Source organism: Labrys methylaminiphilus subsp. lupini (genome assembly GCF_051161885.1).
Taxonomy (GTDB): domain Bacteria; phylum Pseudomonadota; class Alphaproteobacteria; order Rhizobiales; family Labraceae; genus Labrys.
The window spans coordinates 4,578,464-5,027,225 of the sequence record NZ_JBMDIH010000001.1; the positions used below are offsets into that span (position 1 = coordinate 4,578,464).

The 448,762-nt window shown below is 64.2% G+C and carries 419 protein-coding genes, 2 tRNA genes, 1 pseudogene and 1 riboswitch (1 of these 423 only partly in view); of the genes and pseudogenes, 215 read left to right on the top strand and 207 right to left on the bottom strand.

The window, feature by feature from the left end:
• From ACN6KF_RS21510 to ACN6KF_RS21530, 5 genes are all read left to right on the top strand, one after another.
• Nucleotides 1-761 carry the 3' portion of a paraquat-inducible protein A gene (locus tag ACN6KF_RS21510; RefSeq protein WP_434958807.1) on the top strand. Its footprint begins 511 nt before the window's first position, so the window shows 761 of its 1,272 coding nt (coding positions 512-1,272); the start codon falls outside the window, past its left edge; it ends in the stop codon at nt 759-761.
• Nucleotides 758-2,461 carry a PqiB family protein gene (locus tag ACN6KF_RS21515; protein ID WP_434958808.1) on the top strand — a complete coding sequence of 568 codons (1,704 nt, stop codon included), beginning with the start codon at nt 758-760 and terminating at the stop codon, nt 2,459-2,461. Before ACN6KF_RS21510 ends, ACN6KF_RS21515 begins: the two co-directional genes overlap by 4 nt.
• The gene (locus ACN6KF_RS21520) at nt 2,461-3,051 is read left to right on the top strand and encodes a PqiC family protein (protein ID WP_434958809.1); all 591 of its coding nucleotides are present in this window, start codon (nt 2,461-2,463) and stop codon (nt 3,049-3,051) included. Before ACN6KF_RS21515 ends, ACN6KF_RS21520 begins: the two co-directional genes overlap by 1 nt.
• Nucleotides 3,052-3,406: 355 nt before the next feature.
• Nucleotides 3,407-3,859, top strand: a complete 453-nt coding sequence (locus tag ACN6KF_RS21525) for a carboxymuconolactone decarboxylase family protein (RefSeq protein WP_434958810.1) — start codon at nt 3,407-3,409, stop codon at nt 3,857-3,859.
• The gene (locus ACN6KF_RS21530) at nt 3,859-4,737 is read left to right on the top strand and encodes a sigma-70 family RNA polymerase sigma factor (protein WP_434958811.1); all 879 of its coding nucleotides are present in this window, start codon (nt 3,859-3,861) and stop codon (nt 4,735-4,737) included. Before ACN6KF_RS21525 ends, ACN6KF_RS21530 begins: the two co-directional genes overlap by 1 nt.
• 208 nt (nt 4,738-4,945) lie before the next feature.
• Here the strand turns inward: ACN6KF_RS21530 and ACN6KF_RS21535 are convergent, their stop codons facing one another.
• Complete coding sequence (locus tag ACN6KF_RS21535) at nt 4,946-6,013, bottom strand: aldo/keto reductase (RefSeq protein WP_434958812.1); 1,068 nt, start codon at nt 6,011-6,013, stop codon at nt 4,946-4,948.
• A gap of 101 nt (nt 6,014-6,114) precedes the next feature.
• On the opposite strand from ACN6KF_RS21535, the gene ACN6KF_RS21540 reads away from it, so the two are divergent.
• Complete coding sequence (locus ACN6KF_RS21540; RefSeq protein ID WP_434958813.1) at nt 6,115-7,026, top strand: LysR family transcriptional regulator; 912 nt, start codon at nt 6,115-6,117, stop codon at nt 7,024-7,026.
• Here ACN6KF_RS21540 and ACN6KF_RS21545 read toward each other — a convergent pair.
• The 6 genes from ACN6KF_RS21545 to ACN6KF_RS21570 form a co-directional block, all read right to left on the bottom strand.
• Nucleotides 7,023-7,463 carry an acetyltransferase gene (locus ACN6KF_RS21545; RefSeq protein WP_434958814.1) on the bottom strand — a complete coding sequence of 147 codons (441 nt, stop codon included), beginning with the start codon at nt 7,461-7,463 and terminating at the stop codon, nt 7,023-7,025. The two genes, ACN6KF_RS21540 and ACN6KF_RS21545, sit on opposite strands and share 4 nt — an antisense overlap.
• 31 nt (nt 7,464-7,494) lie before the next feature.
• Nucleotides 7,495-8,103 (bottom strand): HAD family hydrolase, encoded by a 609-nt coding sequence (locus ACN6KF_RS21550; protein WP_434958815.1) that lies wholly within the window; start codon nt 8,101-8,103, stop codon nt 7,495-7,497.
• An 18-nt stretch (nt 8,104-8,121) separates the two neighbouring features.
• Nucleotides 8,122-8,541, bottom strand: coding sequence for an EVE domain-containing protein (locus ACN6KF_RS21555; RefSeq protein ID WP_434958816.1), 420 nt, complete (start codon nt 8,539-8,541; stop codon nt 8,122-8,124).
• Nucleotides 8,542-8,562: 21 nt separating this feature from the next.
• Nucleotides 8,563-8,853: a YciI family protein gene (locus tag ACN6KF_RS21560; RefSeq protein WP_434958817.1), complete on the bottom strand. Its 291-nt coding sequence runs from the start codon at nt 8,851-8,853 to the stop codon at nt 8,563-8,565.
• Between the two features lie 90 nt (nt 8,854-8,943).
• Complete coding sequence (locus ACN6KF_RS21565; protein ID WP_434958818.1) at nt 8,944-9,492, bottom strand: cytochrome b; 549 nt, start codon at nt 9,490-9,492, stop codon at nt 8,944-8,946.
• 13 nt (nt 9,493-9,505) lie between these two features.
• Nucleotides 9,506-10,957, bottom strand: coding sequence for a helix-turn-helix domain-containing protein (locus tag ACN6KF_RS21570; RefSeq protein ID WP_434958819.1), 1,452 nt, complete (start codon nt 10,955-10,957; stop codon nt 9,506-9,508).
• Between the two features lie 88 nt (nt 10,958-11,045).
• Here ACN6KF_RS21570 and ACN6KF_RS21575 point away from each other — a divergent pair, with 88 nt between their 5' ends.
• The 3 genes from ACN6KF_RS21575 to scpA are packed head-to-tail and all read left to right on the top strand — an operon-like array spanning nt 11,046 to nt 16,782.
• Entirely contained in the window at nt 11,046-12,578 is a 1,533-nt protein-coding gene (locus ACN6KF_RS21575; protein WP_434958820.1) for an acyl-CoA carboxylase subunit beta, read from the top strand.
• 26 nt (nt 12,579-12,604) lie between these two features.
• Nucleotides 12,605-14,608, top strand: a complete 2,004-nt coding sequence (locus tag ACN6KF_RS21580; protein WP_434959734.1) for an acetyl-CoA carboxylase biotin carboxylase subunit — start codon at nt 12,605-12,607, stop codon at nt 14,606-14,608.
• Nucleotides 14,609-14,616: 8 nt separating this feature from the next.
• Nucleotides 14,617-16,782 (top strand): methylmalonyl-CoA mutase, encoded by a 2,166-nt coding sequence (gene scpA, locus ACN6KF_RS21585; RefSeq protein ID WP_434958821.1) that lies wholly within the window; start codon nt 14,617-14,619, stop codon nt 16,780-16,782.
• A gap of 202 nt (nt 16,783-16,984) precedes the next feature.
• On the opposite strand, the gene ACN6KF_RS21590 is transcribed toward scpA, so the two are convergent.
• Nucleotides 16,985-17,872: a bifunctional 5,10-methylenetetrahydrofolate dehydrogenase/5,10-methenyltetrahydrofolate cyclohydrolase gene (locus ACN6KF_RS21590; protein ID WP_434958822.1), complete on the bottom strand. Its 888-nt coding sequence runs from the start codon at nt 17,870-17,872 to the stop codon at nt 16,985-16,987.
• Nucleotides 17,873-18,280: 408 nt separating this feature from the next.
• Between ACN6KF_RS21590 and ACN6KF_RS21595 the strand changes: the two genes are divergently transcribed.
• Nucleotides 18,281-21,586, top strand: a complete 3,306-nt coding sequence (locus ACN6KF_RS21595; RefSeq protein WP_434958823.1) for a GH36-type glycosyl hydrolase domain-containing protein — start codon at nt 18,281-18,283, stop codon at nt 21,584-21,586.
• A 70-nt stretch (nt 21,587-21,656) separates the two neighbouring features.
• Here the strand turns inward: ACN6KF_RS21595 and ACN6KF_RS21600 are convergent, their stop codons facing one another.
• Together ACN6KF_RS21600 and ACN6KF_RS21605 are read right to left on the bottom strand one after the other, a co-directional pair.
• A complete protein-coding gene (locus ACN6KF_RS21600; RefSeq protein WP_434958824.1) occupies nt 21,657-21,968 on the bottom strand; it encodes a hypothetical protein in 312 nt (103 codons plus the stop codon).
• 28 nt (nt 21,969-21,996) lie between these two features.
• Nucleotides 21,997-22,218: a SlyX family protein gene (locus tag ACN6KF_RS21605; RefSeq protein WP_322434554.1), complete on the bottom strand. Its 222-nt coding sequence runs from the start codon at nt 22,216-22,218 to the stop codon at nt 21,997-21,999.
• A gap of 95 nt (nt 22,219-22,313) precedes the next feature.
• On the opposite strand from ACN6KF_RS21605, the gene ACN6KF_RS21610 reads away from it, so the two are divergent.
• Nucleotides 22,314-23,108, top strand: coding sequence for a restriction endonuclease (locus ACN6KF_RS21610; protein ID WP_434958825.1), 795 nt, complete (start codon nt 22,314-22,316; stop codon nt 23,106-23,108).
• A gap of 13 nt (nt 23,109-23,121) precedes the next feature.
• Here ACN6KF_RS21610 and ACN6KF_RS21615 read toward each other — a convergent pair whose 3' ends face one another.
• The 3 genes from ACN6KF_RS21615 to ACN6KF_RS21625 all read right to left on the bottom strand — a co-directional run bounded on the left by ACN6KF_RS21615 (nt 23,122) and on the right by ACN6KF_RS21625 (nt 27,012).
• Entirely contained in the window at nt 23,122-24,099 is a 978-nt protein-coding gene (locus tag ACN6KF_RS21615) for a C45 family autoproteolytic acyltransferase/hydrolase (protein WP_434958826.1), read from the bottom strand.
• Between the two features lie 48 nt (nt 24,100-24,147).
• Entirely contained in the window at nt 24,148-25,599 is a 1,452-nt protein-coding gene (locus tag ACN6KF_RS21620) for a biotin carboxylase (protein WP_434958827.1), read from the bottom strand.
• 417 nt (nt 25,600-26,016) lie between these two features.
• On the bottom strand, nt 26,017-27,012 hold the full coding sequence (locus ACN6KF_RS21625) for an AraC family transcriptional regulator (RefSeq protein ID WP_434958828.1): 996 nt from the start codon (nt 27,010-27,012) through the stop codon (nt 26,017-26,019).
• 181 nt (nt 27,013-27,193) lie between these two features.
• Here ACN6KF_RS21625 and ACN6KF_RS21630 point away from each other — a divergent pair, with 181 nt between their 5' ends.
• Nucleotides 27,194-28,471: an MFS transporter gene (locus tag ACN6KF_RS21630; protein ID WP_434958829.1), complete on the top strand. Its 1,278-nt coding sequence runs from the start codon at nt 27,194-27,196 to the stop codon at nt 28,469-28,471.
• A 56-nt stretch (nt 28,472-28,527) separates the two neighbouring features.
• Here ACN6KF_RS21630 and ACN6KF_RS21635 read toward each other — a convergent pair whose 3' ends face one another.
• Nucleotides 28,528-29,619, bottom strand: coding sequence for a citrate synthase/methylcitrate synthase (locus tag ACN6KF_RS21635; protein WP_434958830.1), 1,092 nt, complete (start codon nt 29,617-29,619; stop codon nt 28,528-28,530).
• A gap of 105 nt (nt 29,620-29,724) precedes the next feature.
• On the opposite strand from ACN6KF_RS21635, the gene ACN6KF_RS21640 reads away from it, so the two are divergent.
• Nucleotides 29,725-30,894: a citrate synthase gene (locus tag ACN6KF_RS21640; RefSeq protein WP_434958831.1), complete on the top strand. Its 1,170-nt coding sequence runs from the start codon at nt 29,725-29,727 to the stop codon at nt 30,892-30,894.
• Nucleotides 30,895-31,052: 158 nt separating this feature from the next.
• Nucleotides 31,053-31,922 (top strand): hypothetical protein, encoded by an 870-nt coding sequence (locus tag ACN6KF_RS21645; RefSeq protein WP_434958832.1) that lies wholly within the window; start codon nt 31,053-31,055, stop codon nt 31,920-31,922.
• A 22-nt stretch (nt 31,923-31,944) separates the two neighbouring features.
• Here ACN6KF_RS21645 and ACN6KF_RS21650 read toward each other — a convergent pair whose 3' ends face one another.
• Entirely contained in the window at nt 31,945-32,379 is a 435-nt protein-coding gene (locus ACN6KF_RS21650) for a GNAT family N-acetyltransferase (protein ID WP_434958833.1), read from the bottom strand.
• A gap of 104 nt (nt 32,380-32,483) precedes the next feature.
• On the bottom strand, nt 32,484-32,723 hold the full coding sequence (locus ACN6KF_RS21655; protein ID WP_434958834.1) for a hypothetical protein: 240 nt from the start codon (nt 32,721-32,723) through the stop codon (nt 32,484-32,486).
• Between ACN6KF_RS21655 and ACN6KF_RS21660 the strand changes: the two genes are divergently transcribed.
• Both ACN6KF_RS21660 and ACN6KF_RS21665 read left to right on the top strand, forming a co-directional pair.
• Nucleotides 32,723-32,905, top strand: coding sequence for a hypothetical protein (locus ACN6KF_RS21660; RefSeq protein WP_434958835.1), 183 nt, complete (start codon nt 32,723-32,725; stop codon nt 32,903-32,905). The genes ACN6KF_RS21655 and ACN6KF_RS21660 overlap by 1 nt on opposite strands.
• A gap of 32 nt (nt 32,906-32,937) precedes the next feature.
• Nucleotides 32,938-33,372, top strand: coding sequence for an NUDIX hydrolase (locus ACN6KF_RS21665; protein ID WP_434958836.1), 435 nt, complete (start codon nt 32,938-32,940; stop codon nt 33,370-33,372).
• 231 nt (nt 33,373-33,603) lie between these two features.
• Here ACN6KF_RS21665 and ACN6KF_RS21670 read toward each other — a convergent pair whose 3' ends face one another.
• From ACN6KF_RS21670 to ACN6KF_RS21680, 3 genes are all read right to left on the bottom strand, one after another.
• On the bottom strand, nt 33,604-34,605 hold the full coding sequence (locus tag ACN6KF_RS21670) for a zinc-binding dehydrogenase (protein WP_434958837.1): 1,002 nt from the start codon (nt 34,603-34,605) through the stop codon (nt 33,604-33,606).
• A 71-nt stretch (nt 34,606-34,676) separates the two neighbouring features.
• A complete protein-coding gene (locus ACN6KF_RS21675; RefSeq protein ID WP_434958838.1) occupies nt 34,677-35,432 on the bottom strand; it encodes an SDR family NAD(P)-dependent oxidoreductase in 756 nt (251 codons plus the stop codon).
• A 200-nt stretch (nt 35,433-35,632) separates the two neighbouring features.
• Nucleotides 35,633-36,547, bottom strand: coding sequence for a LysR family transcriptional regulator (locus tag ACN6KF_RS21680; RefSeq protein WP_434958839.1), 915 nt, complete (start codon nt 36,545-36,547; stop codon nt 35,633-35,635).
• 212 nt (nt 36,548-36,759) lie between these two features.
• On the opposite strand from ACN6KF_RS21680, the gene ACN6KF_RS21685 reads away from it, so the two are divergent.
• The 5 genes from ACN6KF_RS21685 to olsB all read left to right on the top strand — a co-directional run bounded on the left by ACN6KF_RS21685 (nt 36,760) and on the right by olsB (nt 41,332).
• Nucleotides 36,760-38,298 (top strand): YifB family Mg chelatase-like AAA ATPase, encoded by a 1,539-nt coding sequence (locus ACN6KF_RS21685; RefSeq protein ID WP_434958840.1) that lies wholly within the window; start codon nt 36,760-36,762, stop codon nt 38,296-38,298.
• A 104-nt stretch (nt 38,299-38,402) separates the two neighbouring features.
• A complete protein-coding gene (locus ACN6KF_RS21690) occupies nt 38,403-38,741 on the top strand; it encodes a hypothetical protein (RefSeq protein WP_434958841.1) in 339 nt (112 codons plus the stop codon).
• Nucleotides 38,742-38,918: 177 nt separating this feature from the next.
• Nucleotides 38,919-39,572, top strand: coding sequence for a Pr6Pr family membrane protein (locus ACN6KF_RS21695; RefSeq protein ID WP_434958842.1), 654 nt, complete (start codon nt 38,919-38,921; stop codon nt 39,570-39,572).
• Nucleotides 39,573-39,639: 67 nt separating this feature from the next.
• On the top strand, nt 39,640-40,284 hold the full coding sequence (locus ACN6KF_RS21700) for a Pr6Pr family membrane protein (RefSeq protein ID WP_434958843.1): 645 nt from the start codon (nt 39,640-39,642) through the stop codon (nt 40,282-40,284).
• Between the two features lie 124 nt (nt 40,285-40,408).
• Nucleotides 40,409-41,332, top strand: a complete 924-nt coding sequence (gene olsB / locus ACN6KF_RS21705) for a l-ornithine N(alpha)-acyltransferase (protein ID WP_434959735.1) — start codon at nt 40,409-40,411, stop codon at nt 41,330-41,332.
• Nucleotides 41,333-41,434: 102 nt separating this feature from the next.
• On the opposite strand, the gene ACN6KF_RS21710 is transcribed toward olsB, so the two are convergent.
• Nucleotides 41,435-43,480, bottom strand: coding sequence for a M3 family metallopeptidase (locus ACN6KF_RS21710; RefSeq protein WP_434958844.1), 2,046 nt, complete (start codon nt 43,478-43,480; stop codon nt 41,435-41,437).
• Between the two features lie 86 nt (nt 43,481-43,566).
• Between ACN6KF_RS21710 and ACN6KF_RS21715 the strand changes: the two genes are divergently transcribed.
• Nucleotides 43,567-44,235: a sulfite oxidase-like oxidoreductase gene (locus tag ACN6KF_RS21715; protein WP_434958845.1), complete on the top strand. Its 669-nt coding sequence runs from the start codon at nt 43,567-43,569 to the stop codon at nt 44,233-44,235.
• A gap of 112 nt (nt 44,236-44,347) precedes the next feature.
• Here the strand turns inward: ACN6KF_RS21715 and lepA are convergent, their stop codons facing one another.
• Together lepA and ACN6KF_RS21725 are read right to left on the bottom strand one after the other, a co-directional pair.
• Nucleotides 44,348-46,156, bottom strand: a complete 1,809-nt coding sequence (lepA, locus tag ACN6KF_RS21720) for a translation elongation factor 4 (protein ID WP_434958846.1) — start codon at nt 46,154-46,156, stop codon at nt 44,348-44,350.
• A gap of 94 nt (nt 46,157-46,250) precedes the next feature.
• Nucleotides 46,251-46,604 carry a lysozyme inhibitor LprI family protein gene (locus ACN6KF_RS21725; protein ID WP_434958847.1) on the bottom strand — a complete coding sequence of 118 codons (354 nt, stop codon included), beginning with the start codon at nt 46,602-46,604 and terminating at the stop codon, nt 46,251-46,253.
• 93 nt (nt 46,605-46,697) lie between these two features.
• On the opposite strand from ACN6KF_RS21725, the gene ACN6KF_RS21730 reads away from it, so the two are divergent.
• A complete protein-coding gene (locus tag ACN6KF_RS21730; protein WP_434958848.1) occupies nt 46,698-47,186 on the top strand; it encodes a GFA family protein in 489 nt (162 codons plus the stop codon).
• A gap of 123 nt (nt 47,187-47,309) precedes the next feature.
• On the top strand, nt 47,310-48,116 hold the full coding sequence (locus ACN6KF_RS21735; RefSeq protein ID WP_434958849.1) for an alpha/beta fold hydrolase: 807 nt from the start codon (nt 47,310-47,312) through the stop codon (nt 48,114-48,116).
• 8 nt (nt 48,117-48,124) lie between these two features.
• Here the strand turns inward: ACN6KF_RS21735 and ACN6KF_RS21740 are convergent, their stop codons facing one another.
• Nucleotides 48,125-48,766 (bottom strand): alpha/beta family hydrolase, encoded by a 642-nt coding sequence (locus ACN6KF_RS21740; RefSeq protein ID WP_434958850.1) that lies wholly within the window; start codon nt 48,764-48,766, stop codon nt 48,125-48,127.
• Between the two features lie 540 nt (nt 48,767-49,306).
• On the opposite strand from ACN6KF_RS21740, the gene ACN6KF_RS21745 reads away from it, so the two are divergent.
• The 5 genes from ACN6KF_RS21745 to ACN6KF_RS21765 all read left to right on the top strand — a co-directional run bounded on the left by ACN6KF_RS21745 (nt 49,307) and on the right by ACN6KF_RS21765 (nt 54,525).
• Nucleotides 49,307-49,672 (top strand): ArsR/SmtB family transcription factor, encoded by a 366-nt coding sequence (locus tag ACN6KF_RS21745; protein WP_434958851.1) that lies wholly within the window; start codon nt 49,307-49,309, stop codon nt 49,670-49,672.
• Entirely contained in the window at nt 49,669-50,145 is a 477-nt protein-coding gene (locus ACN6KF_RS21750; protein WP_434958852.1) for an SRPBCC family protein, read from the top strand. The genes ACN6KF_RS21745 and ACN6KF_RS21750 overlap by 4 nt, the downstream gene beginning before the upstream one ends.
• Nucleotides 50,146-50,425: 280 nt before the next feature.
• Nucleotides 50,426-52,027 (top strand): amidase, encoded by a 1,602-nt coding sequence (locus tag ACN6KF_RS21755; protein ID WP_434958853.1) that lies wholly within the window; start codon nt 50,426-50,428, stop codon nt 52,025-52,027.
• A gap of 106 nt (nt 52,028-52,133) precedes the next feature.
• Nucleotides 52,134-52,799 (top strand): GntR family transcriptional regulator, encoded by a 666-nt coding sequence (locus tag ACN6KF_RS21760; protein ID WP_434958854.1) that lies wholly within the window; start codon nt 52,134-52,136, stop codon nt 52,797-52,799.
• Nucleotides 52,800-52,974: 175 nt separating this feature from the next.
• Nucleotides 52,975-54,525: an ankyrin repeat domain-containing protein gene (locus ACN6KF_RS21765; protein WP_434958855.1), complete on the top strand. Its 1,551-nt coding sequence runs from the start codon at nt 52,975-52,977 to the stop codon at nt 54,523-54,525.
• 6 nt (nt 54,526-54,531) lie between these two features.
• Here ACN6KF_RS21765 and ACN6KF_RS21770 read toward each other — a convergent pair whose 3' ends face one another.
• Nucleotides 54,532-55,095 (bottom strand): SIS domain-containing protein, encoded by a 564-nt coding sequence (locus ACN6KF_RS21770; RefSeq protein WP_434958856.1) that lies wholly within the window; start codon nt 55,093-55,095, stop codon nt 54,532-54,534.
• Nucleotides 55,096-55,208: 113 nt separating this feature from the next.
• On the opposite strand from ACN6KF_RS21770, the gene ACN6KF_RS21775 reads away from it, so the two are divergent.
• From ACN6KF_RS21775 to ACN6KF_RS21785, 3 genes are read left to right on the top strand one after another with little or no spacing between them, the layout of a single operon-like run.
• Nucleotides 55,209-55,790, top strand: coding sequence for a helix-turn-helix domain-containing protein (locus ACN6KF_RS21775; RefSeq protein WP_434958857.1), 582 nt, complete (start codon nt 55,209-55,211; stop codon nt 55,788-55,790).
• Nucleotides 55,787-56,314 (top strand): GNAT family N-acetyltransferase, encoded by a 528-nt coding sequence (locus ACN6KF_RS21780; RefSeq protein WP_434958858.1) that lies wholly within the window; start codon nt 55,787-55,789, stop codon nt 56,312-56,314. Before ACN6KF_RS21775 ends, ACN6KF_RS21780 begins: the two co-directional genes overlap by 4 nt.
• The gene (locus ACN6KF_RS21785; protein ID WP_434958859.1) at nt 56,311-56,805 is read left to right on the top strand and encodes a GNAT family N-acetyltransferase; all 495 of its coding nucleotides are present in this window, start codon (nt 56,311-56,313) and stop codon (nt 56,803-56,805) included. The genes ACN6KF_RS21780 and ACN6KF_RS21785 overlap by 4 nt, the downstream gene beginning before the upstream one ends.
• Nucleotides 56,806-56,808: 3 nt before the next feature.
• Here ACN6KF_RS21785 and ACN6KF_RS21790 read toward each other — a convergent pair whose 3' ends face one another.
• The 4 genes from ACN6KF_RS21790 to ACN6KF_RS21805 all read right to left on the bottom strand — a co-directional run bounded on the left by ACN6KF_RS21790 (nt 56,809) and on the right by ACN6KF_RS21805 (nt 60,752).
• Entirely contained in the window at nt 56,809-58,044 is a 1,236-nt protein-coding gene (locus ACN6KF_RS21790) for a glycosyltransferase family 4 protein (protein WP_434958860.1), read from the bottom strand.
• Nucleotides 58,045-58,104: 60 nt separating this feature from the next.
• The gene (gene aspA / locus ACN6KF_RS21795) at nt 58,105-59,523 is read right to left on the bottom strand and encodes an aspartate ammonia-lyase (protein ID WP_434958861.1); all 1,419 of its coding nucleotides are present in this window, start codon (nt 59,521-59,523) and stop codon (nt 58,105-58,107) included.
• Nucleotides 59,516-59,665, bottom strand: a complete 150-nt coding sequence (locus ACN6KF_RS21800) for a hypothetical protein (protein ID WP_434958862.1) — start codon at nt 59,663-59,665, stop codon at nt 59,516-59,518. The genes aspA and ACN6KF_RS21800 overlap by 8 nt, the downstream gene beginning before the upstream one ends.
• Nucleotides 59,666-59,864: 199 nt before the next feature.
• Entirely contained in the window at nt 59,865-60,752 is an 888-nt protein-coding gene (locus ACN6KF_RS21805) for a LysR substrate-binding domain-containing protein (protein WP_434959736.1), read from the bottom strand.
• 146 nt (nt 60,753-60,898) lie between these two features.
• On the opposite strand from ACN6KF_RS21805, the gene ACN6KF_RS21810 reads away from it, so the two are divergent.
• The gene (locus ACN6KF_RS21810; RefSeq protein ID WP_434958863.1) at nt 60,899-62,383 is read left to right on the top strand and encodes a mechanosensitive ion channel family protein; all 1,485 of its coding nucleotides are present in this window, start codon (nt 60,899-60,901) and stop codon (nt 62,381-62,383) included.
• Nucleotides 62,384-62,530: 147 nt separating this feature from the next.
• On the top strand, nt 62,531-63,787 hold the full coding sequence (locus ACN6KF_RS21815) for an MFS transporter (RefSeq protein WP_434958864.1): 1,257 nt from the start codon (nt 62,531-62,533) through the stop codon (nt 63,785-63,787).
• 5 nt (nt 63,788-63,792) lie between these two features.
• Here the strand turns inward: ACN6KF_RS21815 and dapF (ACN6KF_RS21820) are convergent, their stop codons facing one another.
• Nucleotides 63,793-64,668 (bottom strand): diaminopimelate epimerase, encoded by an 876-nt coding sequence (dapF, locus tag ACN6KF_RS21820; protein ID WP_434958865.1) that lies wholly within the window; start codon nt 64,666-64,668, stop codon nt 63,793-63,795.
• 128 nt (nt 64,669-64,796) lie between these two features.
• Between dapF (ACN6KF_RS21820) and ACN6KF_RS21825 the strand changes: the two genes are divergently transcribed.
• The 10 genes from ACN6KF_RS21825 (at nt 64,797) to ACN6KF_RS21870 (ending at nt 76,379) form a co-directional block, all read left to right on the top strand.
• Nucleotides 64,797-65,678: an ABC transporter permease gene (locus ACN6KF_RS21825; RefSeq protein WP_434959737.1), complete on the top strand. Its 882-nt coding sequence runs from the start codon at nt 64,797-64,799 to the stop codon at nt 65,676-65,678.
• Complete coding sequence (locus tag ACN6KF_RS21830; RefSeq protein WP_434958866.1) at nt 65,675-66,487, top strand: ABC transporter permease; 813 nt, start codon at nt 65,675-65,677, stop codon at nt 66,485-66,487. The genes ACN6KF_RS21825 and ACN6KF_RS21830 overlap by 4 nt, the downstream gene beginning before the upstream one ends.
• Before the next feature lie 84 nt (nt 66,488-66,571).
• Nucleotides 66,572-67,714, top strand: a complete 1,143-nt coding sequence (locus ACN6KF_RS21835; RefSeq protein ID WP_434958867.1) for an extracellular solute-binding protein — start codon at nt 66,572-66,574, stop codon at nt 67,712-67,714.
• Between the two features lie 98 nt (nt 67,715-67,812).
• On the top strand, nt 67,813-68,901 hold the full coding sequence (locus ACN6KF_RS21840; protein ID WP_434958868.1) for an ABC transporter ATP-binding protein: 1,089 nt from the start codon (nt 67,813-67,815) through the stop codon (nt 68,899-68,901).
• A 58-nt stretch (nt 68,902-68,959) separates the two neighbouring features.
• On the top strand, nt 68,960-70,204 hold the full coding sequence (locus ACN6KF_RS21845) for an NAD(P)/FAD-dependent oxidoreductase (RefSeq protein ID WP_434958869.1): 1,245 nt from the start codon (nt 68,960-68,962) through the stop codon (nt 70,202-70,204).
• Nucleotides 70,205-70,327: 123 nt separating this feature from the next.
• Nucleotides 70,328-71,653 carry an NAD(P)H-dependent oxidoreductase gene (locus tag ACN6KF_RS21850; protein ID WP_434958870.1) on the top strand — a complete coding sequence of 442 codons (1,326 nt, stop codon included), beginning with the start codon at nt 70,328-70,330 and terminating at the stop codon, nt 71,651-71,653.
• 113 nt (nt 71,654-71,766) lie between these two features.
• Nucleotides 71,767-72,576 (top strand): YdcF family protein, encoded by an 810-nt coding sequence (locus tag ACN6KF_RS21855; protein WP_434958871.1) that lies wholly within the window; start codon nt 71,767-71,769, stop codon nt 72,574-72,576.
• Between the two features lie 10 nt (nt 72,577-72,586).
• Complete coding sequence (locus tag ACN6KF_RS21860) at nt 72,587-73,966, top strand: leucyl aminopeptidase family protein (protein WP_434958872.1); 1,380 nt, start codon at nt 72,587-72,589, stop codon at nt 73,964-73,966.
• A 107-nt stretch (nt 73,967-74,073) separates the two neighbouring features.
• Entirely contained in the window at nt 74,074-75,534 is a 1,461-nt protein-coding gene (locus ACN6KF_RS21865; RefSeq protein ID WP_434958873.1) for an amidase, read from the top strand.
• Nucleotides 75,535-75,644: 110 nt separating this feature from the next.
• Nucleotides 75,645-76,379, top strand: coding sequence for a class I SAM-dependent methyltransferase (locus tag ACN6KF_RS21870; RefSeq protein ID WP_434958874.1), 735 nt, complete (start codon nt 75,645-75,647; stop codon nt 76,377-76,379).
• Between the two features lie 194 nt (nt 76,380-76,573).
• Here ACN6KF_RS21870 and ACN6KF_RS21875 read toward each other — a convergent pair whose 3' ends face one another.
• Both ACN6KF_RS21875 and ACN6KF_RS21880 read right to left on the bottom strand, forming a co-directional pair.
• Complete coding sequence (locus tag ACN6KF_RS21875) at nt 76,574-77,623, bottom strand: glycosyltransferase family 61 protein (protein ID WP_434958875.1); 1,050 nt, start codon at nt 77,621-77,623, stop codon at nt 76,574-76,576.
• 88 nt (nt 77,624-77,711) lie between these two features.
• A complete protein-coding gene (locus tag ACN6KF_RS21880) occupies nt 77,712-78,518 on the bottom strand; it encodes an ABC transporter permease (protein ID WP_434958876.1) in 807 nt (268 codons plus the stop codon).
• Nucleotides 78,519-79,060: 542 nt separating this feature from the next.
• On the opposite strand from ACN6KF_RS21880, the gene ACN6KF_RS21885 reads away from it, so the two are divergent.
• The 3 genes from ACN6KF_RS21885 (at nt 79,061) to ACN6KF_RS21895 (ending at nt 81,550) form a co-directional block, all read left to right on the top strand.
• Nucleotides 79,061-79,411 carry a MarR family transcriptional regulator gene (locus tag ACN6KF_RS21885; RefSeq protein ID WP_434958877.1) on the top strand — a complete coding sequence of 117 codons (351 nt, stop codon included), beginning with the start codon at nt 79,061-79,063 and terminating at the stop codon, nt 79,409-79,411.
• A 152-nt stretch (nt 79,412-79,563) separates the two neighbouring features.
• Nucleotides 79,564-80,415 carry a C40 family peptidase gene (locus ACN6KF_RS21890; RefSeq protein WP_434958878.1) on the top strand — a complete coding sequence of 284 codons (852 nt, stop codon included), beginning with the start codon at nt 79,564-79,566 and terminating at the stop codon, nt 80,413-80,415.
• 55 nt (nt 80,416-80,470) lie between these two features.
• Nucleotides 80,471-81,550, top strand: coding sequence for a serine hydrolase domain-containing protein (locus tag ACN6KF_RS21895; RefSeq protein ID WP_434958879.1), 1,080 nt, complete (start codon nt 80,471-80,473; stop codon nt 81,548-81,550).
• Nucleotides 81,551-81,565: 15 nt separating this feature from the next.
• Here ACN6KF_RS21895 and ACN6KF_RS21900 read toward each other — a convergent pair whose 3' ends face one another.
• The 5 genes from ACN6KF_RS21900 to accD form a co-directional block, all read right to left on the bottom strand.
• A complete protein-coding gene (locus tag ACN6KF_RS21900; RefSeq protein ID WP_434958880.1) occupies nt 81,566-82,897 on the bottom strand; it encodes a bifunctional folylpolyglutamate synthase/dihydrofolate synthase in 1,332 nt (443 codons plus the stop codon).
• Nucleotides 82,898-83,010: 113 nt separating this feature from the next.
• Nucleotides 83,011-83,445: a hypothetical protein gene (locus ACN6KF_RS21905; protein WP_434958881.1), complete on the bottom strand. Its 435-nt coding sequence runs from the start codon at nt 83,443-83,445 to the stop codon at nt 83,011-83,013.
• Between the two features lie 10 nt (nt 83,446-83,455).
• The gene (locus tag ACN6KF_RS21910) at nt 83,456-83,857 is read right to left on the bottom strand and encodes a hypothetical protein (protein WP_434958882.1); all 402 of its coding nucleotides are present in this window, start codon (nt 83,855-83,857) and stop codon (nt 83,456-83,458) included.
• 89 nt (nt 83,858-83,946) lie between these two features.
• The gene (locus ACN6KF_RS21915; protein WP_434958883.1) at nt 83,947-84,489 is read right to left on the bottom strand and encodes a GbsR/MarR family transcriptional regulator; all 543 of its coding nucleotides are present in this window, start codon (nt 84,487-84,489) and stop codon (nt 83,947-83,949) included.
• Nucleotides 84,490-84,678: 189 nt separating this feature from the next.
• On the bottom strand, nt 84,679-85,557 hold the full coding sequence (accD, locus tag ACN6KF_RS21920) for an acetyl-CoA carboxylase, carboxyltransferase subunit beta (RefSeq protein ID WP_434958884.1): 879 nt from the start codon (nt 85,555-85,557) through the stop codon (nt 84,679-84,681).
• Between the two features lie 202 nt (nt 85,558-85,759).
• Here accD and ACN6KF_RS21925 point away from each other — a divergent pair, with 202 nt between their 5' ends.
• The 8 genes from ACN6KF_RS21925 to ACN6KF_RS21960 all read left to right on the top strand — a co-directional run bounded on the left by ACN6KF_RS21925 (nt 85,760) and on the right by ACN6KF_RS21960 (nt 92,975).
• Entirely contained in the window at nt 85,760-86,521 is a 762-nt protein-coding gene (locus ACN6KF_RS21925) for an SDR family NAD(P)-dependent oxidoreductase (RefSeq protein ID WP_434958885.1), read from the top strand.
• A gap of 152 nt (nt 86,522-86,673) precedes the next feature.
• Nucleotides 86,674-87,546: a 2-dehydro-3-deoxygalactonokinase gene (locus tag ACN6KF_RS21930; RefSeq protein ID WP_434958886.1), complete on the top strand. Its 873-nt coding sequence runs from the start codon at nt 86,674-86,676 to the stop codon at nt 87,544-87,546.
• A 33-nt stretch (nt 87,547-87,579) separates the two neighbouring features.
• The gene (locus ACN6KF_RS21935; RefSeq protein ID WP_434958887.1) at nt 87,580-88,224 is read left to right on the top strand and encodes a 2-dehydro-3-deoxy-6-phosphogalactonate aldolase; all 645 of its coding nucleotides are present in this window, start codon (nt 87,580-87,582) and stop codon (nt 88,222-88,224) included.
• Nucleotides 88,225-88,325: 101 nt separating this feature from the next.
• Nucleotides 88,326-89,228 carry a ribokinase gene (locus tag ACN6KF_RS21940; RefSeq protein WP_434958888.1) on the top strand — a complete coding sequence of 301 codons (903 nt, stop codon included), beginning with the start codon at nt 88,326-88,328 and terminating at the stop codon, nt 89,226-89,228.
• A gap of 289 nt (nt 89,229-89,517) precedes the next feature.
• Entirely contained in the window at nt 89,518-90,000 is a 483-nt protein-coding gene (gene secB / locus ACN6KF_RS21945) for a protein-export chaperone SecB (protein WP_434958889.1), read from the top strand.
• Nucleotides 90,001-90,295: 295 nt separating this feature from the next.
• Nucleotides 90,296-91,297, top strand: coding sequence for a WD40 repeat domain-containing protein (locus ACN6KF_RS21950; protein WP_434958890.1), 1,002 nt, complete (start codon nt 90,296-90,298; stop codon nt 91,295-91,297).
• A gap of 143 nt (nt 91,298-91,440) precedes the next feature.
• Nucleotides 91,441-91,899: a hypothetical protein gene (locus tag ACN6KF_RS21955; RefSeq protein WP_434958891.1), complete on the top strand. Its 459-nt coding sequence runs from the start codon at nt 91,441-91,443 to the stop codon at nt 91,897-91,899.
• 149 nt (nt 91,900-92,048) lie between these two features.
• A complete protein-coding gene (locus tag ACN6KF_RS21960) occupies nt 92,049-92,975 on the top strand; it encodes a DMT family transporter (protein WP_434958892.1) in 927 nt (308 codons plus the stop codon).
• Between the two features lie 45 nt (nt 92,976-93,020).
• On the opposite strand, the gene dnaQ is transcribed toward ACN6KF_RS21960, so the two are convergent.
• The 4 genes from dnaQ to ACN6KF_RS21980 all read right to left on the bottom strand — a co-directional run bounded on the left by dnaQ (nt 93,021) and on the right by ACN6KF_RS21980 (nt 96,133).
• Entirely contained in the window at nt 93,021-93,710 is a 690-nt protein-coding gene (gene dnaQ, locus ACN6KF_RS21965; RefSeq protein WP_434958893.1) for a DNA polymerase III subunit epsilon, read from the bottom strand.
• A 14-nt stretch (nt 93,711-93,724) separates the two neighbouring features.
• Nucleotides 93,725-94,315: a dephospho-CoA kinase gene (gene coaE / locus ACN6KF_RS21970; protein ID WP_434959738.1), complete on the bottom strand. Its 591-nt coding sequence runs from the start codon at nt 94,313-94,315 to the stop codon at nt 93,725-93,727.
• Nucleotides 94,316-94,636: 321 nt separating this feature from the next.
• On the bottom strand, nt 94,637-95,473 hold the full coding sequence (locus tag ACN6KF_RS21975; protein WP_434958894.1) for a shikimate dehydrogenase: 837 nt from the start codon (nt 95,471-95,473) through the stop codon (nt 94,637-94,639).
• 18 nt (nt 95,474-95,491) lie between these two features.
• The gene (locus ACN6KF_RS21980; protein ID WP_434958895.1) at nt 95,492-96,133 is read right to left on the bottom strand and encodes a Maf family protein; all 642 of its coding nucleotides are present in this window, start codon (nt 96,131-96,133) and stop codon (nt 95,492-95,494) included.
• A 230-nt stretch (nt 96,134-96,363) separates the two neighbouring features.
• Between ACN6KF_RS21980 and ACN6KF_RS21985 the strand changes: the two genes are divergently transcribed.
• The 5 genes from ACN6KF_RS21985 (at nt 96,364) to ACN6KF_RS22005 (ending at nt 101,633) form a co-directional block, all read left to right on the top strand.
• A complete protein-coding gene (locus tag ACN6KF_RS21985) occupies nt 96,364-97,491 on the top strand; it encodes an ABC transporter ATP-binding protein (RefSeq protein WP_434958896.1) in 1,128 nt (375 codons plus the stop codon).
• The gene (locus ACN6KF_RS21990) at nt 97,491-98,411 is read left to right on the top strand and encodes an ABC transporter permease (RefSeq protein WP_434958897.1); all 921 of its coding nucleotides are present in this window, start codon (nt 97,491-97,493) and stop codon (nt 98,409-98,411) included. The genes ACN6KF_RS21985 and ACN6KF_RS21990 overlap by 1 nt, the downstream gene beginning before the upstream one ends.
• Nucleotides 98,404-99,204 carry an ABC transporter permease gene (locus ACN6KF_RS21995; RefSeq protein ID WP_434958898.1) on the top strand — a complete coding sequence of 267 codons (801 nt, stop codon included), beginning with the start codon at nt 98,404-98,406 and terminating at the stop codon, nt 99,202-99,204. Before ACN6KF_RS21990 ends, ACN6KF_RS21995 begins: the two co-directional genes overlap by 8 nt.
• Before the next feature lie 109 nt (nt 99,205-99,313).
• Nucleotides 99,314-100,348, top strand: coding sequence for an ABC transporter substrate-binding protein (locus tag ACN6KF_RS22000; RefSeq protein ID WP_434958899.1), 1,035 nt, complete (start codon nt 99,314-99,316; stop codon nt 100,346-100,348).
• 100 nt (nt 100,349-100,448) lie between these two features.
• Nucleotides 100,449-101,633 (top strand): serine hydrolase domain-containing protein, encoded by a 1,185-nt coding sequence (locus tag ACN6KF_RS22005; protein ID WP_434958900.1) that lies wholly within the window; start codon nt 100,449-100,451, stop codon nt 101,631-101,633.
• Nucleotides 101,634-101,660: 27 nt separating this feature from the next.
• On the opposite strand, the gene ACN6KF_RS22010 is transcribed toward ACN6KF_RS22005, so the two are convergent.
• Nucleotides 101,661-101,981 carry a hypothetical protein gene (locus ACN6KF_RS22010; RefSeq protein ID WP_434958901.1) on the bottom strand — a complete coding sequence of 107 codons (321 nt, stop codon included), beginning with the start codon at nt 101,979-101,981 and terminating at the stop codon, nt 101,661-101,663.
• Nucleotides 101,978-102,139, bottom strand: coding sequence for a hypothetical protein (locus tag ACN6KF_RS22015; protein WP_434958902.1), 162 nt, complete (start codon nt 102,137-102,139; stop codon nt 101,978-101,980). The genes ACN6KF_RS22010 and ACN6KF_RS22015 overlap by 4 nt, the downstream gene beginning before the upstream one ends.
• Nucleotides 102,140-102,479: 340 nt before the next feature.
• On the opposite strand from ACN6KF_RS22015, the gene ACN6KF_RS22020 reads away from it, so the two are divergent.
• Nucleotides 102,480-103,259, top strand: a complete 780-nt coding sequence (locus ACN6KF_RS22020) for a transporter substrate-binding domain-containing protein (RefSeq protein WP_434958903.1) — start codon at nt 102,480-102,482, stop codon at nt 103,257-103,259.
• Nucleotides 103,260-103,295: 36 nt separating this feature from the next.
• The gene (locus ACN6KF_RS22025) at nt 103,296-103,958 is read left to right on the top strand and encodes a TetR/AcrR family transcriptional regulator (protein WP_434958904.1); all 663 of its coding nucleotides are present in this window, start codon (nt 103,296-103,298) and stop codon (nt 103,956-103,958) included.
• A 12-nt stretch (nt 103,959-103,970) separates the two neighbouring features.
• Here ACN6KF_RS22025 and ACN6KF_RS22030 read toward each other — a convergent pair whose 3' ends face one another.
• The 5 genes from ACN6KF_RS22030 to ACN6KF_RS22050 form a co-directional block, all read right to left on the bottom strand.
• On the bottom strand, nt 103,971-106,025 hold the full coding sequence (locus ACN6KF_RS22030) for an oxidoreductase (RefSeq protein WP_434958905.1): 2,055 nt from the start codon (nt 106,023-106,025) through the stop codon (nt 103,971-103,973).
• A gap of 128 nt (nt 106,026-106,153) precedes the next feature.
• Nucleotides 106,154-106,624 (bottom strand): hypothetical protein, encoded by a 471-nt coding sequence (locus ACN6KF_RS22035; protein ID WP_434958906.1) that lies wholly within the window; start codon nt 106,622-106,624, stop codon nt 106,154-106,156.
• A gap of 22 nt (nt 106,625-106,646) precedes the next feature.
• Complete coding sequence (locus ACN6KF_RS22040) at nt 106,647-107,267, bottom strand: SRPBCC family protein (protein ID WP_434958907.1); 621 nt, start codon at nt 107,265-107,267, stop codon at nt 106,647-106,649.
• A 10-nt stretch (nt 107,268-107,277) separates the two neighbouring features.
• Nucleotides 107,278-108,117, bottom strand: a complete 840-nt coding sequence (locus tag ACN6KF_RS22045) for a pyruvate, water dikinase regulatory protein (protein WP_434958908.1) — start codon at nt 108,115-108,117, stop codon at nt 107,278-107,280.
• A gap of 285 nt (nt 108,118-108,402) precedes the next feature.
• Nucleotides 108,403-108,678: a hypothetical protein gene (locus ACN6KF_RS22050; protein WP_434958909.1), complete on the bottom strand. Its 276-nt coding sequence runs from the start codon at nt 108,676-108,678 to the stop codon at nt 108,403-108,405.
• A 159-nt stretch (nt 108,679-108,837) separates the two neighbouring features.
• On the opposite strand from ACN6KF_RS22050, the gene hemE reads away from it, so the two are divergent.
• The 3 genes from hemE (at nt 108,838) to rho (ending at nt 111,947) form a co-directional block, all read left to right on the top strand.
• Nucleotides 108,838-109,860: a uroporphyrinogen decarboxylase gene (gene hemE / locus ACN6KF_RS22055; protein WP_434958910.1), complete on the top strand. Its 1,023-nt coding sequence runs from the start codon at nt 108,838-108,840 to the stop codon at nt 109,858-109,860.
• A 118-nt stretch (nt 109,861-109,978) separates the two neighbouring features.
• Nucleotides 109,979-110,419, top strand: a complete 441-nt coding sequence (gene hemJ / locus ACN6KF_RS22060; RefSeq protein ID WP_434958911.1) for a protoporphyrinogen oxidase HemJ — start codon at nt 109,979-109,981, stop codon at nt 110,417-110,419.
• 262 nt (nt 110,420-110,681) lie between these two features.
• The gene (gene rho, locus ACN6KF_RS22065; protein ID WP_434958912.1) at nt 110,682-111,947 is read left to right on the top strand and encodes a transcription termination factor Rho; all 1,266 of its coding nucleotides are present in this window, start codon (nt 110,682-110,684) and stop codon (nt 111,945-111,947) included.
• A 276-nt stretch (nt 111,948-112,223) separates the two neighbouring features.
• Here the strand turns inward: rho and ACN6KF_RS22070 are convergent, their stop codons facing one another.
• Nucleotides 112,224-114,263 carry a thioredoxin domain-containing protein gene (locus ACN6KF_RS22070; protein ID WP_434958913.1) on the bottom strand — a complete coding sequence of 680 codons (2,040 nt, stop codon included), beginning with the start codon at nt 114,261-114,263 and terminating at the stop codon, nt 112,224-112,226.
• Nucleotides 114,264-114,372: 109 nt separating this feature from the next.
• On the opposite strand from ACN6KF_RS22070, the gene mnmE reads away from it, so the two are divergent.
• Nucleotides 114,373-115,698 (top strand): tRNA uridine-5-carboxymethylaminomethyl(34) synthesis GTPase MnmE, encoded by a 1,326-nt coding sequence (gene mnmE / locus ACN6KF_RS22075; protein WP_434958914.1) that lies wholly within the window; start codon nt 114,373-114,375, stop codon nt 115,696-115,698.
• A 3-nt stretch (nt 115,699-115,701) separates the two neighbouring features.
• Here the strand turns inward: mnmE and ACN6KF_RS22080 are convergent, their stop codons facing one another.
• The gene (locus tag ACN6KF_RS22080; protein WP_434958915.1) at nt 115,702-116,460 is read right to left on the bottom strand and encodes a class I SAM-dependent methyltransferase; all 759 of its coding nucleotides are present in this window, start codon (nt 116,458-116,460) and stop codon (nt 115,702-115,704) included.
• Between the two features lie 264 nt (nt 116,461-116,724).
• Here ACN6KF_RS22080 and mnmG point away from each other — a divergent pair, with 264 nt between their 5' ends.
• From mnmG to ACN6KF_RS22110, 6 genes are all read left to right on the top strand, one after another.
• Nucleotides 116,725-118,593, top strand: coding sequence for a tRNA uridine-5-carboxymethylaminomethyl(34) synthesis enzyme MnmG (gene mnmG, locus ACN6KF_RS22085; protein WP_434958916.1), 1,869 nt, complete (start codon nt 116,725-116,727; stop codon nt 118,591-118,593).
• Nucleotides 118,594-118,830: 237 nt separating this feature from the next.
• On the top strand, nt 118,831-119,475 hold the full coding sequence (rsmG, locus tag ACN6KF_RS22090; RefSeq protein WP_434958917.1) for a 16S rRNA (guanine(527)-N(7))-methyltransferase RsmG: 645 nt from the start codon (nt 118,831-118,833) through the stop codon (nt 119,473-119,475).
• Between the two features lie 39 nt (nt 119,476-119,514).
• Nucleotides 119,515-120,321 (top strand): ParA family protein, encoded by an 807-nt coding sequence (locus ACN6KF_RS22095; protein ID WP_434958918.1) that lies wholly within the window; start codon nt 119,515-119,517, stop codon nt 120,319-120,321.
• Nucleotides 120,322-120,330: 9 nt separating this feature from the next.
• Entirely contained in the window at nt 120,331-121,209 is an 879-nt protein-coding gene (locus ACN6KF_RS22100; protein WP_434958919.1) for a ParB/RepB/Spo0J family partition protein, read from the top strand.
• A 282-nt stretch (nt 121,210-121,491) separates the two neighbouring features.
• Nucleotides 121,492-122,313: an exodeoxyribonuclease III gene (gene xth / locus ACN6KF_RS22105; protein WP_434958920.1), complete on the top strand. Its 822-nt coding sequence runs from the start codon at nt 121,492-121,494 to the stop codon at nt 122,311-122,313.
• A 109-nt stretch (nt 122,314-122,422) separates the two neighbouring features.
• Nucleotides 122,423-123,505: a MerR family transcriptional regulator gene (locus ACN6KF_RS22110; protein WP_434958921.1), complete on the top strand. Its 1,083-nt coding sequence runs from the start codon at nt 122,423-122,425 to the stop codon at nt 123,503-123,505.
• Between the two features lie 393 nt (nt 123,506-123,898).
• Here the strand turns inward: ACN6KF_RS22110 and ACN6KF_RS22115 are convergent, their stop codons facing one another.
• The 4 genes from ACN6KF_RS22115 to ACN6KF_RS22130 form a co-directional block, all read right to left on the bottom strand.
• On the bottom strand, nt 123,899-124,714 hold the full coding sequence (locus tag ACN6KF_RS22115; protein ID WP_434958922.1) for a DUF3108 domain-containing protein: 816 nt from the start codon (nt 124,712-124,714) through the stop codon (nt 123,899-123,901).
• A gap of 415 nt (nt 124,715-125,129) precedes the next feature.
• The gene (gene mtaB, locus ACN6KF_RS22120; RefSeq protein ID WP_434958923.1) at nt 125,130-126,368 is read right to left on the bottom strand and encodes a tRNA (N(6)-L-threonylcarbamoyladenosine(37)-C(2))-methylthiotransferase MtaB; all 1,239 of its coding nucleotides are present in this window, start codon (nt 126,366-126,368) and stop codon (nt 125,130-125,132) included.
• A gap of 88 nt (nt 126,369-126,456) precedes the next feature.
• Nucleotides 126,457-127,335 (bottom strand): diaminopimelate epimerase, encoded by an 879-nt coding sequence (dapF, locus tag ACN6KF_RS22125; protein WP_434958924.1) that lies wholly within the window; start codon nt 127,333-127,335, stop codon nt 126,457-126,459.
• Nucleotides 127,336-127,401: 66 nt separating this feature from the next.
• A complete protein-coding gene (locus ACN6KF_RS22130; RefSeq protein ID WP_434958925.1) occupies nt 127,402-127,680 on the bottom strand; it encodes a GNAT family N-acetyltransferase in 279 nt (92 codons plus the stop codon).
• A gap of 231 nt (nt 127,681-127,911) precedes the next feature.
• Here ACN6KF_RS22130 and ACN6KF_RS22135 point away from each other — a divergent pair, with 231 nt between their 5' ends.
• The 4 genes from ACN6KF_RS22135 (at nt 127,912) to ACN6KF_RS22150 (ending at nt 133,044) form a co-directional block, all read left to right on the top strand.
• Nucleotides 127,912-128,730: an APH(3'') family aminoglycoside O-phosphotransferase gene (locus tag ACN6KF_RS22135; RefSeq protein ID WP_434958926.1), complete on the top strand. Its 819-nt coding sequence runs from the start codon at nt 127,912-127,914 to the stop codon at nt 128,728-128,730.
• 402 nt (nt 128,731-129,132) lie between these two features.
• A complete protein-coding gene (locus tag ACN6KF_RS22140; protein WP_434958927.1) occupies nt 129,133-130,623 on the top strand; it encodes an oligosaccharide flippase family protein in 1,491 nt (496 codons plus the stop codon).
• Between the two features lie 13 nt (nt 130,624-130,636).
• Nucleotides 130,637-132,040 (top strand): hypothetical protein, encoded by a 1,404-nt coding sequence (locus ACN6KF_RS22145; RefSeq protein WP_434958928.1) that lies wholly within the window; start codon nt 130,637-130,639, stop codon nt 132,038-132,040.
• A 65-nt stretch (nt 132,041-132,105) separates the two neighbouring features.
• Nucleotides 132,106-133,044, top strand: coding sequence for a glycosyltransferase family 2 protein (locus ACN6KF_RS22150; RefSeq protein ID WP_434958929.1), 939 nt, complete (start codon nt 132,106-132,108; stop codon nt 133,042-133,044).
• Between the two features lie 37 nt (nt 133,045-133,081).
• Here the strand turns inward: ACN6KF_RS22150 and ACN6KF_RS22155 are convergent, their stop codons facing one another.
• Entirely contained in the window at nt 133,082-134,299 is a 1,218-nt protein-coding gene (locus ACN6KF_RS22155; protein ID WP_434958930.1) for a glycosyl hydrolase, read from the bottom strand.
• A 509-nt stretch (nt 134,300-134,808) separates the two neighbouring features.
• On the opposite strand from ACN6KF_RS22155, the gene ACN6KF_RS22160 reads away from it, so the two are divergent.
• Nucleotides 134,809-135,900 (top strand): glycosyltransferase family 4 protein, encoded by a 1,092-nt coding sequence (locus ACN6KF_RS22160; RefSeq protein WP_434958931.1) that lies wholly within the window; start codon nt 134,809-134,811, stop codon nt 135,898-135,900.
• 108 nt (nt 135,901-136,008) lie between these two features.
• Entirely contained in the window at nt 136,009-138,321 is a 2,313-nt protein-coding gene (locus ACN6KF_RS22165; RefSeq protein ID WP_434958932.1) for an NADP-dependent malic enzyme, read from the top strand.
• Nucleotides 138,322-138,508: 187 nt separating this feature from the next.
• Here the strand turns inward: ACN6KF_RS22165 and ACN6KF_RS22170 are convergent, their stop codons facing one another.
• Nucleotides 138,509-139,828 (bottom strand): MFS family transporter, encoded by a 1,320-nt coding sequence (locus tag ACN6KF_RS22170; protein WP_434958933.1) that lies wholly within the window; start codon nt 139,826-139,828, stop codon nt 138,509-138,511.
• Nucleotides 139,829-139,986: 158 nt separating this feature from the next.
• Here ACN6KF_RS22170 and ACN6KF_RS22175 point away from each other — a divergent pair, with 158 nt between their 5' ends.
• A complete protein-coding gene (locus tag ACN6KF_RS22175) occupies nt 139,987-140,253 on the top strand; it encodes a hypothetical protein (protein WP_434958934.1) in 267 nt (88 codons plus the stop codon).
• A 16-nt stretch (nt 140,254-140,269) separates the two neighbouring features.
• On the top strand, nt 140,270-140,812 hold the full coding sequence (locus ACN6KF_RS22180; protein WP_434958935.1) for a hypothetical protein: 543 nt from the start codon (nt 140,270-140,272) through the stop codon (nt 140,810-140,812).
• A gap of 48 nt (nt 140,813-140,860) precedes the next feature.
• Here the strand turns inward: ACN6KF_RS22180 and ACN6KF_RS22185 are convergent.
• Nucleotides 140,861-140,936, bottom strand: a tRNA-Thr gene (locus tag ACN6KF_RS22185).
• A 323-nt stretch (nt 140,937-141,259) separates the two neighbouring features.
• Between ACN6KF_RS22185 and rpmB the strand changes: the two genes are divergently transcribed.
• The 4 genes from rpmB to ACN6KF_RS22205 all read left to right on the top strand — a co-directional run bounded on the left by rpmB (nt 141,260) and on the right by ACN6KF_RS22205 (nt 144,302).
• A complete protein-coding gene (gene rpmB / locus ACN6KF_RS22190) occupies nt 141,260-141,550 on the top strand; it encodes a 50S ribosomal protein L28 (protein WP_434958936.1) in 291 nt (96 codons plus the stop codon).
• Nucleotides 141,551-141,802: 252 nt separating this feature from the next.
• Nucleotides 141,803-142,804: a TerC family protein gene (locus ACN6KF_RS22195; RefSeq protein WP_434958937.1), complete on the top strand. Its 1,002-nt coding sequence runs from the start codon at nt 141,803-141,805 to the stop codon at nt 142,802-142,804.
• A 348-nt stretch (nt 142,805-143,152) separates the two neighbouring features.
• The gene (locus tag ACN6KF_RS22200; protein WP_434958938.1) at nt 143,153-143,428 is read left to right on the top strand and encodes a hypothetical protein; all 276 of its coding nucleotides are present in this window, start codon (nt 143,153-143,155) and stop codon (nt 143,426-143,428) included.
• A gap of 196 nt (nt 143,429-143,624) precedes the next feature.
• Nucleotides 143,625-144,302 (top strand): FecR family protein, encoded by a 678-nt coding sequence (locus tag ACN6KF_RS22205; protein WP_434958939.1) that lies wholly within the window; start codon nt 143,625-143,627, stop codon nt 144,300-144,302.
• Here the strand turns inward: ACN6KF_RS22205 and ACN6KF_RS22210 are convergent.
• The 3 genes from ACN6KF_RS22210 to rplU form a co-directional block, all read right to left on the bottom strand.
• Nucleotides 144,238-144,873 carry a GNAT family N-acetyltransferase gene (locus tag ACN6KF_RS22210; protein WP_434958940.1) on the bottom strand — a complete coding sequence of 212 codons (636 nt, stop codon included), beginning with the start codon at nt 144,871-144,873 and terminating at the stop codon, nt 144,238-144,240. The two genes, ACN6KF_RS22205 and ACN6KF_RS22210, sit on opposite strands and share 65 nt — an antisense overlap.
• Nucleotides 144,874-145,002: 129 nt before the next feature.
• A complete protein-coding gene (rpmA, locus tag ACN6KF_RS22215) occupies nt 145,003-145,272 on the bottom strand; it encodes a 50S ribosomal protein L27 (RefSeq protein WP_149252894.1) in 270 nt (89 codons plus the stop codon).
• A 121-nt stretch (nt 145,273-145,393) separates the two neighbouring features.
• Complete coding sequence (gene rplU / locus ACN6KF_RS22220; RefSeq protein WP_434958941.1) at nt 145,394-146,053, bottom strand: 50S ribosomal protein L21; 660 nt, start codon at nt 146,051-146,053, stop codon at nt 145,394-145,396.
• Between the two features lie 371 nt (nt 146,054-146,424).
• Here rplU and ACN6KF_RS22225 point away from each other — a divergent pair, with 371 nt between their 5' ends.
• Complete coding sequence (locus ACN6KF_RS22225; RefSeq protein WP_434958942.1) at nt 146,425-147,048, top strand: tetratricopeptide repeat protein; 624 nt, start codon at nt 146,425-146,427, stop codon at nt 147,046-147,048.
• 232 nt (nt 147,049-147,280) lie between these two features.
• Nucleotides 147,281-148,972, top strand: a complete 1,692-nt coding sequence (locus tag ACN6KF_RS22230; RefSeq protein WP_434958943.1) for a GMC family oxidoreductase — start codon at nt 147,281-147,283, stop codon at nt 148,970-148,972.
• A gap of 7 nt (nt 148,973-148,979) precedes the next feature.
• Here the strand turns inward: ACN6KF_RS22230 and ACN6KF_RS22235 are convergent, their stop codons facing one another.
• The 7 genes from ACN6KF_RS22235 to ACN6KF_RS22265 all read right to left on the bottom strand — a co-directional run bounded on the left by ACN6KF_RS22235 (nt 148,980) and on the right by ACN6KF_RS22265 (nt 159,879).
• Entirely contained in the window at nt 148,980-151,676 is a 2,697-nt protein-coding gene (locus tag ACN6KF_RS22235; protein WP_434958944.1) for a nitrate reductase, read from the bottom strand.
• Nucleotides 151,677-151,738: 62 nt separating this feature from the next.
• Nucleotides 151,739-153,376, bottom strand: a complete 1,638-nt coding sequence (locus ACN6KF_RS22240) for a sulfite reductase subunit alpha (RefSeq protein ID WP_434958945.1) — start codon at nt 153,374-153,376, stop codon at nt 151,739-151,741.
• On the bottom strand, nt 153,373-155,121 hold the full coding sequence (locus tag ACN6KF_RS22245) for a NirA family protein (protein ID WP_434959739.1): 1,749 nt from the start codon (nt 155,119-155,121) through the stop codon (nt 153,373-153,375). Before ACN6KF_RS22245 ends, ACN6KF_RS22240 begins: the two co-directional genes overlap by 4 nt.
• The gene (locus tag ACN6KF_RS22250; RefSeq protein WP_434958946.1) at nt 155,121-156,356 is read right to left on the bottom strand and encodes an NAD(P)/FAD-dependent oxidoreductase; all 1,236 of its coding nucleotides are present in this window, start codon (nt 156,354-156,356) and stop codon (nt 155,121-155,123) included. Before ACN6KF_RS22250 ends, ACN6KF_RS22245 begins: the two co-directional genes overlap by 1 nt.
• Before the next feature lie 42 nt (nt 156,357-156,398).
• Nucleotides 156,399-157,616: a nitrate/nitrite transporter gene (locus ACN6KF_RS22255; protein WP_434958947.1), complete on the bottom strand. Its 1,218-nt coding sequence runs from the start codon at nt 157,614-157,616 to the stop codon at nt 156,399-156,401.
• A 364-nt stretch (nt 157,617-157,980) separates the two neighbouring features.
• Nucleotides 157,981-159,234 carry a CmpA/NrtA family ABC transporter substrate-binding protein gene (locus ACN6KF_RS22260; RefSeq protein ID WP_434958948.1) on the bottom strand — a complete coding sequence of 418 codons (1,254 nt, stop codon included), beginning with the start codon at nt 159,232-159,234 and terminating at the stop codon, nt 157,981-157,983.
• Between the two features lie 54 nt (nt 159,235-159,288).
• Nucleotides 159,289-159,879 carry an ANTAR domain-containing response regulator gene (locus ACN6KF_RS22265; protein ID WP_434958949.1) on the bottom strand — a complete coding sequence of 197 codons (591 nt, stop codon included), beginning with the start codon at nt 159,877-159,879 and terminating at the stop codon, nt 159,289-159,291.
• 157 nt (nt 159,880-160,036) lie between these two features.
• Between ACN6KF_RS22265 and ACN6KF_RS22270 the strand changes: the two genes are divergently transcribed.
• Complete coding sequence (locus tag ACN6KF_RS22270) at nt 160,037-160,666, top strand: HAD family hydrolase (protein WP_434958950.1); 630 nt, start codon at nt 160,037-160,039, stop codon at nt 160,664-160,666.
• Nucleotides 160,667-160,690: 24 nt separating this feature from the next.
• On the opposite strand, the gene ACN6KF_RS22275 is transcribed toward ACN6KF_RS22270, so the two are convergent.
• From ACN6KF_RS22275 to ACN6KF_RS22285, 3 genes are all read right to left on the bottom strand, one after another.
• Nucleotides 160,691-162,109, bottom strand: a complete 1,419-nt coding sequence (locus ACN6KF_RS22275) for an FGGY family carbohydrate kinase (protein ID WP_434958951.1) — start codon at nt 162,107-162,109, stop codon at nt 160,691-160,693.
• Between the two features lie 121 nt (nt 162,110-162,230).
• The gene (locus ACN6KF_RS22280; RefSeq protein WP_434958952.1) at nt 162,231-163,496 is read right to left on the bottom strand and encodes an NAD(P)/FAD-dependent oxidoreductase; all 1,266 of its coding nucleotides are present in this window, start codon (nt 163,494-163,496) and stop codon (nt 162,231-162,233) included.
• Nucleotides 163,493-164,869 (bottom strand): NAD(P)/FAD-dependent oxidoreductase, encoded by a 1,377-nt coding sequence (locus ACN6KF_RS22285; RefSeq protein WP_434958953.1) that lies wholly within the window; start codon nt 164,867-164,869, stop codon nt 163,493-163,495. The genes ACN6KF_RS22280 and ACN6KF_RS22285 overlap by 4 nt, the downstream gene beginning before the upstream one ends.
• A gap of 431 nt (nt 164,870-165,300) precedes the next feature.
• Here ACN6KF_RS22285 and ACN6KF_RS22290 point away from each other — a divergent pair, with 431 nt between their 5' ends.
• The 8 genes from ACN6KF_RS22290 (at nt 165,301) to ACN6KF_RS22325 (ending at nt 174,859) form a co-directional block, all read left to right on the top strand.
• Nucleotides 165,301-166,365, top strand: a complete 1,065-nt coding sequence (locus tag ACN6KF_RS22290; protein WP_434958954.1) for an MsnO8 family LLM class oxidoreductase — start codon at nt 165,301-165,303, stop codon at nt 166,363-166,365.
• A gap of 55 nt (nt 166,366-166,420) precedes the next feature.
• Nucleotides 166,421-167,737, top strand: coding sequence for an LLM class flavin-dependent oxidoreductase (locus ACN6KF_RS22295; protein WP_434959740.1), 1,317 nt, complete (start codon nt 166,421-166,423; stop codon nt 167,735-167,737).
• Complete coding sequence (locus ACN6KF_RS22300) at nt 167,737-168,951, top strand: M20 aminoacylase family protein (RefSeq protein WP_434958955.1); 1,215 nt, start codon at nt 167,737-167,739, stop codon at nt 168,949-168,951. Before ACN6KF_RS22295 ends, ACN6KF_RS22300 begins: the two co-directional genes overlap by 1 nt.
• Nucleotides 168,948-169,562 (top strand): GNAT family N-acetyltransferase, encoded by a 615-nt coding sequence (locus ACN6KF_RS22305; protein ID WP_434958956.1) that lies wholly within the window; start codon nt 168,948-168,950, stop codon nt 169,560-169,562. The genes ACN6KF_RS22300 and ACN6KF_RS22305 overlap by 4 nt, the downstream gene beginning before the upstream one ends.
• 83 nt (nt 169,563-169,645) lie before the next feature.
• The gene (locus ACN6KF_RS22310; RefSeq protein ID WP_434958957.1) at nt 169,646-171,430 is read left to right on the top strand and encodes an amino acid ABC transporter permease/ATP-binding protein; all 1,785 of its coding nucleotides are present in this window, start codon (nt 169,646-169,648) and stop codon (nt 171,428-171,430) included.
• An 84-nt stretch (nt 171,431-171,514) separates the two neighbouring features.
• On the top strand, nt 171,515-172,450 hold the full coding sequence (locus ACN6KF_RS22315; RefSeq protein ID WP_434958958.1) for an ABC transporter substrate-binding protein: 936 nt from the start codon (nt 171,515-171,517) through the stop codon (nt 172,448-172,450).
• A gap of 226 nt (nt 172,451-172,676) precedes the next feature.
• Nucleotides 172,677-173,738, top strand: coding sequence for an LLM class flavin-dependent oxidoreductase (locus ACN6KF_RS22320; RefSeq protein ID WP_434958959.1), 1,062 nt, complete (start codon nt 172,677-172,679; stop codon nt 173,736-173,738).
• Nucleotides 173,739-173,827: 89 nt separating this feature from the next.
• The gene (locus ACN6KF_RS22325) at nt 173,828-174,859 is read left to right on the top strand and encodes a PLP-dependent cysteine synthase family protein (RefSeq protein ID WP_434958960.1); all 1,032 of its coding nucleotides are present in this window, start codon (nt 173,828-173,830) and stop codon (nt 174,857-174,859) included.
• Nucleotides 174,860-174,874: 15 nt separating this feature from the next.
• Here the strand turns inward: ACN6KF_RS22325 and ACN6KF_RS22330 are convergent, their stop codons facing one another.
• The 4 genes from ACN6KF_RS22330 to epsC form a co-directional block, all read right to left on the bottom strand.
• Nucleotides 174,875-176,209: a tetratricopeptide repeat protein gene (locus ACN6KF_RS22330; RefSeq protein ID WP_434958961.1), complete on the bottom strand. Its 1,335-nt coding sequence runs from the start codon at nt 176,207-176,209 to the stop codon at nt 174,875-174,877.
• Nucleotides 176,202-177,071, bottom strand: coding sequence for an alpha/beta fold hydrolase (locus ACN6KF_RS22335; RefSeq protein WP_434958962.1), 870 nt, complete (start codon nt 177,069-177,071; stop codon nt 176,202-176,204). The genes ACN6KF_RS22330 and ACN6KF_RS22335 overlap by 8 nt, the downstream gene beginning before the upstream one ends.
• On the bottom strand, nt 177,071-178,522 hold the full coding sequence (locus tag ACN6KF_RS22340) for an APC family permease (protein WP_434958963.1): 1,452 nt from the start codon (nt 178,520-178,522) through the stop codon (nt 177,071-177,073). Before ACN6KF_RS22340 ends, ACN6KF_RS22335 begins: the two co-directional genes overlap by 1 nt.
• Nucleotides 178,523-178,683: 161 nt before the next feature.
• A complete protein-coding gene (epsC, locus tag ACN6KF_RS22345; protein ID WP_434958964.1) occupies nt 178,684-179,646 on the bottom strand; it encodes a serine O-acetyltransferase EpsC in 963 nt (320 codons plus the stop codon).
• Between the two features lie 257 nt (nt 179,647-179,903).
• Here epsC and ACN6KF_RS22350 point away from each other — a divergent pair, with 257 nt between their 5' ends.
• From ACN6KF_RS22350 to ACN6KF_RS22360, 3 genes are all read left to right on the top strand, one after another.
• Entirely contained in the window at nt 179,904-180,314 is a 411-nt protein-coding gene (locus tag ACN6KF_RS22350) for a hypothetical protein (protein ID WP_434958965.1), read from the top strand.
• Nucleotides 180,315-180,472: 158 nt separating this feature from the next.
• On the top strand, nt 180,473-181,420 hold the full coding sequence (locus tag ACN6KF_RS22355; protein ID WP_434958966.1) for a family 2A encapsulin nanocompartment shell protein: 948 nt from the start codon (nt 180,473-180,475) through the stop codon (nt 181,418-181,420).
• Between the two features lie 322 nt (nt 181,421-181,742).
• On the top strand, nt 181,743-183,710 hold the full coding sequence (locus ACN6KF_RS22360; RefSeq protein WP_434958967.1) for a family 2A encapsulin nanocompartment cargo protein cysteine desulfurase: 1,968 nt from the start codon (nt 181,743-181,745) through the stop codon (nt 183,708-183,710).
• Nucleotides 183,711-183,748: 38 nt separating this feature from the next.
• Here the strand turns inward: ACN6KF_RS22360 and ACN6KF_RS22365 are convergent, their stop codons facing one another.
• A complete protein-coding gene (locus ACN6KF_RS22365; protein ID WP_434958968.1) occupies nt 183,749-184,615 on the bottom strand; it encodes a sulfurtransferase in 867 nt (288 codons plus the stop codon).
• A 162-nt stretch (nt 184,616-184,777) separates the two neighbouring features.
• On the opposite strand from ACN6KF_RS22365, the gene ACN6KF_RS22370 reads away from it, so the two are divergent.
• The 3 genes from ACN6KF_RS22370 (at nt 184,778) to ACN6KF_RS22380 (ending at nt 187,085) form a co-directional block, all read left to right on the top strand.
• A complete protein-coding gene (locus ACN6KF_RS22370; RefSeq protein ID WP_434958969.1) occupies nt 184,778-186,382 on the top strand; it encodes an ABC transporter substrate-binding protein in 1,605 nt (534 codons plus the stop codon).
• 13 nt (nt 186,383-186,395) lie between these two features.
• Nucleotides 186,396-186,746 carry a DUF3088 domain-containing protein gene (locus tag ACN6KF_RS22375; RefSeq protein ID WP_434958970.1) on the top strand — a complete coding sequence of 117 codons (351 nt, stop codon included), beginning with the start codon at nt 186,396-186,398 and terminating at the stop codon, nt 186,744-186,746.
• 93 nt (nt 186,747-186,839) lie between these two features.
• Nucleotides 186,840-187,085 (top strand): hypothetical protein, encoded by a 246-nt coding sequence (locus ACN6KF_RS22380; RefSeq protein ID WP_434958971.1) that lies wholly within the window; start codon nt 186,840-186,842, stop codon nt 187,083-187,085.
• Between the two features lie 3 nt (nt 187,086-187,088).
• Here the strand turns inward: ACN6KF_RS22380 and ACN6KF_RS22385 are convergent, their stop codons facing one another.
• Nucleotides 187,089-187,676, bottom strand: a complete 588-nt coding sequence (locus tag ACN6KF_RS22385) for an NADPH-dependent FMN reductase (RefSeq protein ID WP_434958972.1) — start codon at nt 187,674-187,676, stop codon at nt 187,089-187,091.
• Nucleotides 187,677-187,861: 185 nt separating this feature from the next.
• Between ACN6KF_RS22385 and soxR the strand changes: the two genes are divergently transcribed.
• The gene (gene soxR / locus ACN6KF_RS22390; protein WP_434958973.1) at nt 187,862-188,308 is read left to right on the top strand and encodes a redox-sensitive transcriptional activator SoxR; all 447 of its coding nucleotides are present in this window, start codon (nt 187,862-187,864) and stop codon (nt 188,306-188,308) included.
• Between the two features lie 238 nt (nt 188,309-188,546).
• On the opposite strand, the gene ACN6KF_RS22395 is transcribed toward soxR, so the two are convergent.
• Together ACN6KF_RS22395 and ACN6KF_RS22400 are read right to left on the bottom strand one after the other, a co-directional pair.
• Nucleotides 188,547-188,792 (bottom strand): DUF2312 domain-containing protein, encoded by a 246-nt coding sequence (locus ACN6KF_RS22395; protein ID WP_149252861.1) that lies wholly within the window; start codon nt 188,790-188,792, stop codon nt 188,547-188,549.
• A gap of 197 nt (nt 188,793-188,989) precedes the next feature.
• Complete coding sequence (locus tag ACN6KF_RS22400; protein ID WP_434958974.1) at nt 188,990-189,811, bottom strand: N-formylglutamate amidohydrolase; 822 nt, start codon at nt 189,809-189,811, stop codon at nt 188,990-188,992.
• A gap of 218 nt (nt 189,812-190,029) precedes the next feature.
• Here ACN6KF_RS22400 and ACN6KF_RS22405 point away from each other — a divergent pair, with 218 nt between their 5' ends.
• The 3 genes and pseudogenes from ACN6KF_RS22405 to pyk all read left to right on the top strand — a co-directional run bounded on the left by ACN6KF_RS22405 (nt 190,030) and on the right by pyk (nt 193,592).
• The gene (locus ACN6KF_RS22405) at nt 190,030-190,944 is read left to right on the top strand and encodes a DMT family transporter (RefSeq protein WP_434958975.1); all 915 of its coding nucleotides are present in this window, start codon (nt 190,030-190,032) and stop codon (nt 190,942-190,944) included.
• Nucleotides 190,945-191,162: 218 nt separating this feature from the next.
• Nucleotides 191,163-191,717 (top strand): annotated as a pseudogene (locus tag ACN6KF_RS22410) (DUF1036 domain-containing protein); the annotation flags it as partial.
• Nucleotides 191,718-192,155: 438 nt separating this feature from the next.
• Nucleotides 192,156-193,592: a pyruvate kinase gene (gene pyk / locus ACN6KF_RS22415; RefSeq protein ID WP_434958976.1), complete on the top strand. Its 1,437-nt coding sequence runs from the start codon at nt 192,156-192,158 to the stop codon at nt 193,590-193,592.
• Between the two features lie 197 nt (nt 193,593-193,789).
• Here the strand turns inward: pyk and ACN6KF_RS22420 are convergent, their stop codons facing one another.
• From ACN6KF_RS22420 to ykgO, 3 genes are all read right to left on the bottom strand, one after another.
• A complete protein-coding gene (locus ACN6KF_RS22420; protein WP_434958977.1) occupies nt 193,790-194,782 on the bottom strand; it encodes an alpha/beta fold hydrolase in 993 nt (330 codons plus the stop codon).
• 243 nt (nt 194,783-195,025) lie between these two features.
• Entirely contained in the window at nt 195,026-195,583 is a 558-nt protein-coding gene (locus ACN6KF_RS22425; protein WP_434958978.1) for a tetratricopeptide repeat protein, read from the bottom strand.
• Between the two features lie 103 nt (nt 195,584-195,686).
• Nucleotides 195,687-195,812, bottom strand: a complete 126-nt coding sequence (gene ykgO, locus ACN6KF_RS22430) for a type B 50S ribosomal protein L36 (protein ID WP_068283257.1) — start codon at nt 195,810-195,812, stop codon at nt 195,687-195,689.
• 200 nt (nt 195,813-196,012) lie between these two features.
• On the opposite strand from ykgO, the gene ACN6KF_RS22435 reads away from it, so the two are divergent.
• The 4 genes from ACN6KF_RS22435 to ACN6KF_RS22450 all read left to right on the top strand — a co-directional run bounded on the left by ACN6KF_RS22435 (nt 196,013) and on the right by ACN6KF_RS22450 (nt 200,607).
• On the top strand, nt 196,013-196,645 hold the full coding sequence (locus ACN6KF_RS22435) for a glutathione S-transferase family protein (RefSeq protein WP_434958979.1): 633 nt from the start codon (nt 196,013-196,015) through the stop codon (nt 196,643-196,645).
• Nucleotides 196,646-196,666: 21 nt separating this feature from the next.
• Complete coding sequence (gene zapE / locus ACN6KF_RS22440) at nt 196,667-197,845, top strand: cell division protein ZapE (RefSeq protein WP_434959741.1); 1,179 nt, start codon at nt 196,667-196,669, stop codon at nt 197,843-197,845.
• 135 nt (nt 197,846-197,980) lie between these two features.
• Nucleotides 197,981-198,583, top strand: coding sequence for a TetR/AcrR family transcriptional regulator (locus ACN6KF_RS22445; protein WP_322432528.1), 603 nt, complete (start codon nt 197,981-197,983; stop codon nt 198,581-198,583).
• Nucleotides 198,584-198,888: 305 nt separating this feature from the next.
• Complete coding sequence (locus tag ACN6KF_RS22450) at nt 198,889-200,607, top strand: bifunctional diguanylate cyclase/phosphodiesterase (RefSeq protein ID WP_434958980.1); 1,719 nt, start codon at nt 198,889-198,891, stop codon at nt 200,605-200,607.
• 45 nt (nt 200,608-200,652) lie between these two features.
• On the opposite strand, the gene phaR is transcribed toward ACN6KF_RS22450, so the two are convergent.
• Nucleotides 200,653-201,264 (bottom strand): polyhydroxyalkanoate synthesis repressor PhaR, encoded by a 612-nt coding sequence (gene phaR / locus ACN6KF_RS22455; RefSeq protein ID WP_434958981.1) that lies wholly within the window; start codon nt 201,262-201,264, stop codon nt 200,653-200,655.
• Between the two features lie 638 nt (nt 201,265-201,902).
• Here phaR and ACN6KF_RS22460 point away from each other — a divergent pair.
• From ACN6KF_RS22460 to ACN6KF_RS22475, 4 genes are all read left to right on the top strand, one after another.
• Nucleotides 201,903-203,075, top strand: coding sequence for an acetyl-CoA C-acetyltransferase (locus ACN6KF_RS22460; RefSeq protein WP_434958982.1), 1,173 nt, complete (start codon nt 201,903-201,905; stop codon nt 203,073-203,075).
• Between the two features lie 244 nt (nt 203,076-203,319).
• Nucleotides 203,320-204,045: an acetoacetyl-CoA reductase gene (phbB, locus tag ACN6KF_RS22465; RefSeq protein WP_434958983.1), complete on the top strand. Its 726-nt coding sequence runs from the start codon at nt 203,320-203,322 to the stop codon at nt 204,043-204,045.
• Nucleotides 204,046-204,326: 281 nt separating this feature from the next.
• The gene (locus ACN6KF_RS22470; protein ID WP_434958984.1) at nt 204,327-205,238 is read left to right on the top strand and encodes a polyprenyl synthetase family protein; all 912 of its coding nucleotides are present in this window, start codon (nt 204,327-204,329) and stop codon (nt 205,236-205,238) included.
• 46 nt (nt 205,239-205,284) lie between these two features.
• On the top strand, nt 205,285-205,944 hold the full coding sequence (locus tag ACN6KF_RS22475) for a DUF1345 domain-containing protein (RefSeq protein WP_434958985.1): 660 nt from the start codon (nt 205,285-205,287) through the stop codon (nt 205,942-205,944).
• Between the two features lie 39 nt (nt 205,945-205,983).
• Here the strand turns inward: ACN6KF_RS22475 and ACN6KF_RS22480 are convergent, their stop codons facing one another.
• Nucleotides 205,984-206,439 (bottom strand): hypothetical protein, encoded by a 456-nt coding sequence (locus ACN6KF_RS22480; RefSeq protein ID WP_434958986.1) that lies wholly within the window; start codon nt 206,437-206,439, stop codon nt 205,984-205,986.
• A gap of 20 nt (nt 206,440-206,459) precedes the next feature.
• Nucleotides 206,460-207,458 (bottom strand): GlxA family transcriptional regulator, encoded by a 999-nt coding sequence (locus ACN6KF_RS22485; RefSeq protein ID WP_434958987.1) that lies wholly within the window; start codon nt 207,456-207,458, stop codon nt 206,460-206,462.
• 405 nt (nt 207,459-207,863) lie between these two features.
• On the opposite strand from ACN6KF_RS22485, the gene ACN6KF_RS22490 reads away from it, so the two are divergent.
• From ACN6KF_RS22490 to ACN6KF_RS22505, 4 genes are read left to right on the top strand one after another with little or no spacing between them, the layout of a single operon-like run.
• Nucleotides 207,864-209,159: a sarcosine oxidase subunit beta gene (locus tag ACN6KF_RS22490; protein WP_149255412.1), complete on the top strand. Its 1,296-nt coding sequence runs from the start codon at nt 207,864-207,866 to the stop codon at nt 209,157-209,159.
• An 8-nt stretch (nt 209,160-209,167) separates the two neighbouring features.
• Complete coding sequence (locus ACN6KF_RS22495; RefSeq protein WP_434958988.1) at nt 209,168-209,503, top strand: sarcosine oxidase subunit delta; 336 nt, start codon at nt 209,168-209,170, stop codon at nt 209,501-209,503.
• Complete coding sequence (locus ACN6KF_RS22500; protein ID WP_434958989.1) at nt 209,500-212,505, top strand: sarcosine oxidase subunit alpha family protein; 3,006 nt, start codon at nt 209,500-209,502, stop codon at nt 212,503-212,505. The genes ACN6KF_RS22495 and ACN6KF_RS22500 overlap by 4 nt, the downstream gene beginning before the upstream one ends.
• A complete protein-coding gene (locus ACN6KF_RS22505) occupies nt 212,498-213,061 on the top strand; it encodes a sarcosine oxidase subunit gamma (protein ID WP_434958990.1) in 564 nt (187 codons plus the stop codon). The genes ACN6KF_RS22500 and ACN6KF_RS22505 overlap by 8 nt, the downstream gene beginning before the upstream one ends.
• 49 nt (nt 213,062-213,110) lie before the next feature.
• Here ACN6KF_RS22505 and ACN6KF_RS22510 read toward each other — a convergent pair whose 3' ends face one another.
• On the bottom strand, nt 213,111-213,914 hold the full coding sequence (locus tag ACN6KF_RS22510; protein ID WP_434958991.1) for a glycosyltransferase family protein: 804 nt from the start codon (nt 213,912-213,914) through the stop codon (nt 213,111-213,113).
• Between the two features lie 92 nt (nt 213,915-214,006).
• On the bottom strand, nt 214,007-214,900 hold the full coding sequence (locus ACN6KF_RS22515) for a sugar-binding transcriptional regulator (RefSeq protein ID WP_434958992.1): 894 nt from the start codon (nt 214,898-214,900) through the stop codon (nt 214,007-214,009).
• Nucleotides 214,901-215,111: 211 nt separating this feature from the next.
• Between ACN6KF_RS22515 and ACN6KF_RS22520 the strand changes: the two genes are divergently transcribed.
• Genes ACN6KF_RS22520 through ACN6KF_RS22530 form a run of 3 tightly spaced genes read left to right on the top strand, consistent with a single transcriptional unit; the run spans nt 215,112 to nt 217,475 of the window.
• Complete coding sequence (locus ACN6KF_RS22520) at nt 215,112-216,023, top strand: tagatose-bisphosphate aldolase (protein WP_434958993.1); 912 nt, start codon at nt 215,112-215,114, stop codon at nt 216,021-216,023.
• Between the two features lie 10 nt (nt 216,024-216,033).
• The gene (locus ACN6KF_RS22525) at nt 216,034-216,927 is read left to right on the top strand and encodes an ROK family protein (protein WP_434958994.1); all 894 of its coding nucleotides are present in this window, start codon (nt 216,034-216,036) and stop codon (nt 216,925-216,927) included.
• Nucleotides 216,924-217,475, top strand: coding sequence for a P-loop nucleotide/nucleoside kinase family protein (locus tag ACN6KF_RS22530; RefSeq protein ID WP_434958995.1), 552 nt, complete (start codon nt 216,924-216,926; stop codon nt 217,473-217,475). Before ACN6KF_RS22525 ends, ACN6KF_RS22530 begins: the two co-directional genes overlap by 4 nt.
• Nucleotides 217,476-217,832: 357 nt before the next feature.
• Here ACN6KF_RS22530 and argC read toward each other — a convergent pair whose 3' ends face one another.
• A complete protein-coding gene (argC, locus tag ACN6KF_RS22535; RefSeq protein WP_434958996.1) occupies nt 217,833-218,792 on the bottom strand; it encodes an N-acetyl-gamma-glutamyl-phosphate reductase in 960 nt (319 codons plus the stop codon).
• A 329-nt stretch (nt 218,793-219,121) separates the two neighbouring features.
• On the opposite strand from argC, the gene ACN6KF_RS22540 reads away from it, so the two are divergent.
• The 4 genes from ACN6KF_RS22540 (at nt 219,122) to ACN6KF_RS22555 (ending at nt 221,608) form a co-directional block, all read left to right on the top strand.
• Entirely contained in the window at nt 219,122-219,403 is a 282-nt protein-coding gene (locus ACN6KF_RS22540; protein ID WP_149252839.1) for a BufA1 family periplasmic bufferin-type metallophore, read from the top strand.
• A 71-nt stretch (nt 219,404-219,474) separates the two neighbouring features.
• The gene (gene bufB, locus ACN6KF_RS22545) at nt 219,475-220,338 is read left to right on the top strand and encodes an MNIO family bufferin maturase (protein WP_434958997.1); all 864 of its coding nucleotides are present in this window, start codon (nt 219,475-219,477) and stop codon (nt 220,336-220,338) included.
• On the top strand, nt 220,338-221,093 hold the full coding sequence (locus ACN6KF_RS22550) for an HvfC/BufC family peptide modification chaperone (RefSeq protein WP_434958998.1): 756 nt from the start codon (nt 220,338-220,340) through the stop codon (nt 221,091-221,093). Before bufB ends, ACN6KF_RS22550 begins: the two co-directional genes overlap by 1 nt.
• A 20-nt stretch (nt 221,094-221,113) precedes the next feature.
• Nucleotides 221,114-221,608 (top strand): DoxX family protein, encoded by a 495-nt coding sequence (locus tag ACN6KF_RS22555; RefSeq protein WP_434958999.1) that lies wholly within the window; start codon nt 221,114-221,116, stop codon nt 221,606-221,608.
• 16 nt (nt 221,609-221,624) lie between these two features.
• On the opposite strand, the gene ACN6KF_RS22560 is transcribed toward ACN6KF_RS22555, so the two are convergent.
• Nucleotides 221,625-222,236 carry a CGNR zinc finger domain-containing protein gene (locus tag ACN6KF_RS22560; protein WP_434959000.1) on the bottom strand — a complete coding sequence of 204 codons (612 nt, stop codon included), beginning with the start codon at nt 222,234-222,236 and terminating at the stop codon, nt 221,625-221,627.
• Nucleotides 222,237-222,380: 144 nt separating this feature from the next.
• Here ACN6KF_RS22560 and ACN6KF_RS22565 point away from each other — a divergent pair, with 144 nt between their 5' ends.
• Entirely contained in the window at nt 222,381-223,664 is a 1,284-nt protein-coding gene (locus ACN6KF_RS22565; protein ID WP_434959001.1) for an MFS transporter, read from the top strand.
• A gap of 67 nt (nt 223,665-223,731) precedes the next feature.
• Nucleotides 223,732-224,793 carry a threonine aldolase family protein gene (locus tag ACN6KF_RS22570; protein WP_434959002.1) on the top strand — a complete coding sequence of 354 codons (1,062 nt, stop codon included), beginning with the start codon at nt 223,732-223,734 and terminating at the stop codon, nt 224,791-224,793.
• Between the two features lie 220 nt (nt 224,794-225,013).
• Here the strand turns inward: ACN6KF_RS22570 and ACN6KF_RS22575 are convergent, their stop codons facing one another.
• A complete protein-coding gene (locus tag ACN6KF_RS22575; protein ID WP_434959742.1) occupies nt 225,014-226,585 on the bottom strand; it encodes an acid phosphatase in 1,572 nt (523 codons plus the stop codon).
• Between the two features lie 185 nt (nt 226,586-226,770).
• Between ACN6KF_RS22575 and ACN6KF_RS22580 the strand changes: the two genes are divergently transcribed.
• Nucleotides 226,771-227,955: a cytochrome-c peroxidase gene (locus ACN6KF_RS22580; protein WP_434959743.1), complete on the top strand. Its 1,185-nt coding sequence runs from the start codon at nt 226,771-226,773 to the stop codon at nt 227,953-227,955.
• 45 nt (nt 227,956-228,000) lie between these two features.
• Here ACN6KF_RS22580 and ACN6KF_RS22585 read toward each other — a convergent pair whose 3' ends face one another.
• Entirely contained in the window at nt 228,001-228,213 is a 213-nt protein-coding gene (locus ACN6KF_RS22585; RefSeq protein WP_434959003.1) for a hypothetical protein, read from the bottom strand.
• 246 nt (nt 228,214-228,459) lie between these two features.
• Here ACN6KF_RS22585 and ACN6KF_RS22590 point away from each other — a divergent pair, with 246 nt between their 5' ends.
• Entirely contained in the window at nt 228,460-228,996 is a 537-nt protein-coding gene (locus tag ACN6KF_RS22590) for an invasion associated locus B family protein (protein ID WP_434959004.1), read from the top strand.
• A 32-nt stretch (nt 228,997-229,028) separates the two neighbouring features.
• Here the strand turns inward: ACN6KF_RS22590 and hemH are convergent, their stop codons facing one another.
• On the bottom strand, nt 229,029-230,072 hold the full coding sequence (hemH, locus tag ACN6KF_RS22595) for a ferrochelatase (protein WP_434959005.1): 1,044 nt from the start codon (nt 230,070-230,072) through the stop codon (nt 229,029-229,031).
• Nucleotides 230,073-230,308: 236 nt separating this feature from the next.
• Between hemH and ACN6KF_RS22600 the strand changes: the two genes are divergently transcribed.
• The 5 genes from ACN6KF_RS22600 (at nt 230,309) to ppa (ending at nt 235,731) form a co-directional block, all read left to right on the top strand.
• Nucleotides 230,309-230,818, top strand: coding sequence for a GNAT family N-acetyltransferase (locus ACN6KF_RS22600; protein WP_434959006.1), 510 nt, complete (start codon nt 230,309-230,311; stop codon nt 230,816-230,818).
• Between the two features lie 436 nt (nt 230,819-231,254).
• Nucleotides 231,255-232,280, top strand: a complete 1,026-nt coding sequence (locus ACN6KF_RS22605) for an iron ABC transporter substrate-binding protein (RefSeq protein WP_434959007.1) — start codon at nt 231,255-231,257, stop codon at nt 232,278-232,280.
• 184 nt (nt 232,281-232,464) lie between these two features.
• The gene (locus ACN6KF_RS22610) at nt 232,465-233,958 is read left to right on the top strand and encodes an ABC transporter permease (protein WP_434959744.1); all 1,494 of its coding nucleotides are present in this window, start codon (nt 232,465-232,467) and stop codon (nt 233,956-233,958) included.
• Nucleotides 233,955-234,995 (top strand): ABC transporter ATP-binding protein, encoded by a 1,041-nt coding sequence (locus ACN6KF_RS22615; RefSeq protein WP_434959008.1) that lies wholly within the window; start codon nt 233,955-233,957, stop codon nt 234,993-234,995. Before ACN6KF_RS22610 ends, ACN6KF_RS22615 begins: the two co-directional genes overlap by 4 nt.
• A gap of 196 nt (nt 234,996-235,191) precedes the next feature.
• Entirely contained in the window at nt 235,192-235,731 is a 540-nt protein-coding gene (ppa, locus tag ACN6KF_RS22620) for an inorganic diphosphatase (protein WP_434959009.1), read from the top strand.
• A gap of 75 nt (nt 235,732-235,806) precedes the next feature.
• On the opposite strand, the gene ACN6KF_RS22625 is transcribed toward ppa, so the two are convergent.
• The 3 genes from ACN6KF_RS22625 to ACN6KF_RS22635 all read right to left on the bottom strand — a co-directional run bounded on the left by ACN6KF_RS22625 (nt 235,807) and on the right by ACN6KF_RS22635 (nt 238,952).
• A complete protein-coding gene (locus ACN6KF_RS22625) occupies nt 235,807-236,637 on the bottom strand; it encodes a carbohydrate ABC transporter permease (protein ID WP_434959010.1) in 831 nt (276 codons plus the stop codon).
• Nucleotides 236,637-237,515 carry a carbohydrate ABC transporter permease gene (locus ACN6KF_RS22630; RefSeq protein ID WP_434959011.1) on the bottom strand — a complete coding sequence of 293 codons (879 nt, stop codon included), beginning with the start codon at nt 237,513-237,515 and terminating at the stop codon, nt 236,637-236,639. Before ACN6KF_RS22630 ends, ACN6KF_RS22625 begins: the two co-directional genes overlap by 1 nt.
• Before the next feature lie 75 nt (nt 237,516-237,590).
• The gene (locus ACN6KF_RS22635) at nt 237,591-238,952 is read right to left on the bottom strand and encodes an ABC transporter substrate-binding protein (protein ID WP_434959012.1); all 1,362 of its coding nucleotides are present in this window, start codon (nt 238,950-238,952) and stop codon (nt 237,591-237,593) included.
• Between the two features lie 162 nt (nt 238,953-239,114).
• Between ACN6KF_RS22635 and ACN6KF_RS22640 the strand changes: the two genes are divergently transcribed.
• Entirely contained in the window at nt 239,115-240,017 is a 903-nt protein-coding gene (locus tag ACN6KF_RS22640) for a LysR family transcriptional regulator (RefSeq protein ID WP_434959013.1), read from the top strand.
• A gap of 156 nt (nt 240,018-240,173) precedes the next feature.
• Nucleotides 240,174-241,553, top strand: a complete 1,380-nt coding sequence (locus tag ACN6KF_RS22645; RefSeq protein ID WP_434959014.1) for a sulfatase family protein — start codon at nt 240,174-240,176, stop codon at nt 241,551-241,553.
• Here ACN6KF_RS22645 and ACN6KF_RS22650 read toward each other — a convergent pair.
• Nucleotides 241,543-242,058, bottom strand: coding sequence for a winged helix-turn-helix transcriptional regulator (locus tag ACN6KF_RS22650; protein ID WP_434959745.1), 516 nt, complete (start codon nt 242,056-242,058; stop codon nt 241,543-241,545). The genes ACN6KF_RS22645 and ACN6KF_RS22650 overlap by 11 nt on opposite strands.
• Before the next feature lie 331 nt (nt 242,059-242,389).
• Between ACN6KF_RS22650 and ACN6KF_RS22655 the strand changes: the two genes are divergently transcribed.
• A complete protein-coding gene (locus ACN6KF_RS22655) occupies nt 242,390-242,965 on the top strand; it encodes a dihydrofolate reductase family protein (protein ID WP_434959015.1) in 576 nt (191 codons plus the stop codon).
• A 10-nt stretch (nt 242,966-242,975) separates the two neighbouring features.
• Here ACN6KF_RS22655 and ACN6KF_RS22660 read toward each other — a convergent pair whose 3' ends face one another.
• Both ACN6KF_RS22660 and ACN6KF_RS22665 read right to left on the bottom strand, forming a co-directional pair.
• Entirely contained in the window at nt 242,976-243,905 is a 930-nt protein-coding gene (locus ACN6KF_RS22660) for a threonine/serine dehydratase (protein ID WP_434959016.1), read from the bottom strand.
• 258 nt (nt 243,906-244,163) lie between these two features.
• Nucleotides 244,164-244,877, bottom strand: coding sequence for a DUF1223 domain-containing protein (locus ACN6KF_RS22665; protein ID WP_434959017.1), 714 nt, complete (start codon nt 244,875-244,877; stop codon nt 244,164-244,166).
• A gap of 446 nt (nt 244,878-245,323) precedes the next feature.
• Here ACN6KF_RS22665 and ACN6KF_RS22670 point away from each other — a divergent pair, with 446 nt between their 5' ends.
• Nucleotides 245,324-246,163: a YihY/virulence factor BrkB family protein gene (locus ACN6KF_RS22670; RefSeq protein WP_434959018.1), complete on the top strand. Its 840-nt coding sequence runs from the start codon at nt 245,324-245,326 to the stop codon at nt 246,161-246,163.
• Here the strand turns inward: ACN6KF_RS22670 and ACN6KF_RS22675 are convergent.
• From ACN6KF_RS22675 to ACN6KF_RS22725, 11 genes are all read right to left on the bottom strand, one after another.
• Nucleotides 246,148-246,507 (bottom strand): cupin domain-containing protein, encoded by a 360-nt coding sequence (locus ACN6KF_RS22675; RefSeq protein WP_322432494.1) that lies wholly within the window; start codon nt 246,505-246,507, stop codon nt 246,148-246,150. The genes ACN6KF_RS22670 and ACN6KF_RS22675 overlap by 16 nt on opposite strands.
• Nucleotides 246,508-246,553: 46 nt before the next feature.
• Complete coding sequence (locus ACN6KF_RS22680) at nt 246,554-247,939, bottom strand: NAD(P)/FAD-dependent oxidoreductase (protein WP_434959019.1); 1,386 nt, start codon at nt 247,937-247,939, stop codon at nt 246,554-246,556.
• Between the two features lie 93 nt (nt 247,940-248,032).
• Nucleotides 248,033-249,181 carry an ABC transporter ATP-binding protein gene (locus ACN6KF_RS22685; protein WP_434959020.1) on the bottom strand — a complete coding sequence of 383 codons (1,149 nt, stop codon included), beginning with the start codon at nt 249,179-249,181 and terminating at the stop codon, nt 248,033-248,035.
• A 1-nt stretch (nt 249,182) separates the two neighbouring features.
• Nucleotides 249,183-249,971, bottom strand: coding sequence for an ABC transporter permease (locus ACN6KF_RS22690; RefSeq protein WP_149255407.1), 789 nt, complete (start codon nt 249,969-249,971; stop codon nt 249,183-249,185).
• Entirely contained in the window at nt 249,968-250,822 is an 855-nt protein-coding gene (locus tag ACN6KF_RS22695) for an ABC transporter permease (protein WP_434959746.1), read from the bottom strand. The genes ACN6KF_RS22690 and ACN6KF_RS22695 overlap by 4 nt, the downstream gene beginning before the upstream one ends.
• Before the next feature lie 290 nt (nt 250,823-251,112).
• Entirely contained in the window at nt 251,113-252,222 is a 1,110-nt protein-coding gene (locus ACN6KF_RS22700) for an extracellular solute-binding protein (protein ID WP_434959021.1), read from the bottom strand.
• A 4-nt stretch (nt 252,223-252,226) separates the two neighbouring features.
• Nucleotides 252,227-252,919: a helix-turn-helix domain-containing protein gene (locus tag ACN6KF_RS22705; RefSeq protein ID WP_434959022.1), complete on the bottom strand. Its 693-nt coding sequence runs from the start codon at nt 252,917-252,919 to the stop codon at nt 252,227-252,229.
• Between the two features lie 318 nt (nt 252,920-253,237).
• Nucleotides 253,238-254,410: an alpha/beta fold hydrolase gene (locus tag ACN6KF_RS22710; RefSeq protein ID WP_434959023.1), complete on the bottom strand. Its 1,173-nt coding sequence runs from the start codon at nt 254,408-254,410 to the stop codon at nt 253,238-253,240.
• Nucleotides 254,411-254,619: 209 nt separating this feature from the next.
• Nucleotides 254,620-255,330, bottom strand: a complete 711-nt coding sequence (locus ACN6KF_RS22715) for an SDR family NAD(P)-dependent oxidoreductase (RefSeq protein ID WP_434959024.1) — start codon at nt 255,328-255,330, stop codon at nt 254,620-254,622.
• 122 nt (nt 255,331-255,452) lie between these two features.
• Nucleotides 255,453-255,537: transfer RNA gene (locus ACN6KF_RS22720), tRNA-Leu, on the bottom strand.
• Nucleotides 255,538-255,682: 145 nt separating this feature from the next.
• The gene (locus tag ACN6KF_RS22725; protein ID WP_434959025.1) at nt 255,683-256,060 is read right to left on the bottom strand and encodes a VOC family protein; all 378 of its coding nucleotides are present in this window, start codon (nt 256,058-256,060) and stop codon (nt 255,683-255,685) included.
• A 420-nt stretch (nt 256,061-256,480) separates the two neighbouring features.
• Between ACN6KF_RS22725 and ACN6KF_RS22730 the strand changes: the two genes are divergently transcribed.
• Nucleotides 256,481-258,421 carry an extracellular solute-binding protein gene (locus ACN6KF_RS22730; RefSeq protein WP_434959026.1) on the top strand — a complete coding sequence of 647 codons (1,941 nt, stop codon included), beginning with the start codon at nt 256,481-256,483 and terminating at the stop codon, nt 258,419-258,421.
• Nucleotides 258,422-258,549: 128 nt separating this feature from the next.
• A complete protein-coding gene (locus tag ACN6KF_RS22735; protein ID WP_434959027.1) occupies nt 258,550-260,385 on the top strand; it encodes an extracellular solute-binding protein in 1,836 nt (611 codons plus the stop codon).
• A 205-nt stretch (nt 260,386-260,590) separates the two neighbouring features.
• Here ACN6KF_RS22735 and rplS read toward each other — a convergent pair whose 3' ends face one another.
• From rplS to ffh, 6 genes are all read right to left on the bottom strand, one after another.
• Nucleotides 260,591-260,959 (bottom strand): 50S ribosomal protein L19, encoded by a 369-nt coding sequence (gene rplS, locus ACN6KF_RS22740; RefSeq protein WP_434959028.1) that lies wholly within the window; start codon nt 260,957-260,959, stop codon nt 260,591-260,593.
• Nucleotides 260,960-261,088: 129 nt separating this feature from the next.
• Nucleotides 261,089-261,799, bottom strand: coding sequence for a tRNA (guanosine(37)-N1)-methyltransferase TrmD (gene trmD, locus ACN6KF_RS22745; RefSeq protein WP_434959029.1), 711 nt, complete (start codon nt 261,797-261,799; stop codon nt 261,089-261,091).
• Nucleotides 261,800-261,810: 11 nt separating this feature from the next.
• Nucleotides 261,811-262,524: an HAD family hydrolase gene (locus ACN6KF_RS22750; protein WP_434959030.1), complete on the bottom strand. Its 714-nt coding sequence runs from the start codon at nt 262,522-262,524 to the stop codon at nt 261,811-261,813.
• A complete protein-coding gene (gene rimM, locus ACN6KF_RS22755) occupies nt 262,514-263,128 on the bottom strand; it encodes a ribosome maturation factor RimM (RefSeq protein WP_434959031.1) in 615 nt (204 codons plus the stop codon). The genes ACN6KF_RS22750 and rimM overlap by 11 nt, the downstream gene beginning before the upstream one ends.
• A gap of 253 nt (nt 263,129-263,381) precedes the next feature.
• Nucleotides 263,382-263,747: a 30S ribosomal protein S16 gene (rpsP, locus tag ACN6KF_RS22760; protein ID WP_434959032.1), complete on the bottom strand. Its 366-nt coding sequence runs from the start codon at nt 263,745-263,747 to the stop codon at nt 263,382-263,384.
• A gap of 60 nt (nt 263,748-263,807) precedes the next feature.
• On the bottom strand, nt 263,808-265,364 hold the full coding sequence (gene ffh, locus ACN6KF_RS22765; protein ID WP_434959033.1) for a signal recognition particle protein: 1,557 nt from the start codon (nt 265,362-265,364) through the stop codon (nt 263,808-263,810).
• Between the two features lie 464 nt (nt 265,365-265,828).
• On the opposite strand from ffh, the gene ACN6KF_RS22770 reads away from it, so the two are divergent.
• The 6 genes from ACN6KF_RS22770 (at nt 265,829) to hisN (ending at nt 273,812) form a co-directional block, all read left to right on the top strand.
• The gene (locus tag ACN6KF_RS22770) at nt 265,829-266,758 is read left to right on the top strand and encodes a glutaminase (RefSeq protein WP_434959034.1); all 930 of its coding nucleotides are present in this window, start codon (nt 265,829-265,831) and stop codon (nt 266,756-266,758) included.
• 178 nt (nt 266,759-266,936) lie between these two features.
• Nucleotides 266,937-267,449: a DUF1993 domain-containing protein gene (locus tag ACN6KF_RS22775; RefSeq protein ID WP_434959035.1), complete on the top strand. Its 513-nt coding sequence runs from the start codon at nt 266,937-266,939 to the stop codon at nt 267,447-267,449.
• 63 nt (nt 267,450-267,512) lie between these two features.
• The gene (locus ACN6KF_RS22780) at nt 267,513-268,769 is read left to right on the top strand and encodes a metallophosphoesterase family protein (RefSeq protein WP_434959036.1); all 1,257 of its coding nucleotides are present in this window, start codon (nt 267,513-267,515) and stop codon (nt 268,767-268,769) included.
• Nucleotides 268,766-272,230: an ATP-binding protein gene (locus tag ACN6KF_RS22785; RefSeq protein WP_434959037.1), complete on the top strand. Its 3,465-nt coding sequence runs from the start codon at nt 268,766-268,768 to the stop codon at nt 272,228-272,230. Before ACN6KF_RS22780 ends, ACN6KF_RS22785 begins: the two co-directional genes overlap by 4 nt.
• 117 nt (nt 272,231-272,347) lie before the next feature.
• Nucleotides 272,348-272,656, top strand: a complete 309-nt coding sequence (locus ACN6KF_RS22790) for a hypothetical protein (protein ID WP_434959038.1) — start codon at nt 272,348-272,350, stop codon at nt 272,654-272,656.
• Between the two features lie 370 nt (nt 272,657-273,026).
• The gene (gene hisN, locus ACN6KF_RS22795; protein ID WP_434959039.1) at nt 273,027-273,812 is read left to right on the top strand and encodes a histidinol-phosphatase; all 786 of its coding nucleotides are present in this window, start codon (nt 273,027-273,029) and stop codon (nt 273,810-273,812) included.
• A gap of 100 nt (nt 273,813-273,912) precedes the next feature.
• Here the strand turns inward: hisN and ACN6KF_RS22800 are convergent, their stop codons facing one another.
• From ACN6KF_RS22800 to ACN6KF_RS22810, 3 genes are all read right to left on the bottom strand, one after another.
• The gene (locus ACN6KF_RS22800) at nt 273,913-274,872 is read right to left on the bottom strand and encodes an alpha/beta fold hydrolase (RefSeq protein ID WP_434959040.1); all 960 of its coding nucleotides are present in this window, start codon (nt 274,870-274,872) and stop codon (nt 273,913-273,915) included.
• Between the two features lie 222 nt (nt 274,873-275,094).
• Nucleotides 275,095-275,556 (bottom strand): hypothetical protein, encoded by a 462-nt coding sequence (locus ACN6KF_RS22805; RefSeq protein WP_434959041.1) that lies wholly within the window; start codon nt 275,554-275,556, stop codon nt 275,095-275,097.
• Nucleotides 275,557-275,802: 246 nt separating this feature from the next.
• The gene (locus tag ACN6KF_RS22810; protein ID WP_434959042.1) at nt 275,803-276,651 is read right to left on the bottom strand and encodes a helix-turn-helix domain-containing protein; all 849 of its coding nucleotides are present in this window, start codon (nt 276,649-276,651) and stop codon (nt 275,803-275,805) included.
• A 247-nt stretch (nt 276,652-276,898) separates the two neighbouring features.
• Between ACN6KF_RS22810 and ACN6KF_RS22815 the strand changes: the two genes are divergently transcribed.
• Entirely contained in the window at nt 276,899-277,735 is an 837-nt protein-coding gene (locus ACN6KF_RS22815; RefSeq protein ID WP_434959043.1) for a fatty acid desaturase, read from the top strand.
• 110 nt (nt 277,736-277,845) lie between these two features.
• Here ACN6KF_RS22815 and ACN6KF_RS22820 read toward each other — a convergent pair whose 3' ends face one another.
• Nucleotides 277,846-278,427, bottom strand: coding sequence for an AprI/Inh family metalloprotease inhibitor (locus tag ACN6KF_RS22820; RefSeq protein ID WP_434959044.1), 582 nt, complete (start codon nt 278,425-278,427; stop codon nt 277,846-277,848).
• Nucleotides 278,428-278,689: 262 nt separating this feature from the next.
• Between ACN6KF_RS22820 and ACN6KF_RS22825 the strand changes: the two genes are divergently transcribed.
• The gene (locus ACN6KF_RS22825; RefSeq protein WP_149252780.1) at nt 278,690-278,908 is read left to right on the top strand and encodes a hypothetical protein; all 219 of its coding nucleotides are present in this window, start codon (nt 278,690-278,692) and stop codon (nt 278,906-278,908) included.
• A gap of 51 nt (nt 278,909-278,959) precedes the next feature.
• Here the strand turns inward: ACN6KF_RS22825 and ACN6KF_RS22830 are convergent, their stop codons facing one another.
• From ACN6KF_RS22830 to sdhC, 5 genes are all read right to left on the bottom strand, one after another.
• Nucleotides 278,960-279,775, bottom strand: a complete 816-nt coding sequence (locus ACN6KF_RS22830; RefSeq protein WP_434959045.1) for a nucleotidyltransferase domain-containing protein — start codon at nt 279,773-279,775, stop codon at nt 278,960-278,962.
• A 2-nt stretch (nt 279,776-279,777) separates the two neighbouring features.
• Nucleotides 279,778-280,557, bottom strand: a complete 780-nt coding sequence (locus ACN6KF_RS22835) for a succinate dehydrogenase iron-sulfur subunit (protein WP_434959046.1) — start codon at nt 280,555-280,557, stop codon at nt 279,778-279,780.
• A 568-nt stretch (nt 280,558-281,125) separates the two neighbouring features.
• Nucleotides 281,126-282,952, bottom strand: a complete 1,827-nt coding sequence (gene sdhA, locus ACN6KF_RS22840; protein ID WP_434959047.1) for a succinate dehydrogenase flavoprotein subunit — start codon at nt 282,950-282,952, stop codon at nt 281,126-281,128.
• Between the two features lie 3 nt (nt 282,953-282,955).
• Nucleotides 282,956-283,342, bottom strand: a complete 387-nt coding sequence (gene sdhD / locus ACN6KF_RS22845) for a succinate dehydrogenase, hydrophobic membrane anchor protein (RefSeq protein WP_434959048.1) — start codon at nt 283,340-283,342, stop codon at nt 282,956-282,958.
• A gap of 9 nt (nt 283,343-283,351) precedes the next feature.
• A complete protein-coding gene (sdhC, locus tag ACN6KF_RS22850) occupies nt 283,352-283,783 on the bottom strand; it encodes a succinate dehydrogenase, cytochrome b556 subunit (RefSeq protein WP_434959049.1) in 432 nt (143 codons plus the stop codon).
• Nucleotides 283,784-284,000: 217 nt separating this feature from the next.
• Between sdhC and ACN6KF_RS22855 the strand changes: the two genes are divergently transcribed.
• Nucleotides 284,001-284,372: a YkvA family protein gene (locus ACN6KF_RS22855; protein ID WP_434959050.1), complete on the top strand. Its 372-nt coding sequence runs from the start codon at nt 284,001-284,003 to the stop codon at nt 284,370-284,372.
• Here ACN6KF_RS22855 and modC read toward each other — a convergent pair.
• Together modC and ACN6KF_RS22865 are read right to left on the bottom strand one after the other, a co-directional pair.
• Nucleotides 284,369-285,466 carry a molybdenum ABC transporter ATP-binding protein gene (gene modC / locus ACN6KF_RS22860; RefSeq protein WP_434959051.1) on the bottom strand — a complete coding sequence of 366 codons (1,098 nt, stop codon included), beginning with the start codon at nt 285,464-285,466 and terminating at the stop codon, nt 284,369-284,371. The genes ACN6KF_RS22855 and modC overlap by 4 nt on opposite strands.
• Entirely contained in the window at nt 285,463-285,918 is a 456-nt protein-coding gene (locus ACN6KF_RS22865) for a thiol-disulfide oxidoreductase DCC family protein (RefSeq protein ID WP_434959052.1), read from the bottom strand. The genes modC and ACN6KF_RS22865 overlap by 4 nt, the downstream gene beginning before the upstream one ends.
• A gap of 221 nt (nt 285,919-286,139) precedes the next feature.
• On the opposite strand from ACN6KF_RS22865, the gene ACN6KF_RS22870 reads away from it, so the two are divergent.
• The gene (locus tag ACN6KF_RS22870; protein ID WP_434959053.1) at nt 286,140-287,318 is read left to right on the top strand and encodes an NAD(P)/FAD-dependent oxidoreductase; all 1,179 of its coding nucleotides are present in this window, start codon (nt 286,140-286,142) and stop codon (nt 287,316-287,318) included.
• A 204-nt stretch (nt 287,319-287,522) separates the two neighbouring features.
• Here ACN6KF_RS22870 and ACN6KF_RS22875 read toward each other — a convergent pair whose 3' ends face one another.
• Together ACN6KF_RS22875 and ACN6KF_RS22880 are read right to left on the bottom strand one after the other, a co-directional pair.
• Nucleotides 287,523-288,029: a disulfide bond formation protein B gene (locus ACN6KF_RS22875; protein WP_434959054.1), complete on the bottom strand. Its 507-nt coding sequence runs from the start codon at nt 288,027-288,029 to the stop codon at nt 287,523-287,525.
• On the bottom strand, nt 288,020-288,628 hold the full coding sequence (locus tag ACN6KF_RS22880; protein WP_434959055.1) for a YqaA family protein: 609 nt from the start codon (nt 288,626-288,628) through the stop codon (nt 288,020-288,022). Before ACN6KF_RS22880 ends, ACN6KF_RS22875 begins: the two co-directional genes overlap by 10 nt.
• 536 nt (nt 288,629-289,164) lie before the next feature.
• Here ACN6KF_RS22880 and ACN6KF_RS22885 point away from each other — a divergent pair.
• The 4 genes from ACN6KF_RS22885 (at nt 289,165) to ACN6KF_RS22900 (ending at nt 293,754) form a co-directional block, all read left to right on the top strand.
• Entirely contained in the window at nt 289,165-290,544 is a 1,380-nt protein-coding gene (locus tag ACN6KF_RS22885) for a murein hydrolase activator EnvC family protein (RefSeq protein WP_434959056.1), read from the top strand.
• Nucleotides 290,544-291,878, top strand: coding sequence for a S41 family peptidase (locus ACN6KF_RS22890; RefSeq protein WP_434959747.1), 1,335 nt, complete (start codon nt 290,544-290,546; stop codon nt 291,876-291,878). The genes ACN6KF_RS22885 and ACN6KF_RS22890 overlap by 1 nt, the downstream gene beginning before the upstream one ends.
• Nucleotides 291,879-292,027: 149 nt before the next feature.
• Entirely contained in the window at nt 292,028-293,020 is a 993-nt protein-coding gene (bmt, locus tag ACN6KF_RS22895) for a betaine--homocysteine S-methyltransferase (protein ID WP_434959057.1), read from the top strand.
• A 239-nt stretch (nt 293,021-293,259) separates the two neighbouring features.
• Nucleotides 293,260-293,754, top strand: a complete 495-nt coding sequence (locus ACN6KF_RS22900; RefSeq protein WP_434959058.1) for a hypothetical protein — start codon at nt 293,260-293,262, stop codon at nt 293,752-293,754.
• Nucleotides 293,755-293,915: 161 nt separating this feature from the next.
• On the opposite strand, the gene ACN6KF_RS22905 is transcribed toward ACN6KF_RS22900, so the two are convergent.
• The 4 genes from ACN6KF_RS22905 to argH all read right to left on the bottom strand — a co-directional run bounded on the left by ACN6KF_RS22905 (nt 293,916) and on the right by argH (nt 297,451).
• Entirely contained in the window at nt 293,916-294,377 is a 462-nt protein-coding gene (locus ACN6KF_RS22905; protein WP_434959059.1) for a hypothetical protein, read from the bottom strand.
• A gap of 105 nt (nt 294,378-294,482) precedes the next feature.
• Nucleotides 294,483-295,748: a diaminopimelate decarboxylase gene (lysA, locus tag ACN6KF_RS22910; protein ID WP_434959060.1), complete on the bottom strand. Its 1,266-nt coding sequence runs from the start codon at nt 295,746-295,748 to the stop codon at nt 294,483-294,485.
• Nucleotides 295,749-295,766: 18 nt separating this feature from the next.
• On the bottom strand, nt 295,767-295,970 hold the full coding sequence (lptM, locus tag ACN6KF_RS22915) for an LPS translocon maturation chaperone LptM (protein ID WP_434959061.1): 204 nt from the start codon (nt 295,968-295,970) through the stop codon (nt 295,767-295,769).
• A gap of 98 nt (nt 295,971-296,068) precedes the next feature.
• On the bottom strand, nt 296,069-297,451 hold the full coding sequence (gene argH, locus ACN6KF_RS22920; RefSeq protein ID WP_434959062.1) for an argininosuccinate lyase: 1,383 nt from the start codon (nt 297,449-297,451) through the stop codon (nt 296,069-296,071).
• Nucleotides 297,452-297,466: 15 nt separating this feature from the next.
• Between argH and tlpA the strand changes: the two genes are divergently transcribed.
• Nucleotides 297,467-298,144 (top strand): thiol:disulfide interchange protein TlpA, encoded by a 678-nt coding sequence (tlpA, locus tag ACN6KF_RS22925; protein WP_434959063.1) that lies wholly within the window; start codon nt 297,467-297,469, stop codon nt 298,142-298,144.
• A gap of 30 nt (nt 298,145-298,174) precedes the next feature.
• Here the strand turns inward: tlpA and ACN6KF_RS22930 are convergent, their stop codons facing one another.
• From ACN6KF_RS22930 to ACN6KF_RS23015, 18 genes are all read right to left on the bottom strand, one after another.
• The gene (locus ACN6KF_RS22930; protein ID WP_434959064.1) at nt 298,175-299,329 is read right to left on the bottom strand and encodes a serine hydrolase domain-containing protein; all 1,155 of its coding nucleotides are present in this window, start codon (nt 299,327-299,329) and stop codon (nt 298,175-298,177) included.
• A 250-nt stretch (nt 299,330-299,579) separates the two neighbouring features.
• On the bottom strand, nt 299,580-300,308 hold the full coding sequence (locus ACN6KF_RS22935) for a GIN domain-containing protein (RefSeq protein ID WP_434959065.1): 729 nt from the start codon (nt 300,306-300,308) through the stop codon (nt 299,580-299,582).
• Nucleotides 300,309-300,344: 36 nt separating this feature from the next.
• Nucleotides 300,345-300,941 (bottom strand): DUF1700 domain-containing protein, encoded by a 597-nt coding sequence (locus ACN6KF_RS22940; RefSeq protein WP_434959066.1) that lies wholly within the window; start codon nt 300,939-300,941, stop codon nt 300,345-300,347.
• Nucleotides 300,938-301,264 (bottom strand): PadR family transcriptional regulator, encoded by a 327-nt coding sequence (locus tag ACN6KF_RS22945; protein WP_434959067.1) that lies wholly within the window; start codon nt 301,262-301,264, stop codon nt 300,938-300,940. Before ACN6KF_RS22945 ends, ACN6KF_RS22940 begins: the two co-directional genes overlap by 4 nt.
• A gap of 262 nt (nt 301,265-301,526) precedes the next feature.
• Nucleotides 301,527-302,006: a 23S rRNA (pseudouridine(1915)-N(3))-methyltransferase RlmH gene (gene rlmH, locus ACN6KF_RS22950; RefSeq protein WP_434959068.1), complete on the bottom strand. Its 480-nt coding sequence runs from the start codon at nt 302,004-302,006 to the stop codon at nt 301,527-301,529.
• A gap of 109 nt (nt 302,007-302,115) precedes the next feature.
• The gene (gene rsfS / locus ACN6KF_RS22955) at nt 302,116-302,499 is read right to left on the bottom strand and encodes a ribosome silencing factor (protein WP_434959069.1); all 384 of its coding nucleotides are present in this window, start codon (nt 302,497-302,499) and stop codon (nt 302,116-302,118) included.
• A 167-nt stretch (nt 302,500-302,666) separates the two neighbouring features.
• Complete coding sequence (locus ACN6KF_RS22960) at nt 302,667-303,299, bottom strand: nicotinate-nucleotide adenylyltransferase (protein WP_434959070.1); 633 nt, start codon at nt 303,297-303,299, stop codon at nt 302,667-302,669.
• Nucleotides 303,300-303,522: 223 nt separating this feature from the next.
• Nucleotides 303,523-304,944, bottom strand: a complete 1,422-nt coding sequence (gene leuC / locus ACN6KF_RS22965; RefSeq protein WP_434959071.1) for a 3-isopropylmalate dehydratase large subunit — start codon at nt 304,942-304,944, stop codon at nt 303,523-303,525.
• Nucleotides 304,945-305,026: 82 nt separating this feature from the next.
• Nucleotides 305,027-305,341 (bottom strand): hypothetical protein, encoded by a 315-nt coding sequence (locus ACN6KF_RS22970; protein ID WP_434959072.1) that lies wholly within the window; start codon nt 305,339-305,341, stop codon nt 305,027-305,029.
• A 127-nt stretch (nt 305,342-305,468) separates the two neighbouring features.
• Nucleotides 305,469-306,221: a phosphodiester glycosidase family protein gene (locus tag ACN6KF_RS22975; protein ID WP_434959073.1), complete on the bottom strand. Its 753-nt coding sequence runs from the start codon at nt 306,219-306,221 to the stop codon at nt 305,469-305,471.
• Between the two features lie 27 nt (nt 306,222-306,248).
• Complete coding sequence (locus ACN6KF_RS22980; protein ID WP_434959074.1) at nt 306,249-306,890, bottom strand: LysE family translocator; 642 nt, start codon at nt 306,888-306,890, stop codon at nt 306,249-306,251.
• A 99-nt stretch (nt 306,891-306,989) separates the two neighbouring features.
• Nucleotides 306,990-309,185: a mechanosensitive ion channel family protein gene (locus ACN6KF_RS22985; protein WP_434959075.1), complete on the bottom strand. Its 2,196-nt coding sequence runs from the start codon at nt 309,183-309,185 to the stop codon at nt 306,990-306,992.
• A gap of 241 nt (nt 309,186-309,426) precedes the next feature.
• Entirely contained in the window at nt 309,427-310,155 is a 729-nt protein-coding gene (locus ACN6KF_RS22990; RefSeq protein WP_434959076.1) for an FkbM family methyltransferase, read from the bottom strand.
• Nucleotides 310,152-311,255: a radical SAM/SPASM domain-containing protein gene (locus ACN6KF_RS22995; protein ID WP_434959077.1), complete on the bottom strand. Its 1,104-nt coding sequence runs from the start codon at nt 311,253-311,255 to the stop codon at nt 310,152-310,154. The genes ACN6KF_RS22990 and ACN6KF_RS22995 overlap by 4 nt, the downstream gene beginning before the upstream one ends.
• Before the next feature lie 298 nt (nt 311,256-311,553).
• Nucleotides 311,554-313,221: an adenylate/guanylate cyclase domain-containing protein gene (locus ACN6KF_RS23000; RefSeq protein ID WP_434959078.1), complete on the bottom strand. Its 1,668-nt coding sequence runs from the start codon at nt 313,219-313,221 to the stop codon at nt 311,554-311,556.
• Between the two features lie 213 nt (nt 313,222-313,434).
• Nucleotides 313,435-314,610 carry an aminotransferase class V-fold PLP-dependent enzyme gene (locus ACN6KF_RS23005; protein ID WP_434959079.1) on the bottom strand — a complete coding sequence of 392 codons (1,176 nt, stop codon included), beginning with the start codon at nt 314,608-314,610 and terminating at the stop codon, nt 313,435-313,437.
• 261 nt (nt 314,611-314,871) lie between these two features.
• Entirely contained in the window at nt 314,872-315,318 is a 447-nt protein-coding gene (locus ACN6KF_RS23010; protein WP_434959080.1) for a cyclic nucleotide-binding domain-containing protein, read from the bottom strand.
• Nucleotides 315,319-315,395: 77 nt separating this feature from the next.
• On the bottom strand, nt 315,396-318,080 hold the full coding sequence (locus tag ACN6KF_RS23015) for an ABC transporter transmembrane domain-containing protein (RefSeq protein WP_434959081.1): 2,685 nt from the start codon (nt 318,078-318,080) through the stop codon (nt 315,396-315,398).
• 359 nt (nt 318,081-318,439) lie between these two features.
• Between ACN6KF_RS23015 and ACN6KF_RS23020 the strand changes: the two genes are divergently transcribed.
• The 5 genes from ACN6KF_RS23020 to ACN6KF_RS23040 all read left to right on the top strand — a co-directional run bounded on the left by ACN6KF_RS23020 (nt 318,440) and on the right by ACN6KF_RS23040 (nt 324,858).
• On the top strand, nt 318,440-319,714 hold the full coding sequence (locus ACN6KF_RS23020) for a glycosyltransferase family protein (protein ID WP_434959082.1): 1,275 nt from the start codon (nt 318,440-318,442) through the stop codon (nt 319,712-319,714).
• 77 nt (nt 319,715-319,791) lie between these two features.
• Complete coding sequence (locus ACN6KF_RS23025) at nt 319,792-321,090, top strand: glycosyltransferase family 4 protein (RefSeq protein WP_434959083.1); 1,299 nt, start codon at nt 319,792-319,794, stop codon at nt 321,088-321,090.
• Entirely contained in the window at nt 321,087-321,569 is a 483-nt protein-coding gene (locus tag ACN6KF_RS23030; protein ID WP_434959084.1) for a class I SAM-dependent methyltransferase, read from the top strand. Before ACN6KF_RS23025 ends, ACN6KF_RS23030 begins: the two co-directional genes overlap by 4 nt.
• Before the next feature lie 104 nt (nt 321,570-321,673).
• Entirely contained in the window at nt 321,674-322,840 is a 1,167-nt protein-coding gene (locus tag ACN6KF_RS23035) for a 2Fe-2S iron-sulfur cluster-binding protein (RefSeq protein WP_434959085.1), read from the top strand.
• Entirely contained in the window at nt 322,837-324,858 is a 2,022-nt protein-coding gene (locus ACN6KF_RS23040; RefSeq protein ID WP_434959086.1) for a mechanosensitive ion channel domain-containing protein, read from the top strand. Before ACN6KF_RS23035 ends, ACN6KF_RS23040 begins: the two co-directional genes overlap by 4 nt.
• Nucleotides 324,859-324,897: 39 nt before the next feature.
• Here the strand turns inward: ACN6KF_RS23040 and ACN6KF_RS23045 are convergent, their stop codons facing one another.
• The 4 genes from ACN6KF_RS23045 to ACN6KF_RS23060 all read right to left on the bottom strand — a co-directional run bounded on the left by ACN6KF_RS23045 (nt 324,898) and on the right by ACN6KF_RS23060 (nt 327,806).
• The gene (locus ACN6KF_RS23045) at nt 324,898-325,515 is read right to left on the bottom strand and encodes a class I SAM-dependent methyltransferase (protein WP_434959087.1); all 618 of its coding nucleotides are present in this window, start codon (nt 325,513-325,515) and stop codon (nt 324,898-324,900) included.
• The gene (locus tag ACN6KF_RS23050; RefSeq protein WP_434959088.1) at nt 325,485-326,453 is read right to left on the bottom strand and encodes an SDR family oxidoreductase; all 969 of its coding nucleotides are present in this window, start codon (nt 326,451-326,453) and stop codon (nt 325,485-325,487) included. The genes ACN6KF_RS23045 and ACN6KF_RS23050 overlap by 31 nt, the downstream gene beginning before the upstream one ends.
• A gap of 13 nt (nt 326,454-326,466) precedes the next feature.
• Nucleotides 326,467-327,156, bottom strand: coding sequence for an SDR family NAD(P)-dependent oxidoreductase (locus ACN6KF_RS23055; RefSeq protein WP_434959089.1), 690 nt, complete (start codon nt 327,154-327,156; stop codon nt 326,467-326,469).
• An 80-nt stretch (nt 327,157-327,236) separates the two neighbouring features.
• Entirely contained in the window at nt 327,237-327,806 is a 570-nt protein-coding gene (locus ACN6KF_RS23060) for a TetR/AcrR family transcriptional regulator (RefSeq protein WP_434959090.1), read from the bottom strand.
• 300 nt (nt 327,807-328,106) lie between these two features.
• Between ACN6KF_RS23060 and ACN6KF_RS23065 the strand changes: the two genes are divergently transcribed.
• Nucleotides 328,107-330,743 (top strand): ATP-binding protein, encoded by a 2,637-nt coding sequence (locus ACN6KF_RS23065; protein WP_434959091.1) that lies wholly within the window; start codon nt 328,107-328,109, stop codon nt 330,741-330,743.
• Entirely contained in the window at nt 330,740-331,948 is a 1,209-nt protein-coding gene (locus tag ACN6KF_RS23070) for a response regulator (RefSeq protein WP_434959092.1), read from the top strand. Before ACN6KF_RS23065 ends, ACN6KF_RS23070 begins: the two co-directional genes overlap by 4 nt.
• A 15-nt stretch (nt 331,949-331,963) precedes the next feature.
• On the opposite strand, the gene ACN6KF_RS23075 is transcribed toward ACN6KF_RS23070, so the two are convergent.
• On the bottom strand, nt 331,964-332,701 hold the full coding sequence (locus ACN6KF_RS23075) for a response regulator (protein WP_434959093.1): 738 nt from the start codon (nt 332,699-332,701) through the stop codon (nt 331,964-331,966).
• A gap of 328 nt (nt 332,702-333,029) precedes the next feature.
• Here ACN6KF_RS23075 and fmdA point away from each other — a divergent pair, with 328 nt between their 5' ends.
• The 3 genes from fmdA (at nt 333,030) to ACN6KF_RS23090 (ending at nt 335,225) form a co-directional block, all read left to right on the top strand.
• Entirely contained in the window at nt 333,030-334,256 is a 1,227-nt protein-coding gene (gene fmdA, locus ACN6KF_RS23080) for a formamidase (protein WP_434959094.1), read from the top strand.
• Nucleotides 334,257-334,341: 85 nt separating this feature from the next.
• On the top strand, nt 334,342-334,854 hold the full coding sequence (locus ACN6KF_RS23085; protein ID WP_434959095.1) for an AmiS/UreI family transporter: 513 nt from the start codon (nt 334,342-334,344) through the stop codon (nt 334,852-334,854).
• 71 nt (nt 334,855-334,925) lie between these two features.
• On the top strand, nt 334,926-335,225 hold the full coding sequence (locus tag ACN6KF_RS23090) for an FmdB family zinc ribbon protein (protein WP_434959096.1): 300 nt from the start codon (nt 334,926-334,928) through the stop codon (nt 335,223-335,225).
• Between the two features lie 160 nt (nt 335,226-335,385).
• Here ACN6KF_RS23090 and ACN6KF_RS23095 read toward each other — a convergent pair whose 3' ends face one another.
• Complete coding sequence (locus ACN6KF_RS23095; protein WP_434959097.1) at nt 335,386-336,732, bottom strand: nucleotide sugar dehydrogenase; 1,347 nt, start codon at nt 336,730-336,732, stop codon at nt 335,386-335,388.
• A 295-nt stretch (nt 336,733-337,027) separates the two neighbouring features.
• Here ACN6KF_RS23095 and zigA point away from each other — a divergent pair, with 295 nt between their 5' ends.
• Nucleotides 337,028-338,242, top strand: coding sequence for a zinc metallochaperone GTPase ZigA (gene zigA / locus ACN6KF_RS23100; protein ID WP_434959098.1), 1,215 nt, complete (start codon nt 337,028-337,030; stop codon nt 338,240-338,242).
• 12 nt (nt 338,243-338,254) lie between these two features.
• Here zigA and ACN6KF_RS23105 read toward each other — a convergent pair whose 3' ends face one another.
• The 8 genes from ACN6KF_RS23105 to ACN6KF_RS23140 form a co-directional block, all read right to left on the bottom strand.
• Nucleotides 338,255-339,334, bottom strand: a complete 1,080-nt coding sequence (locus ACN6KF_RS23105; RefSeq protein ID WP_434959099.1) for a hypothetical protein — start codon at nt 339,332-339,334, stop codon at nt 338,255-338,257.
• Nucleotides 339,335-339,660: 326 nt separating this feature from the next.
• The gene (locus tag ACN6KF_RS23110; RefSeq protein ID WP_434959100.1) at nt 339,661-340,827 is read right to left on the bottom strand and encodes an ABC transporter permease; all 1,167 of its coding nucleotides are present in this window, start codon (nt 340,825-340,827) and stop codon (nt 339,661-339,663) included.
• Nucleotides 340,828-340,834: 7 nt separating this feature from the next.
• A complete protein-coding gene (locus ACN6KF_RS23115) occupies nt 340,835-341,854 on the bottom strand; it encodes an ABC transporter permease (protein ID WP_434959101.1) in 1,020 nt (339 codons plus the stop codon).
• Nucleotides 341,851-343,797, bottom strand: a complete 1,947-nt coding sequence (locus ACN6KF_RS23120; protein WP_434959102.1) for an ABC transporter substrate-binding protein — start codon at nt 343,795-343,797, stop codon at nt 341,851-341,853. The genes ACN6KF_RS23115 and ACN6KF_RS23120 overlap by 4 nt, the downstream gene beginning before the upstream one ends.
• Nucleotides 343,794-345,692 carry an ABC transporter ATP-binding protein gene (locus tag ACN6KF_RS23125; protein WP_434959103.1) on the bottom strand — a complete coding sequence of 633 codons (1,899 nt, stop codon included), beginning with the start codon at nt 345,690-345,692 and terminating at the stop codon, nt 343,794-343,796. Before ACN6KF_RS23125 ends, ACN6KF_RS23120 begins: the two co-directional genes overlap by 4 nt.
• Before the next feature lie 119 nt (nt 345,693-345,811).
• Entirely contained in the window at nt 345,812-347,692 is a 1,881-nt protein-coding gene (locus ACN6KF_RS23130) for a glycosyltransferase (RefSeq protein ID WP_434959104.1), read from the bottom strand.
• Nucleotides 347,689-348,804, bottom strand: coding sequence for a glycosyltransferase family 4 protein (locus ACN6KF_RS23135; RefSeq protein ID WP_434959105.1), 1,116 nt, complete (start codon nt 348,802-348,804; stop codon nt 347,689-347,691). Before ACN6KF_RS23135 ends, ACN6KF_RS23130 begins: the two co-directional genes overlap by 4 nt.
• Before the next feature lie 137 nt (nt 348,805-348,941).
• Complete coding sequence (locus ACN6KF_RS23140; RefSeq protein ID WP_434959106.1) at nt 348,942-351,020, bottom strand: bifunctional rhamnulose-1-phosphate aldolase/short-chain dehydrogenase; 2,079 nt, start codon at nt 351,018-351,020, stop codon at nt 348,942-348,944.
• A gap of 167 nt (nt 351,021-351,187) precedes the next feature.
• Between ACN6KF_RS23140 and ACN6KF_RS23145 the strand changes: the two genes are divergently transcribed.
• The gene (locus ACN6KF_RS23145; RefSeq protein WP_434959107.1) at nt 351,188-351,967 is read left to right on the top strand and encodes a DeoR/GlpR family DNA-binding transcription regulator; all 780 of its coding nucleotides are present in this window, start codon (nt 351,188-351,190) and stop codon (nt 351,965-351,967) included.
• 153 nt (nt 351,968-352,120) lie between these two features.
• On the opposite strand, the gene ACN6KF_RS23150 is transcribed toward ACN6KF_RS23145, so the two are convergent.
• A complete protein-coding gene (locus tag ACN6KF_RS23150; RefSeq protein ID WP_434959108.1) occupies nt 352,121-353,458 on the bottom strand; it encodes an MFS transporter in 1,338 nt (445 codons plus the stop codon).
• A 92-nt stretch (nt 353,459-353,550) separates the two neighbouring features.
• Entirely contained in the window at nt 353,551-354,471 is a 921-nt protein-coding gene (locus ACN6KF_RS23155; RefSeq protein ID WP_434959109.1) for a phytanoyl-CoA dioxygenase family protein, read from the bottom strand.
• A gap of 238 nt (nt 354,472-354,709) precedes the next feature.
• Between ACN6KF_RS23155 and ACN6KF_RS23160 the strand changes: the two genes are divergently transcribed.
• From ACN6KF_RS23160 to ACN6KF_RS23175, 4 genes are all read left to right on the top strand, one after another.
• On the top strand, nt 354,710-355,693 hold the full coding sequence (locus ACN6KF_RS23160) for a LacI family DNA-binding transcriptional regulator (protein ID WP_434959110.1): 984 nt from the start codon (nt 354,710-354,712) through the stop codon (nt 355,691-355,693).
• A gap of 292 nt (nt 355,694-355,985) precedes the next feature.
• A complete protein-coding gene (locus ACN6KF_RS23165) occupies nt 355,986-357,602 on the top strand; it encodes an FGGY-family carbohydrate kinase (protein WP_434959111.1) in 1,617 nt (538 codons plus the stop codon).
• Between the two features lie 178 nt (nt 357,603-357,780).
• Complete coding sequence (locus ACN6KF_RS23170) at nt 357,781-358,848, top strand: substrate-binding domain-containing protein (RefSeq protein ID WP_434959112.1); 1,068 nt, start codon at nt 357,781-357,783, stop codon at nt 358,846-358,848.
• Between the two features lie 90 nt (nt 358,849-358,938).
• A complete protein-coding gene (locus tag ACN6KF_RS23175; protein ID WP_434959113.1) occupies nt 358,939-360,309 on the top strand; it encodes an FGGY-family carbohydrate kinase in 1,371 nt (456 codons plus the stop codon).
• A 25-nt stretch (nt 360,310-360,334) separates the two neighbouring features.
• On the opposite strand, the gene ACN6KF_RS23180 is transcribed toward ACN6KF_RS23175, so the two are convergent.
• Nucleotides 360,335-360,910 carry a tyrosine phosphatase family protein gene (locus ACN6KF_RS23180; RefSeq protein ID WP_434959114.1) on the bottom strand — a complete coding sequence of 192 codons (576 nt, stop codon included), beginning with the start codon at nt 360,908-360,910 and terminating at the stop codon, nt 360,335-360,337.
• Nucleotides 360,911-361,214: 304 nt separating this feature from the next.
• Here ACN6KF_RS23180 and rhaS point away from each other — a divergent pair, with 304 nt between their 5' ends.
• From rhaS to ACN6KF_RS23215, 7 genes are all read left to right on the top strand, one after another.
• Nucleotides 361,215-362,207, top strand: coding sequence for a rhamnose ABC transporter substrate-binding protein (rhaS, locus tag ACN6KF_RS23185; RefSeq protein ID WP_394311249.1), 993 nt, complete (start codon nt 361,215-361,217; stop codon nt 362,205-362,207).
• Between the two features lie 256 nt (nt 362,208-362,463).
• Nucleotides 362,464-363,960: a sugar ABC transporter ATP-binding protein gene (locus ACN6KF_RS23190; protein ID WP_434959115.1), complete on the top strand. Its 1,497-nt coding sequence runs from the start codon at nt 362,464-362,466 to the stop codon at nt 363,958-363,960.
• Nucleotides 363,957-364,982: an ABC transporter permease gene (locus tag ACN6KF_RS23195; protein ID WP_434959116.1), complete on the top strand. Its 1,026-nt coding sequence runs from the start codon at nt 363,957-363,959 to the stop codon at nt 364,980-364,982. Before ACN6KF_RS23190 ends, ACN6KF_RS23195 begins: the two co-directional genes overlap by 4 nt.
• Nucleotides 364,982-365,983 carry an ABC transporter permease gene (locus ACN6KF_RS23200; protein ID WP_434959117.1) on the top strand — a complete coding sequence of 334 codons (1,002 nt, stop codon included), beginning with the start codon at nt 364,982-364,984 and terminating at the stop codon, nt 365,981-365,983. The genes ACN6KF_RS23195 and ACN6KF_RS23200 overlap by 1 nt, the downstream gene beginning before the upstream one ends.
• A gap of 610 nt (nt 365,984-366,593) precedes the next feature.
• Nucleotides 366,594-371,366, top strand: a complete 4,773-nt coding sequence (gltB, locus tag ACN6KF_RS23205) for a glutamate synthase large subunit (protein ID WP_434959118.1) — start codon at nt 366,594-366,596, stop codon at nt 371,364-371,366.
• A 98-nt stretch (nt 371,367-371,464) separates the two neighbouring features.
• Nucleotides 371,465-372,889, top strand: a complete 1,425-nt coding sequence (locus tag ACN6KF_RS23210) for a glutamate synthase subunit beta (protein WP_434959119.1) — start codon at nt 371,465-371,467, stop codon at nt 372,887-372,889.
• A 395-nt stretch (nt 372,890-373,284) separates the two neighbouring features.
• On the top strand, nt 373,285-373,917 hold the full coding sequence (locus ACN6KF_RS23215) for a LysE family translocator (RefSeq protein ID WP_434959120.1): 633 nt from the start codon (nt 373,285-373,287) through the stop codon (nt 373,915-373,917).
• A 55-nt stretch (nt 373,918-373,972) separates the two neighbouring features.
• Here the strand turns inward: ACN6KF_RS23215 and ACN6KF_RS23220 are convergent, their stop codons facing one another.
• Both ACN6KF_RS23220 and ACN6KF_RS23225 read right to left on the bottom strand, forming a co-directional pair.
• Nucleotides 373,973-375,115 (bottom strand): SGNH/GDSL hydrolase family protein, encoded by a 1,143-nt coding sequence (locus ACN6KF_RS23220; protein ID WP_434959121.1) that lies wholly within the window; start codon nt 375,113-375,115, stop codon nt 373,973-373,975.
• A 56-nt stretch (nt 375,116-375,171) separates the two neighbouring features.
• On the bottom strand, nt 375,172-376,422 hold the full coding sequence (locus ACN6KF_RS23225) for a lytic murein transglycosylase (RefSeq protein WP_434959122.1): 1,251 nt from the start codon (nt 376,420-376,422) through the stop codon (nt 375,172-375,174).
• Between the two features lie 97 nt (nt 376,423-376,519).
• Between ACN6KF_RS23225 and ACN6KF_RS23230 the strand changes: the two genes are divergently transcribed.
• From ACN6KF_RS23230 to ccmB, 3 genes are read left to right on the top strand one after another with little or no spacing between them, the layout of a single operon-like run.
• Complete coding sequence (locus ACN6KF_RS23230) at nt 376,520-377,488, top strand: KpsF/GutQ family sugar-phosphate isomerase (protein WP_434959748.1); 969 nt, start codon at nt 376,520-376,522, stop codon at nt 377,486-377,488.
• A gap of 14 nt (nt 377,489-377,502) precedes the next feature.
• Nucleotides 377,503-378,105 carry a heme ABC exporter ATP-binding protein CcmA gene (gene ccmA / locus ACN6KF_RS23235; RefSeq protein WP_434959749.1) on the top strand — a complete coding sequence of 201 codons (603 nt, stop codon included), beginning with the start codon at nt 377,503-377,505 and terminating at the stop codon, nt 378,103-378,105.
• The gene (ccmB, locus tag ACN6KF_RS23240; protein WP_434959123.1) at nt 378,102-378,770 is read left to right on the top strand and encodes a heme exporter protein CcmB; all 669 of its coding nucleotides are present in this window, start codon (nt 378,102-378,104) and stop codon (nt 378,768-378,770) included. Before ccmA ends, ccmB begins: the two co-directional genes overlap by 4 nt.
• A 6-nt stretch (nt 378,771-378,776) precedes the next feature.
• On the opposite strand, the gene ACN6KF_RS23245 is transcribed toward ccmB, so the two are convergent.
• Nucleotides 378,777-379,682 (bottom strand): LysR family transcriptional regulator, encoded by a 906-nt coding sequence (locus ACN6KF_RS23245; RefSeq protein ID WP_434959124.1) that lies wholly within the window; start codon nt 379,680-379,682, stop codon nt 378,777-378,779.
• A 124-nt stretch (nt 379,683-379,806) separates the two neighbouring features.
• On the opposite strand from ACN6KF_RS23245, the gene ACN6KF_RS23250 reads away from it, so the two are divergent.
• From ACN6KF_RS23250 to ACN6KF_RS23280, 7 genes are all read left to right on the top strand, one after another.
• Nucleotides 379,807-380,580 carry an SDR family oxidoreductase gene (locus tag ACN6KF_RS23250; RefSeq protein ID WP_434959125.1) on the top strand — a complete coding sequence of 258 codons (774 nt, stop codon included), beginning with the start codon at nt 379,807-379,809 and terminating at the stop codon, nt 380,578-380,580.
• 222 nt (nt 380,581-380,802) lie between these two features.
• On the top strand, nt 380,803-381,561 hold the full coding sequence (locus ACN6KF_RS23255) for a heme ABC transporter permease (protein WP_434959126.1): 759 nt from the start codon (nt 380,803-380,805) through the stop codon (nt 381,559-381,561).
• 1 nt (nt 381,562) lies between these two features.
• The gene (ccmD, locus tag ACN6KF_RS23260) at nt 381,563-381,766 is read left to right on the top strand and encodes a heme exporter protein CcmD (protein ID WP_434959127.1); all 204 of its coding nucleotides are present in this window, start codon (nt 381,563-381,565) and stop codon (nt 381,764-381,766) included.
• Nucleotides 381,763-382,356 (top strand): DsbE family thiol:disulfide interchange protein, encoded by a 594-nt coding sequence (locus ACN6KF_RS23265; RefSeq protein ID WP_434959128.1) that lies wholly within the window; start codon nt 381,763-381,765, stop codon nt 382,354-382,356. Before ccmD ends, ACN6KF_RS23265 begins: the two co-directional genes overlap by 4 nt.
• A 24-nt stretch (nt 382,357-382,380) precedes the next feature.
• On the top strand, nt 382,381-382,884 hold the full coding sequence (locus tag ACN6KF_RS23270; RefSeq protein WP_434959129.1) for an RNA pyrophosphohydrolase: 504 nt from the start codon (nt 382,381-382,383) through the stop codon (nt 382,882-382,884).
• The gene (locus ACN6KF_RS23275; protein WP_434959130.1) at nt 382,884-383,381 is read left to right on the top strand and encodes an RNA pyrophosphohydrolase; all 498 of its coding nucleotides are present in this window, start codon (nt 382,884-382,886) and stop codon (nt 383,379-383,381) included. Before ACN6KF_RS23270 ends, ACN6KF_RS23275 begins: the two co-directional genes overlap by 1 nt.
• Nucleotides 383,382-383,573: 192 nt before the next feature.
• Entirely contained in the window at nt 383,574-383,969 is a 396-nt protein-coding gene (locus ACN6KF_RS23280) for an acyl-CoA thioesterase (protein ID WP_434959131.1), read from the top strand.
• 72 nt (nt 383,970-384,041) lie between these two features.
• On the opposite strand, the gene yddG is transcribed toward ACN6KF_RS23280, so the two are convergent.
• Both yddG and ACN6KF_RS23290 read right to left on the bottom strand, forming a co-directional pair.
• The gene (yddG, locus tag ACN6KF_RS23285; RefSeq protein WP_434959132.1) at nt 384,042-384,929 is read right to left on the bottom strand and encodes an aromatic amino acid exporter YddG; all 888 of its coding nucleotides are present in this window, start codon (nt 384,927-384,929) and stop codon (nt 384,042-384,044) included.
• 155 nt (nt 384,930-385,084) lie between these two features.
• Nucleotides 385,085-385,519, bottom strand: a complete 435-nt coding sequence (locus ACN6KF_RS23290; protein WP_434959133.1) for a group III truncated hemoglobin — start codon at nt 385,517-385,519, stop codon at nt 385,085-385,087.
• 141 nt (nt 385,520-385,660) lie between these two features.
• On the opposite strand from ACN6KF_RS23290, the gene ACN6KF_RS23295 reads away from it, so the two are divergent.
• On the top strand, nt 385,661-386,971 hold the full coding sequence (locus ACN6KF_RS23295; protein ID WP_434959750.1) for a S41 family peptidase: 1,311 nt from the start codon (nt 385,661-385,663) through the stop codon (nt 386,969-386,971).
• 171 nt (nt 386,972-387,142) lie between these two features.
• Here the strand turns inward: ACN6KF_RS23295 and ACN6KF_RS23300 are convergent, their stop codons facing one another.
• Nucleotides 387,143-387,493, bottom strand: coding sequence for a GFA family protein (locus ACN6KF_RS23300; protein WP_434959134.1), 351 nt, complete (start codon nt 387,491-387,493; stop codon nt 387,143-387,145).
• 209 nt (nt 387,494-387,702) lie between these two features.
• Between ACN6KF_RS23300 and ACN6KF_RS23305 the strand changes: the two genes are divergently transcribed.
• A complete protein-coding gene (locus ACN6KF_RS23305; protein WP_434959135.1) occupies nt 387,703-389,022 on the top strand; it encodes an LLM class flavin-dependent oxidoreductase in 1,320 nt (439 codons plus the stop codon).
• A 109-nt stretch (nt 389,023-389,131) separates the two neighbouring features.
• On the opposite strand, the gene ACN6KF_RS23310 is transcribed toward ACN6KF_RS23305, so the two are convergent.
• From ACN6KF_RS23310 to ACN6KF_RS23355, 10 genes are all read right to left on the bottom strand, one after another.
• The gene (locus tag ACN6KF_RS23310) at nt 389,132-389,959 is read right to left on the bottom strand and encodes an aldo/keto reductase (RefSeq protein ID WP_434959136.1); all 828 of its coding nucleotides are present in this window, start codon (nt 389,957-389,959) and stop codon (nt 389,132-389,134) included.
• Nucleotides 389,960-390,112: 153 nt separating this feature from the next.
• Complete coding sequence (locus ACN6KF_RS23315; protein ID WP_434959137.1) at nt 390,113-391,093, bottom strand: aldo/keto reductase; 981 nt, start codon at nt 391,091-391,093, stop codon at nt 390,113-390,115.
• A gap of 194 nt (nt 391,094-391,287) precedes the next feature.
• Entirely contained in the window at nt 391,288-392,367 is a 1,080-nt protein-coding gene (locus ACN6KF_RS23320) for a ComEC/Rec2 family competence protein (RefSeq protein WP_434959138.1), read from the bottom strand.
• Nucleotides 392,368-392,377: 10 nt separating this feature from the next.
• Nucleotides 392,378-394,828, bottom strand: a complete 2,451-nt coding sequence (locus ACN6KF_RS23325) for a caspase family protein (RefSeq protein ID WP_434959139.1) — start codon at nt 394,826-394,828, stop codon at nt 392,378-392,380.
• A gap of 4 nt (nt 394,829-394,832) precedes the next feature.
• On the bottom strand, nt 394,833-395,951 hold the full coding sequence (locus tag ACN6KF_RS23330) for a patatin-like phospholipase family protein (RefSeq protein ID WP_434959140.1): 1,119 nt from the start codon (nt 395,949-395,951) through the stop codon (nt 394,833-394,835).
• Between the two features lie 201 nt (nt 395,952-396,152).
• Entirely contained in the window at nt 396,153-397,100 is a 948-nt protein-coding gene (locus tag ACN6KF_RS23335; protein WP_434959141.1) for an ROK family protein, read from the bottom strand.
• Between the two features lie 2 nt (nt 397,101-397,102).
• Nucleotides 397,103-397,807 (bottom strand): ribulose-phosphate 3-epimerase, encoded by a 705-nt coding sequence (locus ACN6KF_RS23340; protein WP_434959142.1) that lies wholly within the window; start codon nt 397,805-397,807, stop codon nt 397,103-397,105.
• Nucleotides 397,804-398,607, bottom strand: coding sequence for an alpha/beta fold hydrolase (locus ACN6KF_RS23345; protein ID WP_434959143.1), 804 nt, complete (start codon nt 398,605-398,607; stop codon nt 397,804-397,806). The genes ACN6KF_RS23340 and ACN6KF_RS23345 overlap by 4 nt, the downstream gene beginning before the upstream one ends.
• Nucleotides 398,608-398,805: 198 nt before the next feature.
• Entirely contained in the window at nt 398,806-399,636 is an 831-nt protein-coding gene (locus ACN6KF_RS23350) for a sugar phosphate isomerase/epimerase family protein (RefSeq protein ID WP_434959144.1), read from the bottom strand.
• Nucleotides 399,636-400,712 carry a Gfo/Idh/MocA family protein gene (locus ACN6KF_RS23355; protein WP_434959145.1) on the bottom strand — a complete coding sequence of 359 codons (1,077 nt, stop codon included), beginning with the start codon at nt 400,710-400,712 and terminating at the stop codon, nt 399,636-399,638. The genes ACN6KF_RS23350 and ACN6KF_RS23355 overlap by 1 nt, the downstream gene beginning before the upstream one ends.
• 405 nt (nt 400,713-401,117) lie before the next feature.
• Here ACN6KF_RS23355 and ACN6KF_RS23360 point away from each other — a divergent pair, with 405 nt between their 5' ends.
• Nucleotides 401,118-402,290 (top strand): ROK family protein, encoded by a 1,173-nt coding sequence (locus ACN6KF_RS23360; protein ID WP_434959146.1) that lies wholly within the window; start codon nt 401,118-401,120, stop codon nt 402,288-402,290.
• A 57-nt stretch (nt 402,291-402,347) separates the two neighbouring features.
• On the opposite strand, the gene crcB is transcribed toward ACN6KF_RS23360, so the two are convergent.
• From crcB to ACN6KF_RS23380, 4 genes are all read right to left on the bottom strand, one after another.
• Nucleotides 402,348-402,785 carry a fluoride efflux transporter CrcB gene (crcB, locus tag ACN6KF_RS23365; RefSeq protein WP_434959147.1) on the bottom strand — a complete coding sequence of 146 codons (438 nt, stop codon included), beginning with the start codon at nt 402,783-402,785 and terminating at the stop codon, nt 402,348-402,350.
• A 117-nt stretch (nt 402,786-402,902) separates the two neighbouring features.
• The gene (locus tag ACN6KF_RS23370; protein WP_434959148.1) at nt 402,903-403,025 is read right to left on the bottom strand and encodes a hypothetical protein; all 123 of its coding nucleotides are present in this window, start codon (nt 403,023-403,025) and stop codon (nt 402,903-402,905) included.
• Between the two features lie 75 nt (nt 403,026-403,100).
• Nucleotides 403,101-403,160, bottom strand: a riboswitch (Fluoride riboswitch).
• 30 nt (nt 403,161-403,190) lie between these two features.
• The gene (locus tag ACN6KF_RS23375; protein ID WP_434959149.1) at nt 403,191-404,780 is read right to left on the bottom strand and encodes an ABC-F family ATP-binding cassette domain-containing protein; all 1,590 of its coding nucleotides are present in this window, start codon (nt 404,778-404,780) and stop codon (nt 403,191-403,193) included.
• Nucleotides 404,781-404,875: 95 nt separating this feature from the next.
• Complete coding sequence (locus ACN6KF_RS23380) at nt 404,876-405,799, bottom strand: LysR family transcriptional regulator (RefSeq protein WP_434959150.1); 924 nt, start codon at nt 405,797-405,799, stop codon at nt 404,876-404,878.
• A 124-nt stretch (nt 405,800-405,923) separates the two neighbouring features.
• Between ACN6KF_RS23380 and ACN6KF_RS23385 the strand changes: the two genes are divergently transcribed.
• Both ACN6KF_RS23385 and ACN6KF_RS23390 read left to right on the top strand, forming a co-directional pair.
• Entirely contained in the window at nt 405,924-406,535 is a 612-nt protein-coding gene (locus ACN6KF_RS23385; RefSeq protein WP_434959151.1) for a glutathione S-transferase family protein, read from the top strand.
• A 29-nt stretch (nt 406,536-406,564) separates the two neighbouring features.
• A complete protein-coding gene (locus ACN6KF_RS23390; RefSeq protein WP_434959152.1) occupies nt 406,565-407,593 on the top strand; it encodes a flavin-nucleotide-binding protein in 1,029 nt (342 codons plus the stop codon).
• 68 nt (nt 407,594-407,661) lie between these two features.
• On the opposite strand, the gene ACN6KF_RS23395 is transcribed toward ACN6KF_RS23390, so the two are convergent.
• On the bottom strand, nt 407,662-408,729 hold the full coding sequence (locus ACN6KF_RS23395; protein WP_434959153.1) for a YeiH family protein: 1,068 nt from the start codon (nt 408,727-408,729) through the stop codon (nt 407,662-407,664).
• A 210-nt stretch (nt 408,730-408,939) separates the two neighbouring features.
• Between ACN6KF_RS23395 and ACN6KF_RS23400 the strand changes: the two genes are divergently transcribed.
• Complete coding sequence (locus tag ACN6KF_RS23400; protein ID WP_434959154.1) at nt 408,940-409,827, top strand: LysR family transcriptional regulator; 888 nt, start codon at nt 408,940-408,942, stop codon at nt 409,825-409,827.
• A 9-nt stretch (nt 409,828-409,836) separates the two neighbouring features.
• Here ACN6KF_RS23400 and ACN6KF_RS23405 read toward each other — a convergent pair whose 3' ends face one another.
• Nucleotides 409,837-410,760: a DMT family transporter gene (locus ACN6KF_RS23405; RefSeq protein ID WP_434959155.1), complete on the bottom strand. Its 924-nt coding sequence runs from the start codon at nt 410,758-410,760 to the stop codon at nt 409,837-409,839.
• A gap of 68 nt (nt 410,761-410,828) precedes the next feature.
• On the opposite strand from ACN6KF_RS23405, the gene ACN6KF_RS23410 reads away from it, so the two are divergent.
• Both ACN6KF_RS23410 and ACN6KF_RS23415 read left to right on the top strand, forming a co-directional pair.
• Entirely contained in the window at nt 410,829-411,713 is an 885-nt protein-coding gene (locus tag ACN6KF_RS23410; RefSeq protein WP_434959156.1) for a LysR substrate-binding domain-containing protein, read from the top strand.
• A 114-nt stretch (nt 411,714-411,827) separates the two neighbouring features.
• On the top strand, nt 411,828-412,253 hold the full coding sequence (locus ACN6KF_RS23415; RefSeq protein ID WP_434959157.1) for a cupin domain-containing protein: 426 nt from the start codon (nt 411,828-411,830) through the stop codon (nt 412,251-412,253).
• A gap of 7 nt (nt 412,254-412,260) precedes the next feature.
• Here the strand turns inward: ACN6KF_RS23415 and ACN6KF_RS23420 are convergent, their stop codons facing one another.
• Entirely contained in the window at nt 412,261-413,130 is an 870-nt protein-coding gene (locus ACN6KF_RS23420) for a LysR family transcriptional regulator (protein ID WP_434959158.1), read from the bottom strand.
• Between the two features lie 282 nt (nt 413,131-413,412).
• Here ACN6KF_RS23420 and mtgA point away from each other — a divergent pair, with 282 nt between their 5' ends.
• The 8 genes from mtgA (at nt 413,413) to ACN6KF_RS23460 (ending at nt 420,400) form a co-directional block, all read left to right on the top strand.
• A complete protein-coding gene (mtgA, locus tag ACN6KF_RS23425) occupies nt 413,413-414,144 on the top strand; it encodes a monofunctional biosynthetic peptidoglycan transglycosylase (protein WP_434959159.1) in 732 nt (243 codons plus the stop codon).
• A gap of 161 nt (nt 414,145-414,305) precedes the next feature.
• Nucleotides 414,306-414,491, top strand: coding sequence for a 50S ribosomal protein L32 (rpmF, locus tag ACN6KF_RS23430; RefSeq protein ID WP_068294749.1), 186 nt, complete (start codon nt 414,306-414,308; stop codon nt 414,489-414,491).
• Nucleotides 414,492-414,938: 447 nt separating this feature from the next.
• Nucleotides 414,939-415,499, top strand: coding sequence for a F0F1 ATP synthase subunit delta (locus ACN6KF_RS23435; RefSeq protein WP_434959160.1), 561 nt, complete (start codon nt 414,939-414,941; stop codon nt 415,497-415,499).
• Nucleotides 415,499-417,025 (top strand): F0F1 ATP synthase subunit alpha, encoded by a 1,527-nt coding sequence (gene atpA / locus ACN6KF_RS23440; RefSeq protein ID WP_434959161.1) that lies wholly within the window; start codon nt 415,499-415,501, stop codon nt 417,023-417,025. Before ACN6KF_RS23435 ends, atpA begins: the two co-directional genes overlap by 1 nt.
• A gap of 121 nt (nt 417,026-417,146) precedes the next feature.
• On the top strand, nt 417,147-418,022 hold the full coding sequence (locus tag ACN6KF_RS23445; protein ID WP_434959162.1) for a F0F1 ATP synthase subunit gamma: 876 nt from the start codon (nt 417,147-417,149) through the stop codon (nt 418,020-418,022).
• A 22-nt stretch (nt 418,023-418,044) separates the two neighbouring features.
• Nucleotides 418,045-418,449, top strand: coding sequence for an organic hydroperoxide resistance protein (locus ACN6KF_RS23450; protein WP_434959163.1), 405 nt, complete (start codon nt 418,045-418,047; stop codon nt 418,447-418,449).
• A 58-nt stretch (nt 418,450-418,507) separates the two neighbouring features.
• Nucleotides 418,508-419,941 (top strand): F0F1 ATP synthase subunit beta, encoded by a 1,434-nt coding sequence (atpD, locus tag ACN6KF_RS23455; protein ID WP_434959164.1) that lies wholly within the window; start codon nt 418,508-418,510, stop codon nt 419,939-419,941.
• A gap of 57 nt (nt 419,942-419,998) precedes the next feature.
• Nucleotides 419,999-420,400 carry a F0F1 ATP synthase subunit epsilon gene (locus ACN6KF_RS23460; RefSeq protein ID WP_434959165.1) on the top strand — a complete coding sequence of 134 codons (402 nt, stop codon included), beginning with the start codon at nt 419,999-420,001 and terminating at the stop codon, nt 420,398-420,400.
• Nucleotides 420,401-420,504: 104 nt separating this feature from the next.
• Here the strand turns inward: ACN6KF_RS23460 and ACN6KF_RS23465 are convergent, their stop codons facing one another.
• Nucleotides 420,505-420,717 (bottom strand): hypothetical protein, encoded by a 213-nt coding sequence (locus ACN6KF_RS23465; protein ID WP_311934624.1) that lies wholly within the window; start codon nt 420,715-420,717, stop codon nt 420,505-420,507.
• Between the two features lie 274 nt (nt 420,718-420,991).
• Here ACN6KF_RS23465 and betI point away from each other — a divergent pair, with 274 nt between their 5' ends.
• From betI to betA, 3 genes are all read left to right on the top strand, one after another.
• On the top strand, nt 420,992-421,624 hold the full coding sequence (gene betI, locus ACN6KF_RS23470) for a transcriptional regulator BetI (protein ID WP_434959166.1): 633 nt from the start codon (nt 420,992-420,994) through the stop codon (nt 421,622-421,624).
• A gap of 137 nt (nt 421,625-421,761) precedes the next feature.
• Nucleotides 421,762-423,225, top strand: a complete 1,464-nt coding sequence (betB, locus tag ACN6KF_RS23475) for a betaine-aldehyde dehydrogenase (protein WP_434959167.1) — start codon at nt 421,762-421,764, stop codon at nt 423,223-423,225.
• A gap of 116 nt (nt 423,226-423,341) precedes the next feature.
• The gene (gene betA, locus ACN6KF_RS23480) at nt 423,342-425,000 is read left to right on the top strand and encodes a choline dehydrogenase (RefSeq protein ID WP_434959168.1); all 1,659 of its coding nucleotides are present in this window, start codon (nt 423,342-423,344) and stop codon (nt 424,998-425,000) included.
• 86 nt (nt 425,001-425,086) lie between these two features.
• Here betA and ACN6KF_RS23485 read toward each other — a convergent pair whose 3' ends face one another.
• Nucleotides 425,087-426,088: a Tim44 domain-containing protein gene (locus ACN6KF_RS23485; protein WP_434959751.1), complete on the bottom strand. Its 1,002-nt coding sequence runs from the start codon at nt 426,086-426,088 to the stop codon at nt 425,087-425,089.
• A gap of 426 nt (nt 426,089-426,514) precedes the next feature.
• On the opposite strand from ACN6KF_RS23485, the gene obgE reads away from it, so the two are divergent.
• Nucleotides 426,515-427,564, top strand: a complete 1,050-nt coding sequence (obgE, locus tag ACN6KF_RS23490) for a GTPase ObgE (RefSeq protein WP_434959169.1) — start codon at nt 426,515-426,517, stop codon at nt 427,562-427,564.
• Between the two features lie 77 nt (nt 427,565-427,641).
• Complete coding sequence (locus ACN6KF_RS23495) at nt 427,642-428,118, top strand: hypothetical protein (RefSeq protein ID WP_434959170.1); 477 nt, start codon at nt 427,642-427,644, stop codon at nt 428,116-428,118.
• Between the two features lie 126 nt (nt 428,119-428,244).
• On the opposite strand, the gene ACN6KF_RS23500 is transcribed toward ACN6KF_RS23495, so the two are convergent.
• Nucleotides 428,245-428,706 (bottom strand): Hsp20 family protein, encoded by a 462-nt coding sequence (locus ACN6KF_RS23500; protein WP_434959171.1) that lies wholly within the window; start codon nt 428,704-428,706, stop codon nt 428,245-428,247.
• A gap of 210 nt (nt 428,707-428,916) precedes the next feature.
• Here ACN6KF_RS23500 and ACN6KF_RS23505 point away from each other — a divergent pair, with 210 nt between their 5' ends.
• Nucleotides 428,917-429,174 carry a DUF1272 domain-containing protein gene (locus ACN6KF_RS23505; protein ID WP_434959172.1) on the top strand — a complete coding sequence of 86 codons (258 nt, stop codon included), beginning with the start codon at nt 428,917-428,919 and terminating at the stop codon, nt 429,172-429,174.
• Between the two features lie 74 nt (nt 429,175-429,248).
• Nucleotides 429,249-429,872 carry an urease accessory protein UreE gene (locus ACN6KF_RS23510; RefSeq protein WP_434959173.1) on the top strand — a complete coding sequence of 208 codons (624 nt, stop codon included), beginning with the start codon at nt 429,249-429,251 and terminating at the stop codon, nt 429,870-429,872.
• A gap of 102 nt (nt 429,873-429,974) precedes the next feature.
• Here the strand turns inward: ACN6KF_RS23510 and ACN6KF_RS23515 are convergent, their stop codons facing one another.
• The 12 genes from ACN6KF_RS23515 to ftsE all read right to left on the bottom strand — a co-directional run bounded on the left by ACN6KF_RS23515 (nt 429,975) and on the right by ftsE (nt 437,583).
• A complete protein-coding gene (locus ACN6KF_RS23515) occupies nt 429,975-430,262 on the bottom strand; it encodes a GCG_CRPN prefix-to-repeats domain-containing protein (protein ID WP_434959174.1) in 288 nt (95 codons plus the stop codon).
• A gap of 184 nt (nt 430,263-430,446) precedes the next feature.
• Nucleotides 430,447-430,899: a periplasmic heavy metal sensor gene (locus ACN6KF_RS23520; protein WP_434959175.1), complete on the bottom strand. Its 453-nt coding sequence runs from the start codon at nt 430,897-430,899 to the stop codon at nt 430,447-430,449.
• A 2-nt stretch (nt 430,900-430,901) separates the two neighbouring features.
• Entirely contained in the window at nt 430,902-431,345 is a 444-nt protein-coding gene (locus ACN6KF_RS23525; protein ID WP_434959176.1) for a hypothetical protein, read from the bottom strand.
• The gene (locus tag ACN6KF_RS23530; protein WP_434959177.1) at nt 431,338-431,691 is read right to left on the bottom strand and encodes a hypothetical protein; all 354 of its coding nucleotides are present in this window, start codon (nt 431,689-431,691) and stop codon (nt 431,338-431,340) included. Before ACN6KF_RS23530 ends, ACN6KF_RS23525 begins: the two co-directional genes overlap by 8 nt.
• Nucleotides 431,684-432,229, bottom strand: coding sequence for an RNA polymerase sigma factor (locus ACN6KF_RS23535; RefSeq protein ID WP_434959178.1), 546 nt, complete (start codon nt 432,227-432,229; stop codon nt 431,684-431,686). The genes ACN6KF_RS23530 and ACN6KF_RS23535 overlap by 8 nt, the downstream gene beginning before the upstream one ends.
• Before the next feature lie 44 nt (nt 432,230-432,273).
• Entirely contained in the window at nt 432,274-432,732 is a 459-nt protein-coding gene (locus ACN6KF_RS23540; protein ID WP_434959179.1) for an EF-hand domain-containing protein, read from the bottom strand.
• 160 nt (nt 432,733-432,892) lie between these two features.
• Nucleotides 432,893-433,264 carry a hypothetical protein gene (locus ACN6KF_RS23545; RefSeq protein WP_434959180.1) on the bottom strand — a complete coding sequence of 124 codons (372 nt, stop codon included), beginning with the start codon at nt 433,262-433,264 and terminating at the stop codon, nt 432,893-432,895.
• Between the two features lie 256 nt (nt 433,265-433,520).
• Nucleotides 433,521-434,267, bottom strand: a complete 747-nt coding sequence (locus ACN6KF_RS23550; protein ID WP_434959181.1) for a lysophospholipid acyltransferase family protein — start codon at nt 434,265-434,267, stop codon at nt 433,521-433,523.
• Nucleotides 434,268-434,521: 254 nt separating this feature from the next.
• A complete protein-coding gene (locus tag ACN6KF_RS23555) occupies nt 434,522-435,043 on the bottom strand; it encodes an acylphosphatase (RefSeq protein ID WP_434959182.1) in 522 nt (173 codons plus the stop codon).
• Between the two features lie 84 nt (nt 435,044-435,127).
• Complete coding sequence (locus tag ACN6KF_RS23560) at nt 435,128-435,958, bottom strand: YdcF family protein (RefSeq protein WP_434959183.1); 831 nt, start codon at nt 435,956-435,958, stop codon at nt 435,128-435,130.
• A gap of 9 nt (nt 435,959-435,967) precedes the next feature.
• Nucleotides 435,968-436,918, bottom strand: coding sequence for a cell division protein FtsX (locus tag ACN6KF_RS23565; protein ID WP_434959184.1), 951 nt, complete (start codon nt 436,916-436,918; stop codon nt 435,968-435,970).
• The gene (gene ftsE, locus ACN6KF_RS23570) at nt 436,909-437,583 is read right to left on the bottom strand and encodes a cell division ATP-binding protein FtsE (protein ID WP_434959185.1); all 675 of its coding nucleotides are present in this window, start codon (nt 437,581-437,583) and stop codon (nt 436,909-436,911) included. The genes ACN6KF_RS23565 and ftsE overlap by 10 nt, the downstream gene beginning before the upstream one ends.
• Nucleotides 437,584-437,831: 248 nt before the next feature.
• Between ftsE and hpt the strand changes: the two genes are divergently transcribed.
• The 3 genes from hpt (at nt 437,832) to ACN6KF_RS23585 (ending at nt 439,515) form a co-directional block, all read left to right on the top strand.
• Nucleotides 437,832-438,362 carry a hypoxanthine phosphoribosyltransferase gene (gene hpt, locus ACN6KF_RS23575; protein WP_434959186.1) on the top strand — a complete coding sequence of 177 codons (531 nt, stop codon included), beginning with the start codon at nt 437,832-437,834 and terminating at the stop codon, nt 438,360-438,362.
• Between the two features lie 156 nt (nt 438,363-438,518).
• Nucleotides 438,519-439,022 carry a hypothetical protein gene (locus ACN6KF_RS23580; RefSeq protein WP_434959187.1) on the top strand — a complete coding sequence of 168 codons (504 nt, stop codon included), beginning with the start codon at nt 438,519-438,521 and terminating at the stop codon, nt 439,020-439,022.
• Between the two features lie 202 nt (nt 439,023-439,224).
• Complete coding sequence (locus ACN6KF_RS23585) at nt 439,225-439,515, top strand: hypothetical protein (protein WP_434959188.1); 291 nt, start codon at nt 439,225-439,227, stop codon at nt 439,513-439,515.
• 343 nt (nt 439,516-439,858) lie between these two features.
• Here ACN6KF_RS23585 and ACN6KF_RS23590 read toward each other — a convergent pair whose 3' ends face one another.
• The gene (locus ACN6KF_RS23590; protein ID WP_434959189.1) at nt 439,859-441,565 is read right to left on the bottom strand and encodes a formate--tetrahydrofolate ligase; all 1,707 of its coding nucleotides are present in this window, start codon (nt 441,563-441,565) and stop codon (nt 439,859-439,861) included.
• Nucleotides 441,566-442,093: 528 nt separating this feature from the next.
• On the opposite strand from ACN6KF_RS23590, the gene ACN6KF_RS23595 reads away from it, so the two are divergent.
• Nucleotides 442,094-444,010 carry a potassium transporter Kup gene (locus tag ACN6KF_RS23595; protein ID WP_434959190.1) on the top strand — a complete coding sequence of 639 codons (1,917 nt, stop codon included), beginning with the start codon at nt 442,094-442,096 and terminating at the stop codon, nt 444,008-444,010.
• 260 nt (nt 444,011-444,270) lie between these two features.
• Nucleotides 444,271-446,187: a potassium transporter Kup gene (locus ACN6KF_RS23600; protein WP_434959191.1), complete on the top strand. Its 1,917-nt coding sequence runs from the start codon at nt 444,271-444,273 to the stop codon at nt 446,185-446,187.
• 67 nt (nt 446,188-446,254) lie between these two features.
• Here ACN6KF_RS23600 and sugE read toward each other — a convergent pair whose 3' ends face one another.
• The 3 genes from sugE to ACN6KF_RS23615 all read right to left on the bottom strand — a co-directional run bounded on the left by sugE (nt 446,255) and on the right by ACN6KF_RS23615 (nt 448,560).
• Nucleotides 446,255-446,575 carry a quaternary ammonium compound efflux SMR transporter SugE gene (sugE, locus tag ACN6KF_RS23605; protein ID WP_434959192.1) on the bottom strand — a complete coding sequence of 107 codons (321 nt, stop codon included), beginning with the start codon at nt 446,573-446,575 and terminating at the stop codon, nt 446,255-446,257.
• A gap of 186 nt (nt 446,576-446,761) precedes the next feature.
• A complete protein-coding gene (locus tag ACN6KF_RS23610) occupies nt 446,762-447,781 on the bottom strand; it encodes a patatin-like phospholipase family protein (protein ID WP_434959193.1) in 1,020 nt (339 codons plus the stop codon).
• Nucleotides 447,778-448,560 carry a 3-hydroxybutyrate dehydrogenase gene (locus ACN6KF_RS23615; protein ID WP_434959194.1) on the bottom strand — a complete coding sequence of 261 codons (783 nt, stop codon included), beginning with the start codon at nt 448,558-448,560 and terminating at the stop codon, nt 447,778-447,780. Before ACN6KF_RS23615 ends, ACN6KF_RS23610 begins: the two co-directional genes overlap by 4 nt.
• Nucleotides 448,561-448,762 lie beyond the last annotated feature (202 nt).

Consider the following 448,762-nt stretch of genomic DNA (forward strand, 5'->3'; position numbering starts at 1 on the left):
ACGTCGATCTCGGCCCCGCCGTGTTCGCCGTGGTGGCGCTGATGCTGGTGACGGTGGCGACCGGCTCCCTCCTGGACGACGAAACCATCTGGCGCAGCTTTGCGCGCAAGGGCGTGGCTCCCCATCCTCCCCGGGTGGATCCGAGCCGCCCGACCGCCCTGTGCGAATCCTGCTGGCTCGTGTCGAACCTGCCCGCTTCAGGCCATGACGCGGCCTGTCCACGCTGTTCGGCGCCCCTGCATCAACGCAAGCCCAACAGCCTCACCAGAACCTGGGCCCTGCTGATCAGCGCCGCCATCCTCTACATACCGGCCAATCTCTTCCCGATCATGACGGTGATCTCGCTCGGGCATGGCGAGCCCGATACCATCATCAGCGGTGTCATCGCCCTGGCCGATGCCGGTTTGTGGCCACTGGCCGCCCTGGTCTTCTTCGCCTCGATCCTGGTTCCCGTGCTCAAATTGGCGGGCCTGACGATGCTGCTGATCACCACCCAGCGCGGCTCGACCTGGCGTCTGCAGGACAGGACAGTGCTCTACCGGATCATCGAGTTCGTGGGACGCTGGTCGATGATCGACATCTTCATGATCTCGATCCTGGTTGCCCTGGTGCAGCTGGGCGAGATCGCCACCATCGAGCCCGGCATCGGGGCGATCGCCTTTGCCAGCGTGGTGATCATCACCATGATCGCCTCCGAATCATTCGACCCACGGCTGATGTGGGATGTCTTGCGCCGCGACACAGGAAAGAAGGGCCATTGACCGACTCCGACGCCTCCAAGAACGGCAGTGACACGGCCACGCCGGATATCGATCCGCCGCGCCGCCGCCGCCTGTCCGCGATCTGGCTCATCCCGATCGTGGCGGCCGGGATCGCGCTCTATCTGGGCTGGGTCACGCTGTCGGAGAAGGGGCCGGTGATCACCATCACCATGCGCACGGCGGAAGGGCTGGAGCCGGGCAAGACCCAGATCCGCTACAAGGCCATCGTCTTCGGCACGGTGAAGAGCGTCGCGCTTGCGCCGGACGGCAGCCACGTCATCGTCGCCGCCGATATGACCAAGCAGGCCGAACCGCTGATGCGCGAGGGCACGCTGTTCTGGGTCGTCAGGCCGCGCCTGTCGGCCAGTTCCGGTATTTCCGGCCTGTCGACCATCATTTCCGGCGTCTATATCGAGTTCGATCCCGGCAAGGCCGGCACGACAGCCGACAGCTTCGCCGGCCTCGAGCTGCCTCCCGTCATTCCCACCGACGCGCCCGGAACGGAATTTGCGCTCAAGACCACGCAGATCGGCTCGATCAGCGCGGGGTCGCCGATCTTCCATCGCGGCCTCGAGGTCGGTCAGGTCCTCGGCTACGATTCCTCCAACCTCGCTGACGGCATCACCATCCGCGCCTTCGTCAGGGATCCCTATGACAAGGAAGTGCGCACCAGTACCAATTTCTGGAATGCCTCCGGGGTCTCCCTCACCACCGGTCCCCAGGGCTTTCGGCTCCAGCTCGATTCCATCCAGGCCCTGCTCGCGGGCGGCATCGCCTTCGACACACCGGCCGACGTGCTTTCGAACGAGCGCGCCGCTCCCAAGACGGCTTTCACCCTCTACCGGGACCAGGCCAGTGCCGACGAGGCCAAATATACCGTTCGCCTGCGCTATCTGGTCTATTTCGATTCCTCGGTCGGCGGCCTTGCCGCCGGTTCCAACGTGGAGTGGCATGGCCTCAAGATCGGGCAAGTGGTCAGTATCAACCTGCAATATGACGTCACCAAAAACACGCCGCGTGCGCCCGTCCTGATCGAAATCGAGCCGCAGCGCATCCAGATCGTCGGCGCGGACGGCCCGATCAATCCCGAAACCGTGCTGAAATCGCTGGTCGCCAAGGGCCTGCGCGCCGAGATCAAGACCAGCAATTACCTGACTGGCCAGAGCGTGGTGTCGTTCGACATCGATCCCAAGGCCGGGCCGGCGGAACTGGGAACCGGCGCTATCTATCCGGTGATCCCGACCAGTCCGAACCAGTTCGACTCCGCCCTGCGTTCGGTCAACGACATCCTCGACCGCATCTCGAAACTGCCGCTGGACAAACTGGTGGTCCAGGCCAACGACACCATGAAGTCGTTCCAGGACCTTGCCGCCGGACCGGAGATCAAGGAATCGCTGCGCTCGCTCGCCGGCGCCCTCACCTCGGCGCGGGAGCTGATCGACAAGGCCAAGACCGATCTCGCCCCGGCAATGCAGAGGCTGCAGCCGGTGCTCGACACCGCCCAGCAGTCGATGAAACGCATCAATTCCACCCTGGGCTCTTTCGACCAGGGCTATGGCAGCTCGTCCAGCTTCAAGCGCGACCTCACGCGCCTGATGTCGCAGGTCGACGATGCCGTGCGGTCCATTCGCGTGCTCACCGACTATATGCAGCAGCACCCCGAATCCCTGATCCGGGGCAAGACCAGAGGAAGCAACTGATGCCGTTCTCCTCCTTCCGTCGTTCTGGACGCATCGCGGCCCTCACGGGCCTGGGCCTGGCTCTCTACCTGCTCGCGGCCTGCGCATCGCCCGAGGCCAAGATCTACACCCTGGCCTCCCAGGGCGGACAACGGGTGGCGGGCCGGCCCGTCTCGCTGTCGATCGAAACGGTGGATGTCGCCAAATATCTCGATCGGCCCCAGTTGGTGCGCCGCTCCGGCGACGTCCAGCTCGGCGTCTCCGAGTTCGAACGCTGGGGCGAGCCGATGGGCTCCATGGTGCAGCGCGTGCTCGCCGAGAATTTGCGCCGGCGCCTGCCCGCCGGCTCGCTGGTGACCACCAGCCAGACCGTGTCGGGCAAGGAAGCGGCCAGCCTCGAACTTTCGGTGAGCCGCTTCGATACCAATGCCGAGGGCGTGGTCATGCTGCAGGCGCAATGGCGGCTGCATTACCGCAATGGCGGCCGCAGCGCGGCGGCCCAGGCCAGCATCGCCGTGCCCCCGGCCGATACCGGAGCCCCCGCCCAAGTCGAGGCGATGAGCTCGGCCCTTGACCAGCTCGCCGGACACATCGCCGCCAAGCTGCGCTGAAGGGACGAACGCCGGACCGGCTGAGTCAGGACAACGGCTTGGGCGAGCTGACGGAATTGATGAAGGAGCGCGACATTCGTGCCCCCTCGCCCCGTCCTTACGGGTATCGGCCACTCCACTTGGAGTGGGCTGGGATACAGGTGAGGGGCTTCGCTACGCTCCATTTGGTATCCCTCGCGCAGCTCCTCATCCCTGCCTTCTCCCCGTAAGAACGGGGCGAAGGAGTGGCTGGCGTTGCGCCTTCCCCCAACCATCGTGCAGTTGCCTTCGTCACTTCGAAAAAATTTCGCCGCCATGTCACAGCGGCGGAGGCTGGCTCGTCATGTCTGCGCAAACCGATCAAGAGGACATGATCATGAAAGCCAGACTGAACCCCTTCGCCGCCTCGCCCGCCATCATGAAGCAGTGGCTCGATTTCTCGACCGGGATCGACGGCCTCGAGACCAGCCTGATGGAACTGGTGAAGATGCGCGCCTCCCAGATCAATGGCTGCGGCTTCTGCCTGCATATGCACGCCCTCGACGCCCGCAAGCTTGGCGAGAGCGAGGAGCGGCTCTATCTGCTCGACGCCTGGCGCGAATCGCCGCTCTATAGCGAACGCGAACGCGCGGCCTTGGCCTGGACGGAAGCCCTCACCTTGGTCGCCGACAAGCGCGCGCCCGACGACGTCTACGAAGCGGTGAAGGCGCAGTTCACCGAGGAGGAACAGGTGAAACTCACTTTGCTGATCGTCGCCATCAATGGCTGGAACCGGGTCAATGTCGGCTTCAATGCCGTGCATCCGGTGCGCGCGAAAGCGGCGGCCTGATGCCGGGCGCCCTCCAGAGCGATGCGGCTGCAAGCTTCGATCCCTTGCGGCCGCGCCTGATCCGCATCGCCTATCGCATGCTGGGATCGGTCGCCGACGCCGAGGACGTGGTGCAGGATGCCTTCCTGCGCTGGCTCGACGCGGATCGCCGTGAGGTGCGCGAGCCGATGGCCTTCCTCACCCGCGCCGTCACCCGGCTCTGCCTCGACGTGCTCAAATCGGCCCGACGCCAGCGCGAGACCTATATCGGCCCCTGGCTGCCCGAGCCGATGATCGAGGAGGGCGAGGACGAGGTCGAGGACGTCACCTTGCCGCTGATGCTGGCGCTCGAGCGGCTTTCGCCGCTGGAGCGTGCCGCCTTCCTGCTCCACGACGTCTTCGGCGTTTCCTTCGACGAGATCGCTGAGACCATCGGGCGCGATCCCGCCGCCTGCCGCCAGCTCGCCAGCCGGGCCCGCACCCATGTCCGCGCCTCCAGGCCGCGTTTCGACATGCCGAAGGAGCGTGGACTGGAGATCGCCCACGCCTTCTTCGCGGCCTCGCGCAGCGGCGACATGACGGCGCTGCAGGCCCTGCTGGCCGCCGATGTCGCCGTACATTCCGACGGTGGCGGCAAGAAGCCGGCCGCGATGAAGCCGATCTTCGGCCTCGAGGACGTGATGAAGCTGCAGGCGGGCCTGGCGCATTACTTCGCCGAGACCATGTCGCGGCTGGTCCGCTTCACCTATATCAATGGCCTGCCTGGCTTCATCACCATCGAACGCGACGAAACGCTGCAGACCACGGCCCTCGACATACACGATGGCCGGATCGTCGGCATCTACGTCACCCGCAATCCCGACAAGCTCAAGCATATCGAGGAGGCAACCCTGCATTGAGGGGGAGATGGCAGCAAGCTTGGTTTGAGGTAGCGCTGCCCCTCACCCTTACCCTCCCCGTAAACGGGGCGAGGGAGACTTCCATGTCCCGCCCTATCCAGCAGGCGCCCTGTCTCGCATCGAGGCGCAACGTCTGACACCCCTTGCCCCGTCCTTACGGGGAGAGGGTAAGGGTGAGGGGCGGCACGACTGTAGGAAATCTACACCCCTACCCCCGCGTCGGGATCTTCAGCCCGCCGAACATCACGTTTCGTGTCAGCGGACGATCGAGGAAGTCATGCGGGAAGCCGAGTTCGATGGCACTGGCCGCCTCGAGCCGGTCGCGCTGCTCGTCCGAGAACGTCACCTCGAGCGCGCCGAGATTGTCCTCGAGCTGGGCCAGCGTGCGGGCGCCAATGAGCGGCGAGGCGACCGCCGGATTGGTGAGTGTCCAGGCCAGCGCCACCTGCGAGGGCGTATGCCCGGTCTCGCCCGCGACCGCCTTGACCACTTCCGCAATGTCGAGGCCGCGTTCGGTAAGCGCCCCATTGCCCAGCGCGACATTGCGGCGGGTGCCCGAAGCTTCGGCCGAACCGCCGCTGTCGTCGAGATCCGCCCGGCTATATTTGCCGGCGAGCACGCCGCTGGCCAGCGGCGACCAGGGAATGACGCCGAGACCCAATTCGCGGGCCATCGGCACCAGCTCGCGCTCGATGGTGCGCTCGATCAAATTGTATTCGACCTGCAGGGCGATCAGCGGCGCCCAGCCGCGGAGATCGGCGATGGTCTGCATGCGGGCGATCTGCCAGGCCGGGGCATCCGAGATGCCGGCATAGACGATCTTGCCCGAGCGCACGAGGTCGTCGAGGCCGCGCAGCACTTCCTCCACCGGCGTGGTGAAGTCCCAGGCGTGCAGATAGAGCAGGTCGATATAGTCGGTGCCGAGCCGCTTCAGACTGTCCTCGACCGAACGCACCATGCTCCTGCGGTGATTGCCGCCGGAATTGGGATCGCCGGGGCGGGAGGGCAGCGTGTATTTGGTGGCGATCACCAGCCGGTCGCGGCGGTCGGCGGCGAAAGCGCCGACGAAGCGCTCGGACGTGCCGTTGGTATATTGGTTGGCGGTGTCGATGAAATTGCCGCCGCGGTCGACATAGGCGTCGAAGATACGGCGGGCCTCGGCTTCGTCGGCGCCCCAGCCCCAATCCGTGCCGAAGGTCATCGTCCCCAGCGACAGTGGGGATACCCTGAGGCCCGAGCGGCCGAGAAGGCGGTAGTCATCCAAAGCGAGTGTCATGGCGGTCATCCTCCGTTGCGATGCTGCCGGGAAGATGGTCCCTGGAGACTGCTTCGTTAATGCTATAGAATGCGCATGGCTTATGAAGGAAAGCATATAGAATGCGCGGCAGCGAGCATGTAGAATTGCGGGCTTTCGTCGCCGTGGTCGAACATGGCAGCTTCGCGCGGGCCGCCGCCCATCTCGGCCTGTCGCCTTCGGCCCTGAGCCAGACCATCCGCTCGCTGGAGGAGAGGCTCGGCGTTCGCCTGCTCAACCGTACCACCCGCAGCGTGGCACCGAGCCAGGCTGGCGAGCGCTTCCTCGCCCGGCTGCGCCCGGCGCTGTCCGATCTCGACGCCGCCGTCGCGGATGTACGGAGCCTGCGCGACAGTCCTGCCGGCCTGCTGCGCATCAACGCCACCCGTATCGCCGCCATCCATGTCATCGGGCCGCTGATCGGCCCCTTCCTCGCAGCCTATCCCGACATCACGGTGGACCTCGTCAGCGAGGACAGGCTGATCGACATCGTGGCCAACCGCTTTGATGCCGGGGTGCGGCTCGGCGAGATGGTGGAGAGGGACATGATCGCCGTGCGGCTCGGCGGCGAACTCAGGCTGATGGCCGTCGCCGCCCCGACCTATCTCACCCGTTACGGCACGCCCGTGACGCCGCATGACCTCGCCCGCCATCGCTGCATCAATTTCCGCTGGCCGACCGATCTCAGCCTCTATCACTGGGAATTCGAGCGCGAGGGCCGGCCGCTGGAAGCTGCCGTGGAAGGTCCGCTCATCGTCAACGAACCGGAGGTCGCCTGCCTGGCGGCGCTCGCCGGCGTCGGCATCGCCTATCTGTTCGAGCATCAGGTCCGCCCCGGGCTCGCATCAGGCCAGCTCGTCCACCTTCTGGCGGACTGGTCGCCGCCCTTTCCGGGCTTCCACCTCTATTATCCCAGCCGCCGCCAGATGGCCCAGCCGCTGCGGGCCTTCCTCGACTTCGTTGCGGCGAATCAGGGCAAGGCTCCGAAAAACTAACCCAAGCGCATATGCATCAGCGGATAGGGGCGTCCGTCACCATCGAGCGCGGAGCGACCTGTCTCGACGAAGCCGAGGTGGCGGTAGAAGCCGACAGCCTGCGTGTTCTGCTCGTTGACGTCGACGGTCAACGGTCCCTCGCCCTGTTCTCGGGCATGGCGGACCAGCAGCGTGCCGATGCCCTGGCCGCGCCTTTCGGGATCGATGAACAGCGAATCGATATGGCGCACCGACAAGCCCATGAAGGCCAATGGCCGGCCGTCGCCGTCAGCGGCGACATGCAGGGGCGCTGACGGCAGATAGTCGTTGGCGACCAGCTTCTCGATCGCCTCGAAATCACCGGGGAGCAGGAAATCATGGGTCGCCCTGACGGAGCCGCGCCAGATCTCGAGCAGGGAGGGCACATCCGCCGGGCGGGAGGAGCGAAGGGTAATCATAAATCCGGTGTCCAAATAGATAGAATAACGTTCACACCGGCAAAATGGCGAGCAACTGGCGGAGATCCGTGATGGTGACAGCTCCCCGCCCAGCCTGCGCGACGCTGCGGCGATCGAGATGAAGAGCCTGCAGGCCCGATCTCGTCGCGCCCTCATAATCGCTTCGCCAGCTATCGCCAACCATCAGGATTTCTGCTGGTGTACAGCCAAGCTGGAGGCAGAGGGATCGATAAAATGCGGGAGCAGGCTTTGCCGCTCCGACCTCGAAGGAGAGGCAGGCACAATCCAACAGATCAGCAAACAAAGCCTCCAGCGGAGCCGCGTAGGGCAGCGCAAGATTAGAGGCGAGGGCAATGCGATAGCCCGCCCGACGTAGCGCAACAAGAACCGCACGGCTTTCCGCAAAGGCGCGGATGGATACCAGCTCCGCCTCTAGATCAACATTCCATTCGGGGTTTGGCCGCACGCCGCACATATCGGCGAAAGCGCCGAGGTCGAGCGGCCGCGTGATTGACGCGGCCAGAACGCCAACTGTCGAGGCTCGCGCAATACGAACATAGGGCCGGCGCTCGTCGGTGACCTCGACGAGCGTGCCGAACGCGTCGAAAGCAACGGCCTTGATGGTGCGCGGCTGGTCCATTGGACGGTTCAGCTGGGCTCAGACCTTGTACCCACCCATCGCACAGACGATCTGCCATTCCTCGTCCGTCACGGGCTGCACGGACAGGCGCGACAGCTTCACCAGCGCCATATTGGCCAGCCTCGGCTCGGCCTTGACACCGGCCAAAGTCACCGGCTTGGGGAAGGGGGCTACCGCCTTGAAGTCCACCAGCACCCAGGGTTGGCCTGGTGTGGCCGGGTCCGGATAATGCTCGCGCGCCACCTCAGCGACGCCGACGACGGCCTTGCCCTCGTTGGAATGGTAGAAGAAGGCCTTGTCGCCCTTCTTCATCGCCATCAAATTGAGCTTGGCGGCATGATTGCGCACGCCGTCCCAGGGCGTGCCCTTGGCACCGGCGGCGACCTGCTGGTCCCAGCTCCACACTTCGGGTTCAGACTTGATCAGCCATTGGGCCATGACAACCGCCTCCTTGCCGGATCAGAGGCCAGCCGGGGGCTTGATGCCCCAGCGCCAGCGGCGGATGCTCGTGGAGGCGAACAGGCCGGCCCTGGTATAGGGATCGTTCGCGGCGAAGGTCCGGGCCTCGGCCTCGGTGGGGAAGTCCACGATCAGGAGCGAACCCACCATCTTGTCCGCTTCGTCCAGGAACGGGCCGGCGCCGAGAATGTGGGCGTCCTGCGTCTTCAGATAATCGAGGTGAGCCGGGCGGGTCGCCTGCCTGAGTTCGAGACCATTGGGAATGTCTTCGCATTGGATGACGAATAGCATGGCGGCGCCTTTCCTGATGTCGGTTGTCCTCGCGTAGCGATTTCGCGAGACGATGTCGAGAGGCAAGCCAGGCCCGATTCCGGCTGGCGCCTACGCTTCCCGATCGGCATCGCCACGACCGCGTCCATGCAGCATGCCGCCAAGGACTCCGTCACGCAGCACGACCGCGTGGAACAAGGCCGCCAGCACATGGACGACGACGAGGGCGACGAGCGCCCAGGTCAGCATGGCATGCAGGCTCAGCATCGTGCGCGGCGACAAGCCCTCCAGCCCCGTCAATACAGGCATGGGCAGCAGGCCGAAGGCGAGCGGCGGCGGCATGAACGGCCCCGGGCGATAGCCGAGCCAGCCCGTAAGCGGCACGAGCAGGAGCAAGGCGTAGAGAGCGCTGTGAGCGAGAGCTGCAACGATCGCAGCAAACGGGGAACGGACGCGCCGTGGTGCGCGGTCGAATATCCGGGAACCGAGGCGGAGCGAGGTCAACGCCAGGATGACCAGGCCCAGTGACAGATGGGTGATCAGCCAGACATTGCCCGCCATCGCCATGCCGCCGAGGAGGAAGAGGCCGATGATCCATTGCGCGGTGATCGCGATCGCCGTGATCCAGTGGAACAGCCGGGCCCTCAGGCTCCACCCCATCGCCGCCTCCAGCCTAGACGATACGATAGGGCACGATTTCGCGCCGGTCGTGGTTCACCGACAGATGCGCCTTCAGGGGCGGCACGGCGCGCTGATGGCAGTGCTGGCGCTCGCAGATGCGGCAGGAAATGCCGATCGGATCGAAACCCGCGCGGTTGGAAAGATCAAGGCCGTCGGCATAGACGAAATCCCTGGCGTAGGCGATCTCGCAGCCCAGCGTGATGGCGTAGCGCCGCTGGGCTGCGTTGAAGCCGCCACCGCCCTTGGCGATCTCGGTGGCGACGCTGAGATAGCGCTCGCCGTCCGGCGTTTCGGCGAGCTGGCGGATGATGCGGCCCGGCGCCTCGAAGGCCTGGTGCACGTTCCAGAGCGGGCAGGCGGAACCGAAGCGGGCGAATTGCAGCTTGGCCGCGCTATGGCGTTTGGTGATGTTGCCGGCCCGGTCGATGCGCGCGAAGAACACCGGCACGCCCTTGGAGCCCGGCCGCTGCAGAGTGGAGAGACGATGGGCTACCTGTTCGAGACTGGCGCCGAAACGCGCCGCGAGCAGTTCGAGGTCGTGGCGCAGCTCCCGCGCCGCGGCGAGGAAAGCCCGGTAGGGCAGGGTCAGCGCGCCGGCGATATAATTGGTGAGGCCGATGCGGGCGATCTCCACCGCCTCGGTGCTGCGCCAGTCGGCCCCGGCCAGGATGGCGGCGATCTCGGTTTCCGCCTCCAGCGCGGCAATCTGGAAAGCGAGCTGGAAATGCCGGGTGGCGGCAGGGGAATAGGGGTGCAGGCGCAGCACCCGCGCCTCCTTGTCGAAACCGCGGATGATGCCCTCCTCGGCCGGCGCCTGCATCACCCTGACCCGGTGGCGGCTTTCAAGATAAGCGGTCAGGGCAGCACCGGGCTCGCGGCGGGGCAGGCCCAGGCGCTCGGCCAGGGCTTCGGCGGCGGTGTCGAGTTCATGCACGTAATTGTCGAGGAAGTGGAAGAAATCCCGCACTTCCTCATAGGGCGTCGGCTCCGACAGGCCTCCCGCCAGCCGCCCGTCCAAGCTCGCCAATTGCTCGGAATTGCGCCTGTAGGCCTGGTGCGCGGTGATCAGGGCATGGGCGAAGCCCGGCGCATTCTGCGTGACCAGCTTCAGTTCCTGCAGGCTCGGCGCCAGGGCATCGAAGAGCGGATCGGCCAGGGCCTCGTTCAGGGCCGAGAGCAGGCGGTCACCGTCACTCTGGGCAATGGTGGCGATGTCGACGTCGAAACGCTCGGCCAGCGCCAACAGCACCGCGGCCGAGAGCGGGCGCTGATTGTTCTCCATCTGGTTGAGATAGGAGGTTGAGATACCGAGCCGCTGGGCAAACGCCGCCTGCGTCGCGTGGGCGGCCTCGCGGATGGCCCTGAGGCGGGCGCCGATGAAGAGCTTGCCGGCCAAGTGGAAACCCTTGTTCGCAATTTTGCAATTTGCAACTCCAATTAGCATAAATCATGCATTCGCACTCTTTCAAGCAAGAACAAAGAGCGGAGAAAAGCTAACAGGGCGGGATGTCAGTCCGTGTGGAGCAAGCCCGATGCGCGCCGTCCTCGAACAGTTGGAAAGCCGCCGCGAGGAGGCGAGACTCGGCGGCGGCATCAGACGCATCGAGGCGCAGCACGCCAAGGGCAAGTTGACGGCCAGGGAACGCCTGGAAGTCCTGCTCGACGAGGGCTCCTTCGAGGAGTTCGACATGTATGTCACCCACCGCGCCGTGGATTTCGGCATGGCGGCCCAGAAGGTCGCGGGCGATGGCGTGGTCACCGGCTGGGGCACCATCAACGGCCGCCTCGTCTATGTGTTCAGCCAGGATTTCACCGTGCTCGGCGGCTCGCTGTCCGAGACCCATGCCCAGAAGATTTGCAAGATCATGGACATGGCCCTGCGCAACGGCGCGCCCGTGATCGGCCTCAACGATTCCGGCGGCGCCCGCATCCAGGAAGGCGTCGCCTCGCTGGCCGGCTATGCCGACGTCTTCAAGCGCAATGTCGAGGCCTCCGGCGTGGTGCCGCAGATCTCGGTGATCATGGGTCCCTGCGCCGGCGGCGCCGTCTATTCGCCGGCGATGACCGACTTCATCTTCATGGTGCGCGACACCTCCTACATGTTCGTCACCGGCCCCGACGTGGTCAAGACGGTCACCAACGAGGTCGTCAGCGCCGAGGAACTGGGCGGCGCCCGCACCCACACCCAGAAATCCTCGGTGGCGGATGGTGCCTTCGACAACGATGTCGAAGCGCTCGAAGAAATCCGGCGCCTGTTCGACTTTCTACCGCTCAACAATCGCGACAAGCCGCCGGTGCGGCCCTTCCACGACGATCCGTCGCGGCTGGAGATGCGTCTGGACACCCTGGTGCCCGACAGCTCCACCAAGCCCTATGACATGAAGGAACTGATCCTGGCCGTCGCCGACGAGGGCGACTTCTTCGAAATCGGCGAGGCCTTCGCCCGCAATCTCGTCACCGGTTTCATCCGCATCGAGGGTCAGACCGTCGGCGTGGTCGCCAACCAGCCGCTGGTGCTGGCCGGCTGCCTCGACATCGATTCATCGCGCAAGGGTGCACGCTTCGTGCGCTTCTGCGACGCCTTCTCCATCCCCATCCTGACCCTGGTCGACGTACCCGGCTTCCTGCCGGGCACCGGGCAGGAATATGGCGGGGTGATCAAGCACGGCGCCAAGCTGCTCTTCGCCTATTCGCAGGCCACCGTGCCGATGGTGACGCTGATCACCCGAAAAGCCTATGGCGGCGCCTATGACGTCATGGCCTCCAAGCATATCGGCGCCGACGTCAATTATGCCTGGCCGACTGCCGAGATAGCGGTGATGGGCGCCAAGGGCGCGGCCGAGATCCTGCACCGTGCCGAACTCGGCGATGCCGAGAAGATCGCCGAGCGTGCCCGGGATTACGAGGCCCGCTTCGCCAACCCTTTCATCGCGGCCGAACGCGGCTTCATCGACGAGGTGATCCTGCCGCACACCTCGCGCAAGCGCATCGCCCGCGCCTTCGCGGCGCTGCGCCGCAAGGCGGCCGAGACGCGCTGGCGCAAGCACGACACCATGCCGCTGTGAGGATCGACACCGTGACGAAGCCCACCCTGTTCAAGAAGATCCTCATCGCCAATCGCGGCGAGATCGCCTGCCGGGTCATCCGCACCGCCCGCAAGCTCGGCATCGCCACCGTCGCCGTCTATTCCGACGCCGACCGCGACGCGGTGCATGTGCGCGAGGCCGACGAGGCCGTGCGCATCGGCCCGCCGCCCTCTTCCCAGTCCTATCTCAAGATCGACGCCATCCTCGCCGCTGTCCACGAGGCGGGCGCCGATGCGGTGCATCCAGGCTATGGCTTCCTGTCGGAGAATGCCGCCTTCGCCAAGGCACTCGCCGAGGCGGGCGTCGCCTTCATCGGCCCGCCGCCCAGGGCGATCGAGGCGATGGGCGACAAGATCACCTCCAAGAAGCTGGCGGCCGAAGCCGGCGTGTCGACGGTACCAGGCCATATGGGCCTGATCGAGGATGCGGGCGAAGCCGCCCGTATCGCCGCCGAGATCGGCTATCCCGTGATGATCAAGGCCTCCGCCGGCGGCGGCGGCAAGGGCATGCGCATCGCCTGGAACGACGCCGAGGCCCGCGAGGGCTTCCGTGCCTCGCGCTCGGAGGCCAAGTCCTCCTTCGGCGACGATCGCATCTTCGTCGAGAAATTCGTCACCGAGCCGCGCCATATCGAGATCCAGGTGCTGGGCGACCAGCACGGCAATTTGATCTATCTGGGCGAGCGCGAATGCTCGATCCAGCGCCGCAACCAGAAGGTCATCGAGGAAGCGCCCTCCTCCTTCCTCGACGAGGCGACAAGGCGCGCCATGGGCGAGCAGGCCGTGTCCCTCTCCCGGGCCGTCGGCTACCATTCCGCCGGCACTGTGGAGTTCATCGTCGACAAGGACCGCAATTTCTACTTCCTGGAGATGAACACCCGCCTGCAGGTCGAGCATCCGGTGACGGAGCTGGTCACCGGCCTCGATCTGGTGGAAGCGATGATCCGCGTCGCCGCCGGCGAACGCCTGCCCCTCACCCAGGACGAGGTCCGCCTCACCGGCTGGGCCATGGAAGCGCGCGTCTATGCCGAGGATCCCTACCGCAACTTCCTGCCCTCGATCGGGCGGCTGAGCCGCTATCGTCCGCCGGCCGAGGGGCCGGATGGCGAGGGTGGCCTGGTGCGGTTGGATGCCGGCGTGCAGGAAGGCGGCGAGATCTCGATCCATTACGATCCGATGATCGCCAAGCTATGCACCTATGCGCCGACCCGCCTGGAGGCGATCGACGCCCTCGCCCGCGCCCTCGACCAGTTCGAGCTGGAGGGCATCGGCCACAATCTGCCCTTCCTAGCGGCTCTGGCTGATCACGAGCGTTTCCGCGCCGGAAAGCTGACTACGGCCTTCATCGCCGAGGAATACCAGGGCGGCTTTACCGGTGTGGAGCCTGGAGACACCGACCTGCCGCGCCTGGCGGCCGTGGCCGCGGTGATCAGCCATATCCGCCAGCACCGCGACAGCGCCATCTCCGGCGCCATGGACAATCACCGCCGCGCCATCGGCCGCGACTTCGTCGCCACCCTGGCAGGCCATGCCCTGCCCTTCACCATCGATGCCGTCGACGGCGGCTATCATGTCGTCTTCGCCGACGGCTCGCTGCTCGCCGTCACCAACCGCTGGACGCCCGGCCAGGCCCTCGGCCATTTCAGCGTCGGTGGCGAGGCCATGGCCGTGAAGGTTGGCGTCACCGCCGGCGGACTGCGCCTGCGCTGGCATGGCCGCGACGTCCTGGTGCAGGTGCGCAGCCCCCGCGTTGCCGCGCTCGCCCGCCTGATGCGCGAGAAAATTCCACCCGATACCTCCAAGCTCCTGCTCTGCCCGATGCCCGGCGTGGTCGCCGCCATTACCGTCAGCGAGGGCGAAGCGGTGGAGGCCGGCCAGGCGCTCGCCACCATCGAGGCGATGAAGATGGAGAATGTGCTGCGCGCCGAAAAGGCTGGCACGATCAGCCGCATCGCCGTGGCCGAGGGCGCCAGTCTCGCCGTCGACGAACTCATCCTCGAATTCGAATGAGGTCCGTAATGTCCGTACCTGTCACCGATACGCCCCTCGAAAACTGGCGTGCTTTGGCCAGGAAGGAGGTCAAGGCCGATCCGGACAGCCTGACCTGGCAGACCCCGGAAGGCATCGCGGTCAAGCCGCTTTATACCGAGGCCGATCTCGCCGGCGTCACCCATCTCGGTTCCCTGCCCGGCCAGCAGCCTTTTCTGCGCGGCCCGCGCGCCACCATGTATGCCGGCCGGCCCTGGACCATCCGCCAATATGCCGGCTTCTCCACGGCGGAAGCCTCCAACGCCTTCTACCGCAAGGCGCTCGCCGCCGGACAAAAGGGCCTTTCCGTCGCCTTCGATCTCGCCACCCATCGCGGCTACGATTCCGACCATCCGCGCGTGGAGGGCGATGTCGGCAAGGCCGGCGTCGCCATCGACAGCGTCGAGGACATGAAGATCCTGTTCGACGCCATCCCGCTCGAAGAGATGTCGGTCTCCATGACCATGAACGGGGCAGTGCTACCGGTGCTGGCCTTCTTCATCGTGGCGGGCGAGGAACAAGGCGTATCGCGCGCGAAATTATCGGGCACGATCCAGAACGACATCCTCAAGGAATTCATCACCCGCAACACCTATATCTACCCGCCAGCCGCCTCGATGCGCATCGTCGCCGACATCATCGCCTACACCGCCAGGGAGATGCCGCGCTTCAACTCGATCTCGATCTCCGGCTATCACATGCAGGAGGCGGGGGCGACTTTGGTGCAGGAACTCGCCTTCACGCTGGCGGATGGCCGCGACTATGTGCGGGCGGCGCTGGCCAAGGGGCTCGACGTCGACGCCTTTGCCGGACGGCTCTCCTTCTTCTTCGCTATCGGCATGAACTTCTTCATGGAAGTCGCCAAGCTGCGCGCAGCCCGCCTCCTGTGGTCGCGCATCATGACCGAGTTCGGCCCCAAGGATCCGCAATCGCTGATGCTGCGCACTCATTGCCAGACTTCCGGCGTGTCGCTGGCCGAGCGCGATCCCTACAACAACATCGTGCGCACAGCCTATGAGGCGATGGCGGCGGCCCTCGGCGGCACACAATCGCTGCACACCAACTCCTTCGACGAGGCGATCGCGCTGCCGACGGAATTCTCAGCCCGTATCGCCCGCAATACCCAGTTGATCCTGCAGCACGAGACCGGCGTGACCAAGGTGGTCGATCCCCTGGCCGGTTCCTATTACCTCGAAAGCCTCACCCATGACCTTGCCACCCAGGCCTGGGCGCTGATTGAGGAGGTCGAAGCGATGGGCGGCATGACGGCGGCGGTGGCGGCCGGCCTGCCCAAGCGTTTGATCGAGGAAGCCGCGACGAAGCGGCAGGCGGCGGTGGACCGCGGCGACGAGGTGGTTGTTGGCGTCAACCGCTATCAGCTCGAGGACGAGCCTGCGATCGACAGCCTCGACATCGACAATCATGCCGTGCGCGCGGCGCAGATCCGACGCCTGGCGGATGTCAGGCGCCGGCGCGACCCGCAGGCGGTGGCCAGGGCCCTTGCCGCGCTCACCGAAGTGGCGCGCAGCGGGACAGGCAATCTCCTGGAGGCGGCCGTCCAGGCCGCCCGCCACCGCGCCACGGTGGGCGAGATCTCCGACGCGCTCAGGGTCGAATTCGGGGACCACAGCGCCCGTCCCAAGGTGGTGGCGGACATTTATCGCCCTGCTTTCGGCGAGGGGCCGGAAGTGGAGATTCTCGCCGGCCGCATCGCCGCCTTCACGGCGCAGCGCGGCGCCAAGCCGCGCATCCTCGTGGCCAAGCTCGGTCAGGACGGCCATGACCGCGGCGCCCGGGTCGTCGCCTCGGCCTTCACCGACATGGGTTTCGAGGTGGTCGCCGGCCCGCTGTTCCAGACCCCGGACGAGGCTGTCGACCTAGCCCTCGCCGAAAAGGTTGACGTCGTCGGCGTCTCCTCGCTCGCAGCCGGGCACAAGACACTGCTGCCCCAGTTGATAGAAAAGCTGAAGGCGCGCGGCCGGGCCGATATCGCCGTGGTCTGTGGCGGCGTCATTCCGCGCCAGGACTATGACTTCCTGCGCGAGGCTGGGGTTTCAGCCGTGTTCGGCCCGGGCACACCGGTCCTCGACGCGGCGCGCACCGTGCTCGATCTTCTGGAAGGGCGGTTGAGCAACGAGGCCCGGCGGCAGGGGTGAAGGACACTCACAAGAGCAAGTGAAGGATTGGATGAGAGACAGCGGTTCCCAATATGACACGGCGCTTGTGTCCCCTCGCCCCGCTTGTGGGGAGAGGATAGAGGTGAGGGGCTGTGCAAAGCTCTGTTTGTTACCGCTGCGCTGCCCCTCATCCTTACCTTCTCCCCGTGAGAACGGGGAGAAGGAGCGGCTGGTGTCGCGCCTACCCCTTCACCCGCGCTTCGGCGGCCACGATGGTGTTGTGCAGCAGGCAGGCCACCGTCATCTTGCCGACGCCGCCGGGAACCGGGGTGATGTAGGAAGCCTTGCCCATGGCTTCCTTGGTGGCGACGTCGCCGACGATGCGGCCCTTGCCATCCTCGGTGGGCACGCGGTTGATGCCGACATCGATGACCACGGCGCCATCCTTGATCCAGTCGCCCTTGACCATCTCGGGCCGGCCGACGGCGGCGACCAAGATGTCCGCCTCACGGCAGACGGCGGGCAGGTCCTTGGTGCGCGAATGGGCGATGGTGACGGTGCAGTCATAGGCGAGCAACAACTGCGCCATCGGCTTGCCGACGATGTTGGAGCGGCCGACGACCACCGCCTTCTTGCCGGAAAGCCCTTCCTTGCCCACGGTGTCGAGCAGCATCAGCAGCGAACCGAGCGGGGTGCAGGGGATCAGCATCGCTTCCGGGTCGATTTTGGACGCGGTGAACAGCTTGCCGACATTCATCGGGTGGAAGCCGTCGACATCCTTGGCCGGATGGATGGCATCGATCATCATCTGGCCATCGAGATGGTCGGGCAGCGGCAACTGCACCAGGATGCCGTCGACGCCCGCATCGGCATTGAGGCCCGCGATCACGCCGAGCAGCTCTTCCTTGGAGACGGTTTCGGGTAATTCGATCAGCCGGCCGTCGATCGCCGTCTCATGCGCCATCTTGGCCTTGGTGTTCACATAGGCCCGGCTTGCCGGATTGTTGCCGACGATCACCACGTCGAGGCGCGGCTTGCGGCCATGGGCGGCGGCAAAGGCCTCCGCGCGAACCTTGGTGCGGGCGCGGACATTGGCCGCATGGACGTTGCCGTCGATCAATTCGGTCATGGCGAGCTTTCGATGGTTTACGGACAGTGGAATTTCTTTCTTCAGAATAAATTATAGCGCAGCGGCGCCTTCTGCAACAAGCCCATCTCGTCCTGTTCTGTCTTGTTTTTCCCTCAGATGAACGGGCGATTTGGAAAGGCAGGATGCGGAAGAGACGTCCGCGCTCTCAGCCGTGGCGGTTCATGCTCGAACCCAACCAATGTCGCGTTGGAAGCGGCGCGGCTGAGAGCGCGGACATCTCTTCCGCAACTTGGAACCGCAACATCTACTGGAGAGGTAGACGCTCGCGCGCCTGGAACCGTTGACAGGGCCCGCTTTTGCCTTCCGAGTAGCGTCCTGACAAGGTCGACCAATGCCCCTGCGATTCGCAGGCCTCTGCATCGGTCTGCCAGCTTGAGGAGACAGGCCATGGCGGATGGCAGCACGCGCCAATTTACAATCCCGCGCGAAAAGGATCTCCAGCTCAGGACCATCCGAAACACCGGCGGCCTCAGCGTCTCCTTCCTGGAGAACGGCACGGTCTTCGCCATCGAGCATGACGACGGCAAGGACCGGGTCACGCTCAACCAGGTGCTGGGATCGCCTATCCATGGCGGCATCAGCCGGCTTTATCTGCGCGCCGGCGGCGCAAGCCCCATCGTGCAGGAGCTGGTTGGCCCCGGTGCCAAGGGCCGATTCGCGGCTGGTGGTTCCAGCGCGGTCTGGCAGGGCGAAGCCGGCAGCATCGCCTATCGTGTGAGGCTTGCCCTCCATCCCGGCGAGGCGCTCTGGTTCTGGCAAATCGAGCTGTCGGGCGCAGGTGCAGCGCAGCCCTGCGATCTCGTCCTTATCCAGGATGTCGGCCTGGGCAGCCGCGGCTTCCTGATGAACAGCGAAGCCTATGTCTCGCAATATCTCGATCACCATGTCGAAAAGCACGAGGCTCTCGGCCCGGTGCTGATGAGCCGGCAGAACCTGTCACAAGGCGGCAAGTTCCCCTGGCTGGCGCAAGGCTGCACCAGCGGTGCGGTGGCCTTTGCCACCGACGCGATCCAGGTCCTCGGCCCGGATTATCGCATCACCGGCGTGTTCGACGCGGCTTTCGGCACCGACCTGCCCTCGCAGCGCCGCCAGCACGAGGTCGGCTGCATCGCCCTGCAATCCCGGCCCGTCAGCATCGGGCAAGGCTCGAAAGCTGACATTACCTTCTTCGGATTGTTTACGCCAAACCACCCTGCCGCTTCCGGTCCAGCCGATCTACCGGCGGCCGTCGCCGCTGCCGGCCGGGCCAGCGAAACCGGCACGGACGCGCCGTCTCCGACCGATCCGGCACGCAGCCTGGTGCAGGATGCCGCCCCGCTGCCGGTGCTCCCGCTTGAAGCCGGAGACCTCGCGGCACGCTACCCCGAGCGCCTGGCGGAGGAAGTGCAGAACGGCGCCCTGCTATCCTTCTTCGTGCCGGATGGCGGGCAGAACCGGCATGTCGTGCTCGCAGCCAAGGAAGCACAGGTGCCACGACGCCACGGCGCCCTGCTACGCAGCGGCACCAGCATGCGGCTCGATGATGCGACCCTGTGCTCCACCGCCTGGATGCATGGCGTGTTCGGAGCGCAGCTCACCATCGGCAACACCTCCTTTCACAAGCTGTTCTCGGTCTCGCGCGATCCCTACAACATCACGCGCGGCAGCGGCCTGCGCATCCTGGTGGACGCCGGCGACGGCTGGAAGCTGCTGGGCGTGCCGAGCGCCTTCGACATCGGGCTCAGCGATGCCCGATGGATCTATCGCCTGCCCGGACGCACAGTGACCGTGCATGCCGTTGCCGCCGGCGACGCGCCGGCCATGCAATGGCGCGTCACCGTCGAGGGGGCTCCCTGCCGTTTCCTGGTGTTCGGCCATGTTGTGATGGGCGAGCGCGATTATGAACAGACCGGCACCATCACCATCGATGCCGCCGCCAAGCGCATCAGCCTCACGCCGGGCTCGGACTGGCTGTGGGGGCAGACCTACAAGGAAGCGGCCTATCACCTGGTCACCTCGACTCCTTCCGCCGTCGAGACCGTGGGCGGTGACGAGCTCCTCTATGTCGACGGCAAGGCGCGCGACGGCGCCTATGTCGCCCTGCGCTCGCATGCCACCAACGAACTCGTCTTCGCCGTCACCGGCTCGATGACATCGGCCGCCGAGGGCGAGAAGTTGGCCGACCGCTTTGCCGCCGGTCCGGATGCCGAGAGCCTGCTCGTCCCGGCACGACGGTTCTGGAGCCTTCTCACCCGCGACCTGCGCCTGGAGGGCACCGGCCCGGATGTCGAGGCGCAGGATCTGATGCTGCCCTGGCTCGCCCATGACGCCATGATGCACCTCACCGTGCCGCATGGCCTGGAACAATATACCGGCGCCGCCTGGGGCACCCGCGACGTCTGCCAGGGGCCGATCGAGCTGATGCTGGCCCTCGAGCACGATGCCGAGGTGCGCCACATCCTCCTCACTTTGTTCGGCGAGCAGTCGCAGTCGCGGGGGGACTGGCCGCAATGGTTCATGCTCGATCCCTACCCCTATATAAGGGCGGGCGACAGCCATGGTGACGTCATCGTCTGGCCGCTGAAAGCGTTGTGCGATTATGTGGAAGCCACCGGCGACCTCACCGTGCTCGACGCCGAGACGCCCTGGCGCGACGACAAGAACGCGGCGACCCCAACACGGTCGACGCTCTCGAGCCATGTCGACAAGCTCCTCGAAACCGTCACGGCCAGCTTCATCCCCGGCACGCATCTGGTGCGCTATGGCGAAGGCGACTGGAACGATTCGCTCCAGCCCGCCGATCCGCATCTGCGCGACTGGATGGTGTCGAGCTGGACGGTGGCGCTGCTCTACGAACAGGTCGTGCGCTATTCTTCCATCCTCAAGCGTCGGGGCGAGACGGCCCGCAGTGCCGAACTTTCCGATCTCGCCGCCCGGATGCGCGGCGATTTCAACCAGCATCTGATCCGCGACGGCGTGGTGGCCGGCTATGGCCTGTTCGATCACGCCATCTTCGGCGAGGCGGAAGCAGCGCCCGGTGAGACCGATATTGCGCCGGTCGACGCCAAATCGGGCGGCGTCGAGCTCTTGCTGCATCCCAGCGACACCAGGACGGGCCTGTCCTATTCGTTGATCTCGATGACGCAGCCCATCATCGGCGGCCTGTTCACGCAGACCCAAGCCCGCCACCACCTCAAGCTGATCGAGGAGCATCTGTTACTACCGGACGGTGCCCATCTGATGGATCGGCCCGTCGTCTACAATGGCGGCCCGGAAAAGCTGTTCCGCCGCGCCGAATCGTCGTCCTTCTTCGGGCGAGAGATCGGCCTGATGTATGTGCATGCCCATCTGCGTTATTGCGAGGCTTTGGCAAAGCTCGGCGAGGCGCAGAAGGCCTGGGAAGGCCTTGCCCTGATCAATCCGATCGCCGTGACGCAGCATTTGCCCAATGCCTCGCTGCGCCAGCGCAACACCTATTTCTCTTCTTCCGACGCCGCCTTCCCCGATCGCTACGTCGCTAGTGCCGAATGGGGTCGCGTGCGAACAGGAACGATCGACGTCGATGGTGGCTGGCGCATCTATTCGAGCGGCCCCGGGCTATTCACCCGCGCCATCGTCGAGCAGGTGCTCGGCAAGCGCCGGCATTTCGGGGTGAGGGAAGAAAACCCACCGATGGTGGCAGGACTTGAGGGCAGCCGGTCGAACCTGGCGTAGAAGGTTCTTCCTGGGTGCACGCGCCACGTGTCCAAGAGCGGACGAGACGTCCGTACACCCGGAAGAACCCCTACTCTTCCTTCTTGCCCTGGCGCTTCTTGGTGCGGCGGCGCTGCTTGCGCAGCTCCGTGCTCTCGTGCATGCCGAAGGTGGAGGCAGGCTTTTTCTTGCGCAAGGCCGCTCTCTTCTCGGCTCGCGCCTTGTCCGACAGCAGCGCCTTCACCTGTTTGAGCTGCGCCTCGGTGAAGAAGACCTCGCGGCCCATGGCCGTGAAGAAGCCGTGCTGGCGTGCAACATTGGCCAGAGTCTTGGCTTCCACGCCCAGAAGGTGAGCAGCCTGAGCGAGCGATATCGGGGAGTTGGGTTGCGAAGGTTCGGTCACGATGGGTTCCGGCATGAATGCGTTGTGTTCAATAATGCGGCGGCGGCGGTTCGGGCAAACCGGCGAGATCGGCGCGTTGCTCGCTGATCTCGACGCGGTCCGAGAGCTGGGTGAGCAGACGGTTCAGCGCCTCGATCTGTTTCCATTGCGCGATAACAGCCTGGTTTAGATCCTCGATGGTCTCGTCCTGGAAGGCCACGCGCGTCTCCAGCGCGTCGACGCGGGCGCTGAGCGTTTCGATCTCGGTCATGGCAATTCCCGCTTTCGTCAATTCTCGCTTCGTCGTGCCGGACAGTACCGGCCTCATCCAACCTCTTGGCAAGATATTTGCGCTAGAACCAGCCCATGTTTCGGGGATTCGGCATATTTCGCGCGTCGGCATGGGTCAGCCTGACCAAATTCGCGATCGTTTTCATCGTCGCGATGAATCTGGCGCGTCTCGACCGCCTGACGGGCCTGGCCGCCGGCCTGGCCCTTGCCGCCCTCGTGCTGATCTGGTTGTTGACATGGTTCGGCTTTTTGCCCGTCGGCGGCGACAGCCCCGAATGGCGCCGCCTGATCCGCCGCCACGGCCCGGCTCTGACCAAGCGTTATCGCCAGCTCGTGCGCGTCAATGCCTATGGCGCCGAGGAGTTCGACAAATGGCGGGATGAATTGGTGCGCTTTCGCGCCTCCACCAAGCTCTCTCTCGACGAGAAGGAAATCGCCCGCTTCGACGCCCTTGCCACCCGCATGGTGGGCAAATGGGCGGCGGTGGAACCCGACGCCCGCATTCCCGACGCCATGGAAGAGATCTCGCCACAGGATTACGAGCATCTTTGCGCCGATCTCCTGCGCAAGGCGGGCTGGGAGGCCGAAGTGACAGGGCAGTCCGGCGATCAGGGCATCGATATCCTGGCGCAGCGCGACGGCACCACCGTCGCCCTGCAATGCAAGCTCTATTTCGGCAACCCCGTGGGCAACAAGGCCGTGCAGGAAGCCCATGCCGCCGCCGGCTTCACCGACGCCGACTATGCCGTGGTGGTCTCCAACCGGGATTTCACCAACTCGGCCGAACAACTCGCACGCAAGCTTGGCGTGCTTCTCGTCCATCACAGTGAATTGCCGGATCTCGAGGCCATGCTGCAGCCGGCGCGATGAGGCTTCTTTACCGTCAATCCGGATAGGACACCTCGAACTCGATCTGGCCGTAGTCCTGGAAGGTCCAGTGCCTTGCGGCCTGACCGGGCCAGAGCAAGGTCACGGCCCCAGCGGCCGGGCGATAGCAGGCCGTGTAGACCGTGCCGAAGCCCAGCGCGTAACTCGTCGTCAGCAAGGGCGGCGTCAAGAAGGCCGCAGACAATCCTTCACCGTCGAGCGCTGGGTTCGCCAGGATCTGCTCGAGGGCTGCCGCCCGCTCCAGGGTGCGCGAGAGGCGGCCATGCCTCGGCCATTCCACGCCGAGCTGGTGATTGGTGGTGAAGGCCTTGCCAGAGACGATCGCCGGCCGGTCGGGCGAGAGATAGACCGTCTCCCAACGGCCCTGGCGATCGAGCACCGTGACATTGTAGGCCATGTGGCAGGGAACCGAGCGCAGCGCCTCCACCGCCTGATGCGTGTCGGAGCAGACCTCCAGGAGATAGCGCACGATCATCGGCGCGCCAAAGCCCCTGCCGGCCACGGCCCGGCCTCCGAAGGTGAGCGAGACGACCAGGCCGGCATCGTTCATGCCGTCGGCGAGGCCGGATAGACCGTCCACCATGCCGATGACGTCCCGGCTGCGCCAGCGCGAGCGGAGCAGCGTGCCCTCGTTCAGCTCCGGTGCCAGATCGTAATTGCGCACCAGGATGGGACCGTGATCATCGACCAATACGGCCTGGCTGCAATGGACGAGATAACGCGGCGGGGTCCAGAAACTCAGGAAGCGGGCGACATCCTCGTCCGACGACACCGCCGCCACCAGCCCGGACCACAGCCCCTCCATCTCCGGCATGAAGCGCCGCACGGCGCGCGTCGCATCGGTGAGGCTGGGCGCCTGCGCGCCGCCCCGTTCCAGAAACCATTGTCGCCAGCCCGGCCAGCCGGCCTGGAACACCGCGTTCCAAGCCGGGCCAGGCCCCTGTTCCCGCAAGCTGCGGAACCCTACGTTCATTTCTTTCCACTCATGCCTTTCGGGCGCGTTCGGTCAGATCCACTTCCGCTAGATCCATTTGGCCGACGGCATGTCCACCGGCGGCACGATGGCGGTCATCGCGGACAGGGGCACCGACTCGAACTGCGCCTTGATGCCGGCGTTCCATTTCTTGGCACGCGCCAGCAGTTCCCGGGCGTCTGATTGCATCCGGCCTCGCGCCAGCAGACAGCCCATATCGGCGCCATGGTAGCAATATTCTCCCACGCCGTACACGCGCATGTAAAAGGCCTCGTTCTCGTCGCCGACGCTGGTCAGGTCGAGGGCGGAGCGCTGATAGGCGATCTCGCCGCGATCATTCATGCGCCAGATGCCCGACTGCGGCACCCGCGTGATCATTTCCACCTTATCCTCGGTCTGCTTGAGGATGAGCTGGGTCCAGTGGTCATATTCCTTCCAGCGGCTCTGCACAGCCTCGACGTCGAGGTCGTAATCGACTTCGAGGAATTCGAGCAGGTGGAACAGGAAGAGCGGGCAGCCGCCATAGATGGTGGTGATCAGATTGGTCGGCGGCGAAGCGCCGGAGACGCGCGGATTGAGTTCGCCCAGATAGACCTCGTGCGTATCGGTATCGAGCAGGAAGTCGCAGCAGAACACGCCGCGATAGCCCTCCTCATAGAGCCGGTCGCCAAGCTTGCGTGCCATCTCGCGCACCCGATCGGGCGCATCGCCTGGCAGAATGGTCGGCGAGACGTCATTGCCGCACCAGCCGCCCTTATAGGGCGTGATCTCGGCAAAGCCGGTAATGTCGGTCATCACCGGGCCGACCAGCGTGCCGTGGCGGGTGCAGCAGCCTTCGATGGTGCCGGGGAGGTGATTGATGCGCTTCATCACCTTCAAGTCCTGGCCGATGATCTTGGCGGCGTATTTATCCCAGTCGGCCTGGCTCTTGACGAAGAAGGTGGTGCGCCCGCTGTCGCCATAGGGCGTCTGCACCACGAGGTCGCTGCCGAGACCCGCTGCAGCGGCCAGCACGCCGAGTTCTTCGTAGCTGCTGGCCAAGCCCATGGTGTTGGGGGCGCTGGCGACGCCCGCCTCATTGCCGAGCCGCGTCGTCTCGATCTTGGAATCGAGCCTCGTGCGCAAGGCGGCCTTCGGCAGGGCAACATCGACACCGGCTTCGGCGCAGAGTTCCTCGGTCTCCTCGTCGAACATCACGAAGATCGCCTTGCCACGCGGCTTCTTGCGGATACGAGCCCTGAAGGCAGGGTGCGCCACCAGATAGTTGGCAACGTCCTCCATCGACTTGAACTCGACCGGCCCGGTGCGCGGCGGCACGAAGACACGCGGGTGCCTGCCGTCGAAAATGTCGAAATAATTGATGAACTCCAGGCCACCCACCCACTCATCGAGCCCGAGCAGGTTGAAGGGCGTCGGCGTGACGACATAGATCGGCGTCTCGTTCATGCGCAGGAAACGATAGATATCGCTCAGGCTGCGCAGCTTCTCACGTCCGCTCATGATGGGGATCCCTTTCTCTGCAGGGTTTGCCGTTGTTGGAGGGCTTGTACGGCCAAAGAGGCGAAGCGCGGGGCTCGAAGAGCGCACCGTCGTCCCGTGGGGTATCGGCGAGGGAAAACCAGCGAGGTGAAAACTAGGCGCTTGGCCCAGCCACCCTTGTCGCACTCCAAAAGTGCCGCAGCATGCCTGCGACGGCTCAACCAGGCGACAACAGGCTCACCAGCCGGCATGAGGCTCCCTTCTATGGGGCGACGTCCTCTCCGCCAAATTTCTGACACACTTCCAGCAGGCCGGCAACCGGGCCAGCAATAGCCATAACGGATGATGGATCTCGGTCGAGACACATGAAGCCAGACTGCCTTCTCGTCTTGCAGAAGGAGAAAGCCACACTTTCATCGGTGTCGTCTTTTGCCGCCCTCAGGCTTGCGCGTGGGGGCCTTCCGTGCGCAGAGCACCCGGCGGCATGCCTGTCACGCGCTTGAAGGCGCGGCTGAAAGCAGCCTGCGAGGCATAGCCGAGGCGTTGGGCGGCCGTGTCGATCGACATGCGGTCGCGTCCGATCCATTCGGCTGCCAGGCGCATGCGCAACTCGGTGACGTAACGCAAAGGCGTCTGGCCTGTCACCGCCAGGAAACGCTCGGCGAAGACCGAACGCGAGGCGCCCATCTCCTGGGCCAGTTCCGCCACCGTCCAGTCCCGGCCGGGGTCGCGATGCATGGCGCCGATCGCACGGCTCAAGCGCGGATCGCGCAGCGCGTCCAGCCAACCGCCCACTTCTCCGCAGCCGCATTCCACCCAGCCGCGCACGATGGAAGCGGACACCACGTCGGCCAGCCGCGCCAGGATGCCTGCCGAGCCGACGCGCTCGGTGAGCACCTCGCGCTCCATCGCCCGCAGCATCGGCTCGATTTCCGGCTGACGCTCCAGCAGCGTGCCGACCAGCATCACTTCCGGCATCTGGGCGACCAGCGGATGCATGCCGCCGAGATCGAACTCCATGCAACCGCTGAAGACATGGGCGTGCCGGCTCGGGCAGGTCTCCTCGGCACAGGCCGAGACGGCGCTGACGCTCTTGCAGAGCGGGATTGCCTCGTAGGTGCCGACATCCTGGCTCGGCAGGTCCGGTGCGGAAACGAGGTCGTGCTCTCCGCCACGCGGCAGCAGCACCGCATCGCCCGGCCCGAGGCTGTGCACCGCGCCGCTTGCCATGCGCAGATAGACCGTACCGCAGGCGACGAAATGGAACTGGGCCCGTCCCTCGACAGTGCCGAAATGAACGCCGAAAGGCGGCGCGGCATGCAGGCGCCGATATTGCACGCCGTTGAGACGCATTCCGAGGAGCAATTCGCTCATCAGGTCTGCCGGCGGGTTATCGCGGCGCACGCGCTCAAGTCCGGACGAATGGTAAAGCATTCCGGATTTGATGACATGGATCGTCCGACATGTCCACCCTATGTTGCTGCAACGCGATAGCGTTTTGCGATTTGGCGGGACACCAAGAATCGCAAAAACGCGTCAAACCAAAGAGTTGGAGCAAATGAGCGTTTCCGCCTGAACGCATTTTGCTCCAGGTCACTTCGACAGGACAAGACAGATGAGCGAAGCGTTGCAGACCGCCTCGACGCTTGATGCGATCGAGCTGGATCGCAGCCCGCACCGGGCTTTCAAGGACGATATTCCCGCGGCCGACGTGACGGCTGCACCAGGATCGCAGAACGCCCTGTGGGGCGCCGTGATCTCCATGATGCTCGGCGTGTTCGGCCTGGTCACGGCGGAATTCCTGCCGGCCAGCCTGCTGACGCCGATGGCCCGCGATCTCGGCGTGACCGAAGGCGTGGCCGGGCAGGCCGTCACCGCAACCGCCACGGTGGCCCTGATCACCAGTCTGCTCGTGGTGACGCTGACGCGGCGTCTCGACCGCCGTGTGGTGTTGCTGGCCTTCTCGATCCTGCTGATCGCTTCCAACCTGCTGGTCGCCTCCGCCTCGAGCCTGGCCTTCCTGATTCTCGGGCGGGTGCTGCTCGGTATCGCGCTCGGTGGCTTCTGGACCATGTCTGCCGCCACCGTGATGCGGCTGGTGCCGGAGGCGATGGTGCCGCGCGCCTTGTCGATCCTGTTCAGCGGTGTCTCGGCTGCAACCGTCTTCGCCGCTCCGGTCGGCAGCTATGTCGGAGACATAGCCGGCTGGCAGGCCGTCTTCATCATGGGGGCCGGCCTCGGCGTCCTCGCTTTGGTGGTGCAGTTCGCTACCCTTCCGCGCCTGGAGCCGCGCGGGCATGCCCGCCTGCGCACGCTGTGGGAGGTGCTGATGCGCCCGCAGATCGGCCTCGGCATGGTCGCGGTCACCCTGGTGTTCACCGGCCATTTCGCCTTCTTCACCTATATCCGGCCCTTCCTGGAAACGGTGACGGGGGTCGGCGTGAGCACGATGTCGGCGATCCTGCTCGGTTTCGGCATCGCCAACTTCCTCGGCACCTTCCTCGGCGGCTTCCTCCTCGAGCGCAGCCTCAGGTTGACCCTGGCCGCGATGCCCCTGGCGATGGGTGTGCTCGGCCTGATGCTCGCCGGCCTCGGCAGCGCTCCCCTGGCGGATACCGTGCTGATTGCCCTGTGGGGCCTCGCCTTCGGCGCAGTGCCGGTCGCCTGGACGGCCTGGATCACCCGCGCGGTGCCGGATGAAACCGAAAGCGGCACGGCGTTGATCGTGGCGGTGATCCAGCTTGCCATCGCCCTCGGCGCCGCCGGCGGCGGCACGATCTTCGACGTCAGCGGCGCGAGCGGCGTGTTCGTCGCGGCCGGCCTGGTTCTCCTGCTGGCCGTCCTGCTCATCCTGGCCGGCGTGCGGTCGCGCCTGGCGACAGCGACAGCCTGAGGTCCAGCAAAAGACACGAAAGCGGGCTCTGGTGATGGAGCCCGCTTTCGCGCGTTTCAGGCGGCCTGGTCCGGCCGCGGACCGACATAGCGGGACTGCGGCCGGATCAGCCGGCCATAGAGCACCTGCTCACGGGCATGGCCGATCCAGCCTACCACCCGCCCGGTGGCGAAGATGCTGGTGAAACTCTCGCGCGGGAAGCCGAGCGCTTCGAGCAGCAACGCCGTATAGAACTCCACATTGATCTGAAGGGAGCGGTCCGGCTTGCGGCGGGCAAGAATGCTGGTCGCGGCCGCTTCGACATGCTCGGCCAAAGCGAGGCGACCGGTGTCGTTCTTGCCGGGCCCGAACAGCGCCGTAACGGCCCGCTTGAGCGCCTCGGCCCTCGGGTCGCGCACGCGGTAGATGCGATGGCCGAAGCCCATCAGCCTGTCGCCCCTGTCGAGAGCTGCCTCCAGCCACGCCTCGGCCGTCTGCGAAGCCGCGATGCCGTCGAGCATGTCGAGTACCGGGCCCGGCGCGCCACCATGCAAAGGGCCCTTCAGGGCGCTGAGTGCCGCCAGTACCGCCGAGGTCAGGCCGGCCTGCGTCGAGGCGACGACCCGGGCGGTGAAGGTCGAGGCATTGAGGCCGTGGTCGCTGACCGTGACCAGGTAGGTGTCGAGGGCAGCGGCCGCTTCCGGGCGAGGCACGGTGCCATGCAGCATGCGCAGCATGTCGCCGGCATGGCCGGCCTCCGGATCCGGCGCGATGGCCGCCTCACCCCGCTTGTGGCGGATGATGGCCGGGGTCAGCACGGCGGGCGCAGCAATCAGTCGGAGCGCCAGGGCAAGATCCTCACCGTCATCAAGGCGGGCCAGGGCCGCGCGCAGGGCATCGGTGGCCGGCAGGTTCTCGGCGGCGAGACCATCCGGGATCAGCGCCTCGAACACCTCGCGGCGGGCCTCGCCGAGACGGAACGCCAGTTCCTTCGGACCGGGCAGATCCTGGAAGAAGCCGTCCAGCAGGATGCCGACCAGTTCCTCATAGCCGACATGGCCGGCCAGATCGTCGAGCGAATGGCCGCGAATGACGAGCCGGCCGGCAAGGCCGTCCACGTCCGACATCACGGTCTCGGTGGCAATGACATCGTCCAATCCATTGTTCATCGCAATCTCCTCAATGAAACCTCGTATTGCGACAAGCATGCTGACGCTTTAGCATTGACGTCAATCTTGATAGATATCGTCAATATATCAGCCTGGTTTGCGCCGATGCCCTGGATCACCTCGCAAGAAGCTCTCGCCGTCCTCAAGGTCCAGCCGCAGACGCTCTATGCCAATGTCAGCCGCGGCAGGATCCGCACCAAACCGCATCCGCAGGATGTGCGGCGCAGCCTCTACCATGGCGAGGACGTCAAGCGGCTGGCAGGACGCCATGCCGGGCGCCGCAGCGTCGCCGACGTCGCCACGCAGACCATCTCCTTCGGCGAGCCCGTGCTGGCCTCCGGCCTGTCGACGATATCGGACGGCCGCTTGTGGTATCGCGGCGAGGATGCCATCGGCCTTTCCGACCATGCCAGCCTCGAGGAGACCGCCAAGCTACTCTGGCAGGTCGGAAGGGTCGATCTCGCCTTCCCAGCCACGGTCAGGGGCATGCCGATCCCGGCCAACCCTTTCGAAGCCGCGCTGCTCGCTCTGGCGAGGCGGGCCAGCCACGACTTTCCCACCGGCGGGCGTTCGCATGCCGTGCTCTGCCGGGAAGCGGCGGGGCTGGTCGGCACCATGGCGGCGGCGATGCTCGGGGGCGGGGCCGATGGCGCCTTGCCGCTGCACCAGCGGGCGGCATTGGCCTGGCAGGCTCCCAATGCCGCCGACCTCATCCGGAGGGCTTTGGTGCTATTGGCCGATCACGAGCTGAACGCCTCGACCTTCGCCGCCCGCACGGCCGCATCGACGGGCGCTCCGCTGGCCGCCGGCCTGCTGGCAGGGCTGGGCACCCTTGCCGGACCGCTGCATGGCACGGCCGCCGTGAGCGTACAGGCCCTGGCCGAGACCGCCCGCCGGGTCGGCCCCCGGCGCGCCGTGCATGACTGGCTCTCCCGCGGCCATCGCCTGCCCGCTTTCAGCCACCCGCTCTATCCCAACGGGGATCCACGGGCGGCCGCCCTGCTGGCCTGCTTCTCCTGCAGCGAGATCTATGAGGGCATCCGCGAGGCCGTGGCGGAGCACAGCGATGAACCACCGAATGTCGACTTCGCCCTCGCGGCCCTGGCCGACCATTACGGCCTGCCGGCGAGCGCCCCGTTCACGCTCTTCGCCCTCGCCCGATCCGTCGGCTGGATCGCCCATATGCTCGAGCAGACGGCCCGGGGCAGCCTGATCCGCCCGCGTGCGCATTATGACGGTCCGGCCTTGAAGATGGCGGCTGTCGAAACGGCCTGATCCCCACCAATAGGCCGGCTTTTGTGACCGTAGACGGCCCTGTTCCTCGGGGCACAGCAATAGGGCCCGTTTCATGCTTGCGTCCGCCCGGTCCGGTCGCACGCGATATTCATTTCCTTCGCGATCAGGCACGATTCCGCCCCATTGGAGAAACGCGGATGCCCCGCAACCTCATGCACCGCCTCCTTCTGTCGTTCGCTTTGTGTCTCAGCCTCACCCGCTTGACCGCGGCTGCGGAGATACCGCCGGTCGACGATCCCGAAACCCAGGTTCGAGACTATGTCGATGCGCTGGTCCGGCAGGATTTCGACGGCGTGATGAAAGTCGCCTGCGGTGCCGGCAACCCCACCGACTGCGAATTTGGCAAGGGCCTGCGCGACGCCCTCATCTCGCTGAAAGGACGCAAGCTGACCTCGACGGGCAAGGTGCTCGACCTCTCCTTCCCGGAGGCCGTACGCGAGATCTATTTTTCAATGCGCGCCGACGATTACACGCCGGTCTATTTGCGTTTTACCTATCGGATGAGCGATACCGGTTGGCGCCATGCTGCCTCTCGCTTTGCGACCGGCTCCTCGGACGCGCTCTTTCCGGCTAGCCTCCTCGAAGGCAGCGTGGTCGGCCTGACCGGCACCAACCGGACAGGGCCGGCCACAGTGGTCGACGAAACCAGCGAGAAGACCATGGCCGGCATTGCCAAGCGAGATTACGAGAGCGTCACAACCGCAATTCAGAGAGCCATCCCCGATATCAGCGAGCGCACGAAGAGCTCCATCGACAACTTCGTCGACACTATGAAGCCGTATAATCTCAGCCACATTCGGAAGATCATCGACAGGGAAATGGATGGATTCCGACAACAGTTCTACTATGCCGTGGTCAGCGACAAGGATGCCATGTTCATCCGATTGACCTATGCCAAGGCCAACGGACAATGGTGGCTCTACAACATCCAGTCCGCCACGGACAACAGGGGCCTCATCCCGGCCGACATTCTGAAGGATACCCTCGCCATCCTCCCAGCCCTTTAGACCGGTCCTACGATGCCAGGCGTCAGTCGGGCGCAAAACGCTTTGAAACGCTTTCGGCTCCCCCGCGGTAATCGACGAAGCCGATACTTCCATAGAAGGCCTGGCCGCCAGCGTTCTCCTTGCGGATGGTGGCGTCGATGAAGCGCACGCCCGCCACCTTGGCGGCTCCCGCCGTCTCCCGGAACAGGGCTCGCCCAATGCCCCTGCCATGCGCCTCAGGTACCACATAGGTTCCGATGACCGCCCAGTCCGCCGGCAGACGGTCCTCGCCCGGCCAGTCCGGATCGCACCATTCGAGGGCCTGGAACCCCAGGATCTGCGCATCGTCGACCGCCACGGAACAGCAGATTCCGCGCTTGGCGGCGATGAACTCATCAAGGATGCGATGCTCGTCAAAGGGCCGGCGATGCGCCGTGGTTCCTCCGATCGCAATGATCTCGTTGATGAGTAGGGCCATCGGGCCGGCGTCCCGAGGAGACGCGATCCGGACATCCATGGGCATTGATAGCTCACTTTCGATTGAGTCTTCGTTCTCGAATCTTCGCTCTTGGCCTCCGCCGCTCAGGCCGGGTCCTTGAACTCGATTTCCGCCAAAGCGCGAAGCTCAGCCTCCTGGCCTGGATAGGCGGCGGCCGGCAGATCCTGAAGCGTCAACCGCAAGCTCGCCATATGCAGCAGCTGTTGCTGCCTCGGGTTGGGGTTCTGCAGGTCGAAGAGCGACGCGATCCTGTCGCGCAACCAGCGGTCATGCTCGCTGGCGTCCCAGCCGCTATAGCGGAGCCATTCTTCCTTGGGATCCATTGGCGATCATCCTCACCCTGCAGGTCGGTATAAAAGGCAATCGGCATTCGATGGCGTCACTGGCGCGCATTTCGGATCTCGCACAGGGAATGGAACCCAACCATCGCCAGCGGGAGCAGCAGGCTTTCTTTCGATCGCCATATGTTGCCAAAACAACAATCAAGGTCGAATATCTGACATAATATCCGCTCTTTTGCGCTATACTGACCAAGCCATGCCCAAGAAGGACAAAAAGAAGCGCCAGCCCGATATACGGCATCAAGTGGCTGCCCTTCCCGTTCGCGAACGGGATGGGCAGCTCGAAGTGTGCCTCATCACCACGCGCGAGACCAGCCGTTGGTCGATCCCGAAGGGATGGCCGATGAAAGGGCGCGATGATTGGGAAGCCGCGAGAATCGAGGCCGAACAGGAAGCCGGCCTGGTCGGAACGGTCGCCGAGGAACCCTGCGGCAGCTTCGTCTATTGGAAGCGCCGGGCGGAGCACTTCGATCTCGTCGAGGTCTCAGTGTACCCTTTGCATGTGAATGCGACATTGCCGACCTGGAAAGAAATCGGTCAGCGCCAGGTGCGGTGGGTCCTGCCGGCAGATGCGGCTCTCGTCGTCGAAGAGCCGGGATTATCGTCGTTGCTGCAGGGCGTGAAACCCTGAAACGCCTTACGATCTGTCGATCTCGCAAAGGCGCATTGAAATAGCTGCGCCTCCATTTCAAGAACGACGGCATGGATAGACCCGCGATCTGCCCGGGTCGGTCCGAATCGTGACCGGTTCGCTGGTGTTCACCATCGCCGACCTGCCCTGGGCGAGCTCGGCCTCGACGGCGCCATTCCCGCGCGATTGGCGGCAAGGTTTCCCGGTGATTCCACCAAATCGCAAGACGTTTCAGCGCGACGCCAGGAGGACCGTACCAGTCCTGCCTGGCTTTTCGACAAGTGCCGCAGCCTGCCCCGCATCCGCGAAGTTGAATGTCTTCTCGACCGTGAACAGTTCCGGTTTGGTAAAAGCAAGTTCGAGCGCCAGCTCCAGATCAGCTTTGCGAATCTCGGCGGGCAGGTTCGACCAACGTCCGATCGTCACTCCCGAAATGCGGATATCGCGGGTCGAAAAATAGAGTGCCGGGACGGAAATCGGTTGGCCGGAAAGATCGCCGTAGGAAACAAGGCTGCCGCCCTGAGCCAGCAGCCCGACAGCGGCACTTGCCGTTTCGCCGCCAACCGGATCGAGGACGACGGAGATCGGATGCCCGTCCGCCGCGGCGATGACCTTCTCCTGCCAACCGGGCTTGTCGGTGGAGACAACAGGCAGATCGGGAAACACGACGTTGAGCTCGTTCACGCCGGCCTCGCGTCTGACGATGCCGACGACATCGAATCCGCGCTCGATAAGAAGCCCGATCGTCAATCTGGCAACGGCGGCCCCCGCGGCGGTGAGTACTACGGAATCGCGACCTGGCTTCGCCCCCGAGGTCTCGACGGCTCTGAGGAGAAGCGCAGCCGTCAGCGGGTTGACGTGAAGCTGCGCCGCAGCCTCGTCCGACACATCGTCGGGGATCTCGGTGACGTACGCGGCGGAAACGAGGGCCTTCTCGCTCCAGGCTCCGCGTCCGGGGAAGAAGGCAACGCGCCTTCCTGGCTTCAGATCCGTTCCGTCCCCTGCCTGTTCGACGATGCCATAGCCTTCGAAGCCGACACGGACGCCGCCCTCCGGGACGATCGACCCCGGCTGGTAGCGTCCTGTTACGCCGAGCAGATCGCCGTGGTGAACGGGACGGAGGAGGACGCGGATCAGAACTTCGTCGCGTCCCGGGCGCTCGAGCTCCTCGACTTCGACAGTCTGAAGGACCTCTTCAGGCTTTCCGTGCTTGAAATAGACTGTAGCGCGCATTGCTGACCCTCCTGGAAAATGGGGAGCAGTTGCCGGCCGCCCCCGTCTCAAGACTAGATCCCGACTCAAGATTAGACCTGGGCCTGGCCGCCATCGGCGAAGAGCTCGGCGCCATTGACGAAGCTTGCATCGTCGGAAGCCAGGAATAGCGTCGCCTTGGCGATTTCCTCCGATTCTCCAACGCGACCGAGCGGAATGCGCGAAGCAAGGTAGTCCAGGAGGACTTGCTGCTGCTCCCTGTCGTCACCGGCAAGCTCGACGAGGCCGGGCGTGCGGGTCGCACCGGGCGAAACGACGTTGACGCGGATGCCGGTGCCCTTGAGGTCGAGAGCCCAGGAACGGGCCAGGTTGCGGACGGCCGCCTTGGACGCCGAGTAAACGGAAAAAGCAGCGGTGCCTTCGGTACCGGCGGTGGAACCGGTCAGTACGACGGACGAGCCCTTGCCCAACAGCGAGAGCGCCTTCTGCACTGTGAATATGACGGCTTTCACGTTGCGGCCGAAGGTGTCGTCAATTTGTTCTTCGGTGATCTGGCCAAGCGGAAGCATGCTGCCGCCGCCTGCGTTAACGACGAGGACGTCCAGGCGCCCCTGTTCCGATTTCACCTGAGCGAAGAGCCTGTCGAGATCGTCATTGTTGCTGGAATCTGCCTGAACACCGACTGCCCTTTTGCCGATCTCGGCCACTGCCTTGTCCAGAGCGTCCTTGCGGCGGCCGGTGATATAGACGCGGGCGCCTTCGGCCGCAAAGAGCTTGGCGGTCGAAAGGCCGATGCCGCTGGTTGCGCCGGTAACGACGGCGATCTTGTTCGCAAGTCTATTGGTCATCTTACTCTCCTGCTACTGGGCACGCGTAGCGGATCATCCCGAGCGAACGCGGCCAATGATGCTTTGAAACTGTTCGGGAAGTGGCGTTGGCCCTTGGCCTGTCGTTGCCGTCCGATGTGGAGAAGCTAATTCGTCAGTCCGACGGCGAGAAGCGGCCCGGCATGAAGAGATTATCCATTCACATGGACAATCTCGGGCACCTAGTCGCCACGCCTGGCGTCGACGCGCTCGAATACTTGCTGGGCCCAATCCGCGAATGCCCGCAATCGAGGATTGGGAAATCTATCTGCGGGATAGACGAGGTGCAGGACGTGGTTCTCCGGCTTCCAGGCGGGAAGAAATTCGACCAGCGAGCCGCACTCAATATGAGGTCTTGCAAGAAAACCGAAGCTCTGCCCGATCCCCAAGCCGGCAAGCAGCGAATTGAGATGTGCGGTGCTCTCGTTGACCGAGAGGCCGCTCGCCGACGGGATGAACTCTATCCGTTCGTCAACCCTCTGGAAGCGCAATGGAAATCGTTTTCCAGACGATGCCGAAAAATAGCTGACGACCCGGTGCCCGTGGATATCGTCGGGGTGAGCGGGCGGCTCCCGACCTTCGAGATAAGTGGGCGCTGCGCAGAGTACATAATCAAGCTCGCACAGCTTCCTTGCCTTCATCGCAGAATCGACGAGGGAACCGCCACGGATGACGCAGTCTATTCCTTCGCCTATGAGATCAGCGGAGCGGTCGCTGACGCCCAGAAGAAGGTCGATGTCCGGATACTGGCGTTGAAAGTCCGAGAGGCAGGGGATCAGTATCCTGTTTGCCAGAACCGATCCGATGTCCACGCGGAGCCTGCCCTTCGGGGTGCTGCGAGAGCCGGCGACGGTGCCGTCCATATCGTCGAGATCGGCCAGAAGGCGCAGCGCGCGCTCATGATAGGCGGCGCCCTCCGTGGTCATTGTCACCGAGCGTGTCGTTCGCTCGACAAGCTTCGTTCCAAGATGCGCCTCGAGATCTTGCACCAGCTTGCTGACGGAGGAACGGGGCAGGCTCATTGCGTCCGCGGCCTTGGCGAAGGACCGGGCTTCGGCGACGCGAACGAAGGTCCGTATGGCGAGTATCTGATCCAAATGAGGCCTGCCTGATCGGAGCGCTGGGATGACTATACCCAGCTCGTTCGGCGTTTCCATTCCTGATCGGTACAAGTGTCTTGCCATGCGCAACGGTCACATAAACCACGAAGCGTTATCGATTTCGCAGTCTATAATCACGTTTTGTTCTCATTTTGCTTGGCGGCTCCACGCTTCCCCGCTATCGTCGAGCAGGCTGACGGGGAAACGAGATGGTATCGCGCGTTGCGACGGTGGCATTCGAAGGCGTGGAAGCGCGCCAGGTCGACGTGCAAGTCCAGATCATGACCGGTTCGGTGGTGTTCACCATCGTCGGCCTGCCCGACAAGGCGGTGTCGGAAGCGCGCGAGAGGGTACGCGCCGCCCTCACCGCCGCCGGCCTGGCCCTGCCGGCCAAGCGCATCACCGTCAATCTCGCCCCGGCCGACCTGCCCAAGGAGGGCTCGCATTTCGACCTGCCCATCGCGCTCGGGGTGATGGCCGCCATCGGCGCCATTCCCCATGACGCGCTGGAGGGCTATTGCGTGCTTGGCGAGCTTGGCCTCGACGGCACCATCACCAAGGTCGCCGGCGTGCTGCCCTCCGCCGTCGCCGCCAATGGCCGCGGGCTTGGCCTGATCTGCCCCGCCGCCTGCGGGCCGGAGGCGGCCTGGGCCAGCCCCGAGATGGACATTCTCGCCCCGCGTTCGCTGATCCAGCTCGTCAATCATTTCAAGGGTACGCAGTTGCTTTCCCGCCCGCAGCCGCGCATCGCCGCGCCAGCGGCCGCCCTGCCCGACCTCAAGGACATCAAGGGCCAGGAGACCACCAAGCGCGCTTTGGAGGTGGCAGCCGCCGGTGCGCATAATCTCTTGATGATCGGCCCGGCCGGCTCCGGCAAGTCCATGCTGGCGGCGCGACTGCCCTCGATCCTGCCGCCTTTGGTGCCGGCCGAGCTCCTGGAAATCTCGATGATCCATTCTGTGGCGGGCCAGCTCGCCGGCGGCGAACTCACCAGCCGGCGCCCCTTCCGCGCCCCGCATCATTCGGCCTCGATGGCGGCCCTGATCGGCGGTGGCATCCACGCCAGGCCGGGCGAAGTGTCGCTCTCGCATCACGGCGTGCTCTTCCTCGACGAGATGCCGGAATTCGCGCCGCAGACCCTCGATGCCCTGCGCCAGCCGCTGGAGTCGGGCGAGGCCGTGATCGCCAGGGCCAATGCCCGCGTCGCCTATCCCGCCCGGATCCAGCTCGTCGCGGCCATGAATCCGTGCCGCTGCGGCAAGGCCAACGATCCGGGCTTCGCCTGCCGGCGCGGGCCGGTTGAGCGCTGCGCCGCCGACTATCAGGCCCGCATCTCCGGCCCGCTGCTCGACCGCATCGACATCGTCGTCGAGGTGCCCGCCGTCTCCGCCGCCGACCTCATCCTGCCACCGCCCGCCGAAGGCTCGGCCGAGGTGGCGGCCCGGGTAGCGGAAGCCCGGGACCGTGCCGCCCAACGCTACCGCACACTCGGCCTGCCCGACGGCTCCACCAATGCCAGCGTGCCGGTCAATGTGGTCGAGGAGGTCGCCCGCCCCGACGCGGGAGCCACCAAGCTTCTGCGCGATGCCTCGGAGGCCATGCGCCTGTCGGCCCGCGGCTTCCACCGCGTGTTGCGCGTCTCGCGCACCTTGGCCGATCTCGACGGCGAGACCGATGTCGGCCGTATCCACATCGCCGAAGCGCTGAGCTACCGGACGAGGACGGACAGGGCGACGGTTCTGGCCTAGGCTCGACCTTATCACGCACTATCTGCGACATGGACGGGCTGGCGACACGGCCGCCAAGCCGCTATCTGCAGACACCACCCAGCGATGTTCACTCGAGACATGTCATGCGCATACCCGTCCTTCTCGCCTGCCTCGCCTTGCTCGCCGGCACCGCTGCTTCCCACGCTGCGCCCCGCCCCCATTGCGCCGATGCCGCCGTGAAGCAGGCCGCCAAGCTGCTGGCCTTCCATTCCGACAATGACGACCGCGCGCAGGTCGATCCCAACAGCGTGAGGGCAATCGGCACCGTCGGGGCCCTGGTCGGCAAGGGCCGCTTCGACGTGGTCGAGGTCGAGGGCTCGATCTACAAGGGCAATTACCGCATGCACCTGATCTATGCCCAGTTGCCGGGCGACTGCGTGCTGATGGGCCAGGAGATCCTGGAGCGCAGTGATCCCTATTGATCGCTCCACGCTGGCCAGCCTCTGCCGATGCGGCTTAGAGAAAAGTGCGATTTCCGCGAGTCGCACTTTTTCTCTAACTCTTTGTTCTGACGCGTTTTCTTAATCGAAAAGTCTATCAACTTTTCTGGAAAACGCTCTAGACTGTACTGCCAGCCGCAGCAGCAATCGGGGTGATTCATGACGGGCAGCCAGGCAGCCGGACGCCTTTTTGCGGCGCTGATCGCCATCACGGCCTGGCTCGCCGTTGCCCTGCGTGCCTGGATCGTGGTCGGGGCGGTGATGGCGCAGGGCCGGACGGCGCTCGATGGGCTCGTCACCGTGTTCAGCTATTTCACCCTGCAGGCCAATGTGATCCTGGCCGTGGTGGCCACCGCCTGTGCCCTGCGCGGGGAAGCCCGAGGCTTCCTGACCCGGCCGTCGACCCGGGCCGCCGTCACCGTCTACATCATCATCGTCGGCCTGATCTATGCCGTGTTCCTCGCCGGCTTGCGGCAGCTGACCGGCCTCGCCGTGCCCGTCGACATCGCCCTGCACCGGGTGGTGCCCGTGCTCTTCACGCTCTATTGGCTCATCTTCGTGCCGAAGGGCCAGCTGACTTGGCGCAATCCGCTGGCCTGGCTGACCTTTCCGGCGCTCTACGTCGTCTACTCGCTGATTTATGGCGCGCTGACGGGGCGCTATCTCTACCCCTTTTCCAACGTGCCGGTGCTCGGCTATCCCCGCGCGCTCGGCTATGCTGCGCTGATCCTCGCCGCCTTCTATGGCCTCGGCCTTGCGCTGGTGGCGCTTGATCGCGCCCTTGCCGGCTCCGTGGTCCGGGCGCGGCAGTGAGCGTCGACGGCATCATGATGATGGCGCTTATGCTACGCTGCCGATGACAGCCAGGACGAGGTATGGCGTGACAGGCAACCAAAGTCTCGGACGCCTCGTCGCCGGCGTGATCGCCCTCATCGCGGGCAGCGCCGTGCTCCTGCAGGTGCTGCTGAGCGTCGAGACCGTTCAGGCGCAGGGACGAAGCGCTTTCGACGGCATCATCCTCGTCTTCAGCTACTTCACCGTACTCACCAACACGCTGGTGACGATCGTGGCCGGGGCCAGTGCCCTCCTCGGGGAACGGGGCGGCTTCCTGACCCGGCCGGGAACCCGGGCGGCCGTAGCCATCTACATCTTCGTGGTCGGCGTGATCTTTGCTGCCCTGCTCACCGGGCTGCGCCCGATGAGCGGCCTGACACTCGCGGTCGACAACGTGCTGCATCGAATCGTGCCGGTGCTGTTCGTGCTCTACTGGCTCGTCTTCGTGCCGAAGGGGCAATTGCGCTGGCGCGATCCCATCGCATGGATGCTTTACCCCCTGCTTTATGTCGCCTATTCGCTGCTCTATGGCGCACTGGCCGGGCGCTATCTCTACCCCTTTGCCGACGTCACGGTTCTCGGCTATGGCGGCGCCCTCGCCAACGGCCTCGTCATCCTGGCGGGCTTCCTCGGGCTGGGATTGATCGTGGTGGCGATCGATCGCGCCCTGGCCCCGGCAAAGCCCGCCTGAGCGGGCGGCGCGGCGCTGCGGCTTGTTGTCACAAATCCGTGCGAAAACTGTGATGATGCTTGTCGGATGGGGATTCGGGCAGGGGCTGAAGATGCCGACGACGCCGCCGAAAGGCTTGTTTGCAATGATCGATCCGCGCGGCTGGAGCAGCAAGCTGCCGGCCGGCATCGTGCCCTTGGCGCCGCGCCGCCGGCTCAAGCCGGCCTTGCGCCAGCGTCGCATCGAGAATATCGGTTTGCCGATGACTCTCGGACGCATCGGCTCCCTGGAAGTACGGTTGGCTGAGACCGCCAGGGACGTGAAGAAAGCGCAGAAGCTGCGCTATCAGGTGTTCTACGAGGAGATGGCCGCCATACCGGACGCGCTGTCCCTGATCTCCAGGCGTGACCGCGACGATTACGACACGCTCTGCGACCATCTGCTGGTGATCGACCATGACGCCCCCACCAGGCTGGGCAAGCCGGGCGGGCGGGTGGTCGGCACCTACCGCCTGCTGCGCCAGGACGTGGCCGAGCGCCATGGCGGCTTCTATTCAACCGCCGAATACGCAATCGAGCCGCTGATCGCAGCCCATCCTGGCCGCCGCTTCCTCGAGCTCGGCCGCTCCTGCGTACTGCCGGCCTATCGCAACAAGCGCACGGTGGAGCTGCTCTGGCACGGCATCTGGACCTATGTGCTGCATCACAAGATCGACGTGATGCTGGGCTGCGCCAGCCTGGAGGGCACCGACCCGAGCCGCCTTGCCCTGCCGCTCGCCTTCCTGCATCACCATGCCGCTACCGAGGGCGAGTGGCGCGTCAAGGCGGTGCCGGAGCGCTATGTCTCGATGAACCGCATCGCCAAGGAAGGCATCGACGTCAAGCAGGCGCTGCATGCCCTACCGCCGTTGATCAAAGGCTATCTGCGCCTCGGCGCCAGCTTCGGCGACGGCGCGGTTATCGATCATCAGTTCGGCACCACCGATGTGCTGGTAGTCCTGCCGGTCGAGAAGATCAATCCGCGCTATGTCGATCATTTCGGCGCAGGCGCGGAGCGCCACGCGGCGTAGGAGCGCGGACATCTCAGCGACATGCTTGCATGTCGCAATGTCCGCTTTCGCAACCGTCATGCGCGCCTGAAAAGAAGAGCGGACAGGATGTCCGCGCTCCAATCATGCCGCCAGGCCGCGCTTCTTCAGCAAGGCCTCGGGCTTGGGATCATGTCCGCGGAAGTCGCGATAGGCCTGCGCCGCATCTTGCCGGTTGCCGGCGGCATAGACGAACTGCTTGAGCTTGCGGGCCGTCTCGCCATCGAAGATGTCGCCGGTCTCGACGAAGGCGTCGAAGCCGTCGGCATCGAGCACCTCCGACCACAGATAGGAATAATAGGCCGAGGAATAGCCGTCGCCCGAGAAGACATGCTGGAAATGTGGGGGCCGGTGGCGCATCACCATCGCCCGGGGCATGTCGATCTCGCCGAGCACCTTGGCCTCGAAGGCGCCGACATCGAAGCCCTCGGCTTCCTTCAGGAGATGCATTTCGAGATCGACCAGGGCGGAGGAGACATATTCCACCGTGGCAAAGCCCTGGTTGAAGGTGCGGCTGGCGAGCAGGCGGTCGAGCAAGGCCTTCGGCATCGGCTCGCCCGTGCGATAGTGCACGGCGAAGCGCTGCAACACTTCGGGCTGTTCGAACCAGTGCTCGTAAAGCTGCGAAGGGAATTCGACGAAGTCGCGCGCCACACTGGTGCCCGAGAGCAGGGGATAGGTTACGTCCGACAACAGGCCGTGCAGGCCATGTCCGAACTCGTGGAACAGCGTGCGGGCGTCGTCGAAGGATAACAGGGTCGGTTGCCCATCCGCGCTGCGGGCGAAATTCATCACATTGACGATGATCGGGTTGATCGCGCCGTTCAGCCGCTCCTGGCTGCGGAAGGCGCTCATCCAGGCACCGCTGCGCTTGGAGGGCCGGGCGAAATAATCGCCATAGAACAGGCCGATGCTCGTCCCGGCCGCATCCGTCGCCTCGAAGGCCCGCACGTCCGGATGATAGACCGGCACGTCCTTGCGTTCGGTGAAGGTGATGCCGAACAGGCGCCGGGCCGTATCGAAGGCCGCCTCGATGATCTTGTCGAGCTGCAGATAGGGCTTGAGCTCGGCCTCGTCGAGGTCGAATTCCTGGCGTCGCTTCTTCTCCGCATAATAGCGCCAGTCCCAGGCTTGCAGCGCGATGTTGTCGCCTTCCCCAGCCGCCAGGGCCTCGAGGCCTTCGCGCTCGCGTTCGGCCTGGCTGCGGGCCGGCTGCCAGACCGAGCGCAGGAGATCGAGCGCGGCCTCAGGCGTGCGGGCCATCGAATCGTCCAGGCGATAGTGGGCGAAGGTCTGATAGCCCAGGAGCCTGGCGCGCTCGGCCCGGAGCGCCATCATTTCGGCGATCAAAGCGCGGTTGTCCGTTTCGCCGCCGCCCTCGCCGCGGGCGAGCCAGGCCTTGAAGGCCGTTTCGCGCAGGTCCCGGCGGGCGGAAAACTGCAGGAAAGGTTCGATCAGTGAGCGCGACAGCGTGACGACATGGCCGCTCTCACCGCGATCCGCCGCGGCGCTGGCGCTGGCGGCGCGCAGGAAATCGGGCAGGCCGGCGAGATCGGCCTCGCCGTCGAGCTTCATCGACCAGGCCTTCTCGTCCTTCAGCACGTTCTGTCCGAATTGGGTGCCGAGACTGGCAAGGCGTTCGGAAATCGCCGCCAGGCGCTGCTTCACCTCTTCGGGCCTGCCGGCGCCGGCCCGACGGAACGCGGTGTGATAGCGATCGAGCACCCGGGCCTGCTCGCGCGACAGGCCGAGCTCCGCCCGCCGGGCGAAGACGGCATCGATACGCCGGAACAGAGCGTCGTTCAGATAGATCGCGGTGTGATGGCGCGACAGGATCGGCGCCATCTCGCGCTCGATCGCCTGCAATTCGTCATTGGTGTCGGAGCCCGCCAGGTTGAAGAACACCGAGGCGACCTGGTCGAGCGCCCGGCCCGAACGCTCCAGCGCCGCCAGGGTGTTGTCGAAGCTCGGCGCCGAGGCATTATCGGCGATCGCAGCGATCTCCGCCTTATTTTCGGCCAGCGCCGCCTCGAAGGCCTGACGATAATGCTCGGTGCGGATATCGGCGAAGGGCGGCGCTTCGAAGGGGGTGGACCAGCGGGCGAGGAGGGGGTTGGCGTCAGCGGACATGAGGACCTCGATTCGGGTACGGCCCTTATAGCAGCCGACCTACCATCAACCGAAATATGCATTATCTTTTGATTTTGGAGGGCACCATGGCCGATGATGACGACCCGGCGACGCCGGCCGATTCCAAGCTCACCCGCACCAAGCAGCTCTGGGCCCAGGCCGGCAAGTTCCTCACCGGCCAGGCGTCCCGGCCCGAGAGCGACCGCCTGCCGCCGGGCCAGCATCTCGTCAAGGATTGGCCGGTGCTCGATCTCGGCCTGCAGCCCAGCATCGACAAGGCGCGCTGGCAGCTCGATGTGTTCGGTGCGGTCGAGAATCCGCTCGTCTGGGATTTTGCGGCCTTCTCGGCCCAGCCCCAGGTGACGCAGGTCTGCGACATCCACTGCGTCACCACCTGGTCGCGCTACGACAACCATTTCGAGGGCCTAACCACGCTGGCCCTCGCCGAGATCGTACGACCCAGGCCCGAGGCTGGTCATGTCGTGCTGCATTCGGCTGACGGCTACACCACGAACCTGTCCCTGCAGGATTTCCTGGGGGAGGACGTGCTGATCGCCCACGCCTGGGAGGGCAGGCCGCTGACTTCGGACCATGGTGGCCCGGTGCGCCTCGTCGTGCCCCGGCTCTATTTCTGGAAGAGCGCCAAATGGCTCAGCCGCATCGAATTCGCCACCCGCGACAAGCCGGGCTTCTGGGAAGTGCGCGGCTATCACAACCGCGGTGATCCCTGGCGGGAGGAGCGTTACAGCGAGTGAAGGCGTCTGGGACCGCCGGCTTTCCAGCCGACTCCTGGAAACCCGGCGTTTCATGATTGATTGAAAGAGCTGGCTGGACAGCCGGCGATCCTAGGATAAAGCTAGTTCGTCCCTACCCATCCACCTTGAGCGCGGCGATGAAGGCTTCCTGCGGAATGTCGACGCTGCCGAACTGGCGCATCTTCTTCTTGCCTTCCTTCTGCTTCTCCAGAAGCTTGCGCTTGCGGGAGATGTCGCCGCCATAGCATTTGGCGGTGACGTCCTTGCGCAGAGCCCGGATAGTCTCGCGCGCAATGATCTTGGCGCCGATCGCCGCCTGGATCGGGATCACGAACATGTGCTGGGGGATGAGGTCCTTCAGCTTCTCGCACATGGCGCGGCCGCGGCTCTCGGCGCGGTCGCGATGCACCAGCATCGAAAGCGCGTCCACCGGCTCGGCATTGACCAGGATCTGCATCTTGACCAGATCGCCTTCCTTGTAGTCGGTCAAATGATAATCGAAGGAGGCGTAGCCCTTCGATACCGACTTCAGGCGGTCATAGAAGTCGAACACCACCTCATTGAGCGGCAGGTCGTACTGCACCATGGCGCGCTTGCCGACATAATTGAGATCGACCTGCACACCGCGCCGGTCCTGGCAGAGCTTGAGGATCGAGCCGAGATAGTCGTCCGGCGTCAAGATGGTGGCGCGGATCCACGGCTCCTCGATCGAGGTGATCTTCACCACATCCGGCATGTCGACCGGATTATGCAGCTCGATATGGCTGCCGTCGGTCATGTTGATCTTGTAGATGACGGACGGCGCCGTCGCGATCAGGTCGAGATTGAACTCGCGCTCCAGGCGCTCCTGGATGATTTCCAGGTGCAGCAGCCCAAGGAAGCCGCAGCGGAAGCCGAAGCCGAGCGCCGCCGAGGATTCCATCTCGAAGGAGAACGAGGCATCGTTGAGGCGAAGCCGCCCCATGGCGGCGCGCAGATCCTCGAACTGCGCCGCATCCATCGGGAACAAGCCGCAGAACACCACGGGCTGGGCCGGCTTGAAGCCCGGCAGCGGCACGATGTTGGTGTTCTTGCGATCATCGGTGATGGTGTCGCCGACGCGGGTATCGGCCACTTCCTTGATCGCCGCCGTGATGAAGCCGATCTCGCCCGGCCCGAGCTCGGCGATGGCCTGCATCTTCGGCCTGAAGACGCCGAGGCGATCGACCTCGTAATGCGCATCGGTGCCGATCATCTTGACGCGCTGGCCCTTCTTGAGCGTGCCGTCGAAGATGCGCACCAGCACGACCACGCCGAGATAGGCATCGTACCAAGAATCCACCAGCAGCGCCTTGAGCGGGGCGTTGCGGTCGCCCTTGGGCGCCGGCAGGCGGGTGACGATGGCTTCCAGCACCTGGTCGATGTTGAGGCCGGTCTTGGCCGAAATCGGCACGGCCTCGGAGGCATCGATGCCGATCACGTCCTCGATCTGCTGCTTGATGCGGTCCGGTTCGGCCGCGGGCAGGTCGATCTTGTTGAGCACCGGCACCAGCTCGTGATTGGCGTCGATGGCGTGATAGACATTGGCGAGCGTCTGCGCCTCGACGCCCTGGGAGGCGTCGACCACCAGGAGCGAGCCTTCGCAGGCCGCGAGCGAGCGCGAGACCTCATAGGCGAAGTCGACATGGCCGGGCGTATCCATCAGGTTGAGGATATAGTCCTTGCCGTCCTGGGCGCGGTAGTTCAGGCGCACGGTCTGCGCCTTGATGGTGATGCCGCGCTCGCGCTCGATATCCATGGAATCGAGCACCTGCTCGACCATTTCACGGTCGGTCAGCGTGCCCGTGGCCTGGATCAGACGATCGGCAAGGGTGGACTTGCCGTGGTCGATATGGGCCACGATGGAGAAATTCCGGATATTTTCGATCAATTCTTCGCTCATCCGCGCGCAATAGCAGGAAGGGATGATTGCGCCAAGGACAAATGGGGATTCCAGGCCGGCCGAGGCCTGTTTGCGGGCCCCACCGGCCCTAGTTCTAGAACGGGCCGTGCGAAGCGATGTTGCGGATCACCTCGTCCAGCACGCCGATCCTCTCGCCATAGACCTTGTCGAGGCAGGCGGTATCGGCGCCGCAGGCCTCGCGCGTCTTGATCCAGGCCTGCTGAGCCTCGCCGATATTGCCGCGCTGGCCCATGGCCACCAGGGACATCGAGACGCCGTAGAGCGTCGCCATGCGCGCCTCGGCCTGGCCGAGGGCGTAACTGCCGCAGACGGCTTTTTCGGCGGGGGAAGCTGCCTTGGCGCAATCGAGGGGCGCATAGTCGCCCGCTTGCGCCGTGGAGGAGAACAGCAATGCAGCCATGGCGATGATGACGAATCTGCCTTTCAAGGGTCACCCTTTCCGGTTTGTATGGAAGCGAAGTTCTCCTGGAACCCCACATCATTCCATCCGTTGTGAGACAAAGAGACTAAGGAAACGCACATGCTGCTGAAAGGATCCTGCCATTGCCGCGCCGTGACGTTCAGCGTCGAGGCAATGAGCCCTGCCCCGTTCATGCATTGTCATTGCTCGATCTGCCGCAAGACGGCGGGATCGGGCGGCTATGCCATCAATCTCGGTGCCCATGCCGAAAGCCTGAAGGTGGAGGGACGCGAGCATCTGCGCATCTATCACGCCATCCTGCGCGAGGAAGGGCAGGCCGACCAACGCTCGCCGGCCGGGCGCCATTTCTGCGGGGAATGCGGCAGTGCGCTCTGGCTGTGGGATCCGCGCTGGCCGGAACTGATCCACCCGCACGCCTCGGCGATCGATACGCCGCTGCCCAAGCCGCCAGAGATCGTGGAGATGATGCTGGCCGATGCTCCCCGGTGGGTCGATGTACCATCCGGTCCCGGCTACCTGCATTTCGACACCTATCCCGAGGAATCGCTCGAGGACTGGCACCGGCGTCATGGCCTGTTGAGCGAATGAAGCGGGCGGGATCGGCCAGAGCCGCCCGCCCGCGCAAGAGCACTTGCTGTTTGCAATTGGTCCGGATGTGGTAAATCGACACCAAGGACCCCCCCGATTGCATCGGGACAGGAAGGGACGGCCATGAGTACGCAGGACGACGATCTCAGCCAATTTCACGCCTATGGTGCGCCGCCCCTGCCGCAGGCCGATATCGAGGGCTGGCTTGATCATGACGGCGCCCGCATCTGGCATGCTTTCTATGGCGACGGGCCGCCGGTGATCCTGCTGCATGGCGGTCTCGGCCATGCCGGCAATTGGGGCTACCAATTGCACGATCTGCTGGCCGCCGGCTATCGCGTTGTCCTGGTCGACAGCCGTGGCCACGGCCGCAGCACGCGTGACGACAGGCCTTATTCCTATGAGCTGATGGCCTCCGACGTGCTGGCGGTGATGGATCGGCTCGGCCTGGACAAGGCCCGCTTCGTCGGCTGGAGCGACGGCGCCTGCATCGCCCTGGTGCTGGCTGCCGAGAACCCCGCCCGCTCGTCGGGCGTATTCTTCTTCGCCTGCAACATGGACCCCAGCGGCACCAAAGAGATGGAGCCGAGCCCCGCGCTCGACCGTTGTTTCGCCCGGCACCGCCAGGACTATGCCGCACTGTCCGCCACACCGGATAGCTTCGAACCCTTTGTCGCCGCCGTCAGCGAGATGATGCGGACGCAGCCCAATTATAGCGCGAGCGATCTAAGCGCGATCGATGTGCCCGTGGAGATCGTGCTGGGTGAGCATGACGAGTTCATTCGCCCCGACCATGCAACCTATCTTGCCCGCACCATTCCCGGCGCGACGCTGACCGTTCTGCCAGGCGTGAGCCATTTCGCGCCGTTGCAGCGGCCGGCACTTTTCAACCGGGCGGTGCTCGACTTTCTTGGCAAGCTCGCGTCATAGCGGCCCGGTCAGGTGGCGAGGCGCGCGGCCCAGCCCGAGACGGCCACCGCCAGAGTCTTGAGGTGGTCGGCGGCCGAAAAACCGGAAACGGCCTTGCGCGGCTTCAGGTCGTGGTCGCCATCTTCCAGCCACAGGATTTCGATGCGGGGCGACAGCGTATAGGTCGCGACCTCCTCGCGCGTGCCGAAGAGATCGCGCGTGCCCTGGGCGATGAGCGCCGGGGTGCGCATGTCGGCGAGATGGGCGGTGCGCAACTGCTCGGGCTTGCCGATGGGATGGAAGGGGTAGCCGAGGCACAACAGACCGGCGATGCGGCCTTCGGCCTGGAGATCGTCGGCGATCATGCTGGCGACCCGGCCCCCCATCGATTTGCCGCCGATGACGAGAGGTCCAGCCGCCCCCAATGCTTCGATGGCGGCGCGATATTCGCCTTCCAGCGTTTCGGCGCGCGGTGGCGGCTTGCGGGCGCCCGATTGGCGCCGCGCTGCCATATAACCGAATTCGAACCGGGCCATGCGCAATCCGGCTGCAGCCAGCGCCCCGGCACTGGCGGACATTGCGGCCGAATCCATTGGCGCTCCGGCACCATGCGCGAGCAGGACGGTGATCCTTGCATCCTCGGGTCCGTCCATGAGGAAGTGCAATGCCATATGAATACCTTGGCCCTGACCGCGGATGACGGCATGCCAACGGCACGCCCAGTCGTCATCAAAGGCTAGCGCCGCGATTCATGCAATTGCCGGAACTGCGTGACTCTGCTTCGGGAAGGAGAAAACTCCTGCGATGTTCTCGCGTTCAGGACACACGTTCCTCGCGTAGTGCTTGTCCGAGCAAAGAAGCCATGATCGAGGAAGACAGACAGTATAGGAGGATGCAAACCAACCAGGACATTATTTCCCCCAATCCAGTCTGGTGTTAGCCAGCCCAGTTACCAACACGTCGTGTGCTTCCGTTGAGACAGTTGACACTTTGATCGATCTGCCCGAGTTGCCAGCACGCAACTACCTTCCGTCATTCGTGCCTTCATATTATCGAGACTGGAGGTAATGGCAATCAACAATACGCTCGCATCTTCGATTTAGGGCCATAATTATTATTCAAATTGTTTGAATTGCATATTTGCCGCCGGGAGAGGCCGCTCAGGTTCCGACCCGAATCGTGGCGAGATGGTCGACTCTTGCGGGTGGAGCATGGATCTGATACTTAGCCTTATGGCTTATCGTATCGAGCAGCTCGACGAGATCTTCCTGGCCCTGGCCGACCCGACCCGACGGGCCGTGCTCGGACGCCTGGGGCGGGGGCCGGCCAGCATCAGCGACCTGGCCGACCCCTTCGACATGGCCCTGCCCTCCTTCATGAAACATATCCGCATGCTTGAGGGTACGGGCCTGATCAGCACCCGCAAACAGGGGCGCGTGCGGACCTGCACCATCGAAAAGCAGACTTTCGCCGCCGTCGAGGGCTGGCTGGCTGCCCAGCACGCGATATGGGAGGGCCGGACCGACAGGTTGGAACGCATCGTCGCCACCATGCTCGACAAGGAGCCGCCGACGTGACCCGCCACTTCGACCCCGAACTCGACCTGCGTATCGCTCGCGTTATCAAAGCGCCGCGGGCCATCGTGTGGCAGGCCTGGACCGAGCGCGCCCTCTTCGAACAATGGTGGGTGCCCGCCCCTGCGCGATGCCAGGTCGTCGACATGGATCTGTCCCCGGGTGGCGCCTTCGTGACTCGGATCAGCGAGGATGGCGGCACCTTTCAGCCCCATCTCGACGCCTGTTTCCTGACCGTCGACGACCGGCGGCGCATCGTGTTCACCAATGCGCTCACCCGCGGCTGGCGCCCCGCCGAACAGCCGTTCATCACGGCAGTCGTCGATTTCGCTGACCACCCAGACGGAACCGACTACACTGCCCATGTCATGCACAAGAGCGACGCCGATCGCGCCCTGCATGAAAAGATGGGGTTCCATGACGGCTGGGGCACCGTGACGGGGCAACTGGCGGCGCTGGTCGAAAAGCGGGCGTGATCGGACCGGATTCCTGGAATCTATCTTCCCCGACACGAAAATCTCTCCTCCCGGGCCTGTATTGCGGTCGCAGTTCGACTGTGCAGCCCGCTGCGCGTACCGCGCAGCATGTCCTCGCCATGCGGGCGGCTCGCAAAAGTCTCGCTTTGCTATTGCATAAGTAAATGCCATTTATGTATTATTTAATGATAGTTTTGTATACAATTTAATTGATGGATGACACAGAACCTGGCAGTGTGTGGACACAGCCTCATTCAGAAGGTTGATCAGGAGGTGTTCCATGGCTGGCAAGCAACGCGGCGGCACGTCGCAACCCGCGCAGGAGCGTGGTCTCAGCAGACGCGGTTTCCTGAATCTCAGCGCGAAGGGACTGGCGGGCGCGGCCTCGGCCGCCCTTGTCGGCCAGGCGGCGTGGCCAGGCTCGTCCCTGGCGAAAACGGCGCCCTCCGACATCGTGATGATGGATGCCATCCCGCTCTCGCAGGCGATCAAGTCGAAATCCATTTCCTGCGTGGAGGTGATGACGGCCTACCTCGACCACATCGACCGCTTCAATCCCACGGTCAACGCCATCGTCTCCCGGCAGGATCGCGGTGATCTCCTCAAGCAGGCCGGGGAGCGCGACGCGCAGCTCGGCCGCGGCGACTATGCCGGCTGGATGCATGGTTTCCCGCAAGCCATCAAGGACCTCGCCGATACCAAGGGCATCCGCACCACGCAGGGCTCGCCCTTGTTCAAGGACCGCATTCCCAAGACCGATGCGCTTTTCGTCGACCGCATGAAACACGCGGGCAGCATCATCATCGGCAAGACCAACACGCCGGAGTTCGGCCTGGGGTCGCAGACCTACAACCAGGTCTTCGGCACCACGCTGAATGCCTATGATCACAGCAAGACCGCAGGCGGCAGCAGTGGCGGCGCCGCGGTGTCGCTGGCCATGCGCATGCTGCCGGTCGCCGATGGTAGCGACCATGCCGGCTCGCTGCGCAACCCGTCAGCCTTCAACAATGTGCTGGGCTTCCGCACCTCCTTCGGGCGGGTTCCCTCACCGGGCGCCGACGTGTTCGATGCCTCGCTGGGCGTGAACGGCCCGATGGCACGCAATGTCTCGGATCTTGCTTTGCTGCTCGCGGTGCAATCGGGCTACCACGCCGCCGCGCCCCTCTCCCTCCACGAGGATCCCACGCGCTTCACCGAGCCTTTGAAGCGCGACCTGAAGGGAGTGCGCATAGCCTGGCTTGGCGATTGCGGCGGCTATCTGCCCTTCGAACCGGGCGTGCTCGAGCTGTGCAGGGCAGCTCTCAAGACCTTCGAAGCGCTCGGCTGCACCGTCGAGGAAGCCAAGCCCGATTATCCCATCGAGAATGTCTGGCGCAATTGGCTGCCGCTGCGCGCCTGGCAGACCGGCTCCGGCCTGAAGGTGCTCTATGACGATCCGGCCAAGCGCGCCTTGCTCAAGCCGGAGGCGCAATGGGAGATCGAGAACTATCTGAAGCTCAGCGCCGTCCAACTCTCCGATGCCGCCGCCGCGCGCACCCAATGGTACCAGGCGGTCCGCACTTTCATGGAGCGCTACGACTACTTCATCCTGCCGTCGGCGCAGGTTTTCCCCTTCGACGCCACCACCCATTGGCCCAAGGACATCAACGGCCAAGCGATGGACACCTATCATCGCTGGATGGAGGTGGTGATCCCGGTCACCATGTCCGGCTGCCCCGCCATGAGCGTGCCGGTCGGCTTCAACGATCGTGGCCTGCCCATGGGCATGCAGCTCGTTGGGCGCAATCATGCCGAGATGTCCGTGCTGCAGCTCGCCTACGCCTATGAGCAGGCCACCGGCTGGCCTCAGAACAGGCTGCCACCGGCGCTCAAGCCGGCGTGAGGCGACCGGCCGAGGCACGCCAGTCCCCGAAGCGCGTGCCTGGCTTTCTCGGGCCGTGAAAGGAATGGCAGCTTGCCGGCATCGGTAGAAGGCGCGATATGGGCCTATGACCGAGCGCCGAGCCACCCAATTGCGGGATTCGATCGAGGACGAGATCGCCACCGGGCGGTTGAAGCCGGGTGAGCGCCTCGACGAAGTGTCTCTCGCCGAACGTTTCGGCGTCTCGCGAACGCCGATCCGCGAGGCGCTGCAGCAGCTTGCCGCCGCTGGGCTGGTGGAGCTGCGAACCCGCCGGGGTGCCATCGTCAGCGCGCCTGATCCCCGCCAGCTCATGGAAATGTTCGAGGTCATGGCGGAACTGGAGGCCATGTGCGGGCGCCTCGCCGCCCGCCGTCTCCTGCCCGAGGACGAACAGGCTCTCGTCGCGGCCCTGGCGGCCTGCCAGGAGGCTGCCGCCAATGGCGATCCCGACAGCTATTACTATGAGAACGAGACGTTTCACCGCGTCATCTATCGCGCCAGCGGCAACAAGTTCCTGGCGAGCCAGGCAGTGGTCCTCAACAAGCGCCTGGCTCCCTTCCGCCGCCTGCAGCTACGCGTGCGCAACCGCATGAAGACCTCGCAGAACGAGCATGAGGCCGTAGTCGCCGCCATCCGCGCCGGCGAGGCCCAGCATGCCGCCGAGCAACTGCGAGCCCATGTCGCCGTGCAGGGCGAGCGTTTCGGCGACTTGATGTCATCGCTCGGCAAATCCCGCAGCACCGGAGCGTAACCCCGGCGGATGGGACTTCCATCCAGGCGAGAAAACCCCTAGGATCCGTCACGGCGCTGCGAGACGCCTCCGGACCCGCGGGAAGGGCTCAGCCCCCTCACAATCATCGACATCAGGACGACCTGCCCCTGTGCAGCCGATTGCGGGTCTTCGGCTCTGCGCACATGGAGGCACCATGAAAACCCTTCCGGTTTCGCCCGACCTTTCGCACCTCAAGAACCAGGCCAAGCAGCTATTACGGTCCGCCCGCAACGGCGAGAGCGAGGCTCTTCGCCATTTCGCCGAATGCCTGCCCTCGGCACGCGGCCTCGAGCCGGCCGGGCTTGCCGGCCGCCAACTCGCGTTGCACGACGCTCAGTCCGTCATCGCGCGCGACTACGGCTTCCGCTCCTGGAGCGAGCTCAAGCACTATGTCGAGTGGACGCACAGCGCCACAGCCGAGAGGTTGCGGACCTGGCTCAATTGGGTGCTGGAGGGCAATGCCACCCAGCGCCATCTGGCGCAACGCACCCTTGCCGAACAACCGGCACTGTTCGCGCAGGACCCGTGGCTCGCCTGCGTCACCGGCGACGAGGTTCGGCTCAGGGCGCTCATCGCCGAGGATCCGGCCTTCGTGAACCGCAGCGGCGGCCCGCTCGCCATGCCGCCATTGATCGGCACCAGCCATTCCGGCCTGGTCCGCGTACCGGGCTTCAAAGAGCCGCTGCTCGCCTGCGCCCGTCTGCTGCTCGCCCATGGCGCCGACGTCAACGCCAGCTGGACGGACCCGCGCTGGCCGGATTCGCCGCTTTCCGGGCTCTATGGCGCGGCTGGACGCACGCATGACGAAGCCATGACCCGGCTGCTGCTTGAAGCGGGCGCCGATCCGAATGACAATGAATCGCTTTATCATTCGGTCGAGGGCTCCGACGATGTCGGCACCCGCCTGCTGCTCGCCGCCGGCGCGCGCGTCACTGGCACCAATGCCCTGGGCCGGGTGCTCGATTTCGACAAGCTCGACACGCTCAGGCTGCTGCTGGCGCATGGCGGCGATGCCAGGGAACAGGCCTGGATCCATCATGCCATCCTGCGGGGACGCTCCAGCGCCCATGTCCGGGCCTTGCTGGACGCCGGCGCCGATCCGCGTGCCACCGGCCATGGCGGCGTGAGCCTCTATCGCTATGCCCAGCAATATGGTCGCACCGATGTAGCAGCCATGCTGCAGGCGATGGGAATCGAGGAGGAACTCACCCAGGAAGAGGCTTTCGTGGCGGCCTGCACGCGGGCTGACCGGGCCGCGGCCGCCGATATTCTCGCAAGGGAGCCGGATATTCTCGCCCGCCTTTCGGAAAGACAGCTCAGGACCCTGCCTCTGCTTGCCGGCAACGGCGCGATCGAGGCCGTCCGCGTCATGCTCGGCCTGGGCTGGCCCCGCGAGGTGAAGGAGCATGAATGGTCGGCGACGGCGCTCAACAAGGCGATGTTCCAGGGCGACGCCGCCATGCTGAGCTTGCTGCTGGAAGAGGGAGCCGATTGGCGCACCGAGCACGGCTTCGGCAACAACGTCCTCGGCACGCTCTCCTATGCCAGCCAGGCGGAGGATATCGCCAGCGTCATGCCGCAGGACTATGTCGGCTGTGCACGGGCCTTGGTCGAGCACGGCGTGCCGCTTTCGGCGTTCGAAGGCTATGATTTTTCAGACGATGTCGCGGCCTTTCTCAGGGACCGGGCACCGGCGTCGACCTGACGGCCCTCACTCCAGATTGGTATGACGCGCCCGCATCGTCTCGGCGGTCTCGCCGAGACGATCGCGCAGCTTCAGCACGATGATCTCGAACACCAGCATCTGCGCCGTCTCGAACAGCGACCCCATCGGCAATACGGAAACCCGCCCGCCCCGGTCATCCGCCATGGTCTGGGCCGGAATGGTGAAGACGATATCGGCGAGCTTGGGCGTACGCGCTTCGGGCTGGGCCGTGACCACGGCAACGTGGGCGCCGGCCTTGCGGGCGACGCTGATCAAGGCATCGCCAATATTGGAAGCGCCTGGCCCGGAGGAGACGAAGAGGAGGTCGCCGGGACCGATCGGCGGTACCGTCATGTCGGCGACGACATGGACGTCGAGCCCGAGATGGAACAAGCGCATGGCCAGGCCGCGCATCTGCAGCCCCTCGCGCCCGGCGCCATAAATGGCGATACGGCCCGCCGTGGCGAGTGCTTCGATCAGGCCATCGGCGGCGTCGGCGGGAAGGGCCTTTACCACTGTGGCAAGGTCGTCGAGAGCGCTGAGGCTGAGGGCGGGGATGGTCTCCGTCATGACAGATCCAGTTTGTTGCTTAAGAAAACGAACTAAGTTCTAGGCCTATGCCAAGCAATCCGCAACGGGACTTCATGCTTGACTCCACTATAATGGATAAATAATCTCACATTATGGAATCAGCCGACACCACTATCGATACTGAGCTGGGCGGGCGCATCAAGGCGTTGCGCGGCCAGATCCATCTGACCATCGATCAACTCGCCGCCGCCAGCGGTGTCAGCCGCGCCATGATCTCGCGTATCGAGCGCGGCGAGTCGAGTGCCACCGCCCAATTGCTTGCCCGGCTTGCCGGCGGCCTCGGCGTTAGCCTGTCCACCCTGTTCGCCGCCGTGGAGCCGGCGGCTTCGCCCCTGGCCCGGCGAGCCGAGCAGCCGCTCTGGCGCGACCCCGCCACCGGCTATCTGCGCCGCTCGGTTTCGCCCGCAGCGGCCAACGGCATCCTCGACCTTGTCGAGGTTGAGCTGCCCGCGGGTGCCCTCATTCCCTTCGAACCCCAGGCGACCGCCTTCGACCAGCTGGTCTGGCTGCAATCGGGCAGCCTTACCATGACGGTCGATGGCGAGGCCTTTCCGCTCCAGCCGGGCGACTGCCTGCATATGCGGCTCGACAAGCTCGTCATGTTCCACAATCCGGGCGACGGGCCGGCGCACTATTTCGTCGTGCTCTGCCCCTCACGACAGGTTTCCCGATGACCGGCCCCACCATTGCCATCGCAACGCCGCAAGAGGCGGAAGCCCTCGTTCCCGCTTTGGCTGATATCCTGATCGACTGCGTCGAGGGTGAAGCCTCCATCGGCTTCATGCTGCCGCTCGCCCGCGAGGAGGCGGAGGCCTTCTGGCGCGGCGTCGCCGTACGGGTGGCGGAGGGCACCACCCTGCTGCATGTCGCCTATCTCGACGGCAGGCCGGTCGGCACCGTGCTGCTCAGCCCTGAAAGCCGCCCGAACCAGCCCCATCGCGCCGACGTGCAGAAACTGATGGTGCACAGGCGCGGCCGCAATCTCGGTATCGCCGCCGCGCTGATGGCTGCCCTCGAGGACAGCGCCCGGGCCAGCGGCCGCATCGTACTCTGCCTCGACACCGCCACCGGCTCCTCGGCCGAGCGGCTCTATGACAGGCTCGGCTGGCAGAAGGCCGGCGTCATTCCGCGCTATGCACTCTGGCCGCAGGGCGGCTATTGCGACACCACCTTGTTCTGGAAAGATTTAGATCGATGATCATCCGTCCCGCCACCCCGGACGACCTGCCAGATATCCTCGCCATCTACAACGATGCCGTGCTGAACTCGACGGCGATCTGGAACTGGAACACCGTCGATCTCGCCAACCGCCAGGCCTGGTTCGACCTGCGCAAGAGCCAAGGCTATCCCATCCTCGTCGCCGACGTCGAGAGCACGGCGATCGGCTATGCCAGCTATGGCGACTGGCGTCCCTTCGACGGCTATTGCCACACAGTAGAGCACTCGATCTATGTCGCCGGAACGGTGCGGCGCCAGGGTGCCGGGGCTGCCTTGCTGGATGCCCTGATCGGCGCAGCACGCGATGCCGGCAAGCATGTCATGCTGGGCGGCATCGAGGCCGGAAACGAACCCTCGCTCGCCCTGCACCGGCGCTTCGGCTTCACCGAGACGGCGCGTATGCCCGAAGTCGGCCAGAAATTCGGCCGCTGGCTCGATCTCGTCTTCATGCAGAAGACGCTCAACGGCTGAGATCTACGGTGTCCCGGGAACGAGCAGGCTCCCGAGCCTCTCGATCAGCGACTGCCTGTCATGATGACGGCGCACCCAGTCCCGGCCGAGTTGTGCTCGCCTTGACCGTTCGCCGGAATCAGCCAACGCCTGGGCGCAGCAATCAGCAAAAGCCTGCGGGCTCTCAGCGATCCAGCCGCCGGCTTCTTGTGGCCAATCGAGTCCCGCCGCGCCGGCCGGGGTCGATACGAAGGCAACGCCATGGGCCGAGGCTTCGAGCAGCTTGATGCGGGTGCCGCCACCGCTGAGCAGCGGCGCCAGAGCAAGGGCGGCATCCCGATAGAGCCCGGCAATATCCGGCACGAAGCCCGCCACCTCGACATCATCCTGTGCGGCAAGCGCGAGGATGGGCGGCGGCGGCTCGGCACCGGCGACCACGAGGCGGCAGGCCCGGCCGGCCTGATGGCGCAGATGCGGCATCACCTCCCGCGCGAACCAGAGCACGCCCTCGACATTGGGCTCATGCGACAGCGAACCGACGAAGACAAGCGTGGCGCCATCGTCACTTCGGCGTGGCTCAGCCGGCAAGGCGACCGCATTCTCGATAACGTCACAGGCAAGGCCGGCATGACGCGATGCCAAGAGCCGGGCCTCCTGCTCGCTGGAGACGAAGACGCGGCCGAAGCGGCCGACATAGCGCTCGATCAGGCCATCAAAGGCGCGGGCCTCCTGCTCGAGCCAGGCGGCACGGGCCTCGTCATGCCGGGCTCGCGCCGATACGGCCCGCAGGCCGAAAGCGACCGCATCGTCCTCGTCGAGATCGATCGTTGCCGTCGCGCCCCTGCCGAGAACATCGATGCAGGGCGCCAGATAGGAGCGCCCGACATGCACGATATCCGGATCGCAGGCCGCGATCAGGCCTGCAATCTCAGCCATAACCGGCGCGGAAAGATGGCTCGTGATGCTCGGCTTGCCATAGGTCTGGAAGAGCTGCAGGCGCCGGCCAGGATCGGTCACCCTGGCGAGCATTTGGAAGGCGGTATCGCGGCGCCCGGCGCAGGCGACGACATGGAGCCGGACGTCGAGCTCGGCATAAAAGCCCGGCGCGACGCTGGTTCCACCGGCAGCCGGCACCACGATCAGCTCGACCGAGGCCATGCGGGCCAGCGCCTCCAGAAACAGGCCCATCCGCATGGCCAGCCCGTTTCCGGTCCTGTCCGGCATGATCGGGCTCACGAAAACGGCCCTGCGGCGCATCATGATCCTTTCCGCCGAAACGAGTGCAACCGTGGCGTTCCTATAGCGTTTTACGAAAAGCGCCTATGGCTTCATTTCGAAAGGCTGCGGCCGGGTGAGGTTTTCCGGCCGCAGCACGGCGTCGAGCTGCTCGCGCGGCATCAGCCCTTTCTCCAGCACGAGTTCATAGACACCGCGCCCGGTGGCATGGGCCTCCATCGCCACTTCGGTGGCATGGCGGTAACCGATATAGGGATTGAGGGCGGTGACGATACCGATCGATTGTTCGACGCTGGCGCGCAATCGCTCACGATTGGCCGTGATGCCGGTGATGCAGTTCTTTTCCAGCGTCAGGCAGGCGGCGCGCAGATGATCGATGCTCCGGAACAGGCTGTAGGCGATGATCGGCTCGAACGCATTGAGCTGGAGTTGTCCGGCCTCGGCCGCGAAGGTGATGGTGACGTCATTGCCGATCACCTCGAAGGCGACCTGGTTGACCACTTCCGGGATCACCGGATTGACCTTGCCCGGCATGATCGAGGAACCGGCCTGGCGCGCCGGCAGATTGATCTCGTTGAGCCCGGCCCGCGGCCCGCTGGAGAGCAGGCGCAAATCGTTGCAGGTCTTGGAGAGCTTCACGGCCACGCGCTTCAGCACGCCCGAGAGCTGCACGAAGGCGCCGCAATCCTGGGTGGCTTCGACCAGATTGGGCGCGGTGATCAGGTCGATGCCGGTGATCTCGGCCAGGCGTTTGCAGACGATATCGGCATAGAGCGGATGGGCGGTGATGCCGGTGCCGATTGCGGTGGCGCCCATATTGATCTCGCGGATCAGCCCGGCGGCTTCAGCAAGCCGGGCCTCGTCCTCGGCCAGCATCAGCCCATAGGTGCCGAATTCCTGTCCCAGCGTCATCGGCACGGCGTCCTGGAGCTGCGTGCGCCCCATCTTGAGGATGTCGGCGAACTCTTCCGCCTTCGCCTCGAAGGCCCGGCGCAGGATAGCCATCGCATCGATCAGCCGGCCGATGCCGAACCAGGCCGCGATCTTCAGGGAGGTCGGATAGACGTCGTTGGTGCTCTGGCTCTTATTGACGTGCTCGTTGGGATGCAGATGGCTGTACTCGCCGCGCCGATGGCCCATGAGCTCGAGCGCCCGGTTGGCGATCACCTCATTGGCGTTCATGTTGGTGGAGGTGCCGGCGCCGCCCTGGATGAGGTCGACCACGAACTGGTCGTGCAGCGCCCCGGCCTTGATCTCCTCGCAGGCCGCCACGATGGCGGCGGTGCGCTTGTCGTCGAGCAGGCCGAGTTCGCGGTTGGCAAGCGCGGCCGCCTGCTTGATCGAGGCCAGGGCCCGGATCAGGTCAGGACAGGTCGCCACGGTCTGGCCGCTGATCCGGAAGTTCTCGACGGCCCGCAGGGTGTGGACGCCATAATAGTCGTGCGCGGGCACCTCGCGGTCTCCCAAGAGGTCGTGCTCGAGGCGGAATGCGATCTCAGACAAGGCAGGTTTCCTCCGGCCAAGCATCAAGCAGAATTTCCGGGCGCGGCCCACGGACGTGCCGCGCGGGGAAATTCTGCAAATGCTTGATCTCTTGCAGCTTCCTCTTGATCGCGCCCATGGCACGATCAAGAGGAAGCTGCATGGGGTTCTCCCCGGGGCAATGGCGAGTTGCGGCTTCGCGCGCACCGAAGCGTGCATTGGGCAATGATGGACAACCGGGCGGAACGAAGCGGTTCTTGCTTTGCCGGCTCCGTTCCGCCCGGCCGGGAAGGCTCATACGCCTGGCCGGGACTCCCCGCCAATGCTATCGCGGCAAAGCCTATTCCAAATCTGCATAACCTTCAGGCGACGGCCACCTGCGCCGCTTTCCACACCCTGTCGACGAAGGGCCGGGAACGGTCGGCGCTGCGGTAGAGCCGGATATCCATCGGCATTTCCGGGGCGATCACCGTCAAGGACCCCTCGGCGATCTCATCGGCGACAAGGCTGCGCGGCAGCCAGGCAACGCCATGGCCGTCCAGCGCCATGAACTTCAAGGCCTCGGCCATGGAGCCCTCATTGGTGTGGGCGAGATAGGTTACCGGCGCTCCCTCGCGAGCCTGGGCGATGGCGGCGAGCAATCCCAGGAAAGAGCCGCGCGAATAATGCAGCAGCGGCACGCGCTCGTCGCCGGCCTGCCAGCTGCGGCGTTCGGGCCGCGCCGCCACCGCGACCAGGCTGTCTCGCCCGACGGTGAGAAAGGCAAAGCGTTCGGGATCGAGCGGCACCGAGATATTGGGATGATGGAAGGTGAGCAGGAAATCATAGCCGCCTTCCACCAGCGCCTGGATGCAGGTGTGGAAATTCTCCGGCAGCACGCGGCTCGTCACCGGGCCGACCTTGCGCCGGATTTCCGTGAGCCAACCCGGCAGGAAGGTCAGGCAGAGAGCATGCAGCGCCGTGACGGCGAGCACTGGCAGCTTGCTGCCCTCCTGGCGGCTGCGGAACTGCGAACGGCTGAGGGTGAGCAGGTGCACCGTTTCCTCGGCCGTCTCGCGGAATTGCCGGCCATCAGCGGTCAGGGTGATCGGAAAGGTACTGCGGTCCAGCAATTCGGTGCCAAGCCAGACCTCGAGCGCACGAATGCGGCGGCTGAAAGCGGACTGAGTGATGTTGCGGTCCTCCGCCGAGCGCGAGAAGCTGCGCGTCTCGGCCAAGCTCAGGAAATCCTCAAGCCATTTCAGTTCCAAGGCCATTCCTTCCGGTGTGACGAGACGGGCAAGCGCGTGAGAGGCCGGATTGTTTGCCATGATTGGCTTCGCCGTCGCCATGCCGCATTCCCGCTCTGGCATGCAGCGCGGAGTGATGCAATCATACCGTCCTCTCGACCAGTTGCGTGGCCCCGGTGTCGCTGCTCTCCGAACTGATCCTCGCCACGGCCCTCGCGGCCGTGCTCATCTTCAACTGGCGGATCGCCTGGCAGCCAGCCTGGCTGCGCATCGGCGTCGCTGCGGGCCTTTTCTGCCTGTTCACCCTGCTGATCCTGCGGGTCGCCGGCATGCCGGCCGCGCCGGTGCTCGACGCCGACACCCGCATCGCCACCTGGCAGCGCGGCCTGATCGCCCTGTGGTGGTTGCTGGGCGCGCGGTTGACGGTCGGTATCCTGCCGCTGGTCCTCTGGCAGAAGCGCGAATCGAGCCAGCCCAAGATCGCTTCGGACCTCCTGGCCGGCCTGACCTATCTCACCGCCGTGCTGGCCATCGTCAATTTCGTGTTCGACCTGCCCGTCCGCGCCCTCCTGGCCACCTCCGGCATCATTGCCGTCGTGCTCGCCTTGGCCCTGCAGAACACGCTGGCCGACGTCTTCGCCGGCATCGCCGTCGGTATCGAGCATCCCTATGTGGTCGGCGACCGCATCGGTATAGATGGCTCCTTCGAGGGAGTGATCGTCCAGATCAACTGGCGCTCCATCCATGTGCGCACCGATGGCAACGACATCGTCACCATCCCCAACAGCCTGATCTCCAAGTCACGTGTGATCAATCGCAGCCGGCCGAGCACCAGGCGCGATGATTCGGTCCAGGTCGCCTGCGATTCCACGGCCCGGCCGGACCTTGTCCTGGAATATCTGCGCCATGCGGCGCTGCTGACACCCAAGCTTCTCTCCAGCCCCGCCCCCGGAACCTCGCTGGCGCGCATCGGTGCCCGCACCAACAGCTATGACATCAGCTTTTCGGTCGCGCATACGGACCATCTCGGCGCGGCCAAGAGCGCGCTGCTCGGCCAGGTGCTACGGCAGTTCCACTATCACGGCATCCGCCTGGTCAATCCGGGCGCCATCTCGACGCCGATCGGGCCGGTCCAGGTCAGTCTCGGCCCGCTGGAGACCCTGCCTCCCGAGCAACTCCTTGGCGACATTCCGCTCTTTCGCGAGCTCTCGCCCCAACAGCGAGCCGATCTCTCCACCAAAATGATCAAGCGCCATCTCGAAGCAATGGCGACGCTGGCGTCGCAAGGGGGCACCCTCTCATCCCTGATCGTGGTGGCCTCCGGCGTGCTGGAGGCGAGCCGGACCATCCGCGACCATTCCCATGTGGTGGGACGCCTGGGGCCGGGCGACCATTTCGGCGAACTCGGCCTCATCACCGGCGCGCCCAATGCAGGCACGATCCTGGCACTGACCCGCTGCATCATCTTCGAACTGCGCAAGGAGGATCTAGATCCTATCCTTGCCGCCGAACCTGGGCTGTCGGAAGCGTTCGAAGCCTCGGTCCGCCGGGGCCAGGCGTTCCTTGCCCGTGACGAGGCGGCCGCTACCTATGCCCAGCCGGGCCCGCCCGCGCAGTTCCTGGCGCAGATCCGCGCCTTCTTCAAGACGTGATTCCCGGGACCGCCAGCATCCTGCTGGCTCTTGGAAATGTTGCGTTTGCAGAATGGAAGAGCCAGCAGGATGCTGGCGGTCCCAGGATGGAAGTGGTGAAGCCGCGCGCGGCATAGTATGCCTTCCCAATCCCCTCGGACTCGTCAGATGCCTCCCGATTCGCGCCGCCTTCGCTTCGTCTATTTCCTGGTTGCCGGATCCGGCCTCGTCAATGTCGCGCGGGCGATGAGCCTGTCCTTCCTGGCGGTGAAGCTGCAGCAGTCCTTCGGACTGGGTCCCGCCGCCATCGGCGTGTTGCTCGGCACCGGCCCTCTTCTCGGCGCCATCGCCGCTCCCGTCGCCGGGTCGCTGTCGGATCGCGTCGGCCGGCAATTCATGCTGGTGCTGATGCTGGTGCTGACAGCCCTCTCCCTCGTCGGCATGGGCTTTGCCCAATCGGTCACCGCCTTCTGTGCCGCCCAGATCGTCGCGGCCGTCTCCATCGCGGTCTACGAGCCGATCTCGCGTGCCCTGATGAGCGACATCTGCCCGCCGGAACTGCGGCTCAAATATTTCTCCTGGCGCTATATGGCGGTGAATGCCGGCTGGGCCGTCGGTCCGCTGATCGGGATCGCTGCCGGTGCTGCCTTCGGCCTGCTGTTTACCCTTGCCGGCTGCATCTACGCCGCTTTCGCTCTCGCGCTCCATCTGGTTGGCGTGCCTGCGGATCCGAAAGCCTCCGGGAGCGACGCGGCCGAGGAACGCATCTCCGTCCTGGCCAGCATTCGCGCTGCGGCGCGTGATCCGCGCCTGACCTTCTTCGTCGGCGGCGGCACGCTGCTGATCGCCGTCTACGGCCAATGGTCCGCTACCCTGGCGCCCTATCTGAGCACGACCCTGGAAGGCGGCGTGGATCTGTTCGCCTATCTCCTCTCGATCAACGGACTGGTCGTGCTCGTCGGAAATCTGTTCGCGCGCCGGCTGATCGAAAAGGTCGGCGCCCTCCACGCGATGGTGCTGGGCTGCATCCTCATCCTCGCCAGCGAGCTCGGTTTCCTGGCTTCCAGCGGTTTCACCGGCTTCGCCCTCTTCATGGTGCTGTTCACCATCGGCGAGATCCTGGTGGTGCCGTCCGAATATCTCCTGGTGGACGGCATCTGCAACGCCCGAAACCGGGGCAGTTATTTCGGCGCCCACTCCTTCTCGACCATCGGCAATTTCTTCGGCCCGGCGCTCGGCGGCCTGATGGCCGGCACCTTCGGTGGCGCCGGCATGTTCCTCACCTTCGCTGCCTTCGCCGCGGCCAGCGCCGTGATGTTCACCATCGGCACGCGCATGCCGCCGCCGCGTCCGCGCACCCAAGGTGCCCCGGCAGCAGCCGCCATCGAGGTTTCAGGCCTCAGCTCACGCTTGCGTTATGCCTGAACCTCTCAGGCATAGCCGAGGCAGCACAGAGCCACCGGCCCGGTCATGATCGCGCGGCCGTCCGGCAGCAGTTCGATGGAGAGGGCTCCGCCCGGCAGATGCACGGTGACACTGTTGCCGTCTACGAGCCCGCGAAGGCGCCCGGCATAGGCGGCGACGCAGGCGCCGGTACCACAAGCCTGCGTCAGGATGCCCGGCCGCTCCCAGACCTTGAGGCGCAGCGTGGTGCGATCGACGACTTCGGCCACGCCGACATTGACGCCCTCCGGGAACAACGGATCGTTCTGGATGGTCGGCGCCACGGCCCTGACATCGACGGCGTCGAGATCTTCGACGAAGAACACCGCGTGCGGATTGCCGATATTCAGGGCGAGGCCATCGCGAAGCGGGCCGCTGATAAGCGCCAGATGGGCGGTATCGACCTCATGAGCAAGCGGAATCTGGTCACAGCCCATCACGATCGGCCCGAGCGTCACGGCCACCGCCATCGGCCCCGCCCGACGGCAGGCCAGCAGGCCTCCGCCCGTCTCCAGCACCAGTTCATCCCGCCCGCTCTCTTCCAGCAGGATATGGGCGACGCAGCGCGTAGCATTGCCGCAAGCCCCGGCCTCACGCCCATCGATGTTGAAAATACGCATGCGGGCATAGCTGCCGCCGGCTGCCCCGACGGGTGTCGGCGTCTCGATGGTGAGGACCTGCTCGGCCCCCACGCCCGCCTCGACGTCGCAAAGGCGTACGATGTCGGCCACCGGCAAAGCACGCGGATGCACGCGCTGGTCGAAGATCACGAAGTGGTTCCTCAGGCCGTGCATCTTGACGAAGGGCTTCAGCCCCTCGAGGCCGGGCGGCAGCGCTTGGGCGAGGTAATCAGGCAGCAGCATCGGGGCGGGGCCTCATGGCGCAGGGTAACCACGACCGGATTTGTATTGTCCGGCAATTGACACATGCCTAGAGAAGATCCACCCTGAACGAAACAAATATTACTTCCAGGGAACAGCGTGGGGACATGATGGCAGGCCAGCAGCTTTCTGCGCGCGACCGGCTGCGCCCCTGGTATCTGCTCTCTCCGACCCTGATCGTGCTCACCGTGCTGATGGTGGTGCCCATCGTCATCATGACGGTGTTCAGTTTCTATCAGTTCGTCACGGCCGGGGTGGAGAAACAGGTCTTCACCACCGCGAACTGGCACGAATTCTTCACCGACAGCTTCTACCACCTCTTCCTGTGGAAGACGGTGAAGGTGGCGGCGATCACCGCCATTCTCTGCGCATTGCTCGGCTATCCGCCGGCCTATTTCATCGCGATGACGCGCACGCGGCACAAATGGCTGCTGCTCCTCCTCTTGATCGTGCCCTTCTGGATCAGCTTCACCATCCGCACCTTTTCCTGGATCCACATCCTGGGCGAACAGGGCATCATCAACGTGGTGCTGATGAAGCTCGGCCTGATCTCCGAGCCGCTGCGCATGCTCTACACCCAGGGCTCGGTGATCATGGGCATGATCCATTTCTTGCTGCCCTATATGATCCTCAACATCTATGTCAGCCTCGAGGGCATCGACCGCAATTTGATCTCGGCGGCGCGCACGCTGGGCTGCACCCAGGGCCAGGCCTTCCGCGAGGTGGTGCTGCCGCTGTCCCTGCCGGGCCTGATGGCCGGCCTGCTGCTCTGCTTCGTGCTGGCGGCGGGCAGCTACGTCACCCCGCAGGTGCTGGGCTCCACCCGCGACGCGCTCTTCGGCAATTTGATCTACGACACCATCATGACGCAGCTGAACTGGCCGCTGGGCTCGACCCTCTCCATCGTGCTGCTGGTGCTGCTCGGCATCGTCGCTATGATCTACAGCCGCTATATGGGCCTGTCGCGCATCTTCAAGGGGCTGAGCCAATGAGTGACCTGCCCGGCGTGGAGAAGGATTGGTCCTGGCAGGCGGTGAAGCTGTTCACCATCCTGGTCTACATCTTCATGTTCGCACCGATCCTGGTGGTGGTGATCCTCTCCTTCAACGATTCGCAGTTCGGCGGCTTCCCGATGACCGGTTTCAGCCTGCGCTGGTACAGCAAGCTGATGGAGAACGAGGCGGTGATCCGCGCCTTCAAGACCTCCCTTTGGGTTGCCCTGATCACTGCGGTGATCTGCACGGTGCTGGGCATCATGGGGGCGATGGCCCTGGTGCGCTACGACTTCCCCGGCAAGCAGTTCATCAACACGCTGCTGATCGCCCCGGCCCTGGTGCCGGAGACGGTGCTCGGCGTTGGCCTGCTGCTTTTGATGCGCTGGGCCCAGCAGCCACGCACGCTGGTGCTGCTGGTGCTCGGCCATATCATGCTGGCCCTGCCCTATGTCATTCTGGTGGTGCAGTCGCGGCTCATCGGCATCCGCCGGGTCTATGAGGAAGCAGCACTGTCGCTGGGCGCCAACCGCTTCCAGACCTTCCGCGAGATCACTTTGCCGCTGCTGATGCCGGCCGTCATCGCCAGCCTGCTGCTCGTCTTCACCATTTCCTTCGACAACGTCACCGCCAGCCTGTTCTGGCGCCCTTCGGGCGTCGAGACCATGCCGACGCAGATCCTGTCGATGCTGAAAGTTTCCATCAGCCCGGAGATCAACGCCCTCGGCGCATTGATGATCCTGTTGACCGTGGGCGTGCCGCTCATCGGCGGCGGCCTTGCCCGCTATCTCGCCCGCGGGGTCCGCTAAGGCATTTTCCAGAAAGGTTGATGGACTTTTTGACTAAGAAAATGCGTCAAGACACCGAGAACCACCAGGAGGGGAACCGAACCAATGACAATGTCGCAGACCAGGCGCCTGGAGCGCCTCAAAGAACGTTATCTCAATGGCGGCATGAGCCGCCGCACCTTCCTCGGCCTCACCGCGGCAGCGGCGGCCGGGGCCGGCATCAATCTGAAGTGGGGCGGCCCGGCCCTTGCCGCCGCCAAGGACGTGCGCTTCGACGGCTGGGGCGGCAGCGTGCAGGAGGCCATGGATAAATATGCCTTCAAGCCCTATTCGGCCAAAACAGGCAACAACGTAGTGCAGGGCACCTTCGGCGATGAGAACGAGATCATCACCAAGGTCAAGACCGCTTCGCCCGGCGAGTTCCAGGTGATCCATTCCTCAGGCGTCGAATATTACAAGCGCTATGTCGATGCCGGGCTGACCACCAAGCTCAACGAAGCCAACATTCCAAACATGGCCAACATCATGCAGGTGATGTTCGAGCCATTCCGCAAGATTTCGCCGGACCTGTCCTGCGTGCCCTACGACTACGGCACCACCGGCATCGCCTACAACACCAAGGTGATCTCCGAAGCCGAAGCCAAGGAGAAGGGCGTCAATCTGCTGTTCGATCCCAAATACAAGGACAAGATCGGCGGCTACGGCAATATGATCACCCGCGTCTGGTATGCGGCGCTTGCCCTGGGCCAGGACCCCAACGCCATCAAGGACATCGATGCTGTCTGGGACAAGGTACGCGAGCAGCGCGACCTCGCCAAGAAATACTGGTCGTCGGGCGCCGAGCTGATGGATCTCCTCTCCAAGGGCGAGGTGGTGGTCACCGATGCCTGGTCGGGACGCGTCGCTGCCCTGCAGGCCCAGGGCGCGCCGATCGGCTATCTCGATCCGCCCGGTTCCTATGCCTGGATGGAGGACCTCCTGGTGCTCAAGGGCGCCCCGATGGCCGAGTGCGAGGAACTGCTCAATTTCATGCTGCAGCCCGAGGTGATGATTGCAGTGGCGGAAGGACAGAGCTATCCGCCCGCGCTCGATCCCACCAAGGTGAAGCTGACCGACAAGGTCAAGGCGCTGCCCGCCTTCGACCCTACCGGCAAGATGGCGTCGCTGACCTTCGCCGATGCCGCCTATTGGGACAAGCACACGGACGAGTGGACCAAAGCCTGGGACCGCATCGCCAAGGGCGGGTGATCTCCCGCCCGAGAAATCCGGGCTGGCGAGCTTCGCCGGCCCGGCTGCGTCCTAGCCGGCTGCGTTCGCAGCCGGTGTTTCGAACGAGAGCGTGACTGATGACCAAGCCGACGGCCGTGGAACTCACCAATGTCAATCTGGCCTATGGCGATTTCGTTGCCGTCAAGGACGTCAACCTCACCATTCGCAAGGGCGACTTCGTCACCCTGCTCGGCCCTTCCGGCTGCGGCAAGACCACGATCCTGCGTTCGATCGCGGGCCTGGTGCAGCCGACAGCGGGCCAGATCGTCGTGGCGGGCCGGCGCATCGACAATGTGCCGATACACAAACGCAATATCGGCCTGGTCTTCCAGAACTACGCCTTGTTCCCGCACAAGAACGTGCACGACAATATCGCATTCGGCTTGAAATATCGCGGCGCAGACAGGGCCACCATCACCACCAAGGTCAAGCGCGCCCTCGACATGGTCCGCCTGCCTGGCGTCGAGCGCAAGCTGCCGTCCGAGCTCTCCGGCGGCCAGCAGCAGCGCATCGCGCTGGCGCGCGCCATCGTGATCGAACCGGACGTGCTCCTGCTCGACGAGCCGCTCTCGGCGCTCGACGCCCATCTGCGCGAGGAAATGCGCATCGAGCTCAAGAGCATCCAGCGCGAGATCGGCATTACTTCGATCTTCGTCACCCACGACCAGGAGGAAGCCCTGGCCATGTCCGACCATATCGTGGTGATGAACAAGGGCGTGGTCGAGCAGCAGGGCACGCCCGAGGAGGTCTACAAGCGTCCGGATACCCGCTTCGTCGCCAGCTTCCTCGGCCAGTCGAACCTGATCGAGGGCAAGATCCTGGGCGTGTCCGAAGGCCGCCTTGCCCTGCATCTCGACAATGGCGTGCAACTCGTCGCCATCGCGCCGGCCACCGCCCGCGCCGGCACCAGGGCGACGGGCGTGGTGCGCGCCCAGCGCATCCAGCTCGGCTCGCCGAGCGGCCATCCCGGCGAGCTGCGTGCTACTATCACCTCCGCTTCCTATCTCGGCGGCACGGCGGCCTATATCCTCGATCTTGCCGGCCTCCGGTTGCAGGCCAATGCCACCATCGAAGACAGGGTCTGGCATGACGGCGAGGCCGTCGCGGTGACCATCGCCCCTCAGGATGTGCTGCTGCTGGACGAGAACGGGCGCAGGCTCGCCTGACGCCCCGACCAATACTTCATTCGATATCAAGGCTATTTCAGCACCAACGAGGGTCTCCATGCGCTACGACGTCGTGGTTCTCGGCGCCGGCATCGTCGGCACCTCGGTCGCCGCGCATCTGCAGGAGCGCGGCCGGTCCGTCGCGCTGGTCGACCGGCGTGGCCCGGGCGAGGAAACCTCCTATGGCAATAGCGGCGTGGTCGAGCGCTCCGCTTTGCTGCCCGTTGCCTTCCCGCGCAGCCTTTCCGCCCTCGCCGATGTCGTGCTCAAGCGCTATCCCGGTGCCAATTACCACTGGTCGGCCCTGCCGGCCTTGGCGCCCTGGCTGCTCGCCTATTGGCGCAACTCCGCCCCGGACCGGCTTCTCGCCACAGCCCGGATGATGCAGCCCCTGCTGAGCGCCACCGTGGAAGAGCATCGCGCCCTGGCGAGCAAGGCCGGCGCCGATGCCTTGTTTCGCGACACGGGCTGGCTCAAGGTCTATCGCAGCGAGGCCGCGTTCGAGGCCGAGAAACGGGAATTTCCCCTCGCCGCGGAGTTCGGCTACCGGGTGAAGGCGCTGACGCGCGATGAAGCCCTGACGCTCGAACCCAATCTCCGGCCCGATTTCACTGCCGCCGTGCACTGGCAGGATCCGCAGAGCGTCTCCGATCCCGGCGGCGTCACCAAGGCGTATGCCCGCTATTTCGAAACAATCGGCGGGCAGGTCCTGACCGGGGACGCCCGCAGCCTGCGTCCGGGTGCTTCCGGCTGGAGCGTCGCTACGCAGGAGGGTCCGATCGAGGCGGCCCAGGCCGTCGTCGCGCTCGGGCCATGGTCGATGGACCTGCTTTCCCCGCTCGGCTACCGCTTTCCGCTCGCGGTGAAGCGCGGCTATCACATGCATTACCGCGCCGAGGGCAATGCCGGCCTCAGCCGCCCGGTGCTGGACGAGCAGGGCGGCTTCGTCATCACGCCGATGGTCGGCGGCATCCGCCTGACAACCGGCGCCGAATTCGCCCGGCGCGACGCTCCGAGGACACCCGTGCAGGTCGAGCGCACGGAAAAGCTCGCCCGCAAGCTCTTCCCGCTCGGCGAGCGCGCCGAGGCCGAACCTTGGATGGGATCGAGGCCGATCTTCCCCGATTCGCGCCCGATCATCGGGAAAGCGCCACGCCATGATAGCCTCTGGCTGGCCTTCGGCCACCAGCATGTCGGCTTCACCCTGGGGCCCGCCACGGGCCGGTTGCTGGCCGAGATGATGACAGGCCAAAAGCCCTTCATCGATCCGTCCGCCTATGGGGCGGAACGCTTCGGCACCTGAACGAAACGGGCCGTCCTTTTACCCGAAAAGACGCCCCCCTGCACCGAAAGGACACAGGCATTTTCCTTTGCAGCGCCGCGATTTGGTGCTTAGACGGGGCGTAACGAGATTGCGGAGCCGCCGATGAACCCCTCCTTTGCCGCTGATCTGATGGAACGCGCCCGTGACAAGGGCCCGATCACCATCGGTCTGGTCGGCGCCGGCCAGATGGGTACCGACCTCATCGTTCAGGTCGCGCTGATGCAGGGCATCCGTATCGGCGCGGTCGCCGTGCGCTCGCGCCCGCAGAACGCCATCGCCGCCGCCCTGAGCGCCGGGCACCGGCTGGACGAGCTCGTCGAGGTCGCCAATGCCTCGGCGATCGACCGTGCCATCGAGACCGGGCGCATCGCCATCACCACCGACCTGGAGGCACTGGCCGCCGCTGGCCGTATCGAAGTGATCATCGATGCCACCGGTCATCCCGAATCCGGGGCGATCGTGGCTGAGGCCGCCATCCGGCACGGCAAGCATATCGTCATGCTCAATGTCGAGGCCGACATCACCATCGGCCGCCATTTCAAGGCCGAGGCGGAGAAGGCCGGCGTGATCTATACTGGCGCGGCCGGCGACGAACCGGCCGCCGCGCTCGAACTGGTCTGTTTCGCCCGCACTCTCGGCATGACGGTCGTCGCCGCCGGCAAGGGCAAGAACAACGCCCTGAATTTCGATGCCGTGCCCGACGACTATGTCGCCGAGGCGGCGGCGCGCGACATGAACCCGCGCGTGCTGGTCGAGTTCGTCGACGGTTCCAAGACCATGGTGGAAATGGTGGCGCTCGCCAATGCCACCGGCCTCGAGCCGGACAAGCCTGGCCTGCATGGGCCGCGCGCCAGCAAAGAGGAACTTGCCGAAGTGCTGATCCCGGTCAGCCATGGCGGCGTGCTCTCCAAGCGCGGCTGCGTCGACTACACCATCGGCAAGGGCGTGGCGCCGGGCGTGTTCTGCGTGGTCGAGCCCAACCATCCGCGCGTGCTGGAACGCATGACGGACCTGCATGTCGGCAAGGGCCCCTTCTTCACCCTGCACCGGCCCTATCACCTCACCAGCCTGGAGACGCCGCTCACCGCTGCGCGTGCCGTGCTTTACGGTACCGCCGACCTGCAGCCGCTCGACCATCCCGTGGCGGAGACGGCGGCAGTGGCCAAACGCGACCTCGCACCCGGTACCGTGCTCGGCCGCATCGGCGAATATGATTATCGCGGCTGGTCGATGCGTTGGGCCGATGCCAGGCGGGACAATCTGCTGCCGCTGGGCCTGGCTGAACGCGCCTGCGTCACCAAGCCGATCCGCAAGGGCGAGCTGCTCAGCCACGACAATTGCGCGGTCGACGAGAGCCTCACCATCGTGCGCCTGCGCCGGCAGCTCGACCTCGCCGATCAGCGGTTCCTCAAGGCCGATGCGGCCTAAGCCCGATTGGGGGGCTGGTCTTCAGGCCGGCCAGGAAACGCCACGCTCGCTGGATCGAGAAAGGCGGGTCTGAAGACCCGACCCCAAATGCCGCCACCCTGACAACGCATCCCATGTTCTATTATCTCGCTAAGACCCTGGGCTTCCTGATCCTGCCCTCCAACGCGGCCCTTGTGCTCGGCCTCCTCGGCCTCGGCCTGAGTTTCATTCGCCGTGTCCGGCGCTTCGGCCGCTTCCTGATGGGCTTTGCGCTGCTGGCCTTTGCCGTGATGGGCTGGTCGCCGCTCGGCAATTGGCTGATCCAGCCGCTCGAGGAGCGCTTTCCCCAAGCTTCGATCATGCCGCAGACCAGGATCGCCGGCATCATCGTGCTGGGCGGGGCGGTGGACACGCATATCTCCACCACAAGGAACGAGACGGCCCTCACCGATTCGGCCGAGCGCATGACGGCGGTCGCCGGCCTTTCGCGTCAGTTTCCCGAGGCCCGAATCATCTTCACCGGCGGCGTCGGCTCGCTTGCCGGCCAGATCTGGGGTGACATCACCGAGGCGGATGCCTCCAGGCAGCTCTTCCGCAGTTTCGGCATTCCCGATGAGCGTATGTTGTTCGAGAACCGTTCGCGCGACACCTATGAAAATGCCGTCTTCACCTACGACCTCCTCAAGCCCAAGCCCGGTGAGACCTATCTGCTGGTCACTTCCGGCTACCACATGCCGCGCTCGATGGCCTTGTTTCGCAAGGCCGGCTTCGATGTAATGGCCTATCCCGTCAATTATCGCACAGCGGGCCCGCAGGATGGCGTGCGGCCCTTCTATGCGATGAGCGACGGGCTGCGCCAATGCAATCTCGCCGTGCGCGAATGGATCGGCCTGCTGTCCTACCGCTTGAGCGGGCGCATCGACGAGATCTTCCCCGAACCTTGAAAGTTGCACCATGTCCGAGCCCCTGCTTGCCGCTGCCGAACAGGCCGTTCCCATCTGGTTTGCCACCAAGGAGACCGCCGGCGCGGTGCTGGAGCGCCTGCCGCAAGCGCAGCGGGACTGGATCGCCGCCAATGACTTTGAGGCGAGCGCCGGCCGCCACCTGATTCTGCCGGGACCTGAGGGCAGCCTCGCCGGGGTGATCTTCGGCCTCGAAGGCGAAACGGCCCGTCATCGCGATGGCTTCCTGCCCGGCAAACTCGCCACTTTGCTGCCCGTGGGCACTTATCGCTTCGCCAATGCCAGCCATGACGATCGGCTCGCCGCGCTCGGCTGGGTTCTGAGTCTCTATCGTTTCGGCCGTTACAAGCGCAACGATATCAAGGCCGTACACTTGGTCGCACCCGATGGTATCGATCGCGATGAAATCCTGTCGATGGCCCGGGCGGTCGCGCTCGGGCGCGACCTCGTCAACACGCCGGCCAATGATCTCGGTCCGGCGGAACTGGCCGAGGCGGCACGCGCCCTGGCCGAACGGCACGGTGCGGCGTTCCGGGTCGTTGTCGGCGAGGAGTTGCTCGCCGAGAATTTCCCGATGATCCATGCCGTCGGTCGTGCCTCCGCGCGAGCGCCGCGGCTTGTTGACCTCACCTGGGGCGATCCCTCCCATCCCAAGGTGACGTTGGTCGGCAAAGGCGTGATCTTCGATACCGGTGGCCTCGATATCAAGCCGTCTGCCGGCATGCTCCTGATGAAGAAGGACATGGGCGGGGCCGCCTCGGTGCTCGCCTGCGCCAGCATGATCATGGCCGCCGGCCTCAAGCTGCGCCTGCGCGTGCTGATCCCGGCGGTCGAGAACGCGATTTCCGGCGATGCCTTCCGGCCCAGCGACATCCTGGCCTCGCGCAAGGGGCTGAGCGTCGAGATCGGCAATACCGACGCCGAGGGCCGCTTGGTGCTGGCCGACGCCCTCGCGCTCGCCGACGAGGAAGCGCCCGAGCTGATCGTCGACATGGCGACTCTGACGGGCGCCGCCCGCGTCGCGCTCGGCCCCGATCTGCCGCCCCTGTTCTGCCGCGACGAAAAGGTAGCGGCCGATCTTCTCGCCCACGCCGCCAGTGAGAACGACCCGCTCTGGCGCCTGCCGCTCTGGCCGCCTTATGACGCGATGCTGGAGTCCAAGGTCGCCGATCTCAACAACGCCCCCGGCGGCGGCTTTGCCGGCTCGATCACCGCGGCCCTCTTCCTCAATCGTTTCGTCGAGAAGGCCGGCGCCTATGTGCATCTCGACATCTTCGCCTGGACGCCCTCTGCCAAGCCCGGCCGGCCCGAGGGGGCCGAGGTGATGGGCGCCCGCGCCCTCTACGCCTATCTCAAGGCGCGTTTCGGCTGACACGACAGGTCGGTCAAAGCCTGCCTATCGACAGAATATCGGGAGCCGGCCGCGAAGCCGGTCCCACTCATAACCAAAGCCAGTCCAGCCTTCCGGGAATTTGCGCCATGAGTAGCCATGACGAACTGATCCGCCTCACCGCCTGCGAGGTCGTCGAGCGCCTCAGGCGGCGCGAGGTCAGCCCGCTCGATCTGGTCGAGGCCTCGCTCGCCCGCATCGAGGCGGTGGATGGCAAGGTCAATGCCATGGTCACCCTATGCCCCGAGCGCGCGCGCGACCAGGCTCGTCGCCTGATGGCGACTGCGCCAAGCGAAGATCCCAGCTGGCTCGGCGGCCTGCCGCTTGCGGTGAAGGACCTCAACGACGTTGCCGGCGTGCGCACGACCTATGGCTCGCAGATCTATAGGGATCATGTGCCCGAGCGCTCGGACATCATGGTCGAGCGCCTGGAAACCCGCGGCGGCATCACCATCGGCAAGAGCAACACGCCCGAATTCGGCGCCGGCGCCAATACCTTCAATGCCGTATTCGGCGACACGCTCAACCCCTGGAACACCAGCCTCAATGCCGGCGGCTCCTCGGGCGGGGCGGCCGTGGCGCTCGCCACCGGGCAGGTCTGGCTGGCCACCGGCTCGGATCTCGGCGGCTCGCTGCGCACGCCCGCCAGCTTCTGCTCGGTCGTGGGCCTGCGCCCTTCGCCCGGCCGGGTCGCCAGCGGCCCCGACGGCATCAAGTTCGAGACCCTCCCGGTCAACGGCCCGATGGCGCGCACTGTCGAGGATGTTGCCCTGATGCTCGACGCCATGGCCGGCTGGCATATCGAGGACCCGCTGTCGCTGGAAGCACCGGCTATCGGTTTTCGCGAGAGCGCCCGCCGCCGGCAGGCACCCAAGCGCGTGGCCTTCTCGCCCGACCTCGGCGTCACCCCAGTCAATCGCGAGACCCGGGCCATCGCCGAGGCCGCTGCAAGGCGGCTGGAAGAGGCCGGCAGCATCGTCGAGGAAGCCTGTCCCGATTTTGCCGGCGTGCCCGAAGCCTTCCAGACGCTACGCGCGCTTTCCTACGCCGCCGGCATGCGCGAACTGCTCGAGACGCGCCGCAGCGAGCTCAAGCCTGACGTGATCTGGAATATCGAGAAGGGCCGCGCCCTGGATGCCGATAGCATCGGCAGCGCCATGCTCCGCCGCAGCAAGCTCTATGACGACATCGCCGCCTTCTTCTCGCGCTATGACGTTTTGATCGCCCCGGCCGCCTGCACGCCGCCGCTCGGAATCGAGCAGCGCTGGGTGCGCGAGGTGGAGGGCACAAAGTTCGAGAACTATGTCGACTGGCTCAAGATCGCCAGTGTCGTCACCATGACCTCCTGCCCCTCCCTCGCCTTGCCTGCCGGTTTCACGACCGATGGCCGCCCCGTCGGGGTGCAACTCATCGGCCGACCGCGGGGCGAAGCGGCGCTGCTGAGCGCGGGCGCCGTGCTGGAGGAACTGTTGGGGCTGAGCAGGCTGGTGCCGATCGAGCCGAGAATGCTCCATTGTTCGCTCACCGGCCTAGAAATATTCGCTCCTTGATCGCATCGCCCCTGACTCGTCTGTGTGACTTGTCTCAGGTTCAGATCATTGCACCAAACCTGAAAGCGGCCTAGCATGCAGGTTAAAAGCACATGTTAGAGGTAAAATTGATGGCCGATTCTGCAAATACTCCTGAAGAAAATAAGGGCATTACTTCACTAAATGGAAATATATATTTTGATGTCATGAGCTGGCTGCATAATTATTTAGATCCAAAAACATATTTCGAAATCGGAACAAATAAAGGTCACTCACTCAATCTCGCGAAATGCAGGTCGATTGCCGTTGATCCGTCCTTTGCTGGACCGACAGAACCTGCGGGAAAACGTCCTGTTACGATGTATTTCCAGATGAAAAGCGATGATTTCTTTAAGGAATATAATCCCAAGGCGCTTCTTAACGCCGAGGTTGATTTGGCATTTCTGGATGGCTTACATGAGGCTGAGACGCTCCTGAGGGACTTCTATAATACGGAGATGTACTGCAAGAAGAACTCCATCATTTGCATTCATGATTGCGTTCCTACGAATACATCGATGCTTACACGAGCTCATAATGGCTCCTTTTGGACTGGAGATGTATGGAAGGTATTATCTATACTTAAGGAATATAGATCGGATCTTAACATTTACGTTTTTGACGCTCCACCTACAGGCTTAGTTGTTTGTACAAATCTCGACCCTCAGTCAAAACTCCTTGAAGAGAATTATTGGGATATCTGGCGAAAGTGGTCAAGAATAGATCTGGAATCATATGGATATGATAGATTTATTGAGCAATGTGAAATAATATCGACCTCAAAATTAAGGACAGCCGAGGAAATGAGGCGCTTCTTCTGGCTATGATTTGTGAGTTCCAATATCAATGACGATCGGAGCGAGCTCAGCGGTCACCTCGAATTCTGATCGCCCCTCCTCACAGGCCACGCCTGCAGGCGGAGATTAGGGCGGCCAAACCAGAGGCAAGGCAATTACCTCTGGCTCCCTGCTTGCCGTTCATGACACATTAAAAAGATCCAGAAACCCTCAAAACAATGATTTTATGAAATGAGTTTCAAAAGAGATTCAGCGACCGCTCTTGTATCTTTACAATGCAATGCGTACCCGGTATCTGAGGTCTTGCCGACCTCGGCTATAAGGTCCGTATAATAATATTCCGTCTTGCTGTTGAATGCTATATCCAGCAGACCATAGTTCGGATTAACTCGCTCTCCATGCGCTATCATTATCTGCCGAGCCTGGCTTTGAGCAAAGCCCGCGGAATGAAAAGCCGATCCTACCGTTCCTAAAATTACTTCCCTGTCTCTAAACAGCAATAACTGATCTTTAATTGACATAGTTTCAGGATATACAATATCCACACCCTTTTCTTTCAATATATTTTCTATTTCTATTTCATTTACAATTCCACTTATCTTATGAGTTAGTTTTGTTTTTGAAATATATACCGGTGTGCTGTTCGCATTCCGACGCGCATCGCCTAAGATATTAGAACCTATTCTCGTAAACAATTCTTGTGTTGCTTGCGGATGAACCCATGCATTCTGTCGGAGACAGGGCAGAGCAATTTCAACATCATGATATATTTCAGGCCGGGTACATTGAATGATGTCCGATCGCTGAATCCCCAAGGCGGACAAGAAAACCTGTACGAAATGATGATTGATCCATTGATCCATAGGCCATTGCGCCTGAACCAGCACTTTCCTGCCGCCAAGCCCATGTTGTGCTACCGACCATAAGCGCGGCAACGTCTCGAACAGGAAGTGTCCATAATAGAGGTTGATCCGACCGCCGAAAATCACATTGGACACGCCTCCATCGACAACATTATCCAGAGAACAAGGCATTTCCGGAACTTGGACGAGATCCTCGTTCTGTGGACCTTTGTAGTCGGTGGCGTCGCGAATGATGGTCCCTTGAAGATCGAACACACCCCATTTGCCGAAGGCCACCATTGGCGTGAATATAGCTTTGGCGACATGGCCAATCACCGGATCTCCCGCCCTTGCTTCGGTTGTGTTCCAGCGGGGGTCGTTCCAGAACCCTGCACAGGGTCGCAATACAGAATTTGACAACAAGTTATCCATGTCTTTCGTACCTGGAATCGCCTGGGAGAAGCTTCGTTTCCAGGACTAATTTCAAATTGTGGCGATCTATTTACGCCCGGAGAATGAATCAGCGCGTCGAAAGAATGTAGCTCCGACTGAGACGCTCCAAGATAAGTCCCAACCCAAGGGTTACGACACCAAATTCAATGGCATAGCTGCGATCAAGCAAATCCTCGCCATAACCTCGATAATAGGCCGATCGCATCCACTCAACTACCTGAAGCGCAGGATTGTAGGAAAGCCAGGTACGAAACGGGTCAGGTACAGAACTCGGCACAAAAGCGACACCGGATGCCGCCCACATCGCAATATTAAACAACGTATAACCTGTCATCCACATCTGGTTCATCATCATGATCACACTGTTGAGAACGCCCATTCCCAATCCCAGTATGACCGCTGCGCAGAGAGCAAAAAATGCTTCCGCCATATCATAGGGGACAATGGGAATATCGAAGGACCAGCCGAGAATGATCATTATGATGGTAACCGTAAAAGCTGATAACATTTCCAATATAGCTACCGCTATTAAAACATCTACTAATTTAACTTCTGGAAGAGCCAACAAGGGTTTGTTTGCAATAAGATCTACCATCATAAAGCGAGCCAGGTAAGAAAACACCATAAATGGTATTGACCCTGTCGCAATAAATAAGACGACACTATCTCCAAAAGGCGCAGCTCGATGGCTGATTGACATAATGGCGATCAATATCAAGATATGTGAAACTGGCCACCCAACCGCGAATATATAGCCTAGTCCATGACCAAAAAAACGGGTTCTCATGGTGCGCAGGATCAGGGCAGCGAGCACCTGACGTTGCCTTCTCATTGCAACCCAGAAGCTCGGTACTTGGTACTGAATGGTACTCACGCGAAATACATCCCGAGTCCGCCAAGTGATCGGCCTATGAGGCTAAGGCAGCGGAGAAATTCATTCCGCCTCCCTGCAACCACACCCCGAAGCCAGGTGTCTTTGCCAGAATGCGTATATCACGCACGCCCCCAGCAACCAAACCATGAATATATTCCAAATAGGGCAAGTTTTAATTTTAGTACCACTATCAGATCATCGCGAAACAATAAAAGACAAAGTTATCGATATGAATTTGTATATTTCATGCAATTTTCGGTAATTCTCTGAAATATCCTTATAAAGGATGGGAATAACCATTAAATTAATAGCTAATACTCAAAAACTCACGTAAATCAGGCTAATTTATTGTGTCCAGATGGGAGAATTATTATTTTAGAATCAAAAATAAATTACTGCCTTCCAGTAGAATGATTGCCCTGTGGCCCCTCCACAAATACGGCAAGGGGGGACGCCTGACAATTCTCGAATTAACCCAATCTGCGTGATTACACCTCTATCCTAACCTTTCGAATGCTGACAGCTCGGAGGCAGGGATAGCCATGGCGGTTGAGATGCGGCCGGCGCAGGCGTTGCGGCTCTGGCATGATGTGATGCTGAACCTCGTGCGCGACGCCCAGCCGGATTTGTCGAGCCGGCAGCTTGCCATCCTGCTCACCGTCTATCTCGAGGCACCGCCGCATACCGTGCGCGGCCTTGCCGCCAAACTCGATGTCACCAAGCCGGTGATCACCCGCGCCCTCGACAGCCTGGCCAAGCTCAAGCTCACGGCGCGCCGGCGCGATGAATTCGATCGGCGCAATGTCATCATCCAGCGCACGGTGGACGGTGCGCTCTATGTCGAGAAGCTCGGCGATATCCTGGTTGCTCTCGGCCGGGATCTGCCACGATGAGCAGCCTGGAGCATCGCTCCGTCAAGCAGATAGCCATTTTCAGCAGGGGCGATACGATACCGGTAAATGGAGGCGCGAGCCGCGGCGAAGTGCTTGCAGCCCCTAGCTGCCTGCTTCATTGATGACACCGCCAATTTCAAGGACGAAACCCTTTGACTGCCTATGATCGTCGTATCACACCGGCCCGGCCGGACCTTGCCGCCGCCTCGTTGCGTGGCATCGTCGCGGCACCGCGCTATGTCGAAGGCAGCGAGCGTCGTGTGATCGAGACGGCGGTGCCTCTGCGGCCCGATCCGGATTTCTCGGCCTCGATCGATACTGAGCTCCTCTTCGGCGAAACCTTCACCGTCTATGACGAGATGGAAGGCTGGGCCTGGGGCCAGGCTGGCCGGGACGGCTATGTCGGCTGGCTGTCCGCCAATGCGCTGGCGGCCCCGCGCCCGGCCACCCACCGCATCAGCGTGCTGCGCAGCTTCATCTATCCCGTGCCGTCCATCAAGGCGCCGGTGATGCAGGCCCTGAGCCATGGCTCCGCGCTTGCCGTGGTTGCCAGCGAAGGGCAGTTCCTTCGCCTCGAGGATTGGGGCTTCGTTTTCGCCGCCCATGCCAGGCCCGTCGAATTCAAGGAGGATGATACGGTCGCGGTCGCCGAGCGTTTCCTCGGCGTGCCCTATCTGTGGGGCGGCAAATCGAGCCTCGGCCTCGATTGTTCGGCCCTGGTGCAGACGGCGCGCCATGCCTGCGGCCTTGCCTGCCCGCGCGACAGCGACATGCAGGAAGGCGCGGTGCCAGGCGAAAGGCTCGATCCCGCCGGCCCTCTTTCGCAATTGCGGCGGGGTGACCTCCTGTTCTGGAAGGGCCATGTCGCCATGGTCCGTGACGACAGGACGATGATCCACGCCACCGGCGATACCATGACCGTGATGGTCGAGGGCCTTGTCGAAGGCATTGCGCGCATCGCCGCGGCGGGCAGCCCGTTGCGCAGCATCATCAGGCCGGCCTGACCCGGAAAGGACGGGTCGGAAATCATCCATTTCGGATCGCAGGAGACACCGTGCCATGACCTCGCCTGAAGGAGGATCAGCCAAGGCCCCAGCCTCCGCGGGCCCGACAAAGGCGACAGGGCACGGACTATCGATGCAGGACAAGCTCGCCGCGGGCATCGCCTCCGGCCTGCTGCGCGACCTGCATGTGGTCCTCGCCAGCCATGGCGGACACGTCATCCTCGAACATTATCTGACCGGGACGGACGAAAGCTGGGGGCGACCGCTTGGCGAGGTCGGTTTCGGGCCGCAGACGCTGCATGACCTGCGCTCGGTCACCAAAAGCATCGTCGGCCTGCTCTATGGCATCGCCCTCGATCGCAAACTGGTGCCGCCACCCGACGCGCCCCTGCTGCCGCATTTTCCGGACTATCCCGATCTCCTTGCCGCACCTGATCGGCAGGGACTGCGGATCGAGCATGCCCTCACCATGACGCTCGGCCTCGAATGGGACGAGGAGCGGCCCTATACCGATCCGCTGAACAGCGAGATCGCCATGGAAATGGCGCCGGATCGCTACCGCTTCATTCTTGACCGGCCCGTCGTCGCGGAGCCTGGCACGCGCTGGATCTATTCGGGCGGGAGCGTCGCCCTGGTCGGTGAGCTGATTCGGCGCGGAACCGGCAAGACCCTGCCTGAATTTGCCGAGGAAACCCTGTTCGAGCCGCTTGGCATTGACAGCTTCGAATGGATCACCGGAGACGACGGCGTTGCCTCGGCGGCCTCGGGCCTGCGCCTGCGCGGCGCGGACCTGCTGCGCATCGGCGAGCTGGTGCTCGCCAAGGGCCTTTGGAACGGCGACCGAATCATATCGCAGGCCTGGATCGAGGCCTCGTTGAAGCACGCCATACCGACCGGTGGCGGGCTGGCCTATGGCCGGCTGTGGTTCATCGGCGAGGCAGCGACCACGGCATTGCCCGGCGGCGAGCATCCCTGGTTCGCCGGCTTCGGCAATGGCGGCCAGCGCCTATGGCTGATGCCGGACGCCGGCATCGCTGCCGTGATCTATTCGGGCAAATACAACGCACCCGACGCCTGGGTGACCCCGACGCGCATCTGGCGCGAGATCATTCTCGCCAATGCAGGAAAAGCCTGAAGCAGTCTCCGCGGCCTATTTCGGCGCCGTGCCGTTGAAGGCAAGGATCTCGCCGGCGAGATAGAGTGAGCCGGTAAGCACCACGCGCGGCGCCACTGGAAAGACTTCGCTGGCGATCGCCTCGAGCGCGGACTGGAGGCTGCCATGGGCCTGGGCGGCGAGCCCGGCCTGGCGCGCGGCTTCGGCCACCGCCTCGGGCGATCGGGAAGCCGCGCTGTGTTCGATCGGCACGGTATGCACCTCGCGGGCGAGGCCGGCGAAATTGTGCAGAAAGCCGTCGGAGTCCTTGGTGGTGAGCATGCCGGTCACCAGCACCAACGGCCGGGGATGACGTTCCTCCAGCTCGGCGAGGGCCTCGGCCAGCACGCGGCCGCCATCGACATTATGGCTGCCGTCAAGCCAGATTTCAGAGCCGGCCGGCAGCAGCGCCGGAATGGCACCCTGGGCGATGCGCTGCAGACGGGCAGGCCATTCCACCACCTGCATCGCCTTCTCGAAATGAGCATCCTCGACGGTGAACAGGCTCTGGTTGCGCAGCGCGGCGATGGCAAGGCCGGCGTTGCGATGCTGGTGCCGCCCGGCAAGGCGGGGCAGGGACAGGTCGAGCAGGCCGCGCTCGTCCTGATAGACCAGGCGGCCATTCTCCTCATGCATGTCGAAATCCTGCCCACCGATGACGAGCGGCGCACCGACCCGGGCCGCCACGGCCTCGATCACGGCGCGGACCGCATCGATCTGCGGATAGATCACCCCCGGGGCGCCGCGCTTGAGGATGCCGGCCTTCTCGCGGGCGATGCCCTCGATGTCGGTGCCGAGAAAATCGGCATGGTCATGCGAGATCGAGGTGATCACGCTGAGCAGCGGCTTATCGATGACATTGGTGGTGTCCATGCGCCCGCCAAGCCCCACTTCCAGCAGCAAGACATCGGCCGGATTCTCGGCGAACAGTTTGAAGGCGGCCGCCGTGGTGATCTCGAAGAAGGTGATTGGCGCGCCGTCATTGGCCTGCTCGCAGGCTTCGAAAGCCTCGATGAGCTTGTCCTCGCTCACCAGAGCACCGCCGCCAGCGCTCCCCTTGGGCTGAGCCAGCCGGATGCGCTCGTGGAAATGCACCAGATGGGGCGAGGTATAGACGTGGACGCCGTAGCCGGCGGCTTCCAGCGCCGCGCGCATGAAGGCGATGGTCGAGCCCTTGCCATTGGTGCCGGCGACATGGATCACCGGCGGCACCTGCCGTTCGGGATGGCCGAGCTTGGCCAGCAGCACCTCGATCCGGTCGAGCGAAAGATCGATCTTCTTGGGGTGCAGCGCCATGAAGCGGGAGAGATAGGCGTCGGACTGCGTCATGGCGGCGATAGGGCCTCGAATTGAGCCGGCTCGGACAGAACCGGAAGGGAAACGGCACACCGTCAGCCTTACCTTTTCCCCCGGCGCGGGGCCAGACCCTTTCTTGCCCGGCGTCATGCCTCCCAGTCGATACGCCGGCGACAGATCGAAGCAACCACCGCCCCGGTAAAGGCAAAGGGAAGGAACCAGCCCATCCATCCGCCGGAGAAAACCAGCATCGGAATGCCGGCAGACAATGCGCCGATCAGCGCCCAGAACGCCGGCAGTCGCGCACCGACATTACGCTCGCCCAACCAAGCCAGCAGCACGGCGCCGGTCATTGCCAGAGGAAAGGCGATAATGGTGCCGACGATGCAGAAGGCGAGCCCCACGGTCGGTGCAAGACCCACGGCCACCGCCAGGAAATCGGGCAGGGTCCGCGTGTCGAAGGGTATGGGCTTGGCCGCGTATTGCGCCGAGGCTGTCAGAGCCAGACCGAGCAAGAAGGCCGGCCCAGCGGCAATCGACGCCAGGCCGACACTGGCCATGTTTACGGAACGCGGACGCATCACGGCCTCGTCAAGGCGACACCATGGCTTCCTCGACCGGCGTTGCCGCGGGCCGATGGAGGTCGCCGAGCCAGCCATTCACCTTGCGACCGAACTGGGCAATCGCACCCATGTTGAAGAAGTGCATGGCGCCGAGCACCAGCACGGCCAGACCCACCTTGCCGCTCAGGAAACGTATGGCCCCGGTGACGGTGGTCGGCTCTTCGCCCAGGCTGAGAGAGAGGGTGATGAAGCCGATATTGACGAGATAGAAGCCGACTATGAGCAGATGGTTGGTCGAACGCGCCAGGCTCTCGTTCTGGCCGAAGCACTGGGTCAGGAAGACCAGGCCGCTGCGCGACAGGGTCCGCGCCACCCAGATGGTGATGCCGATGGCAATGACGAGGTAGAGGGCATAGGCAATCTCAGTCATGTCGTTTCCTATCGTTATATCCGTTATTTCTGAATATTCAGAAATAAAATGACGCGAGAAAGTTGAAAACGGCCTCGCATCTCGCCGCTCTATTCCTTGCTTCTTCCCGGAATGAAACGCGCGACCTTGCCACCGAGCTTCATCAAGGTGACGAGGGTGGGCTTGGGCAGCACCCGGACCTGCTCGTACCAGCCGCTCAACGTGGACATGAAGTCGTGCAGGCGCGTCACGCGCTCGCGGATGTGGGCCGGCGCATTGCCGTCACGCTGCAGCTTTTCGGAAAGCTCGCCGAGCAACTGGATGGTGGGGTCGATCTCGCGCCGCTTGCGTTCGATGGCAATGCGCATGAGCATTTCCCAAAGATCGGTCTCGGCGACGAAATGGTCACGCCTGTCACCCTCGACATGGACGCGCCGGACGATGTTGTAGCCCTGCAATTCCTTGAGCGCAGTCGAGACGTTGGAACGCGCCAGGCCCAGTTCCCCGACGATGGTTTCCGCATCGACGGGCCTGTCGGACAAATAGAGCAGCGCATGCACCTGCGCCACCGAGCGGTTGACTCCCCAATAGGTCCCCATCTCGCCCCAATGGAACACGAAGGTCTTGGCTTCGGGGTAGTCGAGCAGGCGCATGATTTATCCTATTTCTGTAAAAACAGAAATAACAGGCATGAGCGAGAGAGTCAATCCGGCGACCTGCCCCGGGTGCACGGGCATCTTGCCCGTACTTCCGATCCTGCAACCGCAGTGCTTCCAAGAACGGGCAAGATGCTCGTGCACCCGAAATCGCGCCCTCAAGAAGGGCCTAGCCTCCCGTGAAGGTCAGGCCGCTTCCGCCGGGATCTCCTTGGGCGGTGTCTTGGTCAGCAGGCGGCAGATGCGCGCGACCGTGGCCTTCATCTCGTTGCGATGCACGACCATGTCGACCATGCCGTGCTCCTGCAGATATTCGGAGCGCTGGAAACCTTCAGGCAGCTTTTCGCGAATGGTCTGCTCGATGACGCGCGGGCCGGCAAAACCGATCAGGGCGCCGGGCTCGGCCAATTGCACGTCGCCGAGCATGGCATAGGAAGCGGTGATACCGCCCGTAGTCGGGTTGGTCAGCACCACGATATAGGGCTTCCTGGTTTCCCGGAAACGCTGGATCGCGACCGTGGTACGCGCCATCTGCATCAGGGACAGAATGCCTTCCTGCATGCGCATCCCGCCACCGCAGGCGAACACCACGAAGGGAACGCCGCGGTCGGCCGCCGTGAGCAGGCCCTTGACCACCGCCTCGCCGGCCGCCATGCCGAGCGAACCGCCCATGAAGTCGAAATCCTGCACGGCAATCACCGTCGGCAGGCCGTCGATCGTACCGGCGCCGAGCTTCACCGCATCCGTCATGCCCGTCTTGGTGCGGGCATCCTTCAGCCGGTCGACATAGCGCTTCTCGTCCTTGAACTTGAGCGGATCCGCCACGACCTCGGGAAGCGCGATGTCTTCCCATTTGCCGTCATCGAACATTAGCTTGAGGCGCTGTGTCGCCGTCATGCGCATGTGATAATTCGAGGCGGGAATGACGTAGTTGTTCTGTTCCAGGTCCTTGTGAAAGACCATCTGCCCCGTCTCGGGATCCTTGATCCAGAGATTCTCAGGCGTGTCGCGGCGCGAGAAGAAATCCTTGATGCGCGGCGGAACGACATTGGCGATCCAGTTCATGGGATACCTTTAAAGCACGGGGCGCCCGCCCTAGGCGGGCTGAGGCTGCTATCAATCATTATCGCCTTACTTAGCCGTTCCGAACGTCTTTGTCAGCGTCCCCGGCGCATGACCGACGACACACGCTGGACGGCGCGCCCGAACCGCGCAATATGTAAGACGAATCCACGCTCAGACTGAAAAGCATCAGGGAGTTCCAGGGATGGCGAACGCCATTTATCCAGATCTGAAAGGCCGCACCGTCGTCATCACCGGCGGCGGGCAGGGCATCGGCGCCGCCACTGTCAGGCTGTTCGCCGAGCAGGGGGCCAAGGTCGGCTTCATCGACATTGCGGAAAAGCCGTCCCAAGCCCTGGCCGACGAGCTCAGTGGGGCCGGCGCCACCGTCCTGTTCAAGAAGGCCGATATCACCGACATCGAATCCCTGAAGGACGCGATCGCCGATATCAGCGCCACGCTCGGCCCGGTCACCGTGCTGGTCAACAATGCCGCCCATGACCAGCGCCACAAATTCTTCGAGGTGACGCCCGACTATTTCGACGACCGGATCGCCGTCAACCTCAAGCATGCCTTCTTCGCCGCCCAGGCAGCCATCCCCGACATGATCGCCGCCGGCGGCGGCACCATCGTCAATCTCGGTTCCGGCTCCTGGCTGATGGGCTCGGAGGATCTGAGCGCCTATGCCACTGCCAAATCGGCCGCCTACGGACTGACCCGCGTGCTGGCCCGTGAATTCGGCAAGGACAATGTCCGCGTCAATTGCGTCATTCCCGGCTGGATCATGACGGAACGCCAGCTCTCGCTCTGGGTCGACAAGGCGGGCGAGGAAGCGATCGCGCGCAACCAGGTGCTCAAGCGCAAGCTGGTGCCCGACGATATCGCCAAGGCGGTGCTCTTCCTCGCCTCCGAGCAATCCTCGGGCATGACCAACCAGCAGATCATCGTGGATGGTGGCTGGTATTGAGCCATCGAGGATCGTCGAGGATCAGGTGTCTCGATCTTCGACATCGATGAAGGCTTCAGATGAAGGATTGGTGCGCGCCATGGCGCTTGCGCGTCGGCGAGCGGGCGGGCATGTAAACGCGACAACCCCAACATCAACCAGATTGGACCAGCATGACTTCCGAACTCATTGCCGTGGATTGGGGCACCAGCCGTTTTCGCGCCTATCGACTCGATAGCGCCGGCAAGGTGCTCGACCGCGTCTCGGCTGAGGATGGCATGTCGACAGTTCCGGCCGGCGGCTTCGCTGCCGTGCTGGAGCGCCATTGCGGCGCCTGGATGAAGGCGAGCCCCGACGCTCCGGTGCTGATGGCCGGCATGGTCGGCGCCCGCAATGGCTGGGCCGAGGCCGCCTACGCGCCCTGTCCCGCCTCCCCCAGGAGCCTGGCAGAAGCAATGCTGCGGATCGACGAGCGGGTTTCGATCATTCCCGGTGTCATCGCACACGATGAAACGGGTCCCGACGTGATGCGCGGCGAAGAAACCCTGATCTTCGGCACCGATGTCCGCGACGGCCTCGTCTGCCTGCCAGGCACCCATTCCAAATGGGCACGGGTGGAGGATGGCATCATCACCGGCTTTGCCACCTTCATGACGGGCGAGACCTACGCCCTCTATCGCCAGCACAGCCTGCTCGCCCGCCTCGCCGCAGAACCCGAGGACCTCACCGGCTTCGACGACGGCCTGGAGGCCGCCACCGACGAACGCGGTCTGCTGAACCGCCTGTTCCAGGCCCGCACCCGCGTGCTTGCCGGGGAGATGAGCGGCGAGAAGGTGGGACCCTATCTCTCGGGCCTTTTGATCAATGCCGAGATCGAGGGCGCCTTCAAGCGCTATGGCGCGGACCATCTCGTCACGCTGGTCGCCGACGGCGTGCTGGCCAAGCGCTATGTTGCGGCGCTGAGGGCTCGCGGCAACGCCATCGAGATCATCGCGCCCGAACGCGCTTTCCTCGATGGTCTTTCCGCCCTTGCCACGGCCCGGTGACATCAGGCCCCAATCAACAACAAGGATAAAACCATGAGCCTCACCCTCGCCTCCGCCCTGGCCGAGATGCCGCTGGTCGCCATCCTGCGTGGGGTCAAGCCGGATGAGGTGGAAGCCATCGCCGAGGCGATCGTCGCGGCCGGCATCCGCATCCTGGAAGTACCGCTCAACTCGCCCGCCCCCCTCACCTCCATCGGCCTTCTCGCCCGTAGCCTCGCCGGACGCGCCTTGGTGGGTGCCGGTACCGTGCTCACCGTTAAGGATGTTGCCGGCGTCGCCGAGGCGGGCGGCACGGTGATCGTCTCGCCCAACACCAATGTCGAGGTGATCCGGGCCAGCAAGGCGCGCGGTCTCCTGTCCCTGCCGGGTTTTTTCACCCCGACCGAAGCCTTCGCCGCGCTGGAGGCCGGAGCCGATGCGCTGAAGCTGTTCCCAGCCGAGATGGCATCGCCGGCCGCCGTCAAGGCCATGCGCGCCGTGCTGCCCCGCAACACCAAGATGCTGGTGGTCGGCGGCGTCTCGCCACAGACCATTCCGCCCTATCTTGCCGTCGGCGTCGACGGCTTCGGCGTGGGTTCGGACCTCTATGCGGTCGGGCGCAGCGCCGCCGAGGTCGGCGAGCGTGCGGCTGCCCTCACCGCCGCCATCCGGGCGCTCCAGGGCGAGCGCACGGCCTGAACCTTTCGGAGCGCGGACTTCCAGTCCGCTCTTAGAGACGATATTGTTGCCAACAGATGCGGACTGGAAGTCCGCACTCCAACAATCGAGGAAACCGCCCTATGATCGTCGTGTTCGGTTCGCTTGGCGTGGACCTGGTCACCAATGTCAGCCATATCCCCCACCCTGGCGAAACCGTGCTGTGCGAAGGCTATTTCATGGTACCTGGCGGCAAGGGTGCCAATCAGGCGGTGTCGGCGGCGCGCGCCGGCTCCAAGACCGCCATCATCGGTTCGCGTGGCAATGACGGCTTTGCCGATCTCGCCCTTTCGGTAATGCGGGAAGCGGGCGTCGATGTCGCGCCGGTGCTGCCGGTCGACAAGCCGACCTGCGTCGCCCTGATCACGGTGGACGAGAAGGCCGAGAACGCCATCGTCGTCGCCTCCGGCGCGAACCAGGCCACGCGCGCCCAGCAGCTGGAGACCTTCGACCTTGCCAAGGGTGACATCGTGCTGCTGCAGCGCGAGATCCGCGACTCCGAGAATTTTGCCGCGATCAAGCACGCCAAATCGCGCGGCGCCCGCGTCGTCTTCAACGTGGCGCCAGCCGGCCCGCTCCCCGAAGAAATACTGCGGCTGGTCGACGATCTCGTCGTCAATGAGCATGAGGCTCTGGTGGTCGCCAGGGCCGCCGGCATTGAAACCGCCGACCCGATCGAAGCCGCCCGGTTGATCAATGAACGCTTCGGCTGCGCCGGCATCGTCACGCTGGGCGCCGAAGGCGTGGTCGGCTGGAGCAATGGCGCCCGCTACGCGGCACCGGCTCTCAAGGTGACGCCGGTCGACACCACCGCCGCCGGAGACAGCTTCACCGGCGCCTATGCCGCGGCTCTCGATCAGGGGCTTGGCCTGGAGGTTGCCCTGGCTCGCGGTGCCGCCAGCGGTTCACTGGCCTGCACGCGACCCGGTGCCCAATCCAGCATTCCGACCAAGGCCGAGATCGACGACGCCATGCGCAATTCATAGGCTTAAGATGGGAGTGGGGCAGCGAGATCTTGCCGGTACGGAAGTTCAACCTCCCCTTGTCGCCACGGCTCCGGCGTGGTACCCGCGCGCTGGCTCGGTGGCCTGCCATGATCGGCCGGTTACTGGTTTACCTTTCCTAGAGTATGGCGCGTCCAAGCCGGAGCGAGCCTTGCTTTAGCCCTTTGTTCTGATGCGTCACTGCCAGGTTGGGCGGCCTTGCCGAACCATGGGGCGCTCTGGAGCGGTTTTTTCTTCGGCCCAAGGGCTGCACACCCACAAGGAACTCGAAATGGCGAACGAACAGCAGAACGGCCCCGAAGAGGCGCAGGAAGTCCAGCCCGCCCTCAACGTGCTGGCGCAATACATCAAGGACCTCTCCTTCGAGAACCCGAACGCACCGCGCTCGCTCGGCAATTTGCAGAACTCGCCGCAGATCCAGCTCACCGTCAACGTCAACGGCAAGCCGCTCGGCGGCCCGGACTATGAAGTGGAGCTTTCGATCGAGGGCGGCGCCGGCGAGGGCGCCAACACTCTGTTCAAGTTCGAGCTGCTCTACGGCGCGGTGATCCGTCTCGCCGGCATTCCCGAAGACAATGTCCACGCCATGGTGATGATCGAAGGCCCGCGCCTGCTCTTCCCCTTCGCCCGCCAGATCATCGCCGATTGCACGCGCAATGGCGGCTTCCCGCCCTTGATGATCGACCCGATCGATTTCGTGGCGCTCTACCGCAACCGCCTCGCCCAGAGCCAGCCGACCGTCGGTCAGGCCTGACGATCGCCGGACTGCGAAACTCTCCTGGACAGGACCGGCGGCGCGATTTCGACGCGCCGCCGGTATGTTGTGAAACAAGTGCCATTCCCGAAGCCGCGCTAAAGTGCGTTGTGATTTGAATGAATCCCTTCAAATCGCAAAGACGCTCTAGCCAATCCGACGGATTGGCTTGGAAACAATGAGCTGGAGCAGGCAAGCGTTCAGTCATGAGCGCGCTTTGCTTCAGATCGGATGTCGATCATCCGGCCGCGCTCCGCAGACGCAAGGACCGGAGGCAGGAGGAATTGGCTTGGGAATGCGGCGGCTGATCGTCGGATGCCTTGCCGCGGCCATGCTTGCCGGTGGCGGCATTTATCTCGTCGGCCAGCAACTGCGCAGTTGCGGCCTCCTCGACGTCTGGCTCCGCCGCAGCGGCTGCATCGCCGCCTATGAATTTTCGAACCTGTTCGACGGCAGAAGCCTCAACAATCCGGCCATGGCGTTCGAAGGCGAAAGCGATCACCTGGCCTTGGCGATGACCGAAACCCAGCCGGCTACCGCTGCCGGCGTCATTCCCCAACGCTATACATTGCTGGAAGTGTCGGCCGAATCAGGCATGATTCTGCGCCGTACCCCGCTGGGCGACTTCGAGGAGGGCCGCCTCAACGGCGCCATCCTGCTCTCCTGGAATGGTCGCCATGCCGTGATGGCCGTGCCGCAGCCAGGCAAAGCGGCCGCCACGGAACAGGTGGTGGCGACCCTCAGGCTCATGCCCCTGACCAGTGGCGATCCCGGGTGGGAGAAGCCGATGGACGACATCCCGACGAGCCGTTCCGGTTTCGGCCAGTTCGACCCGGACAATCAGCGGTTTCGGCTTTTCACCAGAGCCTGGACGATCGGGGGAGAAAAGATCGATCGGGGCCAGGTGAACTGGAACAAGGCGCTCGGCTCCAGCGACATGCCGGTGAATATGCCCGACGGCACCACGGCGGTGGTTCGCGCCAACCAGGGCGTGATCGAGATCGTACAGGCCGATGGCCGCAGATCGAGCCACGATCTCGGCATTGCCAAGCAGCAGATTTCGACCAACTGGCTGCTGCTGTCGCCGGATGGACGCAGATTGTCACTGATCCTGCGTCCGGTCGAGGCAGACGGTATTCTACAGGTCTGGGACATGAGGACCGGCCAGCGCCTCATCAACGCTGCCGTCCCCAGGCTTGCCACGGAAGCGGCCTGGTCCGCCGATGGCCGCCGCCTTGCAGTCCGGCGCGATGGTCGCGAGGGTTCGGGCTACGCCCTGTTCGCCATTGGCGACTGATACCTTCGAACATACTGACACGTCGCCATGACGCTCATCGGCGCCGGCACGCTGCGATGAATGAAAGCCGACACCGGTTCACCGCAAGGGTGGACATAGAAGCGATTCTTCCCTCTCATACCCCATCACGGAGTTGGCTTGGCATGCCTGGAACCCTTGCAAGACGCGCCTCCGAACGACAGCGGTGGCACTTTCGCGCAGGTTTCGCCGTCATACTCGTCCTGTTGCTCGCCCCGACGGACGGAAGGGCAGTGCTGCCGGCCTCCCCTCAATTGGAACGGGAGAGCCGGAACGCCCTGGTGAAGGCGCTCGGCGAGGCCGGTATTTCCGAAACCGGCAGTTCCGCCGTGTTGAACACGCTACTGTCGGTGCTGGGCACCGAGCCAGCGGCCCGGCAATATCGCTACAGCGAACCCTATCCGCAGCTGCCAGACGTCACCGCCACAGCGGTGCCCGCCGAAGCGGACTGCGCCAGGGCGGAATTGACCGTCTTGCCCAAGACGGAACCAAGACGCCCGGTAACGCTCCACGGTCTCTATTGTCTGGTGGACAGGGCGAGCTACACTTGGCGTGGCCGTTCCCTGCAGGTCGAACCCCGCTGAAGCTTCTCACCAGGACCGGCTCTTCCCGGGGAAACGTGTCTTCGATGGCTTGGTCTTTTTGCAACCCGGCATGAAATCGCAGGAAGCGGGTGGCATCGGCCCGGCCGGTGCTGCAGATCTTGAGAAAGCCCGCTTCTCGGATCTGCACCATGACGAGACCTGCCACTCCCAATAACCCGATGGGGCCCGTCGAATGGGGCCTGTTGCTCACTCTCTCGCTGCTATGGGGCGGGTCCTTCTTCTTCACCGGCATCGCGATCAAGGCCCTGCCGCCGTTCACCATTGTCCTGCTGCGCGTCGGCCTCGCCGCACTCATCCTGCTGGCCGTCCTGTCGTTCCACGGCCAATCCCTGCCGCGTGAACCTCGCCTTTGGGCCGCCTTTTTCGGCATGGGCCTGCTCAACAACGTCACGCCCTTCTGCCTGATCGTCTGGGGCCAGACCGAGATCGCCTCCGGCCTTGCCGCCATCCTCAATGCCACGACGCCCCTATGGACGGTAATCGCCGCCCATTTCCTGACGGCGGAAGAACGCATGACCGGCAATCGCCTCGCCGGCGTGATGATCGGACTGTCGGGCGTGGCCCTGATGGTTGGCCCCCAGGCCCTTGCGGACCTGGGCGCGCAGTTTGCCGCGCAATGTGCCGTGCTCGGCGCTGCCATCTCCTACGCGCTCGCCGCTATTTTCGGCCGCCGCTTCAAAGCCCTCGGCGTCGCGCCGATGGTCACCGCCACCGGGCAGGTCACGGCTTCTACCCTGATGCTGGTGCCGGTTGCGATCCTCGTCGACCAGCCCTGGACGCTGGCCATGCCGGGTCCGACGGTCTGGGCGGCAATCCTCGCCCTGGCCGCCTTGTCCACGGCGCTCGCCTATGTCCTCTATTTCCGCATCCTGACCACGGCAGGCGCCACCAATCTGGCCCTGGTGACCTTTCTCATCCCGATCAGCGCCATCCTGCTCGGCGCACTCGTTCTCGGAGAAAGGCTCGAACTGAAGCATTTTGCCGGGATGGCTTTGATCGGCCTGGCTTTGGTGGCGATCGACGGACGTCTTTTCAGGCGCCTGCGCCCAGCATGAGGCGAGCAGAGGGCCGATCTTCAGACCGTTAACCCACCAGCCCCGTCACGGTGCATATTTCTTCCACAAGGCATTCTCGCCCAGGCCAGCAATGAAGGCCTCGTGGGCGGCCAGTTCCTCGGGTCTGATGCGCGATGGCAATGCTTTGGGGCGGGGCCTGACCGCGCCGCCGCCGGCGCGGGCGACGATGGCGGCGGAGGCCGAAGCAAGGCTGAGCGCCGTCTGGCGTCCACCGGTCAGCTCGATGTAGACTTCGGCCAGGATCTCGGCGTCGAGCAAGGCGCCATGCTTGACGCGCTTGGAATTGTCGATGCCGTAGCGCTGACACAGTTCATCGAGCGAAGCGCGCGCGCCGGGGTGCTTGCGCCGGGCCATGGCCAGGGTGTCGACCACCCGGTCCAACTGCAAGACAGCCTTGTTGACGCGCTTCAGCTCCGCATTGAGGAATCGCATGTCGAAGCCGGCATTGTGGATGACGAGATGGGCGTCACCAATGAAATCGACGAATTCCTGGGCGAGCTCGGCGAAGAGCGGCTTGTCGGACAGGAACTCGGCGGAAAGCCCATGCACGTTGAAGGCCTCCACCGGCATGTCGCGCTCGGGGTTGAAATATTTGTGCCAGGTGGCGCCGGTGGGATTGCGGTCGAGCATCTCCACACAGCCGATCTCGACCAGCCGATGCCCTTCATTGGGATCAAGGCCGGTGGTTTCAGTATCGAGGATGATCTCGCGCATGAAAGGCTTCCGACTCAAGCGGTGGAGGACAGGGCTGTGATTATGGCATCCACCTGATTCTGGGCAAAGTCGAGACCCCTGCTTGAATCGATGATGAAATGGGCGCGGCGGCGCTTTTCCACATCCGGCACCTGCCGAGCCAGAATGATGGCGAAGCGTTCCTCGTCCATGCCGGGACGCGCCATTACGCGCTCGCGCTGGATGCGGGCAGGAGCCGAGACCACCGCGACCGCCCGGCAGCGCCGCTCGCCGCCGGTTTCATAGAGCAGGGGGATATCGAGCACGGCAAGGTTCGCCCCCTTGTCACGAGCCGACGCCAGGAAATTCTGTTCGGCGGCATGCACGAGAGGATGCACGATCGCCTCAAGGGTCCGCATCGCCTCGGCATTGCCGAATACCTGCCGCCCGAGCTTGGCGCGATCGATTACGCCCTTCACGGTCACGCCGGGAAAGGCGGCCTCCACGGCGGCCACCGCCGGTCCGGCATAAAGACGATGGACGGTGGCATCGGCATCGTGCACGGGAATGCCGCGCGCCCGGAACATCGCCGCCGTTGCCGACTTGCCCATGCCGATCGAGCCGGTCAGGCCAAGAACGAAGGTCATCATCGCCTCCTAGAGCAAAACGCATTCATGACTGAACGCTTGTTCGCTCCAACTCTTTGTTTCCAGGCCAATCCAACGGATTGGCTAGAGCTCTTCTGCGATTAGAAATAGACGTTCTCATCGTAAAACGCTTTGGATACGGACACGAATGTCCGCGCATCGTGATCACATTGAAGCCTGTCGCCAGGCAGGGATCACCCGAAAAATCCCATCCCCCGGCAGAATACACGCGCATCCCCATTCGTGGGCAAGCGCGCGTATTCTGCAAACGTTTCATATCTTGCGGATTGAACTCGATCGAATGCATGGATGCGATCGAGTTCAACCTGCTTGCGCCTCGATATCCGCCAGCACCAGCGCCCGCAATTGCGGCGTCACCTCGGGCCTGGCGCCGAACCAGTGCTCGAAGCCGGGAACAGCCTGATGCAGGAGCATGCCGAGCCCATCCACCGTGGCAAGGCCGAACCGCCGGGCCGCAGCGAGCAGCGGCGTCTCCAGCGGCACATAGACGATGTCGGTCACCAACGCCGATTTCGGCAGGTGCGAGAGGTCGAGATCGAGCGGCGGCTGGCCCTTCATGCCGAGCGAGGTGGTATTGACCAGGAGATCGGCCCCTTCGAGAGCGGTTTCGGCCTGGTCCCAGGCCAGCGCCTTCACCTTCGAGCCGAAATGGCGAGCAAGAGCTTCGGCGCGTTCCAGCGTGCGGTTGATCAGCAGGATCTCAGCGGCGCCACGCTGGATGAGGCCGTAGAGAATGGCCCGGGACGCGCCGCCGGCACCGAGCACGACTGCCCGCCTCAGATTATCGCTCCAGCCTGGGGCCTCCTGGTCGAGATTGGCAAGGAAGCCGGCGACATCGGTATTCATGCCCTTGAGCACGCCGTCTTCAAACCAGAGCGTGTTGACGGCCTCGAGGTCGCGCGCGACAGGATCGTCCACGCTGGCAAGGCGGAAGGCCGCTTCCTTGTGCGGCACGGTGACGTTTCCGCCGGTAAAGCCCCGATCGGCCAGCGTGGTGGCAAAGGCTTGGAAGGCGGCCGGCTCGACCGCGATGCGTTCGTAACTGCCCTGAATGCCCAGCTCCTTCAGCCAGAAACCGTGGATCAGCGGCGAACGTGAATGGGAGATGGGATAGCCGACGACGAAGGCGCGTTTCATGGCGTGTCCTGTAAAGGCTCAGGCAGTCGCAAGACCATGCTCGCGCAACGTGGCAAGCAGGGGCAGCAGGGGGAGACCGAGAATGGTGAAATAATCACCCTCGATGGCCTCGAACAGGGTCACGCCCAGCCCTTCGAGCTGATAGCAGCCGACGCTGCCCAGGATCGACTCTCCCGCTCGGGCAAGATAATCGTCGAGAAAGGCATCCGAGAAATTGCGCATGGTGAGGCGGGCGCTGGCAACGCCGCTCGCCAGAACCTCTCCATCCCTCGCCAGGGCATAGGCGGAATGGAGTTCGTGGCACCGCCCGCGCAAAACAAGAAGCTTGTCGCGGGCCTCCGCCAGCGTGGCCACCTTGGAAAAGCGCTGCTCGCCCAAAGCCATGGTCTGATCGGCGCCAATCACCACGGCACCCGGCTCGGTGCGCGAAACGGCCAGAGCCTTTTCACGGGCGAGTGCCTCGGCAACCCGGTCGGGAGCCAGGTTGTCCGCCTGCCATCGGCGTTCGAAGCCACGCTCGTCGATCGCTGCCGGGATCGTCTCGATCGCAAGCCCGGCCGCCCTCAGCATCTCGCCGCGAATGGCGGATTTGGAGGCCAGTACAAAGCGCGCTGATACTCCGGCAGCTTGATCCTGAGCCCGACCGTCAACTTTTTTCATTGGTCTGAAAATCCCGTTTTTCTGCCTTGCCTTAGCAGCCCATCCGGCTTTTGCGTAGGGTAGCGGCCAAAAATGCCGCATGATCGCTGCTTTCAGCCGCAGGGGTTGCCTGAAAATCCTGCACACCGGCCCGTTGCAAACCAGCTGATATTGTGATCACATTATCGAAAGCCAAGAAAAATGAACCGAGACGAGCCTGGCCGCGAGCCAAGGCAGATGAGGGGTTGTGCGTGCCGGACGGAACGGTTGTCAATTCAATCGAAGTTCGCGATGTGCGGAAGGTTTTCGGCGCTGGCGACAGTGCCTTCGTCGCTCTGGATACGGTGAGCGTATCCATTCGCCAGAATGAGTTCTTTACCCTGCTCGGACCATCCGGCTGCGGCAAGACCACGCTGTTGCGCCTGATCGCAGGGTTCGATTTCCCCACCTCCGGGCAGATCCTGCTCTATGGCGAAGACATTGCCAGCCTGCCGCCCTTCAAGCGGCCGGTCAACACCGTGTTCCAGAGCTATGCCCTCTTCCCGCACATGTCGGTGGCCGAGAATATCGGCTTCGGCCTGGAGATGCTGGGCAAGCCCAAGGCCGAAATCGGGGCACGCGTTGCGCAGATGCTGCGCCTGGTGCGCATGGAGCACCTGGCCGATCGCAAGACCAGCCAGATCTCCGGCGGCCAGCAGCAGCGTGTCGCCCTCGCGCGCGCTTTGGCGCCCCAACCCAAGGTGCTGTTGCTCGACGAGCCCCTGTCGGCACTCGACTACAAGCTGCGCAAGGAGATGCAGCTCGAGCTCAAGCGCCTGCAGCACGAGACCGGCATCACCTTCATCTTCGTCACGCATGACCAGGAGGAAGCCCTGGCCATGTCGGACCGTATCGCAGTGATGTCCGCAGGGCGGATCCTGCAGGTGGGCGCCCCGCGCGACATCTACGACACGCCGGCCGAGCGCTTCGTCGCCGAGTTCATCGGCGAGACCAATTTCATCGAAACCGATTTTCTGGGCCGCGACGGCGCCCAGGCGCGCGTCAAGCTGCCTTCGGGGCGCGAGATCAAGGCCGGCCTCAGCGACGGGCATCAGCCCGCCGACAAGACCTGGCTGGTGGTGCGTCCCGAACATGCGCAGCTCACCACCGGCGAAGACGCTCTCCTGGCCGGTACGGTCGAGAATGTCGTCTATCTCGGCACCGATACGCATTTTCACCTGCGTCTCGATCACGGGCCCCGCTTCACCGTGCGCCGGCAGAATACAAGCGCTCAGGCCGCAGGCGGCGACACTTTCACCGGCTCCAGCGAGAGCTTCCAGCCGGGCCAGCGCGCCGGCGTGGTCTTCGCCGAAGGCACAGCCCGGGTGTTGAGGGACTGATGGCAGAGGCCGCCGAAATCGCATCCAAAGCCCGGCGGAGCGAAATCCGCAATCGCTGGCTGCTCTCCACCCCCGCCTTGCTGGTGATCCTGCTCGCGGCCACCGGCCCGCTCCTGATCGTGCTGATCTATTCCTTCCTGGAGCCCGGTCCCTATGGCGACGTGAAATGGAACTTCTCCACGGAGGCCTGGACCTCGGTGTTCTTCGAACGCGACATGTTCGACGACACGCTGTCGCTGGCCAGCGCCCACCTCACCATCTTCTGGCGCTCGGTGAAGCTGGCGCTGATGACCACGGTGGTCACCTTGGCGTTCGGCTTTCCCACCGCCTATTTCATCTCGACGCGACCGGCCAACCGGCGTGACCTCTGGCTGTTCCTGATCACCATTCCGTTCTGGACCAATCTTCTGATCCGCACCTTCGCCGTGCTGCAGATCATCCGGAACGAGGGCCTGTTCAACACGATGCTGATCAAGCTTGGCGTGATCTCGGCGCCGTTGCAGATCCTCTATACCGATACCGCCATCCTGGCGGGCATGGCCTATGTCTATCTGCCGCTGATGGTGCTGCCGATCTATGCCAGCATGGAAAAGTTCGACTTCCGTCTGGTCGAAGCGGGCTATGACCTCTATGCCAGCCGCTTCCAGGTACTCCGCCGCATCATCGTGCCGTTGACCAAGCCCGGCATCGTCGCCGGCTCCATCCTGGTGTTCATCCCGGCGCTCGGCGCCTATGTCACGCCGAACCTGCTCGGCGGCGGCAAGAACATGATGCTGTCCAACCTTATCGAGCTGCAATTCGGCCAGGGCCGCAACTGGCCGCTGGGTGCCTCGCTCTCCATCACGGTGATGGCGATCGTGATGGTGGCGCTGCTGGTCTATGTGCGCAACACCGGCGGTTCGGGAGTGAAACATGGCTGAGCCCTTCTCCATCCGCCGCCAGCCCGGCTTCACCACCATCGCGCTCCTCTGCTTCGTGCTGCTCTATCTGCCGATCGTGGTGATGGTTGTTTATGCCTTCAACGAAGCGACATCGGTCTCCACCTGGGGTGGCTTTTCGCTGAAATGGTTCACGGCGACCTGGAACAACGACCAGGTGGTCGACGCCACGCTGCGCTCCTTCCAGATCGCCACCGTCGCCGCGGTGCTCTCCACCATCTGCGCCACCATGGCGGCCCTGGCGACCACGCGCACCGAAGCCTATCGGGGACTCACCTTCACCTATTCGGCCATCAACCAGCCACTGATGGTGCCGGAAATCGTCACCGGCGTGGCGCTGCTGATCTTCTTCTCCCGCATCAAGATCGTCACCGGCTATGATGGCCTGGCTTATCTGATCGCCGCCCATACGGCCTTCTGCGTGCCCTTCGCCTATCTGCCGATCCGGGCACGTCTGGAGGGCATGGACCTGACTTTGGAGCGCGCGGCCGCCGATCTCTATGCCACGCCATGGCGAACCTTCCGGCGCGTGACGCTGCCGCTGCTCTGGCCTGGCATCCTCGCCGGCCTGATGCTGGCCTTCGTCACCTCGCTCGACGACGTGGTGATCACCGAATTCGTCAAATCCGGTGGCCAGGATACGCTGCCGACCTACATGCTCGGCCAGCTGCGCCGCGGTGTCACACCCGAAGTCAATGCGCTGTCGACGGTCTTCCTGCTGCTATCCGTCGTCATCGTCACGATTTTCTTCTTCATCAGCAGGAAGAAAGACTGATGCGCCGGGCGGAGCGAAGCTCGCATCTTCGCCCGGCCGCCGCATCGCCACTCAGGTTGGGGGCAATAGAGCTCAAGCCGGTGCCCCGGCTTTGTAACGGGAGACAGAGATGAACTGGAAATCCACGGCCACGGCCGCCGCGTTGGCGCTGCTCGCATCCACGAGCCTCGCCAGCGCGGAGGGCGCGCTCAACATCTTCAACTGGGGCAACTACACCAGCCCTGAGATGATCAAGAAGTTCGAGCAGAAATACAACGTCAAGGTCACCATCACCGACTACGACTCCAACGACACGGCACTCGCCAAGGTGCGCCAGGGCGGCACGGGCTACGACATCGCCATGCCCTCGCAGAACTTCATCCCGATCTGGATCTCTGAAGGCCTAGTCCAGGAGGTCGATCCCTCCAAGATGGAGAACTTCAAGAACGTCGCCAAGCAGTGGGCCGATCCGCCCTTCGATCCCGGCCGCAAATATTCGGTGCCATGGGCCTGGGGCACGGTCGGTGTCGTGGTCAATACCGACGTCTACAAGGGTGACATCAACACCTGGGGCATCATCTTCGACACGCCGGCCGAGCTGAAGGGCAAGACCAATGTCGTGCCGGAGATGAACGACGTCATCCACGCCGCCCTGCGCTACAATGGCGGCAAGATGTGCGACGGCGATAAGACGCTGCTCAAGAAGGTGCGCGACACCCTGGTCAAGGCCAAGCCGAACTGGATCGCCATGGAATACAACACAATCGAGAAGATGGGTGCCGGCGACTTCAAGGCTTCCAGCGATTGGAACGGCTCGGCCTTGCGCCAGCGCCTGGGCCACCCGCAGATCCATTACGGCTATCCCAAGGAGGGCGTGCAGCTCTGGAGCGACAACATCGTCGTGCTGAAGGAAGCCAAGAATGTCGAGAACGCCAAGCTGTTCATGAACTTCATGATGGATCCTGAAAACGCCGCCTTGAACTCGGCCTTCCATCGCTATGCCAACGGCATCGCCGGTTCGGAGAAGTTCATGCCTGCTGACATGAAGGACGCACCGGAGGTCAATGTGCCGGAAGAGGTCATGAAGACCGCCGAGTTCTCGCATGCCTGCCCGCCCGAGGTGACCGAGCTCTACAGCAAGATCTGGACCGAGCTGCAGAAGTAAGGGCCGCATTTCGACGCATCAAGCCCTCTCCCTCCTACAAAGGGGGAGGGCCCTCGACATTCCCTCCTTTCGCTCCAGCCGCCTCATTTTATCGATCATCATGCCTCTTTCAGCCTTCGAAACCGCCTACGGCTTTCGCCGTGATGCCGTACAGCTCAGCAATTGGCGCCAGGCGCCCTGGAATGTCTGGGCCTTCCGCAACGTCTCCGAACTGGTGCCGACTGCGCGGATTGCCGCCGAAGCCGCCGGGCACGAGACGCCGGACGCCGATCCCTCCGGTCTGCTGCGTGAAATCCTGACGATCGACGGCGACAGCCGTTCCCTCGCCGACATCCTGGCGCAGACGTCCACCGACGCCCTGGTGGTGATGAAGGCAGGCCGCTTCGTTGCTGACTTCCACGCCCCGCACTTCACCAGCGCGAGCCGGCACATCGTCTTTTCCATCTCCAAGTCGCTGACCGCGATCCTCGCCGGTGTCGCAGAGAACGAAGGCCGGCTCGATCCCGAAGCTCCTATCGTCGACTATGTGCCCGAAGTCGCCGGCTCGGCCTTTGCCGATGCCAGTGTGCGCCACCTGCTCGACATGCGCGTCAGCCTCTCTTTCGAGGAAGCCTATCTCGATCCCGCCGGCGAATTCGCTCGCTATCGGCGTGCCACCTTGTGGAATCCCTCGGCGCCGGGTCAGGATCCCGGAACGTTGCTCGGCTTCATCGCCTCCATGCCCAAGGGCGTTGGTGAGCATGGCGGCCCCTTCCGCTACCGCTCGCCCAATTCCGATCTGCTCGGCATCGTGGTCGAACGGGCCAGCGGCGAGCGCTACGCCGATTACGCCTCCTCCCGCTTGTGGCAAAAACTCGGCGCCCGCCAGGATGGCACCGTCACGGTCGATGCCGGGGGCACGGCCCGCGCCGCGGGCGGCATAAGCATGAGCGCGCGGGATCTTGCCCGTGTCGGCGAAATGATGCGCCAAGGCGGCAGCTTGGAGGGCACCCGTATCGTCTCGCAGGCCTGGGTTGATGACACCTGCCGGGGCGGCAGCAGCGAGGCCTGGCAGCGGGGCGACTTCGTGCATCTGCTTGGCCAGGGCCGCTACCGCAATAAATGGTATCAGACCGGCTATGCCAATGGCGCCTTCCTGGCCATCGGCATTCATGGCCAGTGGCTTTATGTGAACCCGGCCACCGAAGTGGTTGTTGTCAAGCTGTCCTCGCAGCCCGAGCCGGTGGACGATGCGACCGACAAGCTCAATCTCCAGCTATTCGAGGCCCTGGCTACGAGGGTCTAAGGGTATGGCCGGCCGGTCTGGACGGGCTCATCGCCTCGCAAGACCGGTCGGCAGCCGCACCGCCACCAGCCAGAACACCAGGCCGCACGATGCACCCAGCGTGCCGAAACCCGTGGCATTCATGGCAAGATCGGGATTCTCTGACAAAATCTGCGCGGTGCGGATAGTCTCGAAATACGCGGCGACAGCAAAAGCCGCGGCTGCGGCGATGTAAAGCCAGGGCGACCTCCATCCAATCAGTTGGACGGCTCCCCTGACAAGCAAGGCGGGAATGACGCCAAACATCGCCGTCAGCGCGGCCAGAGTCGCGACTGGGGTCTCGACCGGGAAGGCTTCTTGCAGATTCAAGGGGAAGAGCTTTCCCCTTGCAGCGCTGCCACGCCGACGTGAACCAGCGCCGCCATGAGCGAGGCCAGGGCAATGCCCAGCAGGCTGAAAGCCAAATAAAAAAGCAGAACGAGCGCCGGATGATCGCGTGGCGGCCATAGGGTCAGATCCTCAGTCATTCACACCCCGCTCGCACTGGCCGATCAAGCCTCCTCATTCTATGCCAGACCACAAAGGGATGAGCCGTCCCGTCCCGCGCGGCCTCCCGTGAATTCACAGCAAAATCGCCTCAGCCGACACCTCGCCCGTTCCTGGTGCGCGATGGCCCCTGGCCAGCCGCGTTCATGCCGGCCGCCACGAGCATTGCATCCTCCTTTCTCTTGTTGTACGTTTGTTCAATAAGAAAGAGCAATAGCCGCGGCGGAGGATGCTCGGCACCGGGAAACGTTTATACCTGCCCTTGCCGATCATCCGATCTTTCGCGGCCGTGCCTGTGCAGCCAGAGAACGGAAAGACACCATGCCTCTTCATATCGGGACGCGTTGTATCGCCGCCACCACCCTGTTCTTCATTGCCATGACCGGGGCCGAGGCGGCTTCCATCCGCGTCAGCCTTGCCGCCGAGCCCTATCCGCCTTTCGCGGCCAAGGATGCCGAAGGGCGATGGGCCGGTTTCGAAGTCGATCTCGCCAAGGCCGTGTGCAAGGCCGCCAAGCTCGATTGCGAGATCGTGCAGACCGCCTGGGACGGCATCATCCCGGCGCTCAATTCAAACAAGATCGACGTGATCTGGGCCTCGATGGGCATCACGCCGGAACGCTCCCGGCAGGTCGCCTTCACCATTCCCTATTATACCACCCCAGCCCATTTCGTCGGCGCCAAGGGCGACAGCTTCGACTTCTCGCCCGGCGGCCTGAAGGGCAAGACCGTTGGCGTGCAGACGAGCACGATCTATGCCGATTATATCGCTCGCGCCTATCCCGAGGCTATCGTGAAGACCTACTCGACCCAGGATGCCGCCAATGCCGATCTCGTCGCCGGCCGGCTCGATCTCGGTCTGGCCGACAGCATTGCGCTGGCCGACTTTCTCAAGGGTGGGGATGGCGAATGCTGCGAGGTCAAGAACATACCCAAGGACCCGATTTTCGAGGGGGGTATCGCCGGCGGCCTGCGCAAGAGCGATATCGACTTGAAGGCCAAGCTCGATGCGGGCATCACTGCCGTTTACAAGAGCGGTGAGTTCGACAAGCTCGCCAAGACATATTTCAGCTTCGATATCGGCACGCCGCCCAAGGATTGAGGGCGTCAGGCCGGTGCCGGGAGAAAGCGATCCGGTTTGACCTCAACCTCGCCTGCACCGCCCCGCCCAGCCAAGCGCCCCCCCCGGTTCAACCGCGAAACCGCGGAAGTCCGCCGGCGTCAGCTGATCGAGGCGGCCATACGCGCCCTGGCCAAGGGCGGTATCGCCGCCTTTACCATCGACAGCATCTGCAAGGAAGCCCAGGTCTCGCGCGGCCTGATCAACCACCACTTCGGCAGCCTCGACGATCTCCTGGTCGAGGTCTACCAGTCTTCGCTCTACGAAAGCGTCAGCGAGCATATCGCGCAGGCCCGCCGGCAGCGGGAAAACCCGGCGCAGCGCCAGCCCGAGACCGTCCTGCTCGGGCTGGTGCGCTCCAATTTCCAGCCTCGCTCCTTCACACGCGACAATCTCCTGGTCTGGCTGGCGCTCTGGGGCGAGATCGCGGTCAATGACAAGCTGCGCCAGGCCCATCGCCGCCTCTACGAGGCTTACCGCAGCGAGTTGGCCCTCGAAATCACCGCCATCGCCGCCCATCGCGGCCGGCAGGTCGATGCCGCCGGGCTCGCCCGCAACTTCATCGCCTTGGTCGATGGCCTCTGGCTGGAATGGTGTCTCGACGACAAGGTGGTAACCCCGGCCGAGGCCGAGGAAGCCAGTCTCGGCCTGCTGGAAAGCGCGCTGGGTCCCTTGCGATAGGTGCAGGACAGATCAGGCCGGTATCGGCCGTTCCCGGCGCGGCGCGATCTCGGCCGGCGGCCTGTCGAACTCGCGAGCCCAGCGATGGCCGGCATGCACCGCATCGGCGATCGACGAGGGTGCCAGGCAATCGCCGACGCGGGTAACGGAACGGATGCCGGCCGCTTGCCATTGCCCCGTCATGGCCGTGAGATCGCGATAAAGGCTATCCGCCGCCACCCGCCCGGTGACCAGGATGAGCGTGCCGAATTCGTGCCTGCGGATCCGCCCGGTATAGACACAAGCCAGTTCCGCCACGCCATTGGCAGCACTAGTGAGACGTTGACTGAGCAGCGGCCTCACGCCGAGTTCCAACAAACGCTTCTGGATGAAGAATTGTTCGTCGGTCATCACTGTCCAACTCGACAGCATGGCCGCCGGTGTCACCAGATACACCTGGTGACCTTCCTTGCTCAATTTATCGGCCAGCGCACCGCCGACGGCGTAATGCTCGTCATCATAGATCAGCACCGGCCCACTGATCTCGGCGCCGGCGAAGACGTCGTCGGGCGTGAGTATCGCGCCGGCACCGAGTTCCGCCGCTTCCTCGCCAAGACTCCCGATACCGTCGCGCCGCCAGCGGCTGCCGGTAGCCAGCACGACATGGTCGGCCTCGAGCGCCAGAATATCCTCGGCGCTCAACCGACTTTCGGGAAAGAGGTCGATGGCCGGGAGCTTGCCGATCATATGCAGGCGATAGTCGCGCACGCGGACCCAACTGGCGAGCCCGGGCAGGCTGGATTCGCGATTGATGCGCCCGCCGAGCTTGCGCCCGGCCTCGGCCAGCATCACCCGATGGCCGCGCCGCCCGAGGGTGAGGGCGCATTCCAGGCCCGCCGGGCCGCTTCCCACCACCAGCACGCGCGAGGACGATGCGGCCGCCTCGATGCGCTCGGGATGCCAGCCGCGGCGCCATTCTTCGCCAATGGTGGGGTTTTGCGTGCAGCGCAGCGGCACGGCCTCGTTGTTGGCCGAGCGGCAGATGTTGCAGCCGATGCATTCACGGATCTCGTCTTCGCGGCCTTCGTCGATTTTCCTCGGCAGGAAGGGATCGGCGATGGAGGGACGGGCGGCGCCGATGAAATCCTGGATGCCGCGCCGGATTTGGCTCACCATGCTGTCGGGCGAGGTGAACCGCCCGACGCTCACCACCGGCTTGGTGGTGAGGCCCTTGACGAAGCCGACATGCTCCTCCTGGAAACCCTCGTCGCTGAAGCGGGCGGAGCGGGAATCATTGCCGAGCGAGCCGGAGACGTTGACGTCCCATAGATCCGGCAGCTCTGCCAGCATGGCCAGGATTTCCCGACCTTCCCCTTGCGAGGTGATGCCGCGGGACCCGTGCAATTCGTTGACCGACAGGCGCACGGCAACCGCGCAGCGATCCCCGACGGCCTCATGCGTGTCCTCGATCAACTCCCGCAGCAGCCTGACGCGATTGGCGAGGCTGCCGCCATATTCGTCCCCGCGCAGATTGAGGCGGGGCGACAGGAATTGGAACGGCAGATAATCGTGGCCGGCATAGCAATAGACAATGTCGAAGCCGGCCCGTTTGGCCCGCAGGGCTGCGTCGCGGTGCCAGGTTCGGAAGGCCTTGATATCGGCCTTGTCCATGGCGCGCGCGCTGCCCGGCTGCGGAATCAGAGCCGGACGGGCCGACGGCGCCAGGATCGGCTCGCGCGTGAGGCGATTATTGGCATGTGAACCGCCATGCCACAGCTCCACGCCGGCCAGGCTACCATGGGCATGGATGGCCTCGACGGTGGGCATGAGCGCCCTGATATCGTCCTCGTCCCACAGCGTCAGAAAGCCGAACGGGGAATCGTCCGAACTGGGGTGAATCGAGCAATATTCCGTGCAGACCACGCCCCAGCCGCCTTCGGCCTTGATGCCGCGCAGCTTGGCGCCGCTTTCAGGCTTGACATAGCCCATGCCGGTGGCGTGCGGCGTCTGGTAGAAGCGGTTGGGTGCGGTGACTGGACCGATCCGAACCGGCTCGAACAGGATGTCGTATCGCGGATTGCGGGGCATCTCGGATCAATCTCTTGTTGAACAATTGTACAACAAGAATAGGCTTTTTACGGCAGAACACAAGCCACCTCCGGAGCCTGGCCGAGACTCAGGCTAAACGTGGCGACCAATCAATCGGGGTGGGGTGGCTAGCCCCTCAAAAGGCGGTCGGGCAGTCGTACGGCCACCAGCCAGAACACCAGGCCGCACAGTGCGCCCATCAAACCGAAGCCGAGGGCCACGCCGGCAAGTTCGGCGCTCCCGTTGGAAATCCATTCGGTACCGAACATCAGATAGACGGAGCCGACGGCCGCGACGATCGCGGCCGCCGCCATATAGGGCCAGGGCGTCTGCCAGCCGAGCAGATGCATGAGGGCGCGGGTCAGGAGTGCCGGCAGGCCGGCTAGCAACGCGGTCATATAGGCCAAGGCACCGATCAGGGTCGGGACATCACCGGCGTCACTGAGACCGGCGTCGGACCGGACCATCATCGCGCCGATATAGGTCAGGGCCGCGGTGAGCGAAGCGAGGGCGATACCGATAAGGCTGAAGGCGAGGTAGACGAGAAAACCCAGAACGGGCCGGGGTCTCGGCGCCACGGGCGTTGCATCGGCGATCATCGTCAATCGTTCCCAAACCTGTTCAGCTTGCCGTGGGTGGAGAGACCGTTTTCGCCGGCTTGACCGGATCGGGTCGGCGGATCTTCCCGGTTTCCGCCAGCTCCTTGAGCTGCACCAGCGAGATCTCCTCGAGTGCACCTATGGCCTTGTCGGCCAAGAAATAGCCGGCCCAGCGCTTGAAGGTTGTATCCAGCGCAACATCGGTCGCCCATTCAAGCTCGGTATTGCCACTGCCGCCGAGATCGAAACGAAAGCGCCCCGACAGCCAGTCGGGGACATCGACGGCAATGGCAACATGCCGATCGGCCTCGCTCTCGACGATTTCGAGCTGGCCGAGGATCTCCAGCTGCCGATCGGATGCGTTGCGAACCAACCAGATCTGTTTCTGGCCGACGCCGGATGGAGGCCCGCTGATCGTCGCCGGGCCGGCCTGATCTGGTCGTTGCGCCGGATTCGTACTGGTGAACAGCCACCACTGGTCGAAGGTTTTGAGGTCGTTGATCAGGGCGAACACGGCGGAAGGCGGCCGGCCGATCTCCATCTTGCGATAGATGCTGGCATGGTCAGGCAGAAGAGAGCCTCCGCCGTAATAGGCCAGGAGAATGCATCCCAGGATTCCCGCCAACCACGCCAGAACCCGCATGCGCTCTTCCTCACGTCTCCACGATGCGGGCGCGGCGATGGGCGCGCAACAGGCCCTGGATGGCTGCGGCCGTCTCCTCGATCGAACGGCGGGTGACGTCGATCATCGGCCAGCCGCGCTGGGAGAATAGGCGCCTGGACTGGGCGATCTCCTCGGCCACCGACATGCGATCGGTGTAGGTGTCGACTTCGTGGTGGGGGCTGAGCGTCAGCACGCGGTTCTCGCGGATCTGCACGATACGTTCGGGCGAGGCGAACAGGCCGACAATCAGCGGATTTTTCAGATGTTCGACCTCCGGCGGCAGGGGCACGCCCGGCACCAGGGGAATATTGGCGGTTTTCACTCCACGATGAGCCAGATAGATCGAAGTCGGCGTCTTGGAGGTTCTGCTGACGCCGAGCAGCAGCACGTCGGCTTCGTCGTAATCGGTCGGCATCAGCCCGTCATCATGCATCATCGTGTAGTTGAGAGCGTCGATGCGGCGGAAATAGTCGGCATTCAGCACATGCTGGGCACCGGGCTTCACCATCACTTCGGTGCCGAGATAGGATTTGAACAGGTCGAAGATCGGCTGCAGTACCGACAGCACCGGAGCGCCCATTTCGCGGCAGCTACGCTCCAGCCGCTCCGCCAGTTGGGGCTCAACCAGGGTGTAGAGCACCACACCCGGATTGGCTTCGATCTCCGCAATGGTGCGATCGAGATCGCGTTCGCTGCGCACCAGCGGGTAGATGTGTTCAAGCGCCGAGACCGCCGGATATTGGGCAGCGACGGCTCGCCCGGCCATGATCAAGGTCTCACCGGTGGAGTCCGAAACCAGGTGAAGGTGGAAGAAGCTTCTTGTGACCATGACAGGACCTAAGCAGAGTTTCCCGGCAAGGTCCACAGATGGGCTTCGCCGGAAAACGCCGAAATGGGTTGGTAACTTTCGGATTGGCGTGGGACGGCATTGTGGACAAGTGGGGACAGATGAAGCGCCTTAACCCGATCTTAAGAAGGCCTGTGGAAGAGTCCGATTTTTCATCAACAGGCTGATTGCTTGGGATGGGATTCCGTACGCTCGGCTGCAAAAGACTCATAAGCCGCTAAGTGCGAGTCTGCGCCCTCCCCCTTGGCTTGCTGCCATCGCCTTGATTCAACGGCCGGAATCCGCGCTGTTTTTTCCGCATTTTTCATATCGAATTTTTGGCGGCCTTCCCATGTCGCCTGTGAATAGATTGTGGACGGCGAGGAAGCACGGTAAACGAGGCGTTAAGAAGAAGGAGAATGAAGATTCATATCTCTCTTTTTTATTTTCTTTGGCGGTAGGCTGGATCGGGTGAATTCTTTCGCCGGGCTGGATTTCCGAACGCCCCTCCCGAATGTATCTGATACGCCAGCGACGTTTCAATCTTTCAGCAGGGCGAGCCAATCGAGGTTCCGGTTCGATTCAGTGCCCTGTTTGGTGTTGCCCGGAGCAAAGCGCGTTTTGGTGGAAACGCCCTTTTGCTCTAGATCACTGGTTGGACGCGTCTTTGCGATTTGAGGTAATTCATTCAAACCACAAGACGCTTTGGAAAGTCTGACCGATATGACCAAACCTCTCCTCGACGTCCTTGCCGGCAAGGCCCAACCGGTACCGCCAGTCTGGCTGATGCGCCAAGCGGGACGATATCTGCCGGAATACCGGGCTATCAGGACCAAGGCTTCGGGCTTTTTGAATTTCTGCTACACGCCTGATCTCGCCGTGGAGGCGACCTTGCAGCCCATCAGGCGTTTCGGTTTCGATGCCGCCATTCTGTTCTCGGACATTCTGGTGGTGCCTGATGCCTTGGGGCAGAAGGTCTGGTTCGAGGAAGGTGAAGGCCCGCGGCTGGAGCCGGTCACGGACCTTGCCGGATTGGCCAAGCTCAAGTTCCGCGTGGATCTCGAACATCTGGCGCCGGTCTTCGAGACGATCCGCCAGGTCAAGACGGCGCTCCCGGCCGATGTGACCTTCCTCGGCTTTTGCGGGGCACCCTGGACGGTGGCCACCTATATGATCGCCGGCCGCGGGGTGAAGGACCAGGTGCCGGCCCGCCTTGCCGCTTATCAGGATCCGGCCTTCTTCACGGCTCTGATCGACCGGCTGGTATCGGCTTCGATCGATTATCTCGCTGCCCAGCTTGAAAATGGCGTCGACGCTGTCCAAATATTCGACAGTTGGGCCGGTATTCTCCCGCCGGATGAGTTCGTACGCTGGACGATCGAACCTAACAGGCGCATCGTCGACGGTGTCAGGGCGCGTCATCCGAAAGCCCGTATCATCGGTTTTCCGCGCGGCGCCGGATCCTTCTATCGCAATTATGCCGAGGCCGTGGCGGTGGATGCCGTCGGACTCGACTGGGCTGTTGATCCGGCCTGGGCCGTGCGCGAAGTGCAGCCGTTGAAACCGGTGCAAGGCAATCTCGATCCGCTTGCGCTCGTGGCAGGCGGCGATCCGCTTAACCGGGCACTCGACCGCATCCTCGAAACCCTTCCAGGCAGACCCTTCATCTTCAACCTGGGACACGGCATCGTGCCGCAGACCCCGATTGCCCATGTCGAACAGATGCTGAAGCGAATCAGGGGCTAGGGTTGCTAGTATCCAGTCCTGTTTGAATAGACGATGGACTGGCGACAGCCCATGCCGCAAAGCAGCCTTCCCCCGATGAGGAGAAGGGGCGGCAGCACCAAATAGCAGGAATGACGTGATGGAATACGGCGGTACGGCCTATGATCTCGTAAAGGCGGGGCACATTATCGCCGTGATCGCCTGGATGGCAGGCATGCTCTATCTGCCGCGCCTGTTCGTCTATCACGCCGAGGCTGCCAAGGGTTCGATCCAGAGCGAGACCTTCAAGGTGATGGAGCGTCGCCTGTTGAAGGCCATCATCAATCCGGCGATGGGCGCGACCTGGATTTTCGGCCTTCTCCTGGTGTGGTCGTCCGGTTTTTACCGCGCGCACTGGTTCGAAGCCAAATTTCTGCTCGTGCTTTTGCTTTCGGGCGTGCATGGCTGGTTGAGCAAGCTGACGCGGGAATTTGCCGAGGACCGCAATATTCGCCCGGCGAAATTCTTCCGGATGATCAACGAAATTCCCACCGTGCTGATGATCCTGATCGTCATCCTGGTGGTGGTGAAGCCTTTCTGAGGATTTCACGTTTTCTAAAATTGTCCGTTTTTTCAGAAATTGACTCTGCCGATCGCTTGCCGAGGCCAGCGGCCGGCTGTATAAAGTGCTTCTCCTCCCATTGCAGGCTGGCGTCTTGAGGGTATGGGTATTGAACCCGGCCACGGCGCTGACGCAAGACCAAGTCTGGCGATAACAAGACCTGTTCCCCCCAAAGAATCCTTCTATTCGCGCTTTTCAATGCGCGTCATGAAACGAATCGATCCTCCCAACAAGGACCCCCATGCGGGAAATCAAACTTCAGGATCTCAAATCCAAAACCCCAATCGAAATGCTTGCCTTTGCCGAGGAACTCGAGGTCGAGAACGCCTCCTCGATGCGCAAGCAGGAACTCATGTTCGCCGTGCTCAAGCAGCTCGCCAATCGCGAGGTCGAGATCGTCGGCGAGGGTGTCGTCGAGGTGCTACAGGACGGCTTCGCTTTCCTGCGCTCGCCGGAGGCCAATTATCTGCCCGGCCCCGATGACATCTATGTATCGCCTTCGCAGATCCGCAAATTCGGCCTGCGCACCGGCGATACGGTCGAGGGCATTATCCGCTCTCCCAAGGATGGCGAACGCTATTTCGCCCTGCTCAAGGTCAACACGATCAATTTCGAAGATCCGGACAAGACCAAGCACAAGATCAATTTCGATAACCTCACCCCGCTCTATCCCAACCAGCGCCTGAAGCTCGAAATCGGAGACGCCACCAAGAAGGACTATTCCTCGCGCGTCATCGATATCGTGGCCCCGATCGGCAAGGGCCAGCGCGCTCTGGTGGTCGCTCCGCCGCGTACCGGCAAGACCGTGCTCTTGCAGAACATCGCCCAATCGATCACCGCCAACCATCCCGAATGCTATCTGATCGTGCTGCTGATCGACGAGCGTCCGGAAGAAGTCACCGACATGCAGCGTTCGGTGAAGGGCGAGGTGGTGTCTTCTACCTTCGACGAGCCAGCCGCCCGCCACGTGCAGGTCTCGGAAATGGTGATCGAAAAGGCCAAGCGCCTGGTCGAGCATGGCCGCGATGTGGTCATCCTGCTCGATTCGATTACGCGTCTGGGCCGCGCCTACAACACCGTCGTGCCGTCCTCCGGCAAGGTGCTGACCGGTGGTGTCGACGCCAATGCCCTGCAGCGGCCCAAGCGCTTCTTCGGTGCCGCCCGTAACATCGAAGAGGGTGGCTCGCTGACCATCATCGCCACCGCGTTGATCGAAACCGGTTCGCGCATGGACGAGGTGATCTTCGAAGAGTTCAAGGGCACCGGCAATTCGGAAATCATTATGGACCGCAAGGTTTCCGACAAGCGCGTCTTCCCGGCGATCGACATCACCCGCTCGGGTACCCGTAAGGAAGAGCTGCTGGTTCCCAGCGATATCTTGAAGAAGATGTATGTGCTGCGCCGCATCCTCAACCCGATGGGTACGGTCGATGCCATCGAGTTCCTGCTCGACAAGCTCAGGCAGACCAAGCTCAACGCGGACTTCTTCGATTCGATGAATACCTGAGGCACATCAATCAGGATTGTCAGAGCGGCCCGGCAGCAATGCCGGGCCGTTTTGCTATGAGCACCGATTCGGAAGCGGAACAGCTCTGGAGCGCGGAGATCCTGTCCGCCTTTCCTGTCCACAAGCGCTACAAATGGGAAGAAGGGAAAAGCGGACAGGATCTCCGCGCTCCAAAGTTAACCCTGTTTCACGTGAATCATCCCCAGGCCTGATTCACGTGAAACAAGCGCCCAGTGATTCACGTGAAACAGGCGCGCTTCTTCGGGAAAGGCGGCCCTATCCGTCCCTATCCCGCATGGAACCGATCGCCGTGGCCAGACTGGCCTCGTCCCTGACGGGTAGCGAGCAGCGCTGGCCGGAGCAGACGAAGACCGCTGGCTCGCCGTCGACACCGGCATTGCGCACCGCATGGCCCTCCGGCAGGTCCTCGGGGCTTTCGACCCGGACGACGGTTCTGGTCGGGAAGGGTTGATCGAGAGCGGCATGATATAGCCGTTCCGCTGTTTCTCCGTGGCCGCTCACGACGATCTCCAGGCCGTGGAGCCTCAGGTCCAGGGCGTTGAGCAAGGAAGCGTGCCCGAAGACATTCCCGGCCATTGCCGGCGACAGGGCGGCCAGCACTTCATCTCCCCGTTGCAGCCAGCGCTCCTCACCTGTTAGGACAGCGAGGCGGAAGAGATTGTCCGCCATGATGCCATTGGCGTTGGGAACGGCATCATCGAGGGTAGAGCGTGGTCGGGTGATGAGGGCAGCGGCATCCCTGGCTGTGAGGAAATAGCCGCCGCCCTCGACATCCGCATAATCGTGTTCGATTGCCTCCGCCCAGCCCAGGGCCTGAGTGAGATAATCTTGTCCCGCTCCGGCTTCATGAAGGGCAAGCGCGGCGCGGATCATGGCTGCAAGATCGGTGGCCAGGCCCGGCTTCAGCAACCGGCCGTCACGCCAGGAATGGCCGAGCCGCGGCCCGTCGGCCATGGATTCGGCGACGAAACGAAAGGCTGTCCGGGCGAGATCGAGCCAGCCCGGCTTGCCGAACACGACGGAGGCTCGAGCGAACGCCGCGATGGCGAGGCCATTCCAGTCGGCCAGGACCTTGTCGTCGCGGGCTGGTGCGACGCGCCTGGCCCGCTCGGCAATCAACCTGGGTCGCAGGTCCTGCCAGCCGATCTCGAGAGCCGGTTCGAAGTCCGGCTTGCCGAGGCGATTGGGAATGGATTGGCCTTCCCAATTGCCGCCGTCGGCGATGTCGAATGTATGGGCGACGAATTCGGCATCGTCCACGCCGAGGATCTCGACGAGTTCATGGGGTTTCCAGACATAGAAGCGCCCTTCATGCCCCTCCGAATCGGCATCGAGCGAGGCGGCGAAGGCCAATCCGTTCGAGATCTGGCCATCGCCTGCCATCATCTCGCGTTGCAGCCATTCGACCATCTCGGTGGCTGCCTGGCGGAAGAGATCGCGTTTGGTCTCCTGCCAGGCCAACGCCAGCAGTTCGAGCAACTGGGCATTGTCGTAGAGCATCTTTTCGAAATGCGGCACCAGCCAATATTCATCAACGCTGTAGCGGGCAAAACCGCCGCCGACATGATCGCGGATGCCACCCTGACAGATGCGTTCCAGCGTCAGCAGCATCAGCTTGCGGGCCTCGCTGCCCGGCCCGCCACGCCAAAGCAGTTCGAGATAGGATGCGTTGGGGAATTTCGGCGCGCCTTTGGTGCCGCCATTGATGGGATCGGTAATGCCGGCCAATGCGCTGATGGCCTGGGCGAGGCCATTGGCGTCGAAAGCGCGATCGCCACGCTGGGGGATACGATCGAGCACGTCGAGGAGCGCCTGGCGGTTGCGGCCGACCCTTTCGAAATCGGTGTGATAGGCCTTGGCGATGGCTTGGAGCACGTCGACGAAACCGGGACGGCCATAGCGCGATTCGGGCGGATAGTAGGTGCCGCCCCAGAAGGGTTCGCCGCCGGGCGTTAGGAACATGGTGAGCGGCCAGCCGCCCTGCTCCCCGAGAGCGTGGAGAGCGGCCATATAGATCTGGTCGATATCGGGCCTCTCCTCGCGATCCACCTTGATGTTGATGAAAAGCTCGTTCATGACGGCGGCGATATCGGGATTTTCGAAGCTCTCATGCGCCATGACGTGGCACCAATGGCAGGCGGCGTAGCCGACGGAGAGCAGGATCGGTTTGTTCTCGGCCCGAGCACGCGCCAGGGCCTGTTCGCCCCAGGGCTGCCAATGCACGGGATTGCCGGCGTGCTGGATCAGATAGGGGCTGGTTTCATGAGCGAGGTTGTTTTGCAGCGCGGTGGACATGATGGCAGCCTCTCTTTCGATAAGAGAGTATGGGGTCGCCGGGTGGGAAGTAAAAGCGTGGCTGTGTCGCGGAGGCGGGAAGTTGCCGGGCTTGCTGGAGTTTTCATGCATGGCTGAGACCATTGTCGCGCTTGCCTCGGGTGTCGGCTGTGCCGGCATCGCCGTGATTCGGTTGTCGGGGCCTTCGGTTCGATTCGGGTTGGAAACGATTGCCGGCGATGTGCCGCAGCCTCGCCGTGCCGCGTTGCGACGGCTGAAAGATCCGAAAAGCGGAGAAGTGCTCGACGAGGCCCTGGTACTGTTCTTTCCGGGACCGGCCAGCTTCACAGGCGAGGACGTCGCCGAGTTGCAGGTGCATGGCGGCCGGGCCATCATTTCCGGTGTGATCGCCGCGCTCGCCGCTCTGCCGGGCTTTCGCTTGGCCGAGCGTGGCGAATTCACCCGGCGCGCCGTCGCCAACGGCCGGATGGACCTGACCTCGGCGGAGGGCATTGCCAGCCTGGTCGAAGCGGAAACATCAAGCCAGAGGCGGCAGGCGCTACGCCAGGCGGGCGGTGCGCTGGAACGGGTGGCAATGACCTGGCGGCAGCGTCTCGCCGCCCTGCTGGCCCTGATGGAGGCGGAGATCGACTTCCCCGACGAGGAGGATGTCCCTGCCCTGTTTGCATCCGTACGTGCCGGTGCTGGCACATTGCTGGCCGAGATCCGGGCGGCGCTTGCCGGTGCGCGAAACGGTGAGCGGCTGCGCGAAGGCGCGGTGATGGTGATTGCGGGCCCACCCAATGCCGGCAAATCCACGTTGCTGAATGCCTTGGCCCAGCGCGATGTCGCCATCGTCTCGCCCATCGCCGGTACCACCCGCGATACGCTGGAGGTGCATCTCGATCTCGGCGGCTATCCGGTGACCCTGATCGACACCGCCGGCCTGCGGGAGACCGCGGATATGGTCGAGGCGATCGGCGTGGAGCGGGCAAAAGCGAGCCTCGATCGCGCCGATCTGGTGATCTGGCTCGAGGCTGACGATGCTCGCGCTGCCCCGCCCGTTGTGCCCGCCCCACTCATGCGCGTCCTTACCAAGCAGGACGATAGCCAGTATCCCCTGCCCCAAGGTCTTTTGCCTGATGGTTTCGAGCTCGGTCTCTCGGCTCGCAGCGGCGCCGGCATGCCGACCTTGCTCGAGCGGCTCGAGCAGGCAGCGAGGGCCGCATTGGAGAGCGGCGAGACCGCCCTGGTGACGCGGGAGCGCCATCGGCGGGAGCTCGAGACCGTGACGGCGCATCTGGCGACGGTGCAGGCGGCGGATGAGGCGGCGCCGGTGGAATTCGTCGCCGAGGATCTGCGCCTGGCGGTGCGTGCCATCGGCCGGCTGACGGGCAGGGTCGATATCGATGAAATCTATGACGTGATCTTCCGCGAATTCTGCATCGGCAAGTGAGGATCAGGCGCGCAGCGCCGTGACCCGGGCTCCCCGCTGGGATTTGCCGTTTCCGGCGTCGATCTCCGAGGGCTTGCGGGCGATCATCATGTAATTGAGGTGGAAGGTCGAGGGGGTCGTTGCTCCCAGAAAAGCAAAGCGGACATAGGCTCGTACGGCCGAACGCATCAGCTTCTTGATGGGCAGTACCAGCCTGGCGCGAAGATGCAGGGGCGTTTCGGTGGGTGCCCGCAATTCCCGAAGCTCGAAGCCCGTGGAGCGCATCAGTTCACCGATGAAGCCGGCGCCGATGGCATTGACATGGGTGGGGTCACCGTTCTGGACGGGCAACGCAAATGGGCTGTCGCCGTTGGGAAAGCGGGCGATCAGATACCCGCCCGGCTTGAGCACCCGCGCGGCTTGCCGGCACATCTCCTGCAAGGAATCGTAGGGTATGTGCTCGAAGACGTCGAAGGCTGCTACGATATCGACGGATAGTGGCTCCAGCAGCCGAAGGTCATCGATCACAGGGAAGCCAGACTGCTCGGCTCGTTCCCGCAGCACGGGCTGAATCTCGATGCCGATTACGGTCAGGCCGTTCTTCCTGCCCCAGCCGAGGAAAGAGCCATTGCCGAAACCGATCTCGATGACCGTCGAACCCGATAGCGCCGAAGGAAGATACGCCTTGACTTCCGTGTTATAGAAGACGTCCTCGCCGCGATTGAATTGGCCGAATTCCGCCGCGTCCCAGCCTTTCCAATTTGCATAGGCTTCATAGGACATCGACCGAACTCCTTCGTCAATCGAGCAGGAGGCAGCTTAGATTGCCGGGTTATCGGGTTCAAGGCGTAGGCGTCAGGTCAAAAGGGCTTACGCCGATGGCGCATCGAGGTTGCTGGAAACACGCTCCTACCACTGCTGATTGATGCTCGGGTCTCCCCGATTATGGTTGGCCGTACTCCCCGATGTGACCTTTCGCCGGCATGACGCCTTCCCTTTGACCCGTGGAGACCTTCGGCGTAAAAGGCGCGCGAAGGATCCAATCCAATGAAGCAGCAATTCGATGTGATCGTGGTGGGCGGAGGTCATGCCGGCTGCGAGGCGGCGGCAGCCGCTGCGCGGCTCGGCGCCCGGACGGCCCTCGTCACCCATCGTGCCGACACCATCGGCACGATGTCCTGCAATCCGGCGATCGGTGGGCTCGGCAAGGGACATCTCGTGCGCGAGATAGACGCGCTCGATGGTTTGATGGGCCGCGTCGCCGATCAGGGCGGCATCCAGTTCCGCGTGCTCAACCGCCGCAAGGGACCGGCCGTGCGGGGCCCGCGCGCTCAGGCGGACCGCGCCCTCTATGCTGCCGCCATGCAGACAGCCATTGCCGAGCAGGCCAATCTGAGCGTGATCGAGGCCGAGGTCCATGATATCGAGATCGCGGACGGCCAGGTCCAGGCTGTATTGACCGCGAAAGGCGATCGATTCGGATGCGGATCGGTTGTTCTCACCACGGGGACCTTCCTCAGCGGCGTCATCCATATTGGCGACATCAGGATGGCGGCCGGCCGTGTCGGCGAAGCCCCCGCGCTCGGTCTTTCCCGGACCCTCGCCCGTATCGGTTTCGAACTGGGCCGTCTGAAGACCGGCACACCGGCCCGTCTCGACGGTCGCACCATCGATTGGGCCTCGCTGGAAATGCAGCCAGGCGACGAGCCGCCGGAGCCGTTTTCGACACTGACCACGCATCTGCCCAATCCGCAGGTTTCCTGTGGCATCACCCGCACCACGCCTGAAACCCACAGGGTCATCCAGGACAATATCCACCGTGCTCCGATCTATTCCGGTCAGATCGAAAGTCGCGGCCCGCGCTATTGTCCATCGATCGAGGACAAGGTGGTCCGCTTCGGCGAACGGGACGGTCATCAGATCTTCCTGGAACCGGAAGGCTTGAACGACCATACCGTCTATCCCAATGGCATCTCGACCTCCCTGCCCGAGGATGTGCAGCAGGCCATGCTCGCCACCATTCCCGGCCTCGAGAAGGTAAGGATGATCCGCCCCGGCTATGCCATCGAATATGACCATATTGACCCGCGCGAACTCGACGCCACCCTGGAGGCGCGGCGGGTGCGTGGCCTGTTCCTGGCCGGGCAGATCAACGGTACCACCGGATATGAGGAAGCGGGTGCCCAGGGTCTCGTCGCCGGGCTCAATGCGGCGTGCCGGGCGGGCGGCGGCGACGGCGTCAGCTTCCGCCGCGATGAATCCTATATCGGCGTGATGATCGATGATCTCGTCACCCGCGGGGTCAGCGAGCCCTATCGCATGTTCACCTCGCGGGCGGAGTATCGTCTGACGTTGCGAGCCGACAATGCCGACCGCCGGTTGACCGATCGCGGTCTGGCGCTCGGCCTGGTCGGTACGGAACGTGAGCTGGCCTGGAAGGCCAAGCAGGCGGCGTATGAGGCAGCCTTGGCCTGGAGCCAATCCGTTTCGGTAACGCCCAACCAGGCCGAGGTGGCGGGCATTCACATCAATCGCGACGGCGTGAGACGCTCAGCCTTCGATCTCCTCGCTTATCCCAATGTCGGTTTCTCCGATCTCGCTCGTCTTTGGCCCGAGGCGGGTGAATTCGAAGCCGCCGTGCTGGAACAGGTCGAGATCGAAGCAAAATATGCGGTCTATCTGGAGCGGCAGAAGGCGGATGTGGCTGCTTTCCGTCGCGATGAAGATGTTGAAATCCCTCGCGATTTCGACTTTCAGGCCGTGGTCGGCTTTTCCAACGAGACACGGCAGAAATTTGCCAGCGTCCAGCCGCGGACAATTGGCCAGGCGAGCCGGATCGACGGCATCACGCCAGCAGCGACCACCCTTCTGCTGGCCGCCCTGCGCAAGCGCAGGCAGGCACGGGCCGCCCTCTGATCGATTCGGACTCGTATCGAATCTTTTTAAGAGCAGACCGACGCCAGCGGTGTTGGGAGCGACATGTCTCTCAATGCAGGCATCTCGCGCCTGGTCACGGGAGCGCCGTGTGTGGTGGGGAGATCCCAGCCGGACATGCCTGCCTGAGGGGACAGACCCTCGATGTGGGTGTTTCATGACGTTGGATTACTGCAGGTCTCACTTGCCTCTATAGCCTGCATCAGCCATGGTCCGGCCATGACTCTCGATAGCGACCGCCATGACGCCCTGCAATCCCTCCCTGTTTCACGTGAAACAGTTGGAGACTTTGACCTCTATGTCGAGCTGCTGCAGCGCTGGCAGAGGGTGAAGAACCTCGTGGCACCGTCGACCTTGCCGCAGATCTGGACGCGGCATATCGCGGACAGTGCTCAATTGCTCCCGCTACTTGGTGATGCCAGGACGATTGTCGATTTCGGTAGTGGCGCGGGCTTTCCCGGCATGGTCCTGGCGATTGCCAATAAAACGGTTCCTGGGTTTCGGGTACATCTGGTTGAGTCAAATGGCCGCAAGGCTTCCTTTCTGCGCGAGGTCGCCCGCATAACCGGGGCACCGGTGACGGTACACGCCGTCCGGATCGAGGATTTCGTCTCAGAATGGCAAGATCGCGCCGATCTGATCACGGCTCGTGCCTTGGCGCCACTCGTCGAGCTGCTCGATTACAGCGCGGAGTTGTTGAAAACAGGTGCTCGAGCCTTGTTTCTCAAGGGTCAAGATGTAGAGCAGGAATTGACCCAAGCCACTAAATATTGGAATATCCAGGCAGAATTTATACCGAGCCTTACTGACTCGACCGGGCAGATTGTTTCGATCAAAACCGCGACAAAGCACCTGGGCGAGTAAAATTTAGATGCCGTTTCCAAGCTTCAGGCTGCAGGAAAGATGGGTGCCATGACGTTGCCGCGTATTCTCGCTATTGCCAACCAAAAAGGTGGGGTTGGCAAGACCACGACAGCCATCAATCTCGGCACGGCGCTTGCCGCAATTGGGGAAGATGTGCTGATCATCGATCTCGATCCGCAGGGCAACGCCTCGACGGGTCTCGGCATCGGTATGAAGCAGCGCGTGCGCACTACCTATGATGTGATGGTAGGGGACTGCGATCTGCGCGCGGCGATTGTCGAGACCGTGGTGCCGCGGCTGCATATCGCGCCATCCAATATGGATCTGCTCGGCGTCGAGCTCGAAATCGCTGGTGAGCGCGACCGGGCATTTCGTCTGCGCAAAGCCATTCATGCTTTGGCGTCGTCGAGCGATTTCCGCTGCTCCTATGTGCTGGTGGATTGCCCGCCCTCGCTCAACCTTCTCACGGTGAATGCCATGGCGGCAGCGGATGCCGTTCTGGTGCCGTTGCAATGTGAATTCTTTGCACTGGAAGGGTTGTCCCAGCTCCTGCGCACAGTGGAGCAGGTTCGCAATTCGCTGAATCCACATCTCAGCATCCATGGCGTGGTGCTGACCATGTATGATGCCCGCAACAATCTTTCCGGGCAGGTCGTAGCCGATGTTCGCGAATTCTTGGGTGAGAAAGTCTATCAGACGGTGATCCCGCGTAATGTGCGCGTGTCGGAGGCACCGTCTTACGGCAAGCCCTCCCTGCTTTATGATCTGAAGTGCCCGGGAAGCCAGGCCTATGTTCGTCTCGCCTCCGAAGTGATTCAGCGCGAGAAACTATTGCGTGCCGCGTAAGGACCGACCATGACCTCTGATGATAAAATGCGCCCGCGCCTGGGACGCGGCTTGGCTGCTCTGATCGGCGATGCCGGTGACGAGGGGGCGGCGATCGAGCGAGCTCGCGGCCAGCGCCGCGTGCCGACGGGTTTCCTGAGGCCCAATCCGAAGAATCCACGTCAGAATTTCAGCGAAGACGAACTCGAAGATCTGGCAAATTCCGTTCGCGAGAAGGGTATCATTCAACCTATCCTGGTGCGAGCCGTCGCCGGTTCCATGGATGCCTATGAGATCATCGCGGGTGAACGGCGCTGGCGCGCTGCTCAGCGAGCCGAGCTTCATGATGTACCCGTAACGATCGTCGAGGCCTCGGACAAGGAGGCGCTCGAACTCGCCATTATCGAGAACGTCCAGCGCGCGGACCTTAACGCCATCGAAGAGGCGGTCGGCTATGATCGGCTGATCGAGGAGTTCTCCTATTCGCAAAACGACCTTGCGAAGGTGATCGGCAAGAGCCGCAGTCATGTGGCGAACACGCTGCGTCTGCTCAAGCTCCCTGACGCAATCAAGACCAATGTGGTGAGCGGCAAACTGACGGCCGGACATGCTCGCGCTCTGCTGTCGGTTTCCGATCCCGAAAGTGTGGCCAGGCTGATCATCGATGAGAACATGTCGGTGCGGGACGCCGAGAGCATCGTGCAGGATCAGTCGCAAAGCGCCGGCAAGACATTGAGGGCGCGCAGCCGCGTCGAGAAAGATCCCGATACGATTGCGCTGGAGCGAACCATCTCGGACGTACTCGGCCTCAGGGTTCTGCTCGATCATCGTGGTGATGGGGGTGAATTAAAGATTCGCTACAAATCACTTGAGCAGCTCGACGACCTTTGCCGCCGGCTGCGCGGCTAGAATGCGTGTCGGCATTGCGAGCCAAAGTAGAAGCTGGTTTTCAAAAAAGCAGTGCGATATCAATTACATAAGGCATCCAATCCCGGCTCTGGAATTGGATTGAACGCTGAGCGCTTTCGACCTCCTTCATCCACGGCCAGGGCGAGCCGAAGGCCCTGACGCAGCGATGAAGAGGGCAAGACCGGCTTCGGCTCCCGTAGGAGGCGCTGTCTAATCAACCGGCTTTCCGATTAGCCGCGCCACGTCGGCGCGGTATGACACCCTCATCCGAGTGCCCCTCCCATGCAGATTACCCTCACCACCTGGAACATCAACTCGGTCCGTCTGCGCATGGGGCTGGTCGAGCGTCTCGTAAGGGAGAAGAACCCGGATATTCTCTGCCTGCAGGAAACCAAGGTCGAGGACGGCAAGTTCCCCCTCAATGACGTGCGCAAGCTCGGCTTCGAACATATCGCCTTCAATGGGCAGAAGGGCTATCACGGCGTCGCGATCTTCTCGCGCCTGCCCTTCGAGATGGTCGACAAGCGTGAGTTCTGCCAGAAGGGCGATGCCCGTCATATCTCGATCCGCCTCGGCGCCGAAGCAGGGCTGAAGCAGCCCCTGACCGTGCATAATTTCTATGTGCCGGCGGGCGGGGATATTCCCGATCGTGAGCGCAATCCAAAGTTCGGCCACAAGCTCGATTTTCTCGCGGAGATGCATGCCTGGTTTGCCGGCGATTTTCCGCAGGCCAATGGCCGTGCACTGCTGGTGGGCGATCTCAATATTGCGCCTTTCGAACATGACGTCTGGAGCCACAAGCAATTGCTCGATGTGGTCTCGCATACGCCGGTTGAAACGGAAGCGATGAAGGCGATGATCGCGGTGGGGGGCTGGATCGACCTGATGCGTGAGTTCACGCCCGAACCGGCCAAGCTTTATACCTGGTGGAGCTACCGTGCGGCCGACTGGATCGCCTCCAACCGCGGCCGACGGCTCGATCATATCTGGGCGAGCCCGAGCCTGACCGGTACGGCCCGGTCGATCGAGATCCTCAGCCAAGCCCGTGGCTGGGAAAAGCCTTCCGATCACGTGCCGGTCACCGGCGTGTTCGAGATCGAGTAAAGGCTCATAAGCGCGACATAGCCGAGAGGTCGCAGGTCAGACCGGCCCGCAAAAGGCCGCTTGCATCGGACCTTGGGTCATAGCCTAGAGAGGATCGCAGGAGGTTCCGATGCGATCCGTATCCCCCGACGATAGTCACCTGACGGCCGCCGAATGCGCCCGCCGCATGAACCTGACGGTTCGAGCGCTGCGGGTCTATGAACGGCATCGGCTGATCGCGCCGCCGCGGACCGGCAAGAATTGGCGCCTCTATGGCGCGCGCGAAATTGCCCGGCTCAACGAAATACTGGCGCTGAAACATCTGGGCCTCAGTCTTGCCCGTATTGCGTCCTTGCTGGCCGGAAAGCAGACGGATCTCGCGCATCTTCTCGCGCTTCAGCAGCAGAGCGCTCTCGACATGCGTGCCCGCGCCGAACGCAGCCTCGCACTTCTAGCCGGGCTGCGCGCCCGATTGGCCGAGGGTGCGGCTGTCACCGCGGATGATCTCATCAAATTGGCGAAGGAAAGCAACATGGCGGATACGAGATCCGAGACCGTCGCCTGGCGACGCTACGAACAAGCGCGGCCTCGCACGGCAATCCCGGCCGACCGGCAGAAACTGCCCGACTATATCGGACATTACGAGCTTCGAGAGGGTGGACTGATCACGGTTGTCCTGCAGGATGATCGGTTGTTCGCCAGGGTGAGCGGGCAACCGGCTTTCGAGCTGTTTGCGGAAGGCGAGGATGCATTCTTCTATAAGGTAGTGCCGGCCCAGGTCGACTTCAGTCGCGATGCCGGAAAAGTCGTCGGCCTCGTGGTCCATCAGGACGGCTATGAACATGCCGCCCAGCGTGTCGATGAGGAGCGGGCGCGGCACAACGAGGCCAAGCTCGAACGCCGCATCCGGGAGAAGATTCCCGTCCTCGGTGGGGAGGCTCTCCTGCGCGGCATCATTCAGGATCATCTTCGCGGCGAGCCTGATTATGCGGGCATGTGTGAACCGCTGGCCGGACACGCTCGCGAGCAGGCGGCTTCGGTCCATGCCAGTCTCGCCAGGCTCGGCGCCCTACAATCCCTGACGTTCAAGGGCGTTTCGCAGGCGGGGTTGGACATCTATGACGCCGGTTTCGATGGCGGCGATTTGGAGTGGGGGTTTGCGCTCGCACCGGATGGAAGGCTCAGTGCCCTCTATCTGCGTCCCTTGCCATAGGTCTATGGTTTCCAGAAAATTAAGCCGGCAATTTATTGCCGGCTCCTTTGAATTAACCAAGTTGAGAAACTACTGCCAAAACCTGAACGAATCGCCGACGAATCGGAAGAACCCGAGCGTTGCGGGACAATTCTCTTGACGAAGGGCACCGATCGAATCGAGCGAGGAAATCGGCCTTACGCGCGATCGGTGGCCACTTGGTCTCTCGATTTCGCTCGGAGCCCGTCGAACGGGCGCTGCTCGATGGCAAAAGACCCGGTTCGGCATCGCTGAAATGCAGCAATCAATAGTCGGCTAAAAATGATGCAGAACTGCTCCCCCCATAGGCGAAAATCGAGCCCACGCGGTACCAGCTTAATCAAGGTGTCCCGTTCTGGGACGGGAGCCTTGGATTCAGTTCTCAGTGGCCCCAAAACGGGAAGCGGTGAGAGTCAGGCGTCCGAGCTGAGTGCCTATGATGATCTTGAACGGGGCGAGCACATGGGTCTCGCCGACCGGCGCGAGCCATAATTCGATGTCGCGATTATCGACCATGAACTTGGTCTGGGATCGCGAAGGCCGGTGGCCGGCGATCGGCACATAGCGCGCCGAGCAGACAATGGTGGGGCCGGCATAGCCTTTGCCGCTGACCTGTTCGGTTCGGGCATAGGACAGCTTGATGTCGAAGCGCTGGGCTCCGTCGAACACCGGAAGGGAGCGTCGGCATGCCGAGGCGTCGAGGGTCGCGCCGCCGGCAACCGGCACCAGGATGGCTGAAAGAGGGTCGATCACGCCGTGCTTGTTGGCGTCCGTGAGCGGCACTCGATCCTTGCGCGGCGGCAAGTCGGGCTGCAGTTGCAGGGCGGTGACATTGCCACCCGCAAGTGCCATCTGCACCGATTGTGGCTTCTTGCCCGCCACCGAGGTGAGCGTATAGGCGGACGGCCGGACCTGGCTGGGGCCGAGCCTTCCCGATGAGGAGGCCGAACCCCGGCCATCGCTGATCAATTTGATCAGTCCGCCGACCTTGGCGGAGGCCTCGATCTTGTAGGGGCCGCCCTCGCTCAGATTGATGGCGAGACTTGCCGTGCCGATGGGAAAGCCGGCAAGGGTCACGCCATAGTCTATCGCCGTTTTGGCGCTGGCAGCGGCGGCCAGCGAAGGCGCGAGGCCCGCGGTGATGAGAAAGCCGGCGCCGAGCGCCGAGCGAAAGAAATGCGAAATCGTCACGCCGGTCTCCGGGGCCGCCTGCTGTGTCGGGCCCGAATTCGGATCCGGCACGGCAGGTCATTGTTGTCGCGTCGTTTTCGCCGAAAACCGGCGTCCACATTTCGGCACGATGTTCCAGTCGCCGTGCCCCTCATGCGCATGGAATCTCTCAGGCGCATTTTAACAAGGTAAACGTTACGTAAATCTTGCCGGGGCAGGTGCACCCGGAGCCATCTTGGCGTGCTCAGGCTGAATGGTCGATGAATCAGACGTGGCGCAATTGTGTCGTACGGAGCGCACGCATCTCAGAGACATGCTTGCATGTCGCGATGTCCGCCTCTTTTCGCAACGGTACCGGTTCCAGGATAGGGGTATCGCAGTGTGCAAGCCTGTCACTGACAGATCCGCACTCCGATAAAATCGCCGGCGCGGTTTACTACAATGCCGTCGCGATCAGTTCGCTGCCCTGACGCTCCTCGATCCGCACGCGCATGAAGTTGCCGGGGCCAAGCGGCCTGTCGGGCCGCACGGCCGCGAATTGCGTGGTGCGGCCCATGCCGCCTCGCTCCATCAGGATCTCGCGGGTTTTGCCGGTTTCGCCAGCGAGGAAGCGCGTCATCGCCCGGCCGCCGGCGTCCCGCAAACGGGCTGCCCGCTGTTTCACCTCGGCCCCGCCGACGGGAGGCATGCGGGCCGCCGGCGTGCCGGGCCGCGGCGAGAAGGGGAAGGCGTGCAGATAGGTGATGCCGCATTCCTCGATGAGATCGAGTGAACGGGCGAACATAGCCTCGTCCTCGGTGGGAAAACCGGCGATCAGGTCGGCCCCGAACACGATGTCGGGCCGCAGGCGTCGGGCCTCGGCGCAGAAACGGATTGCATCCTGACGCGAATGCCGGCGCTTCATGCGCTTGAGGATGAGGTCGTCGCCGGCCTGCAGGGACAAATGCAGATGCGGCATCAGCCGCTCCTCTTCGGCCAGCGCCCGCATGAGGTCGGCATCGGCCTCGACCGAATCGATGGATGAGAGCCGCAGGCGCGGAAGCTCCGGTATCTCGCGCAGAATGCGACGCACCAACGTGCCGAGGGGCAGGGGATCAGGCAGATCGGGGCCATAGCTGGTAAGATCGACCCCGGTCAGCACGATCTCCTTATAGCCAGCCTCGACCAGGCGGTGGATCTGCGCAATCACCGTCTCCGGGGCCAGGGACCGCGAATTGCCGCGGCCGAAGGGAATGATGCAGAAGGTGCAGCGATGATCGCAGCCATTCTGGATCTGCACGAAGCCGCGTGCCCGACCCTCGAAACGCTCGACCTGCGGCAGGGCGATGTCCCGTGCTGCCATGATGTCCGAGGTGACGAGCTTGCCCGGCGCCTCGGCGAGGGAGATCCAGGTCTGGGCTTTCAGCTTTTCGGCGTTGCCGACCACGAAGTCGACTTCCGGCATGGCGGTGAAGCTGACGGCATCGGTCTGCGCGGCGCAGCCGGTGACGGCGATCCGCCGCTCCGGATTCTCGCGCTTGAGCCGACGGATGGTCTGCCTGGCCTGGCGCGTCGCCTCGGCTGTCACCGCGCAGGAATTGATCACGGTCAGGTCGTCACGGACGCCGATGGCCGTTTTCATCGCCTCGGATTCATGGATGTTCAGGCGGCAGCCGAAGGTGACGATCTCGGTCATGGGCGGTCTGGCATGCCGGCATGGCCGGCGCTGTCCTTCTCGTGTTCGCGCGATCCCGGGATCAGCGCCTGTAGTGAATACGGCTTTTTTAGGCGGCGTCGGCGAACCAGGAGGCCGCAAAGCGGCCCTCATGTTCAAGCTCGGCCACGCCGGTCATCAGCACGTGACCATCGATCTCGCGCCATTCGATCTGAAGGTCGCCGCCCGGCAGGCTGATGCGGGTCCTGCGCCCGGTAAGGCCAAGCCGCGCCGCCGCTACGCCGGTGGCGCAGGCGGCCGAACCGCAGGCGCGGGTGAGACCGGCGCCGCGTTCCCACACGCGCAGCACGATATGGCTGGTATCGCGAACCTGTGCGATCGAGACATTCACCCGCTCGGGGAACAGCGGATCGTGTTCGATGGCCGGGCCGATGCCGGCGAGGTCGATCTCGGCGGGATCCCGATCGATCCAGAACACGGCATGGGGATTGCCCATGCTCACCACGCTTGGGGACTGCAGAAGGGGAGCCTCCGCCGGGCCGTAGGCATAGTCGATGGCCTTGGTGTCGCCGGCATTCCGGGCAAGGGGGATCGCTTGCCAGTCCAGGGCCGGAGGGCCCATGTCGACAATGAAATTGTCGACGGCGAAGTCTGCGTCTGCCCGCCGGGCCTCGACCAGGCTGGTCGGGGTCTGCAGCAGGAGGCGGTCCTTGCCGAGCACCGGCATCAGATACCAGGACACGCAGCGCGTACCGTTGCCGCAGGCGCCCGACTGGGAACCGTCGGCATTGAAGATGCGCATGAAGGCGTCGGTCCCCGCCTGCTGCGGCGGATAGAGCACCATCAGCTGGTCGAAAGGCTCATGCGCCGCGATGGCGCGGGCCTCCGCCGGCGTGACGGCATGCGAACCGTCGATGAGATCGAGAACGACGATCTCGTTGCCGATGCCGTTCATCTTCAGATAGGGGCGGTTGGCGAGGCCAGACATGGTACTTCCGCGTGATTGAAGGTCCCTGATATAGGGCAAAAGCCCTTGCGAACCAATGGGTGCCGCTCAGCCCGCGGTCTGCTCGACCTCGAGGCGCATGATCGGCCGTTCCGGAGCCGGGGAGGGAACGTGCCGGAAGCCGAGCCGCTCGAAGCTGGTCACGAAGCCTGTCGAGGATGAGGAGGGTGAAATGCGCCGGTCGATCGGGTAGGCCTCGATGATGGTGGCGCCGCCGGTCCGGCCGAAATCGATCGCCGCCTCGATGAGGCGGGATGCGATGCCCCGCCGCCGGACCCCCTTGGCGAGGTAGAGACAGGAAATCGACCGGACCGGATTTTGCGCCATTCTTGCCGAAAAGAGCCTCAAAATCCGGCCAGAGCTCGGCGGTAAGGGGGCGGGTGGTCAACTCCGTGCGCCAGTCTCCTGTCCACGCTGTCCAGTGGCGGTCGCCCAAAGCCAGCACGTGTTCGGTCATGAATCGCAAAACGCGGGGGCCATCCGGCTGTGCAGCGCACCGGCCCAGCCGTCGCACCATTCTGCATTATGGTCACGGCTCCCGATTCGGAGCGATTCGCCATGCCTTCTGCCTTCAATGCCCGCAGCCTTCTGCCAACCTTGCCGTCGGGAAGAGAATGGCTGGCAGTCAGCCACGGCGAATCGAGGGACAGCGTCTATCGCCGCAGCGATGGCGTGGCCTTCGCCAAGCTATCCCGGGGCCGCGATGCCGTCGCCCTGGAGGGAGAGCGCCGGCGGGTCGAATGGCTGAGCCGCTTCAATCTCGGTTCTCCCGAGGTGCTCGATTGGCATCAAGGGGAGGGAGGAGCCTGTCTGGTCACCAGTGCGGTGCCCGGCGTGCCGGCGAGCGATCTCGATGGTTATCAATTGTGGCAGTCGTGGCCGTCGATCGCGGCCCGGGTCGGTGCGCTGCATGCGCTCACGGCCAAGGATTGCCCGTTCGAACGCGACCTTTCGACCATGCTCGCTCGCGCGGCCGACGTGGTGTCGCGCGGCGCCGTCAATCCCGATTTCCTGCCGCCGGAGCAGAAGGAGGTGGATCCGGCCGAGCTGCTTTTTGCGCTCGAAGCACAGCGCGAACAACGCCTGGCGGAAGAGGCTGGGGATCGCGTCGTCTGCCATGGCGATGCTTGCATGCCCAATTTCATGGTCGATCCCATCACGCTGCGCTGCACGGGCATGATCGATCTGGGTCGTCTCGGCACGGCGGACCGCTATGTCGACCTCGCGCTGATGGTGGCCAATGCCGGCGAGAGCTGGTCCGGCCCGGAGCAGGCCGAGGCAGCTTTCGACATGCTGTTCGACGAGCTCGGCCTGAAACGCCCGGACAGGGAACGGCTCGCCTTCTACCTGGGCCTGGACCCGCTGACCTGGGGCTGAGTTCTGGCCCGAGGTCGCGAGCCTTGCCGATCTCCCGCCTGAAGTGGGTGGCTCGCCATCGCGGCCTCCCCCAAAGGGGACGCATCCCTCCCTTTGGATCATCCCCCGAATGGATAGCTGTCGGGAGGCGCGGGCTGTGCTTAGAATATGCCGAGTTGGCAGCACGGGCATGAACTCGCCCATGCGCGAGGGTCCATGCCAGCTTTGCCTCGATATTCGGCCTGGGGGGTCGGTGCGTGCGGGTCAAGACCACTCTGCCCCGATGGGAAGATCTACCCGTCGTTGAATCCGTTCCCCTAACGATCTGGCCTCGATGAAGATTTCTACTGCACATCCGGTATGTCAGCTGCATGCTGACGGTTCGATGCCAATAGGCCATGCCGGGCAGGAAACCAACGCGTCATGAAAGCCCAGATCGGAACCCTTTCCAAACGGACCGCCAAGGCTGGCGCTTGGACGGCCGGTGCCCGCCTTGCCGGAAAGGCGGTCGACTTCGTTGCCTTGATCGTGCTGGCCCGTTTTCTCGGGCCGAGCGATTTCGGTCTGGTCGCCATGGCCATGACGCTGATCTTCATCGTCGAGGCCATCATGGAGCTGCCATTGGCCGCTGCCATGCTCCGTGTGCCCGCTCCGGGGCCGGATGTCTACAGTACGGCCTTCACCCTCGGCCTGCTCCGGGGCCTGATCATTGCTGGGTTCTTCGTTCTCTGCGCCTGGCCGCTCTCCTATTTCTATGGTGAACCGCGGCTGGTGCCGCTGGTGATGAGCCTTGCCTTGGCGCCTGCCATGCGTGGCTGCGTCAGCCCCATGATGGTGGAATACAATCGCCAGATGGATTTTCGCCGCCAGGCAGGCCTGGATGTCGCGAGCAAGTTCATCGCCATCACTGCCGCGATCGTGATGGCGATCGTGACCCGCAGCTACTGGTCTATCGCGGTCGGTACGGTGCTGGTGCCGCTGGTGTCGCTGGTGGGTTCCTATGTGCTGGCGCCCATGCGGCCAAGGCTGACCCTGAAGGAATGGCCGATCTTCGCCGACATTCTGACTTGGAATTTGATGTCGCAGATCCTGTCCGCCCTCAATTGGCAAGTGGACCGGCTCGTATTACCGCGCTTCATCCCGCCGGCGGCTTTTGGTCGCTATGCCATGGCTAACGATCTTTCGGCCCTGCCCTTCCAGGTCCTATCGGCGCCCTTGGCCACTCCCCTGAATGTCGCCTTCGTCACCGCGCACCAGAATGGCGGGCTCGACAAGACCTACCTGAAGGCTTGCGTCGGTATTTTCCTGCTGATGGCCCCCGTTCTGTGCTTCGGCGGCATCATGGCCGAGCCGCTGGTCCGTACCTTCCTTGGTGCGCAATGGGCGGAGGCGGCGCCTGTCCTTACCGGACTGGCTTTGGCAAGCATCGGCTCCATTCCGGCCCTGCCCATGGCGCCCCTTGCAGTCAGCCTCAACCAGTCGCGCCAGATCACGCTGAGGAATCTGATCGAATGCGCGGTACGGGTTCCCCTCACCATTGTCGCCGTATTGGCGGCAGGCGTATTAGGCGCGGTGATCGCCAAGAGCGTCGCCACACTTGCCGTGCTGGTCTCCACCATGATGGCCGTACGGTCCATGATCGGAATTTCCCTGCGCACCCAGTTCGTGGCGCTCGCCGGGCCTGCTGCCGCCCTGCTGATCAGCGGCACGCCCCTGGCTTATGTCGCAACGCTCATTCATGCCGATGGCGACATCGTCATGAACTTGCTCCGCCTCGCAGCCGCCGGCATTCTTTATGTGCTGACTTATGTCGTCGCGGTCTATGTGATATCGCTGCGCTTCGGCGACGTGACCGGAATCGGCACCTTGCTCAATACCATTGCGGCACGGGCGGTCGTTCGGTTGAAGGCCTAAGGAAAGGTCGGGCGTGAGTATCGAACCCATCGGCCTCTTTTTCCTGCTGCTCGGGATCCTGGTCCTGGTTCGCGGGCCGATCTTCGGTATCTATCTCCTGGTTCCGACCATGGTGCTGGGCTCATGCGCTGCACTGATCGTCTCGAATGCGTCGATCCAGCCCTCGCATCTGCTTCTGGCCTTCACCGCCATGGCATTGATTGCCCAGCCGGGCACCTGGCCTTCCATCCTCGGCCGGCTGACCTTCCCCCGCGAGGGATTCTGGTTCGCCGCCACCGCGGTTCTCGGCATTGTCGGTGCCTTCATTCTGCCGCGCTTCTTTGCCGGCGTGACCTATGTGGTGGCGATCGGGGCGACCTCGAGCGGTGGCTCCGCGCTGATCCTGGTGCCGCTCTCACCAACGACCGGCAATCTGACGCAAAGCATCTATTTCATCGGCGACCTCGTCTTCTTCCTGATCTGCTACCTGGTCGCCTTGAACAAGCAAGGCCTGGAAGCGATCACCAACGCCATCCTGATCTATTGCGTCCTCAACATCTTCTTCGCCCTGGTCGATCTGGCGACCTACTGGACCGGTACTTCCTTCCTGCTCGATTTCATGCGCAATTCCACCTACGGCATTCAGGACGAGGCCGTCATCAACGGCCTCAAGCGCATCAACGGTTCGTTCACCGAGGCCTCCGCCTTCGCAGCTTCCTCCCTGTGGGCAGGCTGCTTTGCCTTCCGGCTCTGGCTCGGCGGTATCCGCCCGCGCCTCACTTTTGCTCTGGCTGCCATCAACATGCTGCTGGTGGTGTTTGCGACCTCCTCCACCGGCTATGTCGTGCTGCCGCTGATGCTCGGCATCATGTATCTGGCATCGCTGCTGCGGGTGGCTCGGGGCACGGCCTTGCCGCGGGGGGTCTATGCCTATCTGGGGCTGGCGCCGCTGCTGCTCATGGTCATCCTCGCCATCGTGTTCCTCACGCCGGCTCTGTCGGGTCCGATCATGGACATGGTTCGCGACATGGTGCTGAACAAAGGCGCCAGTGCCTCGGCCGAAGAACGTGGCATGTGGAACCAGACCGCCCTGAATGCCTTCTTCGCCACCTATGGCGCCGGTGCGGGCATTGGCACGGTCCGGGCCTCGAGCTTCCCGGTAGCTGTTCTCGCCAATCTCGGCGCCGTCGGTGCCCTGACCTACGGGATCTTCATCCTGATGGCGCTGTTCAAGCCGGCCTCCCGCCCGCTCGACTGGACCACCACCCAGATTCAGGCGGCGGCACGAACCAGTTGCCTGGTTGCCCTGATCATGAGTTCGATCTCGGGCACGATGGTCGACCTTGGCCTGCCTTTCTACATGCTGGCAGGCATTGCCTGCGCGACCTGCGACTTCCAGGCCGGGGCGCGTCAACGCCAGCAACTCGCCCCGGCTTGAGAAGGAGGCGTCCGATGGAACCCGCAAGAACGATACATGGCCCGCAAGAGCGGTCGAGGTGAGACATGGATTCGAGCGCCAGCCTGCAAGCGATCATGGATGAGAAGGTGAACCCGTCATTGTCCGACAAGCCATCGAAGATCTGCCTCATCTTCGCTACGCGGGGCCGGGCCGAGGTTCTCAAACGCGTCGTCGGCTTCGTCGATCGGCAGAGCGTGAAGCCTGATCTGATCATCGTCTCCTGTGTGTCGGACGAGGATGTCGGCGATCTTGTCAGCCGACCCGGCCTGCTGGTGGTGAAGGGGCGGCCGGGCCTGACCACGCAGCGGAACACGGCCCTCGGCCAGGTTCCCGACGATATCGATGTCGTGATCTTCCTGGATGACGACTTCCTGATGCAGGAGGCCTGGATCGCCGAGATCGTCAAGGTCTTCGGCAGCGATCCGGCGATCGCCTGCGTCACCGGTACCTTGCTGGCCGATGGCATTCATGGCGCGGGCCTGTCCTTCGAGGAAGGGCGGGCCATCCTGGCCGATGCACCCGAGGTGCCGGTCAAGCTGACCGCCGCCTCCACCGGCGGCCCCTATGGCTGCAACATGGCCTTTCGGGCCAGCGCCATCGCCGGCCTTCGCTTCGACGAGCGCCTCGTCCTCTATGGCTGGCAGGAGGATCGCGATTTCGGCGGCCAGGTCTGGAACCGGGGAGGGCGCGTGGTCCGGGTCAACACGGCGCTCGGCGTGCATCTGGGCACCAAGGGGGGCCGGGTATCGGGGCGCCGGCTCGGCTATTCGCAGGTCATCAATCCGCTCTATCTGGTGAACAAGAAGACCATGCCGCTGCGCGACGCGCTCGACCATGTCGTGCGCAACGTCGCCAGCAATGTCGTGCGGAGCTTTGCGCCCGAGCCCTATGTCGATCGCCTCGGGCGCCTGCGCGGCAATCTCATCGGAATATGGGATCTCCTGCGCGGCAGGCTGACGCCCGAACGGGCGGAAAAGCTCTGAAGCCCGGGTTGCTCTGTGCAGCAACCCGGCGAACGCCTCAATCGATAACTTCGAGGATCACGGCATGGTCGCTCAGGGATAGATCGATCGCGCTGGCCTCGGTGAGGCTGCGGATGGGCGTACTTCCCACCGTGATATCGTAGACGTTGATGCGGGCGTGAGGCTTGGCGAATTCGATCCTGACGGGCCTGCTACCGGCCGCATTCTCCGCCCACACCACCAGTTGGAACGGCCCGCTGCTCTTCTGCAGCAAGAGGTCGTGTACCGTCGCTGCGCTCTTGGGCAGGGTGTAGTCGAGAGATCCGGGCTGCTGCAAGGGCTTGTCGTCGGCCAGGATCGTGGTGAGGTTGTGGATATAGGAGGCGGCGCGCTTGGGCGTGTCGCCGACGAAAACGCCCTGATTGCCGTCGCCGCCCTCGCCGTCGCGCAGCTGGTAGATGAAGGTATAGCTCCAGCCCCGCTTGAACTGCGCGAGATAGGTGTTGGTCAGGATGGCGCCCTGGCCATGTTCGCCGCCTGGGTCGTTGACCGAATCCCAGCCCGTCTCGGTGGTGACGCGGGGCAGGGCCTCGAGCTGAGCCTTGTCATAGCCCGCAAACCCCATGCCCCACATCACGCTGTGGTTGCCGAACAGGCCATCCCAGCGACCCCTCAGCATCGGGTCAGCCGCATTCCAGGCCTGGTTATCCTCGTAGATACCGCCATTGCCGATCACGTAGTTGTGGGCGTTGGCATAGTCGGCAAAGCGAGTGCCCGCCGGAAAGAGCGTGTTGGCGCCCGGCGGAACGGTGAGGAATTGCAGGCCGATATTGTCGGTCTGGGCGCCCGGCTCGGAGACGCTGAACACCGGATAATCCTTGAGGGTCGGGTTGTTCTTGACGGCGGCGTAGAGATCGGCCTGGAACTGGCCGACGGCTTTCCAGCTGCCGTCGCGCCCGCCCTTCTCGCCCTTGTAGGTGATCGGGAAATTATTGGGCTCGTTGGGGCCCTCGATGGCCAAGAGGGCGTTAGCCTTGGCGAGGCGCTCGGCCGCCGCGATGATCGCATCGAGGTCACCGGTGCCGAAAATGGTGAAGCGCACGCCGGTATTATGTGCGACCGCGATGCCGCCCTCGACGTGGCGGGCGCCGTCGCGCACCTGACGGACGCCGAGATATTTCAGCGGCTCGATATAGGAGGCCGGATTCACGCCCTGGTCGATATGGGTGTTGATGCCCAGGGAGTTGAGGAAGCTGTCGGCGCCGACGGCTTTCACCGGATCTGCGAGAGCGGGCGTAGCGACCAGGAACAAAGTGGCGGCGAATGCGGCTCGATGGCAAAGGCGTGGATCAAGGCAATCAAATCGAGAGAAATGCGACATATATGACCATCTGAAAAGCTGAAGACCGGTTCGGGATTCGAGGGCATGAAATCACAGGACGGCCCCGCATTCCTAGTTGGCCTTTAGGGGGCTTGAGGGATGAGCCGATGCCTGGCTCCACCCGCCGTGACCGCTTCGGCGGTGCGCCGGCCCGCTGCATCGGTCATTGGGATGGGCCCCATCGTCCTATCTTGTCGGCAAGCTACTCCCTTCGGGGGAAAGAGAACCGGCTTCAACTCGACTATAACCAGAGCAAGGCGCATTCAGACTCGAACGCGCTTTGCTCTAGCTCTTTGCTTCCAAGCCAATCCAACGGATCAGCTTGGGCGTCTTTGCGATTCCAGGCAATTCCGCCCAATCGCAAAACGCCATAGAGGCAAATCTGCCAACGAGGCGTTGCGGCAATGACCAGGACGATAGCGTTCAACGGCAAGTTCTTCGGAGCGCCGCCGACCGGCGTGCACAGGGTTGCCGAACAGCTCATTGCCGCTGTCGACGACTGGCTTGCCGAACAGGCCAAGGATGGCGGCGATTATGCCCTTGTGGTCCGGGAAGGCGCCAAGGTCCCGACCTATCGCAAGATCGCTTGCGTGCGGGAGAGCAGGCTGGTGCGCTGGATGCATAGGATTGCATGGGAGCAGTTCTATCTGCCCGTGGCGCGCAGGAAGGATTTCCTGCTCAACCTGTGCAATATCGGACCGCTGTTTCATCGCGCTTCGGCCACGATGATTCACGATGCCCAGGTCTATTCCACGCCCGATTCCTATTCGCGCCCCTTCCGGCTCTGGTACAAATTCGCTTTCTCCTTCATCGGCCAGCGGCACAAGGTCATCTTCACCGTATCGGAATTCTCCAAGAAGGAACTGGTGCGCTACGGCATCGCCCGTGCCGACAAGATCGTGGTCGTCCATAATGGCTGCGACCATATTCTGAAGATCGTGCCCGATGACAGCCTGCTCGCCAAGCTCGAGCTCGAGCGCGGGCGCTATGCCGTGGCGCTGGCGAACACGCAAAAACACAAGAACATCGCCATCCTGCTCGAGGCCTTCGCCAGGCCCGAGCTGAAGGACGTCCCGCTCGTCCTGTTCGGCGGGGCGGGCAAGGCCGATTTCGAGAGCCTTGGCCATGTCGTCCCCGCCAATGTGCGGTTTGCCGGTCGTACCAGTGATGCCGAGCTTGCCGGCCTGATGGCCAATGCCGGTGCGCTTGCCTTTCCCTCCCTGACGGAAGGCTTCGGCTTGCCGCCTCTGGAGGCTATGTCGCTCGGCTGCCCGGTGGTCGCGGCGCCCTTCGGCGCGCTTCCGGAGGTCTGCGGGCAGGCCGCGCTCTATGCCGACCCCTTCAAGGCAGAGGAATGGTGCGCGAAAATCCGCTCGGCGCTCGATGACGCGGCGGTGCGCCAGTCCCTGATCGACAAGGGGCGCCAGCAGGCCGGCATCTTCACCTGGAGACAGGCGGCGCGCAATCTGCTCGACGCCGTGCAGGCCGGCGCCTAGGGTCGCTTTCCCGGACGTTGAAAGCTTCGTGCGTGGACGAAGCCTGTGTTTGTGCTTAGGGTCGGGGCTCTAGAGCAAAACGCGTCTGTAAATGGAAACGCCCCTGCAATGACGGATAAGAAACCGCCGCGCCCCGTCGGCTCGAACCCGGTCCGCTCCAATCAAGCCCGCCCCAGTTTCACCGACCAGGAAGCCCTGGCCTTCCACTCCCAGGGCAAGCCCGGCAAGCTGGAAGTGGTACCGACCAAGCCGATGGCGACACAGCGCGACCTTTCGCTTGCCTATTCGCCGGGCGTCGCGGTGCCGGTCCGTGCCATCGCGGAAAATCCGGCATTGGCCTACGACTATACGACCAAGGGCAACATGGTGGCGGTGATCTCCAACGGCACCGCCATTCTCGGCCTCGGCGATCTCGGCGCGCTCGCCTCCAAGCCGGTGATGGAAGGCAAATCCGTCCTGTTCAAGCGCTTTGCCGATGTCGATTCGATCGATCTGGAGGTCGACACCAAGGACGCCGATGCCTTCATCAATGCCGTACGCTATCTCGGACCCAGCTTCGGCGGCATCAATCTGGAGGACATCAAGGCGCCGGAATGCTTCATCATCGAGCAGCGCCTCAAGGAATTGATGGACATTCCGGTCTTCCATGACGATCAGCACGGCACGGCCATCATCGCCGCCGCCGGCCTGTTCAACTGCCTGAAGCTGACCGGTCGCGACATCACCTCGACCCGTCTGGTGGTCAATGGCGCGGGGGCGGCCGGCATTGCCTGCGTCGAGCTGGTCAAGGCCATGGGTTTTGCGCCCGACAACGTCCTGCTCTGCGATACCAAGGGCGTGGTCTATAAGGGTCGTACCGACGGCATGAACCAGTGGAAGTCGGCGCATGCCGCCGAGACGGACCGGCGCACTTTGGCCGAGGCGCTCGATGGGGCCGACGTCTTTTTCGGCCTTTCGGTCAAGGGCGCCCTCACGGCCGAGATGCTGCGTTCGATGGCACCCAATCCGGTGGTCTTCGCCATGGCGAACCCCGATCCGGAGATCACGCCGGACGAAGCCCATGCGGTGCGCGACGACGTCATCCTCGCCACCGGCCGCTCCGACTATCCCAACCAGGTCAACAACGTCCTGGGCTTCCCCTATATCTTCCGCGGGGCGCTCGACGTGCATGCCACCGCCATCAACATGGAGATGAAGGTGGCGGCGGCGCAGGCCCTGGCCGAGCTTGCCCAGGAGGAGGTGCCGGACGAGGTGGCGAGTGCCTATCAGGGCGCGCGGCCGCGCTTCGGCCGCGACTACATCATTCCCGCTCCCTTCGATTCACGCCTGATGATCCGCGTGCCCGTTGCCGTGGCCAAGGCGGCCATGGAGACCGGTGTCGCCCGCAAGCCGATCGCCGACCTTGCCGCCTATCGCGCGGCACTCTCCGCCCGGCGCGATCCCGTCGCCGGCACGCTGGCCGGCATCTTCGACAGGGTTCGCCGTTCCCCCAAGCGCGTCGTCTTCGCCGAAGGCGAGGAGGAGGCGGTCATCCGCGCTGCTGCCTCCTTCGTCAATCAGGGGCTGGGCACCGCTATCCTGGTTGGCCGCGAGGACCGGGTCGAGGCGGCAGCCGCCTTTGCCGGGGTGGAGCTGCGCGAGGGCATGGAGGTCCAGAATGCCCGCATCTCGCCGCGCACCAATGCCTATGCGCAATATCTCTATGACAGGCTGCAGCGGCAGGGCTACCTGATGCGTGACTGCGTGCGCCTCGCCTCCATCGACCGCAACCATTTCGCCGCCTGCATGGTGGCGATGGGCGATGCCGACGCCATGGTCACCGGCCTGACCCGTAACTATTCGATCGCGCTGGAAGACGTAAGGCGCGTCATCAACGACAAGCCCGGTCATTGCGTCCTCGGCCTGTCGATCGCCATCGCGCGCGGGCGAACGGTCGTGGTGGCCGATACCGCCGTGCACGACATGCCGACCTCGGAGGAACTTGCCGCCATCGCCATCGAGGCGGCCTCGGTGGCCAAACGCCTGGGCTATGAGCCGCGCGTAGCCATGCTGGCTTATTCCACCTTCGGCCATCCCGAAGGCGAGCGGGCCGAGCGCGTGCGCGAGGCCGTGCGCATCCTAGACCGCCAGCGTGTCGATTTCGAATATGACGGGGAGATGGGCGCCGATGTCGCACTCAACCGCGACGCCATGGCGCTCTATCCGTTCTGCCGCCTGTCCGGGCCGGCCAATGTGCTGATCATGCCGGCCTTCCACTCGGCCTCGATCTCCACCAAGATGCTGCAGGAGCTCGGCGGCGCCACGGTGATCGGCCCGATCCTGGTGGGCCTCGACAAATCGGTGCAGATCGTACCGCTCGCCGCCAAGGACACCGATCTCGTCAACATGGCGGTGCTGGCGGCGGCCAATATCGGCGGGTGAATGAGGCGCGCCGGATCTCTGTCTGTCTGGCGATATCGACAATACCAAGAGGCATCGAAGATGCCTCTTGGGGAGCGCACGTAAGCGCAGGTAGGAAGCCCATGCCATCGCTACCCAGAGTTGGCGCCGTTGCCGCATGGTTTTCACCGAAAACCGGGATCCGCTTTTCGGTATGACGCTTCGGGACCTACTCGGTGCCGTCGCCTGTCAGATAGGTCGGGCGGTTGGCGAGCATGGTGAGTGCGGTGAGGAAAGCAATCGCGCACATTACCGTGACGTACCAGAAGAACCACGTCTCATGGCCGGCATCCTTGAAGGCGAGCGCTACCGCCTCGGCTGAACCGCCGAAGACGGCATTGGCGATCGCGTAGGAGAGGCCGACTCCAAGCGCCCGGACCTCGGCCGGAAACATCTCGGCTTTCACGAGCCCGCTGATCGACGTGTAGAACGACACGATCGCAAGCGCCGCCACCACCAGAAAATAGGCCGCGAGCGGGCTCTGGACGCTGCCGATCGCCGTCAGGAGCGGCACGGTACATAGTGTCGCGAGCCCGCCGAACAGCATCATCGACCATTTCCGCCCGATCCTGTCGGAAAGCGCGCCGAAGAGCGGCTGCATGCACATGTAGGTAAAGAGCACCGCCGTCATGGTGATATTGGCGGTCTCCTTGGCCATGTGTGCCGTGTTGACCAGATATTTCTGCATGTAGGTGGTGAAGGTGTAGAAGATCAGCGAGCCACCGGCTGTGTACCCAATGACGATCAGAAAGGGCCGCGGATGTCGACGTAGCAGGCTAACAAGCGAGCCGGCTTCCTTGCGGGCACGTGTTTCCGCCGACGAGGTCTCGTGCAGGGAGCGCCGCAGGTAGAAGGCAACGACTGCGGCACAAGCCCCGACCACGAACGGAATCCGCCAGCCCCATGCCCGCATTTCTTCGTCACTCAGCGCGAGTTCGAGGATAACGATGACGGCCGAGGCGAGGAGTTGGCCGCCGATCAGCGTCACATACTGGAAAGAGCCGAAGAAGCCGCGCCGCCCCGCGAGCGCGACCTCGCTCATATAGGTCGCCGAAGTCCCGTATTCGCCTCCCACGGAGAGGCCCTGAACCATCCGGCAGAGAAGGAGAAGGATCGGTGCCAGGATACCCACCGTGGCGTAAGTCGGCAGTATCGCGATCGCCAGTGATCCGGCACACATCATGAGGACCGAGATCATCATCGAGTTCTTGCGGCCATAGCGGTCTGCAATCCAGCCGAAAAGCCAGCCACCGATCGGCCGCATGAGGAAGCCAATGGCGAAGACTGCCGAGGAATAGAGGAGCTGCGTGGTCGGCTCGGCATCCTTGATGAAGCCGAAGAAGGCACTCGAAAAGTAGAGTGCCGTAAACGCGTAGGCGTAGAAATCAAACCACTCGACAAGATTTCCAGAAGATGAGCCGACAATCGCCATCACCCGCCGGCGGGTATCATGCGGATCTGCCACTGCCACGGCCGCGGTGTTACTCATATGTTTCCCCCTGATTGATCTTGTCTTTAGGTAGGTCTTTCAAAGCGATTGTGATCATGCTGTGGCTTTGCTGATCCGGGCAAGCCATTTTTCCCGAAGGGCAGGAGCCAGACGCCCGGATGGGAGTGGATCCTTCGACGGAACCGTCAGCCAGAACCATGATCTCGTCCCTGGAGTCTTTGGATGGCAGAGACCAGATTGTGCTCAACCGCAACGCCATGGCGCTCCATCCGTTCTGCCGCCTGTCGGGGCCGGCCAATGTGCTGGCGGCCAATATGGCTGGGAACGGCGGCACCAGGCAGCTTCCTCCTGAGCGCACCCATGGCATGAGCAGGTGGAAGCTGCAGGATCTTGAATGCTTGCAGAGCTTTTCGATATTGGCCACGAAGGAGCACTACCGAGAAGCTCTGCGGAGGATTTTGTGAGGGGACCTGCACGCGCATGAGCGACGATCGTTGGAACCTCTATCTGTTCGAACGCCATGACCGGCAGCAGATCATGCAATGGGCAGGCAGGCTGCGCTATTTCCGGTTCTGCCGGGCCGTTGGCGGCCATGCCAACGATGGAGACCAGCTGCTGGTCGCGATCGCGGTGGAGACAGAGGCCGATCTGGTGGATGTCTGCGCCACCCTGGGGATCGCCCTGGACATCGTTGCGCCCGACTCTCCCCAACCGGTGCCGGGCGTTGCCTACACGGCCGAGGAATTCGGCAAGTTCGCTCTCCTCGTGCCGGGAAGCCATCGCATCCGGCAGCCCGGTTTGGTCGAATTGGCTGGGCAGCCCGCCTATGTCCATGCGCAAGCGAATCGGCTGGAAATCAGCCTGAGCGACACCGACCGTCCTTATGAGGTCTCAGAAGCGTCCGTCCGTTCAGCCGAGCGGGTGGAGGCGCTGCTCACGCAGCTGGCAGGCCGGCTGATCGAACCGCCACGTGCCAGCCGGCATTGTATCTGCCCGGCCTATTATCCCGAAATGTGGAATTGAACGTCAGCCCTTGACGGCAGAAGCCAGTACTGTGAGGCTGAGAAAACGTGGTGCCGCTTAGGTGACTCGAACACCTGACCCCATCATTACGAATGATGTGCTCTACCGGCTGAGCTAAAGCGGCGCCAACGGTTTTCAGAAGGCGATCCTTGCGGACGCGCCGCCCTGATACAGGCAAGCAAAGCGGAAGGCAAGCCCCCTCACGCATGCGACGCGAGTTTAGAGCGAAACTCTTGACGCGGCACAAGCTCCCGACTATAGCAACCCACACAAATTTTGGCGGGAGGCTCCGCCCCCAACTTGGGGTGGCGGTTTTCTTTTTGCCCAAGCGATTCTGTCCGCGCAAGCAAGGCAGAATTGCCGGACCCTCTTAACACCGGCAGGTTCCCCGGAAACTGCCCTGGCCCCGCTGCAGCGGCGCCGTTCCGAATTGAGAAGGATAGACCCATGTCCCGCCGTTGCGCGCTGACCGACAAGGGCGTTCAGTCTGGCCACAAAGTGAGCCATTCGAACGTCAAGACCAAGCGCAAGTTCCTGCCGAACCTGCACAATGTCACGCTGATCTCCGACGTGCTCGGTCGCTCCGTGCGCCTACGCGTCTCGGCGGCCGGCCTGCGCACTGTCGAGCACAATGGCGGCCTCGATGCCTGGCTGATCAAGGCTTCCAGCAACGAACTTACCGCGCCGGCCCTGCGCCTGAAGCGCGAAATCGAAAAGAAAATGACGACCGCCCACTAAGGCAAGGTTGCATGACTGACTTTTCGGGCCGGGGCCTCGCGCTCCGGCCTTTTTCATTGTCCGGAGCGTCGTGCGGCTACGACCCGCTTTGCTCCAGATGAGCAAAGCTTAATGTGACCTCCCCTTGACGGCAGGCCCCCGTTTCGGCGATGCAGAGACGCCGGTTACCGGGCCCCTCTGACGGTTTGCGCAAAGCATGCCGTGATGTCGGAGCCGGCTTCGATTGTTTTCGAAGCAAAAGGGTCCGGCGTTATGCTCGATTTCGCATTTTCTGATTTTGCCGGCCAGCCCGTCTGGATGTGGCTGGCCTTTCTCGCCTTCGTGGCGCTGTTGCTCGCCTTCGATCTCGGCGTGCTCAACCGTGACGACAAGGTGCTGAGCGTTGCCGACAGCTTCAAGCTGTCGGCCATCTATATCGCCATCGCGATCGCCTTCGGCGGCGCCATCTGGTGGGGCATGGATACCAGGCCGGACGGCACCAGTCCGGCGCTCGACTATTTCACCGGCTATTTCATCGAGAAATCGCTCTCGATCGACAATGTCTTCGTCATCGCCCTGATCTTCCGCTACTTCGCGGTGCCGCCGGCCTTTCAGTACCGCGCTCTGGTGTGGGGTATCTTGGCGGCCGTGGTGCTGCGCGGCATCATGATCGCGGCCGGTGCCAGCATCGTGCAGAGCTATGGCTGGGTGCTCTATATCTTCGCGGCCTTCCTGATCCTGACGGGTCTGCGCATGCTGGTCGCCTCGGACGATCATGCCGAGTTCAAGGAAAACTGGCTGGTTCGCTTCCTGCGTCGTCATATGCGCATCAGCGAGGACCTGCATGGCAACCGCTTCGTGGTGCGCCAGCCGGACCATGCCACAGGCAGGACTTTGCTGCATGCCACGCCGTTGTTGCTGGCCCTGATCGTCATCAACGTCGCCGACATCGTCTTCGCCGTGGACTCGGTGCCGGCCATTCTGGCCATCACCACCGATACCTTCATCGTCTACACCGCCAACATCATGGCCATTCTCGGCCTGAGGGCGCTCTATTTCGCGCTGGCGGCGATGATCGATCGTTTCCACTACCTCAAATACGCGCTTGCCCTCGTGCTCGTCTTCATCGGCGGCAAGATCTACTGGGGCCATCTTGTCGGCAAAGTCGATCCGGCTCTCGCCCTGATCGTCACCGTTGCGATCATCGCCGGCGGCATCGTCTTCTCGCTCTGGAAGACGCGTGGCCAGGCCGACGGGCCGGGCGTGTCGCCCTGACGATTTCCTCCCGATGACGGTAGAGAAGAAAGGTCAACTCCCGCAAAAGTTGATCTGTTTCAGCGGGAACATGCGGGTTAGAGTGACGGGGTGATGATGGCTTGATCGGGCTCGTCTGCTCTTTACGGAGCAAGGGGACCGGTTAGCGTCGCTGGGGCGGATCCTGTGATCCGTTTCCCGTCCGGGGGGAAGAAGGCAGCGGCCATGCCCAGCGGCATGGCCGGAATGGTTTCGTGTGATTTCTCCTCCCGGCAAGCAGCGCTTTTGAGCAATCATCATCCGAAAGCCTGCCCGCACAGCTTACCGGGCCCTGCTTTTCGGAATCGTGTTCGAGCGAGGAGAACTGCGATGACGATTTTCGGCCTGAAGCTTCGTTACCTGCTGCTGGGTGCCGCGCTGGGCGCGGCCGCTCTGGCGCCGCTGCCGGCCGCCGCCCAGTATGACGATGGATATGGCGGCGGGGGTTATAACGGCGGCGGTGGTTACAACCAGGACGATAACGGCGGCGGCTATCGCCGGCAATATCGTCCCCGCTGCTATTATCGCGTCGTGCGCGTCTACGACGATTACTATGGACGTTATGTCAAGCGACGCCAGCGTGTTTGCGAGCGTAGCGGCTACTAGAGCAAAGCGCGTTCAGGCGAAGGAGTTCCTTGCGATTCCTGACGAGTCCATGAAATCTCAAAATGGGTTTGTTTTTCGCCGCGTGCTACTTGTCACGGCCCAGACAGAATCCTTGGCTTATGGCATGAGACAAGGATTCTGTTTCGAGGCTGATCCGGCTCCGATGGTGGACGGATAGGGACAAGGAAGCGTCGTCATGCTGATTCACCGCCGTTCCGTGCTCGCCGGTCTCGCCCTCGCCGGATTGCGGCCGGGTTTGGCCTCGGCGATGCAGATCGTCGAGGTCGGCACGGTGCTGACGGTCACAGGGCAGACCACCGGGCAGCTGCGGGGCGAGAAACGCGCCCTGCAGGTCGGCGAGCCGGTTTTCATCGATGACATGCTGGCAACCGGGGAAGGAGCCCGGCTGGGGGCCCGGCTCGGGGATGCCACACGGCTGTCCCTGGGTGAGCGCACGCGGGTGCGCATCGACAAGTTCCTGGTGGACCGGGGCGGCGAACTGGTGCTGGAGCGCGGTGCCATGCTGTTCGACCGGCCCGACAATCAACCGTCGGGACCGCTCAACGTCACGACCCCGTTCGGCCTGATCGCCGCTCGCGGTACCAAATTTTTCGCCGGCCCCAGCGATGGCGTCTTCGGTGTCTTCGTCGAGCATGGCGTGGTCACCGTCGCCACCAAGGGCGGCCAGGTGACCCTCACCAACGGTCTGGGCACGAACCTCGTCAATGCGAGGCAGGCGCCATCCGAGCCAGGCAGCTGGAGTACGCTGCGCATCGCCCAGGCGGAAGCCTCCGTGATTGCCGAGGCCTCTATGGAGTCAGCTCCGCCAGCGGCGGCTGTGCCTCGCGGACCACGGCCGGCACCCAAGCCTTGAAGCTTACCCAATCGGGGCGAACCAGGCTGAAGCGATCGATCGGCAGAGCGCCGCCACGGGCCGGTGCATGCTGCAGGCCCGAATTGACATAGCGCAGCCCGCACTTTTCCATCACCCGGCGCGACGCCTCATTGATCACCCGGCATTCGCCGGTGATCGAGGTAAGCGGCAGGGTCGAAAAGCCATGATCGATCAGGGCGCGCGCCGCCTCCGTGGCAAGGCCCTGGCCCCAATGAGGCTGGCCCAGCCAGTAGCCGATCTCCGCGATCTCGCGCTTGGGAAAGCGCAGACCGATGCAGCCGAGGAAGGCGCCGGTCTCCCGGCACTCGATGGCGAAGGCGAGTTCCTTGCCCGCGATGCGAGCCTCGTCCTGATAACGCACGAAATCCGCAGCGTCGCTTTCGCCATAGGGGAAGGGCAGGCGCCCGGTCATCAATGCCACGGCCGAATCATTGGCGAGGCGTGCCATGCGGGGCACGTCGCCCAGACGCGGCTTGCGCAGCACGAGACGCAGGGTCTCGATCTCGATCGAGGGAATGGAAACGGCCGGGAGAGATTTGAAGGGGGACATGATGGGCTCCTGGCAAGAAAAAGGGCGGAAGGATTTCTCCACCGCCCCTGCGTCAACCTGGAGTCCCAAATAGGGTCATTTCAGGTCCGCCGGTCCAGTGGAGCCGGCGGAGCTGAGGTCCCGCCGGGATTATTCTGCTGCTACTTTGGTCGTGGCGACGTTGACGTAAATTCGGCCGTTGGCTCGGGTGCGGAAGTCGACTCGGCCGTCGATAAGAGCAAAAAGCGTATGGTCCTTGCCCATGCCGACATTGACGCCCGGATGCCATTTCGTGCCGCGCTGGCGCACGATGATGTTGCCAGCAACGACGGCTTCCGAACCGAACTTCTTCACACCCAAGCGACGACCGGCCGAATCACGACCGTTGCGCGACGAACCGCCTGCTTTTTTGTGAGCCATGGCGATAACTCCTCGAAATTCTATCTACGCCGGTGCTGTGACACGGCGGTGAAAACCATCAATCAGGGGCGACAATGCCCGAAAGCCGGGCGGTTGTCGACCCCAACGCTCTGAAACCGGCTTAGAGGTCCTTGCCGGAAGCCTGCTCGGCCTGGTCGACCTTGGCGCGCGGCGGCTTGCCGTCCAGGAGTTCCTTGGCCTGAATGACCCACTCTTCGCGGGCGGCGCGGCCGCGTAGCGAGAGCTCTTCATCCCACTTGGCGATGTCGGCATCGGTCCAGGCGGCAATGTCGTTCCAGCTGTTGATGCCAGCGGCGCGCAGCTTCTTCTCGATGGTCGGGCCGATGCCCGAGATCAGCGAGAGGTTGGAGGCGTCGAGGCCACCGGTCGGAACGGCGGCGGCAGTGACCGGAGCCTCTTCCTTGGCAGCCTTGGCGGGCTTGGCCGCAGCCTTGGAAGGCTTGGCACCGCCGGTGAGGATCTCGGAGATCCGCACCACGGTCTGATGCTGGCGATGGCCGCGCTTGCGCTTCGAATTCTGCCGGCGGCGCTTCTTGAAAGCGATGACCTTGTCATCACGATCATGCTCGACAACCTCGGCGGCAACCGAAGCACCGGCAACCGTGGGGGTACCGAAAGTCAGGCCGGCGTCGCCGCCAACGGCCAGGATTTCGGGGAATACGATGACTTCTCCAACCTTGGCGTCGAGCTTCTCGACCCGGAGAACGTCATTCTGATTGACGCGGTATTGCTTACCGCCCGTCTTGATGACCGCGAACATGTTTTTTCCTCGTTCGGACCCGGCTTTCGCCCGTCTGGCTTCCGCAAAGGGAAACTCGACGGATCGGGTCCTTGCCTGAGCAAAGTCCCCGCAGCGGCCGGCTTTTCCAGTCGTTGATATCTGCCACCTGGTCTTGCGGAATAGGTGGCCACGAAAAAAGGCACGCGGCCCAAAGGCCGCGCGCTGGCGTGGCTTATACAGGCGTGAGGCGCAGAGTCAAGGAAAGTGACGACCAAATCGTCAAGGAGGGACGGCGTGCGGAAAGCAGAAGAATGCCAGGCTTGCCGCCGGTTCTCCCGAAGGCTGCACGGCAGCGAATAATATCCCAGTCCAGGTGTTTTCCCGGCATCCATGCACAAGGGAGAGACATCATGTCCTTAGTCCAAGCTTCGACTCGCCGCCTCGCGGTCACCGCCCTTTCGACCGCCTTTCTGCTGGTCGCGGGTCTGGCCCTCGCCGCCGGGGGCGGGGGAGGCGGCGGCAGCAGTGGGGGCGGAGGGGGTAGTAGCGGCGGTGGGGGAGCCGGCGGGGGAAGCGGCGGCGCAACCAATGGCAAGCCGATCACCGACATGACCACCTGCCCGCGGGGGCAGGTGTGGAGTGTCCGCAAGAAGGCCTGCCTCAAGCTGAAGTCCGAGGCGCTGCCCGATGATGACTTGGCCAATTATGCCTGGGTGCTGGCCAAGGCCGACCGCTACGACGAATCGCTGCAGGTGCTGGACCTGCTCGAGGATCCCAACACCGCCAAGGCCCTCAACTACAGAGGTTATGCCACGCGCAAGCTCGGCCGGACCGACGAAGGCATCGGCTATTATCTCAAATCGGTGGCGGCCGATCCCCAATATGCGCAGGTCCGCGAATATCTGGGCGAGGCCTATGTGATCAAGGGTCGACTCGATCTGGCCAAGCAGCAGCTCGATACCATCAAGACACTCTGCGGCACCGGCTGCGAGGAATATCAGGACCTGAACGAGGCGATCGAGAAAGGCGTCTGACCGGTGCTGTTCCGCCGGAGATAGCTCCGGATCCGATCGACACGCAAAGTGCGCAAACCCCTTTCCCCTCAAAGGGGTTTGTACGGGTGTGGCCCTGCCGGTTTTCGTCGCGGTAGCCGGCGGGGCTTCACTCCGATCCCAGTCGCGGCATCATGTCAGTTCCGCTCATTTCTGTTTGAAGAGCGGCAACAAGCCCGGTTATGACTGGTAGCGCGAATATCGAGGGGGAAGCATGTCGCGCGGCAAGGCTGACCAGTCCGGCTCCCTGGCGGGTCCGTTCGACTTCATTGTGGTGGGGGCGGGAACGGCCGGGTGCCTGCTGGCCAATCGGCTTTCCAGCAATCCCAGCCGGCAGGTGCTGCTGCTGGAAGCTGGGCGGCCCGACAACTATCCCTGGATTCATATCCCGGTCGGCTATCTTTATTGTATCGGCAATCCGCGCACCGATTGGCTCTATCAGACCGAGGCCGAGCCCGGCCTGAACGGGCGGGCGCTGCGCTATCCACGCGGCAAGACCCTGGGTGGCTGCTCTTCCATCAACGGCATGATCTATATGCGCGGCCAGGCGCGCGACTATGACGGCTGGGCCGCCGCGACCGGGGACGAGGCCTGGAACTGGGCCAACAGCCTGCCCGACTTCAAGGCGCATGAGAATCACCATCGCCTCGATGGCGGCGCCGATCCCGCCACCGGCGACAATAGCCGCTTTTCCGACATGCACGGTCATGGTGGCGAGTGGCGCATCGAAAAGCAGCGCCTGCGCTGGGACATCCTCGATGCCTTCGCCGAGGCGGCGGTGCAGGCCGGTGTGCCCCGCACCGAGGACTTCAACAGCGGCGACAATGAAGGTGTCGGCTATTTCGAGGTCAACCAGAAGGCCGGCTGGCGCTGGAACACCGCCAAGGCCTTCCTGCGACCGGCGCGCGGGCGTTCCAATCTCATGGTGTGGACTCAGGCTCAGGTCGAGCGCCTCGCCTTCGGGACTGGTGACGACGGCCGCCGCCGCTGTACCGGCGTGATCCTGCGGCGTGGCGGCGAACTCGTCGAAATCCAGGCCAAGCGCGAGGTCATCCTCTCGGCCGGCGCGGTCGGCTCGCCGCAGATCCTGCAGCTATCCGGAATCGGCCCGGCCGGCCTGCTGCAATCCCATGGCGTCGAGGTCGTGCACGATTTGCCGGGCGTGGGCGAGAACCTGCAGGACCATCTGCAGATCCGGGCCGTGTTCAAGATCGAGGGTGCCCGTACGCTCAACACGCTGGCGAGCAGCCTGACCGGCAAGATGGGCATCGGGCTCGAATATATGCTACGCCGCAGCGGGCCGATGAGCATGGCGCCCTCCCAGCTCGGCGCCTTCAGCCGTTCCGATCCCGGCCGGCCGCATGCCAATTTGCAATATCATGTGCAGCCGCTCAGCCTGAACGCCTTCGGCGAGCCCCTGCACGATTTTCCAGCCTTCACGGCGAGCGTGTGCAATCTCAATCCGACCAGCCGCGGCAGCATCCGGATCCGCTCCAACCGGGCAGGCGATGCGCCGGCCATCGCGCCCGGCTATCTCTCGACGGAGGAGGACCGCAAGGTCGCCGCCGACAGCCTGCGCCATGTCCGCCATGTCGTGAGCCAGCCGGCGCTGGCCCCCTACAAGCCGGTCGAATGGAAGCCGGGCGTCGAATTCCAGACCGACGAGGAACTCGCAAGGCTGGCCGGCGATATCGCCAGCACCATCTTCCATCCCGTCGGCACCACCAGGATGGGCAGGGATGGGGATCCCGAGGCCGTGGTCGACAGCCATCTGCGCGTGCGTGGCGTTGACGGCCTGCGTGTGGTCGACGCCGGCGTGATGCCGGCGATCACCAGTGGCAACACCAACTCGCCGACCCTGATGATCGCCGAAAAAGCAGCACGCTGGATCGCCAAGGGCGAGTGAGCCACGTTCAGGCCGGCTGACGGCAGCCTTCCAGGATTTTGCCAATCTCCGGCCGGCAGGAACCGCAATTCGTGCCTGCCTTCAAGGCCGTGCCGATCGCCTCGATGCTGCAGGCGCCGCTGCGTGCGGCCGCCTCGATACGGGCCTGGTCGATGCCGAAACAGGCGCAGACCTGCCGGCTGGGGCGGATACCCGGATTGGGTGCGCGGCCCGCGAGGATGAAACGGCGCGTGGCGGCGTCGATCCGCTCCCGGGCCAGCAGGTCCGTGGCCCAGGCTGCGCCCCCCTCATCCCGATGTGGGCCGGTCGAGAGCAGGATCTCGAGGCGGTGATCCACGATCGAGGCCGAGCGGTAGAGATCGGCGGCGGGATTGCGCTGGTGCAGTGGGCTGGCCCACAGATTGAGCCAGTTCGACAGAAGATCGTGCAGAGGCCCCGGCGTGCGGGGGCTGGCGAAATGGACAATCTCGCCATCAGCGACGGTCATGCGGGCATGGCTGAGCCAGGCCGGCATGGGCAGGCGGTGGCGCGAGGCGATGAAGCCTTCCGCCTGCATCATCCAGGGCCGGATTGCGGCCGGCACCGTCTTTGAATCGGGCTGGCCGGAGATGGGATCGGTATGGGCATGCACGAGGGAGCCGACGCGGGCGCGGGCGGCGCTGGCGTCGGTCCAGTGGATCGGCGCGAAGATCGAACCGGGTTGCTGGCTGTCGGTGACCACCACCCGCAGTTCGACCTGGCCCTCGCCGGTGCTCACGACGGCGAAGGCGCCGTCTAGCAGGCCGAAACGCTCGGCATCGGCGGGATGCACTTCCACGAAGGGGGCATTGCGGTGCTGGGCCAGGCGCGGGCTGAGTCCCGTGCGGGTCATGGTGTGCCAGTGGTCGCGCACCCGGCCGGTGTTGAGCAGGAGCGGATGCTCGCTGGTCGGCTCGGCCGACAGCGCCGGCGGAGCCAGGGGGACGAGGTGGGCGCGGCCATCGGCATGCGCGAAGCCGCCTTCCGCGAACAGGCGCTGCGTGCCGGTGTCCCGGCCCCATGGCAGCGGCCACTGCACGGGCTCCAGGGCGTCATAGGCCTCGTCGGTGAGTTCGGCGAGGCCACCGATATCGAAAAGACGCGTGCCGTCATTCTCGAAGGCGGACAGCGCGGCATGCTCGCGGAAGATCGCCGCGGGCGAGGTGTAATCGAAGGCTTCGGCATGGCCGAGTCTCTTGGCGACTTCGCAGATCTGCCACCAGTCGGGCTGTGCCTCGCCGGGAGGCGCAAGGAAGGGGCGCTGGCGCGAGATACGCCGCTCGGAATTGGTGACGGTGCCGTTCTTTTCGCCCCAGGCAGCCGATGGCAGCACCACGGTTGCGGCATCGGTGAGGCCGTCGACATGGGCACTGATCTCCGAGACGGCGAGGAAATCGAGCTTGCGCAGGGCTGTTCGCATGGCGTTGGCGCGCGGCAGGCTGGCGGCTGGATTGGTGCAGAGCACCCATACCGCGCGGATCTCGCCGCGCTCGATCGCCTCGAACATCGAGACTGCCTTGCGGCCTTCCTTCTCGGCCATGTGCGGGGCGCCCCAGAAGCGGCCGACGCGATCCACCTCGGTCGGCGAAAAGCCCATATGGGCGGCAAGCTGGTTGGCGAGGCCGCCAACCTCGCGCCCGCCCATGGCATTAGGCTGGCCGGTGAGCGAGAAAGGGCCGCAGCCGGGTCTGCCGATACGGCCGGCTGCGAGATGGGCATTGAGGATGGCGTTCACCTTGTCGGTGCCCTGGGCCGACTGGTTGACCCCCTGGCTGAAGCAGGTGACGACGCGCGGCGTCTCGATCCACCAGTCGAGGAAGGTGGCGAGGTCCTGCTCCGTCAGGCCGCAACGGAGGGCGGCTTGCGTCCGGCTCGGGGCGATCTCGCGCGCGTTGCCGAGGACGGCTTCGATCCCGTCTGTGTGGCGGATGACATAATTTTCGTCGATGGCGCCCCTCTCGGCGATCTCCACCAGCAGGCGGGCGAACAGCACGCTGTCCATGCCCGGTGCGACGGCAAGATGCAGATCGGCGCTGTCGGCTGTGACAGTCCGCCGGGGGTCGATGACCACGATGCGGGTGCCGTGCTTCTTCTTCGCCTGTTCGATGCGCTGCCAGAGCACGGGATGGCACCAGGCTGTGTTGGAACCGGTCAGCACGACGAGATCGGCCTCGTCGAGATCCTCATAGCAGCCCGGCACGATGTCGGCGCCGAAGGCGCGGCGATGGCCGGCGACCGTGGAGGCCATGCACAGGCGCGAATTGGTATCGACATTGGCCGAGCCGATGAAGCCCTTCATCAACTTGTTGGCGACGTAATAGTCTTCGGTCAACAATTGGCCCGAGAGATAAAGAGCCACGGTCTCGGGACCATGGCGCTCGATGGTTTCCCTGAACCCCCTGGCGACGGCATCGAGGGCGCGGTTCCAGGTGGTGCGAACGCCATGGATGGTGGGATGGACGAGGCGATGCCCGGTGGCCAGCGTCTCGCCGAGTGCGGCACCCTTGACGCAGAGCCGGCCCTGGTTGGCGGGATGGGCGACATCCCCGGCGATGGCGGCACCACCCTTGCCGTCGGCGGTGGCGACGATCCCGCAGCCGACCCCGCAATAGGCGCAGGTGGTGCGCACGGGGGCCTGGACGGGTTCGATCATCGAGGGATCGGGGGTGGGCATGGAGACGTTCATGGGCGGGGTCTCCGGGGCCGGGACAAGAAGGCGCGCTCCGCCTGTTTCATCGCGCCACCCCTTCAATAAACATCGGCCTGGTAGCGGCCGGCTTTCTTCAGGCCGTTGACGAAACTTGCCGCCTCCTCGGTCGAGCGGGCGCCCCATTGCGCCACGATGTCGACGAGGGCGCGTTCGACGTCGCGCGCCATGCGCTTGGCGTCGCCGCAGACATAGAAATGCGCGCCCTCGGCCAGCCAGCGCCAGAGATCGGCACCGACCTCGCGCATGCGGTCCTGCACGTAGAACTTGCCCTCGGCATCGCGCGACCAGGCCAGCGACAGGCGCGTGAGCAGGCCGCTCTCGCGCATGGCAGCGAATTCCTCCTCATAGAAGAAATCGTGGTCGCGATGCTGGTGGCCGAAGAACAGCCAGTTGCGCCCGCTGGCGCCCTCGGCTTTGCGTTCCTGCAGGAAGGCGCGGAACGGAGCGACCCCGGTGCCCGGCCCGACCATGATCACCGGCGTCTCGCCGTTCTCGGGCAGTCGAAAGCCGTGGGCCTTCTGTACATAGACCCTGAGTTCCTCGCCCTCGGCGATGCGCTCGCCCAGAAAGGTGGAGGCAACGCCCAGCCTGTCGCGCGCGCCGATGCGATAGCGCACCGTATCGACGGTGAGCGAGATCCGGCCCGGATTGGCCTTATGCGAGGAGGAAATCGAATAGAGCCGCGGCTGCAAGGGATCGAGGGCCTCGAGGAAGGCCTCGGCCCCGGGGCGGATGCCCTGGAACTTGTAGAGCACGGCGAGCACGTCGAGAGATGCCGCGTCCCCGTCCGGATCCTCGCCATTGGCCAGCGTCCGGGCCTTGCGGCGCAGGTCGCCGGTGCTGAGATAGGACAGGAGCTGAAACAGGCTGTCGGGCGGCGTGCCGAGCGAGACATCCTCGATCAGCCTGTCGCGCAGGCTCTTGCCCTCGATCAGGGCTTCGGGCCGGGCTCCGAGCAGGGCGATGATCTGGTCGGCCAGGCCTGCCTTGTTCTTCGGGATAACGCCGAAACTATCGCCTGCAATATAGTCGAGCCCGCTGCCGGATAGGTCGAACTCGACATGCCAGGTGGTCTTGGCGGATTTTTCGCCGTTTAGCCGACGCCGCGAGAGAAAGCGTGCGGCAACCGGATTGTCGCGCGAGCGGCCGGGCAGGCCGGCGGCGGGGGGCTGGCCGGCCTCGGTCGCATCGACATCGACCTTCGCGTCGGGGCTTGTGGTCGAAGCGGTGCCGTCCTGCCCGATCTCCTGCGCCAGGGCCTTGAGCATGCGGGCAGTCTCCTTGCCGCCCGGCGCACACAAGGTGAGGCGCTCCTCCTTGCGCAGGAAGAGCGCATTGGCATAGTCGGCGCAGTTGTAGCCGCATTGACCGCAATCCTGCTGCGCCATCGCCGCCATCAGGCGCGGTGCCAGCGGCCTGTCCTTGGCCAAGGCGAGGCGCTCGTCTATGCCCATGCTTGGATCGTGCCAGGGCGCCTCGTCATTGTCGGCCAGGGCAGAGCCTGCGGCCTGATCGAGCCCAGCCTTGTCGAGGGGCGACAGATCGGCAGGTGCCATGCCGCCCTGGGCGGCGAGGACAGCACCAAAGAATCCGTCGAGCCAGGCTCTTTGCTCCGGGCTGAAGGGCGCTCCTTCGGGAATGAGCGAACGCTGGGGCGGGACGGCGATCATGTTCATGCGCCTGCAAGCTCCCTGCCGTCGACCAGGCCGCGCAAGGCTTCCGGCTCGTGCCTGATAGTGAAGGCCTGGAAGCTTTCCGTGGGGCCCTCGCGATGCTCGAGATAGAGGCGCAGCAGGCCCTCGACCTTGCCGGGGCAATCCTCGGCCCGGATCTCCTTCCAAAGTTCGCGGCCGATCCGCGGCTGGTCGCCATAGCCGCCGCCAACCACGATCGAATAGCCCTCGGCCTGGTCACCCTCCTCGTTGAGCGTCACCTTGGCGCCGATCAGGCCGATGTCGCCGATATAATGCTGGGCGCAGGAATGGTGGCAGCCAGTGAGGTGGACGTTCACCGGCACGTCGAGCGCCAGACGCGCATCGACATACTCGGCTATCTCCAGGGCGTGCTCCTTGGTATGGGCGGCGGCGAATTTGCAGCCGGTGGCGCCGGTGCAGGCCACCAGGCCGGCGCGCAGGGAGCTCGCCTTCCAGTCGAGGCCGAGCGCCTCGATCGCCGCCTTGGCCTCCGCCACCTTCGAGTCAGGAACGCCGGAGATCAGCAGGTTCTGCCAGACAGTGAGGCGGATGTCGCCATCCCCGAAATCGCGGGCGATGGCGGCGAGGCCGCGCATCTGGCTGGCGTCCATTCGGCCAACGGCCAGGGTGACGCCGATCCAGTTCAGGCCTGGCTGACTCTGGGGGTGCACGCCGATATGAGCCAGGCGGTCGAAGGCGGGGCGGGGCTCGACTCCGTCCTCGGACAGGCGGGTGAGCTTGCGGCCGAGCTTGGCTTCCACCGCCTCCAGATAGGCCTCGAAGCCGATGGCATCGAGGACATATTTCATGCGCGCCTTGGTGCGGTTGGTGCGGTCGCCCTTGTCGGTGAACACTCGCACGATGGCATCGGCGATGGCGCAGCATTCCTCCGCCTTGCAGAACACGCCGGTGGGCCGGGCGAGGTCGCGATGGCCGGTGATGCCGCCGAGCACGAGTCGGAACCAGGTCTCGCCGCCGATGCGCACGGCCTGGAAGCCGATATCGTTGGTCTCCTCCAGCGTGGCGATGCGCCCGCCGCCGTCAAAGGCGACGTTGAACTTGCGCGGCAGGCCATAGAGCGAGCGGTCATTGAGGATGTGATAGTGCCATTCGCGGGCGAGCGGCCTGGTGTCGGCCAGTTCCTGCGGATCGATGCCGGCGGTGGCCGAACCCGTGACGTTGCGGATATTGTCGGCTCCCGAGCCGCGCGAGCACAGGCCGAGATCCTGGATGGCTTCGACCACGCGCGGTGCATTATCCGGCATCACCTCGCGGATCTGCAGATTGGCCCGTGTGGTGACATGGGCATAGCCCCCGCCCATGCGCTCGGCGACATCGGCCATGCCGGCGAACTGCCAATGAGTGAGGATACCGTTGGGAATGCGCAGGCGGACCATATAGCTCGACTGCGCGGGCGCCACATAGAACAGGCCGAAATAGCGCCAGCGGAAATTGTCTTCGGGCTTGGGAAAGGCGCCGTCCCTGGCCTGCGCCTTCATGCGTGGATAGGCATCGAAGGGATGTTCGGCCCGCTTCCATTTCTCCTGGTCGACGAGCTTGCCGCCACCGGCGGTCACGGCATCCTGCGCCTGAAGGTGCGTGGCGTCCGGGCCCATGGGGATCGGTGCCGTCGCAGCGGGCGCAGCCTTGGCACTGCCGACGGCCTGCATGCCCGAGACGAAGCCTTCGAGATAGCGCTTCTGATCGGAGGTGAAATCGCTGCCCATCATGCGGCCTCCCTCAGAACCCGCGAAGGGGTGGTTTCGCAGAAGGCGCGGCCGAAGATCAGGCTCTCGCGAATGGCGGAGATGTCGCTGCCCCGTCGGATCAGGTCCTTGTACCAGACGGCGTCCTCGGCCTCGCCGACCATGGCGGCACCGATGAGGCGGTTGTCCTTCAGGACCAGGCGCTTGCACAGCCCGGCGCCACGATCCTCCAGCAGGATGTCGTCATGACCCTCGCCGAGGAAGTCACCGGCCGAGAAGACCGGAATGCCGGAGACTTTGAGGTTGGTCGACAAAGCGGTGCCTTCATAGGCTGCCCCGGTGTCGCCGCCCCAGCAGCGCGCCAGCACGCGTGCCTGCTCATAGGCCGGCTCGACGAGGCCGTAGACCTGGCCGCGATGTTCGGCGCATTCGCCGATGGCGTGGATGAAGGGCACCATGGTGGCAAGGCCGTCATCCACCTGGATGCCGCGTCCAACCGGCAGGTCGGCAGTCTTGGCGAGGCCAGTATTGGGGCGCACGCCCACGGCGACCACCACCATGTCGACGGGCAGGCGGGAACCGTCGGCGAAGATGAGGGCCTCGGCCCTGTCCTCGCCTGCGACCTCCTGGGTCTGGGCATTGAGCAGGATGCGGATGCCCTTGTGCTCCACCGCCCGCTTGAGGAAGGCCGCCGTCCGTCGGTCGAGCTGGCGTTCCATCAGGCGCTCCATGACATGGACCAGGGTGACCTTGGCGCCGCCCTTGGCCAGGCCATAGGCCGCCTCGATGCCCAGCAGCCCGCCGCCGATCACGGCGATGCGTCGGTTGAGGCGAGCGGCTTCCTGCAAGGCGGGCAGGTCGGCGAGGTCGCGGAACGTGGTCACGCCCGGCAGAGCCATCCCGGGAACGGGCAGGCGGATGGCGGAAGAGCCGGTCGCCAGCACGACCCGGTCGAAGGATAGGGCGGCGCCATTGGCGAGATGGGCGGTGCGGGCGGCGGGATCGAGGCCGGTAACGGTCTGCCCGGTGACGAGACGAATGCCCTGTGTGCCATACCAGGACTCGTCCCGCAGCGTGATGCCGTCCCGGCCGATATCACCGGCGAGCAGGGCCGAGAGCAGCACGCGGTTGTAGCCCGGCCGCGGCTCGGCACCGACGACGGTGGTCTCGAACCGTCCCGGCGCGTGGGCAGCGATTTCCTCGCACAGCTTGACGCTGGCCATGCCGTTGCCGATGATCAGGAGCTTCTCGGTCATGTCTCGATCCTCAGATCCAAACCATTGCAGATTCCGGCCATTTCAGATTCTGGCGGTGGCGGTGCCGTCCTCGAGGGTCCAGGTCGTGCGCCAGCGGCGCTTGACCCGGGTGAGGGCGGCCAAGGCCAGCACCGCCAGCAAGGCGAAGATCAGGAAGCCGGCCTGGTAGGTGCCGGTGAACTGCTTGGAGAGGCCAAGGCTCGAGGCGAGGTAGAAGCCGCCCACGCCGCCCGTCATGCCGACCAGCCCGGTCATCACGCCCATCTCGGCCTGGAAGCGCTGCGGCACGAGCTGGAACACCGCGCCATTGCCCATGCCCAGGGCGAGCATGGCGACGACGAGGATGCCGAGGCCGAGCCAGAGTTGGGCGAAGCCGAAACTGGCCAGGATCAGCGCAATGGCTGCTGCGGCATAGAGAACGCTGAGGACACGGATGCCGCCGAAGCGATCGGCGACGGCGCCGCCAATGGGACGGAACAGTGAGCCGGCGAACACGCAGGCCGCCGTGCAATAGCCCGCCGTGACGGCGTCGAGCCCGTATTGGGTGTTGAAATAGAAGCCGAGCGAGGAGGCGAGGCCCGAAAAGCCGCCGAAGGTGACGGCATAATAGAACATGAACCACCAGGCGTCGGGCTGGCGCAGGATCCTGGCATATTCGCCGAGCGACTTGGCGGGCGGCTGGTTCGGGCTGTCCTTGGCGCAGAGGAGATAGACGATAAGGGCGACAGCCAGCGGAATGGCGGCAAGGCCGATGACATTGGTCCAGCCCACCATGGTGGCGAGCAAAGGCGCGAACAAGGCGGCGAACACGGTGCCGGAATTGCCGGCACCCGCGATGCCCAAGGCGACGCCCTGATAATGCGGGGGATACCAGCGCGAGGCGAGCGGCAGCGCCACCGCGAAGGATGCGCCGGCCATGCCCAGGATGAGGCCGAGCAACAGCAACTGGCTGTAGGAGCCGATGCCCACGGCCCAGAAGCCGAGGAGGCCGGCGATCACCACGATCTGCGCCAGGATACCCGTCAGCTTGGGTCGGAGATAATCGACCAGGAAGCCGTTCACCACGCGCAGGAAGGCGCCGGCAAGCACGGGCAGGGCCACCATCAGCCCTTTCTGGGCAGCGTCGAGGTGAAGGTCGCCGGCAATCTGCACGGCGAGGGGGCCGAGGATCACCCAGACCATGAAGCTCATGTCGAAATAGAAGAAGGCGGCGAAAAGGGTGGGCCAATGCCCGGCCTTGAGGAAGTCTCGCGTCTGCATCGTCGTGTTCCGCTTGCTGAAGTCGCCAAAACAAAAAGCCGCCGAACCATCCCCGCCGACAAAGGGCGGCAGGGATGGTTCGGCGGCGTTGCCGTTTTGCGCCCGTCACTGAGCGCCGGGCTTTTCGGCCCAAAATCTTCAAGGAAAGCCGCTTATCGGGCCGTCATTGACCCTGCTGCGGAAAGAGACCTGTCTCTCACTGTGTGCAGTTTAGAAGCAGGCTGCTTTTTTAGGCAAGATCAAATATTGTGCGCCGCAGCATGGTTTTGCCGATATTTTCGGCGCGAGGCAGGAAACGACGGAGTGTCAGCCTCACAGCTCCATCAGGTGATGGAGCGGGGCTGACAATTTGCCTGCCTGTATGTCAGCCGGAGGCTGACACTCTAAATGAGCGCAGATAACCTTCGATGTCGTCGGGATCGAACAGCCTGCCGTCGAAGAAGCCGTCAGGGCCGAGCACCATGGTGCCGTGGCGCGAGGCCACCGGCGTCGCCTGCCGCAAGGCACCCTCGACCTTGGCACTGGCGCGGGGCAGGTCGATGCCGGTGTCGGCAAGGGCGGCGCGATAGAGGTCCGGACGGTAGACATGGCCGACCCGCTGGGCCAAGGCGGTGCTGTAATCCACCTGGCCCCAGCGCACCATCTGCGAATAGAACCAGAGGGCATGGCTCGCCCAGGGGAAGTTGGCAGCGTGGTCGTGGAAGACCAGGAAGTCGGGAATCTCAGCCGCGGCTTCGTGCCGGCGGCGCACCAGCACGCCGCTGAGCGCCTGCCCGATGATCTCGGGTGGCCGGTCCAGATAGTCAGGCGCGGCAAGGATGCGGGCCAACTCGCCGCGATTACCGGCATCACCAGCCCAGCGGGCCGCGCCATGCAACGCGCGCAGCAGTGCGGCAAGCCGATCGGGAGTGCGTTCGGCGAAATCGGCACGCAAGCCGAGCACCTTCTCGGGGCCTTGGCGCCACAAGGTGGATTTGGTCACCGCGATCACGCCGACCCCGGCCTCGACCGCCAGCGAGTTCCAGGGCTCGCCCACGCAGAAGCCGTCGATCTGGCCTTCCTGTATGGCGTCGACCATGAAGGGCGGCGGCAGGACCACCAGCCGGATATCCCTGTCGGGATCGATGCCGGCGGCGGCCAGCCAATAGCGCAGCTCGTAATTATGCCCCGAAAAGGGATGGACGACGGCGAGGGTAAGGGGCGCCTGTCCCGCCGCCGGCCATTTGGCGACGACCTTGGCAAGCGCGGCGCCGATGGTGGCCGGGCCGGCGTCAAGATCTGCACCCTCTTCTTCCATCCGGGCGAAGAGCGTCGGCGCGAGCGTGATGGCGTTGCCGCCGAGGCCCAGCGAGAAGGGGGCGATCATCGGCACCTCGACATGCCCCAGGCCGAGCGTGGAGGCGATTGGCATCGGCCCAAGCATATGGGCGGCGTCGAAATGGCCGAGCATGACGCGATCGCGGATATTGGCCCAGGACGTCTCGCGCGCCAGCTTGAGTTCGAGGCCCTCAGCTGCGGCGAACCCTTTTTCCTTGGCGACGACCAGGGGCGCGGCGTCGACGAGCGGGATGAAGCCGAGCGTCAGATCCGCGATGCCGTCCCTGCCCTTGTTGCTCATCGCCCATGCTCCCGGATTTCTTCGCTGTCCGCGCCGTGACCGCTCATCATCAGCCTATCTGTCCAGAAGCTTGGCGGCGGTGACGAGGCTGCGCGCCACCTCGGCCACACGCCGGCTTTCATTCATCGCGGTCTTGCGCAGCAGGGCATAGGCCTCCTCCTCGCTGATGCCCCGCCGCTTCATGAGAATGCCTTTCGCCTTGTCGATGGTCTTGCGATCCTCCAGGGCCTGGCGCGTACGGTCGAGTTCCTCGCGCAGGCGATGGAAGGCGTTGAAGCGGCTGATGGCCATGTCGAGGATCGGCCGGACGCGTTCCTTGCGCAAGCCATCGACTACATAGGCCGAGACGCCGGCATCGATGGCCGCCTCGGTGGCGGCCTTGTCGGACTGGTCCACGAACATCACCACCGGCCGATGCACGCTGCGGGAGACCTGGAACATCTGCTCCAGGACGTCGCGATTGGGGTTCTCCAGATCGATGAAGATGACGTCGGGATCGGCGTCGACGACCTGCCGCAGCAAATGGCGCATTTCATTAATGATGGTGACGCGATCGTGCCCCGCCTCGCGCAGGCCTTCCTCGATGACCGAAGCCCTCATGGCATTGTCGTCGATCAGCAGGACATGCAGGGGCGCATCGTTCATTCCCGCAATTTCGGGCGAGAGTACTGACGAAGCAAGGCGCGATATTAGGCATCGTGCCGCAAGGGCGTGCGCGGCGCGGCATTGCATTCGCGCATGAAGTTGCGTAAAAACGCATAAACATGCAGATAGGCGCGAGAGCGAGCAATAGGGGAAGGCTATGGCAAATCCAATCAAGGCGGTGGTATTCGATCTCGGCGGCGTGCTGATCGACTGGAACCCTCTCTATCTCTACCGCCGGCTCCTGCCGGATGAAGAGCGCGCCCGCCGCTTCCTGGCCGAGGTCTGCACGCCGGCGTGGAACGGCCAGTTCGACGCCGGCAAGCCCTTCGCCGAAGGGGTGGCCGAGCTCTCAGCTCAGTTTCCCCATCATGGCGAGCTGATCTCGGCCTTCCACACGCGTTGGTCCGAGATGCTTGGGGGCGCCATCGAAGGGACGGTCGCCATCCTGGAGGAATTGCGCCGGCAGGATGTGGCGCTGCATGCGATCTCGAACTGGTCGTCCGAAACCTTTCCGATCGCGGCCGAGCGCTACGCTTTTCTTTCGCATTTCGAGGTGCTGATCGTCTCGGGCGAGAGAAAACTGGCCAAGCCGGATCCGGCGATTTTCGAGCTTTTCCTGCGGGAAGCCGGCTTGCCGGCCAGCGCTTGCGTCTTCATCGACGACAATGCTGAGAATATCGCAACGGCCTCACACCTCGGTTTCAAGGCGATCCGCTTCAGTGACCCCGAAGCCCTGCGCCGGGATCTGGGTACTCTCGGCCTGCTGGGTGTTCAATCGGCCGTGTGAACGCTTTCGCTCCGCTTCGACCTCTCAGCGCCAGCCCGACGTGCGCCCGACGGCTGTGCGGAAGCGCTCGCGCCAGCGCGCGCGGGGGGCGTCCTTGGGCTCGTAGAACTTCCGGTTCGAAGCCGAGACGGCCGGTATTTCCACACCAATGCCGAGGGCCGCGAGCTGGGCTGTGCCAAGGGCCGTGGTTTCGTCGAAATCGGACAAGGCGACGGCTTTGCCGGCGCTGTCGGCCAGGAACTGGCAGAAATAGGGGCTGCGCGACAATCCGCCATCGATGGCGATCACATCGCCGGTCTCTACTTCGGCCTCCATTGCTGCCAGGATATCGCAGGTCAGCAGCGCAATGCCTTCCAACAGGGCCTGGCGCAGATCCTCGAAATCGGAGGCCGGCGTCAGGCCGATGATGAGCGGGGCGGCCGAGCGATCCCAATGCGGACAGGCCAGGCCTGAAAAGGCAGGCACGAAGACGAGCCCGCGTTCGATCGCCGGTGGCCGCCGGAATTCGTGGAAATCGGCAACGCTGCCGGCGATACCTGTTTTGATCGCCCATTCGATACTCGAGCCGACATCATAGACGCCGCCATCGAGGGCGTAGGTCAGGCGATCGCCGATATGCCAGGCCACCGTCGGCAAGAGGCCGCCGGTCAGTGCGGGTGCCTTGGGGATTGTCGAGGTGACGGCCAGGCAGAAGGCACCGGTGCCGAAAGTGATCTTGAGGTCGCCAGCGCGGCGGCAGCGATGGCCGTAGAGCGCGGCCTGCTGGTCGACCAGAGAGGCGGTGATCGGCCCGGTTGGCGTCTGCCCGAAGGCCGCGACGGTCGGCCGGATCGGCGGCAGGCTGTCGAGGGGCACGCCGAACAGCGCGCAGAGTTCCTCGTCCCAGGCCCCCGTTGCCAGATTCATCAAGGAGGTGCGGGAAGCCGTAGTCGCGTCGGTGGCGAACTCACCCGTCAGGCGCTGCAGGAAGAAGGCATCGGTGGTGCCCAGGCGCAGCCGTCCCGCGGCACGCGCCTTGGCGACATCGGGCAGGTTGTCGAGCATCCAGCGGAACTTGGTGGCGGAGAAATAAGAATCGAGCGGCAAGCCGGCCCGCTCCAGCACGGTCGCGGCCTTGCCGGCCGCCCGCAACTTTTCGGCCATGTCTGCCGTACGGCCGTCCTGCCAGACGATCACGGGAGAAAGAGGCTTGCCGGATTCAGCGTCCCAGGCCAGGCAGCTTTCTCCCTGGTTGGAAAGGCCGATTGCTGCTGCCGGGCCGGCGGTCTCCAGGCAGATCCGGATATTGGCCAGCAATTCCTCCGGATCATGCTCGACCCAACCTGGATTGGGATGATGCTGGCCATGCCGGATCGCCTTGACGATGGCGACGGCGCCGTCCTCACCCACCACGAGAGAGCGGGTGGAGGTGGTACCCTGGTCGATCGCAACGATGTTTGCCATCGAGAACTGCTCCTATCGCGGCTTGCGATCCGAGAAAGCCAGCGGGGAATCGCAAGCACGCTTCCGACAATATCTAGAATATAAGTACGGTTTTACCAAAACGGCGTTTGGCATAGCAGCCTCATGGCGAGATGCCTCTGCCATGGCGTAGCTCAAGGGTGAGTTCGGTTGCGGCGGGCGGGATGACGAGGTGCTCGAGCGGCACCAGGACACGCCGTTCGGGCCCCGACGAGATCGAGCGGGACCATAGCACGGTGTCGCCGGCCGTCAGCGCCAAGGTCCCCTTCAATCTCCTGCTGAGACGCAGTTGCAGTGCGGGAAGGGCCCGCGGCAGCGTCGCCCTGTCGATTTCCTTGACGTCGATTTCTTGGGGCATCACCAGCTTGATGCCCGCGCCGGTACGGATGGGAATGGCGGCCTGGCGCGGCGGCAGCCCGCCCTCGAGGTCTCGGGCGATGCTGCCGGCGATGCGCCGTGCCTCCGCCCAGCACCAGCCGGCGGTCTCCACGGGCCGGAGCAGATTGCCGGCGGCGAATATTGTGGGCGCGCGGGTACGGCCAAAGGCATCGACGATCGGGCCGCCGCTGCCCGGGTCGATCGCCAGGCCGCCGAGGCGCGCCAGGGCCGATTCCGGCGTGAAGGCACCGGTGAACAGCACCCCGTCGCAGTCGATGCTGCGGTTTCCCGCTTCCGAGCGCGCAATCACCTCCTGTACCCGGCCCTTGCCGGCGATGGTGCCGATTTCGGTGCGGTAGTGCACGGGAATGCCGAGCAGGCGCGGCAGCAGACAGAAGGGAAAGCGGGCCGTCGGATAGGCGTTCGGCTCGATCACGGCGGCCGGACGGATGCCGCCCGACAGGCAGGTGAGGATGGCCGATATCGCCACCAATTCGGTACCGACGATCACGGGCCGACGGAAGGGCGCGAGCTTCTCCAGATGCACATAGGCCTGCAGGGCCGCCGTGTTGAGAATGCCGAGCGGGCGCTCGCCCGACACCAGCCGCGCGGCACGCGAGGCCTCGCGCGTGCCGGTGGCCAGCAGGATGCGCCTCGGCCTGTAGTCGACGGGGCCGTCGGGTGACACCGCCTTCACAACGCCGTCCTGGACCGAGAGCACGCTGTGCCGGGTGAGGATCTCGACGCCGCGTTCCCTAGCCCGGGCTTCAAGCCGGGCGGCATAGCCTGTGCCCGAGAGAATGCGGTGGAATTCGCGCATGCCGAAGGGCGAGTGGCCGCAATGGCGGGGAATGCCGCCCGCGACCGTGTCGCGCTCGAGCAGCACGACCTTGCCGATGCCGAGTTCCTTCAATGCTGTCGCGGCCGACAGGCCGGCAGGGCCGCCGCCGACGACGAGAACATCCGGAGCCATGATCTTGGCCGCACTCATCGCGCCGCTCCGCTGTCGAGAGGCATGGCGAAACGGCCCTGGGTCAGGCTGGCCAGCCTGGCACTGCAGTTGAAGCCCTGGCAGCGCCCCATGGCGCAACGCGTGCGGCGTTTCAGACCGCCGAAATCGCCGGCGGCCAGCGGGCGGGACAGAGCGGTCTCGATCTCGCGCCTGGTCACCAGTTCGCAGTGACAGATGATTTCCTCATAATCCGGCCGGTCATAGTCGCGCGGCAGGTGCTCGGCCAGATTGGGAACCGGGCCGGGCGGGGATGCCTCGACCGGTGCGGTTCTCCCGCCGGCCTCGACGTGGAGGCGCAGCACATGGCGGGCAATGCCGAGTGAGGCGGACAGGCCGGTCGAGCGAATGCCGCCGACGCTGATCCAGTTGCGTTCGGGATAGGCGTCGATGCGATAGTCCTTGCGCTCGGTGGCTGGCCGCAGCCCGGCATAGCAGGCGGTCACCGGCATGTCGGCCAGAGCCGGCAGGATCTCGACGCCCCGGCGGATCAGGGCTTCGAGCGCGTCGTGATCGACATCGGCCCGGTCCCGGTCCTGCTGTTCTTCCGCGGTTGGACCGACGAGCAGGTTGCCGAAGACCGTGCGCGTGACCACAACCCCCTTGGTGCGCTCATTGGGCACCGGCAGGATGATGGCTGAAGCCAGCTTGTAGGCCGCCTTGTCGAAGACCACGAACTGGCCCTTGCGCGGGCGGATCTCGAAGGCGCAGTGGCCGAGGAGCGCGTGGTCGATCTCATCGCCATGGTTGCCGGCGCAATTGATCACGCTGCGGGCCACGACAGGCCCGGCCGTGGTTTCGAGGTGCCAGACCTGGCCATCGAACTGGCCGCCGGTGACACGGGTGCCGCGCAGGACGGTGGCGCCATGCGCCATGGCCTGCTCGACATAGGCGAGAAAGGGGCTCCAGGGATCGATGAGGGCTTCATCCGGCACGAAGAGGGCTGATCGTGCCGATTCGGACAGGCCCGGCTCCCTGGCGCGCAGCTCCGCGCGGCTGATCAGCGCGACATTGTCGATGCCGTTCTCCAGCGCCTTGACGCGGATACCCTCCAGGCCGGCTTCCTCGGCCTCGTTCCAGGCGACGACGAGGGCGCTGCTGCGCAGCAGCGGCAACCCCATGGCCTCGTGGATCTCGAGATATTCGGCATGGCCGGCGCGGATGCAGGCGAGCTCCAGGCTGCCGGGCGGGGCATCGAAACCCGTATGCAATATGGCGCTGTTGGCCTTGCTGGCGCCGGAGAGGATATCGCCACCGGCCTCGATCAGGGTGACAGCGAGCCCCTCCAGCGCAAAGCGGCGAGCGATCGCGCATCCCACGACCCCTGCGCCGATGATGGCGACATCGCTGACCATTGTGCCGTCTTCCCCCAGGCCGCTCCCGGCGCGAGCCTGTCCCGCTATCTGAGCAAATTCGCGGCTGCTTGGCTACTGGCTGAGGAGGGAGATGAGCTTGGCTTGATCTCGAAGGTGCATCGACCCCTCATCCCCCTGCCGGGACCTGAGGCCTTCCGCAGGAAGTGCCAGATCCCGCAAGGGGAGAAGTGAATTTATTGGGTGCGGGATGCGACACGTCGTGACCCTTCAGTCGCGCTCTAGTTAACCCACTGAAACCCTTCTCCCCTTGTGGGAGAAGGTGGCAGCAGCCGGATGAGGGGTGAACCACTGGTTCCTACATTATTCGATCACCACCAAAAATTCATATTTAATATATAGAAATAGTAGTCTAATGTGCCTAGCTCCCATCAAGCGGCGCTGTGCGTGCCGCAGCGAAGACGAGACCAGGCATGACGCGCTACAGGCTGAGTTTGCTCGACAAGAGTCCCCTTGCTTCCGGTGATGAGGCCCCTGACGCCCTCAAGCGCACCATTGCCCTGGCCCAGGCGGCGGAGCGGCTTGGCTACCACCGTTTCTGGGTTGCCGAACACCACAACGCCCCCGAACTCGCCAGCTCCGCCCCCGAAGTGCTGATCGCCTTCCTGCTGGCCAACACGGCCCGAATCCGCATCGGGTCGGGTGGGGTGATGCTGCAGCATTACAGCGCCTACAAGGTGGCGGAGGTCTTCAATCTCCTCGCTTCGCTGGCGCCGGGACGGGTCGATCTCGGCATCGGCAAGGCGCCGGGCGGGTTGCCGCTGGCGACGCGCGCGTTGCAGGGAGCCCATGACCCCGCCCGCAAGCCGGGCTTTGCCGAGCAGCTCGACGATCTCGGCCGCTTCCTCGACGGGCCGGTTGCGGCCGGCGAGACGCTAGCCGGCCTGAGCGCGACGCCGCGGCCACCCGTGACGCCCGAGCGTTTCCTGCTGGGAGCGAGTGTGGAAAGCGCCGAACTTGCGGCCACCAGGGGCTGGCAGTTCGTGTTCGCCCGCCACCTCAATGGCGACGATGTGCTGCTTGCCGATGCCGTCGCCGCCTATCGCAGCAAGGCTGGGCGACCGCCCCTGGTGGCGGTGGCCGCCATCGTCGCCGACAGTGCCGCCGAGGCAGCGCGCCAGGCCGCCGGATTGCAACTCTTCAAGGTGCATGTTCCAGGTGCCCAGAGCGTCACCGTCGGCAGCGAGGCGCAGGCGAAGGATTATGCCCGCCAGGCCGGTGCCAGCGAATATCGCGTCGAGCGCAAGGCGCCGAGCGTCCTCGCCGGTACGGCGGCCGACGTACTGGCGGCACTCGATCGCCTGCATGAGCGCCACGGCATCGGGGAATTCATCGTCGAACCGGCCGTGAAGGGCGCGGCGAGGCTGGCCCTGGTCGAGCAGCTTGCCCAAGCACTCGGTGTCACGGAATACGGTGTCACCGCCCGCCGGTCCCCGGCCGCGCAGCAGCCGGCGCTACGCCAAGTCATTCCCGCCTGACCGCTTAGCATTTGAGGAGAGAGATTTGAGCAGGAAACGCATTCCCTTCGGTGTGATGCTGCAGGGCCCGGGCGGCCATATGAACGCCTGGAAGCATCCGAGCGTGCCGGCCGATGCCAGCATCAATTTCGAGCATTATGTCCGCTCCGCGCGCCAGGCCGAAAAGGCCGGCATCGCCTTCGTCTTCATCGCCGACGGCCTCTATATCAACGAAGTCTCCATTCCGCATTTCCTCAACCGCTTCGAGCCGATCGCCCTGCTTTCGGCGCTGGCAGCCTCGACCTCCAGCATCGGCCTGGTCGGCACGCTCTCGACCTCCTATTCCGATCCCTTCACCGTGGCCCGGCAGTTCGGCTCGATTGACGTGATCAGCGGCGGCCGTGCCGGCTGGAACGCGGTGACCTCGCCGCTGGAAGGCTCGGCCCGCAACTATAATCGCGACAAACACCCCGAACATGCCCTTCGCTACGAGATTGCCGGCGAGCATATCGAGGTGGTCAAGGGGCTGTGGGATAGCTGGGACGACGATGCCTTCCCGCGCAATCGCGAGACCGGCCAATATGCCGATTTCGCCAAGATGCACCGGCTCGATTTCAAGGGCCGCTTCCATGCCGCCGAAGGGCCGCTCAACCTCAGCCGCTCGCCGCAGGGCCAGCCCGTGCTGTTCCAGGCCGGTGCCTCGGATGACGGTATCAAGCTGGCCGGCCGCCATGCCGACGCGGTGTTCGCCGGTTCCGAATCCTTCGAGGACAATCGCGAGCTGTCGCGCAAGCTCAAGCAGAGCGCGCTGGCTCATGGTCGCTCGGCCGATCATCTCAAGGTGTTTCCGGGCGTCGCCCCGATCGTGGGATCGAGTGAAGAGGAGGCGGAGCGCAAATATCAGGAGATCCGCGCCCTGGTGACGGATCACGAGGCGCTGCTCTATCTCGGGCGTTTCTTCGACCATCACGATTTCACCGCCTATCCGCTCGACGAGCCCTTTCCGGAGCTCGGCGATATCGGCGCCAATAATTTCCGGGCCCATACCGATCGTATCAAGCGCGTTGCACGGGAGAAGAAGCTCACCTTGCGCGAGATCGCGCTCGATGTTGCGACCCCGCGCACCAGCTTCATCGGCACGCCCGAGGCGATCGCCGACGAATTGATCCGTTGGGCGGAGGGAGGCGCCGCCGATGGCTTCGTGCTCGGCTTCCATGTGCTGACAGCCGGCCTCGACGATTTCGAGACGCATGTCCTGCCGATCCTGGAGGCGCGCGGCCATCACCGCCCGGCCCAGTTCGGCACCACGCTCAGGGACCATCTCGGCCTGCCCTACCGTGAAAGCCGCTATGCGGTCGCAGCCGGGCCGGATGCCGGCGAGGAGGCGGCCTGATGACGGCGCAGTTTCCCCCACCCTCGTCCACGGCAGAGGCGATTGCACTCCAGGCCATCGCGACGCTGGGCGAGGAATTCGTCGCCCTGCGTCGAAAGCTGCATACTCAACCGGAGCTCGCCTATAAGGAAGAAAAGACCAGCGCCCTGGTCGCCGGTTACCTCGAATCCTGGGGCTATGAGGTGGCGCGCAATGTCGGCGGCACCGGGGTGGTCGGTACGCTGAAAAGCGGCCGAGGCAGCAGGACCGTCGGCATCCGGGCCGATATGGACGCCCTGCCGATCACCGAGGCCACCGGGCTGCCCTATGCCAGCACGGTGCCGGGGGTGATGCATGCCTGCGGCCATGACGGCCACACCTCGATCCTGCTGGCGGCGGCCAAGCACCTCGCCACGACGCGCGCCTTTTCCGGCACGCTCAGGGTGATCTTCCAGCCCGCCGAAGAGAATGGCGGCGGCGCCCGCTCGATGATCAAGGACGGGCTGTTCGAGCGCTTCCCGGTCGATGCCGTGTTCGGGCTGCACAATTGGCCCGGTGTACCCGCTGGCGAGTTCGGCTTTCTGGCGGGCCCGACCATGGCCTCGGTGGACCTTGCCATCATCCGCGTCATCGGCAAGGGCGGCCATGGCGCCAAGCCGCAGCAGGCGGTCGATCCGGTGGTGGCCAGCGCCTCCCTGGTGCTGGCGCTGCAGACGGTGGTCTCGCGCAATGTCGACCCGCTCGAGGCGGTGGTCGTCACCGTCGGTTCGATCCATGGCGGCATCGCGCCCAACGTCATCCCCGACAGCGTCGAGTTGCAGCTCACCATTCGCACCTTCGATGACACTGTGCGCGAGAACGTGCGCCAACGCATCATCGAACTCGCGCAGAGCCATGCCGCTTCCTTCGGCGCGCGCGCCGAAGTCCATTATCCACGCGGCTATCCCGTGCTGGTCAATCATGCCGGGGAGACGGACTTCGCCCGGCAGGTAGCGGCCCGCCATTTCGGAGAAGAACGCATTCGCCAGGCCTTCCGGCCGATCACCGCGAGCGAGGATTTCGCCTTCATGCTCAAGGAGCGGCCGGGCAGCTACCTCTTCATCGGCAATGGCGATAGCGCTGACCTGCACAACCCCCATTATGATTTCAACGATGCCATTCTCGTGGATGCGGCGCGCTACTGGGTCGCGCTGGTCCAGGATTATCTTTCCGATAATAGTGAGCCGGCAAAATGACAGATATCTTCTTCTATACGACCCCGCTCGACGAACAGGCACGTCCCCTGGTCGAGGCGCTCACCTTCGAATATCAATCGCGCTATGGCAATTATTGGGGCGAACCGGGTTCGGCGGAAATGAGCCGCTATCCCGCCGAGCTCTTCGCACCGCCCCATGGCAATTTCGTGCTGCTGCTGCGTGATGGCGTGGCTATCGCCGGCGGCGCCTTCAAGCGTTATGACGAGCACACGGCGGAATTCAAGCGCGTGTGGACCCATGTCGACCTGCGCCGCCAGGGCCTTGCCCGCAAGGTGTTGGTAGAGCTCGAGTCGCAGGCCGCGCGCCAGGGCTATAGTCGCATCTACCTCACCACCGGCTTTCGCCAGCCGGAAGCCGCGGGCCTCTATCTCTCGACCGGCTATACCGCTCTGTTCGACGTCACCAAGGATCCCGAGACCTACGGCTCTCTGCCCTTCGAGAAGGACATCTCCCATCTCGCCTCCGAAGTCGAGCGGTCGGTCGCAGGTGGTGCGTCGGCAACAGACGACCGGTTGGTCGCGCTCAGCGCTGTCCGAGCCGCGCGCCAAGCGGCGCCGGAACAGGGTCAGGCTGGACGCAAGGCAGGCTGACAGGGTCGCTTGGTCGGCCTTACTTCGCCATTTAATCTACTTTTTCTATGGACTAACTGAATCAAGAACGAAGGAAGCGCGGGATGGCCTCCACCACGGATTTCGACGGCGTACTTGCCGGGCCCCAGGCGAGCAATGCGTCCGACTATTCGCGTTATCGCGTGGTGCCGGCCCGGCATCCCTGGCGCGCGGTCGGCACGGTGGTAGCCGTCCTCATCCTCGGGGTGACCCTCTATTCGATCCTGGCCAATCCGAAATGGGGCTGGGACGTCTTCGCGCAATATTTCGTCTCCGAGCCGGTGCTGGTCGGGCTCGCCCGCACGGTGCTGCTCACCGTGCTGGCCTCCATCTTCGGCTTCCTGCTCGGCGGCACGCTCGCCTTTGCGCGGGTCTCCAAATCGCCGCTGCTTGCCGGGATATCCTGGGGCTATATCTGGCTGCTGCGCTCGGTCCCGCTGATCGTATTGCTGCTGATCCTCAACAATCTCGGCTATCTCTACACCACGCTGGATATCGGCATTCCCTTCACCGGCATCCTGTTCGCTCAGTATAATCTGGTGGAGGTTCTCAGCCCCTTCTCGGTCGCGCTGATCGGCCTCAGCCTCAACCAGGCGGCCTTCTCGGCCGAGATCATCCGGGGCGGCATCCTGTCGGTCGACCAGGGCCAGCACGAGGCCGCGGCTGCGCTCGGCCTGTCGCGAAGCCGGCATGCCCTCGGCATCGTGTTGCCCCAGGCCATGCGTGCCATCCTGCCGAGTGGCTTCAACGAGATCATCGGCTTGGCCAAGTCGACCTCCATGGTCTACGTCCTGGCGCTGCCGGAATTGTTCTACACCGTGCAGGTCATCTACCGGCGCAATCTCGAGGTCATTCCGCTCCTGATGGTGGCGACGGTCTGGTACCTCATCATCATGAGCGTGCTCTCGCTCATTCAGCTGAGGATCGAGCGCCATTATGCCAGGGGCGCTTTGCGCACTGCCCCCGCGTCCTTGCTGGAACGTATCACAGGACGCGATAATAGCCGCCAAATCAAATCAGCTCCGATAGCGCAGCCGTCGGCGCCCGCCGTTCGCAAGCCTCTGGTTTCGGCACTGCTCCCGACCCGGCAGGAAGGCTTGATCGAGATTCATGGCCTGTCCAAGCGCTACGGCAGCCATACCGTATTGGACAATGTCAGTCTCACCGTCCGGCCCGGCGAGGTCACCGCGATCCTGGGCCCCTCCGGCGCCGGCAAGTCCACCTTGCTGCGCGCCATCAATCATCTCGAACGTGCGAGCGAAGGCTTCATCGCCATCGATAGTGAGCTGATCGGCTATGAGCGCCGCGGCAATGTGCTCTACGAACTGAAGGAAGGCGCGATCCGTCGCCGCCGTGCCTCGATCGGCATGGTGTTCCAGAACTTCAACCTGTTCCCGCATCTTACCGTGCTCGAAAACATCATCGAGGCGCCGGTCTCGGTGCAGAAGGTGCCGCGCGCCGTGGCCCTCGAACAGGCCCGCGATCTCCTCAGCCGCATCGGCCTCGCCGACAAGGCGGATGCCTATCCCCGCCAGCTTTCCGGCGGCCAGCAGCAGCGCGTTGCCATTGCCAGGGCCCTGGCGCTCAAGCCCAAGGTCATCCTGTTCGACGAGCCGACATCCGCCCTCGATCCCGAACTGGTCGGCGAAGTGCTTGAAGTGATCAAGGAACTCGCCACCTCCGGCACCACCATGGTGATTGTGACCCATGAAGTCGGCTTCGCCCGGGAAGTGGCCGATACCGTGGTGTTCATGGAGAACGGCCGCGTCCTCGAATCTGGCCCGCCCGCCTTGCTTTTCAATGCGCCCGCCCATTCCCGCCTGGGCGAATTCCTCGCCAAGGTTCTGTGAACGCCCAAGCTTTTTCGACGTCCATGTCGGCGCGCTGGGAGCCGCCGGCGCGACCCTTCCTCTCAAGCCCGATCAGGAGACTCCATGACGACCCGTTCCGCCTCTATCGCCGCCGGCGCCCTTGCGGCCGCCCTGGCCCTCGGCCTCAGCTTTGCCGCTTTCGCCGGCGAATTCGATCTCAGCCCGGAGCAACCCGGCCGCCTGCGTGCCGACAAGAACGAGGAGGCGATCAAGGCGATCGCCAAGGATGCCAAATTCGTGCGGGATGGCAAATTCACCGTGGCGGTCAATCCCGGCCTGCCGCCGATCGTGACCTATGCCACCGATTCCAAGACGCCCGTCGGCTTCGACCCGGATCTTGCGCAATTGGTGGCCGACAGCCTCGGCAAGGAATTGGTGCTGGAGACGGTGACTTGGGCGGATTGGCCGCTCGGCCTCTCCTCGGGTAAATATGATGCCGTGATCACCAACGTCACGGTGACCGAGGAGCGCAAGGAGAAGTTCGATTTCTCCACCTATCGGCGTGACATTCTCGGCCTCTATGTCAAGTCGGACAGCCCGATCACCTCGGTGAAGGAGCCCAAGGACATTGCCGGCCTGAAGGTGATCACCGATGCCGGTACCAACCAGGAGAAGATCCTGCTGGCTTGGGACAAGCAGAATCAGGCCGCCGGCCTCAAACCGATCGAGGTGCAGTATTACGACGACGATGCGGTGAAGACGCTGGCGCTGCAATCCGGCCGCGCCGACATCACCTTCAGCGTGAACGCCACCCAGGCCTTCCAGTCGGCGCAGACGGGCAAGACCAAGCTGGTCGGCACCATTTCGGGCGGCTGGCCGATCACAGCCGATATCGCCGTCACCACCCGCAAGGGCGGCGGTCTCGCCGATGCCGTGACGATCGCTGTCAACGGCCTGATCAAGGACGGCAAATATGCCAGGACGCTCGCCCGCTGGAACCTGAGCGCCGAGGCGATCGAGAAGGCCGAGACCAACCCCCAGGGCCTGCCGAAGAGCTGAGGGCGGTCATGACCATTGCCACCATGTGTAGACGCCAACCTTAGGCTTGTTGCGCGACAATCCCTCCCCGACTTCGGGGAGGGTGGCCCGAAGGGTCGGGTGGGGGAGAGTGGTGCCAAGCCGCCCAAGTCTGACGGGTGCGCACCACTCTCCTCCTTCCGTCGCTGCTGCGCAGCGACACCTTCCCCGAAGTCGGGGAAGGATCGGCGCGCCTCTTTCCGAAAGGATGCCCATGCCTTCTCCCCTCGTCAGCCATGTCGGCTTCCTCTCGCCGGGGAGCTATCCGGACGATGATCCGGCGGGCGGCCTGGAGCGCACGCTGCAGCTGTTCGAGCTCGGCGAAAGCCTCGGCTATGACAGCGCCTGGGTGCGCCAGCGCCATCTCGAACCGGGCGTCTCCGCTGCGGCGGTCTTCCTGGCGGCGGCGAGCCAGCGCACCCGCCACATCCAGCTCGGCACCGCGGTGATCCCGATCGGCTATGAGAGCCCCTATCGCCTGGCCGAGGATCTTGCCACCGTCGACGTGCTCTCGCGCGGGCGGCTCAATGTCGGCCTCAGCGCCGGCACGCCGCCGCATGCCGAATTGCTGGCGCCGCTGGTTTTCGACGGCGACTGGCGCAGCCATGACTTCTCCCATGCGAGGGTGCAACGGCTGGCCGATAATCTCCGCGGCAGCTATCTCGGGGCGCCCGACAGCCTGATCGACATTCCCGGTGGTCGCATCCGGCCCCGCCTGCAGCCCTATGCCAAGGGACTGGTCGAACGCCTCTGGTACGGCGGCGGCTCGCTGCGTTCGGCCGAATGGGCCGGCCGCAGCGGTTTCAACCTGCTGATGGGCAACGTCACCACGGGCGAGGGCACCGACGATTTCTTCGAGGCGCAGGTGCGCCAGCTCGAAACCTATCGCGCGGCTTCGGCCCGGCCCCGCGTCGCCCTCGGCCGTGTCATCGTGCCCTATGACAGTGCCGATCGGGTGACGCGGCAGCGCTATGCCGACTATGCCGCGAGCCGGCATGCCCGCACGCTCGCGCCCAATGGTCCCCGGCGCACGCTCTATGCTGCCGATCTCGTGGGTTCCTCCGATCAGATCCTGGAGCGCCTCATCGCCGATCCGGTGCTCGCTGGGGTCGGTGAATTCAGGCTGGAGCTTCCCTATGCCTTCGGGCAGCACGACTACGAGCAGATCCTCACCGATTTCATCCAGCGCATTGCGCCCGAACTTGGCTGGGGCGCTGGGAGCGCGGACTTCCAGTCCGCTTCTTTTTCAGCCCGTGCGCGGCATTTCTGAAAGGACGATGCGGATATCGCGACAGGCGAACCTGTCGCTGAGAAGTCCGCGCTCCGAAGCAGCCCTCACCAAGACAGTCGAGACATGACATGAATTCCGGCAATCTCCGCGCAGCCGTGGCAAAGCCTGGCCAGATCCACGACAATCTCACCGATCTGATCGGCAACACGCCGCTGCTCGAGCTGCACAATTATGCCCGCAACCGCAATCTGTTCGGGCGGATCGTCGCCAAGATCGAGTTCTTCAATCCCGCCGGCAGCATCAAGGATCGTGTGGCCTGGGCCATCATCGCGGAGGCCGAGGTGGCCGGCCGGCTGCACCGCGGCGATCTCATCGTCGACGTGACTAGCGGCAATACCGGCATCGGCCTGGCCGCGGTGGCGGCCTCGCGGGGCTATCGGGCCAAGTTCTATGTCAGCGACAATATCAGCCAGGACAAGGTCAAGCTGCTGCGCCTCTACGGGGCGGAGATCGTCACGGTGAAGAACGAGTTCTTCCTCGACCCGGAGGCGATCGACAAGATCACGCAGCGCATCCGCGAGGAAAATCCCTCGGCCTTCTTCGCCGACCAACTCGCCAATCCCGCCAATCCGCGGGTCCATTTCGAGACGACGGGTCCGGAGATCTGGCGCGATACGGCCGGCAGCGTCGACATTCTTGTCGGCGGGGTCGGCACCGGCGGCACCACGGCCGGCGCCGGGCGCTTCCTCAAATCGAAGAAACCCAGCCTGAAAGTGGTGATCGCCGAGCCGGCCGAAGGATCTATTCCGACGGAGGAGAACCCCTATCCCGACGAGATCGATGGCGTACACAAGGTGAGCGAGGTGCCGCCAGAGCAACTGCCGAAGAATTTCGATACCGGGATCGCCGACGAGATCATCGCGCTGGGCACGGCGCAGGCGCGCCGGACGGCGCTGGAGCTGGTGGCGGAAGAAGGCATCTTCGCCGGCACTTCCTCAGGCGCCGTGCTCTGGGCTGCCACCCAATTGGCGGCCCGGGCGGAGAACGCCGGCAAGGTCATCGTCGCCCTCCTGCCCGATACGGGCGAGCGCTATCTCGGCTCTACCTGGTGGCCACTGGAGACGGCGCCCGGCGTGGAGCGGCCGAGCGCAGCAGAATAGCGAGCGCAAGATCGATCAGGCGTGCCCCGCCGTCACGCCGCCGGCCCGTGCATAGGCCTGCCTGGTGCGCTCCGTCGGGCGAACCGCGAGGCGCTCTGCCAGCAGCGCCCTGGCCAGATTGGTCCGCCCAGAGCGTTCGGCAGCGGCGATCAGGGTCTGCGTCACCAGATCGCGCTGGGCATGGCTGCCGCCGATGCGGATGACCTTGTAGCGCACCGGCAGGATCAGCTCGATGCTCCTTGCATAGTCGCCTTCGGCAAAGGCGAGGACGCCGTCGACGAGGCGGCGGCCGACATCGACCGTGATATCCCTGTTGTCGCCGATCCCGTCGCGGGCATAGGCGTCGAGCGAACGGCGCAGACGCTGCACCCCCTCGGCATTATCAGCCCTCGACACGGCAAGAGCGAGATGGAGGTCGTTGAACACCAGCACATGCTCGTCGACATGGCCGAGCCAGCTTTCGGCGAGGGGAGCCCAGCGCCCACCGACATCGGCACCAGCGAGTTCCAGGCGCCAGAGCAGGGCGGAGGCGTCGACGAGGTCGAGCAGGGATTCGCCCGTCAACCTCGGCGCGACGAAACGGTCATAGTCGCTCAGCACCTCGGCGAAGCGGCCTTCCTCGATGAGATAGAGGGCGAGGTGCCAGCCATTGTGGATGGAGAGGGCGTGGGCCTTGCTCCAGGCCGGGCGCGAGGCCTTGAGGAACTCGATGCCTTCGGCCTGGCGGCTTTCGGTTTCCAGCACATGGGCCACGGCGTGCACGGCCCAGCCATCCTCGGCATTGCGGGCGATGGCGGCGCGGCCGACCTCTTCGGCGTGGCGCAGCTCCCCGGCCTCTTCCAGGCCAAAGGCGTATTGGCCGAGGACATAGCCGTAATTGGCGCCCTGCGGATCCCAGGCCGGCAGCACCCGCGCGACGGAATCGCGAATGCTGAGCGAATGGCCGAGATAGAAATAGCTGTCATGGGCAAATCGCAGCGCCAGGGCGTCGACGGGATGGTCGATGAGGATGTCTTCCCAGATATTGGTGGCGACAACGATCTGGCCTGATGCCCAGGCCTGCGCCGCCTGGAGATGGCGGTTTTCGCGGGTACCGGCACCGCCGATCGAAGCCTGGGCCGCCGACAGCGCCGCGGTCACGGCGGGATGATCGCCGCGCAGGCCATTGAGCACCAGCAAGGAAGCGATCGCGCTGTGTCCCAGGGTGAAGGCCGGGTCGCGGTCGACTGCCTCCTGCAGCACGGCGACAGGGTCACCCTTCCAGGCATAGTAGTCGCTGACGGCCTGATCGAGAGCCTGTACCGAGGCCGGCGAGCCGGTGATCTCGAGTCCCTGAGCGTCCTTAGGCATGATGACGGTCGTCCTTCTTGGCTGCGACGGTTTCCTCTTCGACAGCGGCGAGAAAATTGGCGATGTCCTGAGCCGCCCGCGCAGGGCTTTCCCAATGCGGCGCATGGCCGATGGCAGGATAATGGATCGCGGTGAGATCGGGAATATGACGGGCGAGGCGGATCTGCGTGCCCTCGTCGAACACGCTGTCCTGCGCGCCCCAAAGTGCCAGGGCTGGCAAGTTGAGAGTCTGTCGTGGCGGTGCGCGTTCGTCGACGAGGCCGTCAAGAACCTTGCGCCAGGTCTCGGGTGCCAGCTTGAGGCTTTCCTCGACGAAAATGGCAAGCTGTGGGTCGGAGAGCTGCGCGAAGGTCGTGCCTTTCTGGAAAGCCTCGATGAAATCGCGCGGGATGGTCGACGACAGGCCAGCCAATTCGGTGCGCAGTTCGAGAAGGCCTGCATGGCCCGCCGCGTCGGGCGCGGCGCCGATCAGCACCAGGCTGTGAACAAGGTCGGTCCGGCGGGCTGCCACGCGTTGGGCGACGATGCTGCCAAGCGAATGGCCGGCAAGATGGACCGGCCCTCCCACCACCGCCTCGATGAAGTCGATGGCATCGCCTGCGAAGTCGGCAATGGCGTATTGCTCGGCGGCATCCGAGCCGCCATGCCCGCGCTGGTCCAAGACCAACAGGCGAAATTGCTGGCCAAGCCGGGCGAAGAGGGGTTCGAAACTGCGCCAGCTGTCGGTGTAGCCGTGCAGCAGCACGAGCGGAGGGCCATCGCTCCCCACCTCGACGAAATGGTGACGCAAGCCGTTGGGCAGTTCGACAGAGCGATTTCGAACACCCGGGAGGGGAGCGGTCGGCGCGGAAATCTGTGTCATCACCGCTCCGTGCGGTTGCCGGTGGAGAGGAGATCCTGTTCGAGCGCGGCCAGGGACGCGGGGCGTGCGACGCGCAGGACGAGGAACCAGATCACGCCAAGCGCCAGCAGGCCGAGGAAGATGTAGGGCAGGATCGAGAAGGGCCAGGCCGGAATGGGATAGACGCTGCCGGCCAGCGGGATCAGCAGCAAGACAATGGTGATGAGGCTCACCAGCCCGTGCCAAGGCCTGAACTCGCCGATACGGCTGAGAAAGAAGGGCACGCCGGCCGCGGCCAGAATATAGGCGAACAGGAAGCCGAAAGTGGCAACGCTGCCGAGCAGGCCGAAGGCATCGAGAAGGCCGTAGCCCGTCTGCGTGAGGGCCAGCGAGAGGGCGATGGCAACCACCGCCAGGATGGTGACCGCGACATGCGGGGTGGCATTGACTTTGTGGGCATTGCCGGCCGAGCCATGGAACAGGCCATGCCCGGAAAGGGCGTAGAGCACGCGGGCGCCGGCATTCAGGCTGCCCAGGGTGCAGGCAAAGAAGCTCAGCGCCACGCCGAGATCGATCAGGCTGCCGACCCAGCCCAGGTTAATGCCCTGGGCCGCGGTGGTCAGAGGAGCTTCGGCCTTGTCCAGTGTCACCGGCAGAGCGTGGAAGGCGCCGGTCAGGCCATAGGCGCTGACGATGAAGAGCAGCCCGATCGCCACTACGCTGACGATCACGGCGCGCGGAATGGCGCGATAGGGGTCGCGGGCTTCCGCCCCCAATGTCGTGGCGCTCTCGAAGCCGACGAAGCTGAAGAAGGCCAGCACCAGGCCGAGGCGCAACTGGTCGGCGCCGACGCCTTCCAGTGTGAATTGCGCGTTGTCTATGGCGGGTCCAACCCAGAAGATCGAACCCAGCACCACGACCAGGATCAGTGCGACGGTGGCCAGTTCGATGATCAGGGTTGTCCTCGTCGACAGACGGATGTCGCGATAGGCGAACCACCACGCGGCGACGATGACCAGGAGGCTGACGACGAGGGTAAGGGCCCCATCAGCCTCCTGAATGCCGAAGGTGTGGGCGAGTACGAGCAGGGAGGTCACTGCACCGCCGATCACGGCCGCCGCGGTAAAGAGATAGGCGATCAGCAGCGACCAGCCTGCGACGACGCCCCAGAAACCACCGAGGCCCTGGCCGGCGAAGACATAGAGTGCACCGGGATTGGCGGTGCGGCGGGCGAACTGGTTGATGTTCCAGGAAACGAACAGCAGGGCGATAGTGGCGAACAGATAAGCGAGCCATGTCCCGTTGCCGGCTACCCCGAAAACCACGGGAATGACCAGAGCCGGCGTGCCAGAGGGAGCGACCGTGCCGATCGACTGGGCGATCACTTCCGGTAGTGAAAGGCGGTTGCTGGCAAGGGAGCCCCTGCCTTCGAGGGGCGCGGCTTGGGCGCCCTCAGTCGTCACGCTGCTCATGGTCTTCCCCGCGTCGTCGGCGCGGACGGCCCGCACCGGCCGATTGTCAGCATCAGTGGCTTTTGAAGTTATGTCAATTAAATCTATAGACTTTATATAATAAAAAATTACAAGCCTTCCCGCGCATAGCAGGAGGCAATGCGAAAGCCTGCGAGCTTGGTCTAGTCGACCTGTCCGTTGCTGCGGGCATGGGCCTGGGTGATCTGGCTCCCGGGCGGCACGCTGCGGGTCAGCCAGACATTGCCGCCGATGGCCGAGCCGCGGCCGATGGTGATGCGGCCGAGTACGGTGGCGCCGGCATAGATGACGACGTCGTCCTCGACGATGGGATGGCGGGGGCTGCCCTTGACGAGCGCACCGTTCTCGTCGGTGGGAAAATGGCGGGCTCCCAGCGTCACGGCCTGGTAGAGACGCACGCGCTCGCCGATGACGGCGGTTTCGCCAACAACCACGCCGGTGCCGTGGTCGATGAAGAAACTGCCGCCGATCTCGGCGCCGGGATGGATGTCGATCCCTGTCTTCGAATGGGCGATGTCGGAGATCAGCCGGGCCAGGAACGTGGCGTCCAGGCCATGCAGGGCATGGGCGAGACGATGATAGATGATCGCCGTCATGCCGGGATAGCCAAGCAGGATCTCGGGGAAATTCGTCGCGGCGGGATCGCCGCGGAAGGCAGCGGTGAGGTCGCTGACCAGCACACCCCGAATGGCGGGCAACCGGCCGGCGAAAGTGCTGGTGATCGCCAGGGCCTGCTCGCGCAGGCTGTTCTCCGGCACGGAATCGTCGCGCGTGAAGGCAAGGCTGCGGCGCACCTGTTCGGTGAGCAGGATCAGGGCATTGTCGAGTGTCGAGCCGACGAAATAATCGATATTGCCGGCACCGATTTCCGACTGGCCGTAATGGCTGGGAAAGAGGGCGGCCTTCAGCCCGTCGAGAATGGTCGTCACCGTCTCGCGCGAAGGCGTGCGGCGGATGCGGCCCTGATGGCGGATATTGTGGGTGATCTCACGAGAGAGCCTGAGTTGCGCCACCAGGGCATCGAGATTCCAGCCCGGCGTGGGCGGCCGCGTGGCGGTCGATGCCTCTTCCTGCAAGGCGATGGCATGCTGTGCGATCTCGTTCATGGCACGGCCTCTTCTCGGCGGCAGGGGTCGGGAGAACCGGCGGAGATGCTCCGCCATGCATCGCCCCCGTCGTTCTAAATTTAATTATCTACTATTTCTATAGACAAATTGTAAATTTCAATCGAAGCTGTGTTCTCAAGATCGAACTCGCCACACGGAACGCCTCATGAGACCTGCCTTTGCCCCGTCGTTGCCCGCGATCCGCTTCCGTCCCGATACTGGGCCAGCCGGTCTTGCGCCAGCGACAGAGGCCGGCCGTGGCTAAGGCGCGCTATTGCCCCCGTACGGCCTATCTGCGCAGGCTGATCGAGCAGGGCCGCATCATCGCCGCCAAGCAGCAGGCGGGCGCGTGGCTGCGCGAAGCCTATGCCTCGCCGCAATTCCTCAGCCTGATCGCCGAACTGCTCGATCCCGCCAAGCCCGACCGTGACCGCCGCAACCGGCGGCCGCCGGCGCAATGGCTCGATATCGGCGAAGCCTTCGACGCCATACGCGAAGACGGTTTCACCCGCGACCAGACCATCCTGATCCTGTCCGACCGCTTCCACCGTTCGGCCAGCCTCATCGACAAGGCTCTCGACTTCTACCGGGACGCCCAGCGTCCCTACTCAGTTGCGCCGACGGCGCCAGCCCCGCTCGCCGACACCGTGGCCGGGGAAAGGGCCTGAAATGGCGAGGTTCGAGCCTATTTCACGCGTTGCTCGCGGGGTTTGCCAAAGCCACGTGACACGTCGGTTGTTAGCCCATTTGTCCGGAGCCTTGCCGGCCTCGATACAGGGCAAATCCAGATCTTCTTCCGCGCCATGAACCAGACAAGGAGCACCGTATGGCCGATGAACCCGCCGTTCGCCGAACATTGAACGAAGCGGCGGCAAGACAGCTTGCCAATGCCACCAAGACCAGGGCCCAGTGGTCCGGCATCACGCCGCGCTGGCTGGTTTCCTTCCTGCCCTGGACACCGGTGGAAGCCGGCATCTATCGCCTCAACCGGGTCAAGGAAGACCAGGGTGACATCAGCGCCGAAGTCGAGTGCTCGCCCCGCCGCGACCAGGATCCGGACCTGCCGGAGACCTTCGTCGACTATGAGGAGGCGCCGCGCGAATATTCGTTGAATGCCGTCACCACGGTGCTCGACGTGCAGACCCGCGTCTCCGATCTCTACAGCCATCCCTACGACCAGATCCAGGAACAGCTGCGGCTCCTCATCGAGAAGGTGAAGGAGAAGCAGGAGAACGAACTGGTCAACAACAAGGAATATGGGCTCCTGCCCAATGCGCAGGCCAGCCAGCGCATCAAGACCCGTACCGGCGCTCCCACGCCCGACGATCTGGACGAGCTGATCACCAAAGTCTGGAAGGAACCTTCCTTCTTCCTGGCCCATCCGCGCGCCATCGCCGCCTTCGGCCGCGAATGCACCCGCCGCGGCGTGCCGCCGCCGACCGTAACCTTGTTCGGCACGCCCTTCCTGACCTGGCGTGGCCTGCCGCTGGTGCCGAGCGACAAGCTGGAGGTCGACGCCAAGGGCAAGAGCAACATCCTGCTGCTGCGCACCGGCGAGAAGAAGCAAGGCGTCATCGGCCTGTTCCAGCCCGGCGTGCCCGGCGAGGTGCAGCCCAGCCTGTCGGTGCGCTTCATGGGCATCAACCGCAAGGCCATCGCCTCCTACCTGATCTCGCTCTACTGCTCATCGGCCATCCTCACCCATGATGCCCTGGCCGTGCTGGAAGGCGTCGAGGTCGGCAAATATCACGACTATCCCGACAAATATGTCTGATCGGGGCTGATGCCGACAGGCGAGCCTTTATCTCGGCCATACCGAGTATGGTGCGATCGGCCCTCTCCACGAAGTGGGGAGGGTGGCCCGACGAAGTCGGGTCGGGAGGGGTGTGGAGGGCAGCGTGACGCCATCTCCGAAGCTCGCGCGACCGTGGTGCCATCTCGTCAAATACACCGCGCTGCCCGCCACACCCCTCCCGACCCGACTTCGTCGGGCCACCTTCCCCAACCTCGTGGGGAAGGCAAGCCGCGCTTCTCTGGGCAGGGATAGGAGCCATTCCCTGCCATGACGACCGCCCTTTTTAAGGAGCTCCCGCTCGATGACATCAGGCCTTACCTCAAGCCCGACCTGGCCGGATCCGACGGTGCTGGCAGATCTCGCCAATGCCCTGTTCCAGGCACCCCCCGGCCAGGGCACCGTGCCGCTGGCGCCAACCGTGCCGGCGGTCCCGCCGAGCCCGACGCTGGCGCCGGCGCCTTCCATCACCACCAGCGTCGCCCCGCAGGTGCCGGCACGCCCGCCTGTCGGCCCGCCGGACCTGCCGCCCGTGACCATTCCCTCGATCGTGCCGACACCGACCATCCCGATCGCGCCTGCCACCGCTCCGCAGCCGCTATCGGGTGCGTCGGCAGTCCCCTCGGACGTGCCGCAGCCCGGTGGCTCGGCCGGTCCCTTCGTGCCCAGTGTGCCGACCCAGGTCGACTTCTCCGCCCTGCCGCCGGGTCTTGCAGAGTTTCTATCGCTGCTGCGTCCCGACGTGGCCGCCGCCGCACCTTTGCAGGCTCCGTCCACGGCCTCCGTTCCCGGCTCGATCGCCCAGCCGTCCGGGGATGGCTATTATTTCCTGCGCGACGGACAATCCCTCGCTCCCTCGCAACCGCCTGCGCCGCCTCTCGCCACCCCGCCAGCCGTTCCGGTGGCGCCACCGAGTCCGCAAATTCCGTCGGTCGCGCCGCAGGTGGGCTCGCCCGCCGTTCCGGCTGCCCCGCGCCTTCCTGATTTCAGTGCGATTTCCCTGGAACTGCGTCCCGACGCGGTGCCGGATCTCGCCCCATCGGGCCGTCCCTTCGATGCGCAATCGGTCAAGCGCGACTTCCCGATCCTGCAGACGCAGGTGCATGGCAAGCCATTGATCTGGCTCGACAATGCGGCAACCACTCAGAAGCCGCAGGCGGTGATCGACCGCCTCAGCCATTTCTACGAGCATGAGAATTCCAACATCCATCGCGCGGCCCATGCGCTGGCGGCGCGGGCAACCGACGCCTATGAGGGCGCGCGCGAAAAAGTGCGGCGCTTCCTCAATGCCGGCTCGACCCGCGACATCATCTTCGTGCGCGGCACCACCGAGGGCATCAACCTGATCGCGCAGGCCTTCGGACGCCGCCATGTCGGGGAAGGCGACGAGATCCTGGTCACCTGGCTGGAGCACCACGCCAATATCGTGCCCTGGCAGATGCTCGCCGCCGAGAAGGGCGCCAAGCTGCGTGTCGCGCCGGTCGACGACACAGGGCAGGTGATCCTCGAGGAATATGAGAAGCTCATCAATCCGCGTACGCGCATCGTCTCGATCACCCAGGTCTCCAATGCGCTCGGCACGGTGACGCCGACGCGGGAGATGGTCGCCATCGCCAAGCGCCACGGCGCCACGGTCGTTGTCGACGGTGCCCAGTCGGTCTCGCATATGCGCACCGACGTGCAGGCGCTCGATGCCGATTTCTTCGTGTTCTCCGGGCACAAGGTGTTCGGTCCGACCGGCATCGGCGTGGTGCACGGCAAGCCCGATGTGCTCGCCCATCTGCCGCCCTGGCAGGGCGGCGGCAACATGATCGCCGACGTCACCTTCGAGAAGACGATCTATCACGGCCCGCCCGAGCGCTTCGAGGCCGGCACCGGCAACATCGCCGACGCGGTAGGGCTCGGCGCGGCGCTCGACTATGTCGAGACGATCGGCATGGATGTGATCGGCCGCTATGAGCATGAACTCCTGGTCTACGCCACCGAGCATATGCTTAGCGTGCCCGGCCTCAAGCTGATCGGCACCGCCAAGGAAAAGGCGAGCGTGCTCTCCTTCGTGCTGGATGGCTGCCGGACCCAGGATGTCGGCGTGGCGCTCGATCGCGAGGGCATCGCGGTGCGCGCCGGCCATCACTGTGCCCAGCCGATCCTGCGCCGCTTCGGCCTGGAAAGCACGGTGCGGCCGTCGCTGGCCTTCTACAATACGTATGACGATGTCGATGCGCTGGTGGCGGCGCTGAGAAAGATCCAGAGCGGGCGGGGCTATCGCTGATCCTTGGAGCGCGGACTTCCAGTCCGCGCTCCAAAAACCTATTTGCCCAGCCAGATCGTGCCCGACGGATTGTCGACGGGAACGCCGACGGCATTGCCATATTCGGTCCAGGAGCCGTCATAGTTGCGGGCGTCATAGCCGAGGATGCGCTTGAGGGCGAACCAGCTATGGCTCGAGCGCTCGCCGATGCGGCAATAAGTGATGATCGGCCTGGTTCCGTCGATGCCCTTGGCGGCATAGATGCCGCGGATCTCCTCGACGGGCTTGTAGGTGCCGTCCTCGTTGACGATGGTGGCCCAGGGCACGTTCTCGGCGCCCGGTACGTGGCCGGCCCGGATCGCGAGTTCCTTCACGCCTTCGGGGGCGAAGATCTTGCCGGCATATTCGTCGGGCGAGCGGATGTCGACCAGCTGTCCGTCGACCTTGCCCTGGGCAAAGCCGAGCACGTCGGGAAGCCGGGCGCGCAGGGCTTCGTTGCGGTCCGGCAAAGTGAGCGCGGAGGCTGAAAGATCAGGCACGTCGGCGGTGAGGGCGAGGCCGCGGGCTTCCCAGAGCTTGCGCCCGCCGTCCACCAGCTTGGCGCGCTCGCCGAAGCCATAGACGTCAAGCACCCATACGCCCCAGGCGGCGAACCAATTGTTGTTGTCGCCATAGACGATCACGGTGGTGTCGTCCCCCACACCGGCCTTGCGCAGGGTGTCCTGCAGCTTCTCGCGCGAGGCGATATCGCGGTTGACGGTGTCGACCAGGTCCCGATGCCAGTCGAGATTGACTGCTCCGGGGATATGGCCGCGCTCATAGACGGTCGGATCGACGCTGACCTCGAAGATCCGCACCTTGGGATTGTCCAGATTTTCGAGAAGCCAGTCCGCCGTAACCAGGGATGTGGAAGCTGGTGTCGTCATCGCTTGCCTCGTTGCAGGAGTGTCCGGAAGGCGAGCTTAATTCATAAATACACTTAGTCCATAATTTTTATATAATAATCTTGACCAAGCTCTGTTCCCTGTCATTATTCAGCCATATCGCTCGAAAGACGCATCCTTTCCTTTGAATTCGGAGCAAGTGGCATGCGAAGCAAGATCGGACTTTTCGGCTTTACGGCCCTCGCTCTCGCCCTGCAGGCGCCTGCGGCATGGGCGGAAACGCCGCCGGGAATCGCCGTGGTGGCGCAATCCATCGACGACGTCACCAGCTTCGACCCGGCCGAGGCCTTCGAGTCGACGACGGGGCAGGTGGCCAACGCCCTCTATCAGCGCCTGGTACAAGCCGATCGCGATGCCAGCGCCAGCATCAAGCCGGCGTTGGCGTCGAGCTGGGAAGCGGGCAGCGATGGCAAGAGCCTGACCTTTACCTTGGCCAGGGACGCCAAATTCGCCTCCGGCAATCCCGTCCGGCCGGAAGACGTGATCTTCTCCCTCAGCCGCGCCGTGAAGCTCAACAAGGCACCCGCCTTTATCCTGAACGAACTCGGCTGGACCGCCGACAATGTCGAAGCTGCCATCAGCAAGGTCGATGACGGCAAAGTCAAGCTGACCTGGCAAGCTGATGTCGCTCCGTCCTTCGTGCTTGCCATCCTCACCGCCAACGTCGCCTCGGTTCTCGACGAAGCGGTGCTCGCGCCGCAAGCCAGCAATGGCGACTTCGGCAATGGCTGGCTCAAATCACATTCGGCCGGCAGCGGCGCCTTCAAGATCAACTCCTATACCGCGCATGAGGCGCTGGTGCTGGACGCCAACCCAGCTTCGCCTGGCGGCGCACCCAAACTGCAGGGGCTCATCTTCCGCAATGTCCCGGATCCGGCGGCCCGCCGCCTGCTGGTGGAGCAGGGTGACGTCGACATCGCCCGTGGCCTCGGCATCGACCAGGTCGAGACGCTCAGGGACAAGAGCCAGGTCAGCATTTATGCAACGCCTTCGGCGCGGCTCGAATATCTCCTGATCAACACCAAGGCCAATCCGACCCTCGGCAATCCGGCCTTCTGGAAGGCAGCGCGCTATCTCGTCGACTATGAGGGCATCGCCAAGAACCTGCTGCGCGGCCAGTATCGCGTGCACCAGGCTTTCCTGCCCGCCGGATTCCCGGGCGCCTTGGGCGATACCCCCTACAAGCTTGATGTCGAGAAGGCCAAGAAGATCCTGGCCGATGCCGGCATCGGCCCGACGAGAATCAGTTTCCCGGTCTTCAACGAGCCGCTCTTTCTCACCATCGCCCAATCCCTGCAGCAGAGCTTCGGCCAGGCCGGCCTCACGCTTGACATCCAGCCGGGTGTGAGCAGCGAGATCTTCGCCAAGGCACGCTCCGGGCAATATGAGGTGACCCTGCGCTATTGGGGCCCGGATTATTTCGACCCGCATTCCAATGCCGGCGCCTTCGCCGTCAATCGCGACAACAAGCGCAACACCGTCGCCAAGCAGGCCGGCTGGGTCATCCCCGAGCTCAGCGACGAGACGGCCGCGGCCGTCAAGGAGCAGGATCCGGCCAGGCGCATCGCCCTCTATGAGGAGTTGCAGCGCAAGATCCAGAAAAGCTCACCCTATGTCGTGATCCTGCAGGACAGCGACCAGATCGTGCTCGCCAAGGGCGTCACCGGCTATTTCCAGAGCCCCTATGGCGACGTGTTCTACGATCGCGTCGAGAAGCGCCCGGCGCCCGTGCGCGCCGACACGAACTGACAGGAGACCAGGCATGAGCCGCAGCCGCGACAAGTTGTTTCTGCTTGAACCCGGATTCGAGGATCCCAACTATCCAGGGCAGCGCTTTGTCTGCCCGCACAGCAACCAGATCGAAGGTGTGCTGGCGAGCTTTACCGAACTGGCCGGGCATCTCGACATCGAACGCGTGCCCTTCGCCCGGCCGCGCCGGGCGGTGATCGCCGAACTGGGCGAGGTCAACCAGTCCCTGCCAGCGCTGGTCCTGCGGGAGGGACCGGTTCCCGACGATGCGGAGCACTTCGGCGACGCTGCCTTCGTCAAGCCGACCCAGCGCATTCTCGAACTGCTGGCCGAGCGTCACGGCTTTCCGCGCCTGCATGGCTGACGGCGGCCGGGCGCCAAAGCGCCGTGTGGTTTGAATAGACCGCTTCAAATCGCAACGGCGCGTCGAAGCAATGAGACTCTTGGAAAGGAGGACATGGCCATGCGCTTGAGGCGGCGGGCTCTGGATCAGCTCTTGCAAGGGCGCCATGCTCACAAGGGAGGGCGCACGCTGGCGCAGCGCGCTCGCAACCTGACCACGATCGCAACGGCCTATTCCTGGGACGAATTGCTTGCCGAACGCGGCATCGGGCAGGTCACGGCCCTCGAGGTCGAGCGCTGGCTCGCCCTGAACGGGCTGCAATTGCGGCAGGCCGGCACCGGGTCGTTCCGGCACGGCTGAAGTTCACTGGGTTTGCGTCGAGGCCATGGCGGTATCCACCTGCCGGACTTGCCTGAGCGTGCGCGCCCAGCGGTGCAATTGGCCGATCAGGACATCCATGGCCTGACTGGTCTCGGAGCCGGGCACAAGGCGGCCATCGGCATCGGTCGCCCGCCAGGCATTGGCCAGGCTCACGCTATCGCGTAGGGCGATCGCATGCAGCTCGGCGAAGACCAGCCTCAATTGCTCGACCGCCCGTAGCCCCCCGGAAATGCCGCCATAGGAGACGAAGGCGATCGGCTTTTCCGCCCATTCGCGACTGGCCGCATCGATGATCAGCTTGGTGGCTGCCGTATAGCCATGATTGTATTCCGGCGTTACCAGGATGAAGCAATCGGCGTCGGCCAGCCGGCGGCGCAACGCCTGTCTCGTTGGGCAATCCTCCTGATGCAGCAGTGCCGCAAGGTCGATCTGCTGGGGATCGACGAGGTCGATGTCGAACATCCCTGATTGGGCGAGCCGCAGTTGCACCCAATGGCCCATGATATCGCAGAAGCGGCCGCGACGGCTGCTGCCATAGATCAGGCCGAGGCGGAACGGAGCCCGGCTCATGTTGGGCTCCCACAGTCTGCCAACTCAATGCGCAGAAAGCCGGAACACTTTGGGATTTTTGATGGTTCGGTACGTCGGTCGGTCGCTCGGTTTGTCATCGAACTCAGCCTCCATGCAAAGGATGAGTCCTTATACAAGTTCAAGTGAACTTGAGATCAAGCGGCAAATATGCTTTGATGGCGGGCATGGATCCGACCCTCACCATCAATCAGATTTCACGCCGATCGGGCGTCGCGGCGTCGGCTCTGCGCTATTACGAAGAGCGCGGCCTGATCCGGTCCGAACGCGCCGGTTCCGGGCATCGGCGCTTTGCGCGTTCGACGCTGCGGCGCATCGCTTTCATCGTCTTCGCCCAGCGTCTGGGCATGTCATTGGAGGAGATCGGGGAGGAGCTCGCCCGGCTGCCCACCGATCACGTGCCGGGGGGAGAGGATTGGGCACAATTATCCCAGCCCTGGACCGAGCGGATCGATGCCAGGATTGCCGAATTGCAGCGGCTGAAGAGCGGTCTTACGCGCTGCATCAGCTGCGGCTGCCTGTCGCTGGAATTCTGCCAGCTCGCCAATCCGGACGACCGCGCCGGCCGCCTTGGCCCCGGGCCTCGATATTGGGTGACGACGCGCAACAATTGAGGTCGCCGATCAGCGGGCATCGCCAGGGTACATCCCGCCGATACCCGCCTGATCACCAAGCAGCTTGGCTTTAGCCATTGTCCGGAAATGACGGATGCGCTGCCTTTGTCATGCCAGGGCTCGACCCGGGCATCCAGCGGCTCCGTCTTCGAGGCCAGGAAGCGAGCTGGATTGCCGGGTCAAGTCCGGCAATGACGAAAGTCGAGCCAAATCGATCTGTTTGTTGACGGACGAATCCTTACTCCATACCGAGGGCCTGGAGGTAGAGCTCCAGGATGGCGTCTTCCTCGGCGCGCTCGGCCGCTGGCTTTTTGCGCAGTGACACGATCTTGCGCAGGATGGCGGCGTCGAAGCCGTTGGCCTTGGCCTCGCCATAGACTTCCTTGATGTCGTCGGCGATCGCCTTCTTGTCCTCTTCGAGGCGCTCGATGCGCTCGATGATCGACTTGAGTTGGTCGGCGGCGACCGAGGTTGCGTCCGTCATTGCTTACTCCTGAGACAAATTTGGGGGCGGATGTGGCTGATAAAGCCGAGTCGGGTCAAGTCCCAGAGCGTCTTGCGATTTGGCGGAACTGCCGGGAATCGCAAAGGCGCTTCGAAAACAGCCTCTAGGGTTTCCGATAAAGGTTAGGGATTTGCTCACCTGTCTTGCGGAAGGCGTATCTGTTTCGGCATTCGCCTTCATCGATGCGAGGACTGGGCCTGGGTCCCGGTGCGCGATCCCCAATGTTCGATGCGCCGGACGGCGGGATCGATGATCAGGGGCGACAGGGCGCGGGCGATACGGTCGGCCCAATCCTGTGCTCCTTCCTGGGTGCCGATCAGGTCCTGGCGCAATTCGATCAAGGCATGGGGCAGGCCGCGCAGCGTGGCGTGCTGATAAAGCGTATCGCCTTCCAGGGCGCCATCATAGGGCTCGTTGTCGCCCACGACCAGGGCCGTGTCGCGCTTGAAGGCCTCGATCATCGGCCGGATGATGCGCGGATCGTTGTCCCAGAGCAGGGTGACGTGCCAGGGACGCGGCACGCCGCGCCAGACCGGCGTGAAGGAATGCACCGAAAACAGCACCGGTACGCTGCCGCTGGCGAGCTTCTCGTTCACGAGTTCGCCGATCGCCCGATGATAGGGGCGGTGGAAGCGTTCGATCCGCTGGGCGATCTCGGCGTGGTCGGCACGGGCATTGCCAGGTATCAGCGCGCCATCGGACAGGCGCATCACCAAAGTGGGATCATCCGCGCCGCGATTGGGGTCGATCAGCAGGCGCGAGAAGCGTGTGAGCAAGGCAGGAGCCCGAAGTCGCGCTGACAAGGCGAGCGTAACAGCCCGCGCCCCGATGTCGTAGCCGATATGGCGCTCGAGCTGGGCCGGCGGCAGCCCCAACGTGCCATATTCGGCGGGCAGGGCGTTGGAGGCGTGGTCGCACAGCAGGATGAGACCGGAGTCGGGCTGGCCATCCAGCCTTTCGATAGGTGAGAAATCGGACTGCAAGGGGGATACTGACATTGTGGTATCGAAGCGGGCAGCATAAAGACGAGCGGAGGCCGGCGCCACAGCCAATGCGACGTCCCGCTTCGGACTTTCGCAATGCAGGCGCACGAAAGCGTTTTACAGAAAAGTCGATGGACTTTTCTATTAAAAATAGCGTCAAAACAAAGAGTTAGAAAAACCACCATTCGAAGAAACTGCGCTTTGTTCGAATGACCTGCCAGGAAACATTTCCGATGAGCTCTGCAGCCCAATCCGCGGCACCGGCGCCAAGCGCCTTCTGGCCTGCTTTCGCCGCGCTGATCGCCGGTGCCATGGCGATGGGCATCTCGCCGATCCTGGTGCGGCTGACGGATGTCGGGCCCTTCGCCAGCGCCTTCTACCGGGTGCTGCTGGCGCTGCCGGTGCTCTATGCCTGGATGCGCCTGGAAGAAAGCAAGGCCGATACGCCCGACGCCGGCCCGGCCTTTTCCTTGCCGGTGATCGCCACCGGCGTGTTTTTTGCCGGCGACCTCTTCTTCTGGCACCTCGCCATTACCAATACCACGGTAGCCAATGCCACTTTCTTCGCCACCATGGCGCCCCTGTGGGTGGTGATCCTGGGATGGCTGGTCTACCGGCGCAAGGCGAGCCGCGCCGCCCTGATTGGCCTCGGCCTGTGCCTGCTGGGCGGGCTGGCGCTGGTCGCCCAGTCTCTCGGCTTTGCTCCGGGCCATCTCGTCGGCGACGGCTTTGCCGGGGTGACGGGAATCTTCTTCGGCGCCTATTTCCTGGCGGTGGAGAAAGCAAGGCTGCGCCACCGCGCCGCGCGGCTCACCTTCTACATGTCGGTGGTGACGGTGGCGATCCTGGCCGTGGCAGCGCTATGGGCGACCCAGAGTCTGGGCCAGCGCTTCCTGCCGGCCGGAGCGACGGGCTGGCTCGTGCTGATCGCCCTGGCCTGGGTCAGCCATGCCGGCGGACAGGGCCTGCTGTCGGTCGCGCTCGGCTCGCTGCCGGTGGTGTTCTCCTCGCTGGTGATCTTCCTGGAGGCGGTGGCCGCCGCAGCGCTTGGCTGGGTGATCCTGGACGAACCGGTCTCGCTTCTGCAGGGGCTCGGCGGCCTGGTCATCATCACCGGCATCTGGGTCTCGCGTCCGCGGCCGGCCTGAGACAAGGGTGAAAGGTTGAGGATATCGGCAAAGACAATCGGGGTTTACACTCTCCAGAGCAAAGCGCGTTCGGACCTGAACGCGCTTTGCTCTGGCGCCTTGTTTCGACCCGCCTTTGTGATTCCTGGCGATTTTGTTAAATCGCAAAACGCTTTGCTGCCTTCCTTGCGCCCGAACGAAACGGTATCAAGAAGGCCCTCAAGGTCGAATCGTTCCGGATGATCTCTTCCTCTCTTCGCCTCCCGCTCGCCGCGACCGTGATCTGCGTGGCGCCGCTGCTCGCCGCCAGCCCGGCCAAGGCCGATTTTCGCCTGTGCAACAACACCTCGAGCCGGGTGGGTGTCGCCGTCGGCTATCGCGACAAGCAGGGCTGGCTCACCGAGGGCTGGTGGAACGTCGCGGCGCGCAGCTGCGAGTCCATCCTGAAGGGCCCGCTGGCGGCACGATTCTACTATGTCTATGCGGTCGACTACGACCAGGGCGGGGAATGGAGCGGCAACGCCTTCATGTGCTCGCGCGACAAGGAATTCACCATTCGCGGTTTCGAGAACTGCCTGGCGCGCGGCTATAACCGCACCGGCTATTTCGAGATCGACACCAGCGAGCAGAAAGCCTGGACGGTCCAGCTTTCCGAGCAGGCCCAGAATGGGGCAAAGCCCAAGTCGAACGCCCCGTCCGACACGCCCCCAGCCCAGGGGCCTTCGGCGCCCAATGCGCCAGCACCCGCGGTTCCGCCAGCCTCCGGTGCGGCGCCCACGCCAGCCAATCCGCCGGTCGTGACCACGCCGCCGGTGGTCTCGCCTGCGACGCCGTCGCCATTGACGCCGCAAGATGCACCCGTTCCCGCAGCACCGGCGCCCGCTGCGCCGGCCCAGCCCTCCGGCGAAGGCACGCAGCCGCCGAACCAGCCCGCCCCAAGCCCGCCCGCTCCGGACAAACCCGAGCCGGATAAGCCGCCGCAGGATACGGTCGCCCCGCAGTCCGGGACGGAGGCACCTCCCCCAGCGGAAGGCACGCCAACCACGCCCGCTCCGCCTTTGCCCCCTGAACGACCGGCCTCGGCACCCTCCGCGAATTAGCGGGCCAGCGTGGCATATATGTCACTTAACTGGCGCGAAAATCGGACTAGAGTGCCATCTCATCCTTGCGGATGCGCTGTGCCAGCGCGCCAAGATCCGCGCAAAATACCAAGATAAGAAAGAAACGGTCGTATGCGACGCCAGCGAAAAGTAAAAATTCTCGCCACCTTGGGACCTGCCTCTTCGTCGCGGGAGATGATCGCCCATTTGTTCCGCGCCGGTGCGGATTTGTTCCGCATCAATATGAGCCACACCTCGCATGACCGCATGCGCGAAATGGTCGGCCTGATCCGCGATGTCGAGAAGGAATGCGGCCGGCCGATCGGCATCCTGCTCGATCTCCAGGGCCCCAAGCTGCGGATCGGCGAGTTTGTCGGCGGTGCGGTGAAACTGGCCAATGGGGCCAGCTTTACCCTCGATTCCGATCCGACGCCGGGCGATGCCAGCCGGGTCTATTTGCCTCATCCGGAAATCCTGTCGGCCCTGCGGCCCGGCCATACGCTACTGCTCGATGATGGCAAGGTGCGGCTGAAGACCACTGAGGCGACCGGCGATCGCGCTGTCACCGAGGTCATCGTCGGCGGCAAGATGTCGAACCGCAAGGGCGTTTCGCTGCCCGATACCGAGATCGCCGTCTCGGCGATGACGCCAAAGGATCATGCCGACCTGGAGGCCGGACTCGGTGCGGGCGTCGACATCGTCGCTCTCTCCTTCGTGCAGCGTCCCGAGGATGTTCTGGAAGCGCGCGAGATCATCCAAGGCCGTGCGCTGGTGATGTCGAAGATCGAAAAGCCGCAGGCGATCCTGCGTCTCGACGAGATTTTCGCTGCTTCCGACTCCCTGATGGTGGCACGCGGCGACCTTGGCGTCGAACTGCCGCTCGAAAGGGTGCCCGGCCTGCAAAAGCGCATCGTGCGCGGCGCGCGCAAGCTCGGCAAGCCGGTCGTGGTGGCGACCCAGATGCTGGAATCGATGATCACCTCTCCGGTGCCGACGCGCGCCGAAGTCTCGGACGTCGCCACGGCGGTCTATGAAGGGGCGGATGCGGTCATGCTCTCGGCCGAGAGTGCCGCCGGCGAATTCCCGCGCGAGGCGGTGGCGACGATGAACCGCATCGCCGAGGAAGTGGAGCGCGACGCCCTGCACCGCACCATCATCAACGCCCAGCGCAGCGAGCCCGAGCAGACCGGTGCCGACGCTATAGCGGCGGCCGCGCGCACCATCTCCGAAACGCTCGACCTCGCCGCCCTGATCGCCTGGACGGCCTCGGGCTCGACCGGCATCCGCATCGCCCGCGAACGCGCGGAGAAGCCCTTGCTGGCGCTCACGCCCAATGTCGGCACGGCGCGCCGGCTCGCGTTGGTCTGGGGCGTGCACGCCGTGCTCACCGACGACGCCCGCGACATCAGCGACATGGTCGATCGTGCTTGCCGCCATGCCTCGCAAGACGGCTTCGCGCAGACCGGCCAGCGTGTGCTGATCATGGCCGGCATTCCCTTCGGCACGCCGGGCGCGACCAACATGGTGCGCATCGCCGTGATCGGCGCCGACGGTGGCGAGGCGGTCTGACGGTTCCTGTTACGACAATGTCGTAGACATATTAGCCGGCAATATGGTTGCCGGCTAATATTTTGCGTTTATGGCGTGAACCCTGGAATTCGGGGTGAAAGCTCGCAAAAGAGGGCGGACACCGGGCGGGTCCAATTTGCGGGCGCCCATACTTCCGCAAAAACGCCACACCGAACCCATTTCAAATAGTTGGCTAATTACTGTGCGGCCTGCCGCGCCGAGCCACGGTCGTCGGCAACCTGGGCGAGGCGGTTGATCTCCTCCAGCACCACCTGCCTGGCTGTGTAGTGGATCTGATGGCCGGCGCCGGGCACCAGGACCAGCCGAGACCCCTGCACCTGCCGGTGCAGCGTCTCGGCATGGATGCTTGTCGACACCACGTGATCAGCGGGATCGGCGACGATGGCGGTGGCGGCAGTGATCTCGTGATAGCGAGGAGACTGGCTCGTCAGACAGGCTTTGAGAGCGGCGACGTCCTGCCCGTTCCAGCGGAACTCGTCTGGCCGCAGCACCAGGGCCGCGCTGGCCTTGCGCACATAGTCGGCCGGCGCCTCGCCCGGCCGGAAGGAGTCCTCGACCGATTTCTTCAGGCTCCAGCTTCCGACTGGGGTCATCACGGTGTGCACGAAGAGCCGCCCCAGCACGGGCAGGGCGGCGAGGCGGTAGTACCAGGCGATGCCGCCCGGCCAGGGATGGGTGGCCCCGGCCAGCACCACCAGACCGGCGACCCGATCCCTGTGTTCGACGGCCAGCAGCGTGGCGAGCGACCCGGCCAGGGAATGGCCGACGACGATGAAACGGTCGATGCCGTGGCCATCCAGGGCTGCCATGACCAGCTTGGCTTGCGCCGCGGTGGTAGCGTCGCCGCGCCCGTTCGGCCGGCCGCTCCAGCCATGCCCCGGCCGGTCCACGGCGATCACGCGGCGCTGGCGCGCCAGATCCTCGCCGATGCCATAGACGATGTCGCGGGCATTGGAGGTGGCGCCATGCAACAGCAGCACAGGCAGCTTTTCGCCGCCGTGACCGGCACCGAGTTCGATCAGATGCAGCCGTCCGCCAGGTACGGGCACGAAGATGCCTTCGGGCGGATTTTCTTCGGCGATGCGGGCGGCGATGACATTGGTGGCCTGGATGGCTCCGAGCCCATGCGCAAGAAGGAGAATGCCGATGAAGAGCAGAAAGAGGGTCAATCGCGGCCTTTGGCGTGCTGGAGCCGGTGGAAAAATATGCTTCTAGCCGTTTTGCAACCGGCTCGAAAGTCCCCGCGCGCTGCGGCCTTTCCTGGGGCCGCAGGCAGGAGCGGGTGGGAGGGTCGATCTCCCGATCGACCGTCTTAGTCCTCTATCCCGCTCGGCATTTCCAAGGTGGTCGATCCCGCTCCATCAAATGATGGAGCTGAGGAGATCGACCCTCCCATCTGCGATTCCCGAATCTTAGATATCGCGCCCTTCGACCTCGGGCTTGAGCTCGTCCATCATCTTGCGGGCGCCGGCCATATGAGGATTGATCGCCAGAGCGTGTTTGAGCGCCTCATAGGCGTTCTTCTTGTCGCCCATGTCGACCAGCATCATGGCCAGGCCGTTCCAGGCGCCATATTCGCGCGGATTACGCCGCAGCGTCTCGGCGACGTCGGCGATCGAGCGCACATAGTCCTTTTTCAGGTAATAGGCGGTAGCGCGCCGGTTCCATGCCTCGGCGTAACCGGGCCTGAGATGGATGACGGCATTCAGGATCTTGATGGCCTTGTCGGTATTCGAAGCTTTGATCGCCGTCAGCGCGCGGTCCATCAAGAGGTCGGTGGTGTCGCTGCCCGAGCGTAGCTCCACACGTTCGATGGCGACCGCGATATTGTCGGCTTCCTTCTCCGACTCGGCCTTGGCAAGGCGCTCATACAGGCGGTCGAGTTCGGGATCGCCGGCCGGCCGGGTCTCGGCCAGGGCGGCGACGGGTACGGCAAGCATGCCGATCAGGGCCAGAATCGCGATCCTCATGCTTGGATAGTGGCGCGAGATTGTGGCGGATTCAAAGACAAAAACCCGACCGCATCGCTGCGGCCGGGTTCAAACGCGACAGACCCGATAATTCGGCGCCAAATCAGCCCTGGCGGGCCTTGTAGCGCTTCTGGGTCTTGTTGATGATGTAGACGCGGCCCTTGCGGCGGACCAGCTGATTGTCGCGATGGCGCGTACGCAGCGACTTGAGCGAATTGCGGATCTTCATGGTACTCGTGCCTCTATTGGAGCACGCGAGAAGACGCAGGAGCTCCCAAATTCGAAAGATGCGGGGTTCTAGCGACGAGGGGCGGGGATGTCAACATGGTTGCGAGCCATGTTGCCGCTTCGTCGCACCAGAACTGTGCCGGCAGGCCTATGCCATTGCGGCTCTATTGTCTATGACTTGGCCGCGATGAGGAGATCCGCATGGCCGACTACAAGCTTTACGCCTTCGGTGAATCAGGCAATTGCTACAAGGTGGCGCTGATGCTGGCCCTGACCGGCACGCCGTGGGAGCGCCTCCCGGTCGATTTCTTCAATGGCGAGACGCGGACCGACAATTTTCGCACGCTCAACGAGATGGGCGAAGCGCCGGTGCTGCTGCATGACGGCAAGGTGCTGAGCCAGTCCGGCGTGATTCTCGATTATCTCGCCGAGCAGACCGGCCGGTTCGGAGCCGACACTGCCGATGAACGGCGCGAGATCCTGCGCTGGATCCTGTTCGACAATCACAAATTCACCAGCTATTACGCCACCCTTCGCTTCATCGTAGGCCTGCAGAAGAGCGGCGAGAGCCCGGTCACCGAATTCCTGCGCGGGCGGGCCAAGAGTGCCTTTGCCATCGTCGACAAGCATCTGGCCGGCCGGGATTTCCTGGTTGCAGATCGTCTGACCATCGCCGACCTGTCCCTGGCCGGCTATGTCTTCTTCGAAGAGGAGACGGGCCTGCCATTCCAGGCTTATTCCAACATCTTGGCCTGGCGGGCCCGCATCGCGGCCATGCCGGGATGGAAGCTGCCTTATGAGATGGTGCCACACGCCCCGCCGGCGCGCGCCTGATCGAAACTGACGATACGGGACATTTCCTTGCACGCACCCGCCCCGATTTCCCTGCTCGATCGCTACCGTGCCCTCGTCGCCGCCGGCGGGCTCGAACGCGACGCGGCCCAGGAGGCCGTCCTCGCCCGCCTGCAGATCGTTCTGGACGAGCTGGGCGAGATGTCGGTGGCGCGCAAGCCTGGTGCCCTCGGCTGGCTGTTCGGGCGGGCCAAGCCCAGGCCGGGGCCGAAGGGCCTCTATATCTGGGGCGAGGTCGGGCGCGGCAAGACCATGCTGATGGACCTGTTCCACGAAGCCGTACCAGCTGGCGTCAGCCATCGCCGCGTGCATTTCAATGCCTTCATGAACGATGTGCATGAGCGCATCTTCCACTATCGCAGCGAGATCCGGGCCGGGCGGGTCAAGGGCGATGATCCGATCGGCCCGGTTGCCGAGGTGCTGGCCAGGGAAGCCAGGCTCCTGTGCTTCGACGAATTCTCCGTCACCGACATCGCCGACGCCATGATCCTCGGGCGCCTCTTTACCCAGTTGTTCGCGCATGGGATGGTGGTGGTTGCCACCTCCAACGTGGTGCCCGACCGGCTCTATGAGGATGGTCTGAACCGCGCCCTGTTCCTGCCCTTCATCGCGCTGCTCCAGCAGCATATGGAGGTGGTGAAGCTGGAGGCGCGTACGGATTATCGTCTCGAGAAGCTCTCCGGCGGGGAGACCTATCTCGTCGGTGGCGGGCCGGACGTTCGCGCCGGGATGGATGCAGCCTTCGAGCGCCTCACCGGGCGGAAAGAGGGCCTGCCGCTGGTGTTGACGGTCAAGGGCCGGGCCTTGAAAGTGCCGCAGGCCGCCATGGGCGTCGCCCGTTTTTCCTTTGCCGAACTCTGCGGCCAGCCTTTGGGCTCGGCCGACTATCTGGCCCTTGCCGAACATTTCCACACGCTGCTGGTCGACGACATCCCGGTGCTCAGGCAGGAGCAGCGCAACGAGGCCAAGCGCTTCATTTTGTTGATCGACTGCCTCTATGATCGCGGTGCCAAGCTCGTGGCTTCCGCGGCGGCGGAGCCGACCGGGCTCTATCCCTATCAGGAGGGGCGCGAGGCCTTCGAATTCCAACGCACCATCTCGCGCCTGATCGAGATGCGTTCGGAGGTCTATCTTGCCCAGCCGCATCGGGCGCCGCCCAAGACCTCACTGGTGGACGGCTGAGCCGGCAAGCAGAGTTTCCCGGCGAGGCCCCGCCGGGAGCTTTGCCGGGAAACTCTGCAAATGTTTGATATCTTGCAGCTTCCTCTTGTTCGTGCCATGGGCGCGATCAAGAGGAAGCTGCATCGGAGGTAGGGCATGGGCGGCAAGAGCGAACCGACCGGCGCGCGCCTTTTGGACATCGCCACCGATCATGTCCGCAAGCACGGGCTTGAGCGGACCTCGGTGGTGTCGGTCGCGCGCGAGGCTCAGGTCAGCCATGCCGCTGTCTATCGCTATTTCGCCTCCAAGGACGCGCTGATCGATGCCGTTACCGCCGATTGGCACAAGGCGGTGGAGACCCAGCTCGCCGTGGTCGCCGACGCCCCCGACCCGGCCGACGACAAGTTGGAGCGCATGATGCTGTTGCTGGCGCGGCTTTATCGCGAGCGCCTCGACCAGGAGCCCAATCTCTATGCAGCCTGGCTGTCGGCGATCGGCGAGAACCGCGCGGTGGTGCGCAAGCATCGCCGCCGCATCCGCAGCCTGATCGAGCGTGTCGTCGACGAAGGGCGTTCCATCGAACTCTTTCGCGCCCGCTCGAACGAGAGGTTGATCGCCTTTCTTGGTGACGCCCTGCACCGCTTCATCGATCCGGCGGCGATCGCTGCTGATCGCGACGCCAATCGGCTCGAGCTCGACCAGCGTCTTGCCCGGTTGCTGCGCGTGGTGATCCGCGCCATGGTGGCCGGCAGTGTATAGGGTCCTGGAGGCCCACAGGCGCTAGCTTTGCGAGTCGAAACGCAGGCAGCATGGAGGGGCGATTTCCAGATCGACCATTTTCGCCTGCCATTGCATATGACGTTTCCCAGATGTCGATCTCGCTTCCTCCCTTGATGGAGCTCGGGGGATCGACCCTCCGTAATCGCGCCTGTTTGCTCGACCTAGGCACCTATAGGCTAGAAGTCTGCCCTCCCCAGCTCCCTCTTTCCGACCTATTAATCATTCAATGGCATTGATCTTGCTTCCCCTTTCACGCCCGATGCAGTGGGCGCAGGACGCGAAGCATGTATGATAGTGCCGTGCCGGTTTCCGGCACTTGTGTCGATCAGCCGACCCTCGATCCCCAGGTTCTTCTCGCGCCCCAGACCCTTCTCGGCGCTCTTGGCCAGGCCAGTTACGAATGGTGCCTGGAGACCGACCGCCTCGCGTGGGGAGCCGGAGCGTCCGCCGTGCTGGGCGTGCGTGCCGCCGCCGACATTGCCGACGGCAAGGCTTTTGCCCTCCTGATCGATCTCGACCGGCCCGGCGGCCGGCATGAAGCCATCCTCCAGAGCCCGCATGGGGGAACGGGAGAGGGCGCGCCCTACTGCCTGCGCTACAGCTATCGTCCGCATGCGGCCGGCCGGAAACGCTGGATCGAGGATCGTGGGCGCTGGTTCGCCGGGCCGGATGGGCGCCCGGTGGTCGCGCGCGGCCTGGTGCGTGTCGTGGCTGAATGCCCGGAAGACGAGGCGGCGGCATCAGCCCAGGCGGTGATCGGCATTCACGACCGCTTTTTCGCCACCGCCCTGGCCACCGCCTGTGCCGAGGGCCGGCAGGCCGGGTTGTTCCTGGCGACCGTCGACCGGCTCGGTGCCATTCACGGTGCCTTCGGCGCCGTGGTGGCGGATCGCGTCTGCGCCCAGGTGATGCGCGGCTTGCGCAGCGTGCTGCGCATCGGCGACAGCCTTACCAGCATTGCGGACGGCAAATTCGCTTTGATGTTGCCCGGTTGCCAGGCCGGGGACGTGCGGGCGGCGGCCGAACGCTTCCAGCAGGTGGTCGAGCGCGTGACCGTCGAGGCGGAAGAGGGCGCGATCCAGCCGACGGTGTCGATCGGGGCCGTCCATATCGCGCCCGCGACGGAGACCGCCGGCACGGCCTTGCACGCGGCCCAGCAGGCCCTCGACCGCTGCGAGCGCGAGACACCGGGCGGTATCGCGATCTTCGCGGAAGGCGACCATCAGGTCGCTTCGGCGAATGCGGCGCAACGCTTGGCGCTGGCACTCAACGAAGACCGCATCTTCCTCGGTTTCGAGCCGGTGCTGGCGGCCCAGCCGGCAGGACGGCAGTTATTCCGGGCCCGCGCCTTCATCCGGCTGCCTGGCAATGCCGAGGCGGCGGCGTCCACCACATTGCAACCGGCGTCTTTGCAACCGGCTTGGCTGACCCCGGCCTGCGACCGTGCGCTCGCTCGCCGGCTCGCCTTGCGGCTGGTGGACCTTGCCGGCGTGGTGCTCGACCGCCATCCCGGCGTCGAATTGATCCTGCCCCTGCCGGTCGTCGTCGATCCGCGCCGGGGACCGGGCGACAGCTTCCAGCGTTTGACCATCGAACTCGACGAGGCGCTGGCCAAGGCCGATCTCGACAATAATGGTCGCTATTGCCGGGCGATCCGCGCCTCCGGCGCGCGACTCGGCATTGGCGGCTTCGGCGGCGGCCATCTCGATTTCGCCGAACTCCAGGCTCTCGAAGTCGGCCAGGTGACGCTCAACGGCGTGCTGGTCGAAATGGCCGATCAGGTCGCGCAGGGCCGTTTCGCACTGCGCAGCCTGATCGAGGCCGGCGCGCGGCATGGCTTCGACATGGCGGCCGAATGGGTGGATGACGAGGTCATCGCACGCCAGCTCCTGAACTGGGGTTGTAGCCGCCTGATGGGGACGGTGGCGGGCACGCTCCGGCTGGAATTGCCGCGCCTGCGCGATGCTGGCCGCCAAGCGCCAATGGCGCTGACCGGAACCTGAGGCACGGCCTTCCTTCTCTCATAAGGAGAGAAGGGAAGTATTGCCCTACTTCTTCTCGTCGCTGATGCGGTCGAGGCGCGACTTCATCTCCGCCAGTTCCTTCTTCAGCGTGTCGAGATCGTCGCTGCTCTTGGAGGTCGCGGTCGCGGCCGGCTCCTTCGCGTCTTCGCCGCCGGCCTGCTGCGTGAAAGGCGAGAACAGGCGGAAGGCGCGCTGGAAGGCCACCATATTGTTGCGGGCCTGTTCCTCGAGCGCGCCGAAACCGCCATTGACCCAGGGCGCCTGGCCCCAGCCGCTGGTAAGATGCTGCGTCATCTGCTCGCGCAGCTTCTGCTGGTCGCGCGTGAGATTGTCGATGGAGAATTCGAGGAAGCTCGGCACCAGCGCCTGCATGCTGTCGCCATAGAAGCGGATCAACTGGCGCAGGAAGGTGATCGGCAGCAGGTTCTGGCCCTTGTTCTCCTGCTCGAAGATGATCTGGGTGAGGACCTGGCGGGTGATGTCCTCATTGGTCTTGGCGTCGTGGACCACGAAATCCTCGCCGGCCTTGACCATGGTGCCGAGATCTTCGAGCGTGACATAGGTCGAGGTACCCGTGTTGTAGAGGCGCCGATTGGCGTATTTCTTGATCGTGGTCGGCTCTTTAGCTTTCGCCATCCTACTGCCCCTTACGCTCGTCCCTGCCTTGCACAATTCACATGCTTGCCCCATCTGTGGGGGAAGCGTGCGGACTCTGCAAACGTTTCCGATCCTGCAGATTGAGTTTGGTCGGTTCCGAGACCAGATCAAACTCAATCTGCCTGGACAAATCCCCCCGGGCAGGCCCGTGACGGCGATGCCGGAGAGTTTGCCTCGAAATCGATCACGGAGAATTTCCGAACCGGCCCGCCTGGGCAAGCCTGGAAATTCCGAACCACCCCGGTATTCCCGTGACGGCCTCCGGCCCGGGGGCGGTACCCCGTTCCGGAACCCCTCTCCTGGAGGGATGATCACCCCCACGGTCTGACAAATCTAGGCTCTTTTCGCGGTCGCGAAAACATCTTTGTGCAAGCGCGGTAAACTCACCTGGCGCATTGACGGCGGCGCGCCAAGCGTCCCATATGCCCAGGCAGATTACGGTTGAGCGGATCACAGATCCGCTCAACCGTAATCTGCAGGCGCAATCTCCAGGACTTGGGAGATTTGCAGAATTTACCTGCTTCATCCCAGCGGGGATGAAGCAGGTAAATTCTGCTTCGGAAAGAGTTGGTCCATCGGGCCGCTGCAAAACGGAACATTAGAGGAGTGAAATTGCCATGAGTGATGTCGTCATCGTCAGCGCCGCACGCACACCGGTCGGCTCCTTCAACGGCGCCTTCGCGGCAACACCGGCTCACACGCTCGGTGCGGCGGCCGTCAAGGAAGCGTTGGCCCGTGCCAAGGTAGAGGCCGGCGAGGTCGACGAAGTCATCCTCGGCCAGGTGCTGAGCGCGGGTGGCGGCCAGAATCCGGCTCGACAGGCGGCGATGGCGGCTGGCGTGCCCCAGGAGAAGACCGCTTTCGGCCTCAACCAACTCTGCGGCTCGGGTCTGCGCGCGGTCGGCCTCGGCCTGCAGCAGATCGCCAATGGCGATGCCTCGGTCATCGTGGCTGGCGGCCAGGAATCGATGTCGCTGGCGCCGCATGTCGCGCATCTGCGCGCCGGCGCCAAGATGGGTGACGTGAAGTTCCTGGATTCCATGCTCAAGGACGGCCTGCTCGACGCTTTCCAGGGCTATCATATGGGCACGACCGCCGAGAATATCGCGGCACGCTGGCAACTCACCCGCGAGGAACAGGACGCTTTCGCCGTCGCCTCCCAGAACAAGGCCGAGGCCGCCCAGAACGCGGGGCGCTTCAAGGATGAGATCGTCGCGATCACGATTCCCGGCCGCAAGGGCGACGTCATCGTGGATACCGACGAATATCCCCGCCACGGTGCCACGCTCGACGGCATGGCCAAGCTGCGCCCGGCCTTCAGCAAGGACGGCACGGTGACTGCCGGCAACGCCTCCGGCCTCAATGACGGCGCGGCCGCCGTGGTGCTGATGAGCGCCAAGGATGCCGAGCGTCGCGGCCTCACCCCGCTCGCCCGCATCGCTTCCTGGGCTACCGCTGGCGTCGATCCCGCCATCATGGGCACCGGGCCGATCCCAGCCTCGCGCAAGGCGCTCGAAAAGGCGGGCTGGAGCGTCAAGGATCTCGACCTGGTCGAGGCCAACGAAGCCTTCGCGGCGCAGGCCCTGGCCGTCAACAAGGACATGGGCTGGGATCCCGCCATCGTGAACGTCAATGGCGGCGCCATCGCCATCGGCCATCCGATCGGTGCCTCCGGCGCCCGCGTGCTGGTCACGCTGCTGCATGAGCTTGCTCGCCGTGGCGGCAAGAAGGGCATCGCCACGCTGTGCATCGGCGGCGGCATGGGCATCGCCCTGACCGTCGAGCGCTGATCGGTTCACGGCGATACCGAAGCGTTTTGCGATCCGGAGAATTCATCGGATCGTCGAGACGCTGGAAACAAGGGCTTTCTCCGTTGGAGGAACGGGGGATGCCCTCGACCTCGGCCCCTTCCCGTGCAGGGGAGGGGAGGTACGCGTCGGGCAGGTCCTTAGGGGCGAAGGCCGGTTCGTGACTCCCTAAAATCGCAAAACGCCTTAGTCCAATGAAGAACACCATCGTTACCAAGGAGGCACCATGACCAGAGTTGCAATCGTCACCGGCGGAACGCGTGGCATCGGCGCGGCCATCTCCAGGGCGCTCAAGGCAGCCGGCCACACGGTTGCCGCCAGTTATGCCGGCAATGACGAGGCAGCGGCCAAGTTCAAGGCCGAAACCGGCATTGCAACCTACAAGTGGGACGTCGGCGATTTCGATGCCTGTGCTGCCGGCGTGGCACAGGTGGAGAAGGATCTCGGTCCGGTCGACATCCTGGTCAACAATGCCGGCATTACCCGCGACGGCTTCTTTCACAAGATGAGCAAGGATCAGTGGTCCGCCGTCATCCGCACCAATCTCGACAGCCTGTTCAACATGACCCGCCCGGTCATCGAAGGCATGCGCAATCGCGGTTTTGGCCGGGTGGTCGTGATCTCCTCGATCAACGGCCAGAAGGGGCAGGCGGGGCAGGTCAATTATTCCGCGGCCAAGGCCGGCGATATCGGCTTCGTCAAGGCACTGGCCCTGGAAGGCGCGGCCAAGGGCATCACCGCCAATGTGATCGCGCCCGGCTATATCGGCACCGAGATGGTGCAGGCGATCGATCCCAAAGTGCTGGAAACGCGCATTCTGCCGCTGATTCCGGCAGGTCGGCTGGGTCAGCCTGACGAAATCGCCCGCGCCGTGGTGTTCCTGGCCTCCGACGATGCCGGCTATATCACCGGTTCGACGCTCAGCATCAATGGCGGGCAGTACCTGGCCTGAGGCAGGGCAGCGCAACTCTCCAGTGGGATGTGAGACGATCGATGGAACGCGGCGACCCGTTTCGCGTTCCATCAGCGCAGCCGTCAGAAACTGCTTGCCGATAATCTTGCGTCATCCTTTCCCGGGCTAAAGCGTTTTTGCGACTTGGCGGCATCGCCAAGAATCGCAAAGACGCTTTAGCCAATCCATCGGATTGGCTTGGAACCAAGGAGTTAGAGCAAACAAGCGTTTCCATCTAAACGCGCTTTGCTCTAGGAGAGGAAAGTTCCTATGAGCAATCCATGACCATCGATTTCCATCACCGCCTCGCCTCTGTCGCCAGTGAGATCGAAGATGTGCTGGTGGCGATCTTCGACGTCGCCACCACGCCGCCGGTGCCGGCACGGCTGCTGGGCGCGATGCGCTATGCGGTTCTGGGCGGTGGCAAGCGGCTGCGCCCCTTCCTGGTGGTCGAAACGGCTCGCCTCCTGAAGGGCGATCAGACTACCGCTCTGCGTGCGGGTGCGGCGATCGAGCTTGTACATGTCTATAGCCTCGCTCATGACGATCTGCCGGCGATGGATGACGACGCGTTGCGGCGTGGCAAGCCGACGCTGCATCTTGCCTATGACGAGGCCACCGCCATCCTGGCCGGGGATGCGTTGCAGACCCTGGCCTTCGAGACCCTTGCGGATGCCGCGACCGGCACCGATGCGGGCATGCGGGCCGAACTGGTGCGCCTGCTGGCCAAGGCCGCCGGCGGTGCGGGCATGGCCGGTGGCCAGATGCTGGACCTCGAGGCGGAAGGGCGTTTCGAAGGAACAGCCGAGCTCTCGGCGCAGGCCATCGCCCAGCTCCAGGCGATGAAAACGGGCGCGATCCTGTCGTGCGCGGTGGAGATGGGTGCGGTCATCGGGCGTGCCGATGCGCCGGTTTATCAGACCCTGCTGTCCTATGGACGCGCTCTGGGCGCCGCCTTCCAGATCGCCGACGACATTCTCGACATCGAAGCCTCGAGCGCGGAGCTTGGCAAGGCCACCGGCAAGGATGCCGACCGCGGCAAGGCGACATTGGTCAGCCTGTGGGGCGTGGACAAGGCACGGGCCGAGCTCGAGCGTCTTACCGGCGATGCCCTCGGCGCCCTTGCCGGTTTCGGTGCCGAGGCGGATATCCTGCGCGCCGCCGCCCGCTTCACGGCGGACAGGCGCAAGTGAGATTCCAAGTGGGGCTCCACGCGAGACGGCGAGCGAGACCACTGAGGTGAGGCATTTCCTGCGTCCGCTGACCGCCAGGCCGGTCCTGCTCTGGAGCCTCGTCGCTGGCATGGCTCTTGGTCTCGTCATACCGGGCCTGCCCTGGCTCGAACGCCTGTTGGCAGGGTGGTGCCTAGCCACCGCGATTTTCGTCGTCATCGTCAGCTACAAGCTGTCGCGCCTGCCACCGGATCGCTTCAGCCACCGGGCTGATTCCCTTGACGAAGGTGCCGTGACCATTCTGATCCTGTCGATGCTGGCCGCCGCCACCAGCTTTGCCGGGGTGATCTTCGAGCTTCAGGCAACCAAGAACCAGGCTGACAGCGATAGCCTGTCATTGCCGCTGATGGTGGCGACCATCGTCTGTTCCTGGTTCTTCATCCATACCATCTTCGCCATCCATTACGCCCATATCTATTACAATGACGGCGGCCGGCCGGGTAAACCGAGCCTGGATTTCGGCGGTGACCCCGAACCGCCGGATTATTGGGATTTCGTCTATTTTTCCGTAGCGATCGGGGCTTCCTCGGCGACGTCGGACACCAATCTGCGTTCGCGGCCGATGCGCCGCATCGTCGCCGCCCATGCGGTGTTCTCGTTCTTCTTCAACGCCACCATCCTGGCCCTGGCGATCAACATCGCGGCCGGGTTGCTGGGTGGGAACTGACGGCGGCGTCGCAGCCTTTCCAGGAAAAGCCTGCCTCCATTACCGTTGCGGACTGCTGCAGGGACCGACAACGCGTTCGACCGATAGGAGTGGTGCGGCAACGGCACCACTGCGCGTAAAGCGACCGAACACGGCAAGGCATCGTCCGGCCTTCCAGGCCCGGCCGACCGCGTGCCGCATTACCTCATGGTTTCCATCCGCCGCCGCGATGGGGGGCGGCGCGACGCCGGCGTAGATCGCCGGCTTGCCCTCCCCGCCTTCGAGCTGAATGGTCCTGGTCCCTGCAGGACAAGGAGCGGGCTTGGAACAGTAATCCGGCTCGCCGGATGCCGTCCGGCAGGGGATGGGCCTGGACCAGCAACTCAGGGGGCCGGCCTTGCCGCCGACCTTGAGCATGGCCGTCGGTCCATCGGAGTCCTCAGCCATGGCAATCGCGGCAGCCGGCATCGCCACCAGCATTGCCGTGGCGATAGCGAGCCTGACGATCAGAACCATTCGGCTTTGCATGCGCGCGGTCAGGCGATGGCGGTCGCCACGTTGCGTTCCACCCGCATGCCCTTGCGCTCCTCGGACGGCGTGCGGTCGAAATGCTCGGAATAGCATTTGGAGAAGTGCGAGGCGGAGACGAAGCCGCAGGCCAGGCCCACCGAAAGGATCGGCATCGAGGTCTGGCGCAGGAGCTGGCGGGCGCGGTTGAGGCGCATTTCGAGATAGTAGCGGGTCGGCGTGGTATCGAGATAGCGCTGGAACAGCCGTTCGAGCTGGCGTGGCGACAGGCGCACGGTCCGGGCGAGCTGGGCGCAGGACACCGGACGTTCCAGGCGCTTGTCCATCTCGCCGATCACGGCGAGGAGCTTGGGATGGGAGACGCCCAAACGCGCGCGCAGTTCCATGCGCTGGCGCTCGTGGGAATCGCGCATGCGATGATGGATGAGTTCGTCGGTAACGAGGGCGCTGATGACAGCACCTTTCTTGGCGGTGATCAGCGCCAGCATCATGTCGATCGAGGCGGTGCCGCCCGCGCAGGTGAAGCGATTGCGGTCGATCTCGAACAGTTCCTGCGTGGCATCGATCTCAGGGAATTCCTCGCGGAAGCTGTCGTAGTTTTCCCAATGGATGGCGCAGCGATGGCCGTCGAGCAGACCGGCCTTGGCAAGGATATAGGTGCCCGTGCACACGGCGCCGATCGAGACGCCGTAGAAGGCGAGCTTGCGCAGCTTGGCGATCAGCGAGCCGTGATCGTATTTCTGCACGTCCATGCCGGAGCACACGATGATCTCCGGCATCGGCCCGACATCGGCATAGGAACCGTCGACCGCCAATGCCACCCCGTTCGACGCCTCGATCGGCTGGCCGTCAGGCGAATAGAGCCGCCAGGCGAAGGCCTTGGCGCCGGTGACGTAATTCGTCAGGCGCAGGACCTCCACAGCCGCCGCGAAAGCGATCATCGAGAAGTTGGGGGTGAGCAGAAGGCCGACGGTATGCGTGGCGCCGATATCCGGCCGGATATTCATACGCGATTCTCCCTGGGACCTCCGCCGGGGGGCCGGCGGTACGAAGCGTGACGGAGGCGGGAAAGCGCACCAGACGGAGCGCTCGCCCTCATGATGGCATCGGGCATCTACGCGCCCATTGTGGTCAAAAGCGTCGGTTGCGGGGCGGTTTGTACCGCGTTCTTCGAAACGACGAACCGAGACGATATTGCGACATTTTTTGAAGAATTCTGATGTGGGGCCGACCATATGTCGCGTTTAATGTCGTAAATTGACAAGTATGAGATATTCGGATGCGACCCAATGGTCAAATACTATCCCAAATGCGTCCTTTACGGGGCATGGAAGATAGCGCCTTTTGTGCAATTTCTTCCAATGCGACAAAAGGCGCGTCGCTTCCGTGCTAGACTGGCCCCGGCCGGGGTGATGATAGTCGCCCCATTCAAGACTCCATCCAACGGGCGGCAACACGTGCGGTTTTCTGTCTTTTCCCTGGCGCGCAATGCGCTGCGTGGTCATCAGGACTGGCCCGAGCAATGGCGCTCGCCCGAACCGAAGGCCAGCTACGACGCCATCATCATCGGCGCCGGCGGGCATGGCCTCGCCACCGCCTATTACATGGCTGCCGAGCATGGCATGACCAATATCGCCGTGCTCGAAAAGGGCTGGCTGGGCGGCGGCAATACCGGCCGCAACACCACCATCATCCGCTCCAACTATCTGTGGGAGGAGAGCGGCAAGCTCTACGACCACGCGATGAAGCTGTGGCAGAACCTGTCCCAGGTGCTGAACTACAACGTGATGTATTCGGCCCGCGGCGTGATGATGCTGGCGCACAATGTGCACGACATCCAGGTATTCAAGCGCCATATCCATGCCAATCGCCTGGCCGGCATCGACAATGAATGGCTGACGCCGGAAGAGGCGAAGGAATTCTGTCCGATCCTCAACATCTCCAAGGACATCCGCTATCCGATCATGGGCGCCGCCCTGCAAAGGCGCGGCGGCGTCGCTCGCCACGACGCGGTGGCTTGGGGCTATGCCCGCGCCGCCGATGCGCTGGGCGTCGACATCATCCAGAACTGCGAGGTTACCGGCATCCTGCGCGATGCCTCAGGCGCCGTCTCCGGGGTGGAGACCTCCAGGGGCACGATCCGGACCAAGAAGCTCGGCGTCGTCGCCGCTGGCCACACCTCGGTGGTGATGGACATGGCCGGTGTGCGCATGCCGCTGGAAAGCTATCCTCTGCAGGCGTTGGTGTCGGAGCCGTTGAAGCCGATCATGCCCTGCGTGGTGATGTCGAACACCGTGCATGCCTATATGTCGCAATCGGACAAGGGCGACCTCGTCATCGGTGCCGGAACCGACCAATATGTCTCCTATTCGCAGACGGGCGGCCTGCACATCGCGGCCCACACGCTGGACGCGATCTGCGAGCTTTTCCCGGTGGTTCGCCGCACCCGCATGATGCGCAACTGGGGCGGTATCGTCGACGTCACGCCCGATCGCTCGCCCATCCTCTCGAAGACCCCGGTACCTGGCCTGTTCGTCAATTGCGGCTGGGGCACGGGCGGCTTCAAGGCGACGCCGGGCTCGGGCCACGTCTTCGCCCATACGGTGGCGACAGGCGAACCCCATCCGATCGCCGCTCCCTTCACTCTCGATCGCTTCCGCACCGGACGCCTGATCGACGAAGCGGCCGCCGCCGCCGTCGCGCACTGAGGACCGTCATGCTGCTCATTCGCTGCCCTTATTGCGAACAGGATCGCCCGGAACTGGAGTTCCGCAACATGGGCGAGGCGCATATCGCCCGCCCCGCCTTCGCCGACAATCCGACGGACGAGGTCTGGGAAGGCTTCCTCTACACACGCTCCAATCCCAAGGGGCTGATCGCCGAGCGCTGGCGCCATGTGCATGGCTGCGCACGCTTCTTCAACGCCGTGCGCCATACCGTGACCGACAAGTTCGTGAAGACCTACAAGCAGGGCGAGCCCAAGCCCGATCTGGCGGCGCTCGCCGCCGAGCTTGCCGCCGCCACGCCCTCCAATAAGGAGGCGCGCGCGTGACCGCCTCTCTCCGTACGGCGGCCGGCGGCCGCATCGATCGCGCCAAGCCGATCAACTTCACCTTCGACGGCATCGCCTATCAGGGCGTGCGTGGCGATACGCTCGCCTCCGCTTTGCTCGCCAATGGCGTGCACCTGATCGGCCGCTCCTTCAAATATCACCGGCCGCGTGGCATCATGTCATCAGGTTCGGAAGAGGCGAATGCGATGGTGACGGTGATCCGGGATGCCGGACGCACCACGCCCAATCTGCGCGCCACGCAGGTCGAGCTCTATGAAGGCCTCGTCGCGACAAGCCAGAATCGCTGGCCTTCGCTGAAATTCGATGCCGGCGCCGTCAACGACGCGATGTCGCCCTTCCTGGCCTCGGGCTTCTACTACAAGACCTTCATGTGGCCGCAGAGCTTCTGGAAGAAGGTCTACGAGCCGAGGATCCGCGCTGCCGCCGGCTTCGGTGAGGCGCCCAAGGTGGCCGATCCCGACCGCTACCTCAACCGCTATGCCCATTGCGACGTGCTGGTGGTGGGCTCCGGGCCGGCGGGCCTGGCGGCCACCATCGCCGCGGCCGAGACCGGCGCCTCGGTGATCCTGGTCGACGAGCAAGCCGAGCTCGGCGGCTCGCTGCTGACGGAGACCACGGCCACCATCGAAGGCCGGGCGGCGCGCGACTGGGCCACCGACATCATCATGTCGCTGGCCCTCAACGATCGTGTCCGGCTGATGCCGCGCACCACCGCCTTCGGCTGGTATTCGGACAATTTCGTCGCGCTGGCCGAAAGGCTGACCGACCATGTGGCCCAGCCGGAAGCCCGCACGCCGCGCGAACGGCTCTGGCAGGTGCGCGCCAAACAGGTCGTCATCGCAGCCGGTGCGATCGAGCGTCCCCTGGTGTTCCCGGAGAACGACCGTCCGGGCATCATGCTGGCCGATGCGGCCCGCACCTATGTCAACCGCTACGGCGTCAAGCCGGGCAACCGCGCGGTGGTGTTTACCGCCTGCGACACCGCCTACCAGGCCGCGCTCGACCTTAAGGCCGCCGGCGTCGAGATCGCCGTGATCGCCGATATCAGGACCGATGGCGGTGCGCTGGTCGGTGCTGCCCGGGAGGCCGGCATCCGCGTCAACCTCGGCGCGACGATGATGGGCACCAGCGGGCGCTTGCGTGTCAATGCGGTCAGGCTTGGCCGGGTCGCCACGGATGGCGTCAGCGTCAGTGATCGTGAGACCGTCTCCTGCGATCTTGTGCTGATGTCGGGCGGCTGGACGCCGACGGTGCACCTGTTCTCGCAGTCGCGCGGCAAGCTGCGTTATGACGAAGCCAAGCAGATCTTCGTGCCGGGCTTTGCTCGCGACGAGGAGCGCTCCGCCGGCGCCTGCCGCGGCGTGTTCGACTTCGGCGCGGTGATCAATGACGGCTTTGCCGCCGGCCACGAGGCCGGGCGCGATGCCGGTTTCGACAGGGGCGCGCTCAAGACCTTCGACGTCGATGGCGAGACCTCTCCCGAAGGGTTCTACACCGGCGCCTTGCCGCATGACCGCAATGCCGCCAAGGTCAAGGCCTTCGTCGACTTCCAGCACGATGTCACCGCCAAGGACATTAAGCTGGCGACGCGCGAGGGCTTTCGCTCGATCGAGCATGTCAAGCGCTACACCACCACGGGCATGGCGACCGACCAGGGCAAGACCTCCAACATCAATGCGCTGGCGATCGCCGCCAAGGCTATTGACAAGAAGGTGCCGCAGGTCGGCCTGACAACTTTCCGCCCGCCCTATACCCCGACCAGCTTCGGCCTGTTCGCCGGCACGGCGCGCGGGGACCTGTTCGATCCCGTGCGCAAGACCCCGATGCACGAGGCCGAGGTCGAATTGGGCGCGGTGTTCGAGGATGTCGGCCTGTGGAAGCGCGCCTGGTACTATCCTCGGGCCGGCGAGAGCATGCATGACGCGGTCAATCGCGAGTGCAAGACGGTGCGCGACAAGGTCGGCATGTTCGACGCGACCACGCTTGGCAAGATCGAGGTCGTCGGCCCGGATGCGGCGGAGTTCATGCACCGCATCTATGTCAACCCGTTCATGAAGCTGGAGCCGGGCCGCCTGCGCTACGGCATCATGACCCGCGACGACGGCTTCGTCTATGACGACGGCGTGGTCGGCCGCATGGCTCCGGACCGCTTCCATGTCACCACCACCACGGGCGGGGCGCCTCGCGTGCTTTCGCATATGGAGGACTATCTCCAGACCGAGTGGACCGACCTCAAGGTCTGGTTCACCTCCACCACCGAGCAATGGGCCGTCATCGCCGTGCAGGGGCCGCATGCCCGCGACGTGCTGGCGCCCCTGGTCGAGGGTATTGACATCTCCAAGGACGGCATGCCGCACATGTCGGTGAAGGAGGGCCGCATCTGCGGCGTTCCCACCCGGCTGTTCCGCATGAGCTTCACCGGCGAGGCTGGCTTCGAGGTGAACGTGCCGGCGGCCTATGGCCGTGCGGTGTGGCAGGCCATCCATGCCGAGGTCGTCAAATATGATGGCTGCGCCTATGGCACCGAGGCGATGCATGTGCTGCGCGCCGAGAAGGGCTACATCATCGTCGGCCAGGACACCGACGGCACGCTGACCCCGGACGAAGCTGGCGTCGGCTGGGCCGTGGGCAAGGCCAAGGCGGACTTTGTCGGCAAGCGCGGCCTGATGCGGCCCGATTTGCAGGATCTCAACCGCAAGCAGTTCGTCGGCCTCGCCACCGTCGATCCCGGCGTGGTGCTGGAAGAGGGCGCCCAGATCACCGAGGTGGCGCAGCCCGCCCTAGGCGAGCATGCCCTCGGCCATGTCACCTCGGCCTATTGGAGCGCCAATCTCGGCCGCTCCATCGCCCTCGCCAATCTCGAGCGTGGCCGTTCGCGCTATGGCGAGACGGTCTATGTGCCGATGCCCGGCGGCTCGATTGCCGTGACGGTGGTCGACCCTATCTTCATCGACAAGGAAGGAGCGCGGCTCAATGGCTGATACTGCAACCCGCCGCGATCCGCTCGACGGCATCGCGCCGATCACCGCCCGCAGCCGCCTCACCATCGAGGCGGCGCCACGCGGCGCCCGTCTGGTGCTGCGCGGACCGGACAGCGCTGCGGCCGCGGCCGGCCAGGCCTTCGGACTGGCCCTGCCGACGGCAATCAACACCGCCACCACCGACGGCACGCGCACCGCCTTCAAGCTCGGCCCGGACGAGTGGCTGCTGCTTGCGCCGGAGAATGGCGAGGCCGAGGCCTATGCCGCCATCGAGGCCGCCGTCCAGGAGCCCCATTCGCTGGTGGATGTCAGCCACCGCAATATCGGCGTCCTGGTCTCGGGTTCGCTGGCCGCCGATGTGCTGAATGCCGGCGTCATGCTGGATCTCGACCCCAAGGCCTTTCCCGTCGGCACCGCCACGCGCACGCTCTACGCCAAGGCGGAGATCGTGCTGTGGCGCAAGGGTGCGAGCGATTTCCACGTCGAGGTCTGGCGTTCCTTCACCGACTATTTACATGGCCAGCTCGAGCAGGCCGCGCGGGAATATGTGAAGTAACCTTCCTGGGACCGCCGGCTTTCAGCCGGCTCTTGGAAAGAGTCACCGCCTATTTGTTGCGATGGCGGACCTCGAGATGCGGCAGGCCCCAGCAGGTCAGGCCCATATCGGCGGCCATCATGCCCAATCCCTCGGTTTCGATCTCTCCGAAGCTGGAGGTTTCGATATAGGCCTTGGTGCCCCGCGCCAGTGGATTGCGCTCGCCGTAATAGAAGGGCGGAAAGATCAGGCCGTCGCGGTGGATATCGGCCCTCACCAGCAGCACGGTGCCGCCGACCGCGTCGAGCGGAACGATCTCACCCTCCTCTCGCAGATGCTCCAGATAATATTGGCCGTGGTCGCGCCAGCCATTCTTGTCGAAGGTCGGGCCGCCATAGCGCAGCACGCAATGGGGCTGAAGGATGTCCTTGTCGTAGGATAGCAGCGTCTCGATCAGGTCGGCGGGAAACTCGACCACGTCGACATCCAGCCACAGCACCCAGTCCTCGTCCGCGAGGGCATTGAAGAGCAGGTGGTTGCGGCTGCGGGCAAGCACGGCGCGCCGCTGGGTCTGGATATCGGGCGCCCAGCGGGGGACGTTGTCGGGAATGTGGAAGGCGAAATCCTTTTTCCAGAAGCCGGTTCGCCTGAATCGCCTGGAGAGCTTGTCGGCGATGGCCCGGAAAGCTTCCTGCGTGCCATCGCGACTGTCGCTCTCCAGAAAGCCGAGCGAAAGCGCCTTGCTCGGATAGGTCAGGCGTTCGAGGTTCTGCAGGTAGGTTTCCGCTAGATCGGCAGCGTCCTTGATAGGGGTCAGGATGAGAACCCTGGGCGGGTTGTGGCGAGAGGCGGTGCGGCTTGGACGGGAGGTCATGCTTCCATCCTGATTCAGCTTGAGCCCGACCGCAAGGGCCCCGGCCTCCATGGCGGGGGGAAGGAAAGGCGTGGCGCTGGCTTTTCGAGCGGTTATCCCCGCAGCAGAGCAAGCATGGCTTCGGCCGTCGCGGTATCGGTCACGACGGCGTTGATCAGCCTTGCCCGTACGGCGCCGATGATCGACTTCGCCTTGGCGGGGGAAACGGCCACGCCGATGACGAGAGGGACGGCCCGCAATTGCTCCGGCGACACCGCGATCAGGCGCTCGTCGCCGTCCCAGGGCACCAGATTGCCCTCCTCGTCGAAATAATGCCGGATCACGTCGCCAGCCGCCTGCACCAAAGCGCGTTCGCTCGAAGTGGCGGCGCCGGCGTGCACCGGATCGACCCCATGCGGCAGGCCGACACCCACCAGGGCGGCATCGATGCGGTCCCACAGCGCGATCTGGTCGCGGATGGTGGGATCGTTGACGAAGGCGTCGCGATATTCCTGCGACGGTAGATAGGGCGCGTGGATGAATTGGGGCGTGCCGCCGAGTTGCTCGGCCGCCAGCCGCACGAATTCGCTGATCTGGAAATGGGGGGCCGGCTGCTGCATGCCGCCGGTCGCGGGCACCGTGATCACGCCCGGTATGCTGGGCAGCCCGGCGCGGATCACCTCGCGGATGGCGCGGCCCCAGCCGATGGCGAGCACCGAGCCATCCTTCAGCCCGGCTTCCTTCAGCAGCGCGCCGATGGGCTGGGCCAGCGACGCCAGCAATCCGACCTCGCTGGTCTCCACCAGCGCCGCCCTATGCAGGCCTAAGGCCTCGACGAGCTCGCGGGTCAGGTCCTCGGGAGCGGTGAAATCTCGGATCTCGATGCGGACGATGCCTTCATCCCGCGCGCGGCGGAGCAGCCGCGAGATGGTCGCCGTCGACAGGCCGAGGCGCCGGGCGATCTCGACCTGCGACAGGTCGGACTCATAGTGAAGGCGCGCCACCATGTGCAGCGTCTTGCGTGTGGCCGAGGCGTCGCTGGTCAGGCTGTCCGACAGTTTGCAATTCCTTTCAGAAATATGTTACATCGATGATGACAGAGAGGGAAGAACATCGCTGACCGGTCTCTCGGCCTGCCATCGCAAGATCGCTACCCGCTCGACAGGAAACAAGCAACGGCCGCGATGGAAGCTGCCGAGGCAAAGGGAGAAGAACGCCATGGCGGCGATGACGACGGCGGAATATCGCGGCTACCGGCAGATCTGCGGTGGCAATGGCGCCATGATGGTGATCGCATGCGACCAGCGCGGCGGCATGCGCACCATCCTGGCGAGCGACCCGGCCGACCAGGCGGCGATCAGCGATGCGATGCTCGGCGAGACCAAGGCCGACATCGTGCGCCATCTCGCCAACGAGGCGTCCTGCGTACTGCTCGATCCTCTCTGCGCCGTGCCCAAGGTGGTGGACGATGGTGTGCTGGCGCGGGACGTGGCGCTGCTGATCGGGCTCGACGCGTCCGGCTTCGACCGTTCGCCGGAAGGCTATCGCCTCTCGCGCCTGGTGCCCGGCATCGATGCCCGCCGCGTACGCGAGCTCGGCGGCACCGGCGGCAAGATCATGGTCTATCTGCGGGCAGACAGGCCCGAGGCCAACGCCCACAACATCGAGATCCTGCGCCGCTGCATCGAGGATTTCGCCCGCGAGGACCTGCTGCTGGTGGTGGAGTTCCTCACCTATGACCTGCCCGGCGAAAGCCGCGAGGATTATGCGGCCAAGATCCCGGAACTGGTGGTGGAGGGCACCCGCATCTGCCTCGATCTCGGTTCGAAAGTATTGAAGCTGCCATTTCCCGGCCATGCGGAGGCCTGCGCCGCGGTTTCCCGCCTTGCCGGTGGCGTGCCCTGGGCCGTGTTGTCGGCCGGCGTCGACCATGCGACCTTCCTCGGCCAGGTCGAGACCGCGATGCGCAACGGCGCTTCGGGCGTGATTGCCGGCCGGGCGCTATGGAAGGATTGCATCTCGCTCGACCGCGCGGTGCAGGCCGACAGGCTGCGCAACGTCGCGGTGCCACGCCTGCGCGAGATCCAGGCGGTGATCGAGCGACATTTCGTCAAGGCGCAAGCCGCCTGAGAGGCCGGTCATGCCAAGCAAGTCCGAGGTTGAGCCCGAGGCGATCGGCATCGATATCGGCGGCACCAATCTGAGGGCCGCGCGGGTGGCGGCGGGAGGCGAGATCCTGCAACGGCTCGCCGAGCGCACCGTGGCGGAACCCCTGGCCCTCGTCGACAGGTTGGCCGAGATGATCGACCGCCTTGACAGTCCCGCCGTGGGCAGCATCGGCATCGGCGTGCCCGGCCGGGTGGATGCGCTGCGCGGCGAGGTTCTCTCGGGCGGCTATGTCGATCTGTCGAGCGTGCCGCTCGCGTCCGTGCTGGCCGAACGTACCGGCAAGCGGATCTTCGTCGACAATGACTGCAACATGGCGCTGGTCGGCGAAATGGCTGTCGGCGCGGCGCGGGGAACCGCCAATGTGGCGATGCTGACGATCGGAACCGGTATCGGCGGCGCCGTGGCGCTGGAGGGCAGGGTGTTGCGCGGCCGGCGCAGCGCCGGCCAGTTCGGCCATGTCACCGTCGATGTCGGCGGCCTGCCCTGTGCCTGCGGCCGGCGCGGCTGCGTGGAGACCACCAGTTCCGGCACGGCGCTGGGGCGGCATATCCGCGAAGCCGGCCTGCCGGCGGCCATCACGGCCGGCCAGTTGCTTGGCCTTCGCCTCGATGGGGACAGGCAGGCGGAGGCCGTCATCAGGGCCTGGGCCGAGCCGCTGCGCGCCGCCATCGACAGCCTGGTGGCGGCCTTCGATCCGGCGTTGGTCCTGCTCGGCGGCGGGCTCGGCAAGGCCGCTGAGGTTGCCCTGCAGACCGTGCCGGCCTTGTCGGCCTGGTATCAATGCCCGGTTGCCGCCGCGACGTTGGGTGACGATGCCGGCGTGATCGGGGCGGCCCTGGCCGGGAGGCGGGAGGCAGGTCCATGAAGAAGGCCTTGCGCATGAAGAAGGCGGTTCTGGTCAACGGCGTTCCCGCCAGCGGCAAGAGTTCCGTTGCCCGCCTCGTCGCCGATGCGCGCGGCTGGGCCATTCTCGGCCTCGATACGGTAAAGGAGCCGTTCTTCGACCATCTCGGCGTGGGCGATCGTGACTATAACCGCAAGCTCGGCCGGGCGAGCTCGCAGGCGATCTGGTCGATCGTCGGCGATGCACCCGATGGCATGACCTTCGTGGTGGACGCCTGGTTCGGCTTCCAGCCCCGCGAGGTGCTGGAAGATTATCTTGCCCGGGCCGGGATCGGCCTCACGGCGGAGATCTGGTGCCATGCCCCGCCGGACATCCTGGTGGAACGCTATCGCGCCCGCCTGTCATCCCGCCATGCCGGCCATCCCGGCGAGGCCTTCCTGCCCGAGCTGGTGGCATTGGCGCAACGCGCCCAACCGCTCAGGCGCGGTCCGCTGTTCGATATCGACACCGCAGCAGGCTTCGACGAAGCGGAACTGCTGGCCTGGCTGGATCAGGTTTTGGACGGGTGAGCGGTATGCCTCGCATCGTGCGATGAGACCGCCATGCTCCCCCGCGAACAGGGGCAGATACACATCCGATGCTTCGGGAATGAAGCGTGGGTGATCCTTCCCCGGTTTCGGGGAAGTCCGGAACATCTTCGAAAGTGAAGATGTTCCTGTCGTCGCTGCGGAGCAGTGACGGAAGGGGGAGGGGCGCTTCGAGGGCAATAGAATGGCAGGTCGTGCCACTTGCCCCCACTCGACCTCGCTTCGCGAGGCCACCTTCCCCGAAACCGGGGAGGGATTATCCGGCTTTATTCGGCCTGGCCGAGTGCTATGCGGACTCCTGGCCCTAGCGCGAGAAGCCCGGTCCGACTGCAGGCGTACTCAGACGCCCAGCATCAGCTGGATGTTCTGCACGGCCGCGCCGGAAGCGCCCTTGCCGAGATTGTCCAGCCGCGCCACCAGCACCGCCTGGCGATGGGCTTCGTTCGGGAAGACGCGAAGCTCCAGCCGGTCGGTGTCGTTGAGCGCTTCCGCCTCGATCTTGCCAGCACCGTCCAGCGGCTCCACGTTCACCAACTTGGCACCAGCATAATAGTCGGCGAGAATCGCATGCAGCTCCGCTGCCTTCGGCTTGCCCGGCAGCGTGTCGAGATGCAGCGGCACCGAGACCAGCATGCCCTGGCGGAAATTGCCGACGGAAGGCACGAAGATCGGCCGGCGCGTCAGGCCGGTATAGGCCTGCAGTTCCGGCACATGCTTATGCTCGAGTGTCAGGCCGTAGAGTTCGAAGGACGGCGCGGTACCGGCCTCATAGGCCTCGATCATCGACTTGCCGCCGCCGGAATAGCCGCTCACCGCATTGACGGTGACGGGATAGTCCTGCGGGATCACGCCGGCATCGACCAGCGGCCGCAGGAGGGCGATCGCCCCGGTGGGGTAGCAGCCGGGATTGGCGACGTGGCTGGCGCTTGCGATCCTGGCGGCCTGGTCCGGCGCCAGTTCGGCAAAGCCATAGACCCAGCCGGGAGCGACGCGATGGGCGGTCGAGGCGTCCAGCACCTTGGGCTTGCGGCCGTCGAGTTCACCGATCAGCGCCACCGTTTCCTTGGCGGCGGCATCGGGCAGGCAGAGCACCACGAGGTCGACTTCGGCCAGGAGCGCCTTCTTCGCCGCGACGTCCTTGCGCAGTTCCGGCGCGATGCTGCGCAGGGCAACGCGCGCCACCGACGCCAATCGCTCGCGGATGCCGAGGCCCGTGGTGCCGGCTTCGCCGTCGATGAAGACGGTACGGACGGCGCCGGCCTGGTGCGGCTTTTCGGCGAGATCGGAGAGGGCGGCCATGTCTGATCCTCCTTGAGGAGAGGCGGGCTGTCGGGAACGCTGGCTATATCGGAGCAAGAGGTGTCACTGTCAATGTCGGATCGATGGGGCGGGTTCTTCCCGGCACGCGCGGATCATACCCTGATCCTCATCTTCGGAACGACGAGGTAACAACTTACGCCGCGGCGACGAATATCGTTACAGCGGCTGGAATCACATGTTTTAGCGCAGAAAGTGTGGTTTTCGGCACGCTCACTTGATTTGGCTCCGCTGCCGGAGCGGGTCATAGTCCTGTTCATGCGGAGCGGCGACAGGCCGTTTCCGCCATCCAGCAACAGAAGGAAACTCCCATGTCCGTGTTCACCAAGGCCAGCACCGCCTTCGCTCTCGCCGGCGCCGTCGCCAGCGCCGCCGCTTTGCTGTCGGCTCCCGCCAGGGCCGACGATTCCAAGGAGAAGTGCTACGGCGTCGCCCTCAAGGGCCAGAACGACTGCGCGGCCGGTGCCCATTCCTGTGCAGGCACGTCGACGATCGACTATGACGGCCAGTCCTTCAAGCTGGTGCCCAAGGGCAGCTGCGTCACCATGAAGACCCCGACGGGCATGGGCTCGCTGACGCCCGTCAAGAGCTGATATCGAGCTCGCGGGGGCTCTCGTCGCCTCACGGCGATGGCTCCCGCGCCCTCCCCATCTCGGAGAACGCCATGAGCAAAGCAACCAGCACGACCCTGCCATTGCGCGCCGGCGCCGGGCTCAAGCCGGAGCATGTCGAGACCATTCTCGTGACCCGGCCCGACATCGGCTTCTTCGAGGTTCATGCCGAGAATTACATGGGTGCCGGCGGTCCGCCGCATGCCCAGCTTCGGGCCATCTGCGAGAACTACTCACTGTCGCTGCACGGCGTCGGCCTGTCGATCGGCGCGGCGCGGCCGCTCGACAAGGATCATCTCGCCCGGCTGAAGGCGCTCGAACAACGCTATCGCCCGGCGAGCTTTTCGGAGCACCTGGCCTGGTCGAGCCATGAGGAGATCTTCCTCAACGATCTCCTGCCGGTGCCCTATACCACCGAAACATTGCAGCGTATCTGCGCGCATATCGATGAGGTGCAGGAGACGCTGGGGCGGCCCATGCTCCTGGAGAATCCCTCGACCTATCTCCTGTTCGAGGAGAGCACCATCGAGGAGACCGATTTCCTGCGCGAGATCGCGGGGCGTACCGGCTGCGGCCTGCTGCTCGACATCAACAATGTCTTCGTCTCCGCTACCAATCACGCGACCTCGCCCGAAGCTTATCTCGATCGCTTCCCGCTTGATCTCGTCGGCGAGATCCATCTCGCCGGCCATGCCGAGACGGTCGACGATGCCGGCGCGCCGCTCTTGATCGACGCCCATGACCGGCCGGTCGCCGATCCGGTCTGGGCGCTCTATGAACGCGTCATCGCCCGGACCGGGCGGCTGCCGACCCTGATCGAATGGGACAATGACGTGCCGGACTGGCCGGTGCTGGCCCGCGAGGCCGCGCTTGCCGAGGCCGCGATGGCACGGGTCATGCGAGCGAGGGCCGCCTGATGCTCGCCAAGATGCAATCCTCGTTCCGGCAGGCCGTGCTCGACCCGGCCGCCGCGCTGCCGCAGGGGCTCGCCGCCCATAATGGCGTGGCGCCGCACCGGCGCTTCGCCGTCTATCGCGACAATGTCGCGCTCGGCCTCGCCGCGGCACTGGAGAGTCGCTTTCCGGCCTCGATCGCCATCGTCGGCGCCGACTTCTTCCGGGCCCTCGCCATCCGCTTTGCGCGCGAGCATCCGCCGCGCTCGCCGCTGCTTCTCGATTACGGCAATCATCTGCCGGCCTTTACCGAAGCCTTCGAGCCGGCGCGGGCGGTCGCCTATCTGCCCGACGTGATGCGCCTGGAGATTGCCCGGGCCCAGGCCTATCACGCCGCCGATGCCGAGCCTGCCTCGCCGGCCGCCCTCAGCGGCCTCGATCCTGCACGGCTGCACGAAGTGCGGGTCGAGATCCATCCGGCGGCGCGTCTCCTGCGTTCGGCCTTCCCGGTGGCGACGATCTGGCAGATGAATGCCGGCGGCGAGGCGCGGGAGATCGCGGATTGGTCCGGCGAAGACGTGCTGGTGACCCGTCCCCGCCTCGATGTCGAGGTGCAGATCCTGCCGCCGGGCGGCCATGCCTTCCTGGCCACCCTGCTGGCCCGGCACCCCTTGGAGGCGGCGGCAGAGGCTGCTTTCGCCGAAACCCCTGATTTCGACCTAGCCGCCGCCATTGCGGGGCTGGTTGCGGCCGGCATCGCCCGCCGCTTCGAGATCTGAACCTGCCGGAGAGTGTTGCCATGACCCGCACGACATTCGCATCCCCCGGCCCGGCAGCACCGGGATTGGCGGATCGCCTGATCCACCTCTTCACGCTGATCCCGCATTGGCTGATCGCCCTGATCGCCCGTATCGCCCTGTTCCGGGTGTTCTGGTGGTCGGCGCGTACCAAGGTGGCTGACGGCACGCTGTTCTCCCTGTCGGACAGCGCCGTCTATCTCTTCCAGGAAGAATACAAGCTCCCGCTGCTGCCGCCGGAGCTCGCCGCCCATCTGGCCCTGCTGGGCGAGAGCGTGTTCTCCGTGCTGGTCCTTATCGGGCTGGCGACGCGGCTCGGCGGCCTCGGCCTGTTCGGCATGGCGCTGGTGATCCAGCTCTTCGTCTATCCCGACCATTACAACGAGCACCTGCCCTGGATGGTCTGCGCCCTCTATCTCGCCAAGTTCGGCGGCGGCTTCTTCTCCCTCGACGCCCTGATCGCCCGCTGGACCGGCCGCAAGGTCGCGTTCGCCTGAGGTGAGGCGGCGTTGCCTATGCGCCGATGTCGCTTTGCCTGACCTTGGCATAATGCCGGCTGGCCTTGGCGCGATTGCCGCAGGTGGCCATGTCGCACCAGCGGCGGGTACCGCTCTTGCTTTCGTCGAGGAACAGGAAGCGGCATTCGGGATTGGCGCAGCGCCGGATGCGGTAACGCTCGGCGGCGGGAATGAGATCGCCGGCCGACCATAGCACCGGGGCGAGCAGATAAGCGGCGGCTGGTTCAAAGGCGCCGATGGTCCAGGCATAGCCTTGTTGCGAGCGGACCAGACGGTTTCGTGGCGGGGCCTGTGCGATCGCCTGCGCCAGGTCCAAGAAGTCCTGCTCCTCTACCCCCCGGCTCTGCGCAACCGCTGCGAGGCTGCGGTAGAGCGTCTCCCGAAGCCTGATGGCTTCGTCGAAGAGCCGGTCCGCCGCCGTGGGATGCGCCTTCGACCAATGTGTCGCCTGTTCGGCCAGCCGAGGTACCTCGTCACCCTGCCGCGCCGTCCAGGCCAGCAAGTCCGCCATGCCGTTCAACCTCTCGACGGGCTTTTCCCGGCCCCGCCAGGAGCGGGTATTGGCATAGTCGATGCAGAGATCGGCGCGCACCGGAGCAATCAGCATGGCCGCTCCCTCCCTCTGGCCTCTGGGGCTACCCGCCGGGTTTTTCTAACCCCCATGGGGGTTGACGGTCAAGGCAAGGAGGTCGATGCTATAACCATTATGATGGTTATAAATTCCTGATGAAGCCGATGCGAGGAGGGCGCCATGCTGACCGAAGCTCGCAAAGCCGTGCCGAAAGACCAACAGCGATCCGTTCTTCACGCCAGGGCACAAGCCGCAATTCCGCTCTGGGCGATGCTCGCGGCCCTCTCCGCGGTGGCGGCCATGAGCCAGGCCTTTCGTACGGTCGCAACCCTGTTCGCCAGCGAGTTGCAGCGGGAGTTCGGCGCCTCCACCCAAGAGATCGGGCTGTTCGCCGGCGCCTTTCATTTGTCCTTCGCAGTTGCGCAGATTCCCATCGGCGTCGCGCTCGACCTTTTCGGTCCGCGCCGTACCGTCAGCGCGGCATTCCTGCTGGCCTGTGCCGGCTCCTTCCTGTCCGTGTTCGCACCGAACCTGCCCGTGCTCGTCGCCAGCCAGGTGCTGATCGGCATCGGCTGCGCGCCGGCTTTCCTCGGCGCCATCGTCTTCGTCACCAACCGCTATCCAGCCTCGCAATTTGCGCGGCTCTCCGGCCTGGTGCTGAGCTTCAGCGGCATCGGCATGCTGATCACCGGCACACCGCTCGCCTTCGTGGTCGAAACCTGGTCCTGGCGGGCTGGCTTCCTGGTGCTGGCGATCCTGTCGGCGATCGTCCTGGCCGCGAATGTCCTGCTGGTTTCGGACGAGAGGGTCGAACCCGGTCGTGAGCGCAAACGTCCGGGGCTGCTCGCCGCGTTTGCCGAGATAGGTCCCCTTCTCGCGCAGAGGCATACGCTCGGCATCCTGCTGCTCGGCGGTGTCTCCTATGCCGCCTTCCTCACCTTACGCGGTCTGTGGGCCGTGCCGATGCTGATGGACCGGCACGGCTTCGGCCTCGTCGTCAGCGGGCACATCATGCTGGCGACCTCGGTCGCAGCCCTGCTCGGTCCACCCGTTTTCGGCCTGCTCAAGCCCGGCAATCGCGGCCGGCGCTACTGGATCGTCGCCAGCGCGGCCCTTTGCATTGCCGCTTTTGCGGCCTTGGCCGGGCAGTCGTCGAGCCTCGTCGATGTCATCGCGGTGGTCCTGCTCGGATTCATGACCGGCTATTTCATCCTGCAATATGCCGATGTCCGCGCCGCCTATGTCGAGGAGGTCGTCGGCCGGGCCTTCGCCGTGTTCAACACCGCCATCTTCCTCGGCGTCGCCGTGATGCAATGGCTGACGGGACTGGTGGGATCCTTCGCGGCGGCCCAGGAAGCCGATCCTTTCACGCCCGTCTTTGTGGTGATCATCGTCCTGTTGGCCGCCGGCATCGCCAGCTTCGTCCTGCTGCCCTGGCCGCGCGGCAAGGGTTGGGAGCGCTGACACGTCGCACCGGAAAGCTTGCCTGTTCCCCCTTGCGCATCAGGCCTGGAGCGCTCTACTTCAAGGCATGAATTTCGCCAGCGACAATTGGGCTGGAGCCAGCCCCAGGATCATCGAGGCGCTTGCCCGCGGCGCCGATGGTATCGCCCCTGCCTATGGGCAGGATGATCTTACCCGTGAATTGAAGGCACGCCTCGCCGATCTGTTCGGCTGCGAGGTCGGCGTGCTCTTCGCTGCCACCGGCAGCGCCGCCAATTCCCTGGCCCTGAGTGCCCTCAGCCCGCCTTATGGCGCTGTCTATGCCTATGAAGAGGCGCATATCGTCGGCGACGAGGCCGGTGCGCCAGAGTTCTTCACCCAGGGCGCGCGCCTGGTGCCGATCGCCGGCGCCGGCGGCAAGCTGACCCCGGCCGGGTTGGAGGCCACACTGGCACGGGGCTCGGGCTCCGGCTCTGCCATCCCCAAGCCGGCCGTGCTGTCGATCACCCAGGCAACGGAAAGCGGCACGGTCTATCGCCGGGGTGAGATCACCGCCCTGACCGAGATCGCCCGGGCACGGGGCCTCAAGGTGCATATGGATGGCGCGCGCTTCGCCAATGCCTTCGCCTTCCTCAAGAAGGCCGATGGCATCAGCCCCGCCGACATCACCTGGAAGGCGGGTGTCGATGCCCTGGCCTTCGGCCTCACCAAGAATGGCGCTCTGATGGCCGAGGCTGTCGTGCTGTTCGAGCCGGAGAAGGCGGCCGAGATCGAATGGCTGCGCAAGCGCAGCGGTCATGTCGTCTCCAAGGCCTGGCCGATCGCCGCGCAGTTCCTGGCCATGCTGGAGAACGATCACTGGCTCGATCTCGCTCGCCACGCCAATGGCATGGCGGCGGCTTTGTCGCAGGGCCTCGTCGCGGCGGGTCATCAACTCGGCTATGAGACGCAGGCCAACGAAGTCTTCGCCATCCTGCCGAAGACCGTGATCGCCCAATTGAGGCAGGCCGGTGCCCGCCTCTATGAATGGCCTGTTCACGGCCTACAGGCTGACAGGCGGCCCGCCGCCGATGCCGACCTCGTGCGCCTGGTCACCTCCTTCGCGACGAAGGATGAAGAGGTGAAGAGGTTCCTGGCGCTGGTGGGGTAGGGGGAACTTTATTGGCGAATGCCGCCAATAACGCCCGGCTCATTGAGTTCAAGCCTTCAAAATATAACGTTGTCCCCTTCTCCCCTCGCGGGAGAAGGTGCCCCCGAAAGGGCGGATGAGGGATGAAACTCGACTTGGATGGGGGATAACACCCCTCATCCGTCATTGCTCCGCAATGCCACCTTCTCCCGCAAGGGGAGAAGGCTTGTCGCGGTCCGCCTCACTTATCCTTCAACACCAGCGCGCTGGTCAGGTCGCCGAGCAGCTTCTGCTTGCGGGCGGCCATCGCCGAGTCGCGCACGGTGATGCCGTGCAGGGTCGGCAGCTCGAAGCGGCGCGTGATGAAGCGCAGGATCGAGGTGGTGTCCATCGGGGTGTGGTCGACAATGCCGCGGCGCGCATAGGGCGAGACGATGATGGCCGGGATGCGCGAGCCGGGGCCCCAGCGATCGCCCTTGGGCGGGGCGACGTGATCCCACAAGCCGCCATTCTCGTCATAGGTGACGACGACCAGCATATGCGGCCATTGCGGGCTCTTCTCGAGATGGGCGATCACATCGGCGATATGGGCGTCGCCGGCCTGGATGTCGGCATAGCCCGAATGCTCGTTGAGGTCGCCTTGCGGCTTGTAGAAGGAGACCTGCGGCAGCTTGCCGGCGTCGATCGCCTTGATGAATTCCACGCCTGCCAGGCCGCCGTCGCGCAGATGCTCGGCCCGGGCCGCAGTGCCCGGTGCGAAGCTGGCGTAATAATTCAGCGGCTGGTGGTGATACTGGAAATTCGGGATCGGCGTCTTGTTGCCGTGGTCGAGCACGTCCTGCCAGGCCCCACCATACCAGGCCCAACTCACATGTTTGAGGCTGAGCAGGTCGCCGATGGTCGGTTCGGTCTGGGGCGGCAGCGTCGTCGGCTTTGCAGGATCGGCCAGCGCCTTGTCGCCGCCCTTCACTGGGTCGTTGCCGCTCGGCTGATAGGGCGGCTGCATGGTGTTCACGGCATAGAAATCAGGCGTGAGATTGCCGTCGCCGGCATATTTCGGGATGCCGTCCATCGCCGATTTCGGCGAGTTGGCGGCGGGCTTGAGCGTCACCCCATCGGGCTCGACCACCGCGATCGAGGGCTTGGCGGGGCTGGTGTCGGCGTTGGGGTAATAGGGCGCGCAGGCGCAGACCAGCCATTGATGGTTGAAGAACGAACCGCCGAAGCCGCCCATGAAGAAATTGTCGGCCAGGACATATTTCTGGGCGACCTGCCACATCGCCGTTTTCGAGCCGTCCCACAGGCTCATCACCAAGGCGCCGGAATCGGCATAGGCGACAAATCTGTCATTGCGCCCGCCATTGATCTGCATCTGGTTCTGGTAATAGCGGTGCCAGAGGTCACGCGTAATGGTGCCGTAGCTGAGGTTGAAACCCTTGGAGTCATCCGCATGGAAGGGGAGGTTGGGCAGGTGCTCGGTCTCGGCCTGGGTGACCGGCGGTGTCACGCCCTTGGCGGTCAGGCCTTCCCAGATCGGCGGCAACTGGCGGAAGGGCTTGCCGTCGCGATCGCGCTGGATGCGCGCGCTTGCGGGTGCTTTCGCCACGCCGTTGGCGCCCGGAAAGCTGCCATAAAGATTGTCGAAGCTGCGGTTTTCCGCATAGATCACCACCACGGTGTCGATCAGCTTCAGATCCTCGGACGTTCCGGGCGCAGGCTTGGCTTTCTGGCCTGAAGCGCTTTCGGCAGCCAGCGCCGGCCCGAACGCCGCGATGGAAAGGCTCAACGCGTACACGACCGCCGCAGGTTTCATGCGCATCTGGGTCTCCTGCATCGATTTGCTTGTTGCTATCGTTCCCCTCAGCCCCTCATCTTATCCGGGCTGGCGGCGGAAGCCACCCCCGATCGCAATGAAGGAATGCAGCCATAAGCTTTCTTTGCAACAGGCGTGTGAGGCGATTGGGCGGAGCCCTGGGGCTCGCCCTGCCGTTGCTGGCGATGACCTCGGTCCAGGCCGGCCAAGACGTGTCCCGTGCGATGTCGCGCGCGCAAGTACGCCAGCAGGCGCAGGCCCTCGGCGCCCTCGGCCGCTCCCTCTTCTTCGATCCCTCCCTGTCGGGGTCGGGCAAGCTTGCCTGTTCCTCCTGTCACGATCCCGCTCATGCTTTCGGGCCGGTAAACGATCGCGCGGTGCAGCTCGGCGGCGGCGACATGCATCGGTCCGGTGTGCGTGCCGTGCCCTCCTTGAAATATCTGCAGGTGGTGCCGCCCTTCACCGAACATTTCTACGATTCCGAGGATGAGGCCGACGAGAGCGTCGACAACGGCCCCACGGGAGGCCTGACCTGGGACGGGCGTGTCGACCGCGGCGCGGATCAGGCCCGGATTCCGCTGCTCTCGGATTTCGAGATGGGTAATCGGGATGGGGCCGAGGTGGCCCGCCGCGTGCTCGCCGCTGGGCACGGCAAGGCCATCGCCGCCATTGCCGGGCCGAAGGCGGCCGGCGATCCCGCCCTGGTCTACAAGACCGCCCTCAAGGCGCTCGAAGTGTTCCAGCAGGACTACCGGACCTTCTATCCCTATTCGAGCAAATATGACGCAGTTCTGGCCGGCAAGGCCGAGCTTACGCTCCAGGAGGCTCGGGGACTGGACCTGTTCAACGCGGCAGACAAGGGCAATTGCGCCTCCTGCCATATCAGCCAGCGCGGCAATGACGGCACGCCGCCGCAATTCACCGATTACGGCCAGATCGCGCTGGCCGTGCCGCGCAACCCCGACATTCCCGCCAACAAGGATCCGGCCTATCACGATCTCGGCCTGTGCGGGCCGCTGCGCACCGACTTTCTGAAGCGCGAGGATTATTGCGGCCTGTTCCGTACGCCGACCCTGCGCAACATTGCCCTGCGCAAGACCTTCTTCCACAACGGCACCATGCATTCCCTGCGCGATGCCGTGCGCTTCTATGTCGAGCGGGAAACCCATCCGGAACGCTGGTATCCGCGCAAGGCCGACGGCAGCATCGACAAATATGACGATTTGCCCGAAGCGGCAAAGGCGAACATCAACACCGACCCGCCCTTCGACCGCAAGGCCGGCGACGAACCAGCGCTGACACCGGCGGAGATCGACGATGTCGTGGTCTTCCTAGGCACGCTCACCGACGGCTATGAGCCGGCAAAGTGAGTATCGGATCGAAGCGACGGCCCTCTGGCCTGCGCTTCATGCGGTTCAGCTTCCCGCGGACTGGCCCGGCAGACCCAGCAGGCCCGTGACCGCCTCGGCGCCCTTGCCGGAGGCGGAGACTTCGCCATTGTCCCGGATTTCCAGCGCTGCGCCGTTGGAGAAGCTGAGGGACCAGCCGTCATCGCTGTCGTTGCGGCGTCGGTCGGTGAGTTCGATACCGGCCGCGGAAACCAATGCAATGGCCTTGTCGATGTCCATGGTCGTCACCTCGTGCAAGATGCCCCGGATCTTTCCCCCGGTCAGTTGGATCGCGAAGCCGCGGCAAGTCAAGGAGAAAGGGTCGGCCTTGGGAGGTTGGGGCGTGCCATCCTACCGTAACGGCATATCAAGTGTCGAAAGCATCGGGTTTTTCGGCAGGGCCCTATCGCCAGAAGGCGATATTCGTGTCATGGCTGCGGCCATTGCCCTCATCCGGGCATGACGCCTTTCTGCCGTGAGGAATCGATGCTGAAGACCAGCCTTAGTCTCGCTTTTGCCCTTCTGGTAAGTGCCGCCCAGGCCCAGGATGCAGCGCCTGCCAAATCGCCGCTGCCCGGCGGGGCCTCCTCCATCCAGGAGAGCTATGAGGACTGGCGCGTGCTCTGCAATGTCGTCAACAATGCCAAGCAATGCGCGGTTCAGCAGGTCCAGAGCGATACCAAGACCGGCCAGCGCGTGCTGGCGGTCGAGCTGAACCCCACGGCGGACGGCGGTACCACCGGCAATCTCGTGATGCCGTTCGGCCTGCAATTCGATGCCGGCGTGTCCCTCGCCCTGGATGCCGGGATCAGCGGCAAGCCGCTGAACTACAAGACCTGCATCCCCGCGGGCTGCCTGGTGCCCCTGGCACTCGATGCCAACACCATCACGGCGCTCAAGGCCGGCAAGCAGCTCAAGCTCACGGCCAAGTCGGTCGACGACAGCGTGAAGCCGCTCGTCTTCACGGTTTCGCTCAAGGGATTCGGCCCGGCACTCGATCGGGCGGCTACCATCTTGAAGTAGTACCAGCCCGCATTGGGGCGACTATTTTCCCGTCAGACCCAGCCCTGCAATTCGCGCGTGACCACATGTTCCAGCACGCGCTGGCCCTCGGGGCTGTCGTTGAGGCAGGGCAGATAGGCGAAGTGCTCGCCGCCATTGTGCTGGAAGATCTCCTTGTTCTCCTCGCCGAGCTCTTCCAGCGTTTCCAGGCAGTCGGCCACGAAGCCAGGCGCCACGATGGCGAGGCGCTTCACGCCGGATTTGGCCAGCCCTTCCACGGTCTCGTCCGTATAGGGCTTGAGCCACTCCTCCTTGCCGAAGCGGGACTGGAAGGTGATCTTGAAACGGGCCTCGTCATAGCCGAGCGCCTCGCGCAGGAGCCGCCCCGTCTTCATGGCAAAGCAGTAATAGGGGTCGCCCTGGATCAGATAGGTCTTGGGCACGCCGTGGAAGGAGGCCAGCAGCACCTCCGGTTCGAAGTCGAGCTTGGCGAGATTCTGGCGCACGGAGCTGGCCAGGGCCTCGATATAGACGGGGTCGTCATGCCATTGCGGCGCGATGCGCACGGCCGGCTGCCAGCGCAGGGTCATCAGATGTTCGAAGGCCTTGTCGCACACCGTGGCGCTGGTTGCCGCCGCATATTGGGGGTAGAGCGGCACGATCAGGATGCGGTCGCAGCCCTCGGCGCGCAGGGCGTCGATGCGCGAGGCGATGGAGGGATTGCCGTAGCGCATGGCAAAATCCACCGTCAGGCGGGAATTGGCGGCGAAGTTCTCGGCCAGCTTTTCGGTCTGGCGCCGTGTGATCACGAGGAGCGGCGAGGCGTTCTCGGTTTTGTCCCAGATCGAGGCATATTTGGCGCCGCTCTTGCCGGGCCGCGTCGTCAGGATGATGCCGTTGAGCAGCGGCCACCATAGCAGGCGCGAGACCTCGATGACCCGCCGGTCGGACAGGAATTCCTTGAGGTAGCGCCGCATCGGCCAGTAGGTCGGCGCGTCCGGGGTGCCGAGATTGACCAGGAGAACACCGATCCTTCCGCTGGCCCCGACGGGATGATCCGCCGGAACTGGAAGAGCGCTTGCTAGGTGAGAAGTCATGCCGGATCCTTTCCAGGCCTTTCAACAGGCTGGGCGTCTGGCTTGCAACAGATTTGTGCGGGCGCGACGCCATGCGCCTGGCGACCCGGTGAAAACCACTGGGAATCGCAAACACCTGTCCAAACAAGGCGCTGAAGCGAAACAGCGTGGCCGCTCCGACGCGCATTGCGCCGGCGGCCGCATTCCTACGAGCAATTCACTTGCAGGAACCGGCCAGGCCCGCTTATCTTTCTGCCATGAGGACCGACGCCATCGAAATCCGTCTGGCTCGCCCGGACGACGCCCATGCCATCGCCGATGTGCATGACGTCGCTTGGCGTTACGCCTATCGTGGTGTCATTCCCGGCCGTGAGCTCGAGCGCCTGGTCGAGCGGCGTGGTGCCAAATGGTGGCGCTATGCCATCGATCGCAAGACCCGCATCGTGGTGATGGCCTTTGGCGGCGTAATCGCCGGCTATGCCACCTATGGCCGCAACCGGGCCGTCGGCCTGCCCTATCAGGGTGAGATCTTCGAGCTTTACCTGCGTCCGGAATATCAGGGCATCGGCCTGGGCAAGCGGCTGTTCAACGCGGTGCGCCGCGATCTCAACGGCCATGACGTCAAGGGCATGGTGGTCTGGGCGCTGGCCGACAATGTGCGGGCCTGCGATTTCTACCGGCGTCTCGGCGGCCAGTCCGTCGACAGCATGGTGGAGCGCTTCGGCGACGTGAAGCTGCAGAAGATCGCCTTCGGCTGGGCCGCCTGAACGAGGCCTGGGCTGGTTTGCATTTTTGCCGGCGGTCCGATCGGTCGATGATCCTCTTGTTTCCCATCGCCTTCCGAGCGCGGTCATCAATTCGATGGCGGTCGACTTTCTTCATTGCCGGAAGGCACGACCCGCCCAGGGATGTGCGAGCGAGGCATCAGGTAGCCCGAGGTGCCGGTTACGCATTTGTAATCCTCGGTATCATCATGGCGGTCGATAAAAAATCCAGCGTATAGTTCTGCGGACGTGTAGAGGCGCAAGTCCTCCTTTCGAGATTCCTCAGATGACCGATACCATTTCTATAATAAATGGTATGAATATCTAGTTTTTAATAATTCTAATTCTAATCTAAAGTGTTTGACGGGAACTTCTCGGTGAGCCTAGAGATCGGGTGTTCAATCAATCCCTTGGCTGAAGCCAACCGATAGAGGTTCTGATGAGAGTTTTCCTGCCGCATCGCCGTGCAGCCCTCGCGGGGGCCGTCGCCCTTGCCGCTGCTTTGTTCGCTGCTCCCCTGGGCGCCCAGGCCGAGGATGCGGGCATCACGGTCTATAATGCGCAGCATGAAAGCCTGACCAAGGCCTGGGCCGAGGCCTTCACCAAGGAAACCGGCATCAAGGTGACGCTCCGCAATGGCGGAGACACCGAACTCGGCAATCAGCTGGTGCAGGAAGGCGACAAATCGCCCGCCGATGTCTTCCTCACCGAGAATTCGCCGGCCATGGTGCTGGTCGACAACGCCAAGCTGTTCGCGCCGCTATCGGCCGAGACGCTGGGCGAGGTGCCCGAGGCCTTCAAGCCCTCGCATGGTCGCTGGATCGGCATCGCCGCGCGCACCACGGTGTTCGCCTACAACAAGACCAAGCTGACCGAGGACAAGCTGCCGAAGTCCCTGCTCGATCTGGCCGATCCGTCCTGGAAGGGCCGCTGGGGTGCAGCGCCGGCCGGCGCCGACTTCCAGGCCATCGTCAGCGCCTTGCTGGCCCTGAAGGGCGAGGAGGCCACCGCGACCTGGCTGAAGGGCATGAAGGCCAACGTCAAGCCGTTCAAGAAGAACGGTATCGCCATGAAGGGTGTGAATGACGGTGAGGTCGAAGGCGCGATCATCTACCAGTACTACTGGTTCGGCGACCAGGCCAAGACCGGCGAGAACTCCAAGAACGTTGCGCTGCATTACTTCCGCAACCAGGATCCGGGCGCTTTCGTCAGCATCTCGGGTGGTGGCGTGCTCGCTTCCAGCAAGCACAAGAAGGAAGCCGAGGCCTTCGTGAAGTGGGTTGCCGGCAAGGGCGGCCAGGAAATCCTGAAGACCGGCAATTCCTTCGAATATGCGGTCGGCAAGGATGCCGCTTCCAATGCCAAGCTGGTGCCGCTGGCCGATCTGAATGCTCCCAAGATCGACCCGGCCCAGCTCAACAGCAAGAAGGTCAGCGACCTGATGACGGCGGCCGGCCTGCTCTGAGCGACCGTACACCGCGCCGCGCCGATATGGCGCTGCCGACATAAACCTGACATCATCGCGCCTCCGGCTCTGCGCCGGAGGCCTTCGCTTTTCAGGACACCTCGTGTCATCGACGTCACCTCAGCCCGAAATCGGCAGTTTGCGCGTATCTTCACCCGGCTTCACCGGGCGCAATGCGGTCGCCATGGCTACGGTACTGGTGTCCCTGCTCGCCTTGCTGCCGCTCGGCTTCGTGATCTTCATCACTCTTCAGACCGGCTGGCAGACCGTCTATGAACTGGTGGTGCGCCCGCGCGTCGGCGAATTGCTGGTCAATACCGTCCTGCTCGAGGCCGTCACCATCCCCATCGCCATCGTATTGGCGGTGGCTCTGGCCTGGCTGACCGAGCGCAGCGACCTGCCGGGCGCGCGCATCTGGTCCTGGCTCGCGGTGGCGCCGCTCGGCGTGCCGGCCTTCGTGCATTCCTATGCCTGGATAAGCCTGGTGCCGGGCATGCGCGGCCTGTGGAGCGGTGTCCTGGTCTCGATCATGGCGTATCTGCCTTTCCTCTATCTGCCGGTGGCTGCCCAAATGCGGCGGCTCGACCCGGCACTCGAGGACGTGGCGGCGAGCCTGGGCCAGTCGCCCTCGCGCGTGTTCTTCCGGGTGATCCTGCCGCAATTGCGGCTTGCGATCTGCGGCGGTTCGCTGCTGGTCGGCCTGCATCTCCTCGCCGAATACGGCCTCTATGCCATGATCGAGTTCGACACCTTTTCGACCGCGATCGTCGACCAGTTCCAGTCGGCCTATAACGGCCCGGCCGCCAACATGCTCGCCGGCGTGCTGGTGCTCGCGTGCCTCGTGTTGCTGGGGCTGGAAAGCCGTCTGCGTGGCCAGGAGCGCTATGCCCGCGTCGGCTCCGGGGCCGCGCGTCCGGCGGCGCGTGCGCGGCTCGGCCTGGCCACTCCGATCTGGCTGGCGCTGCCGCTCGGCCTCGCTCTCCTTTCGCTGGGCGTGCCGCTGCTGACGCTCTCGCGCTGGCTCACTATCGGCGGCGCGGCGGCCTGGGCGTCCGGCGATATCGGCACAGCCCTCGGCCAGACCCTCGGCCTGGCCTTGCTCGGCGGGGCCGCGACCACGCTGGCCGCCCTGCCGATGGCCTGGCTGTCGGTCCGCGCGCCCGGCCGCCTGCAGAAGGTGCTGGAGGCCTGCCACTATTATGTCGGCTCACTCCCGGGCGTGGTGGTGGCGTTGGCGCTGGTGACGATCACCGTGCGGGTCGCCCTGCCGCTCTATCAGACCATGACGACCTTGCTGCTGGCCTATGGCCTGATGTTCCTGCCACGGGCCGTGGTCGGGCTGCGGGCCAGTCTGGCGCAGGCACCCATCGAGCTCGAACGGGCCGCGATGGCACTGGGGCGCCCGCCGCTCAAGGCGATCTGGCAGGTGACCATGCGCCTGTCGGCCCCGGGCGTCGCTGCAAGCATGGCGCTGGTCGCCCTCGGCATCACCACGGAGCTGACGGCGACCCTGATGCTGGCCCCCAACGGCACGGTCACCCTGTCGACGCGGTTCTGGTCGCTGACCAACGACATCGACTATGTGGCGGCGGCGCCCTTCGCGCTCCTGATGGTGCTGCTGTCGCTGCCTCTCACCCTCCTGCTTCACTATCAGTCCAGGCGATCGATCGGCCAATGAGTTTCCTGACCATAGACAAGGCCGGCAAGCGCTATGGCGCCATGGTGGCGCTCGATGGCGTCAGCCTGGAGGTTGCGTCCGGCAGCCGCACCGCCATCGTCGGCCCCTCCGGATCCGGCAAGACCACGCTGCTCCGCCTGATCGCCGGTTTCGAGGGGCCGGATGCCGGCCGCATCGCCCTGAACGGTACCGTCCTGGCGGATGGCCCTGCCATCGTGCCCGCCCATCGCCGCGGCATCGGCTTCGTCACCCAGGACGGGGCGCTGTTTCCCCACCTCACCATCGCCGACAATATCGGTTTCGGCCTGGAACGGGGTGCCAGGGATCGGGACGAGCGTATCCGCGCCTTGATGCGCACCGTCGATCTAGATCCGCGCCTGCTGGAGCGCCGGCCGCACCAGCTTTCCGGCGGGCAGCAGCAGCGCGTGGCCCTGGCTCGGGCACTGGCGCGCCAGCCCAAGCTGATGCTGCTGGATGAGCCCTTCTCCGCCCTCGATACCGGCCTGCGCGAGGCGACCCGCAAGGCGGTGGCAGCCCTGCTGCAGGAGGCCGGCGTCACCACCATCCTCGTCACCCACGACCAGACCGAGGCGCTGTCCTTCGCCGACCAGGTTGCCGTGCTGCGCGAGGGCCGGCTGGTGCAGGCCGGTGCACCTCACGATCTCTACCGCCGGCCGTGCGATCGCGAGACGGCGCTGTTTCTGGGCGAGGCTATCCTGCTGAAGGGGGAGGCCGGGGTCGGCTGGGTCGATTGCGTGCTCGGCCGGCTCGCTGCCGGCACGCATGGCCGGCGCGGCGATGTCGAGTTGATGCTGCGCCCCGAGCAGGTCAAGTTCACGCCGAGCACGGACGAGGCCGCGCAGGGCTGTTTTGCAAGCGTGGTGGACGTGGAATTCGGCGGTGCTCTGCGGGCCGTGACGGTGCAACTGGCCGATGGCAATCGGCTTCGCATCACCGGCACCGGCCTCGATCTGCCGCCGACCGGCACGCGCGTGCGCCTGAGCGTGGCGGGGCCGGCCCATGTTTTCGAAGCATAGAGGGATGCTGCCGCGGCAGCTTCCGTTGTGACACTCCCGTGACGGAAGGGGCATCCGTCAGTGTTTCCCGTGAAACTGGCATCATATTCTTGTGATCTTCGGGTTGAAACGCATCCGCGTTCCGCATAAGGCTGCAGTCTGATCGGGGTCTGGAGGCATCCTGCGCCAGAACCTGCCTTACAGGATGTGATCTACGATGCGTATCGAAGCGATCTCGACCGGACGCAATCCGCCGCATGAGGTGAATGTCATCGTCGAAGTTCCCGTCGGCGGCGAGCCCATCAAGTATGAGATGGACAAGGATTCCGGCGCGCTCGTGGTCGATCGCTTTCTCTACACGCCGATGCGCTACCCCGGCAATTATGGCTTCGTTCCGCACACGCTGTCCGATGATGGCGATCCCATCGACGTCTTGATTGCCAACCAGCGCGGCATCATCCCAGGCGCCGTGATCGCGGTGCGTCCTGTCGGCGTCCTGAAGATGAGCGACGAATCCGGCGGCGACGAGAAGATCATAGCCGTGCCCGTGTCGCGGCTGACCCGCCGCTACGAAAAGGTGCACAACTATACCGACCTGCCGGAGATCACCCTCAAGCAGATCGAGCACTTCTTCGAGCACTACAAGGATCTCGAGAAGAACAAGTGGGTCAAGGTCGAGGGCTGGGGCGACGCCAAGGAAGCGGAGGCGATGATCCTCGCGGCCATCGAACGCTACAAGGCGAGCAACAAGGGCTGAGGCTGCCCTTTGCGCGGGTTGGACGGCGAGCGCGGTCGTTCGCCCCCAATGCCGGACAGCCTGCGCTGGGCGCCGTCATTTCACGGCGCCCATGGTCAGCCCCTGCACCACGAAGCGTTGGCCGAAGAACATCAACACCACGGCAGGGATGGTCGATAGCACCGAGGCGGCGGCCATCTGGCCATATTGCACCTCGAACTGCTGGGCGAAGCGGGCGACGGCGACCGGTACCGTCGCCGTCGAGCGATCGGTCAGTGTCAGCGCCACCGAGAATTCGTTCCACGAGAACACGAAAGCCAGCACGCCCGCCGCGATCAGGCCGGGCGTCGTCAGCGGCAGCAGGATCCGCCAGAAGGCGTCGATCTGCCGGCAGCCGTCCACGCGAGCAGCGTCCTCGAGCTCCTGCGGCAATTCCCGGAAATAGGCCATCATCATCCAGATCGTCATCGGCAGATTGAGGGTGATGTGGGTCAGCACCAGGGCCGTCAGCGAGCCTGCCAGCCCGACTTGGCGGAAGATCAGGTACCAGGGCCCGACCAGGGTCAGCGTCGGCAGCATGTTGAAGATCAGCGTCCAGCCCAGGAACAATCTGGAGATCCAGGGCTTCACGGTCAGCCGGGTCAGCGCATAGGCGGCCAGCGTGCCGATCACCAGCACTGAGACCGTGGAGGTCGCGGCGACGATGAGGCTGTTGAGGATGTTGGCGGGAAAATCCGAGCGCCGCGAATAGAGCACGTCGGCGTAGTTGAACCCGTTCGGTGCGAACAGCCAGCTTCCACGCAGAATATCGATCTCGTTCTTCAGCGACTGCAGCGCGATCCACAGGAAGGGGGCGATCGTGATGAAGACGCCAAGGGTGATCAGGCCGTAGCCGATGGCGCGGGAGTTGCCGCGAAGCTCCAGCATCAGCGCGCTTCCATGGCTTTTCCGGCACGCCGGCTGATCCAGATGAAGCAGAGCAGCGCCAGGATGATCGCCAGCGACAGCATCGAGCCGTAGCCGAGCTGGTTCTCCTGGAAATAGACCTTGTAGAGATGGAGGCTCACCACCTCGGTGGCATTGCCGGGGCCGCCCGAGGTGAGCAGGAACACCTGGTCGAACACCTTGAAGGCCATGATGATGCGAAACAGCGCGGCCACCAGCAGTGGCGGCCAGATCAAGGGCACGATGATCCGGGTGACGATGTCCCAATTGCCCGCACCATCCAGCCTGGCGGCATCGACGATATCCTTCGAAATGCCCTCGACCGAGGCGAACAGGATGAGGAAGACGAAGGGCGTCCAATGCCAGACGTCGACGATGATCACCGAGATCAAAGCGAGGGAGCTCGATCCAAGCCAGTTGATCGGCTGCAGGCCAATGGCGGTTACGGCCTGGTTCAGCACGCCGAAGTCGAGATTGTACATCAGCTTCCACATCGAGCCGATGGCCACGGGCGGCATCAGGACGGGCAGGATGAGCACCGTTCGCACCAGCCCCTTCAGGCCGCTTAGCGACGAGACCAGGATGGCCAGTGCCAGCCCGATCAGCATTTCCAGGCAGACGGCCGCCACGGCAAAGACGACGGTGTTGAGCAGGGCTCGCCGGAAGACTTCATCTCCAGCGAGTTGGCGCAGATTATCCAGAGGCCGGAAGGTCCAGATTTCCCGCGCCTGTTCGAAGCGGATGTCGGCAAACGCCATCGCCATCAGGTTGAGCACGGGATAGATCGTCAGGGCCAGCAGGACTAGCATGGCCGGTCCCAGCATGAACCAGGCGAGGTGGCGGTCGACGAAATCGGACACACTTTCCCCTTTCAGAATGGCGGCACCGTTGTCACGGCAACCGGCTTCCTCCCGTTCCCTGTGCGATTGTCGGGGTCATTCCGGCAAGGGTGGCAGCATGCCGGTCTTGCGGCCGTTCTTCTCGAAGAGGGCCTTCATGTCCCGGGCGATCTGGTTGAGGGCGGCGGCCGAACTCATTTCCCCGACCAGAGCCTGGTTGATGCGCAGGCCGACATTGTTGCTGATGGCCGTGCCTTCCGCATAGAAGAAGACTTGGCGGCCATATTTCAGCGAATCCTGATAGGCCGGCATCCAGCGAAATTCCGGCCGGTTCCTGAGGTCGGAGGAGAGCACGTCGCTGCGCACCGGAATGCCGCCCGCCTCGGCATAGGCATATTGCGCCTCATAGGTCAGGAACCATTTGGCGAAGGCCACCGCGCCCTTCCTGCCGGCTTCCGAGGCATTGGCGGGCACTCCCAGAATGAGGTTGCCGATGGCGATGCCGGGTTCCGCTTCGGCGTTCGCCTTGGGCAGGACGGCCGCATCGATCTGGCCTGTAACGGCGGATTTGCGCGGATCGTCGAAATTGGGGAAGGCTGCGACCACGGCATGTCCCTGCATGCCCTTGCCTGTTTGCATGAGCTGGATGACGTCGCCCTGGCCCAGGCTTGCATAATTGGCGGGGCCGCAATTGCGGCTGATCTCGATGAACTTGTCGAGTGCCAGCTTGGCCTGCGGGCTGTTGATCGTCACCGTGTAGTCGCCATGGGCGGGGTCGGCCTCGGCCTTGGCGCCATAGCTGAGCATATAGGCCATCCAGTCATAGAAGATGCCATTGCCCTTCTCGCCGCGCTGCAAATAGCCGTAGGCGGCCGGCGGATTGTGCAGCAGCTTGCAGTCGGCGAGCACCTCGTCGAAGGTTGCCGGCGGCTTGAGGCCCTTCTCCTTGAAGACGTCGCTGCGGTAGTAATAGAGCTGGACATTGCCGTTGGGCGAAAAGCCCATCACCTTGCCCGTGCTGCAATCAGGATATCGCTTCCCGGCGTCCCAGCAATTGCTGTCGCCATAGGTGTAGGCTTCCTTCGGCCATTTGAAATCGGGATCGATATCCGTGAACGGCGTGAGAAAACCGCCTTCATAGAACTCTACCGCCGAAAGGCCGTTCATGTTCACCAGATCGAGCGGGCTGGTGCCACCGTTGCGCACGGCCGAGCGAGCCTTTTCCAGCATGCCGTCAAACGGCGTAACCTCGAGATTGACCACGTTACCAGTCTGGTCCTCGTACAGTTCGACGGCCTTTTCAAAGCCCTTGTACCAGGGCGAGGCATTGATCAGAACCGTGATCGGCGCCTGTTTGCCAACCTCCGCGAAGGGGGCCTCGGCCTTCGCCACGCCTGTGGCTGATATCGACATGCACAGGGCGGCGAGGATCGCGGGTTTGGCATGCCGATGGCTCATTCGAGTTCTCCCTTGTCCGATACTCCGACCGCTCGGCCGGGAGTCTGCCGCCAGGCTCCGCCCATAACCGGAATTGGCCCCGCTCCGGATTGCACGATAGGTACTGCCGCCAAGCTTGGAAAATGATATTGAGTGCATCTATCCATAACTTTTGGGAATGGCATGGATCGCAATCTCAAGGCTTTCCTCGCGGTGGCGCGGGAGGGCAATCTCACGGCGGCAGCCGAAAAGATCGGCCTGTCGCAACCGGCCCTCACCAAGACCATTCGCCGGCTGGAACTCGAATTCGGCAGCCAGATCTTCCACCGCACCACGCGCGGCATGGAACTCACAGTCGCCGGCCGCAAACTGCTCGAGCGCGCGCGGGCGATCGAAACCCATCATCGTCACGCCCGCGAGGAGATCAGGGCGCTCGGCAAGGGCAGCGTCGAGATGTTCACCATCGCGGCGGGCATGTCCTATCAGATGGCGATCGCTCCGGACCTGGTGAAAAGGCTGAGTCTGGAATTTCCGCAGACACGGTTCACCCTCGACTACAACCTCGCCGATACGACCTTTCCGCAATTGCTGGAGGGGCGCGTGGACCTGCTGCTCGGCATCCTGCGCGGCGAACCGCCGGAAGGCATCGAGACCCGGCAATTGTTCAATGTCGAGATGTGCGTCTATTGCTGCGGCGACGACCCGCTGGCTCAGTCGGACAGCGTGGCCGCCCGAGACCTCAGTGATCGCCGCTGGATCGTCTACAAGCGCGACGGCACCGTGGTCGAACGCCTGAAGACCTATTTTCGCGACAGGCGCCTGCGCTCGCCCGAGATCGTCATGGAGGTGGAGACCCTGGCGGCAAGCTTCCGGATCATCAGCGGCACCTCCTACTTCACCTTGGCGCCGGTGCAGGTCGAGGCGATGGCCAAAGCCGCCGGCCTGAAAAAGCTCCTGTTCGAAGACCCGTTCTGGCGCTTTGCCTCGGGCGCCTGCTTTCGTCGTTCGACCAGCGAGTTTCCGATCCTCACCCGCTCGCTCGACCTGCTTGAGCAACTGGTGGACGAGCAGGGGACACTGGCGTGAACGGAGCTTGCGGGTAGTCGCGATATTCCGTCAGGTTATGGTGGGGGTGAGTTAATATCATTTTCCGGGTCTGAATCGAGCCGCTAAACCATCCAGACGGTGCTCGCCCTCTTGACTCTTCGAGGGCGAAAGCGGACGAATTGGAGCGAGATCTGGATGAAAAAGCCGAATGTCGTGGTCTTCTTCACGGACCAGCAACGCCACGATACCACGGGCGTGCACGGCAATCCGATGGGCCTCACCCCCCATTTCGACCGACTCGCCCGTGCGGGGACGCACCTCTACAATTCCTTTACCAGCCAGCCGCTTTGCGGGCCGGCGCGCTCCTCGATGCAAACCGGGCGCTTCGCCACGCAGACCGGCGTGTTCCGTAACGGCATTCCCCTGCCTGACGACGCCGTCACCATCGCCAGGGAATTTGCTCGCAACGGTTATGACACCGCCTATATCGGCAAGTGGCATCTGGGCGACACCGATCCCGTGCCCAAGCATGAGCGTGGCGGCTACCAGAATTGGCTCGCGGCCAATCTTTTGGAATTCGTGTCCGATGCCTATGATGCGGTGCTGTTCGATACCGAAGACCGCCGCCGCAAACTGCCGGGATACCGGATCGATGCCCTGACCGATGCCGCCATCCGCTATTGCGACGACCATCAGGACAAGCCCTTCTTCCTGTTCGTCTCGTTCCTGGAGCCGCATCACCAGAACCATGTCGACGACTATCCCCCGCCCGACGGCTACCGGGAGGCCATGGCTGCCAGCCAGTGGACGCCGCCGGATCTCGTCGGCCTGCAGGGCAGCAGCGCCTGGCACCTGAGTGGTTATTACGGCATGGTGAAACGCCTCGACGAGGCTTTCGGTCGGCTCATCGATGCCCTGAAGAGCCTGGACATGCTCGACGACACCATCGTGATGTTCACCTCCGACCATGCCTGCCATTTCAAGACGCGCAACAGCGAGTATAAGCGCTCCTGCCATGAGAGCGCGATCCGCGTGCCGAGCATGATCACCGGGCCGGGCTTCATGTCGGGCGGACAGGTCCAGGCCCTGTTCAGCACCATCGACGTTGCCCCGACCCTGCTTGATGCCGCCGGCCTCGACATACCCGCCGCGATGGCGGGCCGGTCGATCATGCCGGTCATCCGGGATGCCCGGCAGCCCTGGCGGCAGGATATCCTCGTCCAGATCAGCGAGACGGAGACAGGGCGGGCCCTGCGTACGCAGCGCTGGAAATATGGCGTGACCTCCGACTACGACCAGGGAACTCCCCGCTCGGACGTCTATCGCGAAAGCTATCTCTACGACCTCGAAAACGACCCCTATGAGATGGTGAATCTCGTCGGCATGACGGCCTTCCGCGGCATATCGGACGATTTGAAAGCCCGCCTGCTCGCCTGGATAGCCGAGGTCGAGGAGGGACACACGCCTGAGATCCTCGACGCGCCCGACCGCTACTCCCGCCAGTACCGGCTGAAGCCGCAGGACCTGATCGGCTTTGCCGACCCCGAGCGGGACGTCGATCCGGTCAGGCCTTGACGGGATCCGACGCGCCCTCTTCCTGCGCCATCACAGCCAGATAGGCTGCCTGCAATTCGGCCAGGACCGAGCGGGCTGGCACGGGCGTGCCCAGATGCAGGGCCCGCAATTCCTCCATGAACGCCTCCCACAGTGGCGGGCCGCCTTCCTCCAGCAATTGCGCGCGGATCGACAAGCGGCGTGAAGCCGGCGTGTGCCGGCGGCCCCAGGCGCCCATCTGCGCCAGCAGTGGCACCAACTGGATAGACGGCTCCGTCAGGCTGTAGATCGCCTTCTGCTTGTGGCTGGGGTCGTCTCGGCGGCTGAGCAGGCCGCTTTCGACAAGACGTTTCAACCGGTCGGCCAGGATGTTGGAGGCGATCTTTTCCTCCGACTGGGTCAGGAGCTCGCGATAATGCCGCCGGTTGCCGAACATCACATCGCGAATGACGATCAGGCTCCAGCGGTCACCCAGCATTTCCAGCGTCAGATTGATCGGGCATCCCGACCGGTAGGCCGTATTCATCATCGCACTCCCAAGCAGGGGCCTCTTGATCGAGCCCAGGGCGCAATCAAGAGGAACCTGCAAGATATCAAATAGTTCAGAGTTTCCCGGCGAGCCCCATTCAAGCGCCTCACTGGGAAACTCTGCTTGGAGCAGAGCGCGCTCGCGGCTGAACGCTCGTTCGCTCCAACGCCTTGTTTCCAACCCGATCCAACGGATTGGCGGAAGAGCCTTTACGATTTCGGGTGATACCATCCATCGTAAAATGGCTTGACCGCTTGCAAAATAGGAGTAGTTGAGCTAGAAGGCAACTGATTGCATATAACAACTGGTATTCTTGGGAGGAATGACGATGACCAAACTGGTCCTGGCGATGTTCACGAGTCTGGATGGTTATATCGAGGGCCCGAACGGCTTTGTGCCGCCGGCGTGGTCGGGTGATTTGGAAACCCATTGGTCCGGCCATGCCCTGGAGCGGGCCGGCCATCTTGTCTATGGCCGTACCAATTTCCTGTTCAACAAGGAATTCTGGGAGCCGGCCGAGACCGATCCCGCCAGCCCCGCCGCCGGCATTCCCCATGCCGCGGTGATGAACCGCCTGCCCAAGACGGTGGTCTCCTCCACTTTGTCCGGCGCTCCCGGCTGGAACGCCGCCCTGGCGGGAGCGGATCTCGCCGCCGCGATCGGGAGGCTGAAATCGAGCCTCGCAGACAAGGACATCTATTGCTTCGGCGGCGCCGGCGTCGCCAACAGCCTCATCAGCCTCGATCTCGTCGACGAATATCGCCTGATGGTGACGCCGGTGATCTTCGGGAATGGCAAGCGCCTGTTCGAGCCAGGCCTGCCCAAGCTCGGGTTGGAGCTGATCGAAAACCGCCCGCTCGATACCGGCGCCGTCATCCTGCACTACCGGCGCCAGCGCAACTGAGGCATAGGCCTCAGCCGATGGTCGCAAGGTCCACATTGGCGCCGCAGACGAGCACGCCGACGCGCTCGCCCGGTGCCGGGCGGTAGGCGCCGCCGACCAGGGCCGCCAGGGCGGTGGCGCCGCCGGGTTCGAGGGCGAGGCGGGCATCGGCCCAGGCGCGCTTCTGCGCTTCCATGATGGCACTGTCCGGCACGGTGATGGCCTCGCCGACATGGCGGCTGGCGACGGCATAGACCTTGGCGCCGCAATTGCGGGCGCCGAGCGAATCCGCTGCCACGCTCTCCACGCCGACATCGACAGGGCCGCCGGCCTCCAGCGCCGCCTTGAGGCATTGCGAGCCTTCCGGCTCCACCGAAACGACCTTGACCCTGCCGGCGAACCAGGCCGCGATACCCGCGATCAGGCCACCGCCGCCGGTGGCGACCAGGACGGTATCGAGCGCCCCACCGGCCTGTTCCTCCCATTCCAGCCCGAGCGTACCCTGGCCGGCAATGGTCTCCCAGGCATCGAAGGCGTGCACCGAGAGCGCGCCGGTCTCGGCGATATAGCGTTCGCAGGCGGCGAGAGCATCGGCATAGCGCTCGCCGCCAATGTCGAGATCGGCCCCGCGGGCGCGGATCGCCGCGATCTTGGCTGGGCTGGAGATCACCGGGACGAAGATGCGGGTTTTGTGGCCGAGAGCACGGGCGGCGTGAGCAACCGCGATGCCGTGATTGCCGCCCGAGGCAGCGGCGACCCCGGCCGCCGGCACGTCGCGCGACAGCAGGTTGTTGAAGGCGCCGCGCGGCTTGAACGAGCCGGCATGCTGCAGGAATTCGAGCTTGAGCTGTACGCCATGTGCGAGGCCGAAGGTTCCCGCCTGGGTGTCGAGGAGTGGCGTGCGGCGAATATGGGAGGCGACGCGCTGATAGGCGGCGCGAATATCGTTCTGGTCAATCATTTGAAGCTCGTCAGGCGGGGGCGTCGGTGCGGATTCGGGGCAATGGCCGGCGCACACCTGTACGACTCGGCCGCCACGATGCGTGGGAGACCGGAAGATAGGGAGGATTGTCGCAGGAGAAAAGCGCCGCGAGCAAAATGCGATTTCTCTGAATCGCACTTTTTCTCCAACTTTTTGTTTTCACGCGTTTTCTTAATCGAAAAGCCTGTCAACTTTTCTGGGAAACGCCTTGGGCCGATGGGGATCAAAAACAGCAGGTCAGGGTTTGTGCAGGGCAGCACCGAGAATGGCGCCCGGCCTGCCGGCAGCATTGGCCTGCACCAACACGGCGAAACTGTCGGCCCCCGGGGCGCTGGTCACGTCCGGCTTCAGCGTTACCGTGGCGACACTGCCATCATAATCGGCGACTTTGCGGAAGCAGCGCACGACATTGGAATAGGTCACCGTCTTGCCGGTATTCTCGCCGCGCTCGATCTTGACTTCCGCGCTTGTCTCGATGGGCACCACCCAGACCTCGCCCTTGTGGACGCTTTTGCCCAGCGAGATGCTGTAGGCGCCGTTCTTGCCGGAAATGGCGACGGGAACGCTGAGGACGCTGGGATGGGTGGCGGCCATCTCGATGGCCCGGCGAACTTCCTCGCCATTGGAACCGACGGCGTGCTGCACGCCATCCACCACGATCTGCGGGGTATAGACGGCCCTGTCGCCGCGTGCCTCCGAATAGGCGCGCTGGCGGCGGGTGAAGGTGTTGTCGGCCAGCGTGTCCTTCCAGCCGACATAGTCCCAGTAATCGACCGGCAGGGACAGTGCGATGACGCTGGGATCACGGGAGAGTTCGCCCATCATCTTGTCCGCCGGCGGGCAGGAGGAGCAGCCCTGGCTGGTGAACAGCTCCACCACTGCCCGCGGCTGCGCCATCGCCGGGCCGCTCGCGGCCAGCAACAACAGCGCTGCAACCAGGTTTCGCCGCATCGATCTCGTCCAGGCCTAAAGCGCCTTGCAATCTGGCCGAACTGCCGGGAATCGCAAAGACGGGTTGAAACAGGGAGTGCGGGCAGGGCGCATTCTTGCTGAAAAGTGCCTTGCTCCGGTGAGAAACACCCGCAAGCCATAGCCCATCGAAGATGAACGGGCGAGTAACACAGTGGTGAGAAGGGGCACCTCCGCGATTCGTGAAGGGGTGTGATATCGAGCGATTTCGCCCGTGTCCTCCAGAGCAAAGCGCGTTCAGCTGTGAACGCTTGTGGGCCCTCGCTCCTTGGTTCCAAGCCAATCCTACCGATTGGCTGGAGCGACTTGGCGAGTTGACGTAAGGCAATTAAATCACAAAACGCTTTAGCACAGTGCGATTAGCGTTTTCTCGGGATGTTTCGTGGCCTTTCCTGGTAAATCTTCGAATGGAATGGCATGATTGCCCCATGCGGGCGTACAAATTCATTTCCGATCTCACGCAACGGGTCACCGAGCATGACGATTACGCGCTGGCGAGCCATATGGCGCTGTCCCTGCTCACGGCGATGTTTCCCTTCCTGATCTTCGTGGCGTCCCTGGCCGGCGTGCTCGGCACCGCCGACCTGCAGAACGAGATCGTCCGCCTGCTGTTCGAAACCTGGCCGCATGAAGTTTCCGAGCCGATCGCCCGCGAGGTCACCAGGGTACTGGGCACGGCGCGCCCCGGCCTGCTCACCGTCAGTGCCATCGTGGCGGTGGTGTTGGCCAGCAATGGCGTCGAGGCCATCCGCGTCGGCATCAACCGGGCCTATGGCCTGGTCGAGATGCGGTCCTTCTGGTGGTGCCGGCTGCAGAGCCTGTTCTTCGTACTGCTGGCCTCGCTGGCTCTGGTCACTCTCGCTCTGCTGGTGGTGCTGTGGCCGGTGATATGGCAGGCGGCGGTCAGCTTCACGCCGGTGCTGGCACCGCTGCAGGCGCTGATCGAGATCGCCCGCTATGGCATCACCACGGCGGTGCTCGGCGGCGCCATCATCCTGGTACATCTGTTCCTGGTGGCGAGCCGCCCTTCGCTCGGCGTGATCTGGCCAGGCGTGCTGATCACCATGGGGCTCTGGCTCGCCGGCGGCTACGCCTTCAGCATCTATATCAGCGACTTTGCCGCCTACTCCAAGCTCTATGCGGGCCTGGGCAGCGTCTTCGCGGCACTGTTCTTCCTGTGGCTGGTGGCGCTGGCGTTCCTGCTCGGGGCGGAGATCAACGCCATCCTGGCCGAGCGGCGCCACAAACGCGTTCACGCCGCGTCGTAATGCATGATGTAGAGCTTGCGGGTGGTCTCGTGGATGGTCCACTCGCCCTTCCAGCCCTTGGGCAGGACCAGGGCCTCGCCAGCCCGCACCTCGCGGGTCTGGCCGCCCGCGTCATGCAGCGATACCCGCCCCGACACGATATGGCAGGTTTCCGAATTGCGTTCGCGCGAGGCGGTGAAGCGGCCCGGCGTGCATTCCCATACGCCAACTTCCATCAGGCCGTCCTCGGACTTCCACAGGGTTTTTGCCGCCTCGACCTGGCCTTCGCTGAGGGTGGTGGGCTTGGGTCCGAAGGGACCGAGGTCGAGGGAGGTGAGATCGGCGAAAGTTCGGCTGTCGATCATGGTCATTCCAATCGAGGCGCGTTGAAGCAAATGAAACCCGGGCTTGTCAGCGCCCGGTGATCTTGTTGGCGAAGGTCGCGAGGCGCGAGGTCTGCTTGAGGCCTGCCGACTCGCGCCGGTCGGCCATGTGATAGAGCTGGTACATCGAGTGGATGCCGAGCCAGCGGAAGGGTTCCGGCTCCCATTCCCGCACGGAGCGGTTGACCCAGGGCAGCCGGGTCAGCGGGGTGTCGCGCTCCAGGATCAGGTCGGCCAGCGTGCGGCCGGACAGATTGGAGGTGGACACGCCGAGGCCGACATAGCCACCGGCCCAACCGATGCCGTTCTTGCGGTCGAGGCCGACGGTGGTGCACCAGTCGCGAGGCACGCCGAGCACGCCGCACCAGGCATGCTCCATCCTGAGGCCCTTGGTCTGGGGCAGATGCCGCATCAGGATGGCGTAGAGCTGCGCGATGGTCTGATCCTGCGTCTGTCCGCGCACGTCGGTGGCCGAGCCGTAGCGATAGGGCACGCCGCGCCCGCCCATGGCGATGCGGCCTTCGCGCGTGCGCTGGGCGTAGCAGTAGCCATGGGTGGCATCGCCCAGGAGCTCGTAGCCGTTCCAGCCGATCCGGCTCCACTGCTCCTCGCTGAGGGGCTCGGTCATCAGGATGGCGCTGTTCATCGGGATCCACAGGCGCTCGAAGCCGGGAATGCCGGCGGTGAAGCCCTCCGTCGCCCTGATGATGATCGGCGCACGCACGGTGCCGCGCTTGGTGGTCACAGCCCCCTTCTCGATACCGACGACCTCGGTTTGCTCGTAGATGGAAACGCCCAGGCGCTCGACCACGGCGGCGAGGCCCCGCACCAGTTTGGCCGGCTGCACGCGGGCGGTGTCGTGATGCACCAGGGCGCCTTCGACATTGTGGATCTCGATGCGCTTGCGCATCTCATCGCGGCCGATCAGGCTGATGCGCGCATCGGGGACGCTCCAGCCCTTCTCATACTCGTAGGACTGGCGGATGCGGCCGAGCTGGGCCTGGTTGACGGCCACCGTCAGCGTGTCGTTGCGGCGGACATCGGCATCGATGCCCTCGCGCTCGGTAACGGCGATCACCTCGTTCACCGAGCCGTGCATCGCCGCTTCCATGTCGACGACCGCGCCGCGCGAGGACGTCTTCAGATATTTCTCGCGTGACCAGCCAAAGCCCCCCGAGAGCCAGCCGCCATTGCGCCCGGAGGCGCCGAAGCCGGCGAATTCCTTCTCGACCACGATGATGTTGAGGCCGGGATTGGCCTTCTTCAGGTAGTAGGACGTCCACAGCCCGGTGAAGCCGCCGCCGACGATGCAGACATCGGCGGTGCGGTCGCCCGGCAGCGCCGGGCGATAGCCGGGCACGCCGCCGATATCGGCATACCAGAACGAGATGTTGCCGTTGACTTTGACGTCCATGATGGGGGGCTCGCGTAAAAAGAGATGCAATATGGCGGTGCGGAGGTGGCGCTTACCCCCTTGATGACGAGGGTAAAGGTTGGCGCTGTTCGTTTAAGTCAGGGTCAGGTCGGCGCGCTCGTCGTCGGCCAGCAGCTTGGCGTCGCTGGTCGCCCAGGTGAGATCGACCGCATCGCCGATGACGAAGGGCCGGCTTTCCAGCGGCGCGCGCACGATCGCGACCGAGCCGTCGGCCAGTACCACTTGGTATTTGGAGCTGGAGCCGAGATAGATCGCTTCGCTGACCTGGCCGGACAGGCTGTTGTGGCCGGCGCTGGCGCCCGTGGCCGCCGGGGCGAGCGAGAGCTTTTCGGGCCGCAGCAGCATCACCGGCTGCCGGCCGTCGGCGAGCCTTTCCTGCGAAACCACCTTCTGCCCGGCAATGGTGAGGCAGGTCTCGCTGCCGGAGGTCTCCACGCTTCCGCGCAGGGTGGTGGATTCGCCGATGAACTTGCCGACGAACAGGGTGGCCGGCTCGTCATAGAGTTCGCGCCCGGTGCCGACCTGCTCGATGCGTCCATGGTTGAACACGGCGATGCGGTCCGACAGCACCAGGGCTTCTTCCTGATCGTGAGTGACATAGACGAAGGTGGTGCCGAGTTCGCGATGGATGCGCTTGATCTCGAGCTGCAGCCATTCGCGCAGCTTCTTGTCGAGCGCGCCGAGCGGCTCGTCCATCAGCAATAGCGGCGGGTCGAACACGATGGCGCGGGCCAGCGCCACGCGCTGCTGCTGGCCGCCGGAAAGTTCGCTGGGATAGCGGTGAGCGAAATCGGCCATCTTGACCATGTCGAGGGCGCGGCGGACACGCGCCTCGCGTTCGCCCTTGGGAACACCGCGCAAGGCGAGGGGGTAGGCGACGTTCTTGCCGACCGTCATATGCGGGAACAGGGCATAGTGCTGGAAGACCACGCCGATATTGCGCTTATGCGCCGGCAAGCCGCTGATGTCCTCGCCGCCGACGGCAAGCGCACCGCTGGAGAGCTCGGTGAACCCGGCCACCACGTTGAGCGTGGTCGTCTTGCCCGAGCCGCTGGGGCCGAGCAGCGTCATGAACTCGCCGGGCTCGATATGGAGGCTGACATCGTCGAGCGCAGTGAAGTTGCCATAATGCTTGCTGGCATTGCGAATATCGATGGCGGCGCCGGCCGCGCCCTGAGGGGAGCCGGCAGGAGTAGCGATGGCGGCTGCGGCGTTGGACATCTCAGCTCCTCTTCGATCGCGCGCCGAGGAGAAGGCCGGCGGCGATCAGCAATGTCGTGGCAAGGAAGACGATGGTTCCCACCGCGGCGACCGTGGGGTCGGCGTCGCGGGTGATGGAGGTGAAGATCTGCACCGGCAGCGTCTTCAGATAGGGATTGGTGATGAACAGCGCGACGATGATCTCGTCGAAGGAGGTCACGAAGGCAAAGAGCAGGCCCGACAGGATGCCGGGCGCGATCAGCGGCAGCGTGATGGTGCGGAAGGTGGTGAAACGGTTGGCGCCGAGGCTGGCTGCCGCCTTTTCGAGCCTGACGTCGAACATTTCGAGACTGGCCGAGACGGCGATCAGCACGAAGGGGATCGCCAGCATGGTGTGGGCGATGACGAAGCCGAGATCCGTGCCGACCAGCTTGTAGGTGAGGTAGACCGAATAGATCCCCACCGCCAGCACCACGCCCGGCACCACCATCGGCGTGATCAGCAGCGCGCGCAGGATGCCTCCCCCTGCATGCTTCATGCGGCTGAGGCCGAGGGCGGCGAGCGTGCCGATCAGCGTGGCGATGATGGCGACGACGGTGGCGATGCGCAGCGAATTGAAGAAGCTGGACGACCAGTCCGGATTGGTGAGGAAATTCTCGTACCACTGCCAGGAGAAGCCCGATGGCGGGAAGGCCAGCGACTTGTTCTGATTGAACGACATTGGAATGATCACCAATGTCGGCAACACCAGCCAGAGCGCGATCAAGAGGCAGAACAGAGCGAGGAAGAGACGCAGCGGTTTCATCGTCAGCTCCTCGAGGCCTGCTTGTGGCGCTGGCGCATCAGTGGGGCGGCGATGGCGAGCAGCAGGAAGGTCGCCACCAGCAGGATCACGCCCATCGCCCCGCCACGGCCCCAGGCCAGCAGGCTCAGCACCTGGTTCTGCACCAAAGTGGAGAGCATGGTGCTGCGCGGCCCGCCCAGCAAAGCCGGGGTGATGTAGAAGCCGAGCGACAGGATGAAGACGATGATGGCGCCGGCGAAGACACCGGGGAGCGACAGGGGCAGGTAGATCTGCCAGAAGGCACGGACCGGGTTGGCGCCGAGGCTGCGCGCCGCCTGGATCAGGCGCAGGTCGATGCTGCGCATCACCGAATAGAGCGGCAGGATCATGAAGGGCAGCAGCACCTGCGCCATGCCGATGACGACGCCGAGCGGGGTGCGGATCAGCTTGATGCCGTCGAGGCCGAGCGCCTGGAGGGCCGTGTTGATCACGCCGGAATCCTGCAGCAGCACGACCCAGGCGAGCGTGCGCACCACGCCGCTGACCCAGAAGGGCACCAGCACGCACAGAATGAGCACCAGCCGCCATTTCGGCCCGACCGCCGTCATCAGATAGGCATAGGGATAGGCCGCGACCACGCAGACCAGGGTGACCCAGGCGGCAATGGAGAAGGTGCGCGCCAGCACGGTCAGGTTCGCCGGGGTGGAAAAGAACCAGACATAGTTCTGCAGGCCCCAGCTCGGCTCGGCAAAGCTGCGCACCACCACCGTCAGCAAGGGATAGCCCATGGCGAGGATCAGCAGCAGCACGGCCGGGACCGTCAGCAACGACGGATAGGCAGAAAGCGGCCTCAACCTGCGTTGCCGGGCGATGGCCATGGAGGATTGCATGGTGTCAGTCACGCGCAAAAGCTCCGCTTTGGCTGGGTATGCCTACAAGGAAGGGCGCGCACACAAGTAGTGTGCGCTGCCTCGCGAAGCGAGGTCGGGAAGGGTGGGGCGGGCAGCACCCCAAGCAAAACAAGATTGCACCACGGGTATGCAGACCTTCAAATGACGCTGCGCTGCCCGCCACACCCCATCCGCCCAAACTCCGTTTGGACACCTTCCCCAGCTTCGTGGGGAAGGCTGGTCGCGCTTCTCTGGGCAGGGTTTAAAGATCCCTTCGCTCAATTGCCTGCCAGCAGCGAGCCCCATTTCTCGTTCAGGGCCTGGAAATTCTCGGTCCAGAAGGCCGTGTTGAAGCCATAGCCCTGCTTGACACGTTCGGGCGTGTTGGTGAGGAAGGCTTGCACCTGCGCGTCGACCTCGGGCTTGGCCTCGTTGTTGACCGGGGAATAGGAGGTCTTCTGGGTCAGGGCCTCCTGCGCGCTCTTGCCGAGATAGGCGTTGATCAGCGCATGGGCGGCGGCGGGATCCTTGACCCCGACCGGGATGGCGAGCTGGTCCTTGACCACCAGCCAGTCCTGCCAGACGGGGGTGTATTTGGCGCCGTTCTTGACGGCGGTCATGGCGCGACCGGTCCACATCAGCAGCATGTCGATCTCGCCGGACTCGGCGAGCTGCTGGGATTCGGCGCCGGTTTTCCAGAACACGGTATCGGGCCCGAGGGCCTTGATCCGGGCGATGGACTTGTCGATATCCTCGGGCGTCATCTTGTCCACGGGATGGCCGTCGGCCAGCAGCGCCTGTTCGAGCAGGCCGACCGGTGGGTCGCCGCTACCATCGATGCCGCGCGTGCCCGGGAAATTCTTGGTGTCGAAGAAGTCCTTCCAGTTCTTGGGCGGATGGTCCTTGAACTTGTCGGTCTTGTACATCAGCACGATGCCGTAATTCATGGCCGGCACGCTGCAGGGACCGACCTGACCGGGCGGAATGTGCGAGACGTCGATCTTGGTGAAGTCGAGCTTCTGGAAGTACTTGCCGCAATAGGCGAAGGGCGCGAGGTCGCCGGTGTCGACGACGTCCCAGGTGACGTTGCCCGATTCGATCTGGGCCTGGAGCTTGGCGAGTTCGGTCGGCCCGTCGTTCAGGAGCTTGACGCCGGACTTTTCGGCGAATTCCTTCAGCGCCGCGTTCTGGCCGTCCTGGTAGATGCCGCCATAGGAGACGAAGGTCAGCGTCTTGTCCTTCAGCGAGCCCTCCCCGATGGTGCCGGCCGGCGGTGCGCTCTGGGCCTGCACGCCCGATGCCGCCAGCAGAGTGAAGGCGGCGCCGGCCAGGCCGGCACAAATCGCTTTGGCGCAAGATAGTCGGGCAAATGCCGTTGCAGTTGTCATCCCATTATCCCTCTGGAGACTCGCTTGTTTGTTGTGGCGACCCGGATGCGAGCGATTTCCGGATCACATATTGGTCGAGATCGGCGGCGCCGCTGGTCGGCGGGGAGATGATCCACACCACCTCGGCCGGTGTGTCGCCGATGTTCGCCGTCTTGTGCGGTGTCGAGGACGAATATTCGATGCTGTCACCCGCCTCGAGGATGAAGCTCTCCTGGCCGAGCGTCAGTTGCAGGCGCCCGCGCAGCACCAGGAACATCTCGTGGGAATTGCCATGGGTATAGGGCAGGTCGCCGGTGGAGCCGCCGACATCGAACTCGCCGGAATAGACTTCGAGGTCACGAAGCGGGCGCCGGGACAGCAAGGTCTTGTGGCAACCGCCGCTGGCCGGCAAGGCCGGACGTTCGGAGCGGGAGACGACCTTGTGCGGCAAAGCCTCGCCCTCGTCGAAGAGGTCGGCGACATTGATGCCGAGGGCGTTGGCGATCCCCATCAGCGTGGAGGTATTGGCGCCGGAAAGGCCACGCTCGAGCTGAGAGAGGAAACTGGCGGTGGTGCCGGTGAGGTCGCCGAGCTCGCGCAGGGTCAGCCGGCGCGCGGTGCGGAAGGCTTTGACGCGCTGGCCCAGGACGCTGGAGCGCCGCGCTTCCAGATTGGGCGCGGCACCGCTGTCGGCATTGTGATCGTCGGCACGCTTCATCAGGGCCTCGGCAGATTCACTTAACAAGGCATAAAGTGAATTGCCGTACTTAACAAGCCTTAAAGTGAATGGTCGAGGCGGGCCTCTGCGGGCCGGTCTGACGGAAAAATCGATGGAACTCGACTTTTGTCATTGCCGGGCTTGTCCCGGCAATCCAGGACCGCGGCGGTGGCTGAATGCCCGGGACAAGCCCGGGCATGACAAAACCGAGCTTTTCTCGGCCTCGTTGCGACTATCGCGTCAGTCTCTTCAAACCGGCCCGGAACCGTCATGCGTGCCACTGAACATGCCGACTTTGCTCCATCAAGTCTCGGCGCCTTACTGGCCGAGCTTGATCACTTCCGCCTTGCCGGGTTCGGTGAGAATGTGGTCGAGCGCCGGGGGCTTGTCGCTGTGCAGGAGATCGCTGGTGGGTGCGCCCGTCTTGATGAAGGCCTCGATGTCGGCGGCGACGGCATCCGGCGCCCCCCATTGCACATTATGGCCGATATCGCTGACCTGCGCCCCGGAAGCCGGCAGGGGAATCACGCCATAGCGCTTCCAGTAGGCGGGGATGCCCTTGGCCTTGGCTGCTTCGCCGAGGGATTGCTTCAGCCAGGCCTGGTCGGCCTCCAGGAAGATGCTGTCCTGCGTCGCCCAGAGCACCAGCACGGGTACGGAGAAGCTTTTCAGCCGTTCGGTGTTGTCGGTGGCCAGCAGCGCCTTGCTGGCGCCGATCCAGGTGCCGAGCCGGACATTGGCGGTCTCCGGCACATAGGGCTTGAGGAAAGCGGGATCGGCCGCCGGATCGACCACCCAGTTCTTGGCGATCCAGTCCTCGGCCTTGGGATCGGCCTTCAGCGGGGTGAGCATGTAGAAGCCGGCGGGATATTTCCAGCCCTTGGCCTCCAGGGCCTTCTTCCAGGAGCCCTCCACCGGCTCCTTGAGCACGTAGTCGCGCAGGGCGACATTGTCGACGCCCTTGGTGGAGCTCGCCACCAGCACGGCGCGCTCGACCAGCTCGGGGTGCTCCAGGGCGACTTCCTGGGTGACGAAACTGCCGAGCGAATGGCCGGCCAGCGTCGCCTTGGCGATCTTCTTGGCCTTCATGAAGGCGACGATGTCGCCGGCGAAATCGCTGGTCCGGAAGCATTTTTCCGGCGCGGGCGAACAGGTGGTGCGGGGTGGCATCGAGGTCTGGCCGTGGCCGCGCAGGTCCATGGCAAGGATATGCAGGCCGGGGTCGCGCTTGTGCAGCGCCGCCATCGTGGTCGACCAGGAGCGGATATTGTCGGTGAGGCCGTGGATGAGGAGTACCGCCGGCCCGTCCTTCGGCCCGGTCTCGACATAGGCCATGGTGATGCCGCCGGGCAGCTTCACCTTGCAGCGCCCGGCTGCCAGATCCTCGCAGCCCTTGGCGCTGGCGGGCGCAACGGCGCCCATCGCGAGGCCGAGGGCCAGGGGCAGAGCGAGCGTGGCCACGCGGGTGAGACGGACGAAAGGGTTCAGCATGCGGTTCCTCCTCCGGCAGGATTTTGGAGGGAACTATAGCGCTGGAAGATTGCCGGGCAATTGCCCGATGGCGACATCCAGCGACTCCTGGGAGCGCGGACATCCTGTCCGCTCTTGGAAGCGCCGAGCTTGCGAAAAGAAGAGCGGACATCGCGACATGCAAGCATGTCACTGTGAGGTCCGCGCTCCCAAGTAACAACCTCGTGGCCTCACGCAGCCGGCACGCCGGTCGCCGGAATCGCCCCGCCGGTGACCACACCGCCCTCCGGCGAGAGCAAGAAGGCGATCAATCGTGCGATCGCTTCCGGTGCCACCCAGGTGCTGGTATCGGCCTTGGGCATGGCCGCACGGTTCGGCGGCGTGTCGATCACCCCGGGCAGCACGCAATTGGCGCTGATGCCGTCCTTGCGATATTCCTCGGCAATGGCCTCGGTGAGCCGGAGCAGCGCCGCCTTGGAGGCGGCATAGGCGGCCATCCCGGCCGAGGCCTTCTGCCCGGCCAGCGCCGCCACATGCACGATGCGGCCATGGCGCGCGGCCTGCATCGCCGGCAGCACTGCGGCGCTGATGGCGAGCGCCGTGCGGGCATTGCCGGTGAGCATCGCATCCCATTGCGCAAGGGCCTTGGCGATCGGCGCCATCATGAAGCCGCCCACGGTGTTGGCCAGCCCCCCCACCGCCCCGAACCGCTCGACGGCCTTGGCCACCGCCGCTTCGCAGGCCTCCTGCGAGGTCATGTCCGTCCCGGCGATCGGCAGCACCTGGGTGTCCGAGGGCAGCGAGGCGACCAGCGCCTCGAGCTTCTCCGCCGAGCGTTCCATCAGGACCAGCGGGGCGCTGCCCTTGGCAAGCTCGCGCACCACCGCAGCCCCGAGATTGCCGGCGGCGCCGGTGACGATGATGGCGGGGGACGAGGACATGGTGGGCACTCCCTGGTGTGATTGGACCGGGAGAGTGTCACGGGCGGGAGCGGGAGGGAAGGGTGAGGATTGCGGCGCGCGCAACTGATCGCAGCGGCACACCCGTCAGCATAAAGCGGAAGTGGTGCCCCTAGCCGGAATCGAACCAGCACTCCTTGCGGAATCCGATTTTGAGTCGGACGCGTCTACCAGTTCCGCCATAGGGGCAACGCGGGCGGCACTATAGCGAGGGATGGGGCGGCGTCAATCCGCGATTGCGGGCTTTTTCCGGGTGCACGGGCGTCGCGCCCGTTCTTGGAAGCGCCGAGCATGTTGAGAAGAAAGAACGGACGCGACGCCCGTGCACCCGGGATCACCCGCTCGCCAGGCCGTGGATGTTGCCGTCGGGGTCGCGGAACCAGGCGAGTTCGAGGTCGCCGGTGCGGTGGATGTCCCCCTCCAGCGTGGTGCCGGGGATCTCGTAATGCTCGAAGGCGACGCCCTTGGCCTTGAGCGCCTCGACCAGGCGGATCATGTCGTCGCCCACCACCCAGGTCACGGCGGTGGCGTGGTTGGTGCCGGCATTGGCCGAGGCGTAGACCAGCACGATCGAGGGGCCGGCCTTGTAGGCGATGGCGCTGCCGGCGTGCTCGAAGGCGATCTCCAGCCCCACCAGCTCCTCGTAGAAACGCCGGGCCGTGGCGAGATCGCGCACGGGCAAAGTGGCGACGGCGAGCTTGTCTCCCAGCATGGCGATGCCTCCGGATCGTTCCTCTTGCCGGCCCGTACCGCTCGGCGTCGAAAACCGGCGCAGCCGTCCCGCGCAAGGACTGCCCGATCAGAATAAGCCCGGCCGGGCGCGTTGGCACGCGCTTTCCTGCGGAAACGCTTCGCGATTTGGTGCAATCGCCGGGAAGCGCAAAGGCCCCAGGCAATCCGCTGGATCGGTTGGGAAACGGGGAGCTGGAGCAAAACGACTGCCCAGCTGTGAACGTGCTTTGCTCGAGGTGAACACGATGTCATCTTGCCGAATCAGCTGCATTTCCGCCGCATTGGCTCCTAATCCTCGCGGGCTGGCGGGCGCTGCCCGCAAGCCGTGCTGCAATCGAGGGGCGTCGCCCCGGCCGCCCCCGTCTCCCTGCCCATGGCGAGGGAAACCAACGGAGATCCCATGCACCCCGTCCGTTCCCCTCTCGCCTCGGCCGCCTTTGCCGTCCTCATGAGCCTGACTGTCTTCGCGCCCTGGCAGGCTTCGGCGGAGGAGGCCGCCAAACCGGCCGAAGCGCCTGCCGGGGCGACGGCGAGCTCGACACCACCCTGGCGCATCGGCATCTCCCTGCTGGGCGAGCCCAAGCACAGGCAAGCTTTCGATCATTTCGACTATGTCAATCCCGATGCGCCCAAGGGCGGCCGGGTGCGGCTGGCGATCAGCGGCACCTTCGACAATTTCAATATCGCGCTGATGGCGATCAACGGCGTCTCCGTGAAGGGCAACATCGAGGCCGGCATCACCAATGTCTACCAGAACCTGATGACATCAGCGCAGGACGAAGCGTCCACCGAATATGGCGAGATCGCCGATGCCGTGCGCTTTCCCGACGACATCTCCTCGGTGACCTTCCGCATCAACCCCAAGGCGCGCTGGAACGACGGCACCAAGCTGACGCCGGAGGACGTGGTCTGGTCCTTCGAGGTGCAGAAGGCCAACAACCTGCAGACCGCGCAATATTATCACGACGTCACCAAGGCCGAGGTCAGCGCGCCCGACCAGGTGACGTTCTCCTTCTCGACCAAGGGCAATCGCGAGCTGCCGCAGATCCTCGGCCAGCTCTATGTCATGCCCAAACATTGGTGGCTGGCCAACGGGCCCGACGGCAAGCCGCGCAACGTCGCCAACACCACGCTCGAGCCGCCGCTCGGCTCCGGCCCCTACCGTCTCAAGAGCTTCGAGGCCGGGCGCGGGGCCGTCTATGAGCGGGTCAAGGATTGGTGGGGTGTCGACCTGCCCACCGCCAAGGGCCACTATAATTTCGACGAGATCCGCTACGACTACTACACCAACACCCAGCAACTTCCGGAACTGTTCAAGAGCGATTCCTACGACTTCCGCCTGGAGAACGTCATCGCCAACTGGATGACGCTCTACAACATCCCGGCGGTGACGGAAGGGCGCATCGTCAAGCAGGATTTCCCCTCAAACACATCCGGCCGGATGCAGGCCTTTGCCTTCAACCTGAGGCGGGCGAAGTTCGAGGATGTCAGGGTGCGCAAGGCCTTCAACCTGGTCTTCGATTTCGAGACGTTGAACCGTACGATCTTCTTCAACCAGTATAAGCGCATCGGCTCCTATTTCGCCGGTCTCGACGAACTCGCCTCCACGGGGCTGCCGCAGGGCCAGGAGCGCGACGTCCTCGAAACGCTCAAGGACAAGCTGCCGCCGCAAGTGTTCACCACGCCCTATGCCAATCCCGTCAATGGCAGCGACGAAGCTCAGCGCGCCAATATCCGCGCAGCCATCGGCCTGCTGAAGGAGGCCGGCTGGGAGTTCAAGGATCGCAAGCTCACCAACACCAGGAACGGCGAGGTGATGAAAGTAGAGATCCTGCTCTCCAGCGATACGTTCACCAAGATCGCCTTGCCCTATGTCGAGAATCTCAAGCGCATCGGCATCGAGGCCTCGGTGCGTGTGGTCGACGACACCCAGTTCAACCAGCGCGAGAACAACCGCGACTTCGACATGATCCTGTTCGGCGTGGGCCAGACCCAGTCGCCCGGCAATGAGCAACGCGATTATTGGGGCTCGGCTGCCGCCGACAAGCCGACTTCGCGCAATATCATCGGCATCAAGGATCCGGCGGTGGACGCACTGACCGAGCGCATCGTCTATGCCAAGGACCGGGCCGAACTGGTCGCCACCACCAAGGCGCTGGACCGGGTGCTGCTCGCCGGAAACTATGTGGTACCGATGTGGTACAACGATGTATGGCACACTTTGCGCTGGAACCGCTTCGGCCAGCCGGCTGTACTGCCCACGCAGAGCCCGACCGGCGGCTTTCCCACCGTCTGGTGGTATGACGAGGCCCTGGCCGCCAAGACCGGAGCGGCGAAGTAGCGTCGACGTGTTGCGGGTGCACGGGCATCTTGCCCATTCTTGAACCGCCGCACTGGCAGGATAGGAAGAACGGGCAAGATGCCCGTGCACCCGAACTATCCGTCTGTCCCCCCGCAAGGACCCCGCCCATGGCCGAACTCGATCGCCGCACGCTCCTGAAGACCGGCTTCCTCGGCGCAGCCTGTGCGCTCCTGCCGGTGGGCGCGCGGGGACAGGAGGTCGAGAGCCATGGCCTGTCGACCTTCGGCGATCTCAAATACGGACCTGATTTCAAGAAATTCGACTATGTGCGCGCGGACGCGCCCAAGGGCGGCGCCTTCTCGCAGCTGGTCTACCAGACCGGCTACAACCAGTCCTTCAACTCGTTCGACAGCCTGCACATCTACGTCCTCAAGGGCACGGGCGCGGTGGGGATGGACCTTACCTTCGCCTCGCTGATGGCGCGGGCCGTGGACGAGCCGGATGCGATGTATGGCTATGCCGCCCGATCGGTGGCCGTCTCGGCTGACAGGCAGAGCTATCGCTTCCGCCTGCGCCCCGGCCTCAGCTTCCATGACGGCTCCGCGCTGACGGCGGAGGACTGTGCCTGGTCCTTCAACATTCTGAAGGAGAAGGGACATCCCTTCATCGCCGAGCCGCTACGCTTCTTCAAGGAGGCAGTGGCGGAGGCTCCCGACGTGGTGCGCGTCACGCTGCTGCCCGGGCGCGGGCGCTCGCTTCCCCTGATCGTCGCCGCCCTGCCGATCTTTTCGAAAGCCTGGTGGTCCAAGCGCGATTTCGTCAAGTCCACGCTGGAAGCACCGCTCGGCAGCGGGCCCTACAAGGTGGGCAAGGTCAATGTAGGCGATGCGATCAGCTATGAACGCGTGCCGAACTGGTGGGGCGAGAGGTTGCCGACCCAGATCGGCACCAACAATTTCGATCGCCTGACCTGGCAATATTACCGCGATCCTTCGGTGGCCTTCATTGCGTTCGGTGCCGGCAATTTCCGCTTCCGCGAGGAGCCGAGCTCCGAGAACTGGGCCAAGGGCTATGATATTCCGCCTGTGCGCGACGGCCGCATCCGGCGTGAAACGGTGCCCGACCACACGCCCTCGGGCGCCCAGGGTTGGCACTTCAACACGCGGCGCGCCAAGTTTTCCGATCCTCGCGTGCGTAAGGCTCTCGGTTTCGTCTTCGATTTCGAATGGGTGAACCGAAATGTGATGTACGCGTCCTACCGGCGCACGGCCTCGATCTTCGAAAATTCGCCACTGAAGGCCGAAGGCAAGCCCGGGCCGGATGAACTCGCCCTGCTGGAACCTCATCGCGGCAAGGTGCCCGATGCCGTCTTCGGCGAAGCCCTGCTGCCGCCGGTCTCGGACGGGACCGGCTTCGATCGGGCCAATCTGCGAACGGCGCTGGGGCTCCTCGCGGACGCCGGCTGGACCCTCGACAACCGCGTTCTCAAGAACGCCAAGGGCGAAGCCTTCACCATCGAGTTCCTGGAGGAGAGCGACTTCCTCTACAAGGTCACGGCCCCCTTCATCCAGAATCTGGGCCGGCTCGGCATCGCGGCGAGTTTCCGCGCCGTCGATTCCTCGCAATATCAGCGCCGTACCGATGCGTTCGACTATGACATCATTTCCCGCCGCACGTCCTTCGGCCTGACCCCGGGCGAAGACATGCGTGGGCCCTTCGCCAGCCGGACGGCCGGTATCCCTGGCTCGACCAACATTTCCGGCATTGTCGATCCGGCAATCGACGCGCTGATCGATGCCATCGTCGCCGCCAACAGCCGGGTCGCGCTCGTCGCGGCGTGCCGCGCTTTCGATCGCGTGCTGCGCTCGGGCTATTATTGGGTGCCGATGTGGACCCGCCCGAACCACTGGCTGGCCTATTGGGACGAGTTCGAGCACGGCGATCCCGGCGTAATCTACGACCGCGGCATCCCGGATCTGTGGTGGTCGAAGAAAAAGGGATAGCAGTGCACCGGTCGGCTGAGGAGCATTGCGGGCGTAGCGAAGCAATCCAGAGGCCGCGAGTGATATGTTTGAACGTCTGGATTGCTTCGCCACGCTCGCAAAGACGGTCCAACTTTCGGCAGGATGCGTCCGGGTTGCTCTTGCACAAAACAAAAACGCCGGCCCGTTGCCAGGCCGGCGTCGAAATCCGTCAGATGCGTCGAACTTACTTCTTGTGATCGACGCGCTCGGCGATGCGGGCAGACTTGCCGCGGCGATCGCGCAGGTAATACAGCTTGGCGCGACGGACCTTGCCGCGGCGGACCAGCTTGATGGAATCGATCATCGGCGAGTAGAGCGGGAACACGCGCTCGACACCTTCGCCATAGGAAATCTTGCGGACGGTGAAGCTCTCCTGCAGGCCGCCGCCATTGCGGGCGATGCAGACGCCTTCATAGGCCTGAACGCGGGAGCGCTCGCCTTCCTTCACCTTGACGTTCACGATCACCGTGTCGCCGGGCTGAAATTCAGGAATGTCCTTGCCAGCCGACAGGCGGGCAACTTCTTCCTGCTCGATAGTCTGAATCAGGTTCATGATCATGTCTCCGCGCGTACCCGAAGGACGCATCTTGCTCTTGCTTTAAGTGGAGGCGTGCCAATACGCCATTACGGAAGGCGAGTCCACCGAATTCGGTGAAGAGATGTCACCCCTGGGACCGCGCATCTATTTCCTCTTTTTCGGCGGCGGCTGTCGCGCCTCATAGGCCGCCCACAGGTCCGGCCGGCGCGCACGCGTCAGTGCCTCCGCCTCGCCCCGCCGCCAGGCCGCGATGTTCTTGTGGTGACCCGAGCGCAGGATGTCCGGGATTTCGCGATCCTCGAAGAGGGCGGGCCTGGTGTAATGCGGGTATTCGAGCAGGCCGTTCTCGAAGCTCTCCTCGTCGCCGGAGGTGGCGCCGCCCATCACACCGGGCAGCAGCCTGACGCAGGCATCGATCAGCACCATGGCGCCGAGCTCGCCGCCCGACAGCACATAGTCGCCGATCGAAACCTCGGTGAGGCCGCGCGCCTCGATCACGCGCTGGTCGACGCCTTCGAAGCGCCCGCACACGATCACGGCGCCATCTCCCGCCGCCAGCGCCCGCACATGGGCTTGTTGCAGCGGCAGGCCGCGCGGCGACATCAACAGGCGCGGGCGACCGTCATCGCCGAGAGCATCGATGGCGTCAGCCAGCACGTCGGCGCGGATGACCATGCCCGGGCCGCCGCCGGCTGGCGTGTCGTCGACCGAGCGATGGCGGCCCTGGCCGAAATCGCGGATATTGCGTGTTTCCAGCGCCCAGGTGCCGGTGGCCAGGGCTTCGCCCGACAACGAGACGCCGAGCGGCCCGGGGAACATCTCCGGATAGAGGGTGAGGATCGAGGCACGCCACACGGGACGAATGCTCAGAAACCCAAGAGGCCCTTCAGCCTCTCATCCGTGAAGTCCTTGATCGAAAACACGGTGTTCGGGCCGTCCAGCGCCGCATCGTCGAGCATGGTCTTCACGCCCACGGCGCGCATGCCGGCATTGCGGGCGGCCTCGATGCCAAGCGGTGCGTCCTCGAACACCACGCATTGGCTGGGTGCCAGGCCCATCGCCTCGGCGGCGGCAAGGAAGAGGTCGGGATGGGGCTTGCCGCGATAGCCCATGGAAGGGGAGACCACGGTGACGAAATGGCGGCGCAAATCGAGGCCGTCGAGCACCAGAGCGGCATTTTCGGGCGTGGCCGCGGTGGCGACCGACATCTTCTGCCCGCGAGCCTCGCAGGCTGATATCAAAGCTGCCAAGCCTGGCATCGGTACCATCTGGTTGCGATAGATCTCGCGGTAGATCGCTTCCTTTTCCAGCCCCAGCGTGTCGAGCTCGTGCTCGCTCGCGTCGGGCTTGACCATCCCAACCACTTCGCGATTGGCGCGGCCGGCGGTGTCGCGGAAGAAGCGCTCGCGATCGAAGGGCAGGCCATGGTGCTGATGCCAGGCTTCCCAGGCATCATTGTGCACATGCATGTTGTCGACCAGCGTGCCGTCCATGTCGAAGATCAGGCCGGCGACCGGCGTGCCGGCCAAATGCCTGAAATCGCCTTGCAGGCTGCCGGTGGAAATAGAATCAGCGCTCATCGTCACCTGTCTCCTCGGCCTCATCGGCCGCGCCAGTTTCCTCAGGCAGCACGACGACAATATGTCCGGCCTTGATGTCGACCTCGGGTACGACGGCCTTGGTGAAGGACAGCAGCAGGGGCTTGGCCCCTCCAAGCGCTCCTTTGGCGCTGTCTGGCGCCCCCTTGGCGCTGCCTTGCGTCCCTTTGGCGCCATCGGGCGTCACCTCGATGATGTCGCCGGCGCCGAAATCGAACAGGCCTGTGACCGTGCCGATCCTGCTGCCGTCCTCGCCGCGCGCAACAAGGCCGATAAGGTCGGCGTGGAAGAATTCGTCTTCGTCCTCGGGGGTGCCCAGCACGGCGCGCTCGACGAAAAGCTGAAGATTGACGAGTTGTTCGGCAGCGGTGCGGTCGCCGACGCCTTCAACCCGGGCGATCAGCACATCCTTGGCCTGGCGCAGGCTGGCCAGCTTGATCTGGCGGCCTGATTTGGTGAGGAGCGGCGCGTAATTGGCGATGGCCAGCGGCTCCTCGGTATAGGATTTCAGCCGGATCTCGCCCTTGAGGCCATGGGCTGCGCCGAAAACGCCGAGGACAACGAGGTTTTGCGAGGCAGGGGGCATGGGGACCTTGTAATAAAGGGCACGGGAGCCTCCCCCCGAAGCTGGAGGAGGTGTCGCGACGAAGTCGTGACGGAGGGGGTGCAGCCAGAATAGAGCACGAGAACCGCAGACCCAAAGTCCCGTTTCATGTGCTCTATTCTGGCTGCACCCCTTCCGAGCTTGCTGCCCAAGCCCACCTTCCCCAGCTTCGTGGGGAGGTCGCGCACACAAATTGTGTGCGCTGGAATCGCGCTTCGTCCTTGCTTAGTCGAGCTTACTCGGCAGCTTCAGCTGCAGCAGCTTCGGCCTTCTTGGCCTTCTCGGCGACGCGTTCCTGCGCCTTCTTGCCGGGAACGGCCTTGACCGGGTTGTTGCGGGCTTCGCGGGCCAGCAGGCCGGCATCGGCGAAGTGACGCAGCACGCGGTCGGTCGGCTGGGCGCCCTTGGCGATCCAGGCCTTGGCGGACTCCAGATCGACGGTCCAGCGCGACTTGCCCGAATCCTTGGCGATCATCGGGTCATAGGTGCCGAGCTTCTCGATGAAGCGGCCATCGCGCGGGGAGCGCGAATCGGCAACGACGACCGCGTAGAACGGGCGCTTCTTGGCGCCGCGGCGGGCGAGACGGATCTTGAGGGACATGGGTTACTCCGTTTGCAAGTGTCTTAAAGGGCAGGATGGTCTTCAAGGGGTTTCGGGCAGCTATTTCTTCTTGCCGCCGAAGGGGAAGCCCGGCGGCAGGCCGCCCGGCAATTTTGGTCCGCCAAGCCCGGGGAAGCCTGGCAATTTGGGGCCACCGGGGCCGAAATTCGGCATCTGGGGCGGCAGTTTCGGCATTTCCGAGGGCATGCCCGGCGGCATCTGGCCCTTGGCGATGGCATCCATGGCGCCGGGCGGCAATTGCGGCATGCCGCCACCCAGGCCGAACATCGAGGCCATCTTGCCCAGCGCGCCCTTCTTGGCGCCGCCCATCTTCTTCATCATGTCCGCCATCTGCATATGCATCTTCAGGAGGCGGTTGATCTGTTCGGGCGAGGTGCCGGAGCCGGCGGCGATGCGACGCTTGCGCGAGGCTTTGAGGATTTCCGGCTTGCGACGCTCCTCGGGGGTCATCGAGTCGATGATGGCGCGCTGGCGCTTGAACACCTTCTCGTCGAGATTGGCGCCGGCGAGCTGATCCTTGATCTTGCCCATGCCGGGCAGGAGGCCGAGCACGCCGGACATGCCGCCGATCTTCTCCATCTGGATCAGCTGGTCGCGCAGATCCTCCAGATCGAAGGCACCCTTCTGCATCTTGGCCGCGATCTTGGCGGCCTTTTCGGCGTCGATCGTCTCGGCGGCCTTCTCGACCAGCGAGACGATGTCGCCCATGCCCAGGATGCGGTTGGCGATGCGGGCGGGATGGAAGTCGTCGAGTGCGTCGACCTTTTCGCCGGTGCCGACCAGCTTGATCGGCTTGCCGGTGACGGCACGCATCGAGAGGGCGGCGCCGCCGCGGCCATCACCATCGAGGCGCGTCAGCACGATGCCGGTAATGCCGAGGCGTTCGTCGAAGGCGCGCGCGGTGTTGACGGCATCCTGGCCGGTGAGGGCATCGGCGACCAGCAGCACTTCATGCGGCTCGGTGGCGGCCTTGACCTCGGCGGCCTCGGCCATCAGGGCCTCGTCGACCGTGGTGCGGCCGGCGGTGTCGAGCATGACGACGTCATAGCCGCCGAAGCGGGCGGCATCCATGGCGCGCTTGGCGATCTGCACGGCGGACTGGCCCGCGACGATCGGCAGCACGGCGACGCCGACCTGCTTGCCGAGCACGGCAAGCTGCTCCATGGCGGCGGGACGGCGGGTATCGAGCGAGGCCAGCAGCACCTTCTTGCCGAACCGGTCGGTCAGGCGCTTGGCGATCTTGGCGGTGGTGGTGGTTTTGCCGGAGCCTTGCAGGCCGACCATCAGGATCGGCACCGGCGGTACAGCCTGCAGGTCGATGGCCTGGCCGTCGCCGCCGAGGGTCTCGATCAGCACGTCGTTGACGATCTTGACGACCATCTGTCCCGGAGTCACCGACTTCAGCACCTCGGCGCCGACGGCGCGGGCGCGGACCTTGTCGATGAAGGAGCGCACGACGTCGAGCGCGACGTCCGCCTCGATCAGCGCACGGCGGATCTCGCGCATGGCTTCGCCGACATCCGCCTCGGTAAGGGCGCCACGCCGGGTGAGCTTGTCGAGCACGTCGGACAGACGTGCGGAGAGACCATCGAACATTCGTCTTTTCCTGTTTGGCTTCGATGCGGATATCGGAGCCATCGTCTTTCAAGGCAAGACGCACAACGCAAAACACGCCCGTGGGCGCATCGCGCTGACGGGCGTTGGCCTCCATCCTCTCGGGATGGTCGGCAGGAAGAGCGTCTTACTGTGTAAGAACGATGCGGGACATAGGGGATACGGGCGCAGGAGTCAAGGAAAGGCGGCGTTTCACCCCTCATCCGGCTGCCGCCACCTTCTCCCGCAGGGGGAGAAGGGATCTATTCGGGCTCGGTATGATGCACCATGGAACTGCTCAGTCAAACTCGACCTCTCCCACAAAAAACCCTTCTTCCCCTGCGGGAGAAGGTCCCGGCAGGGGGATGAGGGATGAAACACCACCCCACCAAAAAAGGTCACCTCTTTCCAAACCGCTGCCGATTTGCGGTAAGGGAGGATACCGCCATCGAAACCCGAGACCCGCCTTGCCCCAGCTTGATGAGATCGTCACCGAAATCGCCGAGGAGATGGCCTGTTACAGCGACCGGGGCGAGGTGGCGACCTATATTCCTGAGCTTGCCCGCGTCGACCCCAAACATTTCGGCATTGCCGTCATCGATGCCGACGGCAATGCGCATGTCGGCGGCGATGCTGATATGGCTTTCTCGATCCAGAGCATCTCCAAGGTCTTCACCCTGACCCTCGCCCTCGGCAAGGCCGGCGATCGGCTATGGCGCCGGGTGGGACGCGAGCCATCCGGCAGCGCCTTCAACTCGATCGTGCAGCTCGAGAACGAGAGGGGCATTCCGCGCAACCCATTCATCAATGCCGGCGCCATCGCCGTCACCGATTTGATCCTCTCAGGCCACCAGCCGCGCGAGGCCCTGGGCGAGATCCTGCATTTCATGCGCTTCCTCGCCGACGATCCCTCGATCGCCATCGACGAGGCGGTGGCCGCCTCCGAACAGCGCACAGGCTTCCGTAACGCCGCCCTGGCGAACTATATGAAATCCTTCGGCGTGCTCGACAATCCGGTCGACTACACGCTCGGTGTCTATTTCCATCATTGCGCCATCGCGATGTCCTGCCGGCAACTGGCGATGGCGGGGCGATTCCTCGCCTGGCAGGGCCGCAATCCTTCCACCGGCCACCGTGTGGTCCAGGCCGAGCGTGCCCACCGCATCAATGCGATCATGCTGACCTGTGGCCATTATGATGGCTCGGGCGAATTTGCTTATCGCGTCGGCCTGCCCGGCAAGAGCGGCGTGGGCGGCGGCATCCTCGCCGTGGCCCCCGGCAAGGCTTCGATCGCGGTCTGGGCGCCAGGCCTCGACGCCAACGGCAATTCCCATCTCGGCCGCATCGCCCTGGAGGCCCTCACTCGCCGCATGGGCTGGTCGATCTTCGGGGCGTGAGGTCGAAGGACCATAGCTTTGGCGGGCTCGGCCGAGTACAAGGGGCCGGCCACACCCAGAGCAAAGCACGTCTAGGCGTAGACGCTTCTTTGCTCCAACTCTTTGTTTCGACGCGTCTTTGCGATTCCTGGTGATTCCAACAAATCGCAAAACGCTTTGGACGGATGCGGAGGAAATCATGTCGCTCTCATATTACCAGGCCACCGTGCCGGTTTTCGTGCACGCTCTGGGGGCTATCTCGGGGGTCCTCGACAAGGCAGCAGCCTTTGCCGAAGCCAAGAAGGTCGATCCCGCGGTGATGTGCGGGCTCAGGCTCACCGCCGACATGCTGCCGCTTTCGCGGCAGGTCAGCACGAGCTGCGATTTCGCCAAGTTGTGCGTGGCGCGGCTTTCCGGCGTCGAGGCGCCGAAATTCAACGATGACGAGAAGAACTTCGCCGAATTGCGTTCGCGCATCGCAAGGACGCTGGAATTCATCCGCTCCGTCCCCCAGGCCGATGTGGAGGCCGGCGGCGGGCGCACGATCAGCCTGAAGATCGCCGGCACACAGCGCGACCTGAGGCCGGACGATTATCTCAACTTCTATGCCCTGCCGAACTTCTATTTCCACGCCTCCACGGCCTACGCCATCTTGCGTGCCAATGGCGTTGAGCTCAGCAAGAAGGACTATCTCGGCCCGCTGTTCGACTGAGGGTGCCTGAGGGCCCAGGCGGGCTGCCTCGACAAAGCGGCTGAAACGATCCTACAAGCGCTCATGCGCTTTCGCTTCGTCCACGCCGCCGATCTGCATCTCGACAGCCCCATGCATGGCTTGACGGCTCGCCAGCCCGAGCTGGCGGCACTGTTCGCTCGGGCGACGCGCGAGGCGTTCGAAGCCTTGATCGACGACGTGCTGGCCCGCAAGGCGGCCTTTCTGGTGATCTCGGGGGACGTCTATGACGGCGACTGGCGCGATTACCACACCGGCCTGTTCTTTGCCGGCCAGCTCGCGCGTCTGTCGCGGGCCGGCATTCCCACCTACCTGATCCAGGGCAATCACGACGCGGAAAGCCAGATCTCGCGCAAGGTGACGTTGCCGCCCCTGGTGCATTCCTTCAGCACCCGCATGGCCGAAACCATGGAGCTGCCCGAGCTAAGAGTCGCGCTGCATGGGCGCAGCTTCGCGGAGCGCTCCTTGAGCGATAATATCGTGCGCGATTTTCCACCTGCGCGGCCTGGCTGGTTCAATCTCGGCCTTCTGCATACCTCGCTCGACGGCCGAGCTGGCCACGCCTCCTATGCGCCCTGCAGCCTGGCCGATCTCAAGGCTCGCAACTACGACTACTGGGCCCTCGGTCATATCCATGCGGCCGAAATCGTCGCCACCGATCCCCCTATCGTCTTCCCTGGCAATCTCCAGGGCCGTCATGTGCGGGAAAGCGGGCCGAAAGGCGCCATGCTGGTGGAGGTCGAGGATGGCGCCGTCGCTTCGCTCATCCCCCTGGTGCTCGACAAGGCGCGCTGGGGCCATCGCCGCATCGCGATCGACGAGGCGACGACGCTCGCCGAGGTGCTGGCACGGGTCGAGCCCGCCCTGCGGGAGGAAATTACCGCAGCGGGCGAACGCCCGCTGGCGCTGCGCCTGACGCTGACGGGTGAAACGCCTGTTCATGACGGACTTGCCGCCGACAGCCAGCATTTGCGAGCCGAGATCCAGGCCGCCGCCGATCGGGTTAGCGAGCGCCTCTATATCGAGCGCATCGAACTCTCGACTACGATGCCGCAGATCGCGATGGACGAGACTGTCGGCTTTGCCGATCCGCAAGGCCTGTTGGCCGGGCTCGAAGCCGAGTCGGATTTCGCTGAGGCTTTTGCAGGTGTCGTCGAGGAGATCCTGGCCAAATTGCCGGACGAGGTGCGCCAGGCCGTGCGCGGCGAGGAGATCGGGACGGCTCTGGTGGAAGAGGCACGCGCCGTCGCCTTGGCGCGCCTGCGCCGGGGCGGCAAGGCCGGTGCCGGAGAGGCGGCATGAAGCTCACCCGCCTCGATCTCGATCGCTATGGTCCCTTTACCGGGACGCGTCTCGATTTTCGTCCCGATGCCGATCTGCACATCGTCTATGGCCCGAACGAGGCGGGCAAGAGTTCGGCCCTGTCGGCGATCACCGACCTGCTCTATGGTTTCGAGCCGCGCAGCCCCGCCAATTTCAGGCATCGCTACGAGGATTTGAAGGTCGGCGCCGAGCTGCAACGGGCTGATGGCGAACCCTTGCGGTTTTGGCGACGCAAGCGGCTGAAGAATTCCCTCACCGATGCCGAGGACACGCCGCTCGACGACGGGTTGCTCGAACAGTTGTTGAGCGGCATTTCGCGGGAGGTCTTCCTGGCTGCCTTCGGGCTCGACCAAGCCGGCCTGCGCGAGGGCGCCCGCCAGATGCTGGCGGCCGAGGGCGAGGTGGGCGAAAGCCTGTTTGCAGCGGCCTCCGGCCTGAAGACCCTGGTTTCGGTTCGCGCCGGGCTGGAGGGTGAGGCGGATGGGCTGTTCGGAGCCCGCAAGTCGAACAAGCGTGCCTTCTATGAGGCGCAGGAGCGCTACGATCAGGCCCGCCGGGCGCTGAGCGAGCAGTCTCTGCGGGCCGACGACGTGCGCAGTCTCGAAGGTGAGATCGAAGCCGGTGAGGCGCGAGCCCGCACCCTGGCCGAGCAATTGCGCCAGGCCGGAATCCGGCGTGCCCGTATCGACCGCGTCCGCCGTGTCGCCCCCTTGCTCGCGCGCATGGGCAAGGCCGAGGCGGCCCTGGCTGCTCTCGATACCCGGCCGGATCTGCCCGACGGCTTCGCCGCCGAGATCGAGGCGGCGCTGGTCCGGGCCGAGAACGGACGCGAGGCCATGGCCCGCCTGGCGCGCGAGATTGGTGATACCGAGCGGGCCCTGGCCGCGATCGCCGTCGATGATGATTTGCTGGCGGCGGGAGAGGCGATTACGGCCCTCAATGAGGAGCGCGCCGCCCTGGCCAAGGCGATGCAGGATCTGCCGCGGCGGGAGGCGGAAGCGCGGCAAATCGCTGATGACCTCGACGACCTGGCCCGGCGGCTCGGCCAGAAGGACCGGGCTGCCCTCTCGGCGTTGAGCCCGGACGATCTCGCCCTCGAACGCATCCGAGTGCTGGCCGAGCGCCGGCGCGAGATCGAGCGCGAAGGCGGCGAAAGCCGGCGCGCCGCCGAGCGGGCGCGCGAAGCGATCGACGGGCTGAAACGCAAGACGGCCTCCGTCCGGGCGGGCTCCGATCCCGGCCCCCTGCGCCAACGCCTGAAGGCCATGCAGCCGGCCCTGGCGGAAGCCGGCGCCCTCGAAGAGCAGGAAGGCGAATTGGCCCGTCGCCGGGCGCTGCAGCAGGACAGGCTGTCGCGGCTGTCGCCGGCGGTGGCTGATGAGCCCAGACTCTGGGCCTGGCGCGAGCCGTCCGAGGCAGAGATTACCCAGGCCGAGCAGGCGTTGGCGGCGCTGGAGAGCACAGCCCGGGAGCAGGAAACCGAAGTCAGGCGGCTGCGGGAAGCCCTAGCGGAAGCCGACGCTCTCCTGGCCGAAACCGGGGGCGAGGACGGGCTGATCGACGATGCCTTGCTGGCCCGCGAACGGTCGGAACGCGATGCCTTGTTCGACGCTGTAATCGCCGAGCCCTCGCAGGCTGTGGTGAAGGCCTATCGCAAGATCGTCGGCGCCGTGGATCAACTCGCTGACCGCAGGATGGCACAGGCCGAGCATCTGGCTCGTCGTGAAGTGGCGCGCCGGACGCGAGCCAGGGATGCCGCGGCCCTTGCGCGGGCTGAGGCGGGGATCGTGGCGCGTTTGCAGGAAAGCGAGCAGGTCGGGCAGGTCTGGCAGGCGCTGTTCGCGTCGCTCGGCTGCAAGACGGAGGCGCCGGCGGTGATGCGTCGCTTTCTGGCCGAGCTCGCAAGGCTGCGCGAGGAACGCCAGGCACTGCAGGAGCTCGAACTCAGGATCGAGCGGGGCCGGCGGCGTCTGGCCGGTGAGCGGCCAGGGCTCGAGGCTCTCGCCGCCGAGATCGGCATTGCGGGCGCACCGGCGCAGAGCCTGCCCAGCCTGGTTCGGCTGATCGAGGACGGTCTTGCCGCACTCGAACTCGGGGCTCGCGAGGCCCGCTCACTCGCCGACCAGCTCGCAGCAAACCAGGCCGAGCTGGCCCGGGCGGAAAAATCACAGGAAGCGGCCGAGGCGGCGCGCGCCGCCACCCAGTCGGATTGGACCGCCGCACTCGCCGTTCTCGGCCTGGCGCCCGAGGCGAGCCCCCAGGAGGCCGCCAAGGCGAGCGAACTCTGGATCGCCGTCCAGGGCAAGCTTGCCCAGTTCGGCAGCCTCGATCACCGGATCGCCAGTATTCTCGACGATCGGACCACCTTCGCGCAACACGCCGCGGGCCTGGTCGACAAGCTTCCCTCCGAGGCGAGCGGCGATCCGGCGGAGACGGCTCTTGGCCTGATGACGGCTCTGACGGCGGCTCGTGACGCGGCGATCCGTCGTCGCACTGCACGGGAGAGCCTGGATCGCTATCGCGATGCGCTGACCAAGGCCGAGGCGGCCCAGCGTAGCCATGACGATGCCTTGGCCGGCCTTGCCGCTACGGCCGGCTGCGAGACGGCGGCGCTTGCCGCGCTAGCCGCCGACCTCGCCTTGCGTGCCGGCCTCCGCCGTGAGCTTGCCGCTGCGCGGGCCGAACTGGGCGGACAGGGCGACGGCCTGGAGGAGGCAGTGTTGCGGCATGAAGCGGCCGAGATCGGTATCGACGAGGCCGCGGGCGAGAGCGAGGCCGTGCAGGCCGAACTCAACGGCCTGATCGAAGCGGACAAGCAGGCGGCCCTCGCCCTCGGGGAATTGCGGCGGCGGCGCGAGGCGATCGAGCGGGAAGCCGGCGCGGCCGGCGCGGCCCAGGCACGGGAGGACGCGCGCACCGACCTTGCCCGCATCACCCGCGACTATCTGGTGCTGAAGACGGCCTCCCTGTTGCTGGAGGCGGGGCTGGAGCGCCAGCTACGCTCCGAACAGGGACCGCTGATCGCGCGGGCCGGCGGCCTGTTCGCTACCATCACCGCCGGCGGGTTCTCCGGTATCGCCACGCTCTATGACGAGGCCGACAGGCTGCGCCTGGCCGCCCGTCGGCCCGATGGCGGGACCACCGATATCGGTGGCTTGAGCGAGGGCACGCGGGATCAGCTCTATCTGTCGCTTCGCCTTGCCCATCTCGAAGCCATGGCGGGGCGGCGTGAGGTGCCCCCCTTCATCGGCGACGATTTGGTGATGACCTTCGATGAGGAGCGCGTCGCCGCCGCGCTGCAGGTGTTGGCGGCCAAGGGCTCGGGGCTGCAGAAGATCCTGTTTACGCATCATCGCCATGTGGTAGAGATCGCCCGCGAACGCCTGGGACAGGCCGTCGACATCATCATGCTGGACCCGCAAAACCCGTCCGAAAGCTGACGGAAGCGTTCATAGTCCATTCAGCTTGTACCCCCTAAAATGCATCCCATAGGTTCAAGGGCACAAAGCAGCTACCGATGGTGGCGCTTCTGGAGCGCCCCACGTGAGGAACTGATTATGTTGAAGAAAATTCTCGCATCGGCCCTGGTTGTTGCCACTGTTGCCGGTGCCTCGATGGCGACGACCGGCACCGCCGAAGCTCGCTACGGCCGTGGCGGCGCCTTTGCCGGCGGTGCGGCGGCCGGTCTCGTTGGCGGCCTGCTCCTAGGCGGCGCGCTGACCAATCGTGATCGCTACTATGACGAGGGCTACTATGAAGAGCCCGCTCCGGTCTATGTGCAGCCCCGCTGCTGGTTCGAGCGCCAGCGCGTGCCGAACCAGTACGACTACGGCTATCACGTCGAGCGTGTGCGCGTCTGCCGCTAACAGAATTTCACGGTAGCGTCCTCGCACCGGCCTGCATCAGCGGTCGGCAGCGAGGCCCCGGAACCCCGCCGAGAGGCGGGGTTTTCATTTTGAGAGTATCGTTCGAAAAGTGGGTGCCGGTTTTCGGAAAAACGATGTGATAGCAATAACTTACAGCATCGGGCACGATTCCGAAATCGGGCCCGATGCTGTAAAAAACCGGTTTTCTCCGGCGACGTTCTGCTCTAGAGCAAGGCCCATTCAGATCGAAACGCTCTTTGCTCCGGCTCCCCATTGACGTGCCTTTGCAAGTCCCGGCGATTCCGCCAGGCCGCAAAACACTCTAAGGGAGTCCGGCGCAAGCAAGCGCTCTGGCCGCGCGGAGAAAAAGATGGCACCGGTGGATTTCGAAGCCTTCGTGGATGAACTCGCCAATGTTTCGGGCACCACGATCCTGCCTTTCTTCCGTTCGGCCCTGGCGGCGGAAGACAAGTCCGGCGGCGGCAGTTTCGATCCCGTCACCGAGGCGGACCGTGGCGCCGAGGCGGTGATTCGCCAGAAGATCCGGGCGATGTTTCCCAGCCATGGCGTGATGGGTGAGGAATATGGCTCCGAGCGTCTCGATGCCGAGTTCGTCTGGGTGCTCGATCCGATCGACGGCACCAAATCCTTCATCTCCGGCATGGTCGGCTGGGGCACGCTGATCGGCCTGCTGCGCAACGGCCAGCCCTGCTACGGCATGATGCATCAGCCCTTCACGCGCGAGCGCTTTTCGGGCGATGGCGGCTCGGCTCGATATCGCGGCCCGGGCGGCGAGCGCACCATGCGCACCCGCTCCTGCGCGGGCCTCGCCGACGCCGTGCTCTACACCACCAGTCCCCGCCTGATGGCCGAGCCCGATCGGGCGTTGTTCTCGGTGGTGGAAGAGAAGGTGAAGCTCTCGCGCTATGGCGGCGATTGCTACGCCTATGCCATGCTGGCGATGGGCCTGGTCGATCTGGTGATCGAGGCCAATCTGCAGCCCTATGACATCACGGCCCTGATCCCGATCGTGGAAGGCGCCGGCGGCGTCATCACCACCTGGGACGGCGGTCCTGCCCAGGCGGGCGGACGGATCGTCGCGGCGGGCGATGCTCGCGTGCATGCGGCGGCGCTCTCCCTGTTGCAGGCCGGCTGACGGCCCCGCAGAGCGGACATCACAGCTCCATGAAGTTCATGGGGCGATGTCCGCATTTGCGGCCAGGAGAAGAGCGGACAGGTGTCCGCGCTCCCAGGACTCACACCTGAGTGCCCGGAATGAAGGCGTCGAAGGCGGCCCAGAAGGCTTCGCGGATGGCGTCGCGCTCCTGGGTGATCTCGTGGCGCGAGCCGGGCAGGGTCAACGTCCGGGTGGCGTAGAGCTTGGAGGCGAAATGCTGGGCTGCCGGCGAGGAGACGACATGGTCGTCGCCCGCCAGCATGATCAGGGTAGGGATCCGCCAATCCGCCCCGAAACGCGGATCGGCGAGCCGGTCCATCACCCGGAAAGCGGCGCGCACCCAGCCGATCGTCGGCCCGCCGATGGCAAGCTCAGGGGCGTCGCGGGCGATCTGGGCGGCGCGTTCATAGCGAGCCTTGTCCGAAGTCACCGGATTGCCGTCAAAAGGCTTGAGCCCGACCGGGCGGGTCGACCAGCCCGGCACGATCAGCCGTCCCAGGCCGATCCCGCCGAGGAAACGTGCAAGCCAGCGGGCACCTGGGGGCTTGCGGCCAATCTCGATCATGGGCGCGGTGACGACGAGGCGGTCGAACCAGATCGAGCCGGGCGGCATATTGGCGAACAGGATGGCGCCCCCCATCGAGTGGGCCAGCGCGTAGAACGGGCCGGGGCATTCGGGCAGTGCGATCTTGCGCATGAAGGCGTCGAGATCTGGCCCGAAATCGGCGAAATCATCGATATGGCCTAGGCGCCCGTCGCGCAGCAGGCGGTCGGATCCGCCTTGCCCCCGCCAGTCCAGGGTTGCCACGGCAAAGCCCCGGGCCCGCAATTCGCGGATCACCTCGAAATATTTCTCGATGAACTCCGACCGTCCCTGAAACAGGCAGACGGTTCCCTTGGGATGCGGCGACAGCGAAGGCCAGCGCACCGTGCGCAGGCTGATCCCGTCCCGGGTGGTGAGCGCTTCGAGGATGGCGCCATCGGGACAGGGATTCTCGGGGCTGCCGTGAAGGCGCATCGCGCTGGTGGGCTGGAGCATGACCTGCTCCTTAACGCATTTTCCAGAAAAGTCGGCAGACTTTTCGATCAAGAAAATAAGTCGAAACGAAAATTGGAGAGAATTGCCGCTCGCAGAGACCGTAATTTGCGCCAGCATCTTTTGTGGTGGCAGCGTCAAATAACGAGCCCGCCCGCGCCGGGAGCGCAGGCGGGCTGCCGGACTGCTCCGGAGCACGCCGAGCTATCGAGTTTCGGCTCGAGCCTACCAGCGTGGACCACTCCAGGGACGCGGCGGGACCCAGCTGTCATTGTCCCATTGGCGGGGAGGCCGGGCCCAGCCCAATTGCCGCAGTCCCGTAATTTCGGTGGTATGGCCATCGATGACGATGAGGACGCGCCCGCCCTCCGAGCCCTCCGCTTCGGCGATATAGCTGTCGCCCCGCACGCGTTTGATGACGACGTTGCGGTATCCCCGACCGGCCAGGCTGGAAATGATGGCGCGCGGCGGCAGCAGGCGTGGATTCCCTGCCTCGTCCGGCCCCCGACCGACCTCGTTCGGTGCCTGCGGAAGACCTCGATTGGCTCCCAGCGTCGGTGCCTGCTGCGGCGTCTGGGCGTAATTATTCAACGAGTTTTGCGCGAAGGCGGCATTCACATCGGTCTGAAAGCCCAGGGTCAGGAGGGCCAGACCGGCAATCACCCCGATAAGGGTTCGGCAGGGCATGAAGCTTCTCCAGACCAGATCTGCGGGCACCATAGCCGGAACTGTGTGAACAACGATGCAAGCGCTCGTTCACGTGGCGTTCATCTTGCATGGAGAACGGCGTACCTAAACTTCATCCGAGTTTGCGTGTGCCTTGTTACAGCCGGAACAAGCCCAGCTATGACAAATCAGGACTTTCCCTGTTGAACAGCGCCTCATCAAGGCGTGGAGCTGGAGCGTTCCGGTCGCGCGCCGTGCCGATCCTGCTCAGTCGAGAGAGGCGCCGAGATCGCGCAGATAGGCGGCCACGACATGGGGTTGCACGGTGGCGGTGCGCACGATGTCATCGAAGCGGCGTGTCAGCAGGCGGATATGTTCGCTGGCATTGAGGACAAGGTAGGTCGGTCCTAGATAGACCGCGGCGCGGGAATTGCCGAAGATGGTGAAGGGCGCCGAATAGGTGTGCCTAAGATCGTACAGATTGAGCCGCAGCGTCGGATAGAGTTCGTCCACCAGGTTGGCCATGGTGTGGAACTGGGTCTTCCGGGCAGCGCTATCGAAGCCCTCCCATTGGGCCTGGCCCTTGGCGAAGAGTTCCAGCGCCTGGACGGAGACACAGGCCTCCATCTCGCCGCCATCGCGGATGGCGGCGATGGTCAACCGCCGCCGCTCGGCCAGGGCCGGGTTCGAATCTGGGCCGAGCGCCACCGCATATTCGAACTGCATGACCTCGTCCGTCTTCAGGAAGTCGGGAAAGCTCATCGGCACGGTGCGCAATTTGCGGCCCGCCGCCTCGGCATGCCAACGCAGGAAGCGCTCGTTGAAGGGGGCATGGGCCTGGGTCTCGATGGTCAACACCGCTTCAACCAGCTCGGCGCCGATCTGTTCGCGCTGGCTGAGGCCGAGCAGCCAGTCGATCGAGATGCGGCAGCCCTTGGCGATAGCCGCCAAAGTCTCGGCCCGCGGCAGGCGGTCATTCTCCGCCGACAGCAATTGCGACAGGGTGGAGCGATCGATGCCGACATGGCGGGCGAAGCCCGCCTGGTTCAGGCCGGTCTGGCCAATGACCCGTTCGAGCCGGTCGCGAAAGCTCTGAGCCGCGGTAGGGTGTGCCATTTCTGCCCTGGTTGTTTATAATTATCAACGAATGATGAAACAATCTACATAGGAGATTATTAAACTACAAATGTCAATGTTATGCGACAACACAATCCTTGTGTGATTTAGGCTTTCGCCGCATCATCACTGTAATTATGGAGTGATTTGAATGCATAAGGCTGAGATTCAGGCGCGGCGGAGACGGAAGGCGGTCGAGTGGCCGACCGTCGCTCTTGCGGCTTTAATCTATAGCTTTTGGGGGGTATTGACCTATTTTCATGCCGCGATTCCGCTCTGGCTCTGGATTCCGCTCGGAGGCTGGACGGTCGCCTGGCATGCCTCCCTCCAGCATGAAATCATCCACGGGCATCCGACCTCGAACCGGACGCTCAATCGCTGGATCGGCTGCTGGCCGCTGCTCTTATGGCTGCCCTATGAATCCTATCGCATCAGTCACCTGCTGCATCACCGCGACGAACGGCTGACCGACCCGCTCGACGATCCGGAATCGCACTACTGGACACAGGAGCAATGGGATCGGCTTGGCCGCTTCCATGCCTGGACGATCCGCGCCAACGCCACCTTCCTTGGCCGGATGATCATCGGGCCGGCGCGGGCAATGTCGACCTTCCTGTTCCGCGAAGCCCGTGCCGTGTGGCGCAATGAGCCGATGCATCGCCGCATCTGGACCAGCCACGCCCTGCAGCTCCTGGTGGTGCTGGCCTGGCTCGTGCTGGTGTGCGGTCTCAATCCGCTCGTGTATTTTGTGGCGATCGTCTACCCCGGCACGGCGCTGATGCTGGTGCGTTCCTTCGCCGAGCACCGCGCGGAGAACGATGTGGAGGAGCGCACGGCCATCGTCGAGAACGCGCCGGTGCTAGGCCTGCTCTTCCTCTACAACAACCTGCATGTCGTGCATCACGACAATCCGATGATGCCTTGGTACGAAATCCCGGCCTGGTACCGCGCTAACCGCGAGCGGGTGATTCGTGAGAATGGCGGTCTGGTCTATAACGGCTATTGGGACGTGGCCCGGCGTTATTTCGTCACCGAGCACGACACGCTGATCCATCCCTATGGCCGGGCGCCCGCACAGGGATGAGCCTGGCGGGCCCATCGCATCGGCCGCCTGTTTGTTTTCTGTTCATCGATTTGGAAAAAAAGGGCAGGCCGAAGCCTGCCCTCACGAATATTCCCGTCGGAAGCCACCCTCTACCGGGTCATCCGGATCTTGGCGCCCGACAGCGTGGCCGCGCCCTCATAGGCGCCGTCGCCCGTCGGGAACAGACGCACGGCGGTGCGGCCGCCCGGCTCAAGCAGATCGATCTCCTGGCCACGCTGCTGCCAGGCATTGACCTTGGCGAGCGATCCGGCCTGGCAGCCGGACGGAGAGGCACGGTAGACGTCGAGCAGGGCCTGGCGCGTCAGCGAGATGTTGCAACTGCCGCGCGCCGCATCGGAAATCTTCCAACTCCCGGAGATGCCGCCGGTGGACGGCGCCCGCGGCGTGGTCGGCAGGGCCGCGACCTGGTTGCTCGGCGGCGCGAGCGAGGTGGAGGGGGCAGCGGCCGTGCCGCCCGGCGTCGCCTCGCCGCCGGCGGGCGGCAGGGGCTGGGAGGTCACGTCCTCCGTCGGTGCCGCCATCAGCGGCTCCGGTGCCGGCACGGGGCGACCGGCATCGGGCGGGGGGCGGCGCGAACTGCCGAAATCGAAGGCGTCGCCAAGGCGGGATGACGACGCGCAGGACGCCAGCAGCAGGGCACAAGGTAGAATTGCCAGCGCGGAAAATCTCATCGGTCCATCCGGTCCCAGTCAGAGTTATCAGGTACTGCCCATAACAGATCGAGGCGCACGGCGACAGCAAGAAGCGCAACGCCGCAGGCGATAAATCGGGCAAACAATCTCGCGTGCCGTAGGGGAAATTAGACCGCGAGGCCACACTGCCCTGTTGAGCTGGTTCTGTGTCGAATCTTTGATAGGCTCGATGATCTTAAGGCTTGCTTAAATCAATTTCGCCAAGGTGTGGCCTGAACGTCACACGTCCCGGAGAGAACCCATGGCTGCCCCGAGCGCCGTTGCAGTGCTGGTCGCCCTGTCGACGATGACGTCGTCGGCCGCTCCGATTGGCCGCGTCGACAGCAATCTCGAACTGCCCAAACTCACGCTCCACGCGCCCGCCACCGTTCCAGCCGCGGCCTCGCCCCGGCTCGACCGCAATGAACTCGGCAAGCAGCCTCCGGTGGAAGACGTGGACGTCACTGGCCCGGTGCGGTGAGAAACTCGCTCGCTCTCTCGTCAGGCATGTAGGCGCGGCGGTGAGAGGGGCCTAGGCGACTTTGTAAATCCACTCGCGAAGGAAGGTGTTTGCGGCATCGATGTCGTTCGCCAGCTTGCGCTGGGCGGGTCGCCTCGCTCTCTGCTCTCCGTCCTGCACCTCCGCGTAGATCAGGGCGTCCAAATTCGGATTCCGGGGAATTAGGCCGAATTCTCGCTCCTTCTTTTTCTGCTCTAGGAGTACGGCCAGTGTCTCGAGAATGCTATCTGGCAGTGCTGTCTCACTGGTGAGTCTGCCGAAATCCATTGGTGGAACATCGTCTGCGCCATGCAAGCGCAGCCAGCGTAGCGTCAGTGCAGGCCGTATGACGTAAAAATACTTCTTGCCACGAACGAGCGTCGGATCATCAAGGAACCGATTGATCTGGCTCCGTGCCAAGTTGAGGTAGTGATAAGCCAGGGCTTTCTCGTCGAGTCGGGGCTTGGCGAAGTCGCGAATGGCAGAAGAGAAAGCTTCATTGCCGCCGTAGTGAATTGGCGATTGCAGCCACTCAAGGATCACGGCGTTGGATTTGAAAATGAGCCCTAGTGTCTTGGCCAGATCCCATCCGGCAAAATCGAGTTCGTCGGAGATCGGTCGCTCGATGACATCGCGCGGCGGCTCGATCGACAGATAATCCGTCGCGCTTCGGACGTAGACGAAACGGACATCGTAATCGCTGTCGGGTGACCAAAATCCCCAGGCACGACTACCTGACTCGACTGCCAGCAATATTCTGGCGTTCTCCTCGGTTCGAATCTGGTCAAGTCTCTGCTTGATGGTCTCGCGCATTCGTGCCGAGACAGGCTCTTGCAAGGCAGAGGCCATGCTCACACCTGCCTTGCCACCATCATCTTCTTGATCTCGGCGATCGCCTTGGCCGGATTCAGACCCTTGGGGCAGGTCTGGGCGCAGTTCATGATGGTGTGGCAGCGATAGAGCTTGAAGGGGTCCTCCAGCTCATCCAGCCGGTCGCCGGTGCGCTCGTCGCGGCTGTCGATCAGCCAGCGATAGGCCTGCAGCAGGGCGGCGGGGCCGAGATAGCGGTCGCCGTTCCACCAGTAGCTCGGGCAGGAGGTGGAGCAGCAGGCGCACAGGATGCATTCATAGAGGCCGTCGAGCTTCTCGCGGTCACCATGCGACTGCCGCCATTCCTTTTCCGGCATCGGCGTGTCGGTCTTCAGCCAGGGCTCGACCGAGGCGTGCTGGGCATAGAAGCGGGTAAGGTCGGGCACCAGGTCCTTCACCACCGGCATATGCGGCAGCGGATAGATCTTGATCACGCCCTTGATGTCGTCCATCGCCTTGGTGCAGGCCAGCGTGTTGGCCCCGTCGATGTTCATGGCGCAGGAGCCGCAGATGCCTTCGCGGCAGGAGCGGCGGAAGGTCAGCGTCGGATCGATGGTGTTCTTGATCCAGATGATGGCGTCCAGCACCATCGGGCCGCAATCGTCGAGATCGACGAAATAGGTATCGGTGCGCGGGTTCGACTCACCGTCCGGATCGTAGCGGTAGATCTTGAACTCGCGCAGATTCTTCTGGCTCTCCGGCTTCGGCCAGACCTTGCCGCTGACGATGCGGGAGTTCTTGGGAAGTGTGAGTTGGACCATGCTAGCCTCTCCGCGTCTGGCAGCTCAAACTTGAACCTAACAAACGTCTAGTCTTTTTAACCATTGGCCGAGGCAGAGCATCAGCCGGTTTGCAAATCACATCAACAGTAACTTCAATTGCTGCTCGCCTCAGACCTACAAATAGAGTCTGGGTCTCGCAGTTTGAATTTAGTGGGCACCCATTGCGTGATGAATGGGCACCTGCTTCCTGTCAAAGAAAGCATGCCATCGCGATTTCTTACGTTGCATTGAAATTTCTTTGGATTCGATATGCCTCTAAATCTAAATCCATGTTTAGAAATTCCGTAGAATGCCTCACCAGGCGTTAGAGTTGATCCATGCATGACGTCGGGTGTCTTCAACTGATATCGAGCGCAATCCCCAAAACCCTCCGTTGTCAGGGTCAGGCTTATCTCCAAATCTCCACTGGGATAAAAGCATGCAGAACGAAAGTAGCGATCATTTTGTTGCTTAGGCTGCCAACACCCGACGAGGCCACTATGTCGTACTTCAGCTCGTAGCTCCGAGACAGAAAGCGCAAGTAGGCCTATCGCGAAGAGCCATCGCATCAGTATACGCGTGCCTTCGGCTCGATATACTGGACGTCGTTCGACATGGTGTAGGTGTGCACCGGCCGGTAATCGATCGTGACGGACTTCTTCTCGGTGTCGGCCCAGGCCAGCGTGTGCTTCATCCAGTTCTGATCGTCGCGGTTGGGGAAATCCTCATGGGCGTGGGCGCCGCGGCTTTCCTTGCGATTCTCCGCGCCGTCCATGGTGACCACGGCCTGGCTGATCAGATTGTCGAATTCCAGGGTTTCGATCAGGTCCGAGTTCCAGATCAGCGAGCGGTCGGTGACGCGCACGTCATCGGCACTGCCCCAGACCTGATGGATCTTCTGCTTGCCTTCGGCGAGCGAGGCGCTGGTGCGGTAGACGGCGCAGTCGCTCTGCATCACATGCTGCATGGAAAGGCGGAGTTCGGCGGTGGGCGTCGATCCCTTGGCGTAGCGCAGGCGATCGAGGCGTGAGAGCGCCTTCTCGGCCGAATCGGCCGGCAGGTCGGCATGTTTCTCGCCGGGCTTGATCGTTTCGGCGCAACGCAGGCCCGCCGCGCGGCCGAAGACCACGAGGTCGATCAGCGAGTTGGAGCCGAGGCGGTTGGCGCCGTGCACGGAGACGCAGGCTGCTTCACCCAGGGCCATCAGGCCGGGGACGATCGCATCCGGGTCGTTACCTTTCTTGGTGAACACTTCGCCGTGATAATTGGTGGGGATGCCGCCCATGTTGTAATGCACCGTCGGCAGCACCGGGATCGGCTCCTTGGTGAGATCGACGCCGGCGAAAATGCGGGCCGATTCGGAGATGCCCGGCAGGCGCTCGGCCAGGATCTTGGGATCGAGGTGGTCGAGATGCAGGAAAATGTGATCCTTGCGCTTGCCGACGCCCCGGCCTTCGCGGATTTCCATGGTCATGGCGCGCGAGACCATGTCACGCGGGGCAAGGTCCTTCACAGAGGGGGCATAGCGCTCCATGAAGCGCTCGCCTTCCGAATTGGTGAGGTAGCCGCCCTCGCCGCGGGCGCCTTCGGTGATCAGGCAGCCGGCGCCATAAATGCCGGTGGGATGGAACTGCACGAATTCCATGTCCTGCAGCGGCAGGCCGGCCCTGAGCACCATGGCGTTGCCGTCGCCGGTGCAGGTATGGGCCGAGGTCGCGGTGAAATAGGCGCGACCATAGCCACCTGTCGCCAGGATGGTGCGATGGGCGCGGAAGCGATGGATGGTACCGTCGTCCATCTTCAGGGCCACGATGCCGCGGCACTGGCCATCCTCATCCATGATCAGGTCGATGGCGAAATATTCGACGAAGAACTCGGCCTGGTGCTTGAGCGCCGCGCCGTAGAGCGTGTGCAGCATGGCGTGGCCGGTGCGATCGGCGGCGGCGCAGGTGCGCTGGGCGATGCCCTTGCCGAAATCGGTGGTCATGCCGCCGAAGGGGCGCTGGTAGATGCGGCCGTCCTCGGTGCGCGAGAAGGGCACGCCCCAATGCTCAAGCTCGTAGACGGCGGCGGGCGCGTTGCGCACCAGATATTCGATGGCGTCCTGATCGCCGAGCCAGTCCGAACCCTTGACGGTGTCGTACATGTGGAAGCGCCAGTCGTCGCGACCCATATTGCCGAGCGAGGCGGCGATGCCGCCCTGTGCGGCCACGGTGTGGGACCGCGTCGGGAAGACCTTGGTGATGCAGGCGGTGCGCAGCCCCGCTTCGGAACAGCCGACCACGGCGCGCAAGCCCGCGCCACCGGCGCCCACAACCACGACGTCATAGGTGTGATCGGTGATGGGATAGGCAGTGCCCAGGGCGGAGGGGGTGGTAACGGTGCCTTCGGCCATGGCTTACATCCCGAAATTCAATTTCAGCAGCGCGTAGAGGCAAGCAGCCCCTACCAGGAGCGAGAAGAAGGTGTTGGCGAGTACTGCCAGGATCTTCAGGCTTTCCGTCTCGACATAGTCCTCGATGATCACCTGCATGCCGGCCCGCATATGGACGATACCGGCGATGATAAACAGGAACAGCAGGATGGCGACGAGCGGCGAGGACAAGGTGGCGATCGCCGTGGCCTGGCTGGCGCCGGCAAGGCAGATCACCGTCAGCACGAAAGCGATGGTGAGCGGCACCATGGCGGCGCCGGTCAGGCGCTGCAGCCAGAAATGATGGGTACCGGACCTGGCCGAACCGAGGCCGCGCACGCGGCCGAGAGGGGTCTTGAGGCTCTTGCTCATGTCGGGTCCTCAGTTGGCGCTGCTGAAGGCCAGCAGGCCGACGATCCAGATCAGCACCGTGAGCGCCACCGATCCAATCACATTGGCCCAGGCATAGACGTTGCGTTCGCCCGGCCCGAGGCCATGCCCGAAGTCCCAAATGAAATGCCGGATGCCGCCGAGCATGTGATGCATCAGAGCCCAAGTATAACCGAACAGGATGAGGAGGCCGAGCGGACTGCCGATGAACCACTGCATCCAGGCGAAGGCCGACGGGCTGGTCGCCGCAGCCAAAAGCCACCAGGCGAGCAGCAAGGTACCGACATAGAGAGCCCCGCCGGTCACGCGGTGCAGGATCGACATCGTCATGGTGATCGGCCAGCGATAGATCTGCAGATGCGGCGACAAGGGACGCGAATCAGCCAGGCCAGGCTTGCCGGCGGACGCGTTAGGATCGGCCATCGGAAGGACCTCCAGTTTCGACCCGTTATAATCTTGCTGCGATGCGATATCCTGTCGGCGGGCTCAGTGCAATGGATTAGAACGCGAATCCCGAGATCCTGGCGGATTTTGGGCGCAGAGCAGCCATGCAGATCGAAATATTTTCACGATGTCTGGGCATGCGATGCTTGAAACCGCCGCAAGCGGGGCCACATGGTCTCGCGTTGAGGAGGGTACCATGGTCACACAGTCCCGTATGTATGACGATGCCGGCCGTCGTTTCGAGCGGCGCAAGGAACAGCTCAGGGCCAATTTCCTGCCCAAGCTGAAGCTGGCGCTCGCCCATATACCCTTCGCTTCCGATCTCCTGGCCGCCTATTACGCGGTGCTCGACCGCGACACGCCCTTCAAGGTGCGGGCGACGCTGGCGGCTGCGCTCGCCTATTTCGTGCTGCCTTTCGACATCGTCCCCGATTTCATCGTCGGCCTCGGCTTCACCGACGATGCCGCCATCCTCTATGCCGCCATCCGCATGGTCTCCGGCGCCATACTGCCGCGCCATCACGAAGCGGCCCGGCGCTGGCTGGACGAGGTGAAGAAGGGGCGCTAGCCCTCCCACCGCGCGTCGATCGACGCCGCCTTGATCATGGCCAGGACGCTATCGCCCTGGCCCAGGCCAAGCTCATCCACGGCGTTGCGGGTGATGAAGGCGGAAAGCTTGTCGCCGCCGGTGAGTATGAGGTCGACGCGGGCGACTGGGCCGTCATCGGCATCGATCGCCTGCACTTGCGCCCCCAGCATGGTGCGGATCGACACGCTGCCCGGGCGTTTCATGGCGATGGAGACGTCGGAGCCTCGCACCACCACGCGCACCTTGGTCCCGGGCGGGTCGGCGCGGCCGGGAATGCTGATCGGGCCAGCCGGGTGATCAAGGGTCGAGAGGCCGTAATGCTCGTCATAGCCGCGCACGCGTGCTTCCAGCAGCGAGACCGTCTCGAAGCGCTGATTGGAGAGCGGGCCGGATGCCGGTACCAGCACGTCCTGCGGCGTGCCGATGCGGCTGACCTGGCCGGCCTCCAGGACCACGACACGGGCGGCGAGGCGCGCTACCTCCTCCACCGCATGCGAGACATAGAGAATCGGCACCTTCATCTCGTCGCGCACGCGCTCGATCAAGGGCAGGATTTCGAGCTTGCGCGGCGCGTCGAGCGCGGCGAGTGGTTCGTCCATCAGCAGCAGGCGAGGAGAGGCCAGCAAGGCGCGGCCGATGGCCACGCGCTGTTTCTCGCCGCCCGAAAGCGCGTTCGGCCGGCGGCCCAACAGCTTTTCGATGCCAAGCACGCCGACAACCGCGTCGAATTCGAGCTTCGGGCCGGCGACGTCGAGCGATCGACGGTTGAAGAAGCGGCCATAAAGGAGGTTCTGCCTGGCGGTGAGATGCGGGAAAAGCTGGGCATCCTGGAAGACCAGGCCGATCCGGCGCCGATGCGGAGCGAGGAAGGTACGGGAGGAGGCTTCGAACAGCGTCTGCCCATCGAGGCGTATATGCCCACTGTCGGGCCGGATCAGCCCGGCCATGGCATTAAGGAGCGTGGTCTTGCCCGAGCCCGAACGGCCGAACAAGGCGGTGATGCCGCCAACCGAGGTAAAGGCCGATTCGAGCGTGAAGCCGGCGCGCCGGACGATGATGTCAGCCTCGATCATGCCGCGCTCGCAAGATCGGGCAGGGTAGCGATGAAACGGGCGCGGATCTCGGGCGTCGGCATCAGACAGCTCTCGCGCTTGCCGAACAGGCGGTAGCGGTTGCGGGCGATACGGTCATAGAGGAAATCCCGCACGGGGCGGGGTACGGCCTTCAGCACGACCGCCCAGCGCCAGCCCGGCAGGCCCCGGCCGATGGCGATGGCCGCATCCGCCTTGAAATAGGCGATGCCGTCGCTGATCACGGCGACAGCCTCGGGATCATCCGCCCGGATGCCGAAACGATCGGCGAGCACGGCGCCCGCTTCACTCTGAATGGCGACGAATCGGAAACGGCTGAGGGCATCCCGGGGAATGACGAAGGCCACCATGCCCGAACACAGGACGCAGACCCCGTCGAACAGAATCAGTCCGTCGGGCAGGTCGCCTGCAGGCTGCGGCCGCCATTGGTTCACGAAAACTCTCCCATGATCTTGCGAAGGCATTCCCGGGTGCGCGGACGTCCTGCGACACTCAAGAGAGTGTCGGACGATCCGCATCCTGGACACGGCCCATCCGCAGGAAAGGAAGATGCGGCCGAGACGTCCGCGCACCCGGGGATATTGCGCATCCCGTACCTGCGATCATAGAAAGGCCAACCCCCGGGCGCAATCGCCCTTCCGCCAGCGAGCTTCTTGTGATCCCTTCTTCTTCTTCAGACATCGTCATCGTCGGCGCCGCCGCCATGGGCTCAGCCACCGCCTATTTCCTCAAGGTCGAACTGGGTTTCGCCGGCTCCGTCACGGTGATCGAGCGCGATCCGACCTATGCCCATTCCTCGACCACCCTGTCGGCCGCCTCGATCCGGCAGCAATTCTCCACGCCCGAGAACATCCGCATGAGCCTGTTCGGCCTGGAGATCATGCGCAATCTCAAGGAGCGCTTCGGCCCGAGCGCCGACATCGGTTTCCATGAGGGCGGCTACCTCCTGCTGGCTAGCGAGGGCGGTAAGGCGATCCTCGAGCAGAACTGGCAGGTCCAGCAGGCCGAGGGCACGGCGATCGAGCTGCTCGATCCGCAGGCTCTCAGCCATGAATTTCCCTGGCTCAATGTCGAGAGCATCGCCGCCGGTGCCTATGGCCGCCGGGGGGAGGGCTGGTTCGACGCCCATTCCCTGCTCGATCTCTTCCGCAAGGCGGCGCGGGATGCCGGCGCCGTCTATGTGAAGGACGAGGTGGTCGGCATCGATCACCGGGACGGCAAGGCCGAGGCGGTCAGGCTGAAATCGGGCGGGCGCATCGCCTGCGGCACGCTCGTCAACGCGGCGGGGCCGCAGGGTGGCGACGTTGCCGCCCTGGCCGGGCTCGGCCTGCCAGTCGAGCCGCGCAAGCGCTCCGTCTTCGTGGTGCGCTGCAGGACCGAGTTGCCGCGCATGCCGCTGCTGGTCGAGCCAGGCGGCATCTATATCCGGCCGGAAGGCGACGTCTATATCTGCGGCGGTGCCGAGGACGAACGCGGCGAGAAGCGTGCGGACGGCGATTTCGAGGTCGATTACAGCCTGTTCGAGGAAGCCGTCTGGCCAGCCCTGGCCACCCAGGTCCCGGCGCTGGAGGAGCTCAAGCTCATACGGGCCTGGGCGGGGCATTACGAATACAACACGCTCGACCAGAATGCTGTGATTGGCCCGCATCCGGCCATGCCGAACTTCTTCTTTCTCAACGGCTTTTCCGGCCACGGCCTGCAGCAGGCTCCGGCCGCCGGGCGCGCCGTCGCCGAACTGATCACGACGGGCCGCTTCCAGACGCTGGACCTGTCGGTGTTCGACTATCGGCGCGTGATCGAGAACAAGCCGGTCTTCGAGCTCAACGTGATCTGAAAGTGGGCCGATGTGGAGCGCTGGTGTAGCAGCCCTTAACTATCTGACCTATAAGGTGAAATCGTAGATTTTTGTCATGCCCAGGCTTGACCCTGGGCATCCAGAGGGGCCTCGTAACTAGAAAGAGAGGCTGGATTGCCGGGTCAAGCCCGGCAATGACAGGACTTGAGCCAATCCGAACGCGGATGGGCTCTGGCCGCGCTTTCAGTGCGACTTGGCGGCGCTTGCGGCGCCCTTCAGCGTGATCAGCACCATCACGGCCATGACGATGGCATTCCAGCCGGCCAGCGAGAGGCCGGCGATACGCAAGCTTGGATTGGTGCAGGACACCACGGTGGAAGTGTCGATCGCATCGAGGAGCCCACCGACATTGGCCGGGTTGGAACCGATATTGCCGGCGGCGCAATTGGCGGGGCCGAGCCAATAGTTCCACTCCGCCCCCGCCTGGTAGATGCCGAGGCCGCAGCCATAGGCGAACAGGGCCGCCAGCAGCAGCAAGGCCACCACCATCACTTTCGCCGACAGCCTGTCGCCGATGAAAGCGAGAATGAAGGCGATGGGCACGCCGACATAATAGGGCCAGCGCTGCTCTAGGCAGAGCGGGCAGGGCGCATAGCCGAAGCCGTGCTGCAGCACCAGGGCGCTGACGATGACGACGAGGCCGATCAATCCGGCCGCGAGCGCGGAGCGGGAACTGAGATTTACTGGCATGTTGCGGTACTACCCGATGGCATCAGATATTCGACGACGAAGAACCCGCCCACCAGCACCACCACGAAGGCGATCGCCACCAGCGCCAGGTGCTTTTCGATGAAGGCGCGGATGCGCTCGCCGAAGAAGTTGAGGAAGCCGGCCAGGATGAAAAAGCGGGCGCCGCGCGTGAGCAGCGACAGCAGGACGAACCAGAAAAGGCTGTAGCCGGCAAAGCCCGAGGTGATGGTCACGATCTTGTAGGGGATCGGCGTCAGGCCTTTGATCAGGATGATCCAGCTGCCATATTGGGCATAGAGGCAGCGGAACTGCTCGACGCCGTGCTGGTAGCCATAGGCGCTGATCAGCCAGGACCCGACCGTGTCGTAGAGCAGCCAGCCGATCAGATAGCCGAGCACCCCGCCCAGGACGGAGGTGACAGTGCAGACGGCGGCGTAGAACCAGGCCTTCTTCGGTTGGGCGACCGCCATCGGCACCAGCATGACGTCGGGCGGAAACGGGAAGAAGGAACTTTCGGCAAAGGAAACGATGCCGAGGGCCCAGACGGCCCGTGGACTTTCCGAAATGCGGATCATCCAGTCATAGAAGCGGCGCAGCATGGTTTTCCCTGAGCAGGCAGTCCGGATCCGTCCATCGGGCGGTGCCGGGCAGTCCGGGGCGTTGCAGGATATGAGAGCATGACGGTGGTGGGATTCCGGCATGCTCGCGGCGGGATCGTGCCCCCTGGGAAGAGGTCGGAGAACAAGTGATCCCGTCATCACTTGCCGCCACCTCCGGCGACGCTGTCACCACGACTTGCACCGCTAGTCGTGGCTGAAAATGACGGATTCAAGGCAATTCACTTACTCTTCGAAGTTTCCTTAGCGGGCATACGGCGGGAAATCCACCGGCGCCACAGCGTTTTGCGATTTGACGGCATCAGTTCAAATCGCAAAGACGCGTCGAAACAAAGAGTTAGAGAAAAGAAGCGTTTACGCCTAAACGCGCTTTGCTCCAGAAGGCGGCGATCAACTTCCCGTTGGAAACCTCATCCTGCCCCAGAAAAGGCGGGATACGGCGCCAGTGTCTCTCGACAACAATGACGAATCGTTAACGATTGAAACTTCGTTAACCATATTGGCCGCATTTATCCTGAATGAACGAGACCAGCGCAAACTCGACCAAGAGCCCGGCCATGATCGCCGGGGCGCTGTTTGCGTTGCTGTGCTTTGCAGGTCTGCCCGCCCGGGCTGAGCAGGCGGCGCCTCCGTCGGCCCCGTCCGCCGCCGACGAGGCTGCCGCCAAACGCCAGGACCTCGCGCGCATCCAGGGCGAGATCAAGCTGTCCGACGAGACGCTGGCGCGCCTGCGCAAGGAGATCCAGGCGATCGGGAGCGACAGCGAGAAGCTGCGCCAGCAATTGGTCGAAACCGGTGATCAGACGCATGAGACCGAAGCCAAGGTGCTGGGTGCCGAGGCGCGACTGGCTTCGCTCGACAGCAATGAGGACAATATTCGCGTCTCCCTCGATTCCAAGCGCGGCCTGCTGATCGAGGTGCTGGCCTCGCTCCAGCGCATGGGGCGCAATCCGCCGCCGGCCCTGCTGGTCAGCCCGGACGACGCGCTGGAGGCGGTGCGCACGGCGATGCTGCTGGGGGCGGTGCTGCCGGAAATGCGCCAGGAAATGTTGGCCCTGGTGGCCGATCTCAAGGAATTGGCCCGGGTGCGGGGCGAGATCACCATCGAACGCGACACGCTCAAGCAGGCGCTTATCACCCTCGCCGAGCAGCGCACCCGCACCCAGCTTCTGGTCGAGGAGCGCCAGAAGGTGCTGGCGCAGGAGCAGAACACCCTCACCAGCGAACAGGCCCATGCTACCGCCTTGGCGCAGGAAGCCGCCAATCTCAAGGATTTGATCGCCCGCATGGAGCGCGAGGTGGCGCCGGCCAGGCGCGCCGCCGACACCGCCGACGCGGCGGCTGGCCAGACCCGGCCTTCGCTCGCCGCCCTGCAGGATCCGAGCCGCCTGACCCCCGCAATGCCCTTCGACCAGGCCAAGGGTCTGTTACGCTTGCCGGTGACCGGCGCGATGCTGCGCGGCTTCGGCGCCGATGACGGCAATGGCGGCGCCGCCAAGGGCATGACCCTGACGGCGACGTCCGGCGCCAGCGTCACCGCGCCCTGCGACGGCTGGGTCGTTTTCGCCGGCAAGTTCCGCTCCTACGGCCAACTCTTGATCATCAATGCCGGTGGCGGGTATCATGTCGTGATGGCCGGCATGGACAAGATCAATGTGGGGCTGGGCCAGTTTGTCTTGACGGGCGAGCCGGTTGCCGCCATGGGTTCAGGTCCGTCTTCGGGATCGAACGTCGATCCGGGGTCTCAGGCGGGCTTGGGAATACAGGCGACGGCTGCGGCGTTTGGCGGTGCTTCAAGTGCCGGTCAACCCGCCCTATATATAGAGTTCAGGAAAGACGGTGTTTCCATAGACCCCACCCCGTGGTGGGCCAATCAAGGCGAGAAGGCACGCGGATGATTCGCAAGCTTCCCATTCTATTCTGCGGCGTGGCCATGGGCGCGATCGCGACGATCGCGGTGACGCAACCCCACCTGCTGCTGATGGGCGGTGCCAATGCCGCCGTCACCGACACCTACAAGCAGCTCAACCTGTTCGGCGACGTGTTCGAGCGGGTGCGTTCGGATTATGTCGAGCAGCCCGAGGACGGCAAGCTGGTGGAAGCCGCCATCAACGGCATGCTGACCTCGCTCGATCCGCATTCGAGCTACATGGATGCCAAGAGCTTCCAGGACATGCAGGTGCAGACCAAGGGCGAGTTCGGTGGTCTCGGCATCGAGGTGACCCAGGAGGACGGGGCCATCAAGGTGGTGTCGCCGATCGATGATTCGCCGGCGTCCAAGGCTGGCGTCCTCTCCGGTGACCTGATCACCGCCATCGACGGCGAAGCGACGCAGGGCATGACGCTGCAGCAGGCCGTCGACAAGATGCGCGGCGCCGTCAACACGCCGATCATCCTGAAGATCCTGCGCAACAAGGGCGAGCCTGTTGACATCAAGGTGGTGCGCGACATCATCAAGGTGCAGTCGGTCAAAGCCAAGAAGCTGGGCGATGACATCGGCTATATCCGCATCACCCAGTTCAACGAGCAGACCTTCGATGGCTTGAAGAAGAACATCGACAAGCTGAGCAAGGAAATCGGCCCGGACAAGCTCAAGGGTTTTGTCATCGACCTGCGTAACAATCCGGGCGGCCTGCTCGACCAGGCGATCCAGGTGTCGGATGCCTTCCTCGAACGTGGCGAGATCGTTTCCACGCGTGGCCGTCAGGCCGACGACGTGCAGCGTTATTCCGCCCGCAACGGCGACCTGACCGGCGGCAAGCCGGTGATCGTGCTGGTCAATGGCGGCTCGGCTTCGGCGTCGGAGATCGTCGCCGGCGCCCTGCAGGACCACAAGCGCGCCACCATCCTGGGTACGCGCTCCTTCGGCAAGGGCTCGGTGCAGACCATCATTCCGCTGCAGGGCAATGGTGCGCTGCGCCTCACCACGGCGCGCTACTACACCCCGTCCGGCCGCTCGATCCAGGCCAAGGGCATCGAACCGGAGATCGTGGTTCAGGAGAACGTGCCCGACGACCTCAAGGGCAAGGACCAGACCAAGGGCGAATCCGGTCTCAAGGGCCATCTGGCCAATCCGGATGCCGACAACAAGTCGGAGGAAGGCGGCTCCTCGGCCTATGTGCCCGCCAACGAGAAGGACGATACCCAGCTCAACAAGGCGATCGACCTGCTGCATGGTGCGCAGAAGAGCGCCTATTTCCCGCCGGATCCGAAGGCGGGCGTGCCGAACTGACAGGCTTTTCAGCCCATCCCATGCTTGTGCAACGCCGGGCTTGTCCCGGCGTTGCTGTTTTGGGGGCGAAGGCGCCCCCGGACATTCGTGCTTGAATCGTTCCCGCAAAAGCCTATGTGGGAGCATGGTTTCTTCATGAAGGACACGCCATGCGCCTGACCGAACTTCTGGCTCAAAAGCCCGTGCTGCTCGCGGATGGGGCCACCGGGACCAATCTGTTCGAGATGGGCCTGATGTCGGGCGATCCGCCGGAGATGTGGAACCTCGACCATCCCGACCGCATCCACGCGCTGCACCAGTCCTTCGTCGATGCCGGGGCCGACATCATCCTCACCAATTCCTTCGGCGGCAATCGCCGTCGCCTGGCGCTGCACAAGCTCGACGGACGCGTGAAGGAGCTCAATGCCGCGGCCGCCCGCACGGCCCGAGAGGTCGCCGATGGCGCCGGCCGCCCGGTAGTGGTGGCCGGTTCCGTCGGCCCGACGGGCGATCTGTTCCAGCCGCTCGGGCCGCTGACCGAGGACGAAGCCGTCGAGGTCTTCCTCGAGCAGATCGAGGGGCTCAAGGAAGGCGGCGCCGACGTGATCTGGATCGAGACGATGTCGGCTGCCGAAGAGATGCGGGCCGCCGCCAAGGCGGCTGTCAAGGCCGGCATGCCCTATACGGTGACGGCGAGCTTCGACACGGCCGGCAAGACCATGATGGGCATCCCGCCATCGGCCATGCCCGAAGTTGCCGGCGGCGTCGATCCCAATCCTGTCGCGGTGGGTGCCAATTGCGGCGTCGGGGCTTCCGACCTCCTGGTCTCGGTACTGTCGATGACCGAAGCCAATCCCGAAGTGGTTGTCATCGCCAAGGCCAATGCCGGCATTCCGCAGTTCCACGGCGACCATATCCATTATTCCGGCACGCCGGAGCTGATGGCCAATTATGCACGCCTGGCCATCGATGCGGGTGCACGCATCATCGGCGGCTGCTGCGGCACCTCGCCGGCCCATCTTGCCGCCATGCGCCAGGCCATCGATGCCCATACCCGGGCCGAGCGCCCGGATGCGGCCAAGGTGATCGCCGAGATCGGCCCGCTGGTCGCCCCGCCCAAGGTGGGCGGCGGTGAGGAGGCACGGCGCCGGCGCCGGCACTGAGCGCCGACCTTTGTCATGCCCGGCTCGACCCGGGCATCCAGAGCACAGCTCGTCACCTGTGGAAGGCTGGATTGCCGGGCCAATCCCGGCAATGACAATGGCTGTGCTGCTGGTGCGTTCCTCGCGGAACAGCCAGCCCAGGTCCGGCAATCCCATACCAGCAATCTGGTAAGGACATGATTGGCATTGCGCGGATCATCGCCGTAGCAATGGCATGTTTCATCGACAAGGAGAGGCCGATGCGCCGCCTGATCCGTTCCTGCGCCGTGCTCGCCCCGCTTCTGTGCCTGACCGTTCCCACCGGGCCGGCAGCGGCTGAGGACTGGAACGATTATGCCAATGCCCGTTTTGGCTATCGCATCTGTTACCCTGCCGATCTGATGACAGCGGAGCCCGAGGCCGACAATGGCGATGGGCGTGTCTTCACCGGCCGCTCCGGCGCCAGCCTGCGGGTCTGGGGCTCCTACAATGCCGCCGAAGAAGACATCGGCACAATCGTTGCCGGTGTCGCCGGTGACGGCAAGGTCACCTATCGCAGCGCCACCAAGAACGGGGTGGTGGTCTCAGGCCGGAAGGGCGGCGAGACTTTTTACGCCAAGGTCCTGTTCGAGAAGGATGCCAAGGGTGCAGTCGAGACCATCCGTGCCTTCCGCCTGACCTATCCGGCCAAGGAGGCGGCAACCTATGATCCCGTCGCGGCGAGGCTGGCCAAATGCTTCGCCGTCGCTCGCTGAGCACCGAGCAGGCCCGGAGCAAAAGGCTGCTTGCGGGCGCAATTCCGGGAAAAGGCCGACAGTGATTTGCCGGGGTGGCGTAGCCCCTCACCCTCACCCCCCGTTCTTACGGGGAGAGGTAAGGGGCTGCGGTGGCCCGAGCGATCCTGCTGAAAGATGCTCTATCGACTGCAAGCCTTGGCCAAGGCAGCGGCGCCCCTGGAAGCGCCAGTCAGCTTGATCTTTTCGCTCTTGCCGAGGAAGCCGATCTTGAGGGTGCGGCCCTTGCCGAGAACTGCGCTCCAATCGGGATCGAAGTCGGGCTTGGCCTCGAGCGATGGGCCGTTCAATTCATCCTCGACGGCCTGCATGGTCACGTCGACCTGCCCACCCTCGGAACTGAAGCTGACCACGCCCTGCCAGCCTTTGCGGATGCGGTCGGCGCCCGGCAGATAATTGATCGAGAAGGCCTTGCTGTCCGGCGTGCAGAAGAAGGCAAGCGGCTGGTCGTCGGTGTCGGGCACCTCATAGGCCACCACCACCGATTCCGGCGACTGACGGAGCTGCCAGCTATAGGCGTCCGCCAAGGCGGGGGTGGCCACGGCCACGCTGGCGAGAAGGGGAAGGGCAAGGAAACTGCGCATGGGTCCTCGGAGTTCCAGATGGAATGACGGCTCTACGACAGGGTTGGAGAAGGCGCTGTTCCCGGGAACACCCTCTGTTCCCCGGAAAAGAGGCTGTTCCCGGGATCACAGCCAGTCCGGTACCTTGTCGAGCCCGAGCAGTTCGTCATAGCTCGGCCGAGGCCGGATCACCGCGAACTTGTCGCCGTCAACCAGAACTTCCGGGATGAGCGGGCGGGTGTTATAGGTGCCTGACTGCACGGCGCCATAGGCGCCGGCAGACATCACCGCCACCAGGTCGCCGCGTGCCACCGCCGGGATGTCGCGGTCGAGCGCGAGATAATCACCAGTCTCGCAGACGGGGCCGACGACGTCGGCCGTCACCATTGCGCCGCCGAGCAGGCGTTCCTTGATCGGCCAGATCGCGTGATAGGCTTCATAGAGCGTGGGGCGGATCAGGTCGTTCATACCGGCGTCGACGATGACGAAGGTCTTGCCCTCGCCTTCCTTCACAAAGGCGACTTCGCTCACAAGGATGCCGGCATTGCCGGCGATCAGGCGGCCGGGTTCGAACACCAGCGTGGCGCCGAGATCTCTGGCATAGCGCTTGACCACCGCGGCATAGTCGTCGGGGTGAGGCGGCGGCTCGTTGTCGTCGCGATAGGGAATGCCGAGGCCGCCGCCGAAATCGATATGGTCGATGACATGGCCGTCGGCTCTGAGGTCTCTGACTAGGCCGACCAGACGCTCGATCGAGGCGTCATAGGGCTCGAGCGCGGTGATCTGGCTGCCGATATGCATGTCGACGCCGGTGACCGCGATGCCCGGCAGCTTGGCCGCGCGGGCGTAGAGGGCGCGGGCCTGGGCGATCGGGATGCCAAACTTATTCTCGGACTTGCCGGTGGAGATCTTCTTGTGGGTCTTGGCGTCGACATCCGGATTGATGCGCAGCGACACCCGGGCCGTCGCACCCTTGGCGCTGGCACGCTGCGACAGCAGCTCCAGTTCCGGTTCCGATTCGACGTTGAAGCACAGAATGTCTTCATCGAGCGCATAGTCGATTTCGCGCACGAGCTTGCCGACGCCCGAGAACATGATCTTGCTGGCAGGCACGCCGGCGACGCGGGCGCGGCGCAACTCCCCCTCGGAGACCACGTCCATGCCGGCGCCGAGCTTGGCGAGCAGGCGCAGCACGGCAAGATTCGAATTGGCCTTCACCGCAAAGCAGACCAGGGAGGGCACGTCGGCAAAGGCACCGGCGAACACCTTGTAGTGCCGGCGCAGCGTGGCGGCCGAGTAGCAGTAGAAAGGCGTGCCGACCGCGGCGGCAATCGCCGGCAGTGCGACATCTTCGGCATGAAGCACGCCGTCGCGATAGGTGAAGTGATGCATGGCCGGTTCGGTTCGAAATCAGTTCAACAGGAAGTCCATGGGCAGCTTGCGATCCGGCTTCACATAGCCCGGATCCTTCTTCTTGTTGTAGCCGCCGCCCTTGCCGTCCGAGACATGCTGCTCGGGTGGTGGCTCGAGCTTGCCCTTGCGGCCGCAACCGGCGAGGCCGAGAGTCGTGACCAACGTCAAAGCGAGCGCGATGCGGAACGCATTACCAGCCATGGGGAACTCCAGTGTTTGACGCTGTGTAGCACGAATTTTGATTTGAGAGCGCGGACATCTCAGCAACATGTGGGCATGTTGCGATGTCCGTGCTTCGATTATTTCGCCAGCGCTTTCAGCCACTTCCTGGCCTGGGCCTTGACGTTTGCCGGCGCCGTCCCGCCATAGGAGGTCCGGCTGCGGACCGACTTTTCCACGCCGAGCACGGCGAAAAGCCCCTGATGGATGCGTGGCTCCACCGATTGCATCTCAGCCAGCGAGAGCTTCTCCAGAGGCAGCTTGGCATCGGCGGCGAGTCCGACCAGGCGGCCGGTGACGTGATGGGCCTCGCGGAAGGGCAGATTGAGCTCGCGCACCAGCCAGTCGGCGAGATCGGTGGCGGTGGCATAGCCCGAGCCGGCGGCCGCCTTCATGCGCTTGAGGTCGGGCACCATGTCCCTGACCATGCCGGCCATGGCGGCCGTGCAGAGCGACAGCGTCTGCAGCGCGTCGAAGGCGGGCTCCTTGTCCTCCTGCATGTCCTTGCCATAGGCGAGCGGCAGGCCCTTCATCATGGTGAGCAGGCCGACCAGCGCCCCGATGACCCGGCCGGCCTTGCCGCGGACCAATTCGGCCGCGTCGGGATTGCGCTTCTGCGGCATGATGGACGAGCCGGTGGTGAACTTGTCCGACAGCGCCACGAAGGCAAATTGTGGCGTCGTCCAGATTACGATCTCCTCGGCGAAGCGGGAGAGATGCATGGCGGTGATCGAAGCGGCGGCGAGCGCTTCCAGCACGAAGTCGCGATCGGAGACCGAATCGAGCGAATTGGCGGTGGGGCGGTCGAAGCCGAGCGCCTTGGCCGTGGCGTCCCGGTCGATCGGGAAGGAGGTGCCGGCCAACGCCGCAGCGCCGAGCGGGCATTCGTTGAGGCGCCGGCGCGCATCGGCGAAGCGGCCGCGGTCGCGGCCGAGCATTTCGACATAGGCGAGCAGATGGTGGCCGAAGGTGACCGGCTGGGCCGATTGCAGATGCGTGAAGCCCGGCATCACCGCACCGGAGAAGGCGAAAGCCCTTTCGGCGAGTGCCGTCATCAAATCTTTCAGCTGAGCGTCGAGATCGTCGATAGTGTCGCGCACCCACAGCTTGAAATCGGTGGCGACCTGGTCGTTGCGCGAGCGGGCGGTGTGCAGGCGTCCGGCCGCCGGTCCGGCAATCGCCGCCAACCGCGACTCGACATTCATATGGATGTCTTCGAGCGCGCGCGAAAAAGTGAACGAGCCGCTCTCGATTTCGCCGCGGACCACCTCTAGACCGTCCGCGATGGCCTTGGCATCGGCGGCGGCAACGATCCCTTGCTTTTCCAGCATGGCGAGATGCGCCAGAGAGCCGCGGATGTCCTGGGCCCACAGGCGCTTGTCAAAGTCGATCGAGGCGTTGATCTCTTCCATGATCGCGTCCGGTCCCGACTGGAACCGGCCGCCCCACATTTTGTTGCTCATCTGGATAGGCTTTCAGTGAACGAGAATAGTCGGCAGGAATATTCCGAGAGTCAGCCACCACAAGGGTCGAACCGGCGCTGGTTGATCGGCGCGGCAATCCTGGCGGGAGCCGTGGCGGGTGTCGGCGCGGTATACGGGACAAACGGCGGCTCGGGCAATCAGGAAAGCGCATCCTGCCCCGCTTCCGCGGCAATTGCGGCCCGTGTCGACCCGCTCGCCAAGGGGGAGGTGGCGGCTCTCGCCGTCTCCAAGGCGCCTCAACCGCTGGTGCCGATCAGCTTCCAGAAGGCGGACGGCAGCAAGACGACCCTGGCCGATTTCAAGGGCAAGACCGTGCTGCTCAATCTATGGGCGACCTGGTGCGTGCCCTGCCGCAAGGAGATGCCGGCGCTCAACCAGTTGCAGGCCGATCTGGGTGGCCAGGACTTCGAGGTGGTGGCCGTCAATATCGACACGCAGGGGCCCGAGCGGGTCGACGCCTTCCTGAACGAGACCAAGATCGACAAGCTGCACCGCTACGCCGATCCTTCGACCGGCATCCTGCAGAGCCTGCGCAATGAAGGCCTCGGCCAGGGCCTGCCGACCTCGGTGCTGATCGACAAGCAGGGTTGCCGCATCGGCGCCATGGCCGGTCCGGCCGAGTGGGCCAGCGAGGATGCGAAGGCGCTGATCAAGGCGGCAATCGGGTCCTGACACTCCTTCCTACCCACTGCTCCTGTCCGCTTATGGTTTGGCGGCCGGCAGCACATAGCGGTTGAGGATGGCGGCGGCGAACCCGCCCTCGTCCTGGCCGCCATACCGCCCCGCGTGCACCATCACGGTGAGGTCGAGCGAGGGCACGATGAACAGGCGCTGCCCGCCATAGCCGAAGCCGGCGATCCAATCGACGGAGCGGTGGTCGGCCAAGGAGCGCCCGAGCCAGAACTGGAAGCCGTAGAACATGGCGCCGGGGGCGTTGATCTGCGGCGCCGTCGCCATCTCGATCCAGTTGGCCGACACGATTTGTCGGCCCTTCCACGCCCCCTTGTCGAGCACCAACTGGCCGAATTTCAGCGTGTCGGCGGGCAGCAGGCGCAGGCCCGAGGCCGCCACCGGGCCGCCGTTCTGGGGATAGCGCGCCCATTCCACCTTGGTGATGCCCATCGGCTCGAACAGATTCTCGCGTGCCAGCTCATCCAGGGGCTTGCCGGTCGCCTGCTGCAGGACGCAGGCAAGCAGGCCGGTGGTGCCGCCGCTATAGGTCCACACCAAGCCGGGATCATGGGCCACGGGCTGTTCCAGTGCATAGCGACAGGGGTCCTTGGCCATGTCCATGCGACTTTCGCTGTTGGCGGGATTATCATAAGCGAGCTGCTCGTTCCAGGCCAAGCCCGGCGACATGGTGAGGAGATGGCGCAGTGTGATGCCGCGTTTTTCCGGCGTTGCCAGATCGGCATAGACCGGCAGCACCACCAGCACCGGCTGGTCGATCGAGCCGATCCAGCCTTTGTCCAGGGCGATGCCGAACAACAGCGATACCACGCTCTTGCTGATCGAGCGCAGATCGTGCGGAACGTCCGGCCCGAAGGCAACCTCCTTGGCCGGCTGGCCCCAGTGGGAATCGGAGCCAGTGAAATAGCGTTCGAATACCAATTTGCCGTGCCGGGCGATCAGCAGGGCATGGATATTGTCCTCCTTCGCCGCGTCGAGTTTCTGGGCGAGCGTGCACAGGTTTTGCGGATCGAGGCCGACATCTTCAGGCGCAGCGATCGGCCAATCGGACGTCCCCTTGCCGGGCGTGCCGCAGGTCGATTGAGCCGCCGCCGAGCCCGATAGCCCGGCGGTGGTCATGCCGGTCAGAATGATCGCCAAGGCAACGGAAAGGCTATGGGGGCGCATGGGTGCCTCCTTGCAAAGTGTGATGGGGAAATGGGAATAGCGAGAGTTCGATCGGAATCGGCCCGGAGCTCCAGGGGCTTATCCGTGAACGAGGGAAACGAAGGGACAGCCATCTCCAATGCCACCAAAGGTGACGGGAAGGGGGCCGGAGCCTTTAGTCGTGACCGCTAGAGCAAAGCGCGTTTTGGCGAAGCCGCTTCTTTGCTCCAGCTTCTTGCTTGGCCGTGATTCCGCCTAATCCCAAAACGCTTTAGGGAACTTCCTCGATCCGGCCGCTGCCATGGATCTGCGTCGTGAGTCTGGGCTTGCCGCGCAGGGTGACGCGGCCGCTGCCGGAAAGGGTGACGTCGGCACTCTCGCTGGCGGCAATACCGGCTTCACCGCTGCCGCTGATACGGATCTCGGCCGCCTTGGCGGCCAGCTTGGCCAGATCCGCGCTGCCGGAACCGGAGATATGCAGGTTCAATTGTTCCACCGTACCCTCGCCGGTCGCCTGCGCACTGCCGTGGAGGCGAAGCGCGAGCCGATCCTGCGCGATTGCCGCAAGGTGTAGCTCACCGGATCCGTTCACCGTCCAGTCCTTGACCGGGCCGCCCGTCAGCCGGACGGTAACGGCGCCGAACGGGATATCGCAGTCATCGTCCAGGGCGAGGCGTCCCGCCGAGAGGCGGACATGGCCGGTCAGGGTGGGGTCACCGCTGATCACGGCGCTGGATTGTGGGCCGGGGGCATAGCTCACGCTTGCCGGCACGGCGATGGTCAGCGAGCCGTCATTGTCCCAGGGCAGGGTGACCGAACCAGCCTTGCCGTCGCCGCTTTGCGGCAGGGCCGGGCAGGCTCCCCATCCCGTCAGCGTGGTCCAGCGCCAGCCTCGCCAGGGCGAGCCGTCGTTCGGCCCGGCAAGGCTGGTGCCGAGGAACAGGCAGACCAGGGCGATCACGAAGGAGAAGGCCGCCAGTTTTCCAAGTTTCGAGGGCATGGTGCCTCCCATGGCGCCTGCTCGGCGCGAGCATTGTCACGATGCGGCGCCGGAGCGTGGTGAGGAAGTGAGCAAGCGGGTGTAGCGCCGGGCATGTGCAGCCATCGCCCTCAGCCCGGCATTGAGGCCGAGCAGGAAGAGGCAGCTCAGACACACCGCCAGGGCGATGAAACCGAAGCCGACCAGGGCCCGCCCGAGATGGGTGAGCAGGGGCGCGCCATCCCACATGAAGGTCGAGTGGAGCACGATCGCCGATCCGCCGAGCGCCAAGGCGAGGGCAACCAGGCCGAGGGCAAGGAAGACCACCAGGAGGATCGACAGGACGGGCAGCAGCACGAAGAGATCGAGCATGGCGAGGCCGGTGAGCGCGGCGATCGCGCCCAGTATGGTGGATGGGCTCGGCCGCGCCTGCAATTGGCGCAGGCCGCTTTCCGCCTTGAGTGCCCGGGCAAGCTGGGCAGGATCGCCAAGCATCTGCACGACACTGTCCTCGCTACGCCCGGCCTCCTGCGCATCGGTGAAATAGGCGGCGTAGTCAACCAAGACCTCGTCGATCTCCGCTGCCGGCAGCCCGTCGAGACCGGCCTTCAAGGCGTCGAGGAATTCCTGGCGAGAGAAGTCCTGGCGAGTCATGGCATGCCTTCCATAAGCCGGTCGACGGCGGTGACGAAGTCACGCCATTCGCGCTGACGGGCCACATAGTTGGCCTGGCCGGCCGGCGTCAGACGGTAATATTTGCGTGGCGGGCCGCTGGCCGATTCCTCCAGCCTTGTACTGACCAGCCCCTCGGTCTGCAGCCGGCGCATCAGCGGGTAGATGGTGCCTTCGCCCATGCCGACACGCTCGGAGAGCGTGCTGGCGATCTCATAGGCATAGCTTTCACGCCGGTGCAGCAGAGCCAGGACGCAGAGTTCGAGCGCGCCCTTCTTGAGCTGGATGTCGATGGAATCGGTCATGGCCTCCCTACTCTTCAAGGAGGAGAATAATGCAAGGTACCTTTTAATGCAAGGTACCTTGCATTGTTTATTTGGGCAGGCAGATCGCCGAAAGCGGCTGATGATGTGCGGGAGAGGTTGAGGCTTGATGGAGGAGGGCAGCGCGACCTGCGCAGCTTTTGGGCCAAAGCCCGCGCCTATATGTCTTCACGCCACGTCTCGAAAATACCGACAGAGCGAAGACAGATCGTCCCGGGCAGAGCCAGGTCAAAGCGGATGGGTATCACACCCGGTGATAGGGATGGCCGGCGATGATGGTGGCGGCGCGGTAAAGCTGTTCGGCCAGGAGGATGCGCACGATCTGATGGGGCCAGGTCATCTTGCCGAAGGACAGCGAGAGGATCGCACGCGACCGGATTGCGTCGCCATGGCCGTCGGCGCCGCCGATCAGGAAGGCAAGGGATTGGGTGCCGCCGTCGCGCAAGCCGGCAATCCGCGCGGCAAAGGCCTCGCTGCCGGGCGAGCTGCCGGTTTCATCCAGGGCAATGATGGTGGCCGTGCCAGCAGCGGCGAGCAGCTTGTCGGCTTCCTCGGCCTTGCGGTCCTCGGGCCGCCGGGCGCGGCTTTCGTCGATTTCGATGATGTCGAGCGGGCCAAGGGCCAAGCTCCGCCCGCTGGCATTCAGCCGCTCAGCATAACGAGCCACGAGATCGCGTTCCGGGCCGGCTTTGAGCCGGCCGACGGCGCAGATCATCAGGCGCATGCTCGCTTTAGAGCAAGGGTGCGATTTCTTCGAATCGCGCTTTGCTCTAACTCCTTGTTTTGACGCATTTTCTCAATCGAAAAGTCTATCAACTTTTCTGGAAAATGCTTTAGCTCGGAAGCAACTCGTTCGGGCGGCCTGACGACCACATCTTCTCGAGATTGTAGAAGGCGCGGACCTCGGGGCGGAACACGTGCACGATGACGTCCCCGGTATCGAGCAGCACCCAGTCGCAGACCGGGACACCTTCGATCCGGGGATTGCCGTGTCCGTTTTCCTTGAGATCCTTGGCGATGCGATCGCTGATCGCGCCGACATGTCGGGCAACCCGACCTGTCGCGATGATCATGACGTCGGCGATTGCACTCTTGCCGCGCAGATCGATTTCCACAATCTCCTCAGCCTTCATGTCATCAAGGCAGTTGAGGATCAGGCGAACCGTAGCTTCAACGTCCGGGCGGATCGCTCGGCTCACGGGATGAAGCGGAATCACGTCCGCTTCGCGTCTCACCAACGTGGTCAGGGGCACACCCTCTTGCTCATTGATTCGCGGACCTCCGCGAATTCCACTCGCTCCACAATATTAGCAAGCCATCGCGTCGATTCAATGACGCCAATAGAATTAAGCCTGCTCCGACATAGTTAATAAGTGGTTAATTTTTACCTTATGGGCAAGCCCTGGCCATTGACCCGCAAGGCGGTGGAGGAATTGGCATCGAGCGGCGCGTGCAGGAAGATCCAGGCGGGCGCCCGGCGATATTTCAGCGTCGCGGCCTGATATTCGGGGACGCGATAAGCGGCGAGTACACGGGCCGCCTTGGCAAGCGGGCCCTTGGTGGTGGCGCCGGGGCGGGCCACCACGGCAATGGCCACCCGCGAAGCGATGGCCTGCCATTGCTGCCAGCGATGGAAGCCGGCGAGATTGTCGGCGCCCATGATCCACACGAAGGTCACGCCCGGGCAGCGGCGCTGCAGCCAGGCGATGGTGTCGTAAGTGTAGCGGGTATGAATATCGGCCTCGATGCCGGTCACTTCGATGCGAGGGTGGTCTGCGAGCCGGCGTGCGGCCGCCACCCTGAGTTCGAGCGAGGGCAGGGCCCGATTGTCCTTGAGGGGGTTGCCGGGCGTCACCAGCCACCAGACCCGGTCCAGCCCGAGCCGCGTCAGCGCCACCAGGCTGGCATGGCGATGGCCTTCATGAGGCGGATTGAAGCTGCCGCCGAACAGCCCGATGGTCATCCCCGGGGCGAAGGCGGGCAGGCGGCGGGCATCGGCAGGCGAGAGTGGAGGCATCACAACCGCATTCCCCTCTCCCTGGCGGGGAGAGGGGCTAGGGGCGAGGGGGAAAACATGCATGGTGCCCTCAAAAGACCCTCACCCCTAGAGCAAAGCGCGTTTTAGCAAAAACGCCCTTTTCTCTAGTCTCATGTTTCCCACGCGTCTTTGCGATTCCAGGTGCTCCCGTCTAATCGCAAAACGCTCTAGCCCCTCTCCCGACTAGGGAGAGGGGAGATGACTACGCGTTGGCCGCGATCTTTTCCCATTCGCGGATGTCGACGAAATGGCCGACGATGGCGGCAGCAGCAGCCATCTGCGGCGAGACCAGGTGGGTCCGTCCCTTGTAGCCCTGGCGCCCCTCGAAGTTGCGGTTCGAGGTCGAGGCGCAGCGCTCGCCGGGAGCGAGCTTGTCGGCATTCATGGCCAGGCACATCGAGCAGCCGGGCTCGCGCCAGTCGAAGCCGGCGGCCCGGAAGATCTTGTCGAGGCCCTCGGCTTCGGCCTGCATCTTCACCAGGCCGGAACCCGGCACGATCATGGCATTGACATTGGCGTTGACCTGGTGACCTTCGACGATGCCGGCGACGGCGCGCAGATCCTCGATGCGGCCATTGGTGCACGAGCCGATGAAGACGCGATCGAGCTTCAGGTCCTGGATGCGCTCACCACCCTTCAAGCCCATATAAGCCAAAGCGCGTTGGATCGACGCCTTCTTGTGTTCGTTGGCGGCATCCTCGATGCGTGGCACATTGCCGGTGATCGAGGCAACATCCTCCGGGCTGGTGCCCCAGGTGACGATCGGCGGCAGTGCGGCGGCGTCGAGTTTCACCTCGCGGTCGAAATGTGCGCCTTCCTCGGTGTAGAGTGTTCTCCAATAGGCCAAAGCCCGCTCCCAGGCTTCGCCCTTCGGCGCCTTGGGGCGATCCACGAGATAGGCAAAGGTCTTCTCGTCGGGCGCGATCAGGCCGGCGCGGGCGCCACCTTCGATCGACATGTTGCAGATGGTCATGCGGCCCTCCATCGAGAGGGCACGGATGGCGTCGCCGGCATATTCCAGCACATGCCCGGTACCACCTGCCGTGCCGATCTCGCCGATGATGGCCAGGATGATGTCCTTGGCGGTCACGCCGTCCGGCAGCTTGCCGTCGACGGTGACCCGCATATTCTTGGCCTTCCGCTGGATCAGCGTCTGCGTGGCGAGCACATGCTCGACCTCGGAGGTGCCGATGCCGTGCGCCAGCGCCCCGAAGGCGCCATGCGTGGAGGTGTGGCTGTCGCCGCACACGATCGTGGTGCCAGGCAGGGTGAACCCCTGCTCGGGGCCGACGATGTGGACGATGCCCTGGCGCTTGTCGAGCTCGGAATAATATTCGACGCCGAAATCCTTGGCGTTCTGGGCGAGCGTCGAGACCTGCATGGCGCTTTCGGGGTCGTCGATGCCCTTGGAGCGGTCGGAGGTCGGCACGTTGTGGTCGACGACGGCCAGGGTGCGCTGGGGCGAGTGCACCTGGCGGCCCGAGACGCGCAGGCCCTCGAAGGCCTGCGGGCTGGTCACTTCATGCACGAGGTGACGGTCGATATAGAGCAGGCTCGTCCCGTCGGCGGAAGTTTCGACGACGTGATCGTCCCAGATCTTGTCATAGAGCGTGCGGGGAGCCATGGCTTTTCCTAGAGTGTGACGTCGATTTGACGCTGATGTAGTCAAAAATGCCCGTATGGAAAAGAGTGTAAAAACTAACAGCCTAATTAGGTAGTTTGGCGATCTCCTCAATGAATCGCTTTCCCAACCAGTTTAGTTGATCCGGTGCGTTTTCGATGAACTCGTCGATCGATGGCACTTGAAATTCGCGCGAATCAAAGACCTCCCAGCCGAGCTGATTGCTGGACCAGCCAATCTCGGCTTCACCCTGCCATTGTCCCATCGTGTGACGCATGAGGAACTGCATACCGAGGGCCTGCCGTCTGGAATGGATCGGCGTCTTGATATCTGCGTTCAGATAAAGGAGCAGAACTTTGCCGTCAGTCGCGTAGTCGTCGGGCCCTTTGTCGGATGGCACGACCGAGATCTGGAGATTGTGGAGGCTTTGTTTCTTACTTGCCTCATTCAGGCTTCAATGAAGCTCCGATGAGCAACGGCGAGACAGCCCAGGAAATCCAGTACTGTCTCGGTGGATTCTGCTGCCATCACGGCCCTTCCGTCACGCCCACCATCGGTCCCAACGTGGTCCAGCCGCCGATGGCCGGCATCGGGGGTGCGTAGAGGGTGGAGATCGAGCCGTCGAGGAAGAGGGCGTTTTGGGTGCCCAGGCCGTCACGGAACAGTTCAGCGAAATCGTGGAAGCTCACCGGCTCGGCCGAGATGGCGAAGATCACGATCTTGCCGTCGCGCACGCCAACGCCATTGCGGATCTTCTCGGAGGGACCGTCCGGCTGGATCTTGGGATGGATCTGGCCGTCGATCACCAGCATAGGGCCGGATTGCGTGGCGAAGCGGGCATTGATGCGGGCTTTCAGAAACCGGCTCGTCTCCATCACGCCGGCCTTGCCGTCGCCGAAATAGAACACGCCATTGGGCTTGAGATGGAAATTGCCAAAGCCGTTGCGGGTGTTGGCGTTGTGCAGGATGCGGCCATTCTCGACATAGAGGCCGACGGGGCCGAGCGCCTTGTCATACATGCCGGCATTCATGGCGAAGATCAGCTTCTTGCCCTGGGCGCCCAGTTCCTGGGCGAGCCGGTTCGGACTGCCGAGCGGCGTGCCGTCGGCGCCGCGCCAATAAAGGGCCAGGCTGTCGTTCGACAGATCGAAGCGGCACACGATGTAGCTGCGCCCCTTCGAGGTCACGTCCTCGCAGGCAGCTTCGGCCGCGACGGCCGATCCGATCAGGGCGACGATGGTTGCCAGGCCCAGTAAGGTCCGGCGCAGAAACGACGGCAAGCAACAACTCCTCAGAGCAAAGCGTGTTCAGCGGGTCTGAGTGGTCAGGATCTTGAAGGCGAACAGCCCGAAGACCCCGGCGAAGGTGAAGTCGATGCCGCGCAGTACGCGTGGGCGCGCCTTCAGCCACGACACCACCTTCTCAGCCCCGAGAATCAATAGAAACGCAAACGGCAGATTGATGGCAATGAAATAGAGTCCCAGGAAGAAAAGTTTCTGGGAGGCATGCGGGTCGGTGGCGTCGACGAATTGCGGCAGGAAGGTCAGGAAGAACAGCACTACTTTGGGGTTGGTGAGGTTGATGCCGAGCCCGACCGTGAAAGTGGCCCAGAATCCTGCCTCCTGCTTGGTCTCGTCGCGAATGTTCAGGGCAGAGCCGGAGCGGATCGCGCCATAGGCAAGCCAGAGCAGATAGAGCGCGCCGACGATCTTCAGCACGGTGAAGGCGGTGGCCGAGGCCGCCAGCACGGCCGACAGGCCGACCGCGGCAAAGAAAGTATGGAACAGGCAGCCGACCTGCGTACCCAGCATAGCGGCGGTACCGCCGCGCCGGCCGCCGGAAATGGTCTTGGCCAGCCATAGGCTCATGTCGGGACCGGGCGTGATGAACAGGAACACACAGGCGATCGAATAGAGGGCGAGCGTATGGAGATCGGGTAGAAAGGTCATCGCGACAATCCGCCGGCACAAATCGGGTATGTGTCTGCTACACCCTGACGCGCATTTGGGGAAGGATTTGGTAGCGCCGACGCCCCTATCCTAACTGGCCTATCCGGCTGCGGCGGGAGGCAAGGCCAAGGCCGCATTGGCGGCGACGGCGGCGCCGAGCGAGGCACGGCCCTCACCGTCGAGCGTGCGCACCGCCACGGTGCCGGTGGAGAACTCGATGCCCTGTTCGGGCAGGATGCGGACCAGACGCTTGAGCGCCTCGCGCTGGATGAAGGTCGGCTTGTTCGGTTTGACCGTGAATTTGAATCGGACGACGATGGCGTTGTCGGTGATGTCGAACACGCCCTGCATCTTCAGCGGGGTGAGGAACTCCTCCTTCATCTCGGGATCCTCGAGCATGTCCTGGCCGATCTTCTTGACCGCCTTGCGCAGCTTTTCCAGATCGGTCTCGCGTGCGAAGCGTAGCGGAAATTTGATGGTCGCCCAGTCGCGGCTGTAATTGGTGACCTGGCCGAGCTGGCCGTAGGGGATGGTGTGCACCGGCCCGTTCTGGTGACGCAGGCGCAGGGAGCGCAGGGTGAAGCCCTCGACGGTGCCCTTGGCCTTGCCGACATCGATATATTCACCGACCCGGAAGGCATCGTCGATGAGGAAGAACACACCCGACACCACGTCCTTCACCAGGGTTTGCGATCCGAAGGAGATGGCAAGGCCGAAAATCGAAGCACCGGCGATCAGCGGCGTGACATTGACGCCGAGCTGAGACAGGACGGTCAGCACGGCCAGGATGGAGATCGCGATGGCCAGGCCGATGCGGAAGACCGGCATCATGGTGGCGACGCGCGAGGCGGTGGAAACCGGAGCTTCGTCCTCGGTGTCGCTCGCGCCCGGCTGGAGAGGAGAGCCGCTGCGGCCAGAGGAATAGCGGTCGGTGATGTAGCGCACCAGTTCCCAGGTGCAATAGGCGGCAAAGGCCGTCAGACCGGCCGAGAAGAGGCTGCGCGCCACCCTGTTGAAATCGTCGCCGGCCATTACGCCGCTGACATCGACGGCCCAGGTTCGGCCCAGGGCGCCGATCGCCAGGATCAGGACGCCGAAACGGGCGCAGCGCGCCAGCGCTTCCGCGCCCCTTGGATGGATCAGGCGGACGCCGTCGGTCTGATGCTGAAGCATGATGCGGATACGGTGCACCAGTGATTCGACCACCAGCAGTGCTACCAGAATCGCCAGCGTCAGCATCAGGGCGCCGGAGATGCGCGTCTGGCCCGCCACGGCCGCATAGATATCGGCGGTGACGAACAAGGCAAACAGCAGCATGGCTCCAAGGAACCAGTGCTTGGCGATCGTGGTCTTGACCGGGCTGGCATGGGCGGGATTGGCGACGCCGATGAACCAGCGGCCGATCGGGCCGTTGAGCCGGATACAGACGGCCACCATGCCCAGCATCATGATCACGGCGCCATAGAGCTGGGCGGTTCCCACCGCCAAAGGCGGGGATTGCAACGCACGCAGCACATCAGCCAGCACGGTGTTGAACAAGAGCAGCAGAATTGCAAACGAAGCGCCACGATAGATTGCCCGTGCATCGGCATCCCCGAGATCGGGCAGGCGCGCCTCGGCCAGGCGTGGCTGCAGGGTGAAGCGGAACACCGCCTGGAGCATACGCCAGATCAGCATGGTCTTGAGCATGGCGATGGAGAAGCGGGTCTGTGGCAGGTCGCCCATGAAGCGGGCCGCCTCGCTGGCGTTTCCGACGACCCAGAGCGCGATCAGGGGAGGCAATTCCAAGGCCCCGAGGCCGAGCAGGGCCCTTATGCCATGCAGCCCATGCATCCGGATCACCAGGCGGCGCCGCAGGGGTGTCAGCAGCAGCCGGACTACCCATTCTGCCGCAAGGGCCGCCGCCAGCGCGCCGATCAGCAGCAGAAAATAGCGGCCGAGGCTCCTGCCATTGTTGAAATCAGCATCGAGCCTGGTGATCAATTTGCCCAATTCGGCCCAAAGAGCCGGCAGGCCGGTGACGAGGCCGCCGACATGCATGAACATCTCGGTCTGCTGGGCACTCGCCATCTGCATGCCGCTGCCGTCAGGGCCGGGCGGAACGGGTTGTGTGCCCTGGGCCTGCAATTTCTTCATGACGGACTGGCTGATGGCTTCCACCATCGTATCCATCTGCTGCTGGCTCATGACGGGAGCGGCAGGAGCCGAGGGCGGTGGCGTTCCCTGCGCCCAGCAAGGCCAGCTTGCCAGGGCGAAAACCAGGAAGAGCCAACGCAAGCCGCCAGGCAGTTTCAAGGCAAACGTCCTCCAAAACGTCTTGCGGCTTGCCGGCATGAGCCAGGAATCGCAAGACGCTATAGCCAATCCCGTTGGATTGGCTGGAAACAAAGAGTGAGAGCGAACCGACGTCCACGCCTGAACGCGTTTTGCTCCAGCCGCCGACGGGCAGGCGCAGGGCCTTGCTTGCCTGACCGAAAGACGGACAATTCACGACACAGGGCGAAGGGGCGGTCAATGGCCCCGTAACGGCAATCTGCTACTTTCGCGTCAGCAGGACGGTGGAATTCGCCTGTCGCGATATGGGCATGTCCTCGCAATCCAGGCTGCGCAGCTCATAGGCTGCGAGTGCCGACTGGGCCGTCGCCGTCAGAGCCTCGATCTGTACCGGCGAACGGCCGGCCTTGGCGAGCAGGCGTGGATGGAAAGCGATCAGGGCCGCGACGGTGCGCGGGCCGAGGAGAGGCGCGAGGTACGGCAAGAGCTGATATTCGGCCCCTTCCACATCCATTTTGAGGACGATGCGCTCGGCATCCCCCGCCATGGCCGCGATGTCGGCAGGTAGAATGGCCTCCGCCTCCCACAGCGCGACGCCGCTGTCTGCGGCCAGGATGCTACCCATGCTGTCGCCGGGTTTCCTGGGCGACCCTAGCCTGACGCGCCCCGGCGTCGGCGACACCGCGGCATTGTGGAGGCGGATGCGCGATGACAGCGTCGGATTGGCGGCGACATTGGCGCTGATGAGCTCGAAGGCGCGCGGGTCGGGCTCGAAGGCGAGGACATCGGCCCCGAGCGCAGCGGCTGTCAGGGTGATCGGTCCGATCCAGCCGCCGATATCGATGAGCAGCGTATCAGGGCCGGCGAGCGCGTGCACACTCGCCAGTGTTTCCGGTTCCCAGGTGCCGCTCTCGGCCTTGTCCCAGAAGCCGTCCTTGTCGTCGGCGACGCTAAAACGCGTGCCGGCAACGGTACGCAACCGGGCGTTCACGCCGCTTTGCTCTGCAGCTCGGCTGCCTTCTGCCGGCGCAATTTATTGAGCTTGATCTTGAAGCCCATATTGTCGGCGTTGGAATAGGAGCAGCTCTGGCAGATATCGAACTGCTTGGTGTAACCGTGGCGCCGAGCCTTGGCGGCTTCGTCCGACAGATAGGCCTGCTTGAAGCCGACCTTGTCGACATTGGGCAGCTTGATCATGCGGTCATAGTCGATGCAGCACAGGCCGAGATCGCCTTCCCAGAACACCACGGTCTGATAGAGCGGCACGTCGCAGAGCAGGCTGATCTTCTCGTTCTGGTGGCGCTGCAGATCGTGGTTCTTCGGCACGAGGTGGCCGTATTTCGTCTGCTGGTCGTCGTCGGTATAGGAACCCAGGCTGAAGGTCTTGAAGCGCACCTGGTCGAAGCCGATATTGTCGGCCCACTCCACCATCGCGTCGATCTGCTTTTCCGAATAGGAGGTCAGCAGCGTCTGCAGCACGGTCACCGTCTTGGTGATGCCGAGGCGCTGCTTGATGGCGAGGAAGTTCTCGATATTGGCTTTCACCTGCTCGAATTTCGAGCCGACGCGATAGGATTCCTGCGCCTCGGCGTCGAAGCCGTCAATGCACAGGTTGATGCGGCCAAGCCCGGCCTGGAGCATCTTCTCGATCAACTCGGAGGAGAGCTTGGTGGCGTTGGTCGAGACGAAGGTATCGTGCCCGCGCTCGTTGGCGTAGGCGATCATCTCGGGCAGCGCCTTGTTCATGGTCGGCTCGCCGGAGAAGTTGAAATACATCGCCGGCTTTTCCTTCTCGTCGACGAAATCGTCGACGATCTGCCGGAATATTTCCATCTTCATCAGGCCGCGTGGCCGCGTCATGGCGAAAGTGACCGGGCAGACGGGGCAGCGCAAATTGCACGAATTGGTGACGTCGACGACGATGATCGTCGGCAATTTCTTGAAATAGCTGAGCGGAATATGGCTGGCAGCGTAGGTGAACGCCTTGCGCGCCAGAGGCGATTTCTGGATCTGGTCCGTCACCTTGTCGCGCATGCGGTGCAGCAGCTTGGGGGCGGCGGACTTGGTTCCAATCGCAGTCAGATCAAGCACGGTCTTCTCCATCCGGCACACCGGATCAAGGCCGGTGGCTTGAGCCCGTGTGTAGCGCAGATTTGGCAGGAGTGCGACAGGCGGCGCTCAAATTCGAGTGATGGTGGTCCCGGCATGACGCGCCGTGCCGGATGCCGGGAAAGCACCCTTCAGAGCCGTACTGGATCCTCGCCATCGGCAGCGCCGTCCAAGCCCGCTCCGGTCGATGCGCCGCTTCCCGCGGCAATTCGGGAAGGCCTTCGCTGAGGGCCGGCACGGTGCGGCCTGCCGGAATGCGGCGTTGCAGGATCTTCGCGTCTCACTCCGCCGGTACGGGCGTTTCATCCAGCGTATAGAGCGTGATCGGCTTGTCCCGACCGACGATGTGCAGATGCTTGCCGTTCTGGCGGCGCAGCGACATGCCGGAGCGCTGCATCGCTTCCTCGGAAATCAGGCAGTCGGTCAAATAGTCCTTGGTGGCAGCCTCCAGCCGGCCGGCAATGGTGACGGTGTCGCCGAGCGCGACCAGGCGCATGCCGCGTTCGCTGTCGCCGACACGGGCGATGATGGCAGGGCCGGAATGGATGCCGATGCCCACCCGCAGCGGGATCGAGAGCGCGGCTCCGAATTCGGTGTTGAGGCCTTCCACGCTCTTGAGCATGCCCCTGGCCGCCCGGATGGCATCGGCTGCGCCGCGTGAGGGCTCGTCGCCAAGGCCGAAGACCGCGATCAGCCCGTCGGCCGCAAAGGCATCGACGCGGCCGCCATGGGCTTCGGCGGCCTGGGTCATTTCCTGCACGAAGCGGTTCATCAACAGCACGATGTCATAGGGAATCTGCAGCCTCGTCATCGCGTTGAAGGCGCGGATGTCGACGAAGAGCGCGGTGATCTCGCGTTCGGCGCCCCAGCGATAGAGATCATCGCCGCTGCGCCCGCGCATGCCTGTCGGCACGATCGGCAGCAGGATCTGCACGGAGATGTCGTGGTCGGGGCGAAGCTGACAGGCGAGGCGCACATTGGCGGGTGCCGAGATGCGCTCCAGCATGGTGCGCTCGGCCTTGCTCGGAGCCGGCAGGGCACTTGCGTCGGAGGTGACCGCCACCCGGCAGGTCGAGCAGCGCCCGCGTCCGCCGCATTGGGCGGGGTGGGGGATGGCATTGGCGCGGCTGGCTTCGAGCACGGTGGTGCCGCGCGGGATCTTGAAGGTACCATGGCCGACATAGCGGATGGCGACCGTGCCGGAACGCAGCCGCAGTACGACCCGGAGAATCATCACGAAGGCAACAAAGGCGATCACGGCGGCAAGGCCGAGCAGCAGCCATTGTCCGGCAACGAGCAAGGCCATGGTGTGATCGGCGGCGATCGGTGAAGGCGTGCGGCCGGCGGCCTCGAGCTCTCGGCTGGCGGAGAAGAAGCCCGCCAGCGCCAGCGTGGGCAGCATGCCCATGCCCAGGATCAGCAGGTCGCGCCAGCGCGCATAGAAGGAGCGGCTGCGCAACACCTGGCCGATGCCGATGCAGCCATGGGTCCAGGCGCAGAGCAGCAGCAGGATCTGCTTGACCGGTCCGCCCTGCCAGATTCGCGCCAGCACCTCGCCATAGCTTTCGCTGTAGCCATAGAGCGAGGTGACACGCGTGCCCAGCACATGGGAGATCAGGAAATAGGGAATGGCCAGGCCGAGGGCGATCTGCACCAACTCCTCGAGCGGCATGCGCGAGATGCGCCGCGTGGTCAGTCGCTTGAGCGCGAGCGCGGCATGGGTCAACAACGCTCCGTAGAGGAGCGCGGTGCCGCCATAGGACTGCCAGGCCCAGATGCGCCAGCGCTGCACGGCCTCCATGGTCGCTACGCCGAACACGCCGAGGGCGTGGTTGAGCAGGTGGGTGGTCACGAAGGCGAACAGCACGACCCCGGCCCAAAGCCGCAACTCGCGCTCCCGCGGCAATCGCCATTCGATTTGCCCGGGTGCGCTCTCGGTGTCGCTCATGCGGTCGAACTCGTGAAGATGAGTGCCGGGATGCGGCAGTCGGTCAAAGGGGTGGCCCCTGCGTCACTGAGGCAAAGCTCGTTTTAGCGAAAACGCGATTTTACTCTAGCTCTTTGTTTCCGAGCCAATCCAACGGATCGGCTGGAGCGTGTTTGCGATCCGCGGTGACGCCCTCGAGCATTCAGGCTTGAATGCTTGGGCGCCAGCCTGCCACTAGTGCATTTTCTGCAGCAGCGCGAGCAGCGCGTCGATCTCTTCCTCGCTGTTGTAATAGTGCGGGGAGGCACGCACCAATATCGGCAGATGGCGGGCGAGCGCATCGAGCAGAGTGCTGCCCGGCCTGGATATGCTGAGATTGATGCCGGCTTCGGTCGCGCGGCGGCGGACCTCCTCCGCCTCTAGGCCATCGACCGCGAAGGTGACGATGGCCGCCGGGTGCGGGCCGAGATCGAAGATGCGCAGGCGCGGGAGCGACCGCAAGCCCTCCCGCAGCCGCTGTGACAGCGCCAGGCAGCGTTCGCGAATCGCCTCGATGCCGACGGCGAGGGCGTAATCGGTGGCGACGCCCAGCCCGAGCCGCGCAGCGTAATTGTTCTCCCAACTCTCGAAGCGCCTGGCATCGTCGCGCAAGCGATAATGATCCTTGTCGACCCAGGTTGCGCCGAAATGATCGATCATGGGCGGCTCGAGCGTGAGGCAGAGCTTGCGGCGCACATAGAGGAAGCCGGTGCCGCGCGGCCCGCGCAGGAATTTGCGGCCGGTCGCGGACAGCATGTCGCAGCCGAGCGCCTCGACGTCGACAGGCATCTGTCCGACCGCCTGGCAGGCATCGAGAAGATAGGCAATGCCATGGCGCCGGGCCACGGCGCCCACGGCGGCGGCTGGGTTGACCAGTCCGCCATTGGTCGGGATCCAGTTGATGGCGATCAGGCGGACCCTGTCGTCGATCATGGCCTCGAGCGCGGCGGGGTCGAGCACGCCGTCGGCATCGTCGGGAATGACCTCGATCACCGCACCGGTTCGCTTGGCGACCTGCAGGAAGGCGATGTAGTTGGCGCCATACTCGGCCGTGGTGGTGAGAATGCGGTCGCCGGGCCGGAAAGGGAGAGCATAGAACGCCATCTGCCAGGCGACGGTGGCATTCTCCGTCAAGGCGATCTCGTCGCGGGCGCCGCCGACGAGGCGGGCCAGGCTGTCATAGACACTGTCGAGACGGGCTGCCGATTCTTCGGCGGCCTCATAACCGCCGATCTCGGCTTCGCGCCTGAGATAGGAGGTCATCGCATCGACCGCTGGCGCCGGCATCAGGGCTGCGCCAGCATTGTTGAGATGGATGCGATTGGCGACACCGGGGGTTTCGGCACGAAGGCGATCGAGCGCAAGGGACATGGCGGTTCCTTAGGCGTCCCTCGATCCGATGGAGTCATCCGGAATCGCAAAGACGCGTCGAAACGGAATCGGAACGAAACTGCGTTTGAAACGCACCTCGCTCCAGGGGATGGCATGGCGCCATCTGCCCCCGAGTCCTGCCTGCCAAGCCTTCACAATGCAAGTAATTGTAGGTAAATTCGCCAAGCAAGATGTGGCCGCCGCAAAGCTGCAGCGGCTGGTTGAAGCGCACCCGTCAGGCGCCTCAATGCGTCAGGCGCTTCAATGCGTTAGGACGTGGGCGTCCTGCGTGGCGATCTGCATGACGCGGCGCGCCAGTTCCTTGGCGATCGACATCGAGAATTGCGGATTGTCCTGCATCATGCGCAGCAGGCAGTCCTTGTTGATGCGCATGACCGAAATCTCGGTATGAGCCCGCGCTGAAGTGAAACGGCGTGCGTCGCAAAGCACCGCGACTTCGCCGATCATGCTGCCCGGGCCTTCGGTGCCGACAGTGATGAGGCTCTCGCCGTTCTGGGCAAGAACTTCGACTTCGCCCTTGAGGATGACATAGGCAGCGTCAGGAATCTCTCCCACCTTGAAGAGATAGTCGCCCTTCTCGAAGGTCAACTGCTCGCTCATGCAGGCAAGCAGCCGCATCTTGCACGGATCTATACCCGTGAAGATCGCCGCGTTCCTGATGGTCTTGACTTCCAGATCGAGATCCAAGGTCCCTCTCCCCGCTCAACCCAAACAACCCCTCGTTGAGCAATCGAGGCAAAATCCAGCTGCAATCCAAGCATCATTTAGGCACTCTGCGCAAGAGTAACAATATCGCGAGTGACGATTCTTGATCCCTCGAACTCGATGATCCGGTCGAATCCCTCTGCCTGGCCGCTGCTCGGCAGGGTTGCAATCAAGGTGCGCCCCTGCATGGCGCTGCGCACGCTATGGAGAAGCTCCTCGGCTTCCGTGCTGGAAAAGGCCAAAAGCGCGTTCTCCATCACCAGAATCTGGGGATTGGCGACCAGGGCCCGGGCGATGGCGATGCGGGCGCGCTGCGCCGGCTGCAACTGCCAGCCATTCTTGCCGACTTCGAAATTCAGTCCGAGGGCGAAGATGTCCTTGTCGAGGCCGAGTTCCTCGACGACGGCCCGCGCCAGCGCGTAGACGCGCTCGGGAGCATTGGCGATGCCATAGCTGATGCGCCCGAACAGGATGTTGTCTCCCACCGGGGCGGCGCGCATGTAGCTGGCGGGATCGTAGAACTCGATCTCACCGCTGTAATGGGAGGGCAGGTGGGTACGGAAGCTGTGGCGAGCGCGCAGCACACGCGCCATGAAAGCCTCGGTGACCAGACCCAGGCGATGGCGCGGCTCGATATAGGCAAGGCCCGCGCCGAGCAACCGCGTGCGCGCCGAGGATGAGAGCGCCCTCGTGGTGCCGCGTGCGTGCACGGAATCCACGATCTCCTGGAAGCGCGGCAGGTCCTCGGGGCGAATCGCCGAATAGCGCTCGAACACGGGATGTTCGGGCGGCAGGCCGGCGAAGGTTTCCACGGCCATCTCGGCCACGCGCAGGCCGAAATCGATCAGGGGCTCCAGCAGGGCCTCGGCCTCGAGGATGGAGCGCATGAAATTGTTGCGTTGCAGGCTGTCCATATGCAGCTTCTTGCCCTTGGGCACGCCGAAGAGCAGGTTTTCGCCGACAGAGGCGCCGGCGTTGTAGAGCTGGGGGTCGAAGGGATCGACCAGATGGGACATGCCCTTGCTCGCGAGGCGCTCGCGCACGACCTGGCGTGCCCGCACGAATCGCTCGAGGAAAGCGTCGCTATGGCTGTCGTCGAAGCGGCCGCGCACGCCGAAGCGGTTGATGTCCGCGAAGGCGCCGGCGGCGTCGAGCGCCCTGCGAATCGCGTCGTCGACTTCCTGCGGCCCGGCCACGCCCAGCGCCTGGTAGTCCGTCCAGTCGGCATCGGCTGAGATCAGCGGATTGCCGGACCGGCGTGCTTCGAGGAAGGTCTTGTATTGCACGTTGTCGGACACGAGCACCGAGATGTCGCCGAGGGCGGGCGGCCGGCGCTGGGCGGCGAACAGGATGTTGTCGCGGATGGAGCCGGGCGAGAGCAGGGCATCCGGGCCGACGAAGGACAGGATCTGGCTGAGTTCGAGGTCGGAGAACGCTGAAATTTCGGTTTCGCCGATCTTCACGCTGCCCTGATAGGCCAGGAACTGGCGGCCGACGATGCGGGCCATGATGTCCCGGCCGGAGCCGGCCGGCCCGACCAGGGCGATGTGACCAGGCCTTTCCAGCGTTAGGGAGAGACGGTCGAGCAGCGAGACGCCACGGGCATCCTGCACGCTAACCGAGGTAAGCTGGATCGGTGTGTCGGCGGGGGGAATCGCCGTGGTCTTGCCATTGGCCGGCGGCAGCAGGCGCTCGGGCGAGAACTGGGCGGCGACCTGCTCATATTTCACCTGCACGTCCTGGCGCTGCTGGTCCCAGGTGATGAGGTCGTTGATCGGCGCGGGAAGATCCTTGTAGGCATTGATCACGGCAATGAGGGAGCCGATGCTCACCGTGCCGATCACGGCAAAGTACCCGCCCACGGCGTAGAAGATGAAGGGCGTGAGCTGGGCCAGGAGGTTGTTGAGGAACTTGACCGCGAATTTGCGGCGGAACAGGTTGGCGCGGATCGTGTAGAGGCCACCCAGCCGGTCGCCGATCTCGGCCTCGACATAGCGCGTGGCGCCGAAGGTGTGGAGGGCGGGGGCCGTCTCGATCGCCTCGCCGATTCGCCCCGCGAGTTGGCGCGACGCCAGCTGGCGTTCGCGGCCGAGGCGGATCTGCTCGCGCCGCAGGATCGGGATGATGATCGCCTGGGCCAGCACCACGACGAGGGCGGCCAGGCCCAGGCTCGGGCTCTGCATCAGGATGAAGAGCAAAGCGGTGCCGGCCTGTGTGATCAGGAAGATCGGCTGGATGAAGGCATCGCCGATGAAGCCGCCGATCGGGTCGACTTCGTCCTTGATCATCCCGGCCACCTCGGCCGGCTTCAGGGGAGCGATGTCCTCGGGCCGGAAGCGCATCAGGATCGAGAACAGATCGAAGCGCAGGCGCCTGAGCATGCGCTCGCCCAATATGCCCTTGCGGATGTTGATGACATATTTGAAGGCGCCGTTGATCAGCACCAGCACCAGGAACCACAGGCTGAGCGCGAACAGGAAAGGTATCCGCGTGAGCTCGAGGCCGTCGAAGATCCGCCAGGTGGCGCCGCCGAGGAAATCGGGCAGCGAGAGCGACATCTCGAACAGGCGCGCCGTCTTGTTGCCGCCTTCGAAGGCGCCGTTCTGAATCGCCTGGTTGACGATGTGCTTGGGGACTTCCAGCGATATCCAATAGAAGGGCAGGGACACAAGAATCACCAGCAGCAGGAAGATCTGCTCGCCGCGCGAGTGCCGCCAGACATATCGAAAGAGGCTAGGGTCCAACGGGTGACACCTGTTTTCCAGTGTCGTGGAAGTAGGAGCTTGCAGGGCATCCGTCAACGAGGCTGCCATGTTAGCTGACAAAAGCTTGTTACATAACCATGTTTAGCGTTCGTATTTGCGTATCGTGGCTGCCAGGGTTGGCAGGTGCAGGCGGGCGTTCATTGCACTGAGAATGCCGCCATCTGCCCGTTGTCGCTGCGACGCGGTATGTTTATGATGAACCCGAAGTGGTATCGGATGGTGGCGGTGCTGCTTGGCTGGCCGCGCTGTTTGGCGCGAGCCGCTATACGGCGTCGATCAGGATCGAATTGGGTATTAATGCGTAGAGCATCCAGCAAAGGCTCGGGGGGCTAGTCGTCATGTTGCATCAGCCCGGGCCGGGAATATCCCGTCGCGCGCCACGCAGCTCCGGCGGCCCGCGCGTGATGATCTACAGCCATGATACTTTTGGCCTTGGCCATCTCAGGCGCTCGCGCGCCATCGCCAACCGCCTGGTCGAACGCCACCCCGACGCCTCGATCGTCATCATCTCCGGCTCCCCGGTGATCGGCAGCTTCGAATTCGGCGACGGGGTCGACTATGTGCGCGTGCCTGGCGTGGTCAAGCATGCCGATGGCAACTACACCACCCTCAGCCTCAACCTGTCGCTCGACGAAGCGGTGGCGATGCGCGAGGGTATCATCCTGCAGACAGCCCGCGCATTGAAGCCGGACCTGGTGATCGTCGACAAGGAGCCGACCGGTTTCCGCGGCGAATTGCTGCCGGCGCTCGAGGAACTGCACCGGGCCGGGGCCCGTATCGTACTCGGTGTGCGCGACGTGATGGACGACCCTTCGGTGCTGGCGCCGGAATGGGAGCGCAAGGGCGCCGTCGATGCGCTGGCGCGCTACTACGACGACGTCTGGGTCTACGGCCTGCGCGAGATCTACGAACCGCTGGCCGGGCTTGACCTGCCCGAGCATGTCCGTCGGCGCATCGTCTATACCGGTTTCCTGCGCCGCGAACTGCCGCCTCAGCCGCAATTGATCCGCTATCCCAAGCTGACCAAGGGCCCCTTCGTGCTGGTCACCACCGGCGGTGGCGGCGACGGGCATGAACTGGTCGACTGGGTGCTGTCGGCCTATGAGCGCGATCCCGGCATTCCGACCCCCGCTCTGCTGGTGTTCGGGCCGTTCGTCGCCCGCGACCGCCGTGGCCCCTTCATGGAACGCATCGCCCGCCTGCCCAACGTCGATGCCATCACCTTCGACGCCAAGATCGAGCATCTGATGGTGAAGGCCCAGGGCATCGTCTCGATGGGCGGCTACAACACCTTCTGCGAGATCCTCTCGCTCGACAAACGGGCATTGATCGTGCCGCGCACCACGCCCCGGCGCGAGCAGACGATCCGCGCCGAGCACGCCACCCGCCTCGGGCTCGTCTCCATGCTGGACGGCAACAACCTCAATCCCGGCGCCCGCCGCGATCCGCTGGAGATGGCGCAGGCCATCCGCAACCTGCCCGACCAGCCCCTGCCGTCCAAGGCATTCCTGCCCCATCTGCTCGATGGCCTCGACCGCATCGAGCAATTGGCGACACCCTGGTTCGAGGCCAGGTCAGGCGCGGTCCCGCTGGGGCGCGTTGCTGGAACCTGACCATTTCCCGGGCGCTCGAGAAAAGTCCCTGCTAAAGCGAGCAGTTACCAACAAAGCTTTTCCGTGACCGGATCTTGATGTCATCAACCCGCACTCCCATTGCCATCGTCGTCAAGGGCTATCCCCGCCTGTCAGAGACCTTCATCGCCCAGGAGGTCCTGGCGCTGGAGCAGGCGGGCTTCGCCTTCGAGATCTGGTCGCTGCGCCAGCCGACGGACGGGGCCGTGCACATGCTGAACCGGCAGATCAAGGCCCGGCCGGTCTACCTGCCCGAATATCTGCACCAGGCCCCGCTGCGGGTGCTGGCGGGGGCGATCAGCGCCCTCAAGCGTCCCAGGCTCTTCAAGCTGATGGGGCTGTTCACGCGCGATCTCAGGCGCGATTTCAGCGCGAGCCGGGGCCGCCGCCTCGGCCAGGCCCTGGTGATGGCGCGCGAGCTTGATCCGGCTGTCAGCCATATCCATGTGCATTTCCTGCACACGCCGGCCTCGGTGGCGCGCTACGCCGCCTTGCTCACCGGGCGGACCTTCAGCTTCTCGGCGCATGCCAAGGACATCTGGACCACCACCGATTGGGAGAAGCGCGAAAAGATCGCCGACAGCCTATGGGGTGTCACCTGCACGCGTGGTGGCGTCGAGGCCTTGCAGAGACTGGCGCCGGCTGGGGATCCCGAGCGTGTCAGCCTGCTCTATCACGGGCTCGATCTCGGCCGCTTCCCGCTGCCGCCGGCCGTGCGCCCACCCCGCGACGGCAGCAGCGCCGAGGCGCCGGTGGAGATCGTCACGGTCGGGCGCGCGGTGGCCAAGAAGGGGTTCGACGATCTGCTCGCGGCACTGGCGCGGCTGCCTCCGAGCCTCCATTGGCGCCTCACCCATATTGGCGGCGGCGAGCTGCGCAAGGCGCTGCAGGCCCAGGCCGAGAGCCTTGGCCTGTCCAACCGAATCACCTGGCGGGGGGCGCTGGCGCAAAGCGATGTGATCGAGGCCCTGCGCATGGCCGATCTGTTCGTGCTGCCCTGCAAGGAAGGCGAGGGCGGCGACCGCGACGGACTGCCCAATGTGATCATGGAAGCGGCGACCCAGGCTCTGCCCATCCTCTCCACGCGTTTTGCCGGCGTGCCGGAATTCGTGCGCGAGGGCGAGGAAGGGCTGCTGGTGCCGCCGAGCGATCCGGCAGCCCTCGCCGAAGGGTTGCGTTCCCTGGCCGAAGATCCCGTCTTGCGCCATCGCCTGGGAGCCGGCGCTTATCGGCGGGTGCGCGAAGCCTTCTCCTTCGAAGCCGGCATTGCGGCGCTCGCCGGCAAGTTCGACGCGGTGCTGGCCGGACAAGGCGCGGCCGTGGCGTCCGCACCGACCCTGGCGGAGCAGGGTTCGTGAGTCGCCTCGACAGTTTCATCCGCCGGGTCAGCGCCCAGCGCGACGTGCTCGACCATGTCTGCGGCCTGATCGACGGGCTGCCCGGCCCGGTGCTCGAACTTGGGCTCGGCAATGGGCGGACCTTCGATCATCTGCGCGAGAGACTGCCAGGCCATCGTATCATCGCCTTCGACCGAGCCCTCGGTGCGCATAAGAGCTCGGTGCCGCCTGAGGACGATCTCGTGCTCGGCGAAATCCGCGAGACCGCTGCCCGCTTCACCGGCATTGGCGCGGCGCTGGTGCATGCCGATATCGAAACCAATTATGCCGAAGTCGACGCCGAGACGATGCGCTGGCTGCCGCCTTTGGCCGCCGGCCTGCTGCAGCCCGGCGGCGTCGTCGCCAGCGGCCTGCCATTGCGGCATTCCGCGCTCCAGCATCTCGATCCGCCGGCCGACGTGCCGGCCGGGCGCTATTTCCTCTATCGGCGCACCGTGTAGGGACGCCTGGAAGCACGAGCGTCTTCGTCCGCTACCGGGATCATTGAATCTTACGAATTTCGTAGGATGATGGCGGCAATGAACTCAAGCGGCAGGCGGGTCCCTTGTCGGCGCTTCCCCTTTCCCAGCGTATGCGCTCGCTCCAGCGTCGGCTGCGGCTCCTCGCCGGACTGGTGCTGCTCGTCTTCGTGACGATGCATCTCGTCAACGCTGCCCTCGGCCTGATGTCCATCGAGGCCATGGAACAGGCCAAGCCGTTTCTGCAACTGCCCTGGCGCACCATGCCGGGCCTGGTGCTGCTGTCGGCCGCGGCCCTGGTGCATGGCGTTCTCGGCCTCATGGCGATTGCCGGACGACGGAGCCTGGCTTTGTCGCGCACGGACTGGCTGCAGATCGTTCTGGGCCTGTTCGCCACCCCCCTTTTGATCAATCATATCCTGTTCGCGCAGGTGTTCAGCCTGATCGACGCCGGGTTCAAACCCGATTTCGGCCTGGTGCTGGCAGCCTATTGGCATTTCGCGCCCGCCAATGCGCTGCTGCAGGTGCTCGCCGTGGTGGTGGTCTGGGTGCATGGCGCGGTAGGGCTCTATACCTGGCTGGTGCTCAAGCCGATCTGGCGGCGCCTCGGCCTGATCCTGACGCCGCTGTTCTTCATCCTGCCCGTGGCCGCCCTGCTCGGCTTCGTACAGGGCGGCAAGGATGCGATGGCCAGGCTTGCTGCCGAGCCCGAATGGCAGGCAGCGATCGCCGCCAGTATGGCGCGTTTCGGTCATGCCGAGGCTGAGATCGGCGCCATCCGCAACACGACCCTGCTGGCCTATGTCGCCCTGGTGTTGCTGGCCTGCGGCGTGATGGTGAGGCGCGTGCTGGGGAATCGGCAGCAGGTGGTCAGCGTGCACTATGACGGAGATCTTCTCGGCCAGGGGCGGCCCGGCCTTTCCCTGCTCGAGATCAGCCTATCCAGCGGCATTCCCCATGCCCATGTCTGCGGCGGCCGGGGCCGGTGCGGAACCTGCCTGGTCGCCGTGGACGAGGGGACGGCCAATCTATCGCCGATCGGTGCCGACGAACGGGCGACGCTGGCGCGCATCAAGGCAGGCGCCGGCCAGCGCCTGGCCTGCCAGGCCCGATTGCTGGGCGAGTCCGTTTCGATCAGCCGCCTGCACCCGGCCTATGCCGATGTCACCGCGGCGCGCGATCCCGCCGGCTGGGCGGCAGCTTCGGCCGGCGGAGCCATATCGCAGACCTTGCCATCGCAGGCCGTGCCATGAGCAAACGCAGCATCGTCGCCTTCCTGGCATGCGCTTCGGCCGCCGGCCTGGCCCTGCAGCGGGCGCAGGCGGAAACCCTCGGCACTGCCGCGCTGATCCAGGACCAGACGGTCCAGCAGGGGCAGCTTTCGGCCTTCGTGGCCACTTTGCTGCAGGCCGCCAAGCATCGCCTCTCGGGCATCGCCAGCAGCCTGGCTCTGGCGCCCGGCGAGTTCGCGCGCCTTGTCTCGGAAGTCTCCACCGCGATGCCGACCGGCAACGGCATCGTCACGCTGACCTATGGCCTCATCCTGGTCATCGTCGGGGCGGGGGCCGAATGGCTCTATTGGACCTATGCCACGCCGGCGGTGATCGCGCTGGAGGCGGCCGCCCTCACGAGCCGCCGGGAGGCATTCAGTCTCGCCATGCGGCGCCTCGCCTTGCGTGCTTTCGGCCTGGTCCTGTTCGTGGTGGCCATCGTCGGCGCCGCCGCCTATTTCGACTGGCCGGCCGGCTTCGACGGCTTCGTGATCGCCTCGATCCTGCTCATCGTGTTCGTGCGCCTGGCCTGGCTCGTGGCTGACGTCATCGCCGCGCCCGGCCATCCGCAATTGCGGCTCGGGGACATCGATCCCGCCCATGCGCAGCGCTTCGTGGCCGGCTTTGTCGGCATGGCCTTCCTGCTCGCCCTCAGCCATCTCCTGCCCGAACTCCTGGAATATGTCGCTGGCGCGTCCCACGCGGCCTCGGCCGTCCGGGTGATATCAGCCACCCTGATCACGCTCATCGTGCTGGTCGCCGTTCTGACGGGGCTGAGACGGGGACGGGCCGCCGCCAGGGCGAGTGGCCGCCTGCCGCGCTTTCCCTATGGCTTCCTCGCGGCCGCGCTGATCCTCGGCATTTACGGCGTCTGGCTCGCGGCGGGCAGCCCACTCGCGACGCTGTTGGCGATCCTGGTCATCGTCGCGGCGGTGCAGGCGCGGCTGCGGCGCTGGGTGTTCTTCTACTGGCCCGAGGAGGTGACGCCCGACGGCAGCACGATCGGCGCCGGCCTCATCCCGAACATCGTGCTGTCCATGTCGCGTTATGTCGTGGTGCTGCTCGGCATCGGCGCCGCCCTCATCGCCCTGGATGCGCCGATGCGCAACATGGCGGGGGGCGACAGCCCGCTGATGCGCTTCGTGCTGCATCTGCTCGGTGTCGCCGGCCTGGCGCTCGTCATCAATGTCGGCTGGGTCGCCATCCGCGAATTGATCGACCGGCGCCTGCGCGCCATCGGGCCTTTCGATCCCCATGCGGAGCCCGGCCCCAATGCGCGCCTGCGCACCCTGCTGCCGCTGCTGCGCATGACCAGCGCTATTGTCCTGCTGGTGCTTCTGGTGCTCTCCGCCCTGTGGACCCTTGGCATCGAGATCACGCCGCTGCTGGCCGGAGCCGGCGTGCTCGGCCTCGCCGTCGGTTTCGGGGCCCAGGCGCTGGTGCGCGACATCATCGCCGGCATCTTCTACCTGGTCGAGGACGTCTTCCGCATCGGCGAATATATCGAGAGTGGCTCGAGCACCAAGGGCACGGTGGAGCGCATCACCTTGCGTACCGTGGCGCTGCGCCACCACAACGGCCCCTTGCATTTCGTGCCCTATGGCTCGCTCGGCACGGTGCGCAATAATTCCCGCGACTGGGTGATCGAGAAGTTCAACCTGCCATTGCCCGTGGCCGTGGATTCCGAACAGGTCCGCAAGATCATCAAGAAGGTGGGCGAGGGCATGCAGGCCGATCCCGATATCGGCCCGCTGATACGCGAGCCGCTGAAAGCCAAGCTCTATCGCATCGATCCCGGCATCAAGATCTTTCGTTGCAAGTTCCAGACCGCACCGGGCAAGCAGTTCGATGTTCGGGCCGAGGCCTTCAAGCGCATCGAGACCGCTCTCAAGGCCGCCGGTATCTCTTTCGCCGACGGCCTGCAGACGGTAGTAATCCCGGGATCACAAGCATTCCCGGGAACACAGGTGTTCCCGGGCGGGCAGCCGGCCGTCGCCTGAGGGTTCAGCTCTTCAGACTCCGCCTCTGCAGCATTTTGTTCAAAAGCGCTTTGCCCTCGTGATCCGGTAGACGGCGGCGGGCGGCAGGTTCCAGAAGGCGCCGCCGATGCGCTCGGCCTGCAGGCCGAGCTCTGCGAGGACGGCGCGGGGAACGGGGCAGCGCGGCCCATAGGTGAACTGGTAGAAGGCTCCGTCCGGACGCAGATAATGGAAGGCGCCTGATACGATGTCCGCCACCTTGTCCGGCGGCATCGAAAGCAGCGGCAGGCCGCTGACCACGGCGCCGACGGGGCTGCCCAGGAACAGCGCATGCTGGGCGAGATGAGCGGCGTCCATCGATACGATTCGAGCCCGCGGAAAGCGGTTTCCCAGCATGCGGGCGAAATCGGCGCCGAACTCGATCAGCGTCAGGTCGCTTTCGGCGACGCCGCGCGCCAGCAAGGCGCGGGTGAACACGCCGGTGCCGGGCCCGAGTTCCAGCACGGGACCGTGTGCCGGTGAGATCTCGCGGGTCATCACTCGGGCTAGCGCGTCGCTGGAGGGGGCTACGGCGGCCACGCGCAGCGGGTTCGTCACCCAGGCGCGGAAGAAACGGGAGAAATCGGCACAGGACGTGTCCGGATCGGTCAAACGAAGCTCGGCTGATGGTTCGGCCATGTCACACCTGTCAGTTCTTCGGAAATGGTCCAGAGGCGGGCTGCTAGGGTCGGGTCGCGGGCCTTGTCGCCGATCCTGGCGTCCCCGACCGGCCCCTTGAGTTCGAACATGTTCTGTGGGCCGTAATAGCCTGATGGCCTGGCCTCGGGCGATGTCGCCGCGAACAGCGTCGGCAGCGCGCCTTCGGCGGCAGTTTGGGACATCAGCGGTTGCATCAGCCGGGTCAGCCACGCCATTGGATGGGGCCTGTTACGGCCGAGGCGCGGACCGCTGCTCTGCAGATCCGTGACGGCATAGCCGGGGTGGGCGGCATTGCTGATCAGGCCCCAGCCGAAGGCGTCGCTACGCCGCTGCAACTCGAAGGCGAAGAGGATCATGGCGAGCTTGGACTGGGCGTAGGCCCGCCAGGGTTTGTAGCTTGTACGCCATTGCAGATCGTCGAAATGGATATCCGCCAGCAGTCGGTGTGCCCCACTGCTGAGATTGACGATGCGAGGGGCCCTGCCCCGGCGCAGCAGGGGCAACAGCCGGCCCGTAAGAGCGAAATGGCTGAGATAATTGGTACCGAATTGCAGCTCGAAACCATTCCGGGTTTCGTGCCGGACGGGTGGTGTCATCACGCCGGCATTGTTGACGAGGAGATCCAGCCCCTCCTGCTCATCGTCCAGGCGATCGGCAAAGGCGGCAACCGCACCGAGATCCGCGAGGTCGAGGTCGGCGTAACGGATGATGGCGGTGGGGCATCGAGCGCGGATACGCGCGAGCGCCTGCTGCCCCTTGGCCGGATTGCGGCCGGTCAGCAGGACCTCGGCGCCCGCCTGCGCCAAGGCCAGGGCCGTCTCGTAGCCGAGGCCGCCGGTCGCGCCGGTAATCAGCACACGCCGGCCCCGCTGGGGCGGCACGTCGCGCGTGGTCCAAGACCCGTTGGTTGTGCTCATGATTGTCAAGCCCTCAGCAAAGCTGGGAATTGGGCGCGGGCGAAACCGGTCGGCGCGCCGAGGCGGCCCATTCGGCTGCCGTGCTCCGCCGGCCGGTTTCGGGCTGGCGGAAGGCCTGAAACGCTCCGCCACCGAGCATGAGGCGGCGCGGCGACTCCTGGCGACCGGAAAGCTCCACCACCAGCCAGGCAATCTCGTCGGGGGCGTCCGGCTGCAAGGCGGTAACCTTGATACCGAAGGGCCCGACGTCTCGGGCCAGAGCCGCGGTAAAGCCGGGTGTGGCGACGCGTCCGCCGAGGGAGGAGATATTGATGATATGGCCGGCCCGCTGGTTGCGCATCACCGGCAGGGCGGCCCGGATCAGATTGACCGTGCCGAGGAAATTGGTCTCGCTTCGGGCAGCGAGACCCTCGTCGCCGGCCTGCGCGAGGGGCGTCGGATGAGCGTAGCCGGCCGTGTTGACCAGCACGTCGAGGCCGCCATAGGCAGCTTCAGCGACCATGACGGCGCGATGGGCATGGGCCGGATTGGTGACGTCGAGCGCTGGATTGAGCAACCTGTCGCCATAACGTTCCCTGAGATCGGCAAGGCGCTCCGGATCGCGCGCCGTCGCCACCACCTTATTGCCTGCGGCCAGCGCCGCTTCGAGGATCGAACGCCCCAGCCCGCGGCCGGCACCCGTGATCAGCCAGATCTTAGACATGGTTCACTTCCCGTTTCGGTGAATAAAGAGTGTGTGCTCACTCATTTAACGTGTAAAAGAGTTCTATGAGTAAGGTCGCCTTAGCTGCCCAGGCCGCCCCAGAAGATCTGGAAGCCGGCCTGCTTGTAGGCTTCCCGCCCATCCGGATCCCGCGCGGTGAATTCCAGGGTCGTCTCTGCGAGCGCCTCAAACGCGGCGCTCAGGAAAGCCATCGGCTGATCCCGGAGCGGGCCCAGCGCGTGGGCCTGTTCGAAAGCAGCGCTGACGTCACGAAAGGCTGCGTGGCCTGCCTGCCTGCTGGCCGGTGTGATGCGCTCGGATACGCCGAGTTGGCGCATGGCCTTGCGTTTCACCGGATATTTCGCGCCCCAGTCGATCCAGTGGCTCCAGATGTGCCAGGCACGCTCCCTTATGCTGGCATCGGGGGCGAAGCCCTGCATGATGGACCCGCCGAGTTCGGTCTTGAGGGTGAGATAGAGCTGGTTGAGCAACTCGTCCTTATTGGCGAAATATTTGAACAGCGTGCCCTCGGCGATCTCCGCGCCCTGGGCGATCTTCGCCGTCGGTGCACCGATCCCCATGGCCGCCACCAGCCTGGTGGCGGATACCAGGATCGCCTGGCGCTTTGCTTCGCTGAGAGGACGGGCCACGGTTCGGTTTCATTTGAGTGAGTACATACTCATTTATAGAGATCCGAACGGATTCCGTCAAGATCGAAGATGCCGAGCGTTGGCTTGCAGTCTCGATAGGGGCGGACCACAATGCCGCCGCCAAGGGGCAACGCTGTCGGAGCGAAGAAGATTCGGCCGCTTCAATCGGGGTCACACCGGGATTTGCGGACCGTATCAGGCCTGGAACCGCGATAGGATGGCGGTGTCCGGACCGGGAGGGGATTGGATGCCAGTCGAGGTTTGCCTGAGGCGCATGCGTCCTATCGGGCGAGGTGGCTAGTGGACATTCCGCGCCTGCCCGCCTTGCGATCCTACCATTCCTGGATCGCCAACGAGACCCTGGAGGACTATTCGCTGCGCTATGCGGCCAGGTCCTTCCGGCGCTGGTCCCCTTTTGTCATCGCCAATACGGCGCTTGGCGGCATCTCCTTCCTGGCCCTGGAGGCGATCGGCGGCACCATCACGCTCAGCTATGGTTTCGCCAACGCCTTTCCGGCCATCCTGGTCACCTGCCTGTTCGTGTTCGTGACCAGCCTGCCGATCGCCTATTATTCGAGCCGCTACAACATCGACATGGACCTGCTCACCCGTGGGGCTGGCTTCGGCTATATCGGCTCGACCATCACCTCGCTGATCTACGCCACCTTCACCTTCATCTTCTTCGCCCTCGAAGGGGCGATCATGGCACAGGCGCTGAAGCTCTTCGCCAATGTGCCGCTGGTGCTGGGCTACATCATCTCCTCGCTGGTGATCATCCCGATCACCTTCATGGGCGTTACCATGATCTCGAAGCTGCAGATGATCACCCAGCCCGTCTGGATCGTCCTGCACCTGCTTCCCTTCGTCTATATCGCCATCGGCCATCCCGGCACGCTCGGCGAATGGGTCGCCTTCGCTGGCAGCGCGGCAGGCGGCGGGGGCTTCAACCTCCTCGCCTTCGGTTCTGCCATCGGCGTGCTTGGTGCCTTGTCGATCCAGATCGGCGAGCAGGTCGACTTCCTGCGCTTCCTGCCGGACAAGACGGAAGAAAATCGCTGGCGTTGGTGGACGGCGGTGATCGCGGCGGGGCCGGGCTGGATCGTGGTCGGCGGCTTCAAGATCCTGTGCGGCAGCTTCCTGGCCGTGCTGGTGGTCAGCTCGGGCCTGTCGCAGGCGACCGCGCTCGAGCCCGTTCACATGTATATCAAGGCCTATGAGTATGTGAGCGCCGATAGCGCCGTGGTGCTGGCGGTCGCCGTGGTGTTCGTGCTGATCTCGCAGGTCAAGATCAACGTCACCAATGCCTATGCCGGCTCGCTCGCCTGGTCGAACTTCTTTTCGCGAGTCACCCACTACCATCCCGGACGGGTGGTCTGGCTGGTCTTCAACATCCTGATCTCGCTCCTGCTGATGCTGCTCGGCATCTTCCAGACCCTGGCGCTGGTGCTGGCCGTCTATTCCATCATCGCCTCGGCCTGGATCGGCTCGATCTTCGCGGACCTCGCCATCCTCAAGCCGCTCAAGGTCAGCCCGCCCTTCACCGAGTTCAAACGGGCCTATCTCCACAATTTCAACCCGGTCGGCTGCGGCTCGATGGCGCTCGCCTCCATCGTCGCCGTGCTCTGCTTTGTCGGCAGCTTCGGAACATTGGCGGAAGCCTATGCGGCGCCGATCGCCTTCTTCACCGCCCTTACCAGCGCAGTACTCATCGGTGTGGCGACTGGGGGGCGTTATTATCTCGCACGTCCGCGGGAAGAAGTGGCTGCTCGCCGGCAGGCTATCGTCAAATGCGAGATCTGCGGGCTCGACTATGAGCGCCCGGACATGGTGCATTGCACCTTCTACGATCGGCCGATCTGCTCGCTGTGCTGCAGCCTGGATTCGCATTGCCATGATGTCTGCAAATCGCCCGGCGGCGTGTTGGAGGATTCGCGCTCGCGCTATTTCGGGCGCACGCTGATCGGCAAGATCGCCCCGCATATGGGCCAGCGCCTGCTCAAGGTCGGGGGAGTGGGGTTCGCGTTGACCATCGTTACCGCAGCCGTGTTCCTGCTCACCTATCGCCTGATCGAACCCGGCGCCGAGGAGCCGCATCTCGACAGCGGCGCCCTGCTGCTCCGGGTCTTCCTGGCTCTCCTCCCCCTGCTTGGCATCGGCGCCTGGTGGATCGTGCTCTCGCACGAAAGCCGCGAGCTTGCCGAGCGTGACCTGGTCGCTTCGCTGGAGCGCCTGCACCAGGCTCAACAGGAGCTGGCGAGCAATGAGCGCCTGGCCGCGATCGGCCAGATGACGGCCACGGTGAGCCATGAATTGCGCAACCCGCTCGGTACGCTGGTGACCTCGGCGGATGTGCTCAGGCGTTCGCTGCGCGACGCCGGCGAGCCGGTAATGGGCGAACTGCAACGCCTGCAGCGCAATGCCTGGCGTTGCGTGCGCATCATCGAGGACCTGCTCGATTTCTCGCGTAAGCGGCCGCTGGTGCTCGCGCCCGTCGCCATCGATGCCTGGGTCCGCCAGCAGGCCGGCGAGCAGGATGCGGCCACCCGCGCTCTGATCACCCTCGATCTCGAGGCCGATTGCGCCGTGCCGGCGGATGCCGAGCGGCTGCGCCAGGCTTTTTCCAATGTGCTCGTCAATGCGGTGCAGGCCTGCGAGGGCAAGGTGCAGGACGAGGGCGCCATCACCATCGCCACGCGCCGGGAAGGGGATCGGGTGGTGCTTGGTATTGCCGACAAGGGCAGCGGCATGTCCCCGGAGGTGGCTGTTCGTATCTTCGAGCCCTTGTTCAGCACCAAGGCCTTCGGCGTCGGGCTCGGCATGCCGCTGGTCAAGCGTATCCTCGAACAGCATGGCGGCGAAGTCAGGGTCGAGAGCGAGGCCGGCGAGGGCACGCTGATATCGCTGGTCCTGCCCTGCATTCCGGCGACCCGGCCATGAAGGACGAGGACAGTGAACTGCCCGCCGACATCATCGGCGCGTCGGGGGCTTCCTCCGGTGGCGAAGAGGCGGATACGCGCTGCGTGCTGATCGTCGACGACGATGTCGATTTCGCTTCCAGCCTTGCTGGCCTGCTGAGCCTGGAAGGCTATCATACCCCGATCGCGCATGATCCGGCGGCGGCCCTGGACATGCTTGCTCGCGAACGTATCGCCGTGGCGCTGGTCGACGTCCGCCTCGGCATCGGCGATGGAGTCGATCTCGTCCGCGCGCTGCGCCAGCGCAATCCCGATCTCGTCTGCGTGATGGTCACGGCCTATGCCTCGATCGAGACGGCGGTGGAGGCTCTCAAGGCGGGCGCCTATGACTACCTCTCCAAGCCCTTCTACACCGAGGAATTGCTGGCGTTGCTCGATCGCTGCTTCGAACGCATCCGCCTGGTGGAGGAGAAGAGCCGGATTGCCGAACGTCTACGCCAGACCCAGCGCCTGGAGGCGATGGGGCAGCTCGCCAGCGGCATCGCCCACGACTTCAATAACATCCTGGCCGTGCTCTATTCCAATCTGCGCTGGCTGCAGGAGCGGCTCGATAGCCAGCCGGAGCTGCACGAACTCGTTGCCGATGCCCTGGATGCCGCGCGGTCCGGCTCGGAGCTGGCGTCGCGCCTGCTGAGCTTCGGGGCGAGGCGCATCGAGGAAACGGCGGTCGTCGCTCTCGGCACGGAATTGCCGCCCTTGATGCGCGTCCTCAATCGCACGCTGGGCGACAAGGTGGCTGTTGTCCTCGAGGTCGCGCCGGATCTCCATCCGGTCGAGATCCCCACCGGCCAGCTCGAATCGAGCCTGCTCAATCTTGCCCTCAATGCCCGCGATGCCATGCCCGAAGGCGGACGCCTTACCTTTGCAGCCAGTAATATCCTGGTGGCGGCCGAAGACGCGCGCGTGGCCTCTGGCCTGCTGCCGGGTGCCTATGTTCTGCTGTCGGTGACCGATACCGGCCAGGGCATGCCGCTGGCGGTCCGGCGCCGGGCCCTCGAACCTTTGTTCAGCACCAAGCCATCCGGGGAAGGCAACGGCCTAGGCCTTGCGATGGTCGATGCCTTCGTGCGCCAGGCCGGCGGGCGCCTCGGCATCGTCAGCACGCCGGGCGAGGGCACCACGATCAACCTCTATCTGCCGCAGGCGCGGCTGGCAGGCGGGGGATGAGGGGTGCTCACGCGCCTACTCCCGCGCTTCGGCTGCGAACATGTAGCCGACGCCGCGGATGGTCTTGATGTATTGGGCGTCGCGCACATCGTCGCGCAGCTTGCGGCGAATCTTGCCGATCAGCACGTCGATGCTGCGGTCATAGGGCGTCCAGTTGCGATTGGCGACGATGTCGAGGATCTGGTCGCGCGAGAGGATACGCCCGCGCCGCTCGACCAGGGCGGACAGGATCTGGAATTCCTGGCTGGTCAGGCGCACGCGTTCGCCCTGCGGCGAGCAGAGTTCGTAGCGCGAGGGATCGAGCTGCCACCCGGCGAAGCGGATGGCGGGGGAGGCGCTGTGCTCCACCGTTTCGGGCAGGTTTATGCGCCGGGTGAAGCGGCGCAGCACGGTGCGGATGCGGGCCAGCAATTCGCGCGGCTCGAAGGGCTTGGTGATGTAGTCGTCGGCGCCCAGTTCCAGGCAGACCACCTTGTCGATGGTGCTGCTCTTGCCGGAGAGCATGATCACCGGCAGGTCGTATTGGCTGCGCAGCGTGCGCGCCAGGCTCAACCCGTCTTCCCCGGCGGGGAAGGTGAGGTCGAGAATCACCAGGTCGAAGCTTTCGTCCGCCATGGCGCGGCGCATGGCCCGCCCCTCATTGGCGCTGGCGGTGGCATAGCCCTCGCTCGACAGGAATTTCTCCAGAAAGCGGCACAGCCGATGATCGTCATCGACCACGAGGATGCGAGGCTTGGCGTCGGCGGCTGGCATGGCGGCAGGATAGTCGCAATGCCGCCTGTGGTCGAGACGGGCAGCGGGACATGGCGGTAGCGTATAGGGCCCTGGCCGGGGTTCTTGTGCCAATTCCGCTGAAAAACCGGGGGGTATGGCCAAGGGACGGTCAATTCGGCGCTTACCTCCGTCTTTCCCGGTTACAAAAAATTACACAAACCGTGGTCGGACGATTCATGGTGGTTACAGGGCGCTCCTAGGCTCCCCCTGCACGAACGGCCCGGCTGCTCCCTTGTGGCGCGGGCACAGAACATCGTGACGGTTCGGCCCGGAGTACCCCGCAGGCCGGCCCCAGGAGGAGGAACCGATGCCCAAGACCGCATTCTCCGTCGATCTGAAAAAGGCTCCCGAGGACCAGGCGATCAAGACCCATAATCGCTGGCATCCCGACATCCCGATGGTCGAGACCTTCAAGCCCGGCGCCGTTTTCCGCGTCGAATGCTATGACTGGACCGGCGGCCAGATCGGCAACAACAACAGCGCCAACGACATCCGGGACGTCGACCTCACCCGCGTGCACTATCTCTCCGGCCCTTTCGGTGTGGAAGGCGCTGAGCCCGGCGACCTTCTGGTCGTCGACATTCTCGACATCGGCGCCCTGCCCGATTCGGAATGGGGCTTCAACGGCCTGTTTGCCAAGGAGAATGGCGGCGGCTTCCTCACCGAGCATTATCCCCATGCCTCCAAGTCCATCTGGGACTTCCAGGGCATCTACACCACCTCGCGCCATATCCCCGGCGTGCGCTATCCCGGCCTCATCCATCCCGGCCTGATCGGCTGCCTGCCCGATCATAAGCTGCTGGCCGAGGCCAACCGGCGCGAGGCGGAACTGGTGGCGACCGATCCCGAGCGTGTGCCGCCGCTCGCGGCCCTGCCCTATGGCGACACGGCCCTGATGGGCCAGATGTCGGGGGATGCCGCCCGCAAGGCCGCGGCGGAAGCCTGGCGCACCGTGCCGCCGCGCGAGCATGGCGGCAATTGCGACATCAAGAATTTGTCGCGCGGCTCCAAGGTCTATTTCCCCGTTTATGTGAAGGGCGGCGGCCTTTCGATGGGGGACATCCACTTCTCCCAGGGCGATGGCGAAATCACCTTCTGCGGCGCCATCGAGATGGCCGGCTGGATCGATATCAGCGTCGATGTGATCAAGGGCGGCATGGCCAAATACGCCATCACCAACCCGATCTTCAAGCCGAGCCCGATCGACCCGCATTTCGACGATTATCTCATCTTCGAGGGCATCTCGGTCGACGAGCATACGGGCGAGCAATATTACCTCGACGCCCATGTCGCCTATCGGCGTGCCTGCCTCAACGCCATCGAATATCTCAAGAAATTCGGCTATTCGGGCGAGCAGGCCTACATGATCCTGGGCACAGCGCCGGTGGAGGGGCGCATCGCCGGCATCGTCGACATTCCCAATGTCTGCGCCACGCTGGCCATTCCAACCGCCATCTTCGACTTCGACATCAATCCGAACGCCTCGGGACCGACCAAGAAGGTGTCGGGCCCAGACGTCGCCAAGACGAGCTGATCACCCCCTCGCACACATCATGAAACCCGCGCTTCGACCGGAGTGCATCTCCGGTCGACGCGTTGCGTGTGGAGGAAAGGCCATCATGCTGCTTGGATTTGCATTGCTCTATGTCGGAGCCGTCCTGTTCCTGAATGGGCTGTGGCTGCTTGGGAAGATCGACGACAAGGAGATCGTCGTCATCAACGTGGTCTCCGGATTCGTCACTTTGTGCGTCGCCCTGTCTTCGGCCTTCGGCGCTCAGGCTGATGCCGCTTCGATCAAGGCTGCTGCCCTGACGCTGTTGTTCACCACCACCTATCTGTGGGTCGCCTATAACCGGGTGGTGACGGTCGATGGGCGGGGGCTGGGCTGGTTCAGCCTGTTCGTGGCTGTAACCGTGGTGCCCATCGCCTTTCAGGGGCTGACCTCGGCCCAGAGCTTCACCGATACTTGGCTCGGCCTGAATTGGGCGATCTGGGCCGTGCTCTGGTTCATGTATTTCCTGCTGCTGGCGCTCAAGCGCCCGATCCTCAGGGTGACGGGGCTGGCGACCGTGGCCTCCGGCATCGTTACCGGCTGGATCCCCGGGCTGCTGCTGCTGGAAGGCAAGCTGTGAACCTGCCGCGGGGTACGCCCCGCGGCATCTTCTGTTTTGGTGCCAAAAGCGTCTTGTCCTGGGAGACAACCATGCCGCTCTACAATTATGTCTGCGACGATTGCGGGCCCTTCGACGAATGGGTGGCGATGGCGGACGCAACCAAGGCCTGCGCCTGCCCGGGCTGCAGCGAACTCAGCGAACGGGACGTCGCGTCCCCGCAGCTCAGCCTGATGAACGGCAAGCTGCGCCGTGCCCTCGCCCGTTCCGAAAAGAGCGGCACCGAGCCGAAGGTGGTGAAGAAGGCCCACCTTGCCGGCTGCGGCTGCGGAATCTGTAAGGTCGGCAAGAAAGGCCCTTCGACTCGCCACAAATGGATGATCGGGCATTGATTCCCGGGAGTGTGAAATTGGTGTGCCGATCTCTAGATCGGCATCTTCTCTACCGACAAACGCAACGTTTCCAAGAATGCCGGTCTGGAGATCGGCACACCGCATGTCGAGCGTTCTAGCAGACAAGTCAGAACCCGGAGCCGAGAAGTCCGCGCTCCCATCACGCCTTGACCACCTTCGCCATGTCCGCGCCGGCCTTGGCGCAGGCGTTGCGGGTGTCGACCACCAGCCGCGCGGCGCTGGCGACCAGGCCGTAGTCGACGCCGTCATGGTCGGTGGCGATCAGCACGGCATCATAGCCAGCGAGCGTCTCGGCCGTCAGCACCACCGAGCGGCGCCCGGTGAGGGCGGCATGCTCGCGCGTTTTCGGAATCACCTGCGCATGGGGATCGTGGAAATCGGTCGTGGCACCACGCTCCTCCAGGATCTCGATTAGCTTGAACGAGGCGCTCTCTCGGGTGTCGTCGACATTCTTCTTGTAGGCGATGCCGATCAGCAGGATGCGGGCGCCGTTGAGGCCGCGTCTGAAGCGCTTGTCGAGGGCTTCCGCCAGGCGGTCGACGACATGGCGGGGCATGGCCGTGTTGATCTGGCCGGCGAGCTCGATGAAACGCGTGGCAATATCGAACTCCCGCGCCTTCCAGGTCAGATAGAAGGGGTCGATCGGGATGCAGTGCCCTCCGAGCCCCGGGCCGGGATAGAAGGGCATGTAGCCGAAGGGCTTGGTCTTGGCGGCCTCGATGATCTCCCAGACGTCGAGGCCCATGGCGTCGTAGATCACCTTCAATTCGTTGACGAGGGCGATGTTCACCGAGCGGAAGATGTTCTCGGTGAGCTTGACCGCCTCCGCCGCCGCCGGCGAGGAGACCGGCACGGTGGCGCTCACGAAGGCATCGTAGAGGGCCTTGGCCAAGGCGAGCGCATCGACGCCGTCGCCGCCGACGACCTTGGGAATGTTCTGGGTGCCATAAACGGGATTGCCCGGATCCTCGCGCTCGGGCGAAAAGGCGAGGAAGAAGTCCTGGCCGGAGACCAGGCCATCAGCCTCCAGCACGGGCTTCATCAATTCCTCGGTGGTGCCGGGCCAGGTCGAGGATTCCAGGATGACGAGCTGGCCGCGCCGGAGCTTCTGCGCGATCGAAGCAGTCGAGTTGGCGACATAGGACATGTCGGGCTCGCGCTGGCGTGTCAGCGGCGTCGGCACGCAGATCAGGATGGCATCCGGCTCGTCGAGCCTGTCGAAATCGGCGGTGGCCTCGAAAAGGCCCTTGGCGATGGCCTCGCGGATCGGCTCGTTGGAGATGTGCTTGATCAGCCCATCGCCCTCGTTGAGGGCGGCCACACGCCTCAAGTCGATATCGAAACCCAGCACCTTGAAGCCGGCGCCGGCAATGGCGATGGCGAGCGGCAGGCCGACATAGCCCAGGCCAATGATACCGATCACGGCCTGTCTTGCTTGGATGCGGGCGAGGAGGGCGGCGGCGAGGGGGGACTGCATGTCCTGCATATCAGCCAGGGCGGGACGGAAGGCAAGCGGGCAATCGGAGCCCGGTCTTCAGAGCCTGACAGAAGACTCACGGAAACCTCAACCTTTGTCATCACCGGGACGACGCACGGGCATGACAAAATCGAATTTTTCTCGGCTTGCCACGATTTTTGAGGCAAGTTCTTCGGAGCCGAACCCTCCGGGCGTGCGGTGTTTTCAGGTCGCTCCGAGGGCTGCCCCTCTTCGCCGCCAAGCTGCTTGCCAAGCGGGAAAGCCACAAGTAATGTTATGTTATAACATTACTTGTGGAGTCGTTATGGAGATCGAAGACAAGAGGCTGCCGGTCACCGTGCTGTCGGGGTTCCTGGGGGCGGGCAAGACGACCCTGCTGAACCATGTCCTCAACAACCGGGAGGGCCGGCGGGTCGCGGTGATCGTCAACGACATGAGCGAGGTCAATATCGATGCCGATCTCGTGCGTGACGGCGGCAGTGGCCTGTCGCGAACCGACGAGAAACTGGTGGAGATGACCAATGGCTGCATCTGCTGCACCTTGCGCGACGACCTTCTTTCCGAGGTCCGGCGCCTGAGCGAGGAAGGCCGTTTCGACTATCTCCTGATCGAGGGCACCGGCATCGCCGAGCCGCTTCCGGTTGCAAGTACCTTCTCCTTCCGGGACGGGGCGGGCGTGAGCCTGTCGGACGCCGCGCGCCTCGACACCATGGTCACGGTCGTCGATGCGGCGAACCTGCTGGCCGATTATGGCTCCAACGACTTCCTGCGCGATCGCGGCGAAACCGCGGGCGCCGCGGACGAGCGTACTATCGTCGATCTGCTGGTCGAGCAGATCGAGTTCGCCGATGTCGTGGTGATCAACAAGGCCTCGCAAGTATCGGCCGATCATCTCGCGCTGGTGCGCAAGGTCGTGCAGGCCCTGAATGCCGATGCGCGCATCGTCGAGACGGATTTCGGCAGGGTCGGGCTGGAAGCGGTGCTCGATACCGGCCTCTTCGACGAGGAGAAGGCGCAGCGCCACCCCCTCTGGTACAAGGAACTCTACGGCTTCGCCGATCATGTGCCCGAGACCGAGGAATATGGCATCCAGAGTTTCGTCTACCGCGCGCGGCAGCCCTTCGATCCCGACAAGTTCAATGCTTTCGTCGAACGGATCTGGCCAGGGTTGATCCGGGCCAAGGGCCATTTCTGGTTGGCGACGCGGCCCGACTGGGTGGGCGAGTTCTCGCTGGCGGGCGCCATCGCCCGCGTGAGCGCGATGGGGCATTGGTGGGCGGCCATCCCGCGGCGGCATTGGCCGGATCATCCCGACTGGTGGCGCATCCTCGAACGCAATTGGGACGACGTATGGGGTGACAGGCGGCAGGAACTGGTCTTCATCGGCACTGGCCTCGACGAGCCGGCGATCCGCAAGGCGCTGGACGATTGCCTGGTGCGGCCTGCCGGTGGGCGCCGCTTCGACCCGAAAGCCTATCGCCATCTCAGCGATCCTTTTCCGGCCTGGGAAGCGGTTTGAGATGGGAGGGCCTTACGCAAGCCGCCTATGCTCATTGCGGCCAAATGCATGCCAATGGTGCAGGCCGCTTTGGAAAATTCCTTTCAGAACGGCGGCGCGGACGTCGGCATTGGCGGCGAGATAAGAGTCCTCGTCGAATCCAGGAGGCGGCGCGAACTCGCGCGCCTCGTCCCGGGCCAAGTGATGCTCGACATAAGCAATGTGCACCGGAAAGCCGGGATCATCCTTCACATCCGCCGCCTCCGTCTTCAATTGGTCGATAAGGCTTCTCGCCGGGATGAATTGGCCGTGTTGCCTAAGCAACTGCGCCTTGGCGCAACGGATATGCCGATTGTTGTTCGGTAGTCTTTCAATAGCCCGATCGATCCAGTTCAATTCTGCGGCGAAGTCGAAATCGTAATTCGCTACTTCGTCGAGCAGCCGATCGGGCAGGCGCTCTCTCAGCAAGAAGGCTGCACTGTCGTCGGCTTTCTCTTCCACAATATCGAAATACCCGGCCAACCGTTCCTGCACGACGTGAATATAGGGCAGAAAGGGGTGATGATAGTCCTGATGAATGACGATGGAGATCCCCGGAATCAGGCTTCTAAAAAATGTCCCCAGCACATGCTGCCAAATCTCTTTCGTTTTACAGATGTCGAGAAACAAGATTTCAATTGGCCTCTTATTCCAATTCATTTTGGTGATGTCGCCGATATGTACGTCAACATATTGTGCCAGCGGGCCCAGATTGGACATGTATCGAGGCAGGATCGATCGATTATTGGATAGGTCGATGTCGAAGACTCTTTTCAATTCCGAGATCATGAAGTCTTCGGAATTGTCCTGCTCGATCCATACCTTGAACAAATCATAGGCATGAATTGTCTCGGATTTTGACTTTAGCCTATTGTTCTCACCGACTCCCTTCGCAAGGCAGTAGGACGACGAGCCCAGGAACGCCCCGGCATCGATGATCTCTCCCCTGCCGCTGAAATAGTCCTTCGCAAGGTGATAAAGAAGCGCCCCCTCGGTCGGGCCCAACATTCCTGAAGGCATGCCCGCAATACCAGCCTGGGAGTGTTTCCATGGCTTTTCTTCAAATAAATGCATTGGAGGATTCCAGACCGGAGCTGTGGTTCGGCGTCAGGACTATGCTGATCCTCGACAATTATTCAATTCCGGGCTCAGGAATTGTATGGAACCAGCAAAGCTCCCAATTTTAGGAAGCTTTTGGATTAGAATTTCGCGACAGCCTGTCGGCGGGGAGTGGGTCGGCGTCCTTTGCTCGACCACCCACCTTTGCCGACCCTCCCCCGATCGGAATGCCGATGCCGTCTGTCGCTGATCTAGCCCAATTTCAGAACTGGGGTTTTTGCCTTAACTCCTTGTTTCAGCGCGTGTTTGTGCTTTTTGTTTCGAGTGAGATTGTCTTGCGCTCAATGATAGGGGTCGGCCGCATCCCTGAGGCCATCGCCGAAGAAGTTGAAGGCGAGCACGACCAGCATCACCGGGATCATCGGGATCAACAGCCAGGGATAGAGGTTGATGGCGCCCAGGTTCTGGGCGGAGTTGAGCAGGACGCCCCAGCTCACCACAGGCGGGCGCAGGCCGAGGCCGAGGAAGGACAGCGCCGTTTCGCCCAGGATCATTGCCGGGATCGACAGGGTGGCGCTCGCGATCAAATGGCTCATGAAATTGGGCAGGAGGTGGCGTCCGATGATGCGGGCGCGCGAGGCCCCCATCATCTCGGCGGCATGCACGAAATCCTCGTTTCGCAGCGATTTCACCTTCGAGCGCACCGCCAATGCCAGGCCCGGCCAGTCGAGCAGGCCGAGAATGATGGTGATGCCGAGAAAGATGATCACCGGGCTCCAATTGGCCGGCAGGGCCGCCGACAGCGCCAGCCAGAGCGGCAGTTCCGGCAGCGAGCGCAGCACTTCGATCAGGCGCATCACCAGGGCATCGATGATGCCGCCGACATAGCCGGCAAGCCCGCCCAGCGTCAGGCCGATCGTGAAGGAGACCGCGATGCCGATCAGGCCCACGGTGAGCGAGATGCGGGCGCCATAGATGATGCGCGACAGCATGTCCCGGCCGAGCCGATCTGTCCCGAGCAGGAAGGCGGTACCGTTTTCGGGCGGACAGACCAGATGGAAGTTAGCCTCGAACAGGCCCCACATCTTGTAGCGCTCGCCGCGGCAGAAAAAGCGCAGCGTCTGGGGCTTGGACTTGTCGACCTGGTAGATGCCGGGAAATTGCGAACTCTCGATGTCTCGGATGGCGAAGTTCACGGGATAGACGAAAGGACCGACGAACTGCCCGTCGTGAAACAGATGCACGCTCTGTGGGGGCGTATAGAGATAGTCGGCATTGCGCTGGTTCAAGGAATAGGGGGCGATGACCTCCACGAAAGGCAGCGACAGATAGACCAGCGCCAGGAAGATGCCGGCGAACAGGGCCGGCCGATTGCGTCGGAATTTCCACCAGATCAGCGTGGCGGAGGAGGCGCGATAAAACCGCTCCTCTTCCGCCGTCATCTTCTTGGCGACATAGGGGTCGAAGGGAGCGGGATTGACGTAATGGGGCGATCGCGACTCGGTCATTACAGTCCTATTTGCCGGTGCCGATACGGATGCGCGGATCGAGCACCGCCAGAGCGAGATCAGCGATGAACATGCCGACCACGGTGAGGAAGGCAACGAAGAGCAGGATGAAGCCGGCCAGATACTGGTCCTGGATGCGCAGGGCCTGAACCAGGATAGGGCCAATGGTCGGCAGGCTCAGCACGATGGAAACGATGGCCGAGCCCGAGACGATGCTGGGCAGGAGATTGCCGATATCGGCCACGAAGGGATTGAGCGCGATGCGGAAGGGGTATTTGAGCAGGGCCCGGCCCGGCGGCAGCCCCTTGGCCTTGGCGGTGACCGTATATTGCTTGGAAAGCTCGTCGAGCAGGTTGGCGCGCAGCCGCCGGATCATGCCCGCGGTGCCGGCGAGGCCGATCACCACCACCGGCACGATCATGTGGCTGAGGAAGGAGCCGAGCTTGCCCAGCGACCAGGGCGCGTCGGCATAATCGGGCCCGAACATGCCGCCGATCGAGATGCCGAACCAGCGGTTGAGATAGAACAACAGCGCGAGGGCAAGCAGGAAGCTGGGCGTCGCCAGGCCGATATAGCCCAGGAACGTCACCACATGGGCACCGATTGAATTGCGACGGGTGGCCGAGTAGATGGCGATCGGAATGGCGACGAGATGGATGAAGACAATCACCGCCAGGTTGAGCAGGACGGTCAGCAACAGGGCATCGCCGACCACCGCCTTAACGGGTTGCTCATATTCGAACGACCAGCCCCAATAGCCCTGCAGCAGGCCCTTGAAGCCGTTGGGACCGGGCAACACGCCGAGCCAGGTGGCGTATTGGTGGAGCAGCGGCTTGTCGAGGCCGTATTGCGCCCGCATCGCCTCCGCCTTGGCGACGCTGGCAGCCTCGCCCTGGGCCCTGAGTTCGTTGATCTTGTTGGTCAGGAAGTCGCCCGGCGGCAGCTTGATCACGATGAAGATCAAAAGCGAAATCAAGAGCAGCGTCACCACCATGGTGGCGAAGCGGCGCAGCACATAGCGCATCATGGCGCATTCCCCGTCACCACGATGTTGTCGTAGTAGAATTCATCGACGCGATAGACACCGATCAGGGCCGTCGGCTCCCAGGAAAACACTGCCTTCTTCGGGATGTTGCGGATGGCCTTGTTGACGATGATGGGCTTGAGCGCTCCTTGCACGGTGCCGATGCTGAACTGCTGGTCGGCATGGAGGGAGAGCATTTCCCGCCAGATTGCCGCCTGGGCGTTCAGCGTGGTCGCATTCATCCACTGCTCCCACAAGGACATCAGCTCGATCGCTTCGGGCATGTCGGGCTTTTCGCCAGCCATGCCACCGGTTTCGGCATATTGGCCCCATTTGGGCCAGGAGTAATTATCCTGGCGCAGGGGTGCCAGCCCGCTGGGCGGCATCAGTGCGGTTGGAATGGCGTTCTCGAGGCCTTCGCTCGCCGTCACCAGCGTAAGGCCTGAAAAGGAGCGCTTGTTCAGGTCGTTGCTGTCCTCGGCCTTCACCACCACCTTGAGGCCGACATCCTGCCAGAACTCGCTGGTGATCTCGAGCGCGTCGGCAACGTCGCGGGCGTTGCCGGCGACCTCGACGATCAACTCCGCCTCCCGGCCGTCGGGCAGGAGGCGGAAGCCGGCGGCATTGCGCTTGTTGAGGCCGGCTTCATCCAGCAGCTTCTTGGCGAGCGCGGGATCGTAGGTGGCCCAGCGCTTGCGGTCGTCCTCGCTGTAGAGGGCGCTTTCCGGCATCACCGTGTTGTTGCCCTCGATGCCGAGCCGGAACCACAGCGAATTGTTGAGCGTGTGGCGGTCGATGGCCAGCGACAGGGCCCGGCGGAAGCGGACATCCCGCAGCACGGCACGCCAGACCGGGTCGTTGCAGGTGAGGTTGGGAAACAGGGCGAAGGCGGAGCCGCGCGCGATCGGCCAGGCCAGCGTGCGATAGGCGTGGCTGGCCTCGCCTTCCTTGAGCGTGGGAATGTCGCTGGTACTCAGCCCCCAGGCCAGCAGATCGACCTCTCCCGCATTCGCCTTGGCGGCAAACAGGCCCGCGGACGAGATCGAGACCACGATGCGGTCGATATAGGGAAGCTGCCGTCCGCGGGGATCAATGCGGTGAAAATAGGGATTGCGCTCGAACACATATTGCTGGGACGGCGCCTTGGTCACCACATGCCAGGGATCGAGCGTCGGCATGTCCGGGTTCGAGTTCTCATAGGGATCATCGAGCTTGTTGTAGAGCGCAGCCCAGGACATCATCTGCCGGTCCGCTGCCATCTTGGCGAGCTTGTCCGCATCCCCATATTTCTTGTGGAACTGCTTGAGATAGTGAGCCGGCGAATAGATCCAGATCGGTCGCGGCCCCGCCAGCGAGGGCAGGAATCCCGGATTGGGCTTGGACCAGCTGTAGCGGATATGAGTGGCGTCGAGCACCTCGACCTTCGGCTTTTCGCCGTCGACCAGCATGAAGGCGGGCGGGCCGGTTGGATTGAGCTTCGAATTGAGGGCGACATCTTCCCAATAGAAGCGGAAATCCTCGGTGGTGAAGGGGGCACCATCAGACCAGCGATGGCCTTCGCGCAAGGTGAAGGTGAAAGCCTTGTCGTCCTCGCTGGCGACGGCCTGCAGGACATCTGGCTCCAGGTTGAGATGCTCGTCATAGCCAACCAGGCGGGTATAGCCGATGACGTTGATGTAGCGCAGATCCCGGGCCTTGGACGCCAGCGTGCGGATCTCGCCGCCATAGTCGCCGAGGCTGCGACTGCGGGCGAGCATGTCGGCCACCAGCGGTACCTTCGGCAGGCGATCGAGCAGCGGGGGCAAGCTGCCGTCGGCGATCTTGGCCACCAGGGAAGGCGGCTCGGCCGGAGCCGGCGGCGGATCCGCGATGGCCGGGCCGGCCAGGAAGAAACCGAGGGCCAATGCCGCGGCGACGCTCTTGAGGACGGTGAAGCCGGTGTTCACGCCGCTTCCCCCCTGCGCTGGTCGGCTGCGCTGGCGCCGAGGCGGACGAAATGGCGGGGCTCCACCTCCACCATGATGGGCGGCGGTGCGTCCGGAAGGATGGCGAAGGGGGCGGGCCAGCGCTCGGGCTGGGAGGCGCCGCCGGTCTTCAGCTTGGCGAAATCGAGCGGGCTGGCGAGGTCGACGTCCGGAATGGCCTGCAGCAAGGCCTTGGTATAGGGATGCTGGGGCGAGCGGAACAGCACCTCGCGCGGCGCCTGCTCCACGATATGGCCGCGGCACATCACGGCGATGTCGCGGGCCATGTATTCGACCACGGCGAGATTGTGGGAGACGAAGAGGTAGGACACGCCGAGTACCGCCTGCAGGTCCTTGAGCAAATTGAGGATCTGGGCCTGGACCGAGACGTCGAGGGCCGAGGTGGGCTCGTCGCAGAGGATCACCTGGGGCTCCAGAGCCAGTGCCCGGGCAAGACCGATGCGCTGGCGCTGGCCGCCCGAGAAGGAATGCGGGTAACGGCGCATATATTGCGGCTCGAGCCCGACCAGTTCGAGCAGGGCCTTGACCCGCTCATGACGTTCGTCGGAGGTGCCGATGCTGTGGATCCGCAGGGGTTCCGACAGGATGTCGAACACCGTCATGCGCGGATTGAGGCTGGAGAAGGGGTCCTGGAACACGAACTGGACCGAGCGGCGATAGGTCTTGAGCGCCTCGCCGTCCAGCGCGAAGACGTCGCGCGGGCCGCTGCCGTCGTCGAAGCGGACTTCGCCGCTGTCCGGTGCGCTGCCGGGTGCGCGCATGATCATGCGTGACAGGGTGGTCTTGCCCGAACCCGATTCACCGACGAGACCCAGCGTGGTGCCCCGTTCGAGCGAAAGTGAGACGTTGTTCAGTGCCTGGATCGTCTCGCTGCGGCCCGACCACATGCCCGCGCGCATCGTGAAGCTCTTGGATACGTTTTCGACCTGGAGGACCGGGCCGGCGCCTGCCGGTGCAGGCGCCGCGGCTCCACGCGGCGGCACGGCGATTTCCCGCAAGGGCTTCAGCCTTTCGCCCGGCTTCATGTTGAAATGAGGCACGGCCCGCATCAGGGCCTTGAGATAGTCATGTCGCGGATCTTGGAAGATGGCGTCGCGGCCGCCCAGTTCCATCACCTCGCCGCGATACATCACCACGACCTCGTCGGCCATGTTGGCGACCACGCCGAGGTCGTGGGTGATGAAGATCACCGCCATGCTCTGGTTCACAGCGCTCTTGGCGTCCTGGATTTCCTTGATGAGGGCGAGGATCTGCGCCTGGGTGGTGACGTCGAGCGCCGTGGTCGGCTCGTCCGCGACCAGCAGGGCCGGCCGGCAGATCAGGGCCATGGCGATCATGGCGCGCTGGCGCATGCCGCCCGACAGTTCGAAGGGATAGGTGGTGAGCATGCGTTGGGGATTGCGGAAATGGATCTTGGCGAAGAGATCGAGCGCCCGCTCATTCGCCTCGCGCCGGGAACAGCCCGTATGCACGATCAGCGCCTCGGTGACCTGGTCGCCGATGGTATGTACCGGCGACAACGAAGTCATCGGCTCCTGGAAGATCATGGCGATGCGCCCGCCCCGGATGGCGCGCATCTCCGGTCCGTTGGGATTGAGCTTGACGAGATCCGTCGTCGTGCCGGTGGCGGGATCGCGGAACAGGCAGCTGCCACCCGTGATCCGCGCCGTCTTGGAGAGCAGGCCCATGATGGCCTGCGCCGTCACCGACTTGCCGGATCCGGACTCGCCAACCACCGCCAGCGTCTGTCCTTCGAAGACGTCGAAAGACACGTTCTTCACCGCGTGAACCAGGCCGGTGTCGCCCTGGAAATCTACGCTGAGCTCGCGCACGCTCAGCAACGGCTGGTTGATCATCCCCGCTCCGCAGTCTCTCCGATGCCCGTTTTCCGGTGCTTGTCGCTTGCCAGACTATTCCCACGCGCAATCGAGCGCTACTGCTATCTGGCGTGTGTATCGTTTTTCGATCCAGCGCTTCACGCAAATAACGTGTGCGCCGGCAGGAAACGTATATTCGCGTGATTCTTGAGCTGTCCGAACAACCTATCCAGAAAACTCCAAATCCAGGCATCGTGTACGAGGTGATGCGTGAGTATGCCCAAGGGTTCGTCATGTTCAAGGGCACGGATGAATTGCGACAATACCAGAAAAGGATCGAGCAGGCCGCCGCCTTGTTTCCAGGCGATCGGATCGACGTGAATATTGACGACGGTAAGATCATGCAGCTCGGCGGCTGGCCGCGGGCCGGCAACGGACAGGCCGCGAAAGCCGAGGGCCGCGAGGCCATCGATCAGCGTCGGATCAATGCGGTTCCAGGGCGGCACCAGGATGGGCAGGCAGCGCGCACCGAAGCTGGAGCGCAATGTCGAGAGGCCCTGGCCGAGTTCCGCCAGCACCTCGGCGGCAGGACGATGGCCGAGCTCCTGTTTCTTGGCACCGGGTGGAGCATGATTGGCATGGGCATAGCCGTGGACGAGAATGTCGACTGCCTGGGCGTCGACGTCCCGTTCTTCGGCAACCGCCTCGATGAGGCTTGGTGAAGCGGCGGCGGGAATGACGGCCAGTGAAAGTGGCAGGCCGTGGCGATGCGCGAGGGCAAGCAGGCGGTCGAGCGCCGGCGTGGCTGATACGGCATCGTCGTCTCGCCACCACAGGCGGACTTCGCGGCGGGTGGCGAGGGCCTGGTCGAGGCGGGTCCAGGCCTGGGCCAGGTTTTCGGCCCGCTGCGCCGCTTCTTCCACTCCTCGCACGCTCCCGGCAATACCGTCGAGGGCAAGGACGGGCGCTTCGCCGCGAGGAGTGCGCGCCAGGGCGGCCTTGACGGCTGCCGCCAGAGACGGGCCGGAAAGATCTGCTTCATCGACGATGCGGGCGAGGCCGAGAGCGTGGAAACGCTCGGCACGCAAGCGCTGCTCGGCTTCCTTGCCCTGCTCGAAAGGCACCACCACCGCCGGCACGCCCGCGCGGGCGAGATCGATCATGGTGTTGTAGCCCGCCTGGCTCACCGAGGCGGCAGCGCCCGCCAGCAGGAAAGGAAAATCCGGCCTGGCACGCTCGACGATGACCCGGGGACCGGCGCTGGCCGCCAGTGCCTCGAAATCATCAGCGGCGACGCCGTGCCCGACCAGCAGGCGCCAGCACGCCGGCGGATCGGCAAGCGCCGCGGCTTCGATGGCGGCGCGATAGAGCGGCAGGCTGGCGGCACTGCCGCCGCCCGAGACCAGGATTTCGCCGGAGGGGAGGGCCTGGACCGGCGCGGCCGTGTCGGCGATGTAGCCGGTATAGGTCAGGATGCGCTCCAGCCCCGGGCTGGTGGGCCAGGAGGCTGAAAGCGGCGTGACCACGGCGTCGCCATGCACGAGAACGCCGTCATAGAAGCGGGCGAGGACGGCCTCCGTCTCCTCCACCCGGGTCGGCTTGGCCGGCGGGTTGAGGATGTCGCGGATGGAGGCGAGGATGGCGATCGGTCTGGCCCGATTGCGCGCCGCCTCGATCAAGGCGCGGAATTCCGCGGCGAGTTGGCGCCGGCCGAAGGGATAGGTTTCGGTGACGACCACGTCGGGCTCGGCAGATTCCAGCGCCGCCAGGATGGCCTCGATGCGGGCCTGGCGGATGTCGTCCCCAATCTCCCGGCCATCCGGGCCGAGCAGGGTGCGGAAGTCGACGCCGATGCAATGCACGGGCGGCAATTGTACGAAGGTCGCCCCCTCGACCCGGATCAGGGGAGCGGGCCGGCCACCGCTGATCAGGGTGACGCGATGGCCGGCCGAGACCAACCCGCGCGCCAGGGCCGCCGCGCGAGCGAGATGGCCGACGCCGAGCAGATGGGTGACGAGGATGAGGACGGAGCGGCTCATGCGGTGGGCTTTTCCGGTTGGATCAGGGGCAGCAAGGCCTCGCGCAAGCGGCGAGAGGCGGAGGCGAGCGAGCGCTCGTGCCGGGCAAAGGCGAGGGCCTGGCCGGCGAAACGCTGCCGCAGGGCGGTGTCGCGCATCAGCCTGGCAAGGGAGTGACTGAAATCGGCGGCATCGCCGGGCCTGGTCAGCAGGCCGGTCTGCCCGTCCAGCACCACCGAGCCCACGCCGCCGAACTTGCCGGCGACCGCGGGGCAACCCTGCAGGGCTGCTTCCAGGAAGACCATGCCGAAGGCCTCGTTCACCGCCGGCCAGGCCAGCAGATCGGCCTGTGCATAGAGTGAGGCGAGCCTGGCGCGATCATCGATGCGGCCATGGGGGGTGATGCGTTTGCCGAAGGGGGCGAAGAGTGCCTCGACCTTGGCTCGGGCGGGGCCATCGCCGACGATGTCGAGACGCCAGTCGAGATCGGCGTCGAGTTCGGCCAGGGCCATGGCCAGAATGCCATAGGAAGTCAGCTTGTCGCGTTCGCGCATCATGGCGACGGTGAGAAGGCGGCAGGGGCCGGGTTCTGGCCGGCTTCGCGCCAGCGACGGCCAGGCGGCGGCATCGATGAAGGGCGGCAGGTCGACCAGAACCTGGCCATCAGGTCTTGCCGCCTCGAGCATGGCCCGGTCGTTCGGATTGAGGATGAGAATGAGCGAGGCTGCGTCGAGGGCGGCCTCCGCCTGGGCGTGCCCGTCCGCCCAGGCGCCGCTCGCGCGCTTGGGCGCCCGCGATCCCTCGGCGATCACATAGGGAATGCCGAGGGCACGCGTGATCGCCGGGCCGACGAGGTCCGGCGCCTTGTAATAGACGTGATAGGTGAACCACAGCGCGGGCCGTTCCTGTGGCTGTTCGCGGTAAAGAGTAAGCAGGCGGCTCACTTCCGCCCGTGCTTGCCCCAAAAAATCCCGCCCGCCGACCGGATCGGCCGTCCGCAGTGTCGAGGCGATATCGACCTCGAAGCCGGCGCCTCGCAGCGCGGCCAGGAAGAGGCGCGCGGTTTCCCGGTCGCCCGAAGGCACCGGGTGATCGGGGGGCTTGAGCGGGGCGTGGAAGGCGATCCGGGCCATGGAAAGCGATGATCTGCTTGAGCGCTGCGGGAGACCGTTCCCGCAGGCGGAACAGACCCCTTCCGCTTAGCCCGCTGTCGCTGGTCGCACAATCCCTTGTCGGAAGCCTTGCCCCTCTTCGAAGCCCTCTAGGGGGATCAGCGCGTGAAACTCACCACATTGCCGGCATCGACATTGAGAAAATTACCGGTGGACTTGGCCGAAAGGTCGGAGGCGAAGAAGTAGACGGCCTCGGCAATGTCCTCGGGATAGACCGAGCGCTGCAGCAAAGAGCGCTTGCGATAGAACTCCTCCAGGTCGTCCTCGCCGATCTTGTTGGAGGCCGCGCGCTGCTGGCGCCACTCGCCCTGCCAGATCTTGGAGCCGCGCAGCACGGCGTCGGGATTGACGACGTTGACACGGATTCCGTGCGGCGCCCCCTCCAGAGCCATGCAGCGGGCGAGATGGATTTCCGCGGCCTTGGCGGTGCAATAGGCCGAGGCGCCGGCCGAGGCCGAGACGCCGTTCTTGGAAGCGATGAAGACCAGGGAGCCGCCATTGCCCTCGTTCTTCATCAGGCGATAGCCCTCGCGCGCCACCAGGAAATAGCCGGTGGCGAGGATGGAGATATTGCGGTTCCACAGTTCCAGCGTGGTGTCCTCGACCGAAGCGGCGGAGGAAATGCCGGCATTGTTGACCACGATGTCGATGCCGCCATAGCTGCGCGCGGTTTCCTCGAAGGCAGCGATCACGCTCGCCTCGTCGGTGACGTCCATCGCGATGCCGCGCACCCTGTCCTTGCCGAACAGCTTGCCGAAATCGGCGACGGCCGCGTCGAGCGAGGCCTGGTCGATATCGGCCAGCACGGCATTGGCGCCTTCCTGCATCAGGCGGGCGGCAATCGCCCGGCCGATGCCGCCGGCACCGCCGGTGACGAGGGCGGTGCGCCCGGCCAGACCTTTGGGCTTGGGCATGCGCTGGAGCTTGGCTTCCTCCAGCAACCAGTATTCGATGTTGAAGGCTTCCTGCTCGGGCAGGCCGACATAGAGATCGACGCCGCTGGCGCCGCGCATCACATTGATGGCGTTGACGTAGAATTCGGCGGCGATGCGAGCCGTCGCCTTGTCGGCGGCGAAGGAGAGCATGCCCACGCCCGGCACCAGATAGATCACGGCATTGGGATCACGCATGGCCGGCGAATCGGCATGCTTGCAACGCTCGTAATAGGCGGCGTAATCGGCCCGATAGGCCTCGATCAGGCCATCGAGGGAGGTGATGGCGGCCTCAATGTCATCTGCGAACGGGATCACCAGCGGGCGGATCTTGGTGCGCAGGAAATGGTCGGGGCAGGAGGTGCCGAGCGGAGCGAGCTTGTCGAGCGCGTTCGAATTGACGAATTCCAGCACCTCGGGCGCGTCGGTGAAATGGCCTGATTTAGCCTGAGCCTTGCCGATCTTGCCGCGAATGGCGGGCATCAGGCGGGTGGCGATGGCAGCGCGCTCGGCGGCGGGCAGGGACGTGACCTTGCCGCCCTCGAAGGCGGGTTTGCGTGCCTTGGCTTCCAGCCAGTCGGCCGCCTTCTGGATGATGCGCAAAGTGAGCTGGTAGCAGGTCTTGGCATCGTCATGCCAGGTGAACAGGCCATGCCCGCCGAGCACCACACCGGTGAGATGGGGGTTCTCGGTGGCCAGCTTGGAGAGCTTGAGACCGAGATCGAAGCCCGGGCGCTGCCAGGGCAGGAAGCCGATCTCGCCACCGAAAATCTCCTGCGTCAATTTTTCGGCGTTCTGCGAGGCGGCGATGGCGATCACCGCGTCGGGATGGACGTGATCGACATGGATTTTGGACACGAAGGCATGCAGAGGGGTGTCGATAGAGGCGGCGCGCGGATTGAGGTCGAAGGTGCAATGCGGCAGATAGCCGACCATCTCGTCCTCATGCGCGAGGCCACGATAGAGACCCTTCAGGGCTTCGAGCTTGTCGAGATAAAGGGTGGAGAAACCATCGAGCTTCATCGAGCCGATGTCCCCGCCAGAGCCCTTGACCCAGAGCACGATGACGTCCTGGCGCGTCAGCGGATCGGTTGCCGTCACCTTGGCTGAGGTGTTGCCGCCGCCGAAATTGGTGATGCGCAGGTCCGAGCCCAGCAGGTTGGAGCGATAGAGCAGCTTGCCTGGTTCATCGAGGGAACTGGCGACGGTGTCGTCCCAGAGATCTGCGAGTCGTGCGGAGGCCATGGCATGCGTTTCCTGTGTCATTGTTCCCGGACCTTATGAACGCTCTCGCTCACGGTCAATCATTCTCGCTCACTTAATGCGCATATTTTGTCGTTCAATGCAACAAACTATGCGTTTCGTTGACATGCATGAGCGAATGAGCGAGTTTATGAGCGAATGGAGGGGGCATGCACGAACAGGAACGCTGGCAGGCCATCGTCAGGCTGGTTGGGGAGCGCTCGGTGATCTCGGCGCGCGAGCTTGCCGCCGTCACCAGGGCCTCACCCGCAACCATTCGCCGCGATCTCACCCATCTGGCCGCGCAAGGCATGGTGCAGCGCATGCATGGCGGCGTCCGCGCCCTGGCCTCGCCGGAAGGCGCCAAGCTCGAGGCCCGGCGTTCGGGGGGCAGCCAGGCCCTCAACGCCGAGCGGAAGAGAGCGATCGCCGAGCGCGCGGCGGCGCTGTGCCGGGACGGGGAGTCCATCATCATCAATGGCGGCTCGACCACCTTCCACATGGTGGAGTTCCTGCGGGCCTCGCGCCTGCAGATCCTGACCAACTCCTTCCCGATCGCCGCGGCGTTGATGCAGGAGAGCGATAATCGCATCATCCTGCCGGGTGGCGAGATCTATCGCGACCAGAGCCTGATCCTCTCGCCCTTCGACGAGGATTCGATCCAGCATTACACGGCATCGAAAATGTTCATGAGCGCGGCCTCCATCGGTCCGCTCGGCCTGATCGAGAGCGATCCGCTGATCGCACGGGCCGAAGCCAAGCTGCTCAATCGTGCGGCCGATCTCGTCGTCCTGGTGGATTCCTCGAAATTCGAGCCGCGCGGCTCGATGGCCGTCGCGCCGCTGTCGCGTATCCGCCGGCTGATCACCGATGACGGCATTCCGCTCGCTGCCCGCGACATGCTGGAGGAGACTGGCGTCGAGGTCGAGGTGGTTCGTGTGGCAGGTTGACGACGAGTCTTCTGGCGAAATTCCTATCAGTTCGGTTCGCTGATCGAGGTTGCCAAACGAACCGCTTCAGGTGCTCGATCGCAACGAGGCTCGCGATGCCGAGTTCGCGCTTGCGAACTCGGTTTTTGCTATTCTTCTCGTTCCTATTCCTCGCTACGCAACTTGTGCCCGCGCCCGCAGAGTTGTGGCGTCGCTCTCAAGCTGATCGACTGCGATGTCGTCCCGATAGGTTTCCGGACCCATCCATACGGCATAGGCCGTGCAGAGGCCGAGGAAGATAGAATAAAGCGCTACCGGCCAAGACGAGCCTGAAGCCCACGACACCATCAACGTCGCCAATGCGGGTGCCGGGCCGCCGGCGAGAAGCGACCCGAGTTCGCGCGCGAAGGCGAAGCCCGAGAAGCGGCGTGCCGGTCCGAAGAGTTCGGAGAAATATGCAGCCTGTACGCCGAACATCATACCAACCGCTATCTGCGCCAGCCAGAACGCGGCGATAGAAGCCAGGAACGATTTCGACTCGAGCAGCCAGAAAAATGGAAACGCGATGAGACACCCAAACAACGCGCCAGCAATGTAGATGGGCCGTCGGCCGATGCGATCTGACAGTGCCGCAAAGCCGATCACACAAGCTATCTGCACGACATAACTGGTCATCAACACCAGCAATGATTGATCCTTGGGGAATTCGAGCGTGTTCACCGCGTAGCTAAGTCCGAACACCGGGAATAGATAGCCAAAGCCGTTCTCGGCAAGACGCGCGCCGAGGACGACGAAGAAGTTGCGCGGCTGCTTCGTCAGCGACTCGATGATAGGATTTTTCGACTTCTTTTCCGGCTCGGCGGCTATCTTCTCGAACACTGGTGTTTCATCGATACGGTAGCGCACGAACAAGCCGAACGCGACGATAACGATGCTGGCCAGGAATGGCAGGCGCCAGCCCCAATCCATGAATTGCTCTTGCGGCAGTTGCGAGACGAGCCAGAACGCGCTCGATGCCAACATCATTCCGAGGCCGACTCCGGCGGGCGCAAACGAGCACCAGAAGCCGCGTTTGCCGATTGGCGCATACTCGGCGAGCAGGATCACGGCGCCCGTATATTCGGCACCTGCGCCGAAACCTTGCATCAGTCGCATCGTGACGAGAAGGATTGGCGCCCAGATGCCGATTTGGTCGTAAGTCGGTAACAGGCCGATGAAGACTGTGCCGATGCCGACTATCATCAAGGTGATCAGCAGCACCGGCTTGCGGCCGATGCGGTCGCCAAGATAACCGAAGAACAAGCCGCCGAAAGGGCGGGCGATGAAGCCGACGCCGAACGTTGCGAGGGCGATCAGCGTGCCCTTACCACCGAAATCGGCGAAAAATAGCTTGCCGAACACGAGACCGGCGGCCGTCGCATAGATGAAGAAGTCGTACCATTCGAGTGCAGAGCCGACGCAGGACGCGACGATGACCTTGCGCGGATGCATTTCCGCCGCAGCTTTTGGCATAGAGAATCCTCCCCGGAGGCATTTGTTTTGTATCGAATGACCGGCGCCTCGTTGGGCGCCGGCTGCGCTTTACGCACAGGGGCACGGCACGGCTATGCTGCGCGCTCGTCCTTCTGACCTGCCTTGGCGAAGGCGCTGACCGCGCCCGCGCTCTTCTGAGTCTTGAAGATCGACGACGCGTCCGGCGCCGGCGGCAACGGCAGGAGTACAGGTACGTCTTTCAGACGCGGACGCATCGTCTGCTCGCCGAAGATGATCCGGCTTTGCACTGCGTCATAGACTTGGCGCTGGTTCATGTTGAGGAAGGCGCCGGCGCCACCCGCGAGTGGCCAGGCATCGGCCGCGCACATCTCATAGAAACAGATGAGGCGCGCCCGATCAGACACGTTCGGCGCGGACCCATGCAATGTACGGCAATGATGTACCGTCATCGAACCGGCTTTGCCGGTCAGCGTGACGATCTTGTCCTTCTCGAACAGCGGATCGCTCGGATCGATTGCGCCGGCGAATACGCCGTTGACGAAGTGACTGAGTATCGGGCCCTTGTGCGTGCCCGGTATGACGAGCAATGGACCGCTTTCTTCCCTGACGTCCTCAAGCATGAGGCCGATTGCCAGCACGTCATCATTGGTGTGCGGATAGAACGCCCAGTCTTGGTGCCATTCGACGGCGGCCCCGCCGCCTGGTGCTTTCGTATTGAGCTTCGAGGTCTGCAAGCGCACGGCCGGACCAAGAAGGGCTTCCAGAACCGAGCGGAATTTGCTGGATTTCAATATGTCCCAGAACGCAGGCATCTGAATGTGCGGCATCTTGATGCGCGTCAACTTCGGATTGTCTTTTGAGTGCCCATCGTCGAGGTCGAACACCTCATCGCTCACCGAGACGGCCCGCGATTGATCGATCTTCTCATAGGTCAGACGTCGCAGTTCTTCGAGCTCCCCGCCCGTAACAACATCCTCGACAAGAATGTAGCCATCGTCGTGATAGGCCTGGATTTGGGCTTCACTGAGCATTTTTCCTCCTTGCGGCACGGCGTTTCTTCCTCGAACGGATAGTGCCTGTTTGCGCAAACATGATTGCGCAAACATGTTTGCGGTAACATAATCTTGAGTCAAGCGCGTTGAGTTGTGAGAGGAAAAATAATACGAGGCGGGGTCGGTCTCTTGCGCCGTGATGCGCCGAAGCGAATAATTTGAAAAAAGGCGCATGGCAGACCCCAAACCACACCCCAAAACAGAACGCAGGCTCCGCATGGATGATGTGGCGGAACGCGCTGGCGTTTCGCAGATGACCGTGTCGCGCGCTATACGCACGCCTGAGCTTGTCGCGGCGACAACACGTGCCCGTATCGAAGCGGCGATGGCCGAACTGGACTATGTGCCAGATCTCCTGGCCGGCAGTCTTGCCGCACGGCGTAGTGGGTTGATCGCCGCGGTGGTCTCGACGTTCGAGAACGCGATTTTCTCACAGACCATTGCGGGCCTCACACGCTGCGTCGAAGCAGCGGGCTTTTCCATTCTGCTCGGCTCGTCGGATTATTCGGCGGCCGACGAGGAGCGTTTGCTGCGCGCGATCCTCGGCCGTCGTCCCGATGGAGTCGTGTTGACCGGTACGCTGCATACCCCCCGCGCCCGCCGCTTGCTGAGCACAGCCGGCGTGCCCGTCGTGGAGACTTGGGAACTGCCGGCCGAGCCGGTCGACATGGCGGTCGGCTTCGACAATCCGGCTGCTGGTCGCGCGATGACGATGGCGCTGCATGGTTATGGCTATCGGCGCATCGGTTTCATCGGTCCTGGTGACGAGAATGATCAGCGCGGCCTGCAGCGGCGCGAGGGCTATCGCAGCGCATTGGCGGCTCTGGGCATAGCGCCACGCGAAATTGCCGTTGCCGCTGTGGTCACCGGCATGGAAAGCGGTCCGGCACTCCTCGATGAGTTGCTTGCCCGTTTTCCCGATACCGATGCCGTGTTTTGCTCGCTCGATGCCATTGCTGCTGGTGTGCTGCTGGCCGCGCAGCGGCGTGGCATCGAGACACCGCGAGCGCTCGCCGTCGCCGGCTTTGGCGATTTCGCGATCGCTCAGCCAAGTGGCCTTGATCTCACCACGATACGCATCGCCGGGCGTGACATTGGGACGCGCGCTGGCGAATTGGTACTAGCGCGCATACGCAAAGAGACGGTTCCCGTGCGGATCGTCGATATCGGTTTTGAAGTGGTGCGCCGCAGTTCGGCGTAGCGGCAGTTGCAAAACGCCGGCGGTGCGGCGGGGACGCTCTTTGTTGGTCAAAAGGCAATCGCCTATGGCGAGCCGTTCCGGGCCTATGCCCCTGCCTGTTCGATCCCAATGCTTGCCGTTTGCACGGTGTCGCGCGCACAATCCGCTTGTGTTCCGACCGAAAAGCAATGGCGCTGGGTGAAATTCGTATCAGCCGCGCCCGCCAATCGAGGTTGCCAAGCCGGGGCACCCCTTTAAGCTGAATGCTCAGAGCAGCCAAAAGGCTGCAGGACATCCGGGAGCGAGCCGCGACATGGGCGATCAATATTTCATCGGGGTCGATGTGGGCACGGGTTCGGCGCGGGCCGGCGTGTTCGACGCCAAGGGCAAGCTGCTCGGTTCGGCCAAACAGGCGATCACCATCTGGCACGAGGCTGGCGATATCGTCGAACAGTCCTCCGAGAACATCTGGCAATCGGTCTGTGTGGCGGTGAAGGGCGCGCTGGCCGAGGCCGCGGTCGAGCCAGGCGCCATCGCCGGCATCGGCTTCGACGCGACCTGTTCCCTGGTGGTGGTGGGCAAGCAAAGCGAGCCGCTTTCCGTCGGCCCCTCCGACGATCCCAATCGCAACGTCATCGTCTGGATGGACCATCGGTCGCTCGACCAGACCCGGCGCATCAACGAGACCGGCGAAGAGGTGCTGCGCTATGTCGGTGGCGTGATCTCGCCCGAGATGGAGACGCCCAAGCTGCTCTGGCTGAGGGAACACAAGCCGGAGGTCTTCGCGGCGGCCGGTTATTTCTTCGATCTGCCCGATTATTTGAGCTGGCGCGCCACCGGATCGCTGTCGCGCTCGGTCTGCACCGTCACCTGCAAATGGACCTATCTGGCGCATGAGAAGCGCTGGGATGCCGGTTATTTCCACAAGATCGGCCTGGGCGCACTCGCCGACGAAGGTTTTGCCCGCATCGGCGACACCATCGTGGATGTCGGCACACCGCTCGGTTCCGGCCTGACCGAGGCAGCCGCCGCCGATCTCGGCCTGACGGCGGGCATTCCCGTCGGCGCTTCCCTGATCGATGCCCATGCCGGCGGCATCGGCACCGTCGGCGCGGCCGGCAAGGACGGCGAGGGCGCCGATGTGACGGGGCGCCTCGCCTATGTGTTCGGCACCTCGGCCTGCACTATGGCAAGTACGCGCGAGGCCGCCTTCGTGCCGGGCGTCTGGGGGCCCTATTTCTCGGCGATGGTGCCGGGCCTCTGGCTGAACGAGGGCGGGCAGTCGGCCGCCGGTGCGGCGCTCGACCATCTCCTCACCTTGCATCCGGCCTATGCCCAGGCTGTGGAGCGGGCCGACACCGCCGGGCGTCCGCTGCTGGCCTGGCTAGAGGCGCAGGCCAATCTCGCCGGCGACGCCACTTTGGCACGCAGCATCCACGTCGTGCCCGAATTCCTCGGCAATCGTGCTCCCCACGCCGATCCGGATGCCCGCGCGGTGATCGCGGGGCTAGATCTCGAAGATGATCTCGACAGCCTGGTCAGGCTTTATGTCGCGGGGCTCTGCGGCCTGGCCTATGGCGCGCGGCAGATCGTCGAGGCGATGGCGGCCAAGGGCATCGTGCTCCAGCAGATCATCATCTCGGGCGGCGCGGCCCAGAGCCCGTTGGTCCGCCAGATCATCGCCGATGCCACCGGCATCGAGGTTGCGGTGGCCGAGACGCCCGAACCCGTCCTGCTCGGCGCGGCGATGCTCGGCGCCGTCGCCGGCAAGGCCTATCCCGCGCTGGCCGAGGCGATGAGCGGCATGTCCGCTTTGGGAGCCACCTATGCGCCCGGCCAAAGCGAGATCCGTGCGTTCCACGAGAAGAAGTTCAAGGTCTATGAGGTGCTGCAGGCGGCCGGGCGCCAGGCCCGCGAACTGATGGCGTGAGGAGACGATCCCGGAATCGCCTCAGACCGAGCCTGCGGTAACGCCGTGATTGCAAAGATCATGGCATGTGATGAGATAAGCGCGGCCGTGATTCGGTCGCTCTCGTTGCCGGCCCGGCCGTTCGATCGGGCCTGTGGCGTATTTTGCCGTTTTCGCAGCATTCCCGGACGGAGTTCCCATGACCGACACCTTCAGCCGCCGCCAGATCGTCACGCTGCTGGGGGGCCTGGGGTTGGCCGGCATGTCATCGACCGCTTTTTCGGCGCCCAATCCCAAGCCAAAGCCCAAGCCGGATCCGACGCCGGTGTTGCCGGCGGCCGAGGGGAGGCTGCGGATCGGAGTGATCGTGCCCGTCAAGGATGATCCCTTCTACAAGGCCTGCGCCGATGGGGCCCAGGAGGCCGCGACGCAGATCGGCAATCTCGACATGGCCGTCGCCGCGCCGGAAAAGCGCCAGGTGCGCGAGCAGGCCCTGTTCATCAACGGCTTCGTGAAGCAGAAGGTGGATGCCATCCTGATCAGCCCTGTTGATGCTGGCCTGCTGGCGCCGCTGTGCAAGCGCGCCATGATCCGCGGCATCAAGGTGGTCTCCTTCGAGCAGGCCCTGCCGGCGAATTCGCGCATGGCCCATGTTGATCCCGTCAGCAATCGCGGCAAGGCGGAAAGCTTCTTGGCGATGCTGGCCGATGACGCCAAGGATGGCGGCGACATCGCCATCCTGGCCGGCGGGCGCAATGGCGCGGACGGGCAGGGGCTGGTTTCTGAGACCATGCAGCAATGGCTCAAGCCGGCCTATGGCAAGCTCAAACTCGCCGACACGCTCTATGGCAATGATGACGAAAAGGCCGGCTATGCCGCCGCGGACTTCGTGCTGAGGCAGCGTCCCAATCTCAAGGGCCTGCTGGTCTTCAGCCCGGCAGCCTTGGTGGGCGCGGCGCAATGCGTCACCGACAGGGGCCTTGCCGGCAAGGTCTTCGTCACCGGCTTCGGCCGTCCGGCCACGCTGAAGGCCGCGATGTCGGCAAAGGCCGTGGAATGCTTCGCCACGGCCAATCCGGTGGATATCGGTTATGCCGCCATGCAGATTGCCGCGGCGCTGGCCAGGAACACCATGGCGCCAGGCACGGGCAGCATGCTTACCGCCGGCCGCCTCGGCCAGATCGCCCTCGGCGAGAACAGCGTCGCCACGCTGCGCCCCTTCGTGGTCGACGCCAAGAATTTCGACAAATACGCGGATCTGTATTGAGCGATCGACGCCTGCTCCAACTCCTTGTTTCGACGCGTTTTGCGATGCCTGCCGATCCCGTCAAATCGCAAAGAGCTTAGCGAGCCGACCATGTCCGTCACCGCCGTGCTCGATGTCGGCAAGACCAATGTGAAGCTGGTCCTGTTCGACGGCGCCACCAGCCTCTGGCAGGCTTCGATGCCGAACCGGCCACTGGCCGGCCCGCCTTATCCACATGCCGATGTCGAGACGATCTGGCGGTTCCTGATGGAAGGGCTGCGCAAGGCCGGTGCCGAACACGCCATCGCGGATATCGCCGTCACCACCCATGGCGCCGCCATGGCTCTGATCGGCGAAGGCGATCTGGCCCTGCCGGTGATGGATTACGAGTTCGAGGACGTCGGCGAGGTCGAGGCCGAGTATGCGTCGTTCCGGCCGCCTTTTGCCGAGACCCTGTCGCCGCCGATGTCGGCGGGGCTCAATTCGGGCAAGCAGATCTTCTACCAGCAATTGCGTCATCCCGAAGAATTCGCGCGCGTCAGGCACATCGTGCCCTATCCGCAATATTTCACCTGGCGCCTTACCGGGATCGCCCGCAACGAGGTCACCGGTATCGGCGGCCATTCCGACCTGTGGGCCGTCCGTGAAAGGCGCCTGTCCTCGCTGGTTGTCAGCCGTGGCTGGGAGGTGCTGTTTCCGCCGCCGATCGCGGCCTATGCCGTGCTCGGCCCGCTGCGACCCGAGATTCAGGCCGAAACCGGCCTGCCCGACACGGTGCGGGTGCGTGCCGGCATCCATGATTCCAACGGCTCGATCCTGCCGCATCTGATCACCTTCGAGCCGCCCTTTACCTTGGTTTCCTCTGGTACCTGGGCGGTGATCATGGCGCTGGGAGCCGATCCCGACCGGCTCGACGCGACCAGGGACATGCAGGCCTATGCCGATGTCGAGGCCCGGCCGGTGCCGGCGGCCAAATTCATGGGCGGGCGGGAATATGCCGTGATCCTCGATGGCGCGTCCGCGTCCTGCTCGCTTGCCGATGCCGCGGCCGTGATGGCGGCGGGCGTGTTGGCGCTACCGAGTTTCGTACCCAATGGCGGCCCTTTTCCGGGTCATCCCGGCTCGATCCGGGGCATGCTGCCGGCCGGCGAGGGCATGCGGGCGGCGCTCGCCAGCCTCTATTGCGTGCTCCTGACCGATTATCTGCTGGAGGCGCTCGGTGCTGACCGCGGGCCCTTGCTGATCGAGGGCAGCTTTGCCGCCAATCCCGTCTATTGCGGCCTGCTCGCGGCACTGCGCCCAGGGCAGGCGGTGCTGCCCAGCCTCGACAGTTCCGGCACCGCCTACGGTACCTCCCTTCTCGCCACCTGGCCCGACATGCCGGCGCGGGAGCCGGCAAAACCGGCAACGGCCTATGGCGACGCCGGGGCCCTGCTGCGCTACAGAGCCGAATGGCGGGCGGCGCTTCCGTCAGCGGCGTGATGCGAGCCGCATGGCGCCACCAGCCTCAGGCGGCCATCTCGACCTCGCGCCCACGCCCAAGCCTGACCATCCAATCGGCCATGTCGGGACGGTGCCGTATCTGGAAGGCATAATGCCGGCGAAGAGCCTGCGTGAGGCGTCCGCCCCGGCCGAGAAGCTCGTCGGCAAAGCCGATCAGCACGGAATTGGGCCAGGCTTGCGGGCGGATCGTGCGCAGGCGGGCAAAGATCTCATCCCCCGACAGGCTCGGATCGGAGCGGGCGATCAGCGAGGCCATGGCTGCGGTCGAGCGCGAAACGCCCATATGGCAATGCACCAGCAGGCGTTCGGGAATGAGGAGGGCGCCGGCCTCGTCGCGGGCAAAACGCAGAATTTCGGCCATGTGCTCGCGTGCCGGCATGACCTTGCCGGCGAGCGGATCGATGATGTCGTCGAATTGCAGAATGGTGCGCTGATGTACGCCATAGGTACCGAAGGCACTTAGCTCGGGCCAGTGCGGGTCCACGATCGAAAGCACATGGCTGATGCCGGAGCCGCTGAACTGATCGAGTTCGTCGATGCCGCAGACGGTCCAGGCCGCAAAGGAAGGAAGGGAAGTCATAGGTTCCATGAGCAATGTGACGGGAGAGGGAGGGCTTCGACTGTCGTAGCGACTGGCATCACGGTCATCAAGACATTCGCGCGCAGGGCTCTAGCAGGGCGGTCACTGTCCTGCCAAAATTAATCAGACAAATTACAGCCGACTCTTGCATTCGCCGGCGAGGCGGGCATGAATGGCGCCTCTGCGCGGGAGAGTCGGTGGCCAAGTCCGGCCGTTAAGCCGCCCGCAGGCAGACAGACCGGCAAGAGCCGGCTGGCAATGTGGAGGGAACGACATGTTCGACGATCAATCTCGTCGCAGCGCCTTGAAGATCCTGGGTGGTTCGCTGCTGGCGAGCGCCCTGCCGCTCGGCGCGGTCACGCCGGCTTTCGCCGCCAACAAGCGCATCGCCCTGGTGGTCAAGAATCTCGGCAATTCCTATTTCGATGCCTGCCGCGACGGCGCGCAGCAGGCGGCCAAGGAACTCGGCGGCATCGAGATCATCTACACCGCCCCCACCAAGGCGACGGCCGAGGACCAGATCGCTGTGATCGATGCCCTGATCGCCCAGAAGGTCGACGGCATCATCGTCTCCGCCAATGACGCCAATGCGCTGGTACCGGTCGGCAAGAAGGCGGCGCAGCGCGGCATCAAGGTGATCTCCTTCGACAGCGCCATCGCCAAGGGCGGGCGCATCATGCACCTCAACGCTTCCTCCACCGATATGATCGGGGCCAAGCAGGTGCAGATGATTTCCAAGACCCTCAAGGGCGAGGGCGAGGTTGCCATCCTTTCCGCCGCTTCGACCATGACGAACCAGAACTCCTGGATAGCAGCGATGAAGAAGGAGTGGGAGAAGCCCGAATACGCCAAGCTCAAGCTGGTGGATACCGTCTATGGCGATGACCAGGACGACAAGTCCTATCGCGAGATGCAGGGCCTGGTGAAGACGCATCCCAATCTCAAGGGCGTGATCTCGCCCACCACCATCGGCATCCGCGCCGGCGCCAAGGCGATCATCGACGGCGGCCTTGCCGGAAAGGTCTTCATCACCGGCCTCGGCCTGCCTTCGGAAATGAAGGATGCCGTGCTCAAGGGTGCCTGCGACTCGTTCGCGATCTGGAATCCGGTCGATTACGGCTATTCGGCCACGCAGATCCTGGCCGGTATCATCGGCGGCGAGGACGCCAAGCCCGGCTCAACCGTGAAAATGGGCCGCATGGGCGAGACCAAGATCGGCGAGGACGGCGAGGCGGTGATGGGCGAACCCTTCACCTTCGACAAGGCGAATGTCGAGAAATTCGCCAAGATCTTCTGAGGAAGACAGCGGCGGCTCATTCCACCGTGCCCAGAGCGGCGCGACTGGCCCTCTCCAGCGGAGCCGGGGAGGGTGACCCGACGAAGTCGGGTCGGGTGGGGTGTGGCGGGCAGCGCGATGTTCTCTCGGAGACTTGCGCGACCGTGGTGCCATCTCGTTAAGCTCGGCGCGCTGCCCGCCACACTCCATCCGTCAGTGCTTCGCACTGACACCTTCCCCACTTCGTGGAGAAGGCTCGCTCCCGGCGCGGATCCCTATGACCTCCACCCCCCTGCTCTCCCTTTCCGGCATCTCCAAGCGTTTTCCCGGCGTGCGGGCGCTGCATGATGTGCGTCTCGACCTTCATCCCGGTGAGGTCACGGCGCTGCTCGGGGAGAATGGGGCCGGCAAGTCCACCATCGTGAAGATCCTTACCGGCATCTACACGCCGGATGAGGGCGAGATCCGGGTCGGCGGGCAGGCCGTGCGCTTTTCGAGCCCGCGCGATGCCTGGGCAGCCGGCATCACCGCGATCCACCAGGAAACCATCATGTTCGACGAACTCTCGGTCGCCGAGAACGTCTTCATGGGGCATATGCCGAAGGGTGCCGGCGGGCTGGTGGACTGGGGAACTGTGCATGCGCGGACGCGCGAACTGCTCAAGCGTCTCGATGCCGATATCGATCCGGGCGAGCCGCTGAAAGCCCTGAGCGTGGCCCAGAAGCATCTGGTCGAGATCGCCCGCGCCTTGTCGCATGAGGCGCGCATCGTCATCATGGACGAGCCGACGGCGGCACTCTCGGCCCGCGAGATCGACGATCTCTTCCGCATCATCGACCAGCTCAAGGCTGAGGGACGGGCGGTCCTGTTCATCAGCCACAAATTCGAGGAAATTTTCCGTGTCGCCGATCGCTGGCTCTGCTTGCGGGACGGCGAATATGTCGGCGATGGCGCGATCAGCGAGGCCACCTCCGCCGAACTCGTCCGCCTGATGGTCGGACGCTCGATCGACCAGGTCTTTCCCAAGCGCGAGGTGCCGATCGGCGACGTCGCGCTCGAGGTCAGGGGCCTCGCCAATGAGAGCGAATTCGCCGACATCTCCTTCACCTTGCGCCAAGGCGAGATCCTCGGCCTCTACGGGCTGGTCGGCGCCGGCCGGTCCGAGGCCATGCAGGCGGTGTTCGGGCTCTCCCGGCCCGAGAAGGGCGAGATCCTCGTGCGTGGCAAGGCCCGCGCCATCAAAAGCCCCGCCGATGCCATCGCCGCCGGCATCGCCTATGTGCCGGAGGACCGCCAGAGCCAGGGCGCCGTGCTGCCGTTCGGCGTGCGCGAGAACACCACATTGGCCAGCCTGATGCGTCATGCCCGCCTCGGCTTTCTCAGCCTGCGCTCGGAGATCGCCGATACCCGCCGCTTCGGCACCAGGCTCGCGGTGAAGGCCGCCTCCTGGGACCAGAAGCTGCAGGAGCTGTCCGGCGGCAACCAGCAGAAGGTAGTGATCGCCAAATGGCTTGCCACCAATCCCAAGGTCATCGTCCTGGACGAGCCGACGAAGGGCATCGACGTCGGCTCCAAGGCCGCTGTACACGACTTCATGGTGGACCTGGCGGCCGAAGGCCTCGCCGTGGTGCTGATCTCCTCCGAACTGCCGGAGGTGATGGGCATGTCCGATCGCATCCTGGTGATGCACGAGGGCCGCATCGTGAAGGAGTTCGCACGGGCCGAGATGGACGCCGCCGCCATCGTCACGGCCGCCACGGGAGGCCAGGCATGACAGGAAGGCTTGGCATGAAGGCCCTGTGGCGCCGCTATGGCCGCGAGATCATCCTCGCCCTCATCGTTGCAGGCATGGTCCTTGCCATCGGCATAAGGGCGCCGGTCTTCCTCGGGGCCGACAGCCTGATGGGCGTGCTCAAGGATACCGCCATCCTCGCCATGCTGGCGCTCGCCCAGATGACGGTGATCCTCATTCGTGGCATCGACCTCTCGGTGGCGGCCAATCTGGCGCTCAGCGGCATGGTCGCCGCTCTCGCCTCGATCGCGGCGCCCGACCTGCCGATCGGCCTGATCATTCTGATCGCCATCGCCGTCGGCACTTTTTTCGGCTTCGTCAACGGCGTGTTCATCGCCTTCGTCGGCATTCCCCCCATCGTTGTGACGCTGGGCACGCTCGCCATCTATCGCGGCCTCGTCTTCATCGTCTCGGGCGGCAAGTGGATCAGCTCCGACAAGATGACGCCGGCCTTCCTGAACTTTCCGCACGCCACCTTCCTCGGCCTTTCGAGCCTGGTCTGGTTCGCCATCGCGGTGGCGGCGGCAATGGCCCTCTTCCTCGGGCGCACCACCATCGGCCGAGGGCTCTATGCGGTGGGCGGCAATCCGGTGGCGGCGCGCTATTGCGGCATCGATCTTGCCCGCCAGCAATTGCTGGTCTTCACGCTTTCCGGCGCAATCTCAGGCTTGTGCGGCTATCTGTGGGTGGCGCGCTTCGGCATCGCCTATACGGAAATCGCGCTCGGCTATGAGCTCAGCGTGATCGCGGCCTGCGTGATCGGCGGCGTCTCGATCGGCGGCGGTATCGGCTCGGTCAGCGGCGCTTTGCTTGGGGCGCTGTTCCTGGGCGTGGTGGTCAACGCCCTGCCGGTGATCAACGTCTCGCCTTTCTGGCAGATGGCGATCTCGGGCGCGGTCATCCTGGCGGCCGTGGTGGTCAACGCCCGCGCCGAGCACAAGGGCGGCAAGCTGATCCTGCCCGAGGCGCGCCGCCGCGCCGCCGCCAGAGAAGGAGCCCGCTGATGACGGACACGGCCCGCTATCAGGTGCTCGACCGCGCGCCCCGGACGCTGGCGGACCGCCTGCTGCGCTGGGAGACCATCCTCTGCCTGCTGCTGGCGGCGGTGATCGTGGTCAACGCACTGGGTTCGCCTTATTTCCTCGATCTCTACAACCTCTCCGACATGACCCAGAACTTCTCGGAGAAGGCGATCATCGCGCTTGGCATGGCGCTGCTGATCCTCACCCGGGAGATCGACCTGTCCGTCGCCGCGATCGTGGCTCTGGCCTCGCTCGCTATCGGCTATGGCGCGCAGGCGGGCTATGGGCCTGCTATGCTGATCGCCATCGGCCTGGGTGTCGGCATCGTCTGCGGCGCCTTCAATGGCTGGCTGGTCACCGGCTTCGGCCTGCCGTCGATCGTGGTTACCATCGGCACCATGTCGCTCTATCGCGGCATTGCCCAGGTCGTGCTGGGCGACCAGGCGATCACCACCTATCCGGAGGAATACACCAACCTCGCCCAGCTCTACATCATCCAGGAGCCGCCGCTTTATCTAGCCTTCATCCTGTTCCTGGTCCTGGCCGTGCTTTTCACCGTCGCGCTGCATTTCACCGTGTGGGGGCGTATGCTCTATGCCATCGGCAACAACCCGGTGGCGGCACGTTTTTCGGGCATTCCGGTCAATCGCATCCGCTTCCTCATCTTCGTGCTGACGGGGCTTCTGTCCGGGCTCGCTTCGGCCCTGCTCACCGCCCGCATCGGCTCGACCCGGCCCAACATTGCGCTGGGCTGGGAGCTCGAAGTGGTGACCATGGTGGTGCTGGGCGGCATCTCGATCGCCGGCGGCTCGGGCACCATGCCGGGCGTGGTAATCGCGGTCTTCGTGCTCGGCCTCACCACCTTCGGCCTGACGTTGATCAACGTTCCCGGCATCGTCATCGCCGTTATCCTCGGCGTCTTGCTGGTGGCGGCGATCGCCTTGCCGATCATCGTGAGAAGGGTGCTGGGGTTGCGGGGATAGGGCGGGCGAGATCGTTTTCATGCCTCGCTGGGTGCGAAGCACTTTCGCATCGCTTGACAAGATCTCGCCATAATGGCGATTTTTCAGAACACTCTGTCTCTCCGTGATGTGATCACATCTCGTTTCTTGCTACCGTGCTGGGGTCCCACGCAAGAAAAAGTCGCGCTGCCGCTTTTATGTGCTTGTCCCCAGCTTGGAATCATGCGATGTCAGCCCTCCATATTAGGACAGCTATGCTGTCCCATTGTGGATGCCGCTGCCTTCGGGTCTGCGGCCCGCGGACCAGCCGAAGATGGCCCACAGGCCCGGCTTGGCCGTATGGCAAGAACGCCGCTCTCGCGTTTCAGCGCGGAGCGGTGCACAATTGAGTGACAGCTTTCACAATCCGGCGGCATAGTCGCGGCCCGACCCTTGCAAGGGCAGGCGATGAGCGGGCGAGTGTGTGAAGCTGGGAAGCGGGGCAGGGCGAGATCAATGCATCTGGCTCCCTCCTGCGGTTCATCGGACTGCGTCCGGTGGTGAGCGTTGACAGGTGTCGAAGGAACGGATGCGGTAGAACCGCCCGGGACTTGATATCCAACAGGTGACTGAGGCGAAGAGGAAACAGGCGATGAGCGCGATCTTCCAACACGGACAGCAGACGGTTTCGGCGGCGGCGATCGACGCTGCGACGAAAACGAATGCCACCGTGACGAAAGACCGCCGAACGCCTGACCTGGATACGCGCTGCCTGGTGCTGCGCGATCCTGGCCTGCCCGAAGCCCAGGGCCTCTACAATCCCGCCAATGAGAAGGATGCCTGCGGCGTCGGCTTCATCGCCGATATGAAGAACCGCAAGAGCCACAAGATCATCGCGCAGGCGCTGCAGATCCTGCACAATCTCGACCATCGCGGCGCCGTCGGCGCCGATCCGAAGGCGGGTGACGGCTGCGGCATGCTCGTGCAGATCCCGCACGACTTCTTCGCCGCCGAATGCGCCACGCTGGGCTTCGAGTTGCCGGCGCCGGGCGATTATGCCGTCGGCTTCTTCTTCCTGCCGCGCAACGAGGAAGGCCGCGTGCATGCCATGCGCGTGGTAGAGAAGATCGTGGCCGAGGAAGGCGAAGTGTTCCTCGGCTGGCGCGCCGTGCCCGTGGACAATTCGGGCCTGGGCGAAAGCGTGCTGCCGACCGAGCCGATCCACATGCAGGCCTTCATCGGCCGTTCGGCCGCCACGCCCGATCAGGACGAGTTCGAGCGCCGGCTGTTCATCATCCGCAAGGTGATCTCCAACGTCATCTATAACGATGTGGAGCGCCGGCCGGTGACGGCAGGCTTCTATCCGGTCTCGGTGTCCAGCCGCACCATCACCTATAAGGGCATGCTGCTCGCCACTCAGCTCGGCGACTATTTCAAGGACCTCACCGACGAGCGCTTCCAGAGCGCCATCGCCCTGGTGCATCAGCGCTTCTCGACCAATACTTTCCCGAGCTGGACGCTGGCCCACCCCTACCGCATGGTCGCGCACAACGGCGAGATCAACACACTGCGCGGCAATGTGAACTGGATGGCGGCGCGCCAGGCCTCGGTCGATTCCGAGCTGTTCGGCAACGACATCTCCAAGCTCTGGCCGATCTCCTATGAAGGCCAGTCCGACACGGCCTGCTTCGACAATGCGCTCGAATTCCTGGTGCAGGGCGGCTATTCGCTCGCCCACGCCATGATGATGCTGATCCCCGAGGCCTGGGCGGGCAATCCGCTGATGTCCGAGGACCGGCGCGCCTTCTACGAATACCACGCCGCGTTGATGGAGCCCTGGGACGGGCCGGCCGCCGTGGTCTTCACCGATGGCCGCCAGATCGGCGCTACGCTCGACCGCAACGGCCTCAGGCCCGCCCGCTATCTCGTCACCAAGGATGGGCTTGTCGTGCTCGCCTCCGAATTCGGCGTGCTGCCGATTCCCGAGGCCGACATCGTCGAGAAGTGGCGCCTGCAGCCCGGCAAGATGCTGCTGATCGACCTGGAGGAAGGCCGCATCGTCTCCGACGACGAGATGAAGGCCTCGCTCGCCACTGCCAATCCCTATCGCGACTGGCTCAAGCGCACCCAGATCGTGCTGGAGGATCTGCGCCCGGTGGAAGCGCGCGCCTCGCGCACCGACGTGTCGCTGCTCGATCGCCAGCAGGTCTTCGGCTACACCCAGGAAGACATCAAGCTGCTGCTGCCGCCGATGGCGACCACCGGCCAGGAGGCCGTCGGCTCGATGGGCACGGATACGCCGATCTCGGCGCTCTCCGACAAGTCGAAACTGCTCTACACCTATTTCAAGCAGAACTTCGCCCAGGTCACCAACCCGCCGATCGACCCGATCCGCGAGGAATTGGTGATGAGCCTGGTGTCGTTCATCGGACCGCGCCCGAACATCCTCGACCTCGAGGGCACTTCCCGCAAGAAGCGCCTGGAGGTACGCCAGCCCATCCTCACCAATGAGGACCTGGAGAAGATCCGCTGCATCGGCCATGTCGAGGAGCGTTTCGACACCAAGACGCTCGACATGACCTATCCGGCCATCCAGGGAGCGGACGGCATGCGCGGTTCGCTCGAGCGGCTATGCGAGCGCGCCGAGGCGGCGGTGCATGGCGGCTACAACATCATCATCCTGTCCGACCGCCAGACCGGCCCGGACCGCATCCCGATCCCGGCGCTGCTGGCGACGGCGGCCGTGCATCATCACCTCATCCGCAAGGGGCTGCGTACCGCGGCAGGCCTGGTGGTGGAGACCGGCGAGGCACGCGAGATCCATCATTTCTGCTGCCTTGCCGGCTATGGCGCCGAGGCGATCAACCCCTATCTCGCCTTCGAGACGCTGGCCACGCTTCACGCCCAGCTCGAATTCCCCGAGGAAGTCGACGAATATGAGGTGGTCAAGCGCTACATCAAGTCGATCGGCAAGGGCGTGCTGAAGGTGATGTCCAAGATGGGCATCTCGACCTACCAGTCCTATTGTGGCGCACAGATCTTCGACGCCATCGGCCTCTCTTCGGCCTTCGTCGACGAGTTCTTCTTTGGCACCGCCACCATGATCGAGGGCGTCGGCCTCAACGAGGTCGCTGCCGAGGCCGTGTCACGCCACAAGGACGCCTTCTCGGACGCGCCGATCTTTCGCAACGCGCTCGATGTCGGCGGTGAATACGCCTACCGTATCCGTGGCGAGGACCATGTCTGGACACCGGACAGCGTCGCCACGCTGCAGCATGCCGTGCGCAACAATGCGCAGGACCGCTATCGCGATTTTGCCGATACGGTGAACCTGCAGAACGGCCAGCTCCAGACCATCCGTGGCCTGTTCCGCATCAAGACGGCTGGTGAGCGCGGCATGGCCTCAGTGCCCCTGGCCGAGGTCGAGCCCGCGAGCGAATTGGTAAAGCGCTTCGCTACGGGCGCGATGTCCTTCGGCTCGATCTCGCGCGAGGCCCATGAATCGCTGGCCATCGCCATGAACGCCATCGGCGGCAAGTCCAACACCGGCGAGGGCGGCGAGGAAGCCGAGCGCTTCAAGACCCTGCCGGACGGGCGCTCCAAGCGCTCGGCCATCAAGCAGGTCGCCTCGGGCCGCTTCGGCGTCACCGCCGAATATCTGGTCAATGCCGACATGATGCAGATCAAGGTCGCGCAGGGCGCCAAGCCCGGCGAGGGCGGCCAGCTGCCCGGCCACAAGGTCGATGCCGTCATCGCCAAGGTGCGCCACTCGACCCCAGGCGTCGGCCTGATCTCGCCGCCGCCGCATCACGACATCTATTCGATCGAGGATCTGGCGCAGCTGATCTTCGATTTGAAGAACGTCAACCCGGCGGCGGATGTCTCGGTCAAGCTGGTTTCGGAAGTCGGTGTCGGCACCGTCGCCGCCGGTGTCGCCAAGGCCCGCGCCGACCATATCACCATCTCCGGCTTCGAAGGCGGCACAGGCGCTTCGCCGCTGACCTCGATCAAGCATGCCGGCAGTCCTTGGGAAACCGGCCTAGCCGAGACCCAGCAGACGCTGGTACTCAACCGCCTGCGTTCGCGCGTGCGCCTGCAGGTCGATGGCGGGCTCAAGACCGGCCGCGACGTCGTCATCGGCGCGCTGCTCGGGGCGGACGAATTCGGCTTCTCCACCGCGCCCCTGATCGCGGCCGGCTGCATCATGATGCGCAAGTGCCACCTCAATACCTGCCCGGTGGGCGTGGCGACGCAGGACCCCGTGCTGCGCAAGCGCTTCAAGGGCACGCCCGAGCACATCATCAACTACTTCTTCTTCGTCGCCGAGGAAGTGCGCGAGCTGATGGCCGAGCTCGGCTTCCGCAAGCTCGACGAGTTGATCGGCCGCTCCGACCTGCTCGACAAGCAGGATGCCATCGAGCACTGGAAGGCCAAGGGACTCGATTTCACCAAGCTCTTCCACAAGGTGGACGTGCCGGCCAATGTCGGCATCCGCCACGAGGAGAAGCAGAAGCACCCGATCGATACCGTGCTCGACCGCGGTTTCATCGCCGAGGCGGCACCGGCGCTCGACTATGGCCGCGAGGTCACCATCGAGGGCAAGATCACCAATGTCGATCGCACGGCCGGTGCCATGCTCTCGGGCGAAGTCGCCCTGCGCTACGGCTATGAAGGCCTGCCCGACGGCACCATCAAGGTGAATCTGTCAGGCACGGCCGGCCAGAGCTTCGGCTCCTTCCTGGCGGCGGGCATCGACCTGACGCTGGTGGGCCAGGCCAACGACTATGTCGGCAAGGGCCTTTCCGGCGGCCGCATCATCATCAAGCCGAGCCCCGAGACCCAGGCCGTGCCGGAGAAGTCGATCATCATCGGCAACACCGTGCTCTACGGCGCTATTTCCGGCGAGTGCTATTTCCGCGGTGTGGCGGGCGAGCGCTTCGCGGTGCGCAATTCGGGCGCCGCAGCGGTGGTCGAGGGCACCGGCGACCATGGCTGCGAATACATGACCGGCGGCGTGGTGGTCGTGCTCGGCCAGACGGGCCGCAACTTCGCGGCCGGCATGTCGGGCGGTGTCGCCTATGTCTATGACGAGGACCAGAGCTTCGCCAAACGCTGCAACCTCTCCATGGTCGATCTCGAACCGGTGGAAGAGGAAGAGGATTTGATGGAGCGCCTCCACCATCATGGCGGTGACCTCGAGTTCAAAGGCCGCATCGACGTCTCCGGCGACATGGGCCGCTATGACGAGGAGCGCCTGCGCAAGATGATCGAGAACCACCTGCATTATACGGGCTCGACGCTTGCCAAGGCCATGCTGGACGATTGGGCGACCTATCGCACCCGCTTCGTCAAGGTGATGCCGGTCGAATATCGCCGCGCCCTGCGCGAGATGGAAAAAGCCCGCACCATGATGGCGGCGGAGTGATTTCGGCATCGTCGCGGATACCGAAGTCCGCGACATTGATCTTTTGACAACGGCCCCGGATAGCGCGGCGCGCATCCGGTTCGACCGGAGGACTTAGTATGGGCAAGGCAACAGGATTTCTCGAGATCGATCGGCAGGACCAGAAGTATATTCCGGCCGCCGACCGCATCCGCCACTACCGCGAATTCACCCTTCCGCTCGACGACAAGGATGTCGCCAAGCAGGCGGCGCGCTGCATGGATTGCGGCGTGCCCTATTGCCATGGCCCGACGGGCTGTCCGGTCAACAACCAGATCCCGGACTGGAACGACCTCGTCTATCACGACGACTGGGAGGAGGCGGCGCGCAACCTGCACACCACCAACAACTTCCCGGAATTCACCGGCCGCATCTGTCCGGCGCCCTGCGAGGAAGCCTGCACGCTCAACCTCGAGGATGTGCCGGTTACCATCAAGACGATCGAGCAGTCGATCGCCGACAAGGCCTGGGCCATGGGCTGGATCCAGCCCGAGATCGCCAAGGTGAAGACCGGCAAGAAGGTGGCCGTCGTTGGCTCCGGCCCGGCGGGTCTGGCAGGTGCACAGCAGCTCGCCCGCGCAGGCCACGAGGTGCATGTCTATGAGCGCGAGCCCGCCGCCGGCGGCCTGCTGCGCTACGGCATCCCGGACTTCAAGATGGAGAAGCACCATATCGAGCGTCGCGTGCGCCAGATGGAGGCCGAGGGCGTCACCTTTCACTATGGCGTCAATATCGGTGTGACCATGAGCTTCGCCGACCTCAAGGCCGGCCACGACGCCGTGCTGATGGCTGGTGGCGCCGAGACCCCGCGCGATCCCACCCTGCCGGGCGCCGAGCTCGAGGGCGTCCATTTCGCCATGCCGTATCTGGTGCAGAGCAATCGCCGCGTCGGCGGCGAGGACATCTCCAAGGAAGAACCGCTGCTGACCACCGGCAAGCATGTCGTGGTGATCGGCGGCGGCGACACCGCGTCGGACTGTGTCGGCACCTCCTTCCGACAGGGCGCCATCTCGGTGACGCAGCTCGACATCCGGCCCCGTCCGCCCGAGAAGGAAGACAAGCTGGCGATTTGGCCCTATTGGCCGACCAAGATGCGCACCTCCTCCTCGCAGGCCGAGGGTGCCGAGCGCGAATTCCAGGCGGTGACGCTCGGTATCGTCGGCAAGAATGGCCGGGTCACCGGTGTCAAGATCGCCCGTGCCGACGAGAAGCGCCGGCCGATCGAGGGCACGGAGACCGTGTTGCGCGCCGATATGGTTTTCATCGCCCTCGGCTTCACCGGACCGATCAAGGCCGGCATGATCGACCAGTCGGGTGTCGAGCTCGACAAGCGGGGCAATATCGCCGCCACCGATCGGGACTACCGCACCTCGATGGACAAGGTCTACGCCGCCGGCGACATGCGGCGCGGCCAGTCATTGGTGGTCTGGGCCATCCGCGAAGGCCGCCAAGCCGCCCGTGCCATCGACGAGGCGCTGATGGGCGCGACGACGCTGCCGCGCTGAGGGACCGGGTCTTCGGGCCCAATGCCGTTCACTTAAGCGTCTTCGAGTTTGCACGATCTTTATCATTGTCGGGCTTGACCCGGCAATCCAGCGCTTTCGCGCGATTTCAGGATAGCCGGGTCAAGCCCGACAATGACAAATCGTAGCGTTTCCTCTTTCAGCGAACTGCATTGGGCCTTCGGGCCCGCCTTTTTCGGTGTGCCGGTCTTCAGACTGATATTCACGCGCCACCTTTCACGCCGGTCTCGTTCCATCGAGAGACGGGGCTGAGACGATCGCCGCACCATTCCTGCCATCACGGATTTTGACGTGTCCATTCAAAGTGATGATGAATGCGCGTGGATGCTTGTACGGATGGGCGTAAGGCACGTAGGAAGGGAAAACCGAGGCCCCCCATGCTCTCCCTCACGACCGTCCTCGCCTTCACCGCCATTGCCGTCGGCATGGTGCTGACACCCGGCCCCAACATGGCCTATCTGGTCTCGCGCTCGATCTGCCAGGGCCGTCTGGCGGGGTTGATCTCGCTCACCGGTGTCGTCACCGGCTTCGTGATCTATATGCTGCTGGCGGCCTTCGGCATCACCGCGCTGCTGTTCGCGGTGCCCTATGCCTATGATGCCCTGCGTATCGCCGGCGCTGCCTATCTCGCCTGGATGGCCTGGCAGGCGCTCAAGCCCGGCGGACGTTCACCCTTTGAGATTCGCACGCTCAAACCCGATTCGGTGCGGCGGCTCTATGGCATGGGCCTGTTCACCAGCCTGCTCAATCCCAAGGTCGCCGCACTCTATCTTTCGCTGCTGCCGCAATTCGTGGATCATTCCGGCCCTGTGCTCGGCCAGACCCTGCAGCTCGGCCTGATCCAGATCCTGGTCAGTGCCTTCTTCAATGCCTGCTTCGTGGTGATGGCGGGCACTATCTCCGCCTTCCTGGCGGACCGGCCGCTGTGGACGACGGTGCAGCGCTGGCTGATGGGCACGGTGCTGATGGGCCTTGCCGCCCGCATGGCGCTCGACACCGCGCGGCGATGAGTAGGACGCGGACATAGTGACGTGCCTGCATGCCGCCGGGATGTCCGCATTCCCTTTAAGGCACTGCCTGCGCCGGCCAGCGGAAATCGTCGGCGCGGCCCTCACGGGGAGGCAGGCTTTCGCCCTGTCCGAGCACTCTGGCGACACTGGGGTCGGCACCGCCTGGCTTGGGCGCCCCGCCACCGAGCAACTGGCCGCCGGGCGCGGTTTCATAGGCGTCGAGCGGCAGGACGGGCCCGTATTCGGGCTTTTCGGCCGGAGAATCCCCGGGCGTATCGGGGGTGGGTTCAGCGACTGGGGCGGTTGCTACCATCGGTGCCGGCGGCGCCTCGCCGAGCAGGCGCCTCAGATCGCTTTCGAGGAAATGCGCCGCCAGCTTGGCGCCTTCATCGGAGAAGTGTACGCCATCGGCCTTGCGCAGGCGGGCCGGCTGGCCGTCGAGCCCGGTGCCGCTGGCGGCATAGGATCCGTCCGAATTGACGAAACCGTCCCAGATGTCGACATAGAGGCCGCCCGCCGCCGTTACCTGGCTGCGATAGAGGCTGTTGAACCGCACCATGGCAGCGCTGAGCACGTCGCTGCGCATCGGCGGCAAGCCGACCCAGAAGATCTTGATGCCGCGGGCTTTCAGAGGCGCGATCAGGGCGTCGATGCGCTTGCGATAAGCGGCTTCCCATTCCTCTGATTGCGGCTCGAAGCGGGTGCCGTCATCCCGGATGGTCTGGCGGTCGTTGGAGCCGATCAGGATCACCACGGCATCGATCTGGGCATTGGCGGCGAGCAGATCGGCGATGCCCTTGTTCCAGTCGTAAAAGTCGTTGCGCACCAGGCCGCTATCGGCTTTGACATTGCGGATGATGGCGATGTCGGGCCGATCGTCCAGGACGTCCGTCAATCCGGCGGCGAGCTGATCCGCCATCGAATCGCCGATGACATGCACGAAGGAGGAAGGCGGCACGGCTGGTGCCGGCGCCACCTTGGCGGGTTTGGGCAGGGCGAAGGGCGAAGCCCGGACCTTGGTGCGCCGTACGGGCGCTGGCCGGGCGTTCTGCTGGCGCACCTTGTTCTGCATCTCCTGATATTGGCGCAGGGCCTGCCCCGGCGTGTCGCCCCCGCTGTCGCGCGCCATGACATGCCGCTGCGACAGGATGACGGAGGCGAGCACGAACAGGACGATCAGGAGGAGGCGCTGCTTCAAGGCCGGTCTCCGATTTCGCAGGAATGACACGCCCTAGCTGGAAAGATTATCACGCATCAGGGCGTCGCGCTCAGTTTCTGCAGCACTGTCGGGGTTGGATAGCCGTCGGCCACCAGCCCTGCCTTGGCCTGCCAGGTGCGCAGAGCCGCCCGCGCTGCCGGGCCGATCTTGCCGTCGATCGTCTCGATGGGATAGCCGAGCGCCTTCAGCTTCTTCTGCATCGCCGTGATCTGTGCGCGGTTGAGCGTGGTTTCCTGCGACGGCCAGCGGCCCTGCAGCGAGGGGATGCCGCGGATACGGTCGGCGAGCAACCCGACAGAGAGCGTGTAGGAATCTGAGATGTTGTAGGTCTTGATCGCCCAATAGTTCTGGAAGATCAGGAAGGCCGGTCCCTTGGCACCGGCTGGCAGGAATAGCCACGCCTTGTCGGTTTCAGCCTTGCCGGTGTCCAGCAACGGCTTGCCGTCGACCCTGGCGACGCCGAGCTTGGCCCAGGCCCCGACCGGGCCGCCATCATGAGCATTGATGGCGGTGAAATCGAATTTCGCCGGCAGCTTCACCTCATGGCCCCAGCGCTTGCCGGCATCCCAGTCGTGCAGCTTGAGATAGTTGGCGATCGAACCGATGACGTCGGGTTCTTCGTTCCAGATGTCGCGCTTGTTGTCGCCATCCATGTCGACGGCATATTTCAGAAAGCTGGAGGGCATGAACTGCACCTGGCCCAGCGCCCCTGCCCAGGAACCGGTCATGCCGCGCGGCGTGATGTCGTGCTCCTGCAGGATCTTGAGGGCATCGATCAATTCGTCGCGGAAGAGCTCGGGGCGCTTGGCCGTGCAGCAGGCCAGCGTGGTGAGCGAGCGGATGATGTCGGAATTGCCGGGCGAGGCGCCGTAATTGCTCTCCAACGACCAGATGGCGAGAATGACGTAGCGATCGACGCCATAGCGTTCCTCGGCCTTGTCGAGCCATGATTTCCAGCGCTGCGCCATGGCCTTGCCCTGGGCGATGCGGTCGGCGCTCAGGCGGGCATCGACATAGGCGCGGATGGTTTGGTTGAATTCGGGCTGGGTGCCGGCCAGCGAGATCACCTTGGGATCGACGCCGAGCCCGGCGAAGGCGGCATCGAAGGTCTCGCGGGAAATGCCGGCCTTCTCGGCCCGTGGCCACAAGGCGGTAACGAAGGTCAGATAGCCGTCGGCGCGGGCGGGTGAGGCCAGACCGGGAAGCGCGAGGCCGAGAATCATGAGGCCCAGAACGGATCCGAGCCGCATCGTGCGCGCGATGACGTTAGAAGGCGTGCAGGGCATGAAAGCGTTCCCGAATCCTGATTCTCTTTACTGATTCTGTGATAAATACCGCCGCGAAACAAATCGTGACGAGGCAGGTTTGAAGCAAGGTGATGGCATGGTGAAGGCGGCGCAGCAATCGGCCCTGCGCACCATCGCAACTGAACGCGTCGGCTTGGAAGCATTGGCGCAGGCAATCGAAGGCGATCTCGGCCCCATATTCGGCGCTTGCATCGATCTCGTCGCCCGCCTCAAGGGCCGGGTCATCATTACCGGCATGGGCAAATCGGGCCATATCGGCAAGAAGATCGCCGCCACCTTCGCCTCTACAGGCACGCCCGCTTTCTTCGTGCATCCGAGCGAGGCCAGCCATGGCGATTTGGGCATGATCACGGCTGATGATGCCGTCATCGCCCTGTCTTGGTCGGGCGAGACGCGCGAGCTCGGCGACATCATCGACTATGCTACCCGCTTCAACGTGCCCTTGATCGCGGTGACCTCGGTGGCGAGTTCCACCTTGGCCAAGGCGGCGGACCTGCCTCTGGTCCTGCCCCAGGCCAAGGAAGCCTGCCCGAACGGCCAGGCGCCGACGACGTCTTCCCTGATGATCTTGGCGCTCGGCGACGCCCTGGCCATGGCCATGCTGGAAACACGCGGCTTCACCGCCGCCGATTTCCGTGTCTTCCATCCCGGTGGCAAGCTCGGCGCTTCGCTCAAATTCGTGCGCGACGTCATGCGTACCGGCGATGCGGTGCCGCTGGTCGCCGAGGGTACGCTGATGTCGGAGGCCATCCTGGTGATGTCGAAGAAGGGAGTCGGCAGCGTCGGCGTCGTCGATGCGTCCGGCGCGCTGATCGGTATCGCCACGGATGGCGACCTCCGGCGCCATATGAGCGACGATTTGATGACACGGCGGGTCGACGACATCATGACACGTACACCCAAGGTCATCCGCCCCGATGCCCTGGTGAGCGAAGCCATGGAGGTGATGGACTCCAGGCGCATCGCCGTGCTGTTCGCCGTGGAAGGCGGACGGCCCGTGGGTGTCGTCCATATGCTCGACCTCCTGAACATCGGCGTCGTGTGAGCAATGCCTCGCCCCTGCGCCTGACGATCGAGAACCTCGCCTGCGAGCGGGGCGGGCGGCTCGTGTTCGAAGGGGTCGGCTTTTCCGCCGGTGCCGGCGACCTCGTTGCGGTAACGGGCCGCAACGGGGCCGGCAAATCCAGCCTGCTCAGGGTGATCGCCGGCCTGGTGCCGCGCCGGGACGGGCGGATACGCCTGGATGGCGGCGGTGCCGAGAAGACGCCCGCCGAGCACATGCATTATTGTGGCCATGCCGATGCCCTGAAGCCCTCCCTGAGCGTGCGCGAGAATTTGGGCTTCTGGCGCGCTTATTACGGCGATGCCGATCGCTCGATCGAGGATGCCCTCGATATCCTAGCCATCGAGCATCTCATCGACCTGCCCGCAGCCTATCTCTCGGCCGGCCAGAAGCGCCGGCTCTCTCTGTGCCGGCTCCTGGTGTCCCGGCGGCCGGTCTGGCTTTTGGACGAGCCGACATCGGCTCTCGATAGCACCACCCAGGCCCGTCTTGCCGAGGTGATGGGCGAGCATCTCCAGGGTGGAGGACTGATCCTGGCCGCCACCCATGGCGATCTCGGTTTCGCACCGAGCCGGACGCTGGCGATCGGTACGGCATGAGTGCGCTCGGGGCTCTGTTCGTGCGGGAATTGCGGCTGGCTGTCAGGGCAGGCGGTGGCGCGCCGGTCGGCGTCATCTTCTTCCTTGCGGTGGTGACGGTCATTCCCTTCGGTGTCGGTCCCGACCTCAATCTGCTCACACGTATCGGCCCGGCTGTGCTCTGGCTCGGGGCCCTGCTGGCAACGCTGCTCGGCCTCGATCGCCTGTTCCAGGCCGATCTCGACGACGGGTCGCTCGACCTCATCCATCTCGGCGGGCCCCCCTTGGAACTGGCCGTAGCGGTAAAGGCGCTGGCGCATTGGGTAACCACCGGGCTGCCGCTGGTCATCGCCACGCCGCTGCTCGGCCTGTTCGTCAATCTGCCTGGCAAGGGCCTTGCGGCCGTGACGCTGACCTTGCTGGTGGGCACGCCGGCGCTCACCTTTCTCGGTGCCATCGGCGCGGCGTTGACCGTGGCGCTCAGGCGTGGCGGCATGCTGATCTCTATCCTGATCCTGCCGCTCACCATCCCCGTACTGATCTTCGGGGTGGCCGCCGCCACCGCCGCGATTACCGGCCCGATGCCCTTCCTGCCGCCCTTCCTGCTGCTGTCGGCCATGACGCTGTTTTCCATCGTGCTCGGCACGGTGGCGGCGGCCTGGGCCCTACGCTTCGGGCTGGAATAACGGGCTCTACGGCATCAGCACTTCGCGCCGGAGCAGGGCCTCGAGCCAGTCCGCGAACAACTGCACGCGGCGCGAGAAATGCCGGCGATGCGGAAAGAGCAGCGTCATCGGCATGGAGGCAGCGCGGTAATCGGGCATGACCTCGACGAGCTCACCTGCCGCCATATGGCGCTTCACGTCATAGGCCGGTATCTGGATCAGGCCGAAACCCGCCAGGCAGCAGGCGATATAGACTTCCGCGCCATTGACGACGACGCGGCTGCGCACCGAACGCGTCTGGACCGCGCCTTGAGCCAACCATTCCCAGGGCTCGACCCGACCCGTGGTGGGCGAGGCATAGTTGACGGCCAGGTGCTCGTCGAGATCTTCGGGGCTGCGGGGCACGCCATGACGCGCGAGATAGGCAGGGCTGGCAACATTGACGAGGGGCAATTCGCCGATGGTGCGGGCGATCAGCCCTGAATCGCTGAGAGGGCCGACCCGCAGCACACAGTCGAGGCTGTCCTCGACCAGGTCGACGGTGCGGTCGGTCACGCCGAGATCGACGTCGATCTCGGGATAGAGATCGAGGAACTCGGCCAAGGCCGGCGCCACGATCAACCGGCCGATGCGCCCGGGCAGGTCGACACGCAGGCGCCCCGCCGGGCCGACTGCAGCCTGCCGGAACAGACCTTCGGTCTCTTCGAAATCGGAGAGCAGGCGCAGGCAACGCTCATAGAGGGCCAGTCCATCCTGCGTGGGGGCGACCTTGCGGGTGGTCCGATGCAGCAGGCGCGCGCCCATGCGGGCTTCCAGATCCTTGATGGCTGCCGAGACCGAGGGGCGCGGCAGCCCCAGCGTGTTGGCGGCGCGCGTGAAACTCGAACTGTCGACGACGCGAACGAAGATACGGAAGAGGTCGATGCGGTCCACGGCCTGATACCAGATTGGTACGAGATCTTAACATGTCATGTTCGAATGGGTAGCTTTATATCGAAATTCAAGACGATAAGCTGACCTTCCTTTAGCCTCCCCTTCACAAACAGGAAGATCCAGCATGGCCGATCACAGCATCAAGGGAAAAGTGGCGTTGATTGCCGGAGGCGCCAAGAATCTGGGCGGGCTTCTGGCGCGCGATCTGGCGGCGCAGGGCGCCAAGGCGGTCGCCATCCACTACAACAGCGTCGCCACCAAGGCGGCGGCCGATGAAACCGTTGCTGCCATCAACGCGGCGGGTGCCAAGGGCGTCGCCTTCCAGGGCGACCTCACCTCGGCCGGCGCGGTCGAGAAGCTGTTTGCCGACACCATCGCGGCCGTCGGCCGTCCCGACATTGCCGTCAACACCGTGGGCAAGGTGCTCAAGAAGCCTTTCGTCGAGATCTCCGAGGCCGAATATGACGAGATGACCGCGGTCAACTCGAAAACCGCCTTCTTCTTCCTCAAGGAGGCCGGCAAGCACCTCAACGACAACGGCAAGATCTGCACGCTCGTCACCTCGCTGCTCGGCGCCTTCACGCCGTTCTATGCCGCCTATGCCGGCACCAAGGCCCCGGTGGAGCATTTCACGAGAGCCGCTTCCAAGGAGTTCGGCGAACGCGGCATTTCGGTGACCGCCATCGGTCCCGGCCCGATGGACACGCCCTTCTTCTATCCCGCCGAAGGCGCCGATGCCGTCGCCTACCACAAGAGCGCCGGCGCCCTGTCGAAATTCTCCAAGACCGGCCTCACCGACATCGAGGACATCGTGCCCTATATCCGCTTCCTCGTCTCCGACGGCTGGTGGATGACCGGCCAGACCATCCTCGTCAATGGCGGCTACACCACCAAGTAAGCGCGAGTTTTCCGGGTGCACTGGTATCCCGGCGATATGCTTGCTTGTTGCTATGCCCGTTCTCCCCCGGTGAGCAGACGCGGTGCTTCCAAAAAGACGGGCAAGATGCCCGTGCACTCGGAGGGACTTCCTCATGGATTGGGGAAGTCCTTCCGCCTGGTCTCCCATTTTTGTGTTCCCTGCGAGATTGTCTCCCTGTGCGCGTGCAGGTAAAACAATCGCATGTGGAAATACGCCAATCCCACCCTGTTCATGGGCCTTGCCGGTCGTCTCCTGCCCTGGCTGGCAGGAGCGACGGTGCTGTTGTTCGCCGCCGGTCTCTACGGGGCGGCCGTTGCGCCCGACGACTACCAGCAGGGCGCCACGGTGAAGATCATGTATATTCACGTGCCCTGTGCCTGGCTCGCCATGGCCGGCTGGGGCGCGATGTCGCTTTCGGCACTCGGTGTGCTGGTCTGGCGTCATCCCCTTGCCGAGGTGGCGATGAAGGCCGCCATGCCGATCGGCGCTGCCTTCACCCTGCTGTGCCTGATCACCGGTTCGCTCTGGGGGCAGCCGATGTGGGGCACCTGGTGGGTCTGGGATGCGCGCCTGACCTCGGTACTCGTGCTGTTCCTGATGTATCTGGCGCTGATGGCGCTGTGGCACTCCATCGAGGATCCCAGCAGGGCGGCGCGGATCTCGGCCGTGCTGGTACTGGTCGGCGCCGTCAACATTCCGATCATCAAATTCTCGGTGGACTGGTGGAACACCCTGCACCAGGGTGCGTCGGTGTTCCGCATCGGCGGTTCCACCATCTATTCGTGGATGATGCTGTGGCCGCTGCTCGACATGGCGATCGCCTTCACCCTGCTCTTCGCCACGCTGCATCTGATGGCGATGCGCAACGAAATCCTGCGCCGGCGTATCCGCACCATGCGCCTGATGGCGGCGGCCGGCGTCACCCCGGCCATGACCGCCTCCGTTCCGGTGGAGGTCTGACATGGTGGTGTTCGGCATGGACCTTGGTCCGCACTGGGCTTTCATCGCCTGGGCCTATGGCCTGGCGGCGATCGTGATCGTGGCGCTGATCGCCTGGGTGATGCTCGATCACAAGGCACAGCACAAGACCCTGGCCGAGCTGGAATCCCAGGGCCTGCGCCGCCGTTCGCGTCGGGACGCCAATCAAAGCGGGCAGACGCCATGACCGAAAGCCACGCCCTGCCGCCGGCACCGCGCCGCCGCGCGCTGGTGTTCCTGCCCTTGATCGTGTTCGCGGCGCTTGCCGGCCTGTTCTTCTACCAGCTCCGCTCGGGCGGCGATCCCTCGGCCTTGCCCTCCACTCTGATCGGCAAACCCGTGCCTGAGATGAGTTTGCCGCCGCTCGCCGAACTCGCGCGGGACGGCAAGACGCTTCCGGGGCTTGCCACCGGCGATCTGAAATCGGGCGGCGTGAGCGTGGTCAACATCTTCGCATCCTGGTGCGGCCCTTGCCGGGACGAACATCCGGTGCTGATGAAGCTTGCGGGCCTCGACAAGGCGCGTCTGGTCGCAATCAATTACAAGGACGATCCCGACAATGCGCGCCGCTATCTCGGTACCTTCGGCAATCCCTATGCGGCCGTGGGCGTCGACGTCAACGGCCGTTCCGCCATCGATTGGGGCGTCTATGGCGTGCCGGAGACCTTCGTGGTCAATGCCAAGGGCGAGATCGTCGACAAGATTGTCGGCCCGCTGAGCGAGGACAGCCTGAAGTCCAGGCTGCTGCCCGCGATCGAGGCCGCCTCCAAACCATAACCGCCGATACGTTCCAAGGCCACAATGACCGATCGTTCCAAGCTTCCCTACCGCCGCTGTGCCGGCGCGGCGCTCTTCAATGCGCAAGGCAAGGTCTTCGTCGGCCGCCGCAAGCCGCGTACCGGCAGCGCGCCGGGCAGCTTCGAATGGCAGATGCCGCAGGGCGGTATCGACGAGGGCGAGGATCCCCGTGAGGCGGCGATCCGCGAACTCCATGAAGAGACCAATGTGCGTTCGATCGCCTTTCTGGCCGAAGCGCCCGATTGGTACTCCTATGATCTGCCTGTCGAAGCGGTCGGCGGGGGCTGGACGGGCCGTTATCGTGGTCAGACCCAGAAATGGTTCGCCTTCCGCTTCACCGGCCCCGACAGCGAGATCGACGTGCTCAGGCCGGCCGGCGGCCAGCACAAGGCCGAGTTCGAAGATTGGCGCTGGGAGGATCTTGCTGCCTTGCCCGGCCTGATCGTGCCGTTCAAGCGCGGCGTGTACGATGAGGTGGTGGCGGCTTTCCGCCATCTGGTGGCGTGATGGATGAAACCAGACCCTATCGCCCCAATGTCGGCATCGCCCTGCTCAATGCCGAGGGGCTGGTGCTGGTCGGCCGGGCCGAGACGTCCGGGCCGGAGCTGATCGTGCCGGGCTTCGAATGGCAATGTCCGCAGGGCGGCATCGACGAGGGCGAAGATATCGTCGCGGCGGCCAAGCGCGAGCTCTGGGAAGAGACCAATGTCCGCACCGCCTCGGTGCTGGCGGTGACGGAGGAATGGTGGCCCTACGACTTCCCACCCTATGACGGGCCACCGCACAAACTGTCACCCTTTCGCGGCCAGAAGCAGCGCTGGGCCGCCCTCCGCTTCGAGGGTACGGACAGCGAGATCGACGTCGTCAACCTGCCGACCGGTGAGCCGCAGGAATTTTTCGGCTGGCGCTGGGAGAGGCTGGCGCGGCTGCCTGAACTGGTGACCCCGCACAAGCGCCCGGTCTATCTGCGCATGGCGCAGGCCTTCGCCCGCCTCGGCGCCTGACGCGCGGGCGGGACTTTCGCCGGACCACCCTGTTCAGCGTAGATCCATTGGACGGATTGGCGCCGTGCCATGCTTGTGCCAAGCTATGCTGCTTCAATGGCATTGACACGGTATTGGGGGCTGCATTTCGGAGGTGGCGTCCCCATATGCTGTTTTTGGCGCGGAGGCGCAGAAGCAATGTTTCGAAATGTCATGCCCTATGATTATACCGTCGGTATCGATCGCTCGGATATCGACTTCATGGGCCATGTCAACAATGCCAGCTATCTGAAATGGGTGCAGGCGGCGATCATCAGTCACTGGGAACGCCTGGCGCCCGCCGAGGCGTTGAAGAAGCATGCCTGGGTGGCGCTCCGTCACGAGATCACCTATCGCAAGCCGGCCTTCCTCGATGACGATGTGATCGCTACCGTCATTCTCGAAAAGGTGCACGGCGCCAGGGCCTTTTACGGCATCATCATCAAGCGCGGCGAGGAAGTGCTGGCCGAGGTGAAGTCGAGCTGGTGCTGCCTGGATGTGGCCACCAAACGCCCGAAACGGCTTTCAAGCGCCATCATCGAGCGTTTTCTCGGCAGGCCGGCGAGCTGAAGAACGTCAGGCCTCCGATGAGGCAAGAATCGCAAAGGCGCGTAGAAGCAAAAAGCTAGGGCAAACAAGCGTTCACGCTTGAACGCGCTTTGCTCCAGGAAAGAGCTGGTCGCGCGAGGCGATGAGCGCCCCGCCGACGATGAGCAGTACGGCGAGCGCCAGGGCCAGGCTCGGTGAAGCGATGCCAACGGCGACCAGGATCAGCGTCGACAGTACAGGCGTGGCGTAGGAGGCGACGCCGAGCAGGCGGATGTCGCCATGCTTGACCCCGCGATCCCAGGCATAGAAGGCCAGGCCCACCGGTCCGAGGCCGAGGCCGACGATGGCAAGCCACTCCTTGGCATCGGGCCACACCGTGGTTTCGAACAGGCCGTGGCAGATCAGGGCCAGCACGCAGGTCACCCCGCAAAAGCCCACCACCGCATCCGTTGGCACCGCCTTGAAGCGGCGCGACAAAACCGAATAGCCCGACCAGATGAAGGCGCAGGCTAGCGCCAGCGCATAGCCGGGCGCATTGGCCATCTCGAAGCCCGACACTCCTTTGGCGAGGGCGAGCGCCAGTACCCCGGCAAAGCCGAGCATGGCGCCGGCGACGTGATACCAGCGCAGGCGCTCGCCGGGCAGCATGGCGGAGAACAGCACGATCAGGAGCGGCCAGAGATAGGCGATCAGGCTGGCTTCGGCCGGCGGGGCCCGCTTGAGGGCCTCGAAATAGACGGCGTGATAACCGAACAGGCCGCCGACGCCGAGCGCCCAGACCGGCCAGGGCTGGCGTAGAGCCGCGGTAGCGCCAGGCCGGAACGGCCAGGAGGCTGCGCCCATCAGCGTCGCCACCGCAAAGGTCAGCCCCAGCAGTTGGAAGGACGGGATGCGGTAGGTGAGCGCCGTGGTCAGCGCCAGCACGGACCAGAGCAGGATGGCGATCAGGCCGATCAGGGTAGCGAGCAATTTGGCAGGCATGGACGGTTCTTTCGGTTGTGCCTGCTATGCCGCAAAATCGATATCTGCGCTATCGGGGATTTTTGGCCCGGGCCACTGGCCCTGCCATTCCCAATCGTGCTGCTTTTCCAAGGATCGCCGTAGTGCCGGGGAGCGGTAAAGAAAAACCGCAGGCGTTACGCCGGCAGCTTTCTCGCCTGGTGCCGCGGCGGCCGGATCTCGCCGCGCTGGGTGCCGATCGACATCTCGAAGCTGTCGGCGATGCGGCGGGCGCGGTCGATGAAGAGCAGGGCGGCATTGCGAGGCAGCACTTCGAGAGCGGTGCGCTCGAACAGATCGAGCCAGCGATCGAAATGGCGACCTTCCAGCGGCAGCATCAGATGGGGACGGAGCGGGCGGCCGTCATAGCGCCCGCTGCGCAAGATGACGGATGACCAGAAGGCACAGAGCTTGGCGAGATGGTCGTCCCAATCGGCGACTTTCGCGTTGAAGATCGGCCCGATCAACTCGTCCTGCCGCACCCTGCCATAGAAAGTGTGGACCAGGCGCTCGATCATCGCCTCGCTGACCGCGATGCCATCAGGCTCGCTCATATTGATACTGGCTGCCATGGCCGTCTCTATGCCGGAAAATTCGTACGAGGACCAATGCACTGGTGTCGCAGCAGCTATTTTTAGGCGCCGGTACTGACATTCGGATGGCGCATCACCATCTAACTGGAAATCATTGGAAGAGTGGAGGCCGCTATGCGCATGCGTCCACTTGCGATAATTGTTCTTCTTCTTGGTTTGATTGCAAATCCGGCCGGGGCTCAACAGCAGCCCGACCCTGAAAACCCGGACAATGATAGTCGCGAGCAACTTTACGAGCTCGGTCGTTTCATTGCGATCTATCAGCGAGTGCTTGCCACCTATGTCGACAAGCCCGCGCCGGATGTGCTGATCCAGGGCGCGATCGGCGGCATGATGTCGAAGCTCGACCCTCATTCGCGCTATGTCGATCCCAAAGCCATGTCCGACATGCAGCAGGAGCTTGCCGGCAAGCAGGTTGGGCTCGGCCTTGAAGTCGAAATACAGGGCGGACTGGTCAAAGTGGAGCATGTCCTGCCGGCCACACCGGCCGCCGCGGCAGGCCTGCAAGTAGGGGACATCATCCTCACACTGGATGGCGCTGCCGTGCGCGGGCTGGGTCTGGCCCTGATGCTGCAGCGCATGAACGGGCCGGTAGGCAGTTCCGCCACCCTGACCGTTCGGCGGCGCGGCAATGCCAGGCCACTGTCCTATACGCTCATGCGCGAGATCATCCGGGCCGAGAGCGTACGCTTCGAGGTGATGGGCGAGGATGTCGGCTATATCCGCATCGGGGAATTCAACGAACAGACGCCCGATAGCCTCAAGCGGATCGCCGAGCGCCTGGCGACCGCCTTCCGGCCTGGCGCCTTGAAGGGTATCGTTCTCGATTTGCGCAACAATCCCGGCGGTTTGCTCGATCAGGCGATCATGGTGTCGGCAGCCTTCATCGGCAAAGGAGTGCTGCTGTCGATCCGTGGGCGCGAGCCCGACCAGTCCAAGGTCTATGTTGCTCATGGCGAGGACATCACCGGCGGCGTGCCGCTGGTGGTGCTGATCAATGGCGGCACCGCCTCGGCAGCCGAGATCGTCGCCGGGGCCTTGCAGGATTTCAAGCGCGCCACCATTGTGGGCACGCGCTCCTTTGGCAAGGGCTCGATCCAGACGGTGACGCGCCTGCCCGACGACAGCGCCCTGGTGCTGACCACGGCGCGCTATTACACGCCCCTCGGCCGCTCGATCCAGGCGCAGGGCATCGAGCCCGACATCGCTGTGCAGCAGCCGGACCCGACCGGTGCCGGCCTCGGCCATGCCACGCCGGGCGAAGCTGGCCTGACAGGCCACCTCAAGGGCACCGGTGCGAAGGATGAGAGCGGCTCGTCCTTCTATGTGCCGTCGAACCCCGCCGCCGACGTCCAACTGGGCGTTGCCCTCGACATGCTGCGGAGTACCGAGCGCGGGGGCAGCGAATTATGGCGGCCTCCCGGGAACTGAGCGGCGACGATTCGGCTGCCCGGTCGAAACAGCTGATGGCTTTCGAGCCGTCATTGCGAATGAAGGGAAGGAATCCAGTGCCGTCGGGCTCTTCGTTTATGGGCCTCTGGATTGCTTCCCTTCGTTCGCAATGACGAAATTTCGAATCCGAAACCGGAATGCAACTGCCCCCTACTTGCTCGCGCCGTCGAATTTGTGAATCTCCAATGCGTCGAGATCGATGGCCGGCACGCAGCGCAGATTGATCGCCACCATGGCAACCCCGTCGGGCCGTGTTGCCCTGGCAAAGGCCTGCGTGCCGCAGGTCTCGCAGAACTGATGTTCGATACGGTGCTTGTTGAACTGGTAGGTCCTGAGCCTGGCCGGGTCGGCGGAGATGGTCACCGCTTCTACCGGCAGGAAGGCCAGGAGCGAGCCCTTCCGGCGGCAATAGGAGCAATTGCAGCTCACCGCGCTGCTCGGCGCGTCGGCCTCGGCTTTGAAGGAGACGGCGCCGCAATGGCAACTACCCTCGAAGCTCATTTCTCGTCCTCCCGGAATGGATATCTTTGCTGTGCCGAGCATAGTCCGAGGTGAAGGATTCGGGCATCCCGTCCGGGCAATGGGGAAGACTATTTCCTTTTGTTCGCGCAAGGCCTTGGCAGACATCAAAACCATACACACTCTATATTCTGAGTGAAGTGCTCGACCGAGTTGCCCGAACCCGGCTTGCCGTTTCATGGGAGATATTCATGGCCCGCCAATTGCGGCTCGGCGCCTTCATGCGCCCGGCAAGCATTCATACCGGAGCCTGGCGCTATCCCGGCGCCTGGCCCGATGCCAATTTCAACTTCGCCCATCTCAAGCACCTGGCCCAGCGGCTCGAAAGCGCCCGCTTCGATGCCTTTTTCATGGCCGATCATCTCGCCGTGCTCAACATGCCGGTGGAGGCGCTCAAGCGCAGCCATACAGTGACCTCGTTCGAGCCCTTCACCCTGTTGTCGGCGCTAGCCGCCGTCACCGAACATATCGGCCTGGTGGCCACGGCCTCCACCACTTTCGATGCCCCCTACCATGTCGCGCGGCGCTTTGCCTCGCTCGATCATCTCAGCGGTGGCCGGGCAGGCTGGAATATCGTCACCACCTCCAATCCCGACGCGGCCCTGAATTTCGGCCTCGACGAGCATGTCGAACATGACGAGCGCTACCACCGGGCACGCGAATTCTACGATGTGGTGACCGGGCTCTGGGACAGTTGGGCCGACGATGCCTTCAGCCGCGACGCGGAAAGCGGCATCTATTTCGATCCTGCCCGCCTGCATGTGCTCGGCCACAAGGGCGAGCATCTGTCCGTGCGTGGGCCGCTGAACATCGCCCGCCCGGTGCAGGGCTGGCCCGTGATCGTGCAGGCGGGCTCATCGGAGCCGGGCCGCCAACTCGCGGCCGAGACGGCTGAGGCGGTGTTCACTGCGCCGCCCAATCTGGCGGAGGGGCGTCGCTTCTACGCCGACGTCAAGGGTCGGATGGCAAAGCTCGGCCGCGACAGGGACCATATGAAGATCCTGCCGGCCGCCTTCGTGGTGGTCGGCGACAGCGTGGAAGAGGCCAGGGCCAAGCGCGCCAGGCTCGACAGCCTGGTGCATTACGACAGCGCCGTCGCCTCGCTCTCCATCGCCCTTGGCTACGATGTCTCGGGCTTCGATCCCGATGGCAGGCTGCCCCCCATTCCCGAGACCAATGCCAGCAAGAGCGGCCGCGAGCGGGTGCTGCAGCTGGCCGAAAGCGAAGGTCTTACGGTGCGTCAGCTTGCCCAGCGCCTCGGTGGCTATGCCGGCCTGGCCTTCGTCGGCACCCCCGGCAGCATTGCCGATGAAATGGCGGAATGGCTCGATAGCGAAGGTTCGGACGGCTTCAACGTGATGTTTCCCTATCTGCCCGGCGGCCTCGACGATTTCGTCAACAAGGTCGTGCCGGTGCTCCAGGAGCGCGGCCTGTTCCGGCGCGACTATGAGGGGCGGACGCTGCGCGAAAATCTCGGCCTGCCGCGGCCGGAGAACCAGTTCTTCAAGTAGGGGGAAGCTTCCCTCGAAGTGAACCGGCTTCATTGCCGTTTTTAAGGCGGGCGCCACCAGCCTTCCCCACTTCGTGGAGAGGGCCGGTGGCGTCAGGTCCTGCCTGGCCTTACACCATTGAGAAGCTGTCGGGATCCGGGCCGATCTTGCCCTTGGCATCGTCGAGCTTCTCGATGGCGGCAATGTCTTCCGGCGCCAGCTTGAAGTCGAAGACCTGGAAGTTCTCGACGATGCGGGCCGGCGTCACCGATTTGGGGATGACGACGTTGCCGATGTCGAGATGCCAGCGCAGGATCACCTGGGCGGCGCTCTTGCCGTATTTCCTGCCGATGGCCGTCAGCGCCGGATCGCTCAGCAGCGTGCCCTGGCCGAGCGGGCTCCAGGCCTCCGTGGCGATGCCTTCCTTGGCGTGATAAGCGCGTAGCGCCTTCTGCTGGAAGCGCGGATGCAGCTCGACCTGGTTGATCGCCGGGACCACGCCGGTTTCCGCCTTCAGGCGCTCGAGATGGGCGATCTGGAAGTTGGAGACGCCGATGGAGGCGACAAGGCCCTCCTCGCGCAGCTTGATCAGGGCCTTCCAGCTCTCGACATAGAGATCGCGCGAGGGCACCGGCCAATGGATGAGATAGAGGTCGATCTTCTCCAGACGCAATTTCTTCAGGCTGGCTTCGAAGGCGCGCAGGGCCGTGTCATAGCCCTGATCGCCGTTCCACAGCTTGGTGGTGACATAGATGTCCTTGACGGGAACGCTGGAGGCGGCGAGCGCATCACCCACGCCCTCTTCATTGCCGTAGATGGCGGCGGTGTCGATCGAGCGGTAGCCCGCCTCGATCGCCGCCGTCACCGCGGCATTCGCGCCCTCGTTCGGCACCTGCCAGACGCCGAAGCCGAGCTGCGGGATTTCCTTGCCGTCATTGAAACGGATGGTCGGACTCATGGGGGATCTTTCCTGAAATCTGCTGAAGGAAAAAGCGATGAAGGAAAACGGCGATCCGATCCCTGAGGGCACGGATCGTCGGAGGGAAGGGATGCAGCCGCCAGGACTGCGTCTTTCATCTATGGTCTTACCGGCGAAGCGCAACCTTCCGCCCTACTGAAAACCGGCGATCCCATGCGGAACATAGGGGGCTTCGAGCGCCGCGATCTCCTCGGCCGTCAGGGTCAGGCCCAGAGCCGCGATGGCGTCGGTCAGGTGATGCGGTTTGGAGGCGCCGACGATCGGGGTCGTCACGCCGCTTTTCTGTGCCACCCAGGCGAGGGCCACCTGTGCCCGCGGCACGCCGCGCGCCTTGGCGATGGCGGCCACCGCCTCGATGACCTTGCGGTCGGCTTCCTGCGTGGCGTCGTAGAGCGCCGTGCCGACATTGTCGCTTTCCTGGCGCTCGCTGCTTTCGTTCCAGTCTCGCGTCAGCCGGCCGCGGGCGAGCGGGCTCCAGGGCAGCACGGCAATGCCCTGGTCGCGGCACAGCGGCAGCATCTCGCGCTCCTCTTCCCGATAGAGCAGGTTGAGATGGTCCTGCATGCTGACGAATTCGGTCCAGCCATGGAGGCGGGAGGTGTAGAGCGCCTTGGTGAACTGCCAGGCATGCATGGAGGAGGCTCCGATATAGCGGGCCTTGCCGGCCTTCACCACATCATGCAGGGCCTCCAGCGTCTCCTCGATCGGGGTCTGTTCATCCCAGCGATGGATCTGGTAGAGATCGACATAGTCCGTGCCGAGGCGCCGGAGGCTGTTGTCGATCTCCGCAAGGATGGCGCGGCGCGACAGGCCTGCGCCATTGGGGCCGGGACGCTGGCGGAAGAAGACCTTGGTCGCCAGCACGATGTCCTCGCGCCGTGAAAATTCCTTGATGGCTCGGCCGACGATTTCCTCGGAGGTACCGTCCGAATAGGAGTTGGCGGTGTCGAGAAAGTTGATGCCGGCCTCGATGGCCTGGCGGATCAGGGGGCGGCTCCGGTCCTCGGGCAGGGTCCAGGCGTGGTTGCCGCGATCGGGAACGCCATAGGTCATGCAGCCAAGGCACAGGCGCGACACCTCAAGGCCCGTCGAGCCGAGCTTGATGTAATCCATGGATGAAACTCCTTGCTGAAAAATGGTTTCGGACGCGGCGCCATCTGAAAGACGACGCGAGCCTACTAATCCCGCTGTTCGATGGATTGAGTCGATTGTGAATCGGCCGGAGCCCGAAGTCCAGGCTTCAAGCGAGGCAGGATGGCTCGCCGGCGTTCACGGAGCTGTGAGATAGTTCGCGATGGCCCTTTACCTTACAACTCGAACTCGATGCCTTCCTTGCCCGCTGCGGGGAAGACGCAATCATAATGCCAGCGTGTCTTCAATTCCTCATCATCCCATTGCTCCGTATTGGGCTGACGAAAATTGAAGATCAGCGTCTTCTGGCGTTCGGGATCGTGCGTAAGGATGCGGGCGATGGTTTCCGCATCCGGATGATCATGGCGGCTGCCGTCGGTCGAGAAGGCAAAACGGGTGCAGTCGATCAGGCTGAGCAGCGCCGGCGAGGTATTGGCCTTGCTGCCGTGATGGGAGACTTTCAGGCAGTCGAGCTTCAACGGATTGGCCGCGCTATGGCCGAGCCGCTCGAGGGCAGCCTCGATGACGTCGGCATGGGAGTCCGCTGCCATCAACACGCGCCTTTGGTCGAACTCTGCGATAAAGGCGATGCTGGTGCCATTGGGCCTGGTGCTGTCGCCACTGTATTGGCGCGCAGCCAGCACCTCGACATTGAGGCCGCCGAGTATCTCGCGCCCTTCGACCTCGGCCTGCTCTACCGGATCCTTGTCTTCCTTGCGCAGATGGGCCTCGGCCAGTGCGCTCTCCCAGGTTGGCAGCAGCCTGGTGAGCTGGTGGTCCGTGGGGGAGAGCAGGGTGAGTTCCAGTCCACCGGCGAACGGCAAGGGCGCTGCCGCCTCCGGGCTGCCCGTGGAGACGATGCGGGAAGCGAATTGGCTGTTCCACGGCCAGTCGCTGGCCTCGATGCCGATCGTAACTTTCTCGGCCTGGTCGACGCCAAGCGTCTCGAAGTCGCGGAGCCGCTCCCTGGCGTCGACGAGTTGGGCGTAGGCGTTGAACCAGACATTGCAGGCCGTGAAGGGAAGCATCGTCTCCCCGAACAGTGGCACCGCTCCTTCGATGTGGTCGGCATCGATATGACTGATGGCAAAGAGCTCAAAGCTGCCGATCGCCTGCAGCAGCGGCTTCAGCGCCCGATAATTCTTGGTGCGCCCGAGATCGATCAAAGCGCGGTGAAGCGTGCCCTCCTCGCCCCAACTCAACATCAGCGCGTCGCCCTCGGAGGCCGGATGCATGGCGAGCTTGAAAACCGGCATGGCGTACTCCTCAATCGCCGAGGCGGATCACGGTGAAGGCCTGGGCGGAATCGACGCGGTTGGCGAAGGCGCGGGCTGTGCGGCGCGGGGCTTCGAGCACCTTTTCGTCCGGCAGGCTTTCGAGCCCGCGGGCCAGCCAGTCAGCCGACAACGAATAGAGCGGGGCGCCACGCGAAAAGCCTTCCAGCAGATGGGTCTTGGCCTGCTCGAACTGCCCGGCACTGCGTGCCCGCATCAGCAGACGGCGGCCGAGAATGATGGGCCCGTCGGGGATGAGCGGAAACCAGTTGACGAGATTGGCGAGCCAGGGATCCCAGCGCCGTTCGAGGTCCGGCGAGGAGGCCGAAACGGCAATCAGCGCCGCTGCCAGCGCCGCGATCGGATCGGCGAGCTTGTCCTGCATCGCATCGATCACGGCCTGCTGCAGCCCGCCGGCCAGGAGGCGGCTGCCGGCCTCGACGTCGCGCGCCGCCAGGAAACCGATCAGGCCGCTCCAGATGGGGTTTTCGGCGATGATGGTGGCCGCGCTTCTTTCGCGCGGCGCCAGCCTGTCGATGAGGACGTAGGGGTTCCACCGCCCTGCAATGCTTGGCACCACGGCGAGGTCGCGGCGAGGGCCGGTCTCGATCGCCACGAACACCGGACGATCATGGGCGCCCTTTTCGAAGGGCGCGAAGCGGTGGGCCTCGGCATCGGCCAGGCCTAGCTGCACGAACCGTCCGTCATCGTTCTCTATCGCTGCGGTGAGGTGCGGATCGGCAAGGGCATGCAGGCCGAGTGCACAATCGACATGGCCGGCGATGGTGGCGACCACCGGTATCACAGCCGGAGGGGCGGGCAGAGGAAAGTCGGCCTGCCAACGGGGCGGAGCCTGAAGGTTGATATCCGCCGGCGGACGAGGCCGCAGGCCTTCCAAGCCCGGCGCCGGGGCGGGAGGAGAAGGGGGCGGCACGGCACCGGTTGCGGTCGCCGTTCCCAGCCATTCATGCGGCGAAGCCGGCATGGCGAAGCGCACTTCCAGCACCTCGTCCTTGTCCACCGTGACGTTCTGGACCTCCACCCGGCCGTCGGGCGTGCGCAACGTGACGACATGCTCGCCAGGCCGGACATCCACCGGTGTGGCGCCGCCGATGGCGACGACGACCTGCTTGGGGTTCTTCTTCGGATCATCAGCCCTGACAATCTCGGCTATGGCACCGGCAGCGATCGCCACGGGCCCGGAAAGGCCGATGAGAAGCTGCGCGGCGGGGCCGAAGCTGCGCCCGGGATCGAGTTTTTCCACCACTGCCGTGGTCGGTGTGGCGCTGCGCTTGACTTCCAGGAAGACGGCAGGTGCCCGGGCCTTGCCCTTGGCCCCCCCGATATCTGCGCCGAAACGGCGGACGGAGACATTGATGGCGGTGGCTTCCGGGTATTTCAGGAGCTGGAAGGGGGGCCTTCCAGCTGCGCCCTCGAAGGCCGTTTCGCCACCGGGGGTGGCGGTGACGATGAAATCGCTCTCAGGCCAATTTTCGGGCTGGGCCATCGAGATATAGACCGGGATTTCCGCCCGCTCGCCGGCGAAGGTGATCTCGAAGGTACCGGCGATGCGCCCGCCGGGCGTCTGCGGCTTCTCATCCGGCTGGCGGTGCAGCTCGAGCAGCCGGCTGATGCTGTCCACCATCGGGCCGGGACGCACCGGCCAGTCCTCGTCGGCCGGGTCGCCGGCGACGCCGCCGAGAGCGCTGAGCAGCGCGTCGGCAAACAAGGTGGTGTTGTTGACGCGCCCTCCTGCGGTTTCTCCGAGTGCGGTGGCGGCGATCACCCATTGCTTGCTCGGCTCGTCATGTCCCCTGTTCTCACGGGTCAGGGCAATCAGCTTGCTGCCGAAGGGCTCGTTCCAGGGCAGAGAGAGGTCCGTTGCCGAACGGCAGCAATCGAACAGCAGAAGCTGGGAGACAGCCTTGGCGTTCTCCAGCGCGGACATGAATTGCTCGACCTCCGACATGCCGGCGGTCCGGTCGAGTTCGTCCATCCCGTAATCTTCGAAGAGGAAGGCGGTGCGGGAGAGGAGGCTCTCGCCATGGCTCGCGACATAGAGGATGGCGAGATTGTCCTTGTGGCTGTTGATGCGCCGGACCCAGGCGCGTACGGCTTCGCGCGCCAGAGCGAAGGTCGCGCGCGGCACCGGCCCGTCGGCATAGGTCGCCTGGGGCTGCGCCGTGGTGGCCGGCTCGGAAAGCAGGATGGCGAGGCTGCCGAGCGGGCAAGCCTCGTTGCGAAAGCCCGGCGCCTCGCCGACAAACCAATCCGCCAGGACGCGAGCCGAAATGGTGGTGGAGGTCAGCGGCTTCTTGAAACGCGGCGACTGGTAGGCGCCGACCCCGATGATCAGTGCATGGGTGGCGGGACCGGCCGCCAGCGTGTCGTCGCGGTAGACCAGTCCGGAGCCTCTGTCAGGATGATCGCCGGGCAGCATCATGGCGCTAGACCGGGAAGCCGGGCAGGGGATAGGCAGTCGGTGCCGGCTCGGTCGGCGTGACATAGCTGCGCAGGGCAACGTCCATCATCAGCCAGCCCCAATTGATGAGCCGGCTCTGCTCCTCTTCGTCGAAGGGATTGAGGCGGGTGCGCATTTGGGCCAACCGTGTCACCATCGCGGGATCGGGCTTAAGCTTCTGTGGCGCCGGATATTTCGAGGCGACACTGTCGATGGCGCTGAAGGCGACCACGCGCCCGGCCGCCTTGGCTTCGGCGAAGAGCAGGCGCTTGCGCAGGCCACGTGCCTGGTCGGTGGCGATGTCTAGGGCGCGCAGGGCCTGCTGGGGCCAGAAGGCGTGAGCGGATTCCTCGGTGCCGAAGGGGGCGCCGGCATCGCTGACGATCACGGTAGCGAAATCGTCCACCGTCTCCAGGCCGAGGTTGTCATAGGCGCCGCCATCGGTCAGGGAAAGCCTGCGGTTGTAGTCGGGGTCGCCGAAATGGCTCGTGCCGGTGGCGTTCACCCAGCGTGCGGGATCGACCTTGATCTCCACCGGCGAAAGCACGGGCGGAAAGGCGCTCGAGGCGGCGACGGCCACCGCCAGCCGGATGTCGGGTTTGGGGATGATGCCGACGGCATAATCGGCCAGCCTGACCTTTTGCAGGCGCACGAGCCGGCCGGTCTGCAGATTGGTGGCGTTGAAGACGAATTGCGGGCTGTCCGGCAGATCCTGCAGGCTGATGCCCTCGAAGAGATCGTCATAGGTGTCCGCGAGAACATCCCCGATGCTCTTGCCGGGCAGGAACGCTCCAAACCCCACTGCTTTGGTATCGACCGAGCGGGTGCAGAATTCGCGCAGCGGTGCGATCACCTTGGCGTCGAGATCGGTGGCGATGCCGTTCTGGAATTTCAGCTGCTTCCAGGCGGCCGCCAGCATGCCCGAGGTGATCGAGCCGCCCGACACGCTGGAGATGCGGCTGATCCTGGCGAGCAGGCCAAGCTGGTTGAGCCGGATCAGGGCGCCACAATGATAGAGCGTGGCGCGAAAGCCGCCGCCCGACAGGGCCAGCGCCGGCGTATTGCGGTCCACCGTGCGGTCTTCGATTCCGCCGTCCTGTACCATCGCCAATCCCCCATGCCGGATCTGCGGGCGAAGTGTTCGACTGGAGGCGTGAGTCGGGCGTTATTCCTGGTTCCGAAGACGCCGAGCTACACGGAAAGTTCTGAGGTGCTTTCTGGGAGCGCGAGCATCCTGCTGGCGCTCCCAGAAAGGGGCACTGTCTATGCGGGGCAGTATTCTTCCAGCGTCAAGGCAGGCGAATGATCAACGCGCCCGTTCGTCGAACATCACCAGTGCGGCCGCGCCGACCAGGCCGGCATTGTCGCCGAGGGCGGCCTTCACCACCGGCACGTCGCGGAAGGAGGGCAAGGCGGTGGTCCGGATGATCTGGTGGATCTTCTCCGTCATCAGGTCGAAGCCATGCGCGACGCCGCCGCCCATCACCACTTTTTCGGGGCTGTAGAGATGGATGAGGCTGGCGAAGCCCTCGCCGAGAAAAGCGGCTTCCTCGTCGAGGAGCGCGAGGGCGGTCGCATCGCCCTGGCGGGCGGCCTCGACCACGCTGCCGGCGGCCGGTGCCGGCACGCGGGCGAGCAGGCTGCCGGGATGGGCGACAGCCGCCTCGCGTGCCCGCCGATCGAGCGCCGTACCGGCCGCGAAGGCCTCGAAGCAGCCGACGGCGCCGCAACTGCAGCGCGGGCCATCCTTGGCCACGCGGAAATGGCCGACATGGGCCGTCATGCCACGCCTGCCATGCAGCAGGCGGCCGTCGCTGACCACGCCGCCGCCGATGCCGGTGGAGACGGTGACATAGAGGAGGTGGTCGAGCCCGCGGCCGGCGCCGAAGCGCCACTCGCCGTAGCAGGCGGCGATGGCATCGCCTTCCACCACCACCGGCCGGCCCAGGGTGGCGGCAAGCTGGTCGCGCAGGGGAAAATCTTCCCAGCCGGGCAAGGTCGGGACATGGATGAAGGTGCCGGTGAGGCTGTCGAGCGGCCCGGGGGCGCAGACGCCGATACCGGAGAGCGAGGCGAGGCTCTCGTCGTCAGTCACTTCTTCGATGAGGCTGCGGAATTGCGCCATCACGGCGGCCGGACCGCCGGCTACATCCGTGCGGGTGGCGGCGCGCCGCAGCACGGTGCCGGTATCATCAACGAGGGCGGCGCGCACCTGCGTGCCGCCAAGGTCGATGCCGATGGCGCGCCGATACACGGTCAGGGCTCCCGCTGCAGGCCGTGGACCCAGGCGATGCGGGCGGCCAGATCTGGTGCGCCGAAGGCCAGCGACCCCATCACGATGGTCTCGGCGCCGGCAAGACGCAGATTGGGCACGGTATGCTCGCGATTGCCACCATCGGAGGCGAGGATGATGCGGTGCCCGGCCTTCTGGGCGATCAGCTTGCGGGCTTCGCGCAGGCGCGCCAGAGCTGAATCGTCGAGGCCAACGCCCTTGATGCCGATCAGGGTGCCGAGCAGGGTCAGCATGTCCAGGCGGTCGAGGAAGGGCTCCGCCGCCGCCACCGGCGTGTGGAGCTGCAGCACCATGCCGGTGGCAAGGCCGAGATCGCGGATGCGGGCGAGGGCGGCATCGGCATTGGCGTTCTCGGCATGGATGCTGATCAGATCGGCGCCGGCTTCGGCGAACTGGTCGATCTGGTCGAGAAGGATATCGTCCGTCGTCATCAGATGGACGTGAATGGGCTTGGCGGTCACCTTGCGCACGGCCGCAGTCAGGTCCGGAAAATAGAGCAGTGCCGGCGAGAAATGGCCGTCGGCGACATCGACATGGAAGATGTCGACATGCGGCTCGACCCGGGCGATATCGTCGGCGAGACGGCCGAGATCGGCGGACCACAGCGAAAATTCGGCGAGCAGGCGGTCGGCGGGCAGGGCCTGGAGCCAGCCGGAAGCGGGTTTCATGCGGGGTTCTCCGATAGGAATTGTGCCAGAGCAGCGCGGAAATCCTGGACGTAGCGCGGCTTGTCCAGCGCCTTGGGGGTGATGCGGGCGAGCCGGGCGCCGGGAATGAGTGCGGCGAGTGTCTCGGCATGGCCGAGAGGGTGGATGGCGTCGGCCTCGGTGCCGATGAGGAGCGTCGGAATCCTCAGGGCAGCGATATCGGCGCGGGAGACGCCGGGTCCGTCCGCCGAAATGCGGGCGAGCAGCGCCGCGGTGACGGCCTGGGGCTCCCGCGAGAAGAAGCCGCGCAGCGAGGCGAGATTGTCCGGAGCAGCGGCGGCAAGATCGCGCGCCGTACCGGAAGCCTCGAACCGGGCCCGCGCTTCCGCGGGGCCATAACCGGCGAGCAGCGCGCCGACCAGGGCATTGGGCTCCATGTTGGTGGGACCCGCTTCGGCAATCCAGGCTGGGCGCGCCAGCACCAGCGCCCGCACCAGGTCCGGCCTGACAATGGCAAGACGCAGCGCGATCGCCGCGCCCATCGAAATGCCCCCGAGGACGACGGGGCCGAGCGCGAGATTGTCGAGCCAGCTCGCCAGGTCGTCGGCGAAGGTCTGAAGCGAAAAACACTCGCTGTCGCCGGCCTCGGAGCCGCCATGGCCGCGGCATTCGAGCGTGAGGCAGCGGGCCGGCAGATCGAAGGGAAAGACTTCGGCCGGTTGGCCGGCATCCCCGCACAGGCCGTGCTGGAAGACCGCCGGAAGGCCGCTGCCGCGATCATGCACGGCGAGGCTGAGGCCATGGCGCGGGAAGACGCTCATGTCAGCTGCTCCGCGGTGCGGCTTTCCTTCTCCCCTTACGGGAGAAGGTGGCACGAAGTGCCGGATGAGGAGGGGCACTACGCTGGCCGAGCAGGGTGAGACCCCCCATCCGCTTGCCGGCACCTGAGGCTCTTCCATGGGAAGTGCCAGGTCGCGCAAGGGGAGAAGGAGATCTCGCGCGGTGTTCGGCGTTTGTTGTCATGCTACCTCCGCCAGCTTCCGGCCGAGGAATGCGGCGACTTCTGCCGCCTCCCCGGCAGCAAGTCCGTGGGTGACCAAAGGGCCGCCGAAGCCGATCCGAGCCAGTCCGGCGAGATAATGGTCGTAGTCGAGCACGCCCTTGCCGGCCGTGGTGAAACCGCCGGCGGCATCCCTGTCCTTGGCATGGGCCATGACGATGCGGTCGGCCAGGAGGTCGATGGCTTCGGAGACCAGGCGCTGCTGGTCGGCGAGCGAAGCGACCTCGAAGAGATTGGCCGGGTCGAGGATGATCTTCAGCCGGGGGCTGGCCATCTCGTCGATGATCGCTCGGGCCTTGGCGGCCGAATCGATGACATTGGCCAATTCCGGCTCGATGCCGAGATCGACATCGTGTCGTTCGGCGATGTCGAGTGCCGTCTCCAGGCTGGCGGCGAGGTCGCGCCAGGCTTCCGGCGAGGCGTTGTCGGGATGGCCGCGCCACTGGTCGTCCGGATCGCGCGTGCCGGTGCAGAGCGTCAGGAGGCGGGTGCCCATGTTGTGGGCCGCGCCGGCGATGATTTCAAGGCTGTCATGGCCGCGCCAGCGCAGCGCCGGATCGGGGTGGATCATGTTGTAGGTGGCGGAGACGGCCGCGACGTCGAGATTCTGGTCGAGGGCGGCAGCACGCACCGCCTCGGCGACGCCGTCGGGGATGGCCGCCGGCATTGAGGGCAGGCCCGAGCAGGCCATGTTGTATTGCGCCGCGCCGTAGCCTGCCGCGCGGGCGGCCGCCATCACCGTTCCCGGTTCGCTGCCGGGGAAGGTCTTGGCAAAGATGCCGAGCCGCATCACAGCTCTCCCTTGACGTCATCGAGCCGCACGGCGCGGCCCTCACGGACGGATTGGGCGATGGCGATCATCGCCCGTACCGAAGCGACGCCATCCTGGATGTCGGCGCCGCGCATCGGCGCGCCCTTGAGGATGACGTCGGCGAAGCCCTCGAGCTGGCGACGGTAGAAATGGCCGTCCGCGCCGAGGACGCGCGTGGTGGCGCCGTCCTTTTCGCGGAAGATATCGACGTCGCTGCTCTTGTAGTACCAGGGGTTATAGGTCTTGCCGAGCACGCTGCCATGCTCGCCATAGATCTGGAAGCCCTCGTGCCAGTCCATGCGCACGGCCACGGTGAGGTCGAGATGGCCGAGCGTGCCATTGGCGAAAGCGAGGTCGACGAACCAGCAGCGCGCGCCGAAGCGCTCGGAGAAGCGGGCCTCGACCTCGACGATCTCCCCGCCGAAATAGCGGGCCGTGTCGACGAGATGGCTGCCATGGGCAAGCATGTAATAGCGCTGGAGGTCGGCCTTGGGGTCGCCGGCCGGCCTGCGCGCCTGCCTGCTGGTGACGATCAGCGGCTGCACGGCATCCGTCATCGGGTAGCGATGGGTTGAATCGCAATACCAGGCCTTGAGGGCCAGCATCTCACCCATTTCCGTGTCGATGAAGGCCTTGGCAGCTTCGAGCCCGGCATCGAAGCGCTTCATATGGCCGATCTGCAGCACCTTGCCGCTGGCAGCCACGGCGGTGCGCAAGGTCTCCACTTCCTCGATGCCGATGCCGACAGGCTTTTCGCTGAGCACGTGCTTGCCCGCTTCCAGAGCGGCGATCGAGGCCGGCACGTGGAAGGCGTCTGAGGTCGCCACGATAACCGCATCGAGCTCGGGATCGGCCAGCATGGCGGCGTAGTCCGAAAAGGTCTTCTCGGGCTTGTGTGTCCAGGACATGCGCTCCAGCAGGTCAGGCGCGATGTCGCAGATGGCGTAGAGATCGGCATTGCGCGCCTTGGTGCAGCTTTCGAAATGCGCGGCCTGCGCGATCGGGCCGCAGCCCAGCACACCGACCTTGAGGCGGCGATCTTCCTTCTTCGGCATGGCGGGATTCCTGCGGGTTTCTATAATTTGTTTATTATCTAAACAAATAGGATGTGCAAGGCCTTTGCTGCTATCATTGCCGTTGACTTGAGGTAGAAAGCGCTCCGATTTGTCATAGCCGGGTTTGCCCCCACCGGATGAGTTGTTCGCTGCAGATCCAGAAGCCACTCAAATAACCGGGAGCGAAGCTGGGAAGACGCCTCTTCCCGGGATCGCAGGGTCAAGCCCGGCAATGATAAAGGCCGTGCAAACTCGAAGACGCTTAACTCGACGGCCTTGGGACAAGGCGTGTTTCAGCGAATATCCTCTTTTTGCTCTAACTGTCTGTATCGGTGCGTCTTTGTGTATCCAGGTGATTCGGCCGAATCGCAAAGCCATTCCAGAGATTCGGGCAGAGGCGACATCATGGCTGACCAGACCTTCGCGCGTTATGTGAACGAGCGGCGCATCCTCACCCAATTGCGCCTGCAGGGGGCGATGCCCCGGGCCGAACTTGCCCGCCGCCTCGGCCTGACCCCCGCTACCATCACCAACCTGGTCGAGAACCTCACGGCCAGCTCCCTCCTGGTCGAACGGCGGGCCTCCCGTGAGGAGAGCGCGCGCCGGGATGTCGGCCGGCCGGGCGTCGACATCGCCCTCAATCCGAGCGGTGGCTACTTTCTCGGGGCCGAGATCGGCGTCGGTGTGGTGCGCTTTGCCCTGATCGATCTGGCGCTCGGGGTGGTCGACAGCCGCACGGCGCGCCTGGCTCATCCTGTCGGCCCGGACGCGGCTGTTGATGCCATCGCCACTTATGCCCGCGGCCTGACGCAGCCGCTGCGCTCGATTGGCATCACCGTGCCCGGCTTGGTGCGTTCGGACGGCTATGTCGTGCATCTGCCCATGCTGGGCTGGAAGGACCTCAATCTGAAGGCATTGGCCGAGAAGGCGCTTAGTGCGCCTGTTTTCGTCGAGAACAATGCCCATGCCGCCGCCTTCGGGGAAGTCTATACCCAGCCCGGGCTGCAGGCCGATGCCATTGTCTATCTCAAGCTCGGAGCCGGGTGCGGCGGGGCAGCCATCGTCAACGGGCGCCTCGTCCGTGGGGCTGAGGGCACCGGCAACGAGTTCGGCCATATCCGCATCCGCGAAGCGGGGCCGCGCTGCTCCTGCGGGCAGCAGGGCTGCCTGGAGAGCTTCGTCAACATCGCTGCGCTCGATCGCTTCTATCGGCCGGGGCAGGGCTTCGGCGTCGATTCTCTTTCCGCCTTGCCGGCGATGGTGGCGGCCGCCGCCCATGCCGGCGACAGCGGCGCCGGCGCGGCCATGGACGAACTCGCCAGCCACCTCATCATCGGTCTGACCTCGCTCGCCAACATCTTCAATCCATCGACGATCGTACTCGGTGGCGCCATGCGTCCTGTGCTCGCCGCCCGCCTCGACCGGCTGTCGCAAGCCGTCGGTGCCGGCATCGTGCCGGGGATGACGAAGCCGCAGATCCGTCTTTCGACCCTGGGCGAGATGGAATGCGCCATCGGCGCCGCCACCATTGCCCACCATCAGGATTTCGACGTCTCCAACATCGAGATCGGCAATTGATGCCAGGACTCGTTGGCCAAGGGGCGTTGGCAATGACACCTGGCGTGAGATCCGAGGTCAGGACGCCTCCTCGTCGACCTGCACCTGTGCCACCTGCTGCGTGCCGTTGATCGCCGTCGCGCCATAGAAGCCGAGCGCCGAGGCGGCGACGCAGAGCACCACGGACACACCGACATTGATCAGGGCGCGCAGGGGCATGTTCATGTGCAGGAGTTCGAAGGTCTGCAGGCTGAAGGACGAGAAGGTGGTGAAGCCGCCGCAGATGCCGACCATGAAGAACAGCCGCCACAGATCCGGCAGGGGTGCGCGGCCATTGGCAAGGGTCAGCGTGCCGAAGAAGGTGATGGCAAAGGAGCCGGCGATGTTGATGAGGATGGTCGCCCAGGGCAGGTTTTCGCTATAGGGCGCCATCCACAAGCCGATCCAATAGCGCCCCACGGAGCCGATGGCTCCGCCGATGGCGATCATGACGGTGTTGGCGAGCACGGGTGACATGGATGCTCCGAAGACAAGTGGGAAGAGATGAAGGCCGCGGCTGCGAATGGGTTGTCCAGTCAGGATAGGCGGGGCTCAAGCCCCCACCAATCCGAAATCCCGGCAGTGCTTTAAGGCTCATGGAGGAATCAGCCCCAGACGCCAGGCGATGGCAAGTCCGATCAGGCCGAGAAGGGCCAGCATGAGCCAGATACGAAGCAGGAGAAAGGATATCGGCCGTCCCGGTCGCGAAGGGCGCATGGCATACCTCCAGAGAGATTGCAGCGGCACTTCGACGAAAGCGGGAGACGGGGACAACCTCCTACCGGCGCGAAGCACCTGGTAGGAGTCATCAGCCTTGCGGCGGTTTGGGGGGACTCCATCCCCATAACGATAGCCCACATTACGGCCAGGGTTGCAGCGGGGTCAAGTCGCCGGAAACAGCTCCAGCCTGTGCGAGATGTCGATGGCGTCGAGGAAGCTCTCGTCGTGGCTGACCACCAGCAGGGCGCCATCATAGGCGCGCAGTCCCGCCTCCACCGCCTCGATAGCCTCGATGTCGAGATGGTTGGTGGGTTCGTCCAGGATCAGCAATGACGGCGGCCTTTCTCCGCCCAGAACGCAGGCGAGCCCGGCCCGCAGCATCTGGCCGCCGCTGAGGCTGCCGACGCTCTGCAGGGCCGCGTCTGCCCGGAACATGAAACGGGCCAGGGCGGAACGGCAGGCATTCTCGTCCGATTGCGGGTTGAGGCGCTTGAAATTGTCGCGGATCGTCTCCCTCGGGTCGAGCAGGCTCACCTCCTGGTCGAGCAGCGCGAAGCCGGGCCGGACCCAGACATGGCCGGCCTGGGGTTGCAGTCGCCCGGTGATCAGGCCGAGCAACGTCGTCTTGCCGCTGCCATTCGCGCCGGTCAGGGCGACGCGCTGCGGTCCGGCGAGGGTGAAGGAGAGGCCTTCCAGGACCGGTCGAAGCGGCTCGTAGCCAAAACGCAGCGCATCGAGGCGCAGGACCACCTTGTCGGCGGGCAGGCCCGTGGACGCGAGCTTCACCGACAAGGGTTGCAGGATTTCGAGACGCTTGCGCGCCTTGGCGAGCGTATCGCTGGCCGCTCGCTGCTGCCGTTCGGCCAGACGGGCTCCCGCGCCTCCACTCTTTTCGCTGCGCTCCTTCTTCGCGTCGAGCAGCAGCAGGGGCGCGTCGCCCCTGGCTCGCGCTTTGCGGCCTGCGCTGTCCTTACGCGCTTTGCGTTCTGCGGCGATCTGAGCCTTGCGCTCGGCTTCATCAAGCCGCTTCTCGGCCTCGCCCACATCATGGCGGGCGGCCGCCAGTTCCAGGGTCTTGCGTGCCCGGTATTGGCTCCAATTTCCGCCATAGACGCTGGCGCCGAGCGAGGTCAGCTCGACGATGGCATCCATGGCCTCGAGCAATTCGCGGTCGTGGCTGACCACCACCGCCCCGCCGCGCCAGCCGGCGAGGAGGTCGATGACGGCCTTCCGGCCCTCGCGGTCGAGATTGTTGGTCGGCTCGTCCAGCAGCAGGAAGTCCGGCTCGGCGAAGACCAGCGCCGCCAGGCCAACCCGGGTGCGCTGCCCACCCGACAATGTCGTCAGCGGCGTGTCGGTATCCACAGGCAAGCCGACCCGGGCGAAGGCCGTGGCGAGACGGGCCTCCAGGGTCCAGTCGGCGGTGACGAGATCTTCGGCGGAGGCGAGGCCGACTTCCGCCCGGGCAAGCAAGGCGAGCGCTTGCGTTACGCCGAACAGGTCGGCAACGGTCTCGTCCGGCCCGAGCTGAACGGCCTGGCGTAGCCGTCCCAGGCTGCCATGCACGATGACGCGGCCGGAGCGGGGCGGGAGCTCCCCCGCTATCAGCTTGAGCAGGGTCGTCTTGCCGACACCGTTGCGGCCGATGAGGCCCGCACGTTCGGGGCCGAAGCTCAGATCGAGCCCAGAGAACAGCGCGCGCCCGTCAGGCGTGGACCAGGAGAGATTGGAAAGCGTGATCGAAGAAGGCATGAGAATGGATGATCCCTGACACAAGGCAAAGCGGCGTTGCGTTCAGGTTCAGATCCATTGCTGCGAACTCTCGGTTGAAACGATACCGCGCCAATCTAGGAAGACAGGCGGCTTTGCGCAAGGTCTCCGAAGATCGGGTTTGCCCGCAGGCGTTCCACGGCGAAATCGACGAAGGAGCGCACCTTGGCGGAGGGAGCCCGGCCACCGGCATGGACGATATGTACAGGCACCGGTGCCTCCTCGAATTCCGTGAGCACGGTGCGGAGCGTGCCTTCGCGCAGGGCCGTGTCGACCTGGTAAGCAAAGACGCGCACCAGCCCCCAGCCCGAGATGGCCGCCGAGATCCCCGATTCGTTGAGATTGCACATCAGCCGTGGCTGGATGCCGACATGGGTCTTCTCGTCACGGCCGAAGCGCCATTCCAGCCGCGGCCAGGCGCCAATCCTGGCGATGACGCTGTGGCCGGCAAGATCGGCGGGACTGCGCGGCTCGCCATGTTCGGCGAGATAGGTGGGAGAGGCGCAGACCACCCGCCGCATGCTGCCGACCCGGATCGCCGTCAGCTCCGAATCCGGCAAGTGGCTGATGCGGATGGCGACATCCATGCCCTCCTCCACAAGGTTGGTGATGCGGTCGAGGAATAGGGTTTGCGCACTCACGACCGGATGCTGGCCGAGATAGTCCATCACCACGGGCAGGATATGGAGCTGACCGAACATCACGGGCGCGGTGACGATCAGCGTGCCCGTCGGCGTGGTATAGGAACCGGCGGCGGCCGCCTCGGCGTCGGCGAGATCGGCCAGGATGCGTTGGCAGTCATGCAGATAGCGCTCGCCCGTTTCGGTGAGCTTGAGCGATCGGGTGGTGCGCACCAGCAACTTGGCGCCAATGGCATCTTCGAGAAAGGCGACGGCCCGGGTGACCGCGGGCGGGCTCATGAACAAACGGCGGGCGGCCTCGGCGAAACCGCCGCTCTCGGACACCTTCACGAAGACCCGCATGGCCTGCCAGCGATCCATGATGCCCCCAAATTCCAATTATTCCAGTATCTGGAATGATGCCTTTCAATCAATCAATATTCTCTATCTGCATCGAAATGATGAAGATCCTCCGACAGTGCCGGTATCGGCGAGGAGATCATCCATGAAGCTCTATCATTTTCCCCTGTCGGGTCACTCCCATCGCGCTCACCTGTTTTTGTCGCTGGTGGGCGTGCCGCATGAACTGGTCGACGTGGACCTCAAGACCGGCCAGCACAAGACGCCGGATTTCCTCAAGCTCAATACGCTGGGCCAGGTGCCGGTTCTCGACGATGGCGGCGTGATCGTGCCCGATTCGCTCGCCATCATCGTCTATGTCGCCCGCAAGCTCGGCCTGGAGAACTGGCTGCCGACCCAACCGATCGCTGCGGCCGCCGTGCAGCGCTGGTTCTCGGTCGCAGCCGGCCAGCTTCGCATGGGCCCGGCGGCCGCTCGCCTGATCACGGTTTTCGGTGCCAAATACGATGTCGAGCAGACATTGGCGGCGGCTCACGCCATTCTCAAGCTGATTGACCAGGAATTGATCGGGCACGACTGGATCGTTCTCGATCGCCCGACCGCTGCCGATGTGGCGCTTTACAGCTATATCGCCTCCGCACCGGAGGGGAATGTCGATCTGTCTTCCTATGCGCAGATTGGCGCGTGGTTGCGACGGGTCGAGGCCCTGCCGGGCTTCGTGCCGTTCCAGAAGACGGCGGTTGGGCTGGCGGCCTAGAGCTTTCATCCTATCGGAGGGCAAATGTCATGGATGGCAATGTGCCTGTTGCGACGGATTCGCCGTGGCACGAAGGCGAACTCGCCCTGCAGCAGCGGGCGGGAGCGGCCGAGCGCATGGATGCGGTGGGCCGACGCGTCCTGCGTGACTATCTGATCGAGCAACACCGTGATTTCTACCCGCTGCTTCCCTTCATCGTCGTCGGCACTGCCGATCGCGCCGGCGATATTTGGGCAACGATCCTCGCCGGCCAGCCGGGCTTTCTCAATTCTCCCGAGCCTCACACGTTGCATGTCGCGGCTGCGGTTGATCCCGCCGACCCTGCGGCCTCAGGCCTGGAGGATGGTGCTGCGATCGGCCTGCTCGGCATCGAACTGCACACCAGGCGTCGCAACCGGCTGAACGGCACGGTGCGTCGCAGCGATCCGGCTAGCTTCGAGGTGGTTGTCGGGGAGAGCTTCGGCAATTGTCCGCGCTATATTCGCTTGCGCGACTTCAACTTCACACGCGATCCGGCCACCGCTTCCACGATACCGGTCCAGATCCTCGACCGCCTCGAGGGCCGGGCGGCTACCCTGATCGCCGAGGCAGAGACACTCTTCATCGCCTCCTCGGTCGAGCGTGAGAACGGGCATCGGCAGGTCGATGTCTCCCATCGCGGCGGCAGGCCCGGCTTCGTGGCAGTGCAGGCCGATGGCAGCCTGCTGATGCCGGATTTCGCCGGTAACCTGTTTTTCAATACGCTGGGCAATATCCTGGTGGATCCGCGTTGCGGATTCACCTTCGTCGATTTCGAGACGGGAGACCTGCTTCAGCTCACGGGAGACGGCGAGGTGATCCTGGAGGGACCGGAGATCGCGGCCTTTGAAGGCGCCCAGCAATTGCTGCGCTTTCGGCCAAAGCAAATCGTGCTGCGGCCGGGTGCCTTGCCACTGCGCTGGCTCTCGCCCGAAGATGGCGCCTCGCCGCATTCGCTGGCGACGGGGAATTGGGACGAGGCGCGCGCCTTGCTGAAAACTAAAGCGTCTTCCAGAAAAGTTGATAGACTTTTCGATTAAGAAAACGCGGCGGAACAGGGAGTTAGAGAAAAAGTGCGATTCAGAGAAATCGCACTTTTTCTCAAGGATCAGGCGACCTTGAGCAGCACGATCAGCGCGTAGCTGATCACGCCCAAAGCGAGCAAGGAGAGAATCACCGTCGAGGTCACCCGCGGGCCGGCCTTGGCGACGGCGCGGATGTCGACGGTGAGACCGAGCGCGGCCATCGAGATGATGGTGAGCGTATTGGCTGCCGATGAGATCGGCTGAAGCGAGCCCTGAGGCAGGAGGCCGAAGGAACGCAGCGCCATCATGGCCAGGAAGCCGATGATGAACCAAGGCACGATCTGGCCGAGGCGGGGACGTGCGCGGCTAGCCGTGCCGGCCTCGGCCGGGGCGGCCTTGCGCTGGCTTTCGCTGATCAAAGCGAGGACCACGATGACCGGGCCAAGCATCAGTACGCGGGCGAGCTTGACCAGGGTGCCGATCTGCACGCTGAGAGCGGCGACGGGCGCGGTGGCGGCAAGGACCTGCGGCACGGCATAGACGGTCAGTCCGGCGAACACGCCATACTGGCCCGGGGTGAGATCAAGGGCAGGCACCAGGAGTGGCAGGCCGATTACGGCGACCACACCGAGCACGGCGGTGAAGGCGATCGAGGCGGCGACATCCTTGCCGTTGGCGCCGATCACGGGCGCGGTGGCGGCGATGGCCGAGTTGCCGCAGATTGAATTGCCGCAGGCGACCAGCAGGGCCATGTTGTGCGGCAAGCCGAGGGCGCGACCAATGCCGAAGCTCAGCATGATCGACACCATGACGACGCCGGCGATGCCAGCCATCAAGCCGAGGCCGGCATCGGCGATGGCGGCGGCGCTGACGGAAGCGCCGAGCAGGACAACGGCGACCTCCAGCAGCGTCTTGGCACCGAAGGTGATACCGCGGTCGAAACGGGCCTCAGGCTGGGCGAAGGTGCGGATCAGGGCGCCGATCAGGATGGCAAGGACCAGAGCCTCCAGCCAGGCCTTGCCGAACAGGCTGGCTTCGACGAGTTCGGCCCCCATGGCGAGGGCGGTGACGATGATGCACAGGCCCGCGCCGGGAAGAATCCCGCGAATTCCCGTCATATCGCCCAACCGGCTGCCGACCTTGCTGCTCATGATCCACCTGCAATTCACAGGTTTGTTCTGCCTTATTGGGTCTGTTCAATCCATTTCAAAATAGTGTAGAAATCATTCGATTGAATCGAATGATTGGATTGTGCGTAAGCAGATGACTGAAATTTGGGTCTTCTTCGGCGACGCTAACGGTCGACACCGGACAATTTGTCTGGTGGAGGGCAAGCCCGGCGATGGCAAGGCGACGCTGCCATGACTTTGGAACAGTTGAGGATTTTCGTGGCCGTGGCGGAGCGTGAGCACCTGACGCAGGCCGCAGGCGAACTCCATCTGACGCCATCGGCCGTGAGTTCTGCCATCCGCGTTCTGGAGGATCGCTATGGCGCGGCACTGTTTCATCGTGTCGGCCGCCGCATCGAGATGACGCCCGGTGGGCGGGAATTCCTGCCGACGGCGCGGGCGACGCTCGCATCCGCCAAGGCAGCGGAGCTCGCTCTGTCCGAGCTCGGCAGCGGCGCACGCGGCTCGCTTGTCGTGCATGCCAGCCAGACCATCGCGAGCTATTGGGTCGCGCCTTTCCTGGCGCGCTACCACGATGTCCATCCGCGTGTCGATCTGAGGTTGGAAATCGGTAATACCCAGAGCGTCACCCAGGCCGTGCTGGAAGGGGTGGCGGAGATCGGCTTCATCGAAGGTGCCGTCGATGAGCCGGCCCTGTCGGTGCAGACGGTGGCGCATGACCGGCTGATCGTGGTGGTGGCGCCGGGCCATCCCTGGGCCGATGGGCGCACGGTGCGGCCCTACGACATTGCCACCGCGCGCTGGATTATGCGCGAGGAGGGCTCCGGCACGCGATCGGTCTTCGAGGAGGCGTTACGGGGGCGGGGCGTCGATCCCGCCGCGCTCGAGATTGCCCTGGTGCTGCCCTCCAACGAGGCCGTGCGTTCGGCCGTGCGCTCGGGCCCCTTCGCGACGGTGATGTCCGAACTGGTGGCGGCGCCCGACCTGCAGGCGGGACGGCTGGTGCGAATCGCCTTCGACATGCCGCCTCGCGCTTTCCGCATGCTGCGCCATCGCGAGCGCTACCGCACCAAGGCTTCGCAAATGTTGGAGATGGTGATCACCCAGACCGGAGGGTGAATTCGCCTCTCAGCCCCCGCTGGTCGCGGGCAGCCTTGTCAACCAATAGCCTCCGGCGAGAATCAGCAGGCAGCCGATGCCGGCCTTGAGATCAGGAACCTCGCCGAAGGCGAGGAGGCCGAGCAGCGCGGCGAACACGATCCAGCTATAGCCGATCGGCCCGGCCACGGCGATGTCGGCAAGCCGATAGCCCCGGATGTTGCAATATTGGGCGAGGATCGCAACGGGGCCGAGCATCAGGCAGGCCAGGATCGGGCCCGGGCCGACGCTCTTCCAGCTCAGCCAGGCCGGTACCAGCATCAAGAGGAAGCTGAAGAGGTTCACATGGGCCAGCATGGAGAGCGGCGTGTCGCCCTTGGTTAGCCGTTTCACATAAATGATCTCGAAGGCCATCAGTACGGCGCCGAGCAGGGCCATCGCAGCGGGAATGCTGACGTCGCCGAAGGGAGCGGCCGCCGCGTGCTGGCCGAGTACCACCGCGAGCGCGCCGAGGCCACAGATGAGACCGGCGAGCCAGTGGCGCCAGCCTACCGCCTCGCCAAGCATGACCATGGCGAGGGCAACCACGAAGATGCCTTCGAGCAGGCCGATGGCGCTGGCGGCGGCGACCGGCATATGGGCGGCGGCATAGATCGCAGACAGGCCGCCGAAACAACCGAAGCAGGCGCGCAGAAAATGTTGGTCGGGCCGCGGGCTGTGCAGGGCGACGAAAGGTTGCCCGCCGGCCCTGGCCACGATGAGCACGGTCACGAAGCCGCTGGCGTAGCGCAGCAGCAGGATCTGGGGGATGGCGAGAAGCGGGCCGGCGAAGCGCCCCGAGGCGAAGATCAGGGTGAACAAGGCGGTGCCGACCAGGAGCCACAGGGCACCCCTGGCATTGGCGCTCATGCCGGTCGTTCCAGCCAGCGGCGTTGATTTTGCTGCAATCGTCATGCTTGATGCGTCACAGATTTCATACCCGCAAACAAACGCATTTTTTGATCGTTGCGTGAGAAAATCTAATGCAAACGCCTCGTCGCCTTCCGTCCCTCAATGCCGTGCGCGTCTTCGAGGCAGCCGCCCGCCTCGGCAGCCTGAAGGCGGCGGGTGAGGAATTGGGCGTGACAGCCAGCGCCGTCAGCCATCAGGTCCGTCATCTGGAGGAAGGGCTCGGCGTGCGCCTGTTCGCGCGCAGCAACAATGCCATCGAGCTGACGGCGGAGGGCGCGCGTTTCGCGGCGGCTACCGCGCCGGCGCTCGACATCATCGCGGCGGCGGCCTCGGCCCTGCAGCGGGATGCCAACGAGGTCCTGGTGCGCGCCTCGGTGTCGCTGGCCCTGCGCTGGCTGATTCCGCGCCTCGGTAGCTTCCGCCAGGCCCATCCCTCGATCCGCGTCCGGCTGGAAACACCGGTCTCAGCAATGGCTGATCATGACGACATCGATCTCGTGATCGGCTATTCGCGCGCCGAAGGCCCCGCTCAAGGGGGAACGATCCTGTTCGATGATATCTGCGTCGTGGTGGCTGCGCCGGATGTGGCGGCACGCTATCGCGATGCCGACGCCACGGCGCTGGCGGCCTCTGGGGCTCTGATCTCAGCGACGCAGGACGACTGGGACTGGCGCCGCTGGGCCGAGGTCAATGGCGTCGACTGGCGCGATGTGCGCATGACCAGCCGGTTCGAGATCGACGATGCGGCCTGGGAGGCGGCGAGCGCGGGGCTTGGCATGACGCTGGCTTCGCCGCGCCTGATCGAGCGGGAACTGCGCAATGGTTTGCTCACCATCGTCGGCTTGCAGGACGGGCTGCAGCTCGGCAACTATTGGGTACGCGCCCGGCCGCCCATCCGCCGGGGCGCCGAGCTCTTCCTGGCCTGGCTGCTGGAGGCCGCGGGCGAGGACGCATGAGGATCGTGCCGGGAAGCAGAAAGCCGTGCTTGTGAAGGAGAGGATTGGGGAGCAAGCTGCAGGCCGGTCGTCACCAGGCTCTGCTCCCGGAGCAGGCGGCTGGGGGATCGCACCATGTCGGAGATCATCAGCATCAAAGGCCTCGAACTCCGCTTCCTGCACAGCAAGGCGGATACGCAGGGCAGCCTCGACATGTTCGAGATGACCGTCCAGCCCTGCGCACGCATGCCGGTCGCCCATTATCATGAGAGCTGGGACGAAACGGTCTATGGCCTGGAGGGCGCGATGACCTTTCGGGTCGACGACCGCGAGGTTACTCTTGCGGCACGGCAGACGCTCTTCATTCCGCGCGGCATTGTCCATGCTTTCCGCAATGACGGGGAGGGCCCTGCGAGCTGTCTCGTCGTACTGACGCCCGGCGTGCTTGGCATCGACTATTTTCGCGAGGTGGCGGCGCTGCTGGCCGCCGACGCGCCCGATCTCGCCCAGATGGGCGCGATCATGCGGCGATACGGGCTGGTGCCCGCGCCCTCGAACTGAACCGTGCTTACTTCCCGATCCGTAGCAGTTCCAGAAAGGCTTGGCCGGCGGGGCTGAGGCCTTGCTTACGGACGGAAGCGTGAAGGTCGCGGCGCAGCGGCGGCGTCAGCCGGCGCACGGCAAGGCCGCTGGTATCGTCCGGCAGCGTGAGGTCGGGCATGACTGTGAGGCCGATGCCCTCGCGCACCATGCCGAAGATGGTGGCGTTGTCGCGGGCCAGGAACAGCACGTTCGGCCTGCTGCCGGCCGCCAGCAGGGCCTCTTCGAACTGGCGGTTGCCGCCGCCGCCGGAAAAGATGGCGCGCTCGCCGTCGATTGCTTCCAGGCCGATCGAAGCGTTCTTGGCCAGGGGATGGGCAGCGGGCAGGATCAGCACGAAATCGTCATTGGCGACGATGGCACTGTCGAGTTCGGGGTGGGGCTCGCCGCTGATACCGACATCGACGGCGTCGGCAAGCACCCAGTCGTTCACTTCCTCGTCGGTGCCCAGGTGCAGGGTGATGCCGGCCCGTGGATAGAGCGCCCGGAACGGCTTGAGCCAGCCAGGCAGCAATTTGGCGGCGGCGCTCTGTACCGAGCCGATACGCAGCGTCGTGCCGGCCAGCTTGTCGCTGGCCTGGGCGATGGTCGCCAAGCGCTGGGCGCCCGCCAGCAGGGCCTGCGCTTCCACGAGTGCGGCCTCGCCGAGGTCCGTGAGCTTGACGCCCACGCGCGTACGGGTCAGCAGCTTGGCGCCGAGGGCATCCTCCAGCCCGGCGATGGCCTGGCTCACGGCCGATTGGGTGAGATGGATGCGCTGGGCGGCGGCGGTGAAACCCCCGGTTTCTGCCGCGGCGACGAAACAGCGCAACTGGGTGAAGGTGATATTGGGATGCATGGTCGATGGGGCCTGGCGAAGCAGTGAATCTTAATATGGAGGTGACCCGTTCTCTTGCCCAGCGCGGACCTTCGGACCTCGATCCCTTGCGTCAGGATATTAACTCTTTCTTACGAGCCGGATGCGCCGGAAGACTCTTTGGGTTAAGAAAAGATCGAAACCAAAGCGTCTTGCAATTTGACGCTATCGGCGAGAATCACGAAGACGCGTCGAAACAAAATGCTAAAACAAAGCGCGTTTCCGCCAGGAACGCGCTTTGTTTCAGGAGATCAGGCAGGGGTGATGGCTGACGCGGCAGCGCCCGGAGACAGGCCGGAACTTGGGGTTGCGATGCCGGTCAGGAAAAGTTCGCGCACGCTATGGCGGCGCCTTGTCAAAGTCGCCATCGTGCTCGCTGCCCTGCCTGTGGTGCTCACCATCCTCTACACGGTGGTGCCGCCGATGTCGCTGCCCATGCTGGGGCGCTACCTCACCGGCCAATCCGTAGACCGGCGCTGGACACCGATCGAGAATATCGCCCCGGTTGCCCGGTTTTCGGTGATGGCTTCCGAGGATGGCCAGTTCTGCCGCCATTGGGGCGTCGATTTCGGCGCGATCGCCGATGTCCTGGAACGGGGCGGGGAGAAGGGGCCTTCACGCGGAGCCTCCACCATCGCCATGCAGACCGTGAAGAACCTCTATCTGTGGCCGCTGCCGGCTTTCGCCCGCAAGCCGCTGGAGGTGCCGCTGGCCGTGTGGACCGATCTGGTCTGGTCGAAGAAGCGGGTGCTGGAGGTCTATCTCAACGTGGCCGAATGGGGGGACGGCATCTATGGCATCGAGGCGGCGGCCCAGCATTATTTCAAGAAACCGGCCTCCAGGCTCAATGCCCGAGAGGCGGCGCAACTCGCCGTGGTGCTGCCCAATCCGATCCGCCGCAGCGCCGGCGCGCCGACTAGGCGCCTGCGCAACCTAGCCGGCCTGATCGTCAATCGCGCCCGCAACTCTTCCGGCTATTTCGATTGCGTGAAATAAGGTATCGAGATCCCAGCCGCTGGGTTTTGAGTGCGAAAGAATCTCGCTCCAGCCTCTTTCTTCCTGAGTTCTCTTCCTGTATAGGCTGCGCCTTCAATCGATTTTGTCATCGGCCTGTCGTGACTGTCACGGCATCCGCACGCCACGAAGAAGATACCCCAATGGCTGTTCCGAAGCGAAAAACCTCCCGCATGAAGCGCGGCTTCCGCCGTTCCGCTGATGCCCTCAAGGCCCCGACCTATGTCGAGGACAAGGATTCGGGCGAACTGCGCCGTCCGCACCATGTCGATCTGAAGACCGGCATGTATCGCGGTCGCCAGATCCTGACCCAGAAGTCTGACGCCTGAGAGCCTGCGCGGTCTTCCGCGCGGCATCTCGTCCGGGCCGGCTGATTGCCGGCCCTTTTGTTTGTCTTGAGTACGGGTGCCGGGGGCGGGCCCGAAACTTTATCGTGCACTGAAACACGGTACGCAGTTCGCGCATATGCAGCCGAATCCTACCTCCTATTCGGGATGGCGGAAGGCGCGCTTGCCGCTCTCATTCGAGAACGGTGACAAACGGGGCGGGTTCTGCTGGAGGATTGGCATTTTTTCGCGACGTTTTGGGTGTTTCCCTCATGTTGCGTCGGCCAAGCCTGTGTGTTAGGTGAGCGCTCGTGTTGCGGGGCCGGAGCCAGCTCCTTCCTGCAACCGTGAGGAAATTCAACATATCCGCCAAGGGGTTGGGCGGTCAGGTGCGGGGAAACCCGGCTGGACTGCTGTTCTCCCGAAGTGGTTTCAGCAGAGAGACACGCGGTGGCAGGGGAAGAACCGATCGTATCCGGCATGGCAGGCCGCTATGCCAATGCCTTGTTCGAGCTCGCCAGCGAGCAGAACGCCATCGATTCCGTTGTAGCCGATCTCGGCCGTTTCAATGGCCTCGTCGAGGAAAGCGCTGATCTCAAGCGCCTCGTCCGCAGCCCCGTCTTTTCCTCCGAAGAGCAGACCAAGGCGATCACGGCGTTGCTCGAGCGCGCTGGCATCGGTGGTCTTGCTGCCAATTTCATCAAGCTTGCCGCCCATAACCGCCGTCTGTTCGCGGTTGGCCAGATGATCCAGGCCTTCACCGTGCTGGTCGCCAAGGCGCGTGGGCAGGCCACGGCCGAAGTCACGGCGGCCCAGCCGCTTTCCGACGACAATCTCAACGTCCTCAAGGACTCGCTCAAGAGCGCGACCGGCAAGGACGTCTCCCTCAACGTCAAGGTCGACCCGAGCCTGATCGGTGGTCTGATCGTCAAGATCGGTAGCCGCATGATCGACGCCTCGCTCAAGACCAAACTCCAATCGATCAAGATCGCCATGAAAGAGGTCGGCTGATGGACATCCGCGCCGCAGAAATTTCCGCCATTCTGAAGGACCAGATCAAGAATTTCGGCCAGGAAGCCGAAGTTTCCGAAGTCGGTCAGGTTCTCTCCGTCGGTGACGGTATTGCCCGCGTCTATGGTCTCGACAACGTTCAGGCCGGTGAGATGGTCGAGTTCCCCGGCGGCGTGCGCGGCATGGCGCTGAACCTCGAAGCCGACAATGTCGGTATCGTGCTGTTCGGTTCCGACCGTGGCATCTCGGAAGGCGACACCGTCAAGCGGACCGGCGCCATCGTCGACGTCCCGGTCGGCAAGGGCCTGCTCGGCCGTGTGGTCGACGCCCTCGGCAATCCGATCGACGGCAAGGGCCCGATCGTCGCCGAGCAGCGCGCCCGCGTCGACGTCAAGGCACCCGGCATCATTCCGCGCAAGTCGGTGAACGAGCCGATGGCGACCGGCCTCAAGGCCATCGATGCCCTGATCCCGATCGGCCGCGGCCAGCGCGAGCTGATCATCGGCGACCGCCAGACCGGCAAGACCGCCGTGGCGCTCGACACCATCCTCAACCAGAAGCCGCTCAACCAGGGCGACGACGAGACCAAGAAGCTCTACTGCGTCTATGTCGCCGTCGGCCAGAAGCGTTCCACCGTCGCACAGTTCGTGAAGGTGCTGGAAGAGAACGGCGCGCTCGACTATTCGATCATCATCGCCGCCACCGCCTCCGATCCGGCCCCGATGCAGTTCCTGGCACCGTTCGCCGGCTGCGCCATGGGCGAATATTTCCGCGACAACGGCATGCATGCCGTGATCGTCTATGACGATCTGTCCAAGCAGGCTGTCGCCTACCGCCAGATGTCGCTGCTGCTGCGCCGCCCGCCGGGCCGCGAAGCCTATCCGGGCGACGTGTTCTATCTCCACTCCCGCCTGCTCGAACGCGCCGCCAAGATGGGTAAGGATGCCGGTCTCGGCTCGCTCACGGCGCTGCCGATCATCGAAACCCAGGCCAACGACGTGTCGGCCTACATTCCGACCAACGTGATCTCGATCACCGACGGCCAGATCTTCCTGGAGACCGACCTGTTCTACCAGGGCATTCGCCCCGCGGTGAACGTCGGCCTGTCGGTTTCGCGCGTCGGTTCGTCCGCCCAGACCAAGGCGATGAAGAAGGTAGCCGGCAAGATCAAGGGTGAGCTCGCCCAGTATCGCGAAATGGCGGCCTTCGCCCAGTTCGGTTCCGATCTGGACGCCTCGACGCAGCGCCTGCTCGCTCGCGGCGCCCGCCTGACCGAGCTCCTGAAGCAGGGCCAGTTCTCCCCGCTGAAAATGGAAGAGCAGGTCGTGGTGATCTATGCCGGCGTCAACGGCTATCTCGACAAGATCGAAGTCGGCAAGGTGCGGTCCTTCGAAACGGGCCTGCTCGCCAAGCTGCGTGCCGAGGGCTCGATCCTCGAGGCGATTCGCACTTCCAGCGATCTCAGCGACGATGTCGCCGCCAAGCTCAAGGACCAGGTCGAGGCGTTCGCCAAGACCTTCGGCTGATCGCGAGAGTATTATTCGATTATGTCGATCGAATAATACTCAGAATTTCAAGGAGATAGACGCGTCTTTCCGATCCGGTCAGATCGAAAAACGCTCTCGCTCTCGATAGGAAGGCGAAGCGATGGCATCGCTTAAGGACCTCAGAAACCGTATTGCCTCGGTCAAGGCGACGCAGAAGATCACCAAGGCCATGCAGATGGTCGCGGCCGCCAAGTTGCGCCGCGCCCAGTCGGCGGCCGAGGCTGCGCGCCCCTATGCCGAACGCATCGACGGTGTGCTCGCCAATCTCGCCGGTTCGATCGCCGATCCACGCCAGGCCCCGCCGCTGCTGGCGGGCAACGGCAAGGATCAAACCCATCTGCTGGTGGTCTGCACCGGCGAGCGTGGCCTGTGCGGGGCGTTCAACACCTCGATCGCCCGTCTGGCCCGCGAGCACGCCTTGGCCCTGCTCGGCCAAGGCAAGACCGTCAAGATCATCTGCGTCGGGCGCAAGGGCTACGATGTGCTCAAGCGTCAGCTCGAGAAGCACATCATCGAGCTCGTGGACTTCCGCTCCGTGCGCCAGCTCGGCTTCGAGCACGCCGATCAGGTTGGTGCGAAGGTCCGCAAGCTCTATGCAGAGGGCGGCTTCGACGTCTGCACCCTGTTCTACTCGACCTTCAAGTCTGTGATCTCGCAGATCCCGACCGCCAAGCGCCTGATCCCGGCCGAAGTGCCGGCCGTCAAGGAAGGCACGCAGAAGATCGCCTATGAGTATGAGCCGGATGAGGGCGCCATCCTCGCGGATCTCCTGCCCCGCAACATCTCGGTGCAGGTGCTGCGTGCTCTGCTCGAGAACAATGCGTCCTTCTACGGGTCGCAGATGAGCGCCATGGACAACGCCACGCGCAATGCCGGTGAGATGATCAAGAAGCAGACGATCACCTACAACCGCACGCGCCAGGCGATGATCACCAAGGAACTGATCGAAATCATCTCGGGTGCGGAAGCGCTCTGAGGTCAGCCATAGGGGTATCGTGATGTCTTACGCAACTTCTGCCTCGACCAAGGGTGGCCGCGAGGGCCGCGCGATCCTCGACAATGGCGGCCTGGCATTGGCGATGGCCTTTCCGAAGGAACTCGGCGGCAATGGCGAAGGCCATAACCCCGAGCAGCTCTTCGCGCTGGGCTATTCGGCCTGCTATGGCCAGGCCATCGTGGCGCTTGGCCGCAAGCATGGCATTGACGGCGCCACCGCCAAGATCACCTGCCAGGTGACGCTGGCCAAGGACGATATCAGCTTCGCCCTCTCGGTGGAGATGAAGGTGCATGTCCCCGGCGCCGACCTCGACAAGGTCAAGGCGCTGGTCGAGGAAGCTCACCAGATCTGCCCCTATTCCCGGGCGACCCGGAACAACGTGCCCGTCACGTTGACCGTCGTCTGATCGCAGCTCTCAAACAGACAAGAATTTGTCAAACAGACAAGAGACTTTGGAGAAACCCATGGCCAACCCGACCGGACGCGTTTCGCAGGTCATCGGCGCCGTTGTCGACGTACAGTTCGACGGCCATCTGCCCGAGATCCTGAACGCCCTCGAAACCACCAACAACGGCCAGCGTCTGGTGCTGGAAGTCGCACAGCATCTGGGCGAATCCACGGTCCGCTGCATCGCCATGGACATTTCCGAAGGCCTGGTGCGCGGCCAGCCCGTCACCGATACCGGCAAGCCGATCGCGGTGCCGGTGGGCGAGGCCACGCTCGGCCGCATCATGAACGTCATCGGCGAGCCGATCGATGAAGCCGGCCCGGTCAATGGCGAGGGCGTGCGCCCGATCCATGCGCCTGCTCCGAGCTATGCCGAGCAGTCCACGGAAGCCCAGATCCTCGTCACCGGCATCAAGGTGGTCGACCTGCTCGCCCCCTACGCCAAGGGCGGCAAGATCGGCCTGTTCGGCGGCGCCGGCGTCGGCAAGACCGTGCTCATTCAGGAACTGATCAACAACATCGCCAAGACCCATGGCGGCTACTCAGTGTTCGCCGGTGTCGGCGAGCGTACCCGCGAGGGCAACGACCTCTATCACGAGTTCATCGAATCGGGCGTCAATGCCGATCCGCATGACGCCAATTCGTCGGTCAAGTCGAAGTGCGCCCTGGTGTTCGGCCAGATGAACGAGCCGCCGGGCGCCCGCGCTCGCGTCGCTCTGACCGGCCTCACCGTCGCCGAGCATTTCCGTGACCAGGGCCAGGACGTGCTGTTCTTCGTGGACAACATCTTCCGCTTCACCCAGGCTGGTTCCGAGGTGTCCGCGCTTCTCGGCCGTATTCCTTCGGCCGTGGGCTATCAGCCGACGCTCGCCACCGACATGGGCGCGCTGCAAGAGCGCATCACCACCACCACCAAGGGTTCGATCACCTCGGTGCAGGCCATCTACGTGCCGGCCGACGACTTGACCGACCCGGCACCCGCCACCTCCTTCGCCCATCTTGACGCGACGACCGTGCTGTCGCGCTCGATCGCCGAAAAGGGCATCTACCCGGCCGTCGATCCGCTCGACTCGACCTCGCGCATGCTCACCCCGGCCGTGGTCGGTGAAGAGCATTACGCTGTCGCCCGCCAGGTGCAGCAGATCCTCCAGCGCTACAAGGCCCTGCAGGACATCATCGCCATTCTGGGCATGGACGAACTGTCTGAAGAGGACAAGCTGACCGTGGCGCGCGCCCGCAAGATCGAGCGCTTCCTGTCGCAGCCCTTCGACGTCGCCAAGGTGTTCACCGGTTCGGACGGCGTGCAGGTTGCCATCGAGGATACCGTCAAGGGCTTCAAGGGCATTGCCGAAGGCCAGTACGACTATCTGCCGGAAGCCGCCTTCTACATGGTCGGCACCATCGAGCAGGCCGTCGAGAAGGGCAAGCGCCTGGCCGCCGAGGCTGCGTAACAATGCTGACTGGGGCGCCGTCAGGCGCCCCTCTTCTGGAAATCAAGGACCGCATCGATGGCCAGCTTCCAATTCGAACTCGTCACGCCTGAGAAGCTGCTGTTCTCCGGCCCTGTCGAATCCGTCGTCGTGCCGGGCAGCGAAGGCGATTTCGAGGTGCTGTCCCAGCACGCTCCGGTGATGTCGACCATCCGGCCCGGCATCATTGTGGTCAAGGAAACCGCGGGCGGCTCGTCCCGTCATCTGTTCGTGCGGGGTGGTTTCGCGGACGTCAATCCGCAGGGGCTCACGATCCTGGCCGAACAAGCCGTTCCGATCGAGGAAATGACGCCAGACAAGGTCAGCTTGGAAATTGCAGCCGCCGAGGCAGCGGTCCAGGCGGCTGTCGACGACGCCGCCAAGGCCTTGGCCGATCTCAAGCTCGGCCAGATCAAGGAATTGCAGAAAGCCCTGAGCTGAATACGTTCACTCATTTCTTCTGAAAAGCGCGCTTCGGCGCGCTTTTTCTTTTTGAACACGGCAGCGCGACATGATGCGGTCTCGCCGTGAGGTTCGTGCTCCGATCAGCCGTTCAGCTGGATCGTGGTCAGCAAGGCCTTGGCGACTTCGGTCGTGACACGGCGTTTATAGCGCTCGTGGACCACCTGCCCGTTATGGAAGACCTTGTGCTCGACATAGACCATATGGCCGTCCCAGCGCAGGATGTTGTCCGTCTCTGTCGTCTCGATGACATTAAGCCCTGGTACGAGCTGGCCTTCGGTCGACTTGTCGCGCATCCGGTTGTTCCTCCCGCCTGATTCTCTAGAGCAAAACGCGTTCATGACTGAATGCCTGTTCGCTCTAACTCCTTGTTTCGACGTGTCTTTGCGATTCCGGGTGGTCCCGGCAAGTCGCAAACGTTCGGGCTGATCGCAAGCCAGCATGCCCGACTTTGCAGGAAAATGGAAAGGGGATCGGCTGGGCTTCCTCCAGTTCTCCTCGCCGCCAAGAATCGTTGCGGGAATGCGATCCGCTCTTGACTGATTGAACGTTCAAAATATTGTAGAGGTCATGGCCGCTCAGCTCACCTCGTCCAATGAACGTCCGATACGTCTGCGCCGCGTCGACGCCGGGGACGTTCGGCGTCGGCAGTTGATCGACGCCACCATCGAGGCGATCGCCGAACTCGGCTTCAATGCCACGACGATCGCCGAGATCGCCCGCCGCGCTGACGTCTCCACCGGCCTGGTCTCCTTCTATTTCGGTGACAAGGACGGGCTGCTGGAAGCGACCCTGCGCCATCTCGCCCGGCAGTTGTCGCGGGGGGCGGCGGCCCGCCTGCGCGACGCCAGCACGCCGCGGGCTCGCGTCCAGGCGGTGATCGAGACTATGCTCGGTGTCAGCCAGTTCGAGCGGCGCATCGGTACGGTCTGGTTGGCTTTCTGGGGGCAGGTGCCACATTCGCCGCGCTTTGCCCGGGTGCAGCGCGCCTATCATCGCCGCATTGCCGGCAATCTCGCCCATGCGCTGCATCCCGTCCTGAGGCCGGAACCGGCCCGGGCGCTTGCCGAAACCATCTCGGCGATGATCGACGGGCTGTGGCTGCGTGCCACCCTCGCCAATGATCCTGATGGCCGGATGGCCAGAAGTGTGGCGACCGGCTTCGTCGACAGTCAGTTCATGCTGCTCGGCCTCAGTCGTTGAGGTCTTGGGCGGCGATCTCGCACTGAGGCTTTGGCCGGACGCAGGGGCGCCGGCTCGCATTTGGAAGTTGAGTTCATATCGAAAAGCGGAAACGGCGCCGATCAAGCGGCGGCCGTTCCAGGCGGGGAGTTTGAAGAATGCGCTACGGCGTTGTGAAGAACCATATCGGCGGCGCCTTCGTCGACGCGACCTCGGGCGAGACCTTTGCTTCGGTCGATCCGGCTACCGGCGAGACCATCGCTGAGGTGGAACAGGCCGGTGATGCCGACATCGAGCGGGCGGTCGAGGCCGCCAAGGCCGGCTTCAAGGTGTGGTCGCGCATGACGGGCGCCGAGCGCGGCCGCATCCTCAAGCGCACCGCCGACATCCTGCGCGAGAAGAACGCGGCCCTGGCCGAGATCGAGACGCGCGATACCGGCAAGCCGATCCAGGAGACCATCGCCGTCGACGTACTATCGGGCGCCGATTGCCTGGAATATTTCGCCGGCATCGCCGCCACCCTCACCGGCGAGCATGTCGACCTCGGCCCCGCCGCCTTCGGCTATACCAGGCGCGAGCCGCTTGGTGTTGTCGCCGGCATCGGCGCCTGGAACTATCCCCTCCAGATCGCCTGCTGGAAATCGGCTCCGGCGCTTGCCTGTGGCAATGCCATGATCTTCAAGCCGTCCGAGGTGACGCCGCTGACCGCGCCCTACCTCGCCGAAGCCTTCAAGGAGGCGGGTCTGCCGGACGGGGTCTTCAACGTGGTTCAAGGCGATGCCCGCGTCGGCAAGGCGCTGGTCGCCCACCCTTCGATCAAGAAGATTTCGCTGACGGGCGAGGCCGGCACCGGCCGCATCATCATGGCCAATGCCGCCAAGACGCTGAAGCATGTCACGCTCGAGCTCGGCGGCAAGTCGCCCTTGATCGTGTTCGAGGACGCCAAACTCGACAATGCCGTCTCCGGCGCGCTGCTCGGCAATTTCTATTCGGCCGGCGAGGTCTGTTCGAACGGCACACGAGTGTTCGTGCATAGCAAGGTCAAGGACGCCTTCCTCGCCAAGCTCAAAGCAAGGGTTGAAAAGATGGTGATCGGCGATCCCCTCGATCCCAACACCCATGTCGGCGCTCTCGTCAACCAGGAGCATCTGGAAAAGGTGATGTCCTATGTCGAGAAGGGTAAGGCGGAAGGTGCCAAGCTGCTCACCGGGGGCTATCGTGTCACCACCGGCGCGCTCGCCAAGGGCGCCTTCGTTGCCCCCACCATCTTCGACGGCTGCCAGGACGACATGGCCATCGTGCGCGAGGAGATCTTCGGACCGGTGATGACGGTGCTGAGCTTCGACGACGAGGACGAGGTGGTGGCCCGCGCCAACGATACCGAATATGGCCTGGCGGCCGGCGTGTTCACCAACGATCTTTCGCGTGGCCATCGCGTCATCGCCAATCTCGAGGCCGGCACCTGCTGGATCAACCAGTACAACGTCACGCCGATCGAGCTGCCTTTCGGCGGGGTCAAGCTGTCCGGCCTCGGGCGCGAGAATTCGCGCGCCGCTGTCGAGCACTACACCCAGATCAAGAGCGTCTACGTCGCCCTCGGCGATATCGACGCACCGTACTGAGGTCTGGAAGCGCGGACATCGCAGCCCCATGAAGTCATGGGGGATGTCCGCTCTTGGAAACGTGACATTCGAAGGGCGGGAAGAGGCGGACGGGACGTCCGCGCACCCGGAAAACCATGACCGAAACATTCGACTATGTGATCGTGGGCGCCGGTTCGGCGGGTTGCGTGATGGCGAGCCGCCTGACGGAGGACGGCACGCATCGCGTCAAGGTTCTGGAATTCGGCGGCAAGGACGGCTCGGTGTTCATCCAGATGCCGAGCGCCCTTTCCATCCCGATGAACTCGCCGCGCTATGATTGGCGCTATCATGCCGAGCCCGAGCCCGCGCTCGGCGGCCGCAGCCTCCATACACCGCGCGGCAAGGTGCTGGGTGGATCCTCCTCGATCAACGGCATGGTCTATATCCGCGGCCATGCCATGGACTACGAGGCCTGGCAGGAGGCGGGCGCGCGCGGCTGGAACTATGCGGGGGTGCTGCCCTATTTCCGCCGGGCGGAAGGTCGCGAGGAAGGCGGCGACGAATATCGCGGCGCCGATGGCCCGCTCAAGACTTCCTATGGCCGGCTCGCCAACCCGCTCTACCAGGCCTTCATCGATGCCGCTGTCGAGGCCGGCTATCCCGCCACGGCCGATGTGAACGGCTACCAGCAGGAAGGCTTCGGTCGCATGGACATGACTGTCCACAAAGGCCGCCGCTGGTCCGCCGCCAACGCCTATCTCAAGCCGGCGATGAAGCGGCCCAATCTGTCGGTGGAGACGCATGCGCTGGCAAGCCGCATCCTGTTCGAGGGCAGGCGAGCTGTCGGCGTCGAATATTGGCAGGGCTCGCAGCTCAAGCGCGTGATGGCGCGGCGCGAGGTGATCCTGGCAGCCGGGCCGATCAACGATCCACAGCTCCTGAAGGCGTCTGGCGTGGGGCCGGCGGCCGAACTCAAGGGCTTCGGCATCGAGGTCATCAACGATCTCCCAGGCGTCGGCGAGAACCTGCAGGACCATCTCGAATTCTATTTCCAGATGGCGAGCACGCAGCCGATCACCCTCTATTCAGTAACCAACCCGATCGCCAAGGGCATGGTCGGCCTGCAATGGCTGCTGCGCAAGGACGGGCTGGGCGCCACCAATCATTTCGAGAGCTGCGGCTTCATCCGCTCGCGCGCCGGTATCTCCTATCCCGACATCCAGTATCATTTCCTGCCCATGGCGGTGAGCTATAACGGCAATTCGCTTGCCACCGAACATGGTTTCCAGGCCCATGTCGGACCGATGCGCTCCAAGAGCCGCGGCCATATCCGCCTGAAGTCGCGCGATGTGCGGGAGGCACCGCTGATCCGCTTCAACTATATGAGCCACCCCGAGGACTGGGCGGAGATGCGGGCCTGCGTCAGGCTGACGCGCGAGATCTTCCAGCAGAAGGCGTTCGAACCTTTTGCTGGCCGCGAGATCTCGCCGGGTGCCGACGTCACCTCAGATGAGGCGATCGATGCCTTCATCGCCCAGCATGTCGAGAGTGCCTTCCACCCTACCGGCACCTGCCGGATGGGCGATCCTTCCGATCCGATGACGGTGGTGGATCCCGAAACCCGGGTGGTGGGCCTCGAGAATCTGCGTATCGCCGACTCAGCCATCATCCCGCTGATCACCAACGGCAACCTCAACGCCCCCTCGATCATGATCGGCGAGAAGGCATCCGACCACATTCTCGGCAAGCCGCTGCTGCCGCCGTCCAACGCGCCCTTCTACCGGGCAAAGGATTGGGAGACGAAGCAGAGATAGGAGGGAGAGTGTTTGACAGCTTCTGGCCCCTCGCGCTTTGAGAGGGACCAGAATTGGGTGGCGAACACTGAAGAACTAGTTTCCGCTCAGGCTTCCTGAACCGCCGACAGCTTCCAGTCTTCACCCTTGCGCCGAACGAACGTCCAGATCTCAGTCGTTTCGCTGGGCTCGTCCTTGCCTTCGACGATCGCGCCGGTGGTGCGATCCCTGAGGACATCGACCGACTGGTAGCGGAAGGCGGCGCTGACGTAGTCCTCGTCACCTTCGCGCCAGGCCTCGGCAATATCGGCCTGGAGCAGGCGCGTATCGCGCACGTCATTGCGGACGCCGCGCTTGGCATTGTCGGCCAACTCCTCGGAGAAGTAGGACACGATTTCAGGCGTCGTCAGGCGGCGCAGGGCGGCGTGATCCTCCTTGGCGAAGGCATCCTGGACCTCGGTCAGCCGGTGCTCGAAGGTGTCGAGGTCGGCCTGGGTGGCCTCGATGGCTTCGCCACGGGCTGGGCTGGCTGCCGCCGGAGACGATAGGCCAAAGAAGCCGGTGCGGCCGTTCGTGGTCGGCTGCGCGTCGCGGTTCAGGCCCTGGTTGCCCAAGCCCTGGTTGCCGAAGTCGAAGCCACGCGACATTTGCGGGCCGCCTGCCGCTGCCGGTGTACGGCGCGAGCGCCACCAGGAGATCGCGAAGAAGGCGATCACGGCGATCAAGGCCGCCTGCAGCAGGAAACCGAGCATGCCAGCGAGGCCCCCGAAGCCGTAGCCCAGCAGCGCGCCGATGAGGCCACCCACCAGCAGGCCGCGCATCAGGCCGCCGGCGCCGCCGAACAGGCCGGGACGCTGCTGCGCGGCGCCCTGCGCCAGCGGTGAGGCGGGTTGTGTCGCGCTCGGACCGGGATTGGGCGTCATCGAACGCTGGACCGGCGCGGCCTGGTCTGGCGCGGTGCGGGTGGCCGGCACGGAATCATAGGTGCGCGCGCCGCGGCTGCCGATGCTGCCGCCACGGCGGGCCTCGGCGAAATCGGTCGATACCAGTGTCGCCGCCACAAACAGGCTGGCCACAACGGCGAATAGTCGGGTCTTGTTGAAGCGCATGATCGGCAACCTAATCTCCAGTCGCCCGCTTCGATGTCAGCTAGCGGGCCCTTTTTCAGCGGTCCGACATCACGTGCGCATCAAGCGCGACGTCAGAGGGGCCCGGCCCGCGTGAGGAATGTGGGGACATGCCGGGTTGGTTGCAAGTGTATTTCCGGTAATCATTGCCGTCTGGGCGATGGCAAGCGTGAAAGCAGGGGCATCGAGGCCGATCCGAAGCGGGCCGATTGCCCGGAGTGGAGCAAGGGAAGGCGGCGATATGAAATCCCTCGCTTTTTCCCCACAAACGCACTATGTCAGCGCCATCAGCGTGACAGCATCGACAGTGTGGGCGTGGGCCGTTCGGCTTGCGCGACGGGAGAATTGGCCGGGAGACCTCGTTTCGGATCTGGCTTGACCATCTTCCATTGGAAATAGAGCCGAGCCATGAAGTTTCTCGATCAAGCCAAGATCTATGTCAAAGCCGGTGACGGCGGCGCGGGAGCCGTATCCTTCCGGCGCGAAAAATTCATCGAGTTCGGCGGACCCGACGGCGGTGACGGCGGGCGGGGCGGCTCGGTCGTGGCCGAATGCGTCGACGGCCTCAATACGCTGATCGACTATCGCTACCAGCAGCATTTCAAGGCACGCGTCGGCACCCATGGTATGGGGCGCAACCGCACCGGCGCCAACTCGGCCGACGTGGTGCTGAAGGTGCCTGTCGGCACTCAGGTCTATGAGGAGGACGGCGAGACCATGATCGCCGACTTCACCGAGGTCGGCCAGCGCGCCTTGATCTGCAAGGGTGGCAATGGTGGCTTCGGCAACGCCTATTTCAAGACCTCGACCAACCAGGCGCCGCGCCGGGCCAATCCCGGCCTGCCCGGTGAGGAGAAGACGATCTGGCTGCGCCTGAAGCTGATCGCCGATGCCGGCCTCGTCGGCCTGCCCAATGCCGGCAAGTCGACCTTCCTGGCTACGGTGACCGCCGCCAAGCCCAAGATCGCCGACTATCCCTTCACCACCCTCTATCCCGGTCTCGGCGTCGTTCGGGTGGACGGGCGTGAATTTGTGCTCGCCGACATTCCCGGCCTGATCGAGGGCGCGCATGAGGGGCATGGCCTCGGCGATCGCTTCCTTGGCCATGTCGAGCGCTGCCGCGTGCTGCTGCATCTGGTCGATGGCACCTGCGAGCATGCCGGCAACGCCTACAAGGTCATTCGCAACGAGCTCGCCGCCTATGGCGGTGATCTGGCCACCAAGCCGGAGATCGTGGCGCTGTCGAAGACCGATTCGCTCTCACCCGAACTGCTCAAGGAACAGGTGGCGCGGCTGAAGCGGGCCGCGAAGAAGACACCGATCGTGCTGTCCTCCATCGCCGGTTCGGGCGTGCAGGAGGCGCTACGCCAGCTTTTCGAGGTGATCGGCGCGGCCAAGGCGGCCGATGACATCATCGAAAAGCCGGTTTTGGAGAAGAACAATACCTGGCAGCCCTGAACCAGATAGTCGTGAACCTGGCAGCCCCGGTCGGCGTTGAGATGGTGGGAATGGGCACAGGAATCGAGGAGATGGCCTTGAACAAGACGACAGCGCTGCCGCGCCTGCTGGTCGGGGTCCTTCTGGTGCTTGTGCCCCTGGCCGCGGCCGTGCCGGCTCTTGCCGACACGCTGACGCCGAAAGCGGCGATGCGGGCAATGACGCAGGCCGGCTATTCCGGCGTCGGCGGCGTAACGCATGACCTCAATTTCTATTACGCAGCCGCTGTCGACGCCAAGCGCCGACGCGTGCGCGTGACCGTCGACGACCAGACCGGCAAGATCGTCGCCGTGGTCCCGCTGCGGGGCAGCGGCGCGGCTCTGCCGGCCGGGACATCCCTGCGGCCGATGGCCCCGCTGCAGAAGGTGGAGATCAAGCCGGTGCCCCGCATCGTGCCGCTCAATCGGCCGCCTCCCGCGCTGCGAACGCCGGGGCGCTATGCCTATCCTCTCAATTCGAACGGACAGTTGACGCCGGGCTGGTGCCGTTACCGCCAGATCGCACCGGGCTGCTGACTTTTTCGGGATCGCGGGCATCTCTTCCTGGGAAGAGGCGATCGCCAGGCGACTTGGTTGCCGCTCATGCAAAAAGGCGCCCCGGTTTCCCGGAGCGCCCTCGACTTTCCGTCCTATCCTATTGGCTTAGGCAGCCTTGGCTTCGACCTGCCGGGGAGCCGAACCGTTGATCGGGATCAGCCGGGGCTTCTTGGCCTCCGGGATCTCTCTGATAAGGTCGACATGGAGCAGGCCGTTCTCGAGACTGGCGCCGGTCACCTGGACATAGTCGGCGAGCTGGAAGCGGCGCTCGAAAGCGCGGGCGGCAATACCCTGATGCAGGACCTCGCCCTTGCTGCCTTCCTTGCCTTCGGACTTCTCGCCACGAATGGTGAGGGCGTTTTCCTTCACCTCGATGGCGATGTCGTTCTCTGCGAAACCGGCGACGGCGACAGAGATGCGATAGGTGTTATCCGAGGTGCGCTCGATATTGTAGGGCGGGTAGGTGGTGGCCGAAGCATCGAAGCCGGCAACCTGATCAAGCGCCGAGAACAGGCGGTCGAAACCAACGGTGGAACGGTAAAGGGGCGAAAAATCAAACTGACGCATGGCTATCCTCCTTTGAAGCGACAAGCCGTGGAAAACGCTCCGCCATCTGGCCGGAGCTGACATGTGCATCCCGTCTGGGCCTGCACAGACCTTGATTTGGTGCCGGTTCCAGCGGTTTCAAGAGGACGAGTGTCGATTCTTGATCGGGCTTGCCTTGATCGCCCGGTCGCGCAAGATGATGCTGTTTCGTGCCGTTCCTTGAGGTGATCCATGCTGAAACTGCGCCCCAATTGCGAATGCTGCGACAGAGACCTGCCCCCCGACGCGCGCGAGGCGATGATCTGCACCTTCGAGTGCACCTTTTGCGCCGGCTGCGCGGCGGATGTCTTCGGCGGCACCTGCCCCAATTGCGGCGGCGACCTCGTGCGCCGGCCGATCCGTCCCACCGCCCTGCTGGCCAAATATCCGCCCTCGACGGAGCGTGTGCTGCGCGAGGGCGAATGCCTGGCGAAGCGCGACGCGGCCTGAGCGACGATTTCCCGCCTGCATATCGGCACGAAGCAGTCTATATGAGGCAGTGAACATCCCTGCAGGAAACATCCATGCTTCACGCCCATTCCTTCGTGCCCGCCCCTGAGGTCGGAGCCCAGTCCATTGCCGACAGCGTCGTGCTGACCTTCGAGGATCGCTGCCAGCGACAGGGCCTGGTGCATACGGTGGGCGGCCTCGACATCCAGGTGGATCTCACCGAGGCGCCGGCGCTCGCCCATGGCGATGCTTACCGGCTGGAGGACGGGCGGCTGATCGAGATCGTGGCCGAGGCCGAGCCCCTGTTCGAGATCAAGGGGCGCGATCCCCTGCATCTGATGCGCCTCGCCTGGCATCTCGGCGACAGCCATCGCGAAACCGAGATCGGGACGAAATGGCTGCGCATCCGCCAGGATGCCGAGATCGCCGACCTCCTGAAAGGGCTCGGCGCCAAGGTCGTGGCGATTGAGGGGCCGTTCCAGCCAGAGGGCGGGAATCACGGCCACGACGCCCATGGGCACGATCATGGCCATCACCACGACCATGGCCATCAGCATGATCACGGGCGCAAGCACGATCATGGCCATGAGCCTGGCCACGACCATGATCATCATCATCACGATCATAGCCATGGCGAAGCTTGCGGCTGCGGGCACGACCATGAACATGGACACCACGGCAAGCACGGTCACGACTGAGTGGCATGTGCCGTAGGTCCTTGTTGGTGCATCGCTTTTGCCGAAAACCGGCTTCCGGTTTTCGGCACGACTCTCTAAGCGATCGGCCTCCCGCCGCTGGATCTACCAGCGATGCCAGGCGTGTCCGTAATAGGGGCGACGCCAGCCCCCGCCCCAGCCATGATAATAGACGGGACGGCTCCAGCCATAGCTGTAGACCGGATATTGGGGCACGCAGCGCCCCCAGATATTGGGGCGCCAGCCCGGACCGCAGCCCCAGGCCACCTGTTGCACCAAAGGTGCGGCGGCAGGGGCGGAGGCAGCCAGCGGCATGGCCGAGGCAGTCGTAGCGGCGGCCAGGCCGGGCAGGCCGAGCGTGGCGATGGCGGCAACTTGAACGATACGCTTCATGATGGAACTCCACCGGATACTACTCGTGGAAGGCCGGCGCGGCCTCCTGCAAGCTTGAACGCAGGCCGGAAGGAAATCCGTCGCTGGAACAGAGTGCGATTTCCCTAAATTGCACTTTGCTCCAACTCTTTGTTTCGACGCATTTTCCTAGCCAAGAAGCCTGCCAGCTTCTCTTGAAAATGCTCTATTGGGCTGGTTTCTTCGGTGGGGGCGGCGCGTGGATATAGCGGCTCAGCCCTTCGGCCAGGATGGCGCGATCGGCGGGCGAACTCGCGGCCGCAAATTCCACGATGCGCTGTTCCAGCCCGGCCCTCATGGCGGCGTCGGCCGTGCGGGCGCGCTCCAGGGCCGCGAGCAGGGCCGGGGCATCCAGTGTCGGCTGCCGCAGCAAAGCGGCGGCGTCGCGCCGGGCCTGCTGTCCGTCGAGAATAGTCTGTCGGGCTTGATGGCGTGCCTCGCGCAGGGTCTTGTAGAAGGCATCGCGTTCCAGCGTGGGCAACTGGTTGCCAAGGGCCTGCAGCGAGGCGCGCGGCATGGATCTGCGGGCTTCGAACCAGACGATGCCGCCGGCAATCGCCCCGGCCAGGAAGATGTTGAGGGCGATCGAGGCGATCAGGGGGATGCGCGAGCCGGCCATGATCACGATCCTTCCTCGCTGATATCCGTCTCGGGTCCGGCATCACCGAAAGCCGTGATTGTCGCTCCCAGCCCGCCATGCTCGGCCCTCGTTGGCGTATCGAGCATGGCGATCGCCAGGGTTCCGGCCAGGGCGCCGGCAAGGCCGACACCCGCCAGACCGAGCCCGAGCCACCAGCGGCGGGCCCGCCGGCGGGGCGCGAGGCCGGCGGTCCCGGCCGCCACGATCCGTGCGTGGAGATCGGCGCTCGGAGGCGGTACCGCGTAACGATCGAGCATGCTGTCGAGCTGGGCGGCAGCCTGCAGGATGGCCTCCCCCTCCGGGCTTGATGCAAAAGCCGTGGCCGCGGCCCGTTCGGCTGCCGGCCAGTGCTGCAGGCGGCTGCCATAGTTGTCGGCAAGGGCGGCAAAACGCCCGGCATCCATTGGCACGAGCCTGTCAGGCATGGGAAACGCTCCCCGACAAGAGGGCTTCCAGCTTATCCGAACGGGAGCGGCGGACAGGCGCTGCGAGGCGATGAGGGAGGCTGGCAGCGGCTGATCCCGGGAGCGTGAGGACGGCGGCATTGCTGCGTCCTTCGGGCGAGACGCGTATGCAGCCATGTCCCTCGATGCTGCGCAATGCCAGGTCGAGGCGGCCAGCCCTTGCGAGAATGTGCCGCCCCTGCGGGGTCTGCGCGAAGGAACGCCCGGCGCTGCGCTCGGGTGCGGGCCATGCTTCGATCACCGCGCCATAGGCGGCGGCAAGGGCAGCGAAAAGCTCTGCACTCATCGTGAAGGGAGCTTCAGTCATGATCGGCCTTCCTGATCAGGATCGACTGCAGAGAACGGCGTCCGCGGGCGAGCAGGCTCTCCAGCGCCTCGACGCTGACTTCCATCGCTGCCGCGGCCTCGATATTGGACATCGACTGATAATAGGTCAGGACGATCGCTTCCCGCTGCCGCGGCGCGATGGCCTGCAAGGCTTGCTCCACATGGTCGCTGGCCTCCTCCGTGCCGCCCGCCGCGGGGTGATCCGGGGGAGCGGCCAGTTCGGGCAGATCGAGGCCCGTCCATTCCCTGCGACGGCGCAGGCGATCATAGCAGAGGTTGAGCGCGACACGGTGGATCCAGGTGTCGAACCGTGCCGCCCCGGGCCGCCAGCGCGCGGCGTTGCGCCAGATCCGCAGGAAGGCCTCCTGCGCGACATCCTCAGCCTCCGCGGCATCGCCGAGCATACGGCGGGCCAGGGCGAGCAGCCGCGGCAACTTGCGTGAGACCAGGACCTGCATGGCAGCATCGTCGCCCGAACCGATCCGGCGCACCAACTCCTCGTCTGGATCGGACCCCATAACCAGGCGCGCTCCCGGGATTCATCGAGGGGCATGGTCCCGCATCATTGCGCCGGTTTGGCAGCCGATTTGTGGCCCGGCATTTCATCGCGGGCAAGGGCGCCGTCCTTGTTGGCATCGAGTTTGGCGAAGCGCTTGGCGAAGAAGGCGTCGAGCTCGGCCTTGTCGACGAAACCGTCCTTGTCGGCGTCGAGCCGGGCGAACGATTTGGCCGGGTCGGTCTTGGCGTTCCGCTTTGTTTGGAAGGCGCTCCATTCCGCCGAGCTGATCTTGCCGTCGCCGTCGGTATCGGCCTTCATGATTGCCTTCTCGCGGCGGGCCTGGAACTCGGCGAGGCTGAGGCCGGCCTTGGCCGGTGCCGCGGTTTGTGCCGGGGCTTGAGATATCGTTGCCTGGGGAGCCGGTGTCTGGGCCGGCTGGGCCGGCGCCGGCTCAGACGTCTGTGCCATAGCGGCGGCGGCCGGCAGGGCCAGCATCAAGGCAAGGATCGAACGGCCGATCATGGGCATCTCCTGGGACAGATCGCGCGGGCATTCGGCGCGAAGGGACTCTGCTTGAACGGCAGCGCCAGGAAAATCCGTCGGTCTGGTGGCAAAGAAGTTTGGGGGCTAAAGCGTTTTGCTTTAGCCGACGAAGGCCGAACCCATATTCACGGAGGGCTTGTCAGTGCCGGCCGTCGAGATCGCGAATGGCTGCGGCCCGTGCTGCCGGGTTCCCCGCCAGGAGATGCACGTGAACTTCGCAGGCTCCGGCCTGGGCGGCGGCCGCGAGCGTGGCGGCAAGGTCATCGCCACCTTGACCGGCCTCGCCGATCCATACGCAGGCGCCGCCTGCACCGACCGCGATCAAGACGGCATCGACATAATCGGGGCATTGGGAGATCGGATAGACCGAGACCAGATAGGAACGGCCTGAAATACCGACCCAGCGACGGAAACGTGATGCCGCTGCCGGTGCGTCGCGGCCCAATGCGGTCAGCGTCGTACACAGGCGGTGATCGGGCTGAGAACGAGAACGAATCGCGATCTGTGTCATGGAACAAATCTAGAACATCGCGCATTGCGGCGTCAAGCGATTCGGGTTTGTTCCGCCTCACCTGGAGCATCGTGCCGAAAAGGGGATGCCGATTTTCGGCGAAAACGATGTGATAACAATAACCTACAGCGTCGGACACGATGCCGAAATCGGATCCGATGCTTAGAGCAACGGTGTCCGTGGCGAAACGCCCAATTGTTTCAGCTCCTTGTTTCCAAGCCAAAGCAACGGGTTGGCCAGAAACGTCTTTGCGACCCTAGCTGACTTCGTCAAATAGCAAAACGCTTTGGCCCTGGGCTTCAGCCAGGAGCCGGTCCGAGGCTGTCTCGATATCATCAACCAGGCGATCGAAGAAGGCGGCCTTGTCCAGGCCGGCCGGAATGGCGGGCAGGATCTCCATCACCAGCCTACCCGGCTGGCGGATGAATTGGCGCCGCGGCCAGAAATGGCCGGAATTGAGCGCCACGGGGACGCAGGGCACATTGAACTCGCTGTAGAGATAGACCACGCCATATTTGTAGGCTGGCTCGGCGCCGGGCGCCCGGCGGGTGCCTTCGGGGAAGATGGCGATCTGGCGGCCTCGGGCGAGTTCGCGCTCGCCATCCGCCTTCATCTGCTTCATGGCCTTGGAGCGGGCCCCCCGGTTGACGGCGATCATCTGCGCCTTGGCGGCGAGCCAGCCGAAGATGGGCAGCCACATCAGTTCGCGCTTGAGCACGTAGCAGGGGTCCTCGCACACGAGGAACATGGCGAAGATGTCCCAGGTGGACTGGTGCTTGGCCGCGACCAGAACCGGCCCGGGCGGCAAATTCTCCCGCCCGCGAATCTCGCAGGTGATGCCGGCGATATGGCGCATCAGGAAGATGTTCACCCGCGCCCAGCTCTTCACGATCCAGAGCAGGGCAGGGCGCGGCATCAGTAGAGTCGGTAGCGCCAGAATCATCCACAGGACGATGTTGACATAGAAGGCCAGGTTGAACAGGAGCGAGCGCAGGACGAGCATGGAGTGGGGTCATTCGAGGGATGCTGCAGCGGCTATAGCAGAATTGTCGGCGCCTGCCTCCTTCTTCCACCGTGGTCCGACAGATAGCGCCACTGCCCGAATAGCGGATCGAGCGCCGACGGCGATGCCGTCATAGCAGCCATTTGCAAGGGAGCGAAATCCGCCACTTCGCCCGCCGGGGATTGGCTGGATCCAACGAATTTTCCGCCTGGACTGGCAGCGATTCAACAGGTCGACGCATGGTGCTGCAAGCGTCAGTCATCGGGCCGGAGTTTCTGCCTGTCCTCGGGGGCGAGGGTGTTTTCGAGTATCTGATGCCACTCCGCCTTGACGTCCTTTTTTGAAATCACCGTGTCGTCTGTCCGTCGTTTGAAGACGAGCGTGTATTTATTGGTGATATTTCGGCTCGACGACGTCCAATCCACGATCGTGAATGAATTCAGGGCGGGGTCCACCGCCGCAGGCTTTGTGGCGACGTTGATTCCGGATGATCTCTTGGTGCCTTTTCGAATGGTCGCAAGGGCTGCGTCGATCCGCTTTTTGTCGCCCTGCAGGGTAAAGTGAACGATTTCGTCGGCTTCGTTCTTGGCTGAGCCTGCAAGATTATACTTGATCGCCTGCTTCATGACGGCCGCACGGAAACCGGCCTGCTGGTCGTTTCCGGTAACGGTTGCCTCGATCGCACCCTCCTTGGCATGGGCCTGTGCCGCGATACCGAGGAACAACGGAAAAGTCGCCGCCAGCAAACGAACGCATATCGTTCTGGTGAAGCGCATGGCATGGCTCCCTGTTTCAAATGTCGGTGACACCAGCGGTTTTCTGGCATGGAAGAGCGCAAGATATTTCCTTCGAAACGCTCCTCATTCGGCTCGCGCCGTAACCCTGTCCGCCGTGGCCCGTTCCATCCGGAGCTGGAAGGTGGCGCTCGCATATTTCACATATTCCGACAGCAGCAGGCGGACGCTGACCGGATCCATCCACCAGGAATCGAGCTTGAGATTTTGCGAGATCACGGGATAGGCGATCAGGGTGGTATCCGGCAGCACCCGGCGCAGTTCCAAGAGCGAACGCGGCATGTGATAGTTCGAGGTCACCACGATGATCGATTTGAAATGCTTGTCGCGCACCCAGCGTGCCGTTTCCAGGGCATTGCCGAGGGTGTTGAGGGCATTGCGGTCGATATCCACGCAGCAATCGAGCACCTCGACACCGCCGGCCGTGTGCCCGGCCAGGGCCTGCTGGCTGGTTGCCTTGTTGACGCCGGTGATGAGAAGGCGCTTGGCGCGACCCTGATTGAGCAGGTCGAAAGCCTCGCTGATGCGGTCGGCGCCGCCGGTGAGAGCGATGATGCCATCGGCCCTCACGGCAGGGTTGGGCGTCTGGTTCTGCAGGCTGGAGACGAAATAGGCGAAATCCGTCACCACGGCCGCGGTAAAGAACAGCAGGCAGGCACCGGTGATCTCCAGGATCCAGCGCAGCCAGCGCCGTGGCCGCTTCGGCGGGTGCTCCGCCTGGGCCGGGGAAACCATGCCAGTGATTGCCGAGGCCTGCCGCATCGGACGCGCCCATACCAGTCTGTCAAACCTGGCCAATCTGCCGTAGCCGAAATTCTTGCGGATGGTTTGGGCAAAAATGGGGTCGGCGGCGCGGGTGTGTAGCGGAATAGGCGCGGAGCCCTGCCAGACGCTCATGGATGACCCCTATATGTGTCCTCGCAGCACACGGTGAACCGTCATGCGCGAGGTGACGCCGGTGATGATGGCAATGAGCGCGACTGCCGCGACGATGGCGGCATAGCCGCGCCAGTCCATGTTGAAGGAGCCGAACAGGGCCTCCATCTGGTCGCCCGCCGCAGTGGCGGTGAAGCGGGAGGCGAGCATATGGGCGACGAGGAAGGTCAGCGCCGCGCCACCGCCGCCGATCAGCCCGCCCTTGAGGCCGAGCCAAAGGAAATGGCGCTGGAATTCGTTGGCGATGAAGCTGTCATGGGCGCCGACGAAATGCAGCACCTCCACCACGTCCTTGTTCCCAGCCATGGCGCCGCGGGTGGCGAACACCACCGACAGGGCCGTGGCGATGACCATCAGCACGAGGATGGCGAGGCCTGCCAGCACCATGGCCCGGGCCATGGCCGCCAGGCGCGCGATCCAGAAGCGGTGATCGTCAAGGCTGGCGCCGGCCACGGTCTCGGTCAGCGTCTTCTTCAGCGTGGCGAAGTCCGGCAGGCTGCCCGGGGTGATCTTCACCACGATGAGGCGCGGGATCGGCAGGTCGCCCATGTCGAGGCCTTCGCCGAGCCAGGGCACCAGCATGCGCTCGGTTTCCTCGCGCGAATAGATCTGCACGTCGCTGATCCCTTCGGTGGCGCGGGCGGCGACGACGGCCTTGGCGATCTCGGCTTCGATGTCGCGGCCCTCCACGGGGCGAACCTGGATGGTGACCTCGCGGGAAATCTGCGAGCCCCAATCGGCGGCGGCGCCCGCGATCAGCAGCACGCCGCCGGCCGTGAGGGCGACCAGGAAGGTCATGATCGCCACCACGGCCATCAAAGAGCGCCCGGCGATCGAGCCCGACGGCACGATCGGAGCCGCGGGGCGGATCAGTGTCTCCGCGCGCCGGCCGGCAGGCTGCGCTCTGTCGTTCAAGACCATGACGCCGGCTCCTGCACCGTGACATGGCCGTCCTCGAGGCGCAGGCGGCGAGCGGGGAAGAGCTCCATCAGGCTCTCGTCATGGGTGGCGATCACCACCGAGGTGCCGGAACGGTTGAGTTCGATGAACAGGCGCAGCAGGCGACGTGCCAAAGCGGGATCGACATTGCCCGTCGGCTCGTCGGCGAGCAGCAGTTCGGGGCGCACGATCAAGGCGCGCGCGATGGCGGCGCGCTGCTTCTCGCCGCCCGACAGCACCGGCGGGAGCACATGCATGCGCTCGCCGAGGCCGACCCAATGCAGCAATTCGACCACTTCGGGCCGGTAGCGCGCCTCATCCTGGCCCTGAACGCGCAGGGGCAGGGCGATGTTCTCGTAGGTGGTGAGGTGATCGAGCAGGCGGAAATCCTGGAAGACGATGCCGATACGCCGCCGCGTCTCGGCAAGTGCGTGCTTGGAGAGGGTCGTCACTTCCTGATCGAAGGTGTGGATGAGGCCGCGGGTTGGCTTGAGCGTGAGGAAGAGCAGGCGCAGCAGCGTGGTCTTGCCGGCGCCGGAAGGACCGGTGAGAAACTGGAAGGAATTGGCGGGCAGGTCGAAACTGACGTCGCGCAGCACTTCCGGGCCCATCCCGTAGCGCAATCCCACATTCTCGAACCGAACCAAGACAGAATCTCCCCAAGACGGCCCCGACCGCCTCGGCTGCACTCTGCCGGGAGGGCGTTAACGAGGTGTTAACGTTAACGAAATGACAACGAATTTAACCTTCGCGAGATCCCCCTTATCCCATGCGCCTCCCGATGACGGTGGGCCGTTGCGATCGGGCGCCTGTGGGTGGCCGGTGGACGGGACTCCAACGCCATTGTCGCCCATGCCCTCCTGCGGTTATGGTGCCGGCAGAAATGAGGAGTTCGATGGCCACGTCGCGTAATATCAAAGTTTTGTTCGACGCCGAGACGATCGCCAAGCGCAATGCGTCGCTGGTGCAGGAGATCAAGGCACGCAATCTCGAGAATCTGCTCGTGGTGGCGGTGCTGAAAGGCTCCTTCGTGTTTGCGGCCGATCTCCTTCGGGCCATGCACGAAGCGGGCATGGCGCCCGAGGTGGAATTCGTGCATCTGTCGAGCTATCGCGAAGCGACCGTGTCGACCGGCACGGTGAACATTCTGCATGACGTCGAAAGCGACGTGCGCGGGCGCAACATCCTCCTGGTCGACGACATCCTCGAATCGGGCCGCACCCTGGCTTTCGCCAAGGACCTGCTCGCCGCGCGTGGCGCCAAGCAGGTGCTGAGCTGCGTGCTGCTCGACAAGCCAGGCAAGAGCGCCGTCAACATCAAGGCCGATTTCATCGGTTTCGAGTGCCCCGATCTGTTCGTGGTCGGCTACGGCATGGATGTCGCCCATTCCTATCGTCAGCTGCCTTTCGTCGGCGTGGTCGAATAGAGTGTTTTGCGATTTGGCGGCATCGCCAAGAACCGCAAAGACGCTCTGGCCAATCCATTGGATTGGCTTGGAACCACACAGCGAGAGTAAAGCAGCGTTTCCGTTTAAACGCGCTTTGCTCTAGAAGCCGGCGGGATGGCAGGCTGCGGAGAAGATATGGCTGGTCTATTGGGCGCTCACAGCGCCCGTTTCCTGTTTCGTGACGACAAGGGTAGCATCAACAGGCAGACTTGGTGGCGTGCCATGGCGGTGCTGGCCTTGATCCTGGCTGCGCTGGTGGCAGCAGCCTTTGGGCTGAACCATGTCCTGCCGCGCAATCCGGCGGCGGCCGAAGCCCTGGTCGACGAGGTCGCGCGCGAACATACCAGGCTGATGACGATCCCCTATTATTTGTCGCTGTTCGCGATCGACGTGCTCTATGTGGTGATGGTGCTGGTCTCGGTCTGTATCTATTTCGTCGGCGCCAAGCGCTACAACGATCTGGGGCGGCCGGCGCAGCTGGCGCTCATCCTGCCCGCCGCAGCCTATTTCCAGATCTTTTCGCCGATTCTCAGCGACCATTTGCTGCCGGTCTACGGCCGTTGGATCGTCACAGTCGCCATGCTGGCCGTGCTCGCCTGGCAGGTTTACGAACTGGGCTTCAAGAAGGGCCGGCTCTAGGCCCTCCGGGTGGGCCGGTCTTTAGACCGGCCGTCCCCTGCCGACTCAGTACGACAGCTGCTGATTAATTGCCGGCGCGTCATCAGAAATCGGCAAGGAGAGCATGAGAGCAGAGCGCCGGTTTCCCGCATAGCCCCCTCTGTTCACCTTGCATTCAGATCATGCTGCTAGACATTGAATATTGAAATTGAGGGAGGCAGCTATGAAACTATCCTTGAAGCTGTTTATGGCAGCTGGCCTGGCCGCCGGAAGCATGATGTTTGCTCCGCAGCTGGCCTCGGCAATGCCGATGGCACCAGCCGCGCAGTCACAGGCTGACAACGGCCTCGTCCAGCAAGCTCGTCGTTTGTGCCCCTATGGAATGCACCGCTCCCCTTATGGCTGTGTTCGTGACCGCGGCTACGGCTACGGTTACCGGCGTGGTGGTGGTTGGCGTGGTGACGGCGGCTGGGGTTATCGTGAACGTCCCCGCCGGTATTATCGTGAATATTGAGGTGGGAACCACGCTGTGTCGAACGATCCTGGCACAGTCGGAAGCTTGAGCTTCCCAGGTAGTTCTTACGCCTGCAACGATTGAAAATACCAACCCCGCGGTTCACTGGACCGCGGGGTTTTTCATGGCTGGTGGGGTATGGCAGTACGGGAAGGCATCGCAGATGCTGATGCTTTCATCCGCTTGGCCACCTCTTGTTTTGCAACTGATGATGCGACCTGCCAGACGCCGCCCATGGCCTGAACGAAGCCCGTGGCGGAGGCTGAGGGCACACGTGGAAACGTTGCTTGAGCCGGAGTTGCCATGCCGGTCGCACCAAACGACCGGCATGGCAAATGCTGGCTCAGAACAGGCCTTCGATCTGGCCCTTGGTGTCGAGGCGGATGAATTCCGCCGAGGGCACGCGTGGCAGGCCTGGCATGGTCATGATCTCGCCGCAGACCACCACCAGGAAGCCGGCGCCGGCGGACAGGCGCACTTCGCGGATCGGCACGACATGATCGACAGGCGCACCACGGTGGTTCGGATCGGTCGAGAAGGAGTATTGCGTCTTGGCCACGCAGATCGGCAGATGGCCGAAGCCGGCGGCCTCGATGTCCTTGAACTGGTCGCGCACCTTCTGGTCGGCGATGATGTCCGAGGCGCGATAGATCTCCTTGGCGATCATCTTCATCTTGTCCCAGAGGGGCATCTCGTCCGGGTAGAGGGTGCGGAAGCCGCGGCCGTCGAGCGGATGCGGTGCCTCGGCCAGCGCCACCACGCGGCGCGCGAGCTCCTCGGTGCCCTTCGAGCCCTCGGCCCAGTGGCTGCAGACCACAGCGTCGACGCCGAACTGTTCCTTGCAGACCTGGGCGATGAGCTCATGCTCGGCCGGCGTGTCGGCAATGAAGTGGTTGATGCCGACGATGGCCGATACGCCGAATTTGCGCACATTCTCGACATGGCGGCCGAGATTGGCCAGACCCTTGCGCAAGGCTTCCAGATTCTCCTTGCCGAGCTGGTCCTTCGGCACGCCGCCATGCATCTTGAGGGCGCGCACGGTGGCGACGATCACCACGGCAGCCGGGGTAAGGCCGGCCTTGCGGCACTTGATGTCGAAGAACTTTTCGGCACCGAGATCGGCGCCGAAGCCAGCTTCGGTCACCACATAGTCGGCGAGCTTGAGACCGGCCCGGGTCGCGGTCACCGAGTTGCAGCCATGGGCGATATTGGCGAAGGGGCCGCCATGCACGAAGGCGGGGTTGCCTTCCAGCGTCTGCACCAGATTGGGCTTCAGCGCGTCCTTGAGCAGCACCGTCATGGCGCTGGAGGCCTTGATGTCGGCGGCCGTGATCGCCTTCTTGTCGCGGGTATAGCCGATGATCATCTTGCCGAGGCGCGCCTCGAGATCGGCGAGATCCTTGGCGAGGCAGAACACGGCCATGACTTCGGAGGCCACGGTGATGTCGAAGCCGTCTTCGCGCGGGAAGCCGTTGGAAACGCCGCCGAGCGAGGAATTGATGGCGCGCAGCGAGCGGTCGTTCATGTCGAGCACGCGGCGCCAGGTGACGCGGCGGGTGTCGATGCCGAGCGCATTGCCCCAATAAATGTGGTTGTCGATCATCGCCGACAGCAGATTATGCGCCGAGGTGATGGCGTGGAAGTCGCCGGTGAAGTGCAGGTTGATCTGCTCCATCGGCACGATCTGGGCATAACCGCCGCCGGCCGCGCCGCCCTTCACGCCGAAGCAGGGGCCGAGCGAGGGCTCGCGCAGGCAGATCATGGTCTTCCGGCCGATGCGGGCGAGGCCGTCGCCGAGGCCGACAGTGGTGGTGGTCTTGCCTTCGCCGGCCGGGGTCGGGTTGATGGCGGTGACCAGGATCAGCTTGCCGTCGGGACGATCCTGCAGGCCGGGGATCTTGTCGAGATCGATCTTGGCGATATGCTTGCCATAGGGCTCGAAGGCTTCGTCGGGAATGCCGGCTTTCTCGGCAATCGCCTCGATGCGCTGCATCTTGGCTTGACGCGCGATTTCAATGTCGCTCAGTGGCTTTTTCGGGTCTTGGGCCATGCTGGTTCCCTCTGGGGCGGTTGTTCTGCTCAGTTGAGACATATTTTCACGGAAATGAAAATAACTTTCTTAGCAGTAGCTGCGTGGAATGCGGTGGTTGCGGAAAAATTAAGAGAGAAGCTGTTCCGAATGCGACGCGGCGTCGCATAAGAGATAGGTAGCCGATCGCAATCGAATCGGCTTGTCCGAAACCGTCACAGGATGTGTCGCCTTCGCGATGATGCACGCCGGAAGATTGTAGGTTACGCCTTGTCTCAGACCGATTGACTGGGGAGTTGTTGGTCAAAGGGGTTGCAGCCCTCTATGCCCGTCCGGCAGAAGAGTGTATGAGGCCCAGCCCCCAGATAGCGTATCTTGGTGGATATCCTGCGCTCGATCGGCGTGTCGCCATTTGCCGTTCGACCCTGATGTGATCGGCGGCCTCTGGAGTGGAACGCTCCGGAATGCCGCATTTTGGAGAGCGAAGATCGCATTTGTGGCGATCGACCGATCGAAACCATCCCAACAGGTCAAAACGGAGTTGCCCGCATGGGGCTCGCGAACGCCGTCGAGAATGGCGAAGACACCACGGAACACAAGCATAGCGGCGGCTTTGCGGCGTTGACGCTCGGCTCTATCGGCGTCGTCTATGGCGATATCGGTACGAGCCCCCTCTATGCCTTTCGCGAAGCCGCCCATGCTGCCACCGATGGCGGCAAGAACGTCACTTCCACCGCCGTGCTCGGTGTGATCTCGCTGATTTTGTGGGCGCTGATCATCATCGTCACGCTCAAATATGTGCTGCTGCTGCTGCGCGCCGACAACAAGGGCGAGGGCGGCACGCTCACGCTGATGGCGCTGGCCCAGCGCGCCCTCGGCCGTACAGGCGCGCCCATCGTGCTGCTCGGCATCGTCGGCGCCTCGATGTTCTACGGCGACGCGATGATCACCCCGGCCGTCTCGGTGTTGTCGGCGGTGGAAGGCCTCAAGCTGGTGGCGCCTGGTTTCGATGTCTTCGTGGTACCGCTGACGCTCGTGATCATCGTCGCCCTCTTCCTGGTGCAGAGCCATGGCACCGCCCGGGTCGGCGCCCTTTTCGGTCCGATCATGGCTGTATGGTTCACGCTGATCGGCGTCATCGGCTTCATCAATTTCCTGCAGCATCCCAGCATCATCGCGGCGATCAATCCCTTCTACGCCGCCGAATTCCTGCTCACTCACGGCCATATCGGGTTCGTCACGCTGGGAGCCGTGTTCCTGGCCGTCACCGGTGGTGAGGCGCTTTATGCCGATCTCGGCCATTTCGGGCGCAAGCCGATCCAGACAGCCTGGCTCAGCCTGGTTCTGCCGGCGCTGACTTTCAACTATCTCGGCCAGGGCGCGCTGGTGCTCAACGATTTCAGTGCGCTCGAGAACCCGTTCTATCGCCTGGTGCCGGCCTCGCCCTATTTCGTCGTGCCGCTGGTGATCCTGGCAACGATCGCCACCAGCATCGCCAGCCAGGCGGTGATCACCGGCACCTTTTCGTTGACCCGGCAGGCCGTTCAGCTCGGCCTGGTGCCCCGCGTGCGCATCTCGCATACGTCGGAACACCAGTCGGGCCAGATCTTCATCGCGCAGGTCAACGGCATCCTGCTCGCCGGCGTCGTGCTGCTCGTACTGGTGTTCGAAAGCTCCTCGCGCCTCGCCTCGGCCTATGGCATCGCCGTGACCACGACCATGGTGGTGGATGCCATTCTCGCCTTCGTGGTGATCTGGCGGGTCTGGCTGTGGAAGCCCTGGGCAGCGGCAGCGATCATCGTGCCCTTCCTGTGTATCGATTTGATTTTCCTCGGGGCCAATCTGCTCAAATTGTTCGAAGGAGCCTGGCTGCCCATCCTGATCGCCCTTGGGCTGATCACCCTGATGGTGACCTGGCGACGCGGTACCCGGCTGGTGATGGAGAAGACGCGGCGCACCGAAGTGCCGCTGATGACCATCGTCAAGAGCCTGGAGAAGGGCTCGGTTGCCCGTGTGCCGGGCACGGCTATCTTCTTGACCAGCGATCCCGACTATGCCCCGACCGCCATGCTGCACAGCCTCAAACACTATAAGGCGCTGCACGAGAAGGTGGCGATCCTGACCATCGAGACCACGGACGATCCGATCGTGCCGGGGGGCGGGCGGGTTTCGATCGAGGAGATCTCGGCTTCCTTCACCAAGATGAAGGTACAGTTCGGCTATATGGAAAGCCCGAACGTGCCCAAGGCCCTGGCGCTGTGCCGCAAGGCCGGCTGGTCCTTCGACATCATGTCCACCTCCTTCTTCCTGTCGCGCCGGCATTTGCGCGGCGGCAAGCATCCGAGCATGTGGCGCTGGCAGCGCCGGCTCTACATGATCCTCGCCCGCAATGCCGACGATGCCAGCGACTATTTCTCCATTCCGTCCAACCGGGTGGTGGAGATCGGTACGCAGGTGCTGATCTGATAGCCTTCAGGGTCTGAAGGCAGGGCGATGCATCGCGCACGCGCTATTTTCCTGCCTTCACGAGGACGGTGTATTGCCTGAGCAGCCAAGAAGCAGATCTGCTATGCGGCGCTGCAGGTCCCCTATGCCGCAAAGCCGGGAAAGTGTAAGAGAGCGCGTTTGTTGCACTGCACAAACGGGGGATGGGCTTGCCTGACGAGGGCATTCGCGCTCTTGATCGTCACTCTACCCAACTCCGACATTATCCAACGGAGGCCCGTATGGGGCTTACGCATAGCGCCGACACCGGCGAGGAAGCCAGCAGCCGTGGCAATGGCTTCTGGGCGCTGACGCTCGGCTCGATCGGCGTCGTTTATGGCGATATCGGCACCAGCCCGCTCTATGCCTTCCGCGAGGCGCTGCATGCGGCGACCGAAGGCGGCAGGCTGATGAGCCAGGAAGCGGTGCTCGGCGTGATTTCACTGATCCTGTGGGCGCTCATCGTCATCGTCACGCTCAAATATGTGCTGCTGCTGCTCAGGGCCGACAACAAGGGCGAGGGCGGCACACTCACGCTGATGGCGCTGGCCCAGCGCGCGCTCGGGCGCTCCGGCACCGTACTCTTGCTGCTCGGCACCATCGGGGCGGCCATGTTCTATGGCGACGCCATCCTGACGCCCGCTGTGTCCGTGCTTTCGGCGGTGGAGGGCATGAAGCTGGTGACGCCGGCCTTCGATCCCTTTGTGGTGCCGATTACCGTGGCGATCATCGTGGGGCTGTTTGCGGTGCAAAGCCATGGCACCGCCCGTGTCGGCGCCTTCTTCGGGCCGATCATGGCGCTGTGGTTCGTGGTGATGGGCCTGGCGGGCCTATGGCACATCAAGGATGCGCCGGTGATCCTCGCAGCCTTCAATCCCTGGCATGCCGTGGAATTCATGCTCAGCCACGGCCATATCGGTTTCGTGGCGCTTGGTGCGGTGTTCCTGGCGGTCACCGGGGCCGAGGCGCTCTATGCCGATCTCGGCCATTTCGGCCGCAAGCCGATCCAGATGGCCTGGATGACGCTGGTGCTGCCCTCGCTGGCGCTGAACTATCTCGGCCAGGGCGCGCTGGTGCTGAGCAATCCATCTCCGGAAATTCTCGCCAACCCCTTCTACATGCTGGTGCCGCAGAACCCGCTCTTCCTGGTGCCGATGGTGGTTCTGGCGACGATCGCCACCATCATCGCGAGCCAGGCGGTGATCACCGGGGCCTATTCGTTGACGCGCCAGGCCATCCAGCTCGGCCTCCTGCCGCGCATGAAGGTGGCGCATACCTCCGAGCACCAGTCGGGCCAGATCTATATCGCCCAGGTCAACGGCATCCTGCTGGTCGGTGTGCTGATCCTGGTGCTGGCCTTCGAGAGTTCCTCGCGCCTGGCGTCGGCCTATGGCATCGCCGTGACGACGACCATGGTGGTGACGGCGATGATGGCCTTCCTGGTAATCTGGAAGGTCTGGCGCTGGTCGGCCTTGGCCGCGGCCCTGGTGATCGCGCCCTTCCTGTTGATCGATCTCGTCTTCCTCTCCGCCAATCTGCTCAAGGTGCATGATGGCGGCTGGGTGCCGCTGATGATCGCGGCGGCCCTGATGATCCTGATGATCACCTGGCGGCGCGGCACCCGGCTGGTGCTGGAGAAGACACGGCGCACCGAGGTGCCGCTGATGACCATCGTCAAGAGCCTGGAGAAGGGCTCGGTCGCCCGCGTGCCGGGTACGGCGATCTTCCTGACCAGCGATCCCGACTACGCCCCCACTGCGCTGCTGCACAGCCTCAAGCACTACAAGGCCCTGCATGAGAAGGTGGCGATCCTCACCATCCAGACCGTGGAGGAACCGGTGGTTGCGGGTGGCGGCCGCATCACCCTCGAAGAGATCTCGGCCTCCTTCACCAAGATGCATGTGCAGTTCGGCTATATGGAAAGCCCGAATGTGCCCAAGGCGTTGGCGCTCAGCCGCAGGGCCGGCTGGTCCTTCGACATCATGGATACCTCCTTCTTCCTGTCGCGCCGGCATTTGCGCGGCGGGGCGCAGCCGTTGATGTGGCGCTGGCAGCGCAGGCTCTACATGATCCTTGCCCGCAACGCCGACGATGCCAGTGACTATTTCTCCATCCCCTCCAACCGAGTGGTGGAGATCGGCACGCAGGTTCTGATCTGAGAGAAATGGAGCGCGGACTCCACAGCGACATGCGAGCATTTCGCGATGTCCGCGCTCCGACAAGAAGTCAGGCCGGTGTCGACAGTTTCATCATGGTCAGGCCGGTGACGATCAGGGCAGCGGCGACGATGCGCATGGCGTTGGCCTGTTCGCCGAGCACGAGCACGCCGACGATGAAGGCGCCGACGGCGCCGATACCGGTCCAGATCGTATAGGCGGTGCCGAGTGGCAGGCTGCGCATCGAGATCGACAGCAGGCCGAAGCTGATGGCCATGGTGACGAAGGTGATCACGGTCGGCACCAGCTTCGAAAAGCCTTCCGACTGTTTCATGTAGAAGGCCCACACCACTTCGAAGATGCCGGCGATAACAAGATAGACCCAGGCCATCAGGCCCTCCTCTTAAAAGGGCCCGGGCCGTCCCGGACATCAAACCCATCATGGGGGAGGGCGTGGCCTCCTCGGTCGCAGTGTTCAAGCCTGCGAATGGGCGGCATTGTGCCGGACTCCGTCCCAAAATCAAGGGGCGGGCCGGCATGTCAGGACTGCGTCCCGGGCAGGCGGCGTCGCCTCCGCTCAGCCCAGCATGGCTTCGAGATCGAGTGTCGCCGTCGTGCCGATGGCATCGAAATGTCGGGTGAGGAAGCTCTTCCCCGCCCTGCGGCCCTGGTCGCGCAGAAAGATCAGGAAATCCCATTCGGTGTTGAGCTTGGAGGTGGCATTCAGCCCTTCCTTCGGGCTCAGCGCGACGCGATGCAGGCGGATGTCGCCGAAACGGTCGGCGCCCCGGGCACGGCGCTGCATCATGGCGATGGCACGCAATTCGCCGACGAGGGAGGCGTTGAAGGTGATCTCGTTGAGACGATTGGCGATGGCGCCGGCTGTCTGCGGCACCTCGCGCACCAGCACCGGGTTGATCTGCACCAGGATGGTGTCATCGGGCGTACCGTCGTCGAGCAGCGGGAACAGGGCCGGGTTGCCGAGATAGCCGCCATCCCAATAGGCCTGTCCGCCGATCTCGACGGCCTGGAAGATCTGGGGCAGGCAGGCCGAAGCCATCACCACATCGGCGTTCAGCTCGGCATTCTCGAAGATGCGGATATGACCGCTGCGCACATTGGTTGCGGAGACGAACAGCTTGATCGCCTCGCTCGCCTTGAGCTTGTCGAAGGAGATCAACTCGGCGATGAAATCGCGCAGCGGATTGAGATTGAGCGGATTGGTGTCATAGGGGCTGAACAGCCGGCTCCAATTCTCGAACAGGGCCATGCCGGGCGAATCTTCCAGCGACCAGCCGGCCATGAATCGCTCCAGCAGTGGGCGCCGCAGCGGCGACAGCCGGCCCTTGCGGCTGATCTCGCGCCAGAAGGTCTCGAGTTGCTGGCGGGCGCCCGGCGCCCCGCCTTCGAGATAGCCTTCGGCGAAGACAACCGCATTCATGGCCCCGGCGCTGGTGCCGGTGATGGCCTTGATCTCGAGGCGGCCGTCCTCGAGCAACGCATCGAGCACGCCCCAGGTGAAGGCACCATGGGCTCCCCCGCCCTGCAGCGCCAGATTGACGGGTTTGGCGGTGGAGGTCTTGGGAGGCTGGCTCATGCCGCGGTCCAGCCGCCGTCCATCGACAGGTTGGCGCCAGTGATGCTCGCCGCGGCATCCGAGCACAGATAGACGGCAAGGGAGGCGACCTGGTCGATGGTGACGAATTCCTTGGTCGGCTGGCCTCCCAGCATCACATCGTTCTTGACCTGTTCGGCCGTCATGTTGCGCGCCTTCATGGTGTCGGGAATCTGCGCCTCGACCAGCGGCGTCCAGACATAGCCGGGCGAGATGGCGTTGACGGTGATCTTCTGCTGCGCCACCTCCAGCGCCACCGTCTTGGTCAGGCCGGCAATGCCGTGCTTGGCAGCGACATAGGCCGATTTGAAGGGGGAGGCGACCAGCGAATGGGCCGAGGCGGTGTTGATGATGCGGCCCCAACCCTTCTTCTTCATGCCCGGCAAGGCGGCCTTGATGGCGTAGAAGGAGGCGAGCAGGTTGAGGCGGATGATCGCCTCCCATTTGTCGTCGGGGAATTCGTCGATCGGCGAGACGAACTGGATGCCGGCATTGTTGACCAGGATGTCGACCGCGCCGAAGGCGGCCTCGGCCGCGCCGACCAGCCCTTTCACCGCGGCCGGTTCCATCAGATTGGCCGGCGAGAACAGGGCCTTGACGCCGAACTCGGCCTCGATGCCAGCCCGGGTCTTCTCGATCTCGGCGGCGTCGCCCAGCCCGTTGAGCATGACGTTGGCGCCATCGCGCGCCAGGGCGCGCGCGATGCCGAGGCCGATTCCCGACGTCGAGCCGGTGACGACGGCAGCTTTGTTCTTGAGCATGGGTTGAGTCCTTCACGAGGGCCGGGCAGGGAGCGGCAGCTGTGGGACTGCCGAATGAAAAAGCAAATCGCTTGAATATTGCATTGCATCACGGATCGGAAAAGTGGCGCTGGTGTGACACAGAATGTCGCTTGCGCGCATTCAAAATCCACGGGATGCAGATTTAATTGATTATATGTTCAATCAATAAAGTGCCCATATC

Bases quoted from the DNA above. Each gene is read 5' to 3' on its own strand.
- ACN6KF_RS21520 (WP_434958809.1), top strand. From the start codon at position 2,461: ATGCCGTTCTCCTCCTTCCGTCGTTCTGGACGCATCGCGGCCCTCACG.
- ACN6KF_RS21525 (WP_434958810.1), top strand. From the start codon at position 3,407: ATGAAAGCCAGACTGAACCCCTTCGCCGCCTCGCCCGCCATCATGAAG.
- ACN6KF_RS21530 (WP_434958811.1), top strand. From the start codon at position 3,859: ATGCCGGGCGCCCTCCAGAGCGATGCGGCTGCAAGCTTCGATCCCTTG.
- ACN6KF_RS21535 (WP_434958812.1), bottom strand. From the start codon at position 6,013: ATGACACTCGCTTTGGATGACTACCGCCTTCTCGGCCGCTCGGGCCTC.
- ACN6KF_RS21540 (WP_434958813.1), top strand. From the start codon at position 6,115: ATGCGCGGCAGCGAGCATGTAGAATTGCGGGCTTTCGTCGCCGTGGTC.
- ACN6KF_RS21545 (WP_434958814.1), bottom strand. From the start codon at position 7,463: ATGATTACCCTTCGCTCCTCCCGCCCGGCGGATGTGCCCTCCCTGCTC.
- ACN6KF_RS21550 (WP_434958815.1), bottom strand. From the start codon at position 8,103: ATGGACCAGCCGCGCACCATCAAGGCCGTTGCTTTCGACGCGTTCGGC.
- ACN6KF_RS21555 (WP_434958816.1), bottom strand. From the start codon at position 8,541: ATGGCCCAATGGCTGATCAAGTCTGAACCCGAAGTGTGGAGCTGGGAC.
- ACN6KF_RS21560 (WP_434958817.1), bottom strand. From the start codon at position 8,853: ATGCTATTCGTCATCCAATGCGAAGACATTCCCAATGGTCTCGAACTC.
- ACN6KF_RS21565 (WP_434958818.1), bottom strand. From the start codon at position 9,492: ATGGGGTGGAGCCTGAGGGCCCGGCTGTTCCACTGGATCACGGCGATC.
- ACN6KF_RS21570 (WP_434958819.1), bottom strand. From the start codon at position 10,957: ATGCTAATTGGAGTTGCAAATTGCAAAATTGCGAACAAGGGTTTCCAC.
- ACN6KF_RS21575 (WP_434958820.1), top strand. From the start codon at position 11,046: ATGCGCGCCGTCCTCGAACAGTTGGAAAGCCGCCGCGAGGAGGCGAGA.
- scpA (WP_434958821.1), top strand. From the start codon at position 14,617: ATGTCCGTACCTGTCACCGATACGCCCCTCGAAAACTGGCGTGCTTTG.
- ACN6KF_RS21590 (WP_434958822.1), bottom strand. From the start codon at position 17,872: ATGACCGAATTGATCGACGGCAACGTCCATGCGGCCAATGTCCGCGCC.
- ACN6KF_RS21595 (WP_434958823.1), top strand. From the start codon at position 18,281: ATGGCGGATGGCAGCACGCGCCAATTTACAATCCCGCGCGAAAAGGAT.
- ACN6KF_RS21605 (WP_322434554.1), bottom strand. From the start codon at position 22,218: ATGACCGAGATCGAAACGCTCAGCGCCCGCGTCGACGCGCTGGAGACG.
- ACN6KF_RS21610 (WP_434958825.1), top strand. From the start codon at position 22,314: ATGTTTCGGGGATTCGGCATATTTCGCGCGTCGGCATGGGTCAGCCTG.
- ACN6KF_RS21615 (WP_434958826.1), bottom strand. From the start codon at position 24,099: ATGAACGTAGGGTTCCGCAGCTTGCGGGAACAGGGGCCTGGCCCGGCT.
- ACN6KF_RS21620 (WP_434958827.1), bottom strand. From the start codon at position 25,599: ATGAGCGGACGTGAGAAGCTGCGCAGCCTGAGCGATATCTATCGTTTC.
- ACN6KF_RS21625 (WP_434958828.1), bottom strand. From the start codon at position 27,012: ATGCTTTACCATTCGTCCGGACTTGAGCGCGTGCGCCGCGATAACCCG.
- ACN6KF_RS21630 (WP_434958829.1), top strand. From the start codon at position 27,194: ATGAGCGAAGCGTTGCAGACCGCCTCGACGCTTGATGCGATCGAGCTG.
- ACN6KF_RS21635 (WP_434958830.1), bottom strand. From the start codon at position 29,619: ATGAACAATGGATTGGACGATGTCATTGCCACCGAGACCGTGATGTCG.
- ACN6KF_RS21640 (WP_434958831.1), top strand. From the start codon at position 29,725: ATGCCCTGGATCACCTCGCAAGAAGCTCTCGCCGTCCTCAAGGTCCAG.
- ACN6KF_RS21645 (WP_434958832.1), top strand. From the start codon at position 31,053: ATGCCCCGCAACCTCATGCACCGCCTCCTTCTGTCGTTCGCTTTGTGT.
- ACN6KF_RS21650 (WP_434958833.1), bottom strand. From the start codon at position 32,379: ATGGCCCTACTCATCAACGAGATCATTGCGATCGGAGGAACCACGGCG.
- ACN6KF_RS21655 (WP_434958834.1), bottom strand. From the start codon at position 32,723: ATGGATCCCAAGGAAGAATGGCTCCGCTATAGCGGCTGGGACGCCAGC.
- ACN6KF_RS21665 (WP_434958836.1), top strand. From the start codon at position 32,938: ATGCCCAAGAAGGACAAAAAGAAGCGCCAGCCCGATATACGGCATCAA.
- ACN6KF_RS21670 (WP_434958837.1), bottom strand. From the start codon at position 34,605: ATGCGCGCTACAGTCTATTTCAAGCACGGAAAGCCTGAAGAGGTCCTT.
- ACN6KF_RS21675 (WP_434958838.1), bottom strand. From the start codon at position 35,432: ATGACCAATAGACTTGCGAACAAGATCGCCGTCGTTACCGGCGCAACC.
- ACN6KF_RS21685 (WP_434958840.1), top strand. From the start codon at position 36,760: ATGGTATCGCGCGTTGCGACGGTGGCATTCGAAGGCGTGGAAGCGCGC.
- ACN6KF_RS21690 (WP_434958841.1), top strand. From the start codon at position 38,403: ATGCGCATACCCGTCCTTCTCGCCTGCCTCGCCTTGCTCGCCGGCACC.
- ACN6KF_RS21695 (WP_434958842.1), top strand. From the start codon at position 38,919: ATGACGGGCAGCCAGGCAGCCGGACGCCTTTTTGCGGCGCTGATCGCC.
- olsB (WP_434959735.1), top strand. From the start codon at position 40,409: ATGATCGATCCGCGCGGCTGGAGCAGCAAGCTGCCGGCCGGCATCGTG.
- ACN6KF_RS21710 (WP_434958844.1), bottom strand. From the start codon at position 43,480: ATGTCCGCTGACGCCAACCCCCTCCTCGCCCGCTGGTCCACCCCCTTC.
- ACN6KF_RS21715 (WP_434958845.1), top strand. From the start codon at position 43,567: ATGGCCGATGATGACGACCCGGCGACGCCGGCCGATTCCAAGCTCACC.
- lepA (WP_434958846.1), bottom strand. From the start codon at position 46,156: ATGAGCGAAGAATTGATCGAAAATATCCGGAATTTCTCCATCGTGGCC.
- ACN6KF_RS21730 (WP_434958848.1), top strand. From the start codon at position 46,698: ATGCTGCTGAAAGGATCCTGCCATTGCCGCGCCGTGACGTTCAGCGTC.
- ACN6KF_RS21735 (WP_434958849.1), top strand. From the start codon at position 47,310: ATGAGTACGCAGGACGACGATCTCAGCCAATTTCACGCCTATGGTGCG.
- ACN6KF_RS21740 (WP_434958850.1), bottom strand. From the start codon at position 48,766: ATGGCATTGCACTTCCTCATGGACGGACCCGAGGATGCAAGGATCACC.
- ACN6KF_RS21745 (WP_434958851.1), top strand. From the start codon at position 49,307: ATGGATCTGATACTTAGCCTTATGGCTTATCGTATCGAGCAGCTCGAC.
- ACN6KF_RS21755 (WP_434958853.1), top strand. From the start codon at position 50,426: ATGGCTGGCAAGCAACGCGGCGGCACGTCGCAACCCGCGCAGGAGCGT.
- ACN6KF_RS21760 (WP_434958854.1), top strand. From the start codon at position 52,134: ATGACCGAGCGCCGAGCCACCCAATTGCGGGATTCGATCGAGGACGAG.
- ACN6KF_RS21765 (WP_434958855.1), top strand. From the start codon at position 52,975: ATGAAAACCCTTCCGGTTTCGCCCGACCTTTCGCACCTCAAGAACCAG.
- ACN6KF_RS21770 (WP_434958856.1), bottom strand. From the start codon at position 55,095: ATGACGGAGACCATCCCCGCCCTCAGCCTCAGCGCTCTCGACGACCTT.
- ACN6KF_RS21775 (WP_434958857.1), top strand. From the start codon at position 55,209: ATGGAATCAGCCGACACCACTATCGATACTGAGCTGGGCGGGCGCATC.
- ACN6KF_RS21780 (WP_434958858.1), top strand. From the start codon at position 55,787: ATGACCGGCCCCACCATTGCCATCGCAACGCCGCAAGAGGCGGAAGCC.
- ACN6KF_RS21785 (WP_434958859.1), top strand. From the start codon at position 56,311: ATGATCATCCGTCCCGCCACCCCGGACGACCTGCCAGATATCCTCGCC.
- ACN6KF_RS21790 (WP_434958860.1), bottom strand. From the start codon at position 58,044: ATGATGCGCCGCAGGGCCGTTTTCGTGAGCCCGATCATGCCGGACAGG.
- ACN6KF_RS21800 (WP_434958862.1), bottom strand. From the start codon at position 59,665: ATGCAGCTTCCTCTTGATCGTGCCATGGGCGCGATCAAGAGGAAGCTG.
- ACN6KF_RS21815 (WP_434958864.1), top strand. From the start codon at position 62,531: ATGCCTCCCGATTCGCGCCGCCTTCGCTTCGTCTATTTCCTGGTTGCC.
- dapF (WP_434958865.1), bottom strand. From the start codon at position 64,668: ATGCTGCTGCCTGATTACCTCGCCCAAGCGCTGCCGCCCGGCCTCGAG.
- ACN6KF_RS21825 (WP_434959737.1), top strand. From the start codon at position 64,797: ATGGCAGGCCAGCAGCTTTCTGCGCGCGACCGGCTGCGCCCCTGGTAT.
- ACN6KF_RS21830 (WP_434958866.1), top strand. From the start codon at position 65,675: ATGAGTGACCTGCCCGGCGTGGAGAAGGATTGGTCCTGGCAGGCGGTG.
- ACN6KF_RS21835 (WP_434958867.1), top strand. From the start codon at position 66,572: ATGACAATGTCGCAGACCAGGCGCCTGGAGCGCCTCAAAGAACGTTAT.
- ACN6KF_RS21840 (WP_434958868.1), top strand. From the start codon at position 67,813: ATGACCAAGCCGACGGCCGTGGAACTCACCAATGTCAATCTGGCCTAT.
- ACN6KF_RS21845 (WP_434958869.1), top strand. From the start codon at position 68,960: ATGCGCTACGACGTCGTGGTTCTCGGCGCCGGCATCGTCGGCACCTCG.
- ACN6KF_RS21850 (WP_434958870.1), top strand. From the start codon at position 70,328: ATGAACCCCTCCTTTGCCGCTGATCTGATGGAACGCGCCCGTGACAAG.
- ACN6KF_RS21855 (WP_434958871.1), top strand. From the start codon at position 71,767: ATGTTCTATTATCTCGCTAAGACCCTGGGCTTCCTGATCCTGCCCTCC.
- ACN6KF_RS21860 (WP_434958872.1), top strand. From the start codon at position 72,587: ATGTCCGAGCCCCTGCTTGCCGCTGCCGAACAGGCCGTTCCCATCTGG.
- ACN6KF_RS21865 (WP_434958873.1), top strand. From the start codon at position 74,074: ATGAGTAGCCATGACGAACTGATCCGCCTCACCGCCTGCGAGGTCGTC.
- ACN6KF_RS21870 (WP_434958874.1), top strand. From the start codon at position 75,645: ATGGCCGATTCTGCAAATACTCCTGAAGAAAATAAGGGCATTACTTCA.
- ACN6KF_RS21875 (WP_434958875.1), bottom strand. From the start codon at position 77,623: ATGGATAACTTGTTGTCAAATTCTGTATTGCGACCCTGTGCAGGGTTC.
- ACN6KF_RS21885 (WP_434958877.1), top strand. From the start codon at position 79,061: ATGGCGGTTGAGATGCGGCCGGCGCAGGCGTTGCGGCTCTGGCATGAT.
- ACN6KF_RS21895 (WP_434958879.1), top strand. From the start codon at position 80,471: ATGACCTCGCCTGAAGGAGGATCAGCCAAGGCCCCAGCCTCCGCGGGC.
- ACN6KF_RS21900 (WP_434958880.1), bottom strand. From the start codon at position 82,897: ATGACGCAGTCCGACGCCTATCTCTCCCGCTTCATGGCGCTGCACCCC.
- ACN6KF_RS21905 (WP_434958881.1), bottom strand. From the start codon at position 83,445: ATGCGTCCGCGTTCCGTAAACATGGCCAGTGTCGGCCTGGCGTCGATT.
- ACN6KF_RS21910 (WP_434958882.1), bottom strand. From the start codon at position 83,857: ATGACTGAGATTGCCTATGCCCTCTACCTCGTCATTGCCATCGGCATC.
- ACN6KF_RS21915 (WP_434958883.1), bottom strand. From the start codon at position 84,489: ATGCGCCTGCTCGACTACCCCGAAGCCAAGACCTTCGTGTTCCATTGG.
- accD (WP_434958884.1), bottom strand. From the start codon at position 85,557: ATGAACTGGATCGCCAATGTCGTTCCGCCGCGCATCAAGGATTTCTTC.
- ACN6KF_RS21925 (WP_434958885.1), top strand. From the start codon at position 85,760: ATGGCGAACGCCATTTATCCAGATCTGAAAGGCCGCACCGTCGTCATC.
- ACN6KF_RS21930 (WP_434958886.1), top strand. From the start codon at position 86,674: ATGACTTCCGAACTCATTGCCGTGGATTGGGGCACCAGCCGTTTTCGC.
- ACN6KF_RS21935 (WP_434958887.1), top strand. From the start codon at position 87,580: ATGAGCCTCACCCTCGCCTCCGCCCTGGCCGAGATGCCGCTGGTCGCC.
- ACN6KF_RS21940 (WP_434958888.1), top strand. From the start codon at position 88,326: ATGATCGTCGTGTTCGGTTCGCTTGGCGTGGACCTGGTCACCAATGTC.
- secB (WP_434958889.1), top strand. From the start codon at position 89,518: ATGGCGAACGAACAGCAGAACGGCCCCGAAGAGGCGCAGGAAGTCCAG.
- ACN6KF_RS21950 (WP_434958890.1), top strand. From the start codon at position 90,296: ATGCGGCGGCTGATCGTCGGATGCCTTGCCGCGGCCATGCTTGCCGGT.
- ACN6KF_RS21955 (WP_434958891.1), top strand. From the start codon at position 91,441: ATGCCTGGAACCCTTGCAAGACGCGCCTCCGAACGACAGCGGTGGCAC.
- ACN6KF_RS21960 (WP_434958892.1), top strand. From the start codon at position 92,049: ATGACGAGACCTGCCACTCCCAATAACCCGATGGGGCCCGTCGAATGG.
- dnaQ (WP_434958893.1), bottom strand. From the start codon at position 93,710: ATGCGCGAGATCATCCTCGATACTGAAACCACCGGCCTTGATCCCAAT.
- coaE (WP_434959738.1), bottom strand. From the start codon at position 94,315: ATGACCTTCGTTCTTGGCCTGACCGGCTCGATCGGCATGGGCAAGTCG.
- ACN6KF_RS21975 (WP_434958894.1), bottom strand. From the start codon at position 95,473: ATGAAACGCGCCTTCGTCGTCGGCTATCCCATCTCCCATTCACGTTCG.
- ACN6KF_RS21980 (WP_434958895.1), bottom strand. From the start codon at position 96,133: ATGAAAAAAGTTGACGGTCGGGCTCAGGATCAAGCTGCCGGAGTATCA.
- ACN6KF_RS21990 (WP_434958897.1), top strand. From the start codon at position 97,491: ATGGCAGAGGCCGCCGAAATCGCATCCAAAGCCCGGCGGAGCGAAATC.
- ACN6KF_RS21995 (WP_434958898.1), top strand. From the start codon at position 98,404: ATGGCTGAGCCCTTCTCCATCCGCCGCCAGCCCGGCTTCACCACCATC.
- ACN6KF_RS22000 (WP_434958899.1), top strand. From the start codon at position 99,314: ATGAACTGGAAATCCACGGCCACGGCCGCCGCGTTGGCGCTGCTCGCA.
- ACN6KF_RS22005 (WP_434958900.1), top strand. From the start codon at position 100,449: ATGCCTCTTTCAGCCTTCGAAACCGCCTACGGCTTTCGCCGTGATGCC.
- ACN6KF_RS22015 (WP_434958902.1), bottom strand. From the start codon at position 102,139: ATGACTGAGGATCTGACCCTATGGCCGCCACGCGATCATCCGGCGCTC.
- ACN6KF_RS22020 (WP_434958903.1), top strand. From the start codon at position 102,480: ATGCCTCTTCATATCGGGACGCGTTGTATCGCCGCCACCACCCTGTTC.
- ACN6KF_RS22030 (WP_434958905.1), bottom strand. From the start codon at position 106,025: ATGCCCCGCAATCCGCGATACGACATCCTGTTCGAGCCGGTTCGGATC.
- ACN6KF_RS22035 (WP_434958906.1), bottom strand. From the start codon at position 106,624: ATGATCGCCGATGCAACGCCCGTGGCGCCGAGACCCCGGCCCGTTCTG.
- ACN6KF_RS22040 (WP_434958907.1), bottom strand. From the start codon at position 107,267: ATGCGGGTTCTGGCGTGGTTGGCGGGAATCCTGGGATGCATTCTCCTG.
- ACN6KF_RS22045 (WP_434958908.1), bottom strand. From the start codon at position 108,117: ATGGTCACAAGAAGCTTCTTCCACCTTCACCTGGTTTCGGACTCCACC.
- hemE (WP_434958910.1), top strand. From the start codon at position 108,838: ATGACCAAACCTCTCCTCGACGTCCTTGCCGGCAAGGCCCAACCGGTA.
- hemJ (WP_434958911.1), top strand. From the start codon at position 109,979: ATGGAATACGGCGGTACGGCCTATGATCTCGTAAAGGCGGGGCACATT.
- rho (WP_434958912.1), top strand. From the start codon at position 110,682: ATGCGGGAAATCAAACTTCAGGATCTCAAATCCAAAACCCCAATCGAA.
- ACN6KF_RS22070 (WP_434958913.1), bottom strand. From the start codon at position 114,263: ATGTCCACCGCGCTGCAAAACAACCTCGCTCATGAAACCAGCCCCTAT.
- mnmE (WP_434958914.1), top strand. From the start codon at position 114,373: ATGGCTGAGACCATTGTCGCGCTTGCCTCGGGTGTCGGCTGTGCCGGC.
- ACN6KF_RS22080 (WP_434958915.1), bottom strand. From the start codon at position 116,460: ATGTCCTATGAAGCCTATGCAAATTGGAAAGGCTGGGACGCGGCGGAA.
- mnmG (WP_434958916.1), top strand. From the start codon at position 116,725: ATGAAGCAGCAATTCGATGTGATCGTGGTGGGCGGAGGTCATGCCGGC.
- rsmG (WP_434958917.1), top strand. From the start codon at position 118,831: ATGACTCTCGATAGCGACCGCCATGACGCCCTGCAATCCCTCCCTGTT.
- ACN6KF_RS22095 (WP_434958918.1), top strand. From the start codon at position 119,515: ATGGGTGCCATGACGTTGCCGCGTATTCTCGCTATTGCCAACCAAAAA.
- ACN6KF_RS22100 (WP_434958919.1), top strand. From the start codon at position 120,331: ATGACCTCTGATGATAAAATGCGCCCGCGCCTGGGACGCGGCTTGGCT.
- xth (WP_434958920.1), top strand. From the start codon at position 121,492: ATGCAGATTACCCTCACCACCTGGAACATCAACTCGGTCCGTCTGCGC.
- ACN6KF_RS22110 (WP_434958921.1), top strand. From the start codon at position 122,423: ATGCGATCCGTATCCCCCGACGATAGTCACCTGACGGCCGCCGAATGC.
- mtaB (WP_434958923.1), bottom strand. From the start codon at position 126,368: ATGACCGAGATCGTCACCTTCGGCTGCCGCCTGAACATCCATGAATCC.
- dapF (WP_434958924.1), bottom strand. From the start codon at position 127,335: ATGTCTGGCCTCGCCAACCGCCCCTATCTGAAGATGAACGGCATCGGC.
- ACN6KF_RS22130 (WP_434958925.1), bottom strand. From the start codon at position 127,680: ATGGCGCAAAATCCGGTCCGGTCGATTTCCTGTCTCTACCTCGCCAAG.
- ACN6KF_RS22135 (WP_434958926.1), top strand. From the start codon at position 127,912: ATGCCTTCTGCCTTCAATGCCCGCAGCCTTCTGCCAACCTTGCCGTCG.
- ACN6KF_RS22140 (WP_434958927.1), top strand. From the start codon at position 129,133: ATGAAAGCCCAGATCGGAACCCTTTCCAAACGGACCGCCAAGGCTGGC.
- ACN6KF_RS22150 (WP_434958929.1), top strand. From the start codon at position 132,106: ATGGATTCGAGCGCCAGCCTGCAAGCGATCATGGATGAGAAGGTGAAC.
- ACN6KF_RS22160 (WP_434958931.1), top strand. From the start codon at position 134,809: ATGACCAGGACGATAGCGTTCAACGGCAAGTTCTTCGGAGCGCCGCCG.
- ACN6KF_RS22165 (WP_434958932.1), top strand. From the start codon at position 136,009: ATGACGGATAAGAAACCGCCGCGCCCCGTCGGCTCGAACCCGGTCCGC.
- ACN6KF_RS22170 (WP_434958933.1), bottom strand. From the start codon at position 139,828: ATGAGTAACACCGCGGCCGTGGCAGTGGCAGATCCGCATGATACCCGC.
- ACN6KF_RS22175 (WP_434958934.1), top strand. From the start codon at position 139,987: ATGATCTCGTCCCTGGAGTCTTTGGATGGCAGAGACCAGATTGTGCTC.
- ACN6KF_RS22180 (WP_434958935.1), top strand. From the start codon at position 140,270: ATGAGCGACGATCGTTGGAACCTCTATCTGTTCGAACGCCATGACCGG.
- rpmB (WP_434958936.1), top strand. From the start codon at position 141,260: ATGTCCCGCCGTTGCGCGCTGACCGACAAGGGCGTTCAGTCTGGCCAC.
- ACN6KF_RS22195 (WP_434958937.1), top strand. From the start codon at position 141,803: ATGCTCGATTTCGCATTTTCTGATTTTGCCGGCCAGCCCGTCTGGATG.
- ACN6KF_RS22200 (WP_434958938.1), top strand. From the start codon at position 143,153: ATGACGATTTTCGGCCTGAAGCTTCGTTACCTGCTGCTGGGTGCCGCG.
- ACN6KF_RS22205 (WP_434958939.1), top strand. From the start codon at position 143,625: ATGCTGATTCACCGCCGTTCCGTGCTCGCCGGTCTCGCCCTCGCCGGA.
- ACN6KF_RS22210 (WP_434958940.1), bottom strand. From the start codon at position 144,873: ATGTCCCCCTTCAAATCTCTCCCGGCCGTTTCCATTCCCTCGATCGAG.
- rpmA (WP_149252894.1), bottom strand. From the start codon at position 145,272: ATGGCTCACAAAAAAGCAGGCGGTTCGTCGCGCAACGGTCGTGATTCG.
- rplU (WP_434958941.1), bottom strand. From the start codon at position 146,053: ATGTTCGCGGTCATCAAGACGGGCGGTAAGCAATACCGCGTCAATCAG.
- ACN6KF_RS22225 (WP_434958942.1), top strand. From the start codon at position 146,425: ATGTCCTTAGTCCAAGCTTCGACTCGCCGCCTCGCGGTCACCGCCCTT.
- ACN6KF_RS22230 (WP_434958943.1), top strand. From the start codon at position 147,281: ATGTCGCGCGGCAAGGCTGACCAGTCCGGCTCCCTGGCGGGTCCGTTC.
- ACN6KF_RS22235 (WP_434958944.1), bottom strand. From the start codon at position 151,676: ATGAACGTCTCCATGCCCACCCCCGATCCCTCGATGATCGAACCCGTC.
- ACN6KF_RS22240 (WP_434958945.1), bottom strand. From the start codon at position 153,376: ATGAACATGATCGCCGTCCCGCCCCAGCGTTCGCTCATTCCCGAAGGA.
- ACN6KF_RS22245 (WP_434959739.1), bottom strand. From the start codon at position 155,121: ATGGGCAGCGATTTCACCTCCGATCAGAAGCGCTATCTCGAAGGCTTC.
- ACN6KF_RS22250 (WP_434958946.1), bottom strand. From the start codon at position 156,356: ATGACCGAGAAGCTCCTGATCATCGGCAACGGCATGGCCAGCGTCAAG.
- ACN6KF_RS22255 (WP_434958947.1), bottom strand. From the start codon at position 157,616: ATGCAGACGCGAGACTTCCTCAAGGCCGGGCATTGGCCCACCCTTTTC.
- ACN6KF_RS22260 (WP_434958948.1), bottom strand. From the start codon at position 159,234: ATGAGCAACAAGGGCAGGGACGGCATCGCGGATCTGACGCTCGGCTTC.
- ACN6KF_RS22265 (WP_434958949.1), bottom strand. From the start codon at position 159,879: ATGAACGATGCGCCCCTGCATGTCCTGCTGATCGACGACAATGCCATG.
- ACN6KF_RS22270 (WP_434958950.1), top strand. From the start codon at position 160,037: ATGGCAAATCCAATCAAGGCGGTGGTATTCGATCTCGGCGGCGTGCTG.
- ACN6KF_RS22275 (WP_434958951.1), bottom strand. From the start codon at position 162,109: ATGGCAAACATCGTTGCGATCGACCAGGGTACCACCTCCACCCGCTCT.
- ACN6KF_RS22280 (WP_434958952.1), bottom strand. From the start codon at position 163,496: ATGAGTGCGGCCAAGATCATGGCTCCGGATGTTCTCGTCGTCGGCGGC.
- ACN6KF_RS22285 (WP_434958953.1), bottom strand. From the start codon at position 164,869: ATGGTCAGCGATGTCGCCATCATCGGCGCAGGGGTCGTGGGATGCGCG.
- ACN6KF_RS22290 (WP_434958954.1), top strand. From the start codon at position 165,301: ATGACGCGCTACAGGCTGAGTTTGCTCGACAAGAGTCCCCTTGCTTCC.
- ACN6KF_RS22295 (WP_434959740.1), top strand. From the start codon at position 166,421: ATGCTGCAGGGCCCGGGCGGCCATATGAACGCCTGGAAGCATCCGAGC.
- ACN6KF_RS22300 (WP_434958955.1), top strand. From the start codon at position 167,737: ATGACGGCGCAGTTTCCCCCACCCTCGTCCACGGCAGAGGCGATTGCA.
- ACN6KF_RS22305 (WP_434958956.1), top strand. From the start codon at position 168,948: ATGACAGATATCTTCTTCTATACGACCCCGCTCGACGAACAGGCACGT.
- ACN6KF_RS22310 (WP_434958957.1), top strand. From the start codon at position 169,646: ATGGCCTCCACCACGGATTTCGACGGCGTACTTGCCGGGCCCCAGGCG.
- ACN6KF_RS22315 (WP_434958958.1), top strand. From the start codon at position 171,515: ATGACGACCCGTTCCGCCTCTATCGCCGCCGGCGCCCTTGCGGCCGCC.
- ACN6KF_RS22320 (WP_434958959.1), top strand. From the start codon at position 172,677: ATGCCCATGCCTTCTCCCCTCGTCAGCCATGTCGGCTTCCTCTCGCCG.
- ACN6KF_RS22325 (WP_434958960.1), top strand. From the start codon at position 173,828: ATGAATTCCGGCAATCTCCGCGCAGCCGTGGCAAAGCCTGGCCAGATC.
- ACN6KF_RS22330 (WP_434958961.1), bottom strand. From the start codon at position 176,209: ATGCCTAAGGACGCTCAGGGACTCGAGATCACCGGCTCGCCGGCCTCG.
- ACN6KF_RS22335 (WP_434958962.1), bottom strand. From the start codon at position 177,071: ATGACACAGATTTCCGCGCCGACCGCTCCCCTCCCGGGTGTTCGAAAT.
- ACN6KF_RS22340 (WP_434958963.1), bottom strand. From the start codon at position 178,522: ATGAGCAGCGTGACGACTGAGGGCGCCCAAGCCGCGCCCCTCGAAGGC.
- epsC (WP_434958964.1), bottom strand. From the start codon at position 179,646: ATGAACGAGATCGCACAGCATGCCATCGCCTTGCAGGAAGAGGCATCG.
- ACN6KF_RS22355 (WP_434958966.1), top strand. From the start codon at position 180,473: ATGGCCGATGAACCCGCCGTTCGCCGAACATTGAACGAAGCGGCGGCA.
- ACN6KF_RS22360 (WP_434958967.1), top strand. From the start codon at position 181,743: ATGACATCAGGCCTTACCTCAAGCCCGACCTGGCCGGATCCGACGGTG.
- ACN6KF_RS22365 (WP_434958968.1), bottom strand. From the start codon at position 184,615: ATGACGACACCAGCTTCCACATCCCTGGTTACGGCGGACTGGCTTCTC.
- ACN6KF_RS22370 (WP_434958969.1), top strand. From the start codon at position 184,778: ATGCGAAGCAAGATCGGACTTTTCGGCTTTACGGCCCTCGCTCTCGCC.
- ACN6KF_RS22375 (WP_434958970.1), top strand. From the start codon at position 186,396: ATGAGCCGCAGCCGCGACAAGTTGTTTCTGCTTGAACCCGGATTCGAG.
- ACN6KF_RS22380 (WP_434958971.1), top strand. From the start codon at position 186,840: ATGGCCATGCGCTTGAGGCGGCGGGCTCTGGATCAGCTCTTGCAAGGG.
- ACN6KF_RS22385 (WP_434958972.1), bottom strand. From the start codon at position 187,676: ATGAGCCGGGCTCCGTTCCGCCTCGGCCTGATCTATGGCAGCAGCCGT.
- soxR (WP_434958973.1), top strand. From the start codon at position 187,862: ATGGATCCGACCCTCACCATCAATCAGATTTCACGCCGATCGGGCGTC.
- ACN6KF_RS22395 (WP_149252861.1), bottom strand. From the start codon at position 188,792: ATGACGGACGCAACCTCGGTCGCCGCCGACCAACTCAAGTCGATCATC.
- ACN6KF_RS22400 (WP_434958974.1), bottom strand. From the start codon at position 189,811: ATGTCAGTATCCCCCTTGCAGTCCGATTTCTCACCTATCGAAAGGCTG.
- ACN6KF_RS22405 (WP_434958975.1), top strand. From the start codon at position 190,030: ATGAGCTCTGCAGCCCAATCCGCGGCACCGGCGCCAAGCGCCTTCTGG.
- pyk (WP_434958976.1), top strand. From the start codon at position 192,156: ATGCGACGCCAGCGAAAAGTAAAAATTCTCGCCACCTTGGGACCTGCC.
- ACN6KF_RS22425 (WP_434958978.1), bottom strand. From the start codon at position 195,583: ATGAGGATCGCGATTCTGGCCCTGATCGGCATGCTTGCCGTACCCGTC.
- ykgO (WP_068283257.1), bottom strand. From the start codon at position 195,812: ATGAAGATCCGCAATTCGCTCAAGTCGCTGCGTACGCGCCATCGCGAC.
- ACN6KF_RS22435 (WP_434958979.1), top strand. From the start codon at position 196,013: ATGGCCGACTACAAGCTTTACGCCTTCGGTGAATCAGGCAATTGCTAC.
- ACN6KF_RS22445 (WP_322432528.1), top strand. From the start codon at position 197,981: ATGGGCGGCAAGAGCGAACCGACCGGCGCGCGCCTTTTGGACATCGCC.
- ACN6KF_RS22450 (WP_434958980.1), top strand. From the start codon at position 198,889: ATGTATGATAGTGCCGTGCCGGTTTCCGGCACTTGTGTCGATCAGCCG.
- phaR (WP_434958981.1), bottom strand. From the start codon at position 201,264: ATGGCGAAAGCTAAAGAGCCGACCACGATCAAGAAATACGCCAATCGG.
- ACN6KF_RS22460 (WP_434958982.1), top strand. From the start codon at position 201,903: ATGAGTGATGTCGTCATCGTCAGCGCCGCACGCACACCGGTCGGCTCC.
- phbB (WP_434958983.1), top strand. From the start codon at position 203,320: ATGACCAGAGTTGCAATCGTCACCGGCGGAACGCGTGGCATCGGCGCG.
- ACN6KF_RS22470 (WP_434958984.1), top strand. From the start codon at position 204,327: ATGACCATCGATTTCCATCACCGCCTCGCCTCTGTCGCCAGTGAGATC.
- ACN6KF_RS22480 (WP_434958986.1), bottom strand. From the start codon at position 206,439: ATGGTTCTGATCGTCAGGCTCGCTATCGCCACGGCAATGCTGGTGGCG.
- ACN6KF_RS22485 (WP_434958987.1), bottom strand. From the start codon at position 207,458: ATGAATATCCGGCCGGATATCGGCGCCACGCATACCGTCGGCCTTCTG.
- ACN6KF_RS22490 (WP_149255412.1), top strand. From the start codon at position 207,864: ATGATAGTCGCCCCATTCAAGACTCCATCCAACGGGCGGCAACACGTG.
- ACN6KF_RS22495 (WP_434958988.1), top strand. From the start codon at position 209,168: ATGCTGCTCATTCGCTGCCCTTATTGCGAACAGGATCGCCCGGAACTG.
- ACN6KF_RS22505 (WP_434958990.1), top strand. From the start codon at position 212,498: ATGGCTGATACTGCAACCCGCCGCGATCCGCTCGACGGCATCGCGCCG.
- ACN6KF_RS22510 (WP_434958991.1), bottom strand. From the start codon at position 213,914: ATGACCTCCCGTCCAAGCCGCACCGCCTCTCGCCACAACCCGCCCAGG.
- ACN6KF_RS22515 (WP_434958992.1), bottom strand. From the start codon at position 214,900: ATGGTGGCGCGCCTTCACTATGAGTCCGACCTGTCGCAGGTCGAGATC.
- ACN6KF_RS22520 (WP_434958993.1), top strand. From the start codon at position 215,112: ATGGCGGCGATGACGACGGCGGAATATCGCGGCTACCGGCAGATCTGC.
- ACN6KF_RS22525 (WP_434958994.1), top strand. From the start codon at position 216,034: ATGCCAAGCAAGTCCGAGGTTGAGCCCGAGGCGATCGGCATCGATATC.
- ACN6KF_RS22530 (WP_434958995.1), top strand. From the start codon at position 216,924: ATGAAGAAGGCCTTGCGCATGAAGAAGGCGGTTCTGGTCAACGGCGTT.
- argC (WP_434958996.1), bottom strand. From the start codon at position 218,792: ATGGCCGCCCTCTCCGATCTCGCCGAAAAGCCGCACCAGGCCGGCGCC.
- ACN6KF_RS22540 (WP_149252839.1), top strand. From the start codon at position 219,122: ATGTCCGTGTTCACCAAGGCCAGCACCGCCTTCGCTCTCGCCGGCGCC.
- bufB (WP_434958997.1), top strand. From the start codon at position 219,475: ATGAGCAAAGCAACCAGCACGACCCTGCCATTGCGCGCCGGCGCCGGG.
- ACN6KF_RS22550 (WP_434958998.1), top strand. From the start codon at position 220,338: ATGCTCGCCAAGATGCAATCCTCGTTCCGGCAGGCCGTGCTCGACCCG.
- ACN6KF_RS22555 (WP_434958999.1), top strand. From the start codon at position 221,114: ATGACCCGCACGACATTCGCATCCCCCGGCCCGGCAGCACCGGGATTG.
- ACN6KF_RS22560 (WP_434959000.1), bottom strand. From the start codon at position 222,236: ATGCTGATTGCTCCGGTGCGCGCCGATCTCTGCATCGACTATGCCAAT.
- ACN6KF_RS22565 (WP_434959001.1), top strand. From the start codon at position 222,381: ATGCTGACCGAAGCTCGCAAAGCCGTGCCGAAAGACCAACAGCGATCC.
- ACN6KF_RS22570 (WP_434959002.1), top strand. From the start codon at position 223,732: ATGAATTTCGCCAGCGACAATTGGGCTGGAGCCAGCCCCAGGATCATC.
- ACN6KF_RS22575 (WP_434959742.1), bottom strand. From the start codon at position 226,585: ATGAAACCTGCGGCGGTCGTGTACGCGTTGAGCCTTTCCATCGCGGCG.
- ACN6KF_RS22580 (WP_434959743.1), top strand. From the start codon at position 226,771: ATGACCTCGGTCCAGGCCGGCCAAGACGTGTCCCGTGCGATGTCGCGC.
- ACN6KF_RS22585 (WP_434959003.1), bottom strand. From the start codon at position 228,213: ATGGACATCGACAAGGCCATTGCATTGGTTTCCGCGGCCGGTATCGAA.
- ACN6KF_RS22590 (WP_434959004.1), top strand. From the start codon at position 228,460: ATGCTGAAGACCAGCCTTAGTCTCGCTTTTGCCCTTCTGGTAAGTGCC.
- hemH (WP_434959005.1), bottom strand. From the start codon at position 230,072: ATGACTTCTCACCTAGCAAGCGCTCTTCCAGTTCCGGCGGATCATCCC.
- ACN6KF_RS22600 (WP_434959006.1), top strand. From the start codon at position 230,309: ATGAGGACCGACGCCATCGAAATCCGTCTGGCTCGCCCGGACGACGCC.
- ACN6KF_RS22605 (WP_434959007.1), top strand. From the start codon at position 231,255: ATGAGAGTTTTCCTGCCGCATCGCCGTGCAGCCCTCGCGGGGGCCGTC.
- ACN6KF_RS22610 (WP_434959744.1), top strand. From the start codon at position 232,465: ATGGCTACGGTACTGGTGTCCCTGCTCGCCTTGCTGCCGCTCGGCTTC.
- ACN6KF_RS22615 (WP_434959008.1), top strand. From the start codon at position 233,955: ATGAGTTTCCTGACCATAGACAAGGCCGGCAAGCGCTATGGCGCCATG.
- ppa (WP_434959009.1), top strand. From the start codon at position 235,192: ATGCGTATCGAAGCGATCTCGACCGGACGCAATCCGCCGCATGAGGTG.
- ACN6KF_RS22625 (WP_434959010.1), bottom strand. From the start codon at position 236,637: ATGCTGGAGCTTCGCGGCAACTCCCGCGCCATCGGCTACGGCCTGATC.
- ACN6KF_RS22635 (WP_434959012.1), bottom strand. From the start codon at position 238,952: ATGAGCCATCGGCATGCCAAACCCGCGATCCTCGCCGCCCTGTGCATG.
- ACN6KF_RS22640 (WP_434959013.1), top strand. From the start codon at position 239,115: ATGGATCGCAATCTCAAGGCTTTCCTCGCGGTGGCGCGGGAGGGCAAT.
- ACN6KF_RS22645 (WP_434959014.1), top strand. From the start codon at position 240,174: ATGAAAAAGCCGAATGTCGTGGTCTTCTTCACGGACCAGCAACGCCAC.
- ACN6KF_RS22650 (WP_434959745.1), bottom strand. From the start codon at position 242,058: ATGAATACGGCCTACCGGTCGGGATGCCCGATCAATCTGACGCTGGAA.
- ACN6KF_RS22655 (WP_434959015.1), top strand. From the start codon at position 242,390: ATGACCAAACTGGTCCTGGCGATGTTCACGAGTCTGGATGGTTATATC.
- ACN6KF_RS22660 (WP_434959016.1), bottom strand. From the start codon at position 243,905: ATGATTGACCAGAACGATATTCGCGCCGCCTATCAGCGCGTCGCCTCC.
- ACN6KF_RS22665 (WP_434959017.1), bottom strand. From the start codon at position 244,877: ATGCGGCGAAACCTGGTTGCAGCGCTGTTGTTGCTGGCCGCGAGCGGC.
- ACN6KF_RS22670 (WP_434959018.1), top strand. From the start codon at position 245,324: ATGCGGGCGTACAAATTCATTTCCGATCTCACGCAACGGGTCACCGAG.
- ACN6KF_RS22675 (WP_322432494.1), bottom strand. From the start codon at position 246,507: ATGATCGACAGCCGAACTTTCGCCGATCTCACCTCCCTCGACCTCGGT.
- ACN6KF_RS22680 (WP_434959019.1), bottom strand. From the start codon at position 247,939: ATGGACGTCAAAGTCAACGGCAACATCTCGTTCTGGTATGCCGATATC.
- ACN6KF_RS22685 (WP_434959020.1), bottom strand. From the start codon at position 249,181: ATGTCCAACGCCGCAGCCGCCATCGCTACTCCTGCCGGCTCCCCTCAG.
- ACN6KF_RS22695 (WP_434959746.1), bottom strand. From the start codon at position 250,822: ATGGCCATCGCCCGGCAACGCAGGTTGAGGCCGCTTTCTGCCTATCCG.
- ACN6KF_RS22700 (WP_434959021.1), bottom strand. From the start codon at position 252,222: ATGACAACTGCAACGGCATTTGCCCGACTATCTTGCGCCAAAGCGATT.
- ACN6KF_RS22705 (WP_434959022.1), bottom strand. From the start codon at position 252,919: ATGAAGCGTGCCGACGATCACAATGCCGACAGCGGTGCCGCGCCCAAT.
- ACN6KF_RS22710 (WP_434959023.1), bottom strand. From the start codon at position 254,410: ATGCTGAACCCTTTCGTCCGTCTCACCCGCGTGGCCACGCTCGCTCTG.
- ACN6KF_RS22715 (WP_434959024.1), bottom strand. From the start codon at position 255,330: ATGTCCTCGTCCCCCGCCATCATCGTCACCGGCGCCGCCGGCAATCTC.
- ACN6KF_RS22725 (WP_434959025.1), bottom strand. From the start codon at position 256,060: ATGCTGGGAGACAAGCTCGCCGTCGCCACTTTGCCCGTGCGCGATCTC.
- ACN6KF_RS22730 (WP_434959026.1), top strand. From the start codon at position 256,481: ATGCACCCCGTCCGTTCCCCTCTCGCCTCGGCCGCCTTTGCCGTCCTC.
- ACN6KF_RS22735 (WP_434959027.1), top strand. From the start codon at position 258,550: ATGGCCGAACTCGATCGCCGCACGCTCCTGAAGACCGGCTTCCTCGGC.
- rplS (WP_434959028.1), bottom strand. From the start codon at position 260,959: ATGAACCTGATTCAGACTATCGAGCAGGAAGAAGTTGCCCGCCTGTCG.
- ACN6KF_RS22750 (WP_434959030.1), bottom strand. From the start codon at position 262,524: ATGAGCGCTGATTCTATTTCCACCGGCAGCCTGCAAGGCGATTTCAGG.
- rimM (WP_434959031.1), bottom strand. From the start codon at position 263,128: ATGCCCCCTGCCTCGCAAAACCTCGTTGTCCTCGGCGTTTTCGGCGCA.
- rpsP (WP_434959032.1), bottom strand. From the start codon at position 263,747: ATGTCCCTCAAGATCCGTCTCGCCCGCCGCGGCGCCAAGAAGCGCCCG.
- ffh (WP_434959033.1), bottom strand. From the start codon at position 265,364: ATGTTCGATGGTCTCTCCGCACGTCTGTCCGACGTGCTCGACAAGCTC.
- ACN6KF_RS22775 (WP_434959035.1), top strand. From the start codon at position 266,937: ATGTCGCTCTCATATTACCAGGCCACCGTGCCGGTTTTCGTGCACGCT.
- ACN6KF_RS22780 (WP_434959036.1), top strand. From the start codon at position 267,513: ATGCGCTTTCGCTTCGTCCACGCCGCCGATCTGCATCTCGACAGCCCC.
- ACN6KF_RS22785 (WP_434959037.1), top strand. From the start codon at position 268,766: ATGAAGCTCACCCGCCTCGATCTCGATCGCTATGGTCCCTTTACCGGG.
- ACN6KF_RS22790 (WP_434959038.1), top strand. From the start codon at position 272,348: ATGTTGAAGAAAATTCTCGCATCGGCCCTGGTTGTTGCCACTGTTGCC.
- hisN (WP_434959039.1), top strand. From the start codon at position 273,027: ATGGCACCGGTGGATTTCGAAGCCTTCGTGGATGAACTCGCCAATGTT.
- ACN6KF_RS22800 (WP_434959040.1), bottom strand. From the start codon at position 274,872: ATGCTCCAGCCCACCAGCGCGATGCGCCTTCACGGCAGCCCCGAGAAT.
- ACN6KF_RS22805 (WP_434959041.1), bottom strand. From the start codon at position 275,556: ATGCCCTGCCGAACCCTTATCGGGGTGATTGCCGGTCTGGCCCTCCTG.
- ACN6KF_RS22810 (WP_434959042.1), bottom strand. From the start codon at position 276,651: ATGGCACACCCTACCGCGGCTCAGAGCTTTCGCGACCGGCTCGAACGG.
- ACN6KF_RS22820 (WP_434959044.1), bottom strand. From the start codon at position 278,427: ATGAGATTTTCCGCGCTGGCAATTCTACCTTGTGCCCTGCTGCTGGCG.
- ACN6KF_RS22825 (WP_149252780.1), top strand. From the start codon at position 278,690: ATGGCTGCCCCGAGCGCCGTTGCAGTGCTGGTCGCCCTGTCGACGATG.
- ACN6KF_RS22830 (WP_434959045.1), bottom strand. From the start codon at position 279,775: ATGGCCTCTGCCTTGCAAGAGCCTGTCTCGGCACGAATGCGCGAGACC.
- ACN6KF_RS22835 (WP_434959046.1), bottom strand. From the start codon at position 280,557: ATGGTCCAACTCACACTTCCCAAGAACTCCCGCATCGTCAGCGGCAAG.
- sdhA (WP_434959047.1), bottom strand. From the start codon at position 282,952: ATGGCCGAAGGCACCGTTACCACCCCCTCCGCCCTGGGCACTGCCTAT.
- sdhD (WP_434959048.1), bottom strand. From the start codon at position 283,342: ATGAGCAAGAGCCTCAAGACCCCTCTCGGCCGCGTGCGCGGCCTCGGT.
- sdhC (WP_434959049.1), bottom strand. From the start codon at position 283,783: ATGGCCGATCCTAACGCGTCCGCCGGCAAGCCTGGCCTGGCTGATTCG.
- ACN6KF_RS22855 (WP_434959050.1), top strand. From the start codon at position 284,001: ATGGTCACACAGTCCCGTATGTATGACGATGCCGGCCGTCGTTTCGAG.
- modC (WP_434959051.1), bottom strand. From the start codon at position 285,466: ATGATCGAGGCTGACATCATCGTCCGGCGCGCCGGCTTCACGCTCGAA.
- ACN6KF_RS22875 (WP_434959054.1), bottom strand. From the start codon at position 288,029: ATGCCAGTAAATCTCAGTTCCCGCTCCGCGCTCGCGGCCGGATTGATC.
- ACN6KF_RS22880 (WP_434959055.1), bottom strand. From the start codon at position 288,628: ATGCTGCGCCGCTTCTATGACTGGATGATCCGCATTTCGGAAAGTCCA.
- ACN6KF_RS22885 (WP_434959056.1), top strand. From the start codon at position 289,165: ATGAACGAGACCAGCGCAAACTCGACCAAGAGCCCGGCCATGATCGCC.
- bmt (WP_434959057.1), top strand. From the start codon at position 292,028: ATGCGCCTGACCGAACTTCTGGCTCAAAAGCCCGTGCTGCTCGCGGAT.
- ACN6KF_RS22900 (WP_434959058.1), top strand. From the start codon at position 293,260: ATGCGCCGCCTGATCCGTTCCTGCGCCGTGCTCGCCCCGCTTCTGTGC.
- ACN6KF_RS22905 (WP_434959059.1), bottom strand. From the start codon at position 294,377: ATGCGCAGTTTCCTTGCCCTTCCCCTTCTCGCCAGCGTGGCCGTGGCC.
- lysA (WP_434959060.1), bottom strand. From the start codon at position 295,748: ATGCATCACTTCACCTATCGCGACGGCGTGCTTCATGCCGAAGATGTC.
- lptM (WP_434959061.1), bottom strand. From the start codon at position 295,970: ATGGCTGGTAATGCGTTCCGCATCGCGCTCGCTTTGACGTTGGTCACG.
- argH (WP_434959062.1), bottom strand. From the start codon at position 297,451: ATGAGCAACAAAATGTGGGGCGGCCGGTTCCAGTCGGGACCGGACGCG.
- ACN6KF_RS22930 (WP_434959064.1), bottom strand. From the start codon at position 299,329: ATGCGCCCCCATAGCCTTTCCGTTGCCTTGGCGATCATTCTGACCGGC.
- ACN6KF_RS22935 (WP_434959065.1), bottom strand. From the start codon at position 300,308: ATGCCCTCGAAACTTGGAAAACTGGCGGCCTTCTCCTTCGTGATCGCC.
- ACN6KF_RS22940 (WP_434959066.1), bottom strand. From the start codon at position 300,941: ATGACTCGCCAGGACTTCTCTCGCCAGGAATTCCTCGACGCCTTGAAG.
- ACN6KF_RS22945 (WP_434959067.1), bottom strand. From the start codon at position 301,264: ATGACCGATTCCATCGACATCCAGCTCAAGAAGGGCGCGCTCGAACTC.
- rlmH (WP_434959068.1), bottom strand. From the start codon at position 302,006: ATGCGCCTGATGATCTGCGCCGTCGGCCGGCTCAAAGCCGGCCCGGAA.
- ACN6KF_RS22960 (WP_434959070.1), bottom strand. From the start codon at position 303,299: ATGCCTCCACTCTCGCCTGCCGATGCCCGCCGCCTGCCCGCCTTCGCC.
- leuC (WP_434959071.1), bottom strand. From the start codon at position 304,944: ATGGCTCCCCGCACGCTCTATGACAAGATCTGGGACGATCACGTCGTC.
- ACN6KF_RS22980 (WP_434959074.1), bottom strand. From the start codon at position 306,890: ATGACCTTTCTACCCGATCTCCATACGCTCGCCCTCTATTCGATCGCC.
- ACN6KF_RS23000 (WP_434959078.1), bottom strand. From the start codon at position 313,221: ATGAGCGACACCGAGAGCGCACCCGGGCAAATCGAATGGCGATTGCCG.
- ACN6KF_RS23005 (WP_434959079.1), bottom strand. From the start codon at position 314,610: ATGTCCCTTGCGCTCGATCGCCTTCGTGCCGAAACCCCCGGTGTCGCC.
- ACN6KF_RS23020 (WP_434959082.1), top strand. From the start codon at position 318,440: ATGTTGCATCAGCCCGGGCCGGGAATATCCCGTCGCGCGCCACGCAGC.
- ACN6KF_RS23025 (WP_434959083.1), top strand. From the start codon at position 319,792: ATGTCATCAACCCGCACTCCCATTGCCATCGTCGTCAAGGGCTATCCC.
- ACN6KF_RS23040 (WP_434959086.1), top strand. From the start codon at position 322,837: ATGAGCAAACGCAGCATCGTCGCCTTCCTGGCATGCGCTTCGGCCGCC.
- ACN6KF_RS23045 (WP_434959087.1), bottom strand. From the start codon at position 325,515: ATGGCCGAACCATCAGCCGAGCTTCGTTTGACCGATCCGGACACGTCC.
- ACN6KF_RS23050 (WP_434959088.1), bottom strand. From the start codon at position 326,453: ATGAGCACAACCAACGGGTCTTGGACCACGCGCGACGTGCCGCCCCAG.
- ACN6KF_RS23055 (WP_434959089.1), bottom strand. From the start codon at position 327,156: ATGTCTAAGATCTGGCTGATCACGGGTGCCGGCCGCGGGCTGGGGCGT.
- ACN6KF_RS23070 (WP_434959092.1), top strand. From the start codon at position 330,740: ATGAAGGACGAGGACAGTGAACTGCCCGCCGACATCATCGGCGCGTCG.
- ACN6KF_RS23075 (WP_434959093.1), bottom strand. From the start codon at position 332,701: ATGCCAGCCGCCGACGCCAAGCCTCGCATCCTCGTGGTCGATGACGAT.
- fmdA (WP_434959094.1), top strand. From the start codon at position 333,030: ATGCCCAAGACCGCATTCTCCGTCGATCTGAAAAAGGCTCCCGAGGAC.
- ACN6KF_RS23085 (WP_434959095.1), top strand. From the start codon at position 334,342: ATGCTGCTTGGATTTGCATTGCTCTATGTCGGAGCCGTCCTGTTCCTG.
- ACN6KF_RS23090 (WP_434959096.1), top strand. From the start codon at position 334,926: ATGCCGCTCTACAATTATGTCTGCGACGATTGCGGGCCCTTCGACGAA.
- ACN6KF_RS23095 (WP_434959097.1), bottom strand. From the start codon at position 336,732: ATGCAGGACATGCAGTCCCCCCTCGCCGCCGCCCTCCTCGCCCGCATC.
- zigA (WP_434959098.1), top strand. From the start codon at position 337,028: ATGGAGATCGAAGACAAGAGGCTGCCGGTCACCGTGCTGTCGGGGTTC.
- ACN6KF_RS23105 (WP_434959099.1), bottom strand. From the start codon at position 339,334: ATGCATTTATTTGAAGAAAAGCCATGGAAACACTCCCAGGCTGGTATT.
- ACN6KF_RS23110 (WP_434959100.1), bottom strand. From the start codon at position 340,827: ATGACCGAGTCGCGATCGCCCCATTACGTCAATCCCGCTCCCTTCGAC.
- ACN6KF_RS23115 (WP_434959101.1), bottom strand. From the start codon at position 341,854: ATGATGCGCTATGTGCTGCGCCGCTTCGCCACCATGGTGGTGACGCTG.
- ACN6KF_RS23125 (WP_434959103.1), bottom strand. From the start codon at position 345,692: ATGATCAACCAGCCGTTGCTGAGCGTGCGCGAGCTCAGCGTAGATTTC.
- ACN6KF_RS23130 (WP_434959104.1), bottom strand. From the start codon at position 347,692: ATGAGCCGCTCCGTCCTCATCCTCGTCACCCATCTGCTCGGCGTCGGC.
- ACN6KF_RS23135 (WP_434959105.1), bottom strand. From the start codon at position 348,804: ATGGCCCGGATCGCCTTCCACGCCCCGCTCAAGCCCCCCGATCACCCG.
- ACN6KF_RS23140 (WP_434959106.1), bottom strand. From the start codon at position 351,020: ATGGCCTCCGCACGACTCGCAGATCTCTGGGACGACACCGTCGCCAGT.
- ACN6KF_RS23145 (WP_434959107.1), top strand. From the start codon at position 351,188: ATGCACGAACAGGAACGCTGGCAGGCCATCGTCAGGCTGGTTGGGGAG.
- ACN6KF_RS23150 (WP_434959108.1), bottom strand. From the start codon at position 353,458: ATGCCAAAAGCTGCGGCGGAAATGCATCCGCGCAAGGTCATCGTCGCG.
- ACN6KF_RS23155 (WP_434959109.1), bottom strand. From the start codon at position 354,471: ATGCTCAGTGAAGCCCAAATCCAGGCCTATCACGACGATGGCTACATT.
- ACN6KF_RS23160 (WP_434959110.1), top strand. From the start codon at position 354,710: ATGGATGATGTGGCGGAACGCGCTGGCGTTTCGCAGATGACCGTGTCG.
- ACN6KF_RS23165 (WP_434959111.1), top strand. From the start codon at position 355,986: ATGGGCGATCAATATTTCATCGGGGTCGATGTGGGCACGGGTTCGGCG.
- ACN6KF_RS23170 (WP_434959112.1), top strand. From the start codon at position 357,781: ATGACCGACACCTTCAGCCGCCGCCAGATCGTCACGCTGCTGGGGGGC.
- ACN6KF_RS23175 (WP_434959113.1), top strand. From the start codon at position 358,939: ATGTCCGTCACCGCCGTGCTCGATGTCGGCAAGACCAATGTGAAGCTG.
- ACN6KF_RS23180 (WP_434959114.1), bottom strand. From the start codon at position 360,910: ATGACTTCCCTTCCTTCCTTTGCGGCCTGGACCGTCTGCGGCATCGAC.
- ACN6KF_RS23190 (WP_434959115.1), top strand. From the start codon at position 362,464: ATGACCTCCACCCCCCTGCTCTCCCTTTCCGGCATCTCCAAGCGTTTT.
- ACN6KF_RS23195 (WP_434959116.1), top strand. From the start codon at position 363,957: ATGACAGGAAGGCTTGGCATGAAGGCCCTGTGGCGCCGCTATGGCCGC.
- ACN6KF_RS23200 (WP_434959117.1), top strand. From the start codon at position 364,982: ATGACGGACACGGCCCGCTATCAGGTGCTCGACCGCGCGCCCCGGACG.
- gltB (WP_434959118.1), top strand. From the start codon at position 366,594: ATGAGCGCGATCTTCCAACACGGACAGCAGACGGTTTCGGCGGCGGCG.
- ACN6KF_RS23210 (WP_434959119.1), top strand. From the start codon at position 371,465: ATGGGCAAGGCAACAGGATTTCTCGAGATCGATCGGCAGGACCAGAAG.
- ACN6KF_RS23215 (WP_434959120.1), top strand. From the start codon at position 373,285: ATGCTCTCCCTCACGACCGTCCTCGCCTTCACCGCCATTGCCGTCGGC.
- ACN6KF_RS23225 (WP_434959122.1), bottom strand. From the start codon at position 376,422: ATGCCCTGCACGCCTTCTAACGTCATCGCGCGCACGATGCGGCTCGGA.
- ACN6KF_RS23230 (WP_434959748.1), top strand. From the start codon at position 376,520: ATGGTGAAGGCGGCGCAGCAATCGGCCCTGCGCACCATCGCAACTGAA.
- ccmB (WP_434959123.1), top strand. From the start codon at position 378,102: ATGAGTGCGCTCGGGGCTCTGTTCGTGCGGGAATTGCGGCTGGCTGTC.
- ACN6KF_RS23250 (WP_434959125.1), top strand. From the start codon at position 379,807: ATGGCCGATCACAGCATCAAGGGAAAAGTGGCGTTGATTGCCGGAGGC.
- ACN6KF_RS23255 (WP_434959126.1), top strand. From the start codon at position 380,803: ATGTGGAAATACGCCAATCCCACCCTGTTCATGGGCCTTGCCGGTCGT.
- ccmD (WP_434959127.1), top strand. From the start codon at position 381,563: ATGGTGGTGTTCGGCATGGACCTTGGTCCGCACTGGGCTTTCATCGCC.
- ACN6KF_RS23265 (WP_434959128.1), top strand. From the start codon at position 381,763: ATGACCGAAAGCCACGCCCTGCCGCCGGCACCGCGCCGCCGCGCGCTG.
- ACN6KF_RS23270 (WP_434959129.1), top strand. From the start codon at position 382,381: ATGACCGATCGTTCCAAGCTTCCCTACCGCCGCTGTGCCGGCGCGGCG.
- ACN6KF_RS23275 (WP_434959130.1), top strand. From the start codon at position 382,884: ATGGATGAAACCAGACCCTATCGCCCCAATGTCGGCATCGCCCTGCTC.
- ACN6KF_RS23280 (WP_434959131.1), top strand. From the start codon at position 383,574: ATGCCCTATGATTATACCGTCGGTATCGATCGCTCGGATATCGACTTC.
- yddG (WP_434959132.1), bottom strand. From the start codon at position 384,929: ATGCCTGCCAAATTGCTCGCTACCCTGATCGGCCTGATCGCCATCCTG.
- ACN6KF_RS23290 (WP_434959133.1), bottom strand. From the start codon at position 385,519: ATGGCAGCCAGTATCAATATGAGCGAGCCTGATGGCATCGCGGTCAGC.
- ACN6KF_RS23295 (WP_434959750.1), top strand. From the start codon at position 385,661: ATGCGTCCACTTGCGATAATTGTTCTTCTTCTTGGTTTGATTGCAAAT.
- ACN6KF_RS23300 (WP_434959134.1), bottom strand. From the start codon at position 387,493: ATGAGCTTCGAGGGTAGTTGCCATTGCGGCGCCGTCTCCTTCAAAGCC.
- ACN6KF_RS23305 (WP_434959135.1), top strand. From the start codon at position 387,703: ATGGCCCGCCAATTGCGGCTCGGCGCCTTCATGCGCCCGGCAAGCATT.
- ACN6KF_RS23310 (WP_434959136.1), bottom strand. From the start codon at position 389,959: ATGAGTCCGACCATCCGTTTCAATGACGGCAAGGAAATCCCGCAGCTC.
- ACN6KF_RS23315 (WP_434959137.1), bottom strand. From the start codon at position 391,093: ATGGATTACATCAAGCTCGGCTCGACGGGCCTTGAGGTGTCGCGCCTG.
- ACN6KF_RS23320 (WP_434959138.1), bottom strand. From the start codon at position 392,367: ATGCCGGTTTTCAAGCTCGCCATGCATCCGGCCTCCGAGGGCGACGCG.
- ACN6KF_RS23325 (WP_434959139.1), bottom strand. From the start codon at position 394,828: ATGATGCTGCCCGGCGATCATCCTGACAGAGGCTCCGGACTGGTCTAC.
- ACN6KF_RS23330 (WP_434959140.1), bottom strand. From the start codon at position 395,951: ATGGTACAGGACGGCGGAATCGAAGACCGCACGGTGGACCGCAATACG.
- ACN6KF_RS23340 (WP_434959142.1), bottom strand. From the start codon at position 397,807: ATGAAACCCGCTTCCGGCTGGCTCCAGGCCCTGCCCGCCGACCGCCTG.
- ACN6KF_RS23345 (WP_434959143.1), bottom strand. From the start codon at position 398,607: ATGAGCGTCTTCCCGCGCCATGGCCTCAGCCTCGCCGTGCATGATCGC.
- ACN6KF_RS23350 (WP_434959144.1), bottom strand. From the start codon at position 399,636: ATGCGGCTCGGCATCTTTGCCAAGACCTTCCCCGGCAGCGAACCGGGA.
- ACN6KF_RS23355 (WP_434959145.1), bottom strand. From the start codon at position 400,712: ATGCCGAAGAAGGAAGATCGCCGCCTCAAGGTCGGTGTGCTGGGCTGC.
- ACN6KF_RS23360 (WP_434959146.1), top strand. From the start codon at position 401,118: ATGGCTGACCAGACCTTCGCGCGTTATGTGAACGAGCGGCGCATCCTC.
- crcB (WP_434959147.1), bottom strand. From the start codon at position 402,785: ATGTCACCCGTGCTCGCCAACACCGTCATGATCGCCATCGGCGGAGCC.
- ACN6KF_RS23370 (WP_434959148.1), bottom strand. From the start codon at position 403,025: ATGCGCCCTTCGCGACCGGGACGGCCGATATCCTTTCTCCTGCTTCGT.
- ACN6KF_RS23375 (WP_434959149.1), bottom strand. From the start codon at position 404,780: ATGCCTTCTTCGATCACGCTTTCCAATCTCTCCTGGTCCACGCCTGAC.
- ACN6KF_RS23380 (WP_434959150.1), bottom strand. From the start codon at position 405,799: ATGGATCGCTGGCAGGCCATGCGGGTCTTCGTGAAGGTGTCCGAGAGC.
- ACN6KF_RS23385 (WP_434959151.1), top strand. From the start codon at position 405,924: ATGAAGCTCTATCATTTTCCCCTGTCGGGTCACTCCCATCGCGCTCAC.
- ACN6KF_RS23390 (WP_434959152.1), top strand. From the start codon at position 406,565: ATGGATGGCAATGTGCCTGTTGCGACGGATTCGCCGTGGCACGAAGGC.
- ACN6KF_RS23395 (WP_434959153.1), bottom strand. From the start codon at position 408,729: ATGAGCAGCAAGGTCGGCAGCCGGTTGGGCGATATGACGGGAATTCGC.
- ACN6KF_RS23400 (WP_434959154.1), top strand. From the start codon at position 408,940: ATGACTTTGGAACAGTTGAGGATTTTCGTGGCCGTGGCGGAGCGTGAG.
- ACN6KF_RS23405 (WP_434959155.1), bottom strand. From the start codon at position 410,760: ATGACGATTGCAGCAAAATCAACGCCGCTGGCTGGAACGACCGGCATG.
- ACN6KF_RS23410 (WP_434959156.1), top strand. From the start codon at position 410,829: ATGCAAACGCCTCGTCGCCTTCCGTCCCTCAATGCCGTGCGCGTCTTC.
- ACN6KF_RS23415 (WP_434959157.1), top strand. From the start codon at position 411,828: ATGTCGGAGATCATCAGCATCAAAGGCCTCGAACTCCGCTTCCTGCAC.
- ACN6KF_RS23420 (WP_434959158.1), bottom strand. From the start codon at position 413,130: ATGCATCCCAATATCACCTTCACCCAGTTGCGCTGTTTCGTCGCCGCG.
- mtgA (WP_434959159.1), top strand. From the start codon at position 413,413: ATGGCTGACGCGGCAGCGCCCGGAGACAGGCCGGAACTTGGGGTTGCG.
- rpmF (WP_068294749.1), top strand. From the start codon at position 414,306: ATGGCTGTTCCGAAGCGAAAAACCTCCCGCATGAAGCGCGGCTTCCGC.
- atpA (WP_434959161.1), top strand. From the start codon at position 415,499: ATGGACATCCGCGCCGCAGAAATTTCCGCCATTCTGAAGGACCAGATC.
- ACN6KF_RS23445 (WP_434959162.1), top strand. From the start codon at position 417,147: ATGGCATCGCTTAAGGACCTCAGAAACCGTATTGCCTCGGTCAAGGCG.
- ACN6KF_RS23450 (WP_434959163.1), top strand. From the start codon at position 418,045: ATGTCTTACGCAACTTCTGCCTCGACCAAGGGTGGCCGCGAGGGCCGC.
- atpD (WP_434959164.1), top strand. From the start codon at position 418,508: ATGGCCAACCCGACCGGACGCGTTTCGCAGGTCATCGGCGCCGTTGTC.
- ACN6KF_RS23460 (WP_434959165.1), top strand. From the start codon at position 419,999: ATGGCCAGCTTCCAATTCGAACTCGTCACGCCTGAGAAGCTGCTGTTC.
- ACN6KF_RS23465 (WP_311934624.1), bottom strand. From the start codon at position 420,717: ATGCGCGACAAGTCGACCGAAGGCCAGCTCGTACCAGGGCTTAATGTC.
- betI (WP_434959166.1), top strand. From the start codon at position 420,992: ATGGCCGCTCAGCTCACCTCGTCCAATGAACGTCCGATACGTCTGCGC.
- betB (WP_434959167.1), top strand. From the start codon at position 421,762: ATGCGCTACGGCGTTGTGAAGAACCATATCGGCGGCGCCTTCGTCGAC.
- betA (WP_434959168.1), top strand. From the start codon at position 423,342: ATGACCGAAACATTCGACTATGTGATCGTGGGCGCCGGTTCGGCGGGT.
- ACN6KF_RS23485 (WP_434959751.1), bottom strand. From the start codon at position 426,088: ATGCGCTTCAACAAGACCCGACTATTCGCCGTTGTGGCCAGCCTGTTT.
- obgE (WP_434959169.1), top strand. From the start codon at position 426,515: ATGAAGTTTCTCGATCAAGCCAAGATCTATGTCAAAGCCGGTGACGGC.
- ACN6KF_RS23500 (WP_434959171.1), bottom strand. From the start codon at position 428,706: ATGCGTCAGTTTGATTTTTCGCCCCTTTACCGTTCCACCGTTGGTTTC.
- ACN6KF_RS23505 (WP_434959172.1), top strand. From the start codon at position 428,917: ATGCTGAAACTGCGCCCCAATTGCGAATGCTGCGACAGAGACCTGCCC.
- ACN6KF_RS23510 (WP_434959173.1), top strand. From the start codon at position 429,249: ATGCTTCACGCCCATTCCTTCGTGCCCGCCCCTGAGGTCGGAGCCCAG.
- ACN6KF_RS23515 (WP_434959174.1), bottom strand. From the start codon at position 430,262: ATGAAGCGTATCGTTCAAGTTGCCGCCATCGCCACGCTCGGCCTGCCC.
- ACN6KF_RS23520 (WP_434959175.1), bottom strand. From the start codon at position 430,899: ATGGCCGGCTCGCGCATCCCCCTGATCGCCTCGATCGCCCTCAACATC.
- ACN6KF_RS23525 (WP_434959176.1), bottom strand. From the start codon at position 431,345: ATGCCTGACAGGCTCGTGCCAATGGATGCCGGGCGTTTTGCCGCCCTT.
- ACN6KF_RS23530 (WP_434959177.1), bottom strand. From the start codon at position 431,691: ATGACTGAAGCTCCCTTCACGATGAGTGCAGAGCTTTTCGCTGCCCTT.
- ACN6KF_RS23535 (WP_434959178.1), bottom strand. From the start codon at position 432,229: ATGGGGTCCGATCCAGACGAGGAGTTGGTGCGCCGGATCGGTTCGGGC.
- ACN6KF_RS23540 (WP_434959179.1), bottom strand. From the start codon at position 432,732: ATGATCGGCCGTTCGATCCTTGCCTTGATGCTGGCCCTGCCGGCCGCC.
- ACN6KF_RS23545 (WP_434959180.1), bottom strand. From the start codon at position 433,264: ATGACACAGATCGCGATTCGTTCTCGTTCTCAGCCCGATCACCGCCTG.
- ACN6KF_RS23550 (WP_434959181.1), bottom strand. From the start codon at position 434,267: ATGCTCGTCCTGCGCTCGCTCCTGTTCAACCTGGCCTTCTATGTCAAC.
- ACN6KF_RS23555 (WP_434959182.1), bottom strand. From the start codon at position 435,043: ATGCGCTTCACCAGAACGATATGCGTTCGTTTGCTGGCGGCGACTTTT.
- ACN6KF_RS23560 (WP_434959183.1), bottom strand. From the start codon at position 435,958: ATGAGCGTCTGGCAGGGCTCCGCGCCTATTCCGCTACACACCCGCGCC.
- ACN6KF_RS23565 (WP_434959184.1), bottom strand. From the start codon at position 436,918: ATGGTCTTGAACGACAGAGCGCAGCCTGCCGGCCGGCGCGCGGAGACA.
- hpt (WP_434959186.1), top strand. From the start codon at position 437,832: ATGGCCACGTCGCGTAATATCAAAGTTTTGTTCGACGCCGAGACGATC.
- ACN6KF_RS23580 (WP_434959187.1), top strand. From the start codon at position 438,519: ATGGCTGGTCTATTGGGCGCTCACAGCGCCCGTTTCCTGTTTCGTGAC.
- ACN6KF_RS23585 (WP_434959188.1), top strand. From the start codon at position 439,225: ATGAAACTATCCTTGAAGCTGTTTATGGCAGCTGGCCTGGCCGCCGGA.
- ACN6KF_RS23590 (WP_434959189.1), bottom strand. From the start codon at position 441,565: ATGGCCCAAGACCCGAAAAAGCCACTGAGCGACATTGAAATCGCGCGT.
- ACN6KF_RS23595 (WP_434959190.1), top strand. From the start codon at position 442,094: ATGGGGCTCGCGAACGCCGTCGAGAATGGCGAAGACACCACGGAACAC.
- ACN6KF_RS23600 (WP_434959191.1), top strand. From the start codon at position 444,271: ATGGGGCTTACGCATAGCGCCGACACCGGCGAGGAAGCCAGCAGCCGT.
- sugE (WP_434959192.1), bottom strand. From the start codon at position 446,575: ATGGCCTGGGTCTATCTTGTTATCGCCGGCATCTTCGAAGTGGTGTGG.
- ACN6KF_RS23610 (WP_434959193.1), bottom strand. From the start codon at position 447,781: ATGAGCCAGCCTCCCAAGACCTCCACCGCCAAACCCGTCAATCTGGCG.
- ACN6KF_RS23615 (WP_434959194.1), bottom strand. From the start codon at position 448,560: ATGCTCAAGAACAAAGCTGCCGTCGTCACCGGCTCGACGTCGGGAATC.